Source organism: Sorangiineae bacterium MSr11367 (assembly GCA_037157805.1).
Classification (GTDB): Bacteria; Myxococcota_A; Polyangia; order Polyangiales; family Polyangiaceae; genus Pendulispora; species Pendulispora rubella.
The window spans coordinates 3,515,918-3,977,290 of sequence record CP089983.1 but is presented as its reverse complement, the minus strand read 5'-3'; the positions used below and the strand labels follow the sequence as shown (position 1 = coordinate 3,977,290).

General features: G+C 65.0%; 385 protein-coding genes, 5 tRNA genes and 1 pseudogene (2 of these 391 only partly in view). 192 read left to right on the top strand and 199 right to left on the bottom strand.

The window, feature by feature from the left end; all coding sequences use genetic code 11:
• The 3 genes from LVJ94_16025 to LVJ94_16015 form a co-directional block, all read right to left on the bottom strand.
• A protein-coding gene (locus tag LVJ94_16025; GenBank protein ID WXB08735.1) for a HAMP domain-containing histidine kinase crosses the window boundary here: on the bottom strand, window positions 1-589 show its 5' portion. It extends 416 nt beyond the left edge of the window; the window shows 589 of its 1,005 coding nt (coding positions 1-589); the start codon lies at window positions 587-589; the stop codon falls past the left edge of the window.
• 902 nt (window positions 590-1,491) lie between these two features.
• A complete protein-coding gene (locus tag LVJ94_16020) occupies window positions 1,492-1,950 on the bottom strand; it encodes a VOC family protein (protein WXB08734.1) in 459 nt (152 codons plus the stop codon).
• An 84-nt stretch (window positions 1,951-2,034) separates the two neighbouring features.
• Window positions 2,035-2,118, bottom strand: a tRNA-Leu gene (locus LVJ94_16015).
• A 306-nt stretch (window positions 2,119-2,424) separates the two neighbouring features.
• On the opposite strand from LVJ94_16015, the gene LVJ94_16010 reads away from it, so the two are divergent.
• The 3 genes from LVJ94_16010 to LVJ94_16000 all read left to right on the top strand — a co-directional run bounded on the left by LVJ94_16010 (window position 2,425) and on the right by LVJ94_16000 (window position 5,533).
• Window positions 2,425-4,344 carry a thiamine pyrophosphate-binding protein gene (locus LVJ94_16010; GenBank protein WXB08733.1) on the top strand — a complete coding sequence of 640 codons (1,920 nt, stop codon included), beginning with the start codon at window positions 2,425-2,427 and terminating at the stop codon, window positions 4,342-4,344.
• Between the two features lie 446 nt (window positions 4,345-4,790).
• Entirely contained in the window at window positions 4,791-5,153 is a 363-nt protein-coding gene (locus LVJ94_16005; GenBank protein WXB08732.1) for an RNA-binding protein, read from the top strand.
• Window positions 5,150-5,533, top strand: coding sequence for a hypothetical protein (locus LVJ94_16000; protein ID WXB08731.1), 384 nt, complete (start codon window positions 5,150-5,152; stop codon window positions 5,531-5,533). The genes LVJ94_16005 and LVJ94_16000 overlap by 4 nt, the downstream gene beginning before the upstream one ends.
• A gap of 24 nt (window positions 5,534-5,557) precedes the next feature.
• On the opposite strand, the gene LVJ94_15995 is transcribed toward LVJ94_16000, so the two are convergent.
• Complete coding sequence (locus LVJ94_15995; GenBank protein ID WXB08730.1) at window positions 5,558-6,025, bottom strand: hypothetical protein; 468 nt, start codon at window positions 6,023-6,025, stop codon at window positions 5,558-5,560.
• A gap of 27 nt (window positions 6,026-6,052) precedes the next feature.
• Here LVJ94_15995 and LVJ94_15990 point away from each other — a divergent pair, with 27 nt between their 5' ends.
• Genes LVJ94_15990 through LVJ94_15980 form a run of 3 tightly spaced genes read left to right on the top strand, consistent with a single transcriptional unit; the run spans window position 6,053 to window position 9,529 of the window.
• Window positions 6,053-7,360: a serine/threonine protein kinase gene (locus LVJ94_15990; protein ID WXB08729.1), complete on the top strand. Its 1,308-nt coding sequence runs from the start codon at window positions 6,053-6,055 to the stop codon at window positions 7,358-7,360.
• Entirely contained in the window at window positions 7,350-8,198 is an 849-nt protein-coding gene (locus tag LVJ94_15985) for a hypothetical protein (GenBank protein WXB08728.1), read from the top strand. The genes LVJ94_15990 and LVJ94_15985 overlap by 11 nt, the downstream gene beginning before the upstream one ends.
• The gene (locus LVJ94_15980) at window positions 8,195-9,529 is read left to right on the top strand and encodes a sigma 54-interacting transcriptional regulator (protein WXB08727.1); all 1,335 of its coding nucleotides are present in this window, start codon (window positions 8,195-8,197) and stop codon (window positions 9,527-9,529) included. The genes LVJ94_15985 and LVJ94_15980 overlap by 4 nt, the downstream gene beginning before the upstream one ends.
• Here LVJ94_15980 and LVJ94_15975 read toward each other — a convergent pair whose 3' ends face one another.
• The gene (locus LVJ94_15975) at window positions 9,530-10,507 is read right to left on the bottom strand and encodes an endo alpha-1,4 polygalactosaminidase (GenBank protein WXB08726.1); all 978 of its coding nucleotides are present in this window, start codon (window positions 10,505-10,507) and stop codon (window positions 9,530-9,532) included.
• A gap of 141 nt (window positions 10,508-10,648) precedes the next feature.
• On the opposite strand from LVJ94_15975, the gene LVJ94_15970 reads away from it, so the two are divergent.
• The 5 genes and pseudogenes from LVJ94_15970 (at window position 10,649) to LVJ94_15950 (ending at window position 17,154) form a co-directional block, all read left to right on the top strand.
• The gene (locus tag LVJ94_15970) at window positions 10,649-12,415 is read left to right on the top strand and encodes a M14 family metallopeptidase (GenBank protein WXB08725.1); all 1,767 of its coding nucleotides are present in this window, start codon (window positions 10,649-10,651) and stop codon (window positions 12,413-12,415) included.
• A 23-nt stretch (window positions 12,416-12,438) separates the two neighbouring features.
• On the top strand, window positions 12,439-13,740 hold the full coding sequence (locus LVJ94_15965) for a dihydroorotase (GenBank protein ID WXB08724.1): 1,302 nt from the start codon (window positions 12,439-12,441) through the stop codon (window positions 13,738-13,740).
• Window positions 13,740-14,870 (top strand): glutamine-hydrolyzing carbamoyl-phosphate synthase small subunit, encoded by a 1,131-nt coding sequence (gene carA / locus LVJ94_15960; protein WXB08723.1) that lies wholly within the window; start codon window positions 13,740-13,742, stop codon window positions 14,868-14,870. Before LVJ94_15965 ends, carA begins: the two co-directional genes overlap by 1 nt.
• Window positions 14,871-14,936: 66 nt before the next feature.
• Window positions 14,937-16,316, top strand: a pseudogene (gene rimO, locus LVJ94_15955) (30S ribosomal protein S12 methylthiotransferase RimO).
• Window positions 16,317-16,545: 229 nt separating this feature from the next.
• Window positions 16,546-17,154, top strand: coding sequence for a TetR/AcrR family transcriptional regulator (locus tag LVJ94_15950; protein WXB08722.1), 609 nt, complete (start codon window positions 16,546-16,548; stop codon window positions 17,152-17,154).
• 422 nt (window positions 17,155-17,576) lie between these two features.
• Here the strand turns inward: LVJ94_15950 and LVJ94_15945 are convergent, their stop codons facing one another.
• The gene (locus LVJ94_15945) at window positions 17,577-17,948 is read right to left on the bottom strand and encodes a hypothetical protein (protein ID WXB08721.1); all 372 of its coding nucleotides are present in this window, start codon (window positions 17,946-17,948) and stop codon (window positions 17,577-17,579) included.
• Window positions 17,949-18,106: 158 nt separating this feature from the next.
• On the opposite strand from LVJ94_15945, the gene LVJ94_15940 reads away from it, so the two are divergent.
• Together LVJ94_15940 and LVJ94_15935 are read left to right on the top strand one after the other, a co-directional pair.
• Window positions 18,107-20,845, top strand: a complete 2,739-nt coding sequence (locus LVJ94_15940) for a hypothetical protein (GenBank protein WXB08720.1) — start codon at window positions 18,107-18,109, stop codon at window positions 20,843-20,845.
• A gap of 11 nt (window positions 20,846-20,856) precedes the next feature.
• Window positions 20,857-23,964 (top strand): protein kinase, encoded by a 3,108-nt coding sequence (locus LVJ94_15935; GenBank protein ID WXB08719.1) that lies wholly within the window; start codon window positions 20,857-20,859, stop codon window positions 23,962-23,964.
• A gap of 187 nt (window positions 23,965-24,151) precedes the next feature.
• On the opposite strand, the gene LVJ94_15930 is transcribed toward LVJ94_15935, so the two are convergent.
• Together LVJ94_15930 and LVJ94_15925 are read right to left on the bottom strand one after the other, a co-directional pair.
• Window positions 24,152-24,577: a hypothetical protein gene (locus LVJ94_15930; protein ID WXB08718.1), complete on the bottom strand. Its 426-nt coding sequence runs from the start codon at window positions 24,575-24,577 to the stop codon at window positions 24,152-24,154.
• Window positions 24,578-24,732: 155 nt separating this feature from the next.
• Window positions 24,733-25,722, bottom strand: coding sequence for an NAD-dependent epimerase/dehydratase family protein (locus LVJ94_15925; protein WXB08717.1), 990 nt, complete (start codon window positions 25,720-25,722; stop codon window positions 24,733-24,735).
• 228 nt (window positions 25,723-25,950) lie between these two features.
• Here LVJ94_15925 and LVJ94_15920 point away from each other — a divergent pair, with 228 nt between their 5' ends.
• The 3 genes from LVJ94_15920 to LVJ94_15910 are packed head-to-tail and all read left to right on the top strand — an operon-like array spanning window position 25,951 to window position 31,190.
• Entirely contained in the window at window positions 25,951-29,067 is a 3,117-nt protein-coding gene (locus LVJ94_15920; protein ID WXB10721.1) for an efflux RND transporter permease subunit, read from the top strand.
• Window positions 29,064-30,320, top strand: a complete 1,257-nt coding sequence (locus LVJ94_15915; GenBank protein ID WXB08716.1) for an efflux RND transporter periplasmic adaptor subunit — start codon at window positions 29,064-29,066, stop codon at window positions 30,318-30,320. The genes LVJ94_15920 and LVJ94_15915 overlap by 4 nt, the downstream gene beginning before the upstream one ends.
• Before the next feature lie 18 nt (window positions 30,321-30,338).
• Complete coding sequence (locus LVJ94_15910; GenBank protein WXB08715.1) at window positions 30,339-31,190, top strand: SAM-dependent methyltransferase; 852 nt, start codon at window positions 30,339-30,341, stop codon at window positions 31,188-31,190.
• A 304-nt stretch (window positions 31,191-31,494) separates the two neighbouring features.
• Here LVJ94_15910 and purH read toward each other — a convergent pair whose 3' ends face one another.
• On the bottom strand, window positions 31,495-33,051 hold the full coding sequence (gene purH / locus LVJ94_15905; GenBank protein WXB08714.1) for a bifunctional phosphoribosylaminoimidazolecarboxamide formyltransferase/IMP cyclohydrolase: 1,557 nt from the start codon (window positions 33,049-33,051) through the stop codon (window positions 31,495-31,497).
• 59 nt (window positions 33,052-33,110) lie between these two features.
• Complete coding sequence (locus LVJ94_15900; protein ID WXB08713.1) at window positions 33,111-33,914, bottom strand: hypothetical protein; 804 nt, start codon at window positions 33,912-33,914, stop codon at window positions 33,111-33,113.
• A gap of 768 nt (window positions 33,915-34,682) precedes the next feature.
• On the opposite strand from LVJ94_15900, the gene LVJ94_15895 reads away from it, so the two are divergent.
• Genes LVJ94_15895 through LVJ94_15880 form a run of 4 tightly spaced genes read left to right on the top strand, consistent with a single transcriptional unit; the run spans window position 34,683 to window position 39,164 of the window.
• Complete coding sequence (locus LVJ94_15895; protein ID WXB08712.1) at window positions 34,683-35,381, top strand: alpha/beta hydrolase; 699 nt, start codon at window positions 34,683-34,685, stop codon at window positions 35,379-35,381.
• Window positions 35,382-35,423: 42 nt separating this feature from the next.
• Window positions 35,424-36,455: an ABC transporter permease gene (locus LVJ94_15890; GenBank protein ID WXB08711.1), complete on the top strand. Its 1,032-nt coding sequence runs from the start codon at window positions 35,424-35,426 to the stop codon at window positions 36,453-36,455.
• Window positions 36,430-38,151 (top strand): ABC transporter substrate-binding protein, encoded by a 1,722-nt coding sequence (locus LVJ94_15885; protein WXB08710.1) that lies wholly within the window; start codon window positions 36,430-36,432, stop codon window positions 38,149-38,151. Before LVJ94_15890 ends, LVJ94_15885 begins: the two co-directional genes overlap by 26 nt.
• A complete protein-coding gene (locus LVJ94_15880) occupies window positions 38,148-39,164 on the top strand; it encodes an ABC transporter permease (GenBank protein WXB08709.1) in 1,017 nt (338 codons plus the stop codon). Before LVJ94_15885 ends, LVJ94_15880 begins: the two co-directional genes overlap by 4 nt.
• 1 nt (window position 39,165) lies before the next feature.
• Here LVJ94_15880 and LVJ94_15875 read toward each other — a convergent pair whose 3' ends face one another.
• From LVJ94_15875 to LVJ94_15855, 5 genes are all read right to left on the bottom strand, one after another.
• Complete coding sequence (locus LVJ94_15875; protein ID WXB08708.1) at window positions 39,166-41,277, bottom strand: response regulator; 2,112 nt, start codon at window positions 41,275-41,277, stop codon at window positions 39,166-39,168.
• 64 nt (window positions 41,278-41,341) lie between these two features.
• Window positions 41,342-41,608, bottom strand: a complete 267-nt coding sequence (locus LVJ94_15870) for a hypothetical protein (protein WXB08707.1) — start codon at window positions 41,606-41,608, stop codon at window positions 41,342-41,344.
• Window positions 41,609-41,654: 46 nt separating this feature from the next.
• Entirely contained in the window at window positions 41,655-42,893 is a 1,239-nt protein-coding gene (locus LVJ94_15865; protein WXB08706.1) for an SPFH domain-containing protein, read from the bottom strand.
• 127 nt (window positions 42,894-43,020) lie between these two features.
• Window positions 43,021-43,785, bottom strand: coding sequence for a glycosyltransferase (locus LVJ94_15860; GenBank protein ID WXB08705.1), 765 nt, complete (start codon window positions 43,783-43,785; stop codon window positions 43,021-43,023).
• A gap of 20 nt (window positions 43,786-43,805) precedes the next feature.
• The gene (locus LVJ94_15855) at window positions 43,806-44,519 is read right to left on the bottom strand and encodes an SDR family oxidoreductase (GenBank protein WXB08704.1); all 714 of its coding nucleotides are present in this window, start codon (window positions 44,517-44,519) and stop codon (window positions 43,806-43,808) included.
• A gap of 99 nt (window positions 44,520-44,618) precedes the next feature.
• Between LVJ94_15855 and LVJ94_15850 the strand changes: the two genes are divergently transcribed.
• From LVJ94_15850 to LVJ94_15810, 9 genes are read left to right on the top strand one after another with little or no spacing between them, the layout of a single operon-like run.
• Entirely contained in the window at window positions 44,619-44,852 is a 234-nt protein-coding gene (locus LVJ94_15850; GenBank protein WXB08703.1) for a hypothetical protein, read from the top strand.
• Entirely contained in the window at window positions 44,852-45,226 is a 375-nt protein-coding gene (gene speD / locus LVJ94_15845) for an adenosylmethionine decarboxylase (protein ID WXB08702.1), read from the top strand. The genes LVJ94_15850 and speD overlap by 1 nt, the downstream gene beginning before the upstream one ends.
• Window positions 45,223-47,091: a DUF4178 domain-containing protein gene (locus tag LVJ94_15840; protein ID WXB08701.1), complete on the top strand. Its 1,869-nt coding sequence runs from the start codon at window positions 45,223-45,225 to the stop codon at window positions 47,089-47,091. Before speD ends, LVJ94_15840 begins: the two co-directional genes overlap by 4 nt.
• Entirely contained in the window at window positions 47,088-47,267 is a 180-nt protein-coding gene (locus LVJ94_15835) for a hypothetical protein (GenBank protein ID WXB08700.1), read from the top strand. Before LVJ94_15840 ends, LVJ94_15835 begins: the two co-directional genes overlap by 4 nt.
• 3 nt (window positions 47,268-47,270) lie before the next feature.
• On the top strand, window positions 47,271-47,489 hold the full coding sequence (locus tag LVJ94_15830) for a DUF350 domain-containing protein (GenBank protein WXB08699.1): 219 nt from the start codon (window positions 47,271-47,273) through the stop codon (window positions 47,487-47,489).
• Window positions 47,490-47,492: 3 nt separating this feature from the next.
• Entirely contained in the window at window positions 47,493-49,046 is a 1,554-nt protein-coding gene (locus LVJ94_15825) for a polyamine aminopropyltransferase (protein ID WXB08698.1), read from the top strand.
• Window positions 49,037-50,659 (top strand): FAD-dependent oxidoreductase, encoded by a 1,623-nt coding sequence (locus tag LVJ94_15820; protein ID WXB08697.1) that lies wholly within the window; start codon window positions 49,037-49,039, stop codon window positions 50,657-50,659. The genes LVJ94_15825 and LVJ94_15820 overlap by 10 nt, the downstream gene beginning before the upstream one ends.
• A gap of 2 nt (window positions 50,660-50,661) precedes the next feature.
• Window positions 50,662-51,744, top strand: coding sequence for a hypothetical protein (locus tag LVJ94_15815; GenBank protein ID WXB08696.1), 1,083 nt, complete (start codon window positions 50,662-50,664; stop codon window positions 51,742-51,744).
• Between the two features lie 30 nt (window positions 51,745-51,774).
• Window positions 51,775-52,749 carry an ADP-ribosylglycohydrolase family protein gene (locus LVJ94_15810; protein WXB08695.1) on the top strand — a complete coding sequence of 325 codons (975 nt, stop codon included), beginning with the start codon at window positions 51,775-51,777 and terminating at the stop codon, window positions 52,747-52,749.
• On the opposite strand, the gene LVJ94_15805 is transcribed toward LVJ94_15810, so the two are convergent.
• A complete protein-coding gene (locus LVJ94_15805; protein ID WXB08694.1) occupies window positions 52,746-52,943 on the bottom strand; it encodes a hypothetical protein in 198 nt (65 codons plus the stop codon). The two genes, LVJ94_15810 and LVJ94_15805, sit on opposite strands and share 4 nt — an antisense overlap.
• A 67-nt stretch (window positions 52,944-53,010) precedes the next feature.
• Between LVJ94_15805 and LVJ94_15800 the strand changes: the two genes are divergently transcribed.
• Complete coding sequence (locus LVJ94_15800; GenBank protein WXB08693.1) at window positions 53,011-53,250, top strand: hypothetical protein; 240 nt, start codon at window positions 53,011-53,013, stop codon at window positions 53,248-53,250.
• On the opposite strand, the gene LVJ94_15795 is transcribed toward LVJ94_15800, so the two are convergent.
• Window positions 53,229-54,362, bottom strand: a complete 1,134-nt coding sequence (locus LVJ94_15795; protein ID WXB08692.1) for a hypothetical protein — start codon at window positions 54,360-54,362, stop codon at window positions 53,229-53,231. The genes LVJ94_15800 and LVJ94_15795 overlap by 22 nt on opposite strands.
• A 96-nt stretch (window positions 54,363-54,458) precedes the next feature.
• Between LVJ94_15795 and LVJ94_15790 the strand changes: the two genes are divergently transcribed.
• The 5 genes from LVJ94_15790 to LVJ94_15770 are packed head-to-tail and all read left to right on the top strand — an operon-like array spanning window position 54,459 to window position 58,583.
• Window positions 54,459-55,181, top strand: coding sequence for a M50 family metallopeptidase (locus LVJ94_15790; protein ID WXB08691.1), 723 nt, complete (start codon window positions 54,459-54,461; stop codon window positions 55,179-55,181).
• Between the two features lie 20 nt (window positions 55,182-55,201).
• The gene (gene purE / locus LVJ94_15785) at window positions 55,202-55,699 is read left to right on the top strand and encodes a 5-(carboxyamino)imidazole ribonucleotide mutase (GenBank protein WXB08690.1); all 498 of its coding nucleotides are present in this window, start codon (window positions 55,202-55,204) and stop codon (window positions 55,697-55,699) included.
• A complete protein-coding gene (locus LVJ94_15780; protein WXB08689.1) occupies window positions 55,696-56,871 on the top strand; it encodes an ATP-grasp domain-containing protein in 1,176 nt (391 codons plus the stop codon). The genes purE and LVJ94_15780 overlap by 4 nt, the downstream gene beginning before the upstream one ends.
• A 34-nt stretch (window positions 56,872-56,905) precedes the next feature.
• Window positions 56,906-57,547 carry a DUF47 family protein gene (locus tag LVJ94_15775; protein ID WXB08688.1) on the top strand — a complete coding sequence of 214 codons (642 nt, stop codon included), beginning with the start codon at window positions 56,906-56,908 and terminating at the stop codon, window positions 57,545-57,547.
• Window positions 57,548-57,554: 7 nt separating this feature from the next.
• Window positions 57,555-58,583, top strand: coding sequence for an inorganic phosphate transporter (locus LVJ94_15770; GenBank protein WXB08687.1), 1,029 nt, complete (start codon window positions 57,555-57,557; stop codon window positions 58,581-58,583).
• Between the two features lie 198 nt (window positions 58,584-58,781).
• On the opposite strand, the gene LVJ94_15765 is transcribed toward LVJ94_15770, so the two are convergent.
• The 3 genes from LVJ94_15765 to LVJ94_15755 all read right to left on the bottom strand — a co-directional run bounded on the left by LVJ94_15765 (window position 58,782) and on the right by LVJ94_15755 (window position 63,855).
• Complete coding sequence (locus LVJ94_15765; GenBank protein ID WXB08686.1) at window positions 58,782-60,089, bottom strand: hypothetical protein; 1,308 nt, start codon at window positions 60,087-60,089, stop codon at window positions 58,782-58,784.
• A gap of 185 nt (window positions 60,090-60,274) precedes the next feature.
• Window positions 60,275-61,441 carry a thiolase family protein gene (locus LVJ94_15760; GenBank protein ID WXB08685.1) on the bottom strand — a complete coding sequence of 389 codons (1,167 nt, stop codon included), beginning with the start codon at window positions 61,439-61,441 and terminating at the stop codon, window positions 60,275-60,277.
• Between the two features lie 41 nt (window positions 61,442-61,482).
• Window positions 61,483-63,855 (bottom strand): 3-hydroxyacyl-CoA dehydrogenase/enoyl-CoA hydratase family protein, encoded by a 2,373-nt coding sequence (locus LVJ94_15755; GenBank protein ID WXB08684.1) that lies wholly within the window; start codon window positions 63,853-63,855, stop codon window positions 61,483-61,485.
• Window positions 63,856-64,105: 250 nt separating this feature from the next.
• On the opposite strand from LVJ94_15755, the gene LVJ94_15750 reads away from it, so the two are divergent.
• Window positions 64,106-64,981, top strand: a complete 876-nt coding sequence (locus tag LVJ94_15750) for a hypothetical protein (GenBank protein ID WXB08683.1) — start codon at window positions 64,106-64,108, stop codon at window positions 64,979-64,981.
• Window positions 64,982-65,030: 49 nt separating this feature from the next.
• Here the strand turns inward: LVJ94_15750 and LVJ94_15745 are convergent, their stop codons facing one another.
• A complete protein-coding gene (locus LVJ94_15745; GenBank protein WXB08682.1) occupies window positions 65,031-66,110 on the bottom strand; it encodes a tetratricopeptide repeat protein in 1,080 nt (359 codons plus the stop codon).
• 837 nt (window positions 66,111-66,947) lie between these two features.
• Here LVJ94_15745 and LVJ94_15740 point away from each other — a divergent pair.
• Entirely contained in the window at window positions 66,948-70,286 is a 3,339-nt protein-coding gene (locus tag LVJ94_15740) for a serine/threonine protein kinase (protein WXB08681.1), read from the top strand.
• A 24-nt stretch (window positions 70,287-70,310) separates the two neighbouring features.
• Here LVJ94_15740 and LVJ94_15735 read toward each other — a convergent pair whose 3' ends face one another.
• Window positions 70,311-71,789, bottom strand: a complete 1,479-nt coding sequence (locus LVJ94_15735) for a hypothetical protein (GenBank protein WXB08680.1) — start codon at window positions 71,787-71,789, stop codon at window positions 70,311-70,313.
• A 548-nt stretch (window positions 71,790-72,337) separates the two neighbouring features.
• Between LVJ94_15735 and LVJ94_15730 the strand changes: the two genes are divergently transcribed.
• Entirely contained in the window at window positions 72,338-73,063 is a 726-nt protein-coding gene (locus LVJ94_15730) for a helix-turn-helix transcriptional regulator (protein ID WXB08679.1), read from the top strand.
• On the opposite strand, the gene LVJ94_15725 is transcribed toward LVJ94_15730, so the two are convergent.
• Window positions 73,064-74,785, bottom strand: coding sequence for a protein kinase (locus LVJ94_15725; GenBank protein WXB08678.1), 1,722 nt, complete (start codon window positions 74,783-74,785; stop codon window positions 73,064-73,066).
• Between the two features lie 277 nt (window positions 74,786-75,062).
• Here LVJ94_15725 and LVJ94_15720 point away from each other — a divergent pair, with 277 nt between their 5' ends.
• Together LVJ94_15720 and LVJ94_15715 are read left to right on the top strand one after the other, a co-directional pair.
• Window positions 75,063-76,718 carry a serine/threonine protein kinase gene (locus tag LVJ94_15720; GenBank protein WXB08677.1) on the top strand — a complete coding sequence of 552 codons (1,656 nt, stop codon included), beginning with the start codon at window positions 75,063-75,065 and terminating at the stop codon, window positions 76,716-76,718.
• 29 nt (window positions 76,719-76,747) lie between these two features.
• A complete protein-coding gene (locus LVJ94_15715; protein WXB08676.1) occupies window positions 76,748-78,472 on the top strand; it encodes an ABC transporter substrate-binding protein in 1,725 nt (574 codons plus the stop codon).
• 19 nt (window positions 78,473-78,491) lie between these two features.
• On the opposite strand, the gene LVJ94_15710 is transcribed toward LVJ94_15715, so the two are convergent.
• Window positions 78,492-79,475: a PEGA domain-containing protein gene (locus tag LVJ94_15710; GenBank protein WXB08675.1), complete on the bottom strand. Its 984-nt coding sequence runs from the start codon at window positions 79,473-79,475 to the stop codon at window positions 78,492-78,494.
• 44 nt (window positions 79,476-79,519) lie between these two features.
• The gene (budA, locus tag LVJ94_15705) at window positions 79,520-80,383 is read right to left on the bottom strand and encodes an acetolactate decarboxylase (protein WXB08674.1); all 864 of its coding nucleotides are present in this window, start codon (window positions 80,381-80,383) and stop codon (window positions 79,520-79,522) included.
• 254 nt (window positions 80,384-80,637) lie between these two features.
• Here budA and LVJ94_15700 point away from each other — a divergent pair, with 254 nt between their 5' ends.
• The 4 genes from LVJ94_15700 to LVJ94_15685 all read left to right on the top strand — a co-directional run bounded on the left by LVJ94_15700 (window position 80,638) and on the right by LVJ94_15685 (window position 86,238).
• Window positions 80,638-81,528, top strand: a complete 891-nt coding sequence (locus LVJ94_15700) for a hypothetical protein (protein WXB08673.1) — start codon at window positions 80,638-80,640, stop codon at window positions 81,526-81,528.
• A 264-nt stretch (window positions 81,529-81,792) separates the two neighbouring features.
• Window positions 81,793-82,254: a hypothetical protein gene (locus LVJ94_15695; protein WXB08672.1), complete on the top strand. Its 462-nt coding sequence runs from the start codon at window positions 81,793-81,795 to the stop codon at window positions 82,252-82,254.
• 159 nt (window positions 82,255-82,413) lie between these two features.
• The gene (locus tag LVJ94_15690; protein ID WXB10720.1) at window positions 82,414-83,442 is read left to right on the top strand and encodes a hypothetical protein; all 1,029 of its coding nucleotides are present in this window, start codon (window positions 82,414-82,416) and stop codon (window positions 83,440-83,442) included.
• Between the two features lie 276 nt (window positions 83,443-83,718).
• Window positions 83,719-86,238: a bifunctional aminotransferase class I/II-fold pyridoxal phosphate-dependent enzyme/GNAT family N-acetyltransferase gene (locus LVJ94_15685; protein WXB08671.1), complete on the top strand. Its 2,520-nt coding sequence runs from the start codon at window positions 83,719-83,721 to the stop codon at window positions 86,236-86,238.
• Window positions 86,239-86,338: 100 nt separating this feature from the next.
• Here LVJ94_15685 and LVJ94_15680 read toward each other — a convergent pair.
• From LVJ94_15680 to LVJ94_15670, 3 genes are all read right to left on the bottom strand, one after another.
• A tRNA-Pro gene (locus LVJ94_15680) sits at window positions 86,339-86,413 on the bottom strand.
• Window positions 86,414-86,478: 65 nt separating this feature from the next.
• A complete protein-coding gene (locus LVJ94_15675; protein ID WXB08670.1) occupies window positions 86,479-86,847 on the bottom strand; it encodes a Spx/MgsR family RNA polymerase-binding regulatory protein in 369 nt (122 codons plus the stop codon).
• 29 nt (window positions 86,848-86,876) lie between these two features.
• Entirely contained in the window at window positions 86,877-88,199 is a 1,323-nt protein-coding gene (locus LVJ94_15670; protein WXB08669.1) for a M20/M25/M40 family metallo-hydrolase, read from the bottom strand.
• A gap of 24 nt (window positions 88,200-88,223) precedes the next feature.
• On the opposite strand from LVJ94_15670, the gene LVJ94_15665 reads away from it, so the two are divergent.
• Genes LVJ94_15665 through argB form a run of 4 tightly spaced genes read left to right on the top strand, consistent with a single transcriptional unit; the run spans window position 88,224 to window position 93,500 of the window.
• Complete coding sequence (locus LVJ94_15665; GenBank protein WXB08668.1) at window positions 88,224-89,777, top strand: family 43 glycosylhydrolase; 1,554 nt, start codon at window positions 88,224-88,226, stop codon at window positions 89,775-89,777.
• A 7-nt stretch (window positions 89,778-89,784) separates the two neighbouring features.
• Window positions 89,785-91,590, top strand: a complete 1,806-nt coding sequence (locus tag LVJ94_15660; GenBank protein ID WXB08667.1) for a protein kinase — start codon at window positions 89,785-89,787, stop codon at window positions 91,588-91,590.
• Between the two features lie 36 nt (window positions 91,591-91,626).
• Window positions 91,627-92,682 (top strand): N-acetyl-gamma-glutamyl-phosphate reductase, encoded by a 1,056-nt coding sequence (gene argC / locus LVJ94_15655; GenBank protein ID WXB08666.1) that lies wholly within the window; start codon window positions 91,627-91,629, stop codon window positions 92,680-92,682.
• Entirely contained in the window at window positions 92,673-93,500 is an 828-nt protein-coding gene (gene argB / locus LVJ94_15650) for an acetylglutamate kinase (GenBank protein WXB10719.1), read from the top strand. Before argC ends, argB begins: the two co-directional genes overlap by 10 nt.
• A gap of 16 nt (window positions 93,501-93,516) precedes the next feature.
• On the opposite strand, the gene LVJ94_15645 is transcribed toward argB, so the two are convergent.
• From LVJ94_15645 to LVJ94_15615, 7 genes are all read right to left on the bottom strand, one after another.
• On the bottom strand, window positions 93,517-94,509 hold the full coding sequence (locus LVJ94_15645; protein ID WXB08665.1) for an aldehyde dehydrogenase family protein: 993 nt from the start codon (window positions 94,507-94,509) through the stop codon (window positions 93,517-93,519).
• Window positions 94,509-96,029, bottom strand: a complete 1,521-nt coding sequence (locus LVJ94_15640; GenBank protein WXB08664.1) for an aldehyde dehydrogenase family protein — start codon at window positions 96,027-96,029, stop codon at window positions 94,509-94,511. Before LVJ94_15640 ends, LVJ94_15645 begins: the two co-directional genes overlap by 1 nt.
• A 14-nt stretch (window positions 96,030-96,043) precedes the next feature.
• Window positions 96,044-97,036, bottom strand: a complete 993-nt coding sequence (deoC, locus tag LVJ94_15635) for a deoxyribose-phosphate aldolase (protein ID WXB08663.1) — start codon at window positions 97,034-97,036, stop codon at window positions 96,044-96,046.
• A 111-nt stretch (window positions 97,037-97,147) separates the two neighbouring features.
• Entirely contained in the window at window positions 97,148-97,378 is a 231-nt protein-coding gene (gene rpsU / locus LVJ94_15630) for a 30S ribosomal protein S21 (GenBank protein WXB08662.1), read from the bottom strand.
• A gap of 196 nt (window positions 97,379-97,574) precedes the next feature.
• Window positions 97,575-98,198, bottom strand: coding sequence for a hypothetical protein (locus LVJ94_15625; protein WXB08661.1), 624 nt, complete (start codon window positions 98,196-98,198; stop codon window positions 97,575-97,577).
• 1,082 nt (window positions 98,199-99,280) lie between these two features.
• Window positions 99,281-99,364, bottom strand: a tRNA-Leu gene (locus LVJ94_15620).
• Between the two features lie 219 nt (window positions 99,365-99,583).
• Window positions 99,584-101,134, bottom strand: a complete 1,551-nt coding sequence (locus tag LVJ94_15615) for a serine/threonine protein kinase (GenBank protein WXB08660.1) — start codon at window positions 101,132-101,134, stop codon at window positions 99,584-99,586.
• Between the two features lie 91 nt (window positions 101,135-101,225).
• On the opposite strand from LVJ94_15615, the gene LVJ94_15610 reads away from it, so the two are divergent.
• Genes LVJ94_15610 through LVJ94_15575 form a run of 8 tightly spaced genes read left to right on the top strand, consistent with a single transcriptional unit; the run spans window position 101,226 to window position 110,627 of the window.
• A complete protein-coding gene (locus LVJ94_15610) occupies window positions 101,226-102,101 on the top strand; it encodes a hypothetical protein (protein WXB08659.1) in 876 nt (291 codons plus the stop codon).
• Between the two features lie 14 nt (window positions 102,102-102,115).
• Window positions 102,116-102,277, top strand: a complete 162-nt coding sequence (locus LVJ94_15605) for a hypothetical protein (GenBank protein WXB08658.1) — start codon at window positions 102,116-102,118, stop codon at window positions 102,275-102,277.
• A gap of 22 nt (window positions 102,278-102,299) precedes the next feature.
• Window positions 102,300-103,898 (top strand): Ppx/GppA family phosphatase, encoded by a 1,599-nt coding sequence (locus tag LVJ94_15600; protein WXB08657.1) that lies wholly within the window; start codon window positions 102,300-102,302, stop codon window positions 103,896-103,898.
• A 9-nt stretch (window positions 103,899-103,907) separates the two neighbouring features.
• Complete coding sequence (locus LVJ94_15595; protein WXB08656.1) at window positions 103,908-104,528, top strand: hypothetical protein; 621 nt, start codon at window positions 103,908-103,910, stop codon at window positions 104,526-104,528.
• Between the two features lie 32 nt (window positions 104,529-104,560).
• Window positions 104,561-105,349: a DUF4159 domain-containing protein gene (locus LVJ94_15590; GenBank protein WXB08655.1), complete on the top strand. Its 789-nt coding sequence runs from the start codon at window positions 104,561-104,563 to the stop codon at window positions 105,347-105,349.
• 3 nt (window positions 105,350-105,352) lie between these two features.
• Window positions 105,353-107,590, top strand: coding sequence for a hypothetical protein (locus tag LVJ94_15585; protein WXB08654.1), 2,238 nt, complete (start codon window positions 105,353-105,355; stop codon window positions 107,588-107,590).
• Window positions 107,587-110,070, top strand: coding sequence for a HEAT repeat domain-containing protein (locus LVJ94_15580; protein WXB08653.1), 2,484 nt, complete (start codon window positions 107,587-107,589; stop codon window positions 110,068-110,070). The genes LVJ94_15585 and LVJ94_15580 overlap by 4 nt, the downstream gene beginning before the upstream one ends.
• Window positions 110,071-110,087: 17 nt before the next feature.
• Window positions 110,088-110,627: a DUF721 domain-containing protein gene (locus tag LVJ94_15575; GenBank protein WXB08652.1), complete on the top strand. Its 540-nt coding sequence runs from the start codon at window positions 110,088-110,090 to the stop codon at window positions 110,625-110,627.
• On the opposite strand, the gene LVJ94_15570 is transcribed toward LVJ94_15575, so the two are convergent.
• The 4 genes from LVJ94_15570 to LVJ94_15555 form a co-directional block, all read right to left on the bottom strand.
• Window positions 110,585-111,793: an FHA domain-containing protein gene (locus LVJ94_15570; GenBank protein ID WXB08651.1), complete on the bottom strand. Its 1,209-nt coding sequence runs from the start codon at window positions 111,791-111,793 to the stop codon at window positions 110,585-110,587. The two genes, LVJ94_15575 and LVJ94_15570, sit on opposite strands and share 43 nt — an antisense overlap.
• A gap of 147 nt (window positions 111,794-111,940) precedes the next feature.
• Window positions 111,941-112,891 carry an FHA domain-containing protein gene (locus tag LVJ94_15565; GenBank protein ID WXB08650.1) on the bottom strand — a complete coding sequence of 317 codons (951 nt, stop codon included), beginning with the start codon at window positions 112,889-112,891 and terminating at the stop codon, window positions 111,941-111,943.
• A 121-nt stretch (window positions 112,892-113,012) separates the two neighbouring features.
• A complete protein-coding gene (locus LVJ94_15560; GenBank protein WXB08649.1) occupies window positions 113,013-113,192 on the bottom strand; it encodes a hypothetical protein in 180 nt (59 codons plus the stop codon).
• Window positions 113,193-113,400: 208 nt separating this feature from the next.
• Window positions 113,401-114,294: a hypothetical protein gene (locus LVJ94_15555; protein ID WXB08648.1), complete on the bottom strand. Its 894-nt coding sequence runs from the start codon at window positions 114,292-114,294 to the stop codon at window positions 113,401-113,403.
• A gap of 188 nt (window positions 114,295-114,482) precedes the next feature.
• On the opposite strand from LVJ94_15555, the gene LVJ94_15550 reads away from it, so the two are divergent.
• Window positions 114,483-115,064 (top strand): hypothetical protein, encoded by a 582-nt coding sequence (locus LVJ94_15550; GenBank protein ID WXB08647.1) that lies wholly within the window; start codon window positions 114,483-114,485, stop codon window positions 115,062-115,064.
• 146 nt (window positions 115,065-115,210) lie between these two features.
• Window positions 115,211-115,954, top strand: a complete 744-nt coding sequence (map, locus tag LVJ94_15545; protein WXB10718.1) for a type I methionyl aminopeptidase — start codon at window positions 115,211-115,213, stop codon at window positions 115,952-115,954.
• A 5-nt stretch (window positions 115,955-115,959) separates the two neighbouring features.
• On the opposite strand, the gene recN is transcribed toward map, so the two are convergent.
• Window positions 115,960-117,690, bottom strand: coding sequence for a DNA repair protein RecN (gene recN, locus LVJ94_15540; GenBank protein WXB08646.1), 1,731 nt, complete (start codon window positions 117,688-117,690; stop codon window positions 115,960-115,962).
• A 158-nt stretch (window positions 117,691-117,848) separates the two neighbouring features.
• Here recN and LVJ94_15535 point away from each other — a divergent pair, with 158 nt between their 5' ends.
• The 3 genes from LVJ94_15535 to LVJ94_15525 all read left to right on the top strand — a co-directional run bounded on the left by LVJ94_15535 (window position 117,849) and on the right by LVJ94_15525 (window position 120,657).
• Window positions 117,849-118,604, top strand: a complete 756-nt coding sequence (locus LVJ94_15535) for a Fic family protein (GenBank protein WXB08645.1) — start codon at window positions 117,849-117,851, stop codon at window positions 118,602-118,604.
• 68 nt (window positions 118,605-118,672) lie between these two features.
• Window positions 118,673-120,235, top strand: coding sequence for a hypothetical protein (locus LVJ94_15530; protein ID WXB08644.1), 1,563 nt, complete (start codon window positions 118,673-118,675; stop codon window positions 120,233-120,235).
• Between the two features lie 38 nt (window positions 120,236-120,273).
• Window positions 120,274-120,657 carry a TerB family tellurite resistance protein gene (locus LVJ94_15525; GenBank protein ID WXB08643.1) on the top strand — a complete coding sequence of 128 codons (384 nt, stop codon included), beginning with the start codon at window positions 120,274-120,276 and terminating at the stop codon, window positions 120,655-120,657.
• Window positions 120,658-120,676: 19 nt separating this feature from the next.
• On the opposite strand, the gene LVJ94_15520 is transcribed toward LVJ94_15525, so the two are convergent.
• Window positions 120,677-121,048: a response regulator gene (locus LVJ94_15520; protein ID WXB08642.1), complete on the bottom strand. Its 372-nt coding sequence runs from the start codon at window positions 121,046-121,048 to the stop codon at window positions 120,677-120,679.
• A 90-nt stretch (window positions 121,049-121,138) separates the two neighbouring features.
• Window positions 121,139-122,686 carry an ATP-binding protein gene (locus tag LVJ94_15515; protein ID WXB08641.1) on the bottom strand — a complete coding sequence of 516 codons (1,548 nt, stop codon included), beginning with the start codon at window positions 122,684-122,686 and terminating at the stop codon, window positions 121,139-121,141.
• A 35-nt stretch (window positions 122,687-122,721) separates the two neighbouring features.
• Here LVJ94_15515 and LVJ94_15510 point away from each other — a divergent pair, with 35 nt between their 5' ends.
• Entirely contained in the window at window positions 122,722-123,027 is a 306-nt protein-coding gene (locus LVJ94_15510; protein ID WXB08640.1) for a hypothetical protein, read from the top strand.
• A 28-nt stretch (window positions 123,028-123,055) separates the two neighbouring features.
• Here LVJ94_15510 and LVJ94_15505 read toward each other — a convergent pair whose 3' ends face one another.
• Window positions 123,056-124,327, bottom strand: coding sequence for a hypothetical protein (locus tag LVJ94_15505; GenBank protein WXB08639.1), 1,272 nt, complete (start codon window positions 124,325-124,327; stop codon window positions 123,056-123,058).
• Between the two features lie 184 nt (window positions 124,328-124,511).
• Between LVJ94_15505 and LVJ94_15500 the strand changes: the two genes are divergently transcribed.
• The 5 genes from LVJ94_15500 (at window position 124,512) to LVJ94_15480 (ending at window position 128,687) form a co-directional block, all read left to right on the top strand.
• Complete coding sequence (locus LVJ94_15500) at window positions 124,512-124,868, top strand: hypothetical protein (protein WXB08638.1); 357 nt, start codon at window positions 124,512-124,514, stop codon at window positions 124,866-124,868.
• Window positions 124,868-125,362 (top strand): 3-dehydroquinate dehydratase, encoded by a 495-nt coding sequence (locus LVJ94_15495; protein ID WXB08637.1) that lies wholly within the window; start codon window positions 124,868-124,870, stop codon window positions 125,360-125,362. Before LVJ94_15500 ends, LVJ94_15495 begins: the two co-directional genes overlap by 1 nt.
• On the top strand, window positions 125,359-125,832 hold the full coding sequence (accB, locus tag LVJ94_15490) for an acetyl-CoA carboxylase biotin carboxyl carrier protein (GenBank protein WXB08636.1): 474 nt from the start codon (window positions 125,359-125,361) through the stop codon (window positions 125,830-125,832). The genes LVJ94_15495 and accB overlap by 4 nt, the downstream gene beginning before the upstream one ends.
• A 9-nt stretch (window positions 125,833-125,841) precedes the next feature.
• Window positions 125,842-127,185, top strand: coding sequence for an acetyl-CoA carboxylase biotin carboxylase subunit (gene accC, locus LVJ94_15485; protein WXB08635.1), 1,344 nt, complete (start codon window positions 125,842-125,844; stop codon window positions 127,183-127,185).
• 80 nt (window positions 127,186-127,265) lie between these two features.
• Window positions 127,266-128,687, top strand: coding sequence for a TolC family protein (locus LVJ94_15480; GenBank protein WXB08634.1), 1,422 nt, complete (start codon window positions 127,266-127,268; stop codon window positions 128,685-128,687).
• Here LVJ94_15480 and LVJ94_15475 read toward each other — a convergent pair.
• A complete protein-coding gene (locus tag LVJ94_15475; protein ID WXB08633.1) occupies window positions 128,684-131,818 on the bottom strand; it encodes a hypothetical protein in 3,135 nt (1,044 codons plus the stop codon). The two genes, LVJ94_15480 and LVJ94_15475, sit on opposite strands and share 4 nt — an antisense overlap.
• 65 nt (window positions 131,819-131,883) lie before the next feature.
• Between LVJ94_15475 and LVJ94_15470 the strand changes: the two genes are divergently transcribed.
• Both LVJ94_15470 and LVJ94_15465 read left to right on the top strand, forming a co-directional pair.
• Window positions 131,884-133,413, top strand: a complete 1,530-nt coding sequence (locus LVJ94_15470) for a hypothetical protein (protein WXB08632.1) — start codon at window positions 131,884-131,886, stop codon at window positions 133,411-133,413.
• Between the two features lie 23 nt (window positions 133,414-133,436).
• A complete protein-coding gene (locus tag LVJ94_15465; protein ID WXB08631.1) occupies window positions 133,437-134,741 on the top strand; it encodes a hypothetical protein in 1,305 nt (434 codons plus the stop codon).
• A 22-nt stretch (window positions 134,742-134,763) separates the two neighbouring features.
• Here the strand turns inward: LVJ94_15465 and LVJ94_15460 are convergent, their stop codons facing one another.
• Window positions 134,764-136,227: a hypothetical protein gene (locus LVJ94_15460; protein WXB08630.1), complete on the bottom strand. Its 1,464-nt coding sequence runs from the start codon at window positions 136,225-136,227 to the stop codon at window positions 134,764-134,766.
• A 219-nt stretch (window positions 136,228-136,446) separates the two neighbouring features.
• Here LVJ94_15460 and LVJ94_15455 point away from each other — a divergent pair, with 219 nt between their 5' ends.
• Window positions 136,447-137,373 (top strand): leucine-rich repeat domain-containing protein, encoded by a 927-nt coding sequence (locus tag LVJ94_15455; GenBank protein ID WXB08629.1) that lies wholly within the window; start codon window positions 136,447-136,449, stop codon window positions 137,371-137,373.
• A gap of 33 nt (window positions 137,374-137,406) precedes the next feature.
• Window positions 137,407-139,113: a hypothetical protein gene (locus LVJ94_15450; protein ID WXB08628.1), complete on the top strand. Its 1,707-nt coding sequence runs from the start codon at window positions 137,407-137,409 to the stop codon at window positions 139,111-139,113.
• 7 nt (window positions 139,114-139,120) lie between these two features.
• Here LVJ94_15450 and LVJ94_15445 read toward each other — a convergent pair whose 3' ends face one another.
• The 4 genes from LVJ94_15445 to LVJ94_15430 form a co-directional block, all read right to left on the bottom strand.
• Window positions 139,121-140,206 (bottom strand): CobW-like GTP-binding protein, encoded by a 1,086-nt coding sequence (locus LVJ94_15445; protein ID WXB08627.1) that lies wholly within the window; start codon window positions 140,204-140,206, stop codon window positions 139,121-139,123.
• A 19-nt stretch (window positions 140,207-140,225) separates the two neighbouring features.
• Window positions 140,226-143,402, bottom strand: coding sequence for a non-lysosomal glucosylceramidase (locus tag LVJ94_15440; GenBank protein ID WXB08626.1), 3,177 nt, complete (start codon window positions 143,400-143,402; stop codon window positions 140,226-140,228).
• Window positions 143,403-144,001: 599 nt separating this feature from the next.
• On the bottom strand, window positions 144,002-144,769 hold the full coding sequence (locus LVJ94_15435) for a hypothetical protein (GenBank protein WXB08625.1): 768 nt from the start codon (window positions 144,767-144,769) through the stop codon (window positions 144,002-144,004).
• 159 nt (window positions 144,770-144,928) lie between these two features.
• Window positions 144,929-147,121, bottom strand: a complete 2,193-nt coding sequence (locus LVJ94_15430; GenBank protein ID WXB08624.1) for a hypothetical protein — start codon at window positions 147,119-147,121, stop codon at window positions 144,929-144,931.
• Window positions 147,122-147,442: 321 nt separating this feature from the next.
• Between LVJ94_15430 and LVJ94_15425 the strand changes: the two genes are divergently transcribed.
• Window positions 147,443-148,060: a hypothetical protein gene (locus tag LVJ94_15425; protein ID WXB08623.1), complete on the top strand. Its 618-nt coding sequence runs from the start codon at window positions 147,443-147,445 to the stop codon at window positions 148,058-148,060.
• Window positions 148,061-148,165: 105 nt separating this feature from the next.
• On the opposite strand, the gene LVJ94_15420 is transcribed toward LVJ94_15425, so the two are convergent.
• Genes LVJ94_15420 through vgrG form a run of 3 tightly spaced genes read right to left on the bottom strand, consistent with a single transcriptional unit; the run spans window position 148,166 to window position 153,415 of the window.
• On the bottom strand, window positions 148,166-149,923 hold the full coding sequence (locus LVJ94_15420; protein WXB08622.1) for a PAAR domain-containing protein: 1,758 nt from the start codon (window positions 149,921-149,923) through the stop codon (window positions 148,166-148,168).
• On the bottom strand, window positions 149,920-151,164 hold the full coding sequence (locus tag LVJ94_15415; GenBank protein ID WXB08621.1) for a hypothetical protein: 1,245 nt from the start codon (window positions 151,162-151,164) through the stop codon (window positions 149,920-149,922). Before LVJ94_15415 ends, LVJ94_15420 begins: the two co-directional genes overlap by 4 nt.
• Window position 151,165: 1 nt before the next feature.
• Window positions 151,166-153,415, bottom strand: a complete 2,250-nt coding sequence (gene vgrG, locus LVJ94_15410; protein ID WXB08620.1) for a type VI secretion system tip protein VgrG — start codon at window positions 153,413-153,415, stop codon at window positions 151,166-151,168.
• 274 nt (window positions 153,416-153,689) lie between these two features.
• On the opposite strand from vgrG, the gene LVJ94_15405 reads away from it, so the two are divergent.
• Window positions 153,690-155,366 (top strand): hypothetical protein, encoded by a 1,677-nt coding sequence (locus LVJ94_15405; protein ID WXB08619.1) that lies wholly within the window; start codon window positions 153,690-153,692, stop codon window positions 155,364-155,366.
• A gap of 28 nt (window positions 155,367-155,394) precedes the next feature.
• Here the strand turns inward: LVJ94_15405 and LVJ94_15400 are convergent, their stop codons facing one another.
• Genes LVJ94_15400 through LVJ94_15385 form a run of 4 tightly spaced genes read right to left on the bottom strand, consistent with a single transcriptional unit; the run spans window position 155,395 to window position 158,779 of the window.
• Window positions 155,395-156,738 carry a hypothetical protein gene (locus LVJ94_15400; GenBank protein WXB08618.1) on the bottom strand — a complete coding sequence of 448 codons (1,344 nt, stop codon included), beginning with the start codon at window positions 156,736-156,738 and terminating at the stop codon, window positions 155,395-155,397.
• On the bottom strand, window positions 156,735-157,523 hold the full coding sequence (locus LVJ94_15395) for a TonB C-terminal domain-containing protein (protein ID WXB08617.1): 789 nt from the start codon (window positions 157,521-157,523) through the stop codon (window positions 156,735-156,737). Before LVJ94_15395 ends, LVJ94_15400 begins: the two co-directional genes overlap by 4 nt.
• A gap of 56 nt (window positions 157,524-157,579) precedes the next feature.
• On the bottom strand, window positions 157,580-158,014 hold the full coding sequence (locus LVJ94_15390) for a biopolymer transporter ExbD (GenBank protein WXB08616.1): 435 nt from the start codon (window positions 158,012-158,014) through the stop codon (window positions 157,580-157,582).
• 6 nt (window positions 158,015-158,020) lie between these two features.
• The gene (locus tag LVJ94_15385) at window positions 158,021-158,779 is read right to left on the bottom strand and encodes a MotA/TolQ/ExbB proton channel family protein (protein ID WXB08615.1); all 759 of its coding nucleotides are present in this window, start codon (window positions 158,777-158,779) and stop codon (window positions 158,021-158,023) included.
• Between the two features lie 158 nt (window positions 158,780-158,937).
• On the opposite strand from LVJ94_15385, the gene LVJ94_15380 reads away from it, so the two are divergent.
• The 7 genes from LVJ94_15380 (at window position 158,938) to murI (ending at window position 164,543) form a co-directional block, all read left to right on the top strand.
• Entirely contained in the window at window positions 158,938-159,324 is a 387-nt protein-coding gene (locus LVJ94_15380) for a hypothetical protein (protein WXB08614.1), read from the top strand.
• Between the two features lie 33 nt (window positions 159,325-159,357).
• On the top strand, window positions 159,358-160,329 hold the full coding sequence (locus LVJ94_15375; protein WXB08613.1) for a hypothetical protein: 972 nt from the start codon (window positions 159,358-159,360) through the stop codon (window positions 160,327-160,329).
• 22 nt (window positions 160,330-160,351) lie between these two features.
• On the top strand, window positions 160,352-160,972 hold the full coding sequence (locus LVJ94_15370; protein WXB08612.1) for a sigma-70 family RNA polymerase sigma factor: 621 nt from the start codon (window positions 160,352-160,354) through the stop codon (window positions 160,970-160,972).
• A complete protein-coding gene (locus LVJ94_15365; GenBank protein WXB08611.1) occupies window positions 160,969-161,778 on the top strand; it encodes a cysteine hydrolase in 810 nt (269 codons plus the stop codon). Before LVJ94_15370 ends, LVJ94_15365 begins: the two co-directional genes overlap by 4 nt.
• Window positions 161,779-161,881: 103 nt before the next feature.
• Window positions 161,882-162,730, top strand: a complete 849-nt coding sequence (locus LVJ94_15360) for a rhomboid family intramembrane serine protease (GenBank protein WXB08610.1) — start codon at window positions 161,882-161,884, stop codon at window positions 162,728-162,730.
• A gap of 50 nt (window positions 162,731-162,780) precedes the next feature.
• Window positions 162,781-163,689, top strand: coding sequence for an aspartate carbamoyltransferase catalytic subunit (locus LVJ94_15355; protein ID WXB08609.1), 909 nt, complete (start codon window positions 162,781-162,783; stop codon window positions 163,687-163,689).
• Window positions 163,686-164,543, top strand: a complete 858-nt coding sequence (gene murI / locus LVJ94_15350; GenBank protein WXB08608.1) for a glutamate racemase — start codon at window positions 163,686-163,688, stop codon at window positions 164,541-164,543. The genes LVJ94_15355 and murI overlap by 4 nt, the downstream gene beginning before the upstream one ends.
• On the opposite strand, the gene LVJ94_15345 is transcribed toward murI, so the two are convergent.
• The 5 genes from LVJ94_15345 to purD form a co-directional block, all read right to left on the bottom strand.
• Window positions 164,538-165,044: a hypothetical protein gene (locus tag LVJ94_15345; GenBank protein WXB08607.1), complete on the bottom strand. Its 507-nt coding sequence runs from the start codon at window positions 165,042-165,044 to the stop codon at window positions 164,538-164,540. The two genes, murI and LVJ94_15345, sit on opposite strands and share 6 nt — an antisense overlap.
• A 91-nt stretch (window positions 165,045-165,135) precedes the next feature.
• Window positions 165,136-166,452 carry a homoserine dehydrogenase gene (locus LVJ94_15340; protein WXB08606.1) on the bottom strand — a complete coding sequence of 439 codons (1,317 nt, stop codon included), beginning with the start codon at window positions 166,450-166,452 and terminating at the stop codon, window positions 165,136-165,138.
• Between the two features lie 142 nt (window positions 166,453-166,594).
• A complete protein-coding gene (gene lon / locus LVJ94_15335) occupies window positions 166,595-169,015 on the bottom strand; it encodes an endopeptidase La (GenBank protein WXB08605.1) in 2,421 nt (806 codons plus the stop codon).
• Window positions 169,016-169,157: 142 nt separating this feature from the next.
• The gene (locus LVJ94_15330) at window positions 169,158-170,489 is read right to left on the bottom strand and encodes a DUF1015 domain-containing protein (GenBank protein ID WXB08604.1); all 1,332 of its coding nucleotides are present in this window, start codon (window positions 170,487-170,489) and stop codon (window positions 169,158-169,160) included.
• Window positions 170,490-170,573: 84 nt separating this feature from the next.
• Window positions 170,574-171,857, bottom strand: a complete 1,284-nt coding sequence (purD, locus tag LVJ94_15325) for a phosphoribosylamine--glycine ligase (protein WXB08603.1) — start codon at window positions 171,855-171,857, stop codon at window positions 170,574-170,576.
• Between the two features lie 86 nt (window positions 171,858-171,943).
• On the opposite strand from purD, the gene LVJ94_15320 reads away from it, so the two are divergent.
• The 4 genes from LVJ94_15320 (at window position 171,944) to LVJ94_15305 (ending at window position 176,690) form a co-directional block, all read left to right on the top strand.
• Window positions 171,944-172,642 carry a hypothetical protein gene (locus tag LVJ94_15320; GenBank protein ID WXB08602.1) on the top strand — a complete coding sequence of 233 codons (699 nt, stop codon included), beginning with the start codon at window positions 171,944-171,946 and terminating at the stop codon, window positions 172,640-172,642.
• A 98-nt stretch (window positions 172,643-172,740) separates the two neighbouring features.
• A complete protein-coding gene (locus LVJ94_15315; GenBank protein WXB08601.1) occupies window positions 172,741-174,450 on the top strand; it encodes a protein kinase in 1,710 nt (569 codons plus the stop codon).
• 19 nt (window positions 174,451-174,469) lie between these two features.
• On the top strand, window positions 174,470-175,453 hold the full coding sequence (locus LVJ94_15310) for a hypothetical protein (GenBank protein WXB08600.1): 984 nt from the start codon (window positions 174,470-174,472) through the stop codon (window positions 175,451-175,453).
• 232 nt (window positions 175,454-175,685) lie between these two features.
• Window positions 175,686-176,690, top strand: coding sequence for an alpha/beta fold hydrolase (locus LVJ94_15305; GenBank protein WXB08599.1), 1,005 nt, complete (start codon window positions 175,686-175,688; stop codon window positions 176,688-176,690).
• Window positions 176,691-176,841: 151 nt separating this feature from the next.
• Here LVJ94_15305 and LVJ94_15300 read toward each other — a convergent pair whose 3' ends face one another.
• From LVJ94_15300 to LVJ94_15215, 18 genes are all read right to left on the bottom strand, one after another.
• Window positions 176,842-177,675, bottom strand: coding sequence for a BtpA/SgcQ family protein (locus LVJ94_15300; protein ID WXB08598.1), 834 nt, complete (start codon window positions 177,673-177,675; stop codon window positions 176,842-176,844).
• Entirely contained in the window at window positions 177,672-178,826 is a 1,155-nt protein-coding gene (gene gspN / locus LVJ94_15295) for a type II secretion system protein GspN (protein ID WXB08597.1), read from the bottom strand. The genes LVJ94_15300 and gspN overlap by 4 nt, the downstream gene beginning before the upstream one ends.
• Complete coding sequence (locus tag LVJ94_15290; GenBank protein ID WXB08596.1) at window positions 178,823-179,410, bottom strand: hypothetical protein; 588 nt, start codon at window positions 179,408-179,410, stop codon at window positions 178,823-178,825. Before LVJ94_15290 ends, gspN begins: the two co-directional genes overlap by 4 nt.
• Window positions 179,410-181,041, bottom strand: coding sequence for a pilus assembly protein PilM (gene pilM / locus LVJ94_15285; GenBank protein ID WXB08595.1), 1,632 nt, complete (start codon window positions 181,039-181,041; stop codon window positions 179,410-179,412). Before pilM ends, LVJ94_15290 begins: the two co-directional genes overlap by 1 nt.
• Before the next feature lie 21 nt (window positions 181,042-181,062).
• On the bottom strand, window positions 181,063-182,466 hold the full coding sequence (locus LVJ94_15280) for a type II secretion system protein GspK (protein WXB08594.1): 1,404 nt from the start codon (window positions 182,464-182,466) through the stop codon (window positions 181,063-181,065).
• Window positions 182,463-183,152: a prepilin-type N-terminal cleavage/methylation domain-containing protein gene (locus tag LVJ94_15275; GenBank protein WXB08593.1), complete on the bottom strand. Its 690-nt coding sequence runs from the start codon at window positions 183,150-183,152 to the stop codon at window positions 182,463-182,465. The genes LVJ94_15280 and LVJ94_15275 overlap by 4 nt, the downstream gene beginning before the upstream one ends.
• A complete protein-coding gene (locus tag LVJ94_15270) occupies window positions 183,149-183,892 on the bottom strand; it encodes a type II secretion system GspH family protein (GenBank protein ID WXB08592.1) in 744 nt (247 codons plus the stop codon). Before LVJ94_15270 ends, LVJ94_15275 begins: the two co-directional genes overlap by 4 nt.
• Complete coding sequence (locus tag LVJ94_15265; GenBank protein WXB08591.1) at window positions 183,889-184,569, bottom strand: prepilin-type cleavage/methylation domain-containing protein; 681 nt, start codon at window positions 184,567-184,569, stop codon at window positions 183,889-183,891. The genes LVJ94_15270 and LVJ94_15265 overlap by 4 nt, the downstream gene beginning before the upstream one ends.
• A 90-nt stretch (window positions 184,570-184,659) precedes the next feature.
• Window positions 184,660-185,091: a type II secretion system GspH family protein gene (locus tag LVJ94_15260; protein ID WXB08590.1), complete on the bottom strand. Its 432-nt coding sequence runs from the start codon at window positions 185,089-185,091 to the stop codon at window positions 184,660-184,662.
• Between the two features lie 64 nt (window positions 185,092-185,155).
• The gene (locus LVJ94_15255) at window positions 185,156-185,563 is read right to left on the bottom strand and encodes a type II secretion system protein GspG (GenBank protein ID WXB08589.1); all 408 of its coding nucleotides are present in this window, start codon (window positions 185,561-185,563) and stop codon (window positions 185,156-185,158) included.
• Window positions 185,564-185,596: 33 nt separating this feature from the next.
• Entirely contained in the window at window positions 185,597-187,030 is a 1,434-nt protein-coding gene (locus LVJ94_15250) for a type II secretion system F family protein (GenBank protein ID WXB08588.1), read from the bottom strand.
• A gap of 3 nt (window positions 187,031-187,033) precedes the next feature.
• On the bottom strand, window positions 187,034-188,869 hold the full coding sequence (gene gspE, locus LVJ94_15245) for a type II secretion system ATPase GspE (protein ID WXB08587.1): 1,836 nt from the start codon (window positions 188,867-188,869) through the stop codon (window positions 187,034-187,036).
• On the bottom strand, window positions 188,869-191,508 hold the full coding sequence (gspD, locus tag LVJ94_15240) for a type II secretion system secretin GspD (GenBank protein WXB08586.1): 2,640 nt from the start codon (window positions 191,506-191,508) through the stop codon (window positions 188,869-188,871). Before gspD ends, gspE begins: the two co-directional genes overlap by 1 nt.
• A gap of 12 nt (window positions 191,509-191,520) precedes the next feature.
• Entirely contained in the window at window positions 191,521-191,787 is a 267-nt protein-coding gene (locus LVJ94_15235; GenBank protein WXB08585.1) for a hypothetical protein, read from the bottom strand.
• 57 nt (window positions 191,788-191,844) lie between these two features.
• Entirely contained in the window at window positions 191,845-192,768 is a 924-nt protein-coding gene (locus LVJ94_15230) for a general secretion pathway protein GspC (GenBank protein ID WXB08584.1), read from the bottom strand.
• A 198-nt stretch (window positions 192,769-192,966) separates the two neighbouring features.
• Window positions 192,967-194,373 carry a sigma-54 dependent transcriptional regulator gene (locus tag LVJ94_15225; GenBank protein ID WXB08583.1) on the bottom strand — a complete coding sequence of 469 codons (1,407 nt, stop codon included), beginning with the start codon at window positions 194,371-194,373 and terminating at the stop codon, window positions 192,967-192,969.
• Between the two features lie 212 nt (window positions 194,374-194,585).
• Entirely contained in the window at window positions 194,586-195,143 is a 558-nt protein-coding gene (locus LVJ94_15220; GenBank protein ID WXB08582.1) for an isochorismatase family protein, read from the bottom strand.
• 11 nt (window positions 195,144-195,154) lie between these two features.
• Window positions 195,155-195,619, bottom strand: coding sequence for a hypothetical protein (locus LVJ94_15215; protein ID WXB08581.1), 465 nt, complete (start codon window positions 195,617-195,619; stop codon window positions 195,155-195,157).
• Between the two features lie 62 nt (window positions 195,620-195,681).
• Between LVJ94_15215 and LVJ94_15210 the strand changes: the two genes are divergently transcribed.
• The 3 genes from LVJ94_15210 (at window position 195,682) to bioA (ending at window position 199,546) form a co-directional block, all read left to right on the top strand.
• Window positions 195,682-196,647, top strand: coding sequence for a hypothetical protein (locus LVJ94_15210; GenBank protein ID WXB08580.1), 966 nt, complete (start codon window positions 195,682-195,684; stop codon window positions 196,645-196,647).
• A 72-nt stretch (window positions 196,648-196,719) separates the two neighbouring features.
• Complete coding sequence (locus LVJ94_15205) at window positions 196,720-198,240, top strand: ATP-binding protein (GenBank protein WXB08579.1); 1,521 nt, start codon at window positions 196,720-196,722, stop codon at window positions 198,238-198,240.
• Window positions 198,241-198,259: 19 nt separating this feature from the next.
• Window positions 198,260-199,546 (top strand): adenosylmethionine--8-amino-7-oxononanoate transaminase, encoded by a 1,287-nt coding sequence (gene bioA, locus LVJ94_15200; GenBank protein ID WXB08578.1) that lies wholly within the window; start codon window positions 198,260-198,262, stop codon window positions 199,544-199,546.
• On the opposite strand, the gene LVJ94_15195 is transcribed toward bioA, so the two are convergent.
• The gene (locus LVJ94_15195; GenBank protein WXB08577.1) at window positions 199,539-199,892 is read right to left on the bottom strand and encodes a cupredoxin domain-containing protein; all 354 of its coding nucleotides are present in this window, start codon (window positions 199,890-199,892) and stop codon (window positions 199,539-199,541) included. The genes bioA and LVJ94_15195 overlap by 8 nt on opposite strands.
• Window positions 199,893-200,000: 108 nt before the next feature.
• Here LVJ94_15195 and LVJ94_15190 point away from each other — a divergent pair, with 108 nt between their 5' ends.
• The 16 genes from LVJ94_15190 to LVJ94_15115 all read left to right on the top strand — a co-directional run bounded on the left by LVJ94_15190 (window position 200,001) and on the right by LVJ94_15115 (window position 216,430).
• Window positions 200,001-200,678: a dienelactone hydrolase family protein gene (locus tag LVJ94_15190; GenBank protein WXB08576.1), complete on the top strand. Its 678-nt coding sequence runs from the start codon at window positions 200,001-200,003 to the stop codon at window positions 200,676-200,678.
• A 246-nt stretch (window positions 200,679-200,924) separates the two neighbouring features.
• Window positions 200,925-202,424: an MATE family efflux transporter gene (locus LVJ94_15185; protein ID WXB08575.1), complete on the top strand. Its 1,500-nt coding sequence runs from the start codon at window positions 200,925-200,927 to the stop codon at window positions 202,422-202,424.
• A 121-nt stretch (window positions 202,425-202,545) separates the two neighbouring features.
• Window positions 202,546-202,619: transfer RNA gene (locus LVJ94_15180), tRNA-Pro, on the top strand.
• A gap of 142 nt (window positions 202,620-202,761) precedes the next feature.
• On the top strand, window positions 202,762-203,562 hold the full coding sequence (locus LVJ94_15175; GenBank protein ID WXB08574.1) for an SDR family NAD(P)-dependent oxidoreductase: 801 nt from the start codon (window positions 202,762-202,764) through the stop codon (window positions 203,560-203,562).
• Window positions 203,563-203,606: 44 nt separating this feature from the next.
• The gene (locus LVJ94_15170; protein WXB08573.1) at window positions 203,607-204,407 is read left to right on the top strand and encodes an urease accessory protein UreD; all 801 of its coding nucleotides are present in this window, start codon (window positions 203,607-203,609) and stop codon (window positions 204,405-204,407) included.
• A 14-nt stretch (window positions 204,408-204,421) separates the two neighbouring features.
• Window positions 204,422-206,134 carry an urease subunit alpha gene (ureC, locus tag LVJ94_15165; protein WXB08572.1) on the top strand — a complete coding sequence of 571 codons (1,713 nt, stop codon included), beginning with the start codon at window positions 204,422-204,424 and terminating at the stop codon, window positions 206,132-206,134.
• A gap of 3 nt (window positions 206,135-206,137) precedes the next feature.
• Window positions 206,138-206,779: a hypothetical protein gene (locus LVJ94_15160; GenBank protein ID WXB08571.1), complete on the top strand. Its 642-nt coding sequence runs from the start codon at window positions 206,138-206,140 to the stop codon at window positions 206,777-206,779.
• A gap of 20 nt (window positions 206,780-206,799) precedes the next feature.
• Window positions 206,800-207,579 (top strand): urease accessory protein UreG, encoded by a 780-nt coding sequence (ureG, locus tag LVJ94_15155; GenBank protein WXB08570.1) that lies wholly within the window; start codon window positions 206,800-206,802, stop codon window positions 207,577-207,579.
• A 112-nt stretch (window positions 207,580-207,691) separates the two neighbouring features.
• Window positions 207,692-208,303 carry a response regulator gene (locus tag LVJ94_15150; protein ID WXB08569.1) on the top strand — a complete coding sequence of 204 codons (612 nt, stop codon included), beginning with the start codon at window positions 207,692-207,694 and terminating at the stop codon, window positions 208,301-208,303.
• Between the two features lie 73 nt (window positions 208,304-208,376).
• Window positions 208,377-208,450 (top strand) — tRNA-Met (locus tag LVJ94_15145).
• A gap of 240 nt (window positions 208,451-208,690) precedes the next feature.
• Complete coding sequence (locus tag LVJ94_15140; GenBank protein WXB08568.1) at window positions 208,691-209,800, top strand: MBL fold metallo-hydrolase; 1,110 nt, start codon at window positions 208,691-208,693, stop codon at window positions 209,798-209,800.
• A gap of 280 nt (window positions 209,801-210,080) precedes the next feature.
• Window positions 210,081-211,739: a M20/M25/M40 family metallo-hydrolase gene (locus LVJ94_15135; GenBank protein WXB08567.1), complete on the top strand. Its 1,659-nt coding sequence runs from the start codon at window positions 210,081-210,083 to the stop codon at window positions 211,737-211,739.
• Between the two features lie 91 nt (window positions 211,740-211,830).
• Window positions 211,831-213,804 (top strand): YgiQ family radical SAM protein, encoded by a 1,974-nt coding sequence (locus LVJ94_15130; protein ID WXB08566.1) that lies wholly within the window; start codon window positions 211,831-211,833, stop codon window positions 213,802-213,804.
• A gap of 37 nt (window positions 213,805-213,841) precedes the next feature.
• The gene (locus LVJ94_15125; GenBank protein WXB08565.1) at window positions 213,842-214,855 is read left to right on the top strand and encodes an App1 family protein; all 1,014 of its coding nucleotides are present in this window, start codon (window positions 213,842-213,844) and stop codon (window positions 214,853-214,855) included.
• Between the two features lie 43 nt (window positions 214,856-214,898).
• Entirely contained in the window at window positions 214,899-215,543 is a 645-nt protein-coding gene (locus LVJ94_15120) for a class I SAM-dependent methyltransferase (protein WXB08564.1), read from the top strand.
• Window positions 215,544-215,596: 53 nt separating this feature from the next.
• On the top strand, window positions 215,597-216,430 hold the full coding sequence (locus tag LVJ94_15115) for a class I SAM-dependent methyltransferase (GenBank protein ID WXB08563.1): 834 nt from the start codon (window positions 215,597-215,599) through the stop codon (window positions 216,428-216,430).
• A gap of 1 nt (window position 216,431) precedes the next feature.
• Here the strand turns inward: LVJ94_15115 and LVJ94_15110 are convergent, their stop codons facing one another.
• From LVJ94_15110 to LVJ94_15090, 5 genes are all read right to left on the bottom strand, one after another.
• On the bottom strand, window positions 216,432-217,709 hold the full coding sequence (locus LVJ94_15110) for a TonB C-terminal domain-containing protein (protein WXB08562.1): 1,278 nt from the start codon (window positions 217,707-217,709) through the stop codon (window positions 216,432-216,434).
• 107 nt (window positions 217,710-217,816) lie between these two features.
• Window positions 217,817-218,608 carry a TatD family hydrolase gene (locus LVJ94_15105; protein WXB08561.1) on the bottom strand — a complete coding sequence of 264 codons (792 nt, stop codon included), beginning with the start codon at window positions 218,606-218,608 and terminating at the stop codon, window positions 217,817-217,819.
• Window positions 218,609-218,612: 4 nt separating this feature from the next.
• A complete protein-coding gene (locus tag LVJ94_15100; GenBank protein WXB08560.1) occupies window positions 218,613-219,995 on the bottom strand; it encodes an MATE family efflux transporter in 1,383 nt (460 codons plus the stop codon).
• A 23-nt stretch (window positions 219,996-220,018) separates the two neighbouring features.
• Window positions 220,019-222,304, bottom strand: a complete 2,286-nt coding sequence (locus LVJ94_15095) for a serine protein kinase PrkA (GenBank protein ID WXB08559.1) — start codon at window positions 222,302-222,304, stop codon at window positions 220,019-220,021.
• A 287-nt stretch (window positions 222,305-222,591) separates the two neighbouring features.
• On the bottom strand, window positions 222,592-223,002 hold the full coding sequence (locus LVJ94_15090; GenBank protein ID WXB08558.1) for a hypothetical protein: 411 nt from the start codon (window positions 223,000-223,002) through the stop codon (window positions 222,592-222,594).
• A 94-nt stretch (window positions 223,003-223,096) separates the two neighbouring features.
• Between LVJ94_15090 and LVJ94_15085 the strand changes: the two genes are divergently transcribed.
• Window positions 223,097-223,510 (top strand): VOC family protein, encoded by a 414-nt coding sequence (locus tag LVJ94_15085; protein WXB08557.1) that lies wholly within the window; start codon window positions 223,097-223,099, stop codon window positions 223,508-223,510.
• 73 nt (window positions 223,511-223,583) lie between these two features.
• Here LVJ94_15085 and LVJ94_15080 read toward each other — a convergent pair whose 3' ends face one another.
• Together LVJ94_15080 and LVJ94_15075 are read right to left on the bottom strand one after the other, a co-directional pair.
• Window positions 223,584-225,926, bottom strand: a complete 2,343-nt coding sequence (locus LVJ94_15080) for a chitobiase/beta-hexosaminidase C-terminal domain-containing protein (GenBank protein WXB08556.1) — start codon at window positions 225,924-225,926, stop codon at window positions 223,584-223,586.
• Window positions 225,927-226,106: 180 nt separating this feature from the next.
• Window positions 226,107-227,345, bottom strand: a complete 1,239-nt coding sequence (locus tag LVJ94_15075; GenBank protein ID WXB10717.1) for an MFS transporter — start codon at window positions 227,343-227,345, stop codon at window positions 226,107-226,109.
• A 134-nt stretch (window positions 227,346-227,479) separates the two neighbouring features.
• Between LVJ94_15075 and LVJ94_15070 the strand changes: the two genes are divergently transcribed.
• Entirely contained in the window at window positions 227,480-228,265 is a 786-nt protein-coding gene (locus LVJ94_15070) for a helix-turn-helix transcriptional regulator (GenBank protein ID WXB08555.1), read from the top strand.
• A gap of 7 nt (window positions 228,266-228,272) precedes the next feature.
• Here LVJ94_15070 and LVJ94_15065 read toward each other — a convergent pair whose 3' ends face one another.
• On the bottom strand, window positions 228,273-228,707 hold the full coding sequence (locus tag LVJ94_15065) for a MarR family transcriptional regulator (GenBank protein WXB08554.1): 435 nt from the start codon (window positions 228,705-228,707) through the stop codon (window positions 228,273-228,275).
• A gap of 138 nt (window positions 228,708-228,845) precedes the next feature.
• Here LVJ94_15065 and LVJ94_15060 point away from each other — a divergent pair, with 138 nt between their 5' ends.
• From LVJ94_15060 to LVJ94_15050, 3 genes are read left to right on the top strand one after another with little or no spacing between them, the layout of a single operon-like run.
• Window positions 228,846-229,613, top strand: coding sequence for an SDR family oxidoreductase (locus LVJ94_15060; GenBank protein ID WXB08553.1), 768 nt, complete (start codon window positions 228,846-228,848; stop codon window positions 229,611-229,613).
• A 12-nt stretch (window positions 229,614-229,625) separates the two neighbouring features.
• Window positions 229,626-230,603 carry a formylglycine-generating enzyme family protein gene (locus LVJ94_15055; protein ID WXB08552.1) on the top strand — a complete coding sequence of 326 codons (978 nt, stop codon included), beginning with the start codon at window positions 229,626-229,628 and terminating at the stop codon, window positions 230,601-230,603.
• 39 nt (window positions 230,604-230,642) lie between these two features.
• Window positions 230,643-231,824 carry an aminotransferase class V-fold PLP-dependent enzyme gene (locus tag LVJ94_15050; protein WXB08551.1) on the top strand — a complete coding sequence of 394 codons (1,182 nt, stop codon included), beginning with the start codon at window positions 230,643-230,645 and terminating at the stop codon, window positions 231,822-231,824.
• A 3-nt stretch (window positions 231,825-231,827) separates the two neighbouring features.
• Here the strand turns inward: LVJ94_15050 and LVJ94_15045 are convergent, their stop codons facing one another.
• On the bottom strand, window positions 231,828-232,370 hold the full coding sequence (locus LVJ94_15045) for a hypothetical protein (protein WXB08550.1): 543 nt from the start codon (window positions 232,368-232,370) through the stop codon (window positions 231,828-231,830).
• Between the two features lie 145 nt (window positions 232,371-232,515).
• Complete coding sequence (locus LVJ94_15040) at window positions 232,516-233,283, bottom strand: DNRLRE domain-containing protein (protein WXB08549.1); 768 nt, start codon at window positions 233,281-233,283, stop codon at window positions 232,516-232,518.
• Between the two features lie 41 nt (window positions 233,284-233,324).
• On the opposite strand from LVJ94_15040, the gene LVJ94_15035 reads away from it, so the two are divergent.
• The 12 genes from LVJ94_15035 to LVJ94_14980 all read left to right on the top strand — a co-directional run bounded on the left by LVJ94_15035 (window position 233,325) and on the right by LVJ94_14980 (window position 245,967).
• A complete protein-coding gene (locus LVJ94_15035) occupies window positions 233,325-234,344 on the top strand; it encodes an ABC transporter ATP-binding protein (protein ID WXB08548.1) in 1,020 nt (339 codons plus the stop codon).
• 89 nt (window positions 234,345-234,433) lie between these two features.
• Window positions 234,434-235,393: an ATP-binding cassette domain-containing protein gene (locus LVJ94_15030; GenBank protein ID WXB10716.1), complete on the top strand. Its 960-nt coding sequence runs from the start codon at window positions 234,434-234,436 to the stop codon at window positions 235,391-235,393.
• Window positions 235,390-236,196 (top strand): enoyl-CoA hydratase-related protein, encoded by an 807-nt coding sequence (locus LVJ94_15025; protein WXB08547.1) that lies wholly within the window; start codon window positions 235,390-235,392, stop codon window positions 236,194-236,196. Before LVJ94_15030 ends, LVJ94_15025 begins: the two co-directional genes overlap by 4 nt.
• Before the next feature lie 259 nt (window positions 236,197-236,455).
• Window positions 236,456-237,007, top strand: coding sequence for a hypothetical protein (locus tag LVJ94_15020; protein WXB08546.1), 552 nt, complete (start codon window positions 236,456-236,458; stop codon window positions 237,005-237,007).
• Between the two features lie 24 nt (window positions 237,008-237,031).
• Complete coding sequence (pdhA, locus tag LVJ94_15015) at window positions 237,032-238,126, top strand: pyruvate dehydrogenase (acetyl-transferring) E1 component subunit alpha (protein ID WXB08545.1); 1,095 nt, start codon at window positions 237,032-237,034, stop codon at window positions 238,124-238,126.
• A 153-nt stretch (window positions 238,127-238,279) separates the two neighbouring features.
• Complete coding sequence (locus LVJ94_15010) at window positions 238,280-239,269, top strand: pyruvate dehydrogenase complex E1 component subunit beta (GenBank protein WXB08544.1); 990 nt, start codon at window positions 238,280-238,282, stop codon at window positions 239,267-239,269.
• A gap of 16 nt (window positions 239,270-239,285) precedes the next feature.
• Window positions 239,286-240,701 carry a pyruvate dehydrogenase complex dihydrolipoamide acetyltransferase gene (locus LVJ94_15005; GenBank protein ID WXB08543.1) on the top strand — a complete coding sequence of 472 codons (1,416 nt, stop codon included), beginning with the start codon at window positions 239,286-239,288 and terminating at the stop codon, window positions 240,699-240,701.
• 7 nt (window positions 240,702-240,708) lie between these two features.
• Complete coding sequence (locus tag LVJ94_15000; GenBank protein WXB08542.1) at window positions 240,709-241,656, top strand: formylglycine-generating enzyme family protein; 948 nt, start codon at window positions 240,709-240,711, stop codon at window positions 241,654-241,656.
• Window positions 241,657-241,660: 4 nt separating this feature from the next.
• Entirely contained in the window at window positions 241,661-242,584 is a 924-nt protein-coding gene (locus tag LVJ94_14995; protein WXB08541.1) for a metallophosphoesterase, read from the top strand.
• Window positions 242,585-242,677: 93 nt separating this feature from the next.
• Entirely contained in the window at window positions 242,678-243,994 is a 1,317-nt protein-coding gene (locus tag LVJ94_14990) for a hypothetical protein (protein WXB08540.1), read from the top strand.
• Window positions 243,991-245,451: a hypothetical protein gene (locus tag LVJ94_14985; protein WXB08539.1), complete on the top strand. Its 1,461-nt coding sequence runs from the start codon at window positions 243,991-243,993 to the stop codon at window positions 245,449-245,451. Before LVJ94_14990 ends, LVJ94_14985 begins: the two co-directional genes overlap by 4 nt.
• A 111-nt stretch (window positions 245,452-245,562) precedes the next feature.
• Window positions 245,563-245,967, top strand: coding sequence for a VOC family protein (locus LVJ94_14980; GenBank protein ID WXB08538.1), 405 nt, complete (start codon window positions 245,563-245,565; stop codon window positions 245,965-245,967).
• Between the two features lie 2 nt (window positions 245,968-245,969).
• On the opposite strand, the gene LVJ94_14975 is transcribed toward LVJ94_14980, so the two are convergent.
• From LVJ94_14975 to LVJ94_14900, 16 genes are all read right to left on the bottom strand, one after another.
• Entirely contained in the window at window positions 245,970-246,659 is a 690-nt protein-coding gene (locus LVJ94_14975) for a GntR family transcriptional regulator (protein ID WXB08537.1), read from the bottom strand.
• Between the two features lie 3 nt (window positions 246,660-246,662).
• Window positions 246,663-247,571 carry a VOC family protein gene (locus LVJ94_14970; protein WXB08536.1) on the bottom strand — a complete coding sequence of 303 codons (909 nt, stop codon included), beginning with the start codon at window positions 247,569-247,571 and terminating at the stop codon, window positions 246,663-246,665.
• On the bottom strand, window positions 247,568-248,455 hold the full coding sequence (locus LVJ94_14965) for a fumarylacetoacetate hydrolase family protein (GenBank protein WXB08535.1): 888 nt from the start codon (window positions 248,453-248,455) through the stop codon (window positions 247,568-247,570). Before LVJ94_14965 ends, LVJ94_14970 begins: the two co-directional genes overlap by 4 nt.
• 125 nt (window positions 248,456-248,580) lie before the next feature.
• Window positions 248,581-248,793 (bottom strand): cold shock domain-containing protein, encoded by a 213-nt coding sequence (locus tag LVJ94_14960; protein WXB08534.1) that lies wholly within the window; start codon window positions 248,791-248,793, stop codon window positions 248,581-248,583.
• Window positions 248,794-248,968: 175 nt separating this feature from the next.
• Window positions 248,969-250,165: a tetratricopeptide repeat protein gene (locus tag LVJ94_14955; protein ID WXB08533.1), complete on the bottom strand. Its 1,197-nt coding sequence runs from the start codon at window positions 250,163-250,165 to the stop codon at window positions 248,969-248,971.
• On the bottom strand, window positions 250,152-250,601 hold the full coding sequence (locus tag LVJ94_14950; GenBank protein ID WXB08532.1) for a hypothetical protein: 450 nt from the start codon (window positions 250,599-250,601) through the stop codon (window positions 250,152-250,154). The genes LVJ94_14955 and LVJ94_14950 overlap by 14 nt, the downstream gene beginning before the upstream one ends.
• Before the next feature lie 57 nt (window positions 250,602-250,658).
• Window positions 250,659-252,221: a SpoVR family protein gene (locus LVJ94_14945; protein ID WXB08531.1), complete on the bottom strand. Its 1,563-nt coding sequence runs from the start codon at window positions 252,219-252,221 to the stop codon at window positions 250,659-250,661.
• Between the two features lie 21 nt (window positions 252,222-252,242).
• The gene (locus LVJ94_14940) at window positions 252,243-253,358 is read right to left on the bottom strand and encodes a DUF444 family protein (protein WXB08530.1); all 1,116 of its coding nucleotides are present in this window, start codon (window positions 253,356-253,358) and stop codon (window positions 252,243-252,245) included.
• Between the two features lie 141 nt (window positions 253,359-253,499).
• Window positions 253,500-255,248, bottom strand: coding sequence for a S8 family peptidase (locus LVJ94_14935; protein ID WXB08529.1), 1,749 nt, complete (start codon window positions 255,246-255,248; stop codon window positions 253,500-253,502).
• Between the two features lie 88 nt (window positions 255,249-255,336).
• Window positions 255,337-256,152, bottom strand: coding sequence for a hypothetical protein (locus LVJ94_14930; protein ID WXB08528.1), 816 nt, complete (start codon window positions 256,150-256,152; stop codon window positions 255,337-255,339).
• 2 nt (window positions 256,153-256,154) lie between these two features.
• Window positions 256,155-257,258, bottom strand: coding sequence for a lipoyl synthase (gene lipA / locus LVJ94_14925; protein WXB08527.1), 1,104 nt, complete (start codon window positions 257,256-257,258; stop codon window positions 256,155-256,157).
• Window positions 257,259-257,296: 38 nt separating this feature from the next.
• Complete coding sequence (locus LVJ94_14920) at window positions 257,297-257,986, bottom strand: dienelactone hydrolase family protein (GenBank protein ID WXB08526.1); 690 nt, start codon at window positions 257,984-257,986, stop codon at window positions 257,297-257,299.
• Between the two features lie 20 nt (window positions 257,987-258,006).
• Window positions 258,007-259,269, bottom strand: coding sequence for an erythromycin esterase family protein (locus LVJ94_14915; protein WXB08525.1), 1,263 nt, complete (start codon window positions 259,267-259,269; stop codon window positions 258,007-258,009).
• Window positions 259,266-259,934, bottom strand: a complete 669-nt coding sequence (locus LVJ94_14910) for a phosphoribosyltransferase (GenBank protein ID WXB08524.1) — start codon at window positions 259,932-259,934, stop codon at window positions 259,266-259,268. The genes LVJ94_14915 and LVJ94_14910 overlap by 4 nt, the downstream gene beginning before the upstream one ends.
• A 110-nt stretch (window positions 259,935-260,044) precedes the next feature.
• The gene (locus LVJ94_14905) at window positions 260,045-261,202 is read right to left on the bottom strand and encodes an efflux RND transporter periplasmic adaptor subunit (protein WXB08523.1); all 1,158 of its coding nucleotides are present in this window, start codon (window positions 261,200-261,202) and stop codon (window positions 260,045-260,047) included.
• Window positions 261,202-264,474, bottom strand: coding sequence for an efflux RND transporter permease subunit (locus LVJ94_14900; GenBank protein WXB08522.1), 3,273 nt, complete (start codon window positions 264,472-264,474; stop codon window positions 261,202-261,204). Before LVJ94_14900 ends, LVJ94_14905 begins: the two co-directional genes overlap by 1 nt.
• Before the next feature lie 213 nt (window positions 264,475-264,687).
• Between LVJ94_14900 and LVJ94_14895 the strand changes: the two genes are divergently transcribed.
• Window positions 264,688-265,119, top strand: a complete 432-nt coding sequence (locus LVJ94_14895; protein ID WXB08521.1) for a MarR family transcriptional regulator — start codon at window positions 264,688-264,690, stop codon at window positions 265,117-265,119.
• 10 nt (window positions 265,120-265,129) lie between these two features.
• On the opposite strand, the gene mtnA is transcribed toward LVJ94_14895, so the two are convergent.
• A complete protein-coding gene (mtnA, locus tag LVJ94_14890; protein ID WXB08520.1) occupies window positions 265,130-266,257 on the bottom strand; it encodes an S-methyl-5-thioribose-1-phosphate isomerase in 1,128 nt (375 codons plus the stop codon).
• 82 nt (window positions 266,258-266,339) lie between these two features.
• Here mtnA and LVJ94_14885 point away from each other — a divergent pair, with 82 nt between their 5' ends.
• Window positions 266,340-267,920 carry an ATP-binding protein gene (locus LVJ94_14885; GenBank protein WXB08519.1) on the top strand — a complete coding sequence of 527 codons (1,581 nt, stop codon included), beginning with the start codon at window positions 266,340-266,342 and terminating at the stop codon, window positions 267,918-267,920.
• Between the two features lie 118 nt (window positions 267,921-268,038).
• Window positions 268,039-269,616 (top strand): FAD-dependent oxidoreductase, encoded by a 1,578-nt coding sequence (locus tag LVJ94_14880; GenBank protein ID WXB08518.1) that lies wholly within the window; start codon window positions 268,039-268,041, stop codon window positions 269,614-269,616.
• On the opposite strand, the gene LVJ94_14875 is transcribed toward LVJ94_14880, so the two are convergent.
• Window positions 269,600-270,460, bottom strand: a complete 861-nt coding sequence (locus tag LVJ94_14875; protein WXB08517.1) for a tetratricopeptide repeat protein — start codon at window positions 270,458-270,460, stop codon at window positions 269,600-269,602. The genes LVJ94_14880 and LVJ94_14875 overlap by 17 nt on opposite strands.
• Here LVJ94_14875 and LVJ94_14870 point away from each other — a divergent pair.
• The 3 genes from LVJ94_14870 to LVJ94_14860 all read left to right on the top strand — a co-directional run bounded on the left by LVJ94_14870 (window position 270,441) and on the right by LVJ94_14860 (window position 273,515).
• Window positions 270,441-271,307: a 3-hydroxyacyl-CoA dehydrogenase NAD-binding domain-containing protein gene (locus tag LVJ94_14870; GenBank protein WXB08516.1), complete on the top strand. Its 867-nt coding sequence runs from the start codon at window positions 270,441-270,443 to the stop codon at window positions 271,305-271,307. The genes LVJ94_14875 and LVJ94_14870 overlap by 20 nt on opposite strands.
• The gene (locus LVJ94_14865; GenBank protein WXB08515.1) at window positions 271,304-272,080 is read left to right on the top strand and encodes an enoyl-CoA hydratase-related protein; all 777 of its coding nucleotides are present in this window, start codon (window positions 271,304-271,306) and stop codon (window positions 272,078-272,080) included. Before LVJ94_14870 ends, LVJ94_14865 begins: the two co-directional genes overlap by 4 nt.
• A gap of 190 nt (window positions 272,081-272,270) precedes the next feature.
• On the top strand, window positions 272,271-273,515 hold the full coding sequence (locus LVJ94_14860) for a hypothetical protein (GenBank protein WXB08514.1): 1,245 nt from the start codon (window positions 272,271-272,273) through the stop codon (window positions 273,513-273,515).
• Here the strand turns inward: LVJ94_14860 and LVJ94_14855 are convergent.
• The 4 genes from LVJ94_14855 to LVJ94_14840 are packed head-to-tail and all read right to left on the bottom strand — an operon-like array spanning window position 273,512 to window position 277,564.
• Window positions 273,512-274,771, bottom strand: a complete 1,260-nt coding sequence (locus LVJ94_14855; protein WXB08513.1) for a rhomboid family intramembrane serine protease — start codon at window positions 274,769-274,771, stop codon at window positions 273,512-273,514. The two genes, LVJ94_14860 and LVJ94_14855, sit on opposite strands and share 4 nt — an antisense overlap.
• Before the next feature lie 20 nt (window positions 274,772-274,791).
• Window positions 274,792-275,445, bottom strand: a complete 654-nt coding sequence (locus LVJ94_14850; GenBank protein ID WXB08512.1) for a DUF1579 domain-containing protein — start codon at window positions 275,443-275,445, stop codon at window positions 274,792-274,794.
• Between the two features lie 51 nt (window positions 275,446-275,496).
• Complete coding sequence (locus LVJ94_14845) at window positions 275,497-276,753, bottom strand: MBL fold metallo-hydrolase (GenBank protein ID WXB08511.1); 1,257 nt, start codon at window positions 276,751-276,753, stop codon at window positions 275,497-275,499.
• 10 nt (window positions 276,754-276,763) lie between these two features.
• A complete protein-coding gene (locus LVJ94_14840; GenBank protein WXB08510.1) occupies window positions 276,764-277,564 on the bottom strand; it encodes a hypothetical protein in 801 nt (266 codons plus the stop codon).
• Between the two features lie 133 nt (window positions 277,565-277,697).
• On the opposite strand from LVJ94_14840, the gene LVJ94_14835 reads away from it, so the two are divergent.
• Window positions 277,698-278,687 carry a DNA polymerase III subunit delta' gene (locus tag LVJ94_14835; protein WXB08509.1) on the top strand — a complete coding sequence of 330 codons (990 nt, stop codon included), beginning with the start codon at window positions 277,698-277,700 and terminating at the stop codon, window positions 278,685-278,687.
• On the top strand, window positions 278,688-279,467 hold the full coding sequence (locus LVJ94_14830) for a lytic polysaccharide monooxygenase (GenBank protein ID WXB08508.1): 780 nt from the start codon (window positions 278,688-278,690) through the stop codon (window positions 279,465-279,467).
• On the opposite strand, the gene LVJ94_14825 is transcribed toward LVJ94_14830, so the two are convergent.
• From LVJ94_14825 to LVJ94_14815, 3 genes are read right to left on the bottom strand one after another with little or no spacing between them, the layout of a single operon-like run.
• On the bottom strand, window positions 279,447-280,085 hold the full coding sequence (locus LVJ94_14825) for a hypothetical protein (protein ID WXB08507.1): 639 nt from the start codon (window positions 280,083-280,085) through the stop codon (window positions 279,447-279,449). The two genes, LVJ94_14830 and LVJ94_14825, sit on opposite strands and share 21 nt — an antisense overlap.
• Window positions 280,085-280,744 carry a thiamine phosphate synthase gene (locus LVJ94_14820; protein ID WXB08506.1) on the bottom strand — a complete coding sequence of 220 codons (660 nt, stop codon included), beginning with the start codon at window positions 280,742-280,744 and terminating at the stop codon, window positions 280,085-280,087. The genes LVJ94_14825 and LVJ94_14820 overlap by 1 nt, the downstream gene beginning before the upstream one ends.
• Window positions 280,741-281,919 carry a small ribosomal subunit Rsm22 family protein gene (locus tag LVJ94_14815; GenBank protein WXB08505.1) on the bottom strand — a complete coding sequence of 393 codons (1,179 nt, stop codon included), beginning with the start codon at window positions 281,917-281,919 and terminating at the stop codon, window positions 280,741-280,743. The genes LVJ94_14820 and LVJ94_14815 overlap by 4 nt, the downstream gene beginning before the upstream one ends.
• 137 nt (window positions 281,920-282,056) lie before the next feature.
• Between LVJ94_14815 and LVJ94_14810 the strand changes: the two genes are divergently transcribed.
• Window positions 282,057-282,950 carry a hypothetical protein gene (locus tag LVJ94_14810; GenBank protein ID WXB08504.1) on the top strand — a complete coding sequence of 298 codons (894 nt, stop codon included), beginning with the start codon at window positions 282,057-282,059 and terminating at the stop codon, window positions 282,948-282,950.
• A gap of 547 nt (window positions 282,951-283,497) precedes the next feature.
• Here LVJ94_14810 and LVJ94_14805 read toward each other — a convergent pair.
• The 5 genes from LVJ94_14805 to efp all read right to left on the bottom strand — a co-directional run bounded on the left by LVJ94_14805 (window position 283,498) and on the right by efp (window position 290,162).
• Window positions 283,498-284,562 (bottom strand): hypothetical protein, encoded by a 1,065-nt coding sequence (locus LVJ94_14805; GenBank protein ID WXB08503.1) that lies wholly within the window; start codon window positions 284,560-284,562, stop codon window positions 283,498-283,500.
• A 24-nt stretch (window positions 284,563-284,586) separates the two neighbouring features.
• Complete coding sequence (gene hutU / locus LVJ94_14800) at window positions 284,587-286,248, bottom strand: urocanate hydratase (GenBank protein ID WXB08502.1); 1,662 nt, start codon at window positions 286,246-286,248, stop codon at window positions 284,587-284,589.
• Window positions 286,249-286,279: 31 nt separating this feature from the next.
• A complete protein-coding gene (gene hflX / locus LVJ94_14795) occupies window positions 286,280-288,124 on the bottom strand; it encodes a GTPase HflX (GenBank protein ID WXB08501.1) in 1,845 nt (614 codons plus the stop codon).
• Between the two features lie 44 nt (window positions 288,125-288,168).
• Complete coding sequence (locus LVJ94_14790; protein WXB08500.1) at window positions 288,169-289,503, bottom strand: peptidylglycine alpha-amidating monooxygenase; 1,335 nt, start codon at window positions 289,501-289,503, stop codon at window positions 288,169-288,171.
• Window positions 289,504-289,598: 95 nt separating this feature from the next.
• The gene (gene efp / locus LVJ94_14785) at window positions 289,599-290,162 is read right to left on the bottom strand and encodes an elongation factor P (GenBank protein WXB08499.1); all 564 of its coding nucleotides are present in this window, start codon (window positions 290,160-290,162) and stop codon (window positions 289,599-289,601) included.
• Window positions 290,163-290,266: 104 nt separating this feature from the next.
• On the opposite strand from efp, the gene LVJ94_14780 reads away from it, so the two are divergent.
• A complete protein-coding gene (locus LVJ94_14780) occupies window positions 290,267-291,127 on the top strand; it encodes a tetratricopeptide repeat protein (protein WXB08498.1) in 861 nt (286 codons plus the stop codon).
• A 12-nt stretch (window positions 291,128-291,139) separates the two neighbouring features.
• On the opposite strand, the gene LVJ94_14775 is transcribed toward LVJ94_14780, so the two are convergent.
• Together LVJ94_14775 and LVJ94_14770 are read right to left on the bottom strand one after the other, a co-directional pair.
• A complete protein-coding gene (locus tag LVJ94_14775) occupies window positions 291,140-292,174 on the bottom strand; it encodes a sugar-binding transcriptional regulator (GenBank protein ID WXB08497.1) in 1,035 nt (344 codons plus the stop codon).
• A 76-nt stretch (window positions 292,175-292,250) separates the two neighbouring features.
• Complete coding sequence (locus tag LVJ94_14770; GenBank protein WXB08496.1) at window positions 292,251-292,844, bottom strand: DnaJ domain-containing protein; 594 nt, start codon at window positions 292,842-292,844, stop codon at window positions 292,251-292,253.
• Window positions 292,845-292,942: 98 nt separating this feature from the next.
• Here LVJ94_14770 and LVJ94_14765 point away from each other — a divergent pair, with 98 nt between their 5' ends.
• From LVJ94_14765 to LVJ94_14755, 3 genes are read left to right on the top strand one after another with little or no spacing between them, the layout of a single operon-like run.
• Complete coding sequence (locus LVJ94_14765; protein ID WXB08495.1) at window positions 292,943-293,380, top strand: plastocyanin/azurin family copper-binding protein; 438 nt, start codon at window positions 292,943-292,945, stop codon at window positions 293,378-293,380.
• A 25-nt stretch (window positions 293,381-293,405) separates the two neighbouring features.
• Entirely contained in the window at window positions 293,406-293,699 is a 294-nt protein-coding gene (locus LVJ94_14760; protein WXB08494.1) for a YciI family protein, read from the top strand.
• Between the two features lie 47 nt (window positions 293,700-293,746).
• Window positions 293,747-295,063: an iron-containing alcohol dehydrogenase gene (locus LVJ94_14755; GenBank protein WXB08493.1), complete on the top strand. Its 1,317-nt coding sequence runs from the start codon at window positions 293,747-293,749 to the stop codon at window positions 295,061-295,063.
• Here the strand turns inward: LVJ94_14755 and LVJ94_14750 are convergent.
• The 3 genes from LVJ94_14750 to LVJ94_14740 are packed head-to-tail and all read right to left on the bottom strand — an operon-like array spanning window position 295,017 to window position 299,147.
• A complete protein-coding gene (locus LVJ94_14750) occupies window positions 295,017-296,225 on the bottom strand; it encodes an MFS transporter (GenBank protein ID WXB08492.1) in 1,209 nt (402 codons plus the stop codon). The two genes, LVJ94_14755 and LVJ94_14750, sit on opposite strands and share 47 nt — an antisense overlap.
• On the bottom strand, window positions 296,222-298,078 hold the full coding sequence (locus LVJ94_14745; GenBank protein ID WXB08491.1) for a hypothetical protein: 1,857 nt from the start codon (window positions 298,076-298,078) through the stop codon (window positions 296,222-296,224). Before LVJ94_14745 ends, LVJ94_14750 begins: the two co-directional genes overlap by 4 nt.
• A gap of 28 nt (window positions 298,079-298,106) precedes the next feature.
• The gene (locus LVJ94_14740; protein ID WXB08490.1) at window positions 298,107-299,147 is read right to left on the bottom strand and encodes a UDP-N-acetylmuramate dehydrogenase; all 1,041 of its coding nucleotides are present in this window, start codon (window positions 299,145-299,147) and stop codon (window positions 298,107-298,109) included.
• 31 nt (window positions 299,148-299,178) lie between these two features.
• Here LVJ94_14740 and hrpB point away from each other — a divergent pair, with 31 nt between their 5' ends.
• The 4 genes from hrpB (at window position 299,179) to LVJ94_14720 (ending at window position 307,413) form a co-directional block, all read left to right on the top strand.
• Window positions 299,179-301,659, top strand: coding sequence for an ATP-dependent helicase HrpB (hrpB, locus tag LVJ94_14735; protein ID WXB08489.1), 2,481 nt, complete (start codon window positions 299,179-299,181; stop codon window positions 301,657-301,659).
• Window positions 301,660-301,804: 145 nt separating this feature from the next.
• A complete protein-coding gene (locus tag LVJ94_14730; protein WXB08488.1) occupies window positions 301,805-303,895 on the top strand; it encodes a protein kinase in 2,091 nt (696 codons plus the stop codon).
• A gap of 270 nt (window positions 303,896-304,165) precedes the next feature.
• A complete protein-coding gene (locus LVJ94_14725; protein WXB08487.1) occupies window positions 304,166-306,403 on the top strand; it encodes a fused MFS/spermidine synthase in 2,238 nt (745 codons plus the stop codon).
• Window positions 306,404-306,414: 11 nt separating this feature from the next.
• Complete coding sequence (locus tag LVJ94_14720) at window positions 306,415-307,413, top strand: DUF4132 domain-containing protein (GenBank protein ID WXB08486.1); 999 nt, start codon at window positions 306,415-306,417, stop codon at window positions 307,411-307,413.
• A 1-nt stretch (window position 307,414) separates the two neighbouring features.
• Here the strand turns inward: LVJ94_14720 and LVJ94_14715 are convergent, their stop codons facing one another.
• The 3 genes from LVJ94_14715 to LVJ94_14705 all read right to left on the bottom strand — a co-directional run bounded on the left by LVJ94_14715 (window position 307,415) and on the right by LVJ94_14705 (window position 309,709).
• A complete protein-coding gene (locus tag LVJ94_14715; protein ID WXB08485.1) occupies window positions 307,415-307,579 on the bottom strand; it encodes a hypothetical protein in 165 nt (54 codons plus the stop codon).
• A gap of 155 nt (window positions 307,580-307,734) precedes the next feature.
• Entirely contained in the window at window positions 307,735-308,187 is a 453-nt protein-coding gene (locus LVJ94_14710; GenBank protein WXB08484.1) for a hypothetical protein, read from the bottom strand.
• 55 nt (window positions 308,188-308,242) lie between these two features.
• Window positions 308,243-309,709 (bottom strand): amidohydrolase family protein, encoded by a 1,467-nt coding sequence (locus LVJ94_14705; GenBank protein WXB08483.1) that lies wholly within the window; start codon window positions 309,707-309,709, stop codon window positions 308,243-308,245.
• A 180-nt stretch (window positions 309,710-309,889) separates the two neighbouring features.
• Here LVJ94_14705 and LVJ94_14700 point away from each other — a divergent pair, with 180 nt between their 5' ends.
• A complete protein-coding gene (locus tag LVJ94_14700; protein WXB08482.1) occupies window positions 309,890-310,051 on the top strand; it encodes a Flp family type IVb pilin in 162 nt (53 codons plus the stop codon).
• A gap of 42 nt (window positions 310,052-310,093) precedes the next feature.
• Here the strand turns inward: LVJ94_14700 and LVJ94_14695 are convergent, their stop codons facing one another.
• Window positions 310,094-310,822 carry a DsbA family oxidoreductase gene (locus LVJ94_14695; protein ID WXB08481.1) on the bottom strand — a complete coding sequence of 243 codons (729 nt, stop codon included), beginning with the start codon at window positions 310,820-310,822 and terminating at the stop codon, window positions 310,094-310,096.
• Window positions 310,823-310,978: 156 nt separating this feature from the next.
• Between LVJ94_14695 and LVJ94_14690 the strand changes: the two genes are divergently transcribed.
• The 4 genes from LVJ94_14690 to LVJ94_14675 all read left to right on the top strand — a co-directional run bounded on the left by LVJ94_14690 (window position 310,979) and on the right by LVJ94_14675 (window position 312,788).
• Entirely contained in the window at window positions 310,979-311,140 is a 162-nt protein-coding gene (locus LVJ94_14690) for a Flp family type IVb pilin (GenBank protein WXB08480.1), read from the top strand.
• A gap of 84 nt (window positions 311,141-311,224) precedes the next feature.
• Entirely contained in the window at window positions 311,225-312,028 is an 804-nt protein-coding gene (gene hisN, locus LVJ94_14685) for a histidinol-phosphatase (protein ID WXB08479.1), read from the top strand.
• 170 nt (window positions 312,029-312,198) lie between these two features.
• Window positions 312,199-312,360 carry a Flp family type IVb pilin gene (locus LVJ94_14680; GenBank protein ID WXB08478.1) on the top strand — a complete coding sequence of 54 codons (162 nt, stop codon included), beginning with the start codon at window positions 312,199-312,201 and terminating at the stop codon, window positions 312,358-312,360.
• A 266-nt stretch (window positions 312,361-312,626) separates the two neighbouring features.
• The gene (locus LVJ94_14675; GenBank protein WXB08477.1) at window positions 312,627-312,788 is read left to right on the top strand and encodes a Flp family type IVb pilin; all 162 of its coding nucleotides are present in this window, start codon (window positions 312,627-312,629) and stop codon (window positions 312,786-312,788) included.
• 71 nt (window positions 312,789-312,859) lie between these two features.
• Here the strand turns inward: LVJ94_14675 and LVJ94_14670 are convergent, their stop codons facing one another.
• Window positions 312,860-315,454: an insulinase family protein gene (locus LVJ94_14670; protein WXB08476.1), complete on the bottom strand. Its 2,595-nt coding sequence runs from the start codon at window positions 315,452-315,454 to the stop codon at window positions 312,860-312,862.
• A gap of 219 nt (window positions 315,455-315,673) precedes the next feature.
• On the opposite strand from LVJ94_14670, the gene LVJ94_14665 reads away from it, so the two are divergent.
• Entirely contained in the window at window positions 315,674-315,835 is a 162-nt protein-coding gene (locus LVJ94_14665) for a Flp family type IVb pilin (GenBank protein WXB08475.1), read from the top strand.
• A 159-nt stretch (window positions 315,836-315,994) separates the two neighbouring features.
• On the opposite strand, the gene LVJ94_14660 is transcribed toward LVJ94_14665, so the two are convergent.
• Window positions 315,995-316,630: a thiopurine S-methyltransferase gene (locus LVJ94_14660; protein ID WXB08474.1), complete on the bottom strand. Its 636-nt coding sequence runs from the start codon at window positions 316,628-316,630 to the stop codon at window positions 315,995-315,997.
• A gap of 67 nt (window positions 316,631-316,697) precedes the next feature.
• On the opposite strand from LVJ94_14660, the gene LVJ94_14655 reads away from it, so the two are divergent.
• The gene (locus LVJ94_14655) at window positions 316,698-317,345 is read left to right on the top strand and encodes a DUF2185 domain-containing protein (protein ID WXB08473.1); all 648 of its coding nucleotides are present in this window, start codon (window positions 316,698-316,700) and stop codon (window positions 317,343-317,345) included.
• A gap of 906 nt (window positions 317,346-318,251) precedes the next feature.
• Here the strand turns inward: LVJ94_14655 and LVJ94_14650 are convergent.
• The 6 genes from LVJ94_14650 to LVJ94_14625 form a co-directional block, all read right to left on the bottom strand.
• On the bottom strand, window positions 318,252-319,700 hold the full coding sequence (locus LVJ94_14650) for an alkaline phosphatase family protein (GenBank protein WXB08472.1): 1,449 nt from the start codon (window positions 319,698-319,700) through the stop codon (window positions 318,252-318,254).
• 65 nt (window positions 319,701-319,765) lie between these two features.
• Window positions 319,766-320,386 (bottom strand): TetR/AcrR family transcriptional regulator, encoded by a 621-nt coding sequence (locus LVJ94_14645; protein WXB08471.1) that lies wholly within the window; start codon window positions 320,384-320,386, stop codon window positions 319,766-319,768.
• A gap of 81 nt (window positions 320,387-320,467) precedes the next feature.
• Window positions 320,468-321,241: a hypothetical protein gene (locus LVJ94_14640; protein ID WXB08470.1), complete on the bottom strand. Its 774-nt coding sequence runs from the start codon at window positions 321,239-321,241 to the stop codon at window positions 320,468-320,470.
• A gap of 158 nt (window positions 321,242-321,399) precedes the next feature.
• A complete protein-coding gene (locus LVJ94_14635; protein WXB08469.1) occupies window positions 321,400-322,152 on the bottom strand; it encodes a hypothetical protein in 753 nt (250 codons plus the stop codon).
• Between the two features lie 21 nt (window positions 322,153-322,173).
• Window positions 322,174-322,587 carry a DUF6184 family natural product biosynthesis lipoprotein gene (locus LVJ94_14630; GenBank protein WXB08468.1) on the bottom strand — a complete coding sequence of 138 codons (414 nt, stop codon included), beginning with the start codon at window positions 322,585-322,587 and terminating at the stop codon, window positions 322,174-322,176.
• A 66-nt stretch (window positions 322,588-322,653) separates the two neighbouring features.
• Entirely contained in the window at window positions 322,654-323,130 is a 477-nt protein-coding gene (locus LVJ94_14625; GenBank protein WXB08467.1) for a MarR family transcriptional regulator, read from the bottom strand.
• Window positions 323,131-323,223: 93 nt separating this feature from the next.
• On the opposite strand from LVJ94_14625, the gene LVJ94_14620 reads away from it, so the two are divergent.
• Both LVJ94_14620 and LVJ94_14615 read left to right on the top strand, forming a co-directional pair.
• A complete protein-coding gene (locus LVJ94_14620; protein ID WXB08466.1) occupies window positions 323,224-323,940 on the top strand; it encodes a DUF4336 domain-containing protein in 717 nt (238 codons plus the stop codon).
• Between the two features lie 11 nt (window positions 323,941-323,951).
• The gene (locus tag LVJ94_14615; GenBank protein ID WXB08465.1) at window positions 323,952-324,335 is read left to right on the top strand and encodes a gamma-glutamylcyclotransferase; all 384 of its coding nucleotides are present in this window, start codon (window positions 323,952-323,954) and stop codon (window positions 324,333-324,335) included.
• A 39-nt stretch (window positions 324,336-324,374) separates the two neighbouring features.
• Here LVJ94_14615 and LVJ94_14610 read toward each other — a convergent pair whose 3' ends face one another.
• Genes LVJ94_14610 through LVJ94_14600 form a run of 3 tightly spaced genes read right to left on the bottom strand, consistent with a single transcriptional unit; the run spans window position 324,375 to window position 327,129 of the window.
• A complete protein-coding gene (locus LVJ94_14610; protein WXB08464.1) occupies window positions 324,375-325,976 on the bottom strand; it encodes a hypothetical protein in 1,602 nt (533 codons plus the stop codon).
• Between the two features lie 41 nt (window positions 325,977-326,017).
• Window positions 326,018-326,449, bottom strand: coding sequence for a hypothetical protein (locus LVJ94_14605; protein ID WXB08463.1), 432 nt, complete (start codon window positions 326,447-326,449; stop codon window positions 326,018-326,020).
• Window positions 326,437-327,129 carry a cupin domain-containing protein gene (locus tag LVJ94_14600; protein ID WXB08462.1) on the bottom strand — a complete coding sequence of 231 codons (693 nt, stop codon included), beginning with the start codon at window positions 327,127-327,129 and terminating at the stop codon, window positions 326,437-326,439. The genes LVJ94_14605 and LVJ94_14600 overlap by 13 nt, the downstream gene beginning before the upstream one ends.
• 351 nt (window positions 327,130-327,480) lie before the next feature.
• On the opposite strand from LVJ94_14600, the gene LVJ94_14595 reads away from it, so the two are divergent.
• Both LVJ94_14595 and LVJ94_14590 read left to right on the top strand, forming a co-directional pair.
• Window positions 327,481-327,843, top strand: coding sequence for a hypothetical protein (locus LVJ94_14595; protein WXB08461.1), 363 nt, complete (start codon window positions 327,481-327,483; stop codon window positions 327,841-327,843).
• Window position 327,844: 1 nt separating this feature from the next.
• Complete coding sequence (locus LVJ94_14590; GenBank protein ID WXB08460.1) at window positions 327,845-328,054, top strand: hypothetical protein; 210 nt, start codon at window positions 327,845-327,847, stop codon at window positions 328,052-328,054.
• Window positions 328,055-328,057: 3 nt separating this feature from the next.
• On the opposite strand, the gene LVJ94_14585 is transcribed toward LVJ94_14590, so the two are convergent.
• From LVJ94_14585 to LVJ94_14575, 3 genes are read right to left on the bottom strand one after another with little or no spacing between them, the layout of a single operon-like run.
• Window positions 328,058-328,921 (bottom strand): hypothetical protein, encoded by an 864-nt coding sequence (locus tag LVJ94_14585; GenBank protein WXB08459.1) that lies wholly within the window; start codon window positions 328,919-328,921, stop codon window positions 328,058-328,060.
• Between the two features lie 3 nt (window positions 328,922-328,924).
• A complete protein-coding gene (locus LVJ94_14580) occupies window positions 328,925-329,731 on the bottom strand; it encodes a hypothetical protein (GenBank protein WXB08458.1) in 807 nt (268 codons plus the stop codon).
• Window positions 329,732-329,738: 7 nt separating this feature from the next.
• Window positions 329,739-332,129: a TonB family protein gene (locus LVJ94_14575; protein ID WXB08457.1), complete on the bottom strand. Its 2,391-nt coding sequence runs from the start codon at window positions 332,127-332,129 to the stop codon at window positions 329,739-329,741.
• 81 nt (window positions 332,130-332,210) lie between these two features.
• Here LVJ94_14575 and nikR point away from each other — a divergent pair, with 81 nt between their 5' ends.
• The 5 genes from nikR to LVJ94_14550 all read left to right on the top strand — a co-directional run bounded on the left by nikR (window position 332,211) and on the right by LVJ94_14550 (window position 336,723).
• The gene (gene nikR, locus LVJ94_14570; protein WXB08456.1) at window positions 332,211-332,738 is read left to right on the top strand and encodes a nickel-responsive transcriptional regulator NikR; all 528 of its coding nucleotides are present in this window, start codon (window positions 332,211-332,213) and stop codon (window positions 332,736-332,738) included.
• A 132-nt stretch (window positions 332,739-332,870) separates the two neighbouring features.
• The gene (locus LVJ94_14565) at window positions 332,871-333,908 is read left to right on the top strand and encodes a deoxyhypusine synthase family protein (protein WXB08455.1); all 1,038 of its coding nucleotides are present in this window, start codon (window positions 332,871-332,873) and stop codon (window positions 333,906-333,908) included.
• A 3-nt stretch (window positions 333,909-333,911) separates the two neighbouring features.
• Complete coding sequence (locus LVJ94_14560; GenBank protein WXB08454.1) at window positions 333,912-335,249, top strand: FAD-binding oxidoreductase; 1,338 nt, start codon at window positions 333,912-333,914, stop codon at window positions 335,247-335,249.
• Window positions 335,246-335,986, top strand: coding sequence for an SDR family NAD(P)-dependent oxidoreductase (locus LVJ94_14555; protein ID WXB08453.1), 741 nt, complete (start codon window positions 335,246-335,248; stop codon window positions 335,984-335,986). The genes LVJ94_14560 and LVJ94_14555 overlap by 4 nt, the downstream gene beginning before the upstream one ends.
• A gap of 2 nt (window positions 335,987-335,988) precedes the next feature.
• The gene (locus LVJ94_14550) at window positions 335,989-336,723 is read left to right on the top strand and encodes an SDR family NAD(P)-dependent oxidoreductase (protein WXB08452.1); all 735 of its coding nucleotides are present in this window, start codon (window positions 335,989-335,991) and stop codon (window positions 336,721-336,723) included.
• A 51-nt stretch (window positions 336,724-336,774) separates the two neighbouring features.
• Here the strand turns inward: LVJ94_14550 and LVJ94_14545 are convergent, their stop codons facing one another.
• A complete protein-coding gene (locus LVJ94_14545) occupies window positions 336,775-338,352 on the bottom strand; it encodes a serine protease (GenBank protein WXB08451.1) in 1,578 nt (525 codons plus the stop codon).
• Here LVJ94_14545 and LVJ94_14540 point away from each other — a divergent pair.
• Complete coding sequence (locus LVJ94_14540; GenBank protein ID WXB08450.1) at window positions 338,347-339,381, top strand: C45 family autoproteolytic acyltransferase/hydrolase; 1,035 nt, start codon at window positions 338,347-338,349, stop codon at window positions 339,379-339,381. The two genes, LVJ94_14545 and LVJ94_14540, sit on opposite strands and share 6 nt — an antisense overlap.
• A gap of 3 nt (window positions 339,382-339,384) precedes the next feature.
• On the opposite strand, the gene LVJ94_14535 is transcribed toward LVJ94_14540, so the two are convergent.
• A complete protein-coding gene (locus LVJ94_14535) occupies window positions 339,385-340,305 on the bottom strand; it encodes a LysR family transcriptional regulator (protein WXB08449.1) in 921 nt (306 codons plus the stop codon).
• A gap of 115 nt (window positions 340,306-340,420) precedes the next feature.
• Here LVJ94_14535 and LVJ94_14530 point away from each other — a divergent pair, with 115 nt between their 5' ends.
• From LVJ94_14530 to LVJ94_14520, 3 genes are all read left to right on the top strand, one after another.
• A complete protein-coding gene (locus LVJ94_14530; protein WXB08448.1) occupies window positions 340,421-342,073 on the top strand; it encodes an MBL fold metallo-hydrolase in 1,653 nt (550 codons plus the stop codon).
• A gap of 69 nt (window positions 342,074-342,142) precedes the next feature.
• Window positions 342,143-342,922, top strand: coding sequence for a cyclase family protein (locus LVJ94_14525; GenBank protein ID WXB08447.1), 780 nt, complete (start codon window positions 342,143-342,145; stop codon window positions 342,920-342,922).
• A 73-nt stretch (window positions 342,923-342,995) separates the two neighbouring features.
• The gene (locus tag LVJ94_14520; protein WXB08446.1) at window positions 342,996-345,593 is read left to right on the top strand and encodes a protein kinase; all 2,598 of its coding nucleotides are present in this window, start codon (window positions 342,996-342,998) and stop codon (window positions 345,591-345,593) included.
• Window positions 345,594-345,627: 34 nt separating this feature from the next.
• On the opposite strand, the gene LVJ94_14515 is transcribed toward LVJ94_14520, so the two are convergent.
• Entirely contained in the window at window positions 345,628-346,038 is a 411-nt protein-coding gene (locus tag LVJ94_14515) for a carboxymuconolactone decarboxylase family protein (GenBank protein ID WXB08445.1), read from the bottom strand.
• Between LVJ94_14515 and LVJ94_14510 the strand changes: the two genes are divergently transcribed.
• The 4 genes from LVJ94_14510 (at window position 346,037) to LVJ94_14495 (ending at window position 351,474) form a co-directional block, all read left to right on the top strand.
• Window positions 346,037-347,116: an RNA polymerase sigma factor gene (locus LVJ94_14510; protein ID WXB08444.1), complete on the top strand. Its 1,080-nt coding sequence runs from the start codon at window positions 346,037-346,039 to the stop codon at window positions 347,114-347,116. The genes LVJ94_14515 and LVJ94_14510 overlap by 2 nt on opposite strands.
• A gap of 300 nt (window positions 347,117-347,416) precedes the next feature.
• A complete protein-coding gene (locus LVJ94_14505; protein ID WXB08443.1) occupies window positions 347,417-349,630 on the top strand; it encodes a KAP family NTPase in 2,214 nt (737 codons plus the stop codon).
• Window positions 349,617-350,798 carry a sigma-70 family RNA polymerase sigma factor gene (locus LVJ94_14500; GenBank protein WXB10715.1) on the top strand — a complete coding sequence of 394 codons (1,182 nt, stop codon included), beginning with the start codon at window positions 349,617-349,619 and terminating at the stop codon, window positions 350,796-350,798. Before LVJ94_14505 ends, LVJ94_14500 begins: the two co-directional genes overlap by 14 nt.
• Before the next feature lie 40 nt (window positions 350,799-350,838).
• Window positions 350,839-351,474, top strand: a complete 636-nt coding sequence (locus LVJ94_14495; GenBank protein WXB08442.1) for a VOC family protein — start codon at window positions 350,839-350,841, stop codon at window positions 351,472-351,474.
• A gap of 21 nt (window positions 351,475-351,495) precedes the next feature.
• Here LVJ94_14495 and LVJ94_14490 read toward each other — a convergent pair whose 3' ends face one another.
• Complete coding sequence (locus LVJ94_14490; protein ID WXB08441.1) at window positions 351,496-353,667, bottom strand: chitobiase/beta-hexosaminidase C-terminal domain-containing protein; 2,172 nt, start codon at window positions 353,665-353,667, stop codon at window positions 351,496-351,498.
• Between the two features lie 224 nt (window positions 353,668-353,891).
• Between LVJ94_14490 and LVJ94_14485 the strand changes: the two genes are divergently transcribed.
• Window positions 353,892-355,307 (top strand): hypothetical protein, encoded by a 1,416-nt coding sequence (locus LVJ94_14485; GenBank protein WXB08440.1) that lies wholly within the window; start codon window positions 353,892-353,894, stop codon window positions 355,305-355,307.
• A 7-nt stretch (window positions 355,308-355,314) separates the two neighbouring features.
• Here the strand turns inward: LVJ94_14485 and LVJ94_14480 are convergent, their stop codons facing one another.
• The 9 genes from LVJ94_14480 to LVJ94_14440 form a co-directional block, all read right to left on the bottom strand.
• Entirely contained in the window at window positions 355,315-358,014 is a 2,700-nt protein-coding gene (locus LVJ94_14480; protein WXB08439.1) for a tetratricopeptide repeat-containing serine/threonine protein kinase, read from the bottom strand.
• Window positions 358,015-358,149: 135 nt separating this feature from the next.
• Window positions 358,150-359,478, bottom strand: coding sequence for a type VI secretion system baseplate subunit TssK (locus tag LVJ94_14475; protein ID WXB08438.1), 1,329 nt, complete (start codon window positions 359,476-359,478; stop codon window positions 358,150-358,152).
• A complete protein-coding gene (gene tssC, locus LVJ94_14470; GenBank protein WXB08437.1) occupies window positions 359,475-360,821 on the bottom strand; it encodes a type VI secretion system contractile sheath large subunit in 1,347 nt (448 codons plus the stop codon). The genes LVJ94_14475 and tssC overlap by 4 nt, the downstream gene beginning before the upstream one ends.
• Window positions 360,822-360,874: 53 nt before the next feature.
• Window positions 360,875-362,200 carry a type VI secretion system baseplate subunit TssK gene (tssK, locus tag LVJ94_14465; GenBank protein ID WXB08436.1) on the bottom strand — a complete coding sequence of 442 codons (1,326 nt, stop codon included), beginning with the start codon at window positions 362,198-362,200 and terminating at the stop codon, window positions 360,875-360,877.
• An 11-nt stretch (window positions 362,201-362,211) separates the two neighbouring features.
• A complete protein-coding gene (tssG, locus tag LVJ94_14460; protein WXB08435.1) occupies window positions 362,212-364,977 on the bottom strand; it encodes a type VI secretion system baseplate subunit TssG in 2,766 nt (921 codons plus the stop codon).
• Window positions 364,977-365,369 carry a GPW/gp25 family protein gene (locus LVJ94_14455; protein ID WXB08434.1) on the bottom strand — a complete coding sequence of 131 codons (393 nt, stop codon included), beginning with the start codon at window positions 365,367-365,369 and terminating at the stop codon, window positions 364,977-364,979. The genes tssG and LVJ94_14455 overlap by 1 nt, the downstream gene beginning before the upstream one ends.
• Window positions 365,366-365,866: a type VI secretion system tube protein Hcp gene (locus LVJ94_14450; GenBank protein ID WXB08433.1), complete on the bottom strand. Its 501-nt coding sequence runs from the start codon at window positions 365,864-365,866 to the stop codon at window positions 365,366-365,368. Before LVJ94_14450 ends, LVJ94_14455 begins: the two co-directional genes overlap by 4 nt.
• A 21-nt stretch (window positions 365,867-365,887) precedes the next feature.
• Window positions 365,888-367,582, bottom strand: coding sequence for a type VI secretion system baseplate subunit TssF (locus tag LVJ94_14445; GenBank protein ID WXB08432.1), 1,695 nt, complete (start codon window positions 367,580-367,582; stop codon window positions 365,888-365,890).
• 133 nt (window positions 367,583-367,715) lie between these two features.
• Window positions 367,716-369,404, bottom strand: coding sequence for a serine/threonine protein kinase (locus LVJ94_14440; GenBank protein ID WXB08431.1), 1,689 nt, complete (start codon window positions 369,402-369,404; stop codon window positions 367,716-367,718).
• 255 nt (window positions 369,405-369,659) lie between these two features.
• Here LVJ94_14440 and LVJ94_14435 point away from each other — a divergent pair, with 255 nt between their 5' ends.
• Genes LVJ94_14435 through LVJ94_14425 form a run of 3 tightly spaced genes read left to right on the top strand, consistent with a single transcriptional unit; the run spans window position 369,660 to window position 374,005 of the window.
• A complete protein-coding gene (locus tag LVJ94_14435) occupies window positions 369,660-370,517 on the top strand; it encodes a DUF4280 domain-containing protein (protein ID WXB08430.1) in 858 nt (285 codons plus the stop codon).
• 9 nt (window positions 370,518-370,526) lie between these two features.
• The gene (locus LVJ94_14430; protein ID WXB08429.1) at window positions 370,527-372,068 is read left to right on the top strand and encodes a hypothetical protein; all 1,542 of its coding nucleotides are present in this window, start codon (window positions 370,527-370,529) and stop codon (window positions 372,066-372,068) included.
• Window positions 372,065-374,005, top strand: coding sequence for a hypothetical protein (locus LVJ94_14425; protein ID WXB08428.1), 1,941 nt, complete (start codon window positions 372,065-372,067; stop codon window positions 374,003-374,005). The genes LVJ94_14430 and LVJ94_14425 overlap by 4 nt, the downstream gene beginning before the upstream one ends.
• 259 nt (window positions 374,006-374,264) lie before the next feature.
• On the opposite strand, the gene LVJ94_14420 is transcribed toward LVJ94_14425, so the two are convergent.
• Window positions 374,265-374,819, bottom strand: a complete 555-nt coding sequence (locus LVJ94_14420) for a hypothetical protein (protein ID WXB08427.1) — start codon at window positions 374,817-374,819, stop codon at window positions 374,265-374,267.
• Between the two features lie 117 nt (window positions 374,820-374,936).
• On the opposite strand from LVJ94_14420, the gene LVJ94_14415 reads away from it, so the two are divergent.
• The 9 genes from LVJ94_14415 to LVJ94_14375 all read left to right on the top strand — a co-directional run bounded on the left by LVJ94_14415 (window position 374,937) and on the right by LVJ94_14375 (window position 389,129).
• The gene (locus tag LVJ94_14415) at window positions 374,937-377,546 is read left to right on the top strand and encodes a phage baseplate assembly protein V (protein ID WXB08426.1); all 2,610 of its coding nucleotides are present in this window, start codon (window positions 374,937-374,939) and stop codon (window positions 377,544-377,546) included.
• Complete coding sequence (locus LVJ94_14410; GenBank protein WXB08425.1) at window positions 377,470-379,092, top strand: Het-C domain-containing protein; 1,623 nt, start codon at window positions 377,470-377,472, stop codon at window positions 379,090-379,092. The genes LVJ94_14415 and LVJ94_14410 overlap by 77 nt, the downstream gene beginning before the upstream one ends.
• Window positions 379,093-380,114: 1,022 nt before the next feature.
• Window positions 380,115-381,212 (top strand): hypothetical protein, encoded by a 1,098-nt coding sequence (locus LVJ94_14405; GenBank protein ID WXB08424.1) that lies wholly within the window; start codon window positions 380,115-380,117, stop codon window positions 381,210-381,212.
• Window positions 381,213-381,852: 640 nt separating this feature from the next.
• Entirely contained in the window at window positions 381,853-384,471 is a 2,619-nt protein-coding gene (locus tag LVJ94_14400) for a hypothetical protein (GenBank protein WXB08423.1), read from the top strand.
• A 359-nt stretch (window positions 384,472-384,830) separates the two neighbouring features.
• Complete coding sequence (locus LVJ94_14395) at window positions 384,831-385,517, top strand: hypothetical protein (protein ID WXB08422.1); 687 nt, start codon at window positions 384,831-384,833, stop codon at window positions 385,515-385,517.
• A 250-nt stretch (window positions 385,518-385,767) separates the two neighbouring features.
• Window positions 385,768-386,949 (top strand): hypothetical protein, encoded by a 1,182-nt coding sequence (locus tag LVJ94_14390; protein ID WXB08421.1) that lies wholly within the window; start codon window positions 385,768-385,770, stop codon window positions 386,947-386,949.
• 25 nt (window positions 386,950-386,974) lie between these two features.
• Window positions 386,975-388,149, top strand: a protein-coding gene (locus LVJ94_14385) for an IS3 family transposase (GenBank protein WXB08420.1) whose coding sequence is annotated in 2 segments (ribosomal slippage) — window positions 386,975-387,230 and window positions 387,230-388,149 — 1,176 coding nt in all. Because the reading frame shifts where the segments join, the coding sequence is not laid out codon by codon here.
• 87 nt (window positions 388,150-388,236) lie between these two features.
• Window positions 388,237-388,626: a hypothetical protein gene (locus LVJ94_14380; GenBank protein ID WXB08419.1), complete on the top strand. Its 390-nt coding sequence runs from the start codon at window positions 388,237-388,239 to the stop codon at window positions 388,624-388,626.
• Complete coding sequence (locus tag LVJ94_14375) at window positions 388,626-389,129, top strand: hypothetical protein (GenBank protein WXB08418.1); 504 nt, start codon at window positions 388,626-388,628, stop codon at window positions 389,127-389,129. Before LVJ94_14380 ends, LVJ94_14375 begins: the two co-directional genes overlap by 1 nt.
• 7 nt (window positions 389,130-389,136) lie before the next feature.
• Here LVJ94_14375 and LVJ94_14370 read toward each other — a convergent pair whose 3' ends face one another.
• The 4 genes from LVJ94_14370 to LVJ94_14355 all read right to left on the bottom strand — a co-directional run bounded on the left by LVJ94_14370 (window position 389,137) and on the right by LVJ94_14355 (window position 393,054).
• Window positions 389,137-389,469 carry a hypothetical protein gene (locus tag LVJ94_14370; GenBank protein ID WXB08417.1) on the bottom strand — a complete coding sequence of 111 codons (333 nt, stop codon included), beginning with the start codon at window positions 389,467-389,469 and terminating at the stop codon, window positions 389,137-389,139.
• A 5-nt stretch (window positions 389,470-389,474) separates the two neighbouring features.
• Window positions 389,475-389,636 carry a hypothetical protein gene (locus LVJ94_14365; protein ID WXB08416.1) on the bottom strand — a complete coding sequence of 54 codons (162 nt, stop codon included), beginning with the start codon at window positions 389,634-389,636 and terminating at the stop codon, window positions 389,475-389,477.
• Window positions 389,637-390,707: 1,071 nt separating this feature from the next.
• Window positions 390,708-391,802: a PEGA domain-containing protein gene (locus LVJ94_14360; protein WXB08415.1), complete on the bottom strand. Its 1,095-nt coding sequence runs from the start codon at window positions 391,800-391,802 to the stop codon at window positions 390,708-390,710.
• A 67-nt stretch (window positions 391,803-391,869) separates the two neighbouring features.
• Window positions 391,870-393,054 carry a hypothetical protein gene (locus tag LVJ94_14355; protein WXB08414.1) on the bottom strand — a complete coding sequence of 395 codons (1,185 nt, stop codon included), beginning with the start codon at window positions 393,052-393,054 and terminating at the stop codon, window positions 391,870-391,872.
• A gap of 135 nt (window positions 393,055-393,189) precedes the next feature.
• Here LVJ94_14355 and LVJ94_14350 point away from each other — a divergent pair, with 135 nt between their 5' ends.
• The 6 genes from LVJ94_14350 to LVJ94_14325 all read left to right on the top strand — a co-directional run bounded on the left by LVJ94_14350 (window position 393,190) and on the right by LVJ94_14325 (window position 399,461).
• Complete coding sequence (locus tag LVJ94_14350; protein WXB08413.1) at window positions 393,190-394,071, top strand: nucleotidyltransferase family protein; 882 nt, start codon at window positions 393,190-393,192, stop codon at window positions 394,069-394,071.
• A gap of 199 nt (window positions 394,072-394,270) precedes the next feature.
• Window positions 394,271-395,581, top strand: a complete 1,311-nt coding sequence (locus LVJ94_14345; protein WXB08412.1) for a UDP-glucose/GDP-mannose dehydrogenase family protein — start codon at window positions 394,271-394,273, stop codon at window positions 395,579-395,581.
• Window position 395,582: 1 nt separating this feature from the next.
• The gene (gene gmd, locus LVJ94_14340) at window positions 395,583-396,551 is read left to right on the top strand and encodes a GDP-mannose 4,6-dehydratase (GenBank protein WXB10714.1); all 969 of its coding nucleotides are present in this window, start codon (window positions 395,583-395,585) and stop codon (window positions 396,549-396,551) included.
• Between the two features lie 3 nt (window positions 396,552-396,554).
• Window positions 396,555-397,463 carry a GDP-mannose 4,6-dehydratase gene (locus tag LVJ94_14335; protein ID WXB08411.1) on the top strand — a complete coding sequence of 303 codons (909 nt, stop codon included), beginning with the start codon at window positions 396,555-396,557 and terminating at the stop codon, window positions 397,461-397,463.
• Between the two features lie 76 nt (window positions 397,464-397,539).
• The gene (locus LVJ94_14330; GenBank protein ID WXB08410.1) at window positions 397,540-397,776 is read left to right on the top strand and encodes a hypothetical protein; all 237 of its coding nucleotides are present in this window, start codon (window positions 397,540-397,542) and stop codon (window positions 397,774-397,776) included.
• A 29-nt stretch (window positions 397,777-397,805) separates the two neighbouring features.
• Complete coding sequence (locus tag LVJ94_14325; protein ID WXB08409.1) at window positions 397,806-399,461, top strand: hypothetical protein; 1,656 nt, start codon at window positions 397,806-397,808, stop codon at window positions 399,459-399,461.
• 39 nt (window positions 399,462-399,500) lie between these two features.
• Here LVJ94_14325 and LVJ94_14320 read toward each other — a convergent pair whose 3' ends face one another.
• The 3 genes from LVJ94_14320 to LVJ94_14310 all read right to left on the bottom strand — a co-directional run bounded on the left by LVJ94_14320 (window position 399,501) and on the right by LVJ94_14310 (window position 403,866).
• Window positions 399,501-401,390, bottom strand: coding sequence for a hypothetical protein (locus tag LVJ94_14320; GenBank protein ID WXB08408.1), 1,890 nt, complete (start codon window positions 401,388-401,390; stop codon window positions 399,501-399,503).
• An 81-nt stretch (window positions 401,391-401,471) separates the two neighbouring features.
• Window positions 401,472-402,431, bottom strand: a complete 960-nt coding sequence (locus tag LVJ94_14315) for a dihydrodipicolinate synthase family protein (GenBank protein ID WXB08407.1) — start codon at window positions 402,429-402,431, stop codon at window positions 401,472-401,474.
• Window positions 402,421-403,866 carry a sialate:H+ symport family MFS transporter gene (locus tag LVJ94_14310; GenBank protein WXB08406.1) on the bottom strand — a complete coding sequence of 482 codons (1,446 nt, stop codon included), beginning with the start codon at window positions 403,864-403,866 and terminating at the stop codon, window positions 402,421-402,423. The genes LVJ94_14315 and LVJ94_14310 overlap by 11 nt, the downstream gene beginning before the upstream one ends.
• Before the next feature lie 94 nt (window positions 403,867-403,960).
• On the opposite strand from LVJ94_14310, the gene LVJ94_14305 reads away from it, so the two are divergent.
• The 5 genes from LVJ94_14305 (at window position 403,961) to LVJ94_14285 (ending at window position 411,340) form a co-directional block, all read left to right on the top strand.
• Complete coding sequence (locus LVJ94_14305; GenBank protein WXB08405.1) at window positions 403,961-404,656, top strand: FadR family transcriptional regulator; 696 nt, start codon at window positions 403,961-403,963, stop codon at window positions 404,654-404,656.
• Complete coding sequence (locus LVJ94_14300; GenBank protein WXB08404.1) at window positions 404,656-406,071, top strand: hypothetical protein; 1,416 nt, start codon at window positions 404,656-404,658, stop codon at window positions 406,069-406,071. Before LVJ94_14305 ends, LVJ94_14300 begins: the two co-directional genes overlap by 1 nt.
• A gap of 20 nt (window positions 406,072-406,091) precedes the next feature.
• Window positions 406,092-407,264, top strand: a complete 1,173-nt coding sequence (locus LVJ94_14295) for a glycoside hydrolase (protein ID WXB08403.1) — start codon at window positions 406,092-406,094, stop codon at window positions 407,262-407,264.
• A complete protein-coding gene (locus LVJ94_14290) occupies window positions 407,261-408,487 on the top strand; it encodes a hypothetical protein (GenBank protein WXB08402.1) in 1,227 nt (408 codons plus the stop codon). Before LVJ94_14295 ends, LVJ94_14290 begins: the two co-directional genes overlap by 4 nt.
• Before the next feature lie 84 nt (window positions 408,488-408,571).
• On the top strand, window positions 408,572-411,340 hold the full coding sequence (locus tag LVJ94_14285; protein WXB08401.1) for a DUF4982 domain-containing protein: 2,769 nt from the start codon (window positions 408,572-408,574) through the stop codon (window positions 411,338-411,340).
• Window positions 411,341-411,493: 153 nt separating this feature from the next.
• Here LVJ94_14285 and LVJ94_14280 read toward each other — a convergent pair whose 3' ends face one another.
• The 6 genes from LVJ94_14280 to LVJ94_14255 form a co-directional block, all read right to left on the bottom strand.
• Window positions 411,494-412,825, bottom strand: coding sequence for an aminotransferase class III-fold pyridoxal phosphate-dependent enzyme (locus tag LVJ94_14280; GenBank protein WXB08400.1), 1,332 nt, complete (start codon window positions 412,823-412,825; stop codon window positions 411,494-411,496).
• Window positions 412,822-413,607 carry an acylneuraminate cytidylyltransferase family protein gene (locus LVJ94_14275; protein ID WXB08399.1) on the bottom strand — a complete coding sequence of 262 codons (786 nt, stop codon included), beginning with the start codon at window positions 413,605-413,607 and terminating at the stop codon, window positions 412,822-412,824. Before LVJ94_14275 ends, LVJ94_14280 begins: the two co-directional genes overlap by 4 nt.
• Window positions 413,608-413,615: 8 nt before the next feature.
• On the bottom strand, window positions 413,616-414,371 hold the full coding sequence (locus LVJ94_14270; protein ID WXB08398.1) for an imidazole glycerol phosphate synthase cyclase subunit: 756 nt from the start codon (window positions 414,369-414,371) through the stop codon (window positions 413,616-413,618).
• Complete coding sequence (gene hisH / locus LVJ94_14265) at window positions 414,365-415,006, bottom strand: imidazole glycerol phosphate synthase subunit HisH (protein ID WXB08397.1); 642 nt, start codon at window positions 415,004-415,006, stop codon at window positions 414,365-414,367. The genes LVJ94_14270 and hisH overlap by 7 nt, the downstream gene beginning before the upstream one ends.
• On the bottom strand, window positions 415,003-416,199 hold the full coding sequence (locus tag LVJ94_14260) for an N-acetyl sugar amidotransferase (GenBank protein WXB08396.1): 1,197 nt from the start codon (window positions 416,197-416,199) through the stop codon (window positions 415,003-415,005). The genes hisH and LVJ94_14260 overlap by 4 nt, the downstream gene beginning before the upstream one ends.
• 656 nt (window positions 416,200-416,855) lie before the next feature.
• Window positions 416,856-417,521 (bottom strand): hypothetical protein, encoded by a 666-nt coding sequence (locus LVJ94_14255; GenBank protein WXB08395.1) that lies wholly within the window; start codon window positions 417,519-417,521, stop codon window positions 416,856-416,858.
• A 74-nt stretch (window positions 417,522-417,595) separates the two neighbouring features.
• Here LVJ94_14255 and LVJ94_14250 point away from each other — a divergent pair, with 74 nt between their 5' ends.
• Both LVJ94_14250 and LVJ94_14245 read left to right on the top strand, forming a co-directional pair.
• A complete protein-coding gene (locus tag LVJ94_14250; GenBank protein WXB08394.1) occupies window positions 417,596-418,591 on the top strand; it encodes a Gfo/Idh/MocA family oxidoreductase in 996 nt (331 codons plus the stop codon).
• Entirely contained in the window at window positions 418,588-419,328 is a 741-nt protein-coding gene (locus LVJ94_14245; protein WXB08393.1) for an acylneuraminate cytidylyltransferase family protein, read from the top strand. Before LVJ94_14250 ends, LVJ94_14245 begins: the two co-directional genes overlap by 4 nt.
• Here LVJ94_14245 and LVJ94_14240 read toward each other — a convergent pair.
• Genes LVJ94_14240 through neuC form a run of 5 tightly spaced genes read right to left on the bottom strand, consistent with a single transcriptional unit; the run spans window position 419,321 to window position 424,301 of the window.
• Window positions 419,321-420,475 carry an aminotransferase class I/II-fold pyridoxal phosphate-dependent enzyme gene (locus LVJ94_14240; protein WXB08392.1) on the bottom strand — a complete coding sequence of 385 codons (1,155 nt, stop codon included), beginning with the start codon at window positions 420,473-420,475 and terminating at the stop codon, window positions 419,321-419,323. The two genes, LVJ94_14245 and LVJ94_14240, sit on opposite strands and share 8 nt — an antisense overlap.
• Window positions 420,459-421,463: a GDP-mannose 4,6-dehydratase gene (locus tag LVJ94_14235; GenBank protein ID WXB08391.1), complete on the bottom strand. Its 1,005-nt coding sequence runs from the start codon at window positions 421,461-421,463 to the stop codon at window positions 420,459-420,461. Before LVJ94_14235 ends, LVJ94_14240 begins: the two co-directional genes overlap by 17 nt.
• Window positions 421,456-422,502, bottom strand: coding sequence for a nucleotidyltransferase family protein (locus LVJ94_14230; protein ID WXB08390.1), 1,047 nt, complete (start codon window positions 422,500-422,502; stop codon window positions 421,456-421,458). Before LVJ94_14230 ends, LVJ94_14235 begins: the two co-directional genes overlap by 8 nt.
• Before the next feature lie 4 nt (window positions 422,503-422,506).
• Window positions 422,507-423,136 carry a NeuD/PglB/VioB family sugar acetyltransferase gene (locus LVJ94_14225; protein ID WXB08389.1) on the bottom strand — a complete coding sequence of 210 codons (630 nt, stop codon included), beginning with the start codon at window positions 423,134-423,136 and terminating at the stop codon, window positions 422,507-422,509.
• Entirely contained in the window at window positions 423,126-424,301 is a 1,176-nt protein-coding gene (neuC, locus tag LVJ94_14220; GenBank protein WXB08388.1) for a UDP-N-acetylglucosamine 2-epimerase, read from the bottom strand. Before neuC ends, LVJ94_14225 begins: the two co-directional genes overlap by 11 nt.
• A 57-nt stretch (window positions 424,302-424,358) precedes the next feature.
• On the opposite strand from neuC, the gene LVJ94_14215 reads away from it, so the two are divergent.
• On the top strand, window positions 424,359-425,165 hold the full coding sequence (locus LVJ94_14215; GenBank protein WXB08387.1) for an SDR family oxidoreductase: 807 nt from the start codon (window positions 424,359-424,361) through the stop codon (window positions 425,163-425,165).
• 7 nt (window positions 425,166-425,172) lie between these two features.
• On the opposite strand, the gene neuB is transcribed toward LVJ94_14215, so the two are convergent.
• From neuB to LVJ94_14190, 5 genes are all read right to left on the bottom strand, one after another.
• Complete coding sequence (gene neuB, locus LVJ94_14210) at window positions 425,173-426,261, bottom strand: N-acetylneuraminate synthase (protein WXB08386.1); 1,089 nt, start codon at window positions 426,259-426,261, stop codon at window positions 425,173-425,175.
• Window positions 426,262-426,352: 91 nt separating this feature from the next.
• Window positions 426,353-427,825, bottom strand: coding sequence for an undecaprenyl/decaprenyl-phosphate alpha-N-acetylglucosaminyl 1-phosphate transferase (locus LVJ94_14205; GenBank protein WXB08385.1), 1,473 nt, complete (start codon window positions 427,823-427,825; stop codon window positions 426,353-426,355).
• A gap of 117 nt (window positions 427,826-427,942) precedes the next feature.
• Window positions 427,943-429,208 (bottom strand): glycosyltransferase family 4 protein, encoded by a 1,266-nt coding sequence (locus LVJ94_14200; GenBank protein WXB08384.1) that lies wholly within the window; start codon window positions 429,206-429,208, stop codon window positions 427,943-427,945.
• Window positions 429,205-431,121: an asparagine synthase (glutamine-hydrolyzing) gene (gene asnB / locus LVJ94_14195; GenBank protein WXB08383.1), complete on the bottom strand. Its 1,917-nt coding sequence runs from the start codon at window positions 431,119-431,121 to the stop codon at window positions 429,205-429,207. Before asnB ends, LVJ94_14200 begins: the two co-directional genes overlap by 4 nt.
• A gap of 3 nt (window positions 431,122-431,124) precedes the next feature.
• Complete coding sequence (locus LVJ94_14190; protein WXB08382.1) at window positions 431,125-432,954, bottom strand: ABC transporter ATP-binding protein/permease; 1,830 nt, start codon at window positions 432,952-432,954, stop codon at window positions 431,125-431,127.
• A gap of 246 nt (window positions 432,955-433,200) precedes the next feature.
• Between LVJ94_14190 and LVJ94_14185 the strand changes: the two genes are divergently transcribed.
• Window positions 433,201-435,453, top strand: a complete 2,253-nt coding sequence (locus tag LVJ94_14185) for a polysaccharide biosynthesis tyrosine autokinase (GenBank protein ID WXB08381.1) — start codon at window positions 433,201-433,203, stop codon at window positions 435,451-435,453.
• 193 nt (window positions 435,454-435,646) lie between these two features.
• Here the strand turns inward: LVJ94_14185 and LVJ94_14180 are convergent, their stop codons facing one another.
• The 4 genes from LVJ94_14180 to LVJ94_14165 are packed head-to-tail and all read right to left on the bottom strand — an operon-like array spanning window position 435,647 to window position 439,951.
• Window positions 435,647-436,759, bottom strand: a complete 1,113-nt coding sequence (locus LVJ94_14180) for a glycosyltransferase (protein ID WXB08380.1) — start codon at window positions 436,757-436,759, stop codon at window positions 435,647-435,649.
• Window positions 436,752-437,732: a UDP-glucose 4-epimerase GalE gene (galE, locus tag LVJ94_14175; protein ID WXB08379.1), complete on the bottom strand. Its 981-nt coding sequence runs from the start codon at window positions 437,730-437,732 to the stop codon at window positions 436,752-436,754. Before galE ends, LVJ94_14180 begins: the two co-directional genes overlap by 8 nt.
• Entirely contained in the window at window positions 437,729-438,925 is a 1,197-nt protein-coding gene (locus tag LVJ94_14170; GenBank protein ID WXB08378.1) for a glycosyltransferase family 4 protein, read from the bottom strand. Before LVJ94_14170 ends, galE begins: the two co-directional genes overlap by 4 nt.
• Before the next feature lie 45 nt (window positions 438,926-438,970).
• Entirely contained in the window at window positions 438,971-439,951 is a 981-nt protein-coding gene (locus LVJ94_14165) for an SDR family oxidoreductase (GenBank protein WXB08377.1), read from the bottom strand.
• 137 nt (window positions 439,952-440,088) lie between these two features.
• On the opposite strand from LVJ94_14165, the gene LVJ94_14160 reads away from it, so the two are divergent.
• Window positions 440,089-441,231 (top strand): glycosyltransferase family 4 protein, encoded by a 1,143-nt coding sequence (locus LVJ94_14160; protein ID WXB08376.1) that lies wholly within the window; start codon window positions 440,089-440,091, stop codon window positions 441,229-441,231.
• Here the strand turns inward: LVJ94_14160 and LVJ94_14155 are convergent.
• The 3 genes from LVJ94_14155 to LVJ94_14145 are packed head-to-tail and all read right to left on the bottom strand — an operon-like array spanning window position 441,228 to window position 446,366.
• On the bottom strand, window positions 441,228-442,682 hold the full coding sequence (locus LVJ94_14155) for a hypothetical protein (protein WXB08375.1): 1,455 nt from the start codon (window positions 442,680-442,682) through the stop codon (window positions 441,228-441,230). The two genes, LVJ94_14160 and LVJ94_14155, sit on opposite strands and share 4 nt — an antisense overlap.
• 16 nt (window positions 442,683-442,698) lie before the next feature.
• Window positions 442,699-443,874 (bottom strand): glycosyltransferase family 4 protein, encoded by a 1,176-nt coding sequence (locus tag LVJ94_14150; protein ID WXB08374.1) that lies wholly within the window; start codon window positions 443,872-443,874, stop codon window positions 442,699-442,701.
• Window positions 443,871-446,366 (bottom strand): O-antigen ligase family protein, encoded by a 2,496-nt coding sequence (locus LVJ94_14145; GenBank protein WXB08373.1) that lies wholly within the window; start codon window positions 446,364-446,366, stop codon window positions 443,871-443,873. The genes LVJ94_14150 and LVJ94_14145 overlap by 4 nt, the downstream gene beginning before the upstream one ends.
• A 325-nt stretch (window positions 446,367-446,691) precedes the next feature.
• Here LVJ94_14145 and LVJ94_14140 point away from each other — a divergent pair, with 325 nt between their 5' ends.
• Window positions 446,692-447,651, top strand: coding sequence for an FkbM family methyltransferase (locus LVJ94_14140; protein ID WXB08372.1), 960 nt, complete (start codon window positions 446,692-446,694; stop codon window positions 447,649-447,651).
• Here the strand turns inward: LVJ94_14140 and LVJ94_14135 are convergent.
• The 10 genes from LVJ94_14135 to LVJ94_14090 all read right to left on the bottom strand — a co-directional run bounded on the left by LVJ94_14135 (window position 447,643) and on the right by LVJ94_14090 (window position 458,813).
• The gene (locus LVJ94_14135; protein WXB08371.1) at window positions 447,643-448,878 is read right to left on the bottom strand and encodes a glycosyltransferase; all 1,236 of its coding nucleotides are present in this window, start codon (window positions 448,876-448,878) and stop codon (window positions 447,643-447,645) included. The two genes, LVJ94_14140 and LVJ94_14135, sit on opposite strands and share 9 nt — an antisense overlap.
• A gap of 43 nt (window positions 448,879-448,921) precedes the next feature.
• Entirely contained in the window at window positions 448,922-450,292 is a 1,371-nt protein-coding gene (locus tag LVJ94_14130; GenBank protein ID WXB08370.1) for a carbohydrate-binding family 9-like protein, read from the bottom strand.
• An 82-nt stretch (window positions 450,293-450,374) separates the two neighbouring features.
• On the bottom strand, window positions 450,375-452,024 hold the full coding sequence (gene ffh / locus LVJ94_14125; GenBank protein ID WXB10713.1) for a signal recognition particle protein: 1,650 nt from the start codon (window positions 452,022-452,024) through the stop codon (window positions 450,375-450,377).
• A 58-nt stretch (window positions 452,025-452,082) separates the two neighbouring features.
• The gene (locus LVJ94_14120; GenBank protein WXB08369.1) at window positions 452,083-452,472 is read right to left on the bottom strand and encodes a hypothetical protein; all 390 of its coding nucleotides are present in this window, start codon (window positions 452,470-452,472) and stop codon (window positions 452,083-452,085) included.
• 160 nt (window positions 452,473-452,632) lie between these two features.
• Window positions 452,633-453,325 (bottom strand): hypothetical protein, encoded by a 693-nt coding sequence (locus LVJ94_14115; GenBank protein WXB08368.1) that lies wholly within the window; start codon window positions 453,323-453,325, stop codon window positions 452,633-452,635.
• 5 nt (window positions 453,326-453,330) lie between these two features.
• Window positions 453,331-454,848 (bottom strand): phytoene dehydrogenase, encoded by a 1,518-nt coding sequence (locus LVJ94_14110; protein ID WXB08367.1) that lies wholly within the window; start codon window positions 454,846-454,848, stop codon window positions 453,331-453,333.
• 4 nt (window positions 454,849-454,852) lie between these two features.
• Window positions 454,853-455,965, bottom strand: a complete 1,113-nt coding sequence (locus tag LVJ94_14105) for a mechanosensitive ion channel family protein (GenBank protein ID WXB08366.1) — start codon at window positions 455,963-455,965, stop codon at window positions 454,853-454,855.
• Window positions 455,962-456,594, bottom strand: a complete 633-nt coding sequence (gene purN, locus LVJ94_14100) for a phosphoribosylglycinamide formyltransferase (GenBank protein ID WXB08365.1) — start codon at window positions 456,592-456,594, stop codon at window positions 455,962-455,964. Before purN ends, LVJ94_14105 begins: the two co-directional genes overlap by 4 nt.
• A gap of 3 nt (window positions 456,595-456,597) precedes the next feature.
• Entirely contained in the window at window positions 456,598-457,653 is a 1,056-nt protein-coding gene (gene purM, locus LVJ94_14095) for a phosphoribosylformylglycinamidine cyclo-ligase (protein ID WXB08364.1), read from the bottom strand.
• A gap of 38 nt (window positions 457,654-457,691) precedes the next feature.
• A complete protein-coding gene (locus tag LVJ94_14090) occupies window positions 457,692-458,813 on the bottom strand; it encodes a hypothetical protein (protein WXB08363.1) in 1,122 nt (373 codons plus the stop codon).
• Between the two features lie 27 nt (window positions 458,814-458,840).
• Between LVJ94_14090 and LVJ94_14085 the strand changes: the two genes are divergently transcribed.
• Window positions 458,841-459,434: an N-acetyltransferase gene (locus LVJ94_14085; protein WXB08362.1), complete on the top strand. Its 594-nt coding sequence runs from the start codon at window positions 458,841-458,843 to the stop codon at window positions 459,432-459,434.
• A 143-nt stretch (window positions 459,435-459,577) separates the two neighbouring features.
• Here the strand turns inward: LVJ94_14085 and mgtE are convergent, their stop codons facing one another.
• Both mgtE and LVJ94_14075 read right to left on the bottom strand, forming a co-directional pair.
• The gene (gene mgtE / locus LVJ94_14080) at window positions 459,578-460,981 is read right to left on the bottom strand and encodes a magnesium transporter (protein ID WXB08361.1); all 1,404 of its coding nucleotides are present in this window, start codon (window positions 460,979-460,981) and stop codon (window positions 459,578-459,580) included.
• A 43-nt stretch (window positions 460,982-461,024) separates the two neighbouring features.
• Window positions 461,025-461,373: the 3' portion of a sulfatase-like hydrolase/transferase gene (locus tag LVJ94_14075; protein ID WXB08360.1), read on the bottom strand. Its footprint extends 2,327 nt past the window's final position; the window shows 349 of its 2,676 coding nt (coding positions 2,328-2,676); its start codon lies beyond the right edge, outside the window; the stop codon is at window positions 461,025-461,027.

Genomic DNA, 461,373 nt, shown 5'->3' with positions numbered 1-461,373 from the left:
TCTCAATCGCACCCGGGGCATCACGCGTGGCCACCACATTCACGCGCACGTCATCGCGGCCGTGAACCAATGCGCGAACCCGCCGGCGAAGCCGCTCGACCAGGCCTGAAACGTCGATGGCCTTCGGCACCAGCGTCATCAGATTCCGCTGCGCGGTGGCTACCGTCATGAGCTCGCCGAGCATGCTGCGCATGTTCGCGATGGCGCTTTCGAGATCCTGGATGACGAGCTTTCCCTCGGAGTCCAGCCTGGGCGAGTTGTCCCTCAAGTAGTCGGCCGAGAACTGGAGAGCGGTCAGCGGATTTCGCAGATCGTGCGAGAACCCGAGCAACGTCTTCTCACGTGCATCTTGCAACTGTTCCACACGCTCCGCAATCTGGGCAAGCGTCGCCGAACGCTCCACGTTCTCCTCTTCGAGAAGGCGTGTCCATTCTCGCTGCCGTTGGTTCAACAAGACGATCTCACGCCGAGCCTCGGCCTCTTCGTGGGCCACCCTCCGCAAGGCATCCTGCACCTCGGCACGGGTAGCGCGGTCGGCACGGTCGCCTCGGAACATCTCGTACATATGCGCGAGCGTGGCAGCGAGCATCGGAATCGTCCATCCGATGGGCCTACTGAGCAAGCCGGGAGCCGCATACATCGTCACCAATGCGGTCAACGCGAACGTCATTAATGCAAAAAGACCGGAACGACCGCTGAACCAATAGAAATGATATTCGCAGCAGTTATCGCCACGCGCGATACACGAATATTCGCGAACCATCGCGGGAGCCATGCCCCAGAGCGTGGGCAATTTGCAGGACTGGGCCTGGCGGGAGAGGCAGATCAGTCGACTCTCGGGCCGGTCGGCCGTCCAACGAACTCGTGCGAAATTACGTCCGCTGGCGATGAGTTTGAAATTCCCCACCGATGAAAAGAAACGATTAGCTCTCTCGATAGTACGATAAACCAACGATGGCGATGTCGCCCAGAAGAAGAAGCGCAGCGGGCCATAGGTCTCGTCCATCCGATGGCTGCACGCAGCCTTGAAGGCCTCCTCGTCCTTGACCATGGCGCGGGTATTCGCAAGCAAGAGCTCGAATCGATTCCAAGAGATCCAGCGATTCTTACCTTCGAAGTCTTCAGCTGTCAGGCCGCACGATTGCGCAAAAGCCTCTAGCCCTTCGCGACCACCACGATCCTCCATGTACCGGGCGATCGGCCACATGACACGCAGATTGAACTCGGGCTCATCTCCGTCCGCACTCAAGTTCGGCTGACGCGTCGAGGCGGGTGGCAGGGACACACGTGCGGAGTCTCTCTCTTCGGACGAAGAGCGCGCCTTCTTTGGCGTTGGAAAGATCTCCTCCATTGGCTCGTGGTCCATCTGCGCGAAAGGGTATCACTGGGTCAATCCCGTTGGGATCGACGTGTGAGGTTTGGACATCCTGCCCAAAATTGTCGGATCAGCTCTAACTGCGCCCCTGACCGAGAGGTCTACGTGAGAACGCGTCAGGTGCTGCTCGCCGTGCTCCCTGCAAGCCGTTCGATCGCCTCAGGATCGAGCGGCTGGTGCCCCTCGCTGCGGCGCTCGACAAGCTGGATCATGAGCCCACCCGTATGCTTCGGATCGAGAAAAACCTCGCGGACCCCAGGAGCCGTATCGATCGGAGCGCCGAGTGTCGGAAGACCTCGGGCGGCCAGTGCCGTCATACGCTCGTCCAAATCATCCACGCGAAACGCGACGTGATGAAAGATCGGTCCGTGTGCATCGTAGAAGTCGCGCACGGGCCCTTGCGAGGTCGACGTCGTCAGTTCGATGGCCACCGGACCAGCCAGAAACGTTCGAACGGACATGCGAGCCGAATTGACCTCGGCGCAAGGCCCCGCGCCTGTCACGCAAGCGAGCGCGTGAGTAGCCGCCTCCGTATCCCCAACGACTGCGGTCACATGATCGATATGCGCCGTCATCCCATTCCCCTGGGGCACGAAGCGGGCTTCACCAATGCCAAGCGGCGAGAAGGTTGGTCGGCTGTGAAGCCTTCCAACCTTGGGTGCGAAGGAGGGGAGTCGAACCCCTACAGGAATTACCCCACTGGAACCTGAATCCAGCGCGTCTGCCAGTTCCGCCACCTTCGCGTGACTCACCGGCGTTTACCCGGGCTGGGTGAGCCTCGTCAAGCACTCGTGTGATTTTGTGTGATTTTTCCTCAACTTTGGGCGCTTTCGACCTCGCGGAGGCTCGATTCGGGCTTCCCGGCACCCGAAAGGTGGACGAGCGGCGGGTCAGTGCAGCCCAATCGTTGCCAAGGCAACGCTCTTGTTGCGCCAGCGCCACAAAATTTGGCGCATTTCATATGGTGAGCTGATGTCGATCGGCCATCGACGACGTGAAATGCACATCAATTCGTTGACTGCTTTGCGAATACGGGCAAGCTGCGCTCTGTGGAATTGGCCGACGCGCTCGTCGAAGGGCTACTTGCGCTCGATGTCCGGCACGTCTTCGGGGTGAGCGGGGCAAACATCGAGCATTTGCACGATGCTATCCATCGCCTGGGAGATGGCCGGCTCGTATCGATTCTCGCCAAACGCGAAGATGGTGCGGCGTGCATGGCCGACTATTTCGCCCGCGTAAATCGCAGACTTGGCGTCTGCTGCGCGACCTCGGGGGGCGGGATGATGAACCTGGTGGCGGGGGTCGCGGAGGCGTATCAATCCTCCGTCCCACTGTTGGCCATCGTGGGGCAGCCACCAAAGCGGCTCGAGGGACGCGGTGCCTTCCAGGATTCCTCCGGCATTGGACGCACCGTCGATGCCGTCCGGATGTTCTCGGCGCTCAGCAAGTTTACGCGGCGGGTCGACGATCCGATGCGGTTCTGGGAGGACTTCGAGGACGCGGTCGTGGCGGCCCTCGAAGGGCGTCCGGGCCCGTCCGTGTTGCTCTTTCCGCGCTCGATTTACGTCGCCCAGGTCCAGGACCGCGTGGCGGAGTTCGTGGCGTCGGTGAACGCCCGCGTTCATCCGCGGGAAGCGCGGCTCGATGACCTGCGCGATGCCCTCGAGCTCGTACGGCAGGCGCAGTCGCCCGTGATGATCGTCGGGCAAGGGGCGCAGCGGACGCGGAATCGGCAGGCGCTGTTCGAGTTTGCGCACGCGATCGACATGCCCGTCGCGACCACCATGGGCGCGCGGGGCGAGTTCCCGAACCACCACCCCAACTACCTCGGGGTGGTCGGCATGGCCGGACATCCGTCGGTCCATGACTTCATTCGAGACCGGTGCGACCTTCTCGTGTTGGCCGGGGCCTCGCTCGACGTCATGACGCGCGGGCCGTTCCTGCCGGAGAATGAAGGGAACCGTCCGCACAGTCCTCCGCGAGCCACCCTGCGGTCACCGCGGGATGAACTGTCGTCGTTGGTCGGCAAGCAGATGCTCGCGATTTCGGCGGACCTGGGCGAGCTGCGGCGGTCGCTTTCCGAGCCGCTCACGTGCGCCATCGAGGCCGACCTCGGGGCGACGTTCGAGCGGCTGCACCAGCTCCTGAACATGGCGCCCTTCCGGGTGCCGGGGCTCGGTTGCTACGTGCAGGAGTCCTTCGTCTCCGTGCCGGCGCCGGCGCCCATCTCCGAGCCGCCTCCGGCTTCCGGTGTGCACAACAACCCGCTGCTTCAGAGCGTGGCGCTCGAGTGCCTCTCGCAGCACCTGCCCGAGAAGGGCGCCATCCTCTACGACGCCGGCAATTGCGCGGCGGCGGCGTTGCACATGTTGTCGGTACCCCCGGGCGTGACGTCGGTCATCGCGCTCGGGATGGGGGCCATGGGGTACGGCATCGCAGGTGCCATCGGCGCGCAGCTTGGGTCGCCGCCGGGGAGCCGCACCATGGTCTTCGCGGGCGATGGGGCCTTCCTCACCTTGGGGCAGGAGATCCACACGGCGGTCGACCTCGGGCTGCCGATCCTGTTCGTCATCTTCAACAACGCGATGCACGGCATGTGCGTGACCCGGCAGAATCGGTACTTCGAGTCCCGCTACGAGGCGGTGTCGTACTCGCGCGTGGACATCGCGGAAGTGTCGCGGGGCTTCGGCTCCGACGAGCGGCTTTGGGTCGGCAAGGCGCACACCTTGGTCGAGCTCGAGGCGCTCATGACGGAGTTCATGCAGGATCCCATGCGGACCGGCGTCCTCGAGCTCGTGCTCACGGTGGAGGAGATCCCGCCGTTCATCCCGTGCATGCCCGCCAACTCGGAGACGCGGCCCACGCGCGAAAGCTTCGAGCGGCTCAAGCCCATCGCGGCCGATGCGTCGACCGAAGCCCCGGCGATCCCGGACGAAGAGACGGCGGCCGAACTAAGTCAGTGCGGGTAACGTTCTCATCACCCCAGGAACTGTGACGGCAGGCCGGGTCATCGTTTTGCTCTCACGGTACGAGAGCGGTCGGGCCACGCCAATGCCAGCAAGTACCCGCGGACGGGTCCCGCTCGCGACCCGCCGATAAAATCTGCCCATATCTGCACGATGTCCGAACATCTCGGCCTTGAGGTAGGGTGGAGTGGAAAGATGCATCGGGGGGTGCTACGTTCCTTCTCCTCACGTTCCGTTTCCGGCACACGACGAGGCTCTCTCCTTTGGGATCGGCTGGCTCTTGCATCTGGTGACGTCACCGTGGGAACGCGCTGAGACGGTTTCTCGGCACGCGCCCTCCGCTCCGATCTGCACGGCTCGTCAGACGGGTGGTTCCGGTCCCACATCGTTCTCGTTTTCGGGCGGTCTGGGGGCGGATTTTTCAGAGCCGTGACGGATCGAGACGCGAGATGGGCAATCGACTTTACGTGGGCAACCTTTCCTTCCACTCCACGGAGCAATCGGTGCGTGATGTGTTCGCCGAAACCGGCACGGTCACCGACGTGCACATCGTGACCGACCGCGAAACGGGTCGTTCCCGCGGTTTCGCCTTCGTCACCATGAGCTCACCCCAGGAAGCACAGAATGCCATCGGCACCATGAACGGCGCCCTGCTCGACGGCCGCCCCCTCCGCGTGAATGAAGCGGAAGAGCGCGCGCCCCGCGGCGGCGGAGGCGGTGGTGGTGGCGGTGGCGGCGGTCGTAGCTTCGACGGCCCGCGCCGCGGCGGCGGTGGCGGAGGCGGCGGCGGAGATCGCCGGAACCGCTGGTGATGCACCGTCGCGGGAACGAGGCGTCGCTGCGCTACGAGGCTCGTCGGCAGCGCGAAGACGAATCACCCCGACTCCACGCGGAAGTGCCCACGCTCGAGAGCTTGAAGCTCGAGATCGAAGAGCGTCGAGGCAACGCCTCCAACCCTGAAACCACGTACATTCGCCGCATCGTCGTGGAGAGCGCCCCTGCCCTCTTCGCGCTCGTTTGCGGTGAGCGCGACTGCGAAGACGGTGGGCACGACATCACCTATGCCGTGATGGCCGGGCTCCGCCGCGGAAGCACGAAGTTCGAAGGCGAAGACGTCTGCCACGGCAGCGTGCGCACCACGACCTGCGGTCGCGTGCTGCACTACAAAGCCACGGCGACATACCGCCCGTAACGCTCGCAAAACGAATCGCTACCGCTAGATGCACTCGCCGAGTCCGGGAAAACCCTGGCTCGGCGTGCACATTTTTCCATCCGGACAGCGATCGACGCCGGGCTCGCACAGCATGCTCCCCGTGCAGCTCGCCGCACACTCGGTGTGCGTGAAGGAGCCTCGGTCCATCACGGTGCAACAGACCGTGCCGGCTTCACGGCAGTCGCGGGTGCGCTGGCAGGTGAAGTAGTCGCCCGACTCGCATTGACTCGCCACGGTGCAATAGCCATGGCGGTAGTCCGTATCTCCAAAGTTCCGCGCGCAGCAGACAGCGCGGGCCAAGGTGCACGCCGCGTCGCCGCACGCGAGGGACACCGGGGATGGGGCGTCTGGTGCGGCGTCCGCTTCGGAGCTGGGGATGCGGTTCTCGTCGATGGTCATGAGGCATGCCCCAAGGCTCGTCCCGACGACCGCGATGGCTCCAAGGACGATGGAGCACAAGGCCGCGCGCATGCCCTGAAGTTACAGTAAAACGAAGCTGTGGAGGAGCGCACCGAGACCTTTCAGGGGCCAAACGGTCCCCGGAACGACGATGGCGAAGGTGCGCGGCCCCATGCACCGGAGGCCGGGCGCACGTTGGGGCCCTACGAGCTCGTGTCCTTCCTCGGTGCAGGCGGCATGGCCGAAGTTTGGGTCGCCGTGCGGCGCGGCGGCTTCGGCTTTCGTCAGGTATTCGCCATCAAGATGATCCGCCCGGAGTACGCGAAAGATCCGGCGTTTCGGGCCATGTTCCTCAACGAAGCGCGGCTCGCCTCGCACGTGCGGCATACCAACGTGCTGCCGGTGTTGGACCTCGGCGAGGAGGGCGAAACGGTTTACCAGGCGATGCCGCTCGTCGAAGGCGAGTCGGTGGCGGCGCTGGTGAAGCGGCTCGCGCGAACGCAGCTGCCGCCCCAACTGCCGCTGGGTGCCGCCCTGCGCATCTGCATCGACGTGGCACGCGGGCTTCATGCAGCGCACGAGGCCCGGGACGAAGCAGGGCAACGACTCGAGCTGGTGCACCGTGACGTGTCGCCGCACAACATCCTCGTCGGCGTCGATGGCGTGGCCAAGGTGGCGGACTTCGGCATCGCGAAAGCCTTCGGCCTCGCGCATACGGGCAACGGCGAGGCGGACGCCATCATCGGCAAACGCGCCTACCGCGCGCCGGAGCGAGGGGTTCTCGATCGGCGCGCCGACATTTTTTCCCTCGGGGTGGTGCTCTGGGAGTTGCTCACCGGCGAGCGGCTCTTTCAGGGCACCGAGGCGACGTCGTTCTTGGCGAAGGCGCCGCACGTGCCCGACGTGCGTACACACCGTCCGGACATTTCCGCGGCGATCGCGGAGACCGCGGCCCGGGCGCTCGCGGCGGATGTGGCCGCGCGCTACCCTTCCGCGGAGGACTTCGCCGACGCGATGGAACGCGCCGCGCGCGCGGACGAGATCGATCTCTCGTCGAAGATCGTCGGCAGCCTGGTCACGCCGGCCGCAGATGCCGACGAGACACACGCACCGACGACGTCGAGCCTACCCCGACCATCGTCGCGCCGTACCTGGCCGGCACTCGCGCTCGGCGGTGTGCTGGTCGTGGCGGCGTCGCTGTTGGCGCTGGCGCCCCGGCCGCCGGCACACGCCCCCGTCGTGGCCTCATCGCCGCCCACCGTGGCACCGGTGGTGTCGGTCGCCGCCGAAATCGCGACCGCGGATGCCGCGCCCCCGCCTCCTTCCTCGAAGCCGACCCCCGCGGCGGCGCCGCGGCGAAAACGTGCCCCCGCGCCGAAGTTCGACAGCAACCCCTATGCGCACTAACCGCGGCGCCGTTCTCCTGACGGCACTTCTCCTCTACGCGGGCCCCGTTCGGGCGGAGCCCACGGCACACGAGCGCGCGTCGGCCAGCTTTCAGCAAGCGCGCGCGGCTTTCGCACGGCGCGAGTTCACCGCGGCGGCGGCGGCCTTCGAGCAAGCCGCCGAATACGAGCCGCACCCCGTGGCCTGGTTGAACGCCGCCGAAGCATGGGCGCGTGCCGATGATCCCGTGCGGGCCGCCACCGATTGCGATCGCGTCCTGGAGGATCGCAACGCGGCGGCGACGTACCGCGACGAAGCCAAAACACGCCTCGAGGCGCTCGGACAGCGCGTGGCCACCGCCGACGTTCGCGGCAACGCGGGAAGCCTCGCTTCGCTCGACGGCGGGCCCACGTTCTCGCTTCCTGCGCGCAAACGCATGACCGCCGGCTCGCATGTGGTCACCGTCACCGAAGGCGGTCCGCCGCGTCGATTCCCCATCACGGTGCGCCTGGGCGAAACGGCACTCGTCGATGCGACACCGCCACCACCACCGGCTTCTCCACCCGCGCCGGAAGCCCGCGCACTGGCCGTTCACCCCGTGCCGAACACCTCGAAACATCCGCCCACGGCCACGTGGATCGCCTTTGGCGTCTCGGGGGCCGCGCTGGCTTCGGCCACGGTCTTCGGCTTTCGCACGATGAGCGCACACGACGACTTCGACAACGCACCCACCAACGACACGCGGGACGCGTTCTACCGCGAGCGGCTCGCCACCAACGTGTCCCTTGGTGTCGCCCTGGTCGCGGCCGGGGTGGGCCTCACCCTTTGGCTCCTCGCGCCGTCGGCATCCCGAAAATGAGCGCCTCCTCCGAAACCGCAGCACTCCGTTCGACGGGATCCTCCGTGCGCGTGCGGGCCGCATGGCTCGAGGTGGTGGCCGGCCCCGACGCCGGAAGGCGCGCCCGCGTCGACCGCCCCGTGTTCGTCGTGGGCAAGGGCGAAGGCTGCGACCTTCGCTTGCGCGACACCACTGTGTCGCGCGAGCACCTGCGCCTGGGGCTCTCCCCCGTTGGCATCGTGGTCACCGACGGCGGCAGCAAGAACGGAACCTTGTGCGGCGCCCTTCGCATCGCGCAGGTCACCCTGACCGCCGATGCCACCTTGGTCCTCGGGGCGACCACCCTTGCCGTGCGGCTCGACACCGGCGAGACCGAGCTCGAACTCAGCGACAAGGACCGATTCGGCGAAGCCTTCGGCGTCTCACCGGCCATGCGCAACGTCTTTGCGCTGCTCGAGCGGGCTGCGCCTTCCGAGGCGCCCGTCCTCCTCGAGGGCGAGAGCGGCGTCGGCAAAGAGGTGCTCGTGCGCGCGGTCCATGCGCACTCGCGCCGGAGCGATGGCCCCTTCATCGCCATCGACTGCGGCGCCATCCCGGCCTCGCTCATCGAGAGCGAGCTCTTTGGCCACGAGCGCGGTGCGTTCACCGGCGCCGAACGCCCGCGTGAGGGCGTCTTTCAGCAGGCCCACGGAGGAACGCTCTTTCTCGACGAGATCGGCGAGCTCTCCCTCGATCTGCAGCCCAAATTGCTTCGCGCCCTGGAGACGGGCGAGGTGCGCCCCGTCGGCGGGCGAGCGCGCGCCGTCGACGTGCGCGTCGTCGCAGCCACCAACCGGCGCCTGGGCGAGGCGGTGCACCGAGGCGAGTTCCGCATCGATCTGTTCTACCGCCTGGCCGTTCTGCGCGTCGTCGTCCCGCCGCTTCGCGATCGCCGCGAGGACATCGTCCCCCTCGCCCTTTCCTTTTTGCGCCGCACCACCCGCGACGACGGCGCCGAGCTGCCGCCGGACTTCGCCGCGCTGCTCTCGTCGTATGCCTGGCCCGGCAACGTGCGCGAACTGCGCAACGTCATCGATCGCTACGCGCTCTTCGGCGCCGCCAACCCGCAACGCCTCTTCGACCCGGAGCCCGCACGGGCGAGCACGCCCGACGCGGAGCTCTTCGACGTGCCCTTCCACGAGGCGAAGCAGACGCTGGTCGACCGCTTCGAACGCGCGTACCTCACGCATGCCCTCAAGACGACCGGCGGCGTGGTCACCAAGGCCGTCGAGCGCACCGGCATTGCGCGCCCGACCATGTACCGCATGCTGAATCGCCTCGGCCTGGGGAAATCTTCCGAGGAGGAAGGCTAATTACCAGGTCGTGCGGTTGTCGGGCACGCAGGGCCTGTACACGTAGGACTTGTTCTTCGGCCCGCTCACCTGAAGGTCGCGCTGCGACGAATTGATCCGCCACGCATTCGCATTCGTGCAGTTGGGCGCTTTTCCGTATTCCACGTTAAAGACGGCCTTGCCCTTGGCCCCGAAGCTGTCCTTGAAGAAGTGGCATTCGTTGAATTCCCAACATTCCTCGGTCAGCGCCCAGTCGTACAACGGCTCGAGCTCGACGGCCTCCGTGTTGTTGCCTTTCAGACCGATGGACAGCCCGAGGGAATGCGCCATGTCCGCGAGGGCCCTGTGGTAGGCCGCGTTGTCCGCTTTGGTGATGGGGAAACCCGGGTTGTTGCTCCACACCTCGGTTTCATCCGGCTCGACGGCATCGAACCCCTTGTTTTTGCACCAGTTGACCATGCGCTTCTTCATGATCGGCAAGAGGACGTCCATCCGACGGATATCGAGCCAAAAGTGCCCGTCCCACCCTTGGTCGGGGTTTCCAATGACGGATTTCGGGAAGTCCTTCGCATCGGAGCGGAAGTCCTCCCACACCCCGGCATCGAAGTAACAGATCGCTTTGTTGTTCGGGTTTGCCGCGTGCAGGCTGGACACGGTGGATGCGGGGGTCAGCTCTCCGTCGATGTCGTACACGGTCACGTTGGGCAGCAGATCGCGCGGGTAGACGAAGGTGTCGGACAGCTGCCAGTGCCAGTGAATCGGCTTGTCGCTTCGCGGCTGCCACCACGTCGTGGGAGCGGGCGCGGAGCCGCCGTCGGACACGCGCGCATCGGGGGCGCCCGCATCGCGGGGGCGGCGAATGTCGTCGTCCGCCACATACGGGTTGCCTGCGTTGCCTGCGTTCGAGGATCCATCGGAGCACGCGGCAAAGCCAAGGCCGACGAGGCAAACCAGCAAGGACGTCGCGCAGCACCGCATCGAAAACGAAGAGTCGGTCATGAGGCCTCCTGCACGGCCCCTACGCACATTCGAGACCAGCGCGATCTCCGGCAAAAGACGCCGCGCGCGATCGGGAAGTGTCTCACGCGTGAGAAAGGCCTCTCGCCGCGTAGACAGAAAGCGGCGCTATAGTCCGCGACCGTGGAGACCCTCGATTCGCTTCATCGCGGCTTTCGCCAACGCTACATCGACTACGACACGCTCACCGCGCAGGTGCACGCGTGGGCCGAGCATTTTCCGCACCTCGTGCGCTTGCGATCCATCGGCAAATCGCTGGAAGGCCGTGATCTCTGGCTGCTCACCATCGGCCCCGAACCCGACCGCGTTCGCCCTTCCGTATGGGTCGATGGCAACATGCACGCGGGCGAGCTATGCGGCTCCAGCGTCGCCCTCGCCATCGCCGAGGACGTGATCCGCATGCACGTCGGAGCAGGTGAAGGGGGCGAGGCGCACGACCTCCCCGCCCACGTGCGCGCCGTCGCCGCCGATGTCCTCTTCTACGTGCTGCCGCGCATGTCGCCCGACGGTGCCGAGGCCGTGCTCACCGAAGGGCGCTACGTCCGCTCCAACCCGCGCGACCGCCGGCCCGAGCGGCACCAGGTCCCCCGCTGGGTCTACCGCGATCTCGACGGCGACGGCCTCACCTTGGCCATGCGCCAGCGCGACGAAACCGGCGAATTCGTCGAGTCGAAGGACTTCCCCGGCCTGATGCTCCCGCGCCAGCTCGAAGACGAAGGCCCCTTCTACAAGATGTACCCCGAGGGCATCGTCGAGCCCTTCGACGGCGTCACCATTCCCGATCCCGGCTACCTCACGGACACCGACACGGATCTCAATCGGAACTTCCCTTTCTCGTGGGTGCCCGAGGTCGAGCAGGTCGGCGCGGGCGCCTTTCCCACCAGCGAACCCGAGTCGCGCGCCGTCGTGACCTTCGTCTCCGAGCACCCGGAGATCTTCGCCTGGCTCAACCTCCATACCTTTGGCGGCGCCTTCCTCCGCCCGTTGGGCACGGCGCCCGACAAGAAGATGAACCCGTCCGATCTGGCGCTTTTCCAGCAGATCGGCGCCTGGTGCGAGAAGCTCACGGGCTACCCCATGGTGTCCGTCTTCGAGGAGTTCCTCTATTCGGCCGACACGGTTCTCCACGGCGATCTCGCCGCATTCGGTTACCACCAGCGCGGCGCCATTGCCTACGTGTGCGAGCTCTGGGACTTCTTCGCGCAGGTCGGCCTCGAGCGCAAACGCCCGTTCATCCTGCGCTACTCGCAGATCACGCGCGAGGAGTTCGTCCAGATCGCCCGCTGGGATCGCGAGCACAATCAGGGGCGCATCCTGCGGCCGTGGCGCACCTTCCAGCATCCGCAGCTCGGGGAGGTGGAAATCGGCGGACGGGATCCGCGTGTGGGCATCCAGAATCCGCCGTACGAGCGCATCGCCGAAATCTGCACCAACCAGGCAGCCGCCCTCTTCCGCGTGGCCGCCCTCGCCCCGCGCGTCGTCCTTGGTGAGCCCCAGATTACCCGCCTGGGCGAGGGCACCTACCGCGTGGACCTCACCGTGGAAAACCGCGGGTACCTGCCCACGTTCGTGCTCGCGTCGGCCAAGGGGCTCCCGTTCAATGCGCCGCTGTACGCCGAGGCCATTGCCGAGGACGGCGTGCGCGTCACCCCACCCCACGAGGTGCGGCGCGACGTGGGCCATCTCGAAGGCTGGGGCCGCGGCCTCGACGCGTCCCTGGGGTTCGTGGTCCAACAGCACGCGCGCGGGAATGTCTCCCGCCGAACCGTCTCCTGGGTCGTCGCCGGACGCGGTTTCGTCACGGTTCGCGTGCGGAGTTGCCGCACCGGGCTCATCGAGCGAAGATTCCACGTGGGGAGCGACTCGCGTCCGGAACGAGTCGTGATATGACGGCGCCGAGCCAAAGGAACCACGTGGAACGCCTCATCGTCTTCCGTCATGTGCGCGCCATCGATCCCTCGTCGTCCCTCGATGCGATCATCGACGTCGTCATCGAGAACGACCGCATCGTTCGCCTCGGCCCCAACGTCGGCGCCGAGGCGGCCAAAGCCGAATGGGCCCAGGTCATTGCCCCGCCGCCCGGCGCGTGGCTGCTTCCCGGCCTGGTCGACCTGCACGCGCACCTGCGCGAGCCCGGCCAGGAGTCCAAAGAGGACATCCGCAGCGGTCTTGGCGCCGCCGCTGCCGGCGGCTTCACCGACGTCTGCGCGATGCCCAACACCGTCCCGGTGAACGACAGCCGCATGGTCACCGAGGCGATGCTCGCGCGCGCCCACGACGTGGGTGGCCCGCGCCTGCACCCCATCGGCGCCATCACCATGGGCCAGCGCGGCGAAGCGCTCACCGAAATGGGCGATCTGCGCGAGGCCGGCGCGGTGGCGGTCTCCGACGACGGCCGCTGCGTCACGAGCAGCTCGGTCATGCGCCGCGCGCTCGAATACGCCAGCGTGTTCGACATGCCGGTGATTCAACACGCCGAAGACCACGCCCTGACCGAGGGCTCGCAGATGCACGAAGGCTCCGTGTCGACGAAGCTCGGATTGCGCGGTTGGCCGCGCGTCGCCGAGGACATCATCGTCGCGCGCGACCTGATGCTTGCAGAGTACACGGGTGCCCGCTACCACGTGGCGCACGCCTCGACCGAGGGCACCGTTCGCCTGCTGCGCGAGGCCAAGTCGCGCGGCCTGCGGGTCAGCGCCGAGGTGACGCCGCACCACTTGCTCCTCACGCACGAGGCCGTGGGGCTCTACGACACGGCGTGCAAGGTCAACCCGCCGCTGCGCGAAGAGCACGACGTGCAGGCGCTGCGCGAAGGCCTGGCCGACGGCACCATCGATGCGGTCGCCACGGATCATGCGCCGCACGGCATCCTCGACAAGCATTGCGAATTCGCCGAGGCCAAGCCCGGCATGATCGGCCTCGAGCTCTGTCTTCCCCTCTTGCTCGGCCTGGTCGAGCAGGGTGCTCTGCCGCTGAATCGCCTCGTGGAGTCGCTGACGCATGCGCCCTCGAGCATTGCCCGCCTGCCGGACAAGCGCATTCGCGAGGGTGCCCGCGCCGATCTCGTCCTCATCGATCCCGAGGAGCGCTGGACGATCGAAGCATCGCGCCTACGCTCCAAGTCGAAGAACACCCCCTTCATGGGCCGAAACGTCAAAGGACGCGTGAAAATGACCTTGGTGGCTGGAAACATCGTCTTCAACGGGGGTTCGTGATGAGCACCGAGCGCGCTTACCTCGCTCTGGCCGATGGAACCGTCTTCCCCGGGCGACCCTTCGGTGCGCGCGGGCTGACGACGGGCGAAGCCGTCTTCACCACCACGATGACCGGCTACCAAGAGGTGCTGACCGATCCGTCGTACGCCGGACAAATCGTGACGATGACCGCCTCGGAAATCGGCAACGTCGGCGTCAACGCGGAGGACAGCGAATCGGTCGACGGCCGCGTGCACGTGGCCGGCTTCGTCGTGCGCGACCTGAGTCCCCTCGCCTCCAACTGGCGCTCCGAGGAGTCGCTGGACGCGTACCTCGCGCGGCACGGCAAGGTGGGCATCGAGGGCGTCGACACGCGCAAGCTCACGCGCCATCTGCGCGACCACGGCGCGCAAAACGCCGCCATCGGCACCGAGGCCCCCGAGGTGCTCGTACGCCGCGCCCGCGAGGCCGTCGACATGAACGGACTCGATCTCGTCGACGTCGTCTCCCCGCGCGAGCCTTACCGCTGGACCGAAGGCCGCGGCGGCTGGAAGGTGCCCAACCCGATCACGGGCGCGATCGCCTCGAACGAGCCGAAGTACAACGTCGTGGCCATCGACTACGGCATCAAGAAGAACATCTTGCGCTGCCTCGTCGACGCGGGCTGCAAGGTCACCGGCGTCCCGGCGCGCATGCCCGCCGCCGAGATCCTGGCGATGAAGCCCGACGGCGTCTTCCTCTCGAATGGCCCGGGCGATCCCGCGGCCGTTCAATACGGCATCGCCACCGTGCGCGACTTGGTCGGCAAGGTTCCCATCTTCGGCATCTGCCTCGGGCACCAGCTCCTGGCCAGCGCGCTGGGCGGCAAGACGTACAAGCTCAAGTTCGGCCACCGCGGGGCCAACCAGCCGGTGAAGGATCTCACCACCGGCCGCATCGAGATCACCACGCAGAACCACGGCTTCTGCGTCGACCTCGACTCGCTCCCTGCCCGTGCCCAGCGCACCCACGTGCACCTCAACGACGGCACCAGCGAGGGCATCGCCGTGCCGGATTTGCGCGCCTTCAGCGTCCAGTTCCACCCCGAGGCCGCCGCCGGACCGCACGATTCCCTGTATTTGTTCGAGCGATTCACCCAGATGATGGGTTGATTCGGCGTTCCTAGCTGGTTCCAGGTGCTCCACCCGGGCCCGCGTGCTACGAGGAGCGCTTCGAAAATGCAGGGAAAGACGCGCGGAAAGCAAACGGAGACCGATTCGAAGCGGAAAAGCGTGTACTTCGTCAGCCTCGGCTGCCCGAAGAACCGCGTCGATAGCGAGGTCATGGTGGGCGTCGCCCGCTCCTCCGGGTACGAAGTCGTGGCCGACGCCGAAGAGGCGGAGACCATCGTCATCAACACCTGCGGCTTCATCGGCGAGGCCAAGAAGGAGTCGATCGACACCATCCTGGAGATGTCCGAGCTGAAGAAGCACGGCCACCTCGAGCGCCTCGTCGTCACCGGGTGCCTCTCCCAGCGGTACCCGACCGAGCTCTCCTCGCAGATGCCCGAGGTCGATCACTTCCTCGGCTCGAGCGACATGCTCAAGCTCGGCGACGTGCTCCGCGGCGGCGCCGAACGCATGCTCGTCGGCCACCCGGCGGACTGGGTCATCAGCGCCAAAGATCCGCGCGTGCTCACCGGCAACCGGGTGCACGCTTACGTGAAAATCGCCGAGGGCTGCAACCGCGTCTGCTCCTTCTGCACCATCCCGGAGTTTCGCGGCAAGCAGCGCTCCCGCACCATCGACGACGTCGTGCGCGAGGTCGAGCAGCTCGCCGCGCAGGGCGTGGTGGAGATCAACCTGATCTCGCAGGACACCATCGCCTACGGGCGCGATCTCTCCAAGGAGTCCCGCGGATCGCTCGCCGCACTCGCGCGGCGCGTGGCGGACGTGGAGGGCATTCGCTGGGTGCGCCTCTTTTACCTGTATCCCGAGACCATCAACGAGGAGCTCATCGAGTTGCTCGGGCAGCACCCCCGCGTCGTTCCTTACGTGGACATGCCGCTCCAGCACGCGGCCGACGCCATGCTTCGCCGCATGAAGCGCGGTCACGGCGCCAATCGCCAGCGCCGCGTGGTCGAGCGCATGCGCAAGGAGATCCCGGGCCTCACCTTCCGCACGGCCTTCATCGTGGGCCACCCCGGCGAGACCGACGAGGAGTTCCAAGAGCTCTGCGACTTCGTGACCTGGGCCGAGTTCGATCACGTGGGCGTCTTCCGCTACTCCGACGAGGAGAGCTGCAAGAGCTTCGGCTTCGACGACAAGGTCACCGCTCGCGTCGCCTCGAGCCGCTACCGCAAGCTCATGAGCCTGCAGCGCCGCATTGCCCGCAAGGCCAACAAGGCGCGCATCGGGCAAGAGCTCGATGTTCTGGTCGAGGGCCAGAGCGAAGAGCACGACTTCGTGATGGCCGGCCGCCATGCGGGCCAGGCGCCGGAAATTGATGGCCAGGTTTACCTGTCCGGTGCCGAAGTGCTCGCCGGTCAGATCCGGCGTGTCCGCATCTCGCAGGCCAGCGACTACGATTTGGTCGGCGACGTCATCGACGAAGAGTCCTTCACCGCCGCACCGGCTCCGAAGAAGAAGAAGCGCATCGCGCTGAAAATGTTCGACGCGCCCGCCTCCATCGCCTCGCCCACGACTGAGTGGCGTTAGGCGAGTGGCGTTAGGCGAGCGGCGTTAGGCGCCCGTCGCCGCATCGCGTCATTGGAAAAGGCGTCGGCCGCACCACAAGGCTTGTGCGACGTTGCCGTTTTCCGTGCATGATATTGCCGATCGGCCAAAAATGAGCGCGCGCTCATCGTACAAAAAGAGCGAGGCCAGTCGGCGTTCCGTCGTCGAGGCCGCGGTGCGCGCATTGGCCAACCAGGGCTTCGCGCGCACGAGCGTGAGCGACATCGCCGACTCGGCGGGCATGAGCAAAGGGGTGGTGCACTACCACTTTGCCAACAAGGACGATCTCATCACGCGGGTGCTCGAGCACTGTTCCGAGATCGTCCGCTCACGCATCCGCGTCGCGTGGGATCTCGGCGGCGCACCGACGGAGCGCATTCGCCGTCTCCTCCGCGAAGCGTGGGCCATCCGCCGCGAAGGCGGCCCCGAGATCCGCGTGATGATGGACCTGATGACCCAGGCCGTGCACGACACGCAGCTGCGCGGCGCCGTCCGAAAGATGATTCAAGCGACCCGCGAGCAGATCATCGCGGAGTTCATGCTGAGCTTCCAAAATTTGGGCCTCCGGCCAAAAGTCTCCCCGTTGGTGGTCACTCGAATGCTCATGGCATCCCTGGATGGGCTCTGCATGCATCAGCTCTTCGACCCCCAGGATCCCACCGAGGAAGAGGAGACCCTGCGCGCCCTCGAGATCGTCGCGTTCTCCTTGTTCGAGCTCTAGGAGAGAGTTCACAGGACGACGGGAAGACGAGAAGGCCAGAAGGTTTCTTTGTGTATTTCGCGCGATTAGGGCCGCTGAAAACACACAAAACCTCAGGTCTTCCCGCCTTCCCGTCTTCCTGTAATTTCTCTCTCTCCTTTCGGATGAGTTGCGTCATGTGGCAGAGAGGTTAATTTTGACGCGTTGCAGTGCAAGCTCTTGACTTTTTGGCCCATCGGCCAAAAGATACTGGGCGGCCAGTTTTTATTTCTGGCCCAACCCGAAAGGGCATGCAGCCATGTTCGACAACCTTTTCACCATGATGGGTCCCGTTGGCAGCTCGTTTGCCATCGCAAGCGTGCTCATCACCGTGGGCACGGTGGTGGGCCTTGCCCGGTGCGTAAGCACGCGCCGCCTCGTTCGGTTCTAAGTCCCCGCGCCGCTCAGCGCGGGATCTGGAATGTCGTCAACGGGGAGCCCATCGTTCCGAACTCCTGTTTCACATCGAGAAAGTCGCCTGGGTTTGCGGGGATGACCGCTTCCCAGGTGCCTTGCGCGTCGGCTTCCGTGCCGTCCACGCGATCGTCGCCGGAGAGTGCGCTGTTGTGGTTGATGATCACCACGATGGCGTTGGGCTCCACACCGTGCTCCGAACGAAGTCGATACTGACCCTCCCCGGCTTGCGAAACCGACGGGATGGCGGGCGGCGGCAACGGCAATGTCGGGCTCGCGCACGCGACGAAGGCCAGGACGAGAAGCGCGAAAAACGCGGCGGAGAACCGGCGCACGATTCGCTGCAAAGAAAGCCTCGCCATGGTGCAAACTAGGTAGCACATTTCGAGCCCGGGCATTCTTCGCAGATCGAGCCCATTTTTCGGGAGAAGCGGCTCGATCGCACCGTAAGTTCCCAGGCGTTGCCAACTGAGTTGGCTCAATTGCCAATGCACGCGCTCGCGGGCTACAAGAAGAGGGGTTGGTCGCGTCGCTCTCCAAACCACCCCTGTCTGGTCCGGACTCCGCCCCCGCCGTTCGCGCGCGCCGGCGCGATCGCATCGGCTTCGCGAAAGCGTACGCGCGCCCCGTCCCGTATGCCCTCGCGCTTGCCGCGTTGCTCGCGTCCGCGCGCGGCGAGGACATCGATCCAAAAGCGGTGAGCCGCTCGGCCGCCCTCATCTCCGTCCTCTCGGCGCATGGCCTGACCTGCGAAGAGCCGGACATCGCCTGGGTGACCGGTGCAAACGGCATCGAGGGCGCCATGCTCGGGGGCGCACGCGCCCTCGTCCGCGCGCATGTGGCCAAGGAGCCCAACGATCTCTACCTCGTGGAGGCACGCCTCTCGCCCGAGGGCGTCTTGCTCGACGTGGGTTCGCTCTGGAACCTGACCCACTCGATGGGGGTGGACGAATCGCGCCCCGTCCTCGCGCGGCTCGGTGGGCGCACCTTCGCCGCCACGTCCACGTCGCTCGACGGCGTCGTCAAAGACGTGCACGTCTTCGATCTCGCAGGCCAATCGCCTGCACAGTACACGGAGTTCACCCGGCTGCAGCGTTGGCAGCTCGCGCTCGGCAATTTGCAGCAAACGGGGCAGACTTCGGGCGTCCTGCACCAAGTCTTCGAGCTGGATCCGCCGGCAGGCCAGATCGATCTGTCGTTCGCGCCCGATGGAAAGCTCACCGCGGTCGCCGACAAGCGCCGCATCGTCATCGACGCCCCGCGTGGTGCGACCGTGGAGGGTGCCGGCTGGGTTCGCACGCGCCCCGACGTGAAGGCGGCGCCCGGGCGGCTCGTCACGTGGGCCGTCGATCGCGTGCGCGCCCTGCCGTGGTTCGGCGAAGAGAAGATGCAGGTCGTCAAGGCCGTCGCCTTCACGGCGCTGGATTGGGCGATGCGTGTACGCGCACGCATCTCGCCCGACGCCACAGAGCAGGAAGTCGAGCGCGATCTCGCGGGCATCAACCAAGGGCAGCACCAGCCGGTGTTCACCGATCCCGAACTCGGGTGGCCGCCCACCGCGATGAAGCCCATCGTCACGCCGCCCCTCCCCGGCGAGGGCCAGTGGATCTCGCTCGAGCGCGACCCGTTCATCCGCCAGGGGCCCGGGCTCCCCTCGCCCTTCGTCACCTCGTTCGTGCGCGCGGACAAGACGCGCCACGAGACGCGTGTGTACGTCACCTTGTGGGATCCGCGGCAGATTGCGCTGCACATGCAGGCCGGCACCGTCGAGCCGGTGAGCGCGACCGGCGAGGCGGGAACCGGCGAAGTCCCGCGCACCCCCGAGGTGTGGAATCACCTCGTGGCCGGCTTCAACGGCGGCTTTCAAGCGATGCATGGCGAGTACGGCATGCAGGCCGACGGCGCGCTCTATCTGCCGCCCAAGCCCTACGCGGCCACCGTTCTCGAGATGAAAGACGGCTCGACGGCCTTCGGCGCGTGGCCACCGGATACCCCCGACGTCGGCGACGAGGTGCTCTCGTTCCGGCAGAATCTCACCGCGCTGGTGCAAGACGATCGGTTCAACCCGTGGGGTCGCACCTGGTGGGGCGGCACGCCCAAAGGCTGGGCGGACGAAGTGCACACCACGCGCAGCGGCCTCTGTCTCACCAAGGAAAACTTCGTCGGTTATTTCTGGGGCAATGACATTTCGGCCGACGTGCTGGCCAATGCCATGTTGGCCGCGCGCTGCGCCTTCGGCATGCACCTCGACATGAACACCGGCCACGCGGGCTTCGAGTTTTACAACGCGCAGCCGAAGGACGCGCTCACGGCCCTCGGGAGGCCGCTCCAGCAAGATTGGGAATTCGAAGGCTCGCTCAAGTCGATGCCCGACTTCCGTGTGCGGGCGCGGCGCATGGTCAAGGGCATGGGCCACATGAACTTCCCGCGCTACATCCACCGCGACGAGCGCGACTTCTTCTACCTGACGCGGCGCCCGCTGTTGCCGGGGCCCGATGTGGCGTCGGCGATCACGCCGGCCGTTCCCGGCGAAGGCACATGGCGCGTGAAGGGTCTTCCGCAGCACGGCTTTCCGTATGCGATGGCCGCCACGTGGGTGCGCCCCCTCGCAAGTCGACCCGACGTGAAGGTGCGTGTACTCCGCATCGATCCGCGCACCGTGCGCGCCGCCGCCAGCGCAGGCACCACCGAACAGACGCCGACCGTCGTGTCCTTTTCGGGTGCGCACCCTTCACGCGGCGGACCAGGACAAATCGGCATTTGGCTTTCGCAAGGTCTCTTTCAGGCTCTGCCGAATGCGCCGTCCGAAGGAATGCTCCTCGCCGGCGGCGAATCGATCGCGGCATCGAAGGGCGCGCGCACGTTTGCGGGCATCGATGACGAAGAAGGCATGCTCGTATGGATCGAGCTCGATCCGGCTCGGTCCCCCGATGCAGAAACGACAGCCGCCATCGATGCCCTTCTTGCACGGCTCGGATGCAGCACTCGCTTGGCTACCGCCGGTGACGCACATGCGTTTCCAGGTGGTCACCTGGATATTGCAGGGGAGCCCGTCGCGGAAATGGCTGCGACGGCGCGGCTCGTTCGCGGGGAAACGGCGGGGGCCCATCCGCAATTCGCGTCGACGCCCATCGTCCGACCTTCGGTATGGCAGCCGCTTCAAATGCAACGGGTGCGTTATTTCAATAAGAGAGCACCGCGATCTCCGAGTTCACAGGCGAGCGCCGTTCCCCTTTTGGATGCGGGCGCGCCGAGGTAAAAAGGAATGCGTTGAGTTTCCCACGTGCCTTCGGCCCCTACACCCTGCTCGCCCGGATCGCCTCCGGTGGAATGGCCGAGGTGTTTCGTGCCCGAAATAAGAAATACGGCCATTTCGTCGGGCTAAAAAAGATTCTTCCCCATATCGCGGAAGACGAAGAATTCATTTCCATGTTCGAGGACGAGGCACGCATCGTGTCGCGTCTGGAGCATCCGCACATTGCGCGCATGCTCGATTTTGGCCGTGTCGATGGAAGCTTCTACATCGCCTTCGAATACGTACATGGAAAAGATCTGCGGGCGGTCTTCGAACGGTCCACCCAGCGGGGCATGCCGGTCCCGCTGCCGTTCATCCTCTACGTGTTCTCGCGCATCGGCGAAGGCCTGAGCTACGCGCACGCGCGGCGCGATGAAAACGGACTCCCCTCCTCCATCGTTCATCGCGACATCAGTCCGCAGAACATCGTCGTTTCCACCACCGGCGACGTCAAACTGGTCGACTTTGGAATTGCCAAGGCCCAGGGCAAAATCTCGCGCACGCAGGTCGGTTCCATCAAGGGAAGCTTCGGCTACATGAGCCCCGAGCAAGCGTGCGGCGCCGAGGTCGATGCGCAGGCCGACGTGTTCGGGATGGGCGTTTGCCTCTGGGAATTCCTCACGCAGAAGCGGCTCTTCGACGGCGAGAACGAGTTCCTCATCCTTCAGAAGATCCGCGACGCGGCCACGGTAGCGCCGCCCTCGACCATCCGGCGGGATACGCCGCCCGAGCTCGACCGCGTGGTGATGCGGGCCCTTTCCACGGATTTGGACACGCGCCAGCGTTCGGCCAAGGAGCTCTACAGGGAGCTGCAATCCGTGGCGATGGCCAAGGGTGCAGTGGCGTCGCGGGCGGAGGTGGCTGCCTACATGCGCCATCTTTTTCCCGAGCTGACCGACACGCCCTTGGACGCACCGGAAGCGAACGGACCCGTGAGCACCGGCCCGAGGACGCAGCGCATCGGATGGCCTGAGAAAGCCCAGGGCGGTACCATGTCCGCTGGGTCCCAGGAGATCACGGAGATGTCATCAGAAGTCGAGGACGATAACTCGGAGGACGACACCATCGCAGCGGGGCGTCTGCCGCCGATGGAGACCGTGGCCGGAAAGGTCGTGCTGAAACGAGATCCTCGGCAGGGAACGTCGGCCCAAAGCGGACCTCCGAATCCTCCGTCTCCGCCCGTGGGCCGCATGCGCAGCGATGCACCTCGGCCCACGAGCCCCGTGGCGATGCGCTCACCGGCGCGCGATGTTCCGCTTGCACCGGCCATCGGCAAGCGAACCTTGCTCGGCGTCCATGCCGCCGGGGCGCCGGGTGAGTTGACGTCGTCGGATCTCACCCCCGTCGCGGTTCCGTTCTCCGCGTCGACGCCGCTTCACAATGCGGCGTATCCAGCCTCGGCTTATTCGACGCAGCAGCGGCAGGCGCTGCAGGCGGGCGCAACGTTGCCCCTCGATTGGGACGACGAGCACGAGGCGAGCAACGTGCTCGACAACGCCGATCGCCCCAGCGTGAACGTGCAAGGTCCGCCATCGCAGCGGCGCAGTGCGGCCCCACGCATCACGCCGGCGCCGCCGCCACCTGCACCGCCGCCCGTCACGCAGCGCGGTGGATTTCGCACGGCCCCGCCGACGACGTCGCCGCCTCCGCCCCTGCCGCAACGTGGATCGGGCTCGGTGCCCGTCGCATCGGGGTACAATTCGACGCCGCCGCCGTCACGCCGGTACAATTCGCCGGCGCCGTTCTCGCAGCCCCTGCAACCGATGCAGCCGCCCGCGTCGGTGCCGCCTCCATCGTCGGGCTTTCCGCGGCGTGCGACGCCCCTGCCGATTCAGGCGGGCCCCATTTCGACGAACCCCGCGCCGGCCTATGGGGCGCCACCGTATCCGCCGCCCATGAGCCGTTACGAGCCGACGGCGTTGGTGCGTCCGCCGCCGAACCGCACGTGGCTTTTCGTGTTGCTCGCCGCGGCGCTTCTCGTGGTGAGCGCGACCACGCTGCTCATCGTGTTCGTCCCGCGCACGGGCAAGGTCGCCGTCCGCGTGAGCGATCCCAAGGGCATGATGTACAACCGCGTGGAGATCTTTCTCGACGGCAAGAAGCAGTGCGATACCTCGCCCTGCCTCGTCGAGGGCGTGAGCGCGGGCGCGCACAACGTCAAAGTGCTCGGCGCCGACGGCTCGGTGAGCGAGCGCGCGGTCGTCGCCGAATCACGCAAGGAAGTGCCGGTCGACGTGGTGCTCGCGTCGAATGCATCGCGCCCCACCACCGGCCTTCGCGTGGCCGCCAACCAGCCCGGGATGAAGCTTCTCGTCGACGGGCGCGAGGCGGGGCTGCTCCCTCAAGAAGTGCGGGACCTCAGCCCGGGCGAGCACAAGATCCGCATCGTCGGCAACGAACGCTACGAGCCGCTCGAGCGCGTCGTCACACTCGCCAAAGACGAAATGCAGGATCTCGGCTCCATGTCGCTGAAGGTCCTTCGCGGCAAAGTGACCATTACGCTCGGCACGCCCGGGGCCAAGGTCTATTTGGTCTCCGGCCCCGATCGACGCGATTTGCCGACGTTCCCCATTTCGGTCGACATCGACACGTCGAACAAAGCGTGGAACCTGGAGGCATCTCGTTTCGGATTCTCCGATTACCGACAGCCCATTAGCTTTGCCGATGGGCAGGCCGAGAAGACCTTCAACGTCCAACTCGAACCGAAGGTACCGCTTCCCCAATTCGCGGCAGCCAATCCGCGCACCGCCCCCGCAGCCCCGCCGCCGGCCAAAGAGCGATCCGAGGGGCCGACGATGCTGCCGGACCGGAATGCACCCGCCGCCGCGGCATCCGACTACTCGGGCACGAGCCAGCAAGCGGGGCCTGGGGGTGAGGCGTTCCTCAACATCAATTCGATCCCGGCATCGTCGGTGGTCCTCGACGGAAAGCCGATTGGGAGTACACCCAAGGTACGAATCTCCGTACCCCCAGGCAACCACACCGTCGTCTTCGTGAATGCCGAACAGGGCCTTCGCAAATCCGTTCAAGTGAGCGTTGCCGCAGGTGATACCAAACCCGTCATCGGGAAGCTCCGCGAGTAACGACCATGCGCCACATTCACAACGGTTTCACGCTGATCAAGATGCTCGTCGTGGTTGCGATGGTCGGGCTTTTCGCCGGCCTCGCATTGTACGGAGTGCGCCAGTCGCATGTGAGATGAGATAGGGGATAGGGTTTAGGGTTTAGGGGGAGAGAAAGCAGCTCTCTCTCTTCTCAGCTCTCTCTTCCCTAAACCCTAAACCCTAACCGGGCGACGCCGCGTTCATCGAGGAAGGTGTGGAGGCGTTCGCGCTCGTCCAGGGTCAGCACCGGGGCGAGCCACGATTCCATTTCGGCGCGGCGGCGGAAGATGCGCCGCGCCGGATTCCCCGCTTCGCGGATCATGCGCATGAATTGAAGGCTGAAGGTCGGCGCGTCGCTCACGAGGTAGGCGCTGCGTTCCACGTGCGGGTTGTCGCTTCGCATGAGATGCGTCAACTTGTCCGACACCTCGGGTGCGAAGATGTCGGCCCCCATCAGATCGCAGGCCGTCACCACCTTCGTTCGCAGACCTTGCACGAGGTTGCGCGTGTCCACGAAGGCGCGATTGGCTTCGTCGACGGAAACGGGCGTCTCGACCGTCAACTCGATGAGACGCCCCACCCTATTTGCCACCAGGTACACCGTGCACGCCCCCAAATATTTTCAATGAAACAGAGAGACGTGCTTCGCGCAAGAGTCCGCCGCACTCAAGCCCGCATGTCACGCAACCCCGCCGCTGGTGGGTCGGCGAGTCCCATCCCCGCAAGCGGGGCCCCGGCCCACCTCCGTCACGCGTTCTGTTGCATCTCGCGAAGGCCCGCCTCAATTGAGACCGAGCCCTCGTAGCCGAGTTCCTTTCGGGCCTTGGTGTCGTCCACCGTGACTTCGTGCCCCACCAGCAAGAAGGAGCCATACGGAAGCGGCGGGCGGCCGCTCAGGTGAAATGCGCGCCACACCGCGTCGCTCGAGCGCGACAGCGTGCGCGCGAGCCAGTACGGAATCGTCTTCGACGGCGGCGTCACGCCCTGCGACTCGAGCAGCGACGAGATCATCCAGCGGAACTCCACCGGCTTGCCGTCGGTGAGGAAATACACTTCGCCCGGGCGACCGTGCTCGGCCGCCTTCACCAGGCCTTCGCACACGTTGTCGATGTGGCACGTCGACGTGAGGTACGTGCCACCGCCCACCCACCGCAGCACGCCGGCGTTCGCGCCCTCGATGAGCTTCGGCAACAACGTCGTGTCACCCTTGCCCCAGATGAACCGCGGGCGCGTGACGATGGTTTCGAAGGGCGGCTGGCTTTTCGGATCGTTGGCCCGAAGCACGCGCCGCTCGGCCTCCGCCTTCGTACGCGGGTAGATGCCGATGGGCCTCTTCGGAAGCGGCTTTCGCTCGTCGGCCATCACGATGGGGTCCCCGTCCACCAGCACCGCTTCGGTGCCCACGTGCACGAATCGCTTCACGCCGGCCTGGCGCGCGAGCTCCAACATGTTCTCCGTCCCGCGAACGGTCACCTCCCACGCTTCGTCTTCGTCGCCCCAATCCTGCGTGAAGGCCGCGGCGTGGTAGACGACGTCCGAACCTTTCATCGAATTAAGAACGGCATCGCCGCCGCGTAGATCGCCCTCCACCACCTGGGTGGCCCCCGCCGCACGCACCGTCTCCGCCGCCTTCCCGGAGCGCGCCAGTGCACGAACCTCGTGCCCCCGCGCCACGAGGTAGCTGATCAATGCCCGCCCAACGAAACCCGATCCGCCCGTCACGAACGCAACGCTCATGGCAAGGTCGTATCCGAAGCGACCGCCATTCGCTGCATGGATTCGACCGCTCGCGGCACATGCGTGGCCGTCCCATCACATCGGGACGAAATGTTGGACGATTTCAGGGGTCGACCCCATACCTCAGCTTGGTCTTGCCCCGGTTTTTTTGCCCCTGGGAAGCGTCTTTCGAAAAGCACTATGTGGCTCGTCCGGATTGCACTCAAACGCCCTTACACGTTCATCGTGATGTCGATGCTCATCGTCATCCTCGGTGTGGTGACGATTCTGCGCATGCCGACGGATATCTTTCCCGAGATCGATATCCCCGTCATTTCGGTCATTTGGCGCTACAGCGGCCTTTCGCCCGAGGAGATGGAAAAGCGCATCGTCAGCAACTCGGAGCGCATGTTGACCACCACGGTCAACGACATCGAGCACATCGAGAGCCAGTCCCTTCAGGGCGTGGCGGTCGTCAAAATCTTTTTTCAGCCTGGCGCGAACGTCGACGGTGCGACGGCGCAGACAACTGCTGCCATGGCAACTATCATCGGGCAGATGCCTCAGGGCACCCTCCCTCCCCTGGTGATCCGCTACAGCGCGTCCAACGTGCCGATCCTCCAGGCGGCGCTGGAGAGCGACTCGCTCAGCGAGCAGCAGCTGTTCGACTACGGCATCAACTTCGTCCGCGCGGACATGGCCACCGTCCAGGGCACGCAGATCCCCTGGCCCTACGGCGGCAAGCAGCGGCAGATCATGATCGACATCAACCCCCAGCGGCTTTACGCCTGGGGGCTCTCGCCGCGTGACATCAACACGGCGCTCAGCCAGCAGAACCTGGTGGTGCCCGGCGGCACGGCGAAAATTGGCGACGACGAGTACCCGGTCAACGTGAACAGCAGCCCCGAGCTGCTCGAGCAGATCGCGGCGCTGCCCGTGAAGACGGTGGCCGGCGGCACCACGGTGTACATGCGCGACGTGGCCAACGTGCGCGATGGAAATGCGCCGCAGACCAGCATGGTGCACGTGGAGGGCAAAAAATCCGTGCTCATGAGCATCCTCAAAATGGGGAGTGCGAGCACGCTGGACGTGGTGGCGAGCATCCGCGAGATGCTGCCCTCGACCTTGGCCAAGCTTCCCAAGGACCTGAAGGTCAATCTGCTCTTCGATCAATCGGTGTTCGTGCGCTCGGCGGTGAGCGGCGTGGTGAAGGAAGCGGGCATCGCGGCGGGGCTGACGGCCATCATGCTGCTGGTGTTCTTGGGGAGCTGGCGCAGCACCATCATCGTGGTCATCTCGATCCCACTCTCGATTTTGGTGTCCATCGTCATCCTGCGCTTCCTCGGGCAGACGCTGAACGTGATGACCCTGGGCGGTATGGCGCTGGCCGTGGGCATTTTGGTCGACGACGCCACGGTGGCCATCGAGAACGTGCACCGTCAATTCGGCATGAAAAAGGCGCTGATTCCGGCCATCGTCGACGGCGCCTCGGAAATTGCGGTTCCGGCGTTCGTGTCGACGTTGTGCATCTGCATCGTCTTCGTGCCAGTCATGTTCATCACCGGCGCGGCCAAGTCGCTGTTCAGCCCCTTGGCCTTGGCCGTCGTGTTCGCCATGATGACGTCGTACTTCCTCTCGCGAACCCTGGTGCCCACGCTGATGAAGGGCCTGCTCGCGCGCGAGGCAGAAGAGCACATGCACGGGCACGAGGCGTCGGGCCTCTTCGCGAAGTTCAATCGCGGCTTCGAGAAGGTGCGCGACTTCTACGGCGGGTGGCTTGCGTGGGCGCTCGCGCACCGCAAGCTGGCCATCGGCGGCTTCTCCGTGTTCGTGGTGCTCTCGTGCGCGCTCTTCCCCATGGTGGGGCGCGACTTCTTCCCCACCGTCGACGCGGGGCTCATCAAGCTGCACGTGCGCGGCGTTCCCGGCACGCGCGTGGAAGAGACGGAAAAGGAGTTCGTCCGCATCGAGGAGACGATCCGCAAGGTGATCCCCCCGCACGAGATCCAGACGATGCTCGACAACATCGGCGTGCCCAACAGCGGTATCAACTTGTCGCTGAGCGAGGGCGCGCTCATCTCTCCGGCCGACGGGCAGATTTTCATCGCGCTGAAGAAGGAGCACGAGCCCACGGCGAATTACGTGCGCAACATCCGCAAGACCTTGCGGGCGCAGTTCCCGGATTCGACGTTCTTCTTCCTCGCGCCGGACATCTCGACGCAGGTGCTCAACTTCGGGCTGCCCGCCCCCATCGACGTGCAGGTCGTGGGTGCGCCGGGCAGCGAAGAGCAAACCTTCGGCGTGGCGCAGAAGATTGCCGACGCCATGGAAGCGATTCCCGGTGCGGCCGACGTGCACCTGGCTCAGGTGACGCGTGCGCCGATCCTCAAGGTCGACGTGGACCGCACGATGGCCGCGCAGTTGGGCATGACCGAGCGCGACGTCGCGGGCGATCTTCTGGTGTCGCTGTCCTCGAGCTCGCAAACGTCGCCCAGCTTCTGGGTCGACAAGCGCGGCGTGCAGTATTCCGTGGCCGTGCAGACGCCGCAGTACCAGCTCGACTCGTTCAACGCGCTGCGCACCACGCCGCTGTCGGCCGGGGCCGCAGAAGGCGGAGCGCAGCTTCTCTCCAACGTGGCGCAGATCCAGCGCGGCTTCGCGGCGCAGAATGTCACGCACTACAACGTTGCGCGAACCTTCGACGTGCAGGCCAATGTGGATGGGGCCGATCTTGGCTCGGTCGGGACGGCGATCGCGCGAATCGTGGATAAGATGAAGCCCGATCTGCCGAGGGGTACGACGGTGCGCATCAAAGGCCAGGTAGAAAGCATGGAGTCGTCGTTCCGCGGCCTCGCCTTCGGCCTGCTGTTCGCGGTCGTGCTCGTGTACCTGCTCATGGTGGTCAACTTCCAGTCGTGGCTCGACCCGCTCATCATTTTGATGGCCCTGCCCGGCGCCGTCGCAGGCATCGCGTGGATGCTCTTCCTTTCGCGGACGACGCTGAGCGTGCCGGCCCTGATGGGCGCAATCATGTGCGTGGGCGTGGCCACCGCGAACAGCATCCTCGTGGTCACGTTCGCCAACGACCAGCGCAAGCTTGGCTACGATGCGCCCAAGGCCGCGCTCGCCGCAGGAATGACACGACTCCGCCCGGTCTTGATGACGGCGCTCGCGATGATCATCGGTATGTTGCCGATGGCTCTCGGAATGGAAGAAGGGGGTGAACAGAATGCACCGCTCGGACGCGCGGTCATTGGAGGACTTTTGCTCGCCACGGTCACCACGCTCTTTTTCGTTCCCGTAATGTACAGCGTTTTGCGCAAAGGCACGCCGGCCGCCCCCGAGCCGCTCTTGGAGAATCTATGAGCCCGCGCGATCACGAAGCCCGCGAGCCGGCAAGCGAGCCAGCCGAGCCGGCGGACACGCTGGGGTTCGCGCTGCCCGAGCCTGCCACGCTCACCAAGACCCGCGTGGTTTCACTGGCACTGGGTGCGCTGGTGGTGATGGGCGGCGCATTCCTGTTCGGGTATCTGCCCAAGCGCCAAGCGCGGGCCGCGCTCGAGGAGAGCACGAAGGTGGCCACGCAAACCTCGGCGCGCGTGGCGGTCATCTCCGCGAAGGTGTCGGCGAGCGATCGCGCGATCTTGCTTCCGGGCAGCGTGCAGCCGCTCGAGGAGACGGTCATCTACCCGCGGGCCAATGGGTACACGCGGCGCTGGGTGGTGGACATCGGCGACAAGGTCAAAGAGGGTCAGCTCCTCGCAGAGATTGACACGCCGGAGCTCGATCAAGAGCTGGAACAGGCGCGCGCGAAGCTGGCCCAGGCCACCGCGGGTATCGCGCAGTCCAATGCGAACCGCGATTTCTCGAAGAGCACCTTCGAGCGCTACAAGCAGCTCACGTCGGCGGGGCTGGCCTCGCAGCAAGATTTGGAGCAGCGGCGCGCGCAGTCGCTGGTCGACGAGGCCAACGTCGGGGTGTCGCACGCCAACGTGGAGGCGGAGCAGGCGAACATCCGGCGCCTGACGCAGCTGAAGTCGTTCGCGCGCGTGGTGGCGCCGTTCGATGGAACCATCACGTCACGCACCATCGAGCGCGGTGCCCTCGTGGCCATGGGCAATACGACCCCGCTGTTCAAGATCGCGGCGACCGATCCGATGCGCGTGTTCGTGCAGGTGCCGCAGGACGTGGCGCCCAGCGTGAAGACGGGGCTGAGCGCGAAGGTCGGCGTGCGCGAATACCCGAGCAAGACGTTCGACGGCACGATCTGGCGCGCGGCCGGTGCACTCGACTCGGCCACGCGCACGATGAACACGGTGGTGCGCGTGGCGAATCCCACCGGCGAGCTGCTGGGGGGAATGTACGCGCAAGTGTCCCTCACCTTGCCCACGCCGCACCGGGTGCTCGAGCTACCGTCGACGGCCATCCTGAACGACGGCAAGGGTGTGCGGGTCGCGGTCGTGGACAACGACAACAAGATCCGTCTCGTCCCCATCGTGATCGAGCGCGACACCGGCGCGACCATCGAGATCTCCAGCGGCCTCGAAGGAAACGAGAAGATCGTCAAAATCGTCAGCGCCGATCTGTCCGACGGCAAGACGGTCGAAGTCGTCCCCTAAGAGGCTTACACTTCGCGCATGCGCGAAGGAAAACCGAGTCACACGGCGGCGTGGGTGGCGGCACTGCGTGGGTTGGCACCGGCGTCGGAGGGAACCGATGCGCCGGATCCCATCGCGCGCGATCTGGTTCCGCAGCCGTATGCGCTCGCCTTCGAGTTCGTCGAGCGGTTCCCGTCAGTGTGGAACCGCGTGCAGGACGTGGCGACCCGATACAGCGCCTACCATTTCAGCCACGTGTCCCTGCGCACGCGCGCCATCGACGAAGCCGTCTCCGAGGCGGTGGCGGGCGGTGTGCGCCAATTGGTCGTCTTGGGCGCGGGCCTCGATTCACGCGCGTGGCGTTTGCCGAACCTGCGCGACACGATGGTCTTCGAGGTCGACCACCCCGCGACCCAAGCGTACAAGCGCGCGAAAATCGGCCAGCGTCCGAGCTTCGCCCGGGAGGTGAGGTTCGTGGCGGTCGACTTCGAGCGCGACGCGCTCGAGCAGCGGCTGGGCGAGGCCGGCCACGATGCGACCCAGCGCACCGCCTTCATCTGGGAAGGCGTCACCATGTACCTGCAGCCGGAGGTGGTGGACCACACGCTCTCCGTGCTCGAGCGAAAATTGGCCGCGCGGGGTTCCACTTTGTGCGTCACCTATGGGCAACGTCACAAGCGAAACGCGGGCGCACAAGCCGTCCGCTGGCTCGTGCGCCGCAGTGGCGAACCGTTCCGCGCGCTCTACACGCCCGAAACGATGGGCAAGCTGCTCGCACGCCACGGGTTCGAGGTTCTCGCCGACGAAGGCCTCCGCGAATGGGTGCGCCGCTACCTCGCCGCCGAAAGCCCCGGCAGCATCGAGCGCCTCGCCCGCGCCGTACGCGTATGATTTGATGCGCAGGTCGTATGCTTCAAGATATGGCTTCGCAACGAACCACGATCACCATCGACGAACGGCTTCTACGCGACGTGAAGAAGCGCGCTGCGGAGCGAGGAACGACCATCGGAGGGTTCATCGATAGCGCCATTCGCACTCGCTTTTAAGTGTGCGACCAGTCGATGTCGTTCAAGGCCAAGTCGTCCTCGCATCCCCTCGCAGCTCGTTATGACGAGTGCGAGTGCGGGTGCGAGGCTGAGTGCGAGGTAGAGATCGAGTTTGAGTTTGAGGCAGAGATCGAGTCGTAGCCCCTTACTCAGTGACGGAAGTGGCGCACGCCCGTGAACACCATGGCGAGGCCGAGTGCGTCGGCGGCATTGATGACGTCGGGATCTTTCACGCTGCCGCCCGGCTGGGCGATGGCGGTGATGCCGGCCTTCGCCGCGGCCTCCACGCCGTCGGGGAACGGGAAGAAGGCGTCGGACGAGAGCACCGTTCCGCGGGCGCCGTCGCCGGCCTTTTCACATGCAATCTGCACGGAAATGACGCGGGACATCTGACCGGCGCCGACACCGACGGTGCGCGTACCGCGCGTGAGGACGATGGCGTTGGACTTCACGTGCTTGCACACGCGCCAGCCGAAGCTCAAACCGCGGAGCTCCTCCGCGGTGGGGGCCCGGCGGGTGACGACCTTGCCGTTCTCCACCTCGCCCTTGGCGCTCGCGTCGCGACTTTGCACGACCAGGCCGCCACCGACGCGCTTGTATTGAAGTGCTTCGTGATCCGCCGCGAGCCAGGCGCCCGTGGCCAGCAGGCGCAGGTTCTTCTTGGCGCGCAGCACCTCCAGCGCGCGCGGCTCGAACGACGGGGCCACGATGCACTCGAGGAAGGTCTCGGCCAGGACCGCCGCCGTGTCCGCGTCCACGGGACGGTTCAGCGCAACGATGCCACCGAAGGCGCTGACGGCGTCGGCCTCGCGGGCCTCCCGGTAGGCCGTGACCAAGGAGTCTGCTTCGGCCACGCCACACGGATTCGTGTGCTTCACCACCACGGCCGCCGGTGCGTCGAACTCGCGCACGGCATCGAGTGCTGCCTCGACGTCGACCAAATTGTTGAAGCTCAGCTCTTTGCCCCCGGCACCGAGGCTCTCGGCCCGTGCCAGCGAGCCGGCAGCCGCACCGCGCTCCACGTAAAACGCGCCCTTTTGATGCGGATTTTCCCCGTAGCGCAGCGAATACGCGCGCTCGTACGGCAAGGTGAGGTAGCGCGGGAACGGCTCGCGCGACCCGTCTTCCTGCCGCGACGACAGGTAACCGCTGATGGCCGCGTCGTACGCCGCCGTGTGGGCGAAGGCTTTCGCCGCGAGCTCGGAGCGAACGGCTTGGGTCACCTCGCCGTGGGCAGCAAGCTCCGCGAGGACCCGCTCGTAGTCCTGCGGATCGCACACGATGGTGACGCGGGCGTGGTTCTTCGCCGCGGAGCGCACCATCGAGGGGCCGCCAATGTCGATGTTTTCCACGATTTCCTCGTGGGTCGAGCCGCTCGCCTGCGCAACGCGCTCGAAGGGGTACAGGTTGACGACCACCAGGTCGATCTCGCGGGCCCCGAGCCGCTCGAGATCGCCGCGGTCGCGCTCCCCGCGCGCCAGAATGCCGCCGTGGACGCGCGGATGCAGCGTCTTCACGCGGCCGTCCATCACCTCGGGCGAGCCTGTGTAGTTCTCCACCGTCTCGACGGGGATGCCGGCGTCGGCCAGCGAGCGGGCCGTGCCGCCGCTCGAAAGAAGCGTCACCCCGCGCTCGGCCAGGGCGCGCGCAAAGGGGACGAGACCGGTTTTGTCGGAAACGGAGAGAAGGGCGGTTCGGACGGGCATGCCCGCCCGTTATCGTCTCTCACCGCCCCGGTCAACGGTCGCCACGCTAGAACTTCGATTTATTCCAATTCGGCGCTGGCGAACGCTTCCACGTCGAAGTCATCCGATTCCGCGGCGCTGCTCGAGTCCGAGTCCGAGTCCGCACGTGCGGTCACTTCCTCGTCCTCATCCTCGTCTTCGTCCGCGTCCTCTTCCTCGATCTCTTCTTCCTTGCGATTCGCGAGCACGGGAAGGCGACGCTTGCCGACGGGGCCCTCGTCCACGTAGTCGCGCAGCGAGGACATCTCGCGCAGCGCTTCCAGCTTGGCCAAGCCTTTGACCTCGACCTGGCGAATGCGCTCGCGGGTCAGGTTCATGATGGCGCCGACCTCTTCGAGCGTCGTGCCGCCGCGATCGGACACGTCGAGCGCGCACGTCTCGGTCATGTCCCAAACCTCGAGATCCGGGAAATTCAGCTTGATCGCACCCGTTTTGGCCGACACGTCCAAGTACAAGTGGTGCTTGCACGAGACGAACGGGCACGGCCGCATTCCTTGGGCGCATTCTGCACGCGTACGCGGATGCGGGACCGCTTCGGTCTCCGGATAGAGAAGCCGCCCGATTTCGAGCTCGCGCTTCGTCATGCGCTTCACGCTGATGGTGCGTGCACGCACCGCGCGCTTGCGACGCGAGCGACGTTGTTCGCGGGTGACCTGTTCGCTTTCCGTGGTTTCTGCCGGAGACAGTGCGAGTGCGAGGGCTCCCTCGGTCGCAGGTTCCATCGTCTCCTGACCACCTGCCGTGCTCTCCTCGCTGAGGGACACGCGATGGTCGTCACGCAAAACATGTGCGCTGGTCAGGTTTTGCAGATTCTTCGAGTCCATTCGTCGTTCCTCCCGGTCATTCCGCGTCACATCCATTCGCAGGTCACGAATGGCAGACGCACCCCCGCCCTCCACATGCGAGGCCGCCTCAGGCCCGCACATGGTCCCATTGGCGCGCCAGCAACACGCACCAAAACCATTTCCTAGTCGTCGGTCACACTCGACGCGCGTTCCAATGAATCGAAACACATGCGCCGATGCGTTCGCTCGCCCTAAACTGCGACAATGGTCCCCACCCTACGCGGGCTGTTTCGAGAGGCTGCTCCAGAGAAGCTTCTGGAGAGAAACTTCTACCTAAAGCAGCGTTTCAGCCAGTAACTGCCGTCACGTATCGAACGCCGGCGACTCTATGGCAGGCGGAAGATTACGGTCAACGCCTCTCCAACCTTTTTTTCTCAATGTTTCCATAATGGAAGGGAGTCGCGTAGTTAGCTCCATGCCGTGACAGAAAATGTCATAGCAAATCGACTCTCGAAGCAGCAGATCGACATCGAGATCAGGAACGAAAACGGAGGTTTGGAAAGCGTGGATGAGTGTCCATGTGTGTCCATCGGAAGGGTTTAGGGTGAAGGGGTTAGGGAAGAGATCCCTTGGCCCACTGCGCTATGTTGCCGCCACGTGGCCGCTACCCCCTATCCCCTAAACCCTGTCACGCGCGACGTGAGTGCGCGCGGGGCCCGCGTTCGACTTATCGAAGCGGGTGAGGCGCACGCCCCCGCCGTTCTTCTCGTGCACGGATGTCTTTCGAGTCGTCTCGTATGGGAGGATGTGCTCCCGAAACTCGCCGCGCACTTTCGCGTGATCGCGCCCGATTTGCCAGGATTTGGCCAAAGTGAGAAACCGCCGCCGGCGCGTTACGCCTACGGGTTCCAGGCATTTGCCGAATCGCTCGTCGATGTGATAGCGGCGCTCGGCCTCGGGCCGATCTCGATTTGTGGCCATGGAATGGGCGGCTCGGTGGCGCTCACCCTCGCGGCTCGGCACCATGCGCTGGTCGACAAGCTCGTGCTGGTCGATCCCATCGTGTACCCACCGCGCGTCGACCTGCTCTCACGCTTGGCGAACATGCCCGTGGTGGGGCCCTTCGCGTTCAAGCAACTCTGTGGGCGAACCGTCTTCCGCAGCTACTTCAAGGATCGCGTCTACGCGCCCAACGCCACCATTCCCTGGGACCGCGTCGACCATCACTTCGACGTCTTCAACGCGCCGGCCGCGCGCGAGGCGGCGCTCGCAACGTTGCGCGCGGTGGCGGACACGCGGCCGCTCGTGGCGCTGTTACCGCGGGTCACTGCGGAGGCGCTGCTCGTGTGGGGTCGCCAGGATCGCACGCTCCCGGTGGGGCAAGGCCGGCGGCTTGCGCGCGAACTGAGGAGCGCCCGCTACGAAGTCTTCGAGTGCGGTCACTCCCCGGCGGAAGAATCGCCCGATGCGTTTGCGGACATCACGACGTCATTCCTGTCGAGATAGATCGCTGACCGCGCCGTTCTTCTAGGTATATAGTCCGGTATCGTGCTGGATCCTCGTGCGAAAGCTCGATTCTGGAACCATCGCGGTGCGAAGATCGGTGCTGCGCTCACGCTGGCACTGGTCGCCTTCGCGCTCTTCGGACCATGGCTCTCCGGGCACGATCCGTATGCGAGCGACTTCGCGCGCGGGTACTCCAGCGCAACGGGATTTCCCGTGCCGCCGGGTGGCGACTTTCTTCTCGGCACGGATCGGCTCTTTCGCGATCAGCTTGCCAGGCTCGCGCTGGGCGCGCGCATTTCGCTGACCGTCGCCTTCGCCGCCACGGCCATCTCGACGCTGCTTGGCGGCGCGGTGGGCATCGTGGCGGGGTACTACGAAGGCTCGCCCGGCATGCGCGTTCCGTGGCCCTGTATCGTGGCGCTCGGTACGGCCATCGCGCTGGCCATGGTGCGTGGCACCTGGAGCCTGCCGCTCGCGGTCCTCGCCGTGGGGGCGCTCGTAGGCACCGTCGCCGAGCGCCGCGGAATCGCATGGCTCGCGCGCGGACCGCGCATGAACGTGGACGTCCTGCTGATGCGCCTCGTGGACGTGGGGCTCTGTTTTCCGTTTCTCCTTCTCGTCATGGCCATCGGCGCCGCGTTGGAGCGCACCACCCTCACCTCGGTGCTCTTGGTGCTCGGGCTGACGGGCTGGCTCGGCGCCGCGCGCCTCTTTCGCGCCAAGACGATGCAGATCCGCAGCCTCGCCTACGTGGAAGCGTCGCGCGCACTCGGCCAGAGCACGCCGCTCATTCTGGTGCGCCACGTGCTGCCCAACGTCGGGGGTACCTTCATCGTGATCGCCGCCTTGGCCACAGCGCAGATGATCCTCGCGGAAAGCGCGCTTTCGTACCTCGGCGTGGGCCTTGCGCCGCCGACGCCGACCTGGGGGCGCATGCTCTCGGAGGGGCAGGACGTCTACGCGGCTGCTCCATGGCTGGTGCTCGCCCCCGCGGCCGCCATCCTGACGGCGGTGCTCGGGTTCAACCTTCTCGGGGAGGGACTGCGCGATGCGCTCGATCCGCGCCAGGATTAGCGTCGCCGTTCTCGTAGGGCTCGCGGGATCGGGGTGCGGCGACCGGCTCGCCGCCCCCTTCCCTGCCGCGAGCGGCGAGGAGGCGTCCCCGCAGCGCGGTGGAACCTTGCATCTTGCAAGCATTGGCGACGTGCGCACGCTGGACCCGGTGAACAGCGACGAGCTCTCCGGGCGCCTGGTCCGGCTCATCTTCGCGGGCCTGGTCGATACCGACGCGGCCTCCAACGTCGTTCCGGATCTGGCCACGCATTGGGCGACGTCGCCCGATGGGCTCGTGTACACGTTCTTTCTGCGAGAAGGCGTGCGTTTTCACGATGGCGAGGAGCTCACCGCGCACGACGTGAAACGCTCCGTCGAGCGCTCGCTGCATCCCACCGCGCCGAACGGATTCTCGAGCTTCTTCGACAACCTGGTCGGCTTCGACGAGTTCACCACGAAGGGCGCCGAGCACCTCTCCGGTGTCGAGGTCGTGGGGCGCTACGCGGTGGCGTTTCATCTGGCGAAGCCCGACGCCGCGTTCCTCCCGCTGATGACGCTGACGAGCATGCGGCCCACGTGCAAGGGGGCGGGCGCTCGGTACAGCGACACGTGGCCGCCCTGCGGGACCGGGCCTTTCAAGCTGCCCCCGGGCGGATGGGACCACGGGCGCAGCCTCACACTCGTCCGGCACGAAGGCTATTTCCGTCCGGGGATGCCCCATGTCGATTCGATAAACTTCGTCTTCTCGATGAAACCGAACACCCAGCGGCTGAAATTCGAGCGGGGAGAGCTCGACGTCGTGCGGGACCTGCCGCAGGCCGACACGTCCCGCTATTCGAGCGATGCGCGCTGGCGCGGCTTCATGCTTCGCGAGCCCTTGGTCTCCATCCAAGGGGAAGCCATGAACACGGAGATGCCCCCCTTCGACAACGTCGAGGTGCGGCGGGCCGTGGCGTGCGCGATCCAACGAGAACACTACATCGCGCTCAAAGCCACCGAGCTGACGGTGCACACGCACGCCGTTCCGCGCAGCATACGCGGGTTCAACCCCGAGGTGCCGGGGCAGAAATACGATCTCGCGGAAGCACTCGAGCACATGCGAAAAGCCGGTTATCCCTACGATCCCGAGACGGGACGCGGTGGCTACGAGCCCCACGTGGAATACGTCGCATACCGCCCCGGATTGCCGGAATACACGGGGCAAGTTCTCAAGCAGGACCTGGCGAAAATCGGCATTCGAATCGATATCAAAGTCGTCAACTTTGCATCCTATTCATCGCTCACCCATCGGCGGGGACGGGTGGCCTTCTCGACGCAGGGCTGGAACCAGGATTATCCCGACGCCCTGGACTTTTACGAGTCGCTGTTCACCTCAAAGCAGATCAACGACGAGGACAGCAGCAACTCGGCATTTTACAAGAATCCCGTGTTCGACGAGATCGTGGAGAATGCCCACCGTGAACTCGACCCGGCGAAACGGCAAAAGCTCTACGATCGCGCCGAGGCCATCGTGCGGGACGACGCGCCTTGGGCCTTCACCTACGAATACAACGCCACGCTCGTGCGTCAGCCTTATGTGCGCAGCTACCACGTGCACCCTTCCTGGGGATTCGATGCCCGTGAGGTCTGGATCGATCGCGTGAAGAACGTGATGGCCTTGGGCTTTCTCTCCGGCCCGCCCGCGCGAGGGAAGGTACGCAAGGAGATGGGTCGTTGAAGCGCCTCGCCGGAAGGCTCGTGTGGGCCATCGCGATCGTGTGGGCCGTGACCACGCTCGCATTCTTCATCAACAACGTGATCCCGAGCGATCCGGCGCGCATGGTGGCCGGGCCCGCGGCGCGGCCCGCCGATATCGAGCGGTTGCGCCGGCAGCTCGGGCTCGATCAGCCGATGTTGACGCAGTACGCGCGATTCATGAAGCGGCTCGCCCACGCCGGGCCGGCCGAGATCGAGGGGAGCAAGCCGCCGCCCGAGCATGCCTCGTGTGCCACGTGGGGGCGGTTTCACATCGATCTGGGCAAGAGTTATCTCTTCCGGCGTCCGGTCACGACCATCCTCGGGGAGCGGCTTCCACGCACGCTCATGCTGGCCGGGGCCGCGCTGTTGGTGCAGGTGGTGCTCGGTGTTCTCTCGGGGGTGCTCGCGGCGGCACGCAAGGGAGGCCGCACCGATGCGGGCATCGTCGGGTTGAGTTTGCTCGCGGTCAGCACGCCGGCGTTCATCCTGGGCATCGGGCTGCAGTACGTGTTCGCCTACCGGCTCAAATGGCTGCCGCTCGATGGATTCGGCCAGACATCGGGCGATCATCTGGCGTCGCTCCTGCTGCCGGCACTCACCTTGGGCATCCTCGGTGCGGCGTACTACGCGCGGCTCGTGCGCGACGAGATGATCGGGCTATTGCAGCAGGACTTCGTGCGAACCGCGCACGCCAAGGGTGCTCCCCGCTACCGCGTGGTGCTGGTCCACGCGCTTCGCAATGCGCTGGTGCCCATCGTGACGTTGGTGGCCCTCGACTTCGGCGCCCTGGTGGGCGGCACCGTGGTGGCGGAGACGCTCTTCCGCTGGCCGGGCATCGGGGCCCTCAGCGTCACCGCCCTGCTCGAGCGCGACGGGCCGGTGATCCTCGGCACCGTGCTGGTGACGTCCACCGCCATCGTTCTGAGCAACGTGCTCGCCGATGTGCTCTACGCCGTGCTGGATCCGCGGATTCGCAACCGCGACGCGCGCTAGCTTACGGCGTCGAATTGAGCGCGCGGCACTCGCTCACGCGGGGGCCCTGGCCGTTGTCCACGCAGCTCTTGTAGGCGCCGCGCGCGAGCGGGTGGTTGCCCATGGCATCGTAGGCGGCGCCGAGGGTCAGCCAGGCTTCGGCATTGGCGGGATCGCCGTTCACGGCTTTGCGTGCCAGCTCGACGGCTGCGGCGGGGTTGTTTCGCTCGAGCATGCGCTGCGCCTGTTGGGTCAAGGTCCCCGTGGGCGGAGGAGCGGAGCCCGCGGCCGCCGCAGGTGCGCTCGACGCGCTCGATGCGGGACTCGCCGGCGCGGCATCCGCCTCGCCCGCGGTACCGTCCGCGCGATGGCGCCTTCGCGGCGGGGCATCGCCCGAGGCGACCGCGCTCGCATCCGCCGTAGGCGTCACGGTGGGCGGCGCCGAGGCCGACGCGGCCACGGGCGCAACGGAGGCCGACGCCGACGGGACGACCACGGCGGCGCTCGATCCGGTGGTGACGGCGCTGGAGATGGCCAGCTTCGGCGAGTCCGGTGAGGCCGGCGAACCGGGTTCATTCGGCGACGGCGTGGTGCTCACCGCGGCCGTGGCCTCGGGCCACACCTCGGCGGGCTTGTCGTCCTGGGAGTCCTGCCAGCGGAAATACAGCACCGCGAGCAACACCACCGCACCGGCGCCCAGGGCCAACCCGAGGGCGCGCTGCGCGACCCCTGGTCCCTCGGTGCGCCGCTTGAACAGCACGAAGTGCCCATCGTCGGTCGGACGCACCGTGCGCAACCGTCCCAGGGGTGCGGTTGCATCCGGATCGTCGGGCGGCGACTCCTGCAAGAGCGCGCGAAGCTTCGCTTTGGAGACGGGCACCTCGGGCTGCGTCGTCTCCTCGTGATCGTCGCGCTCGCCTTCTTCGCCTTCTTCGCCCTCGTTGTCCTCTTCGCCGTCGTCTTCCGCCTCGGGGGCCTTTCCCTCGTTGGCCTTCGCGACGAACAGGTGGGCCAGACCCTTTGCGGCAGCCGGCGGCGGGGTCAGGCTGTCGGGCCCCGGCACGACCAGCATTTCCTCGATCGCCGACGGCGGCGGCCGCGTCGTATCGGCCAACGCGGGATCCGCCGGCACCACGGAGTCGTCGCCCGAAGGCTCGGTATCGTGCTCCGGCGCCTCGTGGGCATCGGGCAATTGAATGAGCAGCCCCTCGAAGTACAGTTTCGAAATGGTCGACAGCGTCGACAGATCCTCGAACGGCGACTCGTCCACCACGTCCATCAAGGAGCGGTGACCGTCGAAGAGGCGCAAAATCCCGTTCAATTCATCGGGAATCTCGTTCAGCCGCTCGAGGAGCTGCGCGTGATCGATCTCGAAAATCGTGGACAGCGGGGGCAGTTGCTCGAGCAACCGAGTCCATTCGTCCACCCGGCGCATGCCCTCCATGAGGATGCCCTGCGTGGAGGTGCCGATGATGTCCTCGTTCTTGACCTGGGTGAACTCCACCTCGAAGTCCGCCTCGTTCCAGATCAGAATGCGGTAGATCGCTTCTTCACCGCGGAGCCGGTCCAAGTTCGCATCGACGATCTTGCCGTCGCGGAAGTAGACGTGCGCCTCCTGCTTCTCGCTCGACAGGTGGACGACGCCGCTCTTGCGCGAGACCTCGAAGGTCTGGAGCAAGTCCACCACCGCCATGTCCTGGATGGAGCCCGTGAAACGGGTGCGCCCGCCCATGGAGTTGCGGGTGGTGATGTTGTCGTGCGTGCGGCGCGCGAGCAGAAGGTTCACGCGGGCCAAGAGCTCGCGGACGAAGATGGGCTTCGTCAGGTAGTCTTCGACGCCGAGCTCGAGGCCGCGAATCTTGTCCTCGACCGATTTTTGGCTGGTGAGGAAGACCACGGGGATGCTCGCCCACTCGGCGCGATCCTTCAGCCGGCGGACCAGCGCGTAGCCGTCCAATCGCGGGAGGCGCGTATCGGACAGCACCAGATCGGGTGTGGAGACCTCGAGCTTGCTAATCGCGTCGAGCCCGTCGGAGGCAGTCGTGACGCTGTAGCCAGCCTTCTTTAGGCTGACTTCCAGGACCCGCGTGCTGCGCGGATCGGCATCGACGAGCAAGAGTTGTTGCTTGGCCACGGCGTGGGGAGGCTAACCGAGCTAGCCGAGGGGAGTGAATTTTCGCATGACTTGACCCATATCGCTACTGCGCGCGCTCGTCCGTGCTGTCGAAAGCGGTCGCGTCCGTCTCGCCCGCATCGGCCGTACCCGCGTCGGGCTCGCTACCCCCGTCGCTGCTAGGGCGCGGTTTGATGCAAACGCCGCGATCGCACACCAGGCCTCCCCGGCAATCGCGATCGCGGGTGCAGGGCGCAATGAGATCGCTGGACGAAGACGTGGAGCTCCCGCATCCCGGATCGCGAGCGGCGAGCCCGAGCGCGAGAGCCACTGTGACCGCGTGTCGAATCACGTCTGCAGAGTCTACCGCGGATCAGTCCTCTTCACCCGCGGCGTCACTATGCGCCTGAAGCTTGTGTAGGTGCCGCGGACGGCGTTCCGCAATTGCCGCAAAACTTCACCGTGGGAGGGATGAGCTCCTGGCTGCAGCCCGTGCAGAACTTCTTCTGCGGCGCGAGCGAGGTTCCACATTCCTGGCAAAACTTACCCTGCGGTTGGCGCGCGCTGCACTTCGGGCAAACGGCCACGGCGCCCGGTGCGGCTTGCGGCTGCGGGGCCTGTTGGGGAGGTTGCTGCGGGGGAGCCACCTGGAACTGCGGCTGATTGGCGAACGCGCCGGCCATGGCCCCGCCGACGTTGGCCCCAATGGCGACTTCGGCCCCCAGGCCCGCGATGCCACCGCCCACGCCGTGCTCGCGCATGCCTTCGCCGGCGCCCATGATCGCCTGCCCCGCGGCATAGTTCTGCCAGTTGCCCGCGAGGTTCTGCACGTAGCGCGCGTCTTGGTTGTACTTCTGATCGAGCCCGAACTGATTGGCCTGCGCTTGCTTGGCCGCGATGTTGACGCCTCGCTCGGCCTTGGCGCGCTCCGCGTTCTCCTGCCGGAGGAACTGCGTGTCCTCGTCCTTGAGACCGACCTTGAAGTATCCGATGTCGGTGATCTGGACGCCGATCTCCTCGCAGCTGGGCGAGCGCTGGAGGATGCGCTGCCGGAACTCTTCGTTCAGACCGGCGAAGTTCAGCATGCTCTTTTGCTTCTCCATCAGCACTTGAGCGATGCCGTCCTTCACGCTCATGAAGAACTTGCCCTTGATCCAGCCAAGGATGGCGTCGTTGTCCGGGATGCGCGATGCCGCTTGCCCGTGGTAGCCGACGACGAAGCGCACGGGATCGGCAACGCGGAGCGCAAACTCACCGTGGCACTGCGGGGACACCGAGACGAACAGCACCGGGTCCTCCATCGGTTCGAGCTCGCCGCCGAACCTGAGGCCCAGGACCGGCGACATCTTCACGAAGAAGATCTCCGCGATGAACACGTCGCCGCCGGTGAACTTGTTGACGATGTTGTTCAGGAACGGGATGTTCTGCGTCTGCAAGGTGTGACGGCCCGGCGGCAGGACGCCGACGACGCGACCGTCTTTGAAGAAGACCGCAGCCTCGTCCGAGTCGACGGTGAGCTGCGAGTACATTGGGAAGTTCTGGTCGGGGTGCTTGAAGCAAATCAGATGCTTCATGTTGTCCGGCCGCGCGATCATCATTTCGCGCACCCCGCTCTTAATGAAATCGAACACTCCCATCGTCGTAGTCTCCTTCAGGCGCAGCTTGCCTAGGTCAGAATAATGACGATTGTTCCGCCGCGCTACAGCGGACGTATCTACGCAGCAGCGCTACGAAAACCTGCGTCTATTCCCGGCGCCAGCCTCGTTACGCGCGTTTTCTCCGTCGCGCTCGGCGGGCCAGGTCACCGGCGATGAGCAAAAGCTCGCTCGTCGTCTTCACCATGCTCCCGATGTGAAGCTTGGAGCCGGGAACGTCGACCCAAGCCTGGAGCGGGATCTCCTGCAGTTCTTCCTCACGCAGCGGCGCGATGTGCTCCGTGCCCGTGAGCAGGCGGCCGAGCAGCTCCACGTCGAAGGCCCATCGCGACACGAAAGGATCCTCGAGCGCGGCGCGCAAGGCCGGCGACGCCATGAAAAGCTTGGCACCGCACTGCGTGTCGTAGACGCGCAGGTTCAAGGTCATGGACGCAAAGGTGGCGAAGATACGACCCGAGAAGTGCCGGAAGGCGTGGCGCTCGATGGTGGTGCCCAGGAGACCGACGCGCGCCGCGAGAAGGACGGCGATGTCCCTTTCGCGCAACACGTCCCACATTCGCAAAAGCTCCGACGGCGGCGTGGAGAGATCCGCATCGTAGTAGCCCACCGCATCGGGTCCGTCGTCGAACGCCGAAAGCATGCCCCGGCGCACGGCCTCACCCTTGCCGACGTTCTTGGAGAGGGACAAGACGCCGATCTGGCTCGGACGCATGCGCTCGATTTCACGCAACCGTTCTTCGGTGTCGTCCGAAGAGCCGTCGTTCACGAAGAGAAGCGAGATGTCGGGCGAGGCCGCGGTGATTTCCGTGAAGCCTCCCGCGTCCAAACGGCGGCCCTCGTTGTAACAAGGAACGACGATGGTCAGGCGATTCACGCTCGAAATGCTCGAAGCGCTCAGCGTCCGATGTTCCAGGTCTCGCCCGTCGTCCAGGTGGCGTCGAGCAAGGACAGGACGACGTGCACGACTTCCTCGGCGGTGCCGAAGCGCCCCAACGACGAGCGGGCGGCCAGGCGGTGCGTCCGAAGCGGATCGGCGTCCGCCTCGGGATCGGCCACGATGCCGAGTTGCAACATGTTGACCCGGACATCGGGCGCGAGCTCCACGCTCAGCGCGCGAAGGCCCGCCTTGAGCGCGCCCTTGGCCGTGATGTAGGCCACGTGATTCGTGTACGGCCTGGACGTCCCGACGTCCCCCAGAGCCACCACCGCACCGCGGGCGGCCGCCAGGTCGGCGCTCAATGCATGCACCAACAATAGAGGAGCGATGGCGTGGACGGTCAGGGTGTGCTGTAGATCCTCCCGCCGCAAGGTCTCCAGCGGGGTTCGCGGAAAGGGGCCGCAGGCAAGCACGATGTCATCGATTTTGCCCAAATCCGTCCGCCGGATGCCCTCGACGATGCTCGGAGCGGCATCTTCCCGCGTCAAATCCGCGCAAACCACGGAGGGAGGGGCTGTGCCGGCCAGCTCACCGAGCTCGTGCGCGAGGCTCGCCAGCTTGTCCGGATCGCGTGCCGTAAGAACGACGCGACTCTGCCTTTTGACGAGTGCGCGCGCGATGGCGACACCGAGACGCCCGGTTGCGCCGACGACAAGGACGGTGCGAGACATGGTACTCTTCCCATTTCGCACGCCCGCTCGTTGTATTCCAGTGTTAAAAAAGGGAGTAATATGGCTAACGGCGTAAGGGCCGCAGATTCGAGCGAGGCGATGAACGAAGAGCACGTGACCGCCCTGTGGTCGGCCTTCAAAGAGGGAAAGCCGGTCATCTGTTCGCGAGACGAAAATCAGATGGCCGTGGCGGTCGATGGCGCCATGGGCCTCTATCGCTTGATATGCGTCGGCTGCGGCCATTCCACGCCGTGGTTCGAGGCGAAGATGCGCGGCGTACGCATTCGGGGGATGAGCTCTCGTCCACCGCCTGGTAGCATGCGCGGCGGTTGATGCGCGAAGGCTTCGATTGCGTGGGGCGCTTGGGGACGGAGTGGATCGTCGACGCAGGCGGGTGTGATCCCGCACGGCTGCGTGACGTGGAGGCCGTCGACCATTTTCTCGACGTCGCGATGCGCGCGCTGGAGCTCACCAGCCTTCCGCCGCACCGAACGCACAAGTTTCCCGGCGAAGGGGGCATCACGGCCTTGGTGCTCCTCACGGAGTCGCACTTGGCGGTGCACACCTTCCCGGAATATGGAGCGCTCACCGTGAACTTGTACTCGTGCCGCACGCGGCCGCCGTACGCGTGGGAAAAGGCGCTGCGCGAAGCCTTCGGCGCCACCCACGTCCAGGTGCGGGAACTCGCACGCTCGGTGCCCGCGTGAACTTCCAGGTCCAGCTCCTTCGCGCCGGCCCGTGCCCGAACTGCGGGGGGCCCGTCGAATTTGCATCGGGCTCCGCGCCGACGCAGGTCTGCAAATTCTGCCGCTACGTCATCGTCCGCACGGACCGCGACATGCGCTCCGCGGGCAAGGTGGCCGATCTGATTCCCATGGCGACGCCCTTCGGCACGGAGGCGCGTGGCAGCATCGAGGGGCGCCCGTTCCGCGTCGCCGGCCGGGTGCAATACGACCGGGTCCAGGCCCCGGGCGCGCCCTGGGAAGAGATCTACATCGAGCTCGATCAGGGCGGGTGGTCCTGGCTCTCGCACGCGCAAGGGCGATGGCTGGTCACGTCGCTGTATCCACACCAGCTGCCCGTGCGGCCGCCGTCGTACGCCGAGGCAAACCCGGGGGTGCTGTTCCCCGTGCCGAACATGCCAGAGCTTCGCGTGGTGGAGCGCGGGCAGCGGCGGTTCGTCTCGGCGGAGGGCGAGCTTCCCTTCCCCATGGTGCCGAATCAGGTCGAGCCTTACGCGGACCTGTCGGGCGCGGGCGGTGCGTTCGCGACCATCGATTACGACGCGCAGGGCATGCCCGCGTATCTTTATTTCGGCCGCGAGATCGATCCGCGGCAGCTCACGTTGAGCTCGGGCGCGCCGGTCACCGAGGCGCCTCGCGCCCAAGTGACGTCGCTCACGTGCCCGAAATGCGGGGGCAATTTTCCGCTGCGCGCCCCCGATGCGACGGAGCGCCTCGCCTGCCAATTCTGCGGGATGCTCTGCGATGTGAACCAGGGCGCGCTGGTGGCGTTGAAGCCGCTGCCCCTGCCGCCGATCCCGCCGGCCATCGCACTGGGCGCAAAGGGCAACCTTCGCGGGCAGGACGTGATGGTGCTCGGCTACGTGATGCGCTCCACCGTCGTGGACGGTGAACGCTATGGCTGGCGCGAGTACCTCCTCTACGTCGCGGCCACGAGCTCCTTCGTCTTTCTTCTGGAGGAAGACGGCGCGTGGCAGCACATCGTGCCGATTCAAGCGGGCGAGCTCCAACAAACGGGGCCGCAGGCTTTTGCCTTCCGGGGCCAGGCCTACCAGTACGCCCAAGGCGTGCAGGCCGTGGTGGACTACGTGCTCGGCGAATTCTATTGGCGCGTCGAGCAGGGCGAGACCGTCATGGCCTACGAGTTTCACGGCCCGGGCGGCGTGAAACTGAATCAGGAGTCGACCAAGGACGAAGTCCAGTTTTCCGTCTCCACGCCGCTCGGCATCGACGAGCTGCGGAAGGCGTTCCCCTCGGAGTTCACGGGGCCCAAGGCTCCGGCGGGCGTTCGACAGGCCAAGTCGTCGAATCTCTTCTTCTTGGTGCTCTTCGGGCTTTGGTTCGCCGTGAGCATGGTGGGCTGCGTGCTCTCCTCCGGGAAACCGGTACTCGATCAGCGCGTCCCCGTGGTGCAGATGGTGAAGAAGCCGCTCGCCACGCCCGAACTGGCCAAGAGCGAGGCTTTTTTCTCCGAACCGTTTCGCATCGACGGGGGAAGGAATCTCAAGCTGAAATTGGCCCCCGGCTTCACGTGCCTCGATGCCGACGATAGCTGGATCACCGCGGACATCGCCCTCGTTCACATGGATTCCGGGCAAGTCTGGGAGGACTCCGTGGAGTTCGCCGACGAGCCAAAAGCAATTTGGTATTCGCGCGTTCCGGAGGGCCAATACGTGCTGCGGGTCGAGCCGGATAGCAAGGTACCCGCCACGTGCCAGCCGATGCAGGTCACGTTGGTCAGTGGGGCGCTGCCCTGGGGCTACGTCATGGGATCGCTCGGTGTGTTGGTCGTCCTGTGGATCATCTCGGCGAGGAAAACAACGGCATGAACTACTTGATGCGAGCGCTCGGGGGCGTGCTGCTTCTCGGCTACGGGACCACCTTGATCGGCGGGTACGAATTTTCGAGTCACCAGAAAACACAAATTGCGCCGAACGTGCGCCAATCGCCGGGCGGCTACCGCTCGTGGAGCTTCTGGCATTCGGGATCCGGCGGAGGGAAATGACAAATGAATACGATGGCCATCGTGCAATCCGTCGTGACATCGCTCGTCTTCAGCGGCATCGGGCTGGTGATGTTTCTCTTGGCCTTCAAGGTATTTCAGTGGCTCTCACCGTTTTCGATTCGGAAAGAGATCGAGGAAGATCAGAACACCGCGCTCGGTATTTTGATGGGCTCGGTGATGCTGGGGCTGGCGATCATCATCGCCGCCGCGATTCACGGATAGACGATGGATCTGCCCCTGCCCGGCCCTTCCGCTGATGGGGAGGGCGCTGACGTCGCGCCGAAGCCGTGGCTCTTGTTTGCGACGGTGCTCGTCATTGCGACGGCGGGCATCGTGTACGAGTTGGTCGCCGGTGCGGTGGCGTCGTACGTGCTCGGCGATTCCATCACGCAGTTCTCCATCGTCATCGGCGTGTACTTGTCGGCGTTGGGGCTCGGAGCCTACCTGTCGCGGTTCATCGATACCCGGCTGGCGCGTGCGTTCGTCGAGGTGGAGTTCTCCACGGCGCTCGCCGGCGGTGCCTCGGCGCCGGTGCTCTTTTTGGCGTACGCACACACCAAGGCATTTTCCCTGGTGCTCTACGGCACCGTGGTGGTGGTGGGCACCTTGGTCGGGCTCGAGCTTCCGCTGCTCATTCGCATTTTGCGGCAGCGCGTGGTCATCAAGGAGCTCATCGCGCGCGCCCTCGCCTTCGACTACCTCGGGGCGCTCGTCGGCTCGCTTCTCTTTTCGCTGCTGCTCGTACCGAAACTCGGCTTGGTGCGCACCTCGCTCGCGTTCGGCCTGCTGAACGCGGTCGTGGGCATCGCCTCCACCTGGTACGTGGGCGGCGGGCCCGAAATGCGCGGCGCGCGTGTGCGCGGTTTCGTCATTGCGGCCATCTTGCTCGCGGCCTTCACCCAAGCCGAGCGCATCACCGCGGCGGCCGAGGACCAGATTTACGCGGACGAGGTCATCTTCGCGCGGCAGACGGCGTACCAGCGCATCGTGATGACCCGCTCGCAGCACTCGTTTCAGCTCTTTCTCAACGGCAACCTGCAATTTGCGTCGGCCGACGAATACCGCTACCACGAGGCCCTGGTGCATCCGGCGTTCGCCGCGGCGGAGAAGCGCGCCCACGTGCTGGTGGCCGGTGGCGGCGACGGGCTCGCGGCGCGGGAAATCCTGCGCTACCCCGAGGTGGAAGACGTCACCCTGGTCGACATCGACCCGCAGATGACCCAGATTGCCAGCACCTTGCCGCTTCTGCGCGATCTCAATGCGCGGAGCTTCAACGATCCCAAGATGCACGTCGTTCACGACGATGCGATGGTGTGGCTGGCCAACGCCGAAAACAAATACGACATCGTCGTGGTCGACTTTCCCGATCCGAACAACTTCGCGCTGGGCAAGCTTTACACGACCCGCTTCTACAACCTCGTGCGGCAGCACCTCGCACCGGGCGGCGCGTTGGTGGTGCAGGCCACCTCGCCGTTGTTCGCGCGCGTATCGTTTTGGTGCATCGCCAAGACCATCGAGGCCGCAGGCTTCATCGCCAAGCCATACCATGCGGCGGTTCCGTCGTTCGGCGAGTGGGGGTTCGTGCTCGCCAAGCGCGAGCCCTTCGAAGCGCCGGAAAGGCCGAGGCTCGCGGGCCTTCGCTTTCTCGACGAAGCGTCGATGAAGTCGCTCTTCGTGCTCTCGCCCGACATGGCCGAGGAGAAGGGCGTCGAGATCAACAAGTTGAACAATCAGATCCTCGTTTCGTACTACGAACACGAGTGGCGCCGATGGAACTGACCCGGCGGCAAATTCTCGAGGCGCTGCTCTCGGTGCCGGTGGCCGCTTCCGCGTGCCGGAAATCACGCGCGCCCATCGCGGGCAGCATCCGTGGCCCCTCGATGGACATCGGGCACAAGCTTCGTGCGGCGGCGGCGGCGACGCCCGCCGGCGAAAAGTCGCGTGTCTCGGTGGCCATCGTTGGCGCAGGCCCGAGCGGGCTCTCGGCGGCGTGGCGGCTCGAGCGGCTCGGCATGACCGACTTCGTCGTGTTCGATCTGGAGGGACGCCCCGGCGGCACCTCGCAATATGGAGACGATGCCATCGTGCCCTACCCCTGGGGCGCGCACTACGTTCCCATGCCCTCCGCGGAAAACCGCGCGATGGTCGAGGTGCTGCGCGAGGTCGGCGCCATCGTGGGCACGGATGCGCACGGCGCGCCGGTGGCCGCCGAAGAGCAACTGGTGCGCGCGCCCGAGGAGCGCGTCTTCTATTTGGACCGCTGGTACGAAGGCCTCTACCTCCGCGCGGGTGCGAACGAGACGGATCTGGAGCAATTGCGCCGTTTTCAGGCAGAAATCGACCATTTCGTCGACCTGCGTGACGGCTCGGGACGAAGGGCCTTCACCCTACCCTTGGCGCGCAGCAGCGACGACGCGGATTTGACGTCGCTCGATCGCGTCTCCATGAGCGATTGGCTTGCCTCGCGCGGCTTCACCAGCCCGCGCCTGCGCTGGTGGGTCGACTACGCATGCCGCGACGACTACGGCTTGCTCGCCGAGGGCACGAGCGCGTGGGCCGGCATTTTCTACTTCGCCTCGCGCGCGCAAGGGAAAGGCGAATCCGCGGCGCCCTTGCTGTCGTGGCCCAACGGCAACGGGCGGCTGGTCGAGCACCTGGCGGGTGTCACCGGAACGCGCCTTCGCGTGGGGCACCTGGTGATGGACCTCGCACCGCACGAGACGGGCGTGGACCTCACGGTGTTCGACACGACGGCGAACGAGCTGCGCGCCTGGACCGCGGATCACGTGGTTTTCGCCGCGCCGAAGTTCACCGCCGCGCACGTGATCCGCCCCTGGCGCGAGCACCCGCCAGAGCATTTGCGCGAGCTGGACTACGGCGCGTGGATGGTCGCCAACGTGCATCTCAAAGGCCGCCCACCGTCGCGCGGATTCCCCATGGCCTGGGACAACGTGCTCTACGACTCACCGTCGCTGGGCTACGTCGTCGCCACGCACCAGGGATTGCGCGACTACGGGCCCACGGTGTGGACGTACTACTACCCCTTCACGGGATCGTCGCCGCGCGAAGGACGCGAACGCCTGCTCGCGCTCGACCACGCCGCCTGCTGCGACGTCATCGTGACCGACCTATCCCGCGCGCACCGCGATCTCACGAAATACATCGAGCGCATCGACGTCTTTCGCTGGGGTCACGCGATGGCCCGGCCGCGCGTCGGGCATCTCTGGTCGGGCGCGCGCACCCGCCGCGCCGAACCCTTGGCCCGCATCCATTTTGCGCATTCGGATCTATCGGGCATTGGCCTCTTCGAGGAGGCACAATACTGGGGAGTTCACGCGGCCGAGGCGATCCTCCGCGAGCGAGGGCGCACCATCGCGAGCCTGTACGGATAGCCATGAAGTATGGCCCGTGGATCTGGGGACCGCGCACGGATCTCGCCGCGTTCGGCGGCAGTGCGGTGGTGGCCCTCGCGGTGGTGGCGCTCGGGCATGCATCGGGGATCTCCCAGGCGCGCCTGCCCGAGTGGTCTTACGTCGCCTTCATCCTGGCCATCGACGTGGCGCACGTGTGGGCCACGCTCTTTCGCACGTACTTCGATCGCGAAGAGTGGGCGCGGCGCAGGGTGCTCTACGCGGGACTGCCCATCACTGGATACATTGTGTTTACCGCGCTCCATTGGATCTCGCCGATGGCGTTCTGGCGGACGCTCGCCTACCTCGCGGTTTTTCACTTCGTGCGCCAACAGGTAGGTTGGGTACGCGTCTACCAGCATCGCGCGCAGCCGAAGGATGCACTCTGGGAGCGCCGATTCGAACAGGCCGTCGTTTATGCGGCGACGTGCGTGCCGCTGCTCGTGTGGCATGCCTCCTTGCCGCGTGCATTCCAGTGGTTCGTCCCCGGCGATTTCGCCTCCGCGGCGTGGCTCCGCACCTACGTCCCGGCCCTGAAGGGCGCCTATGCCATGTTGCTCGTCGTCTATTTCACACGCACGGCATGGCGGCTCGTGGCGAGGCGCGCGATCGCATTGGGCAAATTCGTAGTCATCGCGACAACGGCCCTCTGCTGGTGGGTCGGTATTTGCGCCACCGACAGCGATTTGGATTTCACCGCCACCAACGTGATCCTGCACGGTGTACCGTACATGGTGCTTCTCTGGCACTACGGGCGCGCACGGCGTGAGGAGCGACCGAACGCGCTCGGCTCGCGCATCGTTGGTGCGGGCGTCGGTGCATTCTTCGGGACACTCCTCGCGTTCGCTTTCATCGAGGAAATGCTCTGGGACCGCTTCGTCTGGCACGATCGCGCGTGGCTATTCGGCGGGGGCGACGACGAGGTTCCCCTCGCCGCCGCCTGGCAGATCGTCGTCGTCCCGCTGCTCGCACTGCCGCAGGTTACGCACTACGCGATGGATGCCGTTCTCTGGCGCCGCAAGGATCGAACGCCGGCTCTCGAGCGAAGCTTGCTCGATTCCCGTTAAGTAAACATTCACTTGTTGTAAACTCGTTTCATGGGGCGAATTCAGCGCGAGCTACCGGCCGATCACGCCGCGCGCCTGCGCAGGGCGGAGGCGTCGCTCGACGGCCTTTCGGTCGGTGATGCCTTCGGCGAGCGCTTCGTCGGCGACGTCGACGTGGTGCGTGCGCGCATTGCCTCGCGCACGTTGCCGCGCCCCACGTGGGATACGACCGACGAGACGGAGTTGGCCTTCGCCATCATCCAGGTGCTGGATCGCTACGGCCGCATCGACCAAGACGCGCTGGCCGATCGCTTTGCCGATCGCTACCAGGCCGATCCCGCGCGCGGGTACGGCGCCACGGTGCACGGCGTCTTGCGGGCCATCGGCGAAGGGATGCCTTGGCGCAGGGTCGTGCGCGAGCCGTTCGAGGGCTTGGGCTCCATGGGCAACGGCGCGGCGTCCCGCGCGGGTGTCGTCGGTGCCTACTTCGCGGACGACTTGGAAAAGGTGGTCGCCGAGGCACGCGCCTCCGCGGAGGTGACGCACGCGCACGCGGAGGGGCAAGCCGGTGCCATCGCCGTCGCCGTGGCCGCGGCCACCGCATGGCGCATGCGCCGAGCCCCTCAGCGCGCGCAGCTATTCGAGACGGTTCTCCGCCACACACCGGAGAGCGATACCGCGCGCCGCATTGCGCAAGCCTCCCAACTCGCGCCCACCGCGTCGGTCGATTTCGCGGCGCGCAAGCTGGGCAACGGCTCGCAGACGCTGTCCGTCGACACCGTGCCCCTCGCGCTTTTCTGCGCCGCGCGGCACCTCGACGACTACGTCGAGGCCATGTGGTCCACCGTCTCCGCGCTCGGAGATCGCGACACCTTGTGCGCCATCGTGGGCTCCATCGTCGCCCTCTGCGCGCCGCCCATCCCTGCGAACTGGCTCCTCTGCCGCGAACCCATCGGTGACCGCGTCCCCGACAGCTACCACCTCACGCTGGTCACCGGCCGCAGCACGCCCCCCGCCGAAGACTAGTTGTCCGCGGCGCCCTCCGTGATCCAGCGGCGGATGGTGTCGCGCGTGGACTGCGCGAGCGGCGGCTGGCCCTGGGGCATCTGTGAGCCGCAATCGGGCTCGCCGGTGCACGCCGCGGCAAGCTGCTTTTGATCGCCGTCGAGCTTGTGCATCACGTAACTCTGCGCCGGATCGCCCGGGGTCACGAAGTTCATCGTGGGGACCTGGGGCGCTTTGACATTCACCAAGTTGGCACGAACCGCGGCAGGATCGCCTGCGAGAATGATCCCGTTCGTCGTCCCCGCGGCATGGCACGAGGAGAAGGCGCAGCTGTTTCGAAAGATGGGGGCCACGTCGTTTCGGAACGACACGGGCCCCGAGGGGGAGTTGCCGTCGTCACTGCTGCTGCAGGCTGTCGAGATGATGGACAAAGCCAATGGCAAACAAATCAAAAACGACGACGGCTTCGGCATGGGTGTGATTCTCCCTCGGGTTTGGGTCTACACGATGGCCTTTTCGTAAACTCGATACTTCTTGTACGGCATCGCCCCCATCGCTTTTATTCCCACATTGATGGGGCCATCGTCTTCGCGCGTCCACGAAAGCTCGCCCCACCGGTAGCCTTTGGCGATGCCGCGCTTCGCGACCTCCACGTACATGGCCGCGGAAAGTCCCCCATATTTCTTCACGTGACGCAGCTCGCTGCGGATGCCCAGCATCATCAGCCGCGTGGAGATGGGGTGTTTCACCTTCATGCGCCAAATCAACTTCGCCACACCGAGGGGGAGAAGTTTGCCATTCAAATCGGCAATCGCCTCATTCAAATTGGGAATCATGATGCACATTCCCACCGCGCGCCCGTCGATCTCCGCCATGAAGGCGAGATCTTCGTCGATGATGAGCTTCAGATCCTTGGCGACCTTCTCGACTTCCTCGGGCAGCGCCGGGACCATGCCCCATTTGCCCTGCCAGGCGTCGTTGTAGATCTCCATCACGTTTCGGATCTCCACGTCCATGCGGCTCGTGTCGATGGAGCGAAGGCGCACCTCGGGCATTGCCTTGACCTGCTCCCAGGCGCGCAGAACGCGCGCGGGAAACTCGCCGGCGGAATACTTCCAGGCGATGAGATCTTTTTCCTTCTTCAAACCCGCGGTCTCGGCGAGCCGGCCCTGCCACCTGCGCGAGTGGGCCATCATGACCACGGGCGGCTCGTCGAAACCCTCGATGAGGATGCCCGATTCCTCGTTGATGTAGAGCGAGTGCGGGCCGCGCATCCGCTTCATTCCGCGCCGGCGCAGCCAACTCTCCGCCGCGTCGATGAGCGCAGTAGCGACCTCTTCATCGTCGATGGTATCGAAAAAACCGAAGAAACCGGTGTCGTCCTTCCACACCCGCAGATGTTCCCGATCGATCTGAGCCGAACAGCGCCCGACGAGCTGCGAGCCGCGCCACGCGGTGAAGAACGTTACGTCGGCACGCAAAAAGAACGGGTTCTTCTTCGGGTGCAAACGCTCGCGAAACTCGAAATTCAGAGGGGCAACCCAATGAGGATCGCCCCGGAAAACCTCGTGCCCTGCTTGAATGAAGGGCCGAATATTTTCTCCGGGCTTATGTTCTCGAATCGTGATCTTCACACAGACCTCCAGCAGCGTCCCTGAAAAGCGTGGCTAAGGTGTAGGTGCTGCCTTCGTCGTTACCACGGACAGGCCGCGCTTGGTAAAGGGTTCTCCATGCTGTCGTTCGCGCTCGGTTCCATCCCCATCCGGATCCATATCTCGTTCTGGTTTACCGCGGCGCTCCTCGGCATGTCGCGCGATCCCATTGACCTCATCGTCTGGATCCTCGCGGTCCTCGTGTCGGTCCTCCTGCACGAACTCGGACACGCGCTGACCGGCAAAATCTTCGGCCTGGCTCCGCAGATCGAGCTGTACGCCTTCGGCGGGGCCACCTCGTGGCAAAACGGAAACCAGCTCTCGTCGTGGAAGCGGGTGCTCATCAGCCTCGCGGGGCCGCTCACCGGCATCGCGCTCGGTGCGATCACCTTCGTCGCCGTCGCGCAATCGGGCATCTCGCCCTGGCATCTGGACGAATGGATCCTGGAAGCGCACGCGCGCAACTCCATCAAAGCCATGGCGGTGCTCTCCTTCGCGCGATCCATGCTCTGGATCAACCTTCTCTGGAGCCTGTTCAATCTCCTGCCCATCCTGCCCCTCGACGGCGGCAATGTGATGGCCCACACCTTCGCCGCACTCTCCAAAGGCGGGGGGCGGCGCGCGGCACACATCATCTCCGCCGTGGTCGCGGCCGCGATTGGTACCGGGTTGTTCGTGAAGTTTGGAACCCTGTACATCCTCGTCATCCTCTACATGGGGCTCTTCTCCTTCCAGAACATCCGGGCGCTGCAGCCCGCCAACGACGAAGCCCCGCCCCCGCCGACTAGGCAACGGTGGTGAATTCGTGTAGTCAGCGCGCCATGACTCACCCGCTCGTCGGCATCATCATGGGGAGCGACTCCGATTGGGAGACGATGAAGCACGCGGCCGATTTGCTGGCTGCGCACGCCATCCCCTACGAGGTCGCGGTCATCAGCGCACATCGCACACCCGATCGGATGGTGGAGTACGCCAAAAATGCCGCCGGGCGCGGGCTCAAGATCATCATTGCGGGGGCTGGCGGTGCCGCGCATCTTCCGGGCATGGTCTCGGCGCTCACCCCGCTTCCCGTCCTCGGGGTGCCGGTGCAGTCGAAGGCGCTCAGCGGGTTGGACAGTCTTCTCTCCATCGTGCAGATGCCGCCGGGCATTCCCACGGCGACGTTTGCCATTGGACACGGCGGCGCGACCAATGCCGCGGCCTTCGCCATGCGGATCCTCGCCCTCGAAGATGCGCGCGTTCGTGATGGGCTCGAACGCTACCGCCAGGAAAATGAAGCACGCGCCTTGGACGGCCACGCGAAAATTCAGAAGCCATGAAACGAATCGGCGTTCTCGGTGGGGGTCAACTCGGCACGATGCTCGCGGGGGCCATTCACGACCTCGGCGCGGAAGCGTGCATCTACGAGCCCGAACCTGCTGCCCCCGCGTGCGCTCGCTTCCGCGAAGTGGTGAACGCGGCGTGGACCGATGCCGAGGCGCTCGGTCGATTCTTCGCGTCGTGCGAAGCCGTGACCTACGAGATGGAGCACATCGACACGCGCGCCCTGAAGGCGCTCGATACGACGGCAAAGCTCTTTCCCAACGTGCACGTGCTGGAAACGGCGCAGGACCGCGCGCTCGAGAAAACGTTTCTGCAACAGGCCGGTCTGCCGCACGTGGCCTTCGCCGTCGCGCGCGGCCGAGACGAGCTTTTGCAACTCGCGCCCTCGTTCGGCTTCCCCTTCATCGTCAAGACGATACGCGGAGGCTACGACGGCAAGGGGCAGGCATTCGTCGCCACGGCGGCGGATCTCGAGCCCATCGTGAGCAAGCTGGCGCCCGACGGTGTGTACCTCCTGGAGGAGGCCATCGACTTGGCGCTCGAGGCCAGTGTCATCGTGGGCCGTTCTCCGCGCGGTGAAGAGGCGGTGTTTCCCGTGTTCGAGAACGTGCACAGTGAGCACATTCTGGATCTCACGGTCGTCCCGGCGCGGATTCCGCCGGAGCTGTCGGAAAAGCTGCAGGCCATTGCCATCGATGCGGCACGCGCGCTCGACGTGCACGGTTTGCTCACGACCGAATTTTTCGTCTCGCGCAAGCCCGGCCGCCCGACGTCGCGCAGTGTGGCGGTCGGCGACTACCACGTGTACGTGAACGAATTTGCTCCGCGGCCGCACAATTCGGGTCACGTCACACGCAACGCGTGCACCGCAAGCCAATACGACGTGCTTGCGCGGATTCTGCTCGACGTGCCCGTTTCCTCCCCCGCCCTGGTCGGCCCCGGCGTTTTTTGCATGGGCAATTTGCTGGGCGACGTGTGGCTAGCCCAAGGCCGGCGCGATTTGGATCTTTCGAGCTTGCGCCAATTTCCGGAGGTCATCGACGTGGTTCTCTACGGCAAGCGCGACGCGCAACCCCGCCGAAAAATGGGACATTTCGTGACCCATGCGCCGGATGCCGACCGGGCAATCCAAGCGGCCAAGGCTTTTCGAAAGAACCTTCTCACTTGACTCGAAGGCACCGTTCCGGGTCGACTCACGCGCCATGAGCCTCCAATCCGTAGTGCGATGGCTCCTCCCTCGCGAGGATCACTTCTACGACTTTCTCGAACGGCAAGCCAAGGTAGCCTCCGAGGCTGCCACGGCACTGGCCGAGTTTCACAATCCCGAATCGACCGTCGCCAGCGTGCGGTCCAAAGTGCAGGCGGCCGAACACACGGGCGACCGAATCGTCCACGAGATGGAAGAAGCGCTGGCGAAGACCTTCGTCACGCCGATCGATCGCGAAGACCTGCAGCGCCTCTCCTCGCAGCTCGACACGGTGACCGACCTCGCCAATGCGGCGGCACGTACGTGCGATCTCTTCGGCGTCCCGCGCCCCACCGAGCCGATGATTGCGCTCATCGACAAGCTGATCGAATGCACCCGCGTGCTCACGGAAGCGATTCCGATGCTGCGCACGCAAGATTACAAAGAGCTTCTCGAGAAGTGCCGTGTGCTGCGCGGCATCGAGAAGGAAGCGGACCTCATCTACCGCGAGGCGATAAGCCACCTTTTCCACTCGGATCAAATCGACGCCAAAAAGCTATTGCGCGAAAAGACGGTATTGGACGAGCTGGAAAACGCGGTCGACTACTGCGAGTACGTGTCAGAAACGCTGGCCAATCTCGCCGTCAAGCAAAGCTGACGGAATCATGCTGAGTCTTCTCATCGCCGTCATCGTCACGGCCGTCGTGTTCGACTTCATCAACGGCTTTCACGATGCCGCCAATGCGATTGCCACGGTCGTCTCGACCGGCGTGCTTCCCATTCGCACCGCGGTGTTCATCGCTGGCATCTTCAACTTCGTCGGTGCCGTCACGGGCACCGCCGTGGCCAAGACCATCGCCTCGGGCTTCGCCGATCCCTCGGTGGTTTCGCAAACGGTCGTCTTGGCCGCGCTGATAGGCGCCATCATCTGGAACCTCATCACGTGGTGGTACGGCATTCCTTCGAGCTCGTCGCACGCGCTCGTCGGCGGGCTCGCAGGCGCGGTCACCGCGCACGCCGGGCTCGGAGCCTTCCGCTGGGTCGCCTTGGTCGAAAAGGTGATGATCCCGCTGGTGGTCTCCCCCACCCTGGGATTCCTCATCGCCTTCTTCGTGATGATCGCGCTTCTCTGGATCGTGCGCCGCATGCGCCCCGATTTCGTGCACAAGGCATCGCGACGACTGCAGCTGGTTTCGGCGTGCTTGATGGCGCTGTCGCACGGCTCCAACGACGCGCAGAAATCCATGGGCGTCATCACCTTGGCGCTGCTGGCGTTCATGGCCAAGGGCCACCATGCGGGCATCCCCGAGTGGGTCCTGCCCCACGGCAAGGCGAACGAGGTTCCCTATTGGGTCATCATCGTGTGCGCGGCGGCGATTGCCCTCGGCACGATGGCGGGCGGCAAAAAGATCATCAAGACGATGGGGACGAAGATCATCCGCATCTCGCCCCTTCAGGGCTTCGCCGCCGAAACGAGCGGTGCCCTGACGATTCTCACGGCAAGCCACCTGGGCGTCCCCGTCTCGACGACCCACTGCATCAACGCCTGCATCATGGGCGTCGGCGCCAGCAAGCGCGTGAGCGCCGTCCGCTGGGGCGTCGCCGGCAACATCGTCATTGCGTGGATTTTGACGCTGCCCTTGAGCGCGGCGATCTCGTTCGTAACGATGGTGCTCTTGCGGGGTGTGGGCTAATCCGCGAGCTGCAGGATTGCGCTACCCTCAGAAGAGGGAACCGCCAGGACGCCAGGGTCGCCAGGAGTGAACGGAGTTTTTGGGTTTCCAGTTCGCCAAGGCTAGAAACTGGAAACCAAAAATTCAGAGTCGTTTCCGTCGGTGCCCCTGGCGACCCTGGCGTCCTGGCGGTTACCTTCTTCTGCGCCGAGACCGACTTTACTGCTCCACGATCACCGGGCGCCGTTTGCCCGAAGGGGTGACCGGGATCTCGTCCACGAGGTGGAGCGCGATGGGGACTCCGCGGATGGTGCGGCGGAGGCTTTCCATGATGAAGCGGCGGGCGCCGTCGTCGAAGTTGGCCGAGGGGACGATGCGCAAGGTGATGGATCGGTCCTTGTGCTGCACCGCTTGGTACTGCTGAACCGCGCGTGCCAGCGGCAGCATGAGCACGGGGAACAGCATGCCGTGCACTTGGCCGCCGAAGCCGTCGATCAATGTGTCGGCCTTGCGTCCCTCGACGGATCGGATCCTCGGGAGCGCACGGCCGCAGGAACAGTGGCCGTCGGGCATCGACTTCGCGAGATCGCCGTTGGCGTAGCGGATGAGCGGTGCGCCGAAGTTGTGCAGATCGGTCACCACCACCTCGCCGGTTTCGCCGGGGAGCGCAGGGCGCTTCTTTCCCGTTTCGTCGGTGACCAACACTTCGAGCAGGATGTTCTCCATGCTCACGTGAAGGCCCTCGTGCGCGTCGCACTCCATGGCGAGAAGCATGGTCTCGCGCCCGCCGTACGAGTCGAACACGCTGGGCCCGAAGGCCTTCTCGATTTCGACGCGGTCGTGCGCGAAGAGTTGCTCCGCCGTGCAGATGAACGGGATGGTGCCCCAGTCCCGCGCCTGCGTCGTGTTGATGTACCGCGCGAGGTTACCGCCCGCTTGCGAATACGAGATGATCACCGCGGGCTTGAAGCGGCGGATCGTCTCCACCGCATTCGCAAGCCCCGATTCGTCTTGCGCCACGCAGTCGACGTAGCGCTCGCGCCGCATCATGCGGTCCACGGTGATCTTTGCCCGCTTCTTGAACGGCGGCTTGATCTGCGGTGGCCCCCAGTAATGCATCACGCGGTCGCCCGGGCGGAAATGTGCCCAGCCGTAGCCGCGCCACTTGATGCCCTGACGCCAGTGCTCGCTCTCCTCGTCGTACGCGATGGTGATCGGCGTACCGGTGCTGCCGCTGGTCGTCTTTTGAATCGTGGGGAACGGTGGCGCCGTGCTCTTGCGCTCGGCGAGCGACTCCCGCACCTCGGCACGGCTCAAGAGTGGCAGCCGCCGAATGTCATCGGGCGTGCGGATGTCGCCAGGGGCGATACCCGCGTCTTGAAACGTGCGCCGGTAATAGGGCACGTTGTCGTAGGCATGCCACAAGAGCCGGCCGAGCGAGGCCATCTGCCTCGTGACCAGTTCGTCTTGGGAGAGCCATTGGGTGCGTTCTAGGTAGTGCAGGCGCGCGAGCGTAGGTCGCCCCATGAGCGCCTCCCACGCAGGAAAGAGCGCGTGCCTGTACAGCGAGCCATACGGATCGAAGGCTATCATTGATGATGCGGGGTGGAGGTTGCCCCCTACCTTCGATGCGGGAGACCGGTCCCGGAGTGCGGGGGCGAAAAGATGACCTCGGTCGATTCTTTTCGCCCCAACTCAGGCGGAGAATCGACTCAGCGAATGGCTTCGAGCAACGCTGCAGCCCCCATGCCGCCGCCGATGCACATCGTGACGACAGCGTACTTGCCGCCGCGGCGCTTCAGCTCGTACAGCGCCGTCGCCGTCAGCTTGGCCCCCGTGCACCCGAGGGGATGGCCCAGGGCAATCGCGCCACCGTTCACGTTGAGCTTCTCTTCCGGGATGCCCAGGGTTCGTTGCACGTACACGGCTTGGCTGGCGAAGGCCTCGTTCACCTCGAAGACGTCGATGTCCTTGATGGACTTCCCGGTCTTCTGCAGAAGCTTCTGCACCGCCGGGACGGGGCCGATGCCCATGATCGCCGGGTCGACGCCCACCGTGGCGTAGGCGCGGAAGTAGCCGAGGCCCTTCACCCCGAGCTCGTCGGCCTTCGCCTTGCTGAGCACCAACGCGGCCGCCGCACCGTCGGACAGCGGAGAGCTGTTGCCGGCGGTGACCACGCCTTTGGCGCTGAATGCCGGCTTCAACTGTGCGAGACCTTCCGCCGTCGTCTCCGGACGGATCAACTCGTCCTGGCGGAAGTCGAAGGTGACGCGCTCGTTGCCTTGGTAACGAATCCCGCGGACCGTCACCACTTCGTCCTCGAACTTCTTTCCCTCGCGCGCCGCCGTCGCCTTTTGCTGGCTCTTCAAGGCGAAGGCGTCCTGGTCTGCACGCGACACGTCGAACTTCGCCGCCACGTTCTCCGCGGTGATGCCCATCGGCGTGTACGCCGTGGGGAACTTCTCCATCACCTCCGCCGACGCACTCAGCTTGTTGCCCGTCATGGGCACCATGCTCATCGACTCGACGCCGCCGGCCACCACGATGTCGTTCGAGCCAATGGCAATCGCGCCCGCCGCGAGCGCAATGGCCTGCAGGCCGCTCGAGCAGAATCGATTGATGGTCATCGCCGACGAATCCTGCGACAGCCCGCCCAACAGCCCGGCGAGCCGCGCCACGTTCAAACCTTGCTCGCCCTCGGGCATGGCGCAGCCCAAAACGAGATCTTCCACCAGCTCCGGCTTGACCTGCGGAACGCGGGCCAGGAGCGCACGGATCACGTCGCCCGCGAGCTCGTCGGGCCTCTTGAGCGCCAACGAACCTTTGTGCGCGCGCCCCACCGCGGAACGAACTGCCTCTGCAATGACGATATCAGCCATGTTTGCCTCTCTCGAAAAGTGAATCGCGTGGGTGCGCAGGTCTAGTTCCGCAGCGGCTTGTTGTTCATGAGCATGTACTGCATGCGCTCTTGGCTCTTCGGCTCGCCGCAGAGGCTCACGAAGGCCTCGCGCTCGAGATCGAGCACATCCTGCTCCGTCACCTCGCGCGACGCGCCGCCGGCGCCGCCGCAGAGCACCACGGCCAGCTTGCGCGCGATCTTCGCATCGTGCTCGCCGGCAAAGCCGCCGGCCTGGAGGGTATCGACCATCATGCTCAAGGTGGCGATGCCGCTTTCACCCGGGAGCGTGTACGCCCGCGGGACCGGCGGATGGTAGCCCGCCTCCGCCATGCCGATGGCCCGCGCCTTGGCCTCGGTGAGCTGCCGCGCGCGGTCGAACGACACGCCGTCCGTGCGCCGGAAGTAGCCGAGTGCCTTCCCTTCTTCCGCGCTGGTCGCCACCTTGGCGAGCGCGATGTTCTTGAAGGTCTGCGTGACGAACTCCTGCGTGACCACCGTCGTTCCTTCCGGAACCGACTCGAGCGCGCGCCAGAGCATGTTCATGGTGCCCGCGCCGCCGGGGATCAACCCGACGCCGACTTCCACGAGGCCCGAGTACGTCTCGGCCGCGGCCTGAACCGCGTCGCTGCCGAAGCAAAGCTCGAGACCGCCGCCGAGGGTCATGTTGTACGGCGCCGCGACCACGGGCACGTGCGCGTACTTCAGACGCTGCGTCGCGTCCTGGTAGCCCTTCACCATCGTATCGATCTGGCCCCACTCTTTCTGGCTGGCCGCCATCATGACGAGGAGCAAGTTCGCGCCGACGCAGAAGAACTCGCCCTGGTTGGCGATGACCAGCGCGCGGAAGTCGCTCTCCGCCTTCTCGGCGGCCTGCGACAGCATGGAGATGACGTCCGGATCGATGCTGTTCGCCTTCGTCTTGAAGGTGAGCCCGAGGACGCCGTCGCCGAGATCCCACGCCTCGGCGCCGTCGTTCTTGAGCACCGGCGCCTGGCCGCGACGGAGCACGGTCAGGGTGGCGTTGCGCGGATCGACCTCGCGCTTGACGTAGGCGCCCTTGAGCAAGTCGTAAACGGTGTCGTCCTTGTAGAAGCCCGTCGCGCCGCTCGCGCGCATCTTCTTCACGGAGTCGGGAAGCTTGAGGCCGTCCTTCTCCATGCGGTCCACCGTCTCGGCGAAGCCGAGGGCGTCCCACATCTCGAAGGGCCCAAGCTCCCAGTTGTATCCCCAGCGCATCGCATCGTCGATGGCGACCACGCTGTCGGCGATCTCACCGATGCGGCGCGCCGAGTACGCGAGCGAGCGCGAGGCGACCTTCCAGGCGAACTGGCCGGCCTTGCCCGTGTCGGCGACGATCTTGCGAACGCGCTCTTTCGGGTCCTCGATCTTCGAGACGGACTTGGTGACGTTCTTGATGCCTTCGTCGCCGCCCTTGGGGCGGTACTCGAGCTTCACGGGGTCGAACGTCTCGATCACCTTGTTGGCGCCTTTGCGGTAGAAGCCACCCTTGGTCTTGTCGCCCAGGAACTTCTTCTCGACCATGGTGCGGAGGAAGGCAGGCACCTCGAATACGGCGCGGTCTTCGTCGTTGGTGAGCGAGTCGAAACAGTTCTGCGCAACGTGCACGAACGTATCGAGGCCGACCAAGTCTCCCGTGCGGAAGCTGGCGCTCTTCGGGTGCGCGAGCGGCATGCCGGTGATGTTGTCGACGTCCTCGGGGGTGAGACCGTCCTGGAGCATCTGGTGGATGACCGCCATCATGGCGTGGACGCCGATGCGGTTGCCCACGAAGTTCGGCGTGTCCTTGCCGAAGACGATGCCTTTGCCCAGCGCGTCTTCGCCAAAGCGGCGAATGCGGTCGACGGTGACGGGATCCGTGTCGGGACCGGCCACGAGCTCGAGGAGCTTCATGTAGCGGACCGGGTTGAAGAAGTGCATGACGAGGAAGTTCTTTTTGAACGCCTCGGTGCGGCCGGTCATCATGTCGTGGATGCGCAGGCCCGACGTGTTGGACGCCACGATGGCGTGCGCCGGAAGGATCTTCTCCAGCTTGGCGAAGAGCGCCTGCTTCACGTCGAGCCGCTCGATGACGGCCTCGATGACCAGATCGTAGTCCTTGAGCTTCTCGAGATCGTCCTCGGTGTTCCCAATGGAGACGAGCCGCGCGTTGGACTTGTGGAAGAACGCCGCGGGTCGCGACTTGATGGCCTTCTCGAGGCCGCCCGCCGAAAAGCGGTTGCGGGCTTTTTTGTCCTTCTTTTCCGCATCCGTGAGGTTGGGCGGAACGATGTCCAGAAGCAGGACCTCGAGTCCCGCGTTGGCGAAATGCGCGGCGATGCCGCTTCCCATCACACCTGCGCCGATGACGGCCGTACGTCGGATCGCCTTGCTCATGACATCCCTTTCAAAGTGAGTGGCCATCAGATGACGCAATTTGGAGGTCGGACGCAAGACTGAATGCGCATTCATTCATTCTGGCCCAGCCGCGCCCGGTAGTCGGGCGCGCACGGCAGTTCTTGACAGATTTGCGAACGAATCGCAGAGATTTAGCCGTCGGGGCTGCTATGGTGAAAGTGGTATTTTGCGCCCAGCTGCAACGAGGTGGGTCGGCCGAGCTGGGCGTTTCTTCTGTCGGGACTGAGCCATGGTAAGCCGCGAACACGAAGCGCCCATTCTTCTCGTGCGTGAGCGGCCCGAGCTCGTCGCAGAGCTTTTGCGTGACTGGCTCGCCGTAGTGGTCCCATCCCACAGCGAAGCGCGCGTCGAGGCGGCCGACTTCACGCAAGTGTTCCCCGTGGAGTTTCGCGCCGACGCTGTCGTAACGCTGCGGCAGGACGGCCAGCCAGTCATGGGGATCATCCTCGAAGTGCAGCGCGGCGAGGACGACGACAAGCGTGGTTCCTGGCCGCTTTACAACGCGGCCTTCCACGCGCAGATCCGTTGCCAGATCGCACTCGTGGTGATCGCCGAAGACGAGAACGTCGCGCGGTGGGCGGCCAAACCCATCATGACGCTGCAAGCCGGCTCCGCCTTCACACCGCTGGTGCTTGGCCCTTCACGCGTTCCGGTGGTCACCTCGGAGGAACAAGCGTGCCGGGCGCCGGAATTAGCTGTGCTCTCCGCACTCGTGCACGGGAAGAAGCGCGGGCTCGAGGTGGGGCGCGCTGCGGCACGCGCAGCCCTTTCACTCGACTTACCCGGCGAGCGCCGCACGCTTTACCTCGACCTGATCCTCTCGGCACTCGCCGCCGAACCGCGTGCTACATTGGAGATTGAGATGGACCTGTCCGGCTACAAGTTCAAGAGCGAGACCTTCCGGCGGCAGATCGCGGACGCCCAGGCTTTAGGTGAAGCCAAAGGCGAGGCACGCGCGGTCCTGACCGTTCTCTCCGCGCGCAAGCTCGCCGTAAGCGAGGAACTGCGCGCTAAAATCCTCGCGTGCACCGATTTGGCCGTCCTTGAACGCTGGATCGAGCGGGCCGCTACCGCATCCAGCACCGAGGACGTCGTACAGGAGTAATCCGCTGGAATCGCTATCGTAGCCCCCGGGAAGGCTTCGTTAGGTTGAATCAAGCGAAGATCGAAGCGAGGGCGGTTCGGCAGACGATGGTCTTGGGGTGCTCTGGCGGCAAGGACGCTTCGAAGATACGTAGGGCGCGAAGCAAGGACGTACGCGCCTCGTCCCATTGAGCGCACTGCACCGACAACATGCCCAGATTATGCAAGGTCATCGCGAGGTCGGCGTGGTGCTCGCCGAGCAGTCGCTCTTTGATCACGAGGGCGGTCACGTAATGGTGCCGCGCAGTTTGCGTGTCACCGCGCTCCGCTGCACCGACACCGAGGTTGTTGTGCAAGACGGCCAAGTCGTACTCTCGCCCCGGAGTGCGCTCGAAAAGGAGCCGTACGCGCGCGTAGAGCTCTGCAGCCTCGTCGACGCGACCGAGCGCTTCGAGCACGGGCGCGAGCGCTAGCCGATCGGCCGCGACGTCCGGATGTTCGTCGCCCAGCACGGCGCGACGGATTTCAACGGCGCGCCGCGCGGGCGGCTCGGCCTCTGCATAGTCACCGGCATCGAACGCCAACCCACCGAGGTTATGGCAAATGGTGGCGACCGTCGTAGATTCGGGCCCCCTGGTGCGCTCTGCAATGTCGAGCGCGCGGCGATAGGTCGTTTGCCCCTCGCCGAATCGCCCCGCGTATTTGCAAACCATGCCCAACGCATTGAGCGCCGCACCGGTGTCGGGATCCTGAGGCCCCAATCGGTGCTCGGCATCGGTAACCGCACGTGTCAGGATAGCATGTGCCACGTCGAGCCGGCCCAAGGTACGCGTGATGTGGCCGAGCGCAATCTCGACCTGGATGCGAAGTCGCTGCACCGTCGGATCGGGCTCGTCGATCCATCGACGCATGATCTCGGACGCCCAGAGATACGTCGCTTCGGCGTCCGTGTAGCGTTCAGCGTCTTCGTGAATCTTGCCCAGCGTCAAAAGCGCGCTGGCCACATCTGGATGGTCGTCGCCGCACGCGAGCCGCAGCCGCTCGAGAGCCCGCTGCGTCGCTTCGAGCGCAGCGACGAGGCGCCCCGCACGCCGCAGTTCATCGGCGCTTTCAAGGAGTCGAACCGCCTCGTCGATCTCGTCCTCTGCCAAATTACCGTTGCGCGCGCGTTAGACGTGCGCCGATGGTGACTTGGCGCTCGTTGTGATTGGTCTTTTCGTCCTCTCCTACTCCTGCCCTTAGCGTGGTACGCACGCGAATTTCGCGATTGGAACGGTCATGCGTTTCCGTTTCGACATCGAGCTTCACATTCGGCTTCTCGTCATGCGACGAGTCGTGGATTGAGGAAGAGACTTGATTCGTGTCAGTGTGCATGGGCTTCTTCTCCAAAGTGCAACCCGAGGATTGCAAAGGGTGCATTCAGCACATTGCGCCGCAATGGACCGCGCATGCGCGCAGTCCGAAGGCATCCTCACATGAACGAGATCCGCGTCAAGGACTCGACCCCAAAATCTCATCCACAGTATCGAATACAGCCAAATACGAAGAACGCCCTTCGACGACCACAATCCGAGTCGCGACGTAACGACAGCACGGTCTTGCGCGCGGGGTGAATTGTTCCTTTGCACGGCATGCGATCCGAACGCACCCGAGTGATGCCGTTCGTTCCCAACTCGCACCACACCTATCGCCACGCCGAGCCCGATCATCGGCACCTCCCGCTACTCCGGATGCCCGCCACGGGAGCGCACGCGTCCGGGTTAGGGTGTGCAGCGCAACCTCTGACGTTCTCCAGGTTGCAAAGCCTCTGGTGGGCGGAAGGGCTCCCATACCGAGGCGGCCAGGTTGCCAACGTGAGTTCGCCGATGTCGAAACGGCTCGATGGCCCTGAAGATTTCACTGGTACGCGACAGCTCGCTCGCAAGTCATCGACGCCTGGTCCGTGGCCGAGGAACCCGTCCCCGCGGTCGCCGAAATGCGACAACTCGTTGCCCGACTTTGCGGACCCCGAAAAAGCTTCACGGCCGCGCCAGCAGATCCGTGCCCTTGCTCAAAATCCATGTATAAAGAGGGCTGGCCGTCGTGCCAGACGCGTCCTTTGGGGCTTCCACGACCGCAACGCTCTCCGTGACCTAAAGATGTCGCTCGGTCTGCAAAGAGGCTCTCTATTCGCAGGGCGCTACCGCATCGTCCGCCGACTGGGCTCGGGCGCGATGGGCAGCGTGTACGAAGTGGTGCACCTGCAGACCGAGCGGCCGTGCGCGTTGAAGATCATGCATGCGCACATCGTCGAGCGCGAGGAGATGCGCGACCGCTTCAAGATGGAGGCGAAAGTCGCGGCCCGCGTGGGCAGCGAGTACATCGTCGACGTCCTCGACGCTGGCGTCGACGAGCCGACCGGTATTCCGTTCTTCGTGATGGAACGCCTTCGGGGCGAAGACTTGAGTCGGCGGCTGAAACGCGTCGGCCGGGTCGAACCCGAGGAGGCCCTCCGTTTCCTGCACCAAGTCTCGATGGCCCTCGATCGGACGCATCAAGCATCCATCGTGCACCGCGACTTGAAACCCGCGAACCTATTCCTGACGGAGGGCCCCGACGGCAAACCGCGGGTCAAGGTGCTCGATTTTGGCGTCGCAAAGTTCATCAGCGAGGCCGGCGCGGGAGCCACGACGGCCATCGCGGGGACGCCGCTGTACATGTCGCCGGAGCAGTGCCGCGGCGGCAAAGTGACGGCTGCCGCCGACGTCTATGCCTTCGGGATGATCGCCTACACGTTGCTCGTGGGCGAGGCCTATTTCGCGGACGAGTTTGCGCACACGAGCAACTTGGTCGCCTTTGCACTGGCCACGGTGAACGGGCCCATCGACCCGGCCAGCGTACGCGCTTCGAATCGCCAGGTGCAGCTGCCGAAGGCGTTCGATGGGTGGTTCGGCACGGTGACGCACGTGGATCCCGAGCGCCGCTTCGCGAGCACCGGTGAAGCCGTGCGTGCACTTGCGATCGCGTTGGGGCTCGATCCGCTGCCCGAGGCGAGGCCTTCCATGTCGCCGCCGGCAGCAGCGTCGGCCACGGCCGACGTTCCACCGGACTCGGTGGGCGATCCGACCCAGGTCGCCGGAGATGAGGCCGACTGGATGGCGCCCACGGCAACCGCCAGCATCATGCCGAGTGATCCGGCAGTGAGCGCCCAAGCCTCGCAGCTGTCCGCGGCACCGCACGTCACCGATACGGCAAGACCGCACCGCCCGAGTACCACCGTCGATGTCCGGAGAAAAAGTCGGTGGATGTGGATCGCAAGCGCGGCCGCAATTGCGGGCGCCGCGGGTTTGACCTTCGGATTGCCTCCTGCCCCCGAGGCGATGCCCGCAGCGTCCCCCCTCGCAGCACAGACCTCGGTGCTCGCGTGTCCTGTTCTCGAGGCGTCGGGCGTTCCAGAACCCGCGGGTTGGCTCGGTGCCGCCGCCGCAGCGACCGTCTGTGAACGCGCCCGAGTCATCCTCGGGGGAAGTGCGTTACGCACTCTCGTACCGGCGGAGCTACTGTCGCTACCGGCTCAACCCGTCGACCACTTTCCAAAAGACCCGTATGGGCAAGCCGACGCGCGGACGAGATCCCTCGAAGCCGCACGCCATCGCGCCGCTGCATACATCGATGGTACGGTGACGAAAGATCCTGCCGGGTTCCACACCACATTGGTGCTACGCCGGCCGGATGGCTCCGAACTCGGACACGCCGATGGGAAGGGACGCGCGCTCTATGAGGCGGTGCGGCAGGCCATGGCGCCTCTCGTTTCGCCCGACCTGCTCCCGAAAGCGCGCGAGCTGGATCCAACGTTCGTCGAATGGTCGCGCGCCAAGGACATCAACGCCGCACTCGACCTACTCGACATTGGGATGGCGATCCACCAAAACGCCGGCTCCCTGTCCGATGAGTGCGCGAAGCTCGCAACTCCGAGCAGCGGTGCCGCGGAAGTGGCGGCGAGCGAGCGATGGCGATGCGCCTACACACTCGGTATTCCATCGCAGCCCGTAGCACTCCCGCCCATTGACGCGAAGACGGCTTCATCTGGAGCCTTGGCTGCACGCGCGCTCCATCAGCACTACGCCCGTCTTAGCCCCGATCCAGATGTGGTATCGCGTCTACGCGCCGATTTCGAGCGCGAGCAGACTCCACTGGGTCGCTCGGTTCTCGCGGCAACCCTATCGTGCCTCGTTCAAGGCTCGGATCCAAAGCAAGCATCGGATCTCGCGCACCTGGCGGTGCAGGCCGACCCAAAGAACCCTCTCGGTGGCTTTTGCGCGCCGTGGGGACAGCTCTTGTCCGTCGCACGAGATACCGCGAGCATCGACAGCGTCATCGACGCGAGACAGGCCTGGCTACCCTGGCAAGAAAACGGATGGATTGCCTCCGCGTTTGGGGGAAGCGACCCCAAATTGGCAACCAAATACGCTCGGCGTGCCTACGCATTGGCGCCGTACAATGCTTACGTTACGGACGTTCTCGCAAACAACTTGCTCACCCAAGGTGAGCGTGAAGAAGTTCGTACGATGGCGCTCTCCATGGGGACCGGCAGCTACCCCGTCCTCAAAGTCGAAAGCGATCTGCTCCTCGTACAGGTCGACGCCAGTGAGGCGCGCTTTGGCGCGGCTCTGGCACGTGCACGGCGAGCCATGGAGATCAGACCGGATGATACCGGCTGGGTCCATGTCCAGCGCTTCGAAATTGCTTGGCATGCTCTCGAAATCGGTGACGTCCTGGGCCGAGCCGCGGAAACGGCCGATCTCATCGTCGAGCGATTCCTGGACCCTGATCCCTCGCCACTTGACGACAATGTGACGGTGCCGTTGCGGATTCCGGCGATCTGCATGCGCGCATCGCAGCGCGTGTCGCAGCGATGCTTTACCCGATTTCGTGCTCTTCGCAGTCACTTGTCCGGGGGAATTCTTCCGTTGACGGATGTCGCGACGGAAGGAGCGGAACGCTATGCCCACGGAGATCTCCTCGCTGCCGCAAAGGCGTGGAAACCACTTCTTCGAGATCCCGGAGTCTTTGCGAGAGTGTTTTCCGGAGCGATGGAAGAAGCCTTGGAGCGCTCCGGGGATGAGGAACTCGTGCAACGGTTGGAATCCGTCGCGGCGGAATCGGGTGGCAACCGTTACAACGGTGCCGCGCCCGCCGACGTTCGTGCGGCGAGACGCGCAGCCGCGCACGGCGATTTCGAGCGAGCGCGGTTGCTCGCTCGAAAGGTGATCGAAGCGTGGTCGGTTGCTGACGAAACCGTCCCGGCCGTCGGCGAGATGCGAAAGTTGATCGGGCGCACACGATAGTGCCCCCCATCAACTCACGGCATTTCACTGCCGTTTTACGGCACAAGCATCGCTACGCTTGCTCGCGAGATCGCATGGCCCGTTCAAGAAGACGGTAATCGGCTCCTTCCAGGTGTTCGTGGTGGGTTGGGTCTCCTTGCAATCGTCGTACGCGGGACCGGGGATGGGTGCTCCGACAGCGCAACGATTGCCTTGCGACGCGTAGCAGGCTCCCGGCGTGTATTGGAAGCACGTCGTCGTGGAAGACGGAATCGCGCACAGGCGTTCCGAGAGCTGCGCGATCCCGTTCTGCCAGATACCGCTAAAGCACGCATACATCTTGCCATGAAGGGTCTCCCTTCCCCGCCGACGCTTCTTTTCGTTGTCGGTCGCGTCGTAGGAAAGGTCCCCGTAGAAGCCTCCTTCAGGGTAGGTAAACACCTGCTCCTCGCTCGCCGGATATGCGAGTGAGGATGGCGGCGCACCCGATACATCGAAGTTCAACGGAACGGACGCTGCGTCGACGGCTTCCTTTGGATCTTGCGGCGCGAGCATCAAGCTGAAATACCCCGTTGGGACACCACCAACTTTCGGTCCGTTCGGCTCGCACTTGAACGCGAGCTTGGCGCCCTTACCATTCGCGCATCCGGGGCCCCCATCCGGAAATGCCTCGCTGTAGGGATGAGACGGATTCGGGCCGCCGCTCTGGCAACCGTAGATACCTTTGCAAGCGCGAACCATCACGGCGGGGCCATTTGCGCAATAACTATCCGGCGTCGTGACCGTGATGGTGCTTCCCGCCTGGCAGCGCCCCACGTAGAGCGATTGCCAACCACACTTTCGCGTGACGTCCCCGTAGGCCTCCCCGCCCGAACATGCCTCGAAGCTCTCGAGGGGGATGCCGTTGTCGTCGTACGCATCAACCTTCTCGCGATAATTGCGCTGCGTGCCGACTTGCTTCGAGAGTTCCAACGAGAACCCCGCGGGACCGCGAATGGAGATGGGAATGTGTGCAGCCAAAGCATTCGTTCGCGCGACGACGCACGAAGAGACCGTATCGCGACAAGAAACGTTATCGTTGGTCTGCCACTCGGGGCAAAGGCCCAGACCACCGCGCCAAACGACGTGCGTTCCGTCGTGCGGATCGTACTTCACGACTTCTTCCGGCGGCAGTGCGCACGAAACGATGTAGTTCATCAGGGCCCGCGTTTCCTTGGTCTGCAACGACTTGCGAATGGCATCGCCCGACGACGTCGGCTCGTCAGCCAAGGCCTGCAGCTTGGCGAGCGGCGCCTTCCACAATCCCTGACGGAGTGCAGCGCTGAGATCGAACGCCGCCGGCTTCAGCGCTTCCGCGGGCAGCCCGTTGGACTTCTCATCATCCCCTCCTCCACCCAAGACGCGCATCTTCCGACCGGGCGTTTGCGTCTCGTCGTCGTCGATCTGCGGAGCTTCGCTCGCGCAGGCCATGAGGCCGATGACCGATGAAGCGGCGAGCGCAAATACCGAATAGAGATGTCGCATGAGAGGATCCTCCCTTTCCACTTCGTAAACCAACAAGACCAAATTGAGGGACTTGCGTCCTGAACGCGCGCAGTATCACCTTGAGTGGGAAAAGCTGCTTGTTCGCGCGTTTCGGAGCATCGAACCGGAGCGCCGGGGCTTAGAGCAAGGTGCACGCCATCGACGTCGCCCGATTGGGCGACAAGCAGGTGCGGAGCAAGCTACCGGAATTTCGATCAATCGTGAGGCAACGGAAGATACCACGGGTGCAACAATTGCTGAGCCGCTGTTGCACCTGTTGCACCTGGCGAAATATCCCTATTTTTCCCGGTGGACCGGCCGGGAGCGCCAAATGCCTACCCCAGTGCCAGCGCAACAGGGTGCAACAGTGCAACACCTGCAACCTGGGGGACCGCCGCGGGACCATCCCCCCCGCCTTCTATACGCAAAGACCGCGCAACATCCCTATGGCCGGTCATCGATTGCGCCGTCGCGAGATGGCATTGCGCGTGCAGTCGCATTCTGACGCATTTTCGCGTGGGACGAGCCCACGATGGAGATAGGAAACCATGCAGTCGGATATTCGGCGAGACATCCTGCTCGCCTTGCGACACACCGTACGAGCGCCCATCGCCTTCTGTTTCGCCGCCTCGGCGGAGAGTGAAGGCCACGTCGAGGGACTCCACTCGGTCGACGGGAGCTTCACCGAGCTTCCGAATCAGTGCCCTCAGGCCCTGGCCGACACATTTCGCTTTCCCATTGCCTTCGCTTACACGTCGTCCCGTTACTGCATCGCCGCGAGCACCCTGGCTGAATCGCCCACTTTCCTCGAAGGTGCGTATCCCCTCGTTCCGTCGAATGGGAATGCGCTGCTCCTCTACTTACGTCTGGGCGATTCACTCTTTGGAATGGCCGGACTCGCACGACGAAGCGACGATGCCCGCTTCGACGACGGCGATGTTCAACACCTCGAGCAGATTGGACCTGCGCTGTCCTCGCTCACCATGCTGCACACCCACGTGCTCCACCTGCGGCGCGAACGCGCGTGCATTCAGGTGCCGCCGCCTCCGCAAACACAAACGCAGGTGCAGACGATCCCCACGTCCCTCTCGGAACGCGAGCAGCAAGTCGCGCGGCTGCTCGCCGATGGGTACAGCTGCGTGAACACCGCGGCCGTGCTGAACCTCAGTGAAAACACGGTTCGCACGTACGTGCGGCGGCTTTATCGCAAACTCGATGTCACCAACCGCGTCGACCTGGTGCAACGCCTCATCGCCGCCCCCGCCACCGGGTGATCACTTCCACGGATCGGACGAATCGAAGGCCGGCTTCTTTCGCTTGGCCCACGGATCGTCCGAGCCCGCGGGCTTGGCGGCCCCCGATGGTGCCGCCGGCGGCGTGTTCGCCGGCGGCGCGGGTTGCGCGACCGCCGCCGTTTGCGGGGCCGCGCGCTCCCCTTTGTCCCGTCTCGGCGCGCTGGATTGCCGCTCCAGCGCGAGATCGAGCGACGCCGTCTCCGACGAGAACTCCACCCGCACCGATTTGGACGCAAACCCCGACGCCTCCGCGCGCACGCGATGGCTCGCCCCGTCGCGGACGAATTTCCCGACGAACGGATTTTCCTCCACCTCGATGCCATCGACGAAGATCTTCGCGCCGGGCGGTGCGGCGTGGACCGTGAGCTCCGTCAAGGTCGATGCCGGTGCTGCGCTGCTCGACGATGGCGCCGGTGCGCTCGAGGGCGACGGCGCCGCCGCCACGGCATCCACCACTTTCGCCGTGCCCAAACGATTCCACGGCCGCCACAGGACGAGCGCGCCCGCGGCGGCCGCCAAGGCCACCACGCCGATCACGCGCGGCGATCGGTACCACGGTGCACGCTCTGCAAGATGACTCCCGAGAAACGGCGCCTCGGAGAGCGACTGCGAATGCCCCGTGATGATCGACGACGAGAGGCGCTCGTCGCGGATCGATGCGGGCAGCAGCGACTGCAAGAGCGGCACACTGGGCACGCCGTCCCGTGAAAGGGCCGCTCCGCGCATGCGCTCCTCGATGGCCGCGCGGATGGCCCGCCGCTCTTCGGTAAAGTGTGTACTCACCAGAGCGCCAAGCTCGCGCGGTGTGGCATGTGCATGCTCCGCGGCGAGGTAATCCTCGATGGCCGCGCGAAGCTCGTCGGCGCTTTGGTGGCGGGCGGCGGGATCGGTGGCCAACGCCTTCATCACCATGTCGTCGAGCACGGCGGGAACCGCGGCGTTCACCTCGCGCGGCCTCGGAATGCGCGATTCGACCACGCGGCGGTAGACCTCGATCTCGTTCACCTCGCGTCCCCAGAGGCGCCGCTTCGTCACCGCCTGCCAGAGCATCACGCCGGCCGCGAACACGTCGGTGCGGCGGTCGATCTTCTGCCCGAGGAATTGCTCGGGGGCCATGTACGTGAATTTGCCCTTCAACACGCCGGTGCGAGTCTCCGAGCGGGAGCCGGCCACTTTGGCGATGCCGAAGTCGACGACCTTCACCTCCCCTTCGTAGCCGACCAAAATATTGTGCGGGGATACGTCCCGGTGGACGATTTCGAGGGGGGTGCCGTTGAAGTCGTTCAGCTCGTGGGCGGTGTGCAAGCCGGCGAGGGCCTCGGCGATCACCTTCAAATGGAGTCGCAGTGGAATGTCGCCCTTCGCGGCACGGAAGATGCGCTCGAGGGTCTGCCCATCGACGTACTCCATGGCCATGAAGTAGGCGTCGCCCTCGCGGCCGATCTCGTTGATCTGCACGACGTTGGGGTGGTTGATTCTGGCCGATACACGGGCTTCGTTGAGAAACATCGCAACTTGGTCCGGCTCGCCGGCGAGCTCGGGGCGAAGTTGCTTGATCACCTGCAATTTGTTGAATCCTGCAGGCCCTCGCACCACCGCGAGGTACACCACGGCCATCCCACCGCGGCCCAATTCGAGTATTGGACGATACTTGCCCGCTGCCACTGGCAGCTCGTTGGCCACGACCCCTGTCACGAGCACGGAACGCTACCGGCAGGTGTCCATCCGCACAAGCTTCAAGATTCACACGAGCCGCAAGAATATTTCAGGTTGGGTGGACACGAAACATTACTTCAACGTCACCCACATGCAATCACGCTCGGAAAGGGCATTCCACTCGCGCCATCTTGCTTTATGGTGCGCTGTGGAGCGCGGGGAGGTGAAGCATGCAGTCGAGGGGTGAACATTGATCGATCAGGCAGCGCCGCTCCCCGCGGATGCTCGGTACGAGCCAATATTCGAACTAGGGCGAGGCGGAATGGCAACGGTTTACCTTGCCATCAGCCGCGGGCTCGGGGGCTTCAACAAACTCGTTGTGCTCAAGCAGCTCCGGTCGGATATTGCCGGCGATCCGGAATTCCTCCCCATGTTGCTGGAGGAGGCGCGAATTGCGGCACGCATCAACCATCCCAATGTGGTGCAGACCAACGACATCGGGTTCGATGGCCGCGCGCATTACATCGCGATGGAGTACCTCGAGGGGCAGACGCTGCACGACATCACCCGTCGCCTCTCCGAGCAGGGGCGCCGTCTGCCGCTACCGCTCTATTTGCATATTCTGGCCCAGGCGCTTCGCGGGCTCCATTTTGCACACGAGCTGGCCGACTTCGACGGTTCGCCGCTCGCCATCGTTCATCGTGACATGACACCGCACAACGTCTTCGTGACCTACGAGGGCGTGGTCAAACTGCTCGATTTCGGTATCGCCAAAGCAGCCGATTCGAAGAACGAAACGCGAAGCGGCACCTTCAAGGGCAAATTGCGCTACATCGCCCCCGAGCAGGCGCTGGGCATCCCCATCGATCGGCGCGCCGACATTTTCGGCATCGGGGCGATGATGTGGCACGCACTCGCAGGTACCCGCCTCTGGAAAGACGTGGCCGAGACGGACGTGTTGATGCAGCTGGCAAAGGGCGAGATCCCGAACATCGCCCACGCTGCCCCCAACGCCTCGCCGGAGCTTCTCGCGATTTGCCAGAGTGCCCTCGCGCGGCGGCCGGAGGAACGGTTCGCGACCGCCGCGGAGATGATGGAAGCGCTGGAGACGCACGCCGCGCGGGTGCAGCCGCGCGAGCTTTCGCAGTTCGTGGGCCAACTCTTCGAAGAGCGGCGCGCGATTGTGCGCGCGGCCATCGACCAGCGGGTGCGCGAGGGGCTCTCGGGCACGGAGATCCCCGTGCTCGCGACGGGGCACTCGGCAGGGACGACGTCGGGGCCCTCGATACCGAGCCTCTCGGGGGCGCGCGCGCTGCCGAGCAGCCCGTCGAACACGTCGTCCGGATCGTCGAGTTCGCAGGGAAGCTCCTCGCCGTTCGCATCGCACCCCACGCGCGCGTCCACTCCGCCCTCGCCGATTCGGCGGCATGCCGTGGGGGCTATTTTCGGCGTTGCCGCGGCGGCGCTGGGATTCACGGCGTACAAAATGGTGGGGCAGCCTTCGGCCGCGCCGGCACCTGCGCCCGTCGCCGTGGCGAGTGCCGCACCGCCGGCGTCGTCGGCACCGGCGAAGCCCGCGGCGGACAAGGCGCATCTTCGCGTGACGGTGACGCCGGCCACGGCGAACATCCGGCTCGATGGGGCATCGTTTTCCGGGGATGGCCAGGTGGCCCGCGACGGAGCATCGCATCGACTCGAAATCGAGGCGCCGGGGTTCAAGCCCGAGTCGGACTACGTCGTCTTCGATCGCGACGACCTGGCCATGGCGTACACGCTGTCCAAGAAGGATGCACCCACCCGGGGACCATCGCGCTCGAAGAGCAAGAGTGCGGCAGCGGCCACGGTCACAGGGGCGCCCGAGCCTCCCCCGTCCGCCACGCAGAGCGCTGCACCGGCGGCTTCGTCCTCTTCGACCGCGCCTGCAACACGCAAGCGGCAGCCAAAGACGTCTCTCGATTCCGCGGATCCGTGGAAATGACACTTAATACGGTGAGGTTGACTATGCGCATGATTGGGCGACGCAGGCTTGGTACCAGCGTCTTCGTACTTGCTTTGGCGACCGTGGGCTTCAATTGTTCGATCGTCGTCGATTCCGAAACCGCGCAGTGCGACACCACCGCGGACTGCACCAAACGCGGACCGGCCTTCGCCAATGCGACGTGCAACACATCGTCCCACTATTGCGTCACCTCGGGCGGCCAAGTTGGGGGCGATTGCAAGAAGAACCAAGACTGCCTCGATGCGCACCCCGGCGAGCCGTGGACGTGCCGCAAATCCGACCTCACGTGCGCGAAGCTCACGTCCGCGGAGTGTCCGGCCTACCTCGCCGATCCCGCCGACTTGGCCAACGACAATGCGATCATCCTCGGGACGATTCTCGATCGAACCGGAACGGCGGGCCCGATCGGGCAAGCGATGGAGGTCGCTTTCAACTTTGCGCGGCAGGACTTCCGCGACGCCGTCTCGGGACTTCCGCCGCTCACCAGCGGCGGTGGCCGCCGGCCGCTGGTCCTGGTGAATTGCGATGAAAATGCCGCCGCCCCGGCCAATTCGGATCCGGTCAAAGCCGCGAATCACTTGGTCAACGACTTGAAGGTGCCCGCCATCTTGGGCGGCTTCTACAGCTCGACGACCATCAAGGTCGCCCAGAACGTCACGATTCCGCAGCACGTGCTCCTGGTCACGCCGGCATCGACCAGCCCGCTGGTCACCAGCCTTCCGAGCGCGGACCCGCGTCTGGTCTGGCGCATGGTCCCCAGCGATATCATCCAGGGGCAAGTCGTGCCCGCGGTGACGCGGAACATGGAGGCCACGCTGAAGACCGAGGTGGGCCTGCAGTCGACGGACAAGATCAAGGTGGCCATCGTGCACCGTGGCGACGCGGCCGGCAGTGCGATCGCGCAGGTCGTGATCGACAATCTCGAGTTCAACGGTGCCAGGGCCACGGCCGAGGGCAATCGCAATTACTTCAAGGAATACAATTACGGCGATCCGCTGGCCGATCCCGGCGGGTCCGAGGCCAAGTACACGCAGTTTGCGACCGAAATGTACTCGACCTTCCAGCCGCACATCGTCATCACCGCGGGTTCGACCGCGGAAGTGGTGACGAAGATCATGAAGCCCATCGAGAACCCGGACAACTGGAAGCAACCCGGATGCGGCCCCACGGCCAACAAATGTTACCGGCCGCGTTACCTGCTGGCGAATTCGAACTTCCAGGCGCAATCGCTGCTCGACTTGGTTGGGAGCAACGCGGATTTGCGCCACCGAGTTCTCGGCCACGTCGCGCAGACGGAAGGCACCAACCTGGAGAAACTGAAGCTGCGTTACAATGGCGCCGGCGCCAGCGTTCCCTTCGTTCCGCTGGTTCCCTTCGCCTACGACGCCGTGTACTTCACCGCGTTCGGCATTGCCGCAGCCAGCGAATCGCCCCTCACGGGCTCGGCCATCGCGAAAGCCTTCCCGAAGATCCTTCCGCCCAACAACGTCTCCATCGACGTCGGTCTGAACAAGATCCCCGACGCGCTCAACACCCTGGCGGGTGGCGGCGGAATCGACTTCAACGGCGCCTCGGGGCTCCTCGATTTCGACACGAAGACGGGCGATGCGCCGTGCGACATCCAGGTCTGGTGCATCAACAGCAACAGCTCGGGGTTCAACAATTCGGGCTACTACTACAACGCCAAAGCGGGCAGCATGCAGGGTGCCATCGACACCGGCAAGTGCCCGTAACAGGACGCGGAAACGAGAGCTAGAACTTGCCCTGCGTGACGACCCCGAAGGGCGTCACGTTGAGGCTGACGGAGGGCGCTTCCTTGTTGGAGGCGCCCTCGCCTTTCCATGTAACGGCTTTGACGGTCAGCCAGGTGGATACGCCGGCGCCGACGATCGTGGCGCCGAGGAGAACGTCGGACGCAATCGAGAACGTCTTTACGTCCTTGCTCTGCGAATCCATCTTGCTCGGATCGGGATCCGGTGTGTTGCGGGCGTCGGAAAGTTTGTTCGATTTGTCCAGGGCCAGGTAGCCGGTGATGCCCGTGGCGATGGCCAGGGCTCCGGTCACGCCCCACCCGACCCACGCGCGCGTGGTCCAGGGGTTCGGCTCGGTGGACTCGACCGGCGTTGCGGCGAGTGCTCCCTTGGGGGCGGCGGCACCAAGGTTGGTGAGACTGAGCTCGACGTCCCCATTTTCGCCGACCGCGATGTTCACGACCTTGGTCACGGGGGCATACCCCTCGCGGGTGGCGGTGACCTTGCGATGGCCGGGGTTGACGCGGACGCGTCCGAGCGGCGCCTTCCCCACGGGAACGTCGTCGATCGACACGTCGGCACCGGGGATGTTCACGCGGACATCGAGGTTGGCGACCAGCCCTTTGAGCTGGGACACGTACTTGTCGACCTCCGCGCGGCGCGCGTCGGGAATGTCGGTGCCACCTTCGGAGAGGTAGCGCTCGAAGGCCTTCAACGCCTGCGAGAAGTCGTTCAACTCGCGATGGATCAGGCCGATGTTGTAGAGAATCTTGTAGCTCGGCGCGAGCTGGTTGGCCTTCTCGCATTCCGCGAGGGCCGAGTCGAAGGCCTCCGTGTTGAACAGCTCGAGGCAATGATCATAGTGCCGTCGGGCGGCGTCCTTGTCGCCGCCCGCGGGACTGGCGGGACCTGCGGGTGCCTGCGCGAACGCGGAAACGCTGACGAGGGAGAGGGCCGAGAACGTTGCAACGTGGATAAGGCGCACGCCCCGAGAATCCCCCGAAACGGCAGCTCATCGCAAGCCCTGTATTAATCTTCCTCGGGAATCGGAGCGGTCATTTCGAGACGATCGAGGGCCTCCACTTCCACGGTCGCCCAGTCGAGCGCCACATCGAGAACGTGCCCGCCCGCGCGGTGGTTGTCCGACACGAAGTGGAAATGGTAACCGGTAGCGTTGGCGGTGCCGAGGTAGGTGGGTAGCCGGAAGCCGACCAAGGTGCCGCGGATGTTCGTATTCGTGAATTCCACCTGCGTCTTTACCGCCTCGGCGAGCGGCGGATACGGAATCGATTGTCGGCGAGGTGCACGCGTTTTGATGGACGCAAAGGATCCGTGCACCTTGATGGCGAACATACGGTTCTGGTCCGGAACGGCATTGGTCACGAACGTCCGCAATGCCTCGTAGTTCGCCAGCGGAGACTGGACGACATAATGAGAGTCGGGCCGAAAATCGGTGACCGCCGCAAAGGGCACGGGATCGTTCCGGTGGGCGACGCGCAGAACGCCGTCGGACGTAAATCGATAAACGACGCCGTCGAGCACCATCATCTCGCCGTCGAGTGCGTTGTACGTACCAACCCCGAAATCGCCGTTGCGCCCTACGTCCTTCGCCGTTGCGGGGCCATCGAGCACTCCGCGATTGAGCTGATCCAGTGTCCCGAATTGAACCAACGTCCCACGATGGCGGTGCCCGCGTGACTCACGCTCCCCATTGGATTGTGCGCTTTCCGCATTCTCGATGGTCGCTGCAGTGACCATGCTTTCCGAGGTTTCGACCTTCTCGGATTGGCCGGAATACGTAGAAGACGGAGAAGAAGAGCAGGCAAAAAGGCACGACGAAAGAACGACACCAACGGCGCCGCTCACGCGAAAGGCGCGAAAACGCAACGACATGTAGGACCTCCTTTGAGGTTCGCTTGGCGATTCTTAATTCGCTGTTACAGCCCGGCCATTGCACCCGCAGGTACGCCCCGCAAGCGGGGCTTGAGCCTGCCCGCCATCGTCCGCGACGAAAGCGGGTTTCACGGCAAAGGTACGAAGAGACTACGCACGTGCGGAAAACGATACAAGTGCGTTCGAACGAGAAAGATCGACATCGTCACGCCTCATATCGGACTACAGAAGCGTAAAGTATCGTCCCTCGACCGATGATTGCGCGCCGCACATTCTGTCAGCTTGCCGGGCTCTCGTTGGCGGGGGTGCCGTCGGCGTCGGCGTCGGCCTTGCTGGGCGACGATCTCGAGATGCGTGACCTTCGCCTGCCTGGAACCTTCTCGAAACGAATGACGCTGTTTCTGCCGAAACACCTCTCCAATGGGGCAAACGGCAGTCCGACCGCGCGGCTGCTCGTTCTCTTGCACGGCCTTGGAGAAACCACGGACGAGCGCGCAGGCGCTTACGCATGGATCGAGCGCTATGGATTGGGAACGGCCTATGGGCGCCTGCGTCATCCGCCGGTCACGCGCACGTCGCGACGCGAGGACATGACCGATGCGCGGCTGGCCGAGATCAATGCACAGCTCGGCGCGAAGCCATTCGGGGGATTCGCCATCGCCTGCCCGTATCTGCCCAACGTGCACGCGACGCGGACGTCGCTCGACGAGGTTGCGCGATGGATCGTCGAAACGGTGGTGCCGCACGCTCGCGCTGAGTCGAGCCTCGCCGACGCAAGCGCAGCCCACACCGAGATCGACGGATGCTCGCTGGGCGGATACCTCTCGCTGGAGATCTTCTTGCGCCGCCCCGAAGCCTTCGGTGCCTGCGGCGGCGTACAGAGCGCGATCGGCGAAGCATCGGCGGCGCGCTACGCGGAGCGATTCGCCAAAGCGATGGCCCGCGTCGGTCCGCGCGACGTGTACCTTGCGACCAGCTCACGCGATCCATTCCGCCTCGGAAACGAGGCCCTCGCACGAGAGCTTGGCAAACGCTCCATCCGCCCTAGGCTCCTTAGCCTCCGCGTGCTCCCCGGCCCGCACGACCAACCATGGCTTCGCGAATCCGGGACACTCGATATGCTGCTTTGGCACGATCAGCGATAACGTTACGGCGGGAGGTTACGTTTCGAATCAAGAGCTTCGATTTGGAGCGTAAGTTCCCACGTTGGGGATAAATGCGTTTATCGCGCGCCACCATCTGGCGCGGCGTCCCCAGGCGATGTTCTTTTGGTACCGAGAAGCGCAATCTCTCGGCGAACCTGAACCTAAAGCGCTGCCGTGTAACGACAAGAACGGCATTGGTTTTCGATTCTCAAACGTTACACTCTCGATCGTTTTGCTTATTGGGGGAGTTCGGCGGGGATATCCATGTACCGGAGTTATTGGATCGATCGTGTCGGCGTGGTCGTCTGGACGACCGTGGAGATCGAGGATGCTTTGGCGCTTCGGCGCGAAATGCAACACCGCCACGATCGACTGCGCTCATCGCTCGTGCTCATCATGGATTTTCCGGAAGGCCTGGCCTTCCCCGGGCCGCACGTCCGTGCGGCCCTCAAGGAGCACGGCACCCCGAGCCTGAAGCTTTGCTCCACCGCATTCAGCGTTATCGAGGGGACAGGAATTGCGGCGAGCCTTTTTCGCACGGCCAACCGCGCCTTGCTGACGGTCATGGGGCTCGCGAAAACGTTTCGCACGTGTGAAACGATCGACATGGCGTTGGAGAGTCTTCCACCGGAGGTGAAGAACGCGAAAGATGGGCTGCGACGGCTGCTCGAAAAAGATGGCATCCTGCTCGCGCCATCCGAGCTGCAGCCCTGGATTCCCGAATGAGGCCTCCCATTGCCCCGATTGCGTCGATTTCACAAATTAGCTTTGCCGTATCTCGTAACCCTCACCGCCCTGGCTAGTATTCACGCCGCATCACCCCCACGAGCAGGAACGGGGCTCCCGCCGCCAGACGGCGAGGCACTGTTCGAAGACGAAACCTTTTTGGGGAACGGCCGCACGTGCGCCACCTGCCACGCGGGCCACGAGACGGACATCGACCCCAAACGAGTTCGAAGGGTGTATCGGCACCGACCCCGCGATCCCCTCTTTCGAAGCATCGACAGCAACGACGGCAAGGGAAACGATTACTCCCTTCTCCTTCGCGATGCGACGTTTCGCATTCCCTTCGTCTTGCCGCCGAACGTCACCGTCGACGAGCGGGACGACAACGTCTACGTGGACGCGCAGGGCCGCACCGTCGTCGTCCTTCGCCGTGCCGTCCCGAGTGTTCGCAACATCGCGTTCGAAGATCGTCTCATGTACGACGGCCGCGAGAACGCGGACCTTCCCCATCAAGCCATCACCGCCGTGCAGACGCACGACGAGCCGGGTCGGTTGCCCACGCAAGCGGAGGCAGATGCCATGGCAGCGTTTCAACGAACGCTGTTCACCGACCGGCATCTCGAACGCTTCGCCGAAGGCGGGCCCCCGCCCGAGCTCCCGCGCGGCATCACGCCCGCGCAACGCCGAGGGCGGCGCTTTTTCGAGCAGCGCAATGCTCCCGACGGTTTGTGCGCGATGTGCCACAGCGGACCACTGCTCAACACAACCAACGTGTTCAACCCCATCGAAGGTCCGAATCGGCGCATCGCGGGCAACTTCTCCAGTGAGCTAAATGCCAACGGCTACCCGGCGTACACCTTTCACTTCGAGATGCCCGATCACACCGTGAGGACCATCCGCACTCCGGACCCGGGGAGGACCATCATCACCGGCGATCCGTGCATCGACGATCCGGCAGCGTGCACCATCAACCCGGGCAGCACCGCGTCGATCTTCAAGATCCCGACGCTCTGGGGCGTGGCGAATACGGCGCCGTACTTCCATGACAACTCGGCGAGAACGCTGGAAGAACTGATGGTGCATTACCAGAGGTTCTTCCACATCACCGCCGTGGGTCTGCAGAACCCGGACTTCGAGATCGACGATCAAGAAGCGTCAGACATCGTCGCATTTCTCCGGCTTCTTTGATCCTAGGGAAGCGGCTCCGTTTTACGTAGAGAGAAGTGAGCCATCACGGGGCGACGTGGACGCTGAACAGCGATTCGTCCAGCGAACCAACATCGGTTCAACGTTATTTGCAATTTCTGAAACATCGATGTTGGAGTGACACTGGGCATATCGCAGTTCACTTTTTGGTGAATGCGTCCACTCGACTCGTCACCTCATCGGTCCAATAGTCGATGGATCGATGGGGGGCTCCATTCTTTCGCCACAGCCAACGCTGTTGCTTACCGAGAGCCGAACATGGAAGCTTCCGAGCACTTGCAGATCGTCGAAGAGATTCACGGTGAAGCACGCCGGCGGAAGCTCTTCTTTCAACAATGCACCGATGCCGCGTTGATTGACCGTCAGGTTACTGTCAACGGCAAGCACCTGCTGTCGTTCTCCTCGTGTTCGTACCTATCGCTGGAGAACCATCCCGCGCTGGTGCAGGGCGTGCACGATGCCGTCGATCGCTATGGCACTCAGTTTTCCTCGTCGCGCGGGTACCTTTCGGCGCCCGCGTACGAGGAGCTCGAAACGCGGCTTTCGGAGATTTTCGACGGGCACGCGCTGGTCGTTCCGACCACGACGTTGGGCCATCAGTGCGTGCTTCCCGTGCTGGCCAGCGAGAAGGACGCGTTGATTCTCGATCATCAAGTGCACCAGAGCGTGCAAGTCGGCGCCACCCTCGCGCGGGCGGCCGGCACGCGCGTGGAGGTCGTGCGCCACGGCGAGCTGGAACGCGCATGCGATCTGGTGGCGCGGCTCGCGCGGCGCATGCGCACGGTGTGGTTCGCGTGCGATGGCGTCTACAGCATGTACGGCGATCTCGCGCCGGCGCGCCTTCTGCGTCAGCTTTTGGACATCGCGCCGAACGTGCGCATCTACGTCGACGACGCACACGGTATGAGCTGGGCGGGACGGCACGGGCGCGGCAGCTTCTTGTCGCGCATGCCGCTGAGTCCACGCATCGTGCTGGTCACCTCGATGGTGAAGGCCTTTGCGGCAGGCGGCGCGGTGGCGGTGTTCGCCGATCCCCGCGAACGGGAGCGGGTGCGCATGTGCGGTGGACCGCTGCTCTTTTCGGGACCGTTGCAGCCGCCCATGCTGGGCGCGGCGCTCGCATCGGCGCGCGTGCATCTATCGGACGAAATCGTGGAGCGCCAGAGCGAGCTGCGCGAGCGGGTGGACCTGTGCAATCGCCTCATCAAGGACGCGAGCTTGCCGCTCTTGGTCGAAAATGAATCGCCCATCTTCTACATGCGGCTCGGGCTACCCCGAGTGGCCTTCGCCGTGGCCGAGCGGCTGATGGCCGAGGGTATGTACGTCAACGTCTCGATCTATCCCTCGGTACCGATGAAGCGCGCGGGCATCCGCCTGGCGCTGACCAGTGCGCACACGCCGGAGGACGTGAAACGGGTGGTCTCCGCACTCGCCCGTCACGTGCCCGAGGTGTTGAAGGAAGAAGGCCTGTCGCGGCACGAGCTCGATGGCATGTTCGAGCACGCGGTTCCGTCGGAATCGCTTCGCAGCAGCGTGTACGAGCGCGCTTCGTCGCGCCCGCCGGTGATGAGTGCCCCGCTGATGGTCCAAGTGAGCCACACGATCCACGAGGTGGATCGCGCACTTTGGAACCGGACACTCGGAGGCGTCGGCGCCTGCAGCTGGGACGCCATGGCCACGGCCGAGAAGCTTTTTTCGAATCAGCGCGAGCCGCAGCACAATTGGAAATTCTGGTACGTGGTCATCCGCGAGCAAAACGGAAACCCCGTTTGCGTCACGCACTTCACGCAGAGCCTGAACAAGGACGACATGTTGATGCGCGCGGAGGTGTCGGAGGCCGTGGAGGCACGGCGCACGCGCCAGCCGCATTTTCTCTCGTCCGAGGTCATCATGACCGGATCGCCCCTGTCCGAGGGCAACCATATTTACCTCGACCGGCGCGGCCCGTGGCGGGCGGCGCTCGACTGGATGCTCCACCTCGGCCACGAGCAGTACGAGGCCGTGCAGGCGAACATGTTCATGCTGCGCGACATGCCCGACGGCGACGCCGAGATGGATGCCTTCATGCTCGACCGCGGCTTCGTCAAAATGCCGATGCTCGATTCACACCGGCTCGAGATCCGGTGGAAGGACGAGAACGAGCTCGCCGCCACCCTGTCCAAGCGAAAGCGACAGCACTTACGCCTGCAGATCGAGCGCGCCGCACTCTTCGACGTGCGGAGCCACGGCGTGGGCAGCGATCGAGGCGAACCGCTCGATGCGGCGGAGCAGGCTCATTTGTGGCGCCTTTACCGCAACGTCGCCACGCGCAAGCGGCGGTTGAACGTGTACGAGCTGCCCGAGAGCATGGTGGCGGCGTTTCTCGCGTCGCCCGCCTGGGAGGTGGTGACGTTGCGCTTGCCGGCGTCCGCGGGAGGCCCCGCCGATGGCCTGCCCATCGCCTGGTATGCCGCCCACGTGCACGGCGAGCACTACGCACCGTTTTTGTGCGGGTTCGACTACCGCTACGTGCTCAGTCACGGCGCGTACCGGCAGGCGCTCTATCAAATGGTGGTGCGCGCGCGGAAACGCGGCAAGCGCGTGGTGCACCTGGGCATGGACGCGGACATCGAAAAGAGCCGCTTTGGCTCGCACGCCATCAAGAATTGCATCTACGCGCAGGTCCGCGACCACTACAACGGTGCGGTCCTGCGCGAGATCGTCGCCGAAGTCGGCGTGGGCTCGGCGCCCCCCGCTTCGTGCCGAGCCACCGAATTCCGACAGGATTCGGTCGCATGACCCAATCACTGGGCCGCTCTCGAGATGGGCAGGAGTGTGAAGAGGTGGAACCCTCTTCACGAACTCGGACTACCGCGGATGGGAACCCGACTTTTTACAGTCGGGGCGAGTGGATTCGAACCACCGACCCCCAGACCCCCAGTCTGGTGCGCTAACCAGGCTGCGCTACGCCCCGTGCTTCTTTCGATTCGGTGAAGCGGGCGCCAAGCTAGTCGAACCGCTCATAATCGCAAGCCCGATTCATCCGAAAAGCTCTGCGTAGGCTTCTTCTCGGAAGCCGACGAGCACTTGCGAGCCTTTCACGAGCACGGGACGCTTGACGAGTTTGCCATCTTCGGTCAGCCACCGAGCGATTTCGGCGTCCGAGGCCGCGTCGAACTTGGCCTTGCCCAGGGCACGGTAGCTCTGGCCGCTCGTATTGAGCCATTTGCGCACGCCCACGCCGCTCGCGGGGATCCACTTGGCCAACTCGGCGGAGGTGGGCGGCGCGTCGACGATGGGACGCACCTCCGGCTCGATCCCGTGGGATTTGAGCCACTTGAGGGCGTTGTTGCAGGTGGAGCACTTCGCGTACGCGAGAACCGTGACGCTATCTTTCCCTTTGGCCATGACGGCCGGACGCTATCACGTCCCAGCCGTCAGCCGGCGTCGCCGGCATCCGTCACGCCGGCATCCACGCCGTGGCCTATCCAGAGAGAGCGCTGCGCTGCGCCCGGAACGACGCGTATTTCGGGCGTGGGTTCCTCCTCGGGCGTCCGTGCGCGGCCGCAACCGGCGAGGACCATCACCGCCAGGACGGCAAGAAGGTACCGCGCGAGGGCCTGGGCCTTGGGAACGAGGGTGTCGACCTCGATGAGCTCGTCCTTCGTGTGAAAGCCGGTGCCGCGCGGACCGAGTCCATCGATCGACGGGATGCCGATGTCCGCCGTGGTGCTCGCGTCCGAGCCACCGCCGATGAGCGCGGCCTCGCCGTCGCCCAAACCGGACACGCGGGCGCAGTCGCCGTATGCCCGAAGAAGCGCGGCACTGGCATCGGTGCGCTCGAGCGGGCGGCGGGCGATGCCGCCCTCGATCCGAATGCTCGCACCGGCGACGTCACTCCCCGCCTCTCCTATTTGGGCGGCGGCCTCGTGGAAGGCGGCGACGAGACGATCGGCGTCGGCATTCGAGACGAAGCGCGCATCGAAGAGGGCCTCGGCGTGGTCAGGCACCGTGTTCTTGCCCTGCCCTCCGCTGATTTTGCCGCAGTTGACGGTGATGCCGCGATCGTAGTCCGTCCAGCCTTGCGCCTTGTCGATGAAGCGCGAAAGCGCCCAGATGGCGTTGATGCCGTCGCGGTGGTTGGCCCCCGCATGCGCGGCCTTGCCCGAGGCGATGGCCGTGATGCCCGCCGTTCCCTTGCGGCGTGTGATGATGGCGTCGGCCTTGCGACCGGCCTCGAAGACGAGCGCCGACGCCGATCCACGCGCGGCCGCCTGAATGATGGCGTACCCTTCGGGCGAGCCCACCTCTTCATCGGCAACGATCACCAGGCGCACGGGCGGAATCGCATCGAGCCCCGCGGTTTCGGCCACGGCGCGCAGCGCAAAGGCCACCACGACGAGCCCGCCCTTCATATCGAGCACGCCGGGACCGCGCGCGAGCGACCCATCGCGGCGGTAGCCCTCGAAGGTACCGGGCGGAAACACCGTATCGAGATGCCCCACCAGCGCGATGGGCGAAGCGCCTGCAGCGCCGTCGCTCGAGAACACCAGGTGATCGGCATAACGAGAACTCGGATGCACCGCACAACGGAGCCCGTGGATGGCAAAGGTCTGCTCGCGCAGCCGCGCCCCCACGAGGCGTCCACCGTCCGCATTGTCGGTGAAGGAATTTTGCTCCACCAAAGGGCGAAGCGCCTCCTCCATCTCCGTCGTCTTGCCCTCGAGCCAGTGTGCAGCGTCTTCCGCGCGATGGTTCACGGCCACAGACGTTACCATGAAGCCATGAACTGCTCGAACGAGTACGAGGTGACATCGGATCCGTTCTTCCGGATTTACGATCCGAGCGCCGGCGAATCCGAGCCTTGGTACATCAACGACCACGCATTCATCCGAGGACCGGATGGCACGTGGCATCTGTTCGGCATCACGCACACGGAGCCGGCTGCGCCGCTCGACGAGAAGTCCTTCGCGCATGCGACGTCGCCATCCCTGGCCGATGGGCCATGGCAGAAGCAGCCTCCAGCGTTGGTGGCGGATCCCGCCTACGGGGAAACGCTACTCTGGGCGCCGTACATCCTGCTGCACGAGGGCACGTACTACATGTTCTACTGCGCCGGCAGCGAGGATCACGCGCGCTACCGCATCCGCCTGGCCACATCGACGGATCTCTGGACGTGGACGCGCGCCCCCGAGCCACTCTTCGAGGATGGCTTCGATGCGCGCGATCCGATGGTGATCCGCGTCGGCGATCGCTGGGTGATGTACTACACCGCCACGCTCGAGCCCTCCGGCGGCGCGCACGTGGTCGCGTACCGAACGAGCAAGGATCTGCACCACTTCGGGGAGCGGCGCATCGCATTTCGGGATCCCTCGAGTGGAACCTTTGGCGGCCCGACGGAATCGCCGTTCGTCGTCGCGAGGGACGGCGGGTATTACCTCTTCATCGGGCCGCGCGATGCGTATTCGTCGACGGCCGTGTACTTCAGCGACGACCCGTTTCACTTCGAACCTTCGCAGCGGGTCGGAGCGATCGCGTCGCACGCCGCGGAGGTGGTGCAAGATGCCGATGGCACCTGGTACGCGAGCGCCGCCGGCTGGGGCCAGGGCGGCGTTTACCTCGCGCGGCTGCGTTGGGAGCCGGTGAAATACGTGACGGTGAACCGCCCTGCGTACCGCGCCATCGTGCAGGTGGCGCCTCGGGCGGCGCTGCGCTCATTCGTGGCGAAGTTTCCCGGCGCCGAACCGCGTGAGCTTCTCGCATCGTCGTTCCGCGCGACGGGGCCGTACCTGTCGGTGGGGGCTTTCGGCGTGACGGATCGGCCAGGTGCACCGGTGCAGGTCGAGGCCAGCGCGGATGGTGCGCGCCTCGCGCTGAAGGGCATTCCGATGGGCAACGAGCCGGTGACCCTCGATTGGACCTTCACCTTCGGCGAGGAGCACATCGATCAAGCGTTCACCTGGCACGTCGCCGGAGAGATGACGTCCGTTTGGGAGAGCGCCGCCGGGCTTGAAACGATCTTCCCCTGGGTCGGCGACGCGGAGAACCTTCGTCGCGAAGGTGACGTCGCCGGGTTCGGGCCGTGGTCGCTCGCCGGCGACGAAGGCACGAGCCTCGTGCTGGCGTACCGCACCGGTTCGGCATGGCGCGAGGACAACCGGTGGTTTTCCCCCGCGCAAGGCTATATCGCATGGCAGCCGCTCTGGAAAAATGGAGGCGTACCCTTGCGTGCAGGAACGTACCCGGGCGGTCTCTTTCGCATGGCCGCGAGCGCACGCGGCAGCGACCGCGGCTTTGCCGATCGCATCGCGGCCGATCTGAACGGCGCCGTGGTATGAGATGCCCATGGTCGAACGAGCTTCATCGCCCATAGCCTCGGATCCGGACGACCCGTTCGCGTGGATCGGCCACGCGCTCGAGGGTCGTTACGACGTCGAGAAGGTGGTCGGCGAGGGCGGATTTGCGGTCGTGTATCGAGGGCACCACAAGGGCCTCGACGACGCGGTGGCCATCAAGTGCCTCAAGATTCCGCGCAAGCTGGCGGGGGAAGAACGCGAGCGCTTTCTGCAGTCGTTCCTCGACGAGGGAAAGCTCTTGCACCGGCTCTCGCGGGCAAACGCCAACATCGTGCAAGCGCTGGACGTGGGCGCCACGACGTCGCCCAACGGCACGTGGACACCGTACCTGGTGCTCGAGTGGCTCGAGGGCGAGTCGCTCGATGACGAACTTCGCGCGCGCTCGCGCAAGGATCTGCCGCCGCGGAGCCTGGAGGAGACCTTGGCGTTGCTCGAGCCGGCAGCCCGCGCGCTGGCCACGGCGCATGCGCAGGGCATCGCCCACCGGGACATCAAGCCGGCAAACCTGTTTCTGTGCACGGTCGCGGGCAAGCGGATCATCAAGGTCGTCGATTTCGGCATCGCGAAGGTCCTCGGCGAGTCCACGGATCTGCAGCGCGCGCACGAGGCGACGGGGATGTCACTCCACGCTTTCACACCGCGCTACGGTGCGCCGGAGCAATTCGATCGGCGCTTCGGGGCCACGGGGCCGTGGACCGACGTGTTTGCGCTGGCCCTCATCGTCGTGGAGATGGTCGCGGGCCATTCGGCGATGCAAGGCGACAGCGCGCAGCTGTTCGTGGCATCGAGCAACGTTCAGCATCGGCCGACGTTGCGTGCGCTCGATGTCGATGTGGGACCTGCGGCGGATGCCATCGAGGAGGTGCTGCTTCGCGCACTCGCCGTCGACCCGAAGGAGCGCTACGGGACCGCGGGCGACTTTTGGGACGCGCTGATGCTCGCGGCGAAAGCGACGACCATCGTCGATGCGTTGGCCGCGCAACCCGTGACCGCCGTTCGTCCGAAGGTGCCGGTCGATCCGCTCGCACCCACCGTGCCGTCATTGCGCGTGCCCGATACGACTCGAGTCGACGGACTCAGACCCGATCCTTCGATCAGCACGGCCATGGCCTCGGTCGATGTACCTGCGCGCGCGCCGGCGCCCAAGAGCCCCTTCCTATGGATCACGCTCGCCGGCGCCGCGGCCCTCGGCGTCGTGTGGTTCGCCTTTCGCGCGCCGGCCGAATCGCCGCCGGCCCGCGCAGCCACGCCCGTCGCGTCGTCGTCGGCGCCCACGAAGGCTTCACCCTCCGTGGTCTCGGCGCCGCCACCCCTCGCCTCGACGAGCGCGGCACCGAGCAGCGCCCCTGCACCGGTGCCGCCACCCATGCCATGCTCGTCCGGGCTCGTCCCGTACGTGGACACCAGCGTGGGTTACGCGCTGTGCATTCCCAACGAGCTCCGCGACATCGTGGCCGTCGACGGCGCCATCCGCAAAGGGGAGCTCGAGCTGACCATGCGCGGTGGCTACCTGCAGCCGCCGGCCACCACGCTGGACTCGATGTTCGAACGCGACAAGGCTGACGATCCCGAGACGGGCCGCACCATCCTTTCTGGCAAAACCGAAAAAACGGCAAATGCCTTTTCGCTGGCGGGCACCGTTCATGGCAAATCGTTCTTCCAACGAACCGTCACCACCACGGACCGATTTGCCACGTTCCAGCTGGTCTACCCGACGGCGGATCGCAAAACCATCGAGCCCAAGCTCGAGCACATGATGCCGACCTTCATCATTGGGAGCAAATTACCGCGTTAGCGAGACGACTTCTCCAAGTTGGATTACGCTCCGCGCATGGCAAAGCGATTCAAAGCCGCCGTCATCGGCGGCAGCGGTTACGGTGGGGCGGAGATCATCCGACGACTTTTGCGGCACCCGGAGGTCGAGCTCGTTCGCGTGGCGTCGGTCGACTTCATTGGCGAGCCCGTCACGGTGGCGCATCCCAATTTGGAAGGTCAAACCGATCTGCGATTCGAAGGGATTTCACCCGCCGAGGCCGCAGCGGGGATGGACGTGGTGCTCCTCGGCCTCCCGCACAAGGTGAGCGCGCAGAAGATGCCCGAGCTCATGGAGTCGGGCGCACGCGTGGTGGACCTATCGGGTGATTTCCGCCTTCGCGACAAAGACGTTTACAAGCGTTACTACGGCGCCGAGCACCCGTGTCCCAAGTTGCTGGCGGGAACCTTCGTGTACGGTCTGCCCGAGCTCCATCGCGAGGCCATTCGCGCGGCGCGTTACGTGGCGTCGCCGGGTTGTTTCGCCACCACCATCGAACTGGCCTTGTTGCCGCTGGCCAAGCGTGGCTGGCTCGAGGGCGAGGTCGAAGTGGTGGGCATCACCGGCTCGTCGGGCAGCGGGGTCGTGCCCAGCGCGGGAACGCATCACCCCGTGCGCGCGAACAACCTGAAGACGTACAAGCCGCTCGATCATCAGCACATCCCGGAAATCGTGCAGACGTTGGGCGATGCCGGTGCCAAGGACGTGGCGCTTCGCTTCGTGCCGGTGAGCGCCCCGCTCTCGCGCGGCATCTTCGCGACGTCGTTCGCGCACGTGAAGGAGAGTGTTTCTCCCGACGAGATCCGCGCCGCCTTCGCGGAGACGTTTGCGCACGAGCCGTTCGTCCGCGTGCCATCGAAGCGCTTGCCCGAGGTCGCGGCGGTCAAAGGCACCAACTACGCCGAGGTGGCCGTGGTTCCGGGCGAAGTCCGCGATGGGAAACGCGTGGTCGCGTGCTTTGCCGCGACGGACAACCTCATCAAGGGCGGCGCGGGCCAGGCGATTCAGTCGATGAACTTGATCCTCGGGCTCGACGAGCGGCTCACGTTGGAAGATCCGGGCGGCTGGCCGTGAGTCAGGCTCCCATCGTTTTGAAGCTCGGCGGCGACGTCGTCGCCGGGCCTTACCTCGGTGCGATCGCCACGGACGTCGTGGCGCTCGCGCGCTCGGGCACGCCCGTGGTGCTCGTGCACGGTGGCGGGCCCCAGGCCACGGCGCTGCAAAAGCAACTCGGCCAGACGCCGAACATCGTCGGCGGCCGACGCATCACCGACCAGGCCACGCTCGACGTGATGAAGATGACCCTCGCCGGCAAGGTGAACGTCGACCTCTGCGCCGCGCTGGTGGCCGCAGGCGCGCGCCCCGTCGGCCTTCATGGCGCGAGCTCCTGCGTGATTCGCGCGGTGAAGCGACCGCCGCTCGTGGTCAGCGGCGGCGGGCCCGATCCCATCGACTTCGGCTTCGTGGGCGACGTCACTGGGCTGCACCATGAGCTGCTCTCGCTGCTTCTCGGCGCAGGGTACGTCCCGGTGCTGGCCTGCCTCGGTGCCGACGAAGCCGGCAACGTGTACAACATCAACGCCGACGTCGTGGCCAATCAGTCGGCCATCGCGCTGGGTGCTCGCTCGCTGTTCCTCGTCACCGACGTTCCGGCCGTGCTGCGCGACGTCGCTGATCCCACCTCGCGCATCCCACGTCTCTCGCTGGCCGACGGCAAGAAGGCCATCGCCGACGGCGTCGTGACCAAGGGAATGATCCCCAAGCTGGAAGAGTCCTTCGCCGCCATCGCCGCTGGCGTTCGCGCCGTTCACATCGTCGGGCGGCTCCAGCCGGGCGATCTCGCCCGCGAAGCCGCCGAACCTGGAAGCGTCGGCACCGTGCTCGTGCCGTAGGTGCCGCGAGCGCGCCTTAGACGCCGACCGGATGCCAGACGGTCTTCGTCTCGAGGAAGCGCTCGATCCAGCCTAGCCCCTGCCCTTCGCCGTCCTCGAGCCAGAATCGCTCGGACGGCGAGGCGTGGGTCTTCACGCGCTTGATGCTGCCCGCGCCCTCACGCTCGAGCGTCGCACGCAGCTCCTTGTCGCGCACCCACGCGTCGATGGCGATGACCTCACGGTGCTTCGCCAGGATCGGCGCCATCTCCGCGGCCTGCCCGGTGAGCACGTTGATCACGCCGCCCGGCAAATCGCTGGTCGCGAGGCACTCGCACAAGACGATCGCCGTCCGCGGATCGCGGTCCGTCGCAATGGCCACCACGGTATTGCCGCCGGTGATCACGGGAAGCACCGTGGACACTAGCCCGAGCAGCGCCGGCGCCTCCGGAGCCACCACGCCCACGACCCCCATCGGCTCGGGCACGCTGAATCCGAAGTGCGGACCGCTCACGGGATTCGACGACGCCACCAGCGATTGGTACTTGTCGCAAAAGCCCGCGTAATAGATGGCGCGATCGATGGCCGCATCCGTTTCCGCTGCAGCATTCTTCGCGCTCGCGCCGCCGCGCACCAGCGAGGAAATCAATTCATCGCGCCGCGACTCCATCACCTCGGCGAGGCGATAGAGGATCTGCCCGCGATTGAACGCCGTGCGCGCGGCCCATTTCTCTTGGGCATTCTTCGCCGTGAGCACGGCGTCGCGCACGTCCTTGCGCGAGCCGCGCGGAATGTTGATGACCGACGGATCCGCGTCGATGCTCGTTTCGTGGCTCTTCACTTGGAAGTACCTCCCCGACTCGGAGCGTACGAAGGCGCCGCCCACGTACATCTTGTACGCCTTCGCAATGCGCAGACGCACCGGCACCACCGGCTCGTCCACATGGGAGAGAGCAGCACCATTGGTCGGCTTCACTTGGGAAACCCGATTGCCCTTCGTCTTCGTCGCGGTGGATTTGCGCGCGGCCATCACCCGACCTCCACGTATGCGGAGAGTCCTTGGCGACCTCCCTCGCGGCCAAAACCGCTTTCCTTGTATCCGCCGAACGGCGACGAAGGGTCGAACTTGTTGTACGTGTTCCCCCAGACGACGCCCGCCTTGAGGCGCTGCGCCATCCAGAAGATCTTCGCGCCCTTGTCGGTCCAGATGCCCGCCGACAGGCCGTACATCGAGTTGTTTGCCTTCTCCAGCGCCTCTTCGGGCGTGCGGAACGTCAACACGGTCAGCACCGGTCCGAAGATCTCCTCGCGCGCAATGCGGCTCGATTGGCTCGCGCCGGTGAAGAACGTCGGGGGGAACCAATAGCCCTTCGACGGCAATGCACAGGCCGACGAATAGCGCTCGGCGCCTTCTTTGCTGCCTGCCTCCACCAACTGCTTGATGCGTTCGAGCTGCATCTTCGAGTTGATGGCGCCAACGTCGGTGTTCTTGTCGAGCGGATCACCGAGGCGCAACGTGGAGATCCGGTCGCGCAGCTTTTTTACGATCAAGTCGTGCACGCTCTCCTCGACCAGAAGGCGAGAACCGGCGCAACACACGTGCCCTTGATTGAAATAGATGCCATTGACGATGCCCTCGATGGTCTGATCGATGGGCGCATCGGCAAATACGATGTTCGCGGCCTTTCCGCCGAGCTCCAACGTGAGTCGCTTCGACGTGCCGGCCAGTGCGCGCTGAATCTTGCGCCCCACGTCGGTGCTGCCGGTGAACGCAACCTTGTTCACGTCGGCGTGCGACGCCAGCGCCGCCCCCGTCTCGCCTGCCCCCGTCAAGACATTGACGACGCCGGGCGGGAGCTCGGCTTCTTCGATGATCTTCGCCAAGAGGAGCGCGGTGAGCGGCGTCGTTTCGGCGGGCTTGAGAACGACGGTATTGCCGCATGCGAGCGCCGGAGCGATCTTCCAGGCGGCCATGAGCAGCGGGAAATTCCAGGGAATGATCTGACCCGCCACGCCAAGTGGCCGCACGCGCCGGCCTTGGAATGCGTAGGCAAGCTTGTCGGCCCAACCCGCGTGATAGAAAAAGTGCGCCGCGGCGAGAGGAATGTCGACGTCGCGCGATTCCTTGATCGGCTTTCCGCCGTCCATCGACTCCACAATGGCGAGCTCGCGCGCCTTCTCCTGAATGGCGCGCGCGATGCGAAAAATGTATTTCGAGCGCTCGGCCCCGCCCATTTTCGACCAGTATTTGTCATAGGCCGTGCGGGCGGCACGCACTGCGTCGTCGACGTCGCGCGCGTTGGCGTCCGCGACCTCGGCGAGCTTTTGCTCGGTGCTCGGGCTTACCGTGGCAAAGTACTTCCCACTCTGCGGCGCCTTCCATTTGCCGCCAATGAAAAGCCCGTACCGTGGCGCGATCTTCACGTGATCGGCCGATTCGGGCGCCGGCGCGTAATCCCACGCACGACCGAAGACCAGCGCCGGCTCGGCGTTGGACGGCGATTTCGCGAGCTTGCCCGCTCCCTCTCGCTTCGTCAGCTCGGACTTCATATCTTTCTCCGGATCTAATCTTTCGAGAAGTCTTCCGCGGCCTGGTAGTCACCAGTGCGTTCTTTCTCGAGCTGCATCAACACGTCATTGAGGAGCGCGCTGGCGCCGAAACGGAAAAGATCCGGCGTGAGCCACTCGTCGCCCAGCGTTTCCTTCACCAACACCAGGTAGTGGAGCGCCTGCTTGGCGGTGCGTACGCCGCCCGCGGGCTTCATCCCGATTTTGCGCCCCGTGGCGTAATAGTGATCGCGAATCGTCTCCAGCATCACCAATGTGACGGGCGGCGTCGCTGCAGGCTGAACTTTTCCGGTGGATGTCTTGATGAAATCCCCACCGGCGGCAATTCCAATTTCGCTGGCGCGCCGAACCACGTCGTACGACCCCAGCTCGCCGGTCTCGAGAATCACCTTCAAGTGGGCAGCGCCGCACGCCTCTTTGGTGGCGGCGATTTCATCGTAGACCTTGGCGTATTGGCCGGAGAGCATCGCCCCGCGGTCGATCACCATATCGATTTCATCGGCGCCGAATTCTACGGCGCGGCGCACGTCCTGAAGCTTGATGTCGAGCGGGGACTGGCCACTCGGAAATGCCGTGGCGACACTCGCCACCTTCACCGTGGATCCCTCGAGTGCGCGTTTCGCGATCGGGACCAGGTTGGGATAGACGCATATCGCGGCACAGGGGCCAACGCTCGCGTCGGTGTCCAAAGGCCGCAACGCTTTGTTGCACAGGGCGCGCACCTTGCCGGCGCTGTCTTTGCCCTCCAGCGTCGTCAGATCCATCATGGCGACGGCGAGCTTGAGCCCGGCCACCTTCGCCCCTTTCTTGATGGACCGCTTCGCCAGGGAACTGGCGCGCTCCTCGACCGCCACCTGATCGACGGGCGGCGGCCCGGGCACGTACAAAGGAAAGAAATCTTGCGAGGGCGGACGAGCTAGCGACGCCGCCTCCCTCCCCGCCTTGGTTGCAAGGCTCGCTACCGGCGACGACGATGTTAGACGCCCCATCCCACAAACTCCGACTCTTTAAAAGCCACTCGAACCTGCCTTACCTCAGGCCCGCCTTGCGGGTCCTAAAGCGACAGGTTTCGAGCAATTCTATCGAAGAAAGACTTCTCTCTACTTCGGCGGAGCGGCGTCCATCTTGGCGCGCTTGCGACGGCGGCGGGCAGCTTCTGCCTGCTTCTTGCGGCGCTTCACGCTGGGCTTCATGTAGTGGCGGCGCATCTTGAGCTCGCGCAGCACACCTTCGGAAGCGAGCTTACGCTTGAGCATCTTGATGGCGCGCTCGATACCGCGGTCACTCACGACCACTTCGAGCGGCTTGCACTGAATCGCATCACTCGGCATGAGAAATTCTTTCTCCAATGGTACCGGCGGAACTGCCGGTGGGGGCCGGCAACGTGCCGGTTACTACAAAAAAGGAAACGGGGCGGGGCTTTACCACGCCGCCCCTCCTGCGCCAAGGGTCGCCTTTAGGCGACCCGAACTTTGCGCCTGAATTCGACCGTCGGGACTCGGCCCGTGGGGTAGCGGCCGGGCTCGACTATGCCGCGGCGGTTGCCACGGCGCCGTTGGCCGGTGAGGCCGCGACGGCCTTGGGTGTGCGCCCACGCTTGCCCGCACGCCCCTTCTTCGCGGGACGCCCCGGACCACCCGACGCCTTGGCGCCACGACGGGCCGGCGCCCCGCCGCCACCCGCTCCACGGGCGAAGTACGTGGTGGCGCGCTTCTGACCCTTCTTGCCAATGCGACGGGCCGAGAGGGCGTCGTTGAGCGGACGCGGAAGCTCCTTGGCCTGAACGTTGAGCGCTTCGCGAATCTGCTCTGCGCGCAACCCCTCCGGGTGCGACTCGAGCAACTCGACGATGCGATCCGAGAGCTCCGCCAAATCGTCCATCGAACGGCGGCGAAGGCGACCCCCGCGACCGCGAACGCCGCCACCACCGCCACTACCAGCGGGGCGACCGGGACCGCGACGGACTGCGCGGCCATCGTCTGACGCTTCGGCTCCGTCCGAGACGGCCAATTCCGGAAGGCGCCCGCGGCGCCCACCCCCACGACCCGGCTCGTCGAGAATCTCTTCGAGCGAGGCGCGGCGGATGGCGCCGAGAACCCCTTGGGCAAAATCATTCGCGAGATCTGAAATGGTGTTTCGTAGATTGCTCATGCGACTCCCCTTCGAGCGGTGTTGGCGCGTGATTGAAAAATTTGAAAGCTCCCGGCAATCCGCGATGACGTCGACGGTGGCCCAATGGCCAAGGAGAAAAACCTGGGAGCGAACGAGCGAACGCTGGGCTTAGTACGTTTCCGGCGAAGTTGTTTCGACCGTGGACCTAGAACAAGCGATCTCCGGCAGGATAGCTTCCCGGATTCCCAATTGTCATTAGCTAATTTGACAGGCGCCCAAATCTTTTCATGAGTTTCGTGTCGTCGTGGTCGATTGCGCACCACGTTGATGCCACACCCAGCCTGCGTTCGGTTATGCCGGGCAATCGCCGGATTTCGCGCTCCGGCTTGTTACGCCTGCTCTGGTTTTGCGCCTGGCTTTCCCGGCCGTGTCGGGTATTCGGTGCTTTGTCCGGTTTGGACTGACGGGACGCGTAATCGTTACAAGGATTTACGGATGCATCCCCCTCGCCAGCTTCCGACTTTCGACTCCGACTCCCACTTCCGACTCCGACTACGCTGCTTTTCGCCGGTTTTCGCGAATTGAGTCCTTTCAAATGCTTCTATCTCCGAACTGGCGTTAGGGAGCTGACAGGTAGTTCGGGCAGGTGCTTTTGGGACGCCAGTGATTACATACCTTGGCGGGGCGAGTCAGCAGTCCGTCACCGCTGCTCGGGTTTTGTAGGCAGGTTTATGGGCCCGGTTATCCGATATCCGCTCAGTGTCCTGAATGCGGCGCAAGAAACACCGGGTCAGGAAACACCGCACTGGTGACGCTCGTGAACACGGGACTGGTCAACACGGGTGTCAACTCCGGGCCATGGCAACGCGAGCTACCGGGGGACGTGGCGCGCACCGGACGGCATTCGCACTTCCATCCCACTCGGAGACCCCACGATGTCCTCGGCGCCTCGAGCCCCAAGAACCATATCCTCGGGGGCTTGGCGCGGCGGAGCCCCCCAAAACCATATTCTCGGGGGCCCGGGGCGGCGGAGCCCCCCCCAAAACCAGACACCGGGCATAAAAAAAGCAGTCACCTCGCGGCAACTGCTTTCGTTCTCTTTCGCTCGCACTAGCTTTCGGTACCGAAGGAGGGACTCGAACCCTCACGTCCTTGCGAACGGCGGATTTTGAATCCGCTGCGTCTACCGATTCCGCCACTTCGGCTCGAAACGACTCGTCAGAAAAACTTCTAGGTTCGATGACTGCTCCAGTGCGTAACCTGCCTCAACCAGCTACATACACGACTACCAGAACTACGCCAACTACTTCCATGACTTCCGTCATCCGGGATGAATCTGCCCGCATGCGGCCAAGCCACGTCGTCCACCCGTGGTGGGCGCGTCCCGTGTAGCACGGTCAACCTGGCTATCGGAAGTTCCTTTTCTACGGATCCCAGAGTATCGCAGCGGCCGTTGCAATGGCCAACGCCACGGCCCCCAGGCCCACGAGCACCGCCGCCAGCTCGTCGAGATCGAAATAGGAGAACTTGAGCGAAAAGGTTGCGCAAGAGGCGTCGCCTCCCATGGCTCGCTGCACCGTGGAGGGCCCCACCTGGGAACTCATCATGGTCGAGGAAGACTCCTCCTCGTGCGGATGATGCCGATCGTGCCGCTCGCTGCGTTCGTGTCCCGTATCGGGAGTAGAGGACATCGACTTGCGCAAAGCGGGCGGAGCAAACGCCCCCGGCGGTGGGGTCGACGTCGTGATGCGACGTGGAGCAATCGTTCGTGGAAGCGACGTTTCGGTTCTCGAATTCACCCTTGCTGTCGCCGGAACCTCTTTCGGATTCGAACTCGAAGGAACGTCTTTCCTGGCGCCAACCGCCGAGGCAGTCGCATTGGCGGCGGTATTTGCCTCTGCTGTCGGCGGGACGCCATTCACCGGTAGGCGTTGGGACGAGCGCGGCTTGTCGTCATGGGCCGAACGCGTAGCCGCATGACTGGCGCGCGCGCCATGAGCATGAGAATGAGAAGCGCTCTCGCCGGGAACACTTGCGGCTACCCACGCCGCCATGCGGCGGCGCTCATTTTCGAACAATGCCTCCATCACTTCCGCGATGGTTTCGGCCGTCACGCGGCGCCCTTCCAGATACGAACACTCGTCGAGCGCCTTTCCCATTTCCAGCGCGGTGGGAAAACGCTTCTCCTTGTCGCGCTCCAACGCCGAACGGAGGACTTTCCAAAGTTCGGGTGGGTATTCGGCGACCAGCTTCGTCGGATCCGGAACGCGGGCCTCGTTTACTGCGGTAAGGGTCGACACATCGTCTTTGCCTTTGAAGAGGCGCCGGTCCACCGTCAGTTCCCATAACGTCGCACCGAGCGCAAAAACATCGGTGCGCCGATCGAGTTGGCGACCTACTGTCTGCTCGGGTGACATGTACGCGAGTTTGCCTTTGACGATACCGGCCGCGGTGCGCGAAATCCTCCCGGCTGCCTTCGCCAGTCCGAAGTCGACGACTTTCACTTGCCCGTCGTACGTAATGAAGATGTTGCTCGCATTCACGTCACGATGAACGAGGTTGACGAATTCGCCTTTGGCATCGCGCAACTCGTGCGCGTGATGCAGGCCTTCGGCCACCCGAGCACCAATCCAGGATACGACGTCGTAGCGCAGCCGAATATTCCGCTCCCGGCAGGCGTCCCATACGCTCCAGAGCGATTGCCCCATCAGGAGCTCCATCGCAATGAAGAGACGGTGCCCTTCTTTGCCGAGCTCAATGAGCTGAACGATATTCGAGTGCGACAGGCGAGATACAATCTTCGCCTCGTCCAGGAACATGTTCACGAATTCTCGATTGAGGCAGAACTCGTCCTTGATCACTTTGAGCGCGACCGGCCGTTCGAACCCCGCTTCGCCCACGAGCTTTCCGAGGTAGATCGTGGCCATGCCCCCTTCGGCGATCTTGGCCCGTACCTCGTATCTGCCGAGATGCACCGACATGACCTCTCCAGTGATTCGGATGGCAAGCCGAGGTCCTACGTTGTCAACGGAGTAGCAGAAGTGAAATTCTTGTTAGGTTGAGGCCATGCAAATGCTCCGTTTCTCGCTTAAGCTCGGCATTTTTCTTCCGGTAGCCCTCGCGTCGGCGCCGCTCCTGCTGTCGGGTTGCAAGGACCAGGGCAAGTACAGCGCGCAGAAGGCGGCGGAAGATGTAGCGTCCCTGGTTCAACTCACCAACAAGGACGTCGACGAGGTGGAGCGTGGAATGCCGGATGGGGCCAAGAAGCTCGCCGTGCTCTGGACTCCCGGGAAGACCCCTCGCGATGACCTCGCCGGGGTGCGGGCTGCGCTGACCAAGGTTCGCCGGGAGGTGCCGGCGCTGAACTTGGCCAAGTCGACCTTCTTCGCCATCACCGACGAACACGGGGTGGCCATTCGTAACAACCTGGAGCAGGACGCGATGGCGGAGAAGAACCTTTTTGGCATCTTCCCGGATCTGGCCAAGTCCAAAGATGGTCCGGTTTCGACCACCGGGGCGTTCCCGGAAACCGTTGCGCAAAACCCGCCGGACCGGGATTGGATTCATGCAGTCCCGATTCAATCGGACGACCGAAAGCTCCTCGGTGTCTACGTGACCGGCTGGGCGTACCGGCGATTCGCATTTCACCTGCAGGAAACACTCCGCCACGACCTTTCGGAGAAACTCCGTAAGGAAAACGAAACAGGCAAGCTCCCCATCTTCTACGTGGCGCTGTTCGATCGCACGGGCGTTTACAGCGCACCCAAGACGCCCGCCGTGGACGAAAAGGCGCTCCAGGATGCGGATTTGGCCGCGAAAACGGCGTCGGGGCCGTACCAAGCCGTGGTCTCCATCACCGATCGCGACTTTGGATATGCGGCCGCCCGCACACCGAAACTCGGTCCGGATACCGGCATCGTCGTGTTACGGAGTGAGCTTTAGCGGGAGATACGGACTTGGAATCACGCACGCGCCTCCTCACGGCCTTGGGACTCGGTTGCACGTTCGCTGGCCTCGCCATCGCGTCCACCGTCGCCCGCACGACGGGCGGTGCCATCCTTCTTCTAGGGTGGGGCATGCTCGGCTACGCGGTCCATCGCCTAGGCCGCCTCGGGTGAAGGCTGATAAGCTCCGCCAACGATGCCCTGTTTCGCTGCCATCGATGTAGGTTCCAACGCCATCCGCCTTCGCATCGTCGAAGCGGAGGGGCCATCGCCGGGGGCGGGCGCACGGGTGCAGTTGCCTCTCTTGCCGACGGAAAGCGCCTGGCGCGAGGTGGCCAGCGTGCGCGCCCCCGTACGCCTCGGCGGCGAAGTCTTCCTCACCGGGAAACTTGCGCCTACATCGATCGGGCGGGCGTGCGCCGCCTTCAAGGATTTCCGACGCGAGATGGATGCGGCCAAGGTCGTCGCCTACCGCGCCACCGCCACCAGCGCCGTGCGCGAAGCCGCCAACGGGACGACCTTGGTGGAGCGGGCGCGACGTGAAGCCGGCATCGACCTGGAGATCATCTACGGGATCGAAGAGGCGCGGCTCATCCAACTCGCCGTTACGCGCCGGCTCGCCCTCGAGGATCGGCGGGTGCTCCTCATCGACGTGGGCGGGGGCTCCACCGAGCTCACCGTGCTCGACAAAGGGCAATCGAGCTTCTCCATCTCGCTTCCGCTCGGCAGCGTGCGGCTGCTCGAGGCGTTCATGAAGGACGCCACCACGGTCAGCAAGGAGATGACCCGCATCGTGCAAGAGGCGGTCGATCGCGCGTTGGTCGAGGCGCGCCCGCAACTCTCACGACTCACCGGCGCGGCTTTCACAGCGGGCGGGCCGGATGCGCTCACCTTGGTCGGAACCGGCGGCAACATCGAGACGCTCGCGACGTTGTGCCCCGCGAAGGATCGCGCCCCGGGCGAGCTCGCCGCCGACGTCGCGGAGATGCGCGCGCTGTTTCCCAAGCTTTGTGCCATGTCCCCGGCGGAACGCGCACGCACCTACGGCCTGCGGCCCGATCGCGCGGACACCATCGTGCCGGCGGCGGCCATCTTTCTACGCATCGCCGAGTCGCTGGGTGCGAGCACCATCGTGACGCCTCAAGTGGGGCTCAAAGATGGCATCCTCGAGGAGCTCGTCGACAAGCATTTCCAAGTCTGGGACGTGCTGCGCGAGGCCGAAAACGTGCTCGGCGCGTGCATGCGGCTCGGGCAACGCTTCCAGTTCGACGAAGCCCATGGCGCGCACGTCGCACGCCTCGCGGCGCGGCTCTTCGACGATTTGCACGACGAGCACCAGCTGAGCGATCGGGACCGCCTCTTGATGCGCGCCGCCGCGCTGCTGCACGACGTCGGCGACTTCGTGCGTTACGACGGGCACCATAAGCACAGTTACTATTTGATCCAGAACTCGGACATCATGGGCCTCACGCCCGACGAGCGAGCCATCATCGCCAACGTGGCGCGCTACCATCGCAAGAGCGGGCCCGATCCGTCGCACCCCAACTTCCGCGATCTCGACAAGGAGTCGCGGGGCAAGGTGCGGGCACTGGCGGCCATGCTGCGCATCGCCGATGCCCTGGATCGGGAGCACCTCGGCAAGGTGCGCAACGTGTGGGCCACCATCGAGAGCGGCAAGGGCCGGGTGCTCCTCAAGATCGACGGCGATCACGAGCGGGAGCTCGAAGAGTGGACGGTGCGCGCCAAGGCCGGTCTTTTTCGCGATGTCTTCGGCCTCGAGATCGTGATTGGCTAGGACGCGCCGATGAAGATTTCGCCCGCGGTCCTCCTCGTCGTCTTCGTGCTCCCCGGGTGCATCGGCCGGAGCGTGCCCGATCCGAAAGACGCCGCGAAGGCCTACGCCGAGGCCGCCGCCAAGGGAAATGGCGACGCGATTTACGAGATGATGACCGAATCGGCGCAAAAGGCCCGCTCCCGCGACGAGGTGAAGCGCCTCGTGGCCAGCGAGCGCACGGAGCTCACCGAGCAGGCCAAGGCCCTCGGGGCCAAGGACACGCGCGCGGAGGCGACCGCGCGTCTGCGCTTCCGCGACGGGGAAGAGACGGCGCTGGAGCTGAAAGACGGAAAATTCTGGATCACCAGCGCCGGAGCGGTCCCGGGGGGCGCCCGGACGCCCGAGGAAGCGCTGGACCAGCTGCGACGGGTGGTGGCACGACGCAGCTACGCGGGGTTGATGCGCGTGCTCACACCGGCCACCCGCGCGGCCATCGAGCAAGATTTGCGCTCCCTCGTCGGCGGCCTCGAGCACCCGGAGACGCTCCCTGTGCAGGTCTCGGGGGATTCCGCCAACGTCAACGTCGTCGGCGGCCACCATGTCCGACTTAAGCGCGAGGGCGGAGTTTGGCGCGTGGACGACTTCGATTGATTCCCGCCCCGCGCTCTGGAAATAAGAAGGCGGTGAGGCGTTCGTACCTTGTCGTCGTGTTCATGCTGACCGTGGTGGGCATGGCGTTGCTCATCCCGCAGCCCGCACGGGCCTTCGGCGACGCCGGCGGCTTCGACCCGCGGATCCTCCTCACGGGGTCGCAGACCAATGCCGCGCGGCCTTCGGCGCCGGGGCGCTGGTCGTGGGAGCTCGTGCAGCGCACCAGTGCACCGGCGCGGCTGCGTCCGAGCCAAGTGCATGCCAGCGATGCCGCCATCACCGATGGGCCCTTCCTCTACTGGAGCGGGGATGCCTCGGTCCCGGCGTTGACGTCCGCCGAAATCGCGGGGCTGCGCCGCTTCTTCGCGCTGGGCGGCGTCATGCTGGTGGACGATGCCGGCGTCTCGAACGAGGGCGCTCCCGGGGCATTCGGCACCTCGGCGCGGCGCGAGATCGCGCGGGTGCTGCCCGACTCGGCGCCCATCACCATCGGGGCCGACCATGTGGTGTTTCGCACCTTCTACCTGCTGCGCCGCGCCGAAGGGCGCATCGCGGGGCCGAAGACCCTGGAAGCCATCGTGCGCGGCGGCTCGGCGCAGGTCATCTTCTCCTCGCACGATCTGGGCGGGGCACTGGCGCGTGGGCCCACGGGGATGTGGGAGCAGCCCGTCATTCCGGGCGGCGACGTCCAGCGCGAACGGGCCATCCGCCTCGCGGTCAACGTGGCCATGTACGTGCTCTGTTCGAACTACAAAGACGACCAAGTGCACGCGCCCTTCTTGATGCGCCGGCGCGCCCTCTCGCCGCACAGCGAGCCCTGATCGATGCCGACCACGCGCCTCGCTACGAGCAACGATCTGCCGGCATGGGCCATCGTGATCGCCTGCATTTTGGCGGCGGCGAGCCTCGTGCTCCTGGTCATCGAGATGCGGCGGCGCGAACGGGGCGGCATCGGCATCCTGGTGACCGGCGTGCTGGCGCTGGGAGCACTGGCGCTGGCCGTGATGCGCCCGGTGCGCATCGCCGCACGGGAGAGCGTGGTCGGTGCGCGTGTGGTCGTGCTGGCGGATACCTCGCGATCGATGGCGCTTGCGTCGGAGGCCGGAGGTTCGCTTGCGACCGACGTTCAACGCAGTCGCACGCGGCAGAAGACGCGGGACGACGTGGTGGCGGCTTTGAGCAAGGCCGCCCCGGATGCGCGCGTGTTGGAGCTGGGGTTCGCCGATGGTCCGCCCAAGCCGCTCGCGGGAGAAACGGCGCGCGGGCAGCGGAGCGATCTGGGCTCGGCCATTCGGGCCCTGGCAGCCATGCCGGAGGAGCGACCGTCGGCCGTGGTGGTGGTCTCCGACGGGCGCCTCGACGATCCGCAGGAGGACGCGCCCAAGCCGGTGCTCGCGGAGTTGGGCCACACCATCCACGCGCCGATTCACACCATCGCGACCACGCGCAACGAGCTGCCCGACGCCAGCGTGCGCCGCGTGGCCAATGCCACGGCCGCCGTCGCGCACGTGCCGCTCCCCCTGCGGGTGGACATCGGATGCAGCGGCGGGCTCGCCTGCGAGAAGCTCACCGTCACGGCGAAGGAGCTGCGCGAGGATGGGCCGCCGGCGCTTCTGGCCTCGGGCATCGCCGATGTGAAGGATGGCAAGGCCAGCGTGGATCTCACGGTGACCTTGGACCGTGCGGGGGTGCGCATCCTCGAGGTGGGCATCGAGTCGCCGACGGGCGATGCGATCCCGGAGAACGATCGACGCCTCATCACGCTCAACGTGGCCCGCGAGCGCGTGCGCGTGCTCCACGTGGCGGGGCAGCCCACGAACGACGTGCGCGCACTCCGGCAGTGGCTCAAAAGCGATGCCTCGGTCGACGTCGTGGCGTTCTTCATCTTGCGCACGCCGGCCGACACACCGGGAGCGTCGCAGGAAGATCTCGCGCTCATCCCCTTCCCGGTCGACGAGCTTTTCAGCGTTCACCTGCCCTCGTTCGACGCGGTCGTGCTGCAAGATTTCGACGCGCAGCCGTACGGCCTCGAGCGGCACCTTCCGGCGCTCGCGCGCTACGTGCGGGCCGGCGGTGGGCTCATCATGGTGGGCGGGCCCAACTCGTTCGTGGCGGGAGGGTACGCCGGCACGCCGCTCGGCGAGGTGCTCCCCGTGTCCCTCGATGGAGCCCCAGGGGCGACGGCGGCCGACACCGCTCCGTTCGTCCCGGCGTGGACGGAGCCTGGGCGGTCTGCGCCCGTCTTGGGGCCTCTGCGCGCCATCGTCGGCGATGAGCTGCCCAGCATGCCCGGCGCCAACGTGCTCGGGGACGTGCGCCCCGGCGGGGTCGTGTTGTGGACGCACCCGACGCGCACGACCAAGTCCGGGGCGCCCATGCCGGTGCTGGCCATCGGCGACGAAGGCGACGGGCGGTCCATCGCGATGGGCATCGACGGCGGGTGGCTCTTCGAGTTCTCCGAGCTGGGAGCCCGCACCGCAGGGCGCGGCCACGGAGCGCTCTGGGATGGGCTTCTCGGGTGGCTCATGCGCGATCCGCGCTTCGAGCCGGCGCAGGTCGATCTTCCCGAGGGATGCATCGCCGACGTGCCGACCACCTTGCGCATCCGCACCGCGGGGCATGCGCTCAAGGGCGAGAGCGTGGTGCTCGACGTCACGCGCCTCGACAAGTCGGGAACGGCGCCGGTGCACGTGGAAAAGCCGCTCGGCGATGGGGATGCGCCCCTCGAGATTGCCCTTCCGCCGCTTCCGATGGGAGGCTACTCGGCGCGGCTGCGCCTCGGCTCGGGGCCGACCACGCGCCGCGATTTCGCCTGCGAAGCGGGCGGCGACGAATGGGCCGACTCGCGACCGGATCCCGAGCGACTGCGCGCGCTCGCCGAGGCGACCGGTGGCACCTTCGCCTTCGCGGACGACGTGCGCGCGATCCGCCTGCCCAAGCCCACCGTGGTCAGCGCCGAGCGTCACGTGGTGCCCGTCGCGCCGCCGTGGACGTGGACGCTTCTTGCCGCCACACTTCTCGGTGCCCATTGGTTCATGCGCCGCCGTGGAGGGCTATCGTGAGATTCGCTTCGGTCGTCACCGCTTCGCTCGTACTGGCCCTGCTGGGGCATGCCCCGCCGGCGTCCGCGGTGGTCTGGCCCGACGTGCCCGAGCGTGTAGCCCGTGCGCTCACCGCGCAAGACGCCGCCACCCGCCGCATGGCCGCGCAGGAGCTTTCGACCCTGGGGCGCGCGCGAGGGACTCCCCTGGTGCTGCAAGCCTTGGGCGATCCCGACGTGGAGGTGAAACTCGCGGCGGCGCAGTCCGCGGTGCGGTTGCGCGTGGTTCCGGCGACCCTCGCGGTGCTGCCGTGGCTCGGCGATCGCGAGGCACGCCTGCGCATCGCGGCGTGCGAGGTGGCGCGCGCGCTGCCGGATGCGCGCACCATTCTGCAGCTCGCACGCGGCCTCGGTGACGCCGATGCAGCCGTGCGCGCGGCTGCGGCGGACGCGCTCGGGGCGCAGGCTTCGCCCGACGCCGTGGCACCCCTGCTCGGTCGGCTCGACGATGCGAGCCCGCAGGTGCGCGTCCAGATTGCCCGCGCGCTGGCGCGGCTCGGTGACAAGCGTGCCGTGGTGCCGCTCGTCGGCAAGGTGCAAGATTCGGTCGTCGAGGTGCGGCAGGCCGTGGTGCGCGCGCTCGGGGAGCTGGGCGATGCGCGAGCTTCGCAAGCGCTGGTGCTCACGTTGCGCGACAACACGAACGAGGTGCGCATCGAGGCGCTTCACGCGCTCGGACGCCTGCGCGCCCCCGAGGCCGTGGAGACCATCGCGCCCTTCGCCACGGACCGAAACCCTGCCCTGCGGCAAGCGGCGCTGGCGGCCCTCGGGCGAATTGGCACGCGCGACGCGATGCGGGCGCTGATCGGCACCCTTGGTGTCGCCGACGATGCCGGCGGTGGACTGGAGCGCACCCCCGCGCGGCAAGCGCTCGTCGCCGCAGGGCAGCCCGCCATCGCGGAGCTTTCGGCGCTGCTCAAAGGAAACCCGAGCGCGCACGTCGCCACCAGCGCCGCGTGGGTGCTCGGCGAGCTGCGCGCCACGGGCGAGTCGCCCACGCTGGTCTCGGCGATGCGGCGCGGTGTTCTTCCCAGCGCCGCCGCGCTTCACGCGCTCGCAGGCGCGGGAACGCGCGACTCCGTTCCGGTCGTGCTCGAGTTCGTGGGCGCGGCCAGCCCCGTCGTTCGCAGCGAGGCTGCGCGCGCCGCGAAGGCGCTGCTCGATCCGTCGAAGCCCGACGGGCGCGCCGTCGAGCCGCTCGCCGCCGCGCTTCGCAATGTGAACCTCACGCTGGACGAACGTGCCGCACTGGCGAGCCTCCTCGGTCGCACGGGCGCACCGCGTGCTGCCCCTATTTTGATCAGCTTGGCCAACGCGAAGTTCCCCGCGCTTCGATTGGCGGCCATCGACGCACTGGGTACGCTCGGTCCGGCCGACGCCGACGATGCGCTGCTGGAGAAACTCAACGACACCGACGCCACCGTGCGGCTCCACGCCGCCGTGGCCCTGGGCGACGCGGGCAAAGAGAAGGCGCGCGAAGCGCTGCTCTCCAAGATGGATGCCGGCGAGGAACTCGACCGCGCTGCGGTGCTCACCGCCCTCGGAGGGATCCTTTCGCGCGTGCCCTCCGAGAACGCGATCGGCCGGCTCTCGCGTGCGCTGGAGCTCGCCGCCGGCCCCGAGCGCGATGCCTTGCTCCTGGCCATCGGCCGCTCGAATTCCCCCGCAGGCGTACGGGCTCTCGGCACCTTGCTTCGCGCCGACGACGCCGATGACCGGCGCAGCATCGCCACGGTGCTTCCCGTGCACGCGCGCGCTTCGGCCGAGCCGCTCGCGCGCGGCCTGCTGCGCGATGGCGATGCGAGCGTGCGCGCGCAAGCCGCGTGGGCGCTGGGTAGCCTCGGTGAGGGTGCCGGCGCGGGCGTCGATGCCCTCGGCACCGCCATCGCATCCAGCGATCTCGATACGGCCATCAACGCGACCGCTGCCGTGGGGCGCATCGCCGCACGCACGCGGGCCCCGCAGCTCGCCGTGAGAATGCTTTGCCCCCTGCTTCGCGACGCCCGCACCTACGTGCGCGCCAACGCCCTCGCCGGCCTCGCAGCCTCGGGTGCACGATGCGGTGACGGCGCCACCGAGCGCGCGCTTCTGGCCGACGACAGCAACGACTTGGTACGCGCCACGGCGGCGGCGGTCCTCTGGCGAAAACCCGCCGCGCTCGACACCGCCGCGCTGGAACGGTGCGCGCAGGCCGATCGCTCCGGCACCGTCGCGCAGCGTTGCCGCACGACCGCGGCATCTCCCGCGGGCGGAACCCACGCCGTGGACGTCTACGTCGTCCCCGACACGAGCCCTACCCCCCGCCCGCGGGCCCCCTACGCCCTTCACTTCGAGGGCGGCTACCTGCGTGTCGGCATCGCCGACCGTCGCGGCGCCTGCTTCGAGCCGCTCGCGCCCGAAGGAGAGCTTTCCCTGGAGCGCCCGAGCGCCCAAGCGCGTTAGGCGCTAGACTGGGTCGCATGAACCGCCGTCGCAAAAGGCCCAAGCTGCGCGTGCCCGAGGGCATCGAGAGCGTGCTCGAACGCGCGGGCGACAGCCGGTTCGCCCGCCGCCAGGCCCCCATCCCGCTGCAGACGTGGGCCCGCGCGGTTGGCCTTCGCATCGCCGATCGCGCAAAGCCGTGGACGCTCGAACGCGGTGTCCTCACCGTGCGCGTCCCCTCCAGCGTCTGGGCGAGCGAACTGTCCATGCTCGCGGCCTCGGTCATCTCGCGCCTGCGCGATGCCGGCGTCGAGGTCGCCGAGCTGCGCTTTCGCGTGGCCCCGCTCGAGCCGCCCCAGCGCCCGCCCGAGCGACGCATCTCGCGCGCGGTTCCACCGCCCATCGCGCTCCCGCAGGACCTCGAGACCTCGCTCGCCCTCGTCGAGGATCCCGAGCTTCGTGAAGCACTTCGCTATTCGGCGAGCCACAGCCTCGCCTGGCAGGATTACCACGAGCGCAGCACCGGCCAGGCCGGTCAGCGCAACGCGGCGAGCCGCTCCAAGCCTTCGAGACGCTGAAACAGGAACCGCTCCGCCGGCCCGAAGGTCGAAAGCCGCGTCCGCAGCTCCTCGATGTACTCGCGCAGCCGCTGCAGATCGATCGCGGTGACCCGGCGCAGCGCATTGTACAGCTCGTCGATGACCGGCGCCGGGCACGGCCGCCTCTGTGCCGAGTACAGCTCGATCACGTAGTCCGCCCAGGCCCCTTTGCCGGTGGCCGTCGCCAGCTTCGCGGAAAAGCGCGCCGCCTGATCGACGAGCGACGGGATGATCTTTTTGCCCGCCCGACTCGCCTCGATCACGTCGCCCAGCGGCGAGGCGAGGATGCGCTCCGCCTCCACGGCACGGCCCATGGCAAGCGCTTTCTCGGCCACGCCCGTGAGCAACGTGAAGGCGTCGGCGCGCCGGATCATCGTCAGCTCGTACTCGGGCTCCGGCGTCGCGCCCGAGCCCCCGCCGAGCGGCAACGGCGGCGGATGCCGCGATTGCGGCCCCAAGATCCCCGCCCCGCCGGACACGGGCGTGCGCGGCGCCGACAGCGGATTCGCCTCCAACACGCGCCCGCTGCCCGGCGTGGCCACCGCCCGCATCGGCGTGCCCGGTGATGAACCGATGCGGCCCGGCTGCGGCATCGGCAGCCCGGGCGACGAGGCGCGATCCTCGGGCAAGGTCCTGCCGCCCGGCTCCGTGGTCGACCCGTGAATCTTGGCAATGATGTTCGCCGCCGCGGGCGTGGGCCGCGTCCCCTCGAGCTCACCGGGGGGGCCTGGACTCGGAAGCGGCGTTCTTCCCAACGCAGCTGCGTGCGCCGCCAGGTTCGGTGACGACGGAGCCGGTGGTGCCACCGGCGTCGCCGGCGTGATCTTCGGCAGCGTCAGATTCAACCGGGCACGACCCGGCTGATCATCCAGCGCCAGCAAGGTCATCTCCTGGGAGCCAATGAGGATGCGATCGCCTGCAGCCAGCGCGACGGTGCCCTCGATGCGCTGCCCGTTCACCAACACACCGTTGCGGCTCTGCAGATCCTCCACCGACACGCCGGTGGGCGATACCCGAAGCAAGGCATGGCGCCGCGAAACGAGCGGATCGTCCAGCGAAAGCTGACAGCTCGCATTGCGGCCGACGGCGAACTCCCCCTCCGTGAGCTCGAAGTCGTGCTGCAGGTAGCGCAGGCGAAAACGCATCGCGCTAGTGCGCTCCTCGCTCCCGCCTCGGCCTCGTCGCTCTCTGCCACCCAACCGACGATTGCATTAGGCTCCGCCCATCCTGCCGACTTGCATGTTACTTTTACACTCCACCGCGAGCGAACGCCACGAACGGCAATGCTGTCATCAGTCTAGGTTAGGATTGGCAGGATTCGGGGTGTCGCTCTCCTGGTCAGCGTCAGCGTCAGCCTCGCCCGCCAGCTCACCCAGCGAGGCAACCAGGCGCTCCAATTCGGCCAGCACGCTTGCCGCCGCCGTCGCGAGGGGCGTTTCACTCGGTCGTGCACGCAGCGCGGTCAAAAGCTCTTCGGCGGATTTGGCCAATTTCGTCGGGTATTTTCGACCAACTTCGGCGAAAGCTTCGACAACCGCACTGGAAGGGAAAAGGCGCAGCTCGTCGTACAGATGCAGGCCCCACGCGGCCCACGCCGGATCCTCCGCCGCCAAAGCGACGCGCATGGCCGAGCGCACCAGCCCCTCGATCTGATCGGCCGGCGCCGCACCGCCCGAAGCCACCCGCTCCTCGAGCTGCACTTTGGCCCGTTGGAGCATGCGAACAGCGTCCGACGTGCGCCCCAAGGTCAGCGCTTTTTCCGTCACCTCGACCAAGAGCTGCACGCTCCATGCGGCCTGCTTCGACGAGGCACCGAACTGCCCGCTCAACGTGTCTTCGTCCGTCTGCTCCGTCGCACCGCACGCGGGGCATGCCGCGAGCTCCTGCGGGTACGGCAGCCGACACGCCGCGCAGTAACGGAGGAAGCCCGTCGTCTTGGCCGGCGGCGCGATGCCCGTCTCCACCTCGCAGAACACGAGTTCCTGGGTGCCGATGCGCAGGCGATCGCCATCTTTGAGACGAACGGAGCCCCGCAGCGCGGTGCCGTTGACCTTCACGCCGTTGCGGCTCCCAAGGTCCTCGAAGACGGCCTCGTCACCCGTGATGACGATCTTCGCGTGCTGCCGCGAGACGAGCGGATCCTCGATCGTCACGTGGCACTCCGCGCTGCGACCGATGAGGGTCGCGCCCCTGGCCAGGTCGAACTCCTGTAGAAGAAATCGCAGCCGATACCGGGTCGCCACGCCTACCTCGCACATGCCGCCGAAGCGGTCGGTGCGGCGAAAAGATACCGCGTACCGCCATCACTTTGCGAGCTCGTTCGAACGAGCTCGCGAAATGAAGAGACTTGGCCTTGCGGGTTCTTCAGGGCACGTCGAACTTTTGCGCACCCTCGGGCACGCGAAAGCCGGTGGTCACCGTGAGGCGCGCCTTGGGGAGGACCGTCTTGATCGCGGGCTCCAGCATGCGGTCGCGCGTGATGGCCGCGCCCGGACACCCGGCGAACGATCCACCAAGGTGAATGTGGACGTCTTCGGCCGTCACGCTGACAAGGAACAGTGTTCCCCCGTCCGCATGAACGAGTGGCGCAAGCACATCGCGACACAACTTCTCGACCGGCTCACGGAGAGCCGACTTGTTTGCCGGGTTGGCGGGTGCTGGGGGAGTCTTGGCATTCACCGATGCGCGCACGCTGTTTGCCAGCGAGCATACCACGGCACCTACCGCAGGGGCTTCTGAAAGAGAGGCCAGCTTACTTCTTCTTTGCTGCGGTCTTTCCCGCCCCTGCCTTCACGCCCGCTTCGGCCCCACCTGAAGGTGCGCCCGGCGCCGGTTTGGCATTCGGATCGCTGATTCCGCCCTTGGTCACCAGCTGAATGCTCGGATCGAGTGCCAGCGGATCTTCCAGCTTGTTCGGGCGCATGGCCGAGATGTTCCGGAAGGTGTTGCGCTCCTCCATGGCAACCCCAACGAGCCGCTCGCCCGAGCGATCCACCACGCGGAGGTGGGTCGAACCGTCCTGCCACTCCGTGTAGGGAAGGTTCAACCAGCGCGACGGGTCGGCGTTGCGGGCCTTGCCCTGCACGGACACGTTGGCGCTCGTCTTGGAGACCGCCTCTTGGTAGGTCTTCCCCAGCGAGCCTCCGTCGAGCAGCTTCACCTCATCGTAGATCTTCCAGAGGCGCTCGCCCGGCGAGCTGCCCACGAAGAAGAAGAACCGACGCTTCGTCGCCCCTTCGAGCACCAGCGCCGACTCGTTGTTGCGGTAGCTGTACTCGCCCTTGAGGCCCGTCGCATCGAAGCCGCTCGGCACGTCCTTGAACTCGTGCAGGCTCTTTGCAAACTGCAACTTTCTCGTCTCGCGCTCCGACTCGAGCGCTTGCATGCGCACGCCGGGCTGCATCTTCATGAGGAGCGGGTTGTACTCGCGATCGAAGACGCCACCGAGTTGGTTGTGCGTCTTGATGACGTCCGCCCGGCTCATGCCCCAACGGAAGCCCTCGAGCTGCGGCGCGAGCGAAGACACCGACGGTGCTTCCACCGCTGCAGCAGCAGCCGCACTTGCCTTGGTGTCCGCGGCCAAGCTGCTCAGAGAAAGAGCCACACCCCCGCAAACGACGGCGGCGAAAAGGAGACGATGCTTCATGAAAATCCCTGCCCTCTTCTATCTAGTGGGGGTCGACGGCGCGCAAACCTGCAGTCCGCTTCCGGTTCCCCCACCAAGACTAGCATTGCGCTGGAGTGAGACCAAACAACGCGCTGTTCTTTGGATGCAATGGCCGCCCTCGAAGACTTCGACGGCCAGTGTCGAAAAATGATGTAAAAAGCCCTCCCATGCGCTTCTTACCGATCCTCTTGACTTCGAGCATCGCCTCCGTCGGAATGTTCGGTTGTGGCGGTGCCGCTTCAAGTGCGAACAAGACCGCGCGCCCGCTGCCTGCCTATTCGGGCCATGCGACGGAGCTCTTCGACGATGACATCGAGCCGCGTGCGGTGGGCATCGATTTGAGCCTCAGTCAGGCGCAAGCGAATCCTCGCAGCGACTCGGCACTGCGTGAACGTGCGCAGGTGGGGGATGCTGTCGTACGCGCTCGCGTCGACACGGTCACCGCCAAGAACGACGGGGTCGATGCCCGCTACGATTTGGGACTGCGTCCGATCGAGAAGATTGCAGGTGAGCATCCGCCGGCGGGAGAAAACTTCAACCTGCGCATCGAGCGCACGGGCCCCGCGGCCAACATCGTGAAGAACTTCCAGAACCGCCTGCACGGACGCATTTTCGTCGTCTTCGTGCGCGAGTTCGTCCGGCCCGACGGCGATACCGAGCTGCACTTTCATGCCGCACCCGACAACAAAGACGTCGTGGATGCCGTGCGCGCCGCCGCCGCGTTCGGTGAGGGAACCGCATCGAAGTAGCAGGCTCGTGATTTTGGCCTGGTAATTTTAAGGCCCCGCGTCTTGACCTAGCCGCGCGGCCGAGCCTTAAGGAAAGACCGAGGGTTACCGTGGGTGTAGAAATCAAAAGCGCAAAAGAGATCGAAGGCGTACGCATCGCGTCGCAGATGGCGGCAGAGACACTGGTTCTCGTGGGCGAGAAGCTTCGCGCCGGGATGACGACGGAAGAGATCAACACCATCGTCCACGAGGACACGATCCGCCGCGGAGCCACCCCCGCGCCGCTCAACTACAAGGGCTTTCCCAAGAGCGTCTGCACGTCGCTCAACGACGTGGTGTGCCACGGCATACCCGGGAGCGAGGTCCTGAAGGACGGCGACATCATCAACGTCGACGTCACGACGCTCTACAAAGGCTTTCACGGCGACACGTCGGCCACGTTTTACATCGGCACGCCGAGCCCCGAAGCGCGCTTGGTCGTCGAATCGGCGCGGCGCGGGCTCGAGCTGGGCATCGCCGAAGTACGCGATGGCGCCCGCCTGGGAGACATCGGCTACGCGATCCAGAGCTACGTCGAGGCGCAGGGCTGCAGCGTCGTGCGCGACTTCGTGGGCCATGGAATCGGCCGACGCTTTCACGAACCGCCGCAGGTGAAGCACTTCGGCAAGCGCGGGGATGGCCAGCGGCTCAAGGCCGGCATGATCTTCACCGTCGAGCCGATGGTGAATCTGGGCCGCTACGAGGTGGAGATCGACGCCGACGACAAGTGGACCGTCCGCACCGTGGACGGCGAGCTCTCGGCCCAGTTCGAGCACACCGTCCTTGTCACCCACGACGGCTACGAGATCCTCACGCAGCGACAGAAGCCGCTGCGCTTGTCGGAGAACCTCTCGGCCGTCTTGGTGGTGTGACCGAGCTACTTCCGCGTATTGAGCATTTCCTCGGCCGCGCGGCGGGCGGCTTCGCCGACTTTGACGCCGCCGATCATGCGGGCCACCTCCTCCACGCGCTCCTTTTCGGTCAAGGGGCGCACCGTGGTGAGGGTGCGGCCTTTGACCTCGCTCTTGCCGACGACGTGGTGTCCGTCGGCGAGTGCCGCAATCTGCGGGAGGTGCGTGATGCAGAGCACCTGGCGGTGGCGCGCGACGTCGGCGATGGATCGGCCGATGACTTCGGCGATCGCGCCGCCGACGCCTGCGTCCACCTCGTCGAAGACGTAGAGGCCCGCGGGGCCCTTTTCGGCGAGGACGCGCTTTATCGCGAGGAGCGCACGTGAGAGCTCGCCGCCGCTGGCGATGCGGCGCATCGGTTTCGGCTCTTCGCCTTTGTTGGGCGCGATGAGGAACTCGACCCGATCGATGCCGCTGCGCGTGAGGCGCGCACCGTCGATCTGCAGGCTCGCTTCGGCGGAGCCGGTGGCGATGGGCGCCACCTCGACGACCACGCGTGCCCGGCCCATCCCCAGCTGGGCAAGCTCGCGCCCCACGGCATCGGCCAGCTTCTCCGCGGCTTGACGCCGTCGCTGCGAGAGGGTGCGCGCCCGCGACGAAGCCTTGTTGAGACGTGCATCGCGAACCGACTCGAGCTCCGCCGCGCGTGCACTGGAGCCTTCGAGCCCATCGAGCTCACGGCGCAAGGTGTCTCGGTGGACCAGAAGCTCCGTCGTCGTGGGGCCGTGCTTTCGCAGAAGCTTTTGCAGCCGAAAGAGCCGCTCCTCCACCTCCGACAGGCGCTGCGGATTGACCTCGACGCCCTCGGCGTAGCGCGCGAGCGCGCGGGCCGCATCGGCCAGCTCCGAGCGCGCCGACTCGATCTGGCGGGCCAGCGGTGCCAGCGAGCCATCGAGCGACGCGGCACCGTCGACGTCCGCCGCCAGGCGCCCGAGCTCGTCGCAGATGGCGCCCTCCCCTTCGTAAAGGCGCTCGGCCGTGGTGGCCGTCGCCTGCGTGAGGCGCTCGGCATGGCGAAGGCGCGCACGCTCGTGATCGAGCAGGGTCTCCTCGCCGGCTTCGGGTGAAAGCTCATCGAGCTCGCGCAATTGGAACGCGAGGAAGTCCTCCCGCTCCGCGCGCCCGCGCTCCGACTCCCGCACCGCCTCGAGCTCCTTCACCACCGTGGCGAGCGCATCCACCTCTTCCGCGAGCGCATCCCGGACAGCGTCGAGCTTGCCAAACGCGTCCAGGTACTCCACGTGGGTGGCCGGGTCCGTCAGGCTCACGCTCTCGTGCTGCGAGGCGATGTCGCAAAGGTCCGGTGCCAACTCGGCCAGCTGAGCTGCTGTACAGAGACGGCCATTCACATAGGCGCGGGTCCGGAGGTTTTCGCCGCCCTCGGACTGCAGAAGCCGCCGGACCACCAGGGCGACGCCCGCACCCGTGCTACCATCGAAGGGGATCCCGGCGGCTTCCAGCTTCGCAAGCACTCGGGATCCTGCAGGAATCTCGAAGAGTGCCTCGACTTCGGCCTCTCGGGCGCCTGCACGGATGAGATCGGCTCGTGCCCGACCCCCCAAAACTAGGGACAAAGCGTCGATGATCATCGACTTACCGGCGCCCGTCTCACCGGTCAGGACGTTGAAACCGCCGCGAAGCTCTAGCACGAGATTTTCGATAAGAACGAGGTTTCGAACCTGGAGTTGAACCAACATTGGGGCAATCCTTGACCTCTCTTGTACCGTCCGACTAGCCTGTATTCGCTTCCAAACCCGCCTCAGCCGCTGGCGCCGGCCGGCCTATGCCTACGAAAAATACAGCCAAGAAAAAACCAATCGCGCCCCCCCCGGAACCGCCGCCGAAAGCGCTTTCGGTGGAAGAACGCACCCAACTGCTTGAAGAACGGCTGCAGAAGGCGGATGCGGACTTCCAACTGGCTTATCGGGAAAACCTCGACATGTCGTGGATCTACCACGACAGTGCGCTGGAAGGGGTGGTCTACACCTTCCAAGAGCTGAAGACGGCCATCGACCCGAACGCCGCGATCACGGCCGACTCGGGAATGCAGCCGGTCTGCGAGGAGATTCGCCGGCATCGCGAGGCGCTGCACTTCATTCGCGATTATGCGGTTCGCCGCCGTCTGCCCATCACGGTCGACGTCGTGAAGAAAATCTACGTCACCCTCCATCCCGAGGAAGGGGACGTAAAAACGGTGCGTTACCGGAAGGACATTCCGCAGCACCGTCTCTATTTCCACGAGTATGCGCCGCCCGATAAAATCAATTACAAGGTGCGGCAAGTCATCGATTGGGTGAACGACCCGGAAACGCGGCGCACCCGAACGGGCGTGCGCGTGGCCGCTCGCGCACATTACGATCTTTTGCGCGTCTTTCCCTTCCAGCTCGACAGCGGCAAGGTGGCGCGCCTGTTCATGAACTTGCTCCTTCTGCGGAGCGGGTATCCGCCTTCCATCGTCCACTCGACCGAACGCCAGCGGTATTACGAGGCGCTCAAAGGCTCGAGCCAGGTGATGACCTCCATCGTCCAAGAAGCCATCGAGAACAACCTCGCTTCCGTCGAGAAACTGCTCGACGGTTACGAGAGTCGGAACGTTCGTCCGACAGGCTGAACGGTCAAAATGGCCCCGCGCGCGGGGTCTTTGGGTCGCTCTTCAGACAGTAAGTAAGGGATGTGCACATGAGCGGTCCGCTCGAATCCTCGATCACCCTAGAGGAGGTGTTCGCGGTCGTGAGCGCCAAGCGTGTGCCTCTGGCGCCCGAGCTCGCGGGTTACCTCGCGCTCGAGATCGCCGAAGGGGCCGGCGGCGCGCCGGGGGAAGTCGATCCGCGCCAGGTTTATATCGGCGACGAGGGCACCGTGGCCCTCGTGCGCCAAAAGCGAAACGACGCCGCGACCGACAAAGCGGAGGAATCAATCCGCAGTCTTTTGCAGCGGCTGCTCGAGGCGAGCGGCTCGCAAACGCCCGCGCTCGATGCGGCGGCGAAAAAAGAGGCGGGCGCGGGCATCGCTTCGCTGGCGCAGGAGCTCGAGGCCGCGCTCGTTCCGGTGAACCGAGCCGCGGGCCGGCGGGCGCTGGCGCGGCTCGCGCGTGAGGTAAAACGGGTCACGTTGGGCGTCGGCCGCAATGCTTCGATCCCGCCGGACGCGCAACAGCGCCGCAGCATCCGCGGCTCGCAACCGTCGTATCCGGGGCAGGCGGGCCGCACCACCGCCGACGGGCGCAAGTCGCGCCCGCGGGACGAGGTGGATAGCCTGCTTTCGGCCTTCGAGGTGGAGGGCCCGCGCTCGGATGCCGTGGTCTCGCGCGACCTCAAGGAAATCGCGGGCCTCACCCCCACGCCTCCCCCAATTCACCCCGCATCTCTCCCGATGCCCGTGCCCGTCCCCGCCCCTGCCTCGGCAAAGACCCCCGCGGGCACGTTCCCGGCGAGCACCCGCGAGCCGGTGTCGTCGACGCGGGCGTCGGCGTCCGCGCCGCTTTCCGCACCGCTTTCCAGCCGGGGGCAGGCGCTCACGGCGCCAGGACAAGGACCGGGGCAAAGGCAGGCTGCAAAGCGCATCGGGATCATCGTGGCGGCCGTGGCGGTGCTCGCCGTGGGGGCCGTGGTGCTCGCGTGGATCCTGCGCTCGGGTTCGCGCACGCCGGCCACGTTCCCGGTGGAAAAAGCCGCCCTCGAGCCGGGGCCTTCCGCGCGACCTCCGAGGCCGTGCAAAGCGACGGTGATCATCACCGATGCCCCGCCCCGTGCAGAGCTCCTGGTTCGCGCCGGCCAGACGCCGCTCGAGGTGCCGCGCATGCCGGTTGGCGCACGCCTGGAATTCGTGGCCACCGGCGAGGGATTCGCCCCAAAACGGGCCGTCATTCCGGCACGTGCGGCATGGGACGCCGGGTCCGGCAAGCCACGCTACGAAATGACCATCGAGCTGGAAAAGTCGCGCGCGAAATCCGGTGCAATCGATCCGTGGCCCCCGGGAGAACCGGGCAGCGAAGTTGGCGGCCATGGCGCGCCTGGCACGGTTCACATCGTTTCAACGCCGCGAAGCGCGGAAATTTGGCTGCTTGCGGGCCTCGGGCCCGAGGCCACGATTGACCAACTCGCGTGTGATTCGGACGTCGATATCTTGGTAGCCGGACCGTTTACCTATCGGAAACGCTTGCACATCGGTCAGAACGAATTCGTCGAGGTATCGCCACCGGGCGGCGAAGTTGCACGAAAGGCCCGGGTCAGCGCGAAGTAAGTGCTATAGGCAGGGATAGCTCTCGAAGGAGTAAGGGGATGCACGAGGAAGATCTGGCCATCATCAAAGCACTGGTTCCGGTGGCGTGGGCGGACGACGTATTCGCCGAGAAAGAAGAAGCAACACTGGAAGCACTGCTGGTCGCCTTCAACGCGACGGACGAAGAACGAACGCAGGTTCTCGAATACGCCAAAGAAAAGAAGACCCTCGACGATATCGAGCTTCAAGAGCTATCGGCGGACGACCGACGGATCCTCCTGCAACATGCGGTTTTGCTGTCTTATGTCGACGGCGAACAAGGCGAAGCCGAACGCGACTTCCTCGTCAAATTGGTGGAAAAACTGAAAATTCCGTCGGACGAGGCCCAAGGCCTCATCGATTTCGCTTCCGAGCGCGCCAAAAAGCTATTGGGGCAGCTTTAGAAATCGCTGTTAGCGGTTACTAACCGATTCGAGACTGAAAGCCTTCAATCTCTTTGAGCAGCGCCATGGGGCTGAACGGCTTCGTGTAATAGGCGTTTGCGCCGGTTTCGAGTGCGCGTTGTTTCGATTCGCTATCGTCCAAGGCGCTGATGATGACGATGGGAACCGCCTCCGTGCGCGCATCGGCGCGGAGGCGGCGGCACACTTCGAAGCCGTCGTACGAGCCGGAAAGATGTAGATCGAGCAGGACCAGATCGGGCTCGGTGGTAATGGCCAATTCGAGCGCACGCGGGCCGGAAGCCGCCGTTTGCACCAGGTGGCCACGCCCTTTCACGAGGGCCTCGATCATTTTGCTGACGGAATCCGAATCTTCCACGATGAGGATGCGCATCGAATTTTCGGCGATTATCGCCGACTGCGCGCAAAAGTCGATCGATTGTGGCAGGCGCGCCAGCCTTTGGCGTTCGCTCCACTCGACGCGTCAGCGCGCTAGCGTTGCTTTCGGAAACGTGACGATGATGCGCACGCCGCCGGCTTCGGCATCGGCGAGCTCCAGGGAGACGCCCAACCAACCGGCTATCTCGTTGGCCACGTAAAGCGGCACGCTGGTCGCGCGACCGTGTGTGCCCGGTTCGATGTCGAGCCCTACGAAGGAGCGACGCGCCGAGGCAGGAAGCGGGGCGCCGGCGTCCTCCACGGTGATGCGCGCGCCGTCGGTTTCGTCGTTGGTGATGGAGATGATCACACTGGCACCGCGCGGTGACGAGGCGATGGCTTGGCCCACGAGCTCGCGAAGCAGCACGGATAGTGCACGGGGGGCCGTGCGCACCGGGAGCTCTTCTCCGCGACTGCGCTCGGAAACGGGTGCGCGCTCGCTTTCCTTTGGATCGCGCGCATCGCGCTCGTGTGACGCCGGCGAGATGCCCTCGAGGCGCGTGGCCACTTGGAGCAAGACACCCGAGCGATCTGCGCGACCCGAAAGGGCCGAGACGACGGAGCGCGCGGTCTCCACCAGGTCGACCTCCGTGTGCGCCTCTTCGCTGTCCAATTCGCCGAGGTGTGCGAGCCCGCCGACGAAATCCTGCGCACGCACCAAGGCGCGTCGCACCACCTCCCAGCGCTCCTCCGGATTCTCGGCCAGGGCAATGTTCGACGGGCTCGACTGCCCGACCACTTGACCAAGCTGCGGCTGAGAAGAGCGCCCGGAGCGCGCCGGAAGCTGGCGCGCTGCCGGGGACAAGATGGATCGGAGCTCGGCCGCAACGCCCGCCGAAAAACGGCTCAGGGCCGCGAGGCGCTCGGCCGCAGGCTGCGAGGGGTGCGGCGGAGGAACGGTGGAGGGCATGCCCCCGGCCGCCGCGTCCTGCGTGTACACCTGCGCGAGCTCGCGCGCGTAGGCTTCGCCCTGCTTGCGCGCCTCGTCGAGCTCTTTGCGCAACGCCTCGCGCTCGTTGCGCTCGGAGACGCCGTCGGCAGGGAGGCTCAGCACTTCGGCCCCGCCCTCGAGCTCGTAGCGCCCGCCGTAGCGCACGGCCATGCGGCTCATCCAGGCGCGCTCCGTGTCGGCGGTGACCGAGCTGTCCGGACCGAGAACGACGCCCACGCGCACTTCGTCCTCTTCGCGCCGGATGGTGATGGCGGCGCCGCCGCCCGTCCCCTGCCCGACCAACACGTGGAGCATGCGGCGGATTTCCGCCTCGTCGCCGAACACCTCGGTCCCGCTACCCGGCTCGATGGAGACGCGCGCCTCGGGGGCCACCTCCCAGATGAGCGCCGCGAGGTCGATGCGACCGCGCCGCCCGCGCACCGCCGAAGGCCGCGAATGCAGCGACGAAAGCATCTTCATCGCGTCATCGAGCGCATTCAGCGTGGCGTCGAGCGAGGCCGGCTCGACGTCGGCCGCGGCCCCGGAGGCATTGAGGACCTGCACCCCCATGCGCAACCGTTCCGCCGCACCGGCGGCTTCTTGGGTGAGCAGCCAGCCTAGCTCCTGACGTGTCAGCCGCGCTTTCGACATTCCGCTCGTCATCGTAGCATTGGCGTATGGTTCGTGAAGAGCGCGCTGTGGCCACCTCGTACGATGGCGCTTCGGATACGTATCGGGTCGTCTGCCAAACTGGTGAGATTCACCAACGCTTCCAGGGCAACGTCGATTTATTGCTCGACTCGAGCGGACACTTGGTCGGAATCGACCTGGGAGGTGAAGGCTTTCAACGCCTCGTGATCATGCTGGGAGCCCATGAAAACGTGGTTTCGCAGCGCCGTTCCCCGGCGGAAATCGTACGCGGTAGGGATGGGCAGGTTCTCTACGTGGCCTTCTCCAGCGCGCGCACGGCAGCGCGAGGGCACGAGAAGAATCCCTACGTCTAGCTAGACACAGCTAGACCGGTGTGGGTGGCTACCGGCTGACGAAGACGTCGTCCGTGGGCAGCACGCGTGGAACGGTGACCCGCACCGGGCGCTTGAAGGCGCGTGGATCGCCTATTTTTCCCGTGGCGACGGCGTAGGCCAGGGTCTCGGCGGAGGCCACGACGACGTTGGCCGGGCCCTCGGGTTCGCACGTGGTGAGGCTGAGTCCCGGGCCGGGCGGCGGATAGAGGAGGCCCGTCGCGATGCGTGGATCCGGCTCGACGAGGCGCGCGCCGGTGGCGATGAGATCGGCCAGCGCCCCCGACTCCGCGAGCACCTCGAGCATCTGCCGCGAGGGCGCGGCCAGGAGAAAATCGAGGCCTTTGGGCACGCGCTTCGATTTGAGCAAGGTGGCCACCACGAAGAGCTCCCGCAGCGTCGAACCGGTGTCGCCGCCGAGGAGAACCTGTGACACGGGTTTTCCCGCGAGCTCGCGCACCGGCACGATGGATCCTTGATGCCGCACCAGCGGGTCGACCGCGCCGAGATCCAGCGAGACGACCTCCTCGAAGGGCGCCCCCGCATCGGGTGCCAGGGAGCGGTGCGCCTTCGATCGGCGCTCGTCGCGAAGGAAGACCTCCGTGCGCTCGTCGCTTCCGAAGAGCGCACCGACGGCCCCCACGTGCGGTGCCACGGCGCACAGGATCGCGCGCTCCGCGACGGAGAGAAACCGCGCACCGGGCCCGCCGAATTCGAGCACCACCGGCGACTCGCTGGATGTCGCCACGCGCTGCACGATGCCGGCGAGATCGCGGCGAATCCACTCGAACGCGACATCGCGCGCCCCGACGAAGGGACGCAGCTTTCCCGTGAGCTGCACTTGAATGCTGCGCGGGGGCCGAAGCCGCACCCGGCCACGGGCGAGCGCATGCCCCAACGCGGACGGCGGCACGACCCAGGTCAGCATCCCCACGCCCCCCAACGCCGCGAGGCGCGGTTCGTCGGTCACCGCCAGGCGCGCGGGCGAGGCGAATCGTTCGAGGTGCACCGGCGCCGGAAACCCCGCCCCGGCCCGTGCGACGGACAATCCGTGGGACAACGCCTCGGTCGCGAGCGGCGCGGGCGACGACGGATCGCGCACGCAAACGGTGTCGTACGCGATCGAAACCTCTGGGCTGGCTTTTTTCAGCCCGGCGGCAACCCCTTCTGCGAGAGCACGCCTCGGGTCACGCACCAGCACGACCTGGTCGACTTTGACGTCAACCTCGTGCTTGGCCCGCGCCGGCCCCGCGGCGCGACCGGCCAAGATTTTTTCGGCCATGGTGCGGGGAGGATCCCCAGCTTTTGAACGCATGAGAGCTAAACGCCAACGTCAAAACAGGGAGGAAGCTCGGCCGAAATTGGCCCGCGTGCCACGCGACGTTAGACCGCCACTCTCGCGCTGGTCAAGGTTACGACATTCACCGTGATTGACCCGCACACTCCCTACCTTTTACCTTGGGCGCATGTTCAAAGAAGCGCTGCGTGACATCGTGGAGCAGACGGATGGGGGAATCGCGGGCATCTTGATGGACTCGAGCGGCATCGCGGTCGAGAGCTACACGAAGGACGGCGCCCCGTTCGACATCAATACCGTTGGCATCGAGTTCGGCGTGGTGCTCGGGCAAATCAAGCGTGCCGCCGAAATGGTGGAGGCCGGATCGACGCACGAGATCTCCGTGGGAACGGACAAGATGATCACGGTCATCCGCCTACTCGGCGATACGTACTTCCTGGCCCTGGCCATCGCCCCCAACGGCAACTTCGGCAAGGGGCGCTATTTGATGCGGGCCGCCGCGCCCAAGCTTCTGGCCGAGCTCTGATGCCACGCGAGAAACGCGCCACGGGCAGCACCTTCCGCATTCTGACCATCTCGGGGCCCAATCTCCAATTGCTCGGCACGCGCGAGCCGGAGATCTATGGGACGGAAACGCTTGCGGACATCCATGCGCGCCTCGACACCCGAGCACGTGAGCTCGGGTGCACCTTCGTCGGGCGGCAGACGAACCACGAGGGCGAGATCGTCACGTGGATCGGGGAAGCGCCCGGCCATTTCGACGGCATCCTGCTCAACCCGGGCGCCTACACGCACACGTCGATCGCCATTTACGACGCGCTGCGCGCAACGGGCATCCCGTGTGTCGAGGTTCATCTTTCGAACCCTGACGCGCGTGAAAGCTTTCGCAGGCGTTCGCGTGTCGCACCGGCTTGCCTCGGCCGAGTGGCCGGGTTCGGAGGGGAAAGCTACCTGCTGGCGCTCGCGGGCCTGGTCTCTTCCTTGAAAATATGGTCCAACGACGGCGGGAGGTCCAAGTGACTGTGGATATCGATAAGCTGCGCGAGCTGCTCGACGTACTGACCCAAAAAGACATCGCCGAGTTCGAGCACGAGGACGAAAAGGTCCGCCTGCGCATCGTGCGTGGTCACGTGGTGTCGCCTGCAGCCTACGCTGCCGTGGCTGCACCGCATGCCGCGCCCGCAACGCTCGCCTCGGCCAACATTGCACCTGGTCGCGCGGCGGAAGCACCGGCCGAGGCCGGGGGCGACACCGTCGACATCACGAGCCCCTTCGTCGGCACGTTCTACCGTGCCCCGAGCCCGGAGGCGCCGGCCTTCGTCGAAAAAGGCTCCGTCATCCGCCCCGGACAGACCCTCTGCATCGTCGAAGCGATGAAGCTCATGAACGAGATCGAAGCCGACTGCTCCGGCACCGTCGTCGAGATCTTCGTGCAGAGCGGCAAGGCGGTCGAGTTCGGACAGAAGCTTTTCCGCATTCAAAAGGCCTGAGGCACGCGCATGTTCAAGCGCATTCTCATCGCCAACCGCGGCGAAATCGCGATCCGCATCATGCGCGCTTGCCGCGAGATGGGGATCGAAACGGTGGCCGTTTACTCCGAGGCCGACGAGCGCGCACTGCACGTGCGCTTCGCCGATCGCGCGGTGTGCATCGGCCCCGGTCCGGCGACGAAGAGCTACCTGCACGTCCCCGCGATCATCAGCGCCGCAGAGATCACGGCGGCCGAAGCCATTCACCCAGGTTATGGCTTTCTGTCGGAGAATGCCGAGTTCGCGCGCCTCTGCAAGAAGTGCGGCGTGACCTTCATCGGCCCCTCCCCCGAGGCGATGCGCGCGTGGGGCGACAAGGTCACCGCGCGTTCCAACGCGGTACGTTTCGGCCTGCCGCTGCTCCAAGGCAGCGAGGTCTTGCGCGACGCGAAGCATGCGATCGCCGAGGCCCAGCGCGTCGGCTTCCCCGTCATCCTCAAGGCATCGGGCGGTGGCGGCGGGCGCGGCATGCGCATCGTGCGCAGCGAGTCGGAGGTCGAGTCGGCCTTCGCCAGCGCGCGCCACGAAGCCGAGACGGGGTTCAAGAACCCCGACGTGTACCTCGAGAAATTCATGGAGCGGCCGCGCCACATCGAGTTCCAGGTGCTGGCCGATCATCACGGCGGCGTCTGGGTCTTGGGCGAGCGCGAGTGCTCCATGCAGCGCCGCCACCAGAAGGTCATCGAGGAGGCCCCCTCCCCCGCGATGACCCCGGAAAAACGCGCCGAGGTGGGCGAGGTCATTCGCAAGGCCATCCTCGAAACCGGGTACCGTTCGCTGGGCACGCTCGAGTTCATCATGGATGAGCAGGGCAGCCTCTCGTTCCTCGAGATGAACACCCGCGTCCAGGTCGAGCACCCCGTCACCGAGGCCATCACGGGCTTGGACCTCGTGCAGCTGCAGATCCGCGCCGCCGCGGGCGAAAAGCTGGATCTGCCGGATACGCGCACCTGGCCGCTGCGCGGGCACGCCATCGAGTGCCGCGTCAACGCAGAGGATCCGCGCACCTTCGCCCCCTGGCCTGGGCTCATCACCGAGTACTACCCGCCCGGTGGCACCGGCGTGCGGGTCGACTCGGGCGTGTACGGTGGCTGGCGCGTGCCGGCGCACTACGACTCGCTGCTGGCCAAGCTGATCGTGCACGCGCCCACCCGCGCGGAAGCGATCACGCGCATGCGCCACGCCCTCGACGAGTTCATCGTCGGCGGGATCCGCACGAACATCGAGCTGCACAAGCGCCTCCTGAACGATCGCGAGATGATCGAGGGGACGATGACCACGCGGACGATCGAGCGCCTCCTCGCCGAAGGCTGAGATCGGCGCGAACGGCGGAAGACCACACTGGTACGGTGCCTGCGCACCGTACTAGGATTCCGCGCGCTTGGATGGCCCGGATGCGTAGACGTCTCTCCTTCGTTCTTGCTGCGTTCATCGCGGGTGGCGCCGTGCTCGCCGCACAGACGGCGCCCGCCGCCACGGCGGGCGATGGCGCGCATGCGTCCAGGCCGCGGCAGTACACGCTGGCGGAGTGCCTCGCCCTGGCGGAGCGGAACCACCCGAGTCTGTGGGCCGCGGGTGCGCGCTTGGCAGGCTTCCGCGCGCAGCTCGACGAGGCACACTGGACACCGTATTGGCAGTCGTGGAGCGGCAACGCCAGCCTGACGAGCATCGCCGATGCGCGAGGTGCTGCACCGTACACCCAGGCCGGGTCCAACGCGCTCAATACGAGCTTCGCCGACGGCGTGAATCCTTGGTTCCGTTTCGGCCTGAGCGGCGGCATTCCCGTGTACACCTTCGGGAAGATCGAGTGGATCGGCCGCGCCGCCGAGGCGCAAGCCCGCGCCGGCGAGTGGGAACGTGAGAAGTTCCGCCAGCAAACGCGGGCGGATGTGCGGCGGGCCTATTACGGCGTGATGCTCGGGCGCGACATGAGCGCCGCCTACGTCGACGTGTCGGGCAAAGTCGACAAGGTTCTCGAGTCGATCAAGCAAAAGCTCGAACGCGGCGATCCCGGCGTCGACCAGAGCTCATACACGCGCCTCGACATCTACCGCGACACCCTGGAATGGAGGGCCGGCGATCCGCAAAAACGCGAAACCATCGCCATGAGCACGCTGCGCTTCATGACCGGCGTGCAAAGCGATTTCGATGTCGTGCACGCGCCGCTCGAGCGCCCCGAAGGAGAGGTCGCGCCCGTAGTGACGTATCTCACCGCGGCACGGCTGCATCGGCCCGATACGAACCAGGCACGCGCCGGCATTGCCGCACGCCGTGCGCAGCTCGAGTTCGCGCAGGCCCGGTTGTTTCCGGACTTCGCGCTGGCCTTCGCCGCCGGGCTCAATATCGCGCGCAACGCGGTGATTCAGAATGGCTGGGTCTTCAACCCGTTCAACAGCAACGGCTTCTATTTCGGCGGTCCCCTGCTGAGGATGCAGTGGAATCCGGATATTCTGCCGGGCTTGGCCCGTGTCGACTTCGCCGCCGCACAGCTCGAAGAGGTGCGCGCGCTGATGCGCCTTGCCCTCGGCGGCGTGGCCGTCGAAGTGGAGAATGCCTACGGCGTCGTGCTCGAGACGCGGCAGCGCGAAGACCGGTTCGGACACGCCGAGGGCGTCACCAAGAAATGGCTCGAGAGGGTGCAAGGAGAGGTCGAACGCGGCGCAAAGGACACCGCGGCCCTCACCGAGCCACTGCAGCTTTACCTCGACGCCCGCGTCAATCACCTATACGCGCTGCTGGACTACGACATTGCCCTGGCCGAACTGGCACGAGTGACGGGTTGGGACGCCGCGGCAACGCCCGGCGCCGTTCGCTAGTCGCGTTGGTTGCGGGGTTCGAGCCTCGCGTGCTGCTCGCGTTGTCCGCGGGGAACGAAGGCCACGACGTCGAGATCGAACAGGCCCGAGAGGTTGCCTTTCTCTTTCTTCACCGTCAGCGAGATCAGCTCCGTCCCACCGCGCGCCACGACGTCGCCGACCTTGACCCAGCCAAACTGCACGTCATGGTTCCAGAAAGGAAGCGGCAAAACGCCGACACCGTTGACGGCACCCACGTTCTGGCCGCCGAAATCGAAATTCACCAAGGCTCGAGTCGAGCGAAAACGCTCGTGCACAGCGAAGATGCACGCCCACATCGTGTACAAGCCCTGCGGCAGATCGACCTCGCGGCGCAGTGAAATCGGCTCTTCGAGCTTCGCATCGCCGACCATGACCGAGCCGTTGGATGCAAAGTAATCGACCGCCCCGATGGAATAGAAGGCTGGCCGTCCCTTCGAGAGCGCGACGTTGCGAAAGCTCTCGGCCTGCACGAAGAAAAACCGGTTCTTGACCTCGACGCGCTCGACCTTGAGCAACGTTCCCACGTCACCCTGGAATCGCAGAAAGCGTTCGACGCCGGGTGCATCGGAATGCGGATCGCGCACGAGGCACGACGGCGGCACGGAGATCTCGCTTCCAAGGCTGCCCGCGAGCGTGCACACGGAGGTGCCGCCGGCAGGCTCCACGAACTCGACCTGAATCGGCGCCCCCACCGGCTGCCCGGTCACGAGCAACCCGTCTTGGCCGCCATCCTGGTCGAACAGCGCATAGACGGCCATTTTACTCGGCGCGCTCAGGGTGCGGAATGGTTGACCATCGGCGGCAAGCTCGCGCTTGCCCCAAGCCTCGTGCAACACGTGAACCGGATACGACTCCTGCTCGTCGTGGTACGCGCCTACCTCCAGCTTGTTCGGATCGGCCGTCGCCATGAGGCCATCGGCAATCCCAAGCCCAATCTTCGAAAGATCGAGATGACGCGCATGCCAGGCAAAACCCGCGGTGGCGAGCACGAGGCCCGCGGTGCCGACGGCTTGCGGGATCGTTTGCGGAATCCGTTGAAAAATCTGAGTCCGCTTCAGCGAGCCTACCCCGAGCAGAAGCAGGGCCAAAGAAAGGCCCGCGAAGGTCACCTTGCGCCCTTTCGCGCGCAGATCCGTGATGTCCCAAACCAGCTTGATCTTCGCAGGTGCGGCTATGGCCTCGGGCAAATCAAGGAGAATGAGCCCATCGGCATTCTCGTGGACATCGAGGGGTCGGTCTCCAAGCCATGCGCGCCACGCGGGTGAAAAGTTGGTCTTCACCAGCAGCTGCTGCCCATGGCCGGCCTGCCCCGTCGGCGTCACGTCGAACTCGTACTGGTACCCTCCTCCGGGTAGGTATTTGTCGACGGTCACGCTCGAGTCGTATCCTTCGCCGGTGAGCATGCGCGGCTCGTAGCCAACCCGCTCGAACAGGACGATGTCCGGCGTCTCCATCACGCTCCGCCAGCGCGGATCTTTGGTCAATGCGTGAATGAAGTGCGGCGTGCCCGCGACGATGTACTTGACGTCATACGTCTCGGCTTCGTTGATGACGGGAAAAGGCGTATGCCAGAATGGCCCTTTTTTCTGCAGGACCTGACTCGCAGGGTTGTTCTCGTAGATCCAGCCCGAGATCTCACGAAACCCCGACAGCACGGGAATCATGTGGCGAACGTAGTTGACGCTGGGGGGCTGCACGGCCCCCTCGCCCAAGAACTCGCCGAACACGCGTCCGCGTTTGTCGCCGTGGTCTCGAAGCCAACCCGCAACTTCCTCGACGCTCTGCTCGAAGCGCGAGAACTCATCCGCCGTGTACACTTTGACGGCGCGCTGAGTCATCACGAAGAACGCCCAAATGGCGCCGGCGGCGAGAATGACCATGTTCAGCGGGTAGTACCGGAACTTGCGATTCGCAAAACGCCAGGCGCCATACGCCGCGACCAAGAGCCACGCGAGAATGGCGAGGGTGATGAAACGGTACCAGAGCAGATTCTGGTACATGGGCAACCAATCGATCACCGCATGGATCTCCGGCCCGAGTGCCACCCAAAAGGCCAGAACGAACGTGATCAAACACCCCGCAACGGCGCCGTTTCGCCGGCGAACGAGCTCGACGATGCCCACGAAGCCGGCGACGATGGCCACCATGCCGCACGTGCTGTACGTGAAGAACGAGGGGAAGAAGCCAACGCGGTACGACGAGATGAGGCTTCCTTCGAACCAATCCGAAATGGTGTCGAAAGCCGGCCGGGTCCAGGTGTACGCGGCGTCCGTTTTGGCCGCGAACTTCAAACTAGGATAAAGCCATTCACCCGTGATGGCGACGCCGGTGCCAATGAGGACGCCCATCATGAGGGTATTGCTTCCCCATTTGCGCGGTCCGGCGCCGAGCACGAAAGCCGCAAGCGCCAGGCACATCATGTACGTCGTGAGCAAATGGGTCATCACACAGGCGGCGAACACCACCGAGCCCCATGCTAAGTGCACGAAGGCACGCGGCATGGGCGCCTGCTGCGCCCGGCGAAACGCCACGAGTGTCCCCATCATCAACGGGACCGCGAACGCGGGATTGAGCATCCCATTCTTGAAATAGAATTCGAGGCCGAATAGTTCCGAAGAAAAAAGGCTCAGCGTGATGGCCGTGAACTTCGGCAGATCGCCCGGCTCGTCGTCGAACGTTTGAGCCAGGGCATATCCAAGCAGCGGCACGGAAAGAAACGCCGTGACGATCCACGTCTTCAGCGAAGCGAGTGCGCTAATCCCCAGGAGCTTGGCCGTGGCCCCGATCACCACGTAAAGAAGAGGCGGGGTGTTGTAGAGCAGATATGGAATTCCCAAATTGAATTTGGGACTCCATCCCATGTACGTACCCGTCGCGGGGTAGAAGTCTTCGATGAGGTGGCGCACGTACGCGTAGTGGCAGATCGAATCGTTGTCGACCCAGATGCCCGTGCCGAACGTTCGCCGCGCGAAAAAAAGGTTCATCACGCACAGCGCGAAGAGAAACAGGCGCTCGTCGTTCCAGACGCGCAATGCGTACGTTCGCAGAACGCCGAGCACGGCGCGAATACGCTCTTCAGCCAGCTTGGCAACGACCTCTCCTGTAGCCACGTTGACGGAGGTCTTTACATCACAAGGCCACCGCGGGAAACCCGGATCCTCCGGTCATAGCCGCCATGGCGCTTTCCGGCACCGTTCACCGCACCATCGCAGACGCGGGTGGTGAAAGCCTTGGAGGTCTTCGCTCGGTTCGCTATAGCTACGACCCGATGCGTGCCTGGGCGCTCCGTAACTGGATTTTCGTCGTCATCGCCGTCACGTACGCATACTTTTATCAAGGCGGGGACATGAACACGAACGTTCGCCTCGCGCTCACACGATCCATCGTCGAGCGGCACGCCTTGGACGTGACACCGTACCATACCCTATCGATCGACAACGGATATTTCCAAGGCAAGTACTACTCCGACAAGGCGCCTGGCATCTCGTTGCTCGCGACGGTGCCGTACGGTCTCATGCGTGCCGCCGAGAAGCTCGCGCATCTCGATCCCGACCAGCCTGCGATTCGCGCAGCACGCGTTCATGCGTTGGTATTCCTCTTCGCCGTGGTGCCGGGGGTGGTGGCAGCCGCCTTGCTTCGATGGGCAGCAGAGCGTCTTTCGATCAGCACGCCAACGGCCACGCTGCTCACGGTGGGGTACGCTTGGGGAACGTCAGCGTTCGCGTATTCGACCATGCTTTTCGGACACCAGCTTTCCGCCGCGTTGGTGCTCGGAGCATTCTGCTTGCTCTTGCAGATGGATCGGGCCGAGAAACCGGGCGGCACCTTGGTGCTTTTCGGCGCGTTGATCTCGTGGGCGTGGATCGTGGAATACCCCACGGCTTTTCTATCCATCGTGCTGGGCTGCTCGCTGTTGGCCAATACCGCGCCGCGTGCATGGCTTCGCACCGTTGCGTGGATTTTCCTGGGCGCCACCCCTGCCCTCGCCGTTCACGCACTGTATGCCTTCCTTTGCTACGGCTCGCCTCTGGCACTTCCGTACCAGTTCGTCGTGGAACCCGTATTTCGCTCTCATACGAGCTCCGGGCTCTTCGGCATCGGAATCCCGACGCGCGATGGGCTCGTGGGCATCTCGGTCAGCGCGTATCGCGGACTGTTCTTCTATTGCCCATGGCTGATTCTCGTTTTTGCCGGCTTCGGTCATTGGATTCGCCGTGGCACGTCGCCCAGAGCCGCCAAATCCGTGCTGGCGCTGATTGCCCTGCACGTCACGTTCGCGGCGTCGTATTACGCGTGGGACGGCGGCCTGGCCACGGGCCCGCGGCACCTCGTGCCGCTTCTTCCCTTCCTCATTTTGCCGATCGCGTATTTCGCCGATCGGGGACGGTGGCAAACCTTGGTCACCGGACTCGCGATTCTGGTGAGCATGCTCATCATGCTGCCCATCGTCGCGGTCACGCCCCTTCTTCCCTTCGGCGATCCAATCCGGACGAATCCGTTGTATGCCTACGTCCTTCCCGCACTCGTACGCGGCGAGCTCGCCAACAATTGGATCGACCCTTACGCCGCCGGTGCCCATCGTGACGTCAGCTACAATCTGGGGCAGCTCGCCGGCTTGCCTGCGTACCTTTCGCTGTGGCTACCACTCGCGGCGTGCGTCGGAACCTGGGGCGTGAGCGTGCGACGCGCCATGGCGAGATCATGATGTATCGGGCGATCGCTGCACGAATGCTGACCGCAGTCACGGTGGCACTCGCGCTTTATGTCCTTTATGCGCACGCGTCGTCGTCGTCGGTACTCTCGCAGGCCCTTCGCAAGCCGTGGACCGAGCGATTTTCCTCGCCGGCCGAGTTTGCGCGCGACTTCGAAGTGCGAACGTACGGGAACATTTCGCATCGGATCGACGCGGGCACGCTCCACGTGGAGGGGCGTTCGATCGATGCCAAGGGCTCGCCATCGTACCTCGAGTTCATCGGCGCGCCGCAGAGGCTCGGGGACGTTCGTTTGCGCATGCGTTTTCGGGCAAACGGCGATGGGGCCTTCGATGTTTCCGTGGGCCTTCACGGTGAGGGTCGGGAATCGCGCGCCATTCGGTTCGGCTTGGCCAATGGGGCCACGGCCGGGGTATTCCGACTGGTGGGCGATGTGGGGCCGTTCGGCAAACAGGCCGAGGGAGATCGGGTGCTCGCCGAGGCACGTGTGCCCTCGTACGCCGCGGACGCTTGGCACGAGCTCGACATGCGCATCAGCCCGAGCATTCACCAGGCGCTCCTCAGCGTCGACGGAAACCCAGTGGCATCGGGCGTGGTATTCTGGGAAGACGGTACCCGGGTTCGTCCCGTCCTTGGCGTGTACGCGCGAGAGCCCAACGCGAACGTCGACCTGGACGTATCGGAGGTGGCCTTCGAGCCGGTGGATCCCGATACGCGCTTCGTCGATGTCGACGACACGTTCAACGGGCGAGTTATCGATCCCGCATCGTGGAGGGTCATCCGCCCCGACGACCGCAAGACACGGCTTTCCATGGAAACGGGGCATGGCCTCACCTTTCACGCGGTGGCGCTCGAGCGCGGAGCGGGCGGCTTTACGCTGATGGGCCCCACCCATGCACTGGAGTCGTTCGACGCGGCCGTCGACGTCGAGATCACCAAGCTCGATCATGCCGCCGTCTTCTTCGGCGTCGCCAATTTGGGCTTCGACCCGAGCTTCCGCATGTTCGACGTGGGCATCTCCGCGGGCGGCGAGGGAGCCAACGCATTCATGAATGCCCATCTCGCGGCCGACGGACAGGGTCGCTACCGCGATCTTCGCAGCGTCGAGGTCCCGGCGCTCGTTCACATCGAAATGTCCTACGACGCGACCACCCACCGGGGGCGCGTCCGGGTCGACGATACCGAAGCCGAGGAAGATCTGGCGCTGCGACCGCTGGAGGACGTCATTTTTCGCATCGGCACGGCATTGCATTCCCCCGATGCCATGGCCGAGGGACGCATCGCTCGCGTGTCCTTCCGCCGGCACGCGTATCGTCCGTGATGCGTCGGTTGCGTGCGGCAGGTTAATTCTTCGAAGCGAGGTGCTGCTGGTACTCCTCGATCCAATGGCTGTAGCGACCGGTGTTCATCTCCCAGATCGTCTTCATCCGCTCGGCGGTGAAGATGGGCCCGGTGGTGAGGATGAGCAGCTTGTCGTAATAGGCGTGCAATGCTGGATCCGTGATGCGATTTTCGCCGGTCTCCACCGAGGTGACGTAGCCCTCGGGCACATCCCGAAAGAGATGCCCCCGGCCCCACGAGTGCTCGGGATCGCGTGCGGGAAGCCTGGCCAACAAGGCGTCCGTCAGGGCGAGGTTGTCGATCGTCCGCAGACGCGGTCCGCGTCCAAAGCCGTGGTAGCCAATGGCGCCCCACACCATGGCTTGCGCAGGGTCCACATCCTCGAATCGCCGACCATGCCCAATGTCGAAGTCTTCTCGGGAGAAGACGATGTTGAGGTTTCCTGGCCGGTGAAACGAATGATCGTCGAGAATCCCCGTCTCGCCCCTCTCGGTCAATTTGGGCTCCCAGTGACCGGTGATGGGCGAGCGCGGGCCCAACAAGCCGATGACGAAGGCTGCTGCGGCAATGCTCCAGCGCACCTTCGACGGCATCATCTCGACAAGGACCAAGACGGCCATGAGGTACGGAAGCGCGAAGAGCCTGCCCGACATGTAATCGCCGCCAATGCGCATCGCGTAGACGAGCAGCGCCGCCACCCCAACGAGCCCGAGAAGCACATCGTACCGCCGGCGCCGAAGCGCAATGAACGTCCCCGCCAGCAGTGCCACCGCGACGACGGGAAGGGTCACCGGATCCCAGAGCAGACTATTCTTGAAGTACGCAATCCCGTTCGAATGAAACAGGGGCGGGTGATAGTGCCCGCCCGCCAATTTGGCGTAAGCGGTATTCGGAAGTGGGAATCCGTAATAGATGGTCGAAAATGCGATCCACGCGACGGCCGGCAGCGCCCCGATGGCGCATGCCCGAAGGCTCTTCACCCCCAGCGTCTTCCAAGCGCGAACGAAAAGCCATGCGAGGCTCGGCCCGTACAGCAACACCGTGTCGGCTCGGTTCACGTAGCCAAAGCTGGCCAGAAGAACCATCTGGCACAGCCAGCGCTCCGTGACCTCCGCTTTGGTAACGGTCTTCACGAAAAGGGTGAAGAAAAACACGGCCGCAAGAAGATGTGTCAGCGGGTTTTCGAGACCGGATGTGCTGTAGTCGACGAACGACTTGGATGAAACCATGATCGCGACCATCGCGAGCAGCTTCGTCCGGTCCGCCTGCCATGCCCGCGAGGCCACCAAGACGATCCCCAACGAGCACGCGAAACACAAAGCCAGCGTCGTGAAATACCCTTCACCGAAAATCGCATATAGACAGCTCACGAGGAGCATCCACAGCGGGTGCGTATAGCCTTGTACGCGCTCGAAGGTGTTCCACGTCAGGCCGTAGCCGTGCACGAAGTTGTCGACCGTGCGCATCGTGATCCACGGATCATCCCCTAGCCACGCATTCGCGACGAGCACTGCAGCAAACAGGGCGAGCCCCGTTACCAGAGATACACGAGGGCGCTGAAGGCGCTGTGCGAGTCGTTGTGGTAAGCCAAAGGCGGTCAAAGTGGCCACCCTATACTTGACTCGAGCGCCCTTGTCGAGCGGGCCCTAACAGGCTAAGTATGGCCCTCGATGTCCCGGTTTTTCTTGAAATTTGTCGCTCCTGCGACCCTTCTCCTCGGCGCCTCCGGCTGCTCACACGAGGCAACGGCTCCCACCGTTTTGGAGGGTGTTGCCGCGGACGAGCGGAACGCCGTGCAGGCCATCTTTGCCCAAGCGAAGGTCGATGCCGGTCACGTCGTGGCGCACGACGACTTGTACGGCTTTTCATGGCGCGGCGGCGAGACTTACGCCGCTCAGCACGGGCGACCGGATCGGGCGGAAGCCATTCGCAAGCGGCGCGACGACGTACGCGACGCCATCGCCGTCGAAGACGGACATGTCGTCGCGTTGCGACTTTCTGGCTCGAAGTTGAGCGATGTATCCCTCGTATCCAAGCTGACGCACTTGGTCGTTCTCGATCTTCATGATTCGCAGATCGGCAATGCGAACGGCCTTTCCGCACTGGCGCACCTCGATCACCTCGATCTCGCGGGAAACCGCCTCGATAGCCTCGCCGAGATATCCGGACTTCCGATGCTCCGAAGCCTCAATGTTGCCGGCAATCCGCTCGACACCATCGACGGCCTCGATGCACTCCCCAGACTCGAGGTGTTGAACTTGGCGAACAGCCACATCTCGAAGATCGAACATCTGGACAAACTAGGCGCGTTGCAGGCTCTGTCACTCGCCGAAAACCCGATCGAGCGCATCGAAGGACTCGAGCAGAACGGCAATCTCGACGATCTCAATTTGTCCTATTGCCGGATCACCCGAATCGAGAATTTATCGGCGCTCAAGAAATTGCGCTCGCTGAATCTCTGGCACAACAAAATATCGAAAATCGCCGGCGTCGAAGAGGTCACCTCCTTGCTCTATCTCGGTTTGGGAGAGAATCCGTATGAATGGGACGATCCACGTAATCGAGAATTGTTGCCGAGCTTCGGGGCCGGGCGGCTCATTACCGTCATGTAGTGGCGGACGATTCATGCCCGCGCGGACGGAGGCATGAGCGACGCGAAGGCCGGGCGGTGGCTGCCCGACTTCCGTGCGCAACCTCGATGGGTCCAAGCCGTCAGCGCAGCGGCCCTTCTCGCCGGGGTCGTTCATTTTTTTCTCGTGGTGTGGGTCTTCATCGAGCGACGCCGCTCCCCCATCGAACTCGAGTGGATGAGCGGCGGCGTGTCGGACCACATCGAGCGCATCCTGGCGGGAAAGCCGCTCTACGTAGCCCCGGGTGCGGAGTTCATTCCGTACATCTATCCGCCGCTCCACCTTTGGCTGAGCGCAGGGCTCGCGTCGTTCATGCCGATTGCGACCGCGTCTGCCCTGGTGTCGATCGTGGCCACCTGCGCGGCCGGCGCGTTGGTCCATCGCGCGTCGCGCAAGCTCGGCGCCGGACCCTATTGGTCGGCGATGGCGGTCGCGCTCTTTCTCGGGGCCTATTCGTACACGGGATATTGGTACGACTTGGACCGCAGCGATTCGCTGACGGTGGCGCTGCTGCTGGGTGCATTGGTGGTGGCTCTCGGGACCGAGAGCACTGCACGAATGGCAGCTGCTGGAGCGCTGCTCGCGGCGGCCTTCTTCGCGAAACAGCCCGCGTTGATTTTCTTCGTGGTCGCGGTGGCCGTGCTCCTCCTGGTGCGTCGTGTTCGAGCCGCGGTGTCCATGAGCGTGGGGTGGCTCGTCGTCTGGGGCCCTGCCCTTGCGATCTTGACGCTCCGGAGCGACGGCTGGTTCTGGTTCTACTGCCTGAAAATGCCGGCGGCGCACGGGATCAGTTCGAAGCTCATCACCGTCTTCTTCGTCATCGACGCGACCGACGCGTTCGCGATCAGTGCAGCGGCCGTCGCCGTCCTGACGCGACTCGGGCGGGCTACGCTCGATGCACTTCGGAAGGTGTCGAGCCCTCCAGAGACGAACGACGCACTCCTGTTCGCGTTCGTGCTCGCGGCGCTCCTCACGTCGGCGGCAAGCCGGTTGCACGTCGGAGGGCATCGAAATGTCCTCGTGTTCTTCACCACGTTCGGTTCGATTGCCTTTGCAGTCACGTCTAGCCGCCTCACGGCAGCCGAGTCATCCTCGCCCGTGGTGCGGGGCCTGTTGGCGGCGGCCGCGCTTCTGCAGCTCGGACATTTTCTCTACGATCCGGGGGAGGCCATCCCCACATCGCGCAACGTGAGCGACGCGCGGATGGTGGAGGCGCGGGTCCGCGAGCTGGAGAAGAAGGGAGACGTGCTAATGCCAGGGCGAGGGCACGTCACCGCGCAGCGCCACTTCCACGTCATGGCGCTCGTCGACGTACTCCGCGCCGGGCTTCCGCTTCCGGAGGACCTGGTCACCGGCCTGCGTGAACGCAAGTATGCGGCATACGTCCTCGACGACTTCGACGAGCTGACCCTGGAACTCTGGTTGGGCCATCGAAGTGACGAGCTCTATCAATTGGTGCTGCGCAACTACTTCGTCGCCGAGCGCCTCGACGATCGCCAATCGTGGCCGGTCATCGGATGGAAAGCGCGTCCCTCTTGGATCCTTCGTCCGCGACGTATGCCCCTCACGGAATTGCCCATCGAAGCCGTCGAGCAGCGTCGAAGGATCGAAATGAGCTTGGCCGAAATGCGCATGCGTGAAGTGCAAGCCGGCGCTGCCAAGGTCAACGAGGGCGACGACATCGAAGAACGGGCGGCGCAGCTCGTACGCTCGCCCGAATGATCCGTGGCTACATTCGATGGGTGGGAACCGGAACGCCGGGCTGAAAGACGTCGCCGCGTCGGATGCTGCTCTCTGTGCCAGCCGCGGCGTCCGCCGCTTGGAGAGATTCGGCGATCAAAGCATCGAGTGGACCGGGTGCAATCCGCACGCGCGCATTCAGAACGACCTCCGCATGGTCCGCCGGTGATGATTGCTCGGCATCGAACCCGATCTCGCCGGGGGCGTGGGTCATGCTGGCCTTCGTCGTTCCCCCGGACGTCACCAATCGGATTTTAACGTGGCCGAGGAGCGTGCCTCCGTCCGTGCCTTCACGAAGGGCTTCCAGAAAGGTGCGTGCCCAGGAGGTCGGAACGAAGGTGCCATGCACGGCACGCACGGTGAACACTTGATTCGTCCACGCGAGCTCGGCTTCGGCGGCCCCATACCGATCGTAGTCGATGTCGAAGGCGCGCCGCCCACCCGTGGCGGCCCATTGGGCCATGATCGCTTCCAGTCCTGCGCCGGTTCGTGACGAGAACGGGCTGACCGCGGCATGCGGAAAACGTTTTCGAAGGTCGGCGCACACCGCGGTCAACACGTCGGGCGGCGTGATATCGATCTTGCTGGGGGCGAGGATGTCGGCCTCGTCGAGCTGGTGCCGATAGAGATACGCCAGATCGGGTTCTTGGCCCATTTCGGGCCGCCAGAACTGGCTCATGAGCATGTACCGAATGGGGTCGACCACGACGGTGAGCGGTGCCACCGTCAAGCGGTCACCGTGAATCTTCTGAAGCGGCCGCACGACGGTCGCTTGCAAGTCCGTGCAACTTCCAACGGCTTCGGCGAGGACCACAGTGGGACGAACGTCGGCCTCCAGTCGATCGATGGTGGCTGTGAGATCTTCGAACTTGCAGCAGAAACAGCCGCCGGTAACCTCCCCTACCCCGGCAATTCCCGCGTCGCGCGAAAGCGCCGTATCGACGAGATCGGCGCCTTGATCGTTGGTGATGACCGCAACACGCTCGCCCGCGGCCTCCAGCCGCTTGCCGGCCTCCAACATCGTGGTCGTTTTGCCGGCACCGAGATAACCACCAATTGGCACGAAACGAAGCATCTAGTATCCCTCGATCGGTTCAAGCGAACTGCAAAACGACGGTGAGCGTATGCCCCGCGGCAACGGTGACGGCGTTCCTCAGCGCAATTTCGGTACGATTCCCCCGTGACGTCTTCGTCGCCGAGAGGTTCGCACCGTCGAGCGTCACGGTCACCGAGCTCGCGGCGGTCGGTGTCTCGAAGGCCAATGAACGGAGTCGCACGTCGCCGTAGCGAACCTCGATCCGACAGGTTTGGGTGCTGGCCGTGCGCTCTTGTGCATACCTGCCCCACCCCGCTGCGCCCGTGAACGCGCACGCGAAGTTCTCGGGATCGACCTTCGGTGCGAACCCGAGGTGTCCTTTGGGTCCGTGGTACTCGTAGCCGCACGCGGCGAGGAAGACCGCATGCCCCATCATCGCGCGGCTGTAATGGTCGCTGCACTCGATCTCGTTGTAGGGATTGCGCTTGGCGGCTTGATATCGGTCGTAGACTGCGCGGGTGACGGCCATCGCTTGGTCGGTCAGGCCTTCGGCGAACATTCCAGCGGCCGCCTGATACTCCAGGCCGGTCCAGACTTCGTTGAAATAGGCCACGGCGACGGGCCAACCTCCGCCCGGAGCTTCTCCGCCACCACCGAATGGCCACGTGCACGAAAGCAGGCCCGCCTCTTGATTCTTCGCATAAATGCGCCCGCCGTCCCCAATGGGGCTTTGGGCTCGATAGGCAATCGGATCGGGGAGGAAGTTGTATTTGTACAAGTTCTCCAGTGCGACCTTCGACTTGTCGGCCGGAAACACGCGGGGCAGCCCGAGCTGCGACGCGAACGTCTGTCCGAACAGCTGATCGACGTAGCATCCGCGGTTGCTGTTCGTGGACGGGTGTTGCGGGTCGACGTTCTGAATGAAGTAGCCGTACGTGTCGTTCCAGAGCTGCTCGGTGAGGTACTTCGTTCCCCTCGTGGCGAGCGTCCGACAGCGCGAGGCAAAGATCGGATCGAACATTTCGTTGGCCATGGCCTCGCCCGCGCGCAATGCAGCCACGTACATCCCGCTGATCCACGGAATTTCGCCCCACCACGCTTGATCGAGTGTGTTGAGTTGCTCGCCTTCCAAGATGCCGTCGTTATCGCGGTCCTGGCCAATCATGTACTGAATGGCCTTCTTCACCCGAGGCCATACCCGGTTGAGAAAGCTTGAATCGGCCGACATTTGGTGTTCGCGATAGACGCGCAAGATGGTACCGCATTGGCCATCGGCAGCGACCCGGCGATCGCCCTCGGCCCGATGGTCGAGCGCGCCCGTGTCCGAATGGTACGCAATGCCAAGGTCGACCCGCTCGCGGGTATCGCGCTCCAATTCGGGAAAGATGCGGGCGATCGACTGCGCATAGTTCCATACGTGTTGGCATGTACCTATGCAGCAATACACGCCCTCGAAGCCGTAGAAACGACCATTGTCGAATCGGTAACAGGTGGTCGTGGCTGCGGTGGACACCGGAGCGAAGGTTCGTTCCAAGAACCAATGCGGCAGCGTCGAATCGTTGTACCAGGTATTCACCCATGCCCGCGTGGCCGAGAGCAGACGCTCCCGTTGCTGGGCCAGGTGCCCGAGTGCCGCGCGGGCGGTTTCGAAGCGCGTGCTGTAGTGATGAAGGAACTCCTCGGCCCCGATGAGGCCCGCGAACAACTCCCGACGCGGGAGGGGAAACGACCATCCGATGGCAAATGTCACCGTCGTCGATGCACCGGGCGCAAGGTCGAGCGCGACCCTGACGGCACCGGAAATCGTGCGCAAGCTCGCGTCGACGTCGAGTGGCCCGGCGGCGGCGTCGAACACGTCGTCGAGGGAATCGAAGCGCTCGAGCGAGGGTACGGCCACGGCCCTTGGATCGAACGCGGCCAAGGCAAAGGTCCCATTGTCGGGAAGTTCGTCGAACGGCATGGCGCTCGGCGGTAGATCCGTGAACACGATCCAGTCGCAGTTGATGTGCCCCCAACCGGCGGTGGCCGTGTCGACGATCTCGATGGTCGCCGTTCGCCCTTCGTAGGCGTGCACGTCGATGGTGCGCGGCGCCATGAGCTCCGTGTTCGCCCCCGTGACCGAGCCGACGATTTGCCCGTCGACGCGCACGTTGACGCATGCTCGATTGGGGATGCCCCCGCCTCCGACCCACACGCTGACGTACCGGCGCTCGACGACGAACGGGGCGCTGGTGAGGGTGCCCGTGGCAGCATCGGCGCGCCCGAGGTCTCCGCCGGAACCGCGGAAATCGTGGGAAGTCACGAATCGCGTGCCGTGGACGTGCAGGGGACCAAATCGCTTCATGTACTCCGGAAGCTCGGCCTCGGTGACCGGCCCCGCACCGAACGCGGTCCCCGTCACTGTCCAGCCGGCATACGTCGCCGCTTCGAAGTCTTCGAAAAGGATGTCGGGACGTGGATCCGTATGCACCGGCGCGTCGGCCGCGGAAAACTCGATGGCCTTGCCGTCGCCGGCGAGAAACTCCGCCGCGCGCAGCCGCAGCGGCTGCTGGTGACGACTGTCCAAACATATCGGGGCGTCACTGAAACCGGCGAGCTCGGCACGCACGGGTGCCCCCGACGCGTTGCGCAACGTGTAGACCAACACGGTCGCCGGAAGCGACGAGTCCGCCGCACTCAGAGGCACGAAGGGCGAGAACGCCTCCAGGGTGATCTCCAACGGGCTATCGGCGGCAGCATAGGTCACCTTGCCGAGGGGGTACTGGCCGGTGAAGGCGATACCCGTCGCAGGAAACCCATTTGCATCGAGCGAGCGAGTCCGCACGCCATCGCTCGTCGTCGTGCGCAACGCGAAGCCCTGCCGGAAACGCGGACGGTACGTTGCGGCATCAATATAAGACACGGGCGCTGCATAGTGGCCGCCGCCGAAATCCAAATCCCCCGTAGGCGGGGTCGCTGGATTGTCGATATCCCACCACCAAAGACGGCCGTCTCCACCGAGATACAATTGGCCTGCCGTCACACCACCAACGGGCATGCCAATATGAAATAAGGCATCGCCGCTGTAGGTGGTCGGTGTGCCGCGCGTCGCCAGCAGACGTAGCTGCTCCAGATCGCGGCCTTTGTCGGCTGGCACCGCCAGCGGTCCGTCTCCCGACTCCCCGTCCGCGCATGACGCGAGCATCAAACTGGCCAAGCTGCCGATGGACATCGCCACGAAGCCGCGGCGACTCACATCGGGGAGCGACCGGGCCCCACCCGGCTCGCAACAGCTGCCATCCTTTGGGTCGGTCCCTGCACCGCTGCTGGTCGAGGGGACACATGTTCCAACGAAAGATCGACGCCGCACTGGTACCATTGGAGAATGGAACTTTCTGCGAGGCACCGAGCGCCTCGGCAACCTGGGAATCCGTCAGATTACCTAGTATTTTCGCGTAACCTAGCTCGTTTGATGCGCCAAGCGCGCCAGACGGGGCGTCCCCAAGTCACCGCGTGTGCGATGAGTTCACCTGTGTGAGCCAACGATAGTCCCGACGGAGCGAGATCCATCGCGGTCCGCCGCGGCCCGCGACGTTTTCTTGCAAGATGCGCAACGCGTAACGATGTTCGGGAAACAACTCACGAATTTCGCCCTATCTGGAATACGCGAACTCGCCCCAAGTCGTTGCGGATGCAGGGCGTTCCAGTTGCTGCTCGCTCTCTGCAACGCCGGCTCGCGTTACGCCTGAGCCGCCACGGCATGAATATTCCTCTCGCGATTTGCAATTCCCTAGTACTCCGCCATATGAATTCCTGAAGTAGGGAGGAATTGCGCAATGTGATTCAGCCATTTTCTCAAACGCCGAACTTCGCCCACACGGCAATGCGAACGGCGATGCCGACCAATCCCGCGATCCCCAGTGCAGCGTAGACGGAGGGGTAAAAGTAGGTACGATAATTGGCGACGGACCTACTCGTCCGTTCGACCATCTCGTGCGTTCGCGCCTTGTAGTTCTCAATCTCCTTATGAAGAAACTTCATTCGGTCCTTCACCAACTCCTTCGTAAGAAGATTTTGCGCCGTGCAATGTGTACACGTGACGAACGCTTCCACGCTCGCTGGAAGCTCCGCTCCGCAGCATCGGCATCTGGCGTTCAATCCCGGTTGAAGTGACGCCCGCGCCCGCAATCGAGGCAGCATGGCCTTGTGATACGCGCGGAGTAGACGGATATAACCGAAGCCGACGCCGAAGAGCACTCCGGCAGGCACCGCGCAGAAAACAATCTGCTGGTTCACGATCTCGCGCTGTATCTCGATGGGGACCCCATTGATCGGATCCAATAGGATTTGAAACCTTCGAAGGTATGCCGGCAGATCCAACATTGAAAACACCACGATTACCCCCATGGCCATCAAGATGTACCTGCTGTACTGCACGTAGAGCCGTCCCATGGCGAGGGCGGGCGCGTTGAGGGAATCGTCTTTGGCTTTGATTTCCTTCAAGCGCGCTCGCAGTGCCGTCACCCGTTCCGCAGCATCCAGCGGCATCTCTTCGCACGCGTCGCAATATTCGCATTTGACGACAATATTGCCCTGCACCGCGCCGGAGGTCTCCTCCCTCATCGGGGCTGCGCACCGACGGCACGGTATCGGGATCCCCGATGCAAGGTTCGTCGGCGCAACGGCTGGCCCGCCACTATAGGGCATTGCTTCCATGACGAATTCTCCTTCGATTGTGCGGTTCGTGTAGGGGAACTATTCCCGTTCCTGTAACGCGGTCAATCATCGCGACAGGATTGAGCGTACGCTAGAAGACATGAACATCTCCGATGCGGCGGGCGACGGCTTCATCGGCGGCATCATTCCGTCGACTACCATGCTGCCAACCGAGTCCAGGCGCGCTGACGGAAACGCGGGCAAACCCGGGCGCGCCTCGCCACGCTGCCAGGTGAGATGGTACCCCGTTTCGACGTCGACGTACCTGCCCAAACCAATGGTAGTCAACGCCTCTCGATCATAGAAAGATTGCGCCATCGCCGGATTCGACGACGGCGGACCAACGGAGCCATCACTGGCAAACAGCTCTTCGAGTTCCCGAAACGCATTCGATCGGATATCGACTCGACCGTCGCGGAGGTACCGAAGGAGCAGCTCGTCCGAATCGTCCGCGGATATGCGCGTTTCCGTGAGCAGCCCGTCCGTAAAAATGTGAAGAAGGCGCTGCCCATCCCAGACAAGCCGAATCGCTGTACCGGTCGATGAGGTTCGCTCGATGCAGCGACCAAATGCGTCATATCGATACTCGAAGATGACCCCCTGTGGGCTTCGGACGAGAACGAGCGCGTCCCAAGCGTCGTACTCGAAGCCCCACACGTCCTCTCGCTCGCCGGCGAGAACTCTCTTCTCGTAGACGCGCCCTCGCTCGTCCCACGAATAGTGCACGGCAACACCACCAACACGCATCATTTCGAGACGACCGCCTGCCAACACAGTAGCGGTCGCGCTCTCGTCCGCATAATACGCGGCAATCACCGTCGTGCGATCCCATCCGTTGGTGTCCAGCAGCTGAAGAAGCTCATCACCCCGACTGGTGCGGGCGTGAAGCACCCAGTTGCCCTCCCCATCATACGCAAAGAATTCACTCGGTAGGTTCGTACCACGTCGGACAATGGCACGAAGGCGTCTTCGGCTGTCATAGCGGAGAATGACATCCTTGCCCATGCCGTTCGACGTGACGGTCAAAAATGACGGGTGACCTCGCGTATCGTATGAAGCCTGGAGGCGGACGGGGTCCACTCCTGTGACTTCGTAGACGCACTCTGTGACGTGCCCTGCGAGATCGCGCTTCATGGATAGTCGCGCGCCGAGCGACGTTCTCCCGAGCTCCGCATCGTTTGCGTCGCGCATATAGCTCACGGCAACGTCACCCAGCCGAATGTTGGAAATGCACATATTTTCGTCCCACTGCATGCCTATGTCCGGCGCCTCATTGCACGCGATATGAACTTCGCGCCCAAGGGTATCGAATTCGCGCTGGATGATCGTGTGGGATAACGGGCCATCCGTCCGCGTGACGACCATCTCTCGCTCGCATTGACCGGACGAATCGTAAGTGAGTTCGACGATCGAGTCCTCCGTTTCGCTCCACGTGAGAAGACCATCGTCATCGTATTCGAAGCGCCTCTCCTGAGCACCGCTTGATGCGCGAATCACGCGCCCCGAATCATCGCGCTCGAACTCCATCCGTGTCCCCGACCGCGCTTCGCTCTGCACCTCCACGGAGACCATGCCGAAGTTGGAATACTCTACGCGCACGTGCCGCCCGTCGAAGGTGTGCAACGCGACGACCCGGTCATCGGCATCGTAGTAATAGTGTTCCCTGGCCCCTGCCGCGTTCAGCACCTCGACGAGCTGGCCCGGCTCCCTTCCCCATTGCAGTCGCCCAATCAATCCCTCCCCATCGACGTGCTCGAGCGCACGACCGTACAGATCGTGGCGGAGAGCTTCATGCGTACCGCTCATTCCCAGCGTGACACGCCCGTTGAGTGTATGCTCGACTCGAGACGTCGTTCCGCCGCGGTGAATCGATGCGACGGGCCGATCCAACTCGTCGGTTACGTGCTCCTCGGTCCCCCCGAGCGGGTCAGTGACTTTCGTGCAGCGACCGAAAGCATCGTACTCGTAGCGAACGAAATGGCCTTTGAAATCACTTTCACCTTCTAAATTACCAAACGAGTCGTAAAGACTCGTCTGCGTAGCCCCCCATGGCGTTTTGACGGAGGTACGCTCTCCGTGAACGTTGTACGTCAGTTCCCAGATCTCACTTTCTTGCTCTATCAAGACAAGAGAATGCCCGTCATCGTAATCCGCACAAATATCCCGAACGCCCTCACTGCGCGCGACGATGCGGTGGTAGTCATCGTAAACCCAGAAGCACGACTCGTTTGGGCAGCGACGGGCGATGAGATGCCCCATCGCATCGTATTCGAACGTAGTCATCCGTTGTGCGGCGTCCGCGACGCGCGCGAGACGTCCTACGGCATCGAACTCGAACGATGATCTGCGTCCCAAAGGAGACGTTGCCGCAATGATGCGCCCCGCAGCATCGAGCTCGTAGGTCCAAACTTCACCATACGCGTTGCCAGCGATGGTGCGGCGCGCCACGAGATCGTACCGGAAGTCACGTAAATGGTACCCGTCCATTCCACTGACGCGTGTACATCGACCCTCGCGATCGTACTCGACGTAAAACACTGCACCCTCACGCTTCGTCACCAGAGCCAGTAGACGATTCGCGTGGTAGGCGTACGTGACGGCACGCCCACCTCGATCCTGGACTTCGACGAGGAGACCTTGCTCGTCGTAGCGATATCCGCAAGCGAAGTGCCGCCCGCCATCGGGGGTCATCAGCTCGACGAGGGCAATGCGATCGTCCATATAGGTGAGGGTCAATGCACTTCGAGAACGCGCATGCTCGAGCCGGACGATTCGACCATGCGCGTCGCGAGCGAGTTCAATCCGGTTCGGACCGCGATACTCGATCGCCTGCAAGCGCCATTGGCTCCCCATCAACGCAAACACGTGGGTGACGAGGGCGCGCCCGCGCGCGTATTCGACGACGCGCACGCCGCTCGTGTCGACGCGTTCGAGCTCGATGCGGTGCCCCGTATGCGCCATCCGGCCATCGACCCGAGCACGAAGATCGATTTCTTGGCCGTCTGGTCGCACGTAGACGAACCCGTGCACGGTCTGCAGCAGCCGATGATCCCAGTCCGCACGCCAACCCGCTCCGAACGGTGCAGAATCCTCCCGTCCCCACGCCGCTACGTAGAGCTCTCTGCGCACGAAGAACGAGGAATAATGCCGCGTCACGGCGAGCGGAAGAAGCGCGTTCCGGCAAAAGTCAGTGCATGAATCGGTAACCTCACCGGTCGCCACGTCCACGGCGGGTCGCGTGGCGGTCGGGGTGGGCTTCGTCGCGGAATGACCGCCTCTCAGGAACGTACGAGCCCTCACACGTCAAACCTTCGTTTTGGTGACCGCTTCACTCGCGCGCTTCGAGGCCGTCTCCTTGGCCTCCTTCTCCGCCGCCTCTCGAGCTTGTTTCGCAACGGCCTCTCGGGCGCGCTCCTTGTCGTAGACCGGTTTCAGCGTGGGATCGTTCGTCTCGTTGCGAACGCGAATCGCCTCTACCGCCTGCTCATCGCTTACCTTGTCGGGCGTTGTGCCGCGATCCTGCGCCATCAGCAACTTCGTATTGTCGATATCGGCTTGGCGAGCCGCCGCTCGCTTGTCCCGCGCTTCCTGCTTGCCGGCTTGCTCCTTGGTGCGCTTCGCCTTGATCTCGTCGAAGGCTTGCTTTCTTTGGTCCGACTCTTTCTCGTAGATGCTCGTGGTCTTTAGCTCCTCACGCTTTTTCGCGAACGCCTCGGCCTCCTGCTCCCTTTTCATGAGAGCCAGCGCGGCCCGCGCATCCGCACGTTTCTCGGCGGACGTTTGGGCCTCTCGCCCTCCTCTTGCAGCGACGATCTTGGCCTTGGCCGCCTCGAACCGTGCGGCCTTTGCCCAGCGCGCGCCTCGTTTGGTGAGGAATCCGCGCGCTTTACCTACGAGAACGGCGGTCTCGGGCATGGGGAATCCACCGATGGCCACATCCATTTGCGTTGGGATGGCGATGGTCCCCCATGGCGGCGGTGCTCCGGGGTCCTTCCCGAGGAGCTTGTCCAATGACGAGCGAAGAACGTCCATCACGAGCGTCTCCCCGGCGCCGACCCTCGCCTCGTTCTCCGCTGCGATGGCGGCTTGCTGGGCCTCGACCGCCGCGTCCGCGGACGCCGCTGCGGTCTGCGCCGTCGGGTCACCACCTTTTGCGGCTTCGTGCTTTGCCTTGGCGTCATCACGCGCCTTCTGCAGGTCCCGCTGCGATTTGTCCCATGCGTAGGCCGCCGACGCTGCACCCAAGAGTGCGGTCGGCCCCGTCGTCCATTTGTTTCTCCACTTTGCGAGCTTCGGATCCTCGCCCTTGCTCGACTTGACGAAAAATTTGTCTTTAACGACCGCGATGAACGCTTGCGTGCCGTTCTTCGGCACCGGCGGATCTCCGGGCTTCACGGGCGGTGTGGGCTGGCAATACTTGACGAGATCCCCTACGCGCGCGGCTCGCTTGCCACCAATCTTGACGCTGCTCGAGCCCGTGAAAATCTTGAAGAACGGCGATAGGCTGCCACACCCAATTGCATAGCCAATATCGTCCGTCGTGGCCGCCGGCATCCCGTGGATCCGCACCGTGGGGCATCCCGTGACGACCTGTCCGAGGCTGAACAAGGGGACGGGCGGCGCCGGAGGCACCCAGCTAGGTGGGTGCTGATGCGTATGGAATTGCCCGATGAATACCGCTCCGATGGTTGCGGCCGGCAGCTCGAAGTAGCTATTGGCAGCCTGGCTAATGGGATTCAGCATGAGCAGCCGGTCGAAGGCGTTACCCGCAATTCCGTCGACATACGAGGCAAACGTCGCGGAAGGTTGGGTCACGAAGTCAGCGATCTTCATGCCCAGATCGTACGCATTCTTGAGACGGTCCACGGTCTTCTTGGTCTTGTCGAGCCCCGTGTCCGTCGGGCTCGCCGGCGGGTCGATGATGATGTCGAGTGCTTTTTGAATCCCCGGATCGATGTCGTCGAGCAGACCCCAGCTCGGGTTCTCCGCCTTCGCGGCGGTGAGCTTGTCCTTATAGGTCTTGACGAATTGGCCCGTCTTACCCTCCGCGGTGACGATCATGCCGCTCCTCCGACAATGACTTGGTATTCATGGATCTCCCGTGCATACCCCGACGCGATGTCGCGATGGCCCGTGCGCGATGCATAATCGTGAAGACGCGTCAGAGCTCCCAAGAGCATGTTGTAATTTCCTTTTTCGCGCGTCTCGTTGGCGCATGTGGTCCAAATCTCCAGCGCACCACCCCAGTTTCCCATTGCCGCGCGGGCATCGCCACGCCGGAGGAGAAACTCTGCGTGAAGGTCGTCCTGGCGCAAGGCTTTGGTGGAAACGCTTCCTACAGCGCACGCCATTTCTACCTCGGCATGGTTTCCGCGCGACGCAGCATGGGAGGCTAAGGCATGCGACGCGTTGGCCATCAACGTCATATCCTTGTGTTCGGTCGCTATATCGAATGCTGCCATGATGGCATGGTGTGCGCGCTCCGGGGCGTTGGCCCGACGGAACGCCTCCGCAACCTGAAGCAACACGGCCCCACGCATTTCCGGCACGTCATATTGCGTGTAGTACGCATAGAGACTCCTTAACTTCGCCATCGCTTCGGTCAGCATCCCGAAGCTCACCTCCACCATCGCGCATTGCATGAGCGCCTGAACGCGCTGCCCTGGCAAGAGCTCTGGATTCCCAGCATCCTCGATGAGCTCTCCGACGATATCGGCCTGCGTAAGCTCCGTCTCGAATAGCACCACGCCGGGTGATCGCGCATTCAGAGCGGACTGCATGAGAAACGAATTTGCTTTGTCATCCCGCAGAACGAAGCGCACGCGCGCCATCCATGGTTCGAAGCCCGATTGCGGGAGCAAGGCCTGCACTACGCGAGCGTGGACGTGAGGATCTCGTATTTCACTTGGCAAGATCGCGATGAGCAAATGAGTCTCATCGTCCTCGGGCAACCACGATGCGAAGTGCGCGAACGTCATCCTCAGTCGAACGAGAGGGTCGGCTTGGTGCGTCCAACACGCCTCCGGAGCATCAGGAAGTGTCACATCGTCTGGGGCCTCCTCAGCCCGCAATTCGTCCATCCGCTCGAGGACCATGGCAATGAGGACATCGACGTAATCGACGAGGCTTCCCATTACGGGATTCAGATCGAGATAGACGAAGTGCGGCACCCCGTCGATCCCCTCGAGGCAGCGTACGACGGGCAACAGCTCCTCGTCGTACGAGCGCAGGATCAGCACCGTAGCTTCGCTCTGCTCCGCGAAATCCGCGAGGGCGCGATGGACTTTCTCGATGAGCCTCATCTCAATTGATTTTCACGAAACCGCCCGAGACCACACAGTTGGCCTTTGCCGAGAGAGTAGCGTTGGTGGCTTCGAGTTTTCCCGTTGTCTTGTCCAGGGTGACGTTCGACGACGAACACGTCAAAGCGATCGACGTAGTGCCATTGATCGCGATACTTCCATCCTTCTTCAGCGAAATGGACGACGTTCCACATTGCAAAACGAGTTCGTCCGTCGCGAGCAAGGTAATCTTCTTATCCTTCAGTTGGATATTCTGCGATTCGTTCGTGACGGTCACTCCTTTGGGGCCGGTGGCGTCCATCGCGCCACCATTCATCTTCAAACTGCCGTCGCCGGAAGTTTCCCATAGCAAGACCGTACGCGCGGCCCTCGTCTGATAGTCCTCCGAGCACTCCGTTTCGGCATTCTTCGTATCCAAATAGGTCAAATCGGAGACACTCGTGACGTAATTGCCATTACTGATACTAACTTCCCGATTACCGAGTGACACTTTGAGAGAATCCACGCCCTTCGTGACGATGCGCTCTCGCCCCATGCCAATGGTGACATGTTCCTTCTGGCCGACGACCTCCGTCCGATTCAACTCGACCGTGGTTCTTTCTTCGCCGCCCACGCTCTTCGTGCGCATTCCGCCGACGGTGATGGCTTGCAATCCGCCGACCGTGGTCGACTGCACTGCGCCGACGGTCTCGTTGTGGCTATGCAAGACGACCGTCTTCCGGTCTCGTTGCGCGTGGAGGAAAATCTCCTCCTGGCCGGCTTTGTCTTCGAACGTCAATTCGTTGAAGCCTTTTCCGCCGGGAATCGTCAGGGTGCGGATGGTGCTCTTGGAGGAGAATTCCTCGGGGCGGTACGTTTGGTCGTTGTCGCCGTTGTAGAGGGCGCCGGCGACGAAGGGGCGGTCGATGTCGCCATTGAAGAAGTTGATCACGACTTCGTCGCCCACGCGGGGTGGGAACCAGATGCCGCGGTCGCCGCCGGCGGCGGGGGTCATGACGCGTAGCCAGCAGGAGCTCTTGGCATTTTTTTCGTCGAAGCGGTCCCAGAAGAAATGGACCTTCACGCGGCCGTACTGATCGACGAACGGGGCGCCGGGATCCCCTCCGACGACGAGGGCGGATTCGGGGGCGGCAGGGGGTTTTGGCCGGCGCGGGGGCCGCAGGCGCGTGTCGTTGGGGACGGCGTTGAAGTTGGCCACGAAGGCGGGGCCGCCGCCGCCGGTTTCGGCGATGCCCGAGCGGTGGCCGCCGAGGTTCATGTCGGTGATGAGGAGCGCGCGGTTGAATGCGTCGTCATCGTGGCCGGTGATCGAGAAGGTGCGGCCGATTTGGAGGCGTACGCAGGAACTCTTGCCCGAGAAGACGGCGGCGTCGCTGCGAATCTCCTCGAGCCGGCGCTGCGCGATGCCGTTGCCATCGGGATCGACCTTGTCGTAGTCGCCCGCATAGAGGTACGTCTCGCGCGCGGGGCGGTTGCCATGGTGATGCGGCTCGCGCACCTCGGCACGTACCGTGAGATCCGTGCGAGGATGCTCGAAATGGTAGTCGCGGAGGGCGACCGAGCCGGGACGGAGCACTTGCCTCCGCACCATGCTGGCAACGTGGTCGATCGACACGGCGCCGCCCGTGGCGCTGTACGGGAGATTCGCGTCTCCATCGATGGCCGCGTATCCGCGGGGCGCATCGACGAAGACGACGGTGCTCTTCTTCTCGTCGTGGGAGAAGATGAAGTGAATACCGTCTTCGGCCAAGATGCGTGAGAAGAATTCGAAATCGGTCTCGTTCTTTTGTACGCAGTAGTTTCGCGCTTGTGGGCGGCGTTCGAGGCGCCACACGAGCTCGATGCCGTAGGGCCGAACGAGATCCATGATGATCTCCTGGACGTTCTGCCCCTGAAAGATGCGCGAATTGGTGATGTAGTCCAGCTCGGCCAGGGCGGGGACGAGGGTCACCGTGACTTGGTGTTGCCTGCCCTTCGACGTCGTGCCCTGCGGCGTAACGTGGGCAACGATACCGCGCACGATGCGCACGGGTTCGTCGTGCCGAAGAATTCGAAATTCGCCGGCTCGACCGAGAAGCTCTTCGATCGTGTGAATCTTCTCGTCCTTGACGACAGCGTCGATCTGCCACGCGAAAAGCTCCGAGAGCCGCTCCCGCCCCTTGAAGCGTGCGACCACCAGGTCTCGTTCGTCGAGTTCTCCCGCGCGTAGGGTGTATGTGAGCTCATCAACCGCGCTTTCGAACATCGACATGACCATGCGGAGTTCCTCCACTGCGTGAATCTTGGGGGATTCAGATCGGCGGGGTGTTGCTCATACCGTCGGCCCTCCGCGTCGGGATGTTGCTTGGATTCGTCACCAAATCGGCCGGTTCCGGCCTCATGTTGCGCGAAATCTCCCACGCGCGAAGTCGCACTCTTCCGCGGGCATCGGTTCCCGACCGGGCGGAACGAGCCAGTTCGCAACCCGCACGTGGCGCGGGCCGATGAACGCGTCGTGGTGGACCACGCCAAGGAAAACATCTTCGATGACGCCGAAACTTTCTCCCCGAAGTCTTCCGCTCTTCACTCTGTTCAGTGCGTTCGTCGGCTTCACCCCTGCGTGCAGCGGGGACATGCAAGACGCCTCGGACAGCGAGACCACCTCCGGTTTGTCCGCCTCGGACGACGAGTGTGCGGCACGAGGCCTTCTCGCGAGCGCGCCATTTACCTGCACCGCCATGAAGAGCGCCTTCTTCTTTGCGGGCGATTGGCAAAATGGCATCAAGTATTACGAGTACCCGTCCGTCGACAATCGCGACAAATATACGCTACACCCAGCGGATCCAAAGCACTTGGGCTGGTCCGAACAGCAGACGAATAGAAACTTCGCAATAGACCAAATCTCCTTGGCGGGATTCAACGTCATTGACATGTCCACTTGGGGACCGCGCGGTACCGACAACTGGGCCCAATATGCCCCCATGCAGACGTCCACGCTGGCTCACGATGAGCTATTCGAGACTTCGTTGAATCGCAATATCCTGATCATTCCGGTGGTAGAAGATTTCAAACCCACGTCGAACTCTCGCGGAATCAGCTTTCCCTTGGACTTCGGCCAGAACAAACGGCTCCGTGATGCCATCGTCGACCTGGTGAACCGGTACATCCGCTATCCGAAGAACGCCAAATGGCCATCAAAATGGGCCCAGGTCTACGACGCTGAACCGAAACCACGCTACGCGATCACGCTCATGCATGTGTGGTCTCAGGTCCTCTCGGCATCGGATCCACGGGCCGACGAGACATTCGCATCCTGGATTCATCAGCTGGCGGAAGACGTGAAGGCCGAAACGACCTTCGACGTCGGATTCCTGCTCGATGCATTCCCACCCGATCCCGACTACCCCAACGCTTACTATCTGACTCCGCAAAAGGCCGGTACGCACTTGAAACAAACGCGAGAGGTCCTCGCCATTCGCCCGTACTTGAGCGAACTTTTCAAGATGAAGCTCTCCGATGATGAGAGATTTCGAACGAAGCGGAGCGAAGCCGTAGGCTGGATTGCGGAGGGTCTTCCCTACATTCTCGATATCTCGGCCGGTTACGATGGGCGGTTCGTCCACCAGAACCCCTACGTCTATGGCAACGACGACATCTGGAGAAACGATCAGGGAGCGATCCGCGGCCTAGGGCAGTCGGGAATTTCGTTCACGGCGTGGAATGGATTCACGGAAGGGTGGGCCGGCATGCCGACATCGGAGTCAGGCCGAGACGGGACCCCAGGCGATGCGTGGAACCTATGGCTAAAGGCAACGCTCTCGGACGATGCGCGCAGCTGTCACTACGAGCATTTCATCAATGGACGGCCAACCCACAAACTGACTGGCCCGATATGCGAAAAGTGGGTCGCGAAAGACGGCAACCGAGGCCCGCTTGGAATGCCGCTGACGGGGCTGAAGGGCAACCAAACCACAGGAGTTACCAGGGCCGAGTTTCAATTCGGATACGTCCTTCATAAGGGAGGGACGATTGCACATGAAGTGCACGGCCTGATTGCGAAAAAGTACGCCCAGCTCGGTCTCGATGGCAGCTATCTCAAGGCGCCGATCTCCGATCAGGAAGATTTGACCACATGCGCCGGAGGTGTCCGGGGCGCGATCAGCCGGTTCGAGGGAGGGACCATCGATTGGTGCGACGGATGGCCCGAGGCACGAAACCACTAACCACGACCGGATAGCCTTCGGCGCTCGATCAGTTGCCTTCCCAACGGAGGCTCTCACCGTTCGCGGTCGAGATCCTCTGTTGGTTCATGCCCTGGTTGTTGCTCAAGTACAGGCCACCGCGGGTCGAGAAGAAAGCGACTTGCCGGCCGTCGGGCGAACAGGCGGGGTACATGTTGGAACCCTGGTCCTGCGTGAGGCGCTTCATGCTGGAGGCGCTGCCGCTCGGATCGACGCTGAAAATGTCCCACGTGGCGCCATCGCGGCCCATGAACAGGATGCGCACGCCCTCGGGGTCGTTGCACCAGACGGGGGCCATGTTGTAGGTGCCGCGCCAGCTGACACGCTTGCCGTCGACGTAGATCTGCGGGTTGCCGCCTTGGTTCGAGACATAGGCCAATTGGCCTCCAGGGCCGATGGCGGGGTGCGTGTTCAAACCGCCCTGCGTGGCCTTGCTCAAGCCGCTGCCATCGGGGCCGCCCAGAAAGATGTCGCTCTGGCCGCTGTTGGAGACGACCAACGCCATCTTGCCGGCGCCGAAGCCGACGCCGAAAATGAGGCCCGGGTTCTTCACCACCGGGGCGGAGCTGCCCACCTTGAACAATTGGTACGTGCCGTCGGGCATGCCGGCGGAGTAGTAGACGCCGCCCGGCCCCGTCGCAGGTGCGAGGGCCACGTTCGACACGGTCTGCAGGCGCGAGAGACCATGGCCGTCGCTGTCGACGGAGAAGATGCCCTTCTGCCCGCGGCCGGTGGTGGCGCTGAAAACGAGGCGCGTGCCGAAGGTGCCGGCGGTGCCGGTAAACCACTTCACCACTTCGTTGCAGAATTGATGCACGGCCGCGCGCACGCCGCTGGGCGGTACGTCGTATTCCTTCTTCAACACGGCTTCCGCGCCGCGCGAGACCACGAAGAGACGCAGGTCGAGGTGCACGTTGCTGCCGCGCATGGCGCTCGTGCCCTTCACGACGCCCTCGGCGCCGATGTTGCGCCAGCTCGCCGGGTCGATGCCCGTGCCCTCGGCCCCCAGGTTCGCGGTGAAGCTCTTCGGATCGAGCACTTGGAAAATGCTCGACAGGGTGAAATCTTTGCTCGCCACGTCGACGACCGTGTTCGACGTCTCGCGTTCGCCGACGAGCGGCGGAACGGCAATCTTGAACAGTGCGCGGTTACCACCGCCGACGGTGATGGTCGTGACCGTGCCACCCGTGGGCTGCGACACTGTGGGCAGTGCACTCGATGCGCCGGCCGGTTGCTGCGCATTCGCTGGAGAATCCGTTGCGGCGACGAACAAGAATGTGCCGCCTACGCATGCCGCCGCCATGAAAGCGAACGTCTTTTTTTTCGGCAGGCCCAAGAAGACAAGATCGGTCATCGGCATTTCGAAGGATCTCCGCTTTCCGTCATCTGAACATTAACCGCGCGCCCGCGGTAGGTCTCCGCAGCCTCCGGTGGTGGCTCAGGCAACGGCGTTCGATCATCCATCAGCTTTTGAAACACAGATCGTACCGAGTCGTCGAACAGATCGTTGCCGCTGGCTCGCGCCGGCGTGCTTCTGAGGTGCCAGATGGTCATGCGGCGATCAATGCTGATCTGAAAAACTGCACAGAGTTTCGCGGATTCGCCCTTCGAGATCACACTCGGAATGGCCCAGCGATCCCTGAAAAATTGTTGCAGCTGCAGAGCGTACATGTCGCCCGCTTTCACCTTGTTCGGATCGGTCTCCTGCCCCTCTTTCACACCGCCCGCGTGACCTTCCTCGGGACGATCTTTGCCCGCATCCTCCGCGAACGGATCGCTCTTGTTCACGAGGCGCGTGATGTCCGACTCCTGGGCGAGCGGCGGAGGCGGCCCTGCATCGGGAATGTCCTTTTTCTTCTCTTCACGCGAGGCCACGATCTCGTGCTTCGGCGCGGTGCGGGCACGCGGCACGATGCGATCGGGCAGCTTCAATGGATCCATGGGCTTGCCCAACTTCAGCAAGCTGGCCGCGACCACGGGCTTCTCGACGAGGGGCTTCTCCTCCTCGCCGAGCGAGGGGTACATCGCCTTGAGAATCAACGCCGCAATGGGAATCGCGTGCAGCGCGATGGCCAACGCAATACCCAGCGCCACCTCGTCCGACTCGTACGCCGTCCTCCAAGCCAACCGCGTTGCCATGATGAGAATTCAATTGCGCGTGCGTAATACGCTTCGCACGAACACCTTTCGCTCGGTTACTTAACTTCCAGTGGATCGGTGATCATTCCAAGCTTTTCGACGCCTGCGGTGCGGGCGGCCGCCATGACACGCAGAACGGCACCATATTTTACGCCTTCGTCTGCTTGGATGTAGACCTCTTTCTCCTCCTTCAGACGCGCGTTGTTCGTCAATCGGTCTTCGATGGCACCGGTGATCTCGTCCTTGCCCAGATAGACGTGCTCGTCCGCGGTAACGATGATGAGCAGCTTCGTGTCGTCGGCCACCATCGGGCCGCTCTTGGCCTTCGGAAGATCGACCTCGACACCGGTGGTGAGGAGCGGTGCGGTCACCATGAAGATGACCAGGAGCACCAGCATGACGTCGATGAGCGGCGTCACATTGATCTCGTTCATGCCGCCCATGCGGCGGCTGCGGCCTGCAACGCCGCCTGCCGATGCGCCCATGGCCATGGCGGACTAAATGCCTCCCAGTTTGGCGCGGGCGGCCACGTCGGCAGCAAAGCCTTCGAGGCTGTCGGCAAGCTCCTGAACGCGGCGCGCGAAGTAGTTGTACGCCATGACGCTGGGGATGGCGGCCACGAGGCCGATGGCCGTCGCGATGAGGGCCTCGGCGATCTTCGGCGCCACGACGGGGAGGTTCGCGTTCTGCTGGTTCCCGATGCTCAAGAACGCGTCCATGATGCCGTAAACCGTGCCGAAAAGACCGATGAACGGGGCCGTCGAACCGATGGTGCCCAAGAGCGTCATCCACGATTCGAGGTGCGTGACCTCGCGTGCGGCGGCGCGCCGGGTGGCCGTTTCGACGTGCGTGCCCTCGGCGTCGCCCAAGCGCTGACGCTGGCCGCCGGTCATGCGCATCATCTCGTCGTAGCCCGTGGCGAAAATTCGCGCGAACGGCGAGCCGCGGAAGGCCGACAGCCCATTGGCCATCGACTCGAAATTCTGGGCGGCGTCGAACGTCTTCAAAAAGCGATGCGATTCGGCGCGGGCGCGGCGCAGATGGAGAAACTTGGCACCGATGACCACCCAGCAGCACAGCGAGAAGACGACCAGCACGATGAGCACCGCCTTGACCGGTGCCGAAGCGTGCAGGACGAGCTGCACGGGATCGAGCTTGGGCGCGTCGGGTTTCCCGCCACCGCCGGCACCGCCAGGCTGTACCGCCGCCGCGAACGCGTGAACGGCGTGGATCGCCCCGCCGGCTACCGATTGCATAGTTTTTCTCCGAGCATGGCCGCACCATGCCCCGCCCCTTCCGTAGATGTCAATTGCGGGGCGAATTCCGCCGCGGCCGGTCGCGTTGGCGCGCGCGGGCGTGCATCGGTTGCGTTTGCGCTGGCGCGGTCCCCGTGCCGGGGGAAGATACGCGGAAGATGGCCCGCCAAAGCTTTTCTGCGCTTGTCGGTCTTGGAGCACTCTTGCTGACACCGCTCGCCGGCCTCGGTTGCACGGTCGACGGCTGGTACGACGAGACCGAAATTCAGTTCGAGGAGACGACCAACATCGGCTACAGCTGCAGCCAGGGCCCCGGTTTTTCCTGGACCGTGCGCGCCCGGGAGACGGGCGAACAAGCCACCGCCGGCTGCCAGCAGCCCATTCGCTTCGAGGACATGCGCGGGGGCCGCACGTACACCTTCGACATCACCGGGTATCTGGGCCAGGACGTTTGCTGGCGGGGTGCATGCACCGTCCGCGCGAGGAGCTCCGAGCGAACCTATGCGGACTGTTCGGCGCAAATTCAGTCCTACTGTGCGCTGTAACTTAACGCTGGAGGCGTGGTAAGAGCTCTGCCCGTGCGGCTTCGCTTTTTGCTCCTTCTTATTGGCTCCCTTTCTGCGTACCTCGCGTTCTCCGTGTTGGCGGTCGCCTGCACGGACACCGGGACGACGTACCCCATCGACCCGATCACGGGCATCCAGGTCCGGTCGGACGTCATCACCGCCGGCAAAGGCTGCGGCCCGGGCGATACGCAGGTTTACAAATACACGGCCGTGGTCACGGACACCGACGGCAAGGTGCGCGCCGCCGCCACGTACGACTGCTTTGCCGACGGGGTGTTTCAAGCGCTCGCCCCGGCCGCGGACAGCGGCTTTTTGGATTTCGAGGTCGACGTCTACGCCTTCAATGCGAAGACCTTCGGCGACGGCAGCGCCGTCGCGACCGTGGTGAACCAGGTGACCGCCGCCGAGCATCAGTTCGATCGCTTCTGGGCGGGTCGGACCCTGAACTTCACCTGGGTGACGGCCTGTCAGACCACGCAGCAGTCCGACGTGGAAGTCGTCGCCGTCTGCGAGCCGCTCCGCGATGCGGGAAGCGATGGGATCATCGTGCTCCCCGCCTCGTTCACCCGGCAAGATGGGACGCCCGCGGGCTGCAACGCCGGCGCAGTCTCGATTCGAGCATCGCTCCGCGGGATTCCTACAGCCCAACCGCCCGCCGACGCCGGCGCGGATGCAGGCGACGCAGGCCCCGGTCGCGATGCAGGCGATGCGGGTGACGCAGGAGATGCAGGCGATGCCGCGCTCCCCGTCGACGCGGGCGATGCAGGCGATGGCGGCACGATCCCGAACCCAGGCATCGTGGTCACCTGCCCCGCCGAGGTGCGCCTCGCGCGCGTGAAGGCGCCCGCCGATCACACGATCGATGTCGAGCTGCTCGGAGCGCCCCAGGGCGACGCAGGACCGGCGTCGCTGGGCCGCACGACCTGCCGCGGTTCGGTTGCCCCGTTCGTGACGACGACGGCCACGTGCGATCCCGTGCAGTGAGGCACGTGATATAAACGACGGCGTGGTGGTGGAGGCGGATCCGTCCGAATCGCTCGATGCAGCACTCATCCTTCGCGTAGCCGAAGGCGACGTCGATGCGCTTGCGTCGCTGTACGATCGCCACGCCGATGCGCTGCTGGCCATCGCGCTGCGCATCGTTCACGACCGCGCCGAAGCGGAAGACCTGGTTCACGACGCCTTCATGGGCCTTTGCGAACAGGCACGCCGCTACGATCCGGCGCGCGGGCGTTTGCGGACCTGGCTCGTGACCATCACGCGCAACCTGGCCATCGATCGCCTGCGCCGGCAGAATCGGCTCAAACGGGTGCGCGAGGCGGTCCGGGCGGAGGCGCGCACGGAGACGGCGGAGGCGCCGCCCGTCGATTTTCTGCACATGAACGACAGGTTTCGCGAGGCGTTCGGGGCGCTCCCGGAGGACCAGCGGCTCACGCTCGAAGCGGCCTTCTTCCAGGGCCTCTCCTACAGCGAAATCGCAGAACTTCACGGCGTTCCGTTGGGAACCGTCAAGTCGCGGGCGGCCCGGGCCATCGCAACGTTGAGGGAAGCGCTCGTGGCGTCGGTCCAAAATGACTCGCCGAACGTAGTGGTCAAGAACGCTGGGAGTGCTCGAGGTGCGACGTGAATGATCGGTATGCCCGCCTGCTACAACTCGTCCTCGCGGGACGTCCCGAACCGCTCACGGCCGCATTCTTGGGCACGCTCACCGAGGAAGAGCGCGCCGCCTACCTGGAGGTGGAGCGCACCCTGGCGTCATTCGCGCTGGCCGCAGTCGAGAACGGCCCCGCAAGCGGGATCCTGGGCGAGAACGCGCCCGCGCCAGCCGCCTCGCCGTCCCTACGCAGCCGGGTCCTGGCGAGCTTTCGCGCCAAGCGTGCGGAACGGCCAAGATCGGCGTTCCTGGTGCTGGATATGATTCACGATCACCTGGCCGAGGGCAGCATCCTCGAAGTGCCGAGGGCGCGCGAGATCGTGCCAGCGCTGGCGGAAAAGCTGCGCGAATGCCGCAGCCAAGGGGTACCCGTCGTGTACATCGTCGACGAGCACCAGCCCGACGATCCCGATCTGGACCTGTGGGGCGTCCACGCGGTCGGTGGCTCCGGCGGGAACGACATCTGGCCCGAGGTCGCACCGCAACCGGGCGATCGGATCGTGAAAAAGCGCACGTACAGCGCATTCTCCGGGTCCGATTTGCAGGCCGTCCTGGACGAACTGCGCTGCGATACCCTGGTTCTCTCCGGCTGCCTGACCGAAGTCGGCATCAAGGCCACCGCCACCGATGCCCTGCAGCGGGGCTATGCGGTCGACGTTCCCCCCACGACCCAGGCCGGGATCAGCGCGATGACCGAGCAGGTCACCTTGGGCCTACTTCAGGTGATGCCACCCTACGGGGCCGCCCGCAAAGAGCTCCTCACCCGCCTCGCAGGGTAACGCGCGGCCATCGGAGAAAAGACGAAGGCGCCGATGTAGCAACTTGCTACGTATTTTCATGCTGGCTTTGCGATCCACGATGGCGACATTAGAGTGAAGATCAATGGACGAGAGGGTTACTCTGGCACTACCTCGCCCCGGCCCGGGCTTGAAGGTCCTGCTCCTGGTGGTAGCGATTCTCGGGATCTCTCTTGCCATCGCCTACAGCTATCTGCCCGGCGGACAGAGCCTCTTTCTCGCGCTCACCGCCTCGAGTGACAGCGTACTGGACGGTCAGGTATGGCGGCTGTTCACCGCCGGCCTTCTGACGTCGCCGGCCAGGTTGGGGCACCTGCTTTTCACGTTGATGGCGTTCTACTTCCTCTCGCCGGATCTGGAGCGGCGCTGGGGAACGTGGCGCTTCATTCGATTCGTCGGGATTGCGCTGGTCGCAGGCTTTCTGCTTTCGATTGCCGTCGATCGGGCGATTCCCGGCGGGCCCGCCGCGCTTCACCCTCGGATGATGTTCGGGAGCACCGCCGGCATCACCGCGATCGCCATCGCATGGTCGAAGGTGAATGCGCAGCAGACGGTACGGCTGTTCTTCCTCGTTCCAGTGACCGGGCGCCAGTTCTTCTGGTTCACCATCGCAATGTGTTTGCTCGGCCTCGTCTACCCGGACGGCGTTCCCGAGGGCGTGCTCTCCCCGTTCGGTGGCGTCCTCGTGGGTGTGCTGCTCGGGGGAACGCCGTCGGTGGTTCGCGCGACGTACCTGCGCATCAAGCTGGCGCTGCTGCGCCGTCAGGCAGGGGCGCCGTCGGTTCCGTTGAGCCCGCCGGCCTCGGGCAAGACCAAGAGCACCACCTCCCCGTCCCGCCGGGCGGGTGCTCCGCTTCTGCGCGTGGTGCAGGGCGGTGCGGACGACGAGCTTCGGAAGCGGCGGCCGCCAAAGGACAAGCGCTATCTGAATTGAGCGGCCTGAATTGAGGAGACGTGGAGGCTCTGCTAAAAGCCCCCCCGATCATGCGCCATCTGCTCGGCATCGATGGGCTCTCCGCGAACGACATCACGTCCCTTCTCGATGAAGCGACCCGGTACGCGCACCCTCACGATCCGATCGTGACGCGCGGTGTTCTGCGAGGGAAAACGATTCTCAACGTGTTCTACGAGTCGTCGACGCGCACGCGCACGTCGTTCGAGCTCGCTGGAAAGCGGCTCGGGGCCGACGTGGTGAACATCGCCGCGTCGACCTCCAGCGTCACCAAGGGCGAAACCTTGCTCGATACGGTGAAAAACCTGGAGGCCATGGGGAGCGACGCCATCGTGCTCCGCCACGCGCACTCGGGCGCACCGCACTTCGTGTCGCGGCACACGCGCGCGAGCATCGTCAACGCGGGCGACGGTTCGCACGAGCACCCGACGCAGGCGCTGCTCGACGCGTTCACCATTCGTCAGCGGCTCGGGAAGCTCGACGGATTGGTCGTCGTTATCTGCGGAGACATCTTGCACTCGCGCGTCGCCCGCTCCAATTCGCTCCTGCTCGGTGCCCTGGGCACCGAGGTGCGTCTCTGCGGGCCGCGCACGATGATGCCGCGCGATCCCACCGTACTCGGCCCCACCGTGCGCGTGTTCGATCGCTTCGACGACGCCATCGAGGGTGCCGACGTCGTGATGATGCTGCGCATTCAAAACGAGCGCCTCGCCGGCACGGTGATGGCCACGACCCGCGAATATGCGCGCACCTTCGGCCTGAACGAGCGGCGCCTTCGCCTGGCCAAGCCCGAGGCGCTGGTGATGCACCCGGGGCCGATCAACCGCGGTGTGGAGCTCGACAACGCCGTGGCCGACGGCGCCCGCAGCGTGATTCTCGATCAGGTGGAGGCGGGCGTCGCCGTGCGCTGCGCGGTCCTGGCGAGGGTGCTTCTGCAGTGAAAGCCGACACGGACCCAGCAACGGCCCGGCAAGCCGGGCCTGGGGCGGCGCCGCTCGGTGTCTTCGATTCGGGCCTGGGCGGCCTCACCGTGGTGCGTGCACTGCGGGCCGTGCTCCCGCACGAAGACATCGTGTACCTGGGCGACACGGCGCGCGTTCCGTATGGCACCCGCGGCGCCGCCACGGTGGTGAAGTACGCCGGCGCGTGTGCGCGCCAGCTCGTATCCCATCGGGTGAAGACCATCGTCATCGCGTGCAACACGGTGAGCGCGGTGGCGCCGGAGCAATTGCGCATCGATTTGGACCTTCCCGTGCTCGGCGTGATCGAGCCGGGGGCGCGCGCGGCGGTGGCGGCGACGAAGACCGGCCGCGTGGGCATTCTGGCCACGCCGGGGACGATTTTTTCGCAGGCGTACACGCGCGCGGTGACCACGCTGTCGACGCGCACGGAGGTGTTCGGCCAGGCGGCTCCCCTTCTCGTTCCCCTCGCCGAGGAAGGCTGGATCGAGGGCGAGGTGCCGCGGCTGGCGGTGCGCCGCTATTTGGAACCGCTGGCCCGAGCCGGGGTCGATGCCATCGTCCTCGGGTGCACGCACTACCCGCTGTTCTTCTCGCTGATCGAAGAGGAGGCGCACGCGATGATGGGGCCCGATGTGCGCGTCATCGACAGCGCCACCACGGTCGCCGCGGAGACGCGCTCCTTTCTCGCGAGCCGCGGTCTCTTGGCGCCGCCGCGCGAACGCGCGGGCACGATGCGCCTGTTCGCCACCGACGTGCCGCGCTCCTTCAGCGAGATGGCGCGCCGCTTTCTGGGCGACGAGCAGATCCCCGAGGCCGAGCAGATCGATTTATGAGTTCGCGGGGGGTTCCGAGGACCTTCGGCACTCGCGCGTGATGTCGGCCTGCAGCCCGCTGAAGAAGTTGCCCAACCATTCCCCGCCGGCCCGCCGCAGCTCGGGAGGGAGCTCCAACACGAGCAGCAGCACCAGCGCGATGTGAATGCGCGTGGAGACGCGGGCGATGTCGACCAAGGTGACACCGCGCTCCATCAAACTGGGAAACAGGGTTTCCAACCAGAACATTCGGGTGGGCGTTTTGCGGCCCTCGAGTTGCTCCTCGAGCGCGCGCAAAAGGCCGGTGGTGGCCTGCGCGCCCGAGCCAGCCTCGCGCACGACCCGCGCCAGACGGCTGCGCGAGAGGATGTCCACCACCTCGGACATGATGCGTTCGCGGTGCTGGCGCAAGACCGCCAGGATGTGCGCCTCAATGACCGAAGCCCCGACGCCTTCCACGGGAGGAGGCGGGAGCGAAAGCCCTTCCTCGTTCCCCGGTTGGATGGTGCCTGAGCTACCCATGCTTTCAAGGGTAGCGACCTGGGATAGAAAAATCCACCTCGCGATGCCGCAACGGTGTGGAATCGTCATACCCTAGGCAACATTCTCGGTTTCACCCCACGGGCGCGACCCGAAGGACGTGCGTGGGCTTCGCGATGTAGTCGCCGCCCTTCGCCGCCGCCGCGAGCGCGCGGCGCAGGGCACCTTCGCGTGCGACGTGGGTCATCATCACGACCTGCACGGGCTCCCCGCGCGCATCGCCGCCGCCGCGCTGGACCATCTCGAGGATGGACACGTTCTCCTCGGCCAGGGCGCCCGCGATGTGCGCGAGGACCCCGGGTCGGTCGAAGACTTGGAAGCGCAGGTAGTACGCGCACTCGGCGTCGTCGATGGGCGCGAGGTGTGTCTCCGCGAGGCGCACGCTGCGTGTCATCCTGCCGCCGGCGCCACTGAGCCGAGCCCCCGCGACGTCCACCACGTCCGCGACGACGCTCACGGCGGTGGGCAGATCCCCTGCCCCACGCCCCGAGAGCAAGCATGGTCCCAGGGCACGCCCCTCGAGCAAAATCGCATTGAGCACGCCGTTCACGTTGGCGAGCGTGGTGTGCGTCGGCAGCAGCGCCGGGTGCACGCGAAGTTCGACGCTCTTCTTGCCATTCGTCTCGCGCATCTGGCCGATGGCCAAGTGCTTCACCGTGTATCCGAAGCGCGCGGCAAACTCGTGATCGATCGGCTCGATGTCGCGGATGCCCTCCGTGTACACCGTCTCGTGCGGCACGCGGGCGCCGAAGGCCAGCATGGCCAGCACGACCAACTTGTGCGCGGCATCGTGCCCGTCGACGTCGAGCCCGGGATCCGCCTCGGCGTAGCCTTTGTCTTGCGCTTCCTTCAGCGCCGTCACGAAGGGCAAGCCGTCCTGGCGCATGCGCGTGAGGATGTAGTTCGACGTGCCATTGACGATGCCGCACAGCCGGGTCACCGCATCGCTGGTGAGCGCCTCGCGCAAGGTGCGAATGACCGGGATGCCGCCACCCACGGAGGCCTCGAATGCCAAGTCGACGCCGGCCTTCTCCGCGCGCTCGACCAGCTCGGGTCCGTGCACGGCGAGGAGCATCTTGTTCGCTGTCACCACGCTGCGCCCCGTGTCGATGGCCTGCTCGACGTAGCCTTTCGCCGGATCGACCCCGCCGAGTACCTCCACGACCACGTCAATCGACGGATCGCCCAGCACCGCCGCGGCGTCCGTCGTGATGCGGTCGCGCTCGAGACCGGGCACGCGCTCCTTGTTGGGATCGCGAACGAGCACCTTGGCAATTTCCAGCGGGGCCCCAACGCGGGTCGCCAGAACCGAGGCATTTTCCCGAATCAATCGAACAACGCCCCCGCCCACGGTCCCACAACCGAGTAGCCCGAGCCGCACCGTTTTCATGCGAGCTACTTCACCCGACGCAGCGCGAAAAAGGAAGGGTTTAGGGGTTAGGGGTTAGGGTTTAGAGGGAGCCGAAAAGGAAAAGGGTTCAGGGGGAGGAAGCCTCTCTCCCTGAACCCTAAACCCTATCCCCTAAACCCTCTCAGTTACTCGGGGACGCTGGGGCTTCCTTTTTTTCCTCGGCCTTGGGCACCAGTTTCTCTTCCAGTGCGGCGTCGAGGACTTCCTCCATCTTCTTCACGAAGACGAACTCGAGCGAGTCTTTGACCTCGGCCGGGACCTCGTCGAGGTCGGCCTTGTTGCGCTCGGGCACGATGACCCGCTTGATGCCGGCGCGGTGGGCCGCAAGCACCTTCTCCTTGAGACCGCCGATGGGCAGCACCCGTCCGCGCAGCGTGATTTCGCCGGTCATCGCGACGTCGTGGCGGACGCGGACGCCGGTGAGCATCGACACCAGGGCGGTAAACATCGTCACGCCCGCGCTCGGGCCGTCCTTCGGCATGGCGCCGGCGGGGATGTGGATGTGGATGTCGCTCTTCTCGAGGAAGTCCTTGCTGATGCCGAACCTCTCCGAGTTGGAGCGCACGTAGCTCAGGGCGGCCTGGGCGCTCTCCTTCATGACCTCGCCCAGTTGTCCGGTGAGCTGCAGCTTCGCCGAGCCGAACATGCGCGTCGCCTCGATGAAGAGGATCTCGCCGCCCACGCTGGTCCAGGCAAGGCCGGTCGCCACGCCCGCTTCTTCCGTACGCTCCGCAACCTCGCTGGTGTAGCGCTGCGGACCGAGGAACTCGCGGAGGTGGTCTTCCGTTTCGATCTTGCGCGGGGTGTTGTCCCCCTCGGCGATCTTGACGGCAACCCCGCGGATGACGCTCGCGATCTGCCGCTCGAGCGTACGCACACCGGCTTCCCGCGTGTAGTTGTCGATGATGATCTCGACCGCGGGATCCGTGATCTCGAGCTGCTGCGGCGTGATGCCGTGATCCTCGATCTGCTTCGGGATCAAGTGCTGGCGCGCAATGGCCAGTTTCTCCCGCCGCGTGTAGCCGGGGATCTCGAGGATCTCCATACGATCGCGCAACGGCGCGGGGATCGGATCCGCGATGTTCGCCGTGGCGACGAACATGACGTTCGACAGGTCGTACGGGATCTCCAGGTAGTGGTCCGCGAACGTGTTGTTCTGCTCCGGGTCGAGCACCTCGAGCAAGGCCGCCGCGGGGTCGCCGCGGAAGTCGTGACCGATCTTGTCGACCTCGTCCATCATGAAGATCGGGTTGATCGTGCCCGCCTTCTTCATGCCCTGGATGATTTGCCCGGGGAGCGCGCCAACGTAGGTGCGACGGTGACCGCGGATGGCGGCTTCGTCGTGCACACCGCCCAAGGAGATGCGGTGGAACTTGCGACCCAGCGACCGTGCAATGCTGCGGCCGAGCGACGTCTTACCGACGCCGGGCGGGCCGATGAGGCAAAGGATCGGGCCCTTCTTGTCCTTCTTCAGCTTGCGGACGGCCAAGTACTCGAGGATGCGCTTCTTGACCTTCTCCAGGCCGTAGTGGTCCTCGTCCAGCACCTTGCGGACGGCGCTGATATCCATGTTGTCTGGCGTCTGATTGTGCCATGGCAAGTCAAGGATCCAGTCCAGGTACGTGCGCACGACGGTGTACTCCGCCGAGCCGACTTGCATGTTGCGCAAACGCTTGATCTGCTTCTTGGCGACCTGCTCCGCCTCGCTCGGCAGGTTGGCCTTGGCGATGCGATCTTCGAGACCGTCGAGATCTCCCTGATCCCCATCGTCTTCGCCCAGCTCCTCTTTGATGGCTTTGAGCTGTTGCCGCAGCACGTATTCGCGCTGGTTTTTGCCCATCTCCTCCTTGATCTGGGAGTTGATGCGCTCGCGCATCTTCAAGATTTCGAGCTGGCGCGTCAGCAGGCGAAGGACCTTGCGAATGCGCTCTTTGACGTCGACCGTCTCGAGCAGCTGCGCCTTTTCCTCCACCGGGGCGTCCAGGTTGGCGGCCACCAAGTCGGCCAGGGCGCCGGGCGCCTGGATCGAATCGATGAGCGAGCCCGCCTCACGCGGAAGCTCGGGCATGAGCTGAATCACCTGCTTCGCGATATCCCGCAGGCTCATCGAAAGCGCTTCGGCCTCGTCGTCGTCCAGACCCGTTTCGTCGAGACGCCGCACCTTCGCCTTGAGATAGGGCGAACTCTGCGCCACATCCTCGAGACGGATGCGCGAGAGGCCCTGCAAAATCAGCGAATAGTTGCCCGAGCTATGTTTCAACGCCTTGAGAACGCGGGCCGCGCATCCGACCGTGTGTAGGTCGTCCTGGCCTGGGTCGTCCGTCGAAGGATCGCGCTGGGCGAAGATGGCAATGACGGGGCTCGGTAGGTTGTCGACATCCTCGACGAGCGCCACGGACTTCTCGCGGCCGACGTCGAACGGAGCCACCGCACCCGGAAAAAGTACCGCGTTCCGGATGGGGAGAACCGGGAGCACGTCACCAAACTGGACCACGTCCTCATCCTGCGGGGCACGCGGCGGCGGGGCTTTCTTTTCAGTCATGTTGACCTCTCGTGGTGCGGCTCATTTCATTCATGGTCAAGGATAACATCCGATGCGTTGACCTCGGGGTATTGCAAACTGGGTTCCAATATTCGCGAAGCTAAACACGGTGTAGGACTCGTGCCACAGGAGCGCGGATTAACTAGCGGACAACGTGGACCGTGCGGTCCGGCTCCAACGTATGGATGGTCAATCCCGTGAGAACTTTGGGATAGAAGAAGGTCGATTTCTGGGGCATGACCTCGCCGGATTCGGCCGCGCGGCGGACGGCCTCGACCGGCGTGGCGTTCATCAGGAACAACGCCTGGCCCTTTCCACTGCGCAACTCGGCGAGCGTCGCGGCTGCATCTTGCGGGTACCAAAGGTTGGTTTTGGCGGCTTGCGCCTCACGGGTGATACCGAGCGCGTGCTCCAGGATACCTGAATGAAGTAAGGCCACATCGGTGCGGCGCAAGACCTCCGGAAGCTTGCCCAATGTTGGATGCTTCCCGAGCTGGTCTGGCTCGACATCCGCGCGCAATGCGAGGATGGCCACGTCTCCTTCGGCCGAGGCGACCGCAACGGATGGCGCACGTTTGCCGGAGTCCGCGAGCGTGTCCGTGATGACGTTCGCCGCCGTGCCCTTGGGCAACACGGTCGCTTGGAATGTGTCCGCCGCTTTTCGCAGCAGCTCGGCGAAGTCGAACGACGGCAGCGAGTGCACGTGGCGATGCGTCGGAAAGACCACGAGGTTCGGATCGTCGCCGTTGGCGAGGAAGACCATGAAGTAGCCGTTTTCACTCGCGCCGTTGGCGCCGGTCTCCTGCGCATAACGCAGCGCGGTCTCGTAGCGGTGGTGGCCGTCGGCGATGAGAAGCTGCGACTGAGCGATCTTTTGCACGATGGTGAAAAGCGCCTCGCGATCTTCGACCTTGCTCAGCGCATGCTCGACGCCGTCGGGCGTGGCGAACCGAAAGAGCTCCTTGCCGGACGACAGAGCCGGATCGAGCTCTCCGCGCGGGTCGCGGTACAGCATGAAACCGGGGCTCAAGTTGGTGCGCGTCGCGCGAAACAGCTTGAGGCGATCTTCCTTCGGGCCGCTCAGGGTGCGCTCGTGGGGCAGCACGATGCGGTCCGAAAACGGCACCAGGCGCACCAAGCCGAGGAAGCCGCGGCGGCTCATTTTCTGACCGGTGCCGGGCGCCGTGAACGACTGGTCGTAGCGGTAGAAGCCGGGGACGTCGTCGCGCACGAGCGCTTTCTCTTCGCGCCAGCGGCGCAGGAGAGAGGCGGCGTGCTCGTATTTGCCTTCGCCGTCGCCGCCTGCCGCGTCCTTCGGCAGAATCAGTTGGACGACGTTGTGCGGATCGCGCTTCGCGAGCTCCTCGCGTTGCGCGGGGCTGATGACGTCGTACGGCGGCGCCACGACGTTCGCGACCGATACGAGTTTACTGGGGTCGTAGCGGAGCGGTGTGAGCGGTGCAATATCGGCCATAATTTGGCTCTAACACACCGACACGCCCGATCTCGAGAGGGGTCCCTCTCTTTTCCGGAGATTCCGGAGAGGATGGTGAACGCGTTATCTCTTTTCCAAGGCGCGGCTTCCGATGTCGCGCCTGTGGTGCTCGCCGGGCCAGCTTATGGCGTCGACCTGGGCATACGCTCGGGAGGCCGCTTCCTCCAAGGTGGCGCCGCGCCCGACGACGTTGAGAACCCTTCCGCCCGCGGTGACGATGGCGCCATCTTCGCGCCGCGTCGTTCCGGCGTGAAGCACGTGAACGTGCGGATTTTCCGGCGCTTTCTCGGCGCCCGTGATGACGTCGCCGGTGCGCACCTTGGCGGGATAGCCCTCGGCGGCCATGACGACGGAGAGTGCCACGCCCTCGGACTCGAGTTGCGTGGGGGGAAATTGGCCGTGCGCAGCACCCTCGAGCAAGCCGAGCCAGCCGCCTCCACTGAAGCTGCAAAGCGCCGTTAAGACACCGGTCTCGGGATCGCCGAAGCGAACGTTGAACTCGAGGACGCGCGGCACGCCGGCCTCGATCATGAGGCCTACGAAGAGTACGCCTCGGAACGGCGTCCCCTCGGCTTTGAGGCCGGCCAAGGTCGGCTCGACGACGGTGCGCATCACGCGCGCGTGAACCTCGGGCGTGACGATGGGTGCGGGTGCGTAGGCCCCCATGCCGCCCGTGTTCGGGCCACTGTCGCCATCGCCCACGCGCTTGTGATCCTGCGCCGCGGGAAGCGGCACCGCGCGCTCGCCGTCGCAGATGACGTGGAAACTCGCTTCCTCGCCGGGCAAAAGCTCCTCGATGATCACCGTCTTGCCGGCGTCGCCGAAGGCGTGGTCGCGCATCATCTGCCGGACGGCCAGAAGTGCTTGCTCGGGGGTGGTCGCTACAGTGACCCCCTTGCCGGCGGCCAGACCATCGGCCTTGACCACCAGTGGGCGCGCCGCCGCACGCACATAGGCTTCGGCGGCATCGACGTCGTCGAAGATCGCGAAGTCGGCGGTGGGGATGGAGTGGCGCTTCAAGAAGCGCTTCATGAAGGCCTTGGAGCCCTCCAACTGGGCGGCCACTTTGGAAGGGCCGAAGGCGGGGATGCCCTTTTCCGCGAGGGCGTCGACCAAGCCGAGGGTCAACGGAAGCTCCGGCCCGACGACCACCAGCGAGATGCGTTCGCGCTCGGCGGCGGCGACGAGCCCCGGGATGTCGTCCACTGCTACAGAAACATTGCGAAACGACAGGCCCGTGCCGGCGTTGCCCGGCGCACAGAGGACCTCGCACTCGGGCGAAGAAAGAACCCGTGCCAATGCGTGTTCCCTCGCACCGGACCCGACGACCAACACACGCTTGTCCATGACGGCGCGGGAGCGTACAGGAAAAAAATCCTTAATGGGCCCCTCGCATCCTTGGCGCCGCCATCGTTTCTCTCTATTCTGAGCTCGTGGCCGCCGAGGTTCGACAGCCGGTCGCCATTCGCGTCACGCGTCCGTACTCGAACGAGGACGAGTTCCTCGATCACGAGCTCGACACGCTGACTCGGACGAGCGTCACCTTGATCGGCGCGCAATCGCGCCCGCAAGGGGTCATTCTGCGCTTCGAGGTCACGCTCGCCAACGGCACGCCGCTGATGCGCGGCGAGGGGCGCGTGATTGCCTACAAGCCCGCCACGGATCCGGAAGCGGGCGTCCCGCTCAAGCACCTGTCGGGGCTGACCTTGCGGTTTACGCGCCTCGACAAGAAGACGAAGGCGCTCGTCGACCGCGCCGCGCTGATCCGTGAGGACCGGGCTCGTGCCGCCCTCCGCGACTCCATGTCGGAAAGCGAGCTTCCGCCGCCGCCTCAAGACCATCCCGGGATGGTGGAATCCGTGAGCGCGGCTCCGCCGGACCCCACGCCGGTGCCTCCTCCTTCATTGGAGGTTGTCGCGGAGGCCGCGGCGGTGGAGGAGCCCGAGCAAGACGTGCCCGTCCCGTCTGCACCTGCGGCCATGCCTTCGGCACCGATGCCCCCGATGTCGCCCGCGCCGCCGATGCCACGCGATCGCGATTCGCTATTGCTTCGGCTACGCGAGCGCGCGCGGGCACTAGCCCCAGAAACCGTCGCGGCGATTCTGCACTCGCACACATCTACCCAAGAGTGACCCGGGGTGAGTCACACGCCCCCGTGTGCCTCCAATTCCACTAAGGACGAGGTCGTACGAAGCTTGCTCGACGCGGGCTTTCACGCGATACGTAGAACGTGAGCCTGAGCGGGGAGCGGTCACACCTCGAGCCCGGCTATCGTCTGGATCGCTACGAGCTTCTCTGTCCCATTGCACATGGTGGCATGGCATCGGTGTGGCTTGCGCGTCTTCACGGCAAGCACGGCTTCGAAAAGTTGGTCGCCGTCAAAACGATTCTGCCGCAATACGCAAGCGACCCCCGATTCGAGCGTATGTTCCTCGACGAGGCACGCATCGCCGCTGGGATCGAACACGCCAACGTGGCGCAGATCCTCGATCTCGGGGAGCAGCACGAGGTGCTCTACCTGGTGATGGAGTGGATCGATGGCGATTCGCTGTCGAAACTTCACCGTGCGGTGCGAAAGCGCGACGTGGCCATCCCGATGGGCGTGGTGTTGCGCATCGTGGCGGACATCGCAGCCGGGCTGCACGCTGCGCACGAGCTGCGCGACCCAGCCGGCGAGAACCTCGGCGTCGTGCACCGCGATGTGTCGCCGCAGAACATCTTGGTCAGCGTCAGCGGCGCGGCGAAGCTCATCGACTTCGGCATCGCCAAGGCGCGCGATCGCGTGTCGGGGGATACGAGCGCCGGGCTTCTGAAAGGCAAGATCCAGTACATGCCGCCGGAGCAAGCCGTCGGCAAATCGGTCGATCGGCGCTCCGACGTGTGGGCGCTGGGCGCGGTGATGTACTACCTGCTGACGGGCATCCCGCCTTACGACGCCGCCAACCAGCTGGCGACCTTGCATCTGCTCACGAGCGGCGAGCCGCCGCCGCCCCTGCCCGACCCGTTTCCACCCGAGGTGGACGCACTCTGTCGCAAGGCCATGGCGCACGATCCCGACGAGCGGATCCAGACCGCCGCGGAACTGCAGCGCGCGATCGAGTCGCTGATGATCTCGGCGGGCTGTCACACGACGACGGGGGACGTCGCCGCCTTCGTGAACGAGCACCTCGGCGAGCGCGCGGAGGCTCGACGCAAGGCCGTGGAGCTAGCCTTGGCCGCCAGCGCCGAGCGCAAGCGCGTGCAAGCCCTGCTCACGCCGGAGACGGTGGAGGGCGATTCGAGCGATAGCGCGCGCTCTTCGTCACCGCAGCGCGCCTCGCAGCCCATGTCGCCGAGCGGTCCGCCCAGTGCGCGAAGTGCCACGACGAGCGGTCCCGTCTCGGCGACGGCGCCCGCGGTCCCGAGCCAGCGACTCGAAGAGGCGGCCGAGGGGAGCCTCGAGGGGGAAAGCGTCGAAGAGTCGGACGATCCGGAGGAGCCGATTTCGCAGGTCAGCTCGGGGACCTTGCGTTCGGCCGTCATTCCGTTCCCCGGAAGCGTTCCGCCGTCGTCGTCTCCGACGGGGCCCCAGCCCGTCGGGGGACTGGGGCGCAAGCAGCAGCTTTGGGCCGTGGGCCTCGGTGTGCTGGGCGCCGCCGCGTTCATCATCGTGGTCGCGCTGGCCTCGTCCCTGTTTCGCGGGCGCACGCCGCAGGCCGAGGCGACGAAGGCGCCGACGCCACGTGCGGTCGCGCCCGAGCCGGGCCTCACCATCGCGGAACAGGCACCGTCCTTGGTGCCCGCGCCCGAAGAGAGCCCTGTCACCACCGATGCAGCCCCACCGGCGAAGGACACGAAAGACGCACCGGCGGTGAGCGCCCCGCGGCCCATCAAGCCCGCGAGCAGCGCATCGAGTGGCAAGGCGAACACCCGCCCGGGTCAAAAGGACTATGGCTTCTAAGGCTTACGCAGTACGGCTCGTGGCGTTCACTCTTTCGCTGGCCACGGCCGGAGCCGTGCACGCGCAGCCCACCGCCGCGGAGAAAGACATGGCGCGCACCCTCATGGGCGAGGGCGAAGCGCAGCGCGATCGCGGAGATCTCGAGGCGGCGCTCAAGAGCTTTCAGGCGGCCGATGCGATCATGCACGTGCCCACGACGAGCCTCGAGGTGGCCAAAACGCAGACGGCACTGGGAAGGTTCCTGGAGGCGCAGGAGATGGTCGCGGCGGTGCTGCACTATCCCGTGAAGCGCAACGAGCCGCGCCCTTTCACCATTGCCCGCGAGAACGCCAAGGCGCTGCAGGACGATCTGGATCGGCGCACGCCGACGATTCTGATTCACGTCGCGCAGATGGGACGCACTGCAGATTTTCCGGCAACGCTGACCTTCGACGGCACGGCGATTTCGGAGCCTGCCCCGGGCACGGGGCGCAAGGTCAATCCGGGGCATCACGTGATTGCCGCGCAGGCCGGCGATCTCTCGACGCGTGTGGAGATCGACATCGTCGAGCGGGAAACGCGCAATGTGACGTTGAGGCTTGGTACGCCCGAGCCGGCGGCGTCGCCCGTGGCCGAAGGAGCATCGGTCGTGCCGCCGCCGCCCGGGAAAGAGCCGAGCAAGCCGAACTACCTCGCGTACACCGGTTTTGGCGTCGGTGCTGCGGGCGTCGCCGTTGGGGCGATCACCGGCATCGTGGTTCTCGCCAATGCGGGCGATTTGCGCGACTCGTGCAACAAGCCGCCGGGCAACACGTGCACCGGCGACGATGTGGACAAGCTGTCGTCGACCAAGACGTGGGCCACGGTTTCGACGGTCTCGTTCATCGTCGGCGGCGCCGGACTCGCCGTGGGGACCTTGGCCCTCGTTTTCGGGAAGTCGCCCTCGACGTCGACCCGCGCCGCGACACCTCGCGTCGAGCCATGGTTCGGCGTTGCCAGCGCAGGCGTAAGCGGCCAATTCTGACAACGCGATTGGTCATTGCCGCGTCATTGTCCAATGACGCAATTGGTCATTGCTGCGTCATTGTCCTTCGATAGTGCAATTTGCCATTCGACGGCGGTGGGAAGTGGTTTTTCCTCCCACAAATCGTCGAGCTCGGCGCGAAGGTGTCGTTGATAAAGAATGAGTCCTCATTCAGCATCCGCGACCTCGCCCATTGCTGCACACGCTGCCCCTTAATCGGAGGTGAGCCGCTATGTCCGTTCTTTCGTTCGTCCGTGCGCTTTCGGTCCTCGGTTTGACGACGACGATGCTCGCCTGTGCGGCCGATGGCCGTGGAGACGACGGTACCAGCACCGAAGATGCGGTATCGAATCCGCGCTACCCCATCGTGCTCGTTCACGGAATGGGCGGGTTCGATCGGCTCAAGAATCTGCCGCTCGACGTCGTCTACTTCAATGGCGTGAAAGACGATCTGGCGAGGCACGGTGAGTCGCAGGTGTTCGCCACCATTTCGCCGCCGTACGACACGAGCGAGGTGCGCGCGCAGTACGTGGCCGATCAAATCGACGGCATTTTGGCCAAGACGGGTGCCAAGAAGGTCAACATCATTGGGCATAGCCAAGGCGGGCTCGATGCGCGGGTGCTCGTGAGCCCGCAGGGCCTCGATTATGGCAACAAGGTGGCTTCCATCACGACGATTGCCACGCCGCACCGCGGAAGCAAAGTGGCCGATTTGGTCATGGGCCTCGTCGACAATGTGCCGGCGGACGTCTTCGACGCCGTGAGCGGCGCCATTCTGACGCTGCTGCAGGTCTCGGTGTACGAACTTCAAACCGATCCGCACATTCGTGCGCAGCTCACCGAGCTCAGTGAAGACTACATGACCAACGTCTTCAATCCGAAGTACAAGAACGCGCCGGGCGTGCGCTACTCGAGCTACGGCGGCCGCACCAATCTGCAAGTGGGTCTATCCGATTGCAGCAATTCGACGTACGGGAACGACGTATGGCACGTCGACGCAGTGCCCATCGTGCTGTTCCCGACCACCGTGTACCTTCAAGGATGGAACGTGAAGTCCAACGACGGCCTGGTCACCGTGGACAGCGCGCGTTGGGGCGAGTTCCTCCAATGCGTCCCCGCGGACCATCTCCGCGAGGTCGGCCAATTCGCCGTCAACGGCCCGGACAAGCTCTCCAAATTCGACCACCTAGCCTTCTTCCGCACCGTCGTCTCCCGCATCCGCGACGCAGGGCTCTAAGAAGAGAGAATTCACAGGAAGACGGGAAGACGGGAAGGTTTTTTGTTGGTTCGAAGAACGAACCAATCCCAGAAAACCCAAAATCCTCTGACCTTCCCGCCTTCCCGCCTTCATGTAAAATCCCTAGCCGTTCACGCGACGCGCGAGTGGTTCACGTGGTGGAGTCGCGGGGGAAGAGGGCGCGGAATGACTTGGCGAACGTCGTCGTCGCGGCAATGTCGACGGGGCCGCCGGCGATGCCGTTGGCGCGGAGGGCGCTGCCTACGATGATGCCGTCGCAGTGTTCGACCAGGGCGGGGAGATCTTCGGGGCGCGTGCCGCTGGCCACGTAGAGGGGCACGTTGCGGATGGCGGCGCGCACCAGCGCGATTTGCGTGGGGTCGATCGCCTTGCCGGTGCCCGAGCCGGTGACGAGGATGGCGTCGGCCATGGCGCGGGTCACCAGATCGGAGGCTTCTTCCGCGATGGGGCGCGCGGCGAGTGGCGCGGAGTGCTTCACGTGCACGTCGGCCCAGATGTTCACGGCCTCGGCGGAGATCGCCCGGCGCGTGCGCAAGGTGACCGCGGCATCGCCCTGAATCACGCCTTGGTCGGTGACGCGCGCGCCCGTGTGGACGTTCACGCGGATGCACGTCGCCCCCACGACCGAGGCGATGGCCAGCGCGGCGTCGGCGTCGTTGCGCAGCACGTTGATGCCAAGGGGCAAGTTGGGAAGGGCCGCGCGCACGGCGGCAGCGCACGCGGTCATCGCGGCGACCGTCACCGCGGGCACTTTGTCGCGATGAAACGGCGTGTCGCCGAAGTTCTCCAAGATGGCCAGGTGAAAGCCGGCGCCCTCGAGCACGCGCGCATCTTCCACCGTGCGCTCCACGATGGCCTTCATCGGCAGCGAGGCAAGCGGGCTGCCGGGCAACGGCGGCAGGTGAATCACCCCCACGAGGCGCGCAAACACGGCCATCGACGGCGGCATGTTGGAGACGCTCACGGCACCACCCCCTTGCTGCCGCTCCCCGAGGCCCCACCGCTCGACGGGGCCGAGCCCCCTCCCCCACGCGGTTCGAAGTCCGGACGTCCGAGCTGCCCGCGCACGTGGAACGCATAGAATCCGTCCGAGGTCTTGGCCTGTTTGACCTTGGGATCCATCTCGATGAGGGCCCCCGAGCTCGAACCCGGAGGTCCGAAAAGGCTCTTGGCCATATCGTTCTTGCCGCGGAAGCCGTCCGATATTTTGAACTTCACATTGAGGTCGCAAATGCTCTCGGTGGCCATTTCCCGCATTTGAACACGTCCGTCGCCGCTAAGGTCGACATCTTTGCCCGAGGCGACGAATTTCGTGACCCGGAGGATGCCCTCCTTCGCCTCCGCCACGAACGACAGATCGCCCACGGCCACCTTCGGTGGGGTGATGGGCAGCATGCCCGCTTTGATCTTGGCCACACCATCGGCCACGCTCACGTCGGTCGCGGAAAGATTCACGCTTCCGCTGCCCTTGGCGGCTTTGCCCTCGGGCATGAACAGATCGACCTTGCCGGTGAGCTTTCCTTCGACGGGAAGCCCCAACGCCGCCGCCAGAGGCTCGATGGCTTTGAGGTCGACGCTCGAAATCTCCACGTTGACGTGCCGATCTTTGCCGGCCTCCTCGAAGACGCCGTCCACCTCACCGCTGAACGCATCCAAATGGAACGAGACGTTTCGATGGCCGATGATCAGCGGCAGCACGGAAATGCGGGCCTTGGCCTCGTCGATCTTCAACTCCACGGGGGGCTTTCCCGGCTCGCTCGCCAAGCTGAGAAGCCGAACGCCCTTCATTTTGACGCCGGTGACGAAGCTCGAGGTCATCTCGTCGATGTGCAGTTCCTGCTGGCCGGCACCGGGCTTCTGGCTCGCATTGAACGAGGCGACGAGTTTGTCTTTGAGCTTGTCGTAGGGGAACGTCACCGACGCGAAGACCAAAAGGCACGTGAGGTAGAAAAGCGGAATTCCAATGCGCGGTGTCCACTTTTGGAATCGTTCTTTCCACTCGTCCTTGAGCAGCGCCGGAGGAATGAAGGTGGAAATGCGCTGGCGGAATGTGGCTTTGCCCGCAGACTTGGTGGGGCTCGTCTCGCCCGACGTACCGGAGTTGAATGCGCTCACGGCTTCTCCTCCTTTTCCTTTTCTTTTTCCTTCTTCGGCGGCGGCGCATTTCGGTCGAAGGCCGAGACGCCCAGCTCCATGTCGTAGGAATCCGGCTCGGACACGCGCTTACGGAGTTGGAGGCGCGAAATCAAAATGGGATGGCCGCTCTTCTCGATGCTCTCGAGGAATTTGGCAATGGCGTACATGCCGGCCTTCTTGATGTGAACGACCGTATTGCGCTCGGTGTACTTCTTCGCCGCCCCGATGGGGACCTCGGGCCGGTCCACCGAGTCGGAAAGGTCGATCTTTTGCGCGCGGGCCTGCTGCTCGAGGAAGCCCGCGAGCGGCGGCGCTTTGCTGGCGTAACGGCTGGTCACCGCGTCCTTCTTGGCCTGCCGATCGCGCAGTTGGCCTCGTGCGGCCTGGACGGCATCGAGTGCCGTGCGCGTGTCGGCAACCTCCGAGCGGCGGCCCATGATCGTCGTCTGCACGAACACGGGAATGCCGACGATCACGAGCACCACGACGATGATGCCCAAGATGCCGACGAGCCTGCGCTCGCGCGGATTCAAATTGAGTCGATCGAGAAGGGGGCGAGCCATCACTTACCTCCACTCGCCGAGCTGGCGGCCGACGCGCTGGCGGACGCCTGGGCCCCCGGCTTTTTCCCACCGCCCTTTTGATCTTCGGGGCATTTCAAATCGAACTCGAGGACGTATTTCTTCCGCTCCTCTTTGCCAATGGCCTGGTCGATGCGCTTGATCTGCACATCGGAGAAACATGGCTCACTGCGCAGGGAGGTGGCGATCGACTGCGCGTCGTTGCTGGAGCCGACGAGGCCGTGGATGCTCACGTGGCCTTTGGTGAGATCGAGATCCTCGATGTCGTGGGTCATCGAGCTGGGGATGGCCTCGGACAGGCGCACCATGACGTCGAAGGCGTCGGCGTGGGGCATGGGATCGTCTTCGCCGCCGGTCTGCTGCGCGAGCAATTCGTTCGCGCGTTCGGCGCTGCTGGTTTCTTCGCCCAGGACTTCTTTGGTGACCGACGCGAGCGCGGCCTCCACGGTGTCTTTCTCTTTTCCGAGTGCGTAAAGCTGCATGGCCGCGGAGAAGAAAAAGCTCACGACGATGACCGCCCCGAGGCCGGCCAACACGGGCACGCGCTCGCGCAGCCAGCCGAAGCCGCGCTCGTAGGCGAGCGGCCCTTTGCGCAGGTCGAGCCCGAGCGGGCGCGAACCCAAGCCGAGGGCCAGGCCCAGTGCCTTGGCGTAGCGCGCGAGTTGGCGCAGCTGATCGGGCTGCGGCACCTCGTATTCCATGGGCGGCGGCGGCAGCGCGGTGACCTCGGTCTCGAGCTCGTTCGAGAGGAACGACTCGGCGCCGGAGACGAAAGCGCCTCCGCCGCAGAGGAACACGCGAACGGCCGGATCGCCGCCGGTGGCGCGGTACGCCGCCAAGGTGATGCGGATCTCGCGTGCGAGCTTGGGCGCCGTTTCGGGAAGGCCCGAGGTGCCTTGCGACACGGTGCGCGTGAAGACCGGTTCGCCATTGCGGAAGATGAGGATGTCGCTCGTGTCGGTGCCCAGATCGATGGCCACGATGGGGCCGGGCTCTGCGAGCGCCGGCAAGACGGCGACCCAATTGGCCAACGGCAGCATGCCGACGCCGACCCGCTCCGGCTCGACGCCGAGCGCTTGCTTGACGGTGTCGATGCGGGCCTGCACGTCCGAAATGCGCGCCACCGAGGCGAGGACCGGAAGCGAGGCAGGGTCCGCCCCGGGCAAGGAACGCAGCCCGGAGAGGATGCGGTAGTCGAAGACGGAGCCCTCGAGCTCGAAGGGAACCTGCGCCTCCAACTCGAACGGGAGCACCTCCGCGAGCTGCTTCTGCGCGCTGGCCGGGATGGGCAACACGCGGGACATGGCCTTCACCCCATCGATGGCCACCGCCACGCCGTCCCCAGTGCCCGGCTTGCCCGAAAGCGCGATGCTCACCGCATCGCGAATGGCACGGGACACCGCCTCCTGGGCAACCTGGTCCGGCGACGGTGCTTCCGGCGCGGCCGGGGGCTCCCCTGGGAGAGCCGGTGCGCCGAGGAACTGACTATCGCGCACCTCCGCCACGATGTCGGCGCTTCCCAAGCCGATGACCGCCGTCTTGCGGTAGCTCGATCGGAGCGCGGCCACCTTGACGGCGCTTTTTCCGATATCGATTCCGAGCCAAATGGGCATGAACGTAGAGCTCCTCGTTGATTATTCGATTCGAAAGTAAACGACTTGTCCACCGCTGCTCGGCTGGGTGGCGGGATTGTTGGTCCCGGTCTGGGATCCGGATCCGGTGGACGGGGTTTGGCCCGGCGGCGTGGTTTGCGGCTGCTGCCCGGTGTTCGGTTGCTGGCCCGTTGCGGTCAGCTGCGGTGCACTGCGGAAATCGACCACGGCGTGGATCGAGGTTCGCGTTTCGCGCTTGTACCCCTTGATAACGCCGACGGTGTAGATCGAGAACACTTTGCTCTCGGTGGAAATGCTCTTTCCGAATTCGGCGTCCGATTGGAACTTGACCGGCTTCATGCCCATCGTGGTCAGAAGCGGGCCCATTTGACCTTGCCCCTTCATGGTGTTGATGAAGTCGTTCGCGTTGCCGAACATGGGTGCGCCCATGGTGAGGCCGCGCGCCATGGTCACGCCGGTGAGGAACGTGGCCGCCTGCATCGGGTCCGTGCAGACGGGCGTATCGAGCTGCGCCCCCGAGCACACGATGGCCAGGAGGGTCTGCGCATTGGCGGTGTTGACGTTCACCGCGCCCTGCCCCCACACGGTCATGATGCGTTTCTTCGGATTGTCCGGCTCGGGGTCGATGAAGGTCGCCCAAAAGTCCTCGCCCACACCGCGGACCATGCGCAACTCGTCGAGCGAATCGTAAGGCGCATTTTTTCGCCGGTACGGCCTGGTGGGCAATAGCTGATAATACGCGTCCTCGACGCCAGCACTGCGGGCCTGGGCCGTCTGCTGGACGTTGCAATCGAACATACCCTCGTCGAGGTCCGCCCAATCGATGATTGCCGCACATACGGAGAGACGGTCGTGCGTCGCGCCCGACCCGTCCTTCTTTTCGAACATGGGCGAATACTGCAATGGTGCAATGAGGCCCATGATCTCGCGCGCGAGGCGCAGGTGGGCCATGTCGTTGGCCGCACCCAAGTTGACGTTGATCTTGGAGTCTTCGTCGACGATGGAGATTTCGAAGCGGCCACCCGGCATGCCCAGGTTCTTGCCCGCGGAGAGATCGACGCCCACGGATCCGGCGAAGCTGGCCGCGCCCTCCTGATCGTTGAAGGCACCGAGAATGCGATCCGAGAACTCCCACACCGGAAGCTGCGGCGGCGTCTTCTTCATCATCATAAAGAGCGGTGCCACCGCCGTACGCATCGTCGGCTCCGCCGCCAGGAGCAACCGCGAAAGGTTCACGGCGCTGCGGGCCATGTACTCCGCTTGAACGCCGTCGCGATCCGCGAGCGCCGCCGCGAGCTCGGTGCTCGTCTCGTCCTGGAACTCCGCGAGCATGACCGTGAGCACGGCAATGGCACCGAGCACCATGATGAGGGCGATCCCGCGCTCGCGGGTGCGCTGCTTGGCGCGACGACGAGCGCGACTCATCGCGGTATCCCGAACGACAGGGGTTGCTGCATCGGGATCACCACCTTGGTGGCATACGTTTTTTCGACGCCGGGCGGAGGATTGGCCAAGACCAATTTGATGTGCACCTCGAACGGCAGCCGGCCACCCTGCCCCGTTTGGGCTTGGGTCGTATCCCATGCTTCGACCCATTGACTGGTCACCGGGTCGAGGTAGCGAAGTTCGAACGACTCGACGTCCTCGGCCAGCACGTTGATGACGCCGCCCTTCGTCGCATCCAAGTCGATGGGGAATTGCTCGCGCCGCACGAGATCCATTTTCCCGTCTTGATTGGGATCGCGAACGACGAAATATCCTATTTCGGATTGGTCGGATTCTTTGGAATCGGCTTCCGTGCGGCGGTGGGCAAAGGCGGTAAAATCGACGCGGTCATACTGGCTGCTTCCCTTGCCGGAGAAGATCGTTTGCCGCGTCTGCATCGCCAAATTGGTCGGCGTGTGCTGCGAGATGTAGGCGCTCGACAGCTCGCGGGCCATGCGCAAAATGGCCGAACGCCCCTGGCGCGATCGCTCGTTGCGCAGCGCCTCCGCCTTTTTTCCGCGGCTCAGCGAGTCGACGGCGCCGTAGACGAGCAGCGATATCATCGCCAAAATCGCCAATGAGACGAGGATCTCGAGCAGGGTCATACCGCGCGAGGCTCTCCTCATTTGATGACGCCTCCTCCGCCGTCCACGATGGGCTGGGTGCCCGCGTCGAAGCCGAGAGCACCGCCCAAGTTGCCGCGCTGCGGATTGGTCACGTACTGGACCATCAGCAGCTCTTTGTCGGTCGAGCCTTCCTTCCAGCGAACGGTTACCGAGAGCCGGCGAATCGACGCTTCCATCAGCGGCTTGATCGACGGATACACGATGCCCATGGCCATGCTGATCAAGCCATCGGCGCCGCCCACGGAATTGAGCGCACTGCCGAGGCCCGCCATGCCTGCGTCCATGTTGAGGTTCAACCCGGCGCCACCGGCGGGGTTCATCACGAACGGCAGCGAAGCCCCGCCTCCGCCGGAGGAAAGCTGCGAGATGCCCGCCGCAGCATCGCCCACTGCACCGGCGAGACCCGAGCCGCCGTCGCCTCCGCCGAGGGTGTTCGACGGCGGGTTCGGCAGAACGACTTTCTCCACGCGCGTGTCGCACGTGTACATCGTGTCCGTCTCGTCGTTGCAGCACGGCACGAGCGACTCCAGATCGTCGAGCTCGGGGTAGCCCAGTTTGAGGAGCTTTTCCTCCATCTCGGTCATCTTGCAGCGGCCGTATTCCACGGCGTTGGCCATGTTGGCCGCACGGCGCGTGCTGGTGGTCAACCCAGCCTGCGCCGACAGGATGACGCTGAGCGCGAGCCCCAAGATGGCAATGGCCACCATGACTTCGAGGAGGGAAAAGCCGCGCTTGCTCAAAACGCACTATCCTCGCGTTCGGAAGCCTCTTTGTCGTCCGTCGGCAGCTTCAGCGCGACGGGGCCCTTCTCGATGGTGACCTTGCCGGTGAGCGGTGAGACGAGGAGAGTCAGCGTTTGCCCATCCTCTTCCGACTTGCCGACACGCACTTGAATCGAGGCGCGCTCGGTCTGTCCGCCCGACCAGAAATACAGGTACGCACGCCCCTCGGTGCGGGGCTGGTCATCGTGGAACGTCTGGACCTCGCGAAACGTGATGCCGCGCGGGAGCGAGCGCTTGCCCCCCGGCTCTTGCGAGGTCAAATCCGACTTGGGCACCGGGCGAAATTGCGCACGCGGTGCCACGGGGCCTTTGACGATGCGTTCGCCCTCGGCGACGGCGGCCTGCTCGGCGGCCGTCGCGGGCTCGGCGCCGCCGGTGGCGGTGAGGTCCTTCGATTGGACCACCATCGGCCGGCTCGCTTCTTCGAGCCACAAGGTGTTCTCCTCGAAGTCGAACACCAGGCGCACGCTCTTGGAGACCGCGTTGGAACGGGTGTACGCGGTCTTGATGGCGCTGGTGATCAAGCTGCTCGATGCGCGAAGGCGCGCGCTCGACACCTGACCCCCGCCCATGATGATGCCGCCCATGATCAACGCGATGATGACCATCACGATGAGGATCTCCACCAAGGTCATGCCGCGGCGAGCGGCACGACGAAGTCTATTCCCCAGGCCAAGCTTGCGCGGCCGGTCCTGGATGGTGGAGATTGGGCAGCACATGATGCATCACTTCGCGGGGGCTTCCGGCGCCGGCACGCGAATGTCGTCCGCCGTTCCCTCTTTTTTGTCCGGACCCGCGCTCACCACCGTGGTCTCGTCGTCGTCGCACAAGATCTTGAACGGTTGCTCCCACGCGTCGCTCAACTTGGACGACGACTCGAGCTGCTTGTCGCGCTTCAACACTTCGACCGTGGGGCAGTCGCCGCCCCCGGTGGTGCGCCACAATTGGGCGGCCTGGCGCAGGACCTGTGCGCTCTGCCGGGTCGTCTGCTTTTGCGCTTCTGCGAACTTGGGGATCGCGGTCATGGCGACGCCGCCCGCAATGAGGCCGATGATCGCGAGCACGATCAGGATCTCGATGAGCGTCACGCCACGCTCACGCGATGCTCGGCCCGCGCGACGGCTGTGACGGATAATCTGGGACCATGACAATTTCATCGAACGCACTCCTTGGATTGAAAAACCCGTGAAGCCGAGAAGTTACTCCTCGGTTCCCCTCGAATTACTCCACCCGATCGAGCCCTCCTGGCAACCCGTCGGGACCGTCACTCGACACTTCGAAGCTTGCTGCATCGCGACGGCCGGGGCACGTCAGCCGCAGGGGCCGACCCCAGGCGTCGATGGGAACGTCGCGCGTATAGCCGCCCGCGACCAAATCCGACAGTGAGGCCGGACATTTCCCACCATGGTCCGCCCGGTACGCGGTGACCGCGCGCGTGGTCGTCGTCAGCGTGGCGCGTGTGGCCCGCAGTGATGCAGCGTGCTCCTCTCTGCTCCACACCAGGACGACGAAGGCGATGACCGCAACGACGGAGAGCAACAAACGGCCGCGGGCCCGCCCGACCACACCGAGCAGACCCCTCTTTTTTTCCCAGGGGAAGAAGACCGTCGATTCTCTACGCCGCGCCATTGCAACACTCACCCGTCCTTGACTCCCTCTCCTTTACTGCACGAAGTCGTTCATCTGAATCAGTGGCATCAAAATCGAGAAGGCGATGAACCCGACGCCACCGCCCATGAAGACGATGATGAGCGGCTCGAGCAAGCTGGTCATCGCCTGCACGCGCGTGTCGACCTGCGTATCGTAGGCGCGGGCCACATTTTCCAGCATCTGCTCGAGCTGGCCGCTCTTTTCGCCGATCGCGATCATGTGGGTCACGATGGGAGGGAACTCGCGGCTGCGCTTCAACGGAGCCGCAATCGACTCGCCCTCGCGGATGGATCCCGTGGCCTCTTCGATGACTTTTTCGAGGCGCGCATTGCCGAGCACGTTGCGCACGATGTTCATGGCCTTGAGCAGCGGCACGCCGCTCTGGAGCAAGGTGGCGAGGGTGCGGGAGAAGCGCGCCACCGCGAGCATGCGGAAGAGCGGGCCGAAGATGGGCAGCTTCAGGAGAAACGAGTCCTTCCACACCTTGCCGACCGGCGTGGCGATGTACTTGAGCAGGCGCGAGACCACGAGGCCCACGACGAAGCCCAAGGTGAGGCCGATGATCAAGGACACCACCGAGTCGACGTAAAAGAAGAGCAGCAGGATGAAGATGCCGAGGCCCATGGCCACGAACGCCGCCACCCCGAGCGATTTCTTCGCCGCGCGCGCCGCCGGCTTGTCCTTCTCGTCCGTCTGCGGGCCGCTCGACGCCTTGCGGAGCGCGATCATCATGAAGAGCATCATGAGAAAGCCCACCATCTCGTTCGATTTGAGGGCGTTCGACACCATGATGAGCAGCGACGTGTACCAGGGCAGTGCGCGGTCGAGGCTGGCGAAGATGCTCGTGATCTTCGGCACGACAGCCACCATCATGACGGCGATGAGCACCGTGCCGATGATGAGCATGAGGATCGGGTACGCGAGCGCAGCGCTCACCTTGGAGCGAAGCCTGGCCTGACCCTCCATGAAGTCCGACAGGCGCTCGAGCACGGTCTCGAGGGTGCCCGAGGCCTCGCCGGCGGCGACCATGTTCACGTAGAGCGGGGGGAAAATCTTGGGGTGCGGCTCCAGCGCTTTCGCCAGCGAAATACCTTCGTTCAAGCGATCGCGCACCGTGGTGAGGACGCGCTTCAACTCCAGCTTTTCCACTTGATCGGTGAGCGCGGCGACGGCCTCCACCAGCGGAATGCCGGCCATGACCAACGTCGCCAGCTGGCGGGTCATCATGGCCACGTCGGTGATGCTGACGCGGCGGAAGAAGGCGAAGAGGTCGAGCTTGCCCTTTCGCCCCTCGGCCTGCGCGGACGATTCCTCGTGCGCGCTGGTGAGGAGGATGCCCTCGCGCTTGAGCAACCCGCGAAGCACCTTGGCATTGTCGGCGTCACGCACGCCGTGCACTTGTTTGCCGGATGCGACCAGCAGTCCCCGGTACTCGAAAACCGCCATGCGCTACCTCGCTGCGGCGGCGGGCATGGAACCCGCCGACACCGTGGATGCGGCCTCGCCCACGCCGACGTCCTCCTGCGTGGCCGCGAGCACTTCCTCGACGCTGGTGAGGCCGGTCAACACTTTGCGCGCGCCGTCATCGCGCAAGCTGTCCATCCCCTGATCGATAGCCGTGCGCTTCAAGGCCTGCGCGTCGGCGTTCCTCAAGATGAGCGGGCCCACCGCATCATCCATGAGCAAAAGCTCGTAGATACCGCGCCGGCCGGTGAAGCCGGTGTTCGCGCAGCGCGAGCAGCCCTTGGGGCGGAAGAACGTGGGGCGCGTGCCCGGGGGGAGCTCGAGGATGTCCGGCTCGGTCACCGTGCGGGGAAAATAACGCGATTGCGCATTGTTCATGCGCGCTTTGCGCTGGCGGATGCGCTCGCGGTGAAGGCCCAGCTCCTCGAGCTCGAAGTCCTCGGCGGGGTACGCTTCCTTGCAGTGTGGGCAGAGAACGCGCACGAGGCGCTGTGCGAGGATGCCGATGACGCTGGAGCGGATGAGGAACGGCTCGACGCCCATGTCGACCATACGCGTGACGGCGCCGGCGGCGTCGTTGGTGTGGATCGTGGAGAGCACCAAGTGGCCGGTGAGCGATGCGTTGATCGCGATTTCCACCGTTTCCTTGTCGCGGATCTCACCGACCATGACCACGTCCGGGTCCTGACGGAGAAAGGCGCGCAGCGCGCTGGCGAAGGTGAGGCCGATCTTCGGATTCACGTGCACCTGGTGGATGCCGCCAATCTCGTACTCGACCGGGTCCTCGGCCGTGAGGATGTTCAAGTCGGGCCGATTGATTCGATTGATGCACGCGTAGAGCGTGGTCGTCTTTCCGGAACCCGTGGGACCCGTGACGAGGATGATCCCGTCCGGACGGCGAATGAGCCCGTCCATCAACGCGTAATCGCGCGGGGAAAATCCCAGGTCGGGCAGGTCGAGGAGCACGCTCGACTTGTTCAAGAGACGCATCACGATGCGCTCGTACGCGCGGCTCGTGGGGATGGTGCTGACGCGGATGTCGAAGCTCTTGCCGGCGATCTTCTTGGTGATGCGGCCGTCTTGCGGGAGGCGCTTCTCGGCGATGTTGAGCGCACTCTCGATTTTGATGCGCGAGACGATGGCATTCATGAAGGTTCGCGGTGCGCGGCGCTTGATATAGAGGTCGCCGTCGATGCGGTAGCGAACCAAGACTTCTTTTTCTTCCGGCTCGATATGGATATCGCTCGCCCTCTCTTTCATCGCTTGCATGAAGAGGGAGTTGACCCAGCGAATGACCGGCGCCTCGTCGTCGCTGTCGAGGATGTCGCTCGCCGCGTCGTCGTCGGACACGTCGGCTTCGTCGGTCTCGAGCTCGCCGCCGCCGGCCACGCGCTCGTAGACGCGGTTGATGGCATCGACGACTTGCTCGCCGGGTGCCACCTGCGCCTCCACGGGCTTGCCGAAGAGCAGGCGCAGGTCATCGAGCGCGGCGGTGTCGAACGGATCGGCGCAGATGGCATGCATCGCCCGATCGTCTTCGTGGATGACCACGATTTTGTGCTGCTTGGCGAAGGTGATGGGAACGCGCGTGGCGAGCTGCGTCGGGATCTTCTCCGACTCGATGCGGTCGACGTACGGAAGCTCCGCCTCCTCGGCCAGGGCGCGCCCCACCGTGGCCTCGTCGGTGATCTGCGCATCGACGAGCAAGTCGATGAGCGAGCCGCCCTTTTCTTTCTGAATGGCGTAGATGCCCTCGAGGCGCTCGGGCGGAACCACACCGCGCCGTGCGAGGAGCTCGCCCATGAAGCGCTCTTCGGCCATTAGCGCTCCACCTGGTTGATCTGCCGGGTCGGCGGCGTCACCGTCACACCCGGCGAGGGCGTGGGCGGCGGAGCACCGCGAACCGGTCCCGGGGTGATGGTCGGTGCCGGCGTCGGATGCGCCGGCGCGCCGGGATTGACCGACGGAGAGCGTGGCGCGGCAGGCATTTCCAGCGGCTCGCTCGGCTCGTGCGTGATCAGCTCTTTCGGCTTCAAGAGATCGTCGAGCTTCTTGCGCTCTTCGACACCGCGGTAGCTCTGACGAATGAATTCGACGAGGCCGTTGGTGCGCGAATAGTCCTTCGGCGGCTGGTAATCCGAGTCGTCGCTGAATACGAAATAGCGATCCAGGAATTGTTGACGCTCTTCCATCTTGCGTTCGTAAATCGTACGCAAATCCGCCTGCTCGCGGATGATGTATGGCGTCATGATGAGGATGAGGTTCGTCTTTTCCATGCCGTTCTTCGTGGAACGGAACAGCGCACCCAGTACGGGTATGTCGCCCAATACCGGGATTTTTTCCTCCGAGTGCGTCAGGCGATTTCGCATCAAACCACCGATGACCACCGTCTGCTGATCCTGGACGACCAGCATGGTCTCGGCATTGCGCTTGGTGATGGGAACGACGCCGGCGGTACCGACGGCGGACTTCGCCTCGCTGATTTCCTCGTTCAGCTCGAGACGCACCTCGTTCGAGTCGTTCAGGTGCGGCGTGATGGTGAGCTTGGTGCCGACGTCCTGACGAGCGCCCGTTCCACCGAAGCCGCCGAAGCCGCCCAAACCGCCCAACGCGCCGAGTGCACCGGCCTGCGACTGCGCACCCGTACCCACGCCGGGGAACGACGGGAGGCTCAGGTTTTGCTGGAGCGGGATGTTCTCACCGATGTTGATGATTGCCTTCTGGTTGTCCGTCGCCAGGATGTGCGGCGTCGAGAGGACGTCGGTGTCCGTCGACGTCGCGAGCGCTTGGACGACGAGACCGAACGACGGAATCGTAATGCCGGTACCGAGCAGGTTTTCCGAGCCGGGGATCGCCGGTCCACGAACGCCGAGCGCGAGGCCCTGGAGCAATTCGGGGCTCGCCGTGGGCAGGCCGATCGACTTGATGGGATTCAAGCCGCCGTAAATGAGGCCGTCGCTGTTCTCGCCGAAGGTGTCGCCACCGTGGAAGTTGAACCCGAGCTGGTTGGAGCGCGTGATCGAGAGGTCGAGAATGACGGCCTCGATGAACACGGAGCGACGCGGAAGGTCGAGCCTGTCGACCACCGCACGGAGCGACGCGTAGTCGCGCATCGACGAGGTGACGACGATCGAGTTGGTGGCCTTGTCGGCGCTGACTTTGACACCACCTTCGAAAATGCCTTGCTGCTGCGCCCCACCACCGCCGCCGCCGCCGCCCTGCTGTTGCCCACGACCGCCTTGGCCGCCGCCCCCGCCTCCGGAGCTGCCGCCGGTGCCGGTGATGATCTCGTTCAGCGTCTTGGTGAGCTCGACGGCGTCGGCGTGCTGCAGCGGAAGGACGTGGATTTCGCCCTCCGTCGTCTGCGGCACGTCCATCTTCTTGATGATCTCGAGGATGCGCAGGTACGCCTTCTCGGTGGCGACGATGATGATCTTGTTCGTGCGCTCGTCCGGAAGGATCTTCGAGATGTGGAGATCCCCCCCTCCCGCACCGCTGCCGCCACTGCTGGCCGCCGCCGCGGGTGGTCCGCCGCGCGGGCCCGATGGCGGTGGAGACGACGACGAGCCGCTCTTGATGTCGAACAGCTCGTTCACGCGCTGGGCGATGTCCGCCGCGGACGCGTAATTGATGGTCTCCATCCAGATCTGGTCGCCGGCGCCGCCGACGTCGATCTCCTCGACGATGGACATCATGCGGCGAATGTTCGTCCCCGTATCCGTGAGGATGAGCATGTTGCCGGCGCTGTACGAGGAGACGTCCGCGTCCTTGCTCTTGAACTTGCCGAGCAGGTTCGCCACCTCGTCGGCGTTCACGTTGCGCAGGCGGTGCATGCGCGTGACGTAGCGATCCTCGACCGGGGCGCCCTGCTGCGGGCCGACGGTGGGCGTGGACTGCGACGCGATGCCCGCCGTCTCGACGATCTTCAGAAAGCGGCCGTGCGGAATGACGGTGAGGCCATTGGTCTCCAAGATGGAGAGGAACGCCTGATACGCCTCGGCCACGGTGACTTTTTGCGGCGAGTAGACGCTCGCCTTGATGTTGCGCACCTTGCCGCCGAAGATGAAGCGCTTGCCCGTGAGCTGTCCGATGACACGCACGAGCTCCGGCAGGTCGGCATCTTCCAGCGAGAAGGCCACGCGGTAGTTGGGGCTCCGCGGCTCGAACTCCATCGCCGAGTCGAATTGCGGAAGCTTGTCCGTATCGCCCTGGGCCTTGCCGGCCGGCGATTCGGTCGGCTTTCCCTTGGCACCTGCAGCGGGCGGCGTGGGGAGCGCCGGCCGGCCCGCACCTGGAGCTGCGGGTGTTGCGGGTGCGGCCGGAGGCGTCGCCGCGGTGGCCGCTGGAGGCTGCGCTCTGTTTGGGGGCGTAGGCGGAGTTTGACCGCGGACGTCACGAACCGCGCCCGAAACGAGCGTACCTAGGGATACCGCCGCAAGGAGGGAAAGTCTTTTTCTCATCTCGATGGAATTTCAGATCTCGTTACCCGCACTGGGGGCTTTTTGGGGCTTCCGAAGTACACCGGCTGCCCCTGCGGAACCAACTTTCCCATCGCCTGCAGCCGCTTGCGCCGCGGGCGTGGCTTGCGCCGTGGGGCTACTGCCCACCGCCGTCTTCGTGATGAAGAGTGCGATGAGGCTCGCCGTCCCGAGAATCATGACGGCACCTCCCAACATCGTGACCACGGTCACGACCGTTTTTCGCATCAGGCCATCGTTCTCGGTTTCGGTGACATTCATATCCAACTCCGGTCCAATCCCACGAGCGCACTGCAAAACTACGAAAATACTCTCGGACTATTTGATGTTGTAATCGAGATTCACATCCTGGCCGCGGCGGTTGATGCTCACGGTCAAGTGGTCGGCCATGCGAAGGCGCGCGTACGCCTCGAGAGCCTTTTCGGGGCTCGCCATGTCGAAGCCGTTGATCTTCTGGAGACGGTCGCCATTCTCCATTCCGAGCTGGCCGAGGAGCGTGTCGGGCCGCACGCCAAAGAGGTTGATGCCCACGACCTTGCCGTTTTCCTGCACGGGCACGATGCGCGCTTGGCGCATCAGTTCCGCCTGATTCTCGAGAATCTTATCGACCACGCCGCGGTCGATGTTGAACTCCGTCGCGCTGAGTTTTTGAATGCCCTTCGCGATGTCCGGGCTGACGGACGGTGCTCCGCCGCGTACGGGGGCGGAGGGCGCGGGGGGAGGCGGCGGCGGCTTGGCCGGCTCGTCGCCCTTGAAGAGTTGCGCCTGGCAGCGCGTGCCGCCGCTGGTCAGCCAGACGCGGTCCCAACCGACGAATTCCACGGTCTTCCCGTTGAAGTCGTTGCCGCTCCGGCGCAATTGCGACGGTGCGTTGTCGCTGCCCGAGCTAAGCGCCGCGAAGGACCACCTCTCGTCGGACGACGCTGCGATGATCAGAACCTTCACACCGTCGCAGGCCGGCGCCGAATAGGGATCGCTCAGATCCGGTCCCGGGGCTGGCCCCTCTTCGGTGGTGGCCACCTTGTTGAGCGGCCCCGTCACCGAATCGAACGGGTTGCGTGAAAGGATGGGATCCGCGTTGGTCGAGTGCCCGCCTGCCGCACTGGCAACGAGAGCCGGACTCTTGGCCGCCAGCGGCGGCGTCGAGAGCTGCTTCTCGTCCGCCGCGAGCCCGATGCCGATGATCTGCGTAACCCCGCTCGCGCCGAAAAAGGCCGCAACCGCAGTGAGTACGAGGATCACTGCCCAAAAATTACGCTTGAGAACCTGGTCGACCGCCATTCGTGAGACTCCGCCAAAGAGACGCCTAGCGAGTGCCATGCCATCCCATGAACGGGGGGTTTCACGCAATATTTCCCTGGCCGGCATCGCGGCCGTTCGACACCTTGGCGCCGGCAGCGGGTTGAGCGCCGGAGGCGCGACAAAGTGTCAATGAGAACGCTACCCCTCGGCTGCTTCCGGGACGCCGTCGAGTTTCCGGTAGATGGTGCGGGTCGAAATCCCCAACAATTGAGCGGCGACGGACTTGTCGCCCTTCGTATGACGCAACGTCTCCTTGATGACCCGCAGCTCGATTTCCTCGAGCGGCGTGCCGATGGGAAACGTCAGGGCGGTGGGCGTGGGCGGCGCGGCATGCGCGATGGCGTCGGGGAGATCGTGCTCCGTCAAGGTGTCGCTCCGCGAAAGGACGACCGCTCGCTCGACGACGTTCTCCAGCTCGCGCACGTTGCCCGGCCAGTGGTAGTCGAGCAGCTTGTCCAGCGCGATCCGCGACACGGTGAGCCGCGCCTTGCCATTCTTGGCCGCGTAGAGCCCGAGGAAGTGATCCACGAGCAGCGCGATGTCCTCCCGCCGCGCCCGCAGCGGTGGCGCCGTGATGGCGATGACATTGAGGCGGTAGTACAGATCCTCGCGAAATCGCCCCGCCTGCACCTCGGCGAGCAGGTCGCGGTTCGTGGCGGCGACGATGCGCACGTCGGACTTCTCGGTATCTCCGCCGAGGGGCTCGAACTCCCCTTCTTGAAGCACGCGCAGCAGCTTCACCTGCACCTGGGGCGACAGTTCGCCGATTTCATCGAGAAAAAGCGTGCCCCCTGCCGCTTTGGCGAAACGCCCTTCCTTCTTGCCGGTCGCCCCGGTGAAGGCGCCGCGCTCGTGGCCGAAAAGTTCGCTCTCCAGGATGGTCTCCGGGATGGCCGCGCAGTTGACCGCCACGAACGGACGCTTGGCGCGGGCGCTGCGGTCGTGGATGTAGCGCGCGAGCAACTCTTTGCCCGTGCCGCTCTCGCCCAGGACGAGCACCGTGGCCATGCTCGGTGCGGCCTGCGTGGCCACGTCGATCACGCGGCGCAACGTGGGCGAGCTTCCCACGATTTCGCGGGTGGTGAGGCGTTTGATCTCGTTCTTGAGCGAGCGATTCTCCAGGACGAGCTTTTGCTTCTCCGCCGCCTTGCGCACACTCTTGACGATGGTGAGCCGCTTGAGCGGCTTCTCGACGAAGTCGTACGCGCCCTCCCGCATGGCGCTGACGGCGGCCTCCACCGAGCCGTACGCGGTCATGAGCACCACCTCGATCTCCGGGGTGACCTGCTTCACCGCCCGCAGAAGCTCCAGACCTGTCGTGCCCGGCATCATCAGATCGGTCAGCATCACGTTGATGCGGTGCGAGCGGACCTGCTCGAGCGCCTGCTTCGCGTCGCAGGCCGAGAGGACGCGCATGTTCTCGCGCACGAAAATCTTCTGCAACGACTCCACGTTGGAGCGCTCGTCGTCGACGACCAGCACCGTGATGTCCCCGTCTGTCGTCACCACGGAGGTGGAGGTTTCGCTCGCTTCCGGCCCCTGCATTTCTGCCATCTTGCCAGCATGACATCGCAGCGGGACAAAATGTTCCTCATCCGGAGGAGATCACAGGAAGACGGGAAGACGGGAAGATCGGAGAGATTTTTTTGGGATTTCAATGAGCCTACCGGGGCGAATTGAAAACCCACAAAAAGCGTTCCGCGACGTCCCTGCCGTCCGTCCTTCCCGTCTTCCCGTCTTCCTGTGAATCTCTCTTCTTATTTCACCAGGCGCGAGATGGCCTTGAAGTCTTCGCTGCCGGCGCGGCCGAGCCAATCGAACGCCACCGCCTCGGTGACGGTCGGGATGGCGCCGGCCCGGGCGATCAGCGACAGGCCCGCGGTCCGGTTCTCTTCGCGGCGTGAGGCGACGGCATCCTCGACGACGTAGGTCGTGTAGCCCCGGCGCGAGAGCTCGCGCGCGGTCTGGAACACGCAGATGTGTGCTTCCATCCCGAGCACCACGGCCTGACGGGCATGGGTGCCGGTGAGCGCCCGCGCGAACGCGGGTTCCGCACATGCGTCGAAATCGATCTTCTCGATGGGCGCAACGCCCATGCCCTCGAGCCGCTCCCGAAGGGGGCTGACGGTGGGACCGAGACCCTTTTTGTATTGCTCGCTCACGAGCACCGGGATGCGCAGACGCGACGCGGCCTCCAGCAGGATTCCGGCGTTCTGAACCAGCCGCGCCATGGTGTCCTCGGGCATCGCCGCGGCCAGACGCTCTTGAACGTCCACCACCACGAGCACACTGCTATCTGCGGTGAGTCGATCCATCGTCCGGCGCATCATAGCGCGAGCCTGAGTCGAAACGAGCGCAAGAGTTTGCCCGTGTCGCCGCGCAGATCGAAGCGAACCAAGCCGCGCCCCACCTCGCGATCCGCCTCGTCATAAATGCTGAGAGGCAACGTGGAGATGGAGTCCGCCAGGTAGATGAGCGAGAAGTCCTTCTGGCCGCGCACGCGGCGGACCTTGCCCTTGTCGTCCTTGAAGGAGAAGCCGTACGGCAGGCGCTTCTCTTGAAGCTTGAACGAAAGCGTGCCCGAGAGCGGCTGGTTGGTGGCCAGGCCCTCCAGGGTGACCTCGCCCTCGATCTCCGCGACCTGCTCGCGCAAAAAGCGGCGGAAGCCTTTGGTGCGGGCCACCAGGGTGAACTCCATGGCGCGCTCGTCGAGTGGCGTGTCGAGCAAGTGGTACGTACCGCGCATCGTTTCGCGAAAGCGGAAGCCGAGCATGGCGGCGTAGTGTGCCATCCAAATTCCAATTGCGAAAGGACGCGCGCGCAGCGATCGTGGCCCCGACCAAGGAGCCGACCATGAAATCCCCCCTCAATCTTGCAGCGCTTTTCGCAGTCCCGCTCGCGCTCGCGGTGGCTGCATGCGGCGGAGAAAGCGACAATCTTCCGCCACCGCCACCACCCCCTCCGCCCGCGCCAGCCGCTGCGGCCGCCACCACGGCGCCGCCGGCCGCCACGCAAGAGGCAGCGCCCGAGAAGCCGCCCGCACCGGCGGTCACGCTCACCGCGGGTGCGGCCAGCCCCGATCCGGCGGCGCCCCTGCCGACGGCCAAGATCGCGGCGCCCACGAAGGGCCAGGTCGTTGCGGCGGACAAGGCGAACGACTTCGCCGTGAAGCTCGACGTGAAGAATTGGCAGACGGCCACGGGCAGCTCGCACGTTCACCTGATCCTCGACCACAAGCCGTACAAGGCGATCTACGACCCGAAGGCGCCCGTCAAATTGTCCGAGCTGACGGCCGGCGAGCCGCTCACCGAAGGACAGCACGTGCTCGCGACGTTCCCGAGCCGCGCGAACCACGAGTCGGTGAAGACGAAGGACGCGCTCAACGTCGTCGAGTTCTACGTCGGCAAGAAGGGCACGCCGACGGTCGACGTGAAGAAGCCGTTCCTCATCTACAGCCGTCCGAAGGGCGAATACAAAGGCGACATGGCCAACCATGTCCTCATCGATTTCCAATTGCTGAACGATGTGCTGTCCGAGGACAAGGATCACGTCAACATCGCGGTGAGCGGCCCCGGGATCGAAGGCAACCTGACGGCCAAAGTCACCAAGTTCGGTACGCCGTACTACCTGGATAATTTGCAGAACGGCACCTACACGGTGAAGCTCGATCTGGTCGACAAGAACGACAAGCCCGTGCCGGGTGCATGGAACAGCGTGTCGCGCGAGATCAAGATCGACCACGAAGGCCAAGCAGAGCCGATGCCTGGCCACGATATGTCGAAGCCGGATTCGGCCAAGCCCGCCGCGCCGAAGAAGTAGCTTGCAGCCCCCCATGCACGTTCCCGTTCCCCTTCCCGATCTGAATTCGGGCAGGGGCACGGGCACGGGCACGTGTACGGAGGGAGAATCTCCGGCTATGGTACCGCCAAGTTGGATTGGACCTTCGGCGCCCTTTGCGGCAGTCTCGCGGTATATGCCTTCGTAGGCCTCTACTCGGCCTTCGTCTGGTCGCGTGAAGCGTGGGCCAGCGATCTCGTATTTTTCGCGCTGTTCGCGTTTTCTCAATTTGGCTATTCGCTCACGCAGCTGTTCCACCTCTCGCACGCCGGCCCGCACGATGGTCGATTCGGGTTTGCCTGCGTGGTCATCGGGCTGCTCGCGGTCATGCACCATGCGGAGCGCCGGGCCAGTGTGGCGCAGACGCGGCGATGGCTATGGTTCGCGTACGGCGGAGGGCTCTTCGCGTGCGTCCTCGACGCCGCGAACATCTTGCAGCAGCAAGACGACATCTCCGGTTGGTCGGCGCTCTTTCAGAGCCGGCTGACGGCGCTGGGCATCACCATCGTGCTGCTCCTCGCCTGTGGTGTGGGCGTGGCCACCTATCGCCTGGCGCGTCTTTACCTCGAAGGGATGAAGGACGCGCTGCCGGTCACCGCCGGCATGTTCCTCTTGTTTCTCACCATGGTGCACGAGGCCATGGTGTCGACCGGTGCACTCGGCGGATCGGGCATCGGCCGGCTTGGGTTCGTCGCGTTCTTGCTGGGCGGGTCGGGCTCGTACGCGTTCCGCTATTCCGCCGTGAGCCGTGAGCTCGAGGCGCGGACCGAGGAGCTCGAGCACACCACGCGCGAGCTTCGAAAGTCGTACCGCGATCTCCACTCCGCACAAGAGGAGCTCGGGCGCAAAGAGCAGCTCGCGGTGGTCGGCGAGTTGGCCGCGGTGGTCGCGCACGAGGTTCGCAATCCGCTGGCCGTGATCACCAATGCCGTCGCAGGCCTGCGCAGGCCCACCCTGCCCCGCGACGATCAAACGACGCTGCTGGGCATTTTGGAAGAAGAGACGACGCGCCTCAATCGACTGGTGTCGGATTTGTTGCGGTATGCGCGTCCGGTCAATGTTCAAAAGTCGAAGATTCGCATATCGGATCTTCTCGATCGGGCCCTGCAGCTCGCGAAGATCAAGGCCAAGAGCATCGAGGTCGCGACCAAGTACCACGTGGAGAATCCGCACGTGTGGGGCGACCCGAGCCTCCTTCGCCAGGTGTTCGACAACCTAGTGGAGAACGCGGTGCAGGCCATGTCGCACGGCGGCACGCTGTCGCTCCACGTCGATCGGCGCCAGGACGACGGCTTCGATGGATTCGCCGTCCACATCCGCGACACCGGCGAGGGCATGGACACCATCGTGCGCCTGCGCGCGCGCGATCCGTTCTTCACGACGCGCCCCAGCGGCACCGGGCTCGGCCTGGCCATCGTCGATCGCATCGTCGAGGCTCACGGCGGTTTCTTGCTCATCGAGAGCCGCGCCGGCGAAGGCACCACCGTCACCGTCTGCCTCCCCGCGGGCGCCGACGACGTGAACCAGGCCGACCTCGAACGCGCCGCCAAGCTCCGTGGCGGTCTCCCTTCCTGATCGTGCTAGTAAGCGGGGCATGACCCGCGACGAAATCGTTGCCCGAGACAAGGCGCACGTCTGGCACCCGTACACCGCGATGGACGAGTACCTCGCCGGCGATCCGCTGGTGATCGCGCGCGCCAAGGGCGCGTGGCTCGAGGACGTGGACGGCCGGCGCTACCTCGATGGCAATAGCTCGTGGTACACGGCCACACTCGGCCATGCGCACCCGCGCGTGGTGGCGGCGATGCGGCGGCAGGCCGAAGAAGGGCTCCTCCATTGCTCGCTCGCAGGCACCACGCACGAACCGGCGGCGCGCTTGGCCGAGGAGCTCGTGGCCATCGCCCCGCCCGGGCTAACGCGTGTATTCTACACGGACAACGGCTCCGGCTCCGTCGAGGTGGCGCTTCGCATGGCGCTGCAGCTGTACGGGCAGAACGGCGCGCCGAAGAAGCGCGGGGCCTTGGCCCTCGAGGGCGCCTTTCACGGCGACACCTTGGGCGCGGCGAGCCTCGGCGGGCTCGAGGTCTTTCGCCGCGTGGTCGGAGACATCGGCCTCACCTGCGTGCGCGTTCCGGTGCCAGATGTCGACGCGCACGCGCGCGCGTTCGACACGCTCGCGCGACTGTTGCGCGAAAAGGCCGACGAGACTGCGGCCATCATCATCGAGCCGATGGTGCAGGCTGCCGCGGGCATGCGCATCTACGATCCGGCGTTCTTGCGCGAGCTTCGCGCGTTGGCCGATCGGCACGACGTGATGCTCATCGCCGACGAAGTGTTCACCGGCTATGGCCGCACCGGTCCCATGTGGGCGGTGAACCATGCCGGGATCGCGCCGGACATCATGTGCATCGGCAAGGCCTTCTCGGCGATCCTTCCCATGGCGGCCACCCTCGCGAGCGAACGGGTCTTCGATGGCTTCCGCGGAACGAAAGATCGAGCGCTCTATTACGGGCACACCTTCTGCGGGAATCCGCTGGGCGCGGCCCTCGCGCGCGAGGTGTTGGCCATCTACCGCGAGGAGCAGATCCTCGAGCGCGCCAAGGAAAAGAGCCTCCTCATTGAGCGCGCCTTCGCGCGCATCGCCGAGATCCCCGGGGTGGCACGCGTGCGTCACCTCGGCATGGTCGGCGCGGCGGATCTCGGGCAGGGCTACCTCGGCAAGATCGGATGGCGCGTCTACGATGAGGCCCGCCGCCGCGGCGCCTACTTGAGACCGTTGGGCGACACCGTCTACGTGACGCCGCCGCTCACCATCTCGAACGACGACCTCACGCAGCTGCTCGGCATCGTCGAGGAGAGCGTGCGCGCCGTTCTTACTTAACGACGACCTGGCCCTTGTACATGTTCATGCCGCAGGCAAACGTCAGCGTTTTGTCCTGATCGGCGGGGATGTCGATCGACACCGGCTTGTTCAAGGGAAGCTCTTTGTTGATGCCCAGATCGGGGAACACCACCTCGGTGGCGCACGTTTGCTCGCTTGTGCGGGTGAACACCAGGTGCGAGGTTGCACCCTTTTTCACCGCAATCGCACTGGGGGTGAAGCCTTTCTCGTTGGCCTCCACCTTCAGCTCGCCGCCGGCGGGCACCTGCGCTGCCTCATCCGACTTGCTGCATCCGACGCTACCCCAGAGGCTCAACACGAACGCACCTACGAGAACCATCCTCATGACTTCCGTCTTAGCATGCGCACCTCTATCTTGGCCCGGCAGTGCCAGACACGTAGGCAAACCAGGCAAGAGCGGCATGTCAGCAGCAAAACCTTAGGAGACAGGGCCATGACCACACGCGTTGAATTTGCAGGGAAGAATGGCGAGACCGTCAAGGGCGACCTCGCCCTACCCGAGGGAAGCGCAAAGGCGCCGGCAGTCATCGTTCTGCAGGAATGGTGGGGCGTGAACGATCACATCCGCTCGATTGCCACGCGCCTCGCGAGCGCCGGGTTCCTTGCCATCGCGCCGGATTTGTACGACGGCGAAGAGGTGCCACTCACCAACGAAGCGCGCGCCTCGGAGCGGATGGACGGCCTCGATTGGGGGCGCGCCATTTCGCAGATCGCCGCGGCGGTGGCCTATGCGAAGTCGCACCCGCGTTCCACGGGCAAGGTTGGCGTGACGGGATTCTGCATGGGCGGCGCGCTCTCCTTCGTGACCGCGACCCAGCTCGAGGGACTCTCCGCCGTGGTCCCGTTCTATGGCATTCCGCCGAAGGCCGAATACGCCAAGGTCACGGCGCCGATCCTCACGCACGTGGCCAAGCACGATCAATGGGTTACGCCGGAAAAGGCCGATGCGGTGAAGCGCGAGCTCGAGTCACACGGCAAATCAATCGAGCTTCACGTGTATGACGCCGATCATGCGTTCTTCAATGACACGCGCGCCAAGGTCTACTCGGCGGAGAACGCAAAGGTTGCGTGGGATCGCACGATTGCGTTTTTGAAAAAGCATCTCGCGTAAACTATTCGCGATTATCGTCTTGACGAAATGCCACCTATCGGACATCGTTCATTCACCATGTCTCAAGTGACCGTCTTTACCACTGCACGCGACGCGGCTGTACGTCAGCCGAAGTTCATCGCGTACACGCTTCGTAAAGACTGATCCGTCGCTTTCGAGAGAAAGGCGACGGCAAACACCGTCGCCAGGCGCTCCTCGGAGCCCGCGCTTAGGCGATCCAGCTAGCGGGCTCCAGAGGACGTATTCATGTTTACTTCGCTTTTTCGACGCTATCGATTGAAACGATGGGTCGCCCACGTGCGCAAATTCTTGGCGCGCGAAGGGCGACCTTCCTTCACGGCAAACGCAAACGCACAGGCCAGCGCACGAACGCGTGCGGAGCTGTTTCAGCTGGCATGGCCCATCGTCATCGCCATGAGCGCCGAGACCATGCTCGGACTCGTGGACACCAAACTGGTGGGCGGGCTCGGACCTGCTGCCTTGGGCGGCGTCGGTCTGGCCACCATGATGATGTACGTTGGCTACTCGCTCGTATTCGGAGCGATGCGCGCGGTCAAAGTGCAGACCGCACACGCCGTGGGAGAGGGCCGTCCGCAAGACGGAATACGTTACGCACAGGCGGGCATCTTGATGGCCGTCGGCATCGGCGTGGCGCTGTTCATCTTCGGGCGCGACATTTCATGGCTTCTGCTGGCACTCGGCGTCGACCACGAGCTCATTGCACCGGCACGAGACTTCTTCTCGGCCGTCACCTACGGCTCCGTGGGCGTCACGGTGTTGGTGGCCTTGCACCAGCATCGCCAAGCCACGGGAGATACGCGCTCGCCGATGATCGTGGGCCTCGTGGCCAATGTCTTCAACGGCTTCTTCGCGTACGGCCTCATTTACGGGCACTGGGGTCTTCCCGCCCTGGGCGTGCGCGGTGCGGGTTATGCCACGGCCACGTCGGAGTACCTGGAGTGCATCATGCTGGGCGCTCTGCTGCTGCGGGACATGAAGCGCTGTCCCCCGAGCACCCTGCGCCTGCGCGAAGCCTGTCGCGGGGTGTGGGATCTGGGAATGCCCACTGCCATCCACTTCGGCGCCGAGACGCTCGCCTTCACGACGTTCACGGCGGTGCTGGGGACCTTGGCCAGCTCCGAGATTGCTTCCCACCAGGTTGCCATGGCAACGATCCGGACGTCGTTTCTTCCGGGCGTGGCCATCGCAGAGGCAGCGAGCATCCTCGTCGGTCGCTCGCTCGGTGAGAAGCGCCTCGACGAGGCGGACCGGGCCACATGGGCCGCATTGCAGCTCGCGGTCGGCTTCATGGCCGTCTGCGGGGTGATCTTCGCGGTCTTCGGCGGGGCGCTGGCGCACGGCTTCTCCACCGATCCGGAGGTGATCCGCATCACGCGCAACCTGCTCCTGGTGGCCGCCGTCTTCCAGGTGCTCGACGCGGTCAACATCGTCCTTCGCGGCGCCTTGCGCGGTGCCAAGGACGTGCGGGCCACGGCCATCATTGGTGTCACGGTGGTGTGGACCTGCGTCCCGACCGCCGCCTACGTGCTCGGGAAGCTTGCCGGGCTCGGCGCCTTGGGCGGGTGGCTCGGGTTCATCGGCGAGACGACGTTCTCGGCGACCTTCTTCTGGCTTCGCTACTGGCGGGGTCCCTGGCGTCGCGGATACGTGCCGCCGAGCGCCAATGCCCCCTCCACCGAAGGAGGCCTGGCGCAGGCCGAGAACGCCAGCCTGAACGCCGCCTAGCCGCGTTCTCTCCCCTCCCGATCCTCGGAAAATCGAGGCTCGGGAGCGGGAGGAACGAACCGATCGAATTATCCCATTGACGAAAACGCCGCTGCCGAGCATAAGGCAAGTCGCTTTCACACGGGGCGTAGCGCAGCCTGGTAGCGCACTCGGTTCGGGACCGAGGAGTCGGAGGTTCAAATCCTCTCGCCCCGACTACTGTCCGCGGTTTACACCGCGAACGTAGCTCGTTTCTTTGCCGTTCCTGTACTCGCTTCGCTCGTACAGGAACGGTCAAATCCGTGCGAGCAGGAACGGTCGTGGCAAGGGTCTCGCATATGCGGTGGACATGGGAACCATGTCGTCGCGCAGGCCGCTTGCGGTCGTAACGGGAGCCTCCAAGGGCATCGGGTACGAGCTCGCCAAGCAATTTGCCTCGAACGGATTCGACCTCGTCGTTTGCGCCGATCACGAGGACATCCACACCGCGGCAATGGAATTTGCCCAGCTCACGCACCGCGTGCACGCCGTGCAGGTCGACCTGGCCGAGTACGACGGGGTCGAGACGCTCTATGACTCGGCACAGAAGCTCGGGCCGATCGATGCACTCGCGGTGAATGCCGGCTTCGGCGTCGCGGGTGACTTCGCGCGCGAGACCGATCTGCGCGACGAACTGCGCATGATCCAGCTCAACGTGGTCTCCACCGTCCACCTGACGAAGCGGATCGTGAAGGACATGGTGGCGCGCGGCAAAGGGCGCATCCTCATCACGGCCTCCATCGCGGGCGCGATGCCCACGCCGCTCGAGGCGGTCTACGGTGCCACGAAGGCGTTCGACCTCTCCTTCGCGGCGTCGCTCCGCCACGAATTGAGGGACACCGGCGTAAGCGTCACGGCCATGGTGCCGGGACCGACGGACACGAACTTCGCCCACCGGGCGGGGCTCGATGACACGAAGGTGGCAGAAGAGAGCAAGAAGAACCATCCCGCGGACGTCGCCAAACAAGGCTTCGAAGCGCTCATGGATGGCAGGGACCGCGTTCATGCCGCGACCAGCCTGGGCACCAAGCTTCAAGCCGCCGCCCAACGCTTCGTCCCGGACGCCCTCAAGGCGGAATGGCATCGCAAAATGTCCGAACCCGGATCCGCCAGGAAGTAGAGTGCCGCCCGGGCAGCTCCCCTTCTCGGGCGCCCTGGGTGAGCATGGACGAAGATCGCGCGGGTCGAGGTCGGGTGGTCGCGGCATTCCGCGGCGGAAAAAATGTGCTCGAGCGCGCCTACGCGGAGAGTCCCCTGCGGCTCTTGCTGCCCAAGGTGCCGTACGTGACAGGCGCCACGGCCGCGTGGGTCTGTGTGACGAGCCTCGGCGGAGGCCTGGTGCGCGGCGATGCTCTGCGGCTCGATGTCGACGTCGACGAAGGCTCCACCTTGCTCCTGACGACGCAAGCCTCCACCAAAGCGTACCGCGGCGGCACGCGGCAGGTGCTGCACGCGCGGGTGGAGGGAACCCTGGTGGCACTGCCCGATCCCGTGGCTTGCTTCGCGGGCTCCACGTACGAATCGGAGGTGGCGGTGACCTTGGGCCCGTCGGCGACCTTGGTGCTGGTCGACGCGTTCACCTCGGGCCGGGCGGCCTACGGCGAGCGATGGGCATTCGAGCGGTTGGCAAGTCGCATTCACGTGGACCGCGGCGAACCGCTTCTGCGTGACGCGACGGTGCTCGATGCGCGGCATGGCTCGATTGCCGCGCGGTTCGGCCGGGTCGATGCGTACGCGACCTTGGTGGCCCTCGGTGCGCGCGCCGCGGATGTGATGGCCGCCATGCTGGCGCCCGGCCGCACCGCGAAGAACGTGCTCTACGCGCCGTCAAAGCTCGCGTGCGGCGACGGCGTGGTGGCCCGCGTCGCCGCGGAACGCACCGAGGATGTGCTGCGCGAGATTCGGTACCGCCTCGGAAACATCGCCGAAATATGCGGTGTGGATCCCTATGCTTCCAGGCATTAGCCTGGGGAAAAAACATGAGCCGCCTCGATCGACGTGCCTACGCCGCGATGTATGGTCCAACCACTGGTGATCGCGTGGCGCTCGGCGACACGGGCCTCGTCATCGAGGTCGAGCGCGACTTTGCGGTCTACGGCGACGAATGCAAGTTCGGCGGCGGCAAAGTGCTCCGCGACGAGATGGGCCAGATGGCCGGCATCGGGGACGCCGAGGCGCTGGACGTGGTCATCACGAATGCGCTGGTGGTCGACCACACGGGCATCTTCAAAGCGGACATCGGCATCAAGCATGGCCGCATCGTCGGCATCGGCAAAGCGGGCAACCCGCGCGTGATGGCCGGGGTGAGCGACAACATGCTCGTGGGCGTGACCACCGATGCGATCGCGGGCGAAGGCCTCATTCTGACGGCCGGCGGCATCGACACGCACATCCATTTCATCTGCCCGCAGCAGGCCGACGAGGCCATCGCCAGCGGCGTGACCACGATGGTCGGCGGCGGCACCGGCCCCACCACGGGCACGAACGCCACCACGTGCTCGCCCGGCATCCGCAACATCGAGATGATGCTGCGCGCGTGCGATGCCCTGCCCGTGAACATCGGGCTCACGGGCAAAGGGAACACGTCGCAGCCGGACGGCTTGGTCGATCAGATTCGCGCCGGCGCCATCGGGCTCAAGCTGCACGAGGACTGGGGCACCACGCCGCCGGCCATCGATTGCTGCCTCGGCGTGGCGGAAGCCGAAGACGTGCAGGTGACCATTCACACCGACACCTTGAACGAGTCGGGCTACGTGGACGATTCGATCGCCGCCTTCCGCGGCCGCACGATCCACACGTACCACACGGAGGGTGCCGGCGGCGGGCACGCACCGGACATCCTGCGCGTCGCCGGCGAGCCGAACGTCCTCCCGAGCTCGACGAACCCGACGCGCCCCTTCACGGTGAACACGCTCGACGAGCACCTCGACATGCTCATGGTCTGCCATCACCTGGACCGGCGCATCCCGGAGGACGTCGCGTTCGCCGAGAGCCGCATCCGTGGCGAGACCATCGCCGCCGAGGACGTGCTGCACGACTTGGGCGCGCTCAGCATGATGGCCAGCGACAGCCAGGCCATGGGACGTGTGGGCGAGGTCATTTGCCGCACGTGGCAGACCGCCGCGAAGATGAAGGGCGAGCGGGGCCGTCTGTCCGGGGAAAGCGGGGCGAACGACAACCTGCGGGCGCGGCGTTACATCGCGAAGTACACGATCAACCCGGCCATCGCGCATGGCATGTCGCGCGAGATTGGCTCCGTGGAAATCGGCAAGTGGGCCGACCTGGTGTTGTGGCGGCCGGCGTTCTTCGGAGTGAAGCCCGAGCTGGTGCTCAAGGGTGGCTTCGTGGCGTGGTCGCAGATGGGCGATCCCAATGCGTCGATCCCAACGCCGCAGCCGTCGTACATGCGGCCGATGTTCGGGGCGATGGGCCGCGCGGTGGGCGCCTCGTCCTTGACCTTCGTCTCGCAGCGCGCGCTCGCCGAGGGCGGACTGGCCAAGCTGGGGCTCAGCAAGCGCGCGGTCGCCGTGGAGCGATGCCGCGGACTCGGCAAGCGCGACATGGTGCTCAACGACACGCTGCCGGCGATGCGGGTCGATCCCGAGACGTACGAGGTCTTCGCCGACGGCGTTCTCCTCACCGCGAGCCCTGCGAAGGTCGTCCCGCTGGGGCGGCTGTACTCGCTCTTTTGAACCATGACGTCGCCATGGCTCGTATGGCAGCTCGCCGATAGCGCATTCCCGGCGGGCGGCTTCGCGCACTCCGGCGGGCTCGAGGCCACGTGGCAGCTCGGCTGCGTGAACGACTTCGAGGCGTACCTCGACCCGAGCCTCTGGCAAACGGGGAGCCTCGCCCTGCCCTTCGTGCGCGCGGCGTGCGCGGGCAGGAGCCTGGTCGAATTGGACGCGCTGTCCGATGCCACGTTGAGCAACCACGTGGCCAACCGCGCGAGCCGGGCGCAAGGGCGCGCCTTCTGGGCCACGGCGCGCGGCGTCTTCGAAGAGAACGACGCGGTGAGGTCTCTCGCGCGTGGCACCTCGATGCACGTCGCACCCATCTTCGGCGCGACGCTCGGCGCCCTCGGTCTGCGGGAACGCGAGGTGTGCTCCTTGTATCTGCACACGTCCCTGCGCGGGATTCTCTCCGCGGCGGTGCGGCTGGGCATCGTGGGCCCGTTGGAGGCACAGCGGCTTCAAGCCGTGCGGGCGGGATTGCTCGAGCGCGTCATCGCATCGTGCGCCGAGCTCGAACCCGAGGACGCGGCGCAAACTTTCCCTCTGGCCGACGCATGCTCGGCCTTGCACGACGGGCTCTACGCCCGCCTTTTCCAATCGTGAGCGAGGAGCCAGGTAGAAAGATGCACGATCCCCATGAGCACGCGCACGGCGGCCACACGCACAGCCACGAGCACGAAGAACACGAAGCGCACGGACACACGCACGAACACTGGGACGGTCCAGGTCTCTTCCGCGACCGCTCGGCGCCCCGCAAGCACACGCGCTCGTTCGCGGAGCGCGCCTTCACCGTCGGCATCGGCGGCCCCGTCGGAAGCGGCAAGACGGCGCTGGTGCTTCAGCTCTGTCTCCGCCTGCGCGAGCGCATGCGGCTCGGTGTGGTGACGAACGATATTTTCACGCGTGAGGACGCTGAGTTCCTCGAGCGCCACCGCGCTCTACCCAGCGGCCAAATCCGTGCGGTGGAAACCGGCGGATGCCCGCACGCGGCCATCCGCGAGGACATCAGTCCGAACCTGGATGCACTGACCCAGTTGATGCAAGACATCACGCCCGAGCTGCTCATCGTGGAAAGTGGCGGCGACAATCTGGCCGCCCAGTACAGCCGCGAGCTGGTCGACTACACGGTGTACGTCATCGATGTGGCCGGAGGCGACAAGGTGCCCCGCAAGGGAGGCCCAGGCATCACGCAGAGCGACTTGCTCATCATCAACAAGATCGATCTCGCGCCACACGTGGGGGCGAGCCTCGAGGTGATGGCCCGCGATGCCAATCGGATGCGCCAAGGCGGACCAGTGGTCTTCACGCGCTGCAATCAAGGTGAAGGCCTCGACGAAGTGGTCGCGCACCTCCTCCGCGCGCGCGCCGAAGCTCTCGCCAATGACGCCAAACCCGAACCTTGAGCCATGTGCGTCGAGATAGGGCAAACGTTTACGCTGTAGGAAGAATGGTTTCGATCGAACGGCCAAATTTACGGCCTTCCATTCGGCGCGTGTTTAGCCATACTGTAATGCCATGGCACCCCCCGAGCTTCCCGCCGTACGCATTCTCATCGTCGACGACGACAAGGCCATCTGCGAATACATGCAGACGCTCCTTGAGCGAGATGGCTTCCAAGTCAAAACCCTAAGTGACCCCTCCAGTGTCGAGGAGGAGGTTCGTCAAGGTGGTTACCACCTGATCGTGCTCGACCTGATGATGCCGAAACTCGATGGCATCGAAGTACTCCGCCGCATTCGGAAACTGGACAGCGACATCGCCGTCGTCATCTTCACGGGCTTCCCGAACCTCGAGACCGCGGTGGCCTCGATGAAGCTCGACGCCGTCGACTACTTGAAGAAGCCCTTCAACGTCGACGAGTTCCGCGAAGTCCTCGGCCGCGTGATGCGGAAGAAGGGTCTTGCCCGCACCCCCGAAGAGCAACTCCACCGGGTCATCGGCGACACGATCCGCAACCTGCGCAAGGAAAAAGATCTGACCTTGAAGCAGATGTCCCGCCGCACCGGACTCAGCGTCTCCCTCCTGTCCCAAATCGAGCGCGCGGAATCGTCCGCATCGATCTCGTCCCTCTACAAGATCGCCATCGCGCTCGAATCGCGCATCCAAGATCTCTTCGGCGAGTTCTGACTTTCTCTCGCCTCGCCTGAAGAAATCTGCTTTACATGCGCCGTGGCGGCGACGATACTTCGCCGCCGTCTCCGCCGGAGTAGCTCAGTTGGTTAGAGCGGGCGTTTCATACGCGCTAGGTCAGGGGTTCGACTCCCTTCTCCGGCACCCCTATTCAATATTGCATCTTGAATCAGTGCTCGGTCGTCGCCATTTCTGTACTCCGCTTCGCTCCGTACAGAGATGGTCGACTCCCTTCTCCGGCACCCTAGAAGTAGTGGCGTACGCAAAGGTTAAGGCCTCCCTGCTGCGCCATCCGTCGCCGTAACTGTACTCCGCTTCGCTCCGTACAGTGACGGTCGACCCCTTTGTCGCTCCGCATCGCGTGTTCGCGGCGCCTCTCGGCGCATGAGCGACTTCGTCGCCGAAGAATCGGTCGATGGTCGAGCCGTCGCTTGCATCGAGCGCTTGCGCAAGCGGAGGCGTCCCTGCAGCGGTTCGCGCGACGGTTGCAGTATACAAATACTTGGCAGCTCGGTGGCACACCGCGCTTTGCGCAAAGTGGCTCTGCGCCGCGCGAGGGTCGGGCTTTACGTTCGTGGCCAGAAAAAGGAGTCAAACATGTGTATGGGCCACGAATCACACGCCGGCAACGAGTTGGTTCCGTCGCGCTACGCGCTGAAGATCGGCGAGATCGACGTGATGGTGATCAGCGACGGGGCGATGCCGATACCCGCCAACATATTGGGCACCAACGTCGATCCGGCCGCCCGAGACACCGTGCTGCGCGACAAGTTCTTGCCGGACCCGATCGATTGGGGGCTGAACGTCGTCGTGGTGCGTAGCGGCGGCAAGACCATACTCATCGACGCCGGAGTAGGGTCGGAGATGCCGGACGCCACGCGGGCCGGGCGGCTGGCCCTGCGGCTGGAGGGCGCGGGCATCGATCCCGCGTCGGTGACCGACGTGATCGCTACCCACATCCACATGGACCATGTTGGCGGGCTGCTCGACCAGCGGCTGAGGAGTCGCCTACGCCCGGACCTGCGGATCCACGTGTCGGGCACCGACGTCGAGTTCTTTGCGGCGCCCGATTTCTCCCACAACACGTTTGGCGGGATTCAGGACGTGATTCGGTCGAGCGCCCAGAGGTTCTTGGACGCATACCGCAGCGAACTGCGACCGTTCGACAAGGAGTACGAGGTGGCGCCGGGGGTTGTCGTCACCCGCACCGGCGGCCACACCCCCGGGCACAGCGTGGTCCGCGTGGCGTCCGGCGGCGAGCGACTGACGTTCGCCGGCGATGCGGTGGTCCCGGTCGGGATCGACCGTCCCGGTTGGCAAAACGCCTTCGATCACGAACCCGAGGATGCCACCCGCGTCCGGTTTCGTCTCTTGAAGGAGGCTGCGACGACGCGTGAGCTGTTCTTGGCCAGTCACCTATCGTTCCCGTCCCTCGGCCGCGTGGCGGTCGCCGGCGACGCTTTTCGTTATGTACCGATCAACTGGGCGTACTGACCGCTTGCTGGGATAGGACCGTAATACGGCGAAAACGGGTGAGTCGGGCGGCCCGCACCACGGTCCGCTCGACCATCGGGAGGATGTCCGGCAAACGGCAATAGGAATAGCTACACGAGACTACCGTCCATGGCCGGCGGCGTCCGCATTCCCGACTTCGCGCAAACGACCTGGCACGCGTTTCGTGGGTTCTCTCATCGGAAAAACTTCCCGCCCCAAAAATGGCTGGCCTATAGTCTCGCTCGGCGTTCTACGCCGCAAAAGGCAATGGTTCCAGCGCATGACGCTCCGCAAAAATCATCATTGGCAAAAGTCGTCCAAGCGAATTGGTGGCGTACGTAAGTTCATGGCGGCAGCGCCGCTCGTGCTCTTTGCGGTGCCCGCCGCCGGGCAGCAGACCGATGACATGAATCGGGTCATCGACCAGGGCCTCCAGCACTCGCAAGTCATGCAGGTCGCCCAGTACCTGACCGACTCGATCGGTGCGCGCATGACCAACTCGCCGCAGATGCGCCGCGCCGAGGCGTGGACGCAATGGCAATTTCGGACTTGGGGCCTCAAGAACGTGCGCAAGGACGGTTTTCCGTTCGGTCGCGGATGGTCGATCCAATGGTCGAGCGTGCGAATGGCCACACCGCGCGTCATTCAGCTCACCGCCATGCCCATCGCGTGGACGCCGGGCACCAATGGCTGGGTGACCGCGCCGATCGTCGTAGCACCGATGAAGCATGAACGCGATTTCGAGGCGTGGCGCGGCAAACTCGCGGGCAAGGTCGTTTTGGTCTCGCTGCCCAACGACGGTGACGAGCCGGGCGACGCGCCCTTCAAGCGGCTGACCGACGAGGAGATCCACAAGCTCGATCGCTATCACCAGTCCGAGTACGACCCGGCGGGGATCGAACGTCAATCGAAACGCTTCGCGTTCCGCGCCAAACGCGATGCCTTTCTCAAGAGCGAACGCGCCGTGGCTTGGGCACGTATGTCGTATCGCGACGGCAAACTTCTGAGCGGTGAAGGATATACCTACGGCGTCGGCGAAACGCCGGCGCTGCCGGGGATCGAGATCGCGGCCGAGGACTATCGCCGTTTGGCGAGGCTGGCCAAGACGGGTCCCGCGCCCGTGCTCCAGTTCAACTGCAACGTCAAGTTCGATGATAGCGACGTCAACGCGTACAACATTCTCGCCGACATTCCCGGCACCGATGCGCGGGCTGGGTACGTGATGGCGGGCGCGCATCTCGATAGCTGGGTCGCCGGCGATGGCGCTGCCGACAACGGTGCAGGGACGGTCGTGGTCATGGAGGCTGCGCGGATCTTGTCGTCGCTCGGCCTCAAGCCACGGCGCACGATCCGCTTCGCCCTTTGGGCCGGCGAGGAGCAGGGGTTGCTCGGTTCTTTGGCCTACATCGAGAAATACCTGGCGACCCGCATGCCCCCAAGTGGCAAGCCCCTCACGGGTGAAGATGCGTTTTTGCGCTGGCCTTACACATTCCCTATCAAGCCGCTACCCGGTTACAAAGACCTCGTCGCCTATTTCAATATCGACAATGGTTCGGGCAAGATCCGCGGCATTCACGCCGAGGGGAACGTTGCCGCCACCTCGCTGTTGCGCGACTGGCTGCAGCCGTTCGCCGGCATGGGCGCAAACACCGTCGTTTCGTCCCCCACCGACGGCACGGACCACGTCTTCATGCAGGCCATTGGCATCCCCGCCTATCAATTCATTCAGGACCCTCTGGATTACGGTACGCGCGTCCATCACAGCGGCGTCGATACCTTCGATCATCTAAAGGCAGAGGACCTGCGCCAAGCGGCGGTCGTCCTCGCCGGACTTCTCCTCGAATCGGCCAATAGCGAAAAGGCCTTGCCACACATGCCCATACCAACCCAAAGGCCTGTGACCAATCCGTTCAAGTACGAAGATCCAAAAGACGATTGAGCGCCCCCGTCTTCTTCAACCCCGCCGACCCATAGCCCGGCAAAAACGGCCCGTGCGCCTGGGCGCCCAAGAGGCTACACTTCGCGCGCTCATGACGCTGGTTCCCCTTCGCGTGCCCTCGCGCTCGCCCCGCCCTCCCCGCACCGCCGGATTTCTCCCTACGAATCGGCAGGAAATGCAGGATCGCGGCTGGGATGAGCTCGATATCCTCATCGTCACGGGGGACGCGTACGTCGACCATCCGGCGTTCGGCCCGGTGCTCATCGCGCGGTTTCTCGAGGGGCGCGGCTACCGTGTGGGGGTCATCGCGCAGCCGACGTGGAGCTCGCCCGAGGACATCGGGCGGATGGGCAGGCCGCGGCTGTTCGTCGGGATCAGCGCGGGCAACCTCGATTCGATGCTCAACAAGCTGACGGCGCAGAAGAAAGTGCGTTCGGTGGACCAGTATTCACCGGGCGGGCGCGCCGACATGCGGCCCAATCGGGCCACCATCGTCTATTCGAACTTGTGCCGGCAGGCCTTCCCCGGGCTGCCCATCGTCCTCGGCGGCATCGAGGCTTCGCTCCGCCGCATCGCGCACTACGACTATTGGTCGAACCAAGTGCGTCGCTCCATCTTGCTCGACGCCAAGGCCGATCTCCTCGTTTTCGGCATGGGCGAGCGCCCCGCGTGGGAAATCGCCCGCCGCCTCGATGCCGGCGAACCGGTGTCCAACCTGCGCGACGTCCGCGGAACGGCGCACGTGCTGACCAACCGGCGCGCGTGGGAGCCACTGCTCGAGAACAAGAGCCGCTTCGTCACCGACGGCAAGTTGGTCGTGCTTCCCTCGTACGAAGAGGTCCGCGAGGACAAGCAGGCCTTCGCCAAGATGTCGCGGCAGTTTCAATACGAGACGAACCCGCACAACGGCCGCCCGCTGCTGCAACCCCACGGCGACCAGGCCGTGTATTTCAATTCGCCGGCGGAGCCCCTCTCCGAGGCGGACATGGACGGGCTCTACGACCTGCCCTTCACCCGCGTGCCGCACCCGAGCTACACCGATCCGGTGCCCGCCTACGAGACGGTGAAGCACTCCATCGTCACGATGCGCGGGTGCTTCGGCGGGTGCACCTTCTGCAGCATCACCGAGCACGAGGGCCGCATCATCCAGAGCCGCTCGCAGGAGAGCGTCCTGCGTGAGGTGCGCGCGCTCTCCAGGATGGACGGCTTCCGCGGCACGATCACCGATCTGGGCGGCCCCACGGCCAACATGTACAAGATGACCTGCAAGGACGACGAAACGGAGAGCGCATGCCGGCGCCTCTCGTGCGTGCACCCGGGCATCTGCGAGAACTTGAAGACGGACCACGCGCCGCTCATCGACTTGATGAAGAAGGTGCGCACGGAGACGGGGATCAAGAAGGTCTTTCTCGCGAGCGGCGTTCGATACGACCTCGCCGAACGCAGCCCGGAGTTCGTGCGTGAGCTTGCGCAGCATCACACGGGCGGACAGCTCTCGGTCGCCCCCGAGCACCACGACGACAACGTGCTCGACAAGATGAAGAAGCCCTCCATCAAGAGCTACGAGCGCTTCGCCGAGACGTTCTGCCGGGCCAGCGAGGAGGCGGGCAAGGAACAGTACCTGGTGCCGTACTTCATCAGCGGACACCCGGGCTCCACGTTGAAGGACGCGGTCGAGCTCGGGCTGTACCTGAAAAAGCGCGGCATGAGGCCGCGCCAGGTGCAGGACTTCATCCCCACGCCGATGGCGGTGGCGACCACCATGTTCTGGACGGGCATCGACCCACTCACGATGCAGCCCGTGTACACGGCGACGGAGCTGCGCGAGAAGAAGATGATGAAGGCGCTGCTCTTCTACTGGGATCCCACCCATTGGCCGCTGGCGCGCGAGGCGCTGCGCAAGGCCGGGCGGGGCGATCTCATTGGGCACGGGCCGCGGGCGCTCGTTCCGCCGGACGACGGGCGGACGTACCCGCCGGCCAAGCCGCCATCGCCGCAACGCCCCCACGCACGGCCACCGCAACGCCGGCAGGGACGCGGCTTGCCGAAGAGCGAACGGCGTTAGGCTGCGTTAAGATAGCCACGAGAAAGGGGGATCCGACATGGACTTGGCGAAGACCCTCGCGATGCTGACCGCGGCATCGGCCGTGGAACGAAACGACGCGCTCGCGGCCCTGAATGTGGCCGAGCGCGCACAGCTCATCGATGCACTGCAGCGCGGGCGCACGGGCCGCGACGAAGAACAGTTCGTGCGGGACATCTTCATCGCCACCACCGGCGATGCACTCGGCGCCCTGAAGGATGCCATCGACGATGGCTCGAGCTACCGCGATCTCCACCAGCTGCTCTACCGCGACATCGACGATGCCGCGGTGCGTGCGGCGATTCTCGCGCACTTTCGTACCACCGCCGGCGAGGCACCTGCGGCCCCGAGCTTCAAGGTGCTGAGCGACATCGACGACACCTTCTATGCGAATTGGAAGGATACGCGGTACCCGAAGAAAACGGTGTACCCGGGGGTCGTGGCCTTCTACGAGGCACTGGGTGGCGGCCTGGTGTTCGTCTCGGCGCGTCCCGGGGATCGCACGGGCTTCGTGGAGAACGCGGCCATCGCATCCCTTCGCGCACGCGGCATTGCGAAGTGCACCGTGCTCTGTGGATCGTTTTCGCACCTCCTTGGCAACGACCGCATCGCGGCGAAGAAGTACGAGAACTTCGTCGAGTTTCGCGCGCTCTATCCGCATCATCGGTTCGTCTTCGTCGGCGACAGCGGACAAGGCGATATCGCCTTTGGCGAAATGCTCCTGGGCGATGCAGAAGCCTCCGGGGTGCAGGCGGTGTTCATCCACGATGTCGTGGCCACTCCCGAAGCACGGCGGCGCGAGCTCGCGGAGAAGCGCATCCACCTCTTCGACACGTACACCGGCGCCGCGATGGCCGCCCACGCATCCGGGGTACTCGACCTCGAGGGCGTGAGCCGCGTGGCCCGGGCCACGACGGAGGAATTGGCCGCGGTGCCCTTCGCCACGCCGGCACAGCGCGAAGCGCGCGAGGCGGAACTCGACCGCGATTTGGCCGCGGTGCCAGGCGCTCGAGCGGGTCGATTGGGTGGTTGACGAAACCAACGCGATCACCCAAGACCTCTCGCAGAGGTGACGAATGGATCCGAAGCTTCAGAAGATTCTCGAATCGTACGAAGAGCGTGCGGCCGCCGAAGCCAGTGTACTCCGCAGCTTGCCCAGCGAGGAATTGGAACGGCGCATCGACGAATTTCTCATCCCCGTCGGACCTGACACCGGGAAGTTCCTGCATACCCTGGTCAAGTCATCGAGGGCCACCTGTGTCGTGGAGATCGGCGCATCGTACGGCTACTCCACGCTGTGGCTGGCGGATGCCGCGCGGCTCACCGGTGGCAAGGTGCACAGCTTCGAGCTTTCCAGTTCCAAGGTCGAGTATGCGCAGGAAAAGCTGCGCAGCGTGGGGTTGGACGGCTTCGTACAATTTCACGTGGGCGATGTCTTCGACCACCTTCCCTCCCTCGCCGGGCCAATCGACCTAGTGTTGATCGATTGTTGGAAGGTGCTCTACGAGCCTTGCTTCGAGCTGGTGCATCCGAAGCTCGCGGACGAGGGCATCGTCGTGGCGGACAACATGCTCTATCCGGTGGAGTCACGGCCCGACGCGCAGAAATATCAGAAGCTCGTCCGCAGCAAGCCCGATATGGAATCGGTCGCATTGCCCATGGGAAGCGGCATCGACGTGGCGCGCCGCCGCAGCTCCACCCCCGTGCGTTCTCTCGCATAGACGCAATTGACTTGCGTTTTCATTTACAGCCCCTATGGTGAGGGTCACCTCTCATGAAAACGCACGCGGTGTCGCTTGGGTCCGTTCAGGAAACGTTGCTCATTCCGCTGTATGGGCGCGCGGTGGAGTCGAAGAAAAAGCGCGGCCTCTTGGTCGATCGCAAGGCCGTGGAGATAGTCGAATCCATCGACTACGACTTTCGCAAGTTCGATAGCTACATGACGCTTTTCGGCTCCGTCCTGCGGACGGCGATGTTCGACGAGTGGATCAAGCAGTTCCTCGCCGAGCATCCCTCCGGCACGGTCATCGAGATCGGCGCGGGGCTCAACACGCGCTTCGAGCGCCTGGACAATGGCAAGGTCCACTGGGTCGACATCGATTTGCCCGATTCGATGGAGCTGCGGAAAAAGTTCTTCACCGACTCGGAGCGGCGCAAGCAGATCCCCGCCTCGGTGCTCGAGGAAACGTGGTTCGAGGCCGTCAAAGCCTTTCCTGGCCCCTACTTCTTCGTCATCGAGGCCGTGCTCCTCTACATCGCGGAGGCCGACGTGAAGCGCGCGGTGTCGCGCATCGGCCAGGCGTTTCCCGGCTCGCACGTCGCCTTGGACACGGCCGGCGACTACATGGTGAACAACCAGCGCAAGCACGCCGTCATGAAGAACATGGAGGCGAAGTTCTCGTGGGCCTGTGACGATCCGCGCGAGGTCGAGCGCTTTGGAGGTGGCCTGCGTTTGGTCGATTCGCGGACGTTTGCCAATCCGCAGGATCCCATCAAGCCGAAGATGCCTTTCGTCTTTCGCCGGCTGATGCCCCTGATGCGCCTCCTCAACCGGCACATCGTCGATGCGTACAAGGTGAACCTCTACGAGGTCCGCGCCGCGATTTGACCTATTTCACAATCGGGTTGTTCGCGCTGAACGGCGCGCGGACGCGGAGCCGCGTGCCGAGTTCGCGGGGAAGCGGATCGAAGGGCGAGGCCTTGCGGATGGCCGCGGCGACGTTGCGATCGAACTCGTCGATGCCGCTGGGGCGGACGGGCGGCCAGCTCACGCGGGCAGAGCCATCGCGCTCGATGGTGAACTCGAAAATGACCATGCCCTGTTTGAGCTCGAGCAGCGCGCTGCGCGGGAAGGCGTTGGCCCACAGCGGATCCAGTTTCGAGCGCAGGCGGCGGAAGTACGGCATCAAACGCGGATCGCTGGTCTCCAGGTCGAAGTAGTCGCCCTCGCCGATGCCCAGCGGGCGCGCATGCGAACCGATGCCCGTCGGCGCGCCCGCTCCCGGTGCGCCGCCGCCGGAGGTGCCGCCGTTCCCCTCCCCCGTCTGGCCGCCGGCGGTGCTCGCGTGCACGATGGATTGCACGGCGCGCGCGACGGATTGGTCGCTGTCCACGTCGTCGCGCTCGCGCGAATGCTCAGTGGCGGGGATGGTGACGGGGCCCAAGGTCACCGACGGGCGGCCGAGCGCCACGTGTGCGGACACGCGATGGTCTGGGCCGATGCGGCCGTCGTCGACGCCGATGCCGGGTGAGCTTTCGCGCGAGCCGCGGTGTGCGGAGCCCACCTCGGCGCGCTGCGCATCCGGGCCGACGGGCTGCTCTTCGGCGCCGAGGTGCGCCCCCGCGACCTCGGGCATGTGCGCCCAGCGCGCACCGGAACTCGGATCGCTCGGGGCGGGAACTCGGCGCTCGGGGCGATCGCCCGTGCCCGACGCGAGGAACGTGAGCTCCATCGGGTGCGTCGTCGAACGGCGATCTTCCCAGGAAGCGCGATCGGACGCGGTGCGGAGGCGCTGCTGCTGATCGCGATCCAGATGGCTCACGAGATCCGGCGTGAGCGCGACCTTTTCATCGCGATCGCTCAAGTGCGTCGCGGGTGCGGCCACGCGGCCCGTGCCGCCGTGACCTGCATGCCCATCGTCGATGCGCGGGACGGAGGCACCGCCGGACGGGTGCGGCAAGGTGCCCTGCTGCTCGATGACTTGCTCATCGACCAGCGTGCCCTCGGAGACGACGGGCAATTCCACCGCGACGATGGTCTCGGGGGGCGGCAGCTCGGCCGCGCTTACCTCCTGCGCGTGAAGCGAGCGAAACGCGAGCCATGCGACGCCAAAGGCGATCCCGACATGGACGACGATGGAGGCGCCCCAACTAAGGGGCTGAACCATTTTGTGGGTTTTTGGGGGTAGCGGCGATCGAGGCATCGAAGACGGCGCGCGAGCAAAGTATGCGCGCGCTCTGAAAAGGATGCCAGGGGGGGCCGAGGGATCGCGCGTTATACGGGAAAAGCCCGACGAAAAATGCGCGCGGCGTTGGCGCTGGTGACCTCGGCGATGCGCGAGGGATCGACCTTGCGCAGCTCGGCAAGGCGTTGCGCAGTGTGGATCACATACGCGGGCTCACATGATTTTCCGCGGAGCGGGACCGGGGCCAAGTAGGGGCTGTCGGTCTCGACCAAGATGCGGTCTTCCGGCGCCCACGCGGCCACGTCGTGCACGCTCTTGGCGCCCTTGAAGGTCACGATGCCCGAGAACGACAGGTAAAAGCCCAGCGCCAGCGCGCGCTCGGCGAACGCGCGATCCTCGCTGAAGCAGTGGATCACGCCGCCCACGTCCCGCGCCCCCTCGGCCTCCAGGATGTCCAGCGTGTCTTGCGGCGCCTCGCGCGTGTGGATCACGATGGGCTTGTTCACCTCGCGCGCGAGGCCGACGAGGCGCGCGAACGCCGTGCGTTGCACCTCCCGCGGCGAGTGGTCGTAGTGGTAATCGAGGCCGATTTCGCCCACCGCGACCACTGCAGGATCGCGCGCGAGGCCTTGCAGCTCGGCCAGGGAATCGTCATTCAGCGTGATCGCGTCGTGCGGGTGGACGCCCACCACGGCCGCCACATGATCCCCTCGCGCGTGCGCCAAGGCGACGGCGTGCCTCGCGGGCGCGAGATCTTGGCCCACCCCCACGACGACGAAGCCGGAGACACCGGCCTCCCGCGCCCGTGCGATCGCGAGATCGCCCCCGTCGGGGAAATAGCTTGGATCCAGATGGCAATGGGTATCGACGAGTGCAGTCACGGCCCTAGTTTACCTTTATAGTCGAAGCGCGCTTGCGCCCCACGATGGCCAGCAGCACGGAGCGCGCAAGCCAGTCCGCGGTGGAGCCGATGATGACGCCGATCATGCCCAGGTCCAGCGTGATGGCGAACAACCACGTGCAGGCAAGGCGGGCGACCAGGGAGCCAAAGGCACTGATGTACAGTACGTCGCGCGTGAAGCCTGCCCCGCGCAGCGCTTGGCCGGTGACGATGGTGCTGGCCATGAACGGCTGCGCCAATGCCAGCACGGGAAGCGCCCCGGCTCCGATGGCAATGACCAGCGGATCCGAGGTGAACGCGCGCAAGATGGGCACCCGAAACAGCGCGAACAGCGCGCCGTATGCGCACAGGAGCAAAATGGCGTCGCGCGCCGCGATCCTCGCGCTGGTCTCGGCCTCCGCGGGCCTTCGCGCGCCCAGCTTCTGCGCGGCCATCGACGCGGCGGCGACGCCGAAGCCGTCGGCCGAGAGCCAGCAGATGGACTCAATGGCCATCAAGGCCTGGTACGCCGCCATCGAGGCGTCGCCGAGGCGCGTGGTGATGGCCACGAAGCACATGAACCCCGTCTGGTAGAGGATGCGCTCCAACAGCGAAGGCACGGCGACGTGCGCCATGTCCTTCGCCTCGAACACGTAGTCCGAGGCGCCCGCGATGGGTCCACGCAGGGTGACCCGTCGCTTCGAGCGCACCTGGAGCAGCGCGGCGATGATCAGCACGGACTCCAGCCCGAAGGTCAGCGCGGTGCTGATGGCGCAACCGCGCGTCCCCATGGCGGGCAGGCCGAAGCCACCCAGAATGAGCACGCGATTGAGTGCAATGTGCACCAAATTGGAGAAGATGCCGATGGCCAGCGGTGTTCGTGTATCGCCGCCCGCTTGCAAAATGGCGATGCCCGCGGTGGCCACGAAGACCACGGGCGAGGCCCCCATGGCCACCTCGAGGTAATCGCGCGCAGCGAGCACCACCTCCGGCGACGACTTCGGCGCGAGGATCGAAAGACGCGACAAGAACAGCGGCGAGAGCACCGCGAGCAGCGCGCCCATGCCGAGCGCCGTCAAGAGCGAGGAGACGGCCGCGCGGCGCGAGCGCTCGGTGTCGCCTGCGCCGACGTGAAAGCCGACGCGCGCGATGGTCCCCACCTCGAACGAGGCGAAGACACTCCACACGGACCATTCGATGGTGCCGGCAATTTGCATCGCCGACAGCGACGTCGACGAATGGTGCCCGAGCATGATCCGGTCGACGACGAAGACCATCGTATGCAGGAGCGAATGCAAAATGGCCGGAAGCGCCAGCGCGCGCACTTCACGCGTCAGGACGAACTTCGGCACAGCCGGGGCTTCCAGCGAACTGATGACCATGCTCATGTAGGAAAAACTGCGCTCTGGTTCTAGGAAACGTCGCCGAAGCGGCGCCGTACGAGGACGCTCATCGCATCCGCGGCGCACTCTCGGCAATAGCCAAATCGCGCGATGAGGCGCTCGATGGTCTGCTCCGAATTGCGCTTCCGCAAATCGTCCAGCCCGGTACCTTCGTCGCGCACGAGCCGCTCGATGTCCCGCGCCCGCTGCGCCACCGCCGGGCGCCGCTCGCCGAAGATGCTGTCGCGCATCCGCTTCAAATGGTGCGGGAAGACGATGGACGGCTCCACCTTCTGCCCCGGGTGGTCGATGGCCCACGCGGCGACGGCGCTGATCATCTGCTTGCGCATTTCCTGCGGCTCGCCCTTCACGTCGAGGAGGCGCTCCACCTCGCGCATCACCTTCTCGTCGGGCTCCTCGTAGTCACCCGTCACGCGGTTGCGGACCCGCTCCTTCTTGACCCACATGCTGACGTGCTGGATGTACCGCTCGAAAAGCTCGGCGTAGCGCTCGTCGTCGACCAGACCGCTGGTCGAGTAAAGCTCGTGTTCCCAGCTATCGAGCAGCCGGCCGTGGAGCGCCTCCTGGAACGCGCGCACGTCGTGGTAGCCGCCCGCGATGGCCTCTTGCTGCAGCCACTCGAACTCCCCGCGCCGCTGGCACAAGTTCTCGATTTCCTCGAGCACCGCGATGGGCGAGAGGCACTTGTACTTGGGCGACTGCGCCGCATCGAGCAGCACCACACGCATCTCGCGCGGGCTCGCGCCGATGCGGCCCTCGTAGATGGGGTACGGATCGCTTTCGTCGAAGACGTCGGGCACGTTCGCGCGCAGCGTCTTCTGGGCGTCCGCGTCGAGCCGCTCCGGGATGCGACCGGTGGCGTAGAGGTCGAGCTTTTCCACGGCGGAAAGGCTGGAAAGCGCGGCACCGAGCTGCCGGCCGTAGCGGTCGGGGTTCGGTTTGCGCATGCGCGTGAGCACCGCAAACATGGACGCCATCATGGTGGCGTGCGGCGCGACGTGGCGCTGCACCTGCGGCGCGACGTGCGCGTCGTAGATGGTTTGCTCCTGGATGTAGCTTCGCAGGTACGGCGTGCGAATCAGCTCCAGGCGGCCGCGAAAGCTAGCGAACTCCGGGTGCTCGCGGAAGGCGTCGAGGTGGAGCTCGTTCGCGCTCCCCATCATGACGCAATTGAGCTGCACGTTCTGCTGCGTCAGCGCCACCTCCCCGGTCTCGACGGAGAGCTGCAGGTACTTGAACGCATCGAGCGGCCGCTTCAAGAGATCGCTGAACTCGAGAAGGCCGCCCGCCGCCTCGATCAACTCCCCCTTGGCCTCGTACAAGGTGACGGCCTGCAGCGATGCCGGCAGTGCGGCCAGCGAACGGTCCGCCGTGATCTGCCGCTCGCCCGCGTCCACGCTCATCTGCGGGCCGATGGTGACGGCGCCGGTGCGGTAGCGTTGCGAGATGAAGTAGCGCTCCACCTGGACGTGCTTGAGTACTTCCGTGTACGAGCCGCCGTAACTCGAGAGAAGCGCCTCGAAGACTTGCTGGCTCTTGTGCGAGAGCTGCCCGCGCAGGATCCAGTCGCTCGGCGGCTCGCCCGCGGCGGCGAAAAGCCGCTCCAAGAGGGCCTTGCGCTCCTCCAGCGGGAACAGGAACAAGGGATGGTCGCGCACCTCCACGAGGAGCTTCGCGTCGATTTCGTCGTCGGCGAGGTGGGCGAACGTGTCGGTCACACCGCCCTCGGACTTTTTGCCGAAGCCGAGCGATCCGCGGACGGTCTTGTTCGAGGGGAAGACCCAGTTGAAGCGGTAGAGCGCCCCCACGTCGAGCGACGAGTAATTCTCCAGCGCGCGCATCAAGCAGCCAACGATGGTGCTCTTGGCCGAACCGTTGGGCCCATGCAAGAGCACGAGGCGGCTCGGCCTGCCTTCGCGCGCGAAGTTGGACAGCGAGCGGTAAATCTCTTCCTGAACCGGTTCCTGTCCGATGAGCGCGCCGCGCGGGAGGGGCTTGCCCGGCCCGCCGCCGTCCCACGGCATATCGAACAAGTTGTACCGGGTGAACTTGCCCCAGGGATGCTCGATCTTCGTGGTGCCGTAGTGATCGAACACGTCACGCAGGTAGCGACTCGCGTCGCGCGCATAGCGCACCGGATCGGTCGCGAACAGGTCGAGGTACTCCGCGAACGAAAGAACGCGCCGGCCCGTCTGGAAGCGGCGTTCTACGTTTTCCGCCACACGGCGGATCTCCGCGCTCAAATCCCCGTCCGCGATCGATCCGGGTTGAAGCTCGTTCTTTTCGTCAGTCATGGGTGCTTCAAAATACTAGCCCCAATGCTGCCGTCGGAGGAGTGCTTCAATTTTTCTTGAAACGTGCCGCGCCTTCCGAGCCTTTCGTCGCATCGCCCGGGCCGTCATTCCATGGTGTGGCATCGTGCGCCAAGGATGGTCCTTGCTCTCGAGCGCGCGCACGAACGGCATCGCGGCCACAGATCCTTTCCGCGAGGCGGTGTTGATCAGGTAAACTCCGCGCTTCATCATCTGGGCGACGAGCTCGTCATTGAACGGGTGCTCCTCCACGAGCCAGGCGCGCGGTCTCAATGTGCGCTGCAGTCGACCGGGATGTAGATTTTGTCGCAGGGGCTCGTGATTCGGAACGAGAACGCGCCGGTGTACTCGCCGCACCATGCGCGAATGTCATCGTGGTAGCTCTGCCCAGGCTCGAGCCCGAGCACGATGGGCACCGTGTTGAAGCGATCGACTTTGTCGATGTCGACGGGGTATTCGCTACTGGCCTCGTTGATCCAATTCACGGTGAACGTGGAGCCGGCCGAGACACCGTACGAAGGCGGCGTGACACGGGTGCGGCAGCTGTTGCTCACGTTGATGTGCACATCGAGGACATCCGGCGAGAGCGCGCGGGGGCTCTCGGCGGAGCCGGATGAGGCGATGGCGAGTGCCGTGGCGACGACGGCGAGCGAGGAGACGAGACGCGGGTAAGAAGCCATGCAAGGTGGTACGCGAAATGGGCCATGGGCTTCCCGCAGACGCGGGGGCAAGACGACCTGTAGCGCACCGCGCGAAATTGGCGATGGGCTTCCCATGGCAGGAGCCCCTATGCTGCGCACCATGGGACGCATCCGGCTCGATCATGTGGTCATTCATGTCTCCGACTGGGAGCGCTCGAATGCGTTCTACCGAGACGTGCTCGATGCGGAGCTCATCGAGCGTCCCGTCGGGTGGATGTACCGAATCGGTGAGCAACAGTTGAACGTGCGCGGTGCCGGCCTTCATGGCGCCCCGGTCGCGCGCATTCCGGTGCCGCCGGGCGGCAGCGATATCTGCTTCGAGTGGGCGGGCCCCATCGAGGAAGCGCAAGAGCATCTGGTGCGCCACGGTGTTGCGGTGGAAGTGGGCCCCGTCGCGCGCTTCGGGTCCCGTGGGCACGGGACGAGCGTCTATTTCCGGGATCCGGACGGCTCGCTGCTCGAGTTCATCTCGTACCACGCGAAATAGGCCCAACGGCTAGAGCCGAAAGGGGGCCGACAAGGAGACCGGCAGCCGTGGACGCTTTTGCTTCCGTGGGGCGTCAGTTGCAGGTGCCGGTGCCGCGATTGTTTCGGATGTCGACCGTGCCCGTGTAGCCGCCGGACTTGAGTCGGTTGGCCAGGTTGGCGGGCTGGCACGTCGGCAGCGTCTGATTGTCGCTCATGGAGAAGCCGCCCCCGAGTTGCGCGAGTGCGGAGAGGCCATCGACGCTGACGAGGGGCCGATTGAAAGAGACCGTGAGGTTCCCCCCGATCGATGTGAGGGCCTCGAGGCCCGCCAAATTCGGAAGAGCGTTGCACTCGGAGATACGGAACGCCCCTCCCACCGACTCCAGGGAGCGAAGCCCCGAGAGGCTTCCCAAACGAGCATTGCGGGTAAGGTCAACTTCGCCACCGACCTTGGTCAGTGCTTTGAGGCTCCCGATATCGGTGAGCTCGCTGTTGTCCTGAAGAGAAATGCCGAAGCCAGGACTGGTGAGTGTCGTCAGCTTTTCTAGTCCACGCAGGCTTTGGAGCATCGTGTCGATGATGCGGAGAGAGCCCGCGGACCTCAGATTCTCGAGGCCGCTCAGATCGACGAGATCCGTCGTTTTCGACACGGAGAGGCCAGCGTCGATCGTCGTCAGGTGCTCGAGTCCCTTCAGGTTCGCGAATCCGAGCGCGCCGGATAGCAACAAGGACTGAACGTGATTCACGTTGCGAAAGCCCTGGAGCGATGTCAACGCGGGCGCGTTGAAAATCGAAATGTGCCCGTGGATCGTCTCCAAGCTCGCAAAATCCAATTCTACGAGGGTATTTGCGTACGAGACAGAAACGTTCCCTTTGATCGCGGTAAGGTTCGGAAACGCCAAGAAATGCAGTGGCGTGTGGTCGGCGCCCACACTGAAATCGCCCCCCACTTCGCGCACGTTGGGGAACCCTGTCACGCGTTCGAGCACGGCGTTGCCCTCGAATCTCACGTCCCCCCCAATCGTGGTCAACGCGGGCATGCCCGCGAACTCGGTCAGAGAGTCGCACTTAACCATGTCGAAGCGCCCTCGAATCTCCCTCAGGGCAGCAAAGCCGGTAATGCGCTTGAGCGCCGGCTCTTCGAGCTCGAAGCCTCCTAGGCTGACGAGCGTTCCGGGCTCGTTCCATTCCAGGATGGCGTTACCGCTAACCGTGAAAACAGCTCCGACAGTCTGCAGGGATGAGAAGCCATCGAGGCTCCGAAGGCCCGAATTGAACATGATCGCGAAGTCGCCGTCGACTGCAGTCAATGCCTCGAGACCGTGCAGGGAACGCAAGGTGGGTGCGCTCGTCCGGACGTACACATTGCCGGCGCGCTTCAGGCGGCTCAGCGGCGCCAGATCGCTCACGTCCTCGGCAACGATGTTCAATGTGCCGATAATCTCCGTGCAACGCGACAGCGCTTCGAGCTGGGTGTGGTTGGTGACGTAGAAATAACCGACACATGTCTCCCCCCAATAGGTCATCGTGACGACTTCACTGACCGCGTAGCCCGCTTTGCAAGTGAGCGCTTGCACCGTGGTATCGGTCACGAATGCGGGGATCGTCCCTTTTCCGGGAAAGCTCGGCGTGCTCGTGCAATCCGGAGTGGTTCCGTCGGTCGTATAATGAATCTCGCCCCCCTTGGTGCCAGTGGCCAGGTTTACCGGGACCGGATGCGATGGATCGTACGCCCCCGGTAACGGGTCGAAGGTCGGCTTTTCCGCCGTCAGCGTGTAGTCGGCGTGGATCTCCGTGGCGTCGTGCAGGCCGCTTTTGCAAGCAGTTGCGCGGATCCGCGTGGCCGTCTTGGAGACCGGAACCGGCGAACCATCGGAGGCCGTACCCGAGGTGCACCGTGCTTCCGTCGAGCATGCGGGCGCCGAATCATCGAGCGTGTAACAAATGGTTGCGCCGGGCGTGGCGCTGCTCAGCGTTACCGAAACGTCGTTCGAATAGTTGCCCGCATTGGGCTCGAATTGCACGGGCGCGACCGTGTTGGGGCGAATTTCGATGGTGTATGTGGCCGTTCGGACCTGCGAATCGGGCGACCCAGACTTGCGAGCGATCGCGTTCAGGGTCGTCGTTGTCGCAATGGTGAGCGGAGCCGTGTACACCGCCGACGTCGCGCCGGGTGGGCTTCCATCCATAGTGTAGTGGATGGTTGCCCCCGCCGTGGCGGTCGAGAGCGTCACGTACTGCGGCGCGTCGAACGTGCCCTGGCCCGGCTGAAACTCCGGTGTGGCCACCGCATCCTGCGGCGGACTCGCATCCTGCGGCGGCCCCGCATCCGGTTGTTGCGACGAACTCGCGTCCTCCTCGCACCCCATGAGGCCCACGGACGCGGTCACCATCATGATCGCGACGGCGATCATTTCCAAGCTACGCCAAGCCATCGTTTGCTCCCTAAGTTTGTTAAGTTCGCTGGAGACTCCTTCCAGATTCCGTCATGGAAGTCGAGCGCCACCCAAGACGAATGCGCGCCGCCCGGAAGAATGCGGCTGCGCGCACGAGGTCACACCTCACGAGTCGCGACGTCGCGACCCCGGCAACAGCCTCAGGGAGCGTTGCCCCAGCTAACGATGTTTCTTTTCCAAATTAGGCAACAATCCCGTGAGAAGGCCGATGAGCGGCAGGAAGGAGCAAACCCGGTAGACGAAGGTGATGCTCGTCATGTCGGCCAATTGGCCCAGGACGGCGGCGCCGACGCCGCCCATGCCGAAGGCGAAACCGAAGAAGAGGCCGGCCACGGTGCCCGTTTTGCCGGGCATCAGTTCTTGCGCGTACACCACGATGGCGGGGAATGCCGACGCCAGAATGATGCCGATGGGAACGGTGAGGATGCCCACCCAGAAGAGATTCGCGTAAGGCAAAATCAGCGTGAAGGGGAGCACGCCCAGAATGGACGCCCAAATGATGTACTTGCGCCCAAAACGATCCCCCAGCGGCCCGCCCACGATGGTCCCCAAGGCCACGGCGCCCGCGAAAAAGAACAAATGCATCTGCGCGGCGCGCACCGATACGTGGAATTGGCTAATCAGATAAAAGGTGTAATAGCTGGTGATGCTCGCCATATAGAAGAATTTGGAAAAGATGAGGGCGAGCAACACCAAGATGGCATACGTTACCTTGCGCGGCGGCAGCGGTTGGCTCGCCGCGGCGACCACCTTGCGGGGGGCCATGCCGCGGCCTTTGTACCAATGCCCCACTTGAGTCAAAAGGAACATGCCCAGCAAGGCGCAAACGGAAAACCAGGCCACCGCCGAGCGGCCGCGCGGAAAGATGATCACCGCAGCGAGCAGCGGCCCAATGGCCGAGCCCACGTTGCCACCCACTTGAAAGACCGATTGCGCGAGGCCATATCGGCCGCCCGACGCCATGCGCGCCACACGCGAGGACTCCGGGTGAAACACCGACGAGCCGGTGCCGAGAAGCGATGCCGCCAAGAGGAGCAGGCCATATTGATTGACCATCGCCAGCATCAACAGCCCTGAAAGGCTAAAGCCCATACCGATGGCGAGCGAATACGGTTTGGGATGTCGGTCCGTATACGATCCGACCAACGGTTGAAGAAGCGACGCCGTCAGCTGGTACGTGAACGTAAGCAAACCGATCTGGCCGAAGCTGAGATCGTACGAGTCCTTCAACATCGGATAGATCGCCGGCAACAGCGACTGCATCATGTCGTTGAGCAGATGGCAGAAGCTGATGGCGGACAGAACGGTGAACGCGGTCTTCTCGGCCGACGTCTTGGGAGCAACGGCATCGACTGCACTGGCGGCGGCTGCTGGCTCGGGCAGCGCCGTCTCGGCGATTTCGTTCATTGGCTCACTCGTACCAGGGGCTTTCCTGATGGGCGCCTGCTTGGCAAAACCCCCGCGAGCACCAACATACCGTGTCGCATGGGCTTTGCCGGCGAGCGTGGGTCAACTGATATCGCGAGTGGGCCATGAGGAATACGACCTACGTCGAGGCGTTCGACACGCTTCCCCAGGCGGTCATCGCGATTGGCAACGACTACCCCGCCCATCACGTGGTGAAGCCGCACTCGCACCGGCGCTCGCAACTCCTCTATAGCGCCTCGGGCGCCATGATGGTCACCACCGAGCATGGCGCCTGGGTCGTTCCCCCCGAGCGGGCCGTATGGCTGCCCGCTGGGGAAGTTCACAGCGTGCAGATGAGTCTTGGCCCGCTGCGCACGAGCAGCATCTTTCTCTCGCCGGAGGCGAGCGCGGGCCTGCCGAACACGTGCCAGGTTCTGGGCATGCTGCCGCTGATGCGCAGCCTGCTCCTCGAGGCCATCGACGTGCCCCTCGCACACGATCCCGGCGGGCGCGATGGCTTGCTCATGGCCCTGATGCTCCACGAGATCCGGCGCCTCCCCGCCGTGCTCCCGCCCCAGCTCCCCTTCCCGCGCGATGCGCGCCTCGCGCGCACCTGCAGCCGGTTGCTCGAGCAGCCCACACCGCACGATACGATCGACGGCGTGCGCACCGAGCTCGGAATGAGCCGCCGTGCCTTCACGCGCCTCTTTCGCGCGGAAACAGGAATGAGCTTCGCCGCGTGGAAGCAGCAGGCCTGCCTCTTTGCCGCGCTCCCCCGCCTTGCGCGCGGCGAGCCCGTCACCACCGTGGCGATCGAGCTGGGCTACGACAGCCCCGCCGCATTCACCAGCATGTTCCGCCGCATCCTGGGCGCGCCGCCCAGTCGCTACTTCGGGAGGAGCGACAGCTAGGCCATCTTTACTCGTACGGTGCCTCCAGGTTGGCGCGCACGCGAAGCGACAACGCGCGCAGCGTCTGGCGCTCCTCTTCGGAGAGCCCCGCCAGGGCGCGGGCCTCCATGTCCGCCCAGACCTGCATCACCGGATCGCGCAACCGCTTCGCGCGGGGCGTCAGATGAACGCGCGACACGCGGGCGTCGTCCGGATCGCGGCGGCGCGTGACCAGGCCTTCCTTCTCGAGCCGGCCGATGGCTTTGGTCACCGTCGGTGGCTCCACGCCGAGCCGCGCGATGAGCTCCGACTGCGAAAGACCGTCCTTCTCCCAGAGCAGCCGCAAAAGCATGTCCTGGCCGAGCTGGAGACCAAGCTCGGCGAGACGCGGTGCGCTGCGCCGAAAGTGCGCTTTCATGGCGCGGATCATCGCGAAGGTCACCTGCTCTTCCAACGGAATCATGTCGGAGCTTACTTTCAGGATGGGATGCCGCTTCCGTCAAGTCGAAGCCTTGACGATCCCGGACCGCGGAACTACTTAGCCGGCTACATATCAAGCGTGCGGCCGGGGTGCTGCACGCTGCGGGAAAGGAGCGTCCGCATGGATCTAGGACTCAGCGAGCGCGTTGCGCTCGTTACCGGAAGCTCGCAGGGCATTGGCCGCGCGACGGCCGAGCTCTTTGCGCGCGAGGGGGCACGCGTGGCGGTGACGTACCGTCGCTACGAAGACAAGGCCGTGGCCGTGGCACGGGCCATTCGCGCCATCGGAGGGGAGGCCCTCGTCGTTCCGCTCGATCTCGCCTCGGGGGAATCGGTGCGCGCCGCCGTCGATGCGGTGCTCGCCGAATGGGGCCGGGTCGACGTCCTCGTCAACAATGCCGTCGAGTGGGGTTCGCGCAAGCCGGGCGATCTTCCGCCCTTCGAAGACGTGCCCGCGGCGTACTGGCACGACGTCTTCCGCTCGAACTCGGAGGGACACTTCGTGGCGATCCAGGCCGTCCTGCCCTCGATGCGCAAACGGCGTTGGGGGCGCATCGTCAATGTCTCGTCGGGCCTCGCCCTTCATGGCATCCCAGGCTCCGGCTTCTACTCGGCGGCCAAATCCTCGCTGCATGGATTGACGCGGGCGCTCTATCGGGAGCTCGCCCCCGACGGGATCCTGACCAACGTCGTCATGGCCGGCGCCACCAAGACGGACCATATGCAGAGCGTCATCCCGGCGGCCGTGATGGAGCACATTGCGAAAAACTCGCCCATTGGGCGCCTGGCCGAGCCGGAGGAGGTGGCGCGGGCCATCGTCTTCATCGGGTCGGCGGCCAACACGATGATCAACGGCGAAATCGTCCTCGCCAGCGGCGGGCACATGTAGCAACTTAAGCAGATGTTCCCACGGCGTATCGGGATCGCGGCCGCCCTCGTGGTCTTTCTCGGCGCCGCGTTCTCCGAGCTGCATGCGGCCACGCCGGAGGACGCGCCACCTGCCTCGCGCGAGCAAGTGCGCACGGCGCTGGCCGCGCTGGCGCCGGCCTTCACGGTGAAGACGCGCCGCACGCGGGCGGGGGCGCCGGGGACCATCGAGAACGTCATCGCGCGGTTCGCACCGGGGAAGTTTCACCCCGTCGAAGACGGCCGGCTCCCGCCACCGCGCCCCTCGCTGGCGTGCCCCGTCGAGATGGCGCCGGTGGCGGATCGCTTTTGCGTCGACCGGTACGAGGGCTCCCTTTTCGAGCGCACCATCGATGGCTCGATGCAGGCGCACCCGCACTACGAGATTCCGGAAGCCGGACACGTGTACATTGCACGCAGCCTGCCCGGGGTCATTCCGCAGGCTTACATCAGCGGCGCACAAGCGGCCGCGGCCTGCGAGGCTGCCGGCAAGCGATTGTGCCAACCCGTCGAGTGGCGCGCGGCCTGCGGAGGCAGCCAGGGCTACGCTTTTCCCTATGGCGCCACACGCAAGCCGGGTGCATGCCACGACCGCGGCGCGGCGCCCATGCTCGTCTTTCACGCCGAGGAAATGAAACGCGGATGGTTCCTCACGGAGCTCAACGACCCGCGGTTGAACCAGCTCGACGACACGGTGGGCAAGACGGGCAGCTTCCCGGCGTGCGTCAGCGACTACGGCATCTACGACATGGTCGGAAACCTTCACGAGTGGACGGCCGACCCGAATGGCACCTTTCAAGGCGGCTACTGGCTCGACATCGAGCAGCACGGTACGGGCTGCGCTTACCGCACCATCGCCCACGGATTCACCTATCACGACTACTCGACGGGCTTTCGCTGCTGCTCCGATGGCGGGCCTGAACTGGTCGGGGTTAGCAGTCCGGGATCCGGAGTGAGGACATCCACTCCCTAACCCCTAACCCCTACACCTTATCCCCTCTATACTCGGCCCATGTCCGAACGACCGCTGTTGATGATTCCCGGGCCCATCGAGATCTCCGACGCGGTACGCGAAGCCGTCAGCGGTCCTCCGCCCGGCCATCTCGCGCCGCCCGTCATCGCAGCCTTTGGTCACGCGCTTCGCCGCATGCGCGAGGTTTGGCTCTCGGGTCCTTCGAGCCAGCCGCTCATCGTGTCGGGAAGCGGCACGCTGGCCATGGAGATTGCGGTCTTCAACGTGCTTCAACCCGGCGATCGCGCGCTGGTCGTGCACACGGGGTACTTCTCGGCGCGCATGGCGGACATGCTCAAGCGACGATCCGTCGAGGTGACCGTCGTCGCGGCGCCCTTCGGTGAAGCGCCGGCATCGGCCGAGGTGGCGGCCTCCCTGGCCCGCGCGGCGGAGGCGAAGCTGCCGTTCAAGGCCGTCTTCGTGACCCATGTCGACACGTCCACCGGCGTGCGCGCCGATGCGGAGACGCTCGTTGGACTCGCGAAAAACCATGGCGCGCTCTCCATCGTCGATGGCGTCTGCGCCACCGCGGCGGAACGCTTCGACATGGCCGGGTGGGGCGCGGACGTCTACCTCACCGCCTCGCAAAAGGCCATCGGCCTGCCGCCGGGCCTCGCGCTGCTCGTCTTCAGCGAGCGCGCCCTCGAAGCGCGGGCCCGCCTCACGCACGCGCCGCCGCTGTCGATGGACCTCGATTCATGGCTGCCCATCATGCGCGCGTACGAGGCAGGCCAGCCGAGCTACTTCGCCACGCCGGCCACGCCGCTCATCATGGCGCTGTCCGTGGGCCTCGGGGAAATCCTCTCCGATCCGAAAGGGATGGCCGGCCGCTTCGCCCTGCACGAGCGTGCTGCGCGCGCGATGCGTGCTGCGTGGGCCTCGCTGGGCCTCACCTTGGTGCCGGCGCGGGAGGAGATCACCGCGAACACGCTCAGTGCGATTCGCTACCCCGACGGGGTCGACGTGTCGGCGATTCCGCGCGTCCTCGCGAACGGCGCCATCATCGCGGGCGGGCTCGATCCCGACAACAAAGCCAAGTACTTCCGCGTGGGCCACATGGGTTACTCCGCCACGCAGCCCGCGCACCTCCTTCGAACGATCCGCGCCGTTGCGCTGGGGATCGGTCGCTCCGCGGACGATGCAAAGGCCGCGGAGCGTGCAGCGGAGGCGGTGTTGACCTGACGGCTACTTGACGGCGACGGAGGCCGAGATCTCCTGCGCCTCGATCTGGCAGTCCTTCTCGGAGCACACGCTCATCTTGTAGTTGCCCGAGACGGTCACGTTGCCCTTCGCGGTCGGCTTGAATTTGACCCGCAAGGTGGCGATCTTCTCGCCGTCGATCTTGAAGTCGCCCGCGTTCTTCGAGAACACGTTCTTGCCCGCCGCGTCGGTGCCCTGAAACTCGATGCCCGCGAAGTCCGCCGCCTTGAACTTGTACGGGTACTCCTTGTTGACGTGGTAGCCGCCCGCCGCCTCGAGACGCAGGACCACGACACAGGTCGCGCCGGCTTTGCAGTCGCCTTCCGGCGTGGCGTCGAGCTTGAAGTTCTTGCCTTCGATGTGGTTGCCGGCGGCGACCTGTTCGACGGGCGCTTTCTCGGTGGTCTTGTTGGCCTGCGCGGGGGCGGCTTCGCTGTCCTTGCTGCAGCCGGTTGCGATGGCCAGCACGGCCACCGCACCCATCGCCACACCGCCAAGCGCCATCCTGAGGGAGGGAGCGTGTTTCATGGTTCTTGCGCTTAGCTTTGTCACTTCTCGTCGCATCGGCATACCTTTCTTAACCGCTAACAATGCATCGGCTTGGTCGCGGCGTCGACCGCTCCGATCGGGCTCGGCGATTCGACGGCGGCGCGTCAAGTCCATTCAACCGGACTTAGCGGGCTGGCTCGGGCGCCAAATATAGCTCGAGCCTGGGTGCGGACGCTGGGTCCGCATCCGGGTTGCCCGCCGCGCTCCCAGCTGCGCTCCCAGCTGAAGCCAGGGCAAACGCCATTCCCACTTCGGTCGAGTTGTCCGCCATGATGACGATGCCCTGATCCCGCCCATCCCGCGAACGCCAGCGCTGCACGATGTCACGAACGTCGACCCGCACCACCCGGCGCGCAGCCGGCACCACGCGCGTGGCCGGCGATCCGCCCGACGAGGCGTCCTCGAACCGCGGTTGGAACTGCCACGAGATGGAGCGCGGATCCCAAGGCGACACCACCCGCGCCGCGTGGAGAACGAGGGGCGTCGGATCGGGCTGCACCGCCAGGGAGCGGTCCAAAAGGACGTAAGCCTCCAAAATGGCCGTGTCCTTGGCGACCGCGGGCGGAACGGCGAAACGCAGGTACAGGCGCGAATCCCCGCCCGCCGAGCGGCCCAGGGTGAAAATCGGCGGAAGAGCGCCATCGGTGGCGCCCCTGCCCCGCTCCACGTAGCCGATGGCCACCGGGTCGAGAACCAGGCGCCGCACCTCCTTCTTCTGAATGAGCGGCACGCCGGCCGAATCCTGGCACCGCCCCACGACGCACGATTGCCGCGCGCCGCATTCGCTCGAGGCCACGCACATGCGCGGCCGGGCAACGCACCCGGGCAAAAGCGCGAGAAGAAGCACGAGAAACAGAGACACGAGGCAAAGCAGGCAAGCCCGAAGCTTCATCGTTGGGCCAAGACGTATCACGAGGTAGAGTCGCCCGGATCATGGCGCTTTCCACGCCCCCTTTGCTTCGCGTACGCGATCTCGTGACGAGCTTTCGAACCGAGCACGGGTCGGTCCGGGCGGTGGACGGCGTCTCCTTCGACATTGGCCCGGGCCAAACCGTGGGCGTCGTCGGCGAAAGCGGCTGCGGCAAAAGCGTGACGGCGCTGTCGCTCTTGCGGCTCATCCCGTCGCCCCCGGGAACCATCGAGTCCGGCTCCATCGAGCTGCGAGGCATGGATCTCCTTCGCCTGACCGAGCGCGAAATGCGCGACGTGCGCGGCAACGAGATCTCCATGGTCTTCCAGGAGCCGATGACCAGCCTGAACCCCGTTTACACGGTGGGCGCGCAAATCGTCGAGGCGATCCTGCTGCATCAAAAGGTCTCGCGCCGCGAGGCCTACGACGCCACCCGCGAGCTGCTGCGCCACGTGGGCATCTCGTCGCCGGACACCAACGTCGACGCGTACCCGCACCAACTCTCGGGCGGGATGCGCCAGCGCGTGATGATCGCCATGGCGCTCGCCTGCCGTCCTGCCCTTCTCATCGCGGACGAACCGACGACGGCGCTCGACGTCACCATTCAGGCCCAGATCCTCGAATTGATTCACCAGCTCCAGGGCGAGCTCGGGATGAGCATCCTGCTCATCACGCACGACTTGGGGGTCATTGCGGAATACACGGAACACGTCATCGTCATGTACGCGGGGCGCATCGTGGAGAGCGGGCCAGTGCGCCACGTGCTCGGCCGCCCGCGGCATCCGTACACGCATGGACTGATGGCGAGCGTTCCGCGCCTTGCGGCACGCAAGGGCCCGCGCGACAAACAGGCGCGGCTCGTGCGCCTGCCGACCATCGAGGGGATGGTGCCGGACCTGCGTCACCTGCCCAGCGGGTGCCGCTTCGCCGATCGCTGCAAGCTGGTCATCGACGCCTGCCACGAGAAAGATCCGGACCTTCTCCCGGTCGACGGTGAGGACCAATTCGCGCGGTGCATCCGCTGGCAGGAGGTCGGGGCGTGACCACCACCACGAACGTCGAAACCGAAGAAAAAAGCGAGAACACGCCGCGCACCTTGGTGGCGACGGAAAAGCTCACCAAGTATTTCCCGGTGCGCAGCGGCCTGCTCGCGCGCAAGACGGAGCTGCTGCGCGCCGTCGACGGAGTCTCCCTCCGCGTACGGCGCGGCGAGACGATGGGGCTCGTCGGCGAGAGCGGGTGCGGCAAAAGCACGCTCGGCCGCCTCATTCTGCGCCTCATCGAGCCGACCTACGGACGCGTCGTCTACGACGGGCGCGACGTCGGGCGTTACACGGCGGCGGAGATGCGGCCGCTCCGGCGCAAGATGCAGATCATCTTCCAGGATCCGTATTCGAGCTTGAACCCGCGCATGACGGTGCACGACATCGTCGCGGAGGCGATCCGCATCCACAAATTGGCGGCCTCGCGCTCCGACGAGACCCACATGGTCGTGGACCTGCTCAAAAAGGTGGGCCTGCGCCCCGACGTGCTCCGGCGCTACCCGCACGAGTTTTCCGGTGGGCAGCGGCAGCGCATCGGCATTGCACGCGCGCTGGCCGTGCAGCCCGAGTTCATCGTGTGCGACGAGCCAATCAGCGCGCTCGACGTGTCGATCCAGGCGCAGATCATCAACCTGCTCATGGAGCTCCAAGAGGAGCTCGGCCTCTCGTACCTCTTCATCTCGCACGATCTCCGCGTGGTCGAGCACGTGAGCCACCGCGTGTCGGTCATGTACCTGGGCAAGATCGTCGAACAGGGACCGGCCGACCAGGTCTACGAGAACGCGCTGCACCCGTACACCAATGCGCTGCTCGCCGCCGTGCCGGATCCGGATCCCGAGAAGAAGCGCCTGCGCCTGGTGCTCGAAGGCGACGTCCCCTCGCCCATCGCCCCGCCCGAGGGCTGCTCCTTCCATCCGCGTTGCCCGCGCATCCTTCGCGGGACCTGCGACAAAGAGATCCCTCCGCTCGACGAACTCACGCCAGGCAGCGGGCATCGCGTGGCGTGTTGGAACCCGGCGTCAGGTGAAAGGGCGGCAAAATCCTCATGAGCCCAAAAGTCCTCACCGAGGTGATCGATCGCGTCTTCGTCATCACCCTTGCGCGACCGGAGAAACGCAACTGCGTCGATGGTGAAACGGCCGCGTTGCTCACCGCCGCATGGAAACGCTTTCGCGACGACGAAGCGCTCTGGGTCGCCGTCCTTACCGGCAGCGGTGAAGAAGCGTTTTGCGCGGGGGCGGATCTCACGGCGATCGCCGAGCTCGGGCCTGGCCTCGACGCGTCGCCGTCGAAGATGCGGCAATTCATTGCGCACGGCGAGGGATACCTCGGCTACACGCGGCAGACGGACATCTACAAGCCGATCCTCTGCGCCATCAATGGCCACGCCCTCGCCGGAGGGCTCGAGCTCGCGTGCCTTGGCGACATCCGCATCGTCGAGGAGCACGCGGAAATGGGGGTCGCCTGCCGCCGATTCAATGTGCCGCTGGTCGACGGCGGAACGCAGCGGCTGCCACGCATCGTGGGCATGGGCCGCGCGATGGAGCTTATTTTGACGGGGCGGTTCGTTAAGTCGGACGAAGCGCTCCGTATCGGGCTCGCCAACGAGATCGTACCACGCGGCGCGTCACGTGCGCGGACCATTGAACTCGCGCAACGACTCTGCGAGCTTCCACAGGGAGCGATGCGGTCCGACAAGCAGGCCGCGCTCATGGGATGGGGGCGGCCGCTCGAAGAGGGGCTGCGCATCGAGGCCGAGCTAGGGCAGTATGCGATTCGAAGCCGCGACATCATCGAGGGTGCTCTATCGTTCGCGCAAAAGCGAAAACCGAGCTTCACGCAAGACGATTAGAACGACAGGGAGAAAATACGGCATGCAACGGCGTGGGAGGGCGAAACGAGACGGGTCTGCGAAACGAGCGTGGGCTTCGGGATTTCTCGCCCTGCACTTGGTGTTTCTCTCCGTTTCGAGTGCCTATGCACAAGTAAGTACTACCCCGCAAACGGGTCCCGGGGCTCCGCCTCCCGCAGCGCCACCGCAGTCGGGCGGTGTCACATGGTCCGGTCCGGCAGCCGGCACCGATGTCGTCTACCTGAAAGACGGTCAGCAGGTGCGCGGCACATTGACGGAGCTGCGCATTGGCGAGTCGGCCGTCATTCGATTGGCGCAGGGACCGAGTGCGACCATTCGATGGGACGGTATTGCGCGCATCGAGCGAAACGGACAGCCCATTCCCCTTGATGCCCAAACGTGGAAAGCCCAGCAAAGCGCGCCGTTGGCGCCAGCCCTGGCGCCGGAAACCATGCCCTATGATTCGGATAAGCCGATCCCAACCGGATACCACTTGGAAACAAAACCGCGTCTAGGACCGCTGATCTCGGGCTCGATCCTCTCCGGCATCGGGCTCTTCGGCATCGTGGCCGTGGAATCGAGCAGTGCGCAGCGAGACACTAAAACAGCGTTTGACGTGGTATGGGGACTGTTGTTCTTCGGTCCTGGCTTGCCACTTTTGCTCGTCGGACTACTTTCGCCAAAGAAGTATCTACGTCACGACGCCGCGGCCTTATGGAATCTTCCATCTCCGAGTAAACCACCGTTGTACGTCGGTTTTGGCCCCACGAAAGATGGGGGCGGACTACTCACCATTGGTCGGCAATTTTAGCCGCCCCCTAACATCATCCGACACATGGCCCAAACAAACTCCCACACCCATCCCGTTCAATCCGTCGAATCCGCACCGCCTCGCGATGTGCCTGGAGCCAAGGATGGCACCGGTGGCAGCGGTCGCGTCCCCACCCCGAAAGCGGGTCCTGGAGCGGGCATCGAACACCTGGTTGCCTTGTACCGGCAGATGTTCCTCATCCGCCGCATCGAGGAAGAAGCCGCGCGCGCCTACGCGCAAGGCAAGATCGGTGGATTCCTCCACCTGTACATCGGGCAAGAGGCGGTCGGCGTGGGGGCCATGGCGGCACTCCAGCCCGACGACTACGTCATCACGACGTACCGCGATCACGGCATCGCGCTGGCGAAGGGCATGAGCCCGAACGCGCTCATGGCGGAGCTCTGGGGCAAGGGCACCGGTTGCTCGAAGGGCCTCGGCGGCTCGATGCACATGTTCGACAAAGCGACGAACATGCTCGGCGGCTACGGCATCGTCGGCGGTCACATCCCGCTCGCTGCGGGCGTGGCCTTCGCATCGAAGTACCGCGACGACAAGCGCGTCACCCTCTGCTTCTTCGGTGAGGGCGCCGTGTCCATCGCCGGCTTCCACGAGGGCGTCTCGCTGGCGGCGCTCTGGAAGCTGCCCATCGTCTTCATCTGTGAGAACAACGAGTACTCGATGGGTACCCCGATGTCGCGCACGATGAGCGTGGAGGACGTGACCACGAAGGCCGTGGGCTACGGCATCCCGAGCGATCGCTTCTTCGCCGACGACGTGCTCGAAGTCGAAGAGCGCATTCGCCAAGCGGTCGACCGCGCACGCGAAACGTCGATGCCGACGTTGGTGGAGATTCGCACCTACCGCTTCCGCGGCCACTCGATGAGCGATCCGGCGAAGTACCGCACCGCCGCCGAGCTCGAAGATCGCAAGAAGAAGGACCCCGTCCTGCGCACGCGCGCCAAGCTGCTGAGCGAGGGCTACGAAGAGAAGCGCATCGCGGCGTTGGAGGCCGAGGTGGAGGAAGAGGTGATGGCCGCGGTGAAGTTCGCCGAGGAGAGCCCCGAGCCGGATCCGTCGCTGCTCGAAGCAACGACGTACGACGGTCCCTTCGCGACGTAGTCAAGTCGTGGGGGGCTCCGCCACCCCACACCCCCGCGGAAGGTCGTGGGGGGCTCCGCCGCCCCACACCCCCGCGGAAGGTCGTGGGTCATGGGGGGCTCCGCCGCCCCACACCCCCAAAGAACTTTAGGCACGTACGGAACGAGAAACAGCATGGCCCGGAACATTCGATTTCGAGAAGCGCTTCGTGAAGCAATGATCGAGGAGATGGAGCGCGACGATCGCGTTTTCCTCATGGGAGAAGAAGTGGGGCACTACCAGGGTGCCTACAAAGTCTCCGAGGGGATGCTCGACAAGTTCGGCGACAAGCGCGTCATCGACACACCGATTGCCGAGGGCGGCTTCGCCGGCATTGGCATCGGCGCCGCCATGGTGGGGCTGCGCCCCATCGTGGAGTTCATGACGTGGAACTTCTCCGCCGTGGCGTTCGACCAGATCTTGAACAACGCCGCCAAGCTGCGGCAGATGTCGGGCGGGCAATTCAACTGCCCCATCGTCTTCCGCGGGCCGAACGCCAGCGCGAAGCAAGTGGGCAGCCAGCATAGCCATGCGATGGAGCACTTCTACGCGACCATCCCCGGCTTGAAGGTGATCGCGCCGGCGTATCCGGCGGACGCGAAAGGCCTGATGAAGGCGGCCATCCGCGACGACAACCCGGTGCTGGTGATGGAGTCGGAGACGCTCTACTCGGTCAAGGGCGACGTGCCCGACGACCAGGACGCGATCGCGCTCGGCAAGGCGAACGTGGTGCGCCAGGGCAAGGACGTGACCTTGGTCGCGTACTCGCGCATGACGCACGTCGCGATGGACGCGGCGGCGGCGCTCGAGAAGGAAGGCATCTCGGCGGAAGTCGTCGATCTGCGTTCGCTGCGTCCCCTCGACGAGGACACGATCGTCGACTCGGTGGAGAAGACCCACCGCTGCGTGGTCGTGCACGAAGGATTCCCCTACGGCGGCGTGGGCGCCGAGGTGGCCGATCGCATTCAGCGGCTGGCGTTCGACTCGCTGGATGCTCCGGTGTTGCGCGTGGCCACCCTCGACGTGGGCATGCCGTACAACGCCAAACTGGAACAACATTGCATTCCGCAGCCCGACCGCGTCATCGCGGCGGCGAAGCGCGTGCTCTACCGCGGGCAGGCCTGAGGAGACTGAGGAGATCATGGCCAAAATTCTCGATATGCCGAAGCTCTCCCCGACCATGGAGGAAGGGGTCCTCACCGCGTGGCACAAGAAAGAGGGCGACGAGGTCAACGTCGACGATCTGCTCGCCGAGGTGGAAACCGACAAGGCCACGATGGAGTTTCGCGCCTTCGACAAGGGCGTATTGCTGAAGCTCCTCGTCGCTGACGGCGCCGAAGTGAAGCTCGGCCAGCCGGTGGCAATTCTCGGCAAGGCCGGTGAAGACGTCGCGGCGTTGGTCGCGCAGGCTGGTGGTGGCGCTGGAGCGAGTGCACCGGCTGCGGCCGCGGCCCCCGCGCCGGCGGCAGAGAAGCCGGCCGCGCCCCCGCCGGCCGCAGCCGCCACCGTCGAAGCACCGCAACAGGCACAAGCGGCGCCGCCGGCCGCGCCCCGCGAAAAGGGGTCGCTGTTGGACCGCACCGAGCGCGAAGGCAACGGCCGCAGCCGGGCGCACGCACCGCAGGGCCGCATCTTCGCCTCGCCGTACGTCCGCCGCGCCGCACGTGAGCGGGGGATCGATCTTCAAGGTGCGCAGGGCTCCGGCCCCGGCGGCCGCGTGGTCGCGCAGGATCTGGATTCGCTGGCTTCGAGCCGTCCGACTGCGGCGCCCCAAGGCGCCAACGGCCATGCGGTGCATGCCCCCGCAGGGCCTGCAGGACCCGGGGCATCGGGTTACGCGGAGCCGGAGGTGCGGCCGCTCTCGATGATGCGCAAGACCATTGCGCGGCGCCTCTCCGAGTCGAAGAAGAACGTCCCGCACTTCTATCTGACCATCGACGTCGACGTCGAAAAGCTGGTCGCCTTCCGCGAGCAGATCAACGCGGAGCTCGAGGCGGCCGCCAAGAAGGCGAAGACCGAGGAGAAGCCCGCGAAGGTCAGCGTGAACGACCTTCTCGTCAAGGCCTGCGCCGTTGCCCTCGCGCGCGTGCCCGAGTGCAATGCGCAGTTCACCCCCGAGGCCATCCTGGTCCACAAGCGCATCGACATCTCGGTCGCCGTGGCGGTGCCGGAAGGACTCGTCACGCCGGTGGTGCGCAACGCGGACCAGAAGAGCGTCGTGGCCATCGGCAGCGAGGTCCGCGAGCTCGCGGGCCGCGCCAAGGCCAAGAAGCTCAAGGCCGAAGAGATGCAGGACGGCACGTTCTCCATCTCGAACCTGGGCATGTTCGGCATCGACAACTTCGCGGCCGTCATCAACCCGCCCGAGGGCGCGATCCTCGCCGTGGGCAAGGTGCGCGAGGAGCCGGTGGTTCGCGATGGGCAGGTCGTCGCCGGCAAGAAGCTCGCGATGACGCTCTCCTGCGATCACCGCGTGGTCGACGGCGCCGTGGGCGCGGCCTTCTTGGCCGAGCTGCGAAGCCTGCTCGAGCACCCGATGCGCATCGTCACGGGGTAACATCCCGGTGTTCAAGGTCGGCGCCGCACTCGCGTTTCCCATGGTCATCGGGGTGCTGGCGCCCCGCCGGCCCGACACGCCGGTGCGTCCGGAAACCTGGTGGGGCGGGCTCGATGGCGCCGCCCGCTCCGCCCCCGCCGTCGGCGTGCAAGCCCTTCGCACGCCACCGCCCGATCGCGTGCGCCTGCCCGGCGGCATCTTCGTCATGGGCTCGCTCTGGTTCGACCTGACGCGGGCCCTGCAAATGTGCCGCAAGGAAATCTGGCGCGCCGAGTGCGACAGCATCCAGCTGCAGCGAACCTTCCGCGCCGAGCTCCCCGCGCACCAGGTCACTCTCTCGGCCTTCGAAATCGATCGCACGGAGGTCTCCGTCGGTGCCTACCAGCGCTGCGTCTCGGCGGGCGTCTGCGCACCGGCGGGCTTTCCACCGGGCGATGCGCGCTTCGATCGCCCCGAGCTGCCGGTCACCTTCGTGCGCTGGGAAGACGCCACGGCGTATTGCGAATGGGCGGGCGGAAGGCTCCCCACCGAGGCCGAGTGGGAATTCGCCGCACGCGGCACCATGGGCCGCCCTTTCCCCTGGGGCTCGTTCTACAACGCCCACCTCAGCAACCACGGAGCCTTCGCCCCGGACGAAACCGATGCCACCGACGGGTACACCGGCCTCGCCCCCGTCGATGCCCTGCCCGACGGCGCCACCCCCGAGGGCGTGCTGAACATGAGCGGCAATGCATCCGAATGGGTGCACGATCTCTTCGAGGACGACGAGAACGGCTTCGGCTATTCGCCCATGCCGCAGACCAACCCCAAGGGCTCGAAGAACGGCACCTACCACGTCGTGCGCGGCGGATCGTACCAACATGGGGCCGCATGGATGCGCGCCACGTACCGCACGTACAGCTTTTTGGGCCGCGGGCCGCACATCGGCTTTCGTTGCGCTAAGGATCCTCGGTAACGCCATGCGAATTGCCCATTTTTCGGATTTGCACATCTTGTCGCTCTCCGGCATTTCGCCGCATCGCTTCTTGAACAAGCGGCTTTCCGGCTACGCGAACCTCCGGCTCAAGCGCGGGCACATCCACCGCCCGAACTACGTTCGCGCCATCGCCCGCGAGATCGCGCGCACGTCGATCGATCACGTGGCCGTCACGGGCGACATCACGAACTTGGCGCTCGAGCCCGAGTTCGAGGCGGCGCGCGCGCTGTTGCAAGAGGCGCTGGGCCTGGACCCGAAGAACGTGAGCGTCGTCCCGGGCAATCACGATTTGTACACGCGCGGAGCGCTGCGCACGCGCCGGTTCATGCGCTACTTCGGGCCCTTCGTCGAAAGCGATCTCCCCGAGCTCGCGGTGGACATCGGCCTGGGGCGCTTTCCCTTCGTGCGCCTGCGCGGGCCGCTCGCCATCATTGGCCTCTCCAGCGCGGTGCCGCGCCTGCCCTTCGTGGCCGCCGGGCGCCTGGGCAGCGCGCAGCTCGATGCGTTCGCGCGCATCCTCGCGCACCCGCAGGTCAAAGACCGCACGCCCGTGGTGCTGCTCCACCACCCGGTGCAGAACCCACCGTCGCGGCTCAAGACCTTGATGGAAGGCCTCGAGGACGCCGACGACCTCACGGCCCACGTCCAAGGCTTCGCGCACGGCCTCATTCTGCACGGTCACTTGCACCGTAGGCTGCAACGCCCGCTCACCACACGCGCCGGCAAGCTCCACGTCGTCGGCGCCACCAGCGCCTCCCTGCACCACGAAGCGCACGAGCGCATGGCCAGCTTCAACGTCTACCAATTCGACGACAAAGGCATGCTGGGCGAGGTGGAGTCCCACATCCTCGAGCCCGAGAGCGAAACCTTCCGCATCGCGGAAGTCCCACACGCTGCGTGGGCGTAGCACGCCGGCCGGTCGGAACTGAAACAATTCGTTTTTCGTGCGGGCGCGCCTAAGAAGCGCCCCCTCGTTGTCGAATAGTTCTCGAAACGAGATATGGCACGAGCAGCACTATTCCTATTTCTCGCCATTTCCACTGCAGCTTGCGGCGGAGCCAACGACAACGATGAAGCCAGCGCGACCTCGGAATCCGCCCTTCATCGAAAATACGAGGTAGGGCCTGGTCGCCCTTACGCCTCTCTGGAGCCGGTCATCCCGCTTCTCGAGCCCGGTGACGTCGTCGACGTTCACCCCGGCAGCGAACCGTACGCGGGCGGAATCATCTTCTCGAAGCCGGGCACCAAATATCGCCCCATTCGCATTCGCGGCATTCGCAACGAACAGGGCGTGAGGCCCGTTCTTTTCGGCGGGCGCGACACCCTCACCTTCGCCGCGAACCACTACGTCTTCGAAGGCTTCGACGTGGCCGGGGGAAGCTCACGCAACGTCTTCCACCATGCCGACGACATCACCATCCGTGACACCGTCATCCGCGATTGCGGCGGGCATGGCCTCCTGGGCGCCGACGAAGGCTCCGGCTCCCTCACCCTCGAGCGCGTCGAGGTGTACGCCTGCGGCAACGGAACCCGCCGCCACCCCGTGTACATGGCCACGGACGAAACGGCATATCCCGGTTCCGTATTTCGAATGCAGCATTGCTACTTGCATGATCAACTCGGCGGAAATGCCATCAAGAGCCGCGCCGAGCGAAACGAGATTCGCTACAATTGGGTCGAAGGCGGCGCGTACCGCGAAATCGAATTGATCGGCCCGGACCTGGAGAAGCCCCCGCCCGTTCGTGAAGATTCGGACGTCGTTGGCAACGTCTTCGTCAAAACGCAAGGTACGTACGTGGCCCGCGTGGGCAGCGACGGGGAATGGTCCGAAACGGCCGGGCGCTACCGCTTCGTGAACAACACCTTCGTCCTCGCGGCGGACTTGCCGTTTGCCGCCATTCAGGTCTTCGAAACGGTCGATTCCATCGAGCTGCACAACAACGTCTTTTATCGGTTGGGCGGTGGCCCCGTGGCCATCTTCGATACGACCGAGGCGAAATGGGTCGATGGCGAGGTCCTCGCCGGCTCGTACAATTGGGTCCCCACGGGCACGGAGATCCCTGCCCTGTTCGAACGGACCCTCGTTGGCGACGACCCCGGGTTTCTCGACCCGAGCTCGCACGATTTTCGACCGAGTCCCGAGAGCCCGCTCGTCGATGCAGGCTCGCTCCCCACGTGGAGCCCGTTCGGGCATGCCTTTCCGGACCCCATGTTCGGACCTCGCTCGAGCCCACCGCTGCATGCAGCAAGCAGCTCACGCCCCCGCATTCCCTGGCCGTGGATCACCCTCGGCGCCTACGAGAAGGAAACACATTGAAGCACCTGCAACACCTTTCGAAAACGTTCATCCTTGCGTTCGCGCTCGCGCCGGCCGCCTGCGCCGGCACGGGCCATACGGACCCCACGACCGAACGGCACGACGAGTCCCTCACGGTGGACGGTGCACTGGATCAGGCCGTGGACGATGCCTTCGCCTTTGCGCTGACACGTCTTCGTGACACCGTCGCCTTCGTCAAGCAAACGCACCCCGACGATGCGGTGACGTATTACCCGACGAACACGTTCACGTCGGGCGCCGAACTCGGGCAGTGGAACTTCCGCCCGCGCAACTCCCCCGTTGTCTCGAGCCGCGTGGAAGATTGGCGAAGTGGCTATTTTCCCGGGACGCTCTGGGTCGCGTACCGTGAGACTGGGGAGGATGACATCGCCGGTTTTGCGCGCGATTGGACGGCCGGCATTCAAAAGATGGTGGGGAACCCCATCGATCACGACATCGGCCAGCGCTTCCTCTACGGCTTCGGGCGCGCGCTCGATTCGACGGGCGATGCGGAAGATCCGGACGGCAGCTACCGCGCCCACGCCCGCGAGATGCTGGTCGCCGGAGCCGCCACGCTCGATCGCCGCTTCAACCAGGGCGGCATCCCCGCAGGCGCACTGCGCGCGTTGGACGATTACCCGGAGGGCCCCTACCCCGTCTACATCGACTCCATGATGAACGTGCCGCTGCTCTTCCAGGCCGCCACGTGGGCCGAGCCCGAGCAAGCGAAGACGTGGCGCGCCCATGCCCTCGAGCACTCGCTCACGGTCCTCGAGAACAACCTGCGCGCGAACGGCAGCACGTACCATATCAGCCGTTACAACGACGGAACCTCGGGCACGCCCGCCGATGGGAAGCTGTTCGACAAGATCACAGATCAGGGATACGGCGCCGAAACCACCTGGTCGCGCGGGCAAGCCTGGGCCATCCACGGATTTGCCACGGTCCACCGGCTCACGTGCCGCACCAACCCGGCGGCCGCGGAGCGGTTTCTCGAGGCGGCCGAAAAGGCGGCGGACTATTTCATCGCGCACCTTCCCGCGAACGATACGGCGGATCCCTACAACCATCGCGAGGGCGATTTCGTGCCGCCGTCCGACTTCGACGCCTCGCGCGGCGAGCCCGACGGACCCTACAGCGCCCACAAGCCGGCCACCAACGTGTTCACGGAGCGCGACGCGTCGGCGGCCGCCGTGGCGGCATCGGGCCTCCTCGATCTGAGCAGGCTGTCGCACGAGCGAAAAGCCCGCAAGCGCTATCGCGTGGCCGCAGAGAACATCTTGCGCTCACTTCTGACCTTCCGCGGACCCGACGGAAAGCTTCTCTACCTGGCCAAGGACTCTCCCCACCGCGGGCTTCTGGCCAACGGCTCCGTGGCCTGGGGCTCGGCGACGAACTCGCTCATCTACGGCGACTACTTCTTCCTCGAAGCCATGGGCCGCTACCGGAAGCGGTAAACACCGTCGTTTCCGTCCCTTGGGAGAACCTGAAAGAAAATGATCCTCGTTGTCGAAGTGGCCCGGCACCGTTCGACGTAGAGGTGAAGTCAGGAAAGGGATCTGCAAGTCATGGCCACCAAGATTTTCGTCAACCTCCCCGTCAAAGATCTGAAGCGCTCCGTCGATTTCTTTACGAAGCTCGGATACTCCTTCAATCCGCAGTTCACCGACGAGAATGCCACCTGCATGCTCATCGGCGAGAACATCTTCGCCATGCTGCTCGTCGAGAAGTTCTTCCAGACCTTCATCGACAAGGCCATCGCGGATGGGAAAAAGGGCAGCGAGGTCCTCGTGAGCCTTTCGCACGACTCGCGCGAAAGCGTGAATGCCATCGTCGAGAAGGCGCTGGCTGCGGGCGGGCGTCGCTACAAGGAGCCCGATGACAAGGGCTTCATGTACGGGTGGGGCTTCGAGGATCCCGACGGGCACATCTGGGAGCACTTCTGGATGGATCCCGGCGCCATCCCGCAGTGAGCTTACGTCTCGGCCTCGAGCGTCGGATACGCCTCGAGGACGAGGTCCGTCGTGCGCGCGACATGCTCGACCATGAGCGCGCACGTTCGCTCGACGTCGCGTGAGAGGGCGGCCCGCGCCAGGGCTGCGTGCTCGGCCACGACGTCGCGCACGTCTGGGCGCTTGTACTCCACGGTGAGGCGCCGGTACCGCTCGCTCTGATCGTACAAAACGGCGCGGAAGCGATGGAGCCACGTCGAGGTGCACGCGTCCACGAGCGCCTCGTGAAGCGCGCGGTGCGCGCTCTCCCACGCCGGGGAGAGCGCCTCGGGCTCTCCGGGCACCAGGATCGGCGTGCGTTCCAGTTTGTGCAGCGCCCCCGTCACCCGCGCCTCCCAATCGAGATCGCCTTGGGCCAGGCTATCGCGCAGGGCAAGGGCCTCGATTTGCTGACGGGTCCGCGTCAAATCGAGAAGATCTTTCCGTGAGACAGGCGCCACCCGGAAGCCTCGTTGGTCTTCGATGACCACCAGGCCTTCGGCGGCGAGACGGCCGCATGCTTCGCGAAGGGGACTCCTTCCCACGTCGTAGCGTGCGGCCAGATGCTCGAGGCGCAGCTTTTCCCCGGGCCGAAGCGCGCCGGCCAAAATGTCCGCGCGCACGCGGTCGACCAAGGTCGTCGCCAAGGTCGGCTCGGAGAAAGAGGCGACCATGGCTTACGCTTCCGAATTGACGAGGAAGTAATCGGGCAGCTCGGGCCCCCAGGAACTCAGCGAGTTCTCTGGTGCCACCTTCCTGGGCTCCCACGGTGTATTGGCGGGGATGTAGTCCATGTCGCAAAAGTACTCGACGAAGCTTCCCCACGGATCGCGCACGTAGTGAAAAAAGTTGGACCCGGCGTAGTGCCGCCCAACGCCCCACCCTTCCTTGTAGCCGTGGCCCGCCATGCGGTTCGCACCGATGCCCACGGCATCCACGGTGGGCACCTCGAAGCTCGCGTGATGAAACGCCGCCGGCCCGGGCGATTGCACGAAGGCGATCACGTGATGATCGCTGCCGTGCGGGTGGTGCAAAAAGGAGACGATGCCCTCGGTCGCATCGGAGAGACGCATGCCGAGGGCGCGCATGTAGAAGCTCGCCGTGCGTCCCGCGTCCGTCGTGAGGAGCATCACGTGGCCGAGGCGCCGCGGTCGCACCTCGAGATCGCGCCCGGGTGCGGCGTTGGGTCCCGCGTGGACGATGAGCTCCTCGGTGGTGCGTCCCTTCGGCGAGCGGTTCTCGTCCGCAACGATGTGGAAGGCGCGTCCGTCGGGATCGACGAACCAGCGTCCGGGCCCGCCGTCGTACGCCGGGATCTCGCGCGCGCCCGCCTCGATGGCCTGGGTCGCGAGCTGGTCCAGGTCACCGTCGAAGGCGCCGAAGCTCAAATGGTGCAGCTGTTTGCGCGGGCCGAGGTGCATACGCGCCACCTCGCGCCCGTGCGCTGCGGTTCGAATCGACAAGCCGCCGCCCTCGAACGGGGCCACGTCGAGCCCGAAACATCGATAAAATCGTTCTGCCTGCGCGAGATCCGGGACGGAGAGGCCGAACCGGCGTAGCGAGTGGATGGCAGCTTGGGTGGTCATGACTTCGCGAGCTCCGATTCGTCCACGACGCGGTTGTGCAACGTGCCCACCCGCTCCACCTCGACCTCGAACACGTCGCCGGGCGACAGGAAGACGGGTGGCTTGCGCACGAAGCCAACGCCGCCGGGCGTGCCCATGGCGATGGCATCGCCGACCTCGAGGGTCAACGCTTCCGAGAGAAGCGCAATGGTGTGGGCGACGCCGAAGATCATGTCCGCGGTGTTCGCCTCCTGCATCACCTTGGCATTGAGCAGGCCGCGGATGCGAAGACCATGCGCGCCCTCGGGCAACTCGTCGGGGGTCACCAACTCGGGCCCCAGCGAACCCGTGCGGTCGAAGTTTTTGCCGATGGTCCATTGCGGCGTACGCATTTGGTAATCGCGAATGGATCCGTCGTTCATCAAGCTGTAGCCCGCGACGTGCTCGAGCGCGCGCTCGCGCGGGATGTTGCGCCCGGCGCGGCCGATGAACACGACCAGCTCGGCCTCGTAATCGAAGTGGCTCGAGAGGGTCGGGCGAACGATGGGCTGCTCGTGCCCGACGAAGCTGGTCGCAAAGCGGGCGAAGAGGACCGGGTACTTCGGCGGGTCGTACGGACTCTCGTTGGCATGGTCGACGTAGTTGAGACCGAGGCAGAGCACCTTGCTGCCGGCACTCAGCAGCGGGCGGTACGTCACGTCCTTGACGCTGATCCGCGAGCGCTCCGGTGCATCGCGCACGATGCGCTCGATCGCCTCGCGTTCGCTCTTCGGCGCGCGAAGATATGCACCGAGCTCGCGCGGCGCACTCTCCAGCAGGGAACTCACGTCGACGAACGCATCACCCGTTGGAGTGCGCACGCCGAGAAAGGGCCGTCCATTCGTCAGCAGAGAAGCTATCCTCACGGTCCACCTCATTTTGTCGGCAAAATTGCCTAGTGACGACATGTATAGGACGGTCGCGCCAAAAGAAAAGGCCGAGTCGCCATGCGAGCTCGGCCTTAGAAAGGATTTTTGCCTACAAAACGGAGTTAGGACAACCCCGGCGGCTTCACCACGTTGAGCGCCTGCGGGCCCCTCGGGCTCTCACGAACCTCGAACTCGACGATCTCGTTCTCGAGAAGGATGCGCCGACCATCCCCTGCAATCTGGGAGTAGTGGACGAACACATCGGGTCCGTCGATTTGCTTGATGAAGCCCCAGCCCTTCTCGTCGTTGAACCACTTCACCTTGCCGAGCGCCATGATCCATCCCTCCCTCTCCGTCTCCTCTCCTGCTCCGAGAAGAGGGTGACGTTCTCTCAACTCCCGTCACTACTGACGATGCACGGTAAGAGGGGGGCGAGGCGCACGTCAAGGCACGTTCGCGCGAAGATTCTTCAGTCAAACGCAACCGAAAGACGTTTCGGCTCACATCGAACTAACGCTTACCTTTTTCCTTCTTTTCCAATGCATCGAGCTCTTCGAGATTCGCTTTCACGCGCGGATCCGTTGCGTCGATGGCACGCGCTTTTTCCAGTGCTGCGCGCGCTTCCGTGCGTGTCCTGGGATCCTTCGCCAGCGCGGTTGCCAGGTTGATCCACGCACTTGCAAGCTTATCGTCCAACTGGATGGCCTGGCGATACTCGGCAATTGCCTCGGCCAGTTGCCCTTGTTGTTGGTACGCGTAGCCGAGGTTCGTGTGGAACGTGGCGCGTTTTGGATCGAGGGCAATGGCTCTCTTCAGCTCGGCCACGCCACGGGCGAAATCGTTCTCGAAAAGAAGCGCCGACCCCAGGTCCGAGTGCGCGCGCGCATCACCATCCGCGAGCTTTACCTGCGCCTCGTATTGCGCAATGGCCTCTTTCACGCGGCCGGCCATCAAGAGAACCGTGCCGTAATTGCCGCGGCGAGGAGCGCTTCCCGGGTCGAGCTCCACCGCGCGTGCAAGCTCTGGCAGCGATTCACTCTGATGTCCCGTGGCCAGCAGCGCGACACCCAAGGCCGCGTGGGACTCGGGTTCGTTGGGCAACAGAACGACGCCGCGCCGCAGGGATTCCAGCGAGGCGGGGGCATCGCCCATCATCAAGAGCGCGCGTCCGAGCTCCACCTGCGCGACACCGAGCGACGGTTCGAGCCGCGCCGCCGCCCGCAGCTCTTTCACCGCGGCGGCGAGCTCTTTGTTTCCCTTGCCCGCTCCGAAGTCCATGGGCACGTTCGCGCGCGCGATGCGCAGGCGCGCCATGCCAACTTGGGGCGCGGCCCGCTTGGGTGCGGCCGCTCGCGCAGCCTCGTATTGCTTCGCCGCGGCCGCCACGTCGCCGCGTTCGAAGGCCGCATCGCCTTCGAGCAGCATGCGGCTCACCGGGTCGTCGCTGTTCGCCGCGGCCAGCGGAATCGTGGTCGCGCGGGCGGGCGGATACGCCGCAGCAGGCGGCTCGGCGGGGGTGCTGGCGCCATTGCCCGCGCCGCCATTGCCCTCGGTCATCACCTCCGGCGCGCGCGCCTCACGCGGCGGTTCGACGGGCGCCGGCACGGGCGCGGGGGACTCGGCGGGCTTCGGCTCACCACCGCATGCGGTCGCCAACGCCAACGCCACCGCGACCCCCCACGAGAAACTGCACCTATTCCGATTCATTCTCGCCCGGATCGTTCGCGGCCCGCACGGCATGCCGTTTGACCACTGCATAGGCATGCGCCATGACATCGCGCGCGGCCTCGAGGGCGCGCTCGTTCGAGCGTGCGGTTCGCAAGGCCACCACGTGTCCGCCTGGGAGCGGCGTCTCGAGCAGCACCAAGCATGCCGCGCGCACCGCCTCCGGCACCCCCGCATCGCGCGACAGGGCCATCAGATGGTCCAAATAGGTGCGCCCCCAGCTCGCGTTCGGCTCGAGGATGAGGGCGGCATTCAAGGCCATGCCGGCCGCGCGCTTGGCGCCGGCCAACCCTGCACGGCTGTTGTGCATCTTGAAAGCCGCCTCCGCAGAACGCACCTCGTGCAGAGACGCCGCAATCCACTGGTCCGGCGAGAACTTGTACAGCCAATGCGCAGGGTCGCGGACGAAGGTGCCCACGTGCGAAGTTATAGAGCAACCCTCGGTCGGATAGAACACGCGTAGCGAGCCCCTTGATTACTCCCGCCGCAAATGGCGGGTCGTGTGCTCGCGGCCGTCGTAGCGCATCATCACCGGCTTGGCCTCGACCTGGGTGGTCAAGTTCACCGGCCGCTTCCAGATGCGCACCAAGCTCCGCAACACCTCGCGCGCCCAGTCCGCGCGAAGATCGAGGCCCTGATGATCGTGGCGCAGGAGCAACTCGCCGCGGTTCTCGAAGTTGGCGTCGTCCACGTAGATGAACGGATTGCCCGCGTTGGTGAGCTGGAACAAGAGCTTCTCTTTGACCGCCTTGAACTCGCGCGTCTCGATCTCGTACCGCTCGTTGCGGTTGGACCACGAGAACGAGAACATCTTGGCGTCGCGCACGAAGTCCGGTGTGAGAAACTCGTCGATGAAGGTGACGTCGTTGTAGAGCGCACGCACTTCGAAGATCTTCTTCTTGCCCAGCCCCAGGCGAAGGTTCCAATTCTTCTTCGCAGCGAGGTCGTCGCACTCTTCCCACTCTTTGCCGAACTGACCGCGGTTCCAGCGCTCTTCGATGTTGCGGAATAGCTCGATGCCCAATTTGTACGGATTGAGCTGGCCCTTGCTGGTGGCCAGAACGCCCGCCGCATGGTCCGCGTAATCGATGATCTCCGACGCATCGAGGATCTTCTCGGTCATCAACTTGGAGTGCCAATAGCTGGCCCACCCCTCGTTCATGATCTTCGTCTGCATCTGCGGCTGGAAGTAATACGCTTCCTCGCGCACCACCTCGAGCACGTCGTGCTCCCACCGATCGAGCGGGGCGTGGTCCAAGAGGAACTTCAAAATATCGCGCTCGGGCCGGGCGGGGAATTTCTTCTCCTTCTCCTTTTCGGCCTCGATCTTGATGCGCTGCTGCTCGAGGTACTCCTCGGGGTTGATGAACGACTCCATGTATTCCTTGGCGCGCAGCCGCGGAATTTCCGTCGCTTTGTCCTCCGCATCGGGATCGCGCGAAGGGCCCGAGCCCTTGAACGGCGCGTGCGGGTCAATCAAGTTCTCCAGCGAGAGGCAATGGTCGATGTACTCCTCGACCTTGTTGATGCCCTGCCGCGCCACGTGCCGCCGAATGCGCGAGCCGTGGTTGGCCATCTTGTCGATCCAGCGGCGGTTGGGATCGTACTCCTTGGGGCGGCTCACCGGATCGGTGGTTTTTCCGCCCGTGTCCAGATCCGTGGAGCGGAAGGCGTAGTTGTTCTTGAAGAAGTCGACGTGGCCGCAAACGTGGGCCATGACCAGCTTTTGGTCGACGAGCGAATTACCCTCCAGCAAATAGGCATACGAAGGGTTGTTGTTGATGACCATTTCGTAAATCTTGGAAAGGCCGTACTCGTAGCTTTTCGCCAGCCGCTCGTACTCCATTCCAAATCGCCAATGGGGAAAGCGATTGGGGAATCCCATGTACGCCGCGATTTCGTTCATCTGGTCGTACGTGAGGATTTCGAAAACGATGGGGAAGAAGTCGAGCCCCTGCGCCGCGGCGAGGCCTTGAATCTTCTCTTGTTCGACGCGCAGGTACTGAGGAAGGGCCGTCTTTAGGGCAAATTCGCTCATGAAGTTTCTCGTGCGCCTTTCTTAGGCTCCCTTGCCCAAAAATTCTTTGATACTGCCAACGATGGCGTCTTTGTCGCGAATCTCGCTGGTGATGACCCGCTCGTCCTTGGAAAAGTGGTCGCGCAGGTCTTTGATGAATTGCCCCGAGCCGTAGGGGCTTTCCACCTGGCCGTAGGCGAACATGTTCACCCGCGGCAGCACCTTCTGCTTGAGCAGTTCGACGCAGTGGAGCGTGTCGTCCATCGACCAATTGTCGCCGTCGGAGAAATGGAACGGGTAGATGTTCCACTCTTCCGGCGGGTAGTGGTCGTCGATGAGCTGTGCGCAAAGTTTGTAGGCGCTCGAGATCATCGTGCCGCCCGATTCGCGGGTGTGGAAGAAGGTCTCGCGATCGACCTCGCGCGCGACGGCGTCGTGGATGATGTAGCGGCTCTCCAAGCCTTTGTATTGGCGCTGGAGCCACGTATCGATCCAGAAGCTCTCGATGCGGACGATTTCCTTTTGCTCGTCACCCATCGAGCCGGAGACGTCCATCATGTAAATGATGACCGCGTTGGCGACGGGTTCCGCCTCGGTTTTCCAGCTGCGGAAACGCTTGTCGTCCGGAATGGGCACGACGATGGGGCGCTCCGGCGAATAGGTGCCCATCGAGATCTGCCGTTTGAGCGCCTCGCGATACGTGCGCCGGAAGTGGCGCAGCGACTCGGGCCCCACGCGGCGGATGCCGGTGTAGCGCTCCTTCTCGTTGATGATCTTCGACTTGCCCTTGTCCCGGATGTCCGGGAGCTCGAGCTCCTCGCCCAGGATGGCCGCCAGCTCGTCGAGCGTGACGTCGACCTCGAGGACGTGTTCGCCGGCGCCTTCTCCCGCTTTGCGCCCGCCCTCGCCCTGCTCGTCCCCCTGGTCGCCGCCAACGGGATCGCCGGGGTTGCCGTCACCCTGCCCGGCGCCTCCCTGTTGCCGATCGCTGTAGCGAAAGCGCGGGATTTCGATCTGGGGGATGGGGATCGAGACGAGATCCTTTCCCTTTCGACCAATCAGCTCACCCTGCGAAATATACTTCCGTAGATTTTGCCGGATCCGCCCGCGCACGATGTTACGAAAGCGCGAATGATCCTGGTCGATTTTGAGCGACATGTATGAGTAGAGCTTTTCACATGGGACGCGTTGGATCAAACCGAAGCGCCCGTAAACGTGCCCGTGCCCATGCCCGTTGCTTACCCGTGCCCCGGCTTCTCTCGGGGAAAACGGGCACGGGCATGGGCACGTTTACGGAGCCTAGGCTGCTTTTTTATCCAATGTGATGCGGGCAACCCACACGCACACCAGCGCATTCAGGACGGTCCACACACGGAGGAGAATGCCCCCAAGGGGGAAGGCCACGTCGGCGAAGATGGCCACGGTGGTCAGCAGCGCGGCCGAGCCTACGGCAAAGCCGCCGATGGTGGGACGGAGGCGCTTGGCGCCAAAGAAAAACGCCGTGAGTGCCATGGTCGGCAAGGCCGAGGCCAGCGGAAGCCAGCGGTGCATGCTGGTGCCAAGGACGAGGTCCCACTCCCCGAGGGGGCGCATGGCCAGCTCGACCAACCAGCGCATCGGGCCCGCATGCGATGCGAGGCCGAGCAGCGGCGCGAACGGCAGCAGGCCGACGCCCGCGAGCAACGCGCCAAAGAGCACGCCCGGGCCCGAGGCGACGTCACCCCCGGCCTTCTTGATGCGGCGGGAGACGAAGAGGAAGACCGCGAACAAGGCCGCCAGACGGGCCGCCACGTGGGTCCAATAGGCATTCACGACGGACTTGCCGACATCGAGCACGCCCGCGCCGTAAAGCTGGGGTTCATCCTTGGGGGTCGCACCGCGCTCCAGGGCGTGGCGGACGGCGCCGGGCTCGGTCACGCCGAGGCCGACGAGCATGGCGGCCGAACCCGCAACGTGGGGCGAGGCCATGCTGGTGCCGTTGAACGTGCCGAAGATCTCGCACTTGTTTCGCCCGCCCTCGCAGATGGTCTGCTGGGTGACGGCCACGCCGGGTGCGCCGATAGCAACCTGCGGGCCGCGCGAGGAGAACCAGGCGATCTTGTCGCTCTGATCGGTGGCGCTCACGGCGATGACGCCCGGGTACGCGGCAGGGTAGCCTACGGCTTTGCCGCTGTTGCCCGCGGCGGCGACGACGATGACGCCCTTGGAGATCGCGTGCTCGACGGCGTCTTTGAGGATGCCCACCGAGGAGGGGCCGCCCAAGCTCATGTTGATGACCTGCGCGCCGTGATCGGCCGCGTAACGGATGCCCTCGGCCACGTCGGCCAGGGTTCCCCAGCCGTAGCGGTTGAGGACTTTGACGGGCATGAGCCGCGCGCAATATGCGAGGCCGGCGACGCCCTTTTCGTTGTTCGTGGTCTGCGCGATGGTGCCGGCAACGTGGGTGCCGTGACCTTGGTCGTCGTAGGCCTCGGGTGTGTCGTTGACGAAGTTGTATCCGTCGCCGCAGCGGGTGCCGGCGAGGTCGGACCCGCGCGAGAAGGGGCCCTTGTCGTAGCAGGCGACGCCGGTGTCGATGACCGCCACCGTGACGCCCTCGCCACAGCCGTATTCCCAGGCTTTTTCGGCGCCGACACGTTTCAGATGCCACTGCTTTTCGGCGTAGAGCGGATCGTTCGGGACGAAGGTCGTGCGGTAGATGGCCATCGGCTCGACGTGCTCGACGCGGGGATCTCGCGCGAGCTGGTCGAGGAGGCGCGCCTCGTCGGCGGGAGAGACTTTGGCGATTTCCAGCTTTTCTGGGCCGCTGAAGATGCTGTTCGGGCGCAGGGCCAGGCCGTACTGGCGCGCGAGATCCGCGATGTCGGTCTCGGTGGCATCGTCACGAAGGTCGACGGCGATTTCGCCGGAGACGTCCTGCGTCGCCGGGTCGAGATCGGAACCGTTATTCACTTCGTAGCTTTCGGCGCGCGCCAAACCTGGCGTTGCCGCGATGAACAGGCCGCCCGAAAGGAGTGCCAGCGCCGGAATCTGCCAAGTCTTGGTCATGGAATCTCCCTACGTGCCAAGTGTGCGCCGGATCTGGGCCTCACGGTAGGGACCCTCACACTTTTTCATCTTTGGCTCACGTGGTGGCTCAACGTTTGCCAGAATGGCGATCCTTTTTGTCGAGCTCGCGGAAGCGCTGCTCAGGTCCACGCGGCCAGTAAAATTGGATCGCGGAGAGCGTGGATCCCGCTTCGGGCGTGAACGCATGCTTGGCGCCCGGCGGGATCATGAGCACTTGCCGCGGGCCCACCGGCTTGGTCTGGCCATCGAGGGTGAAGAAGCCCCGCGCTTGCACGGTGCACACGATCTCCCAGGAGGCGTCGTGCGCATGCTCGGCGATGGGGGCCGCGCCCGAGATGCGGCCGACGTACGCGCCCGCCAGTTCGCTTTCGACGTCGAGGCGCGCGTGCATCTTTCCGCCGCCCCATGTCAATTCGGGCGCGGCGCCGGCGCGCACGATGCGATGCGTAAGCGGCGGCGGCGCCTCCTTCGGGTGGCGCGGGGTGCAGGGATCGGTGCGCACGGCCGCCACCAGCGCGAGGCCTTTCGCGCCTTTGACGGTGAAGGTCCCCTCGCCTTGCGTGATCAGGTAGTCGCCTTCGGCCAGGCGGTCGTTGTCGGCGTTGACGTCACCTTGCACCGCGCTGACGACGACCTGTTCGCATGTGCGCACCGAGATCGGCGCGCCGGACGCGCTCAAGTCGATGAACGTCGCGGTCACCGGCGGGCCGTGGGGCGCTTCGGCGTCGACGTCGGGGTACGGCGCGGGTGCCGAGGCATCGCGGTCGATGGTCAGCGGCGGGCCGACGACGACGCCCACCTTCTCTTCTTTGTGGCCGCACGAAGAGCAGGACGCGACCACCCACGCGAAAACGGCCGCCGCAACCTTGGGGGCCATCATCATGGTCAGACCTCCGAAGGCGCCCTTCGAACGAGGCTCGAGGCCGGGATCAACGAGACGGCGGCGCGGGCCGCGAGCTCGCTCACCGTGCGGGGTGCCTCCCCATTTGCTTGCGTGGCTTGCCCATCGATGCGCGCGGCGGCGGCTTGCGCTTCGGCAAGGCGCTCCGACAGAACCTTCTTCGCGGCATCGGGATCGCCCGGGTGCAGCACGCTTTTGACGAAGACCTCGGCGGCTTTGTACGAGCTTCGAACCAGCGGAGCGCTCGCGCAGAAGGCAAAACCGAGCTCCTTGGCCTTGTTCTCGAAGCGCAAGAACGTCTCGGGCGTGACGAAGCGATCCACCGCGACATGCTTGGGCGTGGGGCGCAGGTACTGCCCGATGGTCACCAGATCGACCCCAGCGCCACGCAGGTCGGCCAAGGTTTCCTCCACCTCGTCGTCGGTCTCGCCAATGCCGACCATGATGCTCGACTTGGTGATGCGCTCCGGATCCCGCTCCTTGACGCGGCGAAGCACGGCGAGGGATTGCTCGTAGCTGCAACGCACGTCGCGGATGCGGCGCTGGAGGCGGCGCACGACCTCGATATTGTGCGCCCACACGTGGGGCTTCGCATCGACGGTGGTGTCGACATAGGACAGGTGGCCGCCGAAGTCGCCGAGCAAGGTCTCGATGAGGATGTCCGGCCGCAGCTCGCGCAGGCGCGTGACCGTGCGGGCGACGTGGGAGGCTCCGCCATCGAGCAGGTCGTCGCGGTCGACCATGGTCATGACGACGTATTGCAGGCCCAGGCGCGCGATGGCGCGGGCCACGTGCTCGGGCTCGCGCACATCGACTGCACCGCGAGGGTCGCCCGTGGTGACGGCGCAGAAGCGGCAACCGCGGGTGCAGACATCGCCGAGCAGCATGACGGTGGCTGTGCCCTCGGACCAGCACTCGCCGACGTTGGGGCAGCGCGCCTCTTCGCAGACCGTGTGAAGGTCGAGCTCGCGAAAGGTTTCCTTCAGGCGCCCGTAGGACTCTCCGCCGGGGGCTCGAACTTTCAGCCACGGAGGCTTGGGGGCGAAACGAGGCTTACCTGTCGGCGGCGCAGAAGAAGAGGCGGACACGCTGCGAAGGTAGTATCCGGCCGCCACACCGTCAAATGCTACTGCTTGGACAGATGGCGCCGGAACCATTCCGCGGCGCGGCGTGCGGCCTCGCCGAGGGTGCCTGGCTCCTCGAACAGATGGGTGGCGCGCGGAATGACGTCGAGGCGCGTTTCCGCGTGCAGGCGCGCCATGGCCTCGCGGTTCACGTCGAGGGTCGGGACATCCTCGCTGCCCACGATGAGCAAGGTCGGGGCGCGCACCCGTTCCAAAGCGTAGCCCGCCAAGTCGGGCCGGCCGCCGCGTGAAACGACCGCGGCCACGTCGCTGGGGCGCACGGCGGCGGCAAGCATGGCGGCGGCTGCGCCCGTGCTCGCTCCGAAGTAGCCGATGCGCTCGCCCTCGCGCCGCCCTCGCGCCCAGTCGGTTGCCACGATGAGGCGGCGCGCGAGCAAGTCGATGTCGAAGCGAAGTCGCCCGGTGCGGACATCGATCTGCTCTTCCTCGGCCGACAAAAGGTCGAAGAGCAAGGTCGCCACCTGGGCATCGCTGCGCAGGGTCTGCGCCACGACGCGGTTGCGCGGACTATGGCGGCTGCTTCCGCTGCCGTGCGCGAACAGAACGAGACCGCGCGCCGCCGGCGGCACGGTCAACTCGCCCTCGAGCAGCACGAGGCCCGCGCGGATGGTCACGGATTGCTTCGTTTCGGCAGGACGCGTCGCGTCGGTTCGGCGAACCGTCGGTTGCATGGGCTTCTCCTTTCTCGTCGTCAGACTGCGAACGGATACGTCTCGGGCGCTTCGCCGCCATGCCACATGGCCGTGCGTTCCAACGGCTCGACGGCGCGCGTGCGATCGATGTGAAGGACGGCGTCGAACTGCGATGCCAGGTCCGTCTGGAAGTAGTGGCTCCATCGTTCCGCGTCCGGGCGGTACACGACACCGATGGCGCGCTGGAGCCGCGGTCCCTGCCAGAGCGCATCGCGTTCGCCGCCGCGGACCAAGAGAAAACGCGGCAGGCCGGTGAGGTGGAAGACCTCCTCGTAGCTTCCCCGCAGGCCGGGGCGCACACGTTTGCGCTCCGCCGGCGCGTCCCAATCGGAGGCCGCGGTGACGGTGCCCTCGTAGGTGGAGAAGCCCACGTGGAACGTCTCGCCGGGATACGCCTCGCGCGCGAGCTGGCCCACGTTCCACTCGCCTCGGCGGCCCATCTCGGTCGCGCGGGCATCGCCCAAGTGCGAATTGTGCGCCCAGACGACGATGCGCGGCTTCTTGCCCTGCATCGACTTGCCCAGGTACCGATCGAGCTCGCGCAGCGTATCCATCATGTGCCGATCGCGAAGGTTCCACGTGGAGACGCGGCCGCGCATCATGTGGCGGTAGTACTCCTCGGCGTTCTTCACGAGGCGGGCATTCTGCTCGGCGTAGAAGAGCTCCGTGTCGCTCTGGGCCAACTCCAGCGCACGCGCCTGCAGTTCGAGCAACTGCAGCACGGCCTCGCGCTCGCACGAAGCGCTCACGTCACGGCCCGCGGCGTAGGCATACACCTGCGGGTCGCCCCCGTAATGATCGAAGCACGCGTAGCGCGCCCGGGCACGCGCGGCCGCGTTGGGATCGGCCTTCTCGAGGTAACGGAGCACCTCGGCGATGGAGGCGTAGAGGCTGTACAAGTCGAGCCCGTAGAAGCCGACGCGATTCGCGTGGGCCTCCCGCCGTTCGTTCTCGTCGCGCAGCCAGCCGACGAAGTCGAGCACGTCGGCGTTGCGCCACATCCACGTAGGAAAGCGGGCGAAACCTCGCAGCGCCTCCTCGGCGTCTTGATCCACGCCCATGCCGCTGACGTAACGGTGAACGCGATAGGCATCGGGCCAGTCGGCCTCCACGGCCACGGCGTCGAAACCTTTCTCGCGGATCAAGCGCTGCGTCAGATGCGCGCGCTCGCTGTAGAACTCGTGCGTGCCGTGCGACGCTTCGCCGAGCAACACGAAGCGCGCATCGCCGATGCGCGCGAGCAGGACGTCGTCGTCGGTCATGACGCCGCGCTCCTCGTTTCCGCCGTTTCCGCCGAGCGGGCGAGCAGCGCGCACACTTCGTCGTCGGTGGTCTGGGTGAAGTCTTCGTACCAGAGGCCCACCGCGTAGAGCGGCTCCGGCGTCATCGCGCAGACGACCTGGTCGGCGTACTGGCGCATCTGCGTGCACGTGTCCGGCGACGAGATGGGCACCGCCACGACGATGTGCTGCGCGCCGCCCGCGCGCACGGCCGATACCGCGGCGAACATGGTGGCGCCGGTGGCGAGGCCGTCGTCCACCAGGATCACTGGACGATCGCGCATATCGACAAGCGGCCGGCCTTCCCGGTAGCGCACCTCACGCCGCGCGATCTCGAGCGTCTCCCTTTCGGCGATGCGCTCGACGAGCTCTTTCGGAATCCGGAGCTCCTCGATGAGCGGCAAATTGAGGACGCGGATGCCACCCGATGCGACCGCCCCCATCGCGAGCTCTTCGTGCCCGGGTACCCCGAGCTTGCGCACGATGAAGACGTCGAGCGGCGCACCGAGCGCACACGCCACCTCGTAGCCGACGGGTACCCCACCACGCGGAAGCGCGAGCACCCTCGGATTCAGCGGCCCGAGGTGCCCGAGCTTCGCGGCCAAACGCCGCCCCCCATCGGCGCGATCTCGAAATCGCGCAACCATCTCCGGATCCGTTGCACGCCTCGTGCCCCATACGACAACGACCACGCCTAACCGCGGCGTGGTCGTCGAGAACGGCGCTGAAGGCCACGCCGTAGCAAATGGCTACGGTCTCAGGGCTTGTTCAGCGCGGTCATCTTCTCTTTCTGCGCCACGCGAACCCTGGCGCCCTCGATGACGTCGTCGCCGGGATGCAGGATGACCTGGTCACCGGGATTCAGTCCTTCGCGCAGGTAGACGTTGATGCCGTCGGTGTCGCCCGCGCTGACGGGCACGAGCGCGGCCTTGTTGTCGCGCACCACGAAGGCGAACGACTTGCCGCCGCGGAACACCAGCGAGTCGGCGGGCATGGTGACCGCCGGCGGCGTCGCCAGGTCGAGCTTCACCCGAACGAAGACACCGGGGAAGAGCGCGCCCTCTTTGTTGTCGACTTCGATCTCGGTGAGCATGGTGCGCGTCTTCGGATCGAGATCGCGTGCGAAGCGCGTCACGGTGGCGGAGATCTTTCGATCGGGGAACTGGTCCGTCCACAAGCTGACCGGATCGTTCTCGTGCACGAACAACGCTTCGTTCTGCGCCAAGAAGACGCGCACGCGCACCTTGGCCATGTCGGCGATTTCCACCAGCGGCAGCGCCGCTTGCGAGGCCGTCGCCGCTTGCAAGAGCGAGCCCGGGTCGGCGTAGCGCGCGGTCACCACGCCGTCGAACGGCGCGCGGATCACTTGGTAGCCCTGGAGCACCTCGACCCGCTGCTGCTCGGCCTGGGCGATCCCGCGATCCGCCTGGGCCTGCTCGAGCGCCTGCTGCGTGACCAGGCCTTGCTTGACCATCGACTGGTAACGCTGCTCGACGAGCTTGCGGTTGTTCAGATCCGCCTGGGCGCGCAAGAGATCTTGCTGCGTCTCGGGGGACTGCAGAACGCCGAGCACGTCGCCGGCGCGCACCTTCTGGCCTTTGTCGGTGCGGACCTCGCGCACGTACCCGCTCACCTTGGCGTAGAGCGTGGCGCGGCGCATCGGGTACACCTCGCCGGTGAGCGTGATGCTCCGACCGGCCTGCGTCTTCGCCACCGGCGCGGCCTGCACCAGCACGCCTTGGGCGACCTCGGCCTGCCGTGCATCACGTTCGTTGGCTTCGGCCGAGCGCTTGCGGACGGTGAAGGTAATGACGCCGAGCACCGCCACCGCCACCAGGATGATTCCCCCGATATGAAAAGCTGCGTTGCGTTTGGGTTGCTTGGGTTTGGCTTGATCAGCAGATTCGGCAGACATCACGAAGGACTCCCTTCCACACTCACGGAATGACCAACCAGCACGGGTTCGTACGCCTCGTGGGCTTCGGCCTCGAACTTCTCGTCGAGCTTGTGCTTGGTCGGCGCCTTGCGGCGCAACAGCGAATAGATAAGAGGCACGATGAACAGCGTCGTGCAGGTGGCCACGAGCAGACCGCCGATGACCGCGCGGCCGAGCGGGGCATTTTGCTCGCCGCCTTCGCCCGTACCGAGGGCCATGGGGATCATGCCGAGGATCATCGCCAGCGCGGTCATGAGGACCGGACGCAGACGCGTCTTGCCAGCTTCCAGCGCCGCAGCGAGCGGCCCGATGTCATGCCCTTCGCGGACTTCGTTGGCGAAGTTCACCAAGAGAATGCTGTTCGAGACGGCCACACCGACCGCCATGATGGCGCCCATGAGCGACTCGACGTTCAGCGTGGTGTGCGTGATGGCGAGCATCCAGAGCACACCCGAGAGCGCACCCGGCACCGCGAACATGATGATGAACGGATCCAGCCACGACTGGTAGAGCACCACCATGAGCACGTAGACGAGCACCGCAGCGAGAATCAGGCCCGTTCCCAGGCTGAAGAACGAGGAGTTCATGCTCTCGCTCTGGCCGCGCAGGTTCAGTTTCATGCCCGGCGGCAAGTCCTTGCCCACGTCTTTGAGCACCTTCTGGATGTCCGCGGCGACGCTGCCCAGATCGCGTCCTTCGACGCCAGCCTGGACTTCGACCTCACGCTGAACGGCATCGTGCGTGACCAATGACTTGGTCTGCGTCGGCCGCACCTGCGAGAGCGCGCCCAGGTACGGAGCCACGCCCGGCTGCGAATCGTCGGCGCCCGGCGCCGTCCCTGGATCTTGAATGGAGTGGTTACCGGTGGTGAGCGGCATACCGCGCAGTTCGGAGACCGAGCTGACCCGGTCGATGGGCGTTTGCACCACCACGGAGTAGTTGACGCCGTTCTGCGGGCTCACCCAGAACGAGGGCGACACGAGGGAGCTCGAGCTGAGCGACGTGAGCAAGTTGCTCGCGATGTCGCGCTGCTGCAGGCCCATCTGCGCCGCGCGCTCACGGTCGACGTCGACCTGCAGCGCGGGGTGGTCGAACACCTGCGGAATGCGCACGTCCACGACGCCGGGGATGGCTTTGATCTTCTGTTGGATGACCTTGGCAATCTCCATCGATTTGTCCATGTCGCGTCCCTCGACCTCGATGTCGAGCGGCGCGGACAAGCCGAAGTTCAGAACCTTGCTGATGATGTCCGCCGGCTGGAAGTACAGATGCACGCCCGGGAAACGCTTGGCGAACTCGGTGCGCAGCTTGCTCTGGTACATCGCCGTGGGCGCGTGCTCCTCTTTGAGCGACACGAGCACGTCGGCATCCTGACCACCGACGCTGTCGGTCTGGACGAAGGCCAGGTTGTAGAAGGTCGGCATGCCGATGTTGTCGTTGATGTTCCCGAGATCCTTGGGCGGGATCACTTCGCGGATGGTCTGCTCCACCTGCGAGACGAGCTGCTCGGTCTCCTCGATGCGCATGCCGGCGGGGCCGCGCACGTGCAGCTGCATCTGGCCGGCGTCGACCTGCGGGAAGAAGTCCGTGCCGACGAGCTTTCCGAGCGGCAACGTGATCAGCACCACGGCGAGCCCAATGGCGATGGTGAATTTGCGGTGGTTCAGCACCACCGAGAGCAGGCGCGTGTAGCCGGCTTGGAAGCGATCGAAACCGCGATCGCGCCACCGGTTGAAACGATCCCACGCGCCGTTGCCGTCCGCGTGCAGCGGCTCCTTGTCCATGAGCATGCGCGCCAAGGTCGGAACCAAGGTTCGCGACAGGAGGTACGAGGCCAACATGGAGAAGACGACGGAGAGCGCCAGGGGCACGAAGAGGAACTTCGCCGGCCCGGTGAGGAGCACGACCGGGAAGAACACGATGCAGATGGTGAGCGTGGCCGCGAGCGCGGGCGTCGCAATCTGCGCCGCACCGTCGAGGATGGCCACGGTGAGAGGCTTTCCGAGGTGGCGGTTGCGGTGGATGTTCTCCACCTCGACGGTGGCGTCGTCGACGAGCATACCGATGGCCAGCGCCAGACCGCCCAGGGTCATGATGTTCAAGGTCTGACCGGTGAGGTACAGGCCGAGGAGCGCGACGAAGATGGCCAGCGGGATGGAGGTCGATACGATGACCACGCTGCGCCAGCTGCCGAGGAAGAAGAGAATCATCAGCGAGACCAGCGCCGAGGAGACCACCGCCTCGTGGAGCACGCCCTTGATGGCGGCGCGCACGAAGGTCGACTGGTCGAAGTCGAGCTTGATCTCCATGCCCTCGGGCGCTGCGGCCTTGATCGCAGGGATCAGATCTTTCGTGGAGTCGACGACCGCGATGGTGGAGGCGCTCGCCTTCTTCAAGACGGCGAGGTACGTGGCGCGCTGACCGTTCACGCGCACGATGTTGTTCTGCACGGCAAAGCCGTCGTGCACCTTGGCCACGTCACCGAGGAACACGGGCGCGCCGCCCACCGTCTTGATGGGCATTTTGTTGAAGTCGGGGATGGCGTCGGGGCTGTTGTTCATCGCCACGTCGAACTCGGTGTTGCCCATGCGGGCGGAACCCGCCGGCTGGGTGATGTTCGACTGGAGAAGCGTGGTGACCACGTCTTGCGGCGACAGGCCGTGCGCGGCGGTGAGGCTCGGGTCGACGTCGACCATGATCTGGCGCTGCTTACCGCCGTAGGGGGCCGGCGTGGCCAACCCGGGGACGGTGAAGAGGCGCAGACGAATGAAGTTGAGACCGTAGTCGAAGAGCTGCTGCTCGTTGAGCGTGGGGCTCGACACGGTCATCTGCGCAACCGGTACGTTGGATGCGTTGTACCGGATGATGGCAGGTGGCTGCATACCTGGCGGCATCAAGCGCGTGGCGGTGGACGACACCGAGTTGACCTGCGCGATGGCGCCGCCGATGTCCGCACCAGGTTCGAAGTAAAGCTTGACCAGCGACGTGCCGCTGATGGTCTGCGACTCCACGCGCGAGATGCCATCGACGGTGGCCGAATACGCGCGCTCGCTGAGGAAGGTGACACGCTTCTCCATGTCGTCGGCCGACATGCCCGGGTAGTTCCACACGACGAGCACGACCGGGATGTCGATCGTCGGGAAGATGTCGGCGCGCATCCGTGTGATGGACAGCGAGCCAAGCAGGAGGATCACGAAGGAGAAAACCGCGATCGTGTAGGGGCGCCGAAGCGCGAGTCGAACTATCCACATGGTTGGGTCCGGATTGGCGAAAAACCCCGGAAAAAAGGGGTTGCCGGATGCATAGAGTCGGGTAGTTGTTTTCGCAACGGTTGCGAAAGCAATTATTTGGTCACATGCTCTGTGGTGGGCTTACTTCTCGGTTAGAATCGGCCGTCGACTTCGACAGGCCTCCACCCTCGAGTCCGGGCCCGTGCCATGACAGAACCCAACGAAACACCCCAGATGCAACCTTCGGTTCTCCTCGCGGAGGAGCTCTATCGCCTCGTGATCCGAACGAAGAAGCTGCTCTGGCGAACGGCTTCGCGCACGCTCGAAGCCAACGGCGAATCGATCTTCACCTGGCCCATTTTGAACTGCCTCGTGCGCAACGGGCCCAGCGCTCAGCGCGACATTGCGGAGAGCACCGGCCAGCACCCTGCCGGCCTCTCACGACTCATCGAGGAGCTCGAAACGAAAAAGCTGATCCGCCGCAAGGTCGACCGAAACGATCGCCGCCGGCAGGTCGTGGAGGCGACCGCCAAAGGGCGCGCGTGGATCGAAGAGCAGACGCCTGCGATCTACGCCGCCGTCGATCAGGTGATGAGCGGTCTCGATGACGAAGAACGGCGCACGATGCGTGCGCTGCTCCTCAAGTTGCTCGCGCAGGTTGAGTAGGTTGAGTAGGTCATCGAGTAGGCGGAGCGAGCCTCGCGAGGCTCGCCGCGTCGAGCGGTGAGGCCGTGCCCAACTCCGTGTAGAGCGCACGAATCAAACGGGCCGGCGTGACGTCGAAGGCTGGGTTGTGTGCCCGCACGGCGTCCGGCATGATCTGCACCTCGGATTCGCCGAGGGTCACGTGGGAAACTTCGCGCTCGCTGCGCTCCTCGATGGGGATGCCCGCGCCGTCGGGGCATGCGAGATCGACCGTGCTCCAGGGAGCGGCCACGTCGAACGGAACGCCGTGCACCTGCGCGAGGCAGGCCACGCCATAGGTGCCAATCTTGTTGGCCACGTCGCCGTTTCTGGCCACGCGATCGGCGCCCACGATGACCTGATCGATGAGGCCGCGCGCCATGAAGGAGCCCACCATCGAGTCGGTGATGGTCTGCACGTCGATGCCGTCTTTGTGGAGCTCCCACGCGGTGAGGCGAGCGCCCTGGAGCAGAGGGCGCGTCTCCGCGGAGAGCACGCGGATCTTCTTGCCTGCATCCCGCGCGGCGCGAATGACGCCCAGCGCGGTGCCGTAGCCGCCGGTGGCCAGCGCACCCGCGTTGCAGTGCGTGAGGATCGTCGAGCCGTCGCGCACGGAGGCCGCGCCGAGCTCGCCCATCTTCTTGCACGCGAGCTTGTCCTCCACGTGGATGGCGCGCGCTTCGGCGGCGAGCGCAGTGACGCGTTCCCTTGGTGCCTCGGCGGCGATGCGCACCACGGTGCGGTGCATGCGGTCGAGCGCCCAGGCCAAGTTCACCGCGGTGGGGCGCGTGCGGCGGAGCATGCCGTCGGTTGTGCTCATGACCTCCAAGAACGCGTCGCGCGGACCGTCGCAAAACACGGCGGCGAGCACCAGGCCGTAGGCCGCGGAAATGCCGATGGCCGGTGCCCCACGCACCTTCATGGTCGAAATGGCATCGGCCACTTGCTCGGGGCGTTGAAACGTCTCGTAGCGCTCTTGGCGCGGAAGCAAGCGCTGGTCGAGCATCACCACCGTGCGGTCGCCCGGCATCAGCTCCACCGCAGAAAATGCACTCCCGCTCAGGGGCTCGGGATGGGGGTGGGCTCGTCCTGTTTTCAGCGTTGGAATGAAGGCGCTCACATGCACCTTTCTAGCACCTTTCGAACGCGGATCGGATGCATCTAGACCGCGTCATCGCGAGGTGACAAATTCGTGGAATCGCATGCGGTATCGGACCCTGTTCGAGCGGGCCCCGCTAGGTGCCTTTTTCTACGACAGGCAGCTGCGCATCACGGAGGCCAATCCCTATTTGCTGCGCGTTTGGCAGCAAAAAAACGATTCCCCGGCGGCGGGGTTCGATCTTTCCACCGTGCGCGATCCGGTCTTCCTGCCGGCGCTTCGCAAGGTGTGGGACGGTGAGGACGGGCGCTATGAGGGCCCTTATCGCACGACGCTGACCGGGGAGCTGATGAACATCTCCCTGACCACGACGCCCGTTCGCGATGCGCAGGGCACGGTGGAGCTCGGCCTCGCCATGTTCGAGGACATGACGGAAAAGCAGCGCCTCCAACGCGATCTGGCCGAGCGCAAATTGATTCAAGCGCGGCTTCTGCAATCGGATCGCATGGCCTCGGTAGGTACCTTGGCCGCGGGCGTGGCGCACGAGATCAACAATCCCCTCGCCTACGTGAAGGCCAACCTCGATGTGCTCGCATCACGGCGCATTCCGCAGCTCGCGGTGCTGCTGCGCGCGGCCGAGGAGGAGCGGCTCGAGATGTACGGCGATCCGCCCGACGAGAACGCGTACGAGCTGTCCGAACGGCTCGCGCAGATCGGCGCCATGGTGGACCTCGCGCGCGAGGGGTCGGAGCGGGTGCGCACCATCGTGCGCGATCTGAAGACGTTCTCGCGCGCAGACGAGGAGACGACGACCCCCATCGACGTGGCACGCGTGCTCGACGCGTCGGTGAACATGGCGTGGAACGAGATCCGCCACCGTGCGCAGCTGGTGAAGGAATACGGCGAGGTGCCACCGGTGGAGGCCAACGAGTCGCGTCTGGGGCAGGTGTTTCTCAATCTGCTGGTGAATGCGGCGCAGGCGATCCCCGAGGGGCGCGCGGGCGACAACGTGATTCGCGTGCGCACGTACCTCGACGCCGACGAGCGCGTGGTGGTCGCGGTTTCGGATACGGGAACCGGGATTCCGGAAAGTGCATTGGGGCGCATTTTCGATCCCTTCTTCACCACGAAGCCCGTCGGCGTGGGCACGGGGCTGGGGCTTTGGATCTGCCAAGGCATCGTCACCGCGCTGGGCGGCGAGATTGCCGTCGACAGCGCGCCGGGTCGCGGGACCACCGTGACGTGCACCATCCCACAGCGCTACGCACCGAGCCATCGGATGGTGCGCAAGACCGAACCACCGGCCAGCACACGCCGCGGTCGCATCTTGGTGGTCGATGACGAGCCGGCGTTGGGGCCTTCCCTGGCCATCGCACTCGCCGACGAGCACGACGTGGTCTCCGTGCGCAGCGGGCGCGAAGCCCTGGATTTGCTCGCGCACGACGATCGGTTCGATTTGATTTTGTGCGATCTGATGATGCCCGACGTCACCGGCATGGACGTCTACGAGCGACTCCGCGAGCACCGGCAGGAACTTGCCGACCGTATGATCTTCGTCACCGGCGGAAGCTTCACGCGGCGCAGCACGGACTTCGCGGCGACGGAAGCCATCGCACAACGGATGCTGGAAAAGCCGTTCGACGTGCAGCGCGTTCGTGAGCTCGTCCGGTCGCGAATTGGATAGGCCTGAATACCGGATAGAGATAGTTGTAAGTACCACGAAAGATCTATCGACGCTGGTAGCGCGGCCGTGTTCATCTAGTCGCTTGATTTTTGCGGCGAGCTTCTGAACGGGAGGCAGCATGGGCACGAAGAACGACGTGAGCCGGCGCGCAATCCTCGGCGGGATGGCGGCGGCGGCGGGCGCATTCGGTTTTGGCTGTAGTGATGACGTTTCATCATCGGACGATGCATCCCTCGCGCATGCATCGCGATTGTCGAATGGAGAACAGGAGTGCGACGTGGTGGTGGTCGGGGCGGGCATCGCGGGGCTCGTCGCCGCGCGCGCGCTTTCGGCGCAGGGTCTTTCCGTCTTGGTGCTCGAAGCGCGCGGACGGGTCGGAGGGCGCACGCTCAATCAGAGCCTCGCGCGAAATGGCTTTTCGGATCGCACCATCGAGTTGGGCGGGCAGTTCGTGGGGCCCCTGCCCGGCCAGGGCCCATGGCCGCAGGACAAGATTTACAACTTGGCCGCGGAGTTCGGGATTGGAACCTTCAAGACGTACAACGAGGGGAACTACGTCAATTACGGCCAGGGGCTGCGCACCACCTACAGCAGTGCGTCGCGCGTGCCCTTGGATTTGGGAACGCCGAATCTGATCATCGCGCTCACCGCCTTCAATGCGCTGGCCAAGCAAGTGCCGCTCGATGCGCCGTGGGATGCACCGAAGGCGGCCGAGTGGGACTCGATGACCGTCGAATCGTGGATGCGCAGTTCGCTGCTCCCGCCGGCAGGCCCCGATGCGCCGACGAACCACGCCGTGCAATTGGCCGTGCAATCGGTCCTCTCGACGGAGCCGCGCGAGGTGTCGCTCTTGCGATGGCTCTTTTACGTGGCGTCGGCGGGCGGGTTGGACAACCTGCTCAACACGGCGGGCGGCGGGCAAGATAGCCGCTTCGTGGGCGGCTCCCAGCGCATCTCGGTGGCGATGGCCGAAACGCTGGGGGAGCGGCTGCACTTGAATACGGCGGTGCGGCGGATCCAGCACGCCGATGGCAAGGTGAAGGTCTCGGGCGACGGATACACGGTCACCGCGAAGCGCGTGATCGTGGCCATCCCGCCATCGCTCGCCGGGCGCATGGCCTACGATCCACCGCTGGCGGCGCTGCACCCGCGCGGATTTCTACGAGATCAGCTCACGCAGCGGTTTCCCATGGCCAGCGTCATCAAGATCAACCTCGTGTACGAGCGGCCGTTCTGGCGCGACGACGGGCTCGCGGGGCAGGCCACGAGCGACTCGGGCGCGGTGCGGGTGACCTTCGACAACACGCCGTACCCCGAATCGGGTTCGCCCGGGGTGCTCATGGGATTCATCGAGGGCGACGAGGCGCGCATCTGGTCGGCGCGCTCGCGCGAGGAACGCTACGCGAAGGTGCTCGACGACATGGCGCGGCTCTTCGGGCCGCGGGTGCGCGCGCCCCTGGGCGGTATTCAAGGCTACTACGAGGGGCTCTGGAACTTGGACGAGTGGGCCGGCGGCGGCCCCACGTGCAATCAGGCACCGGGCGGGCTGATTCAGTACCGCTCCGCGGTGCGCGATCCCATCGGGCTGATTCACTGGTCCGGAACGGAGACGGCCACGCGCTGGACCGGCTTCATGGACGGCGCCGTCGAATCCGGCCAGCGCGCCGCCCAAGAAGTGCTCACCGCGCTGGGTTGAGGGAACGAAGCTTCTCGATCTGCGCCCCCGAGGCACCGAGTTCGGCGGCGCGGTCGAGGGCGCGCTCGGCGTCCGCGCGGCGCTTCAATTGGATGAGCGCCCAGGCGCGGCCGAGGTGCGCCGGAGCATAGCGCGGGCTGCGTGCGATCACGGTGTCGTACGCGGCCAGGGCTGCCGCGGGGTCGTCGCGCATCACGGCCACCGTCGCGAGGCCGAGTGCATTCGCGGAGCCCGTGCGATCGGCGGCGTGGCCCTTTTGGTACGCGCTTTCGGCGGCCCGGAGATCGCGGAGGTGCACGCACACGAGGCCGAGCGCGTGCCATGTCTCGGCATCGCGTGCCCCGCGGGCGATGGCCTCCTCGAGGCGGGGGCGCGCTTCCTCCACCTCCCCCCAGCGCGCGGCGCGCATGCCGCCTTCGCGCGGGCCGTCGGGCGAGGCCGGCGCGATCTTCGCGGCCTCGTCGTACGCCGCGAGGGCCTCTTCGAAACGGTGCGCGAGCTCGTAGGCGTGGCCGAGCTCGATGAACGGCACGGGATCGTCCACCGGCGAGCGATGGCGAAGTTCGTCGATCTCGGCGCGCGCGCGTCCGAGGTCACCCTGCGAGGCGTACACCCGAATGAGCAGGCGGCGCGCGGCGCGATCGTCGGGTTGCTCGTGAAGGCGCGCCACCAGAACACGGACGGCCTCGTCATCGTTGTGTTGCCGCGTCAGCGCACGCGCGCGATCGACGGCCGAGGGACGCGCACAGGAGGCGAGCATCCACACCAAGAAGAGGGTGTGGTACACCCGGCGGAGAACACTTCGACCAAAAGGAGTATGACCCATGTCAGAGATTCGGCTCATCGGTGTCCTCGGCGCAGGACAGATGGGAAGCGGCATCGCCCAAGTGGCTGCGGCCGCGGGGTTCGACGTTAAGCTCGCTGACGTTTCGCTCGATGTCGCCGAAAAGGGCAAGGGCAAGATCGAGAAGATCCTCTCCAAGCAGGTGGAAAAAGGGAAGCTTTCGGCGGACGACAAGAACGCGCTGGTCGGGCGCATCACGCCGATCGGCGGCCCCGAGGGCTTCAAAGGCTGCGATCTCGTCATCGAGGCGGCCACCGAGAACCTCGATCTGAAGAGCCAGCTCTTTCGCCGCTGCGACGAGGCCCTCGCCCCGGGCGCGTACCTGGCCAGCAACACGTCGTCCATTTCGCTGACCAAGCTGGCCGGGCTCACCTCGCGGCCCGACAAGGTCATCGGCATGCACTTCATGAATCCCCCTCCCCTGATGAAGCTCGTGGAAATCGTCCGCGCGGTTCAGACGTCGGAGGAGACGTACAGCGTCATTTTCGCCCTGGCGGAAAAGATGGGCAAGACGGTCATCACCAGCAAGGACGCCCCCGGCTTCCTCGTGAACCGCATGCTCATTCCGATGTTGAACGAGGCGTGTTTCGCGCTGCAGGAAGGCATCGGCACGGCGGCGGACATCGACACGGGTGCAAAGCTCGGGTTGAACCATCCCATGGGGCCGCTCGAGTTGGCCGATCTCATTGGCCTCGATACGGTGCTCTTCATCGCCGAGGTGCTGCATCGCGATCTCGGCGACGACAAATACCGCGCGCCGACGTTGCTGCGCAATTTGGTGAATGCGGGCTGGCTCGGTCGCAAGTCGGGCCGCGGCTTCCACGACTACAGCGAGGGCAAGCCGTGAGCTCCGTCGTTCTTCTCGAGCGCGTGGGTGGCGTCGCCATCGTCACGTTGAACCGCCCCGACAAGCTGAATGCGCTCAATCAAGAGCTGCTCGCGGCCTTGTATGGCACCTGGAGCGATCTGGATCACGATCCGACGGTGCTCTGTGCCGTGCTCACGGGCGCGGGCAAGGCCTTTGCGGCCGGCGCCGACATTGCGGCCATGTCCGCGATGGGCACGTCGGAGGCGAAGATCTTCTCCGATCTGGGCCACACCGTGTTGGCGCGCATGGAGAGCGCGCACTTCCCCATCATTGGCGCGGTGAATGGCTTCGCGCTCGGCGGTGGGTGCGAGGTGGCGCTGGCGTGCGACTTCCTCTACGCGAGCGATGGCGCGAAGTTCGGGCAGCCCGAGGTGAGCCTCGGGGTCATCCCGGGCTTCGGCGGCACACAACGCCTCGCCCGCCGCGTGGGCATCGCGCGTGCGCGCGAGCTGTGCATGACCGGCGATGTGATCACGGCCGACCGCGCCCTGGCCATGGGCTTGGTGAACGCGGTCTTCCCCGCGGGGGATCTGCTCACGCAGGTGCGCGCGGTGGCCGACAAGATCGCGTCCAAAGGCCCGCTGGCCATCGCCCAGTGCAAACGCGTCATGCAACGCGGCGCCGACGTGCCGCTCCCCGTGGCGAACGAGCTGGAAGCCCAGGCCTTCTCGTGGTTGTTCGGCACCACCGATCAAAAAGAGGGCATGGCCGCCTTCTTGGAGAAGCGCCCCGCCTCGTTCAAGGGTCGCTAGCCCCGGCGTCGATATCGGCCCATTAGCAAAACCGGAAGGGATACTTCCGCCCGCGGAACCACGGGTTCTGTGGCGTCCGGTGCCAATGGGTCGATCCGTCGCATGATTGCGAAAAGACATCGATGGTATGCCGGTTGCTCTTTCGTGCGGAATGCATACGGCACGAAAAGTAGGCACTCCAAAGCGGCCAGTGTTGTTGTTCTTGGCCAGCACCGGCGCGGTGGTGGCGACCACGCTCGTCGCGTGCAGCGGAAACGACGCGGGGCCGGCGCCCGAGAAACCGGTGCTCTCCGGACGGTACGTCGCCGCGGGCGCGGGAAGCGATATCTCGCAGATGACGTTCTACGGGAAGAACCATTATTGGCTATCCAAAAGCCCGTGCGCAAATGAGATCCCGTGCATGGAGCGGGGCACATTCGCCCTCGATGATGCGCTGACCGCGTTGTCGCTGAGCGATGAATCCACGGGGCAAACGCGCGTGCTGCCCATCAAGAACATCGTGCAGGAAGGCGCCGTTCCGTCGTCGGAAACCAAGACGTCCGCATTGGAAAGGACCGTCCGAGCCGAGAGCTTGATTGGCCCCGATGGGGGCGGGCTCGTGGGCGATGCCGGCGCACTGTTGTGCGATGCGGGTCCGCTCACGGCATGCAACGAGGTGAGCACGGCGCCGCGGGTTGCTTCGATGGAGGTGGGCGATGGGGCAAAATTCCAGGCCGACCCCACCTCGACGACCAACGTCCCTTCGGACAATTCGTGCGCACCGGCGACGCCGGCGACGACCTCCCACGAATTTACGATTGAGACCAAGAACTTCATCGCGCCGGTCGACAATGTTGGACATTTCATATTGGGCGACAACAAGGCACTTGCAGAATTGGCCGTCGCCACCAACTTGGCCTACAAAGAAGACCCGAAGGACGGCTCCAAAGACTCGGCCAAATACCGATTGTGGGTGTCGGTGACCCTGTCCGTGACGTGCACCGGCACGAAGGCGAGCATGAAGATGAATGTCAACGGACGCGACGTGGGCAAGGAAGGCCCGCTCAAGGGGGACGAAACTCATTTTTCGTCCAAGTCGACCGACGATGGTCGTTTCTACTATTTGATGGGTGGCCGTCCAAACGTCGTGGCCGAACCGGCATTTCAATTGGTGAGGCCCCGCACGAATCGCTCGATTTGGTATTCGGTGTCGGGCCGGGTCACCTGCTCCGCGGACGGTGACGCCACCCTCACCATCGGCGACGGAGACGTGGTCAATACGTCGTTTCCCTCGTTCCGGCTCTGGACGGGGAAGAAGACGAATGGCACCGTCGTCTACCGCGATCGGAGGGATTTCGATCGCAAACAAGCCGTGTTCACCGAACTATGGAACTTGTCGGATGTCCCGTCCGATCCGAGCGAGTTCCCGAGCACCAGCCCGGGCTGCACGCGCTAGCCTGGCCATTTTTCGGCCGTGTGCAAGCAGCGGCAGGACCACGAGCCTTCCTCCTTGCACATGGCCCGCAGCTTCTCGATGCTGGCATCCCGCGCGGGGCCAGGCGGGGCGACCCAGGCATCGATGAGGATGATCCCCGCGCACCCATCTTCGTAGCCGATATCGCACGCCTCCTGCACCAGCGCGCGTGCGTGGGCGAGGTCCTTCGGGCGACCGCGGCCCACGCGGTAATACTCCGAGAGGCTCACGCAGGCGGCCAACACGCGCTTCCGCGGGGACGTGCAGGCCTTCTCGAAAAGGTCGATCGCTCGGGTAGCGGCAGGGTCTTTCGCCAGCATGGCGCCCTGCTCGTAGCAAGCCTGGCTGTCGCCTCGTTCGCAGCACCGATCCAGAATGCGCAGCACCTGTGCGTCGTCCTTCGGGGTGCCGAGGCCCTCTTGGTAAATGCGCGCGAGGTACTCGCAGCCGAGGGCGCTGCCTTGGTCGCACGAGCGCTCCGCGAAACGCCGCGCACGGGCGTAGTCGACAGGGTACGTCGCGCCGGTGTCGTCGCCGCCTAGATAGGCGTACGCGAAAAGATCCGGGGCTTCGCTCGGCGTCCACCACGGTCGCACCGCCGCGTAGACGAGCATCGCGATCGCGGCGAGCGCGAGGCTCGTGCCACGCACGCGGAACGCGGATGCCGTGAGCGCCCAGGTGAGCATCGCGCCTGCCACGAACCCGCCGCCATGCGCGGCGTGATCCATGTCGGTGAAGAGTCCGGCGACCCCGAACCCCACGACCACCATCGCGACCACGAGACGCGCAAAGGGATCGCGGAACACGTCCCCCCACGATCCGAGCTCACGCTGCCGGAGGATGAGCATCGCGCCGATCATGCCGCACGCGACCCCCGAGGCGCCTGCCGACACCTTCCCGTACAAGATGACGCTGGCCGCGGCGCCGGCGAGGCCCGAGGCGAGGTACAGGAGAAGGAACCTCGCCTTGCCCAACTCGTGCTCGACCACCACGCAGCATCCGAAGCAGCCCGACACGTGAAAGAGAAGGTGCAGGAGCCCGACGTGCACGAACATGGCGGACCCAAGGCGCCACCACTCACCCGCCAAGACGTGCGACCGCTCCAAGGCCCCCGAGGCCAACAGCACGGGCACCGCGCTCGTGTCGCCGAGCGATATCTCGTAACCAAAGACGAGGACGCTGAGGACGAGGAGCAACAACGAGAGCCGCGCCTCCAGCACACGCGCGAGAACAGCCATGCGCGTCATGTTCTACGACGTCAGCGGTGGCGCGTGTACTCGTATTGTACGGCGAGCCACTCCGAGGCGCCGGCGACGGGGGTCCAGTATTGGCGCGTGACGTCGCGGTCGTCGGATTCGCGGGTGGTGACGTGGCGGGCGCGCATGAACTTGCCCTCGAGCTCCTGGCCCCATCCGGGGATGGCGAAATTGTCGAAGTGCACGGTTACCTCGGGGAAGTTCGTGGCCCCATAGCTTCGCGCGGCCATGATGCCGATGGGGGCGCGTGTATCCATCGAGATGTACTGCCAGCGGGCTTCCAGCTTGTTGTACGTCAGATAATCGATGCGGCGGAAATCCGGCACCTTGGAGCCGGGCGCCGGCTTCATGGTCTCTTGCAGGTACAGGCCGGTCATGGTGCGCTCGGCGACCATGCCGGAAATGACGATGGGCGTCGCTTCCGGCGAAGTCCGCAAGGTCATGACGACATCCCACGTCCCCACGCGGCGGGTGAGCGCCTCGGTCTCGGGGCCGGGGACGAGCATGCGCTCGATGGCCGAGGGCGATTTCGACACGGGCGCCGACTTCGTGACGGGCGGAGTCGCCGGGGGCGGCGCGGCCTGTGCGGGCGAGCACCCTGCGTGAAGAGCGGTGAACGCGAGAAGCAACCAAAGCGCGGACGTGGGGGTGGGCATTGCACCAGATTTACCCGATTCGAAGATCGGTGCGGTGCGCATTCGCGACGATCAGCGCGCGACGTATTCGATGACCGGATCGCGCGAGGTGGCCACCTCGTCCAAGTTGGCAATGCGGAGCTTTCCGAGATCGTGCAGGTACTCCACGTGCGCACCTGCTTCCTCGATGGCGAGAATGAGATCGTACCCTTCGCGCGGGCCGAAAAGCGCCTCGGACACCCCGAGGACGGTGCGCGGGGCCGCACACGCTTCGAGCACGCGCGCGAGACGTTGGCGGTGAAAATTGGCCATGGCGTCGATGCGCATGCGCAAATCCCAGATGGGCTCTTCGTGTCCGCCCAGCGCGTAGTTGATGCCTTCCAATTTGCGGATTTTCGCCAAACTGTGAAAGTAGTGCTCGAGGCCCGCGAAGGGCGTAATCGCTTGTGGGAATTGGTGTGGCGTGATCCGCGCCAGCACATGGTCACTGGTCAAAAGAACATCGTGCACCTGCAAGCAAATGAGCCCCGGGCAGTGCCCCGGGACGTGGTGCACGCGGTAGCCGGGACCAATCTGGTCACCGTCGCGCAGGACGCGGTCGACCTGCATCGGCTTGAAGATGCTCTTGTGCGCCGTGTAGAGCCCGAGGAGCACCGCCCGCGCGTCGTCGGCGATGCCGGCACGGCGCAGGTAGACGTCGATGTCCTTGGAGACCACGACGAGCCGCTCGTCGAAGCACGAGAGCACGCGCGCATCGAGCTCGTGCACCGCCAAGTGCGCCCGCGTCTCGCGCTTGACCGCGTTCGACCCACCGAAATGGTCATAGTGTGCGTGCGAGATGACGCACCAATCGAGCGCCTCCTGCCGCACGTCCTCGTGAAAGAGGTCGCGCATGACGGCAAAGCCCAGGGCAAGATCGCGCCGCGAGCTCGGTAGGTTCGAGCCGCAGTCGAGCATGAGCGTGGAGCCCGGCTCCAGCACGACGTACACGTTGTTGACGTGCCGCGGAAACGTCTCGACGGAGAGGCAATAGATGCGCGTCTCGGTGCCCGCCCGAAAGCGCTGAACGCCGGCCGCCCCGTATTGGTCGATGTACGCGCGGCGCTTTTCGGCATCGCCATCGAGTGCGCGTTCGAGCTGTTCGAAGCGCCCTACGAGGTCCATCGCCTGCAGGGGCTCGCCGCTATCGGCGAGGCGTGCGCGCGCCTCCTTCGCCTCGAGGTGCACGCCCTCCGCCGCGAGCACCGCGTCGGAGAGAAACGCCCCTTCCGCGCGATGAAAGAGCCACTCGATCTTCTTTCGAATCTTCGACGGAACCGACGACGGCATACCCTCGAGGTTAGCCGATTGCGGCCCCCAATGCCGAACGGGTGCCCACCACGGCGCTGGGGCCCACGATGTTTCCGATGACCGTCCCCCGTCGCACGAGGTATTCGCCAAAGCGGCCGGCAACGTAGGACAGCGTATTTTCCGCGCGGGCGTCGAAGTAGGAGCCGTCGGCCGGGTCGAGAAGTTCGATGACGCCGAGGTAGCGCCCCTTGTCGCTCACCGGTGCCACGAGAACACTGCGCACGGGGCCGAAGAACGCGTGGCGGTTGGCCGGGCGCTCCTCGCTCGTGCCGTCCTCTTCGTAGTGGAACGAGCGCGGTGCGCCTTGGGTCATCGCCTGCGTGATGAGCGGATCGGCCTCGTCGGTGCGCATCATGAGGAGGTCCTCGCTGCCTTCACCTTGCGCGTACACGACGACGAACTGCTGCACCTCGGGGTCGTAGATCTGCACCAGGCCAATGCGCGACGGGAGCGCCCGCAGGACCGCGGTGAGGCAGAAGCTCGCCGCCTCCGCGGTGGTCTCGCAATGCGGCAGGGTGTGCATGGTGGCGAAGAGGTCGTCGATGGCCTCGAAGAAAATCGCCGTCCTGCCGGTGGCCCATCCCTCGGCGGCGCGGGGCGGGCGCTGGTGCGCGAGCGCGAACGGCTCCTTGTCGACGTAGGTCGCCCAGTCTTCGGCGCTCATGTCGATGTCGGGATCGAGCTCGATCGTCGGCGCCGATTCTTGCGGGTTTGGTTCGTTCGGCTTCCTCGTTTTGGGACGCGGAGGGAACTTGACCGTGGGTCGCGGCGGAAGCGGACGTTTCACCATCGCTTTGAGCGCCTAGCAACGCGCGTTCCTCCGTGCGATGCGTGAAATTCCAAGTGCAGTACGCACTCACGGGGGTCGTGACGGTTGCGTGTGGATCTGGGCGGATCCGGTGAGCTACGGTCCATCGCGATCCATGACTTCTCTTCTTTCGCAGGTAAAAGCCCAGCCGACCGCCGTCGCCACCTTGGAGCGGGCGCTCTCCCATGGGCGCGTTCACCATGGGTATTTGTTCGATGGGCCGGACGGGGTGGGAAAGGAGCTGGCGGCGTTCGGGCTCGCGCAAGCCTTGGTGTGCGAGCACCGGGAGGGGGGACCGCAGGCCTGCGGGGAATGCTCGGCGTGCAAACGCGTTGTGCCGAAGGATGGGAGATCGGTGCATCCCGACGTGGTGGTGCTCGAGCGGGGGTTGTACGAGCCGGCGCAGATCGGGCGGCGCACGCCGGAGGCGACGGAGCTCTCCATCGACCAAGTGCGCACGTTGGTGCTGGCGCGGGCGGCGTTTCCGCCGCACGAAGGCCGGGCGAAGGTGTTCATCATCCGGCGCGCCGACGAGTTGAGCATCGCGGCGGCCAATGCGCTGTTGAAGACGCTGGAGGAGCCCGGCAGGGGAACGCACTTCGTCCTTTTGTGCTCGAAGCCGGACACGTTGCTCCCCACGATTCGATCGCGGACGTTGCGCGTGCGCTTTGCGCCGCTGCCCGACGCGGTGGTGGCCGAGCTTCTGGCGGCACGCAACGTCGAGGTGGAGGAAGCACGCACCATGGCCAGTTTGGCCAATGGCAGCATGGCCACGGCGCTGGCCCTGGCCGATCCCGACGAGAACGACAAGCGCCAGCGGTTCGTGGACAAGGCCCTGGCGGCGTTGGATTCGCCCGACATGGGCATCGCGTTGGAGCTCGCCGAGGAGGCCAAAAAGAACAAAGATTCCATAGAGGTAGCGCTCTACGCCTTCGCGGTTCGCCTCGCGGAACGGGCCCGAGCGACGGCCGAGAACGGAGACCGGCAGGCGGATGTCGCCGCGGCACGTTATGCCCTCGCCCTGCAGGCGGCACGGGATGTGGATGCCAACGCCTCACCGCAGCTGGCGGTGGAATCCATGATGGTGCGCATGAGGAGCGTATGAATGATCGCTGGGCGTGTTTTCGCTGTGCTCGTGGGCGTGGGTGCGTCGGTGGCGGCACCGGCGGCGCATGCTCATTTCCACTTGAACGCGCCTGCCGCGTCGCTGGCGCAGGACGCCCAGGGTAATCCGCAAAAGGTTGGCCCCTGCGGGAGCAATAGCGGAACGTCGACGGGCCAAGTGACGGCGTATCGGCCGGGCCAGGCGGTCGACATCTCGATCAACGAGACGGTTTTTCATCCGGGGCACTACCGGGTGGCGCTCGCGGTGAGCGATCCGAGCGAGCTTCCCAAGGACCCGAAGGTGACGCCGGGACCGACGCCGTGCGGGACCGCGGAGATCGAGAAGTCGCCCAAGCTTCCCGTGTTGGGCGACGGGCTGCTCGTGCACACGAGCGCCTTCACGGGTCCGCAGACGATGCGGGTGGTGCTGCCGTCCAACGTGACGTGCACCAAGTGCACGTTGCAGGTGCTCGAGTTCATGTCGGAGCACAACCCGAATTGCTTCTATTACCATTGCGCCAACATCTCCATTCAAGGGGATCCCGTGGATGCGGGCACCGTGCTCGATGCGGGCGGCCCCTCCAGCGGCGATGCGGGGACGGGCGGCAACGGCGGGAACGGTGGGGACGAAGAAGGCAACGGCGGGAACAGCTCTTCGGGCGGCTGCTCCATGCCGCCGGGGGGTTCGACGGCGACCGGCGGGCTCGCGGGGCTGTTTGCGCTCACGCTTTTCGGCGTGGTGCGCAGGCGCTTTCGGCGGTCACGGGGAATGATTCGGTAACACTTCGTAGAGCCCCGGACCGAGCATGCGCCCCTCCCACACGAGAACGCGCGTGCCGGCGAAGACGGCAACCAGGCGGCGATCCGTCGCGGATTTGTATTCTGCAAGCAAGACGACGTCGCCGAGGTCCGGCGCGGAGGGGCCGTGCCGCTCGGCGGAGAGTGGGAGGCGGCGCAAGCGCTCGTAGCGCTCGCCGTGGTGCACCAACGACGACGGAGGCTCTTCGCTCGGGCCCCAGTTCGAGGCTTCGGCCAGGTGCGGCGCGGCGGTGAGCCACACGAGGTCCTCGTGGGGCTTCGGCCGCGCGAGCACTGCGCGATCGGCACCGGCGTTGGGCGCGAGGAAGAGGACGAGCACGGGGACTTCTTCGGAGAAGACGACGGCGCTTTCGAGCCACGCTTCTTCGCCGTCGCTCGCGAGCACGACATCTCCGAGGCGGCATGGAAAGGCCACGAAGGGATCGGGCTTGCTGGGAGCCCCCAGTGCGTCGCCCCCGTCCTCTGGCTCGCCGTTGGGGTCATGCCCCGGAAGCTCCGGGACCTTGCGCGTGGCCCGTGCGAGCCATCCGCCGACGAAGGCGCCACCTGCCACGAGGAGGGCCGCGGCGATGAGGCTCATTACACCCGGGCCGGTGCCGGCTCCGCCTCACAGCCACCGAGCGCCGCATGGAAGGCGACGGCCATCTCACGCGGGGTTCGCGCGGCGTCGAAGAGCCCCGCGATGACGGCGGCCGAATCGGCCCAGGGCGCGACGAGCGGCGCGCGCTCGAGGGTGATCCCGCCGATGGCCACCAGCGGCGTGCCATGGCTGCGCGCGAGCGCGGAGGCGGCGCGCAGGCCCTCGATCCCGACGACGTCATCGGGGTTGCGCTTGGTGCTGGTGGGGAAGACGGGGCCGTAGGCCACGTACGCAGGACGCGATTCGAGGGCGCGGGCGAGCTGCTCGAGGTTGTGCGTGGACAGTCCGACGCGCAGGCCGGGCGAGATGCGGCGGACGAAGTCGATGGGGGCGTCGTCCTGCCCGAGGTGCACCATGTCGCAACCGGCGAGCACCGCGACGTCCGCGCGATCGTTGCAAACGAGCGGCACGCCGGCGCGTCGACAAAGCGGCAAAAGGAGGCGCAGGAGCGCGAGCATTTCCCGGGGTGGGAAGTCCTTGGCGCGAAGCTGCAACGCGGCGGGCCTCACGGTGAGAATCTGCTTCGCGAAGTCGACGGGGGCGATCCCCTGCGCTTCCAAGGTTCCCAAGTCCAACATTCCGTAGAGGCCGCGCATCATGATGAGCATCTCTTTACAGAGGTTTCGCGTTCGATGCGCCGCTCACTGAAGGGGCGAATGGTGACGAGATCGCCACGGACGAGTGACCGAAAGCTCGCGTTCGTCTCGGAATGGGCGCGATCGAGGCGTGCTGGGCGGACGAGGGAGCCCGCTTCGCTGCACAAAAAGACCTCACATTTGCCCTTCGTGACGATGAGGTCGGATACGACGCGGAGGCGCATTCCGTCGGGTTGGGAGGGGCCGAGGGTTCCAGCGAGCTGAACCTGATCGCGGCGCAAGATGAGGTAGCTATAGGTCAATCCCTCCCAGCGCAGGCCGGCGCCGCGGGCGACGTCGACGAGCCAGGGCGGGAGGTTCACCGGGAGGTCCTCGTGGCACCAGTCGCCCGGGTTGGTGAGCATGGGGCACGCGGCCGCGTGCAGGCACGGAGCGAACAGGGTGACGCCCGGGCGTGGCGGCATGACGAGGGCGTCGCGCACGGCGTGCAGATGGCGCGTGCGCGCCCGCAGGGCAGGCTCCACGATGACCAGTGCGCCGTGCTCGCGCACCCGCTTCAAGAGCGAGAGGACGAGGTCGACGTGGCGGCTGACGCGTTCCGCATCGGGGCGGTCGCGATGCAGCTCGCTCAAGAGTTGTCCGGCGATGACGAGGTCGAAGGTGGCGTCGGTACGGGCGGCGGCATCGTCCACGGTACCCGAGGTGCAGCGCGCGGTGATGCGGATGTCCCCCTCCCCTGCGCGCCGTTTGAAGATGCGGGCGGCGAGCTCGATGGCCATGGGGTCTTCGTCGACGAGGAACGCTTCGATGGCACCCGTTTGCCCGACGCCGGCGAGCGCGCGCGCGACGCCCCACGTCATGGCACCGAGGCCTGCGCCGACGTCGAGGATGCGCAGCGGCCGGTCATCCGGGATGCGGAGGAGCCCGGCGGAGACGAGCTCGCGCACGGCGGCCGCACCCTTGGGGACGTCGCGCGGAAAGGAAAAGAGGAGGCGCGCGCCGAGGGCGTCGGCACTGCGGGCGCGGGCGGCGGGGGCCTGGGCGCCGTCGTTGTACGCCGACGAGAGGGCGCGCACGTTGGAGGCGAGGCGCTTTACCTCGGACGACGTGGGCCATTTTCGCTCGCGGGCCACATCATCCAGTAAAGAGCGCCATGTTTCATCGAGCGGCGAGATCATCGGTTCCCGCTCTTCTTAGCACTCCCGCCGCGTTGAAAGTCGGCCGTCGCGAGCGACGGACCTCCGGCGTGGTACGGTGGCGGCAGCTCATGACCCCGCGCTCCTCTTTCGTTCCTGCGCCATTTTCGTTGGCTTCGTTGGCTTCGTTGGCTCCGCTCGCGCTGGCCGCCTTCGGCTGTGCGAGCGCGCCACCGCCCGCCTCGCAGTTGCCCAATGCGGACGCCGCGGTGGCGCGGATGCATGCGACGACCGATTCGTGCGTGGCGGTGCAGGCCAAGGCGAAGATCGATCACTTTGGCAAGCAGGGGCCGGTGAAACGGATCCGCGCGGACCTTCTGATGTTCGTCGCGGTGCCCGCCCGGCTGCGCATGGACATCGTGAGCCCGTTCGGGGTGAACGTGGCCACGCTGACGAGCGATGGCAGCCGCTTCGCCCTGGCCGATCTGCGCGACAAGCGCTTTTACTCGGGCCCCGCGAAGGCGTGCAACATCGCCCGCCTCACGTCGGTGCCCGTCCCCGGCCCCGTGCTGGTGGATCTGTTGCGCGGGGAAGCCCCGGTGCTCGTGCACGGCGCGCGCGCGGGCCTCGCGGACACGAGCCGCATCGCGTGGAGCGGCAAGGGCTACTACGTCGTGACGTTCGAGGGGAAGAACGCGACGACGGAGGAGATTCACATGGTCCCCCGCCCCGAGGACCTGGGCAAGCCGTGGAACGAGCAGCGCATGCGCGTCCTCGAGGTCATCGTGCGGCAGCAGGGCCTGGTCCTCTACCGCGCCGAGCTCGAAGGCCACGCGTCGACCGCCATGTCCAAGCCGCGCGTCGATCCCGAGGGCATCGATGCCCCCATCCCGCCGAGCGGCGCCGTTTGCACCGCCGAGCTCCCGCGCCGCGTCCACGTGGAGGTCCCGGGCCTCGAAGAAGACGTTCTATTCCGCTACGACGAAGTAACCTGGAACCCCCCGTTGCCGCGCAACATCTTCCAGCAGCCGCAAGCTCCGGGCCTGCAGCCGTTCCCCGTCGACTGCGACTGACGAACGCTCAGGGGAGTGCCGGCCCCCACGCTCGGGCGACCCGCAAGGTCGAATCTCGGTGGGGCAGAGCATCCCATCGTCGGGAGGGGGACAAATGCGTGCGCGATCGCGCGTTCCGCGCAACCTCACACGTGCTTCTTCTGGCCTTCTCTCTGCCAGATAAAAATGAGGGTAGGAAAAGTTCCGGTGGATACGAGCAGTTTTGGCTGCTTCCCCAACGAGGTTTCGGCCACCGGTCCGCGCCCACAGCGCTTCCCGTCACCGCCCACGTGTTGTTCCCGATAGCTGGACGCCCTTGGGCGTTGGTTCCCTGCCTTCTCGGGCACGCGGAGGGCTGTTGCCTCCCACTCAAACCTTGCGGCAACCCATCATCCTGATCTGCGACCTTGCGAGCTCGGGGTCCGGAGCTCCGCGCTCCAAGGTCTGCCCCCTCACCTTGCCAATCCAGGGCCAATTCGATCGTCCGCAAATTGCGCCCGCTCCGCACGGCGCCCCCTGTCCGGGACGAATTTGGGCCTGTCCCGGACACCCGCGGCCCCGACGGCGCCTAGGCGAGCTGCGACTCGGGCGTTTGCAGCTCGGCGACGATTTCGCGCGCCAAAGAGCGGGCGCGGTCGACCTGGTCGGCGGTCAGCGAAATCGCCCCCACCACCGGATGGCCACCGCCTCCGTGGCGCTCGCAGATGGATGCGATGTTGTGATCGCGCGCGACCGGCGACCACGGGTTGTACCCGATCGAGAGCTTGCACTTCGTCTTCCCGCGCGTCACCAGCACCGAGTACTGGCTCTCGGGATACAGCGCGTAGGTGACGAACTTGCCGGCCACGTCGATGACTTGGTCGGTCAGATCCACCAGAACGACGCTATCCATGGGCTGCGCGTGGGCACGTACCAGCTCGATGAAGGACTCGTGCGCGGCGCGCAGAGGCTCGTACGCCGTCGCCACGTCCGGCGCACGCGCCACCTCTTCGAGCGGCTGCTCCAGCAGCCGCGGGACCATCATCTCCAGAAAGGCGTCGTTGCCCTTGTTCTCCACGACCGTCATCAACTGAAGCACCGGCTCGTGCCGTGAGACGGCCATCTCGGCGCTGGGAAAATTCGCAGAGTCGATCATGTCGGCCCACGAGACCAACGTCCGCGTCGGCTCGGGATCCAGCCCGAAGACGCTCGCCCCCACGTCCGCGATCAACTTGGTGCACGAGGTGTAGCCCCCGTCGTGGAACATGCGGCGCGCGGTCGGGGGCAGGCCTTTCACCCGCGCCACATGGGCCTCGTACGTCTCGCGATCGCCCTCGTTCGGGAAAGCGCTCACGTGGTGGTCGAAGTACCACGTGAGCGCCGGGTGCGCGCTGAAGCGGAAGTCGAGGATCGCATTCTCGTTGCCCACGAGGAGCTTCGGGTCCACCCCATTTTGGCCAGGGCCGTACCCCGAAGAGTGGTACTCGAAGCGGAGCTCTTGCCCGGGATGCAGATGCCGCATCAGCCGGGTGAAAAGCACCGCGGAGCAAAGGCCGTCGAAGCAGTGGCCGTGCGTGGCCACCACGATGGACTTCGACGCGCTCATCGCGCCATTCGAGTTGTTCAGGTTCACCACGTTGGATCCGTTCGACACGTCCGATGCCATACCACGATGCAGCTACCGCGTGCGATGGGGTACGTGCACGCCGTGTGCCTCCGCGCATTGGGCCGCCTCGTCGTAACCCGAGTCGACGTGGCGAATGACGCCCATGCCCGGATCGCTCGTGAGAACACGCTCGAGGCGGGCGGCCGCTTCCTTCGTCCCATCGGCCACGACCACCATGCCGGCGTGAAGCGAATTGCCGATGCCCACGCCGCCACCGTGGTGGAAGCTCACCCAGCTCGCGCCCGCGGCCGTGTTGACCAGCGCGTTCAAGATGGCCCAGTCCGCGATGGCGTCCGAGCCGTCCTTCATCCCTTCCGTCTCGCGGTTGGGCGAGGCAACGGAGCCGCAATCGAGGTGGTCGCGCCCGATGACGATGGGCGCCTTGACCTTACCCGTGCGAACCAGCTCGTTGAAGAGCAGCCCGGCCTTGGCGCGCGCGCCGTACCCGAGCCAGCAGATACGCGACGGCAGCCCTTGGAATTGGATGCGCTCGCGCGCCAAGGTGATCCAGCGCCGCAGATCCTCATCGCCGGGGACCACCGACAATACCGCTTCGTCCGTGGCAGCAATGTCCGCGGGATCGCCCGAGAGCGCGGCCCAGCGGAAGGGGCCTTTGCCCTCGCAGAACAGCGGACGCACGTACAGCGGGACGAATCCCTTGATGTCGTACGCGCGCTCGAGCCCCGCATCCATCGCGCCGGCGCGGATGTTGTTCCCGTAGTCGAAGACCTCCGCGCCCGCCTTCTGGAACGCGAGCATGGCCTCCACCGTGTCGTGCATGCCGGCCTTGGCGCGCTCGACGTAGCCCTCGGGGTCTTCCGTGCGCAAGTTGGCGGCTTCCTCCAACGAGAAGCCCGCGGGGATGTAGCCGTGCAGCGGATCGTGCGCGCTGGTCTGCTCGGTGACGAGCGGCGGAACGATGCCTCGGCGCACGAGCTCGGGAAACACTTCGGCGGCGTTGCCACAGAGCCCGATGCTCACCGGCGTGCCGCTCTTGTCGGCCTGCTCGATGCGCGCGAGGGCCGCGTCCAAGTCGTCGATGCGGACGTCCACGTAGCGCGTTTCGAGCCGCTTCGAGATGCGCGACGGATCCACCTCGACGGCGAGACAGGACATGCCGGCCATCGTCGCGGCGAGCGGCTGCGCGCCGCCCATGCCACCGAGACCCGCGGTGAGCACCCACGGCGTCTTTCCCGGATGGCGCTTCGCGTACACCTTGCGGGCGGCCACGAACGTCTCGTACGTGCCCTGCAGAATGCCTTGCGAGCCGATGTAGATCCACGAGCCCGCGGTCATCTGCCCGTACATCGTCAGGCCCAGGCCTTCGAGCCTGCGGAACTCGTCCCACGTGGCCCACTTGGGCACCAGGTTCGAATTGGCGATGAGCACACGCGGAGCGTCCGGGTGCGTGCGGAAACGACCTACGGCCTTTCCAGATTGGACGAGCAACGTCTCATCGTTGCCGAGATCGCGCAGCTCGCGCAGGATGACGTCGAACGCCTCCCACGTGCGCGCCGCCTTGCCGGTGCCGCCGTAGACCACCAAATCTCCCGGACGCTCCGCCACCTCGGGGTCGAGGTTGTTCTGGAGCATCCGGTACGCGGCCTCTTGAATCCACCCTTTGCACGAAAGCTCGGTGCCCCGCGGGGCACGCACGATGCGCGGCTCACTCATGGAGCGTTCGTACCGCATCCTCCGCCAGAAATCATGAGCTTACGCTGACGCGGCGCGTGCGCTTTCCTGCAGCCGCGAGCATCTCGTGCAGGCTCGCCTGATGCGATTCGAAGAGCTCCGTGCCGTCCTCTGCAGGCGCGACGCTTTCACCTGACGCGAGTTCCTCGGACACCGGGGCTGACGCATTGGCCCACCCACCTTTGGCGCTGGCATCCCATCGACCCTCCAGCTTGCGCGCGATGGACTCGATGAGCGGCAGGGTCGTTTCGCGCTGCGTCGCGCTCACCATCACCACCTCGGCCTCCTCGTGGGAACGCGCCCCGCGAAGCATGGCCTTCGCATTGATGGGCTCCAGCAGGTCCGCCTTGTTGTAGACGAGGATGCGCGGAATGCCGTCGAGGTCGAGCTCGGCGAGAAGGTTCTCGGTGGTCTGGATGTGACCTTCCTTGTCTGGATCCGACGCATCCACCACGTGAAGGAGAACGTCCGCATCGGCCGCTTCCTCGAAGGTGGCACGGAAAGCGGCAAAGAGATCCTTCGGCAGATCGCGAATGAACCCGACCGTGTCGGTGAGCACGACCTCTCGGTCGCCGTATCCGGCCCACCCGACCTTGAGGATGCGCGAACGCGTATCCAACGTCGCGAACAACTTGTCCTCGGCCAGCACGTCGGCGCCGGTCATCGTGTTGAGCAAGGTGCTCTTGCCCGCGTTGGTGTAGCCCACGATGGCCACGATGGGGATGCCCTCGCGCGTGCGCTTTCGCCGGCGCTGCTCGCGCTGACGGGCCAGTTGTTTGAGCTGGTGCTCCAAGTGGGTGACGCGCTCTTTGGCGCGGCGGCGCCCGATCTCGAGCTTCGTTTCGCCGGGACCACGGCCGCCGATGCCGCCGGTGAGGCGCGACAGCGAGTCGTCCTTCTGCCCCAGGCGCTGCAGGCTGTATTTGAGCTGGGCCAGCTCCACTTGCAGCTTGCCGTCACGACCTTCCGCGCGCTGCGCGAAGATGTCCAAAATGATCTGCGTGCGGTCGATGACCTTGAGATCGCTCGTCTTGGCGATGGCCGACGCCTGCGCCGGCGTCAGATTGCGATCGAAAATGAGCACGTCCGCCTCGAGCTCCACGGCCCGCAGAATGATGTCGTCGAGCTTTCCCCGCCCCACGACGAACTTCGGATCGATGTGCTCGCGGCCCTGCACGATGGTGTCCACCACCTCGACGCCGGCCGTGTAGGCCAGCTCGCGCAGCTCCCGCATGGACACCTCCGCCGCGGAGGCACCGCCGGGCGAACGGCTCTTGTCGAAGACGTGCACCAAGATGGCCCGCCCGTCCTTGGCGCGGACGGCGCGCGTGCCCGACAAGGCCGAAAACTCGCGCTCGAGATCGGCCATCAATTGGCCGACGTGCACGTCCACGCGCGAGAGCGGCAACGGGCCGATTTCGCGGTACGGTGGATTCCCCGGCACGTTGTGCGCGTACGTGATCGAACGTGGATCCCCACCCGGCGCCATCTGAATGGCCGCCACCAGGTCGAGCCGCAGGCGCACGAGGTCCACCAAGTCGTCGCGGGAGAGGGCCTCACCGCGGACGTGCGTGTGGATCAACCGCAGGCCGCGGAAGCGACCCTCGGCGGCGCGCAGACGCCCGATGTCCGGCAGCATCAACTTGCCCGCATCGCCCACGACGACGTAGTCGACCTGCCCCGAGCGATGCACGAGCGCACCAACTTGGCGCCCCGTCTCGACGGACGCGTCGACCAGCGAGCGAACCAGCTCCGGCGTGGTCAGATGTTCGATGGGAACCCGCCGCCGGTAGATACGCTCCAACGTGCGCACCGCCGCGGGCGAGAGACCTGTTTTGTTACCGTAGATCTCCGTCACGTATTTCTATGATCTCCAATCGCGTTGCTTTGCGTCAATTCGCCTCATTCCGCCTTCGCACACCGCGCGGCGGCGGCGGGGAGTGCCCAGGTCCACCCCGAGTTGTCGATGCGCGGATAGTACATGGTGAAGGCGTAGCACATCTCGTCCTCGGTGTTTTGTCCGAAGGAAACGTCATATTGTGTCGTATTCGTCCAAGCGCAACGGGTTTTGACGAGGTCACCGGGCCGTAGCGTGGCGTCAATGCGCATCCACACCTGGTTGTTGAAGTCGAACGTCGATTGCGCGCCCATATCGACCGGTTTTCCCGGCTCGTTTGCAGGATAAAGCGTGTTGACCAGCGCCCTGCCGAGCTTGTGCATGTGCGGCATCACGGAAAACGTGTGCACCTCTTGGAACGACGACGGAACCGTAAAAGTGCAATTGACGTCGTGCCGGCTTTGCCTGGGAATCTCGAAATTCTGCGAGCCGAAGGCCATCACGTCGGCGTCGTAACGGCGAAGGTCGGACGTCGTGCACATGTCGAAGCCGGAACCGTCGCTCTCGCCCTCCAGGCCCGTGGCGTTGTTGTAGTGAATCTGCGCGACGTAGTGGCTGGTGCCCTCCAGCGGGAAGCCGGCCTCCGGGGGCAAGAGGAGGTTCTGGCCGCCCGGCGCCCACCCGAAGACGAGACGCCACGCAATGGATCCGACGGGGCTGCACGCGTGCGGCGTGGCGTCCACGGGCTCGTCCGATTGAAAGAGCACCACGTGGTGCACCAGCCGCGTGTTGTCGATCTTCGGCGCGAAGGCGATACCGTGACGCTTCGTCGCTTGCGCGATGTCGAAGCCGTAGCAGACGTATTCGTCGGGCCGGTCCTTGGGCATGGTCCAACGGCTCTTGGGGAGCATGTGCACATCGGGCGTGCAATCGAGCGGCACCGGCCCGCCGTCGGCGCCCACCGCCGTGCACGAATTGCCCGAACGCGGCGCGCCCGTGGCGATGTAGTCGTCCAAAATGGCGAGGTCCGCGATACCCAGCCGCGGGTTGGGCGGCTTGGGCATGGGGTCGTCGTCATTGTGGATGCGCACGCCCACGCGCTGGTAAATCTTCGCGCTCGAATCCACGGGCGAGGTCGCCTGCAAATCCTCCCAGCTGACCAGCGACATGGGCGCGCCAAACTGGGGCGGGTTCGAATGGCAGCTGCGGCAGTTGCGCGCCAGGACGCTGTCCACGGCGCACGGGAGCCCCAACGTCGCGGCAGCCCCATCGCCGGCATCGAGGTTTGCATCGACGGCCGCATCCACCACGGGGGGTGAGGGCGAATCGCTGCACGACGCGGCCAACGTGCCGAGCGCGATGGATGCTGCAAAGGACGCCAAAAATGCGAGGCAACGCACTCCCCCTGGATGCCGCATTGCTCACATTGTTCGTCGCCCGGCGACGTTTGGCCAGGCCAGCTGGGCGAAGCGCCCTCAGGCGATGTGCCCCGACGCTACTTGTTGACGCGCTCGAGGTACTGCCCGGTCGACGTGTCGACCTTGATCCACTCGCCTTCTTTGATGAAGAGCGGAACGTTCACCGTGGCGCCCGTAACGAGCTTGGCGGGCTTGGTGGCGCCGCTGGCGGTGTCGCCCTTGATGCCAGGCTCGCTTTCGACGACCTGCATGATGACGTTGGCGGGGAGATCCACACCGATGGCGCTGCCGTTGAAGAGGGTGACCTCCACCTCCAGGCCCTCGCCGAGGAAGCGGGCGGCATCGCCCACCTTGTCTTTTTCCACGTGGATCTGGTCGCCCGTGGCGATTTCCATGAAGACGAAGGTGTCGGACTCCTCCCAGGAGTACGTCATCTTGCGCTCTTCGACGTCGGCCAACTCCACCGACTCGCCCGATTTCCACGTGCGCTCGATGACGTTGCCGTTCACCAGGTTTCGCACGCGACAGCGTGTGAACGCCTGGCCCTTGCCGGGCTTGACGAACTGGTGGTCGACGACGTGATAGGGAACGCCGTCGATCTGGATGCGAAGACCTTTGCGGATGTCGGTGGTCGTGCTCATTGGGAGACGGCCGAGGGGTAGCACGCGAATGCGCCACACTGCAAGGCGCCTGGTGCTCAAATTTCATAGAAAAGCGTGCTAAATGCGCCCGCTGGTACCCAAAGATGCATGAGGTCGACGAGGAGCTGCGGGAGATTAAGCGCGAGATCATCGAATCGCGCGGGCTCGTCATCAAGACGAACAACCTGACCAACGCGCTCAGCGCGGACATCAAGTCCATTGCGAAGCGGCAACAGACCTACGAGCGGCGCCTGACCCTGAACAGTGCGACGGCGTACGTGGTGTTCGTGGTCGTGGTGCTCGGGGCGCTGAAATTCGCCTGGGATGCGCGGGTGGACGCGATCAAGGTGGAAATCGAGCAAAAGGCGGCCGACAACGAGCGACTGCGCAAGGAAGCGCGCGAGATTTTGAAGCGCGACGAGGATCGCGCCCGCGCCGAGGTGAAGGCGGCGCAGTTTTTCGAGCTGATTCGCCAGGGAAAGCGCGCCGAGGTGGTCGAGCAGTGGGAGGCCATCAAGAAAGAGCCTCTCTCCAAGGCGGAGACCGCCGCGTTCACCGATGCGGTGGAAAAGGCGAAAAACGAGCTGGCGCTGCTGCAGTTCCAACAGGCCGTGGACAAGGCCCGTGTGCAGCGCTGGCAGGAGGCGGCGACCCTGTTCGAGGAGTCGCTCAAGTACAAGGAGGACTCCTCCATCTCGTCGAGCGTGCAGCTCGGGCTCGCCGACGCGTACCGCCACTTGGGCCGGCAGCGCGATGCGATTCCGATGCTGACGCACCTGTCGGAAAACGCGCCCGACAAAGAGATCCAGGATGACGCCTTGCACCAACTGGCCTTCTGCCAAATGGACATTCAGGCGTGGAACGACGCGAAAAACACGTGGCGCGCGTTGCTACGCCGTTTCCCGGACTCCCACTTCGCGCCCGAGGGCCGCCTGCAACTCGCGCAGCTCAATTTGATGCACTGAGGAGAGTGGTCTCTAGGCGCGCACGCCCTGTACGGGTTCTTCGACGAGGCGACGCGCCACGCCGTTGTCGGTAATGAGGACGCTGAGCCATCCCCCGCGAAGCGCCGCGCGGATGGCGGCGTATTTGCGGCGCCCACCGGCCACGCCGACGCGGCGCGGGATGCGGCGCAGCTGCTCGGCGGAGATGCCGAGGATGCGTTCGTCGAGCGGCGACTTCACCGCCACGCCGTTCTCGTCGAAGAAGCGAAAGCAGATGTCGCCCACCGCGTGAAGGCTGCGCAAAGCCTCTTGCTCCGCACCGGCAATGGCGTTGCCGCGGTCACGCGCCAGGGGCGAAGGCTCCAGGCTTCCCACGCCAACGAGCACCATGGTGAGCCGCTGCCATGCGCTCATCACCTCGGCGACCATCTCGTCGGAGGCCAGCGCGGCCCGCGCAGCGTTGGTGGCCATTAGGCCGGGCGCGGGAAGAAACGCGGGCACCGCCGAGGTCAGCTCGGCGAGGCGCCCGGTGAGCCGAGTGGCCTGCACCTGCGCCTTGGCATTGCCCACGCCGCCGAGGATCTGCACCACCGACTCGGCCACCTGCAGCGGGCGCGGACGCATGGCCTCGACGGTGGCGAGCAAGGTCGCGCCCCACGGCGAAAGGCCCACGCGGTCGCCGCCCGTCAAGGTCGTCTCCAGGTACACGGCCGCGGCGCCGCCCAGGGCGGCAATGACATCGTCGTCCTCGTCGCCGTCGGTCTCGACCACGACCACGTCGTCGATGCCGTAGCGATGCTCGATGGCGTCCTCGAGATCGGTGTAGACGCCGCCGGGCGGGACCACCACCGTGCGCACGATGCCGATGTCGGCCGCCTGCTTCAGCAACCGCGAGACGCGCGGCTGCGAGATGTGCAGCTGCGCGGCGATCTGCGGCTGACGCATGCCGCGCTCGTGGTAAAGGCGCGCCACCTTGGTCAGCAGGCGCAACAGATCGGACGCTGGGGCGCGCGGGTTGGGCCGGCGGGGCGCGACGGCGGGGGCCGCCGTCGGTTCGTCTCGCTTCATGCGCCGGATCATACCGTGGCCCGTCCCATGCCGGGGGCGGCCGCATCGTCGACGCCTCGGAGAGCGCCGCCAGTGCTCAGGCCACGAGCCGCTGGTAGGCCTGCGTGATCGCGGCAAAGCGCTGTGCAAGCGAGCGGCGCTCGGAGTCGCTGGCCTGGGGGTGCAGATCCGGATGATACGTGCGGACCAGGCGGCGGTACGCCTGCTTGATGCTCAACGCGTCGGCGTATTGCGAGAGTCCGAGCAGGTGCAGTGCGGACTGGCGCTCGGTCGATACCGGTCGAACCTGTTTCGTCGACGCGGGCGGCGGCGTCTTCGAGCCGTCACGCGCACGGCGGCGGCCGCGCAGGAAGTCCGCCGGGTCGAGCGGATCGTTCAGTTTGGTCGCCGGCGCACGCAGCGCCACACGAAAGCGAACCTGGGCGTCGGCGATGGCCTCGAGCATGTTCAATCGCTGCACCAGCTTTTGGCGCAGTCCGATGCCCGGAACGGCCGCGCCATCGATCTCGACGGCGATCACGCGCCCCTCGGTGAAGTGGATCCGATGGCTCCGCCCGCGGTCTTCCGTGAGCTCGAGCGTGCCGCTCGCCTGGGCGCGGTAGATCGTGCCCAGAAGATCGCCCAACGTGGTGGTGCGCAATCGGCCCGGCAAGAGCATTCGCTGCCGCATATCAGGTGGCCGCACCAGCGGACAAATTCTCTGCAGCGTGAAGCAGAAGTAGAAAAGACCTTGACCCTGGCCTGCGCGGGGTCTCCATGATGAACGCCATGAAAGCTATCCTTTCTCTCGCAGGCATCGTGTTCGCCTTGACGGCCAGCGCCTGTGGCAAGAGCACGCACGAACAGAACATCGCCTCGGTCGGTGACACGATGGCGTTCGACCTCCAGGGCTTCTCGGTCAAGACCGGCACCCAAGTGCACCTCGTGCTCAAGAACAACGGCACCACCCCCGCGATGACCCACAACTGGGTCCTGGTGAAGCCAGGGACCGAAGCCGCGGTCGCCACCGCCGGTATGGAAGCAGGCCAGGCCGCGGGCTACGTCCGGGCGAACGACGGCAACATCCTCGCGCACACGCCCCTCTCCGCCCCCGGCAGCACCGTGGAAGTGACCTTCACCGCACCAGCCCCCGGCATGTACCCGTTCATCTGTACCTACCCTGGCCATTATCAGACGATGAAGGGGACCTTGCAGGTCACCAATTGAAGCGGAACGCCCTATAAGCGTTCGCATGTACGCCATCGCCATCATTCGCTATCGCCAACCCCTCGAACGCATTCAGCAAGTCGTCGACCGGCACCGCGCCTATCTCAAGGGGCTGCAAGAAAAGGGCATTTTGCTCGCGTCGGGTCCCCTCGATCCGCGTTCGGGCGGTGCCCTTCTTTTGCGGGTGCCCGACGATGCCGTGCAGGCCACCTTGGACCAAGTCCGCGATGGCGATCCGTACGTCCTCGAAGGCGTGGCGCAGTACGAGCTTTTGCCCTGGGTACCGGGCCTGGGCAAAGAGAAGCTCGATTCGTTGTAGAGTCCCGCGCGAGCTTCGCACATCGAACTTCGAACGAGGAGGCCAGCATGGGATGCGGTCACTATTACGAGCCGACGCTGACGGGTGACACGGCCTTCGCCGTGGATGCCAACGCGGTGAAGTACGGGCCCGGTGTTCTGCGCGAAATCGGTGACGATGCGCAGGTGCTCGGTATGACACGGGTCATGCTGCTCACGGACCGCGGCGTCGCCAAGACGAAGCACGTGGCCGTGGTGCGCGAAGCCTTGCAGCAGGCCGGCATCGACGTGGTCGTCTACGACGAGGTGGCCATCGAGCCGACGGACACGTCGTTCCTGGCAGCAGCCAAGGCCGCGGCCGATGGCAATTTCGATGGCTACGTCGCGGTGGGTGGCGGCTCGGTCATCGACACCGCGAAGGCCGCAAACCTGTATGCGACCTACCCCGCCGACCTGCTCGAATACGTGAACCCGCCCATCGGGCGCGGAAAGCCGGTGCCCGGGCCTTTGAAGCCGCTCATCGCATGCCCCACCACCTCGGGCACCGGCTCGGAGTGCACACCGATTGCCATCTTCGATTATTCGGCGATGCACGCAAAGACGGGCATCGTCTCCCGGCGGATCCGCCCCACCTTGGGCTTGGTCGATCCGGACGTGGCATCGACGTTGCCGGCCATGGTGGTCGCATGCAGCGGGTTCGACGTGCTTTCGCACGCGGTGGAGTCGTACACGGCACTGCCGTACACCCGGCGCGCGAAGCCGGAGAAACCGCGCCAGCGGCCCGCCTCGCAGGGGGCGAATCCTTACAGCGACGTCGCGTGCGCGGAAGCGATGCGGCTCACGGGCAAGTACATCGTGCGGGCGGTGAACGATGCGAACGACCACGAGGCGCGCGAGCGGATGATGTTCGCCGCAACGCTGGCGGGCATCGGCTTTGGCAATGCCGGCTGCCATGCGCCGCACGGCATGTCGTACTCGGTATCGGGGTTGGTGAAGAGCTTTCGCTCGGACGGCTACCCGGAGAAGCCGCTGGTGCCCCACGGCATGTCGGTGGTGTTGAACTCCCCCGCCGTGTTCCGATTCACCGCGCGCGCCTGTCCCGAGCGGCACCACGAGGCCGCGGCGTTGCTCGGTGCCGCGAACGCGAACGATGCGAATCCCGCGTCGGAAGAAGAAGCGGGCAAGCTGCTCGCGGACGCGATCCTCGGGCTCATGAAGGCGACGAGCATCCCCAACGGGCTCTCGGCGATCGGTTACGCGGAGGCCGACATCGGGGCGCTGGCCAAGGGTGCGTTTCCGCAGCACCGGCTGCTGAAAAACGCACCGCGGGAGATCTCGCTCACGGACTTGGAGGGGATGTATCGGGACGCGTTGCGATACTGGTGAGACGGGCGAGACGGGTGAGGGCCCACCAGAGGATCGCCCCGATGGGCGGCGCCACGGCGGCGACGACGAACGCTGTGCCATAGGCACCGCGATCGAAGAGCCGGCCGAGCTGCGGCATGATGACCGCGATGAGCGCGGACCATCCGCCCGCACCGAGGCCGGCGATGTAGCCGGCGTGGCCCGTGGTGAAGGTCCCCGTGCCGTAGGCGAGCGAGCTGACGACGAAGCCGGCGGCGACGAACATGGCGAAAAAGAGGCCGGCGAGAACGATGGCCGCGCTCTTGAAGAGCGGCATCGCCGCAAGAGGGAGGCTGAGCACCCCGAGCAGCGCCATGAGCGGCACGAGCCGTTCACGCGTGCGGGCGCCGCCGCGATCGATGTAGTGGCCCCAGAAGAAGTAACCGATCTCCCAGCCGAGCGGCGGGATCCAGAGCACGCTGCCCAACGCGGCTTGGTCGTATCCGAGGGCGCGGTTCAAGTAGATGGGCGCCGCGTAGGTGACGAATCCAAGCGGAACGCCGCCGAATCCATACGACGCGACGAAGCCCCAGAGCCGCGGATCGCGCAGGCGTGGGCGCTCGGTCGCAGCCGCCGGCGGGCGCGCGCGCACGCTTTCGGCACGGCTCACGAAGCCCCAGAGAACGAGCCATGCCACGCCGATGGCACCGGTGCAGAGAAAGGCCGCGCGCCAGCCGAGGGCCAGTGCCACGGGTGTGATCAGGATGGGCGTGAGCACGGCACCGAGCGAGCCACCGCTGTACGCGACGGCGATGCCACGCCCGCGCGAGCGCTCGGGCAAGGTTTGCGCGACGGTGCGCAATCCGCCGGGAAACGTGGCACCCTCGCCGAATCCGAGCACCGCACGGGCCGCGCCGAACGCGAACAGGCTGGCGGCGATCGCGTGCGAGGTGGAGGCGGCGGTCCAGAGAGCCACGGCGGCGGCCATACCAAGCCGCACGCCCACGTGGTCGAGAACCCGACCCCAGAACGGGTTGCCAATCATGTACGCGAACGAGAACGCGGAGATGATCTGCCCGTACTGTTCCACGCTGAGGTGCGTCTCGCGCAGGATGGTCGGCGAGAGGATCGCCAGCGTGTTGCGGTCGATGTAGCTGATGAGGGACACCAGCATCATCGCGATGGCGGGAAACCACGCTTTCACGGCGAGGGCGCCGGGGCGTCCCACACACCGACGAAGGCGCGGCCACCGCGCACGCATGCGACGCGGGCGCCGTCGTCGCTGACGGTGCAATCGCGAAGCTCGCCGTAGCCGCCCTCGAGCTCTTTGGCGCGGAACAGGCGCGTCTTGCCCGCCGCACGCACGACGATGCCTTGCGGCGTGGGCACGGCCAGCGTTTTCCCGTTCGGCGAACGCGGTGAACCCGGCGGGCCCTGTTGATCGAGGGGAACCGAGAGCGCACTGGCGCGCGCGTAGTCGGCGGCGACGAGGATCGGTTCGCCCGCGACGATGGCCTCGAGCCCCGCCGCGCCCCACGCGATGGGGATCACCGGCGCAGGTTCCCCCTTCCCCGCCGCGCACCGCGCGCTGAGCGGGGGTGCCACCGGCAGCGCGATATCGTGAAAATCGGCATCCGCCGTGGGTGCGAGCGTCGCGTGAAGGGCCACGCCATCGCACGCGCTGTACGCTTCGATGAAGCGGTACGTGCCGTCGGGCGAGACCACGCGCGAACTCCAGGTGCGCACGTCGCCGGCCTCGGCCTCGTCGCCCTGCACCGGATCGACGCGAACCACGCCCGCGAGGGTGCGGACCAGGAGCTTGCCACTCGGTTCGAAGGCCAAGGCGCCCCAGCCCGGGCTCTTCGAGCGCTCGATCTGCGGGACGGCCGCCACGACGCGAAGGTTCGCGTTGGTCGCGGGCGTCGCCGCCTGCGTGATCCATGCTTGCGCATCGTTGGTGCGCGCGGGCGTGTGCGTCGCCGGGGCACGCTGGGCGCGATCCAGCGCGGAGATGGCCCGCAGCGCATCGCCCATGACCGCGTAGGCGCGCACCTCGGCGAGGCCGCCCTCCTCGAGCGCGCGGCTCGTTCCGCAGGAGACGCCGCTCATGCGCGGCGAACCGCCCTCGCTGCAGATGGATCCATAGAGCGCGCGCAGCTGCCGCACGAAAATGGGAACGCCGGGTGCATCCTTGGCACGAGCAGCCCGCGTGGCCGCACTGCCCGCGAGCACGCGAAGCGACGCGTCGGGCTCCGCGGGATCGCGGCTCATGCCCGCGGGTCGATCGAACCAGCGCAGCACGGCACTGACCTTCGGGCCAGGCTCGAACGGCGGCGCACCGCCCTCGAGGGTCACGCGCAAGGTCACATCATCGACGCCGTCGTGATCGCGGTCCGAGCCGTCGGCCTCGACGCTGAGCGTGGGCGCGCTCGGCGGATCGGCGATCGTCGTCGAGAAGAGCACACGCGCCGGCGCCGCCAGCGACACGATGCCGAACCACCGCGGCGAGCACCGGTTCGACAGCTCGATGACCACCGAGTGCGGACCGATGAGCGAAAGCCGCTTCGCGCCGTCGCTCTTGTCTTTGTCCTTGTCGGGCTTGGGCGCGCCCTCGCACGGCGCATTGCCCAAGGCCAGCACCCCGCCCACCGGAGCGGCTGTGGGCGGCTTGCCCGCCGCGCCTTGATAGAGCACCACCTGGGCCTTCTCGGGCGCCGTGGCCCCACGCACCACGGCCACGGCATCCTTGGTGCCGTCGCCGTCGAAATCCCGCGTGAGCGCCGTGACGAAGATCATCTCGGGGGGCGCGGTGAGGACGAGCCCCTCCAGTTCCCACTGCGACGTGTTCGGCGGCGCCACGATCCCGGGTTGCTCGGCGAAGGTCACGCCCGCATCCGCGGTTTCCGCCGTGCTGGCCGCACCACCGCCATCGTCGGCCGGCGGTGCTGCCGTGGTACCCGCCTCGTCGATGGCGTAGGGCGTATAGGGCCGGTCACGGCTGCACTTGCAGCCACCAACCGCGCAGCAAAAGGCCAAAGAAAGTGCCCAACGACGCATGGTGTGGCTGTCTAACACATCTGACAGGTCATAGCGCGCAGCCGACCATGATTGGCTCGGCCGAAAGCTCGACCCCAAAGCGCGATTGGACGGTGTCGCGAACCTCGCGGGCAAGGGCGAGGAGCTCGCGCGTGCTGCCATTTCCGCGGTGGACGAGCGCAAGGGCGTGCTTGCGCGAGATGCTCACACCACCACGGCCGTAGCCCTTGGCGAAGCCTGCCCGCTCGATGAGCCATGCGGCGGGCACCTTCACCGAGCCGTCGGGCATGGGGAAGCGCGGGACGGCGGCGCCCGCGGTTCGTTCGATGCGCGCGACGGCGGCGGCATCGACGATGGGGTTCACGAAAAAGGAACCGGCGCTCACGCTTTCGGGATCGCTCGGGTCGAGAAGCATGCCCTTCGCACCGCGCAGGCGAAGCACGACGTCACGCACCTCGCGGAGAGGGGCGCGCTCCCCTTCGGCGATGCCCAAGGCACGCGAAAGCTCCGCGTAGCGGATCGGGCTCCCCAGCCTATTTTGGCTATCGTGCGGAAAGGCGAAGGCGACCTGCACGACGATGTAGCGCGACTGCCCGCGAAAACGGCTGCTTCGGTAGGCGAAGGCGCAGTCTTGGCTGGCGATCCACGACACCGCGCCGGTGCTGCGATCGAGCACGCGCACGCGCGAGATGGTCTGGCTCACCTCCTGCCCGTAGGCGCCCACGTTCTGCATGGGGGTGGCCCCCACGGAACCCGGGATCCCCGAGAGGCACTCGACCCCGCGCCATCCTTCGTCGATCGCGCGCGCAACCAGGCGATCCCAATCGGCGCCCGCATCGACGATCACCTCGCCGGACGAAATGGCGATGGCATCGAAGGCCAACTTGAGTACGGTGCCGGCGAATCCCTCGTCGGCGACCACCAGGTTGCTACCGCCGCCGAGCACGAGCACCGGCTCGCCACGCGCATCGAGGTCGCGCACGGTGGCCACGAGCTCGTCCACGCTTTCGATTTCCAACAGACGCGCCGCCGGTCCTCCCAGGCGCAGGGTGGTATGCCCCGCGAGCGGGACATTCTGCTTTTGTCGCATCCTCGAGCACACTATACACAAACGCTCCCCCGTGCATTCGCTTCCCATCGACCCACTTTTGCCCGAGATCGTGCGCACCCTCGACGAGGAACCGAGCCTCGTTCTCGAGGCTCCCCCCGGCGCTGGCAAGACCACGCGCGTTCCGCGAGCCCTTCTCGAGCAGCCATCTGGCGCGTCGCGCGGGGAGATCATCGTGCTGGAACCGCGCCGGTTGGCGGCGCGGCTCGCGGCGCGGCGCGTGGCCGAGGAGCTCGGTGAGACGGCGGGCGAAACCGTGGGCTACCAGGTGCGGTTCGAGGACGTGACCGGGCCGAAAACGCGGCTTCGTTTCGTCACGGAGGCCATCCTCACGCGCCGTTTCATCCGCGATCCCGAGCTTGCCGGCGTGGGCGCCGTGGTGCTGGACGAGTTTCACGAGCGGCACCTCCATGGCGACGTGGCCCTCGCCTACCTGCGGCACCTGCAGAGAACCTCGCGGCCGGATCTGCGCCTGGTGCTCATGTCGGCCACCCTGGATGCGGAGCCCGCGGCGCGGTTTCTCGGCTGCCGCTCGCTTCGCTCGGAGGGAAAGCGCTTCGAGGTGCGCATCGAACACGCCGCCGGCGCCGACGAGCGGCCGCTGGAACTGCAGGTGGCATCCGCCATTCGCGCCCTCCCGATGGATGGCGACGCCCTGGTGTTTCTGCCCGGTGCGCGGGAAATACGGCGGGCGCAGGAGGCCCTGGAAAAGGCGGCCGCCGAACGCGGGCTGCTCGTGCTGCCGCTGCATGGAGATCTCGCGCCGGCGGAGCAAGACCGGGCGATTCGCCCTGCGGATCGGCCCAAGGTGATCCTCGCGACCAACGTGGCCGAATCGTCGGTGACCATCGACGGCGTGGTGGCGGTCATCGACAGCGGCTTGGCACGCGTGATGGGCCACGATCCGTGGTCGGGGCTCCCGCGCTTGCGCGTGGAAAAGGTGAGCCGCGCCTCGGCCACGCAGCGCGCGGGGCGTGCCGGACGAACGCGGCCCGGCGTGTGCGTGCGCCTGTACACGAAGATGGACTTCGAGCGCCGCCCCGAGCATCAACCGCCCGAGATTGCACGCCTCGATCTGACGGAGCTCCTGCTCGAACTGCGCGCGCGAAAGGTCGATCGCGAGCTGACGTGGCTCGATGCGCCCCCGCCGGTGGCGTTGGCCTCGGCCGAAGAGCTGCTCACGCGCCTGGGGGCGCTCGATGCGCAGGGCGAGGTGACCCCCATCGGGCATCGCATGCTGCGCTTTCCCCTTCATCCCCGAACGGCGCGCCTACTGGTCGAGGCCGAAGAGCGCGGCGTCTTCGACGATGCCACGGTGCTCGCCGCGCTCTTGGGCGAGCGCGATGTGCGCACCTCCGGGCGCGCCCGTTTCGATCGCGGTCCCAGCGCCCACGACGTCGCGACGGAAGACTCGGATCTCTTGCAGATGCGCGACCTTTTTCGGGAGGCGCAGGAGACGCGCTTCGCGCCGAACATCGTGCGCGCCATCGGCCTGGATCCTGGGGCCACGTTCGCCGTGGACCGCGCGCAAAAGCAACTGCGGCGCATGGGACGCACGAAGAGGAGCGACGCCGGCTCGGACACCGATTTGCTGAAGTGCGTGCTCGCCGGCTATCCCGATCGCGTGGCACGGCGTGTTCGCGGAAGGACGCTCGCCATGGCCGGGGGAGGCCGCGCGGAGCTCTCCGAGGCGAGCGTCGTGCGCGATGCCCCGTGGCTCGTGGCGGTCGACGGGGACGAAAAGTCAGTGCGCATCGCCAGCGCCATCGAGCCGGATTGGCTCATCGAGTTCTTCGCCGATCGCATCGTCGAAAGCACACGCACCACCTTCGTGCGCGCCTCGGAGCGGGTCGAGTCGGTGAGCGCGATGAGCTACGAAGGCCTTGTGCTCGACGAATCACCGGCCAATCGGCCGGACGACACAAAGGCGGCTGAGCTGCTCGCCGAAGCCGTCCTTGCCGACGGTATGACAGGCCTGTCGCGATTCGCGGCGGAGGGCGCGCTCGATGCGTGGGTGGCGCGTGCGCGTTTCGCGCACACCGTGGATGCCTCGATCCCCTTGGTGGACGATGCGTTCTTGCGCGACGTGCTCCTCGCGCAATGCATGGGGCGACGCAGTTTTGCCGAGCTGCGGGAGACATCGTTCGTGGATGCCATCCAGACACACCTCGGGCCTGGCCCCACGGCGCGCATCTTCACGCTGGCCCCCGAGCGCATCACCCTGGCCGCCGGAAGGAGCGTCAAAATTCGGTACGAGGCCGAGAAAGCCCCGCACATCGCCTCGCGCCTTCAAGACTTCTTCGGCATGAGCGAGACGCCGCGCGTGGGTGGCGGAAAGGTCCCCCTCGTCGTCCATCTCCTCGCGCCGAACCAGCGCGCCGTACAGGTGACAAGCGACCTCAAGGGCTTCTGGGAGCGGCATTACCCCTCGATCCGCAAGGAGCTTTCTCGGAAATATCCGAAGCACGCGTGGCCGGAACGCCCCGAGAGCTGATAGAAAAGGAAGACTCAAGGAGAACCGACTCCTTTTCGGCTTTTTGCCCGCAGCGCTCTGTCGAGTAGGCGAACGAAGCGAAAGAAAACGAAGCAGAGGCCGAATAGGAGTCAGGGGACGGTGGTGGAGCAGAGCAGGCGCACGGATGACCGATAACTTCGAATACCCCAGCGGGATTCTCATTCCTGGAACCAAGTACAAGGTCATTCGCCGCCTCGGCGCGGGCGGAATGGGCACCGTTTACGAGGTCGAGGACACCAACATCGAGAAGCGGTACGTGCTCAAGACCCTGCACGCGTCGCTGTCCTCCCGGGCGGATTTGGCCGAGCGCATGCGCCGGGAGGCGCGCGCCCTCGCACGGCTCGAGCACCGCAACATCGTCCAGGTCATCACGGCGGACGTCACCGCGGACTCGCTGCGCCTCACCTACCTGGTGATGGAAAAGCTCAACGGGCACACGCTCCGCACGGTGCTCGACAACAAGACGCGCCTCAACGTCGACACGGCGTGCCGCCTCAGCATCGACCTTCTCAACGCGCTGTACCACGCGCACGAAAACCGCATCATCCACCGCGACGTGAAGCCGGAGAACATCTTCCTCCACCGCGACGCGGACGGCACCACGGTCACCAAGCTGCTCGACTTCGGCATCATGACCGAGGCCGATCCCGAGACGCACACGCAGACCGGGCACAATCGCTTCATCGGCACCCTGCGTTACGCCGCGCCCGAGCAGCTCTCGGGCCGCCCCATCACGGCGCAGACCGACATTTATGCCGCGGGCCTTTGCCTCTACGAGATCATCACGGGCTACGGGCCCTTCGACGATCTGTCGTCCACCTCGGAAATTGCGCACGCCCACTTGAACACGATCGCGCCGCCCATCTCGCGGCACGTTCGCGTGCCGCGGCAGCTCGAGGACATCGTGCGCCGCGCGCTGGCCAAGGATCCGGCGGATCGGCAGCATGACGCGTTCACCTTCGCCGCCGAGTTGAATCGGTTCCGCAAGTCGCAGCAGGGCGCGCTGGAGATGGCGTCGCTTTCGCAAGTCGAGACGGTGAACGATCCGTTCCATCTTTCGACGGATCCCGGTGCGCAGCAGCGCGGGTTGGGCATCAGCGGCGCGTCGTTCGCGAGGCCCGCAAGCGGCGGTGCGAGTCCGCCGCCGGCGGGTGCGCCCCTCGTGGGAGGTGCACCGCCCTATCCGTCGGCTCCGCAAGCAGGGGCGGGGCCCGGGGCCGCGGCACCGGCCATGCAGCCTTCCCCGCAGCCTCTTCGCTGGTCGGAGGGGGGCAGCTCCGAAGGGGGCAGCGGTGTGCGTGCGTCGGGCCACGGCACGGGCGATTATCCGCAGCCGCCAGGGTATTCGGGTTCGGGATCCGTTCCGGATGCCGGTTCTTCGGGGCCATCGCCCGCGCGCCCTGGCTTCGCCGCGCTGGCCGATGCGGCGACCGAGTTCGACGAGGGAGACGGGTCCGGTAGCGGTCCTTTCCCGCCGGCTGCGGGCGAGACGCACGAGAATGCCTTGGCCGCGCCCATGACCATCGGCGGGCCCACGCCCGTGCCCGCGGCGAGCTTCCGAGGGCCGCTGTCCCCGCATCCTGCAAGTGGCGGCTCCGTCGATCGCAACGCGCCCACGGGGACGTACGCGCCGCCGGGTGCGCCGGACGTGGAGCGGAGCGGCACGGCGATCATGAGCTCCGTCGATGCGCCTTCGGATCCCGGGCACCCGAGAACGCTCACCTTGCCGCAGCCGCATCTGCAGCCGCAAGGCAGCCTGGCCCACTCGGCCATGCCGGTGAATCCATCGTACGCGACCGCGCCGGCGGCGCCGCCGCCCGCCAAGCGCGGGCTCGGGCCGGTCATCTGGATCGTCGTGGCCGGGTCGGCGATTGGCGCGGTCCTGGCCATCGGCGGCATTTACCAGCTCTCCGCACGCGGCCCGAAGTCGGCCCCCGAGACGATCACCGCGACGGCCCCGTCACCGTCAGCCCTGGGTGCGCCCGCGTCGGCGGCGCCGGAACCGGCCAAAACGACGAGCGCCACCGAGAACGTGGGCGCCCTCGACGCGGGAGCGCCGGCCGCGGCCTCCGCATCTGCGGGTGCCGCCTCGCCTGCGGAGAGCGCGAAGGCGGCGGAAGACCGGTCGCACCGCCATCGCGATACGCCGCGTCCTTCGGGTGGGAGCGGCTCGCCCAGCCCGAGCACGAAGAAGCTTCCCGGCTCCGGCTTGTAGAGAACGCGCGGGGCCCGCGCACATAGCCGCAGAGACCATGTCGATCCACCATGGCGCACGCGCGGTTCATGCGCAGTCCGCGCGGTCGTTGCGCGGCGCGAACGCCGTCGTGCGTGCGTAGCGACACGCCGAACGCCCGGTTGTCGATACGCATCCGAGAAATCACGAAGCGTGAATCGAACGCGGCCAATGGATGCCGGAGCAACGGATTTTGACAGTGGGAATTCGATGCGCCCGCGGTGACGGCATGCCCCTGGCTAAGGCGCGGGCATGGACCCTCGGCACTCGAAACGCGGGCTCCGCTTCGCGCTCGCTCTGTTTGCCAGCGCGTTTCTGCTCTTCTCCATCGAACCGATGGTCGCCAAGTCGATCACGCCGCTGCTCGGCGGGACGCCGGCGGTGTGGATCTCGTGCATGCTCTTCTTCCAGGCGCTGCTGCTCGCCGGGTACATGTATGTACACACATCTCTCGGTTGGCTCGGTGCCCGCAGGCAGGCGCTCGTCCAGCTCGTCTTGGTGGGCCTGCCGCTCCTCGCGTTGCCGGCGGTGGTCGACTCGGAGCAGGTGCGCAGCTGGAACGACACCACGAACCCGACGTTCTCGGTGCTCCTCTTGCTCGCGCGCACGGTGGGCCCGGCGTTCGCCATTCTGTCGATGAGCGGCCCGCTCCTGCAAGGCTGGTTCGCCGCACTACCGCCGTCGGATCCCTCCAAGGCCGGCGCACGCGATCCCTACGTGCTCTACGCGGCCAGCAACGCGGGGAGCGTGGTGGCACTGGCCGCGTATCCCTTTCTCATCGAGCCGTTCATCGGATTGAAACGGCAATTCGCCGTTTGGCATAATGGGTATTTCGCCTTCGTCGTGTTGGTGGCCATGTCGGCCCTGCCGCTGTTGATGCCGCGCCGGCCCGGCGACGTGGAGCCCGCAACCTCGACGCCACGGCCCGACGAAACGCCGTCGGAGCGCCGCCAGCGCGTTCGCTGGCGCTCGCGGATCACGTGGGCGGCCCTCGCCTTCGTGCCCTCCACGTACATGATGGGGGTCACCACGTTCATCACCACGGACGTGGCGCCGATTCCGCTCTTTTGGGTGCTGCCGCTGTTGCTCTATTTGGTGACGTTCATCCTCGTCTTCGCGAAGCGGCAGCTCTTCAGCGACGCCATTCTCGATCGGGCCATCGTCATCGGCCTCACGCTGTCGGTGGCGGCCAGCGTTCTCGGCGGGGCGTGGTCGACCATTTTGGTGCATCTTGCAACCTTCTTCTTCGTCGCGCTCTTCTGCCATGTGCGGCTCGTCCGCATGCGGCCGGATGCCAGCGAGCTGACGGATTTCTTCCTCTGGCTCTCCATCGGCGGTGCCCTCGGCGGGCTTCTCAACGGGGTCATCGCGCCGACGTTCTTCTCCCGCTCCCTGGAGTTCCCCATCGCGCTGGTGCTCGCGGGCCTCTGCCGCGTCGGTTCCAAGCTCGCGGAAACGACCTCGCGCGCGCGGCTGCTCGATGGCGCCATCCCCCTCGGCGTCGGGGCGCTCCTCTTCGCCGTCCTCTACTTCGGAGAAAAGCGCGACCTCACCGACTCGCCGCTCTACGTCCTCGCGGTGGCCATTCCGTTCGTCCTCAATTACGCCTCGCGCGCCCGCGTCCCGCGCTTCGCCTTGGGCATCGGGGCCATCCTGCTCGCGACGGGGCTGCACACCGGATCGATGTCTGGGCTTCTGTACATCGACCGCAACTTCTTCGGTGTGATCCGCGTGGCCGAGAACAAAGGTTTCCACGTGTTCTCGAGCGGCAACATCATCCACGGCATCCAATACACGGCCCCCGAACGCCGGCGCGATCCCCTCGCCTACTACCATCGACGCGGCCCTCTCGGGGACGTGTTCCAAGCCTACGGCGACCGGCTCCATTCCGTCGGCGTCGTTGGCCTCGGCGCAGGAACCATGGCGGCGTACGCCAAGGCGGATCAGACGTGGACCTTCTACGAGATCAACCCCGCCGTCGTGCGGGTGGCACAGACGCCGAGCCTCTTCACGTACCTGTCCGACGCGTTTCCCCACGAGCGCGGGCTGCGCGTCGAAGTGGGCGATGCGCGGCTTCGCATCGAGGAGGCTCGCGATGCATCGTACTCGCTCATCGTGCTCGATGCGTTCAGCTCCGATGCGGTGCCCGTTCATCTGCTCACGCGCGAAGCCATCGACTTGTACAAGCGCAAGCTCGAGCCCCATGGCCTTCTCGCGTTCCACATTTCGAATCGGTTTCTCCGACTCGGCCCGGTGATGGCCAGCATTGCAGGCGACCGCGCCCTGCACTTGGTGGGCAAGAGCCTTCTGTCGCCGAGCAAAGAGCTGCTCGACGACGGGCTCCAGCCCTCCACGTGGCTGGTGATGTCCGAAAGCGCCGACACGCTCGAGCCGCTCGTGCAGCGCGGATATCAGGCGGTCCACGCCAAGGAGGGCATGCGCGTTTGGACCGACGATTACTCGGATATCATCGGCGCCTATCGACTTTAGCGCGGGTGAACATGGGAACTCGTTCGAAACAAGAGCCACGGGCCGCATTGGGCGACGAGCGCAGGGACGTTTGCGACGGCGGACTCGAGGCGGCCATGCTCGAGGGTCGCCCGATGACGCTCGAGGCCATTCGCGGCGACCTGGCAGGCGGCGCGTTGGTGGTGCGGGCGGCGGACGGTACGCTCGCGATGGTGACGGCGTCGACCATCATGACCCCGGCGGGCGTGCCCAAGGAGCTCGAGGAAAGCGCTGCGCTCACGGTCGTGCATCCCGCCGATCTCACGGATGCCGAACGGGGTGCGCTGTGGATACTCCTCGTGGACGGCGGCGCTCTCCAACCGATTCTGCAACTCGCGCGGGCCGTGCATCGCGTGGCCGAGAAAGGGAGCACTTCCGTCACGCTCCCCGTACGCGGTGGCCGCTCCGCCAAACCCTTCTGGAAAAAGGGCTGGAAGCCCATCTTCGAGGAAGAGGGATGGGACCGCGCGGCATCCGAATCCGAGAAGGAGTACCCCTTTTTCGGGCTCAAAGCGCGTTGGGAACACGCGCCCACCATCGCCGCGAGCTGGGAGTCGTACGAGCATCCCCAGCCATCGGAGACCGAAACCCTCTCGTTTACCCGAGACGGTGCATGGATATCGCTCGGTGAAGTCCCCGCCCGTCTGTACAGCGAAGTGGTGTGCGAGCTCGTCCCGGAGAGCGCCGCGGAAGTGGCGGCGCGCAAACGGCTCGCGAACACAGCGCGCAAGCCAAAAGAAGAGCTCCGCGCGACGACCTTCGATCGCGTTTCGGATCGCATCCTCCAACTTCGAAGTTCCCGCAATCGAGCCATCGACGCCGGGCGCGCCATCGAGCGCCTGGGGGACGCCGCGATCCGCACCGTCGAGCTCATAGCAACAGCCAAGGCCGCCGACACGGCGTCGCTCGCTCGAGCATTGGGTTGTGACCTTGCCGAAGCGGAAAAGACGCTTCTCGCCATCGAAAGCGCGATCAGCAAACGTCGCAAATGAACTAAAGCGTCGACGTATCGGTCTCGACACCGAGGAGGATGCGGCCGGCGATGGTCGTGCTCGTGCCGCTCACCATCACGTGCTGCGTGATGACGTGCACGTCGCGGAAGTAGCGCTGCAGCGGGTTCGTCGCATAGATCCGCCGTACGCCTTGGGAACGAGCCACTTGAAAACGCCGGTTCGGGCGAGCGCCTCCACCGCGTCGGGCGGGAGGCGACGCGCAGCCTCGATGCGTGGGGCGAGCTCCGAAACGACCTTCGCGGCGCTACGGGCGCGCGACAGAAGGTTGCTGTCGATCGACATCGTCCGAACGTACCATGTTCAACGGCAGTACGAGGCGGGTGGCTGGCACTCGTCGCGGCACGACGAGCACGCGTAGTTGCGCTCGCAGTTCGCCAAATTGATGTAGAGCTGCTGGCCGGCGGGATCGCCCGCGGCCTGGTTGATGTACGCCTGCGAACAGACCAGATCGAAGTCGTTGCAGTTGCCGTTCACGAGCTGCTGAAGCGTCACGCAGGTATCGCTCTGGTTGCAGTAGGTCTGCTGCACGGTGCACATGGGCTGCAGGCAGGCCACGCACGCGAACGGATCGTACGGGCCACCGTCGCCCGCGTCGCTGACGCCGCCATCGGGAAAAGGATTGCCCGTTGGCCCGTTGTAGCGACGCGGTTTCAAAAACTCGTCGCACGCAACGGCCGCGATGCCCAAGACGAAGGTGAGCGCGCCCAGCGCGAGCACATCCCGCGCACGACGGCCGTTCTGTAAAGTTAACATGCGTTCAAGTATTGTGGGTGAACCCCCCGTGTCGAGTTAAGTAGCCTGCCGCGTCTTACATTCCCCGTTCGGATCGCTTGTAGATTTTGCCCGCGCGCATCACGAACGCAACGTGCTCGGTCTGCCGGATGTCCTTGAGCGGATTGCCCGGCACCGCCACGACGTCCGCGAGCTTCCCCTTTTCGAGGGTCCCCGTTTGCGCGGCAATACCGAGTAGCGTCGCACCCGCCGACGTGGCGGCGCGAAGTGCGGCCGCCGGGGTCATGCCGCCCCCCGTCATGAGGGCGAACTCCTGCGCATTGATGCCGTGCGGCGAGACGCCCGAGTCGGTGCCGAAGGCCACGGTGACGCCGGCGCGCATGGCATCTTTGAACATCTGCTCATGCGCTGCAAAAGCGGCCTTCGCCTTGGCCTGAATCGGCGGCGGGAACTTGTCCAACTTGCCGCCGGTGTACGCGCCCGCGAGAAAGGTGGGCACGAGGACGGTCCCCTTGGACTTCATCAGCGCAAGGGTCGGCGGCTTCAAGAACGACGCATGCTCGATGGAGTCGACCCCCGCGGTGACCGCGAGCTTCGCCGCACTGTCGCCATGGCAGTGCGCGGCGACCTTCTTGCCGAGGCGATGCGCTTCCTCGACGATGGCGCGCAGCTCCTCCAACGTGAGTTGCGGCGTATCGACGGCGTCGGCGAGCGACAAGACGCCGCCCGAGGCCATCACCTTGATGAGATCGGCCCCGTATTTCACCTGCTCGCGCACGGCGGCACGGCACGATTCGGGGCCGTTGCAAATGCCCTCGTACACGCCGGGCTCTTTCATGCGCGCGGGCGGATACGGATCTTGGTCCGCGTGCCCACCCGTCGCACCGATGGGATGCACCGCGACGAGCATGCGCGGGCCTGGAACGAGTCCCGCTTCGATGGCATTGCGAAGCCCGACGTCGAGAAGCTCTTCGGAGCCGAGATCGCGGATGGTGGTGAAGCCCGCCTCGAGAAGCTTCTTCGCCGACGCCGCACCGTAAAACGCTTGCTCGGCGGGAAAGCGATGCAGAAACTGGTACGAGTCGCGGTAAAAGTTGTCGCTCGCTTCGAAGGTGACGTGCGTGTGCGCGTCGATGAAGCCTGGCAGCAAGGTGCTGTCGCCGAGATCGATCTGCTCGGCGTCACCCGGTGGGGTGACCGTCTTTCCCACCTGCGTGATCAGCCCATTTTCGACGAGCAGGGCAACGCCGCCTTCGACGACCCGGTCGGCCTTTCCATCGAAGAGACGCGCGGCCCGCAGGACGATGGCGCGCTGCTTGGGCAGTGCCGACGGATCGACCGGCGCGGCGGCCGCCACCTCCGGAGCTCGCGCCACGTCGTCCTGCGCCGTGGTCGATGCCGCGTGCGGTGCCGAGGGGGCCGGGGCTGCGCCGCCGCATCCGGGGGCGAAGGCCAGAGAAGCCAGTGACGAGAGCGAAGCGAGGAGGGTGAACAACCTGCGAGGGGACGTGAAATGGCGCATCGGCAGCGACGATAGGCCCATTTTGGATCGTCGATTACCCCCCAATGAACGGACGCCGGTCCACGTTTGGAGGCCCTCGGGGTCATTTTTCTCGAGAATCTCGAGCACGAGGGCCTGGCACGGAGCGTGTACTAGGTGTCTTCCGAAGCACGCAACGACGCAGTACCCCCCTAAAAAACGACGATAACCAGGAGAATTCCTATGAACAAAGACATCATGAAGCTGGTCAAGGACGAGAAGGGTGCAACCGCGATCGAATACGGCTTGCTCCTCGTCGCCATTCTCCTCATCGTCGCTGGCGCCTACAAGAAGCTCGGCAAGGCCGTCAAAGGCGCTGCCAACGACGCCAAGGGCGAGTTCTGATCGTCGTTTCCTAGAAAGAGTTCGCCAAGCGGCGGCGAAGGCTCATGGGCCTTCGGCGCCGTTTGCCTTTTGTGCTTCGCGCGCTCGCGCGATGGCCGCACGCAGGACGTCCGCGGGTTGGGCGCCCGAGACGGCGAGCTTTCCGTCGAAGACGAAGAACGGGACACCGTTGATGCCGCCCTCGCTGGCGTGGCGGGCCTCTTCGTGCGTGAGCGTGCGCTCCTCGGGATCGCGAAGGAGGCGCACGGCTTCGTCCGCGTCGAACCCGTGGCGGGTGGCGATGCCGGCCAAGGTGTCGATGTCGCTGATGTTCTTCACCTCGACGAAGTGCGCCTCGAACAGCGCACGCGCCAAGGCGCGCTGCGTTCCCTTGGCCGCCGCATGGCGAAGCAAGGTGTGGGCGGACTCCGTGCGGTAAATCTTCGGCTGCTTCGACGGATCGAGATCCAAGCCGCTTTCGCGCGCGGCCGCCGTGACGGTTGCAAAGGCCCGCTCGGGTTCGACCCCGTACTTGCGGCGCAGGCGGTCGCGGATGCTCTCCCCTTCCGGCGGAACGGTGGGGTCGAGCATGAACGTGCGGTAATTCACCACCACGTCGCCTTCCGAGGCGAGCACTTGGTCGAGGCGATGCGAGCCGATGAAGCACCAAGGGCAGACGATGTCGGAGAAGAGGTCTATCTCGAGTTGGGCCATGATCACCGCCGGATCTGCGGCCACGACGCGCGCCTCGCAAGGCACACCGGAGTAACCGCTCGCCGGTTTGCCGTTCAATGAACGGATGTGCGTCCAGCCTTTTCGGGGTTTTGCTTGCGAATTTCTCGAGGATTTCGCGCCCGAAGGCCTGGCACGGAGCGTGTAATAGCTATCTCTCGAAGCACGCAGCGACGCAGTACCCCCTAAAAAACGACGACAACCAGGAGAATTCCTATGAACAAAGACATCATGCAGCTGGTCAAGGACGAGAAGGGTGCAACCGCCATCGAATACGGCCTGCTCCTCGTCGCCATTCTCCTGATCGTCGCCGGCGCCTACAAGAAGCTCGGCAAGGCGGTCAAGGGCGCTGCGAACGACGCCAAGGGCGAGTTCTGATCGCTTTTCATCAGCTCGTTTGAAGAGTTTTGCGGCGGTGAAGGATTTCCCTTCACCGCCGTTTCGTTTTGTACCATCGCGCGCATGACCTCCTATGCAAGCGATCTCGATCTCGCGTTGCGCTTGGCCGATGCGGCCGACGCGGTGACCCGTACCCGTTTTCGCGCGTCCGACTTGCGCGTGGAGCGTAAGCCCGATCGGACGCCGGTCACCGATGCCGATCTGGCGGTGGAAGACGCGGTTCGGGCGGTGCTCGGCCAAGAGCGGCCCGACGATGGCATCGCGGGCGAGGAACGTGGCGGCAGCATCGGCCAGGGTCGAACCTGGGTGCTCGACCCCATCGATGGGACGAAGAACTTTCTGCGCGGCGTGCCCGCGTGGGCCACGCTGATTGCGCTGCTGGACGGTGGACGCGCCGTGGTGGGCGTCGTCAGCGCCCCTGCCCTCGGCCAGCGCTGGTGGGCTTCCTCGGGCGCTGGCGCGTGGACGCGCAAGCAGACCGACGAGAAGCGCGAGCCGCGCAAGCTTGCCGTCTCCGCCGTGGGTGCGCTCTCCGATGCGTACCTGTCGACGACGCACCTCAATTCATGGGCGGAGTTCCACTCGCGCGAGAAGTACCTGGCACTGGTCGATGCCGTGTGGGAGACGCGCGCCTTTGGCGACTTCTGGCAACACTGCTTGGTGGCCGAAGGTGCCATCGACCTTGCCGCCGAGGCCATCGTGAATCCGTGGGACGTGGCACCTCTCAAGGTCATCGTGGAGGAAGCCGGCGGCGCCTTCTCGGATCTATCGGGTGCCGACCACCTGGGCGGCTCCGTGTTGACGTCGAATGGCCGCCTTCACCAGGCCGCGCTCGCGATTCTTGGATCGCCGGTGACCCCCCAATGAACCGATCGCGGTTCACCGTCTGCGGGTAGGACGGGCCGATTTTCCTCGAGGATTGTCGCGCGGAAGCGTCCGCAACGGGTTGGCACGAAGCGTGTACTAAGGGCCCGCCGAAGCACGCAGCGACGCAGTACCTACCCCCCTAAAAAACGACGACAACCAGGAGAATTCCTATGAACAAAGACATCATGAAGCTGGTCAAAGACGAGAAGGGTGCAACCGCCATCGAATACGGCTTGCTCCTCGTCGCCATTCTCCTCATCGTCGCAGGCGCTTACAAGAAGCTCGGCAAGGCCGTCAAAGGCGCCGCCAACGACGCCAAGGGCGAGTTCTGATCATCTAGATTTTTTCGGTTTATCGCTCACGGCGACGGAGACTCGGTCTTCGTCGCCGTTTTGCTTTTTGTCGCCTGCCATCCGCCCCGCTCGGCCATTTGCCGTTCAATGAACCGATGTCCGTCCAGCCTTTTCGGACTTTTGCATGCGAATTTCTCGAGAAATTCACAAACGAATCGATGGCACGGACTGTGTAATAGTTAGTTTTCGAAGCACGCAACGACGCAGTACCCCCCTAAAAAACGACGATAACCAGGAGAATTCCTATGAACAAAGACATCATGAAGCTGGTCAAGGACGAGAAGGGTGCAACCGCCATCGAATACGGCTTGCTCCTCGTCGCCATTCTCCTGATCGTCGCCGGCGCCTACAAGAAGCTCGGCAAGGCCGTCAAAGGCGCTGCCAACGACGCCAAGGGCGAGTTCTGATCATCTAGATTTTTTCGGCTTATCGCTCACGGCGACGGAGACTCGGTCTTCGTCGCCGTTTTGCTTTTTGTTCAACGGCTTTCGGTCATGCACGCGCGGACGTCATCCTGGACGTCTTTCGCCGTCGTCGCAGCAATGTATTGCGCGGCGTGGTCGAGGCTCTCCAGCGGAAAACCGAGGTTCGCCGTATCCATCACGGCACGTGCGATCTGGGCATTGGTGCTGTACGCCAGGGTGCGCGCACGCGCGGCCCGCAGTTTGGCCCACGCGAGCGTGATCGGATCGATAGGCACCTCTCCAAGGCTGCGCAGCGATTGGGTCATCGCCGCAACGGTGGTCGCCAGCCCGTCACGCTCCACGGCGGTCGACACCTCGAGGTAGGAGGTGCCGCCGTGAAGCACACGTGCCTCGGCAACGACGTCGGGGGCGCTGCCAGTCTGCTGGTAGACGACATCCGCCACTCGAACTTCGACGAGACGGGCAACGACGTCGCGACGCGAAAGCTCCGACGCCGTAGTCGTAGCTGGCAATATGCAACCAAGCCTTACATGCGTCTGGGTTGCATTTGGTAGACTGGACGAAGACACTTGCAGCCCGGCTCGACGTGGACCGGCAGCGAGCACGGTGGGCGGCGAGCTTCGGCCCATTGACCAAGCCCCAAACTCGGCGCGGGCGAGTCGTTCGACCTCGGCGGGGTCCACGTCACCGATGATCACGAGGGTGCCGTTGTTCGGCACCCGATTGACGTTGAGCCAGGCCAACGCTGCCTGGGGCGTTGCGGCCGCGAGCTCCCGTGCGGTGGGCAGGAGCCCCTGCGAGTAACCCTCGAGCAAAGCCCGAATATAGCGCCGATACTCGGCCACCTCGGCACTCTCCCTCGTGCGGCGAGCGCGCAAGCGCGTCCAATCGTCTGTGTCGACCGTTGTGGCCCGCGCGACGTACCCCATGGTCGAGAGCATTTCACCAACACCTCGAGCGACGCCTTCGAACGCGTATTGCGTTTTGTCGAACGTGGAACGGCCCCGAGGCACGGCCTCGGGCTCGGGGCGGCCCGCAGCGTAGCCGTGGGTGAACAACGACGCCAGATAGGCGGCGGCCGGTTGCGCCGCGGTGGCGTACCCACCGCGGAACAAGAAATCGACGGCGACCATCGAGGCCGCATCGCGCCGACCGATAACGACGTCCAAGCCATTCGCAAACGACAATCGCTGGTACGCCCCCGCTCCGGGACCGGGAGCGAGGTCGTGCAATCGCGCTTCGTCGATACTCAAAGGAGAGGTGTCCTCTTCCCCGACGGCATACTTGCCAATCGGTCTCGCGGGGGCCACCCCACCTTCGGATGCTGATGCAACGTAAATGGCGCGTGCGCGCTCTGGCGCGAGGTACTGGTGGACGTACTGGGTGAAGGTGGTGTTCTCGAGGTTGACCAGTCTGTCGATGCCTTCGGCGAAGGTCCCCGCATTCTGGGTGAAGTGCGTGGTGAGCGCCCGTTCCCTGCCGCGACGCACGAGGTTCTCGGTTTCGAACAGATTGCCAAGTGCCCACGTCTTGCGAGGCGTGAACCTTTCGTCGTCGTTGCCCCACTGCTTCTCGATCCAAACTGCGCGCGCTCTCGCGAGAACCCGTTCGAGACTCTTCTCCGGGTGGTCGCCCTGGGAAAGCTCTACGCGAACGGCCAGCATCGTCGCCTCTTTGCCAGGAAGAACGCGCGCATCCACCGCAAAAATGTCATCATCCTCCCCGTCCCAGAGGCGCGTGTCAGCTTCCTCTTTCAGCATCTGGACCAGCTGAATGTCCCGATCGACGGCACGGGGTAGCGACCACGCGATCCAGATCTCGGGATGCGCCACCCGTCCCACAGTGCGCGAGAGACGTGTCGGCGGCGGGGCGGGCGGCTCGGGGACCGGCGCCGGGACCGGCATGCGACGTCCAAGGCCCGGACGATGGAGCAACTCCGCAGGGAGGACGCCCTCCAAGGTGCGATCGACCGTCGCAAGATCGATGTCGCCGACGATGACCAAGGTCATGTTTGCGGGTTGGTAGTGGGCTTTGATGAAGCCCGAAACGTCGCTCGCCTGAATCGACGCCAGACTCGCCACGGTTCCGAGGCTCGGTCGTGCATACGGGTGTCCCGGCGGGAACACTGCGCGCTGCAACGACGCAAGCACGTCGCCGGAAAAACCGGTTTCGTTGCGCGCGGCCAATTCATCGCGCACCACACGAAGCTCGTCAGCGAGCATTTCCGGCATCAGATTAGCCACCGGTGCGAGCATCCGCATCCCCTCCAAGCGGAGCAACTCGCTCAACGCGGAAGCCGGGCCGAACTCCTCATAGAGCGTCGCGTCCATCGTGGTGTTCGCGTTCCACTCGGCGGCGTAGGCGCGCTCCAGCAGGCGACGAAAGCTCGACCGCGCAAAGGGCCGCGAGCGAAACGAAAGATGCTCGACGACGTGCGCGAGGCCTTCCTTACCCATCGGATCGCTCGCGGAACCTCCATCAACGACCAGGAACAAGCCCACGACGGGGGATGTCGCATCCCGCTCGGCCACGACGCGCAATCCAGATGGGAACACCATCTGCCGCACCACCGATGGCCCGGCGCCCACCGGCGAACGCGCAGGCTCGAGCGAGGCCTTGCAGCCCGCGAGCACGGTCGCGAGAAGCACGAACAGCGTCCAGATGCCGAAAGGCGCCCATTTCGCGCGAACTCTCCCGCGTTTGCCGTTCAATGAACCCCTCCGCGTCCAGCCTTTTGGGCTTTTTTCGAGCGAATTTCTCGAGAAACTCGGGTCCGCGCGCCTGGCACGGAGCGTGTAATAGCTATCTCCCGAAGCACGCAACGACGCAGTACCCCCTAAAAAACGACGACAACCAGGAGAATTCCTATGAACAAAGACATCATGCAGTTGGTCAAGGACGAGAAGGGTGCAACCGCCATCGAATACGGCTTGCTCCTCGTCGCCATTCTCCTGATCGTTGCCGGCGCCTACAAGAAGCTCGGCAAGGCTGTCAAGGGCGCCGCGAACGACGCCAAGGGCGAGTTCTGATCGTCTAGGTTTCCGCTTTTCAAAGAGACTTATGCGTGCGGCGACGAAGACCCGGTCTTCGTCGCCGTTCGCCTTTAACGGACCTTGGACTCGTTGCATCGGCAACTAGATCGTCCGGCGCACGATCGCGGTTGCGCGAAAAGGCGCGCCGGCGCGGTTTCAATATTGGACGAAGAAGCAGCGATCCTTGGCCTCGATGCCCGCGTCGTGGAGTTTCGTGACCACACTTGGACCTTCGCTCAGGAGTTCCACGGTGAGCCCTCGGTAGTGCTCGCGCAGCTCCGATTCCAAGACGGCGAAAGGCGGGCCGGCCATGCGCGCTTGGTCGTACTCGATGGTGACCACGAGCCCCGGAGCCCCCGTCGGCAGCAGGGTGCGCAGATGGCGCGCGTAGCGAACACGCATCTCGTGCGGTAGCGCTACCAGCGCGGCGCGATCGTAGAGCGTGTCGATGGGGCCGAGCAGCTCGGGCGTGGTGGCGAACATGTCACCCACGAGCACGGTGATGGTCCCTGCCGAATAGGCGGTCAACGGACCGCGCGGGGTCACCTTCGGTGTCGCGCCATGCTCGGCGAAGAACGCGCGCGCCGCATCCTCGACGAGCTCCACGCCGACCACATGGTGGCCGCGCCCCGCGAGGTAGGCGAGATCTTCCGCTTTGCCACAGAGCGGAACGAGGATGCGCCGGCCATCGCCCAGTCGCTCCGCGTGGCGCGTCAGGTAGGTGTTCGCGTGGCCTTCGTGAAATGCGATTTTTCCTGTGGTCCATCGTTCGGTCCAAAACGTCGCGTCCATGGTGGCCAATTTTCTCACAACTCGACGCGCGCGTGGGTCGACAGATCAAGCGGGAGGTGGCTCGATCGTGGCTGAGGAACTAGGTACGTACCGCGCAAGGCTGGGAAACCATGCCGTCTCCCTGACGTGCCGTTCCGACTTCGAAGACAAGGCGCGGGCATTCCTCGACACCCTGGCCGAGCTCGATGCGCAACCCGGCGCTGCGATTTTCTTCGGCGGATTGCTCTTTCGCATCGCCCCCACACCCAGCGGTTTGGAGGTTCGCCAGCCCGACTATTTGGCAGAAGCGCCGCCCAAAGCGGGGCCAGGGGCCGAAGACGCTTGGGCGACGTGGGTGGCCGACGTGAGCGACGCACTCGTCCTTCTCACGGCACAGCTCCGGGTGACCAGCATCATTGGGGTCGAGCCTTGCGATTACCGCATCGACCAGACCATCACCGTGCTCAAGGCCGCCATCGAGCAAGAGCGCTTTTACATGGTACGGCAGGAGCCTTCTTCGCCGAACGATTCCGGCTGGTACCTGGGCTCGGCCGAAGATGCCCCGCAGGACCACGCGCCCACCAACTACACCGTGGTGCCGCTGGCCGCGCTTTTTCGCATGCGGCCAGCCGCACTCCGGGTCCTCGCCCTCCCGCCCGGCTTCTTGGCCCGCTTCGAGGGCGACGCCCTCGTGGGCGTGGGCAACGAGAAGGACGAGGAAGTCTACGCGCGCTAGAGCGCACGCCACGATGCGCCGCCGTCTTCGGTGCGATACAGCCTGCTCTGGGTGGAACGCGCCCGCTCGCGAAGGGCCATTCTCGGTTTTCGCCACGCGCGGGGGCCCCTAAAGAGAAGCGCGGGCGCGAGGCGGGTGCGGAGGTGCGCGCACCGGCGTGCCGCGTTATGCCGCAGTGCGCATGCCGGGCTGCGCCGGGGTCCCTGTCTCGGGCGGGCAGTCCTACGGCGAGTTTCTCTTGAAGAGGGCACAGCTACGCGAAGGGCGGGCGGGGTACAAACGGGTGCGTGATCGCGCGTTCCGCGCAATCTCAGACGGTCTTCTTCTGGACTTCTCTCTGCCAGATAAAAATGAGGGTAGGAAAAGTTCCGGTGGATGCGAGCAGTTGTTTGCGCAGCTTCCCCAACGTGGATGTCGGCCACCGGTCCGCGCCCGCTGCGCTTCCCGTCACCGTCCACGTGTTGTTCCCGCTCGCTGGACTCCCGTAGGAGTGGCTCCGCGCGTAAGAGGGCACGTGGAGGGCTGTTGCCTCCCGCTCTGACCTTGTGGCAACCCATCATCTCAATCTGCGACCTTGCGGGCGCGGCATCCGGAGCACCGCACACCAAGATCTGCCCCAGCGCATTGCCAGTTTGGGGCCAGTTCCGATCCACCGAATGATGCGACGTTTTGGTATGTCCCCCCTGTCCCAGACGAATCGGGCCTGTCCCGGGACACCCCGCACGACCAACGAGGCTCACCCCGGACACGCTCGGCGAGAGGTCCCCTCGTCTTCGGCCACCGGCACTTCGCCGCGGCGCCCGTATCGCGCGGGGAGCCGCGGCCGGCCACCCGGCCTCCCCCTTGACGATTCGGTGAAGGCCCTCACCCCGGCGAGCGAGGGCGCACTGCGACGCTGGCAAAGCTCTAGTTTCCGAACTTGAAGGCGTGCGCGGAAAGATCGGCCTGACCACCGACGCGGGCGTTGAGGTCCGGGAGACCCCAGCGCTTCTCGATCAGCTTTAGGATGGCCGTCGTATCGTAAGCGGTGGAGTCGACTCCCCCCTTGGCGAAGGGCGAAATGATGATCGCGGGAATGCGCGAGCCGGGGCCCCACTTGTCGGTCGTGGGGGGCGCGACATGGTCCCAGAAGCCGCCGTTCTCGTCGTAGGTGACGATGATCGCCGTGTCGTTCCACGTCGAACTGTTCATCACGTCCTTGATCAGATCGATGGTGTGGTTCTGCCCGCGCACCATGTTCGCGTACTTCGGGTGCTCGTTGTCCACGCCGACCGGCTTCACGAACGACACCGCGGGCAACGTGCCCGCCTTGGCGGCGGCGATGAAATCCGCCTCGTCCTTGAGGTGCTTCGTCTTCGCCGCCGTCCCATCGGCATAGTTCTCGAAATAGATGAACGGCTGATGGTGATATTGAAACAGCGGATCGGCATTGCCTGCGATGGCGGCGTTCCACCCGCCGGAGTACCAAGCCCAATCCACACTGGCCGCGTCCAACTGATCGCCAATGGTGGGAATCTCCGATTGCTTCTGATTCGGCAGGTACCGCGTCTTCGTCTCGTCGATCGTCGGATGCGGCAGGTTCACCGAGAAGATCGTATTCACGGCGTAACCATCCGGCGTCAGGATGCCGTCCTTGGTCATGCGCCCGTTGGTGTCGAGCTGCGCCTTCATGAAGTCGGGCGCGCCTTCGAAGTGCGGCGTCGCCCCGGCGATGAGCCAAATGTGGTTCAGGAAGGAGCCACCGAACGCCGCGTGGAAGAAGTGGTCGCAGACCGTCACCTGCGACGGAATGGTGTTCAGGAACTTCACGAAGGGCAGATCGGCCGTGGGGTAAACGCCCATCGCAAGGCCCTTGCTCTCGTCGTTGTAGGCAACGAACGAGTCCATCTTGCCGGCGTTGATCTGCATCTGCTCGTGGTAAAAGCGATGCGTCACGTCCTTCGTGGTCACCTGGTCGTTGGTCACGTACTTCGTCAGATCGAACGGACCATTGTCGATTTCGCCATCCGGAACCTTGGGATCGTTCTGCGGCAACTTCGCATACGCCGTGTTCGTCGGATCGACCTGTATGCCCTTCGTCCCGACCGCGGCTAGGCCCTCGGCGCCGGGGTAGCTTCCGTACAAATTGTCGAAGCTGTGGTTCTCGAGGAAGATGACCACGACGTGTTTGATCGAGGAGAGCGTCGACGGCCCGGCGTCCTGTCCCGCATCCTGCCCGGCATCGGGGCTCACCGTAACGTCGGTGCCTGCATCCGGCGGGGGAGAATGGACGAGCGTGTCGTCCGAGCTGCACGCACCCAGCGTGGTCGCAACACACGCACCCAAGGCAACAATCGAAAACGGTAGCTTCCTCATCGGAAGCGCGAGCTTAGACCAGCGCGACCGGTCGCGAATACACCCTAGTGTGAGCTTGTAAAAGTCTACTGGGACTTCTTTTGGAGACCACCGAAGGCGACTTCGATCATGGCCTCCGCGTGGGCGTCGTCGAGCGACGCGTGGCCTACGAGCAGGCGGTAAATCATCGGGCCGAAGATGAGATCCATGCCGATGTCCATGTCGATATCTTCTCGGATTTCGCCGCGTTCGACGCCACGTTGCCAGAGGATGCTCGTCTCGTCGCGCCGGGCGCGAAGGAAGCGTTCGCGAAACACCTCGAGAAACTCGGGATCACTTTGGCCCTCGGCCACGAATTGGCGAAACGTCTTTCCGGCGGGGCTCGTGTAGAAGCGGATCACGGCTTCGAGCTCCAGCTTGAAGTCTTCCACGGCGGAGCCGGTGTCGGGCATCCCTACATTCATCCGCATGTTCGCGAGGAACGCGTCCAACGCGACCAGGTTCTTGTTCGGCCACCACTTGTAGAGCGTGGCCTTGCTCACACCGGCGCGCTGCACGATGGCGTCCGCGGTCACTTCACGCAGCGACTTTTTCTTCAGGAGCTCCGTCGTCGCGGACAGAATGGCCGCTTCGCACTCGGAGCTGCGTTGGCGTCCGCGAGGTTTGGACTCGGGCGGGGCAATGCTGGATGCGTTTTTGGCCATCATGACGACACGGTCGAGGGTGGGGACATTATAGAAACTATACGTACAGTTTTTCTCTCCGGAAATTTTTTTTCGGCTTATTCTTCAGCGGATCGAGGCCTTCGCGACTTTGACGCTGGCGCTCTGCGTCACCGCGGGGCGGGCGTTCAGCGAGGGCTCGTAGAAGCTCGACGTCGAAGCAACATAGGTGCCCACGGCCGGCTTCTCGCTGTACGCGGCCACGGTGGAGGCGTCCTCGATCTTCATCGGCGAGGCGACCTTGGTCGGGGCGATCAGCACGACAGGGCGCGCGTTGGGCGAAGGCTGGTACGAGGTGGAGGGATCGTAGCTCGAGGCGGACGGCGCGGGCGCGGGCTTGGCCACGGCTTTCGGCGCGGGAGCGGCCGCCTTGGTGCCGGTGAGGATCGCGCCGGTGACGGTAACCGGGGGCGCCACGGCGAGCGGGCGCGAATTCGGCGACGGTTGGTACGTGCTGGAGGGATCGTAGCTGGCAACGCGCGCGGTCGCGGGCTTCTCGCTGCGAACGCCGTCCACGATGACGCCGGTCACGGTGACCGGAGGCTGCACCGCCAGCGGGCGCGAGTTCGGGGAAGGCTGGTACGTGCTGGACGGGTCAAAGCTGGCGAAGCGGGGCGCCGAAACGGCCTTCGGTGAGGCCTGCAGGCCGGCGTTGCCGACCTGGCCGGTCACGGTAACGGGGGGCTGCACCGCCAGCGGACGCGAGTTCGGCGACGGTTGGTAGTAGCTGGAAGGGTCGTAACTGGTCGACGACGGCGACTCGGCAAAGGCCTGCGTCGACACGCTCACGAGACCAACGGCAACGGCGGCGACCAACGAGGCAACACGGAACGATTTCATGGCGGTTCTCCGAAGGATTGTTTGGAAACTGATCGTTCAGTTTCACACAAGGGAGAACATAAACTGGACGTTTAGTATTACAAGGCCCCGTCGGACGTTTTTCTACGCGCAAAAACCGCGCGATTTATGTATGAGTCCGCCTCATACGGGCGAGCCTGTCACTTCGGAAGCTTGCCCTGGAGCTCGCCAAGAAGCGCCTCCAGATCCGGATTCTCGGCCATCATTTCCTGCGCCTTCTTCAGGGCGGCCTGAAAGTCTTCCGGGGCGATCTCGGGAAAGGCTGGCGCGGCCGGGGCCTGCGGCGCGCCCGGCACGTTGGGCACGTTGCCCATCAGTTTCTTCACGGCGTCCTCGAGGCCTCCCATCTGCGGGAGGGCTTTCTCGAGGTTCGTTTGCGCCTCGGCGAAAGCTTCTGGGTCGCCGGAGAAGACCGCGCGGGTCATCTGCTGCACGAGCGCAGGATCGAGCGCACCCATGATCTCGCCGAGGGCCGCGTCCAAGCTTCCCGCGGGGGCGTTGCGCAGGCGCTCGGGCACGTAGCCATCCGGCACGATGGGCGCCCACTCGCCGGCATCGCCCACGCGCTCGACCAGGGCATCGTAGGTCTCCGTGTTCGCACCGTGCGATGCGACGTCGGGAACGACGAAGATGCCACGCGTGTCGCGGTGCTCGTCGAACAGCGGGCCGAGAAGCTGCCGCACGAGAAGCGAGAGCTCGTCGCCCGGCGTCGCGAAGGGTGCGCCCGTGAGGATGCACACGGCGTCCGCAAGCGGGCGCACGCGCAACGGCACGCCGTTCTTCCCCGTGAAGAGAAGATCGGGCAGCGCCGCCGGCGCGTCCGGCGCCGGGGCGAGCTCCGCGTGAAGGCGCGAGGGGGCAAGGCGAAGAACGGCTACGGCGTCGATTCCCATCCGCGCATCATAGGCCAGCCTTTAGCCTCCCAGCGAGCCCCGTTGGAGTCGGACGCAGAGCTTCTCCGCCCGGCACGCCTTGACCTGGGGAATGCTCTCGAGCGATTCGGCGCAGGGCTCCCGTGCCAGCGCCTCGTGGCATTCCTCGTACGCGCGGTGGTCGATGGCGCCCGCGCACCCGCCGGCCTGGAGCTCGCTCTGGGTGGCGCGGTGCCCTTCGAGGACGCACGTGTTGCGATCCGGAACGCGCCGGCAGGACGCTTGCCGATCGCAGCGCGCGGCGGCGAGCGCATGCACGGCGCCGTCGATCTCCATCCAGGCGGCCCCCGTGGTCTCGGTGGTGCCGACGCGGGGCGGGGCGCTGCTGCAGCCCAAAGGCACCATCGCGAGGGCCATCGTCGAGGCCGCGAGTGTGCATCGAAGTTGGTAGAGCATGGTGTCCTCCGAGCAGGACGCGGCTGCAAATCGAGTACCGGCAGCGTGGTCGTGTCCCCTACTCCCCTATCCTTTTCGTTCCGCAGCCTCCTCGTTGGCGACGATGGCCGCGAGGGCCTCGTGGAGTGCGGTCATGCGCGGCGCGCCGATGACGGCGCGCATCTCGTCGCCCACCTCGGCAAGAACGGCGAGGCCGTCGAGGAGGGCCTTTTGCCCGCGCTTGCTGTAGCGCACGAGTTTGGCGCGCGCGTCCGCGGGATCGGGAACGCGCTCGAGCATGCCCATCGCTTCGAGCTCGTCCACGAGCTGCCCGACGGCCTGCTTCGTCACACCGAGGCGTTTTGCGATATCGGTGAGACGGGTGCCCTCGAGATCGATGTGCGGGAACAACGCGGTGTGCGCGACACGGACCGGTTGACCCGAGCGCGCGCGCACGCGTTCGATGGCGCGCTCGTTGAGCAAGCGCGCCGCCTTGAAGAGCAGCTGCACCGTGGACCGAGATTTCTCGGCCTCGAGCTGTTTGCGGTACGCATCCGTGGGCATCGTTCGATGGGGATACGATGGGCTCGGGGCCATGGTCAAGTAGCCTTGACAATATAGTCAGGCATGCTTGACTATATCCTACGGAGGAGCGACATGCTGCGGACCATCACGGACGATCTCTGGACCCTCGAGGGCCACATTCGACTGAGCGGGGGAATGCTCATGCCGGCACGGGCAACGTTCCTGCGCCTTGGCGGGGACGAGCTGCTCGTGCACTCGCCGCTTGCCATCGACGACGAGACGGCGCGCGAAGTTTCGCGCATCGGCAAGGTGTCGAGCATCGTGGCGCCGAACTGCATGCACCATCTTTTTCTGCGGGACGCAATGATGCGGTGGCCGGAGGCGCGCGTGTTCGGCCCCGCCGGGCTGGAGCGCAAGAGCAAGGGACTCCCCTTCGAGGTGCTGCCGGCGGAGGGGCCGATGCTCGATGGATCGGTCGCGGTGCGCCGCATCGACGGTGCGCCATCGATGACGGAGCACGTCTTTTTCCACCCGCGTTCGCGGACGTTGCTGGTGTCCGACTTGGTTTTCAACCTCCACGCATCGCCGGGCCTCTCGCTGCAGTTCTTCCTGCGTCTCGTCGGGGCGTGGAAAAAGCTGGCGCAGAGCCGGGTGTGGAAACTTTTGGCCAAGGACCGGGCTGCGGCATCCCAGAGCGTTCACGATGTCCTGCATTGGGACTTCGACCGGCTCGTGATGGCTCATGGCGACATCGTCGAGACGGGGGCCCATGCCGAGCTGGAAAGCGCTCTTGCGTGGATGCGAGCGTCGGCAGACGCTCCCCTTTTGCCGAGGGCGAGCACGCGATAAGCTGGCCGCAAATGGCACGCATGTTCCTCAATGGTCAAGCCATGGAAGGTGGCCCCTTCCATCACCACCTCAAAGGCGCCCCGCTGGTCATGAAGACCCGCACCGCCCCCGGCTATCGCTTCTTCTCGGTTCGAGACACCTTTCCCGGTCTCTACCCCGACGCCTCCGTCGATACGAGCATCGAGGGCGAGGTCTACGACGTCCCCGAAGAGACGCTGCGCGACGACCTTCTGCCGAACGAGCCGACGGAATTGGAATTCGGCATCATCAAACTCGCCGACGGCTCGTCGTCCTTTTCCATGATCCTGCGCCGGAGCGAGTTGGAATCGGGCGGGCACCGCGAGATTACCTCGTTCGGCGGTTGGCGAAATTACATGAAGAGCCTTCAGCGCTAATTTCGATGAGTTCGCAATCTGCATTACGCCGATTGACGATCAGCGCGCCTCGAGCGCCGCGCGAATGCCCGCGGGGCGCTGGTGCTCGTCGCATATCTTGCGAAACTCCTCGCGGGTGGGCGCCTCTCGGACATCGCACTCCAGGGTGATGGTCGACAGGATGGGCCGCTTGATGGAATGAAAGGACGGCTTGGAGGGGGAGCGGCTCGGGGACGCGCCAACGACCCGCACGTTGGGCGTTTCCACGTAGTCGAACTCCAGGGGCCGCGTTTCGACACCAACCGTGGCGCACAGATGCACCGTGTTGCGCTGCTCGTCGAACCAGACGGGGGCGGCGACGCGCAAATCGAATTGCAGATCCTCGTCTTGGGTGCTGGCACTTTGCCACGCTCCGAATCGCGCCCGCGCCATGTCGCGCTCGCGGGATGCCGGCAGGGACTGACCGAGCTCCTCACGGCTCAGGGCTTCGGCGCCCAGAAACAGCATTTCCATATCCAGGAGACCGTCCCAGAGCGCGGGACCGCCTTGGGCGCCTTTTGCGAATTTGCAACTTCGCAGTACGAGCTCGCCGAGGACCTCCGCGAGCGCCTCTCGCACGTAGCGGTAGCTTTGCGCCATGCGCGCATAGAATCCAGGGACGGGCTCGATGGTAACCCTCGGAACGATCATGGGGGCGGCCGCGACGGCGCTTGCGAGCTGCTTGACGTGCGTTTCTCGGTTCAACGCAAAGAGCGCCTGAAACGCATCCTCGAGTTCTTTGCGGTAGCGCGGCCCCACGCGAAGTCCTTGCTCCTCGGGGGACAGCAAGGCGGCAATGGCGTGGAACTGATGCGCATACCACCCCTCCTTCGCGGATGGCATCGTCTCCAAACGACCGTCGCGAATTCGTTCGATGAGCTCCCGCCCCAATTCGAAGGACGGAGGCACGGGCGCATCTCCGAAAAGCTCTTCGATGAGACGCCGTTCGGCCGAATCGGACCCCGGAAGCACGGCGGTCTCGCGAGCGCTCGCGTCCTCGATGGATGGAACGGCCAGAGGGCCGGTCAACCGCGTCATCACCTCCAGGTATCCGCGATAGGCCGAAAGCAAGCCCGCCTCGCCCGCCAGCACGGCGCGAACCTCCGCAGCTTCCTCCTGTTTGAGCTTCGATTGGAGGATGCGATCGTGTCGAAAGAGGCGTTTTCGCTCTTCGGACTCCGCATAGGCCCCTAGTGGCTTGGATTGCTTCGCGTCACGAGCGAACGGTGCGAGCCACCTGCGGGCGCTCATGCCGTTCGACCCTTGGGGGAGCTCCTCCCCGGCCAGATGCCGAGCGGCTTCGAAGAGCCCGCGCATGCGGCTTCCCTCGGCCAGCCGGGTACGTAGGCCTTCGAGCGTGGCAAAGAGCCCTAGGTTCTCCCCCGCCCCATCGTGCGCGATGCGTTCGACGGCCTCGTAGAGTCGCTCGTCGAAACGTTTGGCTTTCACCGCCAGGGCCATGAGCGGCGTGAAATCAGCTTCGACACCGGCGGCGGCAACGGATCGATGAATGGGCGTGGCCTCCTGCCATCCCGAGTGATCCACGATCTCGGCCCGCAAGACTTGGCCTGCGCGATCCACGACGATGCGGCGACCCAATTGGACGAAGGTGTACGACGTCATCGGGCCAGGATACGGGAAGAAGAAGGGCTAGGCGCGGTCCGTCACTCGAGGACGCCGGTTTGTTCGATGCGGCGACGGAGTGCTCCGGGTTGTTCGCGGAGGCGCATGGCCATGGCGACGATGGCCGCATCCACGCTGGAAAAGACTTTGACGATGCCACGCTTCGTGACCAGGAGAAGCTCCGCCAGCACCGCGCGGACCAGGGTGGCGGGAAAACCCGTATCTTCGAGAACGACGAAGATCATTTCGCAGTTCTCCGCCCATATGTGCTGATGTTTCAGCATCACACGACGCGTTTGCCCGTCGGGAATACCGATTCCCGCGGAGATGATCGAGAAGGCGATGAGCGGCTCACCGGCTTGGCGGCGCGTCGCGGGCAGCTCGTGAATGAGCTTGTCGACATCGGGCAGGGTTACTGCGGTCGTCCATCGCAGCACGTAGATTCGTCCAATGGAACGGGCTACGTACGCCACGGGCGTTGCTCCTTCGAGGTGGAGATGCGCACCCGAAAACGCGCGGGGCTCTCGCCCATGGCGCGGCCGAAGGCCCGTGCGAAGGCGGCATCGTTCGCGTACCCCACGCGCGCGGCGACTTGTTTGACAGGCATGTCGGTCCGGCCAAGGACCCGCGATGGATCGAGCGCGATCGCTCCCACCTCGAAGGCATGCTCGAAGAGCACACGCAAAAGGCTTTGCGCAACCTCCGCGCGCGATGCCTGCGGCAACGCAGACACGGAAGCCCGGGCTGCGAGCGTGTCGCGCACCCAGCGCGGTTTGCCGTGGGAGCGCAGCATCACCAAGTCGGGGAGCAGCTCCAGCCAGCCGCACGGCGTCGCATGCTCGGCCACCGCCACGACGAGCTGCGAGCGGCCTGCGGGATACGCTTCGTACACGTGCTCGTCCACACGATGCATCCCAGGGCAACTCGACGACGACGCGACCGAATCGAGGCGGTCGCGAAGGACGTGCGCGTCGGCCCGCGGAAGAAGGGCCAGATCACCCGATTCGAGCTGAACGCGGCGACCGCCAACCTCGAGAAGCGCATGACCGCGCACTTGCCAATAGAGCCGCGTGCTCGACGGTTCGCGCGCTCGGCGCTTTCCCCATCGGTCCCCCACGGTGACCTGGGCGGCCTCGAAGTGACACAACTGCATGCTCCATGAATAGCACGGACGCGCGGATCGCTCGTGCGGACGTGCGGCATGCTCACCCGCTGTAAGCCCTATGGCATGAACGGACCGCATCCCACGGCGCTTCAATTGCTCGAGCAACACCTCGCGACCCTCACCACGCAGCCCGAAATATGGTATTTCGCTTTTTGCCGATGACGCCGTCGTCGAGTTTCCGTACGCAAGCGGAACAACATTTCCGGCGCGGCTCGACGGCAAGTCCGCCATCGTGGCGCACTATGAGCAAGCGGCCGGCTGGCTCGGCCCCACCAGTGACGGGCGCATCGTTCGCTATCGCGAATATTGGAATCCGCTGCGCGGCATGGCGGAGGCGCCATGACCGTGCTCGTCATCGGCGGCCAAGGACAGACCGGCCGTGCTATCTCCGATGGCTTGCAACGCAAAGGCGTCGCGGTCCGGCGCACGAGCACGCGCGGCGGCCCCGGCGTCACACAGTTCATGTGGGGCGATTTTGCATCGCACGACGCCGCACTGAAGGGCGTGCGCGCAACCTACCTTCTCGCTCCGCCACTCGACACCGCGCCCGAGCGCGCCATGTGCCCGTTCCTCGACCGGGCCCTCGCGGCGGGTGTGAAACGATTCGTCCTCCTCGGCGCGTCGCCGTTCGCCTCCTCACCAATGCGTGCATCGCAACCGCAACTGGATCCTCACCGGCCCCGAGCCCCTCTCCTTCGATGACGTGGCGGCCGTCTTGAGCGAACACACGGGGCGGCCGATCGTGCATCGATCCATCGCCCCCGCGGAGCTGACGGCGTGCGGGGTCGCATCGCTCGACGAACGCATCGCGCGCGGCCTGGAAGCGCGGACGACGCCGTTCGTCGAGGAGATCACCGGCGAGCGGCCGCGAAGCCTGAACGACTTCGCCGCGACGCTCACCCGGTCCGCTTGAGGATCACTTGGCCGAGGAGAAGCACTCGCCTTCGCCGCGGAAGTGGCCAATCGTGCGCGACAGTCCCGTAACGAACGCGCCAAGATCGTTGATGCCGGCAGCGCTCCCGGTGCCGTAGGGGCCATTCTCCTTGGGAATGGCGGCGAGCTTCACCTTGGACAATTCGTCGAGCGTGATGGTCCCGTCGTTGTCCTTGTCGGCATCGGCGATGTTTCCGAAACGCACCTTGGCCTCTTTGGCCTGCAGATCATCGTAATAAAGGTGGTCTCCATGAATGGTCAATTGCGGCTCGTCCGTACCGCCGTTGGTGACCACCACGCCGTCGGTGTCCTTGCCCGAAAGTTCGCCTTTGCACCGATCGTAGAGCGTCACCGTTTTGAAGCCCCAGGTGTACTTCTTGGTGACCGCGCCCTTGGTGGCCACGGCGTCGACATAAATGCTGTAGCCACCTTGGACCATCAGCTGCTTGTCCGCGTCAGTCCCTGCACCTATGAGCGTGTCGGCGGTGGCCGGCGCGATTTCGTAGCTGACGTGCTCCCACGCCTTGGCGGCGACATTGGCGAAGGTCACCACGGACTTCACACCAGCGGTCGTCATATCGAACAACTTCGATTCCTTCATTTCCGCGCCCACTGCGCCGGCGCCGTCGGCAACTTTGATGTTCCGAATGGTCACGAGGAACTCGTTGTAATGGATGGTCCAGCCATCCGTGACGTCCGCCTGAGGAATTTCCTTTTCGATGTAATCCTCGCCCCACGTCGTGAACGAAACGCGCCCCGAGCCGTCGCTTTTGTCGTCGTCGGAGCTGCTACACGCCGCGAGAACGAGACCGAGGGCAATGGCGGCACTTTTCAACATGGTATGCATGGGTCATTTCTCCGAGTAGGAAAACACGTATCCATCGCCCGCCTTCATGCCGCGAACGAGCTCGTTGCGCCCGATGGCTTCCGCGGGCATCGACACGGGGTTTCCATCCGTGCTCGCGGGAATGCTGTCGAACTCCACCTGATCGAACCAAAGTGGCAATTTGATGGTCAGGGTGACCACGCCATCGCCTTCCATATCCGTTTCCGCGAAAGGGCAGCCCTCGACGGCGGCGGCATTTTTGGTATTCCGCACGTCGGCCTCGTCGATCTCTGCACGGAAGACGCGCGAGTCGCTCCCTTTGGTGGCCGTCCCTTCGAGCACGGCCACGTGCGATCCAAGCGCGCTCGCCTGAGGGCCCGTCGGCGGGACGTTGTACGAAAACGTGGCCGACCGCACGATGCCCGAAACACCGTCTCCAACGGGAAGCGGCAGGGCGCCGCTCGACAAATCGACGGACGTGGGGCTCAGCATTTGGCCTTTGGCATTGCCCGGGATGTAATGCCCCGGGTGCGCATAGGCGACCCCGATCCCGAGGAACTCCTCGACGCGGTCCAATGGCGTTTTGCGCTTGGGAGCGGCGTAGGAAAAGATGGTCGCGCCATCGAAGTAATAGAGCGGCCCCACCGAAAGCGAGATCTTGCGCAGGGAAATGCTCCACCCCTGCGAATTGGAGAATGCTTGGGTGGCCGGCGGCTCGGTGACGATTTTCGTCTCCAGCACGATGCGCTTGCCCGTGGTCGTGTCCGAGGAGCTCGAGCATCCGGCCAAGGCCACGCTGCTCAGGACCAGTGCGTAGTAAAAAGCTTTCATGGCATCCTCAAATATGCAGAGTCAGTGACAGAAAAACGGAGCGCGGCGCCCCCACCGTCACATGACGGAAGGGCACCAATTGCGCAGGTTTGCCGCGATTGAAATTCGACGCATAAACGAATTCACCGTCGTACCAAAAGGCATCCAGCAGATTGAACGCATCGAGCCCGAGCTCGACCTCCTTCAGACGAAGCGCGGCCCGCGCATCCACCAGAAAGACATCGTGGCCAAATTCGGAGTACGGCAGCGGCCGCCGGAAGAGCGATTCCAAACTGGAACCGATGCGGCCCTCCAAATCGCGCCCGAACACACGCGCCAAGCGGCGTTTGGCACCGATGTCGACGCGTCCGACGATTTGCGGAACGTAAGGAAGGAGATCGCCTTCCTTGTATTGTGCATCCGATCCGGTGAACGATGCGCGCGTGTAGGTCACGCTGGCGCTCGTGGTCAGCCAATCGGCGCGTGCGGTGAGCTCCGCCGCCACACCCGTGCGCTGCGTACCGGGAACGCGCTCGTTGCGCGCGGTCGTCTGATCGAAGGCGAGATCTTCCGATAGCCGCGTATGAAATGCCGCCAACGAGCCCTGGAATCGATTCCCGTCGGCGTAGCGAATCCCCACTTCGTAGCTGGTCACTTCGGCGAAGGGGGTGCGCTCGCCTTCCGAGAGGCTGCGCGCCTGCGGCGAGCGAAAGCCCTCGCCATAACTCGCCAGGGCGTGAAGGCCCGGCACGAGCAGGAGATCCGCCGTGGCTTTTTTTCCGAAGTGCGCGCCCTGCGCGGCGCGAGCCTGCGATGCGGTGGCCGTGGGATCCGAGGCGGGCGGCACGCGATCTTGCGTGGAATAGGAAAGCGCGTCGGCGCGGATCCCGCCGCGGAGGGCGAGCCGCCGAATCGGAAAGAGCGACGCATCGAGGTAGCCCGCCACGTTGGTCCCGCGCACCTTGGCATCGACGAGCGTCTCCGTGGGCAGATCGTTCACGTCGGAAAGGCGCCGCTGGGATTGCTCGATGAAATCCGTGCGGCCGTAAAACCCGGCCTCGAGGGCATCGCGCGACGACAGAAGCTTCACCGTTCGCCGGTAGGAGGCGGTCGCGCCCACCATGATGTCTTCGTGAATCTGCTGCGTGTTGTCGCTATCGTTTCGAGCCGCACCACCGCGCTGGCTGTCCACGAGGTAGCCGGTGAAATTCTGCCGCAGGGTGAGCGAGCGAAAGGCCACGAAGGGCGCGACGCTGAAGTGCGAGTTTTCGCCCTCCTGGCGCAGCTCGGCCAATACCTGGGTGCGGCTCGAATAGCCGCCCTGTTTGGGATCGTAGAATCCGTATTTGTCGAGGGTGCCGTTCTGAATGTCGTCCAGGCGAACGACGCCCGCCGAGTCGAAACGGCCGGTGTACGTCGTCGCGAGCACGCGCCCTTCGAAGCCTTTGCCGAAGTCGTGCGTCGCCTGCGCAATGAACGAACCCCGGCGCGCCGCGCGGTTCGGCCCGAAGCCGTCGGTCGAGTACTCCTCGAAGGCCGCGAACGTCTCGTCCGAGGTCCCCGGCGGGTGGTAGGCCAGAAAAAGCCGCTTGGTCCCAAAGGAGCCCAGGGTACCGGTGGCCGTGATGCCCGGCTCGGCGTACCCGAGGCGCATGCGGATCGAGCCTGCGACGGCGAAGTCGCCCTGCCGCGGATCGTACGTGCCCGGCGTCGCTTGGATCTCCTTGATCACCTCGGGCATGGCAAAGTGCAGATCCGCGTAGCCCTGGCCGTGGATGTTCGACACCTCGTTGACGGGGATTCCGCCGACCCAAATTTCCAGATCTTGCCCGTGAACGGCGTCGAAGCCGCGCAAGAAGATCTGGTGCGCCTTCCCTTCCCCACTGTGCTGCGTCACGAAAATGCCGGGGGCCAGCTGCAGGAGATCGCTCGCCGTGCGGTGGGGCGCTAACTCGATAACATCGCGTCCGCGCACGGTGGCGGAGGCGCTGCGCGGCGGTGGCGTCCCTCGCACCTGCACGGCCGCGTTCGCGGGCGCGGGCGGCGGCTCCGGCGCGCTGGCTTGCGGTGCCGGCTTTTCCGCGGGCGCGCTCGTGAAACGCACGGCGGCTCGCACGCGCGCAGCAACGGGCTGCCCGTTCCGGCGGGCGGGCTCGTACGTCCACGTGCTCGCCGCGGCGATGGCCGCGCGGTCGAATTCCGACGAGATCCCCTCCTCCACCACGACGCCCTGCACCGTGCCGGCCACCGACACCGTCAATGTGACGGGCACGAGAACATCGTGTGACTCGGCATGACCACCCGGCCATGCGCCCGGCGTTTGCGTCTTGAGCTTCGGCGCATCGACGTCGTGCGCGTGGGCCAAGGACGCGAACGTCCACGCGGCCACCCCGAGCAGCTTCATCGCCTTCGAGCCCACGGAATGCGCGAGTAGCACATTTGTGAAGGAGTGTGCTACTCCGATTCACCCGCCCGACGACGAGGTACACTCGCCCGCGATATGAAAGACGATCTCGTTCGGTTCGGAATTGCCATGGAAGGGTCGCTCTTGTCGGCCTTCGACAAGGTCGTCGAAGCTCGCGGCGGCTCGCGCTCGGAAGCGTTTCGCGATCTGGCGCGCGCCGAGGTCGGACGGACGCAAATGCGCAAGGGCGCCGAGGCGGTGGGAACGCTCACCATCATCTACGACCACCACGTTCGCGAGCTCAACGATCGCCTGACCGAGATCCAGCACGAGCTAGGCTCGCAAATCTTCGCGACCACGCACGTGCACCTCGACCACCATCGCTGCCTGGAGGTCATCATGGTGCGCGGGCGCGCCGACCAGTTGCAGGACGTGGCCGATCGCATCATCGCCATCCGCGGGGTCATCCATGGCGGCTTGCAGCTCTTCACCGACGTGCCGCACAAACCCGCGTGGCAACGTCAATCGAAAGCTGCAGCATCGGACGAGCACGCGCACGACCACGGCCACACGCATGCCCCCAAGAGCGAGCCCAAAAAAGCAGCGCCGCGGCGCAAAGCCTGATCGTGCGATCATGCTGCACGCCCTTTCCTGGGCCCGCTCAGACAATCTCCTACCGCGGTACGACGCGCCGTGCTACCAAGCCCGTGATTCGCAGCATAAACACGTGCCCACGAGCGTTTACGAGCCCCCACCATGACGACGCCCGCCGCCTCCCTGCCGATCCTCGAATTCGTTCTCACGAATTACAAGAACTTCAACGCGCGCTCCACGCGTGATGCGCTGCTCGCGTACCTACGGCACATCGAAGCGGGTGGAAAGATGTTTTGGGCCGTGGCGGGGGCCATGTCCTCGGCGCAGCTGGGCATCACCTTGGCGCCCGCGATTCGGGCCGGTCTCATCCACGGCTTGTCGGTCACCGGCGCCAACTTGGAAGAGTCGCTCTTCCGCTTGGTCGCGCACGACAGCTACAAAGATTTCCCCGACTACCGCTACTTCACCAAGGAAGACGACACGAAGATCCTCGAGCAGCGGATGCGTCGGGTGACGGACACGAGCATTCCCGAGGACGAAGCATTTCGCGCGGTGGAGAAGTACCTCGTTCCGATGTGGACGAACGCCACCCAGCGCGGTGAGCGACGCTTCTGGCACGAGTACTTCTACGAGCTGGTTCAAACCATCGGCACCGACCTGCACCAGGGCAATGCCGACGAGTGCTGGCTCCTCGCGGCCGCCAAAGCCAAGCTGCCCATCGTCGTCCCGGGCTACGAAGATTCGACCTTCGGCAACATCTTTGCGTCGCACGTAAAGACGGGCGAGTGCAACGCCAGCATTGCCAAGTCGGGCATCGAGTACATGGCGCACTTCTACGACCAGTACCAAGAGCTCTCCACCGGCCCGGGCATCGGCTTCTTCCAGATCGGCGGCGGCATCGCGGGCGACTTCCCCATCTGCGTGGTGCCGTCCATCAAGTACGACCTGGACCAGCCGGTGAAGCCCTGGGCGTACTTCTGCCAGATTTCCGACTCGACGACATCGTACGGCTCGTACTCCGGCGCGACGCCGAACGAGAAGATCACCTGGGACAAGCTCACGCAGGAGACGCCGATGTTCGTCATCGAATCGGACGCCACCATCGTCGTGCCGCTCATCCTTCGCGCGCTCCTCGAGTGCAAGCAGCACCCCGCCGAGGCGAAGAAGCTGCTCGCGAATTTGCCAACGTCGCACGGGTAGCTCATGGGTTCGCCGGCGAACGGACAATCCACACTTTCAGGCTGGGGCCGGGTGCCCGTTGCGGGTCGCGAGCAGCTTTCCGAAAACCTGGAGGCGGCCACGCGCGGAGCGGTCCTTTGCCGCGGGCTCGGACGCTCGTACGGCGACTCCTCGCTCCCGGCGAATGCCGACGACAAGGTCGTGGCCACACGTCTGGCCAATCGCATCCTCGCGTTCGATCCGGAAAGCGGCATCCTGCGCGCGGAGGCCGGCTTGTGCCTGGCCGATTTGAATCGCCTGTTCATTCCGCGTGGGTATTTCACGCCGGTCACCCCGGGGACGAAGTTCGTCACCGTGGGCGGCATGGTGGCGAGCGACGTGCATGGGAAGAACCACCACCAAGAGGGGTGTTTCGGCGCGCACGTGCAGTCCCTGCGCATGCGTTTGGCGAGCGACGACATCGTCACCTGCAGCGAAACCGAGAATCCTGATTTGTTTTACGCGACCATCGGCGGAATGGGACTATTGGGTCACATTCTGGAGGTGGAATTCAAAATGCACCGCATCTCCTCCCCGTGGATCTGGATGGAGAGCGAGCGCGTTGGCGATATCGACGAATTCATCACCGCATTGTCCAATGCCGCCCCTCGCTGGCCGATGACCGTGGGGTGGATCGATTGTTTGATCCGCGGTGCCTCGCTGGGTCGGGGCATCCTGATGGCGGGTCGATGGGCCACGCCCGAGGAAGCGAAGGCCAAGCCTCCCCCGTTGACGCGGAAGAAAACGCTGCCCTTCGAATTTCCGAATTGGGCAATCAACCCGCTGACCGTGCAGGCTTTCAATGTTGCTTACTATTGGCAGCACATGAACCATCGCAACGCCGGTCTCGTGGGAACCGATCCATTTTTCTATCCGCTCGACGCCGTGCTTCACTGGAATCGTGTTTACGGGCCTCGCGGCTTCACGCAATACCAATGCGTGCTCCCGCGCGCGGCAGGGCCCCAAGCCGTTCGGGAGTTCATGGAACTTTTGACCAAGTTGGGTGGCGCATCGCCCTTGTGCGTCATCAAGGACTGCGGCCCGGAAGGCAAAGGCCTCTTGTCGTTTCCCCTCGAAGGCACGTCCATCGCCATTGACATGGCCATCTCGGCCGAGACACAACGCATCGTGGATCGCTTGAACGAATTCGTCATCGCGGCCGGCGGCCGCATCTACCTGACCAAGGATGGCTTCACGCGCCCCGAGCATTTCGCCGCGATGGAACCACGTCTGCCGCAATTCCTGGCCGCGCGCGAAAAGTGGGATCCGAAGCGAAGGCTCCGCAGCGCGCAGTCGCACCGACTCTTTGGAGACCGCGCATGAAGGCCATCGTTCTGGGAGGCACCTCGGGCATGGGCCGCGCCATCGCACAGCGATTGGCGGAGCGCGGAGACGGCGTTTTTCTCTTGGGCATCGGCGACACGGAGCTCGAGCGAAGCGCAGCGGATTTGAAATCACGCCACCCGTCGCGGGTCGACGTGGGATATGCGGTTTGCGATCTCGAGAAACCGGAGACCTTCGCCGGTGCGCTCGACGCGGCCGATACCGCGCTGTCGGGCTTCGACGCCGTCATCGTCACCGCCGGGTTGTTCGGGACGCAAGAAGCGCTCGAGGCGGACATCGAATTCACGCGCCGCCTGGTCACGGTGAATTACGCGAACACCGTGGTGTTCTGCGAGCACGCGCGAAAGCGCCTTCTGGAGCGCGGAGGCGGGCACCTCACCGTGTTTTCCTCGGTGGCGGGCGATCGCGGGCGCAAGCCGGTGGCCATCTACGGGTCCGCCAAGGCGGGGCTTTCGGTGTACCTGGAGGCGCTGGACCACAAGTTCCACGCGGCCGGGCTCTCCGTGCTCTGCGTGAAACCCGGGTTCGTGAGAACGGCGATGACCGCGGGGCTGAAGCCGCCGCCGTTCGCCGGGGAACCGGACCAAGTTGCGGGCGATGTCCTTCGTGCGATGGACGCACGCAAACCGATGATTTACACACCGGGCATCTGGGCGCTGGTCATGCTGGTGATTCGCTGGCTGCCGCGCTTCGTGATGCGCAAGATCGGATTCTGACCATGCGCGTACTGATCTTTGGTGCCACGTCCGCCATCGCCGCCGAGGTGGCGAAAATCCATGCCGAGCGGGGCGATCAGCTCTACTTGGTGGGGCGCAATGCCGAAAAGCTCGCCGAGGTGGCCTCGCGTCTGGGCGAGAAGGTCACCACCAAGGTGGCGGACCTCGGGGATCTGGACGCCAATGCCACGCTGGTGGAGGAGTGTATCGCAGCGTTGGGTGGGGTCGACGCCGCGCTGATTGCCCACGGCGATCTCGGGGACCAGCTGGCCAGCGAGCGCACCTTCAAGGACGCGGAGGCGATTCTGCGGGTGAATTTCACCAGCGTCATCTCCCTGCTCATTCCGCTGGCCAACCACATGGAGGCCACACGGCAAGGGCGCATCGGTGTGATCACGTCGGTGGCGGGCGATCGCGGGCGGCCGCGCAATTACACGTACGGCGCGGCCAAGGGTGCGCTCAACGTGTACCTGCAAGGGCTTCGCACGCGACTGTACGCCGCGGGCGTGTCGGTGACGACCTTGAAGCTCGGGCCCGTGGACTCGCCGATGACGCACGACCATGGCAAGCACTTGCTCTTCGGCAAGCCGGTACCGGTGGCGCGATCCATCGTGGCCGCCATGGATGCGGGCACCGCGGAAGCGTACGTCCCCTTCTTCTGGCGGGCGATCATGCCCATCGTCAAGAACACGCCGGAGCGCGTGTTTCAGCGATTGCCGTTCTTGTCGGGTCGCTAGCGCGATTCGAAGGTCACGCAGCACCTTCACACTAGTGTCAAGGTCAAGGCGCTATTCGAAGGTGCGCGCGAATGGTGGGGCGGCGTTGCCTGCCTCGTCTTGGCCGACGATGCAAAGTTTCGCTGGGAGATCTTCGCGGAGAATCGGAATCGCGATACGGAGATAATCGTCGTAGCCGTCGGGCTGCGCGCAATCGGTGCTCGCGGAGGGGCCGACCTTGTATCGGTATTGAGACAATTCCGGCGGATAGAAGATCAATTCGACGCGGAGTCCTTCGGCGCCAAAATCATGCACGAGTGTCCCCGGTAGGCGTTGGGGTGGCGTCGTATCGATTTGCACCTGCTCGATGCGCACGAAGCGCGGGTTTTGCCACGTCGAATCCGGCGTGGGGCTGCGGCCGCCCAAAAGGCACAAATAGTAAAAGCCTTCGGCCTCGGGCACCTCGTCACGAATGACGCTGGTGGCCGTGAGCGCGGTGGGGGCACCGTAGCCGGCCAGATCGCGGCAGTTCGTCGCATGGGCGGGCCCGGTCTTGTAGCGGTAGTGCGTAAACTCCGCATGGTGAAGCGCGCGATCCCAACGCAGACGGCGGCGAACGCCGTTGTCCATGACGTAGGGCTGGTTTGCGCCGAGCGGACCGCCCTCGACCTGGAGCTGCCGCCCATCGTCGAGCGGGCACTGCGCACGGCGGCGATCGAAGAGACCGCGGGCGTCGAAACAGCCGCCCAGGCCGGCGACGGGCGTCGCATAACTCGCGTCCGGGCGGACCGTGTAGCCCGTGGCGGTGAGCTCGCAGGGGCGGTTGGCGTAGCAATCCGTCGTCCCGTCCGAGCCGCGCGCGGTGGTGTTCATCAGCGCGTGGATCCGCGTGCCTGCGTGCACGAAGACCGGCGATCCCGAGCTGCCGCTGCGAATATCGATGCAGTCGTTGGCCTGCGCGTCGAAGAAATGCCAATGGAACTCGACGAGGTTGACGGACGACGTGCGCCCCATGCATCGCTCGCGGCGCAAAAAGTCGTCCGCCTGCGAGGTGTCGAGCGGTGCACCGACGACATCGAGCGGCGTGCCCGCCGAGGGAGACGAAGCAGCGATCTCGAGCGGTGCGATCCCGAGCGTGCCAAGCTCGCCCACGGTTCGGGCCAACTTGAGGACCGCGATGTCATGGCCCTTCATCGTGGCATGTTCGATCCGTGCCACGGGAACCTGAACTCGAGCTTGCTCCGTGTTCGCGAAGTAATTGAACACCACGCGGAAGTCCGACCCTGCTTCGGCGTCGAGGGTCACGTCGTTGGCGCCCAGGATGGCCGGGCAGTGGCCACTGGTCAGTGCATACGCCGGTGCGGCCGGATTGGGCGAGGTTTGGACGAACACCGCCGTACACGTCAAACTGCCGTGAAACCGGCCAATGGCCTTGTACTTGGCACTCGCCGGATCGAGTCCGTCGAGAAGCTGCGAACCGCCCGACGTGGCTCCATCCCCAGCGTCGAAGGGCGGTGCGCCGGCGTCCTTCGACGCATCGGGCGAAGGCGCGGCATCCTGGGATCCCGGCACACCCGACGCGCCGTTGCCACAAGCGCAGAAGGAACATCCCACCGCGAAGGCCAAGCGCTTCATGAGCGTCGCATGCATGATGCGGCGCAACCGAGCAATCTTCGGGCCATCGAGCTACACTGCGTGCCGATCGCCATGCCGCCCATCCCCGAATTGAATGTGGACCTCGACGCGCCGCCGGAGCGGCGATGGGACGGGCTGTCAGAGTGGCGCCAGGAAGGCCGTGAGCTGCTGAAGTTCTATTTACGTGACCTTGGCGGCCTCGATGCCTTTTCGTCCGTTCTCACGGGCTACCGCGACGACTTCGTCGATCCGGAATACGTGGCCGAAATGCGCAGCGTGGCCCGCATCCTCGATGCGCGCGAGGAAGAGGTGCTCCTGGTCAACCTCTACTACGACGCGCTCAAGCTCCTTCTCGCGAGCCCGATGGGGTGCACGGCCTTCGCCGTCGATACCGCAGGTCCGCCCCTCCATGCGCGAAACCTCGATTGGACGAACGCCGATGGGCGCCTGGCCAAGAGCACGGTCATCGTGAATTTTCACCGCGGCGAGGGCGCCCCCCTTTACCGCACCGTGGGTTGGCCTGGCTTCGTGGGCTGTTTGAGCGGTGTAGCGCCGGGCCGTTTCGCCATCACGCTGAACGCCGTCCTCAGCGACGATCCTCCGGAGCTGGCGCCGCCGATTTCCCTGCTCCTCCGCCGCGTGCTCGAAAAGGCCGAGACGTTCGACATAGCGGTAGCGACACTCCGCGATACCGAAGTCGCCTCCGACGGTCTGCTCCTGGTAACGGGCACCCGTCCGGGCGAAATGGCGGTCATCGAGCGCACGCCGACGCGGGCCGTGGTTCGAGGGCCCAAGGACGGCGCCATCTTCGTCGCCAACGACTACCGCGCGCTTTCCTCCTCGCCTTCGGCCATGACGGAGCTGACCGCCACGTCGTACGGGCGCTACGGGCACGCGGAGCGGCTGGTTCGCGCCAATGCACCCGTGGACGCGGAATCGTGCCTGGCCGTGCTTCGCAATGGGAACGTGAAAATGGGCATCACCGTCCAGCACATGGTCTTTTCGGCCGCACAGGGCACGGTGGTGGTCGCGCTTCCCGCGTGAGCGCTATTTCTGTTTTGCCTTCGCCGCCTCGACGGCGGTGAAGTGGGCGGTGAGTAGATTGATGAACGCTTGCAGCTTTGGAGGAACGTTGCGCGAGCTGGGATAAACGGCATACCACGGGAGCGGTGGGAGGCGGTATTCGTCGAGCACGGGGCGGAGGGTGCCGGACGACACGGCGGAGGCCGCGGCGTAGTCGGGGAGCTCGGTGATGCCATATCCGGCCGCGGCGAGCTCGCGCAGGACGATGTAGCTGTTCACCGTCGTGCGGGCGCGGACGTCCACCACGATGGACTGTGCGTCGCGGCGGAACTTCCACCGGCTCGGCTCCTGGCGGCCGCTCATGAGCAGGCAATCGTGCTCGGCGAGGTCCTCGGGCGACTTCGGCTCGCCGCGTACATCCAAGTAGTGTGGACTTGCGTACAAATGCAAGTCGTCGGGGCTGCCCAGCTTGCGTGCAATGAACGTCGAATGGGAAAGAGAACCCCGGCGCACGGCCAAATCGAAGCCGTCCTCCACCAGATTGACCCGGCGATCGGTCAGGTCCACGCTCAATTCCACCGCAGGGTATCGCCGCATGTAATCGATGATGATCGGGCATAATACGAATTGGCCCATTTCGAAGGGCGCCGTCACCCGCAACCGGCCTGCGGGCGCGGATTGGAGATCGGCCAGGCTTCGCTCCGCATAGTCGAGTGCGGTGAGGGCCGGGGCCACCTGCAGGTAATAGGAGCGGCCTTCTTCGGTGAGGCGAACCGTGCGGGTGGTTCGATCCAAGAGCCGTGTGCCCAAACGCTCCTCGAGTTGCGCCACACGGAGGCTCACCGTGGATTTGGGCACGTCGAGCGCGCGGGCGGCGGCGCGAAAGCTCTTCGAGTCCACGACCTGCACGAAGATGGATACCGCATTGAGATCCGCGACCGTCATGGGCTCACGAGCGTGAATATGCGCGCCCCGACGTTCAGCGTCCACACCGTTGGACAGTCATTCCAACATTTCGGTCATGGTCCCGGCCGCTCGCCGGAACCATGTCCTCGGGACCATGAACATTCGACGCATGCTCTTTTTGGCTCTCGCCACCCCATTCCTTCACTGCGGGGATTCGGCATCCAATTCCACATCCAACGACACGTCCAACGCTCCCCTGACCCGCCTCACCGAGAGTCTCGGCGGTGCCGCGGCGCTGGATGCGATGCGCACGTTGTCCATCGAGGCCACTGGCTTGCACTCCGCGTACGACGAAGGGGTCGACCCGGGCGGCGCCCCGACACCGGCCAGCGACTTCACCTTCGCCGGCCGCATCGATGTCGGCGCCGACCAAATGTTGCTCTCGTACAAGCGGAACTATCTGGCCATCGTGCCCGGTGCCACCAGCGACTACAGCGAAATCGTCGCGGGCCAGCGCGGATACGTCCGCGGCATCGAGTCGGTCTTCGGCGGACCGGCGGGCACGGTGGGGGCTCCCATGTCGTCGGCGCGGTGGGCGGCGACGCGCCGGCATCAGGTGCTCTCGAATCCGCATCTCCTGCTCAAAGGACGCGCGGCGAACGACGTTCGTGACGAGGGCCTCGAGAACCGCGACGGACGCTCGTACCGCCGCATCGTCGTGAGCGATCCCTGGGGCATCCGCGACTTCACCTTGCGGCTCGACGACGCGGGCCGACTCGCCCAACTGTCCACCCTCGAGAGCGACCATTTGCGCGGGGACATCAACGTCGACGTCACCTACGAACAATGGGAGCCGAGCGGCGGGCTTCTCTTTCCGCGACGCGTCTCCATCGCCGTGGATCATCAGACGGTGCGCGTCGAAGATCGCTCCAGCATCCAGGTGAATGCGCCGCTGGAGCAGGAGCTCTTCGCCATGCCGGACGGGCCACCGCAGGAATTCGACGACGATCACGCGGACTTCGGCCATCGGCGTGCGCAGTCGTACCAGCGATTCGCTGGCCTCGGGCTCAACTCCTTCGTGGACCCGCTGCATGAAACGGTGGTGGGCGTCGAGGTGGCCACGGGCGTGTACCACCTCGTGGGGACCGGGCACCATTCGATGCTCGTCGACCAGGGGGCCAGCAGTGTCCTCGTGGAGGCGCCGCTGGACGAAGAGCGGAGCAAGGCGCTGCTCGCTTGGATCGATACCAACCTTCCCGGTGGCTTGGCCGCCCACCCCATCTCGAACGTGGTCATGACCCACCACCATGCCGATCATTCGGCAGGCCTCCGAACCTTCGTGGCCCGCGGTGCGGCCGTCGTCGTCGCCAAGGAAAGCGAAGCCTTCATGCGCGACATGTTCACGAGCGCCCACACCATCTCGCCCGACGATCTCAGTGCGCGAAAGGACATCGTCCCGGTGCTGCGCCCGGTGGAATCCGAAGGTTCGCTCGCGATTGGAAATGTGAGCGTCCACCACGTTCGCTCGTCCCATGCCGCCGACATGCTCATCGTTCACGTGACCGCGGCGGGCTCGCCCGGGATCCTCTTCAATAGCGACCTTTACAATCCCACCGAGGGAGATCTCATTCCCGCGCGCCGCGAGCGTGCGGTCGGCTTCAACGAGGCCATCATCCGGCTCGGGTTGAATACACCGGATCGTATTTTCGTGGGTGGACACGGCAACATGGCGGGAACCCGCCACTTCAATGTCACGTATGCGCAATTCCAAGCTCAACTGGCCCGCGTGCAAGGACAGGCGCCGTGAGTCGAGCAAACCAAAATAGCGCGGCGCATACATCGACGAACGGCCTTGCGCGTCCCTATGCTCGTTCCAATGCGGCGCATCGTCGACTTATCCATTTACCTCGAAAACGACGTTATTTCCGACCCGCCCCCGTTCGTGCCGAAGATCACGTACTTCACGCACCAGCAATCGGCACCGCAGTTGCTCGGGTTCTTTCCGGGTCTCACCCAAGCGGATTTGCCCGATGGTGAAGCGTGGGCGGTCGAAAAGGTCGAGCTCATCACCCACAATGGCACGCACCTCGACGCTCCGTATCACTTCCATTCGACGATGGACGGCGGCGCCCGCGCCATCACCATCGACGAGGTCCCGCTCGATTGGTGCCTGCAGCCGGCGGTGAAGCTCGACTTTCGGCATTTCCCCGATGGGTACGTCGTGACCGCGCGGGATGTGGAGGCGGAGTTGTCTCGCATCGAGCATACGCTTTCGCCCTTGGAGATCGTGGTGGTCAACACGCGCGCGGGCAGCCGCTATGGCCACGACGACTACGTGAGCGCGGGATGCGGAATGGGGCGCGAGGCCACGTTGTACTTGCTGGAACGGGGCGTGCGCCTCACCGGCACCGACGCGTGGAGCTGGGACGCCCCCTTCGTGCATACCGCTGCGAAATACGGGGAGACGCACGACGCATCGCTGATTTGGGAGGGCCACAAAGTGGGCCGGGATATCGGCTATTGCCATCTCGAGAAGCTGCACAACCTCGAGAACGTGCCGTCGCACGGCTTTTCCATTTCGTGTTTCCCCGTCAAGATCCGCGGGGCATCGGCGGGTTGGACACGCGCCGTCGCCATTTTCGACGATCTGGCGTAAACGGCGGCACCAGTATGGGTGCGAGCGGATTCGGCCCTTTGGTACGGTGGCGGGTCGCCACGGCGAACCGATCATGGGGAATGAGCCCGCGACCCTACGCACCGACGGCCTGTTCGCAGGACGTTACCTCCTCGAGCGCGAAGCCGGTCGCGGTGGCATGGGGGTCGTCCTTCGGGCATTCGACCGCACGACGCAGCGACGAATCGCCCTCAAGGTGCTGCACGGCAAGGACGATCGGGCGCTGCGCCGCTTCGCACGCGAGGCGGAGGCGTTGCAGCTCCTCGAGCATCCGGCCATCGTCGCCTACTTCGACCATGGGTTGACGGAGGAGGGGCGCCCGTACCTGGCCATGGAGTGGATCGAGGGCGAAAGCCTTCGCATGCGGCTCGAACGCGCACGCCCCCATGGCGGGATGCTCGGCATGCGCGAGGTCGTCGAGCTCGGACACCGCATCGCGGGGGCATTGGCGGCGGCGCACGCGCGGGGCATCATCCACCGCGACGTCAAACCGAGCAACGTGCTCCTCGTCGCAGGCAGGGCATCGGACGCGAAGCTCGTCGACTTCGGGATCGCGCAGCCCGACTCGGGGACCGACCTGACCACGTCCGGCGTGGTCATGGGCACCGTCGGCTACATGGCACCGGAGCAAGCGCGCGGAGAGGAAGATCTCGATGGCCGCGCGGACCTGTTTTCGCTCGGGTGCGTGCTCTTTCGCTGCCTCGCGGGCGTGGAGGTCTTCGAGGGGGCGGCACCGGTGACCGTGCTCGCGCAGCTGCTCTTGCACGACGCATCGAGGGTCTCCGCGTACCGCGCGGACGTACCGCGCGCGCTCGATGCCATGATCGCGCGGCTGCTCTCCAAAGACCGCGATCGCCGGCCAGCGTCCGCCGCCGAGGTCGAGGAGGAGCTGGCCCACATCCTCGACGATCTGGAGCATCCGCCGACGGCACGGCGCCCGCGGAGACGAAGAAGCCGCGCGCCCTGGTTGGCGCTCGCGCCCGCGCTGCTCGTGGCGGGAGCACTCGCGGCGCATGGCCATCGCCGATCGGCTTCGGCGCCCGAGCCGCCCGCCACACCGCCGCCCGCCGGCACCATGATCACCGAGCTGCCCGTGTCGCCGGCCTGTACGACGCCCGCGGTCGATGGATACCGCGAGGGGCTGCAGGCACTGCGCAGCGCACGATGGAGCCATGCGCTGGAGCTCTTCGAGGAAGCGGCCAAGGCCGATCCCGCCTGCCCCGAGCTTCAACTACGCCTGCTCCTCACCAGCGAGCCCTTCTGGCCGTTGCCCAAGCAACAGGAGCAATTGCACCGCACCTTCGGGGTGCGCGACCGCCTGACGGAACGGGACCGAAAGGTGCTCGAAGCGTGGGCCTTCGTCATCGGGCACGACGTTGCCAAGGAAGAAGACGCCGTGCGCGTCTTCCGGGAGGCCATGCAGCTTTTCCCCGGCGATGCCGAGCTTCACAACCTTTACGCCGCACGCATGTTCAATCTCGCGCCGAGCTTGAAGGAGCTGGAAAACGTGCTGGCCAGTGTCGACGAAGCCCTTCGGACCGATCCGGGATACGCGGATGCTTGGGCGATGCGCGGCCGATTTCTCGCGCGGCTCGGGCGGCTCGACGACGAATTGATCGCGCTCGATCAATGCCTTGCCCTCGAACCGGCCGCGGTGGATTGCATGGAGTACCGCGTTTACGCCCTGCGCCGGCGCGGGCGATGCGCCGACGCCGCCGCGGAAGCGCGCCGATGGATCGCGTCGGATGGCGAAGAAACGCTGGCCTATCGACAGCTCGCCATCGGCCTCGCCTCGCAACGAAGCCCGGCGGCGACGGTGGAGGAAGCGTTGCGGCTGCGATGGGAGCACCTTCCGCCCAAGAAGCAGCAGGAGGTGCGCCTCTTCGAGCGCTCACGGTGGGCCGCATGGCAGGGCGAATTCGATGTAGCCCTGGCGCTGTCCGACGAGCTCGAACGGGTCGCCGGGAAATCGGGCGCGGAAGAATCCCATTGGCGCGCCGCACTCACGACCATCGACGCGCTCCTCGAGACGGGGCAGGAAGCGCGCGCCGCGAGCTTGGCCGAAAAGACGCTGCGTCGAAAAGACGCTTGGGTCAAAACGGATTTGAATGTCATCCGCACGGCGTATTACGAACCGCAATTGTTCGCGACGGAGCTTCGGGCTGGCCGCATCGGGCTGGCGCAGTGGCAGGCGCTGTCCGATGCGTGGGAGCGCACCAACGAGACGCGGCTCGATACCGTCGAGCGGTGGGTGTTTCGATGGGGCCCGGCCGCCGGTTCGGGCATCGACGCCGCCGAGGCATTGCGCCAAGCGCCGACCATCGAGCGACGGCAGGCGGTGCGGTCGCCCAATGTCAATTTGCAGGGTGTTCTCAATACGTACGAAGGAAAGCTGTATTTGGAGGCGAACGACGCCGCACGCGCCGTGCCGCTCCTGGAAAGAGGCGCGGCCGCGTGCATCAGTTTGGATTTCCCCTACCTCAACGTGCGCGCGCACTTGTGGGAGGGCATGGCCAAACAACGGGTCGGCGACGTCACCGGCGCTTGCGAGGCCTACCGCGTCGTGCTCGATCAATGGGGCGCAGCGACGCCATCTTCCGTCACGGCCCGCCGCGCCGCCGATCTACGCCGCGGCTTGGCGTGCCCGCGCTAAACTGCACGAATGGCCGCGGACAACGACGGCCGCATCAGCGATCGACCTGGAACTCCGGATCGACGGGTATCTGCATGCCGTTGGCCAAGGCATTGGTCTCCGAGGCCATGCCCACGATCGAGAGGAGCTCACCGTACTGGCCGTCGGTCATGCCCTTGGCGCGGGCAGCGGCCGTGTGGGAGTGCACGCAGTACGCGCACGAGTTGGCCGTGGAAACGGCGATGTAGATCAGCTCCTTGGTGAGCGGATCGAGCTCGCCCGGCGCGACCATGATTTCCTTGAGGCTGGCCCACGTCCGCTCGAGAACGGCAGGTTGGTTGGCGAGCGCGCGCCAGAAGTTGTTCACGAAGTCGGACTTGCGCGTGGCGCGGATGTCGTCGAATACCGCCCTGACGCGCGGATCGGCCGCGGCCTCTTCATCGGTCCAAAGCTTTACGGTGGCCATGGGGGCCTACGATAAACGCACCGAAGTGAAAGTCGACCCGTATCCTGCGGGCGCGGTCGTACGTTGGTCGATCATGAGCCAACGCGCAGCTACGACTGGCCCGACTCGCCCCCCGGTGAGCGAGCTCTCCGATTCCGTGAAGAGCTCGTGGCACCGCTTCCTCGACGAGTTCGAACCCCTCCGGCCCGAGCTTTACCGCTACTGCCGGCATCTGACGCGCAGTCCGTGGGACGCCGAAGATCTGGTGCAGGATGCGCTGGCCCGTGCGTTCGTGACGCTCGGGTGCATGCACCATGACCCGCCCGCCAACCCGCGGGCCTGGCTTTTTCGCGTGGCATCGAACCTGTGGGTCGATCGGATGCGCCGCCGGAGGGACACGCCCGACGAGCTGGCGGCGGACACGCCCGAGGCCGATCCGCAAGCCGTCCGCGAGGCGGCGGGGACGTTGCTCGGGCAACTTTCTCCGCAAGAGCGGGCGGCGGTGGTGTTGAGGGACATGTTCGAGCTGTCGCTGGAAGAGGTGGCCGAGGTGCTGTCCACCACGGTGGGGGCCGTGAAGGCTGCCCTGCATCGCGGGCGCGGTCGATTGATTTCCCCCGCGGCGGCGCCGCGCAAGGTGGCCGTGCCGGCGGCGCTCGATGCGTTCTGCGAGGCCTTCAATGCGCGAGACCTCCCACGACTGACCGCCCTCTTGCTGGATACGGCCGTGGTGCAGATGGTCAGTGTGGCGATCGACTACGGCCCGGATCAAACGGCCGACGAGACCTACGGCGCGCTCGCAGGACTCGTGTCATCGATTCTTCGCGACACCGAACGCGGGATCGACCCCCGGTTTCTCGAGGGCTACCTCCCCACGGTACCGCCGCGCGTGGAGGTGGCGATCTACCGCGACGCTCCCATCTTGCTCCACTGGTACACGCACACCGATGGCGAGGCGGTCCGCGCCGTTTCGCGGGTCGAGCTGGAGGGAGCGCGTATTCGTCATCTCTCGAATTACTTCTTCGTATCGGACGTCATCGCGGAAGTGTGCCGCGAGCTCGACGTGCCGTTCCGGGTCAACGGATATCGCTATTGGTGAAAGGAGCGGGTGCGCTACTGGCCCGAGGCGGAGCGCAAACCGACGAGGCCCTGGGAGGGCGCCGTCGCGCGCGTCCTGAACCGACTCCCCAAGGTCGTCCTCTCCCGCACCTTGGAACGCGCCGATTGGCCCGAAACGCGCATCGTCCGCGACCCCGCCGCCCTGCGCTGTTCTCTGCGTGAAAGAGCGCTTTTCCCTGCGCCACACGAAGACGACCCGCTTTGGCATGGGGCTCGATTTGCTCTATGACGAGGCCATGTGACGTCGAATTTACATCGATGAACGGCGTATATTGCCCCGATGTTCAGCGCAGGGGCGGAGCAAGCACTCACACTCGCACGGAATTTCGCGCAAAAACGCGGGGCCGCGGATTTATCGACAAGCGACATTTTCTTTGCGCTCGCGGAACTGGGACGCACGGTGGGCGACGATACGGCGGCGCGTTTTTTTTGGCGCGCCATCCCGAGCGCGGGCAAACCCTTGTATCTCGAACTGCGCAATGCGCCGGCCGAAGAATGGATTGGCGATGACGCATCGCCGCTCCTGGAGCACGCCCGCGAGCTTGCCCTGCGCAGTTCCAGCGAAGGTCGCGTGCACCTCCGACACCTCGTCGCCGCACTCCTGCTCGATGCGGAGCGGCAGAATACGCCATCCATAGCCGGATTGTTTCGTCGCCTCGAACTGAATGCCGCCATGGCCAAAGCGCGGCTCCTCGACTGGATGGCCGGCGCGGTGGATGACTCCGAACAGCTCCTCCACTGGCAAGCGATCCTATCGCCGAGCGGCCACTCCATCCAGCGCTCCGCCTTGAGCGACCGCGCCACGGCGGAAGACTCCATGGGCTTTCGCCCGAGTGTGCACGCCATTGCGGATTTTCTGCGGCATCCCGAGACGAAGCCTCCGCTCACCATGAGCATCGAGGGCGAGTGGGGGTGCGGCAAATCGTCGTTCATGATGCAGCTCGACGAGGAGCTTTTGCGGCGGCCCGCGGGCTCGACGGAGGCTTTGCCATTCGTCGTGTGGTTCGATGCGTGGAAGCACGCCAAGCACGAAGAGATGTGGGCGACGTTCGCCGTGGAATTTCTGCACCAGGTCTCGCGCCAGCAGACTTGGTTCAAACGCTTTCGCGGGCATGTGATGCTCTTCGTGCGGCGCGTGAAATGGCGCGACGTGCGGCTCGAGGTGCTGCGCGCCGTGCTCTTCGGCGTGGCCGCCGTGCTCATGCTGCTCGCGCTCGTGGCCTTCTTTTACCAGCATTGGGCCTTCGCCCACGATCTTGGCGTCGAAACCATGGCCAAGGCCGACGGGGCGCCGTTTCAGAAGTTCGCGGGCAAGTTCATCGTCGCCGGCGGATGGACCGGGGCGCTCGCCGTGGCCATCATGACGCTCACCCGTATCAAAGGACTGGTGGGCGGCTCCTTGCCCATCGATTTGAAGAAGCACATCCTCTCACCCGATTACGAAGGTCGCTCCGCCTTCCTCGATCAGTTCCACGATGACTTCGGGAAAATCGTCGATGCGTACATCGGCGATCGGCGCGCGTACGTCTTCATCGACGACGTCGATCGCTGCGAAGTACCGACCGCGGTCGACCTGATGCAAGCGCTGAATCTCATGACGGCGTGCGCGCCAAAGCTCATTTTCATCATAGGAATGGACCGCGAAAAGGTGGCCGCCGGCATCGCCGCGAAATATGCGCCGCTGCTCCCTTATATGAATCCCCGCGGTGTCACCTTCGGGCTCGACTTCATCGAGAAGTTCATCCAATTGCCCTTTGCCCTACCGCGCCCAACGGAGGCCGACACCCGATCCATGCTTTGGTACCTCTCGGCGGGCCGATCGCGCCCGAAGGGGCACCATGTTCCAGTGCTCGGCACGACGGCGGTTCGCGATTCCATTCCACCGACGCCGCGGTCTCCGGTGCACACGGTGGCGGAGACGGAGCGCTTCGCGTCGGCCGTTTCGACGGATTCTCCGCTCATTCACGATATTACATTGGCCCTGGCGCCGGCCTTGGATTTCAATCCGCGCCGGGTCAAACAGTTTCTCAACTTGTTTCGATTGCGCGCATTCCTCGCATGGCAAACCGGGCGCCTCGCGCTGGAGCACCTTGCCGGCAGCAACGACGTCATGACCTTGCCGCAAATTGGAAAGCTCACCGCGATCGCCTTGCGCTGGCCGCTGATCGTCTCCGATCTGGAAACCGATCCTTCGCTTCTCGGGCGGCTGCAAGCCTTTGCACTCGGCACTGGAAAGCCCGATGATCCGGCCGGCGCGTACCGCGCATGGTTCAACGATGCGCGGCTGCTTCACCTGCTCCGCCTCGGCGCAGACGCGGTCCAAGATGGCCCCGCCCGAACGAGCATGGCACCGGACTACGATGTTTCCCGCATATCCTTTGCATGGTCCAGTTTGGGATTCGCGCGCGCGAACCTCATGCCGTCGGAAGATGTGCTATCCCGCTCGGATGAACATCGTTCGCCCGAGCGATCTCGAGCCCATGCTAGCGGGTGACCCCCGTGCGCGTCGGACCTTCGTACAAGAGCTCGAGCCGGTCGTTCGTGCGCAGGTGACCCGGGCGCTCCTTCGACAGCGCACCCGCGCCCGTCGGAGGGATGTTCGGCAGGACGTCGAGGATATGGTCCAAGACGTCTTTGCCGCGTTTTTCGCGGACCATGGCAAGTGCCTTCGCGCGTGGTCGCCCGAGCGCGGCTCGTCGTTTTCGAGCTTCGTTGGCCTCGTGGCCGAACGTCACGTGGCCGCGATTCTTCGCAGCGGGCGGAAAAGCCCGTGGTCGGACGATGCCACCGAGCCGGGCGAGCTCGAGGCCTGGCTCGAGCCGGATCCTGCACCGGAAGCGCATCACATGCAGGGACAGCTGGCGCGCGCCGTGATCGAGCGCGTAGCCCATGAGTTGTCGCCGCGCGGGCAGGAGTTTTTGCGCGTGATCTTCCTCGAAGAAAAGCCGGTCAACGATGCCACGTCGCAGCTCGGGGTGTCGGCGGACGTCGTGTATGCGTGGCGTACCCGCATCGTGAAGCGTGCTCGGCGAATCGGCCAGCAGCTGGAAACGAATTTCGTGCACGCCGTCAGGTTTCGCGAGGTCGCGAACAAGAAAGGAGGGAACGGAAAGGAAACCGCAATGACCGGAGCACTCTCACCGGAGCTCGCTGCCCAACTCGAAGCATGGCCTGCGCAGTTGCGCGCATCGGTGGAAGGTATTTCCGCCGAGGAGGCGCGCCTCGCGGCCCCGAATCAAGGCTTCTCCATCGTCGAACACGCATGGCACTTGGCCGATCTCGAGCAGGAAGCCTTCGCCATCCGCATCGGTCGCATTCTCGAGGAAGACTTCCCTCACCTGCCCGATTTCGACGGGGACCACGAGGCCCGAGTCCGCGGCTACCGCGAGCGTGATCTGGAGACCGCCCTCGCACGGTTCGCCTCGGCCCGCGCGGCGAACCTGCGCCGTCTCGAGCGTGTGCGCCCCGACGAATGGGCGCGCGCCGCCGTGCAAGATGGCGTCGGCTCCCTCACGCTCGCCGATCTCGTTTGCCGCATCGTGGATCACGATCGCTCGCACGCTGCCGAGCTGCTCGAACGGCTGGCCGCCCTCGGTCGCACGGCCGCGCCGGCGCTCGTCGAGATGGCGCACACCGCCGCGCCAGCGCCCTGCGCGGCGTAAGCCCTTGAAACGCACACCGACGTGCGCCCATGATGGGGGCATGATCGCGCTCGATCATCTCGTCGTTGGCGCCCGCACCCTCGAAGAAGGTGCCCAGTGGGTTTTCGCGCGCCTGGGCGTGATGCCCGCGGGCGGAGGCAAACATCCGCTGATGGGCACGCACAACCGCGTACTCCGCCTCGGGGACGCGACCTACCTCGAGGTGATCGCCGTCGATCCCGAGGCCGCCGCTCCCTCGCGAGCCCGCTGGTTCGGGCTCGACTCGCCCGAGGTTCGAGCGCGCCTCGAGCGTGGCCCATCGCTCCTTCATTGGGTCGCGCGCACGGACGACATCGAGCGCGACGCCACCGCCGCGCCGGTGCACATGGGCGCAATCCTCGAGGCATCGCGCGGCGATTTGCGATGGCGCATCACCGTGCCGCGCGAGGGCACGCTTCCACGGGATGGCATCTTTCCGACGTTCATCCAGTGGGACGGCCCCCATCCGGCCACCGCCATGCCCGAGTCGAATTGCCAGCTCGAATCGCTGCAGCTCTCCCACCCGCGCGGGGGCGCCCTTCTCGCAGCGTTGCGGCATCTCGGTCTCCCCTCCGACGCCCCCGTCACGACCACCGATGGCGATCCACAGCTGCTCGCCCGAATCCGCGTGGGCGATGACCTCATCGCCCTGCCGTAGATTCAGCTTGGCCTTCGCGTCCTAGTCGCAGGTGCCCGTGCCGTGGTTGTCGCGGATGTCGGGCGTGCTGCCGTAGCCATGCGCGCGCAGTCGCTCGTAGACGCGGTCCGCTTGGCACGTGGGCAACGTCTCGTTGAGCGTGATGGTCAGCGAGCCCGCGAGCGTCACGAACTGGGCGAGCGCATCGAGGTTCGTGAGCGAGTGGTCGGCGTTGAGCAGGAGATTGCCGCCAATTTTTCCGAGCGCCTCGAGCCCCGTGAGGTCCTTGAGGCCCAGGCACCCGACGATGCTGACGTCCCCCGAGGTCTGCGTGAGCGCCGTGAACGCCTCGAGCTTCTCCATCGCAGCATTGTCGATGAGCCGAATGTGCGTGGCCGATGGGATTCGACGGAGCCCATTGAGCCGCACCAACTTTGGATTCGAAGCAATCTCGATTTCCGTGGACCCCGATTCGAGCGCGTCCAAGCCGCCAATCTCGGTCATCGCCAGATTTTGACGAATGGTCAAACCGCCCGCCGCCGTCAATCCGCCAAAGCCCGGAAGCGACTGCAGCACGGGATTGTTGGAGACCTGCAGGGTGCCACGGATGGTCGTGAGCTGCGAAAACGCCGAAAACCCTTTCAGCGCCTCATTTCCATCGATGGTAAAGTTACCGCCAACCTCGTGCATGCGCGTAAAACCGGACTGCGTCTCGAGTGCACGATTGAACGAGAAGCCGACGTTGCCGACGACCTTGGTCAGGGCGGGCATGTCATCCAACGAAATCAGCGCCGCGTTCGTGGACACCACGAAGTTTCCACCGATCTCCGCGAGCTGGGAGAACCCACCGACGTGTTGCAGATTCGGGTTTCCAGCGATCGAAAGGGATCCGATCTTGGTTAGCTTGTTCGGGCCGACCAATTCGGTCAACGCTTCATTGCGCCAGATCATGAGTCGGACGCCGACGCTTTGCAGCGCGACCAGCTCGTCGATCCGAGTGAGCGCCGCGTTGCTGGCCACGATCATCTCGCCCCCGACGACCGCCAATGCCTCGAGGCCATGCAAAGAGGTCAACGCTCCGTTCCCTTGCAGCGTCAAATTGCCGTTCACGCTTCGCAGATGGGCAAGAGGCGCGAGGTCGGTGAGGAGTCCGCTCACGCCAATCGTCAGGTTGCCCGTGATCTCCTCGCAACGCGCGAGTTCTTGGAGGCCCGGAACGGACAGGATGTTGAAGTCGCCCACGCACTTTGCACCCAAATAGGTCGCGCTCACGACCGCGCTGGTGGCGTAGTTCTGTTTGCAGGTGACCGCTTGAATGATGGCATCGGCCGTCAAAATGGGGAGCGCGCCATTCTCCGGAACCGTGTCCGGGCTGGAGCAGCTCGGCGGCTCGGAACCATTGACGCTGTAATGAATGACACTTCCGCGCGTGTCAGAAGCCAGGGCGATGGAGCGCGGGTTGTGGGGATCGTAGCTCCCCGGCATCGGATCGAACACCGGCGCGGCGGCCGAAAGCGTGTAATCCGCCTGGGTCACCGAGGAAGCGAGCATGCCCTTTTTGCAGGCGATCGCGCGAAGCTTCTGGCCACTCTTCGAGACGAGCACGGTCCCCGCGGCGGCCTCGGAGCTACTCGCGCAGCGGGCTTCTTCCGTGCACCCGGGCTGCGCGCCATCGAGCGTGTAACAGAAGGTGGCATCGGCCGTGGCGCTCGTGAGGTGCACCTCGACGTCGTTGGGGTAATCGCCCGAATTGGGCTCCAATTGAGCCGGTTCGACGACGCCGGGCGGAATGTCGATGACATAGGTTCCCGAGCGAACGGCGGAATCGTCGAAACCCGTTTTGCGGGCGATGGCCTTGAGGGTCGCCGTCTTGGCAAGGCTGATCGGCGACGTGTAAACCGGCGACTTCGAATCGGGCGGGCTGCCATCCAGCGTATAGTGAATCGAGGCTCCGGCGGTGTCCGTCCGCAGGGTGATGCTCTGGGGCGCGTCGAATGTTCCCGGCGCGGGATGGAACTCGGGTGTGGCCGCCGCCGTCTGCGACGGTGTCGCATCGGGAGGGGCGTCCGGGCGAGCGTCCAGCGGGGGGCCCGCATCGTCGGGCAACGGCGGGATGGTCACTCCGGCGTCGCCGCTGCATCCCAAAAGATTGGCGACCATCATCAACGTGGCGGTCAGGCCGAGAAGGGCCTTCGCCAGAGCAAGCCTCGTCATGTTCTTCTTTCCGTTTCGCAGTGAGGACAAAGAGGGGAGCAATCTCCCGATTTCAATTTGCGCGGAGTCGGAATTTTCCGTCATCAAAAATCGACGTGACAATATGCGATAGTGGCAGGCGTTGTCGGTTCGGCTCCACGGACCTCTGCAGGCATGCGCGGCCGTCACCCGGCACCGGGGTCGGCGTTGACACCCTTGGCCTGCGGCCCACAGACTCACCGGGCATGAATCTCTGCGATCTCGAAGCGGTCGAGCTGCGGCGACGGATGGAATCGGGCGAGGTTTCGCCCGTCGCGGTGGTGGAGAGCTGCATCGCCCGCATCGAGGCGACCAACGCCGCCGTGAATGCGGTGACCGTCACGGCGTTCGAGCGGGCGCTGGCCGAAGCGCGCGCCGCCGAAGCCGCCGTGCAGCGCGGCGATGCCCTCGGTCCACTGCATGGCCTGCCCATTGGGATCAAGGATCTGAGCGAGACCGAAGGACTGCGGACCACCTATGGCTCGCCCTTGTTTGCGAACCATGTACCGGCGGCCGACGAACGGGTGGTGGCGGTGTTGCGGCAGGCCGGTGCCATCGTGCTGGCGAAGACCAACACGCCGGAATTCGGGGCGGGCGCCAATACACGAAACGAAGTATTCGGTGCGACGCGCAATCCGTTCGACCCGCGCCTGACGTGCGGTGGTTCCTCGGGCGGTTCCGCGGCGGCGCTGGCCTGCGGCATGGTTCCTCTGGCAACGGGCTCCGATCTCGCCGGCAGCCTGCGCACGCCTTCTGCCTTTTGCGGTGTGGTCGGCTTCCGCCCGACGCCCGGCTTGATTCCCACCGAGACACGCGGGCACGCTTGGTCGCCGCTTTCGGTCGACGGGCCGATGGCGCGTACGGTGTCCGATGTGGCGCTCTTGCTCTCGGCCATGGTGGGCGACGATCCGCGCGATCCGCTGTCGCTCGCGGTGGATGGCGCGCGCTTCCGGCAGCTGGATGCCGTGAATCTGGGCGGCCTCACGGTAGCCTTCACCGAAGATCTCGGCTTTGCGCCGGTGGACGATCGCGTACGCACCGCGTTCCGCGCCGCGCGGAATGCGCTGGAGCCGGTGTTCGGCGGTCGCACGGAGTTCGCGGTCGACATGGGTGGCGGCGACCAAGCCTTTGCGGTGCTGAGGGCCGTCGGGTTCGTGGGCGCCCATCGCGAGAAAGTCGAGGCCACCCCCGACAAGGTCGGGCCCAACGTCGCCGCCAATGTCGCGGCGGGCCTCGGGCTGGGTTTGCGCGATGTGGCCGATGCCATGACGGTGCAAACGCGGGTGCTGCGCGACGCGGACGCTTTTTTCACCAAAGTCGACGCGGTCATCTGCCCCGCCGCCGGTCACCCGCCCTTCCCGTTCGAAGATTGGTATCCGGTGACGATCAACGGCGCGCCGATGGCGAGCTATTTTCATTGGTTGGCACTAGCCTATGGCCCCACCCTCGCAGGCCTCCCTTCCGTCGCATTGCCCTTTGGCCGCGACGCCACGGGGTTACCCTTCGGATTGCAGATCATCGGCCGCCGCCGCCACGACCACGCCATCCTGTCCATCGCCCGCGCCATTGAAACGTGGGCCACGCAAAACGGCTTCGCGCGTCCTCTATACGGCGAACGATAGCCACATTTCAGGGATGAACACCGTGGGCAGAAAGCCAATGTTTCATGGCTTCGAAGTCGAGGTCGTCGAGAGGGCTGCGATCTTTCCAGTTCTGGTAGATGGTCCGTGACTCTTCGGCCAGCACGAGCGCGCGCTTGCGATCGGCCGCCGTCGCGCGCGGATCCTCCGTGAGCGCGCGAGCAAGCGTGAACTTCGCGGTCGCAAGGCTCATCCCCGCCTGCGGATCGCCCTTCACCAAAAGGGCGCGCTCGAGGGTCTGGCGCGCCCTTGGGAAATCGCGAAGCCCGAAGTACGCCTGCCCAAGGCCCGTGAGCGGGTAAATGAGGCGCGGGCTGTCGGGGCCGACCTGTGCTTCGCGCTGCTGGAGAGCACGTTCGAGATGGCGCCGGGCCTCTTCGTATTTGCCCTGGTGGTTGAAAATGTCTCCGATGTTCACGTGGGCGGTGGGCTGCTCGTTGAGCTCGAGCGCCCGCGCGAAACAACGTGCCGATTCGTCGTATCGGAGCATGTTGCTATGCAGCACGCCGAGACTGTTCAGAATCCCCCCGTTCAGCGGATGCTCGGCACCGAGTGACGACTCGGTGATGCTCCGCGCACGCTCCAAGGTCTCGATGGCTCGCTCATAGCTCCGTTGGCTCAGATACACATTGGCGACTCGATTCAACAAGGTGATCATCTCGACGCTTTCGCGACCGTACACCTTCTCGATGAGCGGACGAGCGCGCTCGAATTCCGCCAGGGCCTCGTCGTACTTCTGTTGACCGCCCAAGGTCACCGCGAAATTCCCGAGCCGGACCGCCTCGAGCTTGTCATCGCCCCCCATGCGCTTGATCGCCGACATGGCCTGCTCATTCAACATGGGCGCGAGGTCGTGGCGCGCCTGGGCCGCGCCGGCGGTGAACACGAGATGCGTCCACGCCTCGGCACGCGAGCGGTCGTCGTTGGCAGCATCTGCCGCCCACGCGGCGCGGTAAAGCACGGCCTCGGCGCCTTTGTGATCGCCTTGTGCCTCCTTCAGGAAAGCCTCTTGCAAGTGCGCTTCGGCGATCACCGGTCCGTATCCGGTGCGCTCGGCGCGATCCGTTGCCTCTCGGATCACCGGGACAGCATCCGCGTACTTGCCCGCGAGTCGGGTGGCATTGACGCGAACGAGAACGCCGCGCACGTCCTCCACGGCGCGCGCGGCCGCGGCATCGGACGGGGGCGCCACCCGCCCGAGGAGCGCTTTGACCTGGCTGCACCCCACGAGGGGCGTGAGCCCCTGGGCGGCCGCAGCGGCCTTTGCGATGACATCTCCATCGGCGGCCGTAAAAGCGTCGGTCAGCGCCCGCATTTCGGCGAGGCGCTCGTCAAAGCAAACCATGCGCAAATCAAGCAGGGAGACGGATTGTTCGGCGCGAACCTGCGTGGCCTCACAGGCGTCGGCACGCGCGGCCACCCAATGGCGAGCATAGGCATCGAGTACCCGCTCGACACCGGTCCACGCTTCGAACGCGAATGGCTTGTGCGTCCCGATGAAGGCATCGTGCACGGCCCTCTTGCGCCCGTCGTCCCAGACGCCAGACAGCTTTTGCTCCGACCCCTTGCAAACCAATTGCGATTGCGACCGTGCGTAGCGATACGCCAAAGGAACCGCCGCGAGCGCACCGACCGCGGCGACCCATCCCACGGTACGCCAGCGACGAGCCGCCGGATTGCGCGACAGTGCGGCAAGCAATTCGTCCATCGAAGCGAATCGTTTGCTCGACTCGACGCTCAGTCCACGCAAAATCGCTCGATGGACACGAGGCGCGACGCCCGAACGCGACGGCGGCTCACGGACCCTTCCTTCCGTCACTGCCTTGGCGAGCTGCGACCACGTCTCGCCCGCGAACGGCAGCTGTCGGTACAGTCCCTCGTAGAGGGCCACACAAAAGCTGAATTGATCGCTGCTGGCGTCCGCTCGCTCCCCGCGGTACTGCTCCGGCGTCATGTAGGCGGGTGTTCCTATCAGTGAGCGGGTGTTTCCCACCGTCCAAGGTGAATCCGCCGCAAGCTCGTGCCCTTCCCGCATCGAAGGCGGCACCGCAATGGCTTGTGCAATACCGAAGTCCGTCACACACACGCGCTCACGCCGATCGCAAAGCACGTTGTCCGGCTTGAAATCGCGATGAACGAGACCACTGGCATGGGCCGCTGCGAGCCCGCGACCCGCCTGGAGGAACGCATGGAGGATCTGACGTACGGGACGCGACTCGCGAAGTAACCAGCTTCGGAGGGTAATCCCATCGATGTACTCCATCGCCAGAAAGAGCTGCTCGTCGTGCATGCCGATATCGTGAACGGCAACCACGTTGGGATGGGAAAGCCGCGCCATGGCCTGCGCTTCGCGCTGCAGCCGATCGCGCCCCTCGAGGCTCGGATCGGAATCCGAGCGCACCATTTTCAGTGCCACCTTGCGATCGAGCTCGGGATCGTAGGCCGCATAGACGACCCCCATTCCACCTTCGCCCAAAAGCCCATCGACCACGTAGCGACCGACGACCGCACCTCGCGGAAGAAATCGCGGCGCCATCGGCAGCGATTCTCTCGACGCCACCTGCTCGGCGGACGAACCGAGAGAGCGCGCGCGCTCGGCACTGATACCTTCGTCGGGTGCGCGGTCGTCGTTCTTGTCGGTCAGCCAATCGTTTTGCGCGGGACGGGTCGCGCCGGGTAATTGCCCCATCGGAGGCCCCCATACTAGCAATGACCGCGCGTGTCACCGCACTGACGCGAATTGCTGCATCCTATCGAAGGCCGCCGAGATCATTCGAATCCCACTGTGTAGAAGAAATTCTCTCTCCTAGCGGGGTGAACACCATCACCAGATTTCCCGGTCGATGCCATACAAAAAGAGCTTAAGACTTGGCGGTGCGCCCGGCACGTAGACGCTCACGGTCCGGCAGGCCAGGATATCTTGCCAATAAGGGCGAAGGTCCGGCTCTCGCCCGGTTGCGCGCTCGCGCTCCCAGATGCGGTAGCTGGCAATGCGCGGACCCTGCGGGAGCTGCGGCGGCGGATCGACGTCGAGCTCGAGCCGCACGCCGCGGAGCGCGAGGCGCATGCACTCCTGCAACGCAAACGGCGCAGCCATTTTCATCACGCGCGGAAGGCGCTCGAGAAAGGCATCGTCGTCGCAGGTGGCGACGAGCACCGGGCGCTTGCCAACGAGATCTTCGCGCCGGAACGAGAGAGAGAACATGTCGGCGTAGTCGCCGCGCTCGAACGACAGCCTCGTCAGCTGATCGCGTCCCACCGCGTCGAGCAGGCGCACGATGCGCGTCGAGAGCCAGGGCATCACATCGGCGAGCTTGTCGTGCTCGTACGCGGGAGGGCGCTCCCATTCGTGCCCGAAGGCCACGAGCGCGAGGTAAAGGGTTCGCAAGCGCCGGTAAATGTCATACGGCCGCGACGCGTGGCGCTTCGAGAGAACCTGCAACGCCGCGAGGTGGCGGTTGACCAGCACGAAAAGGTTCAAGCCGGGGGCCGAAATCGAGGTGGTGAGATGAAACGGCTGCTCCTTGCGCGCCGCGACGAGCTCGTGACGTCGCTGCTCGAGCGCGGCGAGCACGCGACCGATCTCCGCGACGAGCGGCGCACATGCCCGGGCGTGCGACACGATGGGCCACACGCCATCCGAAAAGCGGTACGAGTAGCCGACCTGCTCGATGCGGCCGATCGGAAGCACTTCGTACCGATCCAGCGCGTCCCCTTGGAAGAGCACCTCGAGCTTGGGACGCATCCAAGGGATTTTCGCCTCCAGATCGCCCACGTAGCGCGTGGACCGCGCGCGTGCGTCGTCCTTGCTCATGTTCGGCCCGTCCAACACGAGCCGCGGTACCCCCAGATAGACGAGTACGGACGACGACAGCTCGTGGAGTCGGGTGGCAACATTGGCTTCGAGCGGCGGCAAATCTTCGTCCAGCCACGCTTCGAGGCCACTCGGAAACACCACGTCCAGGCGGCGGATGACCAGATCGCCCCGGGCGAGTGCCCCCTCGTCGTAGTCCATGTGCGCGACGCCGTAGGCATCGGGCGCGAGCCGGCGAAAGCCGCGCGCGCAGAGCGCTTCCGCGTAGGTATCGGAGGCCTGCAGATGCACCGGCTTGACGCTGAGCGTCGGCGGCCAGAAGGGCTTGCGCGGTATCATCGCCGATCGATCCTTCCCGTCACGTCGAGCTCGAACTCCGCGTCGCGGTAACGCACATGCGGCCGGATGACCACGTTCATGCCATACCAACCCGGCTGTCCCGGGACGTCCACCAATTCGACCTTCGCGCCGCGCAGCGGATATTGAAACCGCGTCGCAGCCGACGGATTGTCCTTGGTATCGACATAACGTCTCAATCGTGCAGTCAATTGCGTCTGAAGCTGTTCGCGGGTGTGGTGACCGCCAAGTTTTTCGCGTTGAAACACTTTGAGCTGATGGGCAAAGCGGCACACGAACATCAGATAGGGCATTCGCGTACCGAGCAGATAATTCAATGTCGCTTGTTCGCCGCCTTCGGAGCGCCCAAACGTCTTCGGCATTTGCAAGCTACTTGCGCTCGCGAACCGCAACGAGCCATCGACCGGATCGCACGTCAGGGGAATGAAGCCCTGATCCGCCAGCGCTTCCTCGAGACGGCGCGAGAACAGCACCTCGACGGGAGGCTTGCACGCGTCGTCGCCCATCACCTCGTGAGCCTCGAACACGGGAGGTGGCGTGAGGAACGTGTCGAGCAACCCCATGGCCGTTCGGTCCCGCGCGTAGCTCTCGGCCAACCGCAGGCTGAACGCATAGGTGGCGCTGCCCCAAAGATGATCGCCAGGCCCCCCGATGGTCTCGTCGTACACGAAGGTATCGGCTGATTCGGTGGCGTCGCGGTAGGGCAGCCGAAGCCGCATGCGCGGGAGGAGAATACCCAAATAGCGACTGTCCTCGCTGGTGCGCAGATCGTGCCATTTGATGAACGAGGGTCCCTCGAACATGGCGCCCAGATCCGTGGCCGCCGACAGGTCTTCGAAGCCGGCATCGTGCGGCGAGCCATGGCGTCCCTTCGATGGCGCGAACAGCCCCGGATCGGCGTCGACGAACACGGGCGCGTGCGACATGGCGGCCACCGAGGCCATCGCGCGAAGCAGAGCCACGTCGTCGAACGCCGCCGTCACGGAGAAGCCCGCAAAAATCGCAGCGAAAGGCACACCACCGTGCTGCCCGTAGTGCGATTCGTACACCGTCCGAAAGAAGCGCGACTTGGTGCGCTCGGCGGCATCCGCGAGATCGTCCGAGAGCTCCTGCTTCGAGCAATTCCACATCGCCACCTGGGTGCCCTGCCGCGACTCGATGCGGTTCACCACGAATTCGAGACCGCGCCATGCGGCCTCCAAAGCTTGAAACTCGGGGTGGTGCAAAATGGCATCCAATTGCTCCCCGAGCATCGCGTCGATCTTCGCGATCAACCGATCGATGCGGGCCTGGGACGCCAAGAGCGCGGATATCGACCCATCCATCCGAGGCTCGCCATGGAAAGCGCCCCGAACGGTCTCCGGAGACTCGACCTCGATCATGTCGCGTCACCCGGCTGCACCGCGTAGAGGTGAATGCGCGTGACGCCGGGAAGCTGGCGGCAGTAGACGCCCATCCATGCCGTGCGCATGGCCGCAACGAAGGCATCGGATCGCTTGTCGAGCCAGAAATACACGGTGTCATTCGATTCAGGCAGCCCCGAGGGACGCGGCCGGCGTTCCAGCGGAACACCCGACAGCGCCGCATACTTCATTTCCATGAGCTCGTGCAGGGAGCCAATCTTGAGAAGCTTCGGGGCTTCCTCGGCAAGGTGCGCGGGGTCGCTTCCGGTGATCGCCAGAAAGAACTCGTGGTCGAAAATCCCTGGTTCGTGCAAATCCGCACGCAGAAGCCACGCATCGTTTTCCGTCGGCACCAAAGGGATGGTTCGGTACCGTGCCTGGCCAATGCTCTGAAGCACCTCGGCGATGGCCTCGAAAAGCGGCAGGAACGTCGCATCGAGTTCGCGGTGGTTGAACGGCGGCGGCTCGGGGCACTCGCCCGTGGCGGTGAACGGCGCCAGTGCATACAGGACTTCCACGAGACGCGCGTAGGCATCGTGCGGCGCCGTATGACGCCGGCTGCGAAGATCCGAAACGTCGGCAATGAACCCGCCCAAGAGCGAGCGCAGAAGGGTGCGCCGATCCGCAAAGGCTTCGCTGACCTTCCAGCTATCGGCCCACGTCTTGCGCGCCACCAGGTCCGAAAGCAGGGCATCGATGCGCTCCGTCAGGCAGGTGGAAGCGCGAATTCGCCATAGCGGTGGAATGAACGTCGGATCCAAGGTCGGGTTGCCCGATTCGTCCAAAATGAGCCGCGCGCACGGGATGACATCGTAGCTGTGCAGGCGGTCGTTCTCCGTGAGAAGGAAGACGTTGGGACGGAGCCATTGTGCGTCGACCGTCCTGCCGCCGTTGGCGACATCGGACAGCGTGTGCGTGGCCAGCGCGTAGCGGTGAAGCGCACGCGTCGCGCCCTCGGGATCGACGTTCGCCGCACTCGGCTGGGCGACAGGGAGTCCCACGTACACGCGGAGCGACGTTCTCGACCCGAGATCCGAAAGCGGGATGCTCAGCGCCTTCGCGCCCTCCCCGCCCCCCACGCGAATCTCCGTTCCATCCTCCAACGCGGCCTCGAGATGCTGCAGCACGAGCTGGCCGCGGGAGAGCGCGGTCTCGTCCCAATCGATTTCGTCGACGCCCCAGGCATCACCATCGACGCGGGCGACGGCACGCTGCACGCTCTCCTCGTGGTAGGCGTCCGCGTTGGAAAAGTGGTGAGGCCAAATCGACAATCCAAGAGGCCAAGCGGGTTTCATAGCCATGACGGTGGACCTTACGCTGTCATCGGGACGAACTCGCACCGGGCTTGGTGCGGTTCGGGAAGAAGAGGAGCACGAACGTGAACGGTTTCATCGGCGATCGTGTACCGCGTGTCGACGCCCAGCGCGCTTGCCCCACCGAGCGTCCAGCGCGGGGTGTCGTCGGCGGCGAGGTGGACCTCGAGCTCCACGAGCACCTTCGCCCCAAACACGCGACTGGTCAGGCGCTCGAGCTTCGCGTAGACGTCGCCACCGGGCATCATGCTCTCGTGCGTCGCGCGATCGACCGGCCCGATGTGCAGGCGGATGGCCCCCTCTCGATCCGAACGGGTCTCGCCATAGACGAAGTCGACGCCGAGACGGGAGCATTGACCTCCCAGATGCGCGGTCTCGTTGTCGCCGAGCGGCAGGAAGCGGTGCACGTTCGCCTCGAGCGAAATGGGCCACGGCAGCAGGTGCTGGAGCAACGCCTCCGCGCCACGTAGATTGATATCGTGCGGCTGCCCGCGCTGGTAGTCGGCAAGGCCCAAGGCCAACATCGGCGGGAGGGGCTCTTCTTCCAACGCCGACGGCGCGTCGATCCCGGCCACCGAGCGGAGCACTTGGCTCTGCAAATCGCCGCCCTCGAGATCGAAACCCCCTTCAATCGAGCTCGCCTTCCAGGCACCGTAGAGCCGAACGGCGAGCGCATGGTGGATCACGTCGTAAAACGCGCGCAGCGCGCCTTCGTCGTCGCCGTAGCGGACTTCCTCGGTAAACTGGGCCGCCAAGGGCGCGCTCGTTCCAACGAGCCCCAAGAAGTTGAGCTCGACCTGGACCGAGTCGTTCGTGGCCGGTGCGACGGATGCCACCTCGCCCGCCGGGAAGGCCAGGCTTGGTCGCTGCGTGAATTGCACCCGCTCGGTGTGCTCGAGATCCGTCGACGTGGTGTGCTCGAGAAGGCGCGCCAACTCGAAGAATCCGTAGCGCGATGCCGTGCGCACCATCGACTCCAGGGCCATGCGCGAGGCTCGGGGACGCGCGGAGGTGGCGACGAAGGCCTCTCGCTTCGCCTTTCGCGCGTATTCCGGGCACGGATGCCGATGCGGGCGCGGTGCGGGCTCACGCGTGGGCCATTCGAGCCGCGTCCCGGATTTTCGGCAGAGGGCCTCGCAGCGGTAGAGGCCATTCAGTCCCACCTGCGCGTCGAGCGTGGCATGCAGCACGCGCAGAAAGAGCGCGACGTCTCCTAGGCCACGCAAGGGTGTCTCGTCGAGGGTGAGCGACGCGAGGTACCCTCGCCCGGAGCCGCCGGCCCCCGCCCGAGGGCGAACCTCGAAGCCTTCGATGGCTTCGATGCGTTGAAGATTGGCCCGAAAGGCTCCCGGATCCGCCGTCTCCGGTGGCAGGAGCGACGCCAGAAACGTCCGCAGCGCAAACCACGGATCGCCCTTGGGAATCGCACCTTTCGCGAATGCACGGAGGGCGAGGTCGAATCCGGTCAGCGCCGGCACGTGCGACGACGTCGGCAGTAGGTTCCGCGCGCGCACGGCGCGCGGAAAGCCATGACCGGGCTCCGTGAGCTCGCCGACCGAGACACGGCACGCACCGTTCGTTGCGAGCACGCGGCTCGAGATGACATGCGGCTCCAGGAGTGGCTCCGTTCCGCGCGAGCTCGTGAGCGTCATGAAAAGCTCGGGCGGAAGGTCCGACCGCTGGACCTTTCGCTCCGTCGAATACGCATAGGGGAATGCGTCGTGAAAGTCGCCGGCGCGAAATCGCCGGAGCGACGGCAGGGGGATCTCGCCCTCCCCCACGCACGGAGCGGCGGTGACGGAGAGCACGGCAAAGACTTCCCCGCGCCGCCTCGGAACGCCGGCCACCCGCAATGGAAACGTGCTCTTCCCCGGGCCGAACGTCTGCGGCTCGGACGTGGTTTCGAACAAGTTCACGGCGGGCACGCAGTGCGCACGAAGGGCGTCTGGCCCAATCGCCAGGTCCCCCGGCAAGGGCGCGTCGAGGCGGAGGGTGACCGTCGCCTTGCGCACCGGCGCCGCCGTGCCATGCAGCGCCGACAGGACGCCACGCACGACGAAGAACATGAACTTCTCTGGAAAGACGAAATACTCCTGCACGAAGGCATCGGTCACCATGGGCCCGTCGGGCTCCGGCGCGAGCACGTCGCGTTCATCGAACCCATACGGCTCTACGTTGCCGGCCTGCTTCGAAGGCCCATTGGATATCTGCACATCGACGCGCTCGGTGGCGCCGAGAACGTGCATGAGCAACAAAAGCGCCTTCTCGCGTGGCCCGTCCACGTAAAGCCGGAGTTCATCGTCCAATGCGTCTTGCAGGGGCGCGTCCGACGTCGCGATGAGATCGAATTGGACGAGGCGCCCATGGGCCCGGGCGTTCTCCACCCGATACGCGCCCACGTCGACGTGGCTCACGAGCCGAAAGCGGCATGCCGGGTCGTTCGGTGGCGAAATCTCCGCATGCGCCGGAACGCGCTGCTTGGATTCCGATCCGGCAAGGGAAAGCTCCACGATCGTGGCCGCTGGAAACGGGCGCATCGACGATGCGGCCACCACCTCCGCCAGCGCGCGATGGCTATCGGCCTGAAAACGATGGATCCGCTCGATGATCGACGCAGCCAGCGCGTAAACCCCGCGACGCACGCGATCGAGCGCCAAACTCGACGGCGCGCGCCCCAGGTGCCCCAAAAGCGCAGGATGCGCGCGCGCAAATTGCTCGGCCGCCCGCGTGAGCGCCGCCACCGCGCCTTGCGGGAATCGCGCCACTAGCGAACCCTCCACGAGCGCTGCGGGTCGACGGATAGCTCGAGCTCCAACGGCGCCGCGCGTCCCTGGACGGCCATGGAGCCGCGGATCTTTGCCCGAAAGACGAGATCGAGCGCGTCGCCCGGAACATGGATCACGCGCGGGTGGCGCAGGCGCGGAACGTAGCGCCTTAGCGCTTCTTGCGTATCCAAGCACCACGCGCGAACGGCTTCGGCGCCGGAGGCGTACGTCCCCGAGACATCCCCCACACCGAAGTCCACGTCACCGGGCATGGATCCACGCAAGGTTCCCAATAGGAGCTCGATATCCGCCACGAGCTCGGCCACGGCGCGACGAACGGACGACGGTTCGGGCGGCGGCTCCCTTCCGGCGATGAGCCCGAGCACGGTCACGATTTGTTCTCTTTGCGATCGTAGTGGGCGCGGGTGTCGCCATCCGGCGAATGCAAGGTCACGTCGATCTTGCTGGCCAGGAAGGAAATGCGAGCCAGATCGGGGTGGTTACCCGGAAGCCATTTCGACGTTGGCCCCGAGAGAGTTCGGAATTTGGCGACCGTGGCCTTGGTCAGCGTCGTCGTGGCATACACGACTTCGTTGCCGTTGGAGTCGCGGCGGGCGCGCTTGATGACGACCTCCTTCAGCTCCTCGTTGTCCCAAGCCGCTTGCTGGCATTGAACCACCAAAGGATTCCACTCGCAGATCACCCACACGGGCTTGTTCCGGACCACCGCACGCCCCTTCCCTTGCGTGTCGTGCGGAACGTCGATGCCATGGCCAAAGGCGAGGCAGACGGTCTTCCCCGCGCGGGCCTGGGCGTCATCGGTTTTGAACTCCCCTTGCTTCGAGCCCTTGATTTCCAAATAGATGAGCGATTGTTCGGTTGCCGTCATATCGAAACCCGTTTGCGCCAATTACCCGAGAGGCGCCGCATGGCGCTCGCCCTCGCGGGCATCGTCGTTCGTAAAGTCTTTCGTGGGATGGGTGGCGCTCCGCTCGAGCGTGAGCCGCGCAAATCGCAGACGGTTCTGCCTCTCGGCGAGCGCGCGCGCGAGGATCTCGCGAAGAAGCCACGCTTCGCCAACACTGGACGCGTCGTCGACCGTCAGATGGACGTGATCGCCCTGTTCCCATTCCGCGCCAGGGAGCATGCGTGATTCGCGCTCGTGGTGCATCTCGAGAACCTCGGGCAGGCGAATGCGCTGTTGCCTCGGGTTCGGCGGCGCATGCAGGCGCACGAACTCGCGCAAATGAGCCGGCTCGGCGAATCGGTGCGGCGACATACGCGCGAAGGCGTTCATGCGCATGGCGAGCCCTTGCAGGACGGCGCGGTGCGATGGCGTTACCCGCGTGATGTTGCGTCCCCCGATGTCGCCAAGGCCGAGCGACTCCGTCTGGAGGCCATCGCTCGCAAGGACCTCTCCGAGCACCAGCGGTGCCGGTGCGGCCACGCGAAAGCCTTGCCGAGCCCCGAACGTGAGTCGCATTTCGGTGCGCGATTCATCGCGCGCCATCGTCTGCTTGAGCAAATAGTAATGGCTATCGGCCGCAAACGTCAGTGGCCGATCCGGTGCTTCCAGGGAGATAACGTCGAATCGCCCCCGCGCGGATTCGGCATAAATGGACCGCACATGGAGAACCTCGGCATGGGGTCGCTGCGCAACACGCAACTCCCATTCCGGCCCTCGCTCTGCGCGAAGGGGCTCGATCGGCGCGATGTATTCGTTCGTCGCGGGAGCGCAGAAAAGGCGCAGATTCTCGCGACGGAGGCTCGACGCGGCCTCCACGACGCGCGCGAGGGGTAGCGTAAGCTCGATGCGCGTGGTCTTGCGGGAGCGCACCGGCGTGAGGTCGATTTCGAAGAAGGAGAAGCTCTCCGGAAATGCGCACAGATCCGCCAACAAGGTGCTCGAAACGAATCGTCCCTGCGGCGCCGAAAGGAGCGATGGTTCTTCGGTATCGATCCGCACCCAACGCAACGAGCCCGCCGGAAGGCGGCTATGGGAAACGTTGCCCTCCGCATCGAAGGCGTCCACCTCGATGCCGTCGGCCACGCGCAACGCGTGAATCACGTCGAGGGACGTGCGCATGCCCCGGCCATCGACGTCGTCGCCGGGGTGCACGAAAAAGCGAACACGCTCCGGCAGCACACCCCCGAGCACGATCCCCTCACGCCCCACCAGGGTGATGCGCAGCACCTGCAGCTTCGCGTGAATGCGCTCCATTCGCGCGTCGGCCATCTCGTAGGGCGTGGGCGTGATGCGCCACATCACGCGAAAGGGCATCTCGAGCGTCCCCGCGCGTCCTCGGAACACGGTTCCTTGTAGATCCCCCGCGTGCGAGCGATCCGCGGGCAACTCGAGAATGGTCGACGACGGCCGCGGGCGGAGGCACCCGGGCAGCGCCTGGGCGACGAGCGCGCGAAGCATGCCTTGATGGTCGTCGTGCCGCTGCTCATCGATGGACGCCAGGGCAAATGCCACCCACTGCGCGAAGGAGCGGAGCTCGTCGCTCGCCAGGAGCGGCTCCAGGCGCGGATAACGCCGCGCGAGCCCCTGGAAGCCTCGTTCCGTCTCGTTCAGGGCTGCCTCGATGAGCTGGCGAAACATCGTCCTTTCCTTCTTGGGTGCCGCCGACGATAGCACCCCGCGCGCTCGAGAGGCACGCGGCGCGCACTTCGCCGAATCCCTCTCAAAGCCCGCTTCCCACGTTCAGGGCGCGCGCTCGCCCTTTCTTCGGCGGTCAAGGTTTTGCCAACGCTGGAACCTTCGCCGCATCGGCGATGACCGTTCGCGATGACGCGCTCGCCGCGGGCGGATTGGCCGTTGCGCTCGTAGCGGCAGACGGCGCCGCTGCGGAGGGCACGACCGCCGACGACTCCGCAGCGACCGCCGGCATGGCGGGAGAAGGCGCGGGCGCGCGCGCCGTACCATAGCGATAGGCGAACATGCCGGCGCCCACCAAGAGCAGCACACCGAGCATGCTTCCAAGCCCCGCGATCGCCAGCACACGTTTCTGTGGCCCCGGCGCGGACGGCGGCGCGGATGCTTGCTCCAACACGGCGACCGCCGCTGCCTCGTGGGCGACGTGCTGCCTCTCCAACGCCGGATCCATCGTGCGCGACATCGACGACGGCGTGTGGTTCGCATGGGGGAGCGAAGCTGTCGGCGGCGGTGGAAAGGGCACGGTCATCGACGGGGCGATGGGCTCGGACCGAGCGCTCTTGGCCGGCAGCTTGGAGCTCTCCGCGTGCCTCGCGCGATCCGCAGCCCGCATCGCGGCGCGCTCCGGCGGCGCCAGGGTCGGCGGAGGACCTGGCTGCGAATTGACCTCCGTGGGCAGGCTTCCAAGGGGGAGACGGCGACCTGCATCGGGCCTCGTGCGCGACACACCTGCGGCCGAACCCGCCGAAAGCCCCTCGACGATCATGGAGGTAATCTGGTTCGACTCGTCTTCGATCGTCGCATCGACGTACGCCTCACCGTCGCGCCCGCGCGCACTACGTTCAGCGCGCGCGCACGCCGCGGCCATCGTCGAGGCGTCGGGCCGCTCGTTGGGCGAGTGGGAAAGGCACCGTGCAACCTGGAGAGCCAGTGCCCGCTCCGCCTCGCCGTACTCGGAGAGGAACTCGGTGAACATCGGCGCGATGGGAGGGGCATTCGTCACGAGCAAACGAAGCGCGTCGCCTCCCAGGTGCGAGAAGGCGCCCTTGCCCGTGATCATGAGGAAAATGAGCAGGCCCACCGCGAACATGTCGGTTGCAGGCGATGGCGGAGCGATGCCAAGCAACTGCTCGCGCGGGATCCACCCGGGCGTTCCCACAGGGCTACCTTCGCAGGTGAGCATCGTCTCACCCGGCGTGAGCACCTTGCCCACGCCGAAGTCCGTGATGTACGCCCGAAGCTGGGCCCCCGGTTCGAGCATGATGTTCTGCGGCTTGATATCGCGGTGAAGGACATCGTGCTCGTGCGCGAACGCGAGCCCCGCGCAGACGTCACGCGCGATCTGGCACGCGGTCGAGAACTTCACCCGCCCATGCTTTTCCAAGTAGTTCGCGAGCGTGAGCCCCGAAAACAGATCCATCAACGCGATGGGCCGCCCATCGGCCATCAAGTGGCAATCGAGGATCGTGACGAGCCGGTCACGCCCATCGTGAAAACTTCGCGGATCCCGCAGTCGCACCCCGATCTGCGCTTCCATACGAAAACGCGCCTCGTACGCCTGCCATGGGCGCGGCAGCCCCTCCGAATCCGTCGGCTTGATCGTCTTGAGCGCGACTTTCTTCTCGAGGTACAGGTCCGTCGCCTCGTACACCTCGCCCATACCACCATGGCCGCGCGGGCGATCGATGCGGTACCGGTCGACGAGCACCTCCCCCGCTTTGAACTCGTAGTCGTACGGCACGCGGCCCATGAAGCTTTCCCGGGCCACGACGTTACAGGAGAAAGGGACGTGGTCGAAGCCCCGGTGCGGCTGAGTCATTCGGAGGAGCAGGCGGGCTTTCGAAGGAGACCGGCGCATGGGAACATCGTCGCGACGTCGAGAAAATATCCGGGGGAGGTGACCTTCACCTTCCCACCTTCCAGCACCCGGTTCGGCACTCTCTAACATTTGGCACCCGCAGTTTGCTGCACCCCAGCTGTTTGGCGAAAATGGAAGCATGAATGACGCTATCGGAGGGTACACGTGAAGCTCTTGGTCGACGGTGCGCAGCTCCAGTGCACACATGGCTCCAAGAATTCGGAACTCGCCGTCCCTCCCACGAATGTTGGCCTCGTCGGTCAGGCAACCATCGCGACAATTGCCGATTTCGCCCCAGTGACCAACATCGCCGCGTTTGGCACATGCAGTGCTACCGGAGGAGCATGCGTGCCTGCAACCTCACGGTGGTTTGGTGAGAGTGCGGCGTTCGAGATCAACGGTGTCCCTGCTTTGACCGAGCAATCATTCTGTGCATGTACGGCAGGCGGAACGATTCGGCCCGTTGCGGCAGGGCAAGATCTCCTGGAGGTCACGGCGCTTGGACGAGGAGGAACCACCGCAGGAGGCCCCGACAAATCCGAGGCATCTTCGAACAACCCCAAGGAGAAGAAAAAGCCGCATGAGCGTTCGCCAGCCGCCCAGCCGGAAATTGAAACGTTCATGTACCAATTGAGGCTGCACGACGAGCGCCATGAACCTTGTGCCGCTGTCGGTTATCGGCTCGAGCTCGAATCTGGGGAAATCATCCAAGGCACCACGGACGGCGCTGGGCTCATTCAGCAGCAGCTTCCGAAACGCCGTCAGAGTATCCGGGTCGTTTACGCCCCCCGCGACCCGAAGTTCGAAATCGTACGCGATGTCGTCGTCGTTCCTGAACTGACGAGTGGGGCCGATTATCTCGCCCAGCTGCGCAACATGGGATTCGACGAAAGCGACGAGCATCGTACGATCCTCTCCTTCCAGGCCGCTCACCCCGACCTCGCCCTGACCGGGGCGCTCGACGAAAAGACCCGAACCGCCATTCGCGAGATGAACGATGGCCAACTCAAACGAGGGGCATAGAGATCGACGATGCCTGGACCTGCTCCTTTAACGGCGGTCGCGCCGCGCAAGCTTTACTATGCCCTCGTGGATGGCTCGCCCGCCATCGACAGCGCAGTTTTCGGCGCACAGCTGGAAAAACACCGCGGATGGCGAAACCTGCTCAAGGACTTTCTGTCCGTAGCGATGGACGATCCTCTAAGGCTACATGACCCGCAGCATCCCTACTTGCCGATTTGCGTGTACGACCAGGACGGCACCCAAGTAGCCATCGTCTGCCCCGGCGGGCGCGAGGCAAAAGGACAAGATCCGTTCTGGCAAACATATCCCGGACGCAATCCGAAAACGGGTGCTCCAGATCCAACCGGCCAGCGATCCTGGCCATGGCGCAAGGATACCCGCGGTCGCCATACGGCTGCGGAAGAGAGCGCGCTATATATGAATCAGTTTATCCTGCAACCGCAGGTCGAGCTTATCTTCGGCGGCGCAGGCGGGACTCAGATGATCGGGCAGTTGCCGGACGGAAGCCCGACACCTGGCGGATCCGTCTTCGCGGCCGATCTCTTGTATGTAAGTTCTCACGGGTGGCTCGGCGGATTTGCCGCCGGTTTCACGATCTCGAGTTGGCTCGGGGCCAATCCTCAGGAAGCACAAGGCACCTTCACTGCGAGCCGTTATTTCTCCGTTGGCAAATACGCGGATGCGGGTCACGGCTTTGCTGGGCCACAGTGGATCGTCTTGGCTCAATGTTCCACGGTGAATAGCGCGACCTGGCCCCTGTGGGCGCGGGTTCTTGCCAAGAGCAACCCCCGCGTTCGGGGAATCCTTGCGTACGAGGAAGCATCCCCGTTACCGCAGGTTGCGGCAGGAATTGCTCGACGATTCTTTACCAACCTTGACGCAAACCAGACCTTCTTAGACGCATGGAAAAACGCCAACGGCGGAAACAATTGGGCAGCCATCGTTCATAAGGATGCGATCCACGATCGCCTCGACGGCTGGCGGGCCTTCGCGCCACTTGCGGACGTTTCAACTTCTGCAACGGTTTCGAATTATCTAGGATTTCTTACGAGTCTACCGAACGGCGAGAGAATCCTCGATGTACCGCCTCCTTTCGAGCTGATTCTGGAGATTCTCACCACGGAAACAAATGGATGGCTGCGAGTGACGAGCGCAAACTTGGGCTGGACCACCGAGTATTGCTCGAACGTCGCGTGCCGACTCACGATTCGTGCCCCTCGAGGTGAGGTCATCAAAAAGGCAAAAATCCGCTGGGTACACATTCGTCCCACTCATGGCTACAAGCCGTCGATTGACGATCTCTTCGTCTTTGCACGTTTTCCAGCCGGCAACACATCAATACCCATTACAAAGGGCTCGAAAGACTTGGACGTTGACGTCCCCGGAAGTCCGTCGGAGGTACAGATCGACCTCCTTGCGCCGCCAAAGATCGCGAACAAGCATCTGGAGGCCCATCACTCGTATTTGTGGCCGCGCGTCGAACTGCAGACGAGTACTCGTACCTTGACGTACGATTTCAGGACCATCGGCCTTCTCTATTTCGAGCGGTGAAGATGACCTGGATCGTGACAAGCCCTCGTTGGGCCTTCCTGGTGTTGCTCACAGCAATGCTTTCCATCGGTTGCCGGAAGCCGTCCCCAACGCTTGCATCCTCTACATCCGCATCATCGCAAAAAGAAGCAACGGCCGCTGCGAGCAGCTCCGTGGCTCCGAAAACGACGGTCAACGCGGACCTGATTCACGCGGCAGCGTCACCCGCGCGTTGGCGCTTTGCGGAGCATCAATGGTACCCCGTCGCACGGCTCGAAGTGGACGCCAGGCATACGCTTTACGTCGGGGAGAAGGAACCAGAGAGTGGGCGGCGAACGCTGGATGAACACTTACCGGGAAGGGGCGTGAGCGACGTTCTTCTCGATGCTGAAGTTCTCATACCGAAGGCACTCGTCGGCGTGATCCGCGATACGAGGGGTCGTTTCGTCTTCGTCGCGGACGACGGTGAAGTCTATGTTTCACAAGATCCCTTGGGACCGCCCGAGGTGATACGCCCAGGACCGCTCGCGGGGACCACGAACGCAAAGTTGCTCGCAGTCGCAACGGGGCGACACGCGTTACTAGGCATTACACCCCAGGGCACCTTGGTGCGAAGTTTGGATTACGGCGCAAAGTGGAGACCAGTCGCGTACGACGGGTCGAAAGAACGGTGGGGCAAAGCGGTGTCCGTTGGGCTCGACGAACAGGGCAACGGGCTGCTCCTGCTGACCGATCACGTGTATGTTACACACGATGACGGTGCGACTTGGTTGGCAATCGCAACACCTCGAACCGACGCCAAGCATGTCTCACGAGATGGATCGGGCCGTGTATTTTTGGCAGATGACAATCCGGTCGCCTTTCTAGACGGGAATTCGTTGCGCGAGACCGACTTCCTTTTGGAGGACGATCCATTTAGGAACGTAGGGCCTGAATTCGAGGAAGACCGCCGCCGCAACTATGACCTATCGGAGTCGGCGCGCACGGTTCTCACGGGCGACCGCATCATAGAATTCGCCGCCGATACCGACGACAATCATGTCACTGTCGATTCATTCGTCTTGGGAACAACGACGGCCGCCCCGGTCATCAAGCCCGAGCTCGCAGGCTCTGTTCGATATGACGGCTCCCATCCCATGGCAGCCTACGAGCAGAATTTGATTTATCTGCGTCCTAGGGAAACCGGGACAGGCAACTGGACAACCGACATCCTTCGCAGTTCGGACTACGGCTCGACATGGCGCGTGGACGGTGCACGGAGCGGCGAGCCCCGCCATGGACTGGAGCTGAATGTCGCCCTCGGCCCCAAAGGATGGACCTACGTCGCGCCCCTAGACTCACGCGACACTTCGGATTCGGCCGCCACTCCGGAGTTTACTCAGTTCGTGTTCGACAAGGCGCATGGGCGGGTTTACGCGCTGGGTTCCGAAGCTGGCGAGGCCGGTATCTACGAGTCCGAGCTGACGGCCACCCATTTCACGCGAACGAAACTCCTCGCGGGCGCGATAAGGGCGAGCGCCACGCTCACCGTCGACCCGAGCGGAATGCTGCGGCTGCTCTCCGAAGAGTACGTGAACGACAGACAGCAGTGGGCACTCCGTCGTCGCGATGCGAATGGAACCATCTTGCCGATCCTCTACATTTTGCTTCCTTCCGGTCAGGCATCGCTTACGGGGTATCGAGGGCTTCTTCTTGGCAATCATGGTTGGGAGACCGCCGATGGCGGCGAAACTTGGGTTCGCGTTGGAGGAAATTCCTGGGGCCTGGGTGACATCCAGTGCACGGCTGCTGGGTGCCTGCTCGTGGGCGGCCTACAAGACCAAAACGGAGGCCGGTGGATTGCGCAGCGGCTCGGTTGGGACTTGCCCAGCATTCGCGGCAGCGAGGTCGTGCGAGCGTCCACGCGTCCTTTCCGCGCAGAGCACAACCGCAAGCGAGAAATGGCCGACGAGCGATGAAGGAACCATGTCCGAAGCTTCCGTTCAGGCGGTTCTCGTCGGCACGCCTGAAGCGTGTTGCAGCACCGATTGCTGTAGATTTGGCCTCCGGATGACCCGTCGGCACGATGCGCGTACCCCCGTTCGGAACCTCTCCGCCTCATCATCCTGTTCGCCCCCCTTCTTTCTCGCGACGACGCGAAAATTGACCAGAGTTAGGTAACCGATGCTGCCCCTGCCCTTCGACCCGGAAACCCTCATCGACGATGTCCTCGGTGGCCTAACCGACGGGAGTCCGGCGGACGACCCGTTCGAGCTCACGGCGGGACCGCTCGTGACGGGCCAACTCCGCGTGCTCGACTTCGAGGGGGCCGAGTACGTCAACGATCTCTACGCATACACCGTCACGTGCGTGAGCCGGCTTCCCATGGAGGTGCTCAACGCGGCGGCCGATGGCGAACCGGCGTGCCTCAGCATCAAGGGCACGGGCGAACACGAACCTCGACTCATCCAGGGTATCGTCGAGAGCATCGAGGCACTCGGCCCGCCGCCCGGCGATCGGGCCACGACCCGCAAACGCTACCGCATCACCATCGTGCCTAAGTTGTGGCTTCTCACCCAACGCCGGTCCATTCGCTACTTCCAATACCAAACGCCGAAACAGATCATCGAGAAGGTCCTCGCCGACATCAAAATCGCGCCGAACGAGTGCCATTGGCACATCAAGGAAGACGAGTATCCGGTGCTCCGATTCGTCTACCAGCGTGAGGAATCCGACTACGAATTTTTCCGTCGCGTACTCTCGGACGCAGGCATCTTTTTCTGCTTCGAGCATGCATCGGGAACTCTCGACAGCCTTCTACCCGGTGCCGGCGCGGTCGCGGGGGCGCTCGGCACGGTGGCAGATGTCGTTGGCGGTCCGGTGGGCGCGGCCGTGGAGGAGGCCGGTGCGATGGCCAAGATGCTCACGGCGCTCGTCTTCACCGACGAGTCGAGCCATCTACCCGCCGTACAAGACATGGCCCTAGCCAACGAGCTGGTGGGCGGCGCTCTGAAGGACCTCGCCACGAAGATCGGTGGCGACATGCTCGGAGACATGGTCGATGCGAATCCCGCTGGCGAAATCGTATTCGACGACGAAGCCGGCGGTGCGAGCGATCAAGAACGCATTCTCGAATTCGGCCTCAAGAAGCGGCTCCGCCCCAAACAGATCCGCATGATCGATCGCGATGTGGGTGCAACGAAAAACTGGGTGGGCGTCGCCAAGAAGGATCTCGCGACGCCATCGTACGATTTGGGCGCGGGGCTCTCGATTGGGTCCATCGGATCCATTGCGCGCGAGGGACCATCGCTCATCGCCCACGCTGGCTTCGACCTCGACATCGACTCGCCAACGATTGCGCCCTCGATGTTGCTTCAGCAGCTATACCAACTCGATCCGAATCTGCGCGGATATGGAGACAAGCAAAAGCGCGTCGATATCGAACTAGATCGTCTCCGCGTGCAACGCATCGAGGGGTCCGGACAGAGCACGTGCCGCCGCCTTGCTGCCGGCTATCGATTCCGACTCGCGGGTCATCCCGTTGGCACGCTGAACACCGAGTACACCGTCACCGCGGTAGTCAGCAAAGGCGTGGCCGACCCTGCATCCGCCGACGAGCATGTTTACCGAAACGCATTTCAATGTGTTCCGGTTCGAATTCGCCCGGTGCCTCCGCGAATGCCCCGACCAAAGCTCTCCGACGAACTCGCACGCGTCGTGGCTGTGCGCGGCGATCGGGTAACGTCGTACCTGGATACGAATGCGTACGGCTACGTGCACATTCGATTCGACTGGGAGGTCGTCGACGACCAGGGCGGTACTTACCGCGACCTCGCTTACGGCGAGGAGCACGACACCGCCGTCTGGGTTCCCGTCAGTCAGCCTTGGGCGGGTGACGGGTATGGGATGCAGTGTCTCCCACGCGAAGGGATGCGCGTTTGGGTCGGCTTCATCGAAGGGCAAGGCGAGAGGCCCTTCGTGAAGGGATGCTTCTACGACAAGGAGAACGAGCTCCCGTTCGCGCATGACACAGATCACCAGAAGGTCGGTCTCTTTTCACGCACCATCCCAGAAAACGGTGGTTGGAGCGAAATTTCGATTAGCGACCGCCAGGGCGATGAGCTGCTCCACCTGCGGGCGCAACGCGACTTCCACGCACACGTCCTTCACGATTCGCGCACACACGTGCGTGGGAATGCCGTTGAGCACGTAGAAGGCAATTCGAACATTCATATCGACAAGGACTTGGGCACAAGCATCGGCGGCGTCGAACGACGCGTCGTACAAGCCGATCGTCTGGATAATATCGCGGGCTTGCTAAGCACAACCGTCGGTCATTCCGCACAAGTGGACATCGGCGGTCGACTCCGCGAGACGATTGGCGAAGGTCATCAACAAACCGTTAAGGGGAGCACCCAGCTGGTGGTTGATGGCTACCGCTCGGCGGTCGTCGGCGATGACGACGTCGTCACGGTAGGGCGCGAGCACGTGATGACGGTAGGGAGCAAAGACAAACCTGGCAAGAGTGCGCTCTACGTGGTGGACGGCACCTACCGCCGCAGCGCCAAAAAGATCGTCCTCGAGGCCGAGGACATCATCATTCGCTCCAAGGGCGCAGAAGTGCACCTCAATACGGAAGGCCTCGTGCTCAGCGCTACTACCATCCAGGAGACTGCAGCGAAAGAGCTGAAACTGCGCGGGAAGGGTTCGTCGTTGAAACTTCACGAGCAAGCGGAGATCTTTTCGAAAGAAGTGAACGTTCACGGCAAAGACGCCCGTGTGCGTATCGCCGACAAAGTCCAAGTGCAGGCGGCGGATAGCTTTACCGAGCAGGCCGGCGTGAACGTCCTTCCTGCGCAGCTCGAGAGTCGCTACGCGCTCGAGCTCTTCGAGAAAGCAGCAGATCGCGTCCAGGAGAAGGAATTCGTGGCGTGGATGTCGACTGTCTATGGGTCGGACATACCAGTGGAGTCTTATAAGGCACTTCATCGCGACCTAACGGCAAAGAGTGTACAGAATGCTCGCATCATCCTTTCTTCCCCCGGCACGCTAGGTGGGGAGCGAGGGACCTACGACACCGAGACTCGAGAGGTCCGCATTTCCAAGGAGTTGCCACGTTCAGCCGAGAACGACGAGCATGCCGCAGCCATGCTGTTTCTGGTCCTTCTCCACGAATTCGGACACCACATCGATAACTTACTGCGTCGACACTACACGCAACCCCCGAACGGTGGTGACGCTCCAGGCGAGGAAGGAGCAAAATTCGCCTACTCGATCGCGGGAATGGATCAGCATGAGAGAGATCATGTCATCTTCGCTTTACATACGCGCGACGGACAGAGCGTACCACTGAAATTGAAATACGAAGAATTCCACCTCGCAGTAAAGAACTACGTCGAGAATCCGAACGCGCAGAACAAAGCCAAACGTGTTGAGGGATTCGGTGCAGCAACCGATACGGAAGATAGCGAGCAAGCTTGGCGAAGGCTCCGCTCACTTCTACACTCATCACAGTATTGAACTCGCCTTGCGGGAGGCGGACGTCAAGTTTTTTACAAATGGCGAACCGGTCATACGAAAAGACAGCTCTGGCAAGATGATGCGAACCTCAGACGGGAGACCGGTCGTAGAAACTACACCACGCGTTCTCGACTGGGTCTACTTCGGCAATTGGCTTCGAGACAACTCGCAGCTCTGCACTGCAGCCACATACTCGGTCGTTCGACGAGCAACTATCGGCCTCACCCCCGTAGCTGGCGCGACGATGGACCCAAGAAGTGTACTCACAGCTTACGTCGAGCACGACGCAAAAAAGAAATCCAAGAATGGCAAGTTTGATTTCTCGAAAATTCAGGTAGCTCCACTCCACAAAAGGGTCCTCGGAGTCTACCGTCCAGAGGAGCATGTTGACAATCCGAAAGGACTGAAGGACGACAGCAAAGTCGACCAGGATTTTCGCGGTACAGTTTTGGCACTGGAACACGACATCGACGCCGCCACTGGGCTAAAGAACTACATTGCCAACACTACATTGATTGCAAGTAACCGCGGCGACCGCAAGGAGCGCGGAACAACCGCCGAGTATATCGAAGAACAGCTACGCGACGCCGCTATCGCTGACGCGCCGAACCGTTATCGGTTGCTTGGACAAGCCCTCCACCCGCTGGAAGACCTGTATGCGCACAGCAATTTTATTGAGTTGATGCTCATCCGCCTCGGCCATGCCGACGTGTTTCCCTGGGTCGGCCCGAAGGCAAAAATCAAAGTCGCCAAAGATGAACGATACCCAATGGTCACAGGTGTATTTGGGCATCTTGACGAGATATACAGCCTACTCTCGGCTATGGGTGAGAGCCTGAATGCCCCGCTTGAGTGCAAAGGGGGCATGTTTACCAACCGCTCGATCACCGCGTTGGGTAGTTATGCCGGTTCTCTTGTACACGAAGGCATCATGCTCAGCAAAGGCGTATTAACGGAAAGCAAATTCGTCGATTTTGTTACGGAATCCGTCGGCATTGCTCAGGACTGGGTCAAGTGCAAGTTGGCGGCCGACCTTCGTGAGATATTGGGCACGGTAGGCAAGCTGGAAAAGGACTTCTTCAAGGATTTCGACAACAGCAGCATAACGGATCCAACACACAGTATGATTTCGAAGGACCATCCGGATAATCCACTACATACAGTCGCCGCCAAGTGCGCCAGAATCGCAATCAAGCACGTCGGAGCAGCGATGCGAGATGTGTGGAAAAATCAAAAACCAGTCGAGCACGCCATCAACGTTGCTAAGAGCTTCTTTGTTCACCCAAACGATCTAATTGATATCGGTAACGACCCGCGCAGCCTACTCGTGCTCGAGATCCTACATTTCGCCAAGACCAATCAAATGATCGTCAAATCTCTGGGACGCACGCAGTCACGAGAAAGGTTCGAGTCAACCGCTGAGCTTGAGCAGAAGAAGCTTTCACTGCGCTTGCACGAATGGAGCCCGCACGATGACGAAACGCAGCGTCGGATGATAGCAATGATTCCAGAACTCGCCCGACTCTCCCAGTCAGGAGCGGGATGATGCCCGCGCACCAGAACGTAAACGACTCTCCGATTGCGCCTGGTTCAGGCGGGAGTCGCCCCCGTGACGAAAAGCTTGCGGCAGCATCGCTCATCGGTGCGTCGGCAGCTCTCGTGCTCGGGTATCTAGCCTCCGTCTTTGGCGTACCGATTGGGCTAGCGTCGGTTGTCCTTGTGCTCCTAAGCCTTCTCTCGACAACCATCGGGATCGTCGCATTGGGTCGAATCAGACGCGCACCGGAAACTTACGGCGGCACGGTGAACGCTATCGCTGGAATCGCTCTCAGCATTGTCGTCTTAATCAGTCTATCTGCGATCTATGCAGCAATGCATGGCCTAATCAACTTGAATGCCCCGGGAATGAAGATCTTCTGCTCACCGGCTCAGCAATACGGTTCATTTATGACAATTTTCGTCGCTTAGACTCCATTCCTTGAGATCGACAGCGCGACCAAGCCCATTGCAACGGGCGTCGCGCCGCAAGCGTATGGACCTCGTGGGCTGGCCAGGACCGAAAGCGCTATGATTACTTCGCCTTGCCAACTCGGTCTCGTCCAAGGTGTAAAGGCCTTCTAAGGGAGAGCGAAGTATGGCTACGACGCTACTCGCAGATACAGTGCACCTGAGGGCACGATGAAAATGAACACGACCTGCGTGACGTGTGGCTCGCCTCTTCGACCCGAAGACGGGAACCGTGAGGTCTGTGCATCATGCCTCGCTCGTATACGTGCCGAGCAACGACACCTGCCACCATTTCCCGAGGCGATGCCTTTTGCTGCCGCGACAAGTACCGACACGCTCTGTACGAGGTGTGGTGCGCCTCTCCGCGCTCCGCCAGCATATTTTGGCATGTGTACGTCATGCGCGTTTCCCGCTACCGCACGAGCCGATGCTGAAGACTACGAAGCGGCCTGCGAGACGGCCGCACGCCTTCGGAAGGCTAGCCTCGTCTTGGGCGGCCTAGCGCTAGGGATGTCGGCACTCCAGATATTCGCCGTGAGCCGAGGGGCCGGCCTGAAATCCATGGCGATCTCGTGGCTAGGATTCGGATTTTTGCAAGCAACGCTCTTCATCGGCGCATGCGTCGCTTTCACACGTGCGAAGCGTCAGGCTACGGCTTTCCGATTCGCATTCCCGCACGTCGCCTCCACTCTCCTCCTCATCTTCGGAGCACTCGGGTTCGGTTTGACTGTCACGATCACGGCATTGATGACGATCGGTAGCATCATCGGAGGCGCGATTCCGCATGGGCGGCCGCTTCGCATCGGTCGACGGCAGATTACGTCCAATGTTCGAACTACCGGCGAGTGGGCATATGGCTTGCCGCCAGACACATCCAAACTGGATGACGCTACGAAGGAAGCCTTGACGGTGCTCTGGTTGCGTGACGCCAAAGCCGAGCATGCGAGCGTGCCGGCGTTCGCACGGGTAGCGTGGCAGCTCGCCGCCCTTGGAGCTCCCCCGGGTCTCATTGCACGGGCGCATCAGAGTGCACTGGACGAGATCCATCACGCGAAGCGTTCCTTTGCGCTAGCGAGCGGCTACGCGCGCAGGCCTTTTGGCCCGGGGCCAATGCCGGACCTAGCTGGTGGCATGGGCAAGCTGCCACGCGATCGCATGCAGGCCTTGATCGCCGTGGCAAACGAAACTTTGATCGACGGTGCTTTCCTCGAATCTTGTAACGCTGAACTTGCACGCGCAGCGTTGAGTGGCGCGCGCGACCCCGCGGTCTGGGAAATACTGGATTGCATTGCACGCGACGAAGCGGCACACGCAGCACTCGCGTGGGATATTCTATCGTTTTGCATCGATGGTGGCGACACGCCGGTCGTGCGCGCGCTTTGCCGAACGGCAAAGTCGATCGGATTGGCGCGGCCGGCCCCTTACGGGCCAGACGAGATCGGCCTCGTCAGGTCTGCCGATCCCGAGGCGCTTCGCATGCACGGGAGGCTCGATCCTGACACCTGGCTACGCGTCTATGCCGAATGCCGCAGCGCCGTCGTTTTACGACTCGAGCATCTGCTAACCACGCACAACACAAACAGCAACCGGCGCGCCATGAGTGAGGCTCAAGGTCGCTCGGATTCCCACTCGTCGCAACCGGGAACCTCGAGCGGGTAGTCTCTTAGGAAAGTCGCGGAATATTTCGAAATTGTTTGGTCCAAAGGAGTGAACCTATTCTATTTATATGTCATTCTCGAGGTGTTGAGCCGCTACGTTGTCGGCTGGATGGTGTCGCTCGCCGGTTGCGCGTTCGAGCCCCGACGTCATCGCGCCAAACGAGTATTGGGCCCTGGCGGCAAAGAGCGTGTGGTTGCAGTCGAGGTCCTCGAGAGCCGAAACGCCCGCGCGGAGTGGCCCGCTGGTAGACGGCGCCGGCGCGCGCAAGGAAAAGTTCGTGATGTTCACCTGAGCATGGGCACATGTTGCTTCGACCCCGCCCCCCACTTCCCGTCCGGGGAAAATCGACGCACCAATCGGCTTGGCTTGTCGCGCGATGGACATACGAGGCACGCGGCGCCAATCCCGCCGGACGCCATCGGGTCCTGCAACGTTTCCGGCACGGCCCTCGCCGGCGGGCGACGGGCTGCAGCCTTTGCTGCAGCGCGCATGAGACGAAACGCGAGCGGCAACGATCGCCCGTCGGCCGGGAAAAGCAGCCTGGCGCCCCCTGCGCCCCGCCCTGAACGGCCGCCGCCCCGCCAATGGTGCGTTGCCGCTAGCGTCTGCCTCGTGCCTACGATAAGTCAGGGTATCCTCCATGTTTTCCACCAAGCGCGTTCTTTTTCCGCTCGCCATTTCGCTTGTCCCCGTTCTCGCGAGCGCCGCGGGTTGCGACTGGGTCGACAAGGTCGACCACGTCGCCGTCAACCCCGACGCCGGAGACGGTTCGACTCCCTCCGGTCCGGCCGCGGCTCGATTCCGGCTGGCCAGCGGGGCCACCACGCCGCCCAATCTTTTCGACGTTCCGTTCCCGAGCGACGCCTACCTCGGGGCCAACGGGCGTATTGTCGACCCGCTCCCGGGACTCGCGTCGTACATTCCGTCTCCCGCCGGCGCGCAGGCCCTCGCGCACGATCTGGCGGTGATGAACGGCTTCTCGCGCATCGCGATGTCCATCTTCTACGTCGATGATCCGGCCAACGTAAAAGATGGGGAACCCGCCGCGGCCGACATCGACAAGGCAAGCCTCCCTGCGACGGAAAACGCGTGCAAGGCCGACACGAGTGCGGTGTTCCTGGTCGATCTCGACGCGACGGACGCTGCCCTGGCACGAATCGGCTGTCGCGCGCAGTTCCATACCAATACGCGCACGGGGTCGCGCTCCGCGCTGGCCGTCGGTCCTGCGCGCGGCATCGTGCTCAAGGAGGGGCACAAGTATGCGACTGTCCTCACGAATCGCGTGAAGCTGGCGTCGGGTCAGCCCCTCGCCGCAAGCCCCGATTTCGATCGCATCCGCAAGGGCGATCGCAACGGTGCGCTGGCTTCGCTCTATGGGCAGGCCATCGACAAGGCCACGTCGGCCCTCGGCTCCGCGCTGAGTGGAGCGGAGATTGTCGCGCTGGCTCCCTTCACGACGAACAAGATGAGCGACGAGCTGTTCACGCTCCGCGAGGCCATCGGCACCGACGATGCGACCGCCCCCGACTTGAAGTGGGACGAGGAGAGCGTGAAGCCCATGAAGAACGCGAAGTTCGCGGGCACGGGCACGGCGATTCCTACCGGATTCACGGACACCATCGATGCCTATCTGGGCTATGTCGCAACGGGGACGCCGCGACAGACGGTGGGAGAAGGGCCGGCAAAGATGGACAATCCCTCCACCCATTTGCCGATCCGCGCCCACGACCGCATTGCGTCGATCGGAACGGCCGTGTTCGAGTCCACCAGTTTTCTGCGCAAGAAGGAGGGGGGCTATCGCACCATCGACCACGCGACGTTTGCTCGCACGACCGATGGCAAGAACGACCTCGACGTCGGACAGCATACGCCCGATAAGATCTGGGTAACGTTCACCGTTCCGACGAGGCCCCCGGCATCCGACGCCGGGTATCCGGTGGTCATCCTACAGCACGGTCTCGGAGGGTCGCGCGACTACATCTTCGCGCTGGCCAATACCTTGGCGCTCGCCGGTTACGTGACGGCAGCCATCGACAGCGTTACGTTCGGCGCCCGCACTGGAGCCGGGAAAACCGACGCCACGACGGACTACATCAACGCGAAGAACAGCGATCCCGCCAAGAACAACGATTCTACGTACGGCGGCGGGGATGGCATCGGCGACACGCGCAACGGCGCGACGGACCTGTTCGGTAGCTTGATCAACATCGGAGCGCTGCGCGACCAAATGCGCCAGGCGGCACTCGATACGACGCAGCTCGTTCGCGTGCTCCGAAAAGAATCGAACCGCGTCCTCGCTCCGCTCCAGTTCCCACCAACGGATCCGCCGGATCCGGCGAAGGCGCCTAAGATTGATTCGAGCAAGATCGCCTACATCGGCAATTCGCTTGGCGGGATCCAGGGCGCGACGGCGGCCGCGATCGAACCGAACATCCGTGAGTGGGTTCTGAACGTGGCGGGCGGGGGACTCATCACCGAACTCGCGACGCATTCCCCACGCATTTCTGCGAGCCTCGAGTCCGCCGCGGGTGCAAATTTTGGCATCATTGGTGACAAACTGAGCGAGTTCCACCCGCTGGTGACGCTGCTGCAGACCGTGGCCGAGCCGGGAGATCCGCTCGCCTACGCGGACCTCCTCATCACCGCCCCGCGTAAGGTCGGAAACGTGCAGGTCACTCCGCGGAACATCCTTCAGATCGAGGTCATCTACGACGAGCTCGTCCCGAACGAAGCCAATGAGGCGCTCGCGCGCGCCGGCGGCTGGCGCCTAGGCACGCCCAACGTCGGCTCGAACGCCGGGGTCACGGACGTGAAGACGCTCGCGGGCCGTGACACGAAACTGCTCGCGGACGTCTCGCCCGACGCCGACGGCTTCATCCAGAACACACCCGCCAACGGAACCACGGCCGTTCTCCTGCAAGTGTCTCCCTCGCAGCACGGTTCCGACCTCGAGTCGGCAGGAACCCTCCGCGTCTTTGCCGCGCCCTACGCCCGCTTCAACGATTTGCAGCCGTTCCCGCTCGCTCCTGCGGGTGAGAAGGGATACCAAATCGTCCTAGGTGCGCAGTATTTGCAACTTCAGACTATGGCGATTTCCTTCATATCGCAGGGTCTCGCGGGCCAAGTGCCCAAGATCAATGTCAAGCCGCCGACGCTGACCAACCCGACCGTCGGATTCACGCCGCCGGTCCGCAACGTCGACGGCGACAGTGCGCCGGACGAGACGGACGCCGACCCGAACGATCCGAAGAAGCAGTAGCGTAGCGCGAGAGCAAGGAGTCTCCCCTCGCCCGATGGACCGAGCATCGAGCGAGGGGGCTCATTGCCTATTCGTTTCATCGGTCATCCCGAGCCGCGAGTCGCGTCGTTTGCATTGCGGGCAACCGCTCCCGTTAGCGCCGCTGCGGTTTTTGATTCGAACGTCGCATCGAAACCAAGCGTGGTCCGCCTGAATGCCGACCTTACGCCGGATGCTTCGTTCCAGAGCGGCGCTCAGATTCGAGTAAATTTCGGCACCAATCAGCAAGAGAGTCTTCTCGACGCCGTCCTACAGAGCGATAAGAAAATCGTTCTGGTCGGGCATAGCGTTGCCCTTCAACCCGTCGTCGGGACCGTCCTGTGAAACGCATCCTTGTCCTTTCCGCCCTGCTCGTTCTGCCTGGCTGCCATGAAGGAGGCGATGGCCCGCGCCCCGTGCAAACCCCGTCGACCATTGCCGAATCAGCATGGGTCGACGCTGCTCCGGTAGCCCGCATCTCTGACGCGGGCGACGCAGGCACCACGCGCACGGAGGGATCGCCTCAGGACGAGCCGAACGTCGAATCGAATCTCCAGGTGGCGGTGATCTCCGAAGCCGTGGGGCACCCCAAATCAGGAGAGCCACTCCCCGGACCGTGCTACGACCCCGAGCGGCACGCGCACATCATCGAGCGGCTGCCGCGTGAGTCTCACGCGGAGCGGTTGGGCATCGATCTGGATGGCGATGGGACGCAAGACACCTTGATCGTCGGCGCGGCGCGGGGCTTCGACTCGACGATGCATCTCTACGTCATGCGCGGCACGTGCGGCTATTACGTTGGCGATCTCCTCGGCCCGTTCGGGACTCCGAAACCGCTCCGTGCCAGCTCGCGTGGGCTGTACGACCTACGAGCGCGCAACGTGATGCCGGCGGGCTGTTGTTCGCCCATCGACGAGTGGACGTGGCGCTTCGATGGTAAAACCTACGTTTCGTCCAGTAAGCGGAAGGTCAAGCAAACGTGCCCGCTGGATCCATCGCCGCCGACGTGTAGCCCGAATCCACCGTGACGCTCACGACGTCGTCGAACATTGGGAACCCATTCGGCGGTGTCGCGGTTGCCGTCAGGTAGGCCAACAGCAACGCTCGCTGGTCAGAACTTGCTGAGGGGCTTGCCTGCGTTTCGTTCAAGCGGATACCGTAAAGCACGTGCGGTGGGGCGAGAACCAGTGGATTGTCCGAGACACATTCTGCCAAGAGTGGCGTTTCTGGATCGTCTCGCCCGAAGAGCGGCCCACGGCGCGCGTATCCCGATGGGACATGCCGGGTGAACCTTTCTTTCACATTCTGCCGCAGGCGTTTACGGACCGAGGTGCGAGGGATGACGAAGCGGCCCGTGATCTGCTGGCCATCTACGACGCGCTAACCGGTTCACGCTTGGCCATCGAAGTGCCATCGCCTACGAACGACCGCCGGCAGCGCCTTCGCGGCTTTCTACCTGAGCTGGAGCGAGTCGTTTACGCGGCGCTCGAGCAAGGCATACTCCGGTTCGAGCGACACCAAATGGCGTGGCCGTTCTCGGACAACGAAGAGAAGCCGCAGGAGCATCGACCTCCATCCACCGTCGACGAACGGCCGGGCACCTTCACGGTGAAGGCCGTGGACCCTGTGGGGGATCCCGTCGATGGGATTGACATGATCTTCGATGCCAATGGCCAGCAGAAGAAGGTCGCGACGGACGCGGGAGGGATCGCGCGTTGGTCGGGGGTTCAAGCTTCAGAGGCCCGCGCGCGACTTGCCGACGCAGCAGCCGTCATGGAGAAACTCACGAAGCGGTGGACCTCGGCCCGCAAGCGCAAAGAGCCCGAAGGCTCCGATGTGACGGTTCGCGAAGTCGAGGACGATATCTCTCCGTTCACGGTCAAGGACGCCGTCCAACACACATTGCTTCTCGAACCACCTCGAATGGAGATCCCCGAGCAGAAGGAATCCTTCCTGGGCAACGATGAGCCGATCCTCCTTGCCTCGAACGACCCAAACTTCATTCCCGGCGGTGGAGTCCGAGCCCAACACGAGAAACGCGGGAAGTATTCGAGTCCGGCGAACGAACCACCCGACGTATATGCTCCGTTCCGCCAGGTCACGTCGCCCTCTCCGCCCGATATCGCCTTCGATCACGGGTTTTTGGACGATGGAAATGGCAATATCGACCCGACCAAGCGTCGACCGGCTACTGCAGAGGACAAGCTCGAGAAAAAGAAGTGGGAGCTCATCGCGGCCGGCGCGATCCTCTTGCGTCCCGACCTCTATGACGGAAGCTTCGCGTACGATCACTTCATCCACGGAAACGGAGAGGACTGGAAGTTCGACTTCGAGCGATACGTCAGCTCGACGCGAAATAAAGCGGTGCCCGATGTGGCCATTGACGGTTCGGGGGTAAAGACACTCGAATCGATCATCGAGGATGTGGAGGTCCCCCGTTTCAGTGGACAGTCCCGTTAACTCGAAGTAACGCGAGGAGTGTCCCATGGCGAAACGGAAACGACGGGTGTTTACGCCCGAGTTCAAGGCAGATGCAGTTCGGCTTTGCAAGAGCGGAGATCGAACCATCGCGCAGGTCGCGAACGACCTCGATCTAACGGAAACGGCGCTGCGAGCTTGGGTCAAGCGCGCCGACGCGCAAGCGCCGAAGAGTGCCACATCGAACGAGCTGACGACGCCGGAGCGTGAGGAACTCGCGGAGCTTCGCCGAAAGGTGAAACGCCTCGAGATGGAGCGCGAGATCTTAAAAAAAGCAGCAACATTCTTCGCGAAGGAGAACACGTGAAGTTCGCGTTCATCGACGTGGAGAAGACGTTCTGGCCCATTCAGGTTCTCTGCTTCGTACTCGGCGTCTCGCGAAGCGGCTACTACGCCTGGAAAGCACGGCCGAAGTCGAAAGCCAGGACGAGTGACGAGAAGCTCGCGACGCAGATTGAAGCGTCGCACAAGCGCAGTCGTGGCACCTACGGAAGCCCGCGTGTGCATCGGGAACTGCGGGCTCGGGGCATCCGCGTGGCTCGGAAACGCGTCGAACGCTTGATGCGCCAGCAGGGGATTGCCGCGAAACGAAAACGACGCTTTCGTCGCACCACGGACTCGAAGCATGCGCACCCCGTTGCCGCGAATCTGCTCGAGCGACGGTTCGACGTCGATCTTCCGAATACGGCATGGGTGACCGACGTGACGTACGTCTGGACCCTTGAAGGCTGGCTTTACCTCGCCGCGATCCTTGATCTCTATTCGCGACGAGTCGTCGGCTGGGCGACCAGCGAAACCAACGACCGGGAGCTCGCGTTGCAGGCCCTTCGCAGCGCCGTGAACAGCCGAAAACCGCCAACGGGGCTGCTTCATCACTCGGACCGCGGCAGCCCGTACGCGAGCGCCGACTACCGTGCCGGACTCGAACGACATGGCTTCGTGGCGAGTATGAGCCGCAAGGGCGACTGCTGGGACAACGCCGTCGCCGAGAGCTTCTTCGCCACAATCAAGGGCGAGTTGATCGATCATGAAAACTACGTGACGAGGGCTTGCGCGATCGCGTCGATCGCCGACTACATCGACAATTTCTACAACCCCGTTAGACGGCATTCGTCGATTGGTTACGTTAGCCCAATTGAGTTTGAATTAATTTTGTTGCAATCAAACAAGCTGTCCGCATAGTGACGGTGTCCACTGCAGCGGGGGAGGATCAATGCGCGTGCCGGCGCTATCGAGATTCACGACCGAACCTCGAGACCGACATTTGTCATGCAGACCGACGGCGTGACCTGTGGTGATTCCGCTCGCTACCCGTATCCGGCTACCGAGAACTGGCAAAAGTCTGTCGGTGGATTCACAATTTGGATGGATGCGACGGTAGCCGTCCAGATGGATCCGACGGTTGGCACACGGCATTTCACAATCGACCTAACCGTGCACGGCGCCGATCGATACAACTTTGACCCAAGGAAGAAGGATATGGGGAGCGGTACGCCGGACGCCGTGAATGGCCGCTTCGAAGTAAGTGGGCTCGGTCACGAGTTCATGCAATACGGCACGTTGAAGAGGGCAATCTCCTTCACGGTGGGTTTGCGCCACAACGCGGACCCTCGTGCCAAGCCGGGTGACCAGAACGTCAAAAAGCCGGGGGCACGATAATGGTCATTGTCCTGCGGAGCCTCCTGTTGGCCCTGGCCATCTTGTCCGCCGGCTGTTCCCGAGACAAGCCGGCCAGCCGCAAGCCGGCGCCGGTGGCCGTGAGCACGGATCTCGAGAAGCTTCGCGAAATCATCAACATTCCGAGTATTCCGATTCGAAACGGACGCTGGGTGGAGATGCCGCTCGGACAGACGGACGAAGGCTCCTTGTTGCCCGGGCCGACCGATCTTGGGTTGTACGTATATCTGGAGCTCGACGCCGCCGGTTGGACGGAGCTCGAGCCGATCACCGGCCCAGCCCAGGGAACGCGCACCATTGTTCTCCGCACCGAGATTGCGTCCGCCATTCTGGGGCCGCTCGCCACCGAGCTACCGGATGCAGGGGCTTCGCGCGCAATCACCGGACCGAGATACGACGCGTCCAAAATGCGACGTGGCACGTATCGCCCCGGCGGGGCCATACGCTTTCATGATGGGCTCCTCATGACATTCGCCGCCCTCTAATGCTCCGCTAGGGTGCGAGCACGGCCTGTGCAACGCCGTTGACGCCCGGTTGTGTAGGAGGCTCGCCCTTCCCACCGGAACCAGCGCTCCCGAAGTTGATTCGATTTCGTGTCGAAGCATCGAGGGTCGGCTCCTTGCCACTCCAGAGCACTCCTACGGAAATCCCACCGGCACCGCCACTCCCCGTGCCGCCTGCTCCGCCACCACCGCCGCTCCCGCCATTGCAGCCATTCCCGTTGGCGTCGGCGACTCCGCGATTTCCTCCGGGCGTCTGCCCCCCCTGGCCTTTGACTCCGTTCCCGGCGTTCGCGCCATTCGCCGCAACCAATATGGTGTCCACGATGTTCATAGTGGAACCGAACGACGCGAGAGCGATGCTCGAGCCTCCGGATTGACCGCCCGGCCCCCCGCTACCACCGCATCCACCCGCACCGCCGCCACCTCCGGCACCGGTGCTTCCGCCACCACCACCGCCGCCGCCTTGCCCGGGCCTTCCATCCTTGCCATTTCCACCCGCTCGCGGTTGCCAGCCATCCGCCGTGAGCTCACCGTATTTGTCTGCGGTAGCGCCGTTGTCTCCTGCGGTGCCATCAGCACCCTTTCCGCCCGTACCTCCAGGCGTCCCTGCGAGGCACGCCTGATTCGTTCCCGCGGTGCCGCTGCCGGAAACGCTCGGAGAGCCTTCCCCGCCGTTTCCGTCCCTGTCGCCCCCTTTGGCTCCCTCCGATTTCAGATCACCCTGGCATTGGATTGGCGTAGGCGGTCCCCCGGCCAGCGGCCCACCACCCTTGCCCTGTAGATCCGTGGCAGAACGAAATACAAAGGGGACTAATACACCATTGACTCCTTTCTTTCCGTCCCCCGCACTCAATCTCGCCCGCGCAATATCTACAGTGCTGTTCGACGCGAACACCGCGATGCTCGACCCCCCATCCTTCGTGGCCGCTTCGGTGGAGAACTCCACATCTCGCACCTTGCTGGCGGTCAGCCCCTTCCATTGAGCCGCGGGAAGGTTGGTGTCCTCCGCTTTGAGCTTGCTGAGCACTCCCGTGTAGTGCCAATCAGGGTCACACGAGAAGCCGCCATAGATCTCCAACCCACTATGACGCGCCTCGAATACGAGGTTTCCTCGATAGTCCCCTTCGCAAATGTGAATACGATGTACCTGCTTCGAATAGAGACCTAACGCTTTACGCACAGTCCGGAACGGCTTACCCCTTGAACCGTCGCCGACCCCATCTTCATCGCTACCGCGTGAAGACACGAATGTGCCAATCGAATCCGATAAACACTCGACGTCGTCCTTCGGCTCGGCGCCAGGGGTGCATCCGGCGGGCCACACCACCCCGGCGTCGCTACCCGCGTCGCCAACGGCGTCCAGGCATGTCGCGTCGAAGGAGCAGTCGGCGGAGCTGCATCCGACGCCGCCGAGAGCGACACCCGCTCCCATCACCCCCGTCAGCACCACCGCGGTGCGGAACCACCTTGCCCCCACGACTTCACTCAAGCCGGCCAACGTGGCAACCATGCGCCTCTTCGAGACTCGCATCCGCTCTCTCTCCCGTTCCTCGAAATCTCTCAAAAAGTGCCGGCGTAACCGAGGCCGCCGAGGCCGGGGGCCAGCATCGGCACCACACGGCCCTTCATGCCGCCACCGTCGGCGGTGCGGCCCCCTGTGCTCTTGCTGCCTGCGGGACGCTCGTTGTTGACCGTGTTCGGCCAGACGAAGAACATGACCGTCGCGGTCGCGGCGAAGACGCCGGCGCCGATGAAGGCCGCCGTCGCCCAGCGCTTGTCGGCGTCGTAGGTGTCCCGCAGGGAACGAAGATCGTCGCATTGGGCCGAGCTCACGCCGGTGCAGCCGTTGCTCGGCAAGTCGCCGCGGCGGTCGTCGGCGTCGCCCTTGCGGGCCTCGGCGTGCAATGTCAGCCCGATGCCGGCGCCGGTCGCAAGCAACGCTGCACCGTAGAGAGAAACCAAGACCACTGTCCTGGCGCTCGAGTGACCGGGGCGATCGGCGCGCAATGAATCCGCGTCGACTTTGACCTGCGCCCCTGCATTGGGCTCGCTCAACTTGACCGGGGCCACTTCGCCTTGGGCCACCGTTACCTTTTGCCGCAGAATACCCCGGTCGGTGTGGGCTTCGACGGTGTGGTCGCCGGCGGGAACGTCGACCGTATCGCGCAGGGGTGCGGTGCCGAGGTTGCGGCCTTCCACGACGACGGTCGCACCGGCGGGCGCGGAGACCTCGAGGTGGCCGCAATGCATGAAGGCGTCGGTGTACTTCTTTTGGATCACCGCCACCCCTTCGGCATCGAGACCGGCAGCGGCAGGACCCGAGACGCGCACACCTTGCAAGAACTCGCGAAGGTGCGTCGTGGCCTCCACGTATTGCCCCAGCTCGAACTCGGCCAGGCCGAGATTCTTCGGGCAATTCACCGTGCGGTGAACGGCGCACGCTTGCTCGAACTTGAGACGCGCGTCGGCGTAGCGTCGCTGCGAGAAGAGGGTCTTGCCCTCTTCGAATCGTTGTTCGGCCTCACGAATGGCCGTGGTGCTCGCGCCACTACCGCCGGCACCAGGGGTCTGCGCCGAGGCGGCTGCGGGAACCAGAAGAAGTGCCGCGATGGCACCTGCGAGAACGTGACGAGGACTCGATAAGAAACGAAGCACGGCCGCCATCTTGATGGATCTCACCGCCCCGGATCGATCGAAATCTCACTCGGGACGTCGTCGAGACCTAATGGCCGGTCAGAAGCTTATCGTCCGAAGAAGGTACGGGTGAGGCGGGCGGTGCCGCGGGCTCCTCCGTTGCAGCGGCGCGTGGCCGTTTGCCTGCGCCGGACGACGGGCTGTCCAGCGAACTCGTGTCCAGGCCCGTCCCCTCACCACCCTGCGACGCGCGCTTCGCATGCGGAGCACCGTTCGCATTGCGCGCGCGTGCCGCACTCGCGCTTGCGCGCGCGCTGTCCGATGCACTCGGCGCCGTGACCACCACGGGCACCGCCGCGCTCTCGGCCTCCGTCGGCGTGGCCGCCGTGGCTGCCGGCGGCGGAATGTTCTCGATAGGGGCGGTCGCGGCAGTAACCGCGGCCGGTGCGCTTGCCGCCGAGGGCGCGGCCGGCGTGGGGTTCGTCGAGCGCGCGACGAAAAATGCCGCCACGATCAGCCCTGCAAGAAGTGCCATGCCGCCGATGATGGGCGTGCGCCCTTGCGACAACCCCGCGGGCACCAACGACCCACTGCGCGAGACCTTCGCGCGCTCCGCCCTTTCGCGAAGGGCGGCGGCGATGTCGCCCGTACCCGTGTGCAAGGGCCCCTGCGCCGTCAGCGACGGAAGCGGCGGCCGGCGCGGACGCGATTCCTCCTCCTCGCGTATGCGCCGCGCGGATTTTTTCCGCGGCAGTGCAGCCTCGAACGGGAGGCCATCGATCAGCTCGTCGATCGACTCGTTGCGCTCACGGCGGGCCCGCTCGTCGTCGTCCTCCTTCACCCGCTCGCGCAGCCCAGATTCGTCGGGCGCAAGCGCGGGGGCGATGCCCGCGAGCAACAGATTCTTGTCCAGCTCACGCTGCGCGGAGCTTACCGGCGGCGCATCGCCCGACGGCTGGCCGCCCGACACGGCCGACTCACGACTCACAGGCGCGTCCTGCGTGACGGCCTCCTTCGGACTCTTCTCGCCCAACCCCACCTGGGTGGGCTCTTTCGACACCGGCTTCGTCACGATCTTCGACTCGGGCTCCTGGCTAGGCTTGCTCGCCGGCCACAGAAAATGAGGGTTAGTTCGGTCGATGCGCGGCGAGCCCGAAACATTCAACGAGCCTTGCGCCGCGCCACGTTCCCCCAACCGCGAGGGAAAGCTGGGATCCGTCTCGTCCTCGAAGGGAACCGACTCGAGCTGCCAGCCATCCTCGTCGTGTTTCATCGCTTACTCTTAATGGCCTACCTTATTTTCAATCGTTTCGCTCTTCTGTCGAACGGCAACAAAAGATGCACCACGTTGAATGACACCCACAAGCACCGCACACGCGTGCCGTGGTACGACCCATGACCAGCTCCCATGCACCCTGAGGTAGCCGAACGCGCGGCCATCTGGTCGCAACACGAACATGCCCGGCGCGTCCTCGGACGCGTCCTGCAGGTGTGCGAGGCCGACGGCATCCGAGCGCTACCGGTGAAAGGCGTGCTCACCGCCCGCTGGCTCTACGACGACCCGAGTGAGCGGCGCATTCAAGACGTCGACCTGCGCGTCACCCCGCGCGACTTCGCCCGCCTCCAGGCGCTCGGCCTCCGCTCCGGCTTCCGCCTGCTCGAGGTGTCGCGCACCTCGCGCAATATCGTCTTCGACATCGACGGCATGATGGTCGAATTCGAAGCGCATATCGGACCACGCGGCTTATGCAATTTGCCAATCGAAACCATCTTGTCGCGTGCCACCGTGCACGAGGCGCCCTTCGGCTTTTCGCATTTGCAACCCGACATGCACGACCACGCGTTGCTCTTGGTCGTGAATGTCTACAAGGACAAGATCGTCGGCGCCGCGCAATGGGCCCTTCGCGATTTGGAGCTCTTGCCCCTGCGCGCAGGCTTCGATCCCGAGCACCTCGCGGCACTGGCCGCCGAACATGGGGTCGCTGCCCTCACGTGGATCGTCGCCGATTGGCTTGCCGAACGGGGCGCGCCACGCTGGAACGAGGTGCGAACTCGGCTCGCGGACGCTCCGCGACGTACCTACAGACGAGCGGTCCGGGCTCTGATGCACGACGATGACGTCTTATTCAAACCTGCCCCCCATTTCATGCTTCGCATACTGGCCCGTGCCGCGTCCGACCGGCGCGAAAAGCAGCTCGAGGCGCTCGGATTCACAGTTGCATGGGCCGTGGAAAGACGAATCCGTTCCATCGCGCAAGCCAAACTAGCTAGATTGACAAGCGATCCGTAGCGACCTAGGGTCCCCGCCGTAGCCTGCGGCGGGCGCTGGTAAGCGAGTACTCGATTACGGTTGCGGTGTGGTCGCGGATATACACTCTACGCCGTGAACCGGGGTGAACACCCAAGCCAGCTTCAATGGCTCGCCGCTTGCGGCGTCGGCGAGCCCATTGTAGGACGTCTTCTGATTCTTTTCGAAAGGACGCTTTTCGATGCGCATTTGCATGGTGGGAACCGGATACGTCGGCCTGGTGAGCGGCGCAGGATTCGCCGAGATGGGTAACGATGTCGTTTGCGTCGACATCGACAAGGCCAAGGTTCAACGCCTCCGGGAAGGCGAATGCCCCATCTTCGAGCCGGGTCTCGAGGAGCTTCTCGCCCGCAACATCAAAGCGCGCCGCCTCACGTTCACGGACGACACCGCCGCCGCCGTTGCGGGTGCGCAAGTCGTCTTCGTCGGCGTGGGCACCCCGCCCCGCAGCGACGGCGGCGCCGACCTCAGCGCGGTCGACAAAGTGGCCGAGACCGTTGCCGCCAACGTGCAGCAGGAAACGGTGCTCGTCCTCAAGAGCACGGTTCCCGTCGGAACGAACGCCCGAGCCCGTCGCATCGTCGCGAACGCCAAGCACAAGGTCCACGTCGTCTCGAACCCCGAGTTCCTCAAAGAGGGCGAGGCGGTGAACGACTTCCTCCGCCCCGATCGCGTGGTGCTCGGCTGCGACGCCGACGACACCTTCGCGCGCGACATCATGGAGCGCATCTACCACCCCGTGTGTCTCGACCGGAATCGCATCATCTGGATGGCACCGGCCAGCGCGGAGCTCACCAAGTACGTCTCCAACACGATGTTGGCGATGCGCATCTCCTTCGTGAACGAAATCGCCAGCCTTTGCGAAAAGGTGGGCGCGGACATCCACGAAGTTCGCCATGGCGTGGGAAGCGACGTCCGCATCGGCCCCAAGTTCCTCTACGCGGGCCCGGGCTACGGCGGTTCGTGCTTTCCGAAGGACGTGCAGGCTCTCGTGCACACGGCCCGCGAGCACGGCTTGGAGCTCGACCTCGCCGTCTCCACCCACCGCGTGAACGAGCGTCAGAAGGGCTTCTTGGCGCGCAAGCTGAAGTCGCACACCGATGGCGATCTTCGCGGCAAGCGCATCGCCCTCTGGGGCCTCACCTTCAAGCCGCGCACCGACGACGTGCGTGAATCCGCCGCGCTGATGCTCATCGACGTGCTCCTCACCGAGGGCGCGGAAATCGTCGCGCACGATCCCGAGGGTATGCAGAACGCCCGCGCGCTGTACGGCGACCGCATTCAACTGGTGGAAGATCAGTACGATGCGGCCAAGGATGCCGACGCCCTCGTCCTGGTCACGGAGTGGCGGCAATACCAGAACCCGGACTTCGAGCGCCTGAAGACCCTTCTGCGCCGCCCGCTGATCCTCGATGGTCGCAACATCTGGTCGACCTACGGCCTCCGCAAGCAGGGCTTCGTCTACGAAGGCGTGGGCGTCTCCAAACAGTGAAATCATGACACGACGCGCACTCATCACCGGCATCACCGGGCAAGACGGGAGTTACCTCGCCGAGTTTCTTCTCGGAAAAGGCTACGAGGTACACGGAATGGTGCGCCGCTCGTCCGAGGAGAAATTCGAGCGCATCGCGCACATTCGCGAAAAAGTCACCTTGCACCAAGGTGACTTGCTCGATCAATTTTCGCTCGCAGCGCTCCTCGCGACGATCAAACCGCACGAAGTGTACAACCTCGCGGCGCAGTCGTTCGTGCCCACGAGCTGGAACCAACCGGTGCTCACCGGCGAGTTCACCGCCCTGGGCGTGACGAAGATGCTCGAGGCCATTCGGCACACGGCCCCGGAAACGCGCTTTTACCAAGCGTCGTCGTCGGAAATGTTCGGCCACGTGCGCGAAACGCCCCAGCGGGAGAGCACCCCGTTCTATCCGCGTTCGCCGTATGGCGTGGCCAAAGCGTATGGCCACTTCATCACGGTCAATTACCGCGAATCGTTTAATCTGTTCGCGGCCAGCGGAATCCTTTTCAACCACGAATCGCCGCGGCGTGGATTGGAATTCGTCACCCGCAAGGTGACCCACGGCGTGGCGCGCATCCGCCTCGGGCTGGACACCACGTTGCGCTTGGGGAACCTCGACGCCCAGCGCGATTGGGGTTTTGCCGGCGATTACGTGGAAGCCATGTGGCTCATGCTCCAGCAGGACAAGGCCGATGATTACGTCGTGGCCACCGGTGAAACGCACACCGTCAAAGAGCTGGTGGAAATCGCATTTGGCCGGGCCGATCTCGATTGGCAAAAACACGTAAAGATCGATCCAGCATTCATCCGTCCCGCGGAGGTCGACTTGCTCATTGGCGATTATGACAAGGCCAAAAAGCAGCTCGGTTGGGAGCCCAAGGTGCGGTTCAAAGAACTCGTCGAGATGATGGTCGACGCAGATATCGAACGGCTCAAGCGAGATTGAGCCGTGCGTATCCTCGTCACTGGCGCCGACGGATTCGTCGGGAAGCATCTGTGCCGTCACCTTCGTGACGACGGCGCCGATGTTTTCGAGCTTCGCGGCCCGGAGACCCCTGGCCCCGCCAACATCGATCTCACCGATGGAGAGGCCGTCGCGCGTGCGGTGCACGAGTACCGGCCCGAAGGCGTGGTGCACCTCGCCGGATTCAGCTCGGTGGCGCAAAGCCATGCGGATCCGGCACGCGCCTTCGCGGTGAACGTGCTCGGCACGGTGAACATTCTTGCGGCGCTGCGAAAATCGGCACCGGCCGCCCGCACCGTCGTGGTCTCCTCGGGCGAGGTGTACGGGAAAATTTCCGAAGGACAGCACGCAACGGAGACCTCGCCCCTGGCGCCATCGAGTCCGTACGCCGCCTCGAAAGCGGCGGCGGAGACGGCAGCGGGTCAGTTTTTCCGAAGCTACGGTCTGCCCGTGGTGGTGGCGCGCCCGTTCAATCATCTGGGCGCGGGGCAAGCGGCGCACTTCGTCGTGCCGTCGTTCGCACGACAGCTTTTGGCCATCCGCACCGGGAAGATCGAAGCGCGTCTCGAAGTGGGGAATCTCGAGCCCGTGCGGGATTTCTCTCATGTCCGCGACGTGGTGGAGGCCTATCGGCTTTTGCTCCTTCGCGGAGCGCCCGGCGAGGCGTACAACGTCGGGAGCGGCACGGGCAGGAGCATCCTCTCCGTGCTCGGCGAACTGCGAAACCTGGTGGGGGTCGATGTCGAGCCCACGGTCTCGCCCGAGCGATTCCGCCCTGCGGAAATTCCATATCTGGTCGGCGACGCAGCCAAGCTGCGCGCGCTCGGCTGGCAACCGAAGCGCACCGTCACCGAGGCGTTGCGCGATGTCATCGAAGAGGTTACCGAGTTGTAACCCGGACGGATTTGCACCCGCTGGCCCAATTCTGCATGGTCACGGCAGTCGAGGGGGGCTTGAAAGGGACACGTTCGTGAAACTTCATCATTTCCGCCACCGTGCGTGGCAATCGTCGTTCTTCGTCGCCACCTTGGTCGCGTTTGCCGCGGCATCTGGAAGCGCCCATGCGGCATCCGCGAACGACGATGGCAACGAGACGTCGGGCGGGTGGGACCTGTCGGTCACGCCCGTCCAGAGCGCGACCATCGGTGCGGTGGCGTTGACCGGGCTGTTCACACTCTCCTTGCTCCAGCGAAGGCGTAGAGGCTAAGGAAACGCGGGGGAAACCACAGCACGATCATGAGCGAACCGACCGATTCACTCCTGGATTTTCTGGGCAGGCCCTCGTGGAAACAACTCATTCCCAGGAAGGGCCGGGCCGGCAACGTCGTGCAATCGCTTGCGATCACCAAGGCGTACGTGAAGCAAGCGCACGGGATACGCAAGGCCTTCGCGCACTATGGCCCCCTCCTGCAGGCCGCCTCGAAACCGGGAGATCTCGCCGGACGCAAAATCCTGATTTTTGCCTACAAAATACAATGGTTCGACACGTCGTGCGCCATGGCGCTCGCGCTGGCGGCCCGCGGCGCGGAAGTCTCCATTGCTTGGCTGCCGCACGTGCTGGCCGTCCCGCTCTCGCAGCCGCACGCGGAGGTCGCGGTGGAGCGCATCGTCGCGACCCTCTACCGGCGCGCCCTGCCCTCTTCGGGCCCCGTTCGCGGTATCGAGCTGGCGAATCTCCCCGAGGACGGACCGAGCGAGCCGGCCGCGAACGTCGAAAATGCTTCGCGGCTCGATGTTCATTATTTGGCCAAGCGTGAACAAATCGACATTGGACCGGGCGGGCGCCAAAGGGAGCTTTACGAATTTCGCCTCGAGCGAAATGCCAGGGCCTATCGACTGGCAAGCTCGCTCCTCGCGCGCGAGCGGTTCGACTCGGCCATCATTCCAAATGGGATGATTTTCGAGTTCGCCTCCTTCGCCCGCGCCTGCAACGCGGCGAAGTTGGATTACGTCACCTACGAATTTTGGGAGAAGCGTTACAGCTGCATGCTCAATCTGGACCGCCCGGTGTTCGAGCGGTTCGAGGAGAGGATGTGGAGCCTCTCGCCCAAGCAGCCGAGCGAGCGTGCGCGGGAGCGGGTCCTCAAATCGATGGCCACGCGTGAGGGCACGGAGTGGAAGGATTTCGCGCTGAAGTACCAAACCTCCCCGCTGGTCTCGAGCGAGGAGCTGCGCCGTTCGCTGTCGCTGGACGAAGGTAAGCCCATCGTGCTGGTGCTGCCCAACGTGCCCTTCGACACGGCGGTCATCGGAACCCCTGGCGCGTTCTCGACGTTGGGTGCCTGGTTCGAGTCGACGCTTCGCATCCTCGCCCGACGAGACGACTGCCAAGTGGTCATTCGCGCACATCCCGCGGAGATTATCCTCGGCGCGAATGAGACGGCGAAGGAGATGTACGAACGCGCGATCCCGCAGCCTCCGGCCCACTTCCGCTTCATCGCCAGCGATCAAAAGGTCAACACCTACGCGTTGATGAAGATGACCTCCGTGGGCCTGGTCTACAGCTCCACCACGGGCCTCGAGCTGGCCATGCGCGGCGTGCCCTCGGTGGTAGCGACCCAAGTGCATTATGCACGAAAGGGCTTCACGATCGACGTGGAGAACGAGGCCGATCTCGAACGGCGCATTGGCGAATTGCTGAAGACCAGCGGCCGCCTGGAACAATCGGTGATCGACCTCTCGTGGGCGTACGCGGATATGTACATGAACCGCCTGCCCCGCCCCTTTCCCTTCGTCCCGGTGGTGGAGAATTTCTGGGCCGAGGCAGCGCCGAACTTGGACGCGGCCATGCGCGACACCCTTTCCGAGGAGATGCGCGATTCGCTGATCTTGTTCGCCGGCCGCGAGCGGGCGCGGACGCTGTATGCTCGTATTGCGGCCAGCGGGGACTGACAAGTGGGCGCAAAAGCGCCCACCGCGTCTGACGTTTCGCTACGGCTTGTAGCGGAAGATGCGCCCCGAGTCGGCGACCCATAGGTGCTCCGGATCGGTCCCGAAGACGAGCGAAATATCGCCTTCTCCCTCGGGAAGGCCAATGGGCAGCTTCTCGAAGGTCTGACCGTTCCAACGCAACATGTGGCGGGGGCCGCCGCACGATTTGAGCCAGACGTCGTTGTCGGCCAAGTAGAAGACGCCGCAATACTTGCCTTCGGGGCGCGCGAGCTCCTTCCATTGCGCGCCATCGAAGTGCCCGAAGATGCTCGTTCCGTTGTCGTTTCGGAGCGTATAGACGTTCTGATAATTCGGGCCACTCACGTCGGACCATGCGAAGGGCGCCTCTTCGCATCTCCCATCCGGCGCGAGGTGCCGTCCCGCCCCATTTTCGGACTGAAGAAGGAGCTCCGAGCCGATGATCCGGCACGGCCACCCGTAGCCGCAACCCGCCCGTGCTGACTTGGTACTCGAGGCCGGGAGCTTGTCCAACTGGGTTGGATAAGGCGCGTGCATGCCCGTGTTCGTGTACCCGAGATAGAGGTCGCCATTGGCCGCAAGCTCGAGCGGCCAATAATGATCGTACGTACCCCCTCCCGCATAAACCTTTTTGACCTGCGCCCCGTCGTAGCGTTCGACGGTAAGAGCGCCGTCCCACTGTGAAGAACCCGAGACGGCGAAGAAGACGTCGTTCCAGGCATTGGCCGCCACCCAGACATTGCCGCCCACGCGATCGGAGGTGTGAATCCGATGAAAGCCCTGGGTGTCGTAGGTGAGCATGGAGGAGCCGGATTGAAGGATGCTTCCAGCAGGAAATGCCTTGGCATACTGAAACCCGCTGGTCATCGCCTCATGGAAAACATCTTTGGCGCGGAAAAGGAGGCCCTTCTCGCCCGCGACGAACGGTTCTCCCTCACGGAAGCCCAGTGCCTCGGCATGAACCTGGACCTCCCCGTATTTGAACGCCTGCACATCCGGCGCGGATTTCCAGACGCCGTTTGCCTCCCGCCGCATCAACGGAGTCGCCGCGGCCCAAAGCGCACCGTCGGGCGCGGGCACGAAGCCTTCGACTCGGACCGGCACCTCGAGGACTTCGTTCGTCCAATTCGTGCCGTCGAATCGTTCGATCTGCGGTGGGTAGCCGGAGCTGCTCAGAAAGACTTCTCGCGGCGAGCGCGCCCAAATGCGCGGGTGGGATTTTTGCACCGACAAGACCGTCTGCAGGACGCCGTCGACGACGTGATACACACCCTGCTTGCTGGCCATCCAGACATCGTTGGGCCCGGAGCCATGCACGGACTCGATGATGGCCGAGGTTGCGCTCGCAAAAGGCGACCACCTCGAGCCGTCGAAGCGCCAGATGACGCCCGAGCTGCCTGCGTCCGCGGAGGACCACCCGCCGACGGCCCAAACGTCGTTCTCCGACGCGGCCCACACCGAGCGAAGGTCGACGCGCGACTCCAGTGTGTCCACGGTGAGCTGGTGCCCATCCCACCGCACGACCGTACCTTGATCGCCCACGAAGAAAACGCGTTCGCCGGTGACGGCCGCGGCGCGGAGGGAGGCCGACACCGGACTCGCCATCCGCGTCCACGTTTGCGCTCCCTTCGGCATGTGGAGCAGCACACCGTAGTCGCCGGCGGCCCAAAGGTCGCCGCCCGCCGTGGTGACGAGAGCGTGCAAGTTCTCCCAAGCGACGGATGGATACTCCAAGCAAAAGTGCGCGGACGTGCACAAGGGGGACGGTTTGCCACCCGCGTCCGGGCCCGCGTCCGGCCGAGAAATCGGGCCCCCGCCGCCACCGTCGGAGCTGCACGCAACGACCCACGATGTACCCGCAACGAATCCGATGGCCCCAAGATAGGCCCAGCTCTTTCGGAATGAGCGCATTCCGTCCTCCCTTTTACGCTAAGACGATAAGAATAAGTAACGTCGATAGGACGCCTATCTTAGCGGAAAGGGCGGACCGCGCTATGCGACTTCGACCTGAAGCGGGATATCGGGCGCGAGGCCGGTCTCGTGCAAAATAGTAGCAACCTCCGCGAGCTCGCGGTCGACGAGGCTCGAAAGGGGCACGTTGGTCACGCCGTTCGAGATGATGCCGCGCAGAACGAGCGCCGCCTTGAAGGCACCGAGCGCTCCCGCCGTGAAGCCAATGCGCCCGAGATCGGCCACGGAGATGATCTCGAAGAGCTTCGCCAGGCGATCTTGCTCCGCGCGCGCCTTCGCGCGATCGCCATGGCTGGCGGCTTGGAACAAGCGCACGTACCCATCCGGGTCGACGTTGGCCAGCCCCGGAACGAGGCCGTGTGCACCGAGCTCGATGGCGACATCGGCCAGCAACTCGGAGCCGGAGAGCACGGGAAAGCCGTTCAGGCGACGGGTGCGGCGCAAGATCTCGCGGAAGGTCACCAAGTCGCCGCTGGAGTCTTTGAGGCCGACCACCAGCTTCGAGGCGGCGAGCTCCTCGACGATGTCCGGCGTGAGCCGGCTGCCGACGGCGCTGGGAATGTCGTACGCGACCACGGGGTGGCCCAGCGCCGCCTGCACCAAGCGAAAGTGCTCCACGATTTCGCGCGGATTCGGCCGCACGTAAAACGGTGCGGTCACCACCACGGCGTCCGCGCCCAGGGCTACCGCTTTGCGCGCATGCTCGATCACCCGGCGCGTGCCCGTATCGACGGCGCCCACCAGCACGGGCACGGCGCCCGCGACCATGCCGACGGCGGTCTTTACCAAGTTTCCGCGCTGCACACTGTCGAGCAAGGCGACCTCGCCGCTGGAGCCGCCAACGAAGATGCCGTGCACGCCGGCGTCCAATTGGAAACGGATCAGGCGCTCCAGCGAGCGCTTGTCCACGTCACCCTCGCCGTCGATGGGTGTCACCAGCGCGGGAATGACTCCACGCAGAGAACGAGAATCACATTGCACGAGTGGTATTCCTTTCTGTCGTCATGTCCGATGAAAGCTCGTCATCGGATTTGAAGGCCCGCCCGATACGGGCCGGTAGGTCGAAACCAATGATGGCCGCCACGACGAGGGTCAGCGTGCCCGCGAGGATCATCAACGCCGTGCCGAGGTTGCCCACGTGGCCCGCGATCGTCGTCCCCGCCAACGGCGCCACGGCGCCGCCCAACGCGCCAACATTGTAGGTGAAGCCGAGCCCCGCGGCGCGCAAGCGCGTTGGGAAATGATCGGCAATGTATTTGGGCAAAAGGCCGGAAATGCCCTGGCTGGTAAACTGCATGGCAAAGAGCAGAACCCAGAGCAGCGCCACGTTGCCCGCAGGCAGAGCAAAGGCGGGAAAGACGAATAGCAGCGAAAGAAATAGACCCACCACGTATGCGCGCCGCGTGCCCAGGGCATCACCCACGATGCCGGCGACGCACGAGCCCGCCGCATAACCGAGCCCCGCCCACGTCAGCGCGGTCGAGACCTGCACGGCGCTGTATCCAAGTTCGCTTTTGAGGTACGTCGGCAGCAGCGACTGAATGGGCCACGAATAGAGGAAGGCGCAAAATACGGTGGCCATGACCGCAAGCATCACCGGCAGCAGCCGACCGGCCACCTGTATGGCGAAAACGATGAACGCCATCAGCGCGGCCACCGCGAGCAGCCAGCCGTAGCCCGCCGTGTGTTGGCTGAAAATCAGCACCAAGGCCGTGGCGAGCCCGATGGCGAGGACCGCATTGGGCAGGCGCCGTGAGGGCGCAAACAGCATGGACGACGTGCTGACGTTGCGGCGATTGCCCACGTCGGACTGCCATTCCTCGGCCTCTGGCAGCGAGCGGCGCAAATACAAGGTAAGCGCGATGGGAATGAGTCCGATGTAAAATAGGCATCTCCAGCCCAAGTCGGGAACGATGACGCCATACGCGAGCGCCGCGACCACCGTGCCGATGGGAAAGGCGGAAAGCAGAAAGCCCGTGGCGCGATTGCGCATATGCACCGGCCAAGACTCCATCACATAGGTGGTGCTCGAGCCATATTCGCCAGCCATGCCCAAACCGACGATGGCGCGAAATGCAAATAGTGACCAATACCCCCAAGCAAAACCGCACAAGGCACTTCCAATTGAGAACGCGAAAATGGATAAGATCATGGCGGGCTTTCGCCCGAATCGATCGCCGATCGCTCCGAGCACTAGCCCGCCGAGCCACCGCGAAACGAACGCCGCCGATACCAAAGTTGCCGCGCGCGTTTTGCTCAACCCGAAGTCATTTGCAATTTCCGTCAGCACCAATGTGATGAGGATGAAGTCGAACCCGTCGAGCAGATAACCGAGCCAAGCGGCAAAGAATGCTTTGCGCTGGGAGGCCTCGAGCTCACGAAACGATGTGGGTTCACGGGGTACCGACTTGCTCATTCGCTTCCTTCCCGATCGCTTTTCTCGCCGGTCCCGGATGACATAGGACGTCCTATGTGATATGTCACATAAATAATACTGGAACGTCATCAAAATGCAACAAACACGGCCAGGCGCACGCGCCAACCAGCAAGCGCTGCAGGAATCCATCAAAAAGCTCATCGTCGAACGAAAGCTCGAGCCTGGCTCTCCCCTGCCCACGGAATTCGAGTTGATGTCCGAGCTAGGGGTGAGTCGCCATCCGCTGCGCGAAGCCATGAAGGCGCTGGAGGCACTGGGCATCGTGGACATCCGGCATGGCTACGGCACCTATGTCGGCTCGGTGTCGTTGGCCGGGCTGGAAACGGGGCTCACCTTTCGAACCGCGCGCTCGCTCAAGAGCGATCTGTCGGACATTCGCGATCTTCTCGAGCTGCGCGAGGTGCTGGAGTCCGGCCTCGTGCAACGCGTGGTGGCCGCCTACGATCGGGCCGACTTCGTGGGCCTGGAAGAATGCGTCGCCGCCATGGAGGCGCGCGCCCACCGCGGTGAATATGCGCCGGACGCCGATTGGCGCTTTCACGAAACGCTGTATCGGCCTCTGGGCAACGAGCTCATTCTGGATCTGCTGCGCGTCTTCTGGCGCGTCTTCCATGCGCTGGAAGAGGAGCTCCCCGTCGCCGATTGGTCGCCGGAGATGGTGGCACGCTGGCACCGCACCATCCTGACCGCGTTGCGCCATCGAGACGAGGCCGGGCTCCGCGCGGCCATCGACGAGCATTTTCGCGGCATCCGCGTACGGGTCGGTTGATGCGCGCAGGGTTGTTCTCGCGCACGGCCGCCGCCGCCGCCGCGATGTTCTTCGCCCCGGAAGCGGCCGCGCAATCACCAACCCCCGCGCCCAACGGCAATGGCAAACGCCGGGGCTTCGCCGCGAGCCCGGAATTTGCGCGCGCGCCATACACGATCAGCATTGGTGAAAAAGACTCGGCGTGGAGGATTGGCATTTACGGCTTCATCGAGTTCAACGTCATGAACGACTCGACCCGAAGCTATGCCGACTCCGCCGGGTCCGCGGTTCTCCAGCGCGACGACGCCCTCGGCGGCCAAAAGGGGCGCACGCACTTCACCGCGCGCAACAGCCGCCTCGGGTTCAAAATGGAGGCGCCGCGCTACATGGGCATCAAGCCGGGAGCCGTCCTCGAGGGTGACTTTTTCGGCAACCAGCCGCAAAACGTGAGCGAGGCCGCCCTGCTCATCAGCGGCGGATTCCGTCTCCGCCACGCGTACCTGCGGCTGGAGACGGACTACGTCGATGTCATCGCGGGCGAGAGCTACGCGCTATTCGGGCAAAATCCGTACTTTTTTCCAGCGTCGGTGCAGTACCTGCCCTTCCCCAATCTGGTGCTGTTTCGCACCATGCAGGTGCGCCTGTCGCATCGGTTTCGCACCGATCCGCTGGACATCGACGTGGGCATCGCCGCGGTGCGACCGCAGCGTGACTCGGCCGTACCGGAGGGGCAGGCCGCGGTTCGTGTGAATTTCAACTATGCGAAGGCGGTGCATGCGCCCGGCTCGGGCGGGCCGGTGGTCGATCCCATGGCCATCGGGATCTCGGGGCTCGTGCGCTCGCTGCGTGTGGACGAATTTTCGGCGACGCCACAGCGCACGAACTCGGCCACCAGCTGGGGCCTCACCTTCAATGCGATGATCCCGCTCATCCCGGCGAAGGGTGACGATCAAAAGGGCAATGGCCTCACGCTCACCGGGGCATTCACCCTTGGGACCGCGATTGGCGATCAGCTGCAAACGGCGGCCGGGGTGACCTTTCCGCAGCTCCCCAACCCGGGCAACCAGAGTCCTGCGCCAACGTACACGCCGGACATCGACAACGGGCTGGTGGTCTACGATCCCGACGGGCAGCTGCGCACCATCCATTGGCGCACGTTCGTGGTGGGGCTGCAGTATTACCTGCCCCCCGCGGGACGCATTTCGATCGCGACGAATTACAGCCACGGGATATCCGTGAACATGCCGCGCCTCATCGCGCCGGCGGCGGCCAAGCAAGTGTACAAGCAGTCCCGCTATTTCGATGCGAATGTCTTTTTCGATATTACCCCGGCGGTTCGCACCGGGCTCTCGTATCAATTGACGACGCAAAAGTTCGTCGACGATGCGACGGCGCGCAATCATCGGTGGATGCTCGGCGTCTATTACTTCTTTTGATTCCCTGACAGGAGGAAAGCATGTTGCCCCCGCGCGCAATTCTGCTCGCACTCATGTGTGCCATTTCACCGGTCACGGCCACCACGGCATCCCCGGCGGCTGCGGGCAGCTGTACGTCCTCGGTGCCGTTCACCTCGGGCACGGAGGGGTATCACACCTTTCGCATCCCGGCCGTGGTGCGGACGCGGTTTGGTTCCGTGCTGGCCTTCGCGGAGGCGCGGCGCGATTCGGCAGGAGATAGCGGCGCCATTGCCGTGGTTTCGAAGACCTCGCACGACGGCGGATGCTCCTGGGGACCGCTGAGCGTCGTGTCCAGCAATGGCGACGCGACCGCAGGCAACCCGAGCCCGGCGGTCGCCTGGAATGGCGATATCGTGCTCTTGACCACGCGCAACGGCAGGGTCACCGAGAAGCAAATCATGTCCGGTGCCGCCTCGGCCGCGGACACGCGCCGCGTGTTCGTGCAGCGCAGCACCGACGGCGGACGCTCGTGGTCGCCCGCCCGCGACATCACGGCGGACACCAAAGCCGCGAATTGGCGTTGGTACGCCACCGGGCCCGGACACGCCATCGTGCTGCAGCATGGCGTCCATGCAGGCCGCATCGTGGTGCCGTCGAACCATTCGAGCGCTCCGCCCGAAGGATCACCCGACGTGGGCACGGAGGCAAAGTACTACGGTGGGCATGCCATCATCAGCGATGATGGGGGGCGGACCTGGCGTATCGGTTTCACCGATGGCCCGGTCGATGGCATCATCGCCCCCAACGAGAGCACGGTCGCGGAGTTGTCCAACGGCGTTCTGTACTTCAACAGCCGCAATCAGGGCAGCGCCCCGCAGCATCGGGTCGATGCGTACAGCTCCGATGGCGGCGAATCGCTGGATGCGCCGTACGCCGTGCAGGATACCTTGGTCACGCCCAAGGTGGAGGGCAGCGTGCTTCCGGCTCGCGGAGCGCTTTTCTATTCCGGTCCGTCGCAGGCGAATACCCGTGCGGCCATGCGCATTCGCGTGAGCCACGATGACGGCGCGACCTGGGCCGACGGCTATTCCGTCTCGACGCTACCCGCGGCGTATTCCGATCTGGTGCAGCTCGATCCGGCGACCCTCGGGCTCCTGTACGAGACGGGTTCGACGGGTCCCTACGAGACCATGGTCTTTCAGCGCATTCCGTTGCGCGAGGTGGGGCCGTGACCGCCATCGGCCGGCGGGGTGTGCTGGGGCTGTTCGGACTTTCGGCCGCCGCGACGATGACCGGTGCGACGGGTTGCGAAGATGACGTCGACGGAGACGGGCTAACGTGGCGAGAGCTGCCACCGTTGCCGCCGAATCGCGTCGATTGGTCGCCGCACATTCCCGTCGCGCAGCCGTATTGGCGGCAGCTCGGGCTGGCAGGGTTGCTCGCCGGCACGCACGGCGATTACCTGCTCGCGGCCGGTGGTGCCAATTTTCCCGAGCCGGGCAAGACGAGCAACCGCGACACCGTGCTGGGCAAAGTCTATTGGGACGAGGTCTTCGTGTTGCCGCGCACCGGCGACGGCCAATATGCGTGGCTCGACACGACCTGCCGCTTGCCCATGAGCATCGCCTACGCGGCCACGCTGAGCACACCGCGCGGTGTGCTGGTCGTCGGCGGGGAAGGCTTTCGCGGCGGGCCCAATGGGACCAAAAAGGCGACGATCGAGTCGTTCCCGCATGTCTTTTTCATGCGCTTCGAGCCGGCGCGCGGGGACCTCGTCACCGAGGCGCTCCCCGATCTTCCGCGGGGCGTGTCCTACGCCGTCGCCGGGATCGTCGCCGACACGGTGTACGTGGCCGAGGGTGGAGACTTCTGGTCGCTCGATCTGGCGAATCCGTCGTCCGGTTGGCAAACCTTGCCACGGTGGCCGGGCGATCCGCGCAGCGTGGCCGTCGGCGTCGCGCTGGGCGGCCGCTTCTTTCTCCTGAGCGGTCGCGGAACGTCGAGCGGGGCCTGGCAATTCTACCGCGATGTTCATGCCTACGATCCGCGCCAAGGCACATGGTCGCGTGAAACGGATTTACCGTGGTGCATCACCGCGGGCCTCGCGTTTGCCACCGGTCAGGGCCACATCCTCGTGATGGGTGGCGACAAAGACATCGATCGATGGAATCGAATTCAGGAGCAAACGGCGCTCATGAATCAATATCCGCCAGGCTCTCCGGAGCGGGCCGCGCACAACGACGTCATCACCTGGATTTACGATCATCACACGGGCGACAACGTCGAAATCCTTCGCTATGACCTATCGTCGCACACGTGGCGAGAGATCGGCCATTTCCCAGGGCCGCCGCCGGTGACGACACCGGCCGTGCATTGGGGAAATGATATGGTGATCGTGAGTGGCGAAGTCCGTCCCGGCGTGCGCACCCCGCGCGTATGGATGGGGAGGGTTTAGGGGTTAGGGTTTAGGGGTTAGGGAAGAGAGTTCTTTCTGATCCCTAAACCCTAAACCCTAAACCCTAAACCCTAGGAGACCCCAATGAAACGACTCGTGACGGTGGCGAGCGCCGCGGTGTTGGCGGCGTGCGCGGGACACGATGAAGTATCCCCTTATGGCGAGACGGAATCGTCGCTCGGACGTTCGCCGCGGCAGACATTGAATTTCAACACGGAGTGGCTCTTTGCCGGCGACGTCCCAAGTGGAAATGGCCAGGTCGTTTCGGCCGAGGAATCGAGTGAATCGTTCTTCGTGCCGGTTACCCTGCCCTATTTTCGGATTCACCCCCACAAGGGCTTCAAGAAGATCGATTACGAGGTCCCCGTCTCCTGGTACCGCCGGCACTTCGTGCTGCCGAACGACTACGCGGGGAAGCGAATCTCCGTCGAGTTTCAAGGCGTGGCCAAGGTTGCCGACGTGTACGTCAATGGAACCTGGGTCGGGCAGCACCAAGGTGCGTACACGTCGTTCACCTTCGACGTGACGGATTTCGTGCGCCTCGGCGGTGCCGACAACGTCATTGCCGTCAAAGTCGATTCGACGGAACGCCGCGACCTACCCCCCGAAGGCGGCAAGATCGATTACTACGTCTGGGGCGGCATCGTTCGCGACGTCAACCTCATCGTCACCAACCCGCTTCACGCGGATACGCCGTTCGTGAGCACCACGTCCATCGAATCGGACAAGGCGACACTCCGCGCGAAAACCACGGTTCGCAACGATGGGGATGCGGCCAAGCCGGCCACGGTGAGCACGACCCTCGTCGATGCGCGCGGAAAGGTCGTGGCCACGGGGTCGGCGACCCAAACCGTGGAAGCGCATGCCGCGGCCGAGATCAGCTACGACATCGTGGTGCCGTCGCCCCAACTCTGGCATCCCGATTCGCCGTATCTGTATACTGCACGCAACGAAGTTCGAAGCGATGGCCGTGCGACCGACGAACGCTCCGTTCGCGTGGGCATTCGGTCGGCGCGCTTCGACAAGACGGACGGCAAGTTCTACATCAATGGCCAATGGCTCAAGCTGCGCGGGTTGAATCGGCACGAGCAGTATCCCTACGTCGGCCGCGCCGCGCCCAACCGGCTGCAAGTCAAAGATGCCGACATTCTCAAGTACGAATTCGGCCTGAATATCATGCGCACGTCGCACTATCCGCAAGACCCGGAGTTCCTGGACCGGGCCGACGAGATCGGCCTGCTCGTCTTGGAAGAGATCCCCGGGTGGGAATACATCGGCGATCAGGCATGGAAGGACGTATCGGTCCACAACGTGGAGGAGATGATCCTGCGCGATCGGCACCACCCCGCCATCATCAGCTGGGGCGTGCGCATCAACGAATCGAAGGACGATCACGACTTCTACACGGCGACCAATACGCGCGCGCGCCAGCTCGATCCCTCGCGCCCCACGTCGGGCATTCGCGCCGCGAACAACAGCCATAGCGAGTTTCTCGAGGATGTCTTCACGTACAACGACTTTTCCAGCACCGCGCTGGACCCCGTGGTTCTTCCCTGGCTCATCACGGAATCCGTGGGGCACACGCGGCCGCATCGGGCGTGGGATCCCGAGGCCACGTTGATTCGGACGATGGAGACGCACCTGGAGGTGCAGAGCAAGGCCGGCGAGAAGACGAACATTTCCGGGGCGCTGGGCTGGTGCGCGTTCGACTACAATACGACGTTCGATAGCAAATCCTGCCGCGACCAAACCTGTTACCACGGCGTCTCGGACATCTTCCGGATGCCCAAGTTCTCGGCCTCGGTCTTCTCCTCGCAGCGCGATCCCGCGCGTTACGAGCCGTACGTGGCCATCGACCATTATTGGGCCCCCACCTCGGCCAACAAGGTTTACGTGGCGGGCAACTGCGAACAGGTGGAGCTCTTCGCCAACGGCGCGTCGAAGGGGAAAATCACCCCGAACGCCTACACTGGATTGCCGCACCCGTTCTTCCAGTTCGACGAGGTGGCCTTCGCGCCCGGGAACCTGCGGGCCGATTGCTGGATCGGCGGGCGCGTGGCGGAGACGGCGACGCAATACACGCCAGGGGTGGCGACGAAGCTCGAATTGAACATCGATGATCGCACCATCGCCGCCGATGGCGCGGACATGACGCGGGTCACGGTGAAGGCGCTCGACGGCCATGACCAGGCGGTGCCCGACAACGCGGCCAACGTCAGCTTCGCGGTCAGCGGTCCCGGGGCGCTGGTGGGCGAGAGCCCGCTCGCATTGGAGGCAGGCCGCGGTGCGGTTTACCTCAAGTCGGCCTTGGGGCGCTCGGGGATCATCACGCTCACGGCCAGCGCGCCCGGGCTACCGAGCAAGCGCATCAGCGTGACCTCCCTGCCCTTCCAAGGCAGCACGGTTCCCGGAGGCGCCGAATACCGATTTGGGTTCGTGAACGACGTCAACAACTCGATCCGCGGCGGCGGTGTGAACCAATTCCATTACGTGGGCGCCGGCTGGAAACACGGCCCCTGCGACGGCGGCTGCTTCAGCGGGGACAACTCGTGGAGCAACGGCGCCAGCGACACGGCGAGCCTATCGTTCATCGGCCAGCGCGTGGTTCTTTATGGCGTGTACGACTCGACCCACGGCACCGCGGGAATCTCCATCGACGGCGGTCCCGAGGCGAGCGTGAGCTTGAAGGGCGCCCGCCGCGGCAACGTGGCCATCTGGAGCAGCCCCGTCCTGGCCGAAGGCAATCACGTCGTGCGCGTGCGGGTACAGGGCGATGGGCTGGTGGCCATCGATCGCGCGATGATCGTCACGGGAAGCGCAGCTCTTCTCGTGCCGCCTGTCTCGACGCTGTAGACGGCTCCCAGAAGAGAGAAATTCACAGGAAGACGGGAAGGTTTTTGAGTTTCCATTTCGCCCACTGAGCGAACTGAAAACCCAAAAAAGCGTTGCGTGCCGGCAGTCCTTCCCGCCTTCCCGCCTTCCTGTGAATTCTCTCTTCTGCGAAGATCACGCCAAGCGTTGGAAACCGGAGTGCTTCACGGGACCGCGCAGGAGCTTTTCCACCGAGCCCTCTTTGAGGGCGCGCGCCACCACGTCGAAGGACGCCGTCACCGCAGCGAGGTACTTCTCCAAATGCGCCGGCTGGTGCGCGTACGACGCATAAAGCTGCGTCGAAGCGAGGAAGCCGCGGTCCAGCATCTCTTGAATGAACAAGGTGACCACGGCCATCTTGTGGTCGCACTTGATATCGAAATGCGAGAGGGGCTCGATGCCGTCGACGTGGATCGTCAGCCCCGTTTGCTCGGCGGCGCGCTTCCACCCGGCCTGGACGGTGCGCCCCACTTGAATGAGGTGCTCTGGCACGTTCTTGGCGAGGTGCTTGCGGATCGTGGCAATCGCCGCCACCGGGCCGACCCGTTCGGTCCAATACGTGCTGCTGATGAACGAGGATTGCGCGGCCTCCATGACCGCGCGCGTTCCGATGACCGCGGCCATTGCATAGCCGTTGCCCATGCCCTTGGCGAAGGCCGCCATATCCGGATTTACCCCGAATTTGCGGTGGATACCGCCCGTGAGGACGCGGAAGCCCGTGGTCACCTCGTCGAAAATGAGCACCGCGCCGAGGCGTGTCGCCGTCTCGCGGATCTCCTCGAGGAAACCGGGCGCTGGCCCTTCGGCGCGGCACGGCTCCATGACGATGGCCGCGAGCTCGTGGCCGTGGGTCTCCACCAGCCGGCGGAACTGCGCGATGTCGTTGTACATGAACGGGAACATCGTGTTCGCCAGCCCGCGCGGAACGCCCGCCGGTTCGAGCCCGCTCAGCAAGTGATTCCCCAATGCGTCGGTGGCGAGGTTCGCCGCGAGGTACCAATCTTGCCAACCGTGGTAGCCGCAGAAGGCCACCTTGTCGCGCCCCGTGGCTGCGCGCGCGATGCGCACGGCAATGGCCATCACCTCGCCACCACAGCGCGCAAACCGGGCCATGTCCGCCCACGGGTGCAGCTCGACGAGCAATTCGGCGAGCTCCACTTCCTCCGGCGCATTCAGGGTGCTCATCGTCCCGGATTGGATCGCGCCGAGCACCGCGTGGTCGACGTCTTCGTCGGCGAACCCGAGGACGCAGGCACCGACGCCGAAGTGCGAGGTGTCGAGGTAGCGACGCCCATCCAGATCCCACACCTCCGCGCCCTTGGCGCGCGAGTAGTACGCGGGCCATTGCTGGGGAAGGAACATCTCGGGGCGCTTGGAGAGCAGTTGCGTCCCACCCGGAATGAGCGTGCGCGCCTTGTCGTAGAGCCGCTGTCCGCGGCCCTTGTCACCTGCCGAATTCGAACTCACGAAGCCTCCTTGAGGGATGGAATCGCCACCGGCGCTGCCTTGGGGCCGCTGCCGAGGACGTAATCGCTCTTGTCGACGTAGCCTCGTTCGACGAGAAACTCGGCGTAGGCCAGATTGTGCATTTCGTCGATCTCGAGGGAGACGTTCTGCGGCATCACGAGGCCGTACGTATTCTCGTCGTGGTAGATGTTCCGGTGCGCGCGGAAATAGTCCCAGCCAAACAGGTAAAGCGCCCCATTCATCGTGTACTCGGCCGGTACCTCTTGCCGCCCGGGCGAGGAGCGAAACTCGCGCATCTTCCGGACGATGGTCGGAATGCGGCCCTCGGCGTCCAGCCCGCCCACAAAGACGGAACTCACCTCGACCTTTCGCATGCCGACGACGGCGTTGGCCCGAGTCCGCATCATGAGCTCTACGGCACGATCGTAGTCTTCGGCCCGTGCGAAGGGCGCGGAGGGCTCGAGCAGCATGATGGCGTCGAAATGGCCCTTCCCCTCCGTCTCATCGAAGTAATCCATGGCGTGCCAGATCACGTCGGCGCTGGACGCCGTGTCCGAGGCCAACTCCGCGGGACGCGTGAAGGGAACTTCCACCCCGAACCGACGAGCCTCGGTCTGAATCTCTTCGCTGTCCGTGGAAATGACGATGCGCTGGCAGTATTTCGAGCGCCGTGCGGCACCGGCCTTGTATCCAATGAGGGAAAGGCCAGAAAGTTCACGCAGATTCTTGCGCGGCACTCCTTTGGAGCCGCCGCGTGCGGTCATCAAAAAAAGTATATTCATGGACCCTCCTAGACCCTCTTGACTGGGAACCCCGCGTTCTTCAGGTAGGCTCTGGCCCGCGGTGGATTGTTGTCTCCAAAGTGAAATAGACTCGCGCAGGCCACGGCATGTGCACCTGCACGCAACCCTTCCTCGAGGTGGCGGAAGTTGCCCGCGCCCCCACAGACGATGACCGGCTTGTTCGTAGCCTCGACGGCGCAGGCCAGCATATCGAGGTCGTACCCTCCCATCATGCCGTCGCAATCGATGGAATTGATCAGGATTTCCCCCGCACCGCGTCGATCGAGGTTGCGCACGTGCTCCTGCAGGTCCAGCTCCGTGCGAACACGGCCGGAGCGCACGTACACCGCGTAGCGGCCATCCTCGCGGCGAACGTCGATGCCGGCGATCACGCATTGGCTGCCGAAGGTCTCGGCCACCTCGGAGACCACCTCGGGCGTCTCCACCGCGGCGGTGGTGATGACGACTTTGTCGGCACCGGCGGCGATGAGCGAACGCACGTCGGCCTTGGTGCGGATGCCGCCGCCCACGGCGAACGGCATGAACGCCTCCTCGGAGACGCGCGAGAGGATCTCCGTCAGGCGGGAGCGGCCGGTGACCGTGGCCTCGATGTCCAGAAAGAGAAGCTCGTCGGCCGCCTGCGCATTGTAGACGCGCGTGGCCATGACCGGATTGCCCGTATCACGGTAGTCGGTGAACTGCTTTCCCTTCACCACGCGATCGCCGCGCAGAAGCAGGACGGGGATGACGCGACGCTTTAGCATGTGCCATCCCACTCGGCGAAGCGCTCCAGAAACGCGAGCCCGCCCGCCTGGCTCTTTTCTGGATGGAACTGGCACCCTACGACGTTCTTGCGCGCCACCACCGTGGGGAACGACCTGCCATATTCCGAGAGGGCGACGACATCTTCCGCGTTCGCCGCATCGAAGTAGAACGAGTGCACGAAGTAGTAGTCGACGTTCTTCTTCCCCCAAGGGGAGGCTGACGCGCTTGGCACGTCGAACATCGCGTGCTTGCGCTGAATCGTCACGTCGTTCCAGCCCACGTGCGGGGTGGGGTGTTCGCGCGACGACTCGAGCGGGCGCACTTTGCCGGGGATGAGGCCCAAGCCGGCGTGCTCGCCGAACTCGAGCCCCACGTCGGCGAGGAGCTGCATGCCGACGCAGATCCCCAGAAGCGGTTTGCCAGCCGCCGCGTGCGCGCGCACCACGGCCTCGAAGCCGCGCGCACGCAGGTTCGCCGCGGCGGAGCCGAACGCACCGACCCCGGGCAGGATCAGTCGGTCGCACGCGGCGAGGGCCTCGGGATCGGTGAGAACGGCGACGTCGAGACCGACGTGATCCACGGCATTGCGCAATGACCGCAGATTCCCCACGCCATAATCGACGATGCCGATCATACGACCTTCAAGTAAACGCGTGAGTTGCTCGCGCCGGCGTCAGGAGCGGCTTCCTTGTACCAGAGGTCCTGATCCCACACGCGCGGTGCTTCATCGGTGCGGCCGTAATCGTGATGGTACGGCGACACCTCCGTCGCGCGGACGATGGTGTTGAACTCGCTCTCGGTCATGCCGAGGTATCCGAGCAGGACATCGAGCGAAGGCGGTCGCTTTCCTTCGTTCATCACGTAGGGCAGCGCCTGCTCCGGCGTCATGCGGCCATTTCGCACGTGGAAGGCGGTGATCTGCGTCGCCCGCGAGTACCCACGCTTCATGTACTTGATGTAATCGCGCGCCCCCTGCATGAAGCACTCGATCTTCTCGCCGTGGCCGTTGATCTCGAGCGGCACGCCTTCGAGCTCGTCGTTCTTCCAGCCGAGCTCCCGCATGATGATCTCGGAGTTCTTCGTGTAATCCCAGGGGATGAAGCTGCCGAGGCATACGCTGCAGTACTGAATGCGCTTCAATTCCTTGAGGGCGGGATACGTGTACGGGATGAAATCGCGCCGATCGACCGGATCTTCCGGCGAATCGATCATGCCATGCATATCCTCGGCCGTGATGCCGAGGTTGCGGCACATATTGAACTTCGTCTCGTCTTCGTATTCTATCTCATCGTTGAGATAGTCGTAATAATGCGATATCTCGGCCAGCGGCTCGCCCCAGAACAAAAGTGGCACATTGTAGCGAATAGCCACCTGCAGCGGATACGTGTAGATGCCCGAGTGGCAGTGCCAGCAAAAATCGGTCTTGCGCTTGAACGCCTCCAGCATGACGCGCTTGACCAGCTTCCAGTTGGGCGTGAACTCGAGGAAGTCCGCCCCGAGGAGCTTGAGGGTGCGCTCCGCATTCTCGCGCACGGTGGGACGCATGAAGCCGTGGTTGAAGCGTACGACCAGTGGCTTCAACTTGTATTCCTTCATGAGGTAATACAGCTGGAACGTGCTGTCTTTGCCTCCGCTGAAGGGGACGATGCAGTCGTAATCCGATTTGCCTCGATATTTCTCCACCAGAGCGTCCAACAGCTCCTTGCGTGCCCCCCAATCGATGACTTTCTTGTGCTCGGTCGACTTGCAAATGTTGCAGATGCCCTCGTTGTCGAACTCGATGGTTTCGTACGTCTCTGGAAGATGGCATCGCTTACAACGTCTCATTTGGAACATGCTCCCACGTCGAGAAGTAGGTGTTCAGCTGCCGTGACATGCGATCGTGCGCGGGTACGTTGGCGCCGAGTCCGTCCAAGCAATCACTCCGATGCGCCTGATCTCTAATTTGATCATGCGCATATCGGTCTTCTTCAGCTGGATTGCCTCGACGAGGTCTACCCGGTGTTGCACCGCGGCATCATGATGCCCGATGGATCGGCTGTATTCGGCTCGTGAGCGACGAGAAACGATGTTCGAATTTCGATGGGTGCCATGGTGCTGAAGAAAGGCGTGCCGAACGATTCCGTACTGTTCGGACGCACCCCTCACCTCACCACCCGGACCACGAAACGCAACGCATTGCGCGTTCTCTTGCATCAAGTTAAGCACCCCCTCCCCGAACCGTAATGCAGCCCCACCCGCGAAACGCGCGAAGGAGCGTACCAGGCACAGGACGACGGGAACAGTCATCTTCCGATGGAGAGACGCCCATCGAAGCGCTGTGGCGCACACAAAGTTAAGAAAACCAGGCTCGGTGAGCGATTACTGTCGCACTCCCGACCCGAGCCTGGTTTTTGTGTCTCGTAGCGACGGCGAGTTGCCGTCAAGGTGTACGCTTTAGGTCATGAGCTCAAGCTTTACGGCCTGTGTGGCTCAGTCATCCATCATCCGTCCAGGCCGAACAATGTCTGGAGCACGCTTCGCTTTGCGGGCTTCGTGACGATGTCCGGCGACCGACCAAAGACGATTGCATGGCCATCGATGTCCTGGTCGAGGATCTTCGTCCCGAGCGACAGCCAAGTATTCTTACCGATATGTGACTTGCCGACGATGGCCGTGTCCCCGTAAAGAACGACGCCTTCTTCGAAGGTAGGATAGACCCCCGCGAGGTTCCCGCCGACCGTGCATCGCTGATACACGAAAAGGTAGTTCGCATACTTGGCCCGCCCCAACACGGTCCCCACGGGGTGCTGCCAAACGAAGATGTCCGGCAATGCGACCTCGTAATAGACATCGAGTGCATGAAGGGCCTTGTTGAGCGCGTAGATCTTGGACGCCAGCGCGGGATCCCCCTGCATGCGGTGAATCGAGTTCGAAAGGAAGTAGAGGTACATCGCATACTGGTCGGTATTGAGATGATTGAAGCTCGGCTCTCCACCGACGGCGAAGTACTTGACCCGCGCATGGCGAAAGCAGTGCTCGAGCCGCTCGAGGGCGTGTTCGTGGTAGGGCCTCAGCGCGTCGCCCGTGACGGTGCCGTCCGGGAAAGTGTTGGAGACCTGACGCGCCACGTACTGAGCAAGAACCTCGCGCTCGAGCGATAGTTTCATCCGCCCAAATTTCCATGGGCTCGCTTGGCACGCAAGCTGCGGCATTCTTAACGGCATGCTAGGGTGCTGCAGCGATGTCGCTTGTCGTGCTCGTTGTCGGCACCGGATCGATCGGGATGCGGCACCTCCAGGTGCTTTCGGAGATCGAAGGGATCCAGCCTGTCGCAGTCCCTGCCCGCGCCGAACGAGTGGACGAGCTCTCGGCGCAGGGTTACAGGGCGCTTTCGCTGGAAGACGCTCTGGCGCTGCAGCCGACGGCGGCCATCGTGGCCACGGATACGGGGCGTCACGTTCACGATGCCGCGCGGCTGCTGCGGCATGGGTGCCACGTTCTCATCGAGAAGCCGCTCGCCCCCACGGCGACGGGCGTCGCGCGGCTTGCGGAGGTCGCCGCAGCGAACGAGCGCACCATTGCCGTAGGCTGCTACCTCCGCTTTCACCCGGGGCTTCGCCGATTCAAGGAGCTCCTGGGCGAGATTGGCGCGGTTCATCACGTGAGCGTGGCGTGCCAGTCGTACCTTCCCGAGTGGCGCTCGAACGTCGACCACCGTTACACGTACGCGGCCCGCGCCGACGAAGGGGGCGTGCTGCGCGATCTGGTGCACGAGATCGATTACGCGACGTGGCTCTTCGGGCGACCGCAGCGGGTCTCCGCCATGCTCACCGTCGGCGATTCTCTGGGGATCGCCAGCGATGCCGCGGCCGATCTGCTCTGGCGGGTGCCGAGCGGCGCCACGGTGGCCACGCGTCTCGACTACCTGACGCGCACGCGACGGCGCTTCATCGAGGCCTTTGGTCACGAGGGTGAGATCGCTTGGGACGCGGTCGAGAACACGGTGACGGTCAAGAGCAGCCGCGGAACGACGCAAGTCAACCACGTCGGCTGCGAACGAAACAGCATGATGCGGGAGCAGTTCCTCGCTCTGCTCGCCTGCGCCCGCGGAGAGACGTACGACCGCCGGCTGACGTCCTTCGACGAAGGCGCCTTCGCGATCGCGCTCTGCGACGCGGCGCGCGCATCGTCGGCCTCGGGCGCGATGGAAACGATTCGAGATTGGAGAAACGGATGAAGGTTCATCCCGTGCTGGGCGTCGTCCCGGCGCGCGGGGGCTCGAAAGGCCTGCCGCGAAAGAACATTCGCCCGCTGGCCGGGCTTCCGCTGCTCGCGCACACGCTTCGATGCGCGGAACTGGCGCCGATCGTCGAGCGCGTCGTCGTCTCGACGGACGACGCCGAGGTGGCGGCCATCGCCCGTGCCCACGGCGGTGACGTGCCTTTCATGCGCCCCACGGAGCTCGCGCAGGACGACTCGCCGATGATGCCCGTGCTCGCGCATGCGCTGCAGCAGGCCGAGGCCCAAGACGGGCGGCGCTACGAGAGCGTGTTGTTGCTCGACCCGACCAGCCCCGCACGTTTGCCCGAGGACATCACGCGGGCCGTGGAGATGCTCGCCGCGGCGGCGCCCGACATCGATGGCATCGTGGCGTGCTCGCGCCCCTCGTTCAATCCATTCTGGGTCGGCGTGACCGCGAAGGATGGCTGGATCGAGCGCGCCTTCGATGCGAGCAAGGTTTACGCGCGCCGGCAGGACGTGCCGACGTTTTATCGCGTCAACGGAGCGCTCTACCTATGGCGCCGCGATTTCGTCCTCGGCGCCGACGCCTCGTGGCTCACCTCGGGCAAGCACCTGCTGCTCGAGATCCCCGAGGCGCGCGCCTTCTCGCTCGATGACGAGCGCGAGTTCCGGCTGCTCGAACTTCAGATCGAGCATGGCCTGCTCGATCTTCCATGGCGGCGAGCTACGTAAGCTCCTTCTTCACCACCGCAATGACGCGCTCTCGATCCTCGTCCGACAGGCCGACGGAGCACGGTAGGCTCAGACTGGAAGCCGCCAACTCCTCGGCGATCGAGCCGTCGCTCAACCGCTTGGCCTTTGCGTACATGGGCATGGTGTGTAGCGGGCTCCAGATGGGGCGCGCTTCGACTCCGACCTCGGCCAGATTCGCCAGAATGCGATCGCGCGTGGAGCGGCCGCCCGAGCGCGCCGTGGCCGTGTAGAGCCAGAAGGACGGATGTGCCCATGGCGCGTGCACGGCGGGCGTCAGCACCGGATGGTCCTGGAGCACGGCATCGTAGCGCGCGGCGATGGCGCGCTTGCGGGCCAAAAAGTCGGGCATGCATTCCAACTGCGCGAGCCCGATGGCCGCGGCCACGTTGGTCATTCGATAATTGTATCCAACTTCGTCGTGGCGATATTCCGCTCCGGGGAGGCGCGCCTGCGTGGTCAAATGCTTGGCCCGCCGCGCGAGCTTCTCGTCGTTGGTGGTGATCATGCCGCCGCCACCACACGTGAGGATCTTGTTGCCATTGAAGGAGAAGCATCCCACGAGGCCAATGCTCCCCACCTGCTTGCCTTCGAAGCGCCCCGCGGTGTACGTCGCGCCCAAGGCCTCGGCCGCGTCCTCGACGATGGGGATGCCGTAGCGCTCGCACACCTCCACGATGGGATCGATGTTGGCGGGGTGCCCCAGGAGATGCACCACCTCGACCGCGCGCGGCATCTTCTCGCCGCTGCGCGCCCGTCGCTCGATTTCGGTCACGACGGCGGCAGGATCGAGGTTGAGCGTCTGTCGCTCGGAGTCCACGAACACGGGCTGCGCGCGCTCGTAGGCGATGGGGTTCGCCGAGGCGATGAACGTCAACGTCGGGACGAAGATCTCGTCCTCGGGCGTCACGTCGAGCAGGCGCAGGGCCACGTGGATGGCCGCCGTTCCCGTCGCACACGCCACCGCGTAGCGCGTGCCGACGAACTCGGCGAACGCGCGCTCGAAGCGCTCCACGAAGGGCCCCACGGACGAGACGAAGTTCGTCGCGACGCACTCCTCGAGGTAGTTGCGAACGTTGCCGACAAGGGACGGTTCCGAAAGCGCGATTCTCTTAAAGGTGGAGTTCATTGGGCTTGTACGATCCGAGATGTTGCCTCAAAAAGTCGCACGTGCGGCGCAAGCCCTCTTCCAGGGACGTGCGCGCGCTCCATCCCAGCCGCGCACCCGCGACGGCCGGATCGGACTGCAGGACGAGCACCTCGCTCGCATCGGGACGCAGGCGGCGTTCGTCGGTGACCACCTTGGCGTCGACGCCGGTCACGCGGCACGACATCGTGAACAGGTCCTCGATGGAGTGCGGTGTCCCGGTGCCCAGCTGAATGGTCTCGCCCTCGATGCCGGGCGTCACCGCCGCGCGCACGAAGCCATCCACGGTGTCGGCCACGAAGGTGAGATCGCGCCGCGTGTCGAGGCGCCCCAGCTTGATCTCCTTCTTGCCGGCGAGAAGCTGCGTCAATATCGCCGGGAGCACGGCGCGGGCCGATTGGCGCGGGCCGTACGTGTTGAACGGGCGCAGCACCACCACGGGCACGCCGAAGCTCTTTTGGTACGACAGCGCGAGTTGATCGGCCGCAACCTTGGAGGCTGCATACGGCGATTGCGCGTTGAGCGGATGCGTCTCGCGAATGGGAAGCTCTGCCGGCGTGCCGTACACCTCGCTGGTCGAGGTGTGCACCACACGGGAGATACCCCAGCGCCGCGCCGCCTCGAGCACGTTCAACGTGCCCACCACATTGGTCTCCACGACCGAGCGCGGCGCCACGTAGGAGTGCGGAATGGCAATGAGCGCCGCGAGATGGAAGACCGCCTTGGCATCGCGGCATGTCTCCGAAACCCACTCGGCATCGCGCACGTCGCCCAAGCGCACGTCGAGCGCCGCGCGAACGTCGGCCGGGATGGTGTCGAGCCATCCCCACGCGCCTTGCGAATTGTAATGCACGACGGCGCGGACCTTCGCGCCCTCGGCCACGAGGCGCTCGGTCAAATGGCTGCCGATGAACCCTGCGGAGCCGGTGACGACCACCGTGGCGCCGCGCAACGAGGTCACGTCACTCATGGGGTACGTCTCCCAGCGCCTGGCGCAGTTGATCGCGCTGCCCCACGTCGATCCAGTCCTCTTTGACTTCGTATGCGCGCACCGTCTCTCCTTGGGTGATGACTTGCTCGATGGCCTGCGTCAGCGGGTAATACTCTTTGGGGATCCGAGCGATGAGCTCGGGCGAGAACACGTAGATGCCGGCGTTGACCACGCGCGACAAGGTCGGCTTTTCCTCCAGGGCCACCACGCGATCGCCGTCCACCTCGATGCAACCGAAGGGGACGCGGTGGTAGTACTGGCGCACGCCGATGGTGGCGCGCGTGCCGTCGGACGCGTGCTGCTCGTGGAAGTCGATGATGCCGCCGAGGTCCGCCTCGGTGATCAAGTCGCCGTTCATGACCAGCACGGGATGCTTCGGCACCTCGGGCAGCAGCGCCAGGGCACCGCCGGTACCCAAGGGCTGATCTTCCTTCAAGTACTCGATGCGGCAGCCAAGTGCGCGGCCGTCGCCGAAGTGCCGCTCGACTTGCTCGCCGAGGTAATTGATGGCCAAAAAGATGCGCTCGATGCCAACGCCCACGAGATGAAGGACGATGCGCTCCAGGATGGGACGGCCGGCCACGCGGATCATCGGCTTGGGCACCGAGTGCGTGAGCGGCGCGAGGCGGGTACCGCGCCCGCCGGCCATGACCACGGCCCAATTGGGGCGGCGTTCGTGACGAACGATGTCCTGCAAGCGATGCAGGCCGACGAGACGCTGCTTGTCATCCAAAATGGGAACGCCGTGGATGCGGCGCGCCTCCATCAGCTCGAGCACCTGCACGCGGCTGGCATTCGCATCGACGGAGACGAAGTTGCGATTGATGTAAGGCCTCACGGGGCTTTCGAGCGACGCGCCGTCGAGAAGAGCGCGCCGCACGTCGCCGTCGGTGAGAAGGCCGATGACCCGCAGGCTCGCGTCGGTGACGAAGGCAATCTGCGCCGAGCTCCGATTGAGGCACACGAGCGCATCGCGCAGCTTCTGCCCTTCGTTCATCAGGCATCCATCGAGATCCATACGTTCACTTCCTCCACGGCCGCGCGGGAACCCCCACGACGGTGAGTCCGGTTTCGACATTTCCTACGACGACGGCGCCCATGCCCACGACGGCATCCGCGCCCACGGTCACGTGGTCGCGAATGCGGGCGCCGAGGCCCAAGGTGGCGCGGTCACCGATGAGTGCGCCTCCGCCGATGGCCACGGCGGGCCCAACATGCACCAGAGTGCCCACGCTCACATCGTGCTCCACGATGGCGCCCGTGTTGACGATGGCATGATCGCCAAGCTTTGCCCCGGTGTTGAGGATGGCTCCCGCCATGACCACGATTCCATGGCCTACTTGGACGCTCGGGGACACCCTGGCGTTCAAGTGGACTACATTGGCCCACCTTACGCCCGGGTGGCGCTCGGCGATGAGGCGGCGGCGTCGGGGGTCGCCCACCCCGAGCACGAAGAAGGCGCGCTCGCCGTATTTCTCAAGGACTTCATCGTCTTGGCCGAGCCATGACAAGCCCAGCCGTTCGTCGGTGGCGGGCACCGGCTGCCGATCCGAGTAACCCAGCTCCGTCCATTCGCCGGGACGGGAGCGCGCCGCGTCGATGACGACCCGCGCGTGCTCGCCTCCCCCGAGGACGATGAGCTCACGGGCCATTCTTGTTCCCAAGGTTGACGGGCTTCTTCCGCGCCGGACGCCCGAAGTGCGTGGCGGCTAGGATTTCCACGGCCTTCTTGCCGATGCTCCCCGGCGCCGTGGTCTCGGCGCCGGCCGTGCGCAGGCTGTCGCGAAAGCTCGAGCCCAGGGCCCGCCCGAGTGCGGCCACGATGGCGTCGGGATCCGTGGCGACGTCGATCACGTTGGCCTCGCGACGGCGTCCCTTTTGGCGATCGCCGACGTTGACGGCGGGGAGGAAGAGCGCGGGCGCCTCGATGAGCGCACTCGAGCTGTTGCCCAGGAGTGCATCGGCCAGGCGCAGAAGGCCCCAGTAATTGCGCTCACCCAGCGCCTCGGCGGCCACGCCGCGCACGCGCGAGATCACGCCCTGCATGTGCGCGCGCACTTGCTCGTTGCCCGGATCGGCGTTGGGCAAGGTGATGACGTAGGTCGCGGGTACGCGCTCCATCGCCGCGGCCACGGCGCGTGCGTCTTCGTCTTTCTGCGCGGCGAGGGTCGTCGGGTGCACGGTCACGAGCACCAACGGCGGCTCGAGCGCGATACCCAGCTTCGCCTCCAGCTCCGCGCGGGATGGGAGATCGGCGCGGCCCAAGTTGTCGAGCCCCGGTGCGCCGACGACGTGCACCGAGCCGGGATCTTCCCCCAGCGCGAGCACGCGATCGCGGTGCTCGGGGTGGCTCACCAGGTGCAGGTGCGCAAGCTTCGTCACCGCGTGACGAATGGCATCATCCATGGCGCCCTCGGTTTGCTCGCCGCCATGCAGGTGCACGATGGGGATGCCCACCAAGGTGGCCGCAAGCGCCGCCGACAAGGTTTCGAAGCGATCGCCCACCAGGACGAGGGCATCGACATCCAGCCGCGTCAAAGCCTCGCCCACGCGCGCCGTCGCATCACCGGCTTGCTCGAGCGCGGAGCGCGGCGTGCCCTGGGCGTCCTCGGTCCAGGGCAATTCGGCGGCGACCTCGAAGCCGTCCTCGCCGATGAGATCGACCACGCGACCAAATCGAGGCGAGCAGGCCATGCCTCCTGCCACGAGCACCAGGTCGAACGCAGGATGCTCCTTCAAGGCTGAACAAACGGTGCGAAGGATGCCCCAGTCCTGTCGTCCCGTCGTCAGAACGGCAATGCGCCGCCGCTCGATCATGGGGCTTCTTCTATCGCATGGTGCACATTCGTGCATCTTTGATTTACGCTGCGCGGCGTGAAACGCGTTGCCGACATGTTGCGCCTGGACGGGCGCGTCGCTTTGATCACGGGGGGAGCAGGTCACATTGGTCTCGCCTGCGCGGAAGCCCTCGCTGAAGCGGGCGCGCGCATCGCGTTGAGCGACCTGAACGAGGAGCGCACCGCCGAGCGTGCCGCGGAGCTCGGGCGCGTCTTCGGGGTGGAGGCGGCAGGCTTCGCCGTGGATCTGTCACGAAGCGAGGAAACCGCCACCTTGATCGATCGCGTGGTGCAACGCTTCGGGCGGCTCGATGTTCTGGTCAACAATGCGGCGTTCGTGGGCACGAGCACCATCGCCGGCTTCGCGGCGCCGTTCCAAGAGCAGAGCGTCGAGGCGTGGGATGCCGCGATGCGCGTGAATTTGACGGCACCATTCCAGCTGGCGCAGCGCGCGCAGGCGGCACTGTCCGCCCATGGGCACACGGGCGCGATCATCAACGTGGGCTCGATCTACGGCGTGGTGGCACCGCAATGGAGTCTCTACGAGGGAACGAAGATGGCGAACCCCGCCGCGTACAACGCGAGCAAGGGCGGCATTTTGCACCTGACGCGCTACTTGGCCTCGGTGATGGCCCCCCGCGTGCGCGTGAACTGCGTGAGCCCCGGCGGCGTGGCGCGCGGTCAGGATCCGCGCTTCGTGGAGCGCTACACCGAGCGCGCCCTGCTCGGGCGCATGAGCGTCGAGGAAGACTTGAAAGGCGCCTTCGCCTACCTCGCGAGCGACGCCTCCGCCTACGTCACCGGCCAGCACCTCCTCGTCGACGGCGGCTGGACGGCGGTGTGACGCGCGATTACTCCTTGATCAAGTCGTCCTCGGCGTAGTCGCGCGAGGCGGTTCGACCGAGCAGCGCGTCGTAGGAGCGCCCGCTCATGCCGGTGCCCGGTCGCTTCAAGGCGACGTTGGCCGCGGTGAATGCTTCGCCCTTGCGAATGGGCGTCGCCGCCACGAGCGAGCGACGCGCCGCCGCGCGCATGGCAACTTCCGCCGCGGTGGGCATCTTGCGCGCGCTGCCCAACGACAGTGCGACGTCGCGCAACATGGCCACGAACGACACGAGCTCCTCGGGCTCCAGCGAGGCCTTGTGGTCGGGGCCTTCCATGGTGCGATCCAAGGTGAAATGCTTCTCGATGACCGTCGCGCCCAAGGCCACGGCGGCCGCGGAGACGCCGACGCCCAACGTGTGATCCGAGTAGCCGACGCGCGTCTCGAACGCGTCGCGCATGGTCTGCATCGCCCGCAGGTTCACCGCCTCGGCCGGTGCAGGATACAGGCTCGTGCAGTGAAGCAACGTCACGCGCTCGGCCACGAGCACCTTGCCGCGATCCGACCAGAGCGACTCGGGCCCCTGCCCCAGGCCCGGCTTGCCGGGCCGTTCCTGACCGAGCCATGCTGCGGTGAGAATGCCGAGGGCCCCCTCGACTTCGGCCAAGGTGGCCATGCCGGTGGAGAGGATCACCGGAGTATTCTGCTGCGCGATGGCCCGCAGCAAGAGCGGGTTGTCGATCTCGCCGGAGGGCACTTTGAAGCGCTTCACACCGAGGCGGGTGAGCAGCCCGACGCTGTCGACGTCGAACGGCGTCGACATGAACTCGATGCGGCGCTCCTGGCAGCGCTCGACCACCTTGCGGTGCGCCTCTTCGTCGAGCTCCAGCGCACGCAGCATGTCGAGCTGCGAACCGGCCTTCCCCGTAGCCTTCTCTTGGTACTCCGCCTTGGCCGCACTGCGCGTGGCGAGCGACTCGGCGCGGAAGGTTTGAAACTTGATGGCGTCCGCCCCGGCACGAGCTGCGGTGTCCACGAGCTCGAGGGCCAAGTCGAGGCGTCCGTTGTGATTGACCCCTGCTTCCGCGATCACGAAAACGGCCGATGTCGTCGTCACCGATTCATCCTCTTCTCTCGGGGGCTTCTGGGGGGCGTGGGGCGGCGGAGCCCCCCACTACTTGCTCATCCTGGAGGCGGAGCCCCCCACATCATGAAACTGGCCGCAGGCGGCCTGATGCGCTCGCGGCGCGGGCGCGCACCACGCGCTGCAATCGGCTTTCTACGGCGTCGGCCACGAGTTGCAAGAGGATCTCCGCCTGCGGACCGACAACCCCGTCGGGGCTGTCCATCTGAAACTCGAGCTCGAGCGGGTTCGACGTGGCATCGACCAGCGCAAACTTGGCCGATACCGCCTCTTTCACCGCGCGGGCCGTCGACGTTTCCCAGCGAAAGCTGCCCATGCGCGCCCCGGAGGGAGCCTTCGCCTCGACGGCGAGAAGCCCGTGCTCCTCGGCGAAGCGCTCGAGCGTCTTGGGCAAATCGTCCAGATTCGCCACGGAGATCCGCGCGATCACGTCGGGAACGGCGCGGCGAAGTTTGTCGACCAGCGGATCCAGCCCTCGGTGCGAGGCGAACGTCATACTGAACGCCCCCACGAACCGGACCACACCGAAGATGAGCGTGGTGAGCACCACCAGCGCAACACCCACCTGCCAGGAACGGCCGAAGTGCAGGCCGAGGGCAATCACCGTGAAGGCCAGGCTGATCGCGTAGAGCACCAGCACGGCGCGCCGGTGGGTCAGCCCCAGGTCGAGCAGGCGATGGTGAATATGCCCGCGATCGGCCGCGAAGATCGAGCGGCGCATCAGGAACCTTCGCGCGATGGCGAAGAGCATGTCCATGATGGGCAGCCCCAACGCGACCAGGGGCGCAATGATGGCGATGAGCGTGGGCGTCTTCTGCGTGCCGGCGCCCAACAAGGCACTCGCGGCCAAGGCGAACCCCAGGAACATACTTCCCGAGTCGCCCATGAAGATCTTCGCGGGGTTGAAGTTGTAAAACAGGAAGCCCACGATGGCGCCGCCCAACGTGACCGAGAGCAGCGCAATCGATACGTTGTGGCCCATGAAGGCGACGACCGTGTTGGTCAGGCACGCGAAGAACGCCACGCCACCCGCGAGGCCATCGAGGCCGTCGATCAAGTTGAGCGCGTTCACGATGCCGCAGAACCAGAGCACCGTGACGGGCAGCGCCGCCCAGCCAAAGGTGATCGCCCCGATGAACGGAAGCGACACGCCGTCGATGCGAAGGCCGCTCGCATAAGCAAGCACGGCCGCGGTGACCTGCAGGGCGAGCTTCATCTTCGCGCCGACGCCAATGACGTCGTCGCACAGACCGAGCCCGGCCATGATGAGCGAGCCAACGACCAATCCGCCAACCACGCGCGGCTGCGAAAACAGAATGCGCGCGCTCTGGGTGTCGAGCGCGTAAAGGGCGACCAGGGGGACGAAAAAGCCCAGCACGATGGCCATGCCACCGAGCCTTGGCACGCGGCGCGTGTGCACCCGGCGGGCACTGGGATCGTCCACGGCGCCGACGGCAAGAGCCAGGCGCCTCACGATCGGCGTAAGCAGGGCGGCGACCACGGTCGCCAGGAAGAAAGCGATGATTGCGCTGAACATCCGTTTTTTCTCGCGGGAGACAGCGGTTAGGGTCGGGGGACCCTATCACACCGCGGGGAGTTCGTGGCGCAACACCGCGTAGAAATTCACGCGCCCATCGCACCTTTTTGGTGACGGCTACGCGAAAGAACTGCGTCGAGCGGACGGTCGAATCCCTTCTCGAAAGAGATCCGCGTAGATAGCAAGAAGTTCCGCGCCGAGACGATCGCGCGCGAAGCGGCGTTCTGCCGTTTTTCGGGCAGCAGAACCGAGGGAGCTCCGCAGCGAGGCGTCCGATGCCAATTGCGCCACACGTTCGGCCATGGCCTCGGCGTCGCCGGGAGGCACTCCGAGTGCATCCACGCCTTCGTCGTAAAGCTCGGCGGCCCCGCCGGCGCGGCTGACGACCACGGCGCGGCCGCTGGCCATCGCCTCGACGATGGTGCGACCGAATGGCTCCGGGCGCGTGCTGGCATGCACGACGACGTCGAGCGCACGGTACACGTCATCGGGGCGGAGCTGAAACGGGACGAAGCCCACGTGCTCGGCGATGCCATGCGACTCCGCGAGGGCCCGAAGCTCTTCGAACGAGTACTGCCCAGCGCGACCCGTGGTGTAGATGGGCGAACCGATGATGTAGAAGCGCATCGGCGGCACGCCGCTGCGCTGCAAGAGCCGCTTGGCGCACTCGAAGAAGACATCGTGTCCCTTCCAGCGCGCGTACGTGGCGATGAGCCCCACGCGCACACCGCCCTCGGGCAACGGCGGGAGGCTGGCCATCGCATCGAGCGGCGCCGTGCGCCCCTCGGGGGTGAACCGGCTGGTGTCGACGCCGTTGTGCATGACCCGCACGTGGAGATCCGGCGCGACGGTGCGGAAGTCCTCGGCCACCGCGTGCGAGTTCGCGATGGCGAGATCGGCGCGGTGGCGGGCCATGCGAATCATGCGCGCCGAGAACGAACGCGCGCCGAGGAAGTCGCGCACGTGCCACACCAGCGGCGTCGAACGCGGGCGCACTGCGGCGCCGAGCAGGTGCATCTTGATGCCGTTGGAGTGGATCACGCCCGGCGACGCGGCGCGAACGACGCTCGCGAGGCGCGCCACGTACGCGACCATCTCCGAGCCGCGCAGCGCAAGGCGGGCGCGCTCCCACGGCGAGACGGCGGCCAACGTCGCATCGCCCACGGACGCGGCGGCCGCAGGCAGGGGCAGCACGCGCACGTCCACGGCGAGCGCCTTCGCGGCATCGATCAGCGGCCCATCGCTGCCGGTCACCAGCGAGAGCGACGCCTGCGGCGCCAGCGCGCGCAGCGACGACATGAGGTCCAGGAGGCTCATTTCCCCTCCCCCGAGTTCGCCGACGGGGTTCAGAAAGAGCACGTTGGGGGCGGCGCCGTTCATCATGCGTACAACCGATGCCGCGCGGCGAAGTCCGACATGACCCAGAGCGCGAGCATCTGCGGCGCACCGCACCGTGGATCCTGGGCACCGAAGCGATCCCACAGCTTGGAAGCCGCCTGCGCGTTCACGCCGAGCCGCTTCCACACGTCCTCGGCGTGGATGCTGGCGCGCGCCTTCTCCTTGAGCGCACCGCGGATCCACGCCTCCCACGGGAAGGTGAACCCGCGCTTTTTCCGGTGTGGCACCCGCTCGGGCAGGCGCGGACCGACGGCGTCGATCAAGAGCGGCTTGGGGCGCGGATCGGGCCGTTTCCAGCGCCCGGGCAGCGAACACGCGACCTCTACCAGCCGGTGATCGAGCAGCGGCACGCGCAGCTCCAGGCTGTTGGCCATGCTGAAGACGTCGGCATCGCGCAGGAGCATGTCGCGCATGTACGAGCGCAGCTCGAACGAGGAAATGGCGTTGGCCGTGTCGGCCGGCATGCCATCGCGCAGCGCGCGAAGAATGCTCTGCTCGAGGCCCGACGACGGATCGGCCTCCTGCGGAAGGTCCATCAACGCGCGCCGTTCGGCCGGGAGCACGAGCTCGCGCCGCAGCATGTACAGCGCAAGCAAATCCGCGGGCCGGTGGGCCAGCTCCTCGAGCTTCACGCCCCCGCGCCGGGACGAGGCGACGCGCCCGGCCAAGGCGAGCGCGCGGTTCATGCGGAGCCGGTCAGTGACCTTGCGCAGAAACCGCGCGCGCGGAACGTCGCGGAAGCTTGCATACCCGCCGAAAAGCTCGTCGCCGCCCACGCCGCTCAAGGCCACGGTGAGGCCGGCGTTGCGTGCTGCGCGCGAGACGAAGTACGTGTTGAACCCGTCCACCGTGGGCTGATCCATCGCGGCGAACACGCGCTCGATGTCCCCGAGCATCTCGCCCACGTGCAGTGACTGCGTGGTGTGCGTCGTCCCGAGAACGTGCGCGCTTTCTTCGGCCTCCGCCGACTCGTCGAAGCGCGGCTGATCGAAGCCGATGGCAATGGTGTGCACCGGATCGCGGCTCACGCCGGAGGCCACCGCCGCCACCGCATTGGAGTCGACGCCGCTCGAGAGAAAGACGCCCAGCGGGACGTCGGAAATCATGTGGCAGTCGACAGCCTCGCGCAGCGTCTCCGTCAGATCGGCCACGGCGCGCTCGCGCGTGCAGTGCATCCCGTCGCCGAACGGAAGCTGCCAGTACTTCACTTGCTTCTGCGGGCGTCCTTCCCAGTCGACGACCAGCGATTCGCCCGGGCCGAGCAAGGTCACGCCGTCGATGAGCGCGTCGAAGCCGCACACCATGCCCTGCGCGAGGAAGCTCTCGATGGCCGCCGGCGACACGCGACGCGGAACCAATTCTTCGCCCGCGGCGAGCAATTGCCGCACCTCCGACGCGAAGAGCAAGCCACCGCCCTTGGGGTAGTAAACGTACAGCGGCTTGATGCCCAATCGGTCGCGGCAAAGCCACGCGAGGCGCTTCTTCGGATCGAGCAAGGCGAAGGCGAACATGCCGCGCAGGCTCTGCGCCGACTCGATGCCCTTCGTTGCGTAACCCTTGAGAATAACTTCGGTATCCGTCTTGGTTTTGCAGGGCCGGCCGGCCGCCTCGAGCTCGCGCTGAAGTTGGCGGTAGTTGTAGATCTCACCGTTGAAGGTGATGATCGCCCCGCTGTCGTCGACCATGGGCTGGAGACCCGAGGGGGTCGGCTCGATGATCGCGAGGCGCCCGTGGGCGAGTCCAACGGGCGTCGGCCCGTTCGAACCGTTCGGCTCCGGGGAGAAGAACGCCATCGCATGACCATCGGGTCCGCGGTGCGGAATGGCCGCGAGCATGGCCGCGAGTGCAGGCTCGGCGATCTTGCGACGTACCCCCAGAATTCCTGCAATCCCACACATGGTTCAAGCTCCTTCGGCGATCGGCTGCGACTCCGACTCCCTGCTGGACTGCGACTGCGACTGCATGAGGAGAGGCGCCGCTTCTTCCGGTGGGGTGAGCAAAAGTTCCGTGGGCTCCCGGCCCAGGTCGAAGTCGAGATCGTGCGTGACGACGATGGCCACGATCTCTTTGCTCAACTCGTCGATGATGTCCCGCATCAGTTTGCTGTTCTGCGGATCGAGGGAGGCCGTCGGCTCGTCGAAGATCCAGATGCCGCGCTTGCGCGTGAGCAGGCGCGCGATGCCCAGCCGGCGAAGCTGGCCGCCCGACAGGTTGCGTCCCCCTTCGAAAATCGGCGCATCGAGCCCGCCCTTCGCCTCCACTTCCTCCCAGAGGCGCGCACCGCGCAGGGCATCGATCAACGTGGCATCTTCGGGGCGGGTGCGGGCGCCGAGCACGAGGTTGTCGCGGAACGTGCCCGCAATGACCGCGGGATCCTGCGACAGGTAGTTCACCAGCATGGGGCTCGGCGGCGTGTGCTTCGCGTCGAAGACGTACTCGATGCCCCCCTCGGTCGGATCGTTGACCCCCGCGATGAGCGAGGCCAGTGTGCTCTTGCCGGTGCCGGAAGGACCACGGATGACCAGCGGCTGCCCGCGCAAAATGGTGCGCTCGAGCCCGCGAAAGAGCCACGGTCCGGAGGGGATCTGGTAGCCGACCTGGCGCAGGACGACCGACCCGGGAATCTTCCCTTCCACGTCGGGATCGATCTTGCTCGCGTCCACCCGCACGCGCTCCGTGAGCTGCATGAGGCGCTGCTCGAGCCGGAGCGTGGGGAACACGCTGGTGGACATGACGCTCACGCCGTACGCGTTCGTGATGACCACCTGGACGGCAATGGCGAGGCGCAAGCCCAGGCCGGCGAGCGGCATGAGCGCGAACAGCAGCTCGGCGAACGAGGCGCCCGGCCTGGAATGCGCCGCGTAACCAATGGCGCCCGCCGCCGCCATCAACGGGACGAAGAGCATCAGGTACTGCAGGCGCATGATGTTCGTATAGATCTTCGTCTCGCAGTCGCGCACGGAGGCCGCGTTGCCCCAAAGTTGTGCGCGCAGGGATTCGCCGGCGCCGACAGCTTGGATCGCGGCGAGCGTGCGCAGGCCTTCGGTGGCCTCGGCCTGTGCGCGGATGCGCGCCTTGACCGCGTTGTTCGTGTCGGTCGACGTGCGGCGCGCGAGGCTGACGTACAGCCCCAGCGCGGGAAGCGCGCCCAGAACGGCGGCGGCCATGGTCTTCGCGTCTTGCGAGAAGGTGACCGCGGCGGTGATGAGGATGCCGAAGAGAAGCTGTGCGACGGTGGCAACGGCGGTGATGGCGCGACCGGAGCGGTTGATCTCTTCGTTGAGCACACTCGCGAGTTCGCCCGATGGAACGGTGCCCGCATGCACCGCAGGCAACGCGGTGGCGAGAGAGATCACCCGCGTGCGCAGACGGAACGAGACGAGCTCGCCGTAGCGGTTCGTCAGATACATGAGCGGCGGATTCAAGGCGCGCTGCAGCCCCACGGCACCCACGACCATCGCCAACGACGGCACGTAGCGAAGCGGCCCCACCTCGGGCATGCCAAGAAGCGCGCCCAATGTCATCGGCGCATGGCGAAGGCCCACGAGGGCCGACATGAGCGCAAAAACACCGATACCCTCGATGAAGAGGCCCAGGGCGCCGAGCAACACCACGCCCGCGAGCCCCAAAAGCTCGGTATTCGTAAGCACTCGCCGCTCCCCGCGCCGCACCAGGAGCGACAGAACGGTGAACAGCGACGAGAACCGACCCAACGAGCTCGTCGAGCTCATTATTGATTATTCCTCATGCCGAAATGCACACGTAACTCGTGGAAAGCGCGTGATCTCTATCAGAGAAACCCCTGTTTGCAATCGCTCGAACGAAAGGGGCCGACGCTGCACCTCACAGCGGACAAGAGCAACCAAGGGCATGACCACGACCCTAGAACAGCAGTTCCTCGCCTCCCTCCACGTCATGTGGTAACCAGAGGCCCGTCGGGGGCCCATGCCCCCGCTTGAGGCTTGAATAAGACAGCAATGACCAGCCCCCCGAACAAGTCCAGCGCGCACGAGGCCAACACCGAAGACGCGGTCGCCGTAGTCTTGAGTTTCGTCAAGACCGTCCGGAAGCAATGGGCGATCATCGTCGCGTGCTTGCTCCTGGGAACCGGGCTTAGCCTCGTCTATTCGAAAACGCTGCCGCGCATCTATCAAGCCCAAACGATGCTCGAGCTCGATCCGAATGCCTTTCGCCCCATGGGCGAAAAGATGGATTCGGCGATGCCGCTCGGCACGACGGACTTCTTCAACAATCAAGAATATTACGAGACGCAATACCGCATCGTCACATCGTCGCGCGTGCTCGAGCGGGCAGTTCGGGACATCGCGCTGCAGAACGATTACGCGTTCTTCGGCCTGAAGTCGCCGCCGCCGCGGCCGATGACGGTGGAGGAGGCCGCGGCCGTCCTTCGCGGGAAAGTGACCGTCGACCCGGTCAAAAATAGCCGCTTGGTGCTCATCAAGATCGAGGACATCGATCCGAAACGGGCCAAGCGCCTCTGCGATGCCGTCGCCACGGCCTACATCGATCAGAACCTCGAGAAGGCCGTCAGTGCAACCAGCGACTCGATCGCGTGGTTGGGCACGCAAACCGATCAGGTGAAGAAGGACCTGGAGACGAACGAGAACTCACTGCACGAGTTCAAGCGCAGCAACGACTTGCCCAGCACGTCGATCAACGAGTCATCGAACATGCTCCGGCTCGAGATGCAGGATCTCGCGACGGCGCTGATTCACACGCGGACGCGCAAGCAAGAGATCCTGGCGCGGCACGCGGAGCTCTCGAAAATCGGCACGGACAATCCGGATAGCTTGCCGGCCTCGGAGCTTCTGAGCAATCCGTACCTGAGCGATCTTCGCCGCACGTACGTCGATGCGGTGCGCACGCGCAAAACGCTGCTCGCGGAAGGCAAAGGCGAAAATCACCCGCTGGTGAAATCGGTCGACCAGAGGATTTCCGAAAGCAGGGCGGCTTTGGTCGGTGAGATCAAGAACATCCAGGGCGCGGTCGAGCGCGATCTCGCCGTGATTGCGCGTGAAGAGGCGGGCGAGGCCGCGCTCTACGATGCCTCCCACAAGCGCGCGGTGGATCTCAACATGAAGGAGATCGAGTACCACCGGCTCGACCGCTCGCGCGACCAGAACGAGAAACTTTACAACGTCCTTCTCGAGCACATGAAGGATGCCGACTTGGCCCGCATGATGAAGGCCAACAACATCCACCTGGTGGAGGCCGCGGTCGAGCCGTCGGCACCCATTCGCCCGCGCGTGCCGATGAACGTCGCCATCGGCGGCCTCGTGGGTCTGCTCATCGGGCTCGCACTCGGGTGGTTGCGCAGCAATCTGGACAACAGCATCAAGACGCCGGAGCAGCTGGAGCAGGATCTGGGCATCACCTTCCTGGGCATGCTTCCCGCCGTGGAAGGCCAGCACGCCAACGCCGGAGAGAAGAAGCAGCGCAAGGTGGTGCGGCCGGGCCTGGGCAACAACGAAGTCGCCGAGTTGGTCGTGCACGACAATCCGCGCAGCGGCATCGCCGAGGCGGCGCGCAGCGTCCGCACGAACCTCATGTTCACCAATCCGGACAAGCCGCACCGCCGGATCCTGGTGACGAGCGCCGCCCCGGCCGAGGGAAAGACCACGGTCGCGTGCAGCATCGCCATCTCGCTCGCCCAGACCGGGCAGCGCGTGTGCATCATCGACTGCGACCTGCGCCGTCCGCGCCTCCACCGCATCTTCGATCGGGCAGGCGACCATGGTGTCACCAACGTGCTCGTGGGCGAGGCGACCATCGCGGACGTGGCCCGTCCCACGCGGGTGGACAACCTCTGGTGCATTCCGGCGGGGCCGATCCCCCCGAACCCGGCGGATCTGTTCCACTCCGAGCGCTTCCGGAAGTTCCTGGACGAACTCAGTCAGACGTTCGACCGCATCGTCATCGACAGCCCTCCGCTCGTGGCGGTCACCGACTCGGCCATCATCTCGACGTTGGTCGATGGCACGGTGTTCGTGCTGCGCGCCTTCTTCACCACGCGCGCACTGGGCCGTCAGGGTCTGCGCACCCTGGCCGACGTCGACGCGCCGGTCATTGGAGCGGTGCTCAACGACGTCGACCTGACGCGCCACGAGTACTCGTACTACCACTATTACTATTACAAGCGCGAAGGCTACGGCTCGAACGAGAACCCGGCCCCGCCGCCCGACGACAACCGCGACGCGGCTTCAGCCTGAAGAGAATTGAACAGGAAGGGGGGAAGGCGGGAAGGTTTACGGCACAAATCCCACCGCGCACCGAGGCTGGTTTGGGTTTTCAGTTAGCTCACGAAGCCAACTGAAAACCAAAAAAAGCCTTGGCACTCGGTGGGATTCGCGTTGTTTCCCTTCCCGCCTTCCCCCCTTCCTGTTCAGTCAAATCTTCTGAGGCTTACTGCTCGAGAAAGGTTCGCAGGCGCTCGCGAAGGACGCCGTAGTCGAATTGGGCGAGTGCGAGGTCGCGGTTTTGGCGGCGGATGTCGTCGAGGTTGCGCGACGAGAACTCGACGATCTTCTCGGCAAGGCGCGCAGGGTAGCCGGCGTCGCGCTTGCCCGCATAGGGCAAGGTTTGCCCGCTCTCGCGGAGCAAGCGATGGGCTTCGCCCACGTCCGAGCAGAGAAGCGGCAGGCCGCAGGCGAGGTACTCGGGCAGCTTCGCGGTGGTTCGGCCCCAGCCGACGGGATCGTCGGTCTGCGTGCTGAGCCCCAGGTCGAAGACGTTCATCCAAAGGGGCACCTGCTCGTGCGGAACCCGCCCGACGAGCTTGATCCGGTCCTGGACGCCCCACTTGCGGCAGGCCTCCTCGAGCACGGGCTTGCCGGCGCCATCGCCCACCACGACACCGACGATGGGCGACGCAGGGTTCTCACGGACGATGTGCGAGAGGGCCTCGGCCAGCTCCCAGCCGTAGTAGAGGTCGAGCCGCGGGTTGTGGTGGATGTTGCCCACGATGCCGACGACGAACTTGCCCTCGAGGCCATGCGCGCGCCGCAAGTCCGCGATGCGCGGGTCGTCTCGCATGGGGCGGAAGTGCGCGGTGTCCGCCCCATCGGGCAGCCACATCACGCGCGGCAGCTTCCGTGCGGAGATCTCGCGGAAGTGCTCGATCAGGTACGTCCCGCGAAACACCAGGGCATCCGCCTCCGAGGGGAGGAGGCGGTCGACTTGATGCGCGAACTCGACCTCGAACCGGTTGCGCGCTTGCGGCTCCAGGAGCGGCTTCATCGGATCGCCAATCTCGTAGACGAGACGCATCTTCCGATCGAGCCGGCGGCGCACGCCAGCGAGCAGCGCCGACGGAAAGCCCAGGTCGATGCAGTAGACCCAGGGAGCGACCTTGGACGTGGTCGCACGCAGCGCAGACCACGTGGGGGCGATGGATCCGAAGCGGCCGCGCTCCTTGTAGACGACGGAAACGTCGTTCCCGAAGAGCGCGCGGGCGCGCGGTCCCTGCACCGAGTTGGGTTGGCCGTTGATCAGGACCGTGGAAACCAGATCACGCACTGTGGAGCCTCTTCTTTGCCCAGGCGACGGCCGTGGCCACCATGCTGTCGAGATCGTGCTCGAAGCGATGCCCCAGCGCATGCGCGCGCGAAGGATCGGCCACGAGGGTCGGCGGATCGCCCGGCGACGGATCGCCAAAGATGACCGGGACGGGCTTGCCGGTCGCGCGCTCGACCGACGCGATGACCTCGCGAATGCTCGTCCCCTTCCCCGTCCCCAGGTTCACCGACTCACTCGCACCGCCGGCGGCCAAATGCGTCACCGCCCGCACGTGCGCGGCGGCGAGATCGGCCACGTGGATGTAGTCGCGAACGGCGGTCCCATCCGGCGTAGGAAACGTCGTCCCGAAGATGCGAACCGGCTCGCGCTGGCCGAGGGCGGCCTCCACCAGCAGCGGAATCAAATGCGTTTCCGGCTCGTGGTGCTCGCCGAGCTCCCCCTCGGGATCGGCACCGGCGGCATTGAAATAGCGAAGCGCCATCCAGGACAGCTTCTCGATCTTTCCGTACCAGCGCAGCACGTCTTCGATCATCAGCTTCGACTGCCCGTACGGGTTGATCGGATTCGTGGGCGTCGCCTCGACGATGGGCAGCGAAGGCGGAATGCCGTACACGGCGCACGTGGACGAGAAGACGAGGGTCTTCACCCCCGCCTCGAGCAGCGCATCGAGGAAGTGGACCGTGTTGGCCACGTTGTTGCGGAAGTACTTGCGCGGGTTCTCCAGCGACTCGCGCACGTAGGCGCACGCCGCAAAGTGCAGAACCGCATCGATGCCATGCTCGCGCACCGTGCGCGCCACGCAGGCGGCATCTTGAATGCTGCCGCGCACGAAGGGCCCGAAGCGCACGGCCTCTTCGTGCCCGGTGCTGAGATCGTCGAGCACCACCGGCACGTGGCCAGCGGCCTTGAGTGCCTTTGCCGTGTGGCTCCCGATGTAACCGGCTCCACCCGCAACCAATACGCGTAACGTCATGAGATCACCGTTGAATAGTCGCGATCGCCGCGAGCGAGCGCCGCGAGCACGTTGCCAAGGCGCGACATCTGCTGCTTCACGTCCGAGACGTCACGGGCGCGCGCCGGCCCGTTTGCACCGAGTGCGCGGCGCGCGTCCACGTTGTCGATCAAGTTCGTCAGCGCCGAGGCCAGTTGGTCTTCGTGCGGAGGCACGAGCACCCCGCAGTCCGAACTCACGATCTCCGTGGCAGCCCCCAAGGACGTCGTGACGACCGGCAGACCGTGGCCCATGGCCTCGATGTAGACAATACCGAATCCCTCGGGTTCGAGATTTGGCTGACAGGAAACGTCGGCCGCAGTCATGAGTGACGAAACGTCGGAGCGTTGTCCGAGCCAGCGAACGCGAGGTGCAATCCCCTTCTCGTCGGCGAGCGACCGGAGCGCGTCGAGGTAGGTGGAGTCCGTCTCGCGCTGGATGCCCCCCACGATCCACACCGCCCAGGGCTTCTTCGAGCGCACGTTCGAGAGCGCGCGCAGAAAGAGCTCATGCCCCTTACCTCGATCGAGGCGGCTCACTTGAAGAATGACCACGGTGTCGTCATCCGCATCGAGCTCTCGACGAACAGCGCTTCGCACGTCCTCACGCTCTGCGGGCTGCAACGGCGCGCGCACGGGGCAATGCACCACGACAGGCAACTTTCCCGGAAACAAGTGAGCGGCCGACTTCGCCGTGAAGTGGCTGTTCGAAACGATGCCGTCCGGCACCTTGCGCTTGGCCCAACGCTCGATCCAATGCGTGCCGCGCGCAACGTCGTGCTGAAAGTAGACGAACGGTAAGCCTGCCGCGCGGAGCGTGGAACCGAAGACCCCGAGCAGCCACGTGGAATGGCATACGGCCACATCGTAGCGCTCGGTGCCCAACAGCCTGCGCAGAGCCCGCCGTGCTCGGAGGACGGTCCACGGATGGCGAACGCGCACCGCGGGGAGCATGTGCAACGCCGCCCCCGACGCCTGCAATTCGCGCGAAAGGCGACCTTCCGCGGTCAGGGCGAAGGCAGGCTCCATCGTGGGATTCGTTGCGCGCTCCTCCGCGAGAATTCGAAGAACCGTTTCAATCCCACCGTACAAATTTCCGGCACAGAGATGGAGCACGCGAAGCGAACCGCGCGCCTTTGCGGAGGGCGCCACCTGCATGTTGACGCGTCGAACCATGACAGAGACGTCCGCTCGCCGTCAACTCGAGCTGCCCCTTGGTGCTCAGCTCCGCGTCGGCGATGGTTGCTGGCGGCGAGCCAATCGGGATTGGAAGTCGTCGTAGGTCCTGCGAATACCATCTTCGAGTCGCACCTTCGGTTCGAATCCGAGGTACTTCCGCGCCTTCGAGATATCCGGGCAGCGCTTCTTCGGATCGTCGGCGGGAAGTGGCTGGCGGATGAGATCGACCTTTTGGCCCGAGACGCGCATGACCACCTGGGCGAGGTCGGCCACGGTGCATTCCGAGGGGTTGCCCAGGTTGATGGGCGGATCGAATTCGTCAACGGTGGCCGCGCGGAAAAGGCCTTCGACCAAGTCGGACACGAAGCAGAACGAACGCGTTTGCTGCCCGTCGCCATAGAGCGTGATGGGCTTGTTCTCGAGCACCTGGGTGAGGAAATTCGAAACGACGCGGCCATCGTTGAAGGCCATGCGCGGACCGTACGTGTTGAAGATGCGCACGATGCGGACGTCGGCACCTTGCGTGCGGCGCTCGTCCATCAAAATGGTCTCCGCGACGCGCTTGCCTTCGTCGTAGCAGGCGCGCTCACCCGCGCAGTTGACGTTGCCCCAATATTCCTCGCGCTGAGGGTGCATCAACGGATCGCCGTACACTTCGGATGTGCTGGCGTGAACGAGGCGGCAGCGGCGGCGCCGCGCATGCTCGACGAGGCGAATGGCCCCGAGCGCGCTGGTGGTCACCGTGGCGTACGGGTCCGCCTGGTAGTGCACCGGGGATGCGGGGCACGCCATGTTGAAGATGATCTCGGCGTAGACGGGAAGCGGCTCGCGCACGTCGCCAATCTCCAAATGGAAATGTGGCTCTCGGCGAACGTTGTCCAAATTCGTCAGGTCGCCGGTCATGAGATTGTCGAGACCTACGACCTCGTACCCCTCGGCGAGCAATCGATCGACGAGATGCGATCCAATGAAGCCCGCAGCCCCGGTTACCAACACGGTTTGACGAACAGAACCAAGACCCACGGAAGACCTCCTTCGAACGGCGAAGCCGCTTCGTTGAAACACAGATCCTACGGCATCGCACGAAAAAATGCCGTATCGCAAACGAGAGCTTCTCTGGTAAGCACCTGCGGAGTCACCTCGCTCCTCGGAGCTTGCTCATGCGCACCTACGCAATCGTCGCTGGCGACTTCGTAAAAACGGGGGGAATGGATCGGGCGAATTACGCGCTCGCGAGCTTCCTCGCCCGCGCGGGCCGAAGCGTAACGCTCATCGGCTTCCGCGCTGATACGGAATTGACGTCGAATCGAAATGTGGAATTTCGCGCCGTCGTAAAACCGAAAAATTCCTACACGCTGGCGGGGCCTTTCCTCGCCTCGTCGGGAATGTTCCAGTTTGCGCGTCGATTCGCAAGTCGCCATGAAACGACGTTCGTGGTCAATGGTGGAAATTGCAGCCTCCCGGCTGTCAATTGGGTGCACTACGTCCATGCGGCATTCACGCCGCGTTTGGCGGTCGGTACATTTCGGCGCGCCTTCGCTGGTGTCGACGCGGCAACCAGTCGCACCACCGAGCGGCTCGCACTGCGCATGGCCACACACGTGATTGCGAATTCCGAGCGAACGAAGCGCGATCTGGTCGAGCTCGTCGGCGTGCGCGAGGAGCGCGTGCGCGTGATTTACCTCGGCACCGATCCCTCGCAGTTTCGTTCCGCGGACGACGAGGAGCGGCGCACGGTGCGCGAGGAGCTCGGGTGGGACCCGAGCCGACCGTACGTCGCGTTCATTGGCGCGCTTCACGACCGCCGCAAGGGCTTCGACGTGGCGTTCGACGCGTGGCGCACGCTCGCGCGCTCGGGCTGGGACGCACGGCTCGTGGTCATCGGCGCCGGGTCCGAGCTGCCCGCGTGGAAAGCGCGCGCACAGGAGCAGGGCCTGGGCGAGCAGATGCTCTTTCTGGGCTTTCGAAACGACGTGCCGCGCATTCTCTCGGCGTGCGACGCCATGGTGGCCCCCACGCGCTACGAGCCGTACGGACTCGCGGTGCACGAGGCCCTCTGCTGCGAGCTGCCCGCCATCGTCTCACGCGACAGCGGCGTCGCCGAGCGCTACCCCGCGTCCCTGTCCTCGCTGCTCCTGGACGATCCGGATAGCGCCGACGGACTCGCGAGCGCACTGCGCAGATGGCGTGACGACATGCCGAACCTGCGCGCGCGCGTTCGAAGCGAGCTCGCGCCGGCGCTGCGTGGACGAACCTGGGACGACATGGCACGCGACATGGTCGCGTTCATGGACGGCGACTAGGCCGGCGCGGCAGGCACGCTTTCGGTGGCAGCTGCCGCCGTTTCTGCGGCCGCGCGATCGGCGCGCACGACCGCCGCGAAGAGCATGCAGTTGAGCATCCAGAATTCGAGCCCGGGCGTGCCCATGAACAACGGGGCATTGAAGGTGACGGCGAGGGCACCAATGTTGTAGCCAACCATCACGCCCCCCCAGATCCACATGTCGCTCGCCCCTGCGCCGAGGCGACCGAGGGCGATTTTGAGCGCCGTCCAGAGGCTCACCACCAGGGCAGCCGGATAGGCGATGAGCAGCGGGACACCGCCATCGAGGAGCCACCCGGTCCATTGGATCTCGACCCAAATGGGGGGTGCCTCGCGGGCGAAGTCGCCGAAATAGACCCCCATCATTCCCCAACGCGCAAGGCCCGCCCCGATGGGATACTCCGGAAGGAGCTCTTCGAGCGTGTGCTCCAGAAAGTGTCCTCGGTTCGAATAATAGACGTCACTCGCACTTTGCGAGGTGAGGGTTCCAACGCGATCGCGAACGCTGTCGCCGCCGACGTCGACGGCAAATACCCACGCCACGACGAAGACCGCCACGATCAAGCCCGAGAAGAGAAGGAATTTACCCGGCTTTCCCCGCATGCCCAGCGCCGCAGCGCTCGCGAACATGCAGATGAGGCTCATGACCAACAGAGAGCGAACGTGGCTCAAATAGATGGAGAACACGCCAATGGTCATTCCGGCGAGAACGATGGCGCGCCACCACCACCGCCCTTTTGCGAGCAGAAGGCCGCTGCCGACGACGCAGGTGTAAAATCCGGCGATCGCGGCACCGCCCGCGGTGTCGCTCAGCCCCATCGGACGCAGGATGCGCTCGCCGCTGGCGAGTGTGATCTTGAGGCCTTCCCTCTGCACGTTCTGGACGATGTCCTGCGACTCGGCCATGAACCGGTCCGGGAAATAGACCTGGAGCATGCCCACCGCGGCGCTCAACGCGTAAAACGTCCAGAAGACGATGATGATGCGCCGAAAATCGTCCATGTCGATTTTCAAACGCCCTACCCAAAAGATCGGGGAGATGACCGCGAAGTACATGGCCAGGTGGGCCACGCCGCCAAAAAAGCCCGCCGTGTTGGGATTGAGGATTTGCAAGCCGACGAGCCCAATCGCGAAGACGGCCCACGAGCGCGCGGGATGACGCAGGCCACCCTTCGGGACCAGAGCAACGCACATCAGACTCGCCAAGAAGGCGACGCTGCGCACGACGGCGCGGTAGCGACCGAGGCTTCCCATCAAGGCGATCTGGCAGACGAATTGGATGACGATGACGGCAAGCAACCAGTGGCTCGAGCCCCGCGGCTCGGTCCAGGTGCGTACTGCCTCCGCCGCCCTCGAAAGCCGGCCACGCTGTCCCGGCCGCCGTCCTGGATGAACGGGGAGGCGACGCGGAAAATTCGCGGTCGTACTCATGGGGCCTTCCTCTGCTTCATGATGATCCTCGCAACGTTCGGACGGTGCTCTCGAGGGAGAATAGTCGATCGTACAGGCCGCGCCCGCGCTCTCCCAACGCACTCGCCCGCGCCCGGTCGTTCAATAGGGTGCACACCAGATCGACCATGGGCGGGAAGGGCCCATCGCCGTCGAGCGCTCCGAGTCCCACGCTCTGCTCGGTGCGCCAGATCGACTCGGAAAGCATCCCCTCGTTGGAGACAACGGGAATGCCGAGCGCCAGGCTGGCCATGACGCTGCCGCGGCGACTGCTGATGCCATCGGGGTACGGCTGCACGGCCAGGTCGCACGCGGCCAGGTGCGTGGCCATGTCTTCCCCGGACAACTCGCCGGTGGCGATGAGCCGGTCTTTCACCTCGGGACGCTTCGCGCTCCAAGCCGCGGCGAAGGAGGGGCCATTGCGGCCCATCAGGACGACCTTACAGGTGGCATGGCGCGCGAAAAGCTCGGTGAACACGCGCTCGACGAGGGACGCGATCGGCTCGCCGTACGTTCCAAAGTGGCCCACCAGCTCCCACTGGCCGTCCTGCGACATCGACGCGCGACGAGCTGCGACGCGCTCGGGGGCGGGCATGCACGAGATGTTCGAGGGGACCGGCAGCCAGGTGGCCGGCTTGGTACCTGGGACGTGGGCCTTCAGCACGTCGTTCCACGCGGGAATGGAGACGAACATCCGATCCGCGCGGTAGACGAGCGCGGCGGCCATCAACCGGGTGGCGGCGGCCAAGACGCCTAGGCGAAGGTTTTCGCCCCGTTGGCGACGGAACAAGACTTCGTGGAACATGACCCACAGGTCTTGCCGCTGGGATGCGAGGACCGCGCAGAACGGGACATTCATGCCGCGAAAGCCGAACGCCTGCGGCACGTACTGCAGCAAAACGCGGGTGCGCTGGGACGGTGCCGCGTGGCGGCGGGCCTCGGACAGGCCCTTCGACAGAGCCACCAAACTGCGTGGCCCAAAGTGATCGGGCAACGGATGCAGGGTGATGCCCGGCACGCGGGCTAGGGGCGCACGCGCCGGGGGCGCCCACACGTGGACATCGTCGCCCGCCTCGGCGAGGGCGCGCGCGACCGATTGCGTGTAGTCTGCAACGCCGCCGGGGGCGGGAGGATATTCCCCCGTCACGATGTGCCACGACTCGCCGGCGCTCACGGGCGTTTGCCCCGCGCGGGCTCGATCATGGCCTGACGTTCGTGCGTCACCTTCTGGGCCCAATCGGGGTTGTCCGGGTGACGCTTGGCGAGCTCGGCGAACTCGTCGAGTGCCTCGGCGTGCAGCCCGAGACGCGCAGCCGTGTGGGCCCTGGCCGAGACGACGTCATCACGGCTCGTGTAGCGCTCGCGGGCGCGGCGGAAGAACATGAGCGCGCGGCGGAGATTGCCGCGCTGCTCCTCGATGCGCCCGACGTACAGAAGAAGATCGGCGCAGCGGTCGTCGTTGGCACAGCCCGACTTTGCGAGCTTGTCGATGACCCCGGTCATGTCGGCGGCGCGATCGAAGCGCTTTGCAAGCTTGATGGTCGCGTCGAGGCATTGCGACTTGTCGTCGACCAGCTCCGCCCTCCCCTCCAGCTGGCGAAGCGCGTTGTCGACGTCCCCCGACTCGGCACGCGCACGCGCCTCGAGCTCGAACCCTTCGCAGACCGTCGGCTTCAACTGCTGCAGGCGTCGCGCCCCCTCGATGGCGCGGTCGATGCAATCGGTCCGATTGGACTCCGCGCACCAGGGCGAGATCGCGGAATCGGCGAGATCGGTCAGCAGCGCACGGGTCCTTCGCCCGATGGCATCCGTCGCGTCGGACTTGCGGCGCAGGATCTCTTCGTCGAGGGCCGCTTGCGTCGCAGGCAAGCGCTCGCCAAGGCGATTGGCCAGGGTCTGCAGAACCGAGAGACCCAGCGCACCGTCGGGAACCAGCTCTAGGGCCTCTTCGGGGCCCGTCACCAAGTGGCCTGCCTCGGTGGCCAGTTCACGCTGCCACTCGGAGGCCTGTTGGATCGCGTAGCGGTACTCGAGGCGTGCTTGCGAGGGGTATGCGCGGAAGAAGGTGCGCGCGAGGATCAAATGGGCCGGGCCGTAGACCGGCGACAGTTCCAGGGAGCGGCTTACCCACGGGAGCACGGATTCGTCGCCGGCCACCCACGCGCGCACGCTGCCCGAGAACGGGAGGTACGGCTCCGAGGGATGCCGCGAAATGGCACCCTGCGCGAGCGAGCGAAATTCATCGGGCGTCTCGGGCTTCAAGGACGCATCGTGAAGCTTGGCGCGGTCCGAGTACAGGTCGTCGTTCACGTGCACGAGGACGAAGGCGCCGGTCACCGCCATGACACCGGCGGCTGTCCACGCGAGGAGGCGCGGGCGCTTGGCCCACACGTCGATGCGGCGGAACGCACCGACCCCCGTTCCGCCGACGATCACGCCCGCGCACACGGAGAGCGCGAGAACGATGGCGGGGAACTCGGAATTGAAGTCGACCAGGTTGTGCAAAAAGCTGGTGACGATGGCGACCCAGGCCCCGACGGCCGGGCGCGAGCGCGAGAAGAGCACCGACGGCCGCAGCGCCCACGCAATGGCGCCCAAGGCCGCGAGGGTGACGGGCACGCCCCACTCGCTGGCCCATTGGAGAAGCACGTTCTCCGGGTGCGTGTACGTGACGTACGTGGTGCCATCGCGGAAGGCGGGGAACGTGCTCTCGAAGGAGCCGCGGCCGGTACCCCAGAAGAAGTGGTGCCAGACCATGCGGGCGGCGTATTCGAAGACGCGAAGCTTGGAGAGATCGCGATCGGCGAGTTCGTTCCAAGCGTCGTCGGACGAGGCGAACACCCACATGCCGACGCAGGCCACGAGCAGGGCCACGAGCACCGCGTAGGTGACGCGCCGCACGCTGTGGCGATGGCTGCGCGAAGAGACCCGGGTCATCCATACGAGGAGGCCTGCCCCCGCGATGCAGGCGAGGACGCCGCCGCGCGAGGCGAGCCAGAACTCGAACGCCATGAGGACGCCGGCGAAGGCCAGGGAGATTGGGCGTGGAACGGCAGGCCGCGAGGCGAGCCCCTCACCGAGCGCGACGAAGAAGCCGATGTTGATGTACGCCGCCAGCGCGTTGGCATTAAGGATGGTTGCGACGTGGCGCGCGCTGATGAGCGTGGTGGGTCGGTAGATGCCAAAAACGCGCTCGGCCCCCAGCGCGGGGTGCGCGAGGGCCGCGGCACCGACGGCGGTGGCGGAGACCACGAGGATGGCCGAGCAAAAGAGCGCGCCGTGCCGGCTGGCCGAAATGCGCACCACGCTGAGGAACGCCACGAGGTACGTCACGCCGCGGAGCACCTCCACACCGCTGGCCACGGGATCCAACGAGATGGACGCGAAGCCGGGCCCCGGCAGGTGCAGAGGCCAGAACGCACGGGCCCACACGTCGGCATTGCGGGGCGCCACGAGGTGGAGCAAACCGGCCGGAAGCGGCAGAAGCTGAAACGCTGTGAAGAGCGTGAGGCCGACGCAGGTAGCGACGAGTACGCTCGCGGCGAGCCGCGGACGCGCCACTGGGGCGTGCATCCAGACGAGCACACCGCTGAGGCCCACCAACGCGGAGGTGATGAGCAGCATCGAGGTGTGAATCGCACCGAGGGCGAGCGCGGGAAAAAGCACGGCACCGGCCAGAAGCCAGCGGCCTACGCGCAGCGTCCACTCTTCTCGCTTCTTAACGCGATGGCTCCTCGAGCCGGAGCTCGGGGCATGCTCCTGCCAGGCGTGCTCCACACTGCGTTGAGTTGCCTGAAAGCGTCCCAATTGTCAAAAGCCTCTACACGATGAGCTAGGGGGCACAGGCGTGAATTCGAACGGGCACATTCGGGGCTTTTGGTGTTAGCATGCGACCGGGCGCGACGGTGATGCTCAATCTGGTAGGGGGGCGAGGGGCATGTCGCCGACCGCATCGACCCGTAATTTTCTCTTATGAATGAGAGCGCACTCAATGGTTGAACGAACCGTGCATGTCGGCGCGCCGCTGTGGGCGCGCGTCTCGTCCCAGATCGTGCGGCGTCTGCCGCGAGGACGATACCGCGCAATGAATTGGCTTTGCCGCGGCGAACCACCGACGTTCATCGATGTCGTGCCCGGCTCCGACCGACGGCTCATTTTCGAGTGCGATCTTCGGAATACGCTCGCGCGCGAGGTGTACTTCACCGGCACGTACGAGCCTCAGGCGACGATGTTGATCCGTGAGGTGCTGACACAAGGCCAGGTCTTCGTCGATGTGGGCGCAAACTGGGGCTACTTCAGTTTGCTCTCGGCCGGCATCGTGGGCGGCACGGGCCGCGTGGTGGCCATCGAAGCCGATCCGCGGATGTATCGCACCCTTGCGCGCAACACGGCGCTCAATTCATTTCCGCATCTCACGTCGGTGCATGTGGCGGCCGCGGCGAAGCCCGGCACCCTGACGCTCCTCGGGTATTCGGAGGAAGACACGAACTGGGGTCTCTCACGCGTCGTCAAAGACGGTGGGAACGGCAACGGCGGCAAGACGTTCGAGGTCGAGGCGAAGCCCATCGACACGATTCTCGACGAACAGCGGGTCGATTCGGTCGATTTGCTCAAGATGGACATCGAGGGCGCCGAAGGTTTCGCGCTCGAGGGCATGAGGCGAGGACTGGCATCGGGTCGTTACCGACGCATCGTGCTCGAGCTTCATCCCGACCAACTTCGCGAGCACGGCCAGTCCGCGGGCGACATCTTGCGCACCTTGCGCGACGCGGGCTACCGAGGGTGGACCATCGATCATTCGCTCGAGTCGCTTCGACGGGTTGCCTATGGACGCAATGTGGGTTTGCGCGATTTCATGGCACCGCTCGAGAAGGACAGTGTGACCCGTGAATGGCCCCACGTGCTTCTCCTCGCCGACGGCGTCGAGCCGCCGCCCGCACTGTTACGCTGAGGCGTCTGAAACGGGGGGGCCCGCGCGTCGAGCGGCGGGCCCGTCGGTTGAGTGGGTGCCGCCCAAAGCCTCGGCGTAGTAAGCGAGGCTGCGCGACGCCATGACGCGCTCATCGAACTCCGCCGCGGCGCGCTCGCGGGCGCGTTCGCCGAGTTGACGGCGAAGGTCCGGGTCGGCGGCGAGGCGGTGCGAGGCTGCGGCCAGGGCGGCGGGATCGTTCATCGGGATGGTGATGCCGCTCACGCCGTCGCGCGATACGTAGGCCACGCCCGAGTGGGGCACGTGCGTGTTGATGACCGGAAGACCGCTGGCCATGGCCTCGACTTGCGTGAGGCCGAAGCCTTCACCGCGGCCGTTGCTGGGGAACCAGAGGGCCGTGGCCGCAAGGTAGGCGCCCACCAATTCTTCGTCATCGAGGCGGCCCAACCACACGAGGCGATCGGCGACACCACGCCGCTCGGCGCGTTGGCGAAGTTCGGTCTCCATGGGGCCGCTGCCGACGATGAGGAGCTTGCCCGGCGCCTGGGAGAGGGCGTCCACGGCGACGTCGAGGCCCTTGTAGTAGATGACGCGGCCCACGGAGAGCCACAGCGGGGAACCATGTTCTGCGCGGAGCTTCTCGGCGAAGGCGCGGGCCCTGGGGGTGGGCTCGGCGAACGGCGTGCGGTCGATGCCCAGGGGCAGCGCTTTGGCCTTCGAGCCCACGCGAAGCAACGCTTCGGAGCCTCCGATGTAATCGTCGCTGGTGCTGAGCACGAGGGCCGCCCGCGAGTAGAAAAAGCTTTCCACGGGGCGGTAAGCCTTGAGCAGGACGCGCTGTTTGACCACATCGGCGTGGTGGGTCACCACCAGGGTGCCGAACGGCGGCATGAGGGAGAGCGCGCTGAAGATCGTGGGGTTCGGCGCGTGCACGTGCACGATGTCGACCCCCTCGCGGCGGATGCGCCACAGGGCCGAGAAGAGCGACGGGCACACGTCGAAGCGCGAGAACGACGCATGCCGCCCCACGCGGGTGACGCGCACGCCTTCGTCGACTTCCTCGACGCTGGGCGTGGAAGCGATGATCCGCCAGGTGGCGTCGACCCCGCCCATGTCGTGGTTGACGCAGACGACGCGCACATCCGCCCCGAGGGCCACCTGGGCACGCGCAAGGGTTTGCGTGTGCGATTCGATTCCGCCGCGGGCGGGCGGGTAGAATTTTCCGAGGTGGCAGATACGGAGCGGCATCAAGTCAGGACTTCGTTGCAGGGACGGCGGCGAAGTTTCAAATTCACGGTCTCGGCGTTCCGGCCGGCTTCTTCTTCGCGGCCGCGCCCGCATCGCCCGTGCCAGGGGCAGCGGCCGCGGCGCCAGCGTCGGCGGTGGTGTTGGCCGTCCCCCACTGGACACGACCGAAGCGCGAAGACTTGTGGAAATTGCCCTGCCCGAGGATGGGCGACCAGGCCACGCCGCCGTTTTGCTGCATGGTGTAGAAGTTCATACGCCACGCGTCACCCAGCTGGGGCGGATGGTGCGCCGCCTTGGAGAAGGCCGCCCACGGGATCGCGATCTCCACCGTGTAGCCTTCGTCCTTGTCGTCGGCCTTGTCCATGGTGCCCTGGACGGTGACGGCGCTCTTCAACTTGGGATCCCAATCCTCGTGGCCGTAGGGGCCATTGGGCTCTTGCTTGGGGGCGTTGTACGAATCGAATTGCGAGTGAAAAACCCGATTTTGCGGATTGATCTGCAATTCGTAATAATCCTTGTTGTCCCCGTCCCCATCGGGATCGGTCATGATTTCCACGGTGTCGCGGGTCCAAAGCTTGGGCAGCCCGGTAGCCGTGAAATCGTCTTTTTGCTTTTCCTTGTCGGTGAAATACCCCACCACGTCGGGATCGCTCACCGTGAAGAGGACGTACAGGTTCGTGTCGTCCCACGCGAGTTTGGCGCTGCCGTTCACGGGAAACGTGGTGTTCTTTTTCCCCGTTCCCACATCAACGAAAGGGCCGAGATCCGCGGCGCCTCCCCAGGCTTTGTCGTCGCCCTTGCCGTCGATGACGATCTTGTCGCCGGCCGCGAGCTTGTTGACGATGATCGAGGGAAGGTCCGTGCCGTGCGTGTGCTCTTCCGGCTTGGGGGTCACACCCGTTTTGATTTTGCCGACCAAGGCCGCATTGTCGCCGTCGTTCGGGCCGCTGATGATGCGAAGGCGCGCGTTGCCCTTCCATACGCCGGTGAGGACCGAAAGCTCGGGCGCCTTGGTGTCCTCCGGGATGCGGAAGGTCTGCTCGTCGACGTAGACTTTGCCCTTTTCCCATTTGTCGGGGCTCAAGATTTGTTTGCCATTCTTGAGCTCCCGCAAGGGGCCGTCGTTATCCAAGTTGTCGCGATGGTCCGTGGCCGGATCTTGGATGTGCGTGAAGAGCAGCCACCCATCGTCCACGGTGTCGTCGCAGCGCCAGTAGTACGTGAGCTTCACGTCCTGGCCGGGTTTGGCCTGCGCGGGCTCGATGTCGTAACCGATGATGTGCACTCGGTTTTCGAAGTTGATATCGACCTTGTGCGGGATGTTCGCCGGCTCGGCCTCGAGGATGTACGACTTGAGACGTTCCTTGTCCTCCGCGGAGACGCTCTTCGAACCGCCGACACACGCGGCCTGCATGGCCAGAGCCCCTGCTACCACTGACAGCAACATCCACTTCGCGCGCACTGGATCCTCCCGTTCGTCGTTGTTTCGGAACTACTTACTTGCGGCCCTTGCGGCGGGCGTCTTTTTCGCGCTTGCGCTGTGCTTTTTTCGCGTTGCGCTCGGAGGCCGAGAGAGCCTTCATCTTGGTGAGGCTCTCTTGCGGGGCGCCTCCGCCCATGCCCGGAAAGCCCCCCATCCCGGGGAAGCCGCCCATGCCCGGGAAACCGCCCATGCCCGGCATGCCGGGGAAGCCGCCCATGCCCGGCATACCCGGGAAGCCCGGCATGCCGCCGCCGCCGGCGGCCATTTTCTTGAGGTTTTTGGCCATCTGCAGCTGCTTCATGCCCGGGATGTTGCCGAGGAGGCCCATGTTCTGGCCGAGGCCCGACATCATCTGCCGCATGAAGAGGAACTTCTGTACGAGCTCGCTCACCGCTTGCTCGGTGCTGCCCGAGCCTTTGGCGACGCGCTTCACGCGCCCGGGCTCGCGCACCAGCGCGTACGGGTCCTTCTTCTCGAAGGGGGTGAAGCTCTGGATGATGGCCTCGATCTTCACGAGCTCGCGATCGTCGAGGTTGGCGTCGGGCGGGATCATCCCGTCCATGCCCGGCATTTTGCCGACGATGTCCTTGAGCGAGCCCATTTTCTGAATCATGCGAATCTGATTCAGGAAGTCGTCCAAGCTGAAATCGCCTTGGAGCATCTTCATCGCGTCTTCGGCGGCCTTTTGCTCGTCGACGACGGATTGGAAGTCCTTCATCAGGCCGACGACGTCGCCCATGCCGAGCACGCGGCTGGCCATGCCCTCGGCACGGAACTCTTCGAATTTGTCCGTGCCCTCGCCCACGCCGATGAAGCGCACGGGCGCGCCCGTGACCTCTTTGACGCTGAGCGCGGCGCCGCCGCGGGCGTCGCCGTCGAGCTTCGTGAGGACGACGCCGGTGAGTTCCAGCTTGTCGTGGAAGCCTTTGGAAACTTTGACGGCGTCTTGGCCTATCATCGAGTCGACGACGAGAAGGATGTTCTCGGGCTGGATGGACTCTTTGATGGCCCCCAGCTCGTCCATGAGCTTTTCGTCGATGGCGAGACGGCCGGCGGTGTCGTAGATGATGACGTCGTGGCCCTTGGCGCGGGCCTCTTCGCGGGCCTTGATGCAGATGTTGAGCGGCGTCTCGCCCGGGATGTTGAACACCGGGATGCCAATGCTCTTGCCGAGAACCTGCAGCTGCTCGACGGCGGCAGGGCGCTGCATGTCGGCGGCGACGAGGAGCGGCTTTTTCTTTTCTTCCTTCTGCAGGTAGCGCGCGAGCTTGGCGGTGGTGGTCGTCTTACCGGAGCCTTGGAGACCGACCATCATGATGCCGGTGGGGCGCTTTTCATGAGGGTCCGCGAAGGTGAGCGCGGGGCCTTCGGCGGTCATGAAGGCGACGAGTTCGTCGTGACAGATCTTGGTGAACTGGTCGCCGGCGGTGACCTTCATGGTGCCGCCGTCGGCGGACTTGGTCTTCAGCTTGACGACCTCGCCCAGGGCCTTCTCTTTGACGCGGGCCAGGAATGCTTTGACGACGCCGAGCTCGACGTCCGCCTCCAGGAGGGACAGGCGCACCTCGCGAAGTGCGGTATCGATATTCTGCTCGTTGAGCTCCGTAAGACCGGCGAGGCGGTTTTTTGCCTGCCGAAAGCCATTGGCCAATGCGTCGAACATGGGGGATGGGCTTACCACGGACCGCGCAATTTGTCCGTCCCCTCCGCCAAAGTCCGCTTTAGATTCCGTACTTTCGCTTGAGGGCCTGGAGCTTTTCGTCGCAGGTGGGAAGCGCCGCATGCCCTTCCTCGAGGAGGCGGGCGGCCTCGTCGAGCTTGTCGGGCAGGGCGCGCGCCTCCGGGGAATCGTGCTCCAACTTGCCCGCGCGCACCTCCGCCAGGCCGACTTCGACCTGGTGTTTCAGGGCCAGTGCCCGCGCGGTGGGCCCGCTAACGGCCAGGCACGCCCGCTTCGTTTCGCAGACGTCCACCACCGAACACGGCGTGTGATCCAGGGCCTCGGCCATGGATCCTTTGAGCGAGTTGTCGGCAACCCGGTAGCGCTCGATGGCCTGCGAAAGCGACCCCGCCTCCACCTTCCCCGTATTGGCGCACGCTGGGAGGACCAACAGAAGAAGGAACCGCCAGGACGCCAGGGTCGCCAGGTTGAAACGAATCTGGCCCCTGGGTTTTGATTGGGGTCGCCCAATCAAAAAATCAGAGGTCAGGGCCGTTTCCGTCGGCGCCACTGGCGACCCTGGCGTCCTGGCGGTTTCCTTCTTCTGTGGGTTAAGCATCGGGGATCTCGCGCCAGATGGCCCCGGATTGGGCGAGGGATTGGATGTCGCCTTGGACGACGAAGAGGCCGTCGCGGCTGGGGGCGATGCGCACGTCGGCGCCCGAGCGGCGGGCGATGCCGATGACGGCGACTTCGTCGCCCGGCAGGAGCGACTCTTCGAAGGTGCGCACGGCGACGACGGCCTTGTCGCCCTCGAGGACGCCGAAGTCGGTGTGCTTTTGGAAGAGCGGCAGGATGCGCGCCTCGAACTGCGCGCCCTCGGCGGTGTAGCTGCGGTCGATGCGATCGGGGCCGACGACGACGGTGGCGGTGGTGCCCTCGACCTCGAAGCGTCCCGTGGAAGCTTCCACGACGAAGTTCGCGGATTGGACTTCGCGATGGAGGGTTTGCACGCGGAGCAAGCCGGGGCGAGCCACCTCGCCACGCACGATGAGGCGCGTCCAGAGGGCGTCCTTTTTCGTGATGGGCGTGGGCACCAAGTGCCCGCCGCGCGCCCGGCCGCGCACGATGACCAGCTCCCCTTCCCTCGCCTCAGCGATGGTGGTTTCCCGTGCGCGCAGAATGCGGCGCTGCCGGGCACCCTGTTGGAGGGCGCGGCCGGCGGCAATGAGCGCAGTGACGAGAATGCTCAGTCCTGCGAGGACCCAGATTGCGTCTCCGTCGAAGAGAGGAAAAGTCGGCACGTCCGTCACCCGAGCTCCACTTTGCTCCACATGTCGCGCCGCATTCTCTCTTTGCGGCGGTCGGTTCGGGTAATAATTCGTGCCACCCCCCACGCGGCGAGCAGTTCGCCCTCCTGGCCCAGCGCCGGAAGCGTGGTCCGCCCCAGGACGAAGGCGCCCGAAAGCGGGGTTCGCAGCGGTTCGGCCCCCAGGCCGTGAAGCTGCAGCGGGTCGGCATCCCACTGGACGGGCATCGGTTCGGCCTCCAGCGAGCCGCCCGAGGTGCGCACGCGGGTGCGGTCGACGGATTTGCGCTCGCCCTCGCGGAAGTCCCAGAGCGGGCGGCCATCGTGGGGCGAGTCGACGAGCAGGTAGTGCCGCTCGATGAAGGGCAAGAATTGCTCGACGGTGGCGAGCACGCGCTCGCGGGCCGCGGCGACTTTGCCGCGCGAGTCGCTCTCGAGGAGGGCCTCGGCGACGAGGAGCGTGGTGTCGCCCGGTCCCTTGGTGCGCTGCAGATGCACCGTGTACGCCGGTGCGTCGGGCACGAGGAAGGACTCGGCGGCGAGCGGCTGCGGGACGCCCCGATCGTGCACCAGGATGGAGACGACGAAACGCCACGTGCGCGGATGCACCGCGGGGAGCTGGCTCATGGCCCGGCGGGACGGCGCAAAGCCCGGGGCGAGGTCGAGCAACGCGGCGGTGGGAAGGTCCGACACGACGAAGGGCGCGCCCGTGGGAGCGTCGTCGCCGTCGACGAGCACACCGGTCACTTTGCCACCGCGGTGGGCGATGGAGGAGGCACGCTCGCCGAGGTTGACGTCGCCGCCGTGGGCGCGCACCCGCTCGACGAGGAACTCGCTGAGCTCCTCTTCGCCGCGGGCGAGGCGCACGGGGCGGATCCACGCGCCGTGCAAGCGTGCGAGCGCGAACGGCGGAATGGGATCCGCGAGGTCCGAGGCGAAACGGGCGGCGATTTCCACGACGCCGCGGTACGGATGGTCGCGGGAGAACTCGGCCAGGAGATCGCCGCCCGAGGTTTCCTGCAGGTGCGGCAACGATGCGAGGGCGCGGTCGGTCTCGCGGCGCTCCCAGAAGCCGCCCGGCGGGAGGACGACATCGCGCTCGAAGGCCGCATCGGCGAGAGAGCAGGTGCGCGCGAGCTCGGCGTAAAATTCGTCGACGACGCGGCGAATGCCAGGAAACTCGCGGTCGATCTCGCGACCGAAGAAGGCGGCGTCGGTGGGGATCTCCAGGCGGCGCCCGGGGCTCAGCACACCGAGAACGGGATCGTGTGGGGCGAGGCGGCGGCGGAAGGTCTGCGATTGTGCGAGCTCGACGATGACCCGGCCCCACGCGGGCGATTGCGCCGCGTGAAAGTTGAAGGCGCGGCGCGCCAGCGGCAAGCCGTCGTACGTGTACGAGGCCGGCCGAAAGCCCTGACCGAGGACGAGCACGCGCCACGAGCGCCGGGCGAGAAGAGCTGCCGCAGAAAGCGCGCCGATCCCCGCCCCGAGGACGACCACGTCGTAGTGTTTGGCCATGGTCTTACGGGGCGTCCTCTTGCTGCTCGGCCGCCGCACGAAGCGATGCCAGCGACGGCGGCGGGGGAGCGTTGGGCGCCAAAGGGGAAAGGACGGCGTCCACCTCGGCAACGTGCGGAGGTGCAGCCGAAACGGCGTCGGGGATGGGCGGAGCCCCAGGCCCCGCTTTGGGGGCCGTACCGGAGGGCGGAACCTCCGAGGGACGCGGGCGCATTTGCGTGCGCACGAACTCGAACGCGTTGATGGTGCTCAAGGACCGCGGGCGCGAAACCATGTGCGTGATGAGCCCCGACTGCGCCACGGCGTTGGGGATGACCACCTCACGGTTGTCCTCGGTGCGGATGCGCGTGGTGAGCGCGCCCAACGAAAGCACCTCCCCTTGCGTCTCGCCGATGCGCACGCGATCGCCTGCGCGGTAGGCACGCGAATACGTCAGCACCAGGCCGGCGAGCAGGTTCGAGGTCACACTGCGCGCGCCGAGCGCCAAGAGAAGGCCGACCATCACCGCCACGCCGAGAAAAGCCTTCGATTCGCTGCCCGGCAGGTACGGCGCGGCCATGACCAGGGCGCAGATCCAAATGAGGATGGTGACGATGCGGCGCGTGGGCACGGCGAGCTCGGGCTCGAGCCACTCGAGCTCCAGTTTGCGCATGCGCACGGCGTCGGTCACCACGGCCAGCGAGCGCGTGGAAAAGCGGGCCGCCGCGAAGATCATGATGAGCACCACCAGGTTCGGGATGAACCCCAGGGCGGCCTCGAAGGCGTTCGTCAGCACCGTGACCAGGGGCTGCACGACGACGCCGAACACGCGATGGTTCGGATCGAGCGCCCAGGCAACGATGAGGAGCCAGACGTACGTCGCCGTGAGCGAAAGCAGGGCCCGCGTCATGCCGATCAGCGACTTGAAAAAGGCGATGATCGTGTCGACGCCGAGGACCTCGATGGATCGGAAGTGAAAGCCTTTTCCGCGACGCCGTAGCCGGCGGTCGATGAACTCGACGAGGCCGCGCAGCATGCGACCGAGGCTGCGCAGGATCCAAATCCAGAAGGCCGAAACCACCAGCGCTAGGAGGATGCGACCGATCCAAATGGCGACGTAGTCCGGCCCTACATTCATCCTTCACCTCGCGTCACGGATACGCGGGCGCGCGCTCCATCCTGGGCTGGAGCCACGGTGACGCGGCCCTCGGCCATCCACTGGAGGACGCGCGGAAGGAGCGTGTGCTCCTCCGCGAGAATGCGCGCGCGCAAGGCCGGCTCGTCGTCCGTGTCCAAAACGGGGACGGCGGCCTGCGCCAGGATGGGCCCCGTGTCGGTGCCCGCATCCACGAGGTGCACGGTGCACCCTGCGATGCGCACGCCGTAGTCGAAGGCCTGCTTTTGCGCGTGCATACCGGGAAACGCCGGCAACAGGGACGGGTGAATGTTCACGATGCGCAGGGGGAACGCATCGAGCAGCGTCGGGGTGATGACCCGCATGAAGCCCGCGAGGACGACCCATTCCACCTCGTGCGCGCGCAGGCTTTCGACCAGGGCGCCGTCGAAGGCCTGCCGATTCGGGAAGGCCTTGTGGTCGATGACCAAGGTGGGGACGCCATGGGCGCGCGCATGCTCGAGCCCCGGCGCCGTGGCCACGTTGGAGATGACCACGTTGACGCGCGCGTCGAGCCGCTTCTCGGCAATGGCGTCGAGGACCGCCTTGAGGTTCGAACCGGTGCCGGAGATGAGGACGCCCAGGTTCAACATGGTTCAGGCTCCCGGCCAGACCACGCGGTCTTCGAAGGGCGTCTCGGGATCGACCGGGACGACATGGCCGAGCGTATAGGGCTCTTCGCCCTGAGCACGCAGCACCTCGATCGCGCGGGCCGCATGTTCCGGCGGCACGATGACCACGAAGCCGATGCCCAGGTTGAAGGTGCGGCGCATTTCTTTTTCCTCGACGGGGCCGCCCTCGGCGATGAGCTGAAAGATCGGCGGGCGCGGCCAGGTGCCCTCGATCTGGACGCCAAGTCCGTCGGGGAGAACACGCGGGAGGTTGCCCGGTAGGCCGCCGCCAGTGATGTGGCTCATGGCGCGCACGTCGATGGTGCCGTCCTGCGTGAGGGCGGCGACGTGGCGTGCGTACAGCCGCGTGGGACGGAGGAGCGCCTGGGCGACGGTGGCTCCGGCCAGACCGACGGGGGCGTCGTCGGGGCCGAGGTGCATGGTCTCGAGGAGCACGTGCCGCGCGAGCGAGTACCCGTTCGAGTGCAGGCCGCTGGAGGCGATGCCCAAGGCCACGTCGCCAGCGGCGACGCGTTTGCCGTCGATGATGTTCTTGCGCGAGACCACGCCGACCGCGAAGCCGGCGAGATCGTACTCGCCGTGGGCGTACATGCCGGGCAGCTCGGCCGTCTCCCCGCCGAGAAGGGCGCAGCCCACCTCTTTGCAGGCGTTGGCGATGCCGCGCACGACGGCCTCCCCCACCGCGACGTCGAGCTTTCCCGTGCCGAAGTAGTCCAGGAAGAACAGCGGGCGCGCACCGCACGTGATGACGTCGTTCACGCACATGCCGACCAGGTCGAACCCGATGGTGTCGTGCACGCCGGTCATGAAGGCGACCTTCAACTTGGTGCCGACGCCGTCGGTGCCGCTCACCAAAACGGGATCTTCCAGGCCCGACGGAAGGCGGCACATGCCCGCAAATCCGCCGACGTCCTCCAGGACTTCCGCGATGCGGGTGGCGCGCGCAAGCGGCTTGATTCGTTCGACGAGTTCGTCGCCCGCATCGATGTCGACCCCCGCCTTTCGATAGGTGATCGCCATGGGTTACCTCACTTTACCATTGAACGAGTTGACATTTCTCACCAGCGAACCGTAACCGGGACCGGCCTTTCTTCGCGGCTGCCGTCGCCAGCCTGGCCGGAATCGTTCTTTCCCCAACACCGCACCGCAGGCTTCGCAGGGCCCACCAGGGCTCCTGCACCCGCGAGGCGCACGCACACCGTGCCCCCACCGAGTCCGATCTGCTGGACGTCGAACAAGCCGGAAATCAGGCCCGGCGCGTTGCGTTGTTCGTGCGAGCCGTTGTTCTGCTGTCCGTATTCGTTGCTTCCCCAGCAGCGCACCGAGCCATCGTAGAGGCGCGCGCAGGTGTGGGCGTCGCCCAGGGCGGTGGCGCGCACGGATTCGAGGCCGGCAACGCGGGTGGGCTCGTGGCGATCGACCAGGGTGCCGTCGCCCACTTGGCCGTGGTCGTTCTTGCCCCAACAGGAGACGGTGCGGTCGATGAGGGTGGCGCAGGTGTGGGCATCGCCGGCGGCGATGTGAATCACACCCCGGAGGTTGGGCACGGGGGTGGGCTCGGTGCGCTCGGTGGTGGTGCCGTCGCCGAGCTGCCCCGATTCATTTTTCCCCCAGCAGCGTACGGAGCCGTCCTCGCGAACGATGGCGCAAAGATGACCGCGCCCTGCCGCGATGGCGAAGATGGGCGGGAGGTTCTCCTGGCGTGCGGGCTTGGGGCCACCGTGCTCCGAATGCCAGCACTCGACATCGCCGGATTTGTGCAGAGCGCACGCAAAGCTGGGGCCGAGGGCGAGCTGGGTGACGTCGCGCAGGTGCTCGGCCGCACCGGCGAGGCCTTCGCGCCCTCCCCAGCAGCGGACCCTTGCGCCGTCGTCGAGCAGGACGCACGTGGTTTCCGCGCCGGCGACGACTTGCGCGATGTGGCCCGGCGATTCGACGTGCACGGGGCGGAGGCGGTCGTCGTGGGTGCCGTCGGCGAGTTGGCCGCGGTCGTTCTTGCCCCAGCAGCGCATGGAGCCGTCGCGCATGAGGGCGCAGGCGTGCGCCGAGCCCACGGCGATGTCCTCGACTTGGTAGGCGGGGCCGTTCTGCCGTTTCTTGCAGCCGGCCATGGCGCACGCGACCAACGCGATGGACGCGAGGATCGCCAGGCTCATTCCGCTCTTGACGGCAGACAACATCGCCCGTGCTTATATGCGGAACGGTCGATGGCCACACGGAAAAGGAGCTCCCTCGCGTCCAGGCCGCGCCGCCGCTCCGGTGAGCCCGCCAAAGCGTACCCCACCGCGGTCGTACAAGCGGGCGCGGTCATCGGGAAAGACGCCGTCATCGGGGCCTTTTGCTTCGTGGCCAAAGGCGCACGCATCGGTGCGGGATGCCGCATCCAGAGCCACACGAGCGTATGGGCCGGCGTGACCCTGGAGGAAGACGTCTTCGTGGGCCCCGCCGCCACGTTCACCAACGTGCGGCACCCGCGCGCAGCCTTCTCCCGTGCACCTGGCCCCGGCGAAACCTGGGACGAGACCCACGTCGGCCGCGGCGCCACCCTTGGCGCAAACTCGACCTTGGTCGCGCCCGTGCGCATCGGCGACCACGCCCTCATCGCCGCCGGCGCCGTCGTCACCCGCGACGTCCCCGCCCACGCCATCGTGGCTGGCGTCCCCGCACGCATCATCGGCTGGGCCTGCCCCTGCGGCGAAACCATCTCCCACGCCCAACGCCGCCCGAAACGCCTTACCTGCGGGGCATGTGTAAAACCGAAGAAGAAGGAAACCGCCAGGACGCCAGGGTCGCCAGACTGAAACGAAGCTGGTCCCTGGATTTTTTGTTTAGAAGCAAAAATCAGAGCGCCATCCCCCCAAAAAAACCAGGGGCCAGGGCCGTTTCCGTTGGCCCCCCCTGGCGACCCTGGCGTCCTGGCGGTTTCCCTCTTCTGCGGGTCCGACTATGGCACGGGGGCGCCGTGAGGAACGCCTGCGGCGAGGACGCCGGCCATGACGATGCGGGCGACGTGGACGAAGACGACGATGCCGGCGACGTCGACGAGGCTCGCGATGAAGGGCGTGGAGCTGGTGGCGGGGTCGAGGCCGATCTTCTTCAGGATCAAGGGCAGCATGGAGCCGATGGTGCAGCCTGCGACGACGATGCCGACCAAGGTCAAGGCGATGGTGAACGCGAAGGGCAGGGATTGGTCGCGGTACATCAATACGCGGGCGAAGCCGATGACGCCGAGAATGGCCCCGAGCACGAGGCCCATGAGGAGTTCGCGGACGAGGACGCGCCACCAGTCGCGCCCGCGCACCTCGCCGACGGCGAGGCCGCGGATGATCAAGGTCGACGACTGCGAGCCGGAATTGCCGCCGGCGGAGATGAGCAGGGGGATGTAGTAGCTCGCGCCCTGCAACACCTGGAAAATGGGGTCGTAGTAGCGCAGCGCCGTCTGCGTGAAGAACTCGCCGACGAAGAGGATGACCAACCAGCCGCCGCGCTTGCGAATGAACTCGCCGAAGCGCGTCTGGAAGTACGGCACGTCGAGCGGCTCGATGCCGCCGAGCTTTTGGACGTCCTCCGTCTGCTCCTGGGTGAGAACGTCGACGACGTCGTCGATGGTGATGATGCCGAGAAGCTTTCCATCGACGGCGATGACCGGCATCACGTTGAGGTCGTACTTCGCCATGCGGCGCGCGACCTCCTCTTGGTCCATGTCCGGCGGCACGCTGATGATGTTCGTGCGGAGCACGTTCTCCAGCGGCTCGTGGCCCGGGTTCACGATGAGATCGCGCAGCGAGGCGATGCCGACCACATGCTCGTCGGCCGTGAGCGCGTACACGTTGTAGATGGGGCTGTTCTCGTTTTCGACCGAGTACGCCCGCACGGCCTCGATGGCCTCTTCGACCCGGATGGTCGGCGCGACGGACAGGTAGTTCGTCGTCATCAAGTGGCCGGCGCTCGTGTCGGGCCACTTCTCGATTTCGCGGACGGCCTCGGCGGCCTCCGGGTCGACCCGCTGGAGGGTCTCGAGGATCTTGTCGCCGATGGCGTCGGGCAGGACGCTGAACAAGTCGGCCCGGTCGTCGGGCTCCATCTCGCTGGCGATGTGCGCGACCGACTCGGGCGCCATCAGCTCCGCGAGCTCCTCCTGCTCCGTCTCGTCGAGGCGCTCGAAGATAGGGGCGGCCTCGTCGGCGGGGAGGCGGGCCAGAAGCTGCGCGGCCTCGTCCGGTTCCAGCTCGGAGACGATGTCGGCGAGGTCCTCGGCGTGGATCTCGTCGAGCAATTCGCGCACTTGGTCCGGGTCATCCCTGAGGAGCTGCTTCAGGTCCGGACTGAGCAAGGTCGCGAGCCGCATAACGCGGCGCGCTTATAGCGGAAGGGCGGCCAATCGAGAACCCTTACTTCGCACGAACCCCGGATCCTCCGGTCCTGGCAGTGTATCCCCAGGCTCGAAGTACCCGGCTCATCTCCTCGGCACTCGCCCCCGCCGCCACGAGACCGCCGCCTTCGTTCCGCGCGCCGGAGTACGTGACGAACAGGCCGAGATCGCGCGTGAAGTTGATGACCGGCAGGGAGCTCGAGACGATCGCCGAACGCGCTTCGTCGGTGGTGATTCCATGCTCCAGGCTGGCCTCCCACAAGCCCAGCGGGCCCGCGAAAAAGCGATCGGCCGGCCATGCTCGGTCGTCGAGGTAAAGGTCCCAGGCGAGCTTCGCATCGGCGGGTTCGACGCGCAGGTCGAAGCCC

What these genes read in the sequence shown, in the direction of transcription:
- LVJ94_14250 (WXB08394.1), top strand. Translation starts at nt 417,596, where the DNA reads ATGTCGCTTGTCGTGCTCGTTGTCGGCACCGGATCGATCGGGATGCGG.
- LVJ94_14945 (WXB08531.1), bottom strand. Translation starts at nt 252,221, where the DNA reads ATGAGCGAATTTGCCCTAAAGACGGCCCTTCCTCAGTACCTGCGCGTC.
- LVJ94_14680 (WXB08478.1), top strand. Translation starts at nt 312,199, where the DNA reads ATGAACAAAGACATCATGAAGCTGGTCAAAGACGAGAAGGGTGCAACC.
- LVJ94_14090 (WXB08363.1), bottom strand. Translation starts at nt 458,813, where the DNA reads ATGTTGTCTGCCGTCAAGAGCGGAATGAGCCTGGCGATCCTCGCGTCC.
- LVJ94_14600 (WXB08462.1), bottom strand. Translation starts at nt 327,129, where the DNA reads ATGCAGTTGTGTCACTTCGAGGCCGCCCAGGTCACCGTGGGGGACCGA.
- LVJ94_14970 (WXB08536.1), bottom strand. Translation starts at nt 247,571, where the DNA reads ATGACCACCCAAGCTGCCATCCACTCGCTACGCCGGTTCGGCCTCTCC.
- LVJ94_15530 (WXB08644.1), top strand. Translation starts at nt 118,673, where the DNA reads ATGAGCGGTCCGCTCGAATCCTCGATCACCCTAGAGGAGGTGTTCGCG.
- LVJ94_15470 (WXB08632.1), top strand. Translation starts at nt 131,884, where the DNA reads ATGGCGCTTTCCGGCACCGTTCACCGCACCATCGCAGACGCGGGTGGT.
- LVJ94_14580 (WXB08458.1), bottom strand. Translation starts at nt 329,731, where the DNA reads ATGAAAGCTTTTTACTACGCACTGGTCCTGAGCAGCGTGGCCTTGGCC.
- LVJ94_14815 (WXB08505.1), bottom strand. Translation starts at nt 281,919, where the DNA reads ATGATCTCGCCGCTCGATGAAACATGGCGCTCTTTACTGGATGATGTG.
- LVJ94_14975 (WXB08537.1), bottom strand. Translation starts at nt 246,659, where the DNA reads ATGGTCGCCTCTTTCTCCGAGCCGACCTTGGCGACGACCTTGGTCGAC.
- LVJ94_15140 (WXB08568.1), top strand. Translation starts at nt 208,691, where the DNA reads ATGAGCGACTTCGTCGCCGAAGAATCGGTCGATGGTCGAGCCGTCGCT.
- LVJ94_15435 (WXB08625.1), bottom strand. Translation starts at nt 144,769, where the DNA reads ATGAGGGAGGAGACCTCCGGCGCGGTGCAGGGCAATATTGTCGTCAAA.
- LVJ94_14885 (WXB08519.1), top strand. Translation starts at nt 266,340, where the DNA reads ATGCGGTATCGGACCCTGTTCGAGCGGGCCCCGCTAGGTGCCTTTTTC.
- LVJ94_14390 (WXB08421.1), top strand. Translation starts at nt 385,768, where the DNA reads ATGCCGGGTGAACCTTTCTTTCACATTCTGCCGCAGGCGTTTACGGAC.
- LVJ94_14850 (WXB08512.1), bottom strand. Translation starts at nt 275,445, where the DNA reads ATGCCCACCCCCACGTCCGCGCTTTGGTTGCTTCTCGCGTTCACCGCT.
- LVJ94_15555 (WXB08648.1), bottom strand. Translation starts at nt 114,294, where the DNA reads ATGAAGCATCGTCTCCTTTTCGCCGCCGTCGTTTGCGGGGGTGTGGCT.
- LVJ94_14625 (WXB08467.1), bottom strand. Translation starts at nt 323,130, where the DNA reads ATGCCCACGGATGCGTACCGCAAACAGCTCGAGGCCGAGAAATCTCGG.
- LVJ94_15855 (WXB08704.1), bottom strand. Translation starts at nt 44,519, where the DNA reads ATGTCTCGCACCGTCCTTGTCGTCGGCGCAACCGGGCGTCTCGGTGTC.
- LVJ94_15290 (WXB08596.1), bottom strand. Translation starts at nt 179,410, where the DNA reads ATGGCTCGCCCCCTTCTCGATCGACTCAATTTGAATCCGCGCGAGCGC.
- LVJ94_15975 (WXB08726.1), bottom strand. Translation starts at nt 10,507, where the DNA reads ATGACCGACTCTTCGTTTTCGATGCGGTGCTGCGCGACGTCCTTGCTG.
- bioA (WXB08578.1), top strand. Translation starts at nt 198,260, where the DNA reads ATGACCCGCGACGAAATCGTTGCCCGAGACAAGGCGCACGTCTGGCAC.
- LVJ94_14955 (WXB08533.1), bottom strand. Translation starts at nt 250,165, where the DNA reads ATGAATCGGAATAGGTGCAGTTTCTCGTGGGGGGTCGCGGTGGCGTTG.
- LVJ94_15585 (WXB08654.1), top strand. Translation starts at nt 105,353, where the DNA reads ATGCCGACCACGCGCCTCGCTACGAGCAACGATCTGCCGGCATGGGCC.
- LVJ94_14840 (WXB08510.1), bottom strand. Translation starts at nt 277,564, where the DNA reads ATGGTGAAACGTCCGCTTCCGCCGCGACCCACGGTCAAGTTCCCTCCG.
- LVJ94_14525 (WXB08447.1), top strand. Translation starts at nt 342,143, where the DNA reads ATGCGGCGCATCGTCGACTTATCCATTTACCTCGAAAACGACGTTATT.
- neuC (WXB08388.1), bottom strand. Translation starts at nt 424,301, where the DNA reads ATGATCGAGCGGCGGCGCATTGCCGTTCTGACGACGGGACGACAGGAC.
- gspD (WXB08586.1), bottom strand. Translation starts at nt 191,508, where the DNA reads ATGAGAAAAAGACTTTCCCTCCTTGCGGCGGTATCCCTAGGTACGCTC.
- LVJ94_14135 (WXB08371.1), bottom strand. Translation starts at nt 448,878, where the DNA reads ATGCCGCTCCGTATCTGCCACCTCGGAAAATTCTACCCGCCCGCCCGC.
- LVJ94_14765 (WXB08495.1), top strand. Translation starts at nt 292,943, where the DNA reads ATGAAAGCTATCCTTTCTCTCGCAGGCATCGTGTTCGCCTTGACGGCC.
- rpsU (WXB08662.1), bottom strand. Translation starts at nt 97,378, where the DNA reads ATGCCGAGTGATGCGATTCAGTGCAAGCCGCTCGAAGTGGTCGTGAGT.
- LVJ94_14320 (WXB08408.1), bottom strand. Translation starts at nt 401,390, where the DNA reads ATGCGCTCATTCCGAAAGAGCTGGGCCTATCTTGGGGCCATCGGATTC.
- LVJ94_15595 (WXB08656.1), top strand. Translation starts at nt 103,908, where the DNA reads ATGAAGATTTCGCCCGCGGTCCTCCTCGTCGTCTTCGTGCTCCCCGGG.
- LVJ94_15415 (WXB08621.1), bottom strand. Translation starts at nt 151,164, where the DNA reads ATGAGGCTCATCGAGAAAGTCCATCGCGCCCTCGCGGATTTCGCGGAG.
- LVJ94_14495 (WXB08442.1), top strand. Translation starts at nt 350,839, where the DNA reads ATGATCGCGCTCGATCATCTCGTCGTTGGCGCCCGCACCCTCGAAGAA.
- LVJ94_15330 (WXB08604.1), bottom strand. Translation starts at nt 170,489, where the DNA reads ATGGCCGATATTGCACCGCTCACACCGCTCCGCTACGACCCCAGTAAA.
- LVJ94_15760 (WXB08685.1), bottom strand. Translation starts at nt 61,441, where the DNA reads ATGGCTGATATCGTCATTGCAGAGGCAGTTCGTTCCGCGGTGGGGCGC.
- accC (WXB08635.1), top strand. Translation starts at nt 125,842, where the DNA reads ATGTTCAAGCGCATTCTCATCGCCAACCGCGGCGAAATCGCGATCCGC.
- LVJ94_15730 (WXB08679.1), top strand. Translation starts at nt 72,338, where the DNA reads ATGCAGTCGGATATTCGGCGAGACATCCTGCTCGCCTTGCGACACACC.
- LVJ94_15035 (WXB08548.1), top strand. Translation starts at nt 233,325, where the DNA reads ATGGCGCTTTCCACGCCCCCTTTGCTTCGCGTACGCGATCTCGTGACG.
- LVJ94_14230 (WXB08390.1), bottom strand. Translation starts at nt 422,502, where the DNA reads ATGGATCTCGATGGATGCCTGATGAACGAAGGGCAGAAGCTGCGCGAT.
- LVJ94_15060 (WXB08553.1), top strand. Translation starts at nt 228,846, where the DNA reads ATGGATCTAGGACTCAGCGAGCGCGTTGCGCTCGTTACCGGAAGCTCG.
- LVJ94_14900 (WXB08522.1), bottom strand. Translation starts at nt 264,474, where the DNA reads ATGTGGATAGTTCGACTCGCGCTTCGGCGCCCCTACACGATCGCGGTT.
- LVJ94_15185 (WXB08575.1), top strand. Translation starts at nt 200,925, where the DNA reads ATGTTTACTTCGCTTTTTCGACGCTATCGATTGAAACGATGGGTCGCC.
- LVJ94_15445 (WXB08627.1), bottom strand. Translation starts at nt 140,206, where the DNA reads ATGCTTCGTTTCGTGCCAATTGGTGGTTATCTCGGTGCCGGCAAAACG.
- LVJ94_14610 (WXB08464.1), bottom strand. Translation starts at nt 325,976, where the DNA reads ATGACGTCGTACACCTTCGTCCAATTGGGTCGCCGCATCGTCGTGGAT.
- LVJ94_14645 (WXB08471.1), bottom strand. Translation starts at nt 320,386, where the DNA reads ATGATGGCCAAAAACGCATCCAGCATTGCCCCGCCCGAGTCCAAACCT.
- LVJ94_14705 (WXB08483.1), bottom strand. Translation starts at nt 309,709, where the DNA reads ATGGGCCTATCGTCGCTGCCGATGCGCCATTTCACGTCCCCTCGCAGG.
- pdhA (WXB08545.1), top strand. Translation starts at nt 237,032, where the DNA reads ATGGCCCAAACAAACTCCCACACCCATCCCGTTCAATCCGTCGAATCC.
- LVJ94_14485 (WXB08440.1), top strand. Translation starts at nt 353,892, where the DNA reads ATGAATCTCTGCGATCTCGAAGCGGTCGAGCTGCGGCGACGGATGGAA.
- LVJ94_15340 (WXB08606.1), bottom strand. Translation starts at nt 166,452, where the DNA reads ATGAAAACGGTGCGGCTCGGGCTACTCGGTTGTGGGACCGTGGGCGGG.
- LVJ94_14305 (WXB08405.1), top strand. Translation starts at nt 403,961, where the DNA reads ATGCAACAAACACGGCCAGGCGCACGCGCCAACCAGCAAGCGCTGCAG.
- purH (WXB08714.1), bottom strand. Translation starts at nt 33,051, where the DNA reads ATGCCCGTCCGAACCGCCCTTCTCTCCGTTTCCGACAAAACCGGTCTC.
- LVJ94_14660 (WXB08474.1), bottom strand. Translation starts at nt 316,630, where the DNA reads ATGGACGCGACGTTTTGGACCGAACGATGGACCACAGGAAAAATCGCA.
- LVJ94_14480 (WXB08439.1), bottom strand. Translation starts at nt 358,014, where the DNA reads ATGGGGCAATTACCCGGCGCGACCCGTCCCGCGCAAAACGATTGGCTG.
- LVJ94_15395 (WXB08617.1), bottom strand. Translation starts at nt 157,523, where the DNA reads ATGGCAACGCGGTTGGCTTGGAGGACGGCGTACGAGTCGGACGAGGTG.
- hisH (WXB08397.1), bottom strand. Translation starts at nt 415,006, where the DNA reads ATGATCGGCATCGTCGATTATGGCGTGGGGAATCTGCGGTCATTGCGC.
- LVJ94_14260 (WXB08396.1), bottom strand. Translation starts at nt 416,199, where the DNA reads ATGAGACGTTGTAAGCGATGCCATCTTCCAGAGACGTACGAAACCATC.
- purE (WXB08690.1), top strand. Translation starts at nt 55,202, where the DNA reads ATGACTCACCCGCTCGTCGGCATCATCATGGGGAGCGACTCCGATTGG.
- LVJ94_14830 (WXB08508.1), top strand. Translation starts at nt 278,688, where the DNA reads ATGATCGCTGGGCGTGTTTTCGCTGTGCTCGTGGGCGTGGGTGCGTCG.
- purD (WXB08603.1), bottom strand. Translation starts at nt 171,857, where the DNA reads ATGGACAAGCGTGTGTTGGTCGTCGGGTCCGGTGCGAGGGAACACGCA.
- LVJ94_15685 (WXB08671.1), top strand. Translation starts at nt 83,719, where the DNA reads ATGGAAGCTTCCGAGCACTTGCAGATCGTCGAAGAGATTCACGGTGAA.
- LVJ94_15995 (WXB08730.1), bottom strand. Translation starts at nt 6,025, where the DNA reads ATGCGCGCGGCCTTGTGCTCCATCGTCCTTGGAGCCATCGCGGTCGTC.
- speD (WXB08702.1), top strand. Translation starts at nt 44,852, where the DNA reads ATGCGCGAAGGCTTCGATTGCGTGGGGCGCTTGGGGACGGAGTGGATC.
- LVJ94_14630 (WXB08468.1), bottom strand. Translation starts at nt 322,587, where the DNA reads ATGCTCTACCAACTTCGATGCACACTCGCGGCCTCGACGATGGCCCTC.
- LVJ94_15095 (WXB08559.1), bottom strand. Translation starts at nt 222,304, where the DNA reads ATGACTGACGAAAAGAACGAGCTTCAACCCGGATCGATCGCGGACGGG.
- hutU (WXB08502.1), bottom strand. Translation starts at nt 286,248, where the DNA reads ATGAGTGAGCCGCGCATCGTGCGTGCCCCGCGGGGCACCGAGCTTTCG.
- LVJ94_15120 (WXB08564.1), top strand. Translation starts at nt 214,899, where the DNA reads ATGGATCCGAAGCTTCAGAAGATTCTCGAATCGTACGAAGAGCGTGCG.
- budA (WXB08674.1), bottom strand. Translation starts at nt 80,383, where the DNA reads ATGTCGTTGCGTTTTCGCGCCTTTCGCGTGAGCGGCGCCGTTGGTGTC.
- LVJ94_14405 (WXB08424.1), top strand. Translation starts at nt 380,115, where the DNA reads ATGGCGATCTCGTGGCTAGGATTCGGATTTTTGCAAGCAACGCTCTTC.
- LVJ94_15505 (WXB08639.1), bottom strand. Translation starts at nt 124,327, where the DNA reads ATGGCCGAAAAAATCTTGGCCGGTCGCGCCGCGGGGCCGGCGCGGGCC.
- hisN (WXB08479.1), top strand. Translation starts at nt 311,225, where the DNA reads ATGACCTCCTATGCAAGCGATCTCGATCTCGCGTTGCGCTTGGCCGAT.
- LVJ94_14745 (WXB08491.1), bottom strand. Translation starts at nt 298,078, where the DNA reads ATGCGTCGTTGGGCACTTTCTTTGGCCTTTTGCTGCGCGGTTGGTGGC.
- LVJ94_14085 (WXB08362.1), top strand. Translation starts at nt 458,841, where the DNA reads ATGGCCACACGGAAAAGGAGCTCCCTCGCGTCCAGGCCGCGCCGCCGC.
- LVJ94_15005 (WXB08543.1), top strand. Translation starts at nt 239,286, where the DNA reads ATGGCCAAAATTCTCGATATGCCGAAGCTCTCCCCGACCATGGAGGAA.
- tssC (WXB08437.1), bottom strand. Translation starts at nt 360,821, where the DNA reads ATGGATGGGTCGATATCCGCGCTCTTGGCGTCCCAGGCCCGCATCGAT.
- LVJ94_15575 (WXB08652.1), top strand. Translation starts at nt 110,088, where the DNA reads ATGAACCGCCGTCGCAAAAGGCCCAAGCTGCGCGTGCCCGAGGGCATC.
- LVJ94_15900 (WXB08713.1), bottom strand. Translation starts at nt 33,914, where the DNA reads ATGGACTCGAAGAATCTGCAAAACCTGACCAGCGCACATGTTTTGCGT.
- LVJ94_15430 (WXB08624.1), bottom strand. Translation starts at nt 147,121, where the DNA reads ATGGGGCATCTCATCGCCCGTCGCTGCCCAAACGAGTCGTGCTTCTGG.
- purM (WXB08364.1), bottom strand. Translation starts at nt 457,653, where the DNA reads ATGGCGATCACCTATCGAAAGGCGGGGGTCGACATCGATGCGGGCGAC.
- map (WXB10718.1), top strand. Translation starts at nt 115,211, where the DNA reads ATGGCGGCAGAGACACTGGTTCTCGTGGGCGAGAAGCTTCGCGCCGGG.
- LVJ94_14930 (WXB08528.1), bottom strand. Translation starts at nt 256,152, where the DNA reads ATGATGATGGCCCCCAAGGTTGCGGCGGCCGTTTTCGCGTGGGTGGTC.
- LVJ94_15645 (WXB08665.1), bottom strand. Translation starts at nt 94,509, where the DNA reads ATGGCCGCGCGCAAATCCACCGCGACGAAGACGAAGGGCAATCGGGTT.
- LVJ94_15525 (WXB08643.1), top strand. Translation starts at nt 120,274, where the DNA reads ATGCACGAGGAAGATCTGGCCATCATCAAAGCACTGGTTCCGGTGGCG.
- LVJ94_14110 (WXB08367.1), bottom strand. Translation starts at nt 454,848, where the DNA reads ATGGCCAAACACTACGACGTGGTCGTCCTCGGGGCGGGGATCGGCGCG.
- LVJ94_15420 (WXB08622.1), bottom strand. Translation starts at nt 149,923, where the DNA reads ATGATCGTCACCGCGGAGGGTAAGACGGGCCAATTCGTCAAGACCTAT.
- LVJ94_15360 (WXB08610.1), top strand. Translation starts at nt 161,882, where the DNA reads ATGGACGAGAGGGTTACTCTGGCACTACCTCGCCCCGGCCCGGGCTTG.
- LVJ94_14155 (WXB08375.1), bottom strand. Translation starts at nt 442,682, where the DNA reads ATGAGTACGACCGCGAATTTTCCGCGTCGCCTCCCCGTTCATCCAGGA.
- LVJ94_15305 (WXB08599.1), top strand. Translation starts at nt 175,686, where the DNA reads ATGTCCGTTCTTTCGTTCGTCCGTGCGCTTTCGGTCCTCGGTTTGACG.
- LVJ94_14915 (WXB08525.1), bottom strand. Translation starts at nt 259,269, where the DNA reads ATGACCGACGACGACGTCCTGCTCGCGCGCATCGGCGATGCGCGCTTC.
- LVJ94_14650 (WXB08472.1), bottom strand. Translation starts at nt 319,700, where the DNA reads ATGAGGAAGCTACCGTTTTCGATTGTTGCCTTGGGTGCGTGTGTTGCG.
- LVJ94_15625 (WXB08661.1), bottom strand. Translation starts at nt 98,198, where the DNA reads ATGAGCAATCTACGAAACACCATTTCAGATCTCGCGAATGATTTTGCC.
- LVJ94_14245 (WXB08393.1), top strand. Translation starts at nt 418,588, where the DNA reads ATGAAGGTTCATCCCGTGCTGGGCGTCGTCCCGGCGCGCGGGGGCTCG.
- LVJ94_15835 (WXB08700.1), top strand. Translation starts at nt 47,088, where the DNA reads ATGAACTACTTGATGCGAGCGCTCGGGGGCGTGCTGCTTCTCGGCTAC.
- LVJ94_14130 (WXB08370.1), bottom strand. Translation starts at nt 450,292, where the DNA reads ATGCAGGCCGCGTGTGTCGGCGGTTCGAAGAGCGTCTCCGCGGAGGAC.
- vgrG (WXB08620.1), bottom strand. Translation starts at nt 153,415, where the DNA reads ATGTCGATGTTCGAAAGCGCGGTTGATGAGCTCACATACACCCTACGC.
- LVJ94_15110 (WXB08562.1), bottom strand. Translation starts at nt 217,709, where the DNA reads ATGGTTCAGCCCCTTAGTTGGGGCGCCTCCATCGTCGTCCATGTCGGG.
- LVJ94_14450 (WXB08433.1), bottom strand. Translation starts at nt 365,866, where the DNA reads ATGACGGCAACCGAACAATCGCTCATCTATTTGGAAATCAAGGGCTCG.
- LVJ94_15130 (WXB08566.1), top strand. Translation starts at nt 211,831, where the DNA reads ATGACGCTGGTTCCCCTTCGCGTGCCCTCGCGCTCGCCCCGCCCTCCC.
- LVJ94_14535 (WXB08449.1), bottom strand. Translation starts at nt 340,305, where the DNA reads ATGACGGTCGCGGATCTCAATGCGGTATCCATCTTCGTGCAGGTCGTG.
- LVJ94_15070 (WXB08555.1), top strand. Translation starts at nt 227,480, where the DNA reads ATGAGGAATACGACCTACGTCGAGGCGTTCGACACGCTTCCCCAGGCG.
- LVJ94_14255 (WXB08395.1), bottom strand. Translation starts at nt 417,521, where the DNA reads ATGAAACTATCGCTCGAGCGCGAGGTTCTTGCTCAGTACGTGGCGCGT.
- LVJ94_15805 (WXB08694.1), bottom strand. Translation starts at nt 52,943, where the DNA reads ATGAACTTCGTGACCCCGGGCGATCCGGCGCAGAGTTACGTGATGCAC.
- LVJ94_14560 (WXB08454.1), top strand. Translation starts at nt 333,912, where the DNA reads ATGGGTTCGCCGGCGAACGGACAATCCACACTTTCAGGCTGGGGCCGG.
- LVJ94_14510 (WXB08444.1), top strand. Translation starts at nt 346,037, where the DNA reads ATGGGGGCCTACGATAAACGCACCGAAGTGAAAGTCGACCCGTATCCT.
- LVJ94_15520 (WXB08642.1), bottom strand. Translation starts at nt 121,048, where the DNA reads ATGCGCATCCTCATCGTGGAAGATTCGGATTCCGTCAGCAAAATGATC.
- LVJ94_14880 (WXB08518.1), top strand. Translation starts at nt 268,039, where the DNA reads ATGGGCACGAAGAACGACGTGAGCCGGCGCGCAATCCTCGGCGGGATG.
- LVJ94_15210 (WXB08580.1), top strand. Translation starts at nt 195,682, where the DNA reads ATGAAATCCCCCCTCAATCTTGCAGCGCTTTTCGCAGTCCCGCTCGCG.
- LVJ94_14185 (WXB08381.1), top strand. Translation starts at nt 433,201, where the DNA reads ATGACCAGCCCCCCGAACAAGTCCAGCGCGCACGAGGCCAACACCGAA.
- LVJ94_14445 (WXB08432.1), bottom strand. Translation starts at nt 367,582, where the DNA reads ATGTTTCGCCAGCTCATCGAGGCAGCCCTGAACGAGACGGAACGAGGC.
- LVJ94_14325 (WXB08409.1), top strand. Translation starts at nt 397,806, where the DNA reads ATGAGCGAACCGACCGATTCACTCCTGGATTTTCTGGGCAGGCCCTCG.
- LVJ94_14235 (WXB08391.1), bottom strand. Translation starts at nt 421,463, where the DNA reads ATGAGTGACGTGACCTCGTTGCGCGGCGCCACGGTGGTCGTCACCGGC.
- LVJ94_15495 (WXB08637.1), top strand. Translation starts at nt 124,868, where the DNA reads ATGCCACGCGAGAAACGCGCCACGGGCAGCACCTTCCGCATTCTGACC.
- LVJ94_15065 (WXB08554.1), bottom strand. Translation starts at nt 228,707, where the DNA reads ATGATTCCGTTGGAAGAGCAGGTGACCTTCGCGATGATCCGCGCCATG.
- LVJ94_14740 (WXB08490.1), bottom strand. Translation starts at nt 299,147, where the DNA reads ATGCGACAAAAGCAGAATGTCCCGCTCGCGGGGCATACCACCCTGCGC.
- LVJ94_14475 (WXB08438.1), bottom strand. Translation starts at nt 359,478, where the DNA reads ATGATACCGCGCAAGCCCTTCTGGCCGCCGACGCTCAGCGTCAAGCCG.
- LVJ94_15885 (WXB08710.1), top strand. Translation starts at nt 36,430, where the DNA reads ATGCGCTCGATCCGCGCCAGGATTAGCGTCGCCGTTCTCGTAGGGCTC.
- LVJ94_15735 (WXB08680.1), bottom strand. Translation starts at nt 71,789, where the DNA reads ATGCGACATCTCTATTCGGTATTTGCGCTCGCCGCTTCATCGGTCATC.
- LVJ94_14940 (WXB08530.1), bottom strand. Translation starts at nt 253,358, where the DNA reads ATGTCGCTCAAAATCGACCAGGATCATTCGCGCTTTCGTAACATCGTG.
- LVJ94_14205 (WXB08385.1), bottom strand. Translation starts at nt 427,825, where the DNA reads ATGTTCAGCGCAATCATCGCTTTCTTCCTGGCGACCGTGGTCGCCGCC.
- LVJ94_14270 (WXB08398.1), bottom strand. Translation starts at nt 414,371, where the DNA reads ATGCTAAAGCGTCGCGTCATCCCCGTCCTGCTTCTGCGCGGCGATCGC.
- efp (WXB08499.1), bottom strand. Translation starts at nt 290,162, where the DNA reads ATGAGCACGACCACCGACATCCGCAAAGGTCTTCGCATCCAGATCGAC.
- LVJ94_15135 (WXB08567.1), top strand. Translation starts at nt 210,081, where the DNA reads ATGACGCTCCGCAAAAATCATCATTGGCAAAAGTCGTCCAAGCGAATT.
- LVJ94_16020 (WXB08734.1), bottom strand. Translation starts at nt 1,950, where the DNA reads ATGACGGCGCATATCGATCATGTGACCGCAGTCGTTGGGGATACGGAG.
- pilM (WXB08595.1), bottom strand. Translation starts at nt 181,041, where the DNA reads ATGCCCATTTGGCTCGGAATCGATATCGGAAAAAGCGCCGTCAAGGTG.
- LVJ94_14710 (WXB08484.1), bottom strand. Translation starts at nt 308,187, where the DNA reads ATGTTAACTTTACAGAACGGCCGTCGTGCGCGGGATGTGCTCGCGCTG.
- galE (WXB08379.1), bottom strand. Translation starts at nt 437,732, where the DNA reads ATGACGTTACGCGTATTGGTTGCGGGTGGAGCCGGTTACATCGGGAGC.
- LVJ94_15865 (WXB08706.1), bottom strand. Translation starts at nt 42,893, where the DNA reads ATGGGAGTGTTCGATTTCATTAAGAGCGGGGTGCGCGAAATGATGATC.
- LVJ94_14500 (WXB10715.1), top strand. Translation starts at nt 349,617, where the DNA reads ATGCTAGCGGGTGACCCCCGTGCGCGTCGGACCTTCGTACAAGAGCTC.
- LVJ94_14160 (WXB08376.1), top strand. Translation starts at nt 440,089, where the DNA reads ATGCGCACCTACGCAATCGTCGCTGGCGACTTCGTAAAAACGGGGGGA.
- LVJ94_15385 (WXB08615.1), bottom strand. Translation starts at nt 158,779, where the DNA reads ATGCAATCGGTAGCCGGCGGGGCGATCCACGCCGTTCACGCGTTCGCG.
- LVJ94_15175 (WXB08574.1), top strand. Translation starts at nt 202,762, where the DNA reads ATGTCGTCGCGCAGGCCGCTTGCGGTCGTAACGGGAGCCTCCAAGGGC.
- LVJ94_14690 (WXB08480.1), top strand. Translation starts at nt 310,979, where the DNA reads ATGAACAAAGACATCATGCAGCTGGTCAAGGACGAGAAGGGTGCAACC.
- ffh (WXB10713.1), bottom strand. Translation starts at nt 452,024, where the DNA reads ATGTTCGACGCATTGGCCAATGGCTTTCGGCAGGCAAAAAACCGCCTC.
- LVJ94_14490 (WXB08441.1), bottom strand. Translation starts at nt 353,667, where the DNA reads ATGACGAGGCTTGCTCTGGCGAAGGCCCTTCTCGGCCTGACCGCCACG.
- LVJ94_14995 (WXB08541.1), top strand. Translation starts at nt 241,661, where the DNA reads ATGCGAATTGCCCATTTTTCGGATTTGCACATCTTGTCGCTCTCCGGC.
- LVJ94_14615 (WXB08465.1), top strand. Translation starts at nt 323,952, where the DNA reads ATGGCACGCATGTTCCTCAATGGTCAAGCCATGGAAGGTGGCCCCTTC.
- LVJ94_15255 (WXB08589.1), bottom strand. Translation starts at nt 185,563, where the DNA reads ATGGCGCGGCGTAGAGAATCGACGGTCTTCTTCCCCTGGGAAAAAAAG.
- LVJ94_15600 (WXB08657.1), top strand. Translation starts at nt 102,300, where the DNA reads ATGCCCTGTTTCGCTGCCATCGATGTAGGTTCCAACGCCATCCGCCTT.
- LVJ94_14780 (WXB08498.1), top strand. Translation starts at nt 290,267, where the DNA reads ATGCATGAGGTCGACGAGGAGCTGCGGGAGATTAAGCGCGAGATCATC.
- LVJ94_15460 (WXB08630.1), bottom strand. Translation starts at nt 136,227, where the DNA reads ATGCGCACGGTCGACAACTTCGTGCACGGCTACGGCCTGACGTGGAAC.
- LVJ94_14365 (WXB08416.1), bottom strand. Translation starts at nt 389,636, where the DNA reads ATGGCAAGGATGGAAGGCCCGGGCAAGGCGGCGGCGGTGGTGGTGGCG.
- LVJ94_14675 (WXB08477.1), top strand. Translation starts at nt 312,627, where the DNA reads ATGAACAAAGACATCATGAAGCTGGTCAAGGACGAGAAGGGTGCAACC.
- LVJ94_15515 (WXB08641.1), bottom strand. Translation starts at nt 122,686, where the DNA reads ATGACGAGCGGAATGTCGAAAGCGCGGCTGACACGTCAGGAGCTAGGC.
- LVJ94_14725 (WXB08487.1), top strand. Translation starts at nt 304,166, where the DNA reads ATGGACCCTCGGCACTCGAAACGCGGGCTCCGCTTCGCGCTCGCTCTG.
- LVJ94_15765 (WXB08686.1), bottom strand. Translation starts at nt 60,089, where the DNA reads ATGGGGCGACCTACGCTCGCGCGCCTGCACTACCTAGAACGCACCCAA.
- LVJ94_14225 (WXB08389.1), bottom strand. Translation starts at nt 423,136, where the DNA reads ATGGCCCGTGAGCTCATCGTCCTCGGGGGAGGCGAGCACGCGCGGGTC.
- LVJ94_14105 (WXB08366.1), bottom strand. Translation starts at nt 455,965, where the DNA reads ATGAATGTAGGGCCGGACTACGTCGCCATTTGGATCGGTCGCATCCTC.
- LVJ94_14870 (WXB08516.1), top strand. Translation starts at nt 270,441, where the DNA reads ATGTCAGAGATTCGGCTCATCGGTGTCCTCGGCGCAGGACAGATGGGA.
- LVJ94_15570 (WXB08651.1), bottom strand. Translation starts at nt 111,793, where the DNA reads ATGCGTTTTCGCCTGCGCTACCTGCAGCACGACTTCGAGCTCACGGAG.
- LVJ94_14520 (WXB08446.1), top strand. Translation starts at nt 342,996, where the DNA reads ATGGGGAATGAGCCCGCGACCCTACGCACCGACGGCCTGTTCGCAGGA.
- LVJ94_15040 (WXB08549.1), bottom strand. Translation starts at nt 233,283, where the DNA reads ATGAAGCTTCGGGCTTGCCTGCTTTGCCTCGTGTCTCTGTTTCTCGTG.
- LVJ94_14640 (WXB08470.1), bottom strand. Translation starts at nt 321,241, where the DNA reads ATGAAATCGTTCCGTGTTGCCTCGTTGGTCGCCGCCGTTGCCGTTGGT.
- LVJ94_15025 (WXB08547.1), top strand. Translation starts at nt 235,390, where the DNA reads ATGAGCCCAAAAGTCCTCACCGAGGTGATCGATCGCGTCTTCGTCATC.
- LVJ94_15500 (WXB08638.1), top strand. Translation starts at nt 124,512, where the DNA reads ATGTTCAAAGAAGCGCTGCGTGACATCGTGGAGCAGACGGATGGGGGA.
- LVJ94_15260 (WXB08590.1), bottom strand. Translation starts at nt 185,091, where the DNA reads ATGAAATTGTCATGGTCCCAGATTATCCGTCACAGCCGTCGCGCGGGC.
- LVJ94_14585 (WXB08459.1), bottom strand. Translation starts at nt 328,921, where the DNA reads ATGCATACCATGTTGAAAAGTGCCGCCATTGCCCTCGGTCTCGTTCTC.
- LVJ94_15815 (WXB08696.1), top strand. Translation starts at nt 50,662, where the DNA reads ATGAAGTATGGCCCGTGGATCTGGGGACCGCGCACGGATCTCGCCGCG.
- LVJ94_14920 (WXB08526.1), bottom strand. Translation starts at nt 257,986, where the DNA reads ATGCAACCGACGGTTCGCCGAACCGACGCGACGCGTCCTGCCGAAACG.
- LVJ94_14770 (WXB08496.1), bottom strand. Translation starts at nt 292,844, where the DNA reads ATGCGGCAGCGAATGCTCTTGCCGGGCCGATTGCGCACCACCACGTTG.
- LVJ94_14960 (WXB08534.1), bottom strand. Translation starts at nt 248,793, where the DNA reads ATGGCGCTCGGCAAGGTGAAGTGGTTCAACGACGAGAAGGGCTGGGGC.
- LVJ94_15950 (WXB08722.1), top strand. Translation starts at nt 16,546, where the DNA reads ATGAGCGCGCGCTCATCGTACAAAAAGAGCGAGGCCAGTCGGCGTTCC.
- LVJ94_15775 (WXB08688.1), top strand. Translation starts at nt 56,906, where the DNA reads ATGAGCCTCCAATCCGTAGTGCGATGGCTCCTCCCTCGCGAGGATCAC.
- purN (WXB08365.1), bottom strand. Translation starts at nt 456,594, where the DNA reads ATGTTGAACCTGGGCGTCCTCATCTCCGGCACCGGTTCGAACCTCAAG.
- LVJ94_14415 (WXB08426.1), top strand. Translation starts at nt 374,937, where the DNA reads ATGGCCAAGATGCTCACGGCGCTCGTCTTCACCGACGAGTCGAGCCAT.
- LVJ94_14820 (WXB08506.1), bottom strand. Translation starts at nt 280,744, where the DNA reads ATGATGCGCGGCCTCTACGGAATGTTGGACTTGGGAACCTTGGAAGCG.
- LVJ94_15405 (WXB08619.1), top strand. Translation starts at nt 153,690, where the DNA reads ATGACGCCGAAACTTTCTCCCCGAAGTCTTCCGCTCTTCACTCTGTTC.
- LVJ94_15195 (WXB08577.1), bottom strand. Translation starts at nt 199,892, where the DNA reads ATGAGGATGGTTCTCGTAGGTGCGTTCGTGTTGAGCCTCTGGGGTAGC.
- LVJ94_15125 (WXB08565.1), top strand. Translation starts at nt 213,842, where the DNA reads ATGGACTTGGCGAAGACCCTCGCGATGCTGACCGCGGCATCGGCCGTG.
- LVJ94_15695 (WXB08672.1), top strand. Translation starts at nt 81,793, where the DNA reads ATGTACCGGAGTTATTGGATCGATCGTGTCGGCGTGGTCGTCTGGACG.
- tssK (WXB08436.1), bottom strand. Translation starts at nt 362,200, where the DNA reads ATGGCTATGAAACCCGCTTGGCCTCTTGGATTGTCGATTTGGCCTCAC.
- LVJ94_14430 (WXB08429.1), top strand. Translation starts at nt 370,527, where the DNA reads ATGCCTGGACCTGCTCCTTTAACGGCGGTCGCGCCGCGCAAGCTTTAC.
- argC (WXB08666.1), top strand. Translation starts at nt 91,627, where the DNA reads ATGGCAAAGCGATTCAAAGCCGCCGTCATCGGCGGCAGCGGTTACGGT.
- LVJ94_14200 (WXB08384.1), bottom strand. Translation starts at nt 429,208, where the DNA reads ATGATGAACGGCGCCGCCCCCAACGTGCTCTTTCTGAACCCCGTCGGC.
- LVJ94_14355 (WXB08414.1), bottom strand. Translation starts at nt 393,054, where the DNA reads ATGAAACACGACGAGGATGGCTGGCAGCTCGAGTCGGTTCCCTTCGAG.
- LVJ94_14275 (WXB08399.1), bottom strand. Translation starts at nt 413,607, where the DNA reads ATGAATATACTTTTTTTGATGACCGCACGCGGCGGCTCCAAAGGAGTG.
- LVJ94_14345 (WXB08412.1), top strand. Translation starts at nt 394,271, where the DNA reads ATGCGCATTTGCATGGTGGGAACCGGATACGTCGGCCTGGTGAGCGGC.
- ureC (WXB08572.1), top strand. Translation starts at nt 204,422, where the DNA reads ATGAGCCGCCTCGATCGACGTGCCTACGCCGCGATGTATGGTCCAACC.
- LVJ94_14350 (WXB08413.1), top strand. Translation starts at nt 393,190, where the DNA reads ATGCACCCTGAGGTAGCCGAACGCGCGGCCATCTGGTCGCAACACGAA.
- LVJ94_14875 (WXB08517.1), bottom strand. Translation starts at nt 270,460, where the DNA reads ATGAGCCGAATCTCTGACATGGGTCATACTCCTTTTGGTCGAAGTGTT.
- LVJ94_14720 (WXB08486.1), top strand. Translation starts at nt 306,415, where the DNA reads ATGGGAACTCGTTCGAAACAAGAGCCACGGGCCGCATTGGGCGACGAG.
- recN (WXB08646.1), bottom strand. Translation starts at nt 117,690, where the DNA reads ATGTTGGTTCAACTCCAGGTTCGAAACCTCGTTCTTATCGAAAATCTC.
- LVJ94_15010 (WXB08544.1), top strand. Translation starts at nt 238,280, where the DNA reads ATGGCCCGGAACATTCGATTTCGAGAAGCGCTTCGTGAAGCAATGATC.
- LVJ94_15750 (WXB08683.1), top strand. Translation starts at nt 64,106, where the DNA reads ATGGTAAGCCGCGAACACGAAGCGCCCATTCTTCTCGTGCGTGAGCGG.
- LVJ94_14595 (WXB08461.1), top strand. Translation starts at nt 327,481, where the DNA reads ATGACCGTGCTCGTCATCGGCGGCCAAGGACAGACCGGCCGTGCTATC.
- LVJ94_15085 (WXB08557.1), top strand. Translation starts at nt 223,097, where the DNA reads ATGGCAGGAGCCCCTATGCTGCGCACCATGGGACGCATCCGGCTCGAT.
- LVJ94_15660 (WXB08667.1), top strand. Translation starts at nt 89,785, where the DNA reads ATGGTCGAACGAGCTTCATCGCCCATAGCCTCGGATCCGGACGACCCG.
- LVJ94_14825 (WXB08507.1), bottom strand. Translation starts at nt 280,085, where the DNA reads ATGAGCCTCATCGCCGCGGCCCTCCTCGTGGCAGGTGGCGCCTTCGTC.
- LVJ94_15225 (WXB08583.1), bottom strand. Translation starts at nt 194,373, where the DNA reads ATGCAGGGGCCGGAAGCGAGCGAAACCTCCACCTCCGTGGTGACGACA.
- LVJ94_14240 (WXB08392.1), bottom strand. Translation starts at nt 420,475, where the DNA reads ATGAACTCCACCTTTAAGAGAATCGCGCTTTCGGAACCGTCCCTTGTC.
- LVJ94_15080 (WXB08556.1), bottom strand. Translation starts at nt 225,926, where the DNA reads ATGGCTTGGCGTAGCTTGGAAATGATCGCCGTCGCGATCATGATGGTG.
- LVJ94_14545 (WXB08451.1), bottom strand. Translation starts at nt 338,352, where the DNA reads ATGCATGCGACGCTCATGAAGCGCTTGGCCTTCGCGGTGGGATGTTCC.
- LVJ94_14895 (WXB08521.1), top strand. Translation starts at nt 264,688, where the DNA reads ATGCAACCTTCGGTTCTCCTCGCGGAGGAGCTCTATCGCCTCGTGATC.
- LVJ94_15770 (WXB08687.1), top strand. Translation starts at nt 57,555, where the DNA reads ATGCTGAGTCTTCTCATCGCCGTCATCGTCACGGCCGTCGTGTTCGAC.
- LVJ94_14935 (WXB08529.1), bottom strand. Translation starts at nt 255,248, where the DNA reads ATGACCAAGACTTGGCAGATTCCGGCGCTGGCACTCCTTTCGGGCGGC.
- LVJ94_15920 (WXB10721.1), top strand. Translation starts at nt 25,951, where the DNA reads ATGTCGATGCTCATCGTCATCCTCGGTGTGGTGACGATTCTGCGCATG.
- LVJ94_14980 (WXB08538.1), top strand. Translation starts at nt 245,563, where the DNA reads ATGGCCACCAAGATTTTCGTCAACCTCCCCGTCAAAGATCTGAAGCGC.
- nikR (WXB08456.1), top strand. Translation starts at nt 332,211, where the DNA reads ATGAAAGACGATCTCGTTCGGTTCGGAATTGCCATGGAAGGGTCGCTC.
- LVJ94_15755 (WXB08684.1), bottom strand. Translation starts at nt 63,855, where the DNA reads ATGAGCAAGGCGATCCGACGTACGGCCGTCATCGGCGCAGGTGTGATG.
- LVJ94_15665 (WXB08668.1), top strand. Translation starts at nt 88,224, where the DNA reads ATGAACTGCTCGAACGAGTACGAGGTGACATCGGATCCGTTCTTCCGG.
- LVJ94_14285 (WXB08401.1), top strand. Translation starts at nt 408,572, where the DNA reads ATGAAACGACTCGTGACGGTGGCGAGCGCCGCGGTGTTGGCGGCGTGC.
- asnB (WXB08383.1), bottom strand. Translation starts at nt 431,121, where the DNA reads ATGTGTGGGATTGCAGGAATTCTGGGGGTACGTCGCAAGATCGCCGAG.
- LVJ94_14700 (WXB08482.1), top strand. Translation starts at nt 309,890, where the DNA reads ATGAACAAAGACATCATGAAGCTGGTCAAGGACGAGAAGGGTGCAACC.
- LVJ94_15160 (WXB08571.1), top strand. Translation starts at nt 206,138, where the DNA reads ATGACGTCGCCATGGCTCGTATGGCAGCTCGCCGATAGCGCATTCCCG.
- LVJ94_14635 (WXB08469.1), bottom strand. Translation starts at nt 322,152, where the DNA reads ATGGGAATCGACGCCGTAGCCGTTCTTCGCCTTGCCCCCTCGCGCCTT.
- LVJ94_14990 (WXB08540.1), top strand. Translation starts at nt 242,678, where the DNA reads ATGGCACGAGCAGCACTATTCCTATTTCTCGCCATTTCCACTGCAGCT.
- LVJ94_15450 (WXB08628.1), top strand. Translation starts at nt 137,407, where the DNA reads ATGAGCGACGCGAAGGCCGGGCGGTGGCTGCCCGACTTCCGTGCGCAA.
- gspE (WXB08587.1), bottom strand. Translation starts at nt 188,869, where the DNA reads ATGGCCGAAGAGCGCTTCATGGGCGAGCTCCTCGCACGGCGCGGTGTG.
- LVJ94_15280 (WXB08594.1), bottom strand. Translation starts at nt 182,466, where the DNA reads ATGAGTCGCGCTCGTCGTCGCGCCAAGCAGCGCACCCGCGAGCGCGGG.
- LVJ94_15390 (WXB08616.1), bottom strand. Translation starts at nt 158,014, where the DNA reads ATGGCCATGGGCGCATCGGCAGGCGGCGTTGCAGGCCGCAGCCGCCGC.
- LVJ94_14380 (WXB08419.1), top strand. Translation starts at nt 388,237, where the DNA reads ATGCAGACCGACGGCGTGACCTGTGGTGATTCCGCTCGCTACCCGTAT.
- LVJ94_15465 (WXB08631.1), top strand. Translation starts at nt 133,437, where the DNA reads ATGCTGACCGCAGTCACGGTGGCACTCGCGCTTTATGTCCTTTATGCG.
- LVJ94_14170 (WXB08378.1), bottom strand. Translation starts at nt 438,925, where the DNA reads ATGGTTCGACGCGTCAACATGCAGGTGGCGCCCTCCGCAAAGGCGCGC.
- LVJ94_15265 (WXB08591.1), bottom strand. Translation starts at nt 184,569, where the DNA reads ATGACCTTGGTGGAGATCCTCATCGTGATGGTCATCATCGCGTTGATC.
- LVJ94_15810 (WXB08695.1), top strand. Translation starts at nt 51,775, where the DNA reads ATGGGGCGAATTCAGCGCGAGCTACCGGCCGATCACGCCGCGCGCCTG.
- LVJ94_14620 (WXB08466.1), top strand. Translation starts at nt 323,224, where the DNA reads ATGCTGCGGACCATCACGGACGATCTCTGGACCCTCGAGGGCCACATT.
- LVJ94_15830 (WXB08699.1), top strand. Translation starts at nt 47,271, where the DNA reads ATGAATACGATGGCCATCGTGCAATCCGTCGTGACATCGCTCGTCTTC.
- LVJ94_14140 (WXB08372.1), top strand. Translation starts at nt 446,692, where the DNA reads ATGGTTGAACGAACCGTGCATGTCGGCGCGCCGCTGTGGGCGCGCGTC.
- LVJ94_15640 (WXB08664.1), bottom strand. Translation starts at nt 96,029, where the DNA reads ATGAAGTCCGAGCTGACGAAGCGAGAGGGAGCGGGCAAGCTCGCGAAA.
- LVJ94_14665 (WXB08475.1), top strand. Translation starts at nt 315,674, where the DNA reads ATGAACAAAGACATCATGCAGTTGGTCAAGGACGAGAAGGGTGCAACC.
- LVJ94_14755 (WXB08493.1), top strand. Translation starts at nt 293,747, where the DNA reads ATGGGATGCGGTCACTATTACGAGCCGACGCTGACGGGTGACACGGCC.
- LVJ94_15050 (WXB08551.1), top strand. Translation starts at nt 230,643, where the DNA reads ATGTCCGAACGACCGCTGTTGATGATTCCCGGGCCCATCGAGATCTCC.
- LVJ94_15850 (WXB08703.1), top strand. Translation starts at nt 44,619, where the DNA reads ATGAACGAAGAGCACGTGACCGCCCTGTGGTCGGCCTTCAAAGAGGGA.
- LVJ94_15910 (WXB08715.1), top strand. Translation starts at nt 30,339, where the DNA reads ATGCGCGAAGGAAAACCGAGTCACACGGCGGCGTGGGTGGCGGCACTG.
- LVJ94_15190 (WXB08576.1), top strand. Translation starts at nt 200,001, where the DNA reads ATGACCACACGCGTTGAATTTGCAGGGAAGAATGGCGAGACCGTCAAG.
- LVJ94_14400 (WXB08423.1), top strand. Translation starts at nt 381,853, where the DNA reads ATGTTTTCCACCAAGCGCGTTCTTTTTCCGCTCGCCATTTCGCTTGTC.
- ureG (WXB08570.1), top strand. Translation starts at nt 206,800, where the DNA reads ATGCACGATCCCCATGAGCACGCGCACGGCGGCCACACGCACAGCCAC.
- deoC (WXB08663.1), bottom strand. Translation starts at nt 97,036, where the DNA reads ATGGGGCGTCTAACATCGTCGTCGCCGGTAGCGAGCCTTGCAACCAAG.
- LVJ94_14505 (WXB08443.1), top strand. Translation starts at nt 347,417, where the DNA reads ATGTTCAGCGCAGGGGCGGAGCAAGCACTCACACTCGCACGGAATTTC.
- LVJ94_14375 (WXB08418.1), top strand. Translation starts at nt 388,626, where the DNA reads ATGGTCATTGTCCTGCGGAGCCTCCTGTTGGCCCTGGCCATCTTGTCC.
- LVJ94_15715 (WXB08676.1), top strand. Translation starts at nt 76,748, where the DNA reads ATGATTGGGCGACGCAGGCTTGGTACCAGCGTCTTCGTACTTGCTTTG.
- LVJ94_15275 (WXB08593.1), bottom strand. Translation starts at nt 183,152, where the DNA reads ATGAGGAGAGCCTCGCGCGGTATGACCCTGCTCGAGATCCTCGTCTCA.
- LVJ94_14835 (WXB08509.1), top strand. Translation starts at nt 277,698, where the DNA reads ATGACTTCTCTTCTTTCGCAGGTAAAAGCCCAGCCGACCGCCGTCGCC.
- LVJ94_15090 (WXB08558.1), bottom strand. Translation starts at nt 223,002, where the DNA reads ATGGCTTCTTACCCGCGTCTCGTCTCCTCGCTCGCCGTCGTCGCCACG.
- LVJ94_14550 (WXB08452.1), top strand. Translation starts at nt 335,989, where the DNA reads ATGCGCGTACTGATCTTTGGTGCCACGTCCGCCATCGCCGCCGAGGTG.
- LVJ94_15250 (WXB08588.1), bottom strand. Translation starts at nt 187,030, where the DNA reads ATGGCGGTTTTCGAGTACCGGGGACTGCTGGTCGCATCCGGCAAACAA.
- LVJ94_15700 (WXB08673.1), top strand. Translation starts at nt 80,638, where the DNA reads ATGATTGCGCGCCGCACATTCTGTCAGCTTGCCGGGCTCTCGTTGGCG.
- LVJ94_15925 (WXB08717.1), bottom strand. Translation starts at nt 25,722, where the DNA reads ATGAGCGTTGCGTTCGTGACGGGCGGATCGGGTTTCGTTGGGCGGGCA.
- LVJ94_14295 (WXB08403.1), top strand. Translation starts at nt 406,092, where the DNA reads ATGTTGCCCCCGCGCGCAATTCTGCTCGCACTCATGTGTGCCATTTCA.
- LVJ94_15345 (WXB08607.1), bottom strand. Translation starts at nt 165,044, where the DNA reads ATGGGTAGCTCAGGCACCATCCAACCGGGGAACGAGGAAGGGCTTTCG.
- LVJ94_14555 (WXB08453.1), top strand. Translation starts at nt 335,246, where the DNA reads ATGAAGGCCATCGTTCTGGGAGGCACCTCGGGCATGGGCCGCGCCATC.
- LVJ94_14530 (WXB08448.1), top strand. Translation starts at nt 340,421, where the DNA reads ATGAACATTCGACGCATGCTCTTTTTGGCTCTCGCCACCCCATTCCTT.
- LVJ94_14905 (WXB08523.1), bottom strand. Translation starts at nt 261,202, where the DNA reads ATGTCTGCCGAATCTGCTGATCAAGCCAAACCCAAGCAACCCAAACGC.
- LVJ94_15675 (WXB08670.1), bottom strand. Translation starts at nt 86,847, where the DNA reads ATGGCCAAAGGGAAAGATAGCGTCACGGTTCTCGCGTACGCGAAGTGC.
- LVJ94_14775 (WXB08497.1), bottom strand. Translation starts at nt 292,174, where the DNA reads ATGAAGCGAGACGAACCGACGGCGGCCCCCGCCGTCGCGCCCCGCCGG.
- LVJ94_14845 (WXB08511.1), bottom strand. Translation starts at nt 276,753, where the DNA reads ATGCCGTCGTCGGTTCCGTCGAAGATTCGAAAGAAGATCGAGTGGCTC.
- LVJ94_15550 (WXB08647.1), top strand. Translation starts at nt 114,483, where the DNA reads ATGCGCTTCTTACCGATCCTCTTGACTTCGAGCATCGCCTCCGTCGGA.
- LVJ94_14565 (WXB08455.1), top strand. Translation starts at nt 332,871, where the DNA reads ATGACGACGCCCGCCGCCTCCCTGCCGATCCTCGAATTCGTTCTCACG.
- LVJ94_15170 (WXB08573.1), top strand. Translation starts at nt 203,607, where the DNA reads ATGGACGAAGATCGCGCGGGTCGAGGTCGGGTGGTCGCGGCATTCCGC.
- LVJ94_15115 (WXB08563.1), top strand. Translation starts at nt 215,597, where the DNA reads ATGAAAACGCACGCGGTGTCGCTTGGGTCCGTTCAGGAAACGTTGCTC.
- LVJ94_15790 (WXB08691.1), top strand. Translation starts at nt 54,459, where the DNA reads ATGCTGTCGTTCGCGCTCGGTTCCATCCCCATCCGGATCCATATCTCG.
- LVJ94_15380 (WXB08614.1), top strand. Translation starts at nt 158,938, where the DNA reads ATGGCCCGCCAAAGCTTTTCTGCGCTTGTCGGTCTTGGAGCACTCTTG.
- LVJ94_15480 (WXB08634.1), top strand. Translation starts at nt 127,266, where the DNA reads ATGCGTAGACGTCTCTCCTTCGTTCTTGCTGCGTTCATCGCGGGTGGC.
- LVJ94_15980 (WXB08727.1), top strand. Translation starts at nt 8,195, where the DNA reads ATGAGCGCCTCCTCCGAAACCGCAGCACTCCGTTCGACGGGATCCTCC.
- LVJ94_15610 (WXB08659.1), top strand. Translation starts at nt 101,226, where the DNA reads ATGCAAATGCTCCGTTTCTCGCTTAAGCTCGGCATTTTTCTTCCGGTA.
- LVJ94_15985 (WXB08728.1), top strand. Translation starts at nt 7,350, where the DNA reads ATGCGCACTAACCGCGGCGCCGTTCTCCTGACGGCACTTCTCCTCTAC.
- LVJ94_16005 (WXB08732.1), top strand. Translation starts at nt 4,791, where the DNA reads ATGGGCAATCGACTTTACGTGGGCAACCTTTCCTTCCACTCCACGGAG.
- lon (WXB08605.1), bottom strand. Translation starts at nt 169,015, where the DNA reads ATGACTGAAAAGAAAGCCCCGCCGCCGCGTGCCCCGCAGGATGAGGAC.
- LVJ94_15235 (WXB08585.1), bottom strand. Translation starts at nt 191,787, where the DNA reads ATGAATGTCACCGAAACCGAGAACGATGGCCTGATGCGAAAAACGGTC.
- LVJ94_14310 (WXB08406.1), bottom strand. Translation starts at nt 403,866, where the DNA reads ATGAGCAAGTCGGTACCCCGTGAACCCACATCGTTTCGTGAGCTCGAG.
- LVJ94_14855 (WXB08513.1), bottom strand. Translation starts at nt 274,771, where the DNA reads ATGGCTGTTCTCGCGCGTGTGCTGGAGGCGCGGCTCTCGTTGTTGCTC.
- LVJ94_14730 (WXB08488.1), top strand. Translation starts at nt 301,805, where the DNA reads ATGACCGATAACTTCGAATACCCCAGCGGGATTCTCATTCCTGGAACC.
- LVJ94_14540 (WXB08450.1), top strand. Translation starts at nt 338,347, where the DNA reads ATGCATGATGCGGCGCAACCGAGCAATCTTCGGGCCATCGAGCTACAC.
- mgtE (WXB08361.1), bottom strand. Translation starts at nt 460,981, where the DNA reads ATGCGGCTCGCGACCTTGCTCAGTCCGGACCTGAAGCAGCTCCTCAGG.
- LVJ94_15825 (WXB08698.1), top strand. Translation starts at nt 47,493, where the DNA reads ATGGATCTGCCCCTGCCCGGCCCTTCCGCTGATGGGGAGGGCGCTGAC.
- LVJ94_15720 (WXB08677.1), top strand. Translation starts at nt 75,063, where the DNA reads ATGGCAACGGTTTACCTTGCCATCAGCCGCGGGCTCGGGGGCTTCAAC.
- LVJ94_15945 (WXB08721.1), bottom strand. Translation starts at nt 17,948, where the DNA reads ATGGCGAGGCTTTCTTTGCAGCGAATCGTGCGCCGGTTCTCCGCCGCG.
- LVJ94_15100 (WXB08560.1), bottom strand. Translation starts at nt 219,995, where the DNA reads ATGAGCATGGTCATCAGTTCGCTGGAAGCCCCGGCTGTGCCGAAGTTC.
- LVJ94_15780 (WXB08689.1), top strand. Translation starts at nt 55,696, where the DNA reads ATGAAACGAATCGGCGTTCTCGGTGGGGGTCAACTCGGCACGATGCTC.
- LVJ94_15915 (WXB08716.1), top strand. Translation starts at nt 29,064, where the DNA reads ATGAGCCCGCGCGATCACGAAGCCCGCGAGCCGGCAAGCGAGCCAGCC.
- carA (WXB08723.1), top strand. Translation starts at nt 13,740, where the DNA reads ATGAGCACCGAGCGCGCTTACCTCGCTCTGGCCGATGGAACCGTCTTC.
- LVJ94_15045 (WXB08550.1), bottom strand. Translation starts at nt 232,370, where the DNA reads ATGAAACACGCTCCCTCCCTCAGGATGGCGCTTGGCGGTGTGGCGATG.
- LVJ94_14300 (WXB08404.1), top strand. Translation starts at nt 404,656, where the DNA reads ATGCGCGCAGGGTTGTTCTCGCGCACGGCCGCCGCCGCCGCCGCGATG.
- LVJ94_15355 (WXB08609.1), top strand. Translation starts at nt 162,781, where the DNA reads ATGCGCCATCTGCTCGGCATCGATGGGCTCTCCGCGAACGACATCACG.
- LVJ94_15055 (WXB08552.1), top strand. Translation starts at nt 229,626, where the DNA reads ATGTTCCCACGGCGTATCGGGATCGCGGCCGCCCTCGTGGTCTTTCTC.
- LVJ94_15215 (WXB08581.1), bottom strand. Translation starts at nt 195,619, where the DNA reads ATGGCACACTACGCCGCCATGCTCGGCTTCCGCTTTCGCGAAACGATG.
- LVJ94_15220 (WXB08582.1), bottom strand. Translation starts at nt 195,143, where the DNA reads ATGGATCGACTCACCGCAGATAGCAGTGTGCTCGTGGTGGTGGACGTT.
- LVJ94_15800 (WXB08693.1), top strand. Translation starts at nt 53,011, where the DNA reads ATGATCCCGTTCGTCGTCCCCGCGGCATGGCACGAGGAGAAGGCGCAG.
- LVJ94_14190 (WXB08382.1), bottom strand. Translation starts at nt 432,954, where the DNA reads ATGAGCTCGACGAGCTCGTTGGGTCGGTTCTCGTCGCTGTTCACCGTT.
- LVJ94_14515 (WXB08445.1), bottom strand. Translation starts at nt 346,038, where the DNA reads ATGGCCACCGTAAAGCTTTGGACCGATGAAGAGGCCGCGGCCGATCCG.
- LVJ94_15150 (WXB08569.1), top strand. Translation starts at nt 207,692, where the DNA reads ATGGCACCCCCCGAGCTTCCCGCCGTACGCATTCTCATCGTCGACGAC.
- LVJ94_14760 (WXB08494.1), top strand. Translation starts at nt 293,406, where the DNA reads ATGTACGCCATCGCCATCATTCGCTATCGCCAACCCCTCGAACGCATT.
- LVJ94_14420 (WXB08427.1), bottom strand. Translation starts at nt 374,819, where the DNA reads ATGCTCGAAGCAGAAAAAGATGCCTGCGTCCGAGAGTACGCGACGGAA.
- LVJ94_15400 (WXB08618.1), bottom strand. Translation starts at nt 156,738, where the DNA reads ATGACCGATCTTGTCTTCTTGGGCCTGCCGAAAAAAAAGACGTTCGCT.
- LVJ94_15820 (WXB08697.1), top strand. Translation starts at nt 49,037, where the DNA reads ATGGAACTGACCCGGCGGCAAATTCTCGAGGCGCTGCTCTCGGTGCCG.
- LVJ94_14910 (WXB08524.1), bottom strand. Translation starts at nt 259,934, where the DNA reads ATGGTTGCGCGATTTCGAGATCGCGCCGATGGGGGGCGGCGTTTGGCC.